Source organism: Streptomyces saintjeani (assembly GCF_055409605.1).
Window position 1 is genome coordinate 6563000 of sequence record NZ_CP189624.1, and the last position, 461373, is coordinate 7024372.

The window sequence follows — 461373 nt, forward strand, 5'->3', positions numbered from 1 at the left end:
ATCCACGACACCATCGCGCAGGGCCTGACCGGCATCATCGCCCAGCTCCAGGTGGTGACGAACACGCCGGACGCGCAGGCGGCGCGCGAGCACACCGTCCGCGCGATGGACCTCGCCCGGCACAGCCTCGGCGAGGCCCGGCGTTCGGTGCACAACCTCGCGCCGGTCGCGCTGGCCGACGCGGGACTGCCCGAGGCGCTGAAGGGCACGGTCACGGAGTGGGGTGAACGCACGGGCGTACGGGCCGAGTTCACCGTCACCGGGGTGGTGGAGCAACTCCACGACGAGGTCTCCGCGACGCTCCTGCGCATCACCCAGGAGGCCCTCTCGAACGCGGCCCGGCACGCGCGCGCGAGCCGCCTCGGCGTCACCCTCAGCTTCCTCACCGACGAGGTGATCCTCGACATCCGCGACGACGGCCGCGGCTTCGACCCCCTCGCCCTCCCCGAGCGCACCCGCACCGGCGGCTTCGGCCTCGACGGCATGCGCGCCCGCGCCGAGCGCATCGCGGGCTCCTTCACGGTCGAGTCGGAACCGGGCCAGGGCACGGCACTGTCGGCTCGCGTACCGTTGGTCCGCCATGACCGATGACCGCACGCCGGACGCCCGGCAGATCTCCCTCCTCATCGTCGACGACCACCCCGTCGTACGCGACGGCCTGCGCGGCATGTTCGCCTCGGCCTCCGGCTTCCGTGTCCTCGGCGAGGCCGCGAACGGTGTCGAGGCCGTCGAGAAGGCCGCCGCGCTCGACCCCGACGTGATCCTGATGGACCTGCGGATGCCGGGCGGCGGCGGGGTCGAGGCGATCGCGCGCCTCACCCGTACGGGAGCCCGCGCGAAGGTGCTCGTCCTCACGACGTACGACACCGACTCCGACACGCTCCCCGCGATCGAGGCGGGCGCGACCGGCTACCTCCTCAAGGACGCCCCGCGCGACGAGCTGTTCACGGCGGTCAGGGCGGCGGCGGACGGCCGTACGGTCCTGTCCCCGGCGGTCGCGACGCGGCTCGTCAGCGCTGTACGCACCCCCGCGAGCGAGCCCCTCTCCGCACGGGAACGCGAAGTGCTCGCCCTCGTCGCGAAGGGCACGTCGAACCGGGAGATCGCACGCGAGCTGTTCATCAGCGAGGCCACCGTGAAGACCCATCTCGCCCACCTCTACGCCAAGTTGGGCGTCAACGACCGGGCGGCGGCGGTCGCGGTGGCGTACGAGCGGAAGATCCTCGGCTGACCCGGCGCGTCAACAGCCCTACACATCAGCGGACTTGCACAACTTCGGGGATTACTGGCTTCGGCTCGTCAGGGTGACGTCGGGATGTCGAGGAGGAGGCCGGTTCCGGCGAACCGCATCGAGCGGTCGTGTCCCTTGACGTGGTGCAGGCGATCTAGATCTGGTCCATGCCGCCTTCGGGTAGGTAGCAGCCGGGGAAGGCGATCCACTCGTCGTGCGTCCCGAGCAGATGCTTCCGTAACTCGCGGCGGAGGCGGCACTGCCGCAGTCCCGCCTCGACCTGTTCCAGGAACGGCTGAGCCGGCTGACCGAGCCGTAGGCCCCCGGTGGGCCCCGGCGGGTCGCACCGCCCCCGCCGCGCGATCTGCGTGGGTCTGGCAGACCTACTTTTGGCCCCCCAACGGCCCAAACGGCCCTCCCATACTTGAGTCATGGACCAAAGCGCCGAGCTCAGAGAATTCCTGCGGTCGCGTCGGGCACGGCTGAGCCCGGAGGAGACCGGGATTCCGACCGACGAAGGCCGCACCCGCCGGGTGCCGGGGCTTCGGCGGGAGGAGCTGGCACGGCTGGCCGGGGTGAGCACGGACTACTACACCCGGCTGGAGCAGGGCCGGCAGCTCAACGTGTCGGAGTCCGTCCTGGACGCCGTGGCAAGGGCGCTGCGGCTGGACACCGTCGAGCGCGTGTACCTGTTCGAGCTGGCCCGGCCCAGGCCGCACCGAGCGGGCCGGGCGCGGCCCGCTCGGCCGCAGCGGGTGCGTCCCGGGGTGTACAGCATGCTGCGGATGCTGGAGGGCCGGTCACCGGCGTTCGTCCTGGGCCTCCGGGCGGACGTACTCGCGTCGAACCAGCTGGCCCGGGCACTGATCACGGACTTCGAAACGCTGCCGCACCGGGAGCGCAACCTGGCCCGGTTCATGTTCCTGAACGAGGCCGCTCGCGAGCTCTACGTGGACTGGGAGCGGTGCGCGGCCGAGATGGTCTCCACGCTGCGCCTGCGGGCGGGCCGGCACCCCGACGACCGGCTGCTGACCGAACTGGTCGGCGAGCTGGTCATCAAGAGCCCGGAGTTCCGGGCCTGGTGGGCCGGTCACACCGTGTGGGAGAAGACGCACGGTGTGAAGCGGTTCCACCATCCCCTGGTCGGCCAGATGATCATGTCCTACGAGATCTTCGCCGTCCCCGGCGGGGACAACCAGAGCCTGTGCGTCTACACCGCCGAAGCGGACCCGCCCTCCGAGGCGGCCCTGCAGCTGCTGGCCAACTGGACCAGCGCGACCGACACGAACGGCACCATCACGAGCCCGAACGGCGCCCAGCCCCCGGTGCCTGACCGCGTACTGCCCCCTGCATCTCGGGGAGAACCACCCGCATGACCCGGGTCACCGCCATCGCCTCCCCCGCCGCCAAGGCGCCCCTGGAACGCACCACCATCGAGCGCCGCGATCTGCGCGAGCACGACGTACTGATCGAGATCGCCTACGCGGGGATCTGCCACGGTGTCGCGCCGCGCGGCGGCCGGGATCTCACCAGACGCCCCTGCGGGCCTGAACGGCAGCCGGCGTAGTTGATGCATACGCAAGTAATCACATCTCCGCTCATCCACCGCCCCCTCCCGAGGAGCCCTCACGTGACAACCCCCGCCCAGACCTCCCGCGCGGCTCAGATCCTCTCTCGCCCCCTGACAGTGAACGGCCTGACCGTGCCGAACCGGATCGTGATGGCGCCGATGACGCGCGAGTTCTCGCCCGATGGCATCCCCGGCGAGAACGTGGCCTCGTACTACTCGCGCCGCGCGGGCGCCGGGGTCGGTCTGATCGTCACCGAGGGCACGTACGTCGGACATGACTCCGCCGGTGACCGCGCCGGCGTCCCCCGGTTCCACGGCGAGGAGCAGCTCGCGGGGTGGGCGAAGGTCGCCGGGGCCGTGCACGCGGCCGGCGGGAAGATCGTGCCGCAGCTGTGGCACATGGGCATGACCAGGGAGGCCGGGCAGCCCCCGTACGCCGACGCCCCGCCGGTCGGCCCGTCCGGCCTGCGGCTGGACGGCACCGCCGGTGGTGGCAAGGAGATGGCGCAGCAGGACCTGGACGACGTCATCGACGCGTTCGTCGAGGCCGCGGTGGCCGCCGAGCGCATCGGCTTCGACGGAGTCGAGCTGCACGGCGCCCACGGCCACCTGATCGACCAGTTCCTGTGGGCGGGCACCAACCGCCGTACGGACGCGTACGGGGGTGACCCGGTCGCCCGTACGAAGTTCGCGACGGAGATCGTGGCCGCCCTACGGCAGGCCGTGTCCGCGTCCTTCCCGATCATCTTCAGGTACTCACAGTGGAAGATGGGCGCCTACGGCGCCCGCATCGCCGAGACCCCCGAGGAACTGGAGTCGATCCTGACCCCCCTCGCGGAGGCCGGCGTCGACGCCTTCCACCCCTCCACGCGCCGCTACTGGCTCCCCGAGTTCGACGGCTCGGACCTCAACCTGGCCGGCTGGACGAAGAAGCTCACCGGCAAGCCGACGGTCACCGTCGGCTCGGTCGGTCTCGACGGCGACTTCATGCGGGGCTTCGAAAAGGGTGAGGGGGCGCCGCTCAAGAGCATCGACGACCTCCTGGACCGCCTGGAGAACGAGGAGTTCGACCTCGTCGCGATCGGCCGCGCGCTGCTCCAGGACCCGGAGTGGGCGGCGAAGGTACTCGAAGGCAGGACGGGCGAGCTGAAGGCGTACGACGCGGCTGCGCTGGGGTCGCTGAGCTGAGCTGAGTTGTATCGCCCAGGCCAGGCCAGGTAAAAGGCCAGGTCAGGTCGGACACCGCGATCACGTGCGATCACGGGCTTGCCCACGCCGCCGCCGCGCTCGACCGGCCCGCTGATCGGCGGTATCCGGGAGACCCAGGAAATGCTCGATCTCTGAGCGGGGCACGGCTTGGGCGCCGAGATCGAGGCCATGGACGGCGACCAGATCAACGATGCCCACGACCGCGTCGTCGCCAGCGATGTGCGCTACCGCTTCGTCATCGACATCGCCTCGCTCCGCGGCGACGCGCTACCGCCGCGCGACGGCCCGCACCCCTCGGGGGCACCTGGAGCGGTGCGGGTCATCGCTGTGGGTGACTTGGCGCAATGCTTCCGCTGTGCTGTAAGAACACCTATCGACACACGCCCCGAGGCGTACGCCCCCACGTTGATCGGCTACACCACGACGAGGGACACGATCCGTCACAGAGGAGGGTGGAGAACTGGAACTGACCTACCTGCTACGGCGCGAGGCTTGGGGCGCGGGGCTGGCATTCGAGGCTGCCACGGCCGCGTTGCGTGCTGCCGCTGACGAGCTACCTGACCAGCCAGTCCTGACAGTGACCCAGACAGCCAACGAGCGTTCGCTCAAGCTCGCAGCCCGCCTCGGTTTCCAGCACACGAGCACCTTCGAAGCACAACACCACGTCCGCCGGGACGGGCGTCGCACGCGCACGGTTTCATAGCCGGAACCGGCCTTGCCCTCGGTACCCATGTCACCCTGACAAGCGCCACAACCTCGCCGGGGTCTTCGTTCGCTCTAGGCAACCGCCGCACTGCACGCACAGGTACGGTGGAAACGGCAGGAGGACTTAAGAGCTTTAAGTGCCGCGCCAGTGCGAGGGGTTGAGGACCAGTGAGCACACCGGAACCGAACACTGAACTCGAACGGCTGTACCGCGGGACCGGATGGACGCTGCGCCAGTTCGCCCAGGCGGTGAACCGCATCGGCACAGAGCGCGGAACGCCGCGCAAGCGGGATTTCCCGTATCCCGGAATCAGCCGAACTCCCGGCCGGGCACGGTGGAAAGCCTCGTCGATCTCGGGACGAACGACATGGACCCGTCCCGTCGGGGTGTACTGAGTGTCGGCCTGTTCTCCGTCGCCCTCGCCATGACCGAGCGAATCTCCGAACTCGACGACATCTTCGGGCCGATGCCCCGGACCACGTGCGCAAGGCGATGATGTCGGCGGCTTACTGCACAACGCTGCGGGGGATGAGTGTTCAGGCCGTAGACCTGGGACACGGACAAGAGGCGCTGCGGCAGGCCGATCAACTCCGGCCGAGTTTCTACCGGCGTACCCGTACGTCCAGTCCGGCCGCGCCGACCAACGCGTGCGGAACATGGTCAAGTTGATCCGCCCCTACCTCAACAACCCCTCAGCACGAGCACTCCACGAGCGTGCACGGCTCGTCGTCCCGCCGTCCCTGCTCACCGCTCGGTGAAACTACCTGTCCCCCACCCTCATCTCGAACCACGTCGTCTTCCCGCGCGGGAGTAAGTCGACCCCCCAGCGGTCGGACAGTTTGTCCACGAGGAACAACCCCCGCCCGCTGACGTCGAGTTCGTGGACCGGCATCAGGCAGGGCAACCCCCGGGAGGGATCGCGGACCTCGATGCGGATCCAGCCCCGGCGGCGCCGCATGCGGAGGCCGAAGACGCGGGCGCCGGTGTGGCGTACGGCGTTGCCGACGAGTTCGGAGACGAGGAGGACGGAGTCCTCGGCGAGCTTGGGGGTGAGACCCCATTGGCGCAGGACCACGAAGTGCGTGAGGCGGCGGGCCGCCGCCGCGGACTCCGGGCGGGACGGAAGCGGAACCTCGGCCTCCGTGGGATCGCCGAACAACTCCACGGCCTTCAGCGCCCGCTCGTCCTCGACCGCGGGCGACCAGCGCGCCGCGTCCACACGCCCGTGTCCTCGCGGCTGTTCGAAACCCTCCAGCCCCGCCATGCCCCCATCATGGCCGCCCGGAGCGCCGTCCGTGGCCGTTCCGGGGGAATACGCCCCCCGCAAGCTTCCGGTGCCCGTCACGCCCCTGGCATATGACCCCGGCACCACAGGACCCGGCAGACCCCTGCTGAGCTGCGGAGACGGCTCACTCGACGGCAATCGACGGCTCCCTCGGCACGGCTGACTTGTGGTCACCCCAAGGCTCCCACAAACCGCCCCATCGAGGGACCCGGATGAGACATCACGTCAATTGCAAGACCCCGTACGGGAATTCGGTAAGGGGATACCTCACAGGCCGATCAGGTTTACGGCGCAACAGCTGTCCTCTCAGAGGAACTTCGCCTTCCCCGGACCCTCCTCCACGAAGCTCCGCATCCCCCGCTCCCGGTCCTCCGTCGCGAACAGCCCCGCGAACCAGGTGCGTTCCACGGCGAGACCCGTCTCCAGGTCGGTCTCCAGACCCGTGTCGATCGACTCCTTCGCGGCGCGCAGCGCGATCGCCGGACCCTGCGCGAGCTTCGCGGCCCACGCGTGCGCCTGCGCGTACACCTCGTCGGCCGGGACGACGCGGTCCACGAGGCCGAGGGACAGCGCCTCGTCCGCCTTCACCATCCGGCCGGTGAAGATGAGGTCCTTCGCCTTGGACGGTCCGATCAGCCGGGCGAGGCGCTGCGTGCCGCCCGCGCCCGGGATCACGCCGAGGAGGATCTCCGGCTGGCCCAGCTTCGCGTTCTCCCCGGCGATCCGGTAGTCCGCGCAGAGCGCCAACTCGCAGCCCCCGCCCAGCGCGTACCCGGTGATCGCCGCGACGACCGGCTTCGGGATCCGCGCGACGGCCGTGAACGCGTCCTGGAGCGCGCGGGAGCGCAGCACCATCGCCGCGTGGTCCATCGCCCGCATCTCCTTGATGTCCGCGCCGGCCGCGAACACCTTCTCCCCGCCGTACACGACCACCGCGCGTACGTCGTCCCGCCGCGCGGCCTCCTCGGCGAGCTCCTTCAGCCGGTCCTGCGTGGCGGTGTCCAGCGCGTTCATGGGCGGGCGGTCGAGCCGCAGCGTACCGACGCCTTCGGCGACTTCGAGATTCACGGTCATGAGAGCAGGTTAACGGCCATTAACGACAGTGGCTCCGGTGCCGTGAGTCACAGCACCGGAGCCACCCTCCTACCTACGGAAACGAATTACTTCGTCCACTCCGCCCACGACATGTTCCAGCCGTTGAGCCCGTTCCCCGGATTCACCACCGGGTCCGTGGAGTTCTTCACGACCACGACGTCCCCGACCATCGAGTGGTCGTAGAACCACGCGGCGGCGATGTCGCTGTCGTACCCGCCCCGCACGTCGCGCAGCCCGATGCACCCGTGGCTCGCGTTGTAGTTCCCGAACGCGTCCCCACCCCAGTAGTTGCCGTGCACGAACGTGCCCGAGTCGGTGAGGCGGATCGCGTGCGGGACGTCCTTGATGTCGTACTCGCCGTCGTAGCCGACGGTGTCCCCGTTCATCCGGGTGACCTTGTACTTCTCGCTCATGACCATCTGCCCGTTCCAGGTGGCGTACCCGGGCTTGCCGGTCGTCACGGGGATCGTCTTGATGGTCTTGCCGTTCTGCTGGACGGCCATCGTGTGCTTCTTGGCGTCGACGACCGACACCTGGTTGCGCCCGATGGTGAAGGAGACGGTCTTGGTCTGCTCGCCGTAGACGCCCTTGCGGCCCTCGACGCCGTTGAGATTGAGCTCGACGGTGACCTTCGTACCGGCCTTCCAGTACTGCTCGGGCCGGAAGTCGAGGCGGTCGTTGCCGAACCAGTGGCCCTGGACGTCGACCGCCGGGACCGTCTTGATCTCGATGGCCTTCTCGACGGCGTCCGGCGCGGTGATCCCGCGCGTGAAGCGGATCGAGAACGGCATCCCGACGCCGACGGTGGAGCCGTCCTCGGGCGTGAAGTTGCCCGTGAACGTGTTCTTCGGGCTGAGGGTCGTGAACGTCGAGTCCTCGGCGGCCTGATGCCCCCCGGCGTCCTTGGCGACCGCGTGCACCTGGTACTTCGTGGAGGCGGCGAGGTGCGTGGCGGGCGTCCAGCCCGCGCCGTCAGCGGAGATCGCGCCCTTGACCGCCGCACCCTTCGGGTCCTTGACGACGACCTCGGTGAGTTTGCCCTTCGCCGCGGTCACCTTCAGCGTGCCGCTCGTGTTCACGGCGGTCGCGCCGTTCGCCGGAAGGATGCTGACGACCGCCTCGGACTGGGCGCTCTGCGCGCTGTCGGCGGGCTTGCCCTTGGTGTCGTTCTTGCCGGAGTCGCCGGAACCCGAGTCCCCGCTCCCGCCGCACGCGGTGACGGCGAGCAGAAGGACGCCGGACATCAGCGCCAGTCCTCTCTTGCGTCCTCGCACCGACGCCCCCGATATCGGCCGCACGTTCAAGTCGTTCTCCCCTCGCGAGGCCCCTGGTCAGAGCCCCCACCCCCGCGCTCGCCGCGCGATCACTGGCGCATCCTAACCGGGCGTATTTGACCATCTGGTCAGCTGAACGTCACCGTTTCGTCGCAAAGGACCCACACGCCCTCTCCTACCCGACCGCACCCCCCGCGACCCACTCCTTCCAGCCCATGTTCCAGCCGCCCAGCCCGTTGTCCGCCGCCACCGTCCTGTCCCGGCTGTTGACCACCTCCACCACGTCCCCGATCAGGCTCCGGTCGAAGAACCACCCCGCCGGCGTCTGGGACGACCCCCCCTTCACATCCCTCAGCCCCACACACCCGTGACTCACGTTCACCCGTCCAACGGCGTACGGCGCCCAGTAGTTCCCGTGCAGGAACGTCCCCGAGTCGGTCAGCCGCATCGCGTGCGGCACGTCCGGGATGTCGTACTCCCCGCCGAACCCGACGGTCCGGCTGTTCATCCGCGTCACGTCGAGCATCTCGGTGACGACCATCTTCCCGTTGTACGTCGGTGTCTTCGGCGAACCCGCGGTGATCGGCACGGTCGCCAGGAGCCGCCCGTCGCGCCGCACCTCCATCGTGTGGTCGGCGGCGTCCACCAGCGACACCTGGCTGCGCCCGACGGTGAACGAGAACGTCTTGGACTGGAGCCCGTACACCCCCGGCGCCCCCTCGACGTCCCGCAGCCGCAGCGTCACGGTGACCTCGGTGCCCGGCTTCCAGTACTCGCGCGGCCGGAAGTCCAGCCGCTCGCCGCCGAACCAGTGCGGGCGCACCTCCACCGGGGGGTCCGCGGTGACCTCGACGGCCCGCTCGACGTCCGCGCGGCCGACGATCTCCCGGTTGAACTCCAGCGACACGATCATGCCGGTGCCGACGACCGACCGGTTCTCCGGAGCGACGTACCCGATGAACCGCTCGTCCGGCACGAACGTCGTGAACGTACTGTGCCGCGCCAGCCGGTTGCCCGACTCGTCGCGCGCGACGACGTCCACCGTGTACCGCGCGGCGAGCGCGAGCCGGTCGTCGTCCGGCCGCCAACTCCCGCCGCCGTCGACGATCCTGCCGGGTACGAGGGTCTCCTGCGCGTCCTGCACGCGCGCGACCCGTACGGACTCCAGCTTCCCGAACGGCACCCGCACCCGCAGCTTCCCGTCCGCCGCCACCCCCTTCACCCCGTCGTCCGGCGTCACCCGGATCACGTCCTGGGCAGCCGCCGGTTTCCCGAGCAGCCGCTCCATCCCGCTGCGCCCGTCCCCGGACGTACACCCGGCGACGAGCCCTGCCACCACGACGACCAGCGCGGCACCCGCGCGTCTTTGTCCATGCGTCACGGCCCTACAACGAGCAGATGCACTCCGGGGAAACGTGAAAAGGAAACATGAGTACGACCCCCGGTCTGCACGCGGCGACCTCTGGGCAGAACAGGGGGAGGACGACGACCGTACGCCGGGGAGCCGCCGCCACGCCGTATCCATCCGGCGGGGTGTCCCGGTGGCGGACAGGACGAAGAGGGGCCGACCGGTGTCCAGCACAGCCGAACAGGAGTCAGCGACGCCGGAATCCGGCGCGGACCCGCATTCCGGTGTGGAACCGCATTCCGGTGCGGGCGGTCCGGACGCCATGGCGCCATCCGTCTGGCCCGGCGCCCCCGTCCCCCTCGGCGCGCGCGTCCGCACCGGCCCCGGCGGGGTGAGCGGCACCAACTTCGCGCTGTGGGCGGGCGGCGCGGAGGCCGTCGACCTGTGCCTTTTCGACGACGACGGCGCCGAGACCCGCGTACGGCTCACCGAACTCACCCACGAGATCTGGCACGGCTTCGTCCCCGGCGTGCGCCCCGGCCGCCGCTACGGCTACCGCGTGCACGGCCGCTGGGACCCCTGGACCGGCGCCCGCTGGAACCCGGCGAAGCTGCTCCTCGACCCGTACGCCCGTGCCGTGGACGGCGAGTTCGGGCTGCCGCCCGAGGTGTACGGCCACGTCCGCGACTGGCCCCAGCAGCACATCGCCGACACCGTCCGCGACGACCGCGACTCAGCGCCCCACGTTCCCAAGGGAGTCGTCGTCCAGGACGAGGACGACTGGGCCGACGACCAGCGCCCCAAGACGCCCTGGGCGGACTCGGTGATCTACGAGCTGCACGTCCGCGGCTTCACCAGGCTGCACCCCGGCATCCCGCCCGAACTCCGGGGCACCTACGCCGGGTTGGCGCACCCGGCGGCCGTCGAGCACCTCGTGAAGCTCGGCGTCACGGCCGTCGAACTCCTCCCCGTCCACCAATTCGCCCACGAGGACCACCTGTTGCGGAAGGGGCTGCGCAACTACTGGGGCTACAACTCCATCGGCTACTTCGCCCCGCACGCCGCCTACGCCTCCTCCGGTACGACGGGACAGCAGGTCGGAGAGTTCAAGCGCATGGTCCGCGCGCTGCACGCGGCGGGCATCGAGGTGATCCTCGACGTTGTCTACAACCACACCGCCGAAGCGGGGGAGTTGGGGCCGACGCTCTCCCTCAAGGGCATCGACAACCGCGGCTACTACCGCCTCCAGGACGACGCCCGCCGGTACGCCGACTACACCGGCTGCGGCAACACCCTGCACGTCGTCCAGCCGCACGTCCTGCGCCTGATCACCGACTCCCTGCGCTACTGGGTCACCGAAATGGGCGTCGACGGCTTCCGGTTCGACCTCGCGGCGGCGCTGGCCCGCTCGATGCACGACGTCGACATGCTGTCCCCGTTCCTCGCGGTCATCGCACAAGACCCTGTGCTGCGACGGGTGAAGCTCATCGCCGAGCCCTGGGACGTCGGGTCGGGCGGCTACCAGGTCGGCGCGTTCCCGCCGCTGTGGACCGAGTGGAACGACCGGTACCGGGGCACCGTACGGGACTTCTGGCGCGGCGCGCTGCCCGACGTACGGGAGATGGGGTACCGGCTCTCCGGGTCCAGCGATCTCTACGCCTGGGGCGGGCGGCGGCCCTACGCATCTGTCAACTTCATCACCGCGCACGACGGTTACACGCTGCGCGACCTCGTGTCGTACGAGCGCAAGCACAACGAGGCCAACGGGGAAGGGAACCGGGACGGGAGCGACGACAACCGCTCCTGGAACTGCGGGGTCGAGGGGGAGACCGACGACACCGGTGTACTCGCACTGCGTCAGCGGCAGTTGAGGAACCTCATGACGACACTGCTGCTGTCCACCGGGGTGCCGATGCTCGTCGCCGGGGACGAGATGGGGCGGACCCAGGGGGGCAACAACAACGCGTACTGCCAGGACGACGCCACGAGTTGGGTCGACTGGGGGCTGCTGGAGGAGCCGGGGTGGCGGTCGCTGTTCGAGCTGAGTTCGCGGCTGATCGGGCTGAGACATCGTCACCCGGTGCTGCGGCGGCGGGCGTTCTTCTCCGGGCGGGCTCATTCCGCCGACGGGATACGGGACTTGGCGTGGTTCACGGCGCGGGGCAAGGAGATGACCGACGGCGACTGGTACGCGCCGGCCACCACGCTCGGCATGTACCTGTCCGGACGGGACATTCCCGGGCGGGACGAGCGGGGGGAACCGATCGTCGACGACAGCTTCTTCGCGGTGCTGCACGCGGGGGAGGCGGCGGTGCGGTGCACACTGCCGGGGGTGCCGTGGGCCGAGCGGTACGAGGTGGTGGTGGACACCGCGCAGGAGTCGGAGGGGGTCGTGCACGACGCCGGGACGGAGGTGGTGATCCCGGGGCGAACCGTGCTGTTGCTGAGGGTGCGTTCGTGAACACCGGATGAAACCAGCCGACTCGGTCTTGATCCGGAACTTCGACGCTCCGCATCCTCGGGATGTTCCCCTTCGTGAATCCCGTGCCGAGGTTGCCGTATGTCCGAGATGTCCCGTCGCGCGTTCGGCGGTCTGGTGGGCGGTGGCGCGGTCACGACTGTCGCCGGGACGGCCGGTGAGGCTCAAGCGGCGCCTGCGGAACGGCCGTTCAGGGCCGCACGCCGAAGCAGTGGCCGCGGCGCGCGCCCCAACTTCCTCGTCATCCTCGGGGACGACCTCGGCTGGGCCGACCTCTCCTCGTACGGCGCGCCGCACATCAAGACGCCCCACCTGGACCGGCTCGCGCGGGAGGGGGTGCGGTTCACCGACGCGTACTCCGGGTCCGCGACCTGCTCGCCGACCCGCTTCAGCCTCTACACCGGGCGGTATCCGGGGCGTACGCCGGGCGGGCTCGCGGAGCCCGTCGGGAACCGGACGCAGGGGCTCGACCCCGAACACCCCACGCTGGCCTCCCTGTTGAAGGGGGCGGGGTACGCGGCGGCGCTCATCGGGAAGTGGCACTGCGGGTGGCTGCCCGACTACAGCCCCACGAAGTCGGGTTGGGACGAGTTCTTCGGCAACCACGGTGGGGTCCTTGAGTACTTCTCCAAGCTGGGGCAGCTCGGCGAGTACGACCTCTTCGAGGGGGACGCCGAGTACAAGGACCTGCGGTACTACACGACCGTCCTCACCGAGCGGGCCGTCGAGTACGTGTCCCGGGAGCACGGCGGGCCGTGGCTGCTGAACCTCAACTTCACCACCCCGCACTGGCCTTGGCTCGCCGAGGGGGACGCGGAGACCGGTGCCGGGATCGCCGCGAAGATCCGGGCGGCGAAGAGCCAGGCCGACGTCGTCGTCGCCCTCAACCACTACGACGGGGGCTCGGTCGCCAAGTACACGGAGATGGTGGAGAGTCTGGACGCGGCGGTCGGCGAGGTCCTGTCCGCGCTGCGCCGCTCGGGTCAGGAGGACAACACGGTCGTCCTCTTCGCCAGCGACAACGGCGGCGAACGCTACTCCTACAACTGGCCGTTGAGCGGCCAGAAGTTCCAGCTCCTGGAGGGCGGCATCCGCGTCCCCACGATCCTCCGCTGGCCGTCCCGGATAGACCCCCACCAGGTCAGCCACGAACCGAACTTCTCCCCGGACTGGACGGCGACACTCCTGGAACTGGGCGGCGCACGACCCGACCCCGCCTACCCCCTCGACGGCACGAGCCTCGCGGGTTACTTGTTGCGCGGCGAAGTGCTTCCGGAGCGCGACCTGTTCTGGCGGGTCCGGGCCAACAAGGCTCTGAGGCGCGGCGATTGGAAGTACTACCAGGACAAGGACAAGGCCGACCACCTCTACAACCTCGCGGCAGACTCCCGAGAACAGGCCGATCTGGCGCCGGACGAACCGGAGTTGCTGGCGGACCTGAAGGCGGCGTGGGAGAGGACGGCGGCGACGCTGTTGCCGTACAGCTAGGCGCGGTGCCGGAGCCACCAGTCGGTGATCTCGCGAGCCTTGTCGTCGAACCCCGGGTCCGCGAAGGACTGCGGGGCGGGGAGGGTGCGGCGCTTGCCACCGGTGGTGTGGAGGACGAGCTGACGGACGCCGAAGAGGGATCGGACCTCCAGGCGGGCGATGTCGGACCAGCGGACCTTGTGGCTGCGGAAGCCGCCGCGGAAGCGCACGTCGAACTCGGTGAGCCGCACCCGGTCATCGCTGAAGAACGGGACGAGCAGGACGGCCGCCGTGGGGCCGAGCGCCAGGATCAGCAGGTCCCTGGCGCTGAAGGCCAGGGCTCCGCAGGCCGTCATCACCGACAGGAGCGTCATGGCAGGTACGTAGACGGCTGCCAGCGGGAGTCTGACCTGGCGGCGACTGAGGCGATAAGGGCCCGGGGGATGCACGCGGGAGCAGCCGTTCGTCGAAGAGATCATGTGTTCGTCGCATCGTCGGGCACGGTCGGCGCGGCGTCCAGTGAGATCCTCATCCTTCTGCGCCTCCGGGCGGGTGAATCACCTGTTTTCGGGTGGTAACCCCCTTAAATGGGCCAGGTGACTACGACCGACCGTCGTGCCGCGCTGCGGGCGGGTGCTGGGCTTGTTGCCGGGGGCGTGTTCGTCGCCTCGTGTTCCGGGCGTGGTGATCCGGGCCGTGCCGAGCCGTCCCGTGCCGCGCCCGGCACCACCCCGTCGCGCGCGCCGGCCCGCACCCTCACCGCCGTACCGACCCCCCGCGCCTTTCCCCGCGAGCCGGCGCAGATCGCGACCGGGCCGCGTACCCACTCCCAGGTCGCGCTGACCTTTCATGGCGCCGGTGATCCGGGCATCGCCAAGTCGGTGCTCGGGGAGGTAGAGCGGGCCGGGGCCCGGGTGACCGTGCTCGCCGTCGGGGCCTGGCTCGACGAGCATCCCGAGATGGCCCGACGGGTGCTCGACGGGGGGCACGACCTGGGGAATCACACGCAGCGGCACCTCGGGATCAACGACATGCCCGAGGCCGAGGCGCGTGCGGAGATCGGTGCGTGTGCCGAGCGGCTCAAGCGGCTGACCGGCGGGATCGGGAACTGGTTCCGGCCGTCGCGGGCCGCGCGCGCCTCCCCGCTGGTGGTGCGGCTCGCGCGGGAGGCCGGGTACCCGCACGTCCTGTCGTACGACGTCGACCCGCTCGACTTCACCTCCCCCGGCGCGGACCAGATCGCCCGCGCGGTCCTCGGCGACGCCCGCGCGGGCTCCGTCGTGAGCCTGCACTTCGGTTACCGCGACACGGTCGCCGCCCTCCCCGTCGTCCTCGAAGAACTCGGCCGCCGCGGGCTGCGCGCGGTCACCACCACGGAGCTGCTCAGTTGAAGAGTCGTCCTGCGTTCGTCGCCCTCCTCCTCGCCACGGCGCTCGCCGCCTGCGGCACCCAGAGCGGGGACCGGAAGACCGAGGCCACGAAGGCCGCCATCCCGGCGCCGGTGAAGAGAACGGTTCCCCAGGGGCTGCCCGGCATGCCGCCGGTGCTCGACCCGAAGGACGTGTACGCCGCCGACCGGCCGAACCGGCTCTCACCGGTCGTCAAGGACTTCCCGTCCCGCGTGTACGTCCCGAACACCGAGTCGGACACGGTGAGCGTCATCGACCCGAAGACGTACAAGATCGTCGACACCCTGCACGTCGGCCGCCAGCCCCAACACGTCGTCCCCTCCTGGGACTTGAAGACCCTGTGGGTCAACAACAACCGGGGCCACACCCTCACGCCGATCGACCCGCGAACCGGCAAGGCGGGCAAGCCCGTCGAGGTGCACGACCCGTACAACCTGTACTTCACGCCGAACGGCAAGTACGCGGTCGTGATGGCCTCCATGGACCGGGAACTGGCGTTCCGGGACCCGCACACGATGGCGCGGATCAAGACCGTGCCGGTCACCTGCTACGGCGTCAACCACGCCGACTTCTCGCTCGACGGCCGCTACTTCATCGTCAGTTGCGAGTTCAGCGGCGAACTCCTGAAGGTCGACACGGAGAAGATGGAGGTCGTCGGCCAGCAGAAGCTCCCGTTCGACGGCGCGATGCCGCAGGACGTGAAGATCTCGCCCGACGGGAAGCGCTTCTACATCGCCGACATGATGGCCGACGGCATGTGGATCGTCGACGGAAAGACCTTCGGCAAACCGGAGTTCCTCCCCACCGGCAAGGGCTGCCACGGCCTCTACGTCAGCCGCGACTCCCGCGAGATGTACATCTCCAACCGGGGCGAGGGCACCATCTCCATCTTCGACTTCACGCGGAACAAGCTGACGAAGAAGTGGCACCTCCCGCAGGGCGGCAGCCCCGACATGGGCGGCGTCTCGGCGGACGGCAAAGTCCTCTGGCTGTCGGGGCGTTACGACGCGGAGGTGTACGCGATCGACACCAGCACCGGCAAGCAGCTCGCCCGCATCAAGGTCGGCTCGGGCCCGCACGGACTCGCGGTCTACCCGCAGCCCGGGCGCTACTCGCTGGGCCACACGGGCATCTTCCGCTGAACGCGGGCCGACTTGAACACGGCCCTGCGTGAACGCGGGCTGACTTGAGGTCAGTTGACTCGCCGCCGTACGGGTGAAGATCCCCGCCCGGCAGCCCCGCACCCGGCAGGCTGCCCCGCATGATCACCATTTCCGTACGGCGGCGCACCGCGGCCGTCGTCCTGTGCCTGACCGCCGTCTTCGCCACCTCGGCCGCGGCCCCCGCCCCGAGCCTCGCGGCGGCCCCCAAGTGCCCCCAGTTCGCGGACAAGTTGAAGTCTGCGGCCGACAAGAACGTCCACCTCGACCGGATCACCCCCGATCCGGTCTGGCGCGCCACCTGCGGCACCCTCTACCGCAGCGACAGCCGCACCCCCGACAAGATCTTCCCCTTCGGGTTCTTCCCCAAGGACGTCGAGAACGGCCAGTACGACATCGAGAAGTACGTCCTGGTCAACCAGCCCTCCCCGTACGTCTCCACGAGCTACGACCACGACCTGTACAAGACCTGGTACAAGTCCGGCTGGAACTACTACATCGACGCACCCGGCGGCATCGACGTCAACAAGACCATCGGCGACACGCACAAGTGGGCCGACCAGGTCGAGGTGGCGTTCCCCGGCGGGATCGCCCGCGAGTACATCCTCGGCGTGTGCCCGGTCGACAAGGTCAAGAAGATCGAGATCATGGACGACTGCCAGAGCAACCCCTACTTCGAGCCCTGGCACTGAGTACGGTGCTTTCAGGGGCCTTTGAGCATCAACAGCTCTGACCCCACCGGCACATAGCCCGCCGCCTGGAACGCCCGCAGACTCCGGGCGTTCCCCGGCGCGACCTGCGCCCACACCGACTCCCCGGCCAAGTGCCGGGCGGCGGCTACGAGTTGGCGTCCGATGCCCCGGCCGCGTACGGCGTCGTCGACCTCCACGGACACCTCCAGGCGTCCGCCGATCCCGCGTCCGAGGATCAGGACGCCGCCGTCCGCCTGCCAGACCTGCACGTCGTCGCGGCGTTCGAGCGCGTACGTCGCCCGAGGGTGGCCGGTGTCGGTGATCTCCCGCAGTGGCAAAGGGAGTTCACCTTCTTGCGGCTGGGCCACCAGCATCGCGTCCACCGTCTCCGCCGTACGGCCCGTGTGTTCCAACAGGGCGTTGAGGAAGGCGGGGTGGGTCGGGGCCGAGTACAGGTCGCAGTCGACTCGGCGGAGTTGGGCGTACACCCAGTCGGGGTCCTCGTCCAGGAAGACCACCGCGTGCGCGGTGAAGTTCAGGACGCCCGCGTCGCGTCGCGACATCTGGGGGACGACCGTCGTGCGGCCGTCCGGCGGGGGGAAGACGCCGTGCGCCGCGCCGTCGAGAATGTCCCGCAAGGTCTCCACCGCATATCCCCTCTTGAGTCTCCACCCACTGGAAGGCCCAGACTCCGACACATGATCGACCACGGTACGGGGCTGTTCACCATCGGCGAGCTGGCCCGCTCCAGCGGACTGTCCGTCCGCACCGTCCGCTACTGGTCCGACGAGGGCGTTCTCGACCCCGTCGGCCGCTCGGCGGGCGGTTACCGGCTGTACGACGCCGAGGGCGCCGCGCGGCTGGAGCTGATCCGCACCCTGCGCGAACTCGGGCTCGGGCTCGACGCCGTGCGTGAGGTGCTGGCCGGGGAGCGGACCGTCGCCGAGGTGGCCGCGACGCACGTCGCCGCCATCGACGTACGGATCAGGTCCTTGAAGGTGATCCGGGCCGTGCTGTCGAGCGTCGCACGACGGGGTTCCACGACGGAGGAGATGACTCTCATGCACAGGCTGGCGAAGCTGTCCGCGGCCGAACGGCAGCGGATCATGGAGGAGTTCGTGGCGGAGACGCTGCACGGGCTGCCGGAGGTCGACCCGGACGTCCGGGAGCGGATGCGGCGGATGGCCGTCGAGCTGTCCGACGACCCTACGCCCGAACAGGTCGACGCCTGGGTCGAGTTGGCGGGGATGCTGGAGGATCCGGAGTTCCGGGCGCAGATGCGGCGGGCCGTCGAGTTCAACGCGGCCGACCGGACCGGGAGTTCGCCCTCCGGGGAAGCGGTGTGGTTCGCCAAGCGGCTCGTCGAGCGGGTCGCTCCGCTGCGGGAGCGGGGGGTAGCGCCGGACTCCGTCGAGGCTTCGGCGGTGCTTCGGGATCTCTTCGGGGACGCCGACCGGGGGGACGTCCTGGAGCGGATGACCGCCGGGTTCAACGAGCGCGTCGCACGGTACCGGGAGCTGCTCTCCATCGTGAACCGGCAGCCCGCGCCGCCGCACGCGGAGGACTTCGCGTGGGTGGTCACCGCGCTGCGTGTCTCTGCGGGCGGCTAGTCTGACCTGCGTCAGTCGGACAGCAAGCAGTGGATAAGGGGCGGATCGGTGGCGAACATCGAAGAAGCGCGCAAGGAATTCGACCGGATCGACACGGACGGTGACGGCGAGATCACCGCGGCCGAGTTCAAGACCGCCCTCGCGCAGGGTGGCGACTGGAACGTCACCGAGGCCGTCGCCGAGTCCATCATCAAGAGCCGGGACCTCGACGGGGACAAGAAGCTGTCGTTCGACGAGTTCTGGGCGCACTTGAGCAAGTAGGCGGTCTTCTCGAAGAGGGTCGGCTCAGCCCCTCGGCCGCTGGATGCGTATGCTCCGGCGGCCGTCGGCGTGCTGGTCCAGGGGGAGGGGTAGGGGCAGGGGGGAGGTCGAAGCACTTGCCGACCAGGTCCGGGGTGAGGGTTTCCGGTGTTGGGCTCTGGGCGATGGGAGTTCTTCCAGGTGGTGGGTGGCCAGGACCGTGGCCAGGTCGGGGTGGTTCTCCGCGAGTTTTCCCAGCGCGCCGATCAGTTGTTCTCTGCCGGGGAGGTTCAGGCCCGTCGCCGGTTCGTCCAGCAGCAGGAGGCGGGGCGCCGGCATCAGGGACTGCGGGCCTTCTTGAGGGTGCTCAGGCCCAGCGTGTTCATCAACTCCTCCGCCCTGTCCCGCTGTTCGGGGGTCGGCCGCCAACGCGGGAGCGGGGGCACCGAGTTGGTGATGCAGGTCAGTACGACCTCGCGGGTGGTCAGTGGGACGTGCGGGGGTGGCGGGGGTCCACGTGTCCGACGCGCGTCCTCAAGTCTCGTACGGCTACCCGGCCCAGGTGTTTTCCCCGTACGTCCACCGTTCCGCTCGTCGGGTGCACCCTCGCGCCCAGCAGGCCCAGCAGTGTTGACTTTCCTGCCCCGTTGGCGCCCAGGAGCGCCCAGTGTTCCCCTGTGCGGACCTTGAGGGTGACCTCCTGGAGGATCGTTCGGCCGTCTCGTGCGACGTGGGTGTCCGCTGCGTGCGGGACGAGGGCGTCGGGCGTGTGGGGACGCTGATAACTCCGCGCCGGGAAGTGGGTGGCGGGGGGCTACCCGTCGAAGAGCGAGTGGCACGCCAAGTCCCGCCGTCCGGCCGCTTTGGAGGCTCGGCATGATGCTGCCGTCCGGGACTGGCAGGCGGGGCGGGTGCGTGTCGTGCGCGGCGGCAAGCGCCTCGCGAACACCCGGAACCATCTCGCGAAGGCCCGGCTCGCCGAGACCGAGTGGCGGCGGTGGTGGGAGGCCGAACGCTGGTTCCCGGCCGCCGACGGAGAGTCGGGGAAACGGTTCGGGAACGAGACGATCCGCGTCACCCCCGATGGCGAAGTGTCCATCAAGCTGCCTGCCACGCTCGCCCACCACGCGAACGCCAGGCATGGCCGGTACGTCCTGACTTCCACCGTGGCATTCAAGCACCGGGGCGAGGCGTGGGCCGACCGTGTGGAAGCGAACCGGGCCGTGGCCTACCGCATCCACCTGGACGCGGGGCGCGGGCGCTGGTACCGCACCGCCTCGTGGCAACGGCCCGTCGTCCAGACGGTTCCGCTGGAGACGGCCCGAGCGGCGGGTATGGCCGGAGTGGACACCAACGCCGACCTCCCCCACGCTCGGCTTCGCTCGCGCGGGGGGACCCCCACCGCCGCCTACCGCCTCGACGTCCACGGCAACCCGGTGGGTGAGCCGCACCGCTTCTTCTACGACCTGTCCGGCACAGCCGATCACCGGGACGCGCAGATCCGGCACGCCATCACCCGGATCCTGCACCGGGCCAAGCGGTGCGGCGTGGCCGCCATCGCCGTTGAAGACCTCGACTTCACCGCGGAGAAGACCCGGGAGATGCACGGCCGCGAGAAGCGGTTCCGTCAGCTCAGCTCCGGCATCCCGACCGGGAAACCCAAGGCCCGCCTCGTCTCCATGGCCGCCGAAGCCGGCCTGTCGATCGTGGCCGTCGACCCGGCCTGTACCTCCCAGTGGGGTGGCCGGCACTGGCAGAAGCCGCTGGCCACCCCACGACGAAAGATGTCCCGTCACGATGCCGCCGGTATCGCGATCGGACGACGCGCCCCCTCGGGCATCCGATCCGGATGGGGGCACCTCCCGGGCCCTTCAGGTGCTGGGGGAGGACGGCACCGCCCCCGCACGACCAGAGTGATCGTGCGGGGCATCGGACCGTCCAGGCCCGACCGGAAGCCCGAGGACGTGAGGAAACCCGCCACTCCGTCACGGAGCGTGCACACGATGCAGGTGCCCGAACGGAGACAGCACACAGAACGCGGGCGACCAGCGCACCCAAAACCGTTCGGGATGCGCGCAGTGCCAGGACATGGGTCCAAGACCCACTCCTGATCACTGACTAGGAACGGTTGCTTGGAGTGTGTGTGGCGGGGGCGGAATAGGGGGTGGGAGAATTTGGTTGGGGGTACATGCGTATGCATCCATTGGAGGGTCAGTCATGAAGATCGGGATCATCGGGGCGGGCAACATCGGTGGGAACCTGACGCGGCGGCTTGCCGCGGTGGGGCATGACGTGTCCGTCGCCAACTCTCGGGGGCCGCAGACCTTGGGTGAACTTGCTGCCGAGACCGGGGCGACTGCCGTTGCCGTGGAGGACGCTGCCAAGGGGGCCGAGGTCGTTGTCGTGACCATTCCGCTCAAGGCGATTCCCGGGCTGCCGGACGATGTTCTTGCCGGGGCGGCCGAGGATGCTGTCGTCGTCGACACGAACAACTACTACCCGCGTGAGCGGGACGGGCGGATCGGGGAGATCGAGGACAGCGGGATCACGGAGAGCCGGTGGGTGGCCAATCACCTCGGGCGCGATGTGGTGAAGGTGTTCAACGGTACGTACGCGCAGGACATCCTGGACCGGCATCGGCCTGCGGGTGACCCCGAGCGGATCGCCGTACCTGTCGCCGGGGACGATCCGGTCGCCAAGGCGAAGGTGCGGGCGTTGGTCGAGGAGCTGGGGTTCGACACGGTTGATGCGGGGACGATCGACGAGTCGTGGCGCCAGCAGCCGGCTACGCCGGTGTATGGGCTGCGGGGGGATGCGGACGCGGTGCGGAAGGCGTTGGGGGAGGCTTCGGTGGAGCGGACGGAGGAGTTTCGGGGGTAGGGCGGGGGTGGTGGGTTCGGGGGCGGGCCGCTGGGGGTGGGGTGGGGTGTAACCGGGGAGTACCCGCGAAGCCCGAGCTGGCTCCGCGAGGGGTGAGGGTCGCCTTTCGGTGTACCTGGGTAGTACTCCCGGGGCTTGCGCCGCTGCCGTGAGGCGGGCGGGTCGGCCTTCGGGTGTACCCGGGTAGTACCTCCGAGGCTCGCGGCACCTCCGCAAGGTGCGCGGGTTGGCCCTGCGGGGTACCCCGGTAATACTCCCGAGCTACCCACCGCCCTCGCAGGAGACAGCCCGACGCCCGGGGTGCTACCCGGGTACGCCCCAGGGGCGACCCTCGTTTTCGCGGGCTCGGGTCTGTGCCCCGCGTGGATTACCCGGGTACCTCCCAGGGCTGATCCGCCCGCCTCGCCGGGACGGGCCCGTACCCCCTGCGAGCTACCCGTGTACCCCGCAGGGCCGATCTGCCCCCCGAATTCGCCCCCCTCCGCCTCCCCTCCGTCGTGAGTCTGTTCCGGGCGTTCCAATCCGGTCATACTGGGCGTCCTCCAGCGGGGAAGGGGTGGCTCCGTGGCGGCCAGTGGTGACCTTTTCGTACCGAATCCCTCTCCGCTCGCCGGGCGCGGCGCCGAGCTCGGTGTGCTGCGGGACGCCTGGCGGCGGACGCTGCGGCTGCGGCCCACCGTCGTGGTCGTCGAAGGCGCGCCGGGGATCGGGAAATCGGCGCTGGTCGGCGCGTTCCTGAAGGAGGCCGCGCCGCCGCTCGTCGCCCGGTCCTACGGGGACGAGGCGTGGGAGCGGCGGCCCTGGGAGGTGCTGCGGCAGGTCGTGCAGGAGCTGCCCGGCGCGCGGGGCGGGGAGTTGACCGAGGAGGCCGATCCCGCGCTGGTCGCCCGTGCGCTCGCGGAGGATCTGGGGCGGGTCGGGCCGGTGGTCGTCGTGGTCGACGACGCGCACTGGGGTGACCGCGCGTCGATGACGGCCCTGCGGCTCGCCGCGCGGTCGCTGCGCAACGAACCCGTGCTGCTCGTGCTGGCGCACGTGCCGGTCGACGCGGCGGTGACGCAGGGGCGTTCGTGGGGGCGCGCGCACGAGGGGCTCCACGAGGGGTGGCGGCGGCTGATCGAGTCCGGCGAGGGGGACGTCGTACGGCTGGAGGGGCTCTCGGCGGACGCGCTGCTGCGGCTCGCGCCGTCCTGGGGACAGCCCCGGCTCTCCCCGTCCGGGGCAGCGCACTTGCACGAGCTGACCGGCGGAAACCCGTTGCACGCACGGCAGTTGCTCCAACAGGTCACTCCGCACGCGCTCGCGTACGGACAGGGCCCGCTCCCCGCGCACCGGTCGATGCCGCTGACACTCATCTCCCGGCTGGGGTCCTGCGCGCCGGGGACACGGGACCTTGTGGCGGCCGGGGCGGTGTTGGGGCGACGGTTTCTGCTGGCGCAGGCAAGGGAGTTGGCGGGGTTGCGGGCGGGGGACGGGTACGGGGGTGAGGTGACCGGTGGGGTGGTCCGCGATGTGGGGGCGGGCGGGGTGCTCGGCGGGGCGGGGTCGGCGAGGGCGGTCGGTGGTGCGGGACAGGCTGGGGCGGTCGGCGACGTGGGGTCGGTGGGGGTGCCCGGAGATGTGGGGTCGGTCGAAGCGGTCGGCGGCGCGGAGTCGGAGGGGTTGCCCGGCGGCGTGAGGCCGGGCGGGTTGCCCGGCAGGGTGGAGTCGGCCGGAGCGGTCGGCGGCGTCGGGTCGGCCGGAGCGGTCGGTGGCGCAGGTGTGCCCGGTATGGGCGGGGGCGTGGCGCGAGGCGGGGGCGGTGATGTGGGTGAGGCGCTCGACGAAGCCGTGCGTGCGGGGCTGTTGGTGGAGGTGCCCGGCACCGGAGGGCGTACGCTCGCGTTTCCCAACGGGGTGATCGGCGATTATGTGTACAGCGACATGAGCCCGGGGCGCCGCCGCCGACTGCACCGTGCCGCCGCCGAGTTCGGCGGACCGGACGCGCTGTGGCACCGGATCGCCGCGGACCAGGGCCAGAACGAGGACGTCGCGCTCGCCGCCGAGCGGGAGGCGCGCCGCCAACTCTCCCTCGGGAACCTCAGGTTGGCCGCGGTGTACGCCGGACACGCCCTCGAACTGACCCCACCGGGCCCGCATGTCCGCGCCCGCCTCCTCACGGCCGTGGAGACACTCCTGGTGAGCGGCGACGCGTCCACCGCACGGCGGTACGAAGGGGAGTTGACGTCGCTGGCACCGGGGCCGTGGGTGGACTACGTGCACGGATACCTGGTGCTGCTGGGCGGACGGATCACGGAGGCGCGGGGGCTGTTCTTACGGGCATTGGAGGCGGTGCGGGCGCCGGAGAGCGCAACTCCCGTGAAGGGGAGCCCACTTCAGGACCGCCTTCAGAACCACGAGACTCCCGCGCCCCCCTCAATCACCCCCGCCGACCTGGAAGCCCGCATCGCCACCCAGCTCGCCATCATCGGCGTAGTCCAACTCGACTACCAGGACATGGTGTTCTACGGCGAAGCCGCAGTAGCCGCCCCCACGGAGGAACCCTGGGTGAGGGCGTTCGCCTGGTTCGCCAAGACGGTGGGCACCGCCCTCGCAGGGGACGCCGGAAAGGCGCTGAAGGAGTTGGGCGCGGTGCACCTCCCGGGCGCCCCCGCCGGTCTGGACGGCCTGGTCGCGCGCGGCATGATCCGCCTCTGGACGGACGACCTGGACGGCGCCCACACGGACCTCGGCAGCGCGGTCGAGCGGGCAACTCGCGGCGAGGCGCTGCGGATCGGACAGGGCCTCGGGTTCCTCGGGGAGGCGGAGTACCGCAGGGGGAACCTCGCGGAGGCGGTCCGGCTGACGGCGTCGGCGATCGGGGACGCGGCGGAGAACGGCCGCGTCTGGGACTACCCCCTGCTGTACGCCCTGGCCTGCTACCCCCTTGCCGCGCAAGGAAGTTGGGAGGAGGCGGCGCGGCACGCGAGGGAGGCCACCGACTGGTCCCAGCTCCTCGCCAGCCCCATGAGCTTCGCGTTCGCGGCGGGCGCCCGCGCGGCCATCGCCCAGGCCGCCGAGGACCACGAGGGTTTCCTGGACGCGGCCGAGGCGATCGAGACGCACTACTCGTCCAGAGAACCCGGCGCACACCTCTTCGGCCCGGTCCGCGCGGACGCCCTCTCCCGACTGGGCCGCACGGCCGAAGCCGCCCACGAACTGGCCCAGTTCGCGGCCCGAACCCGCGAGGCGGACCGCGTCTCCGCCCACCTCGCCGTGGCCAGGGTCCGCGCCCAGATCAGCGAGGCCCGGGGCGAACCGGCCACCGCCCTCGCGTCCTGCGAGGAGGCCCTCACCCTGGCGAAGGAAGCGGGCCTGCCCCTGGAGGGCGCCCGCGTAAGATTGGTGACGGCGCGTCAATTATCGGCCCTGGGCAGAGGGCTGGCGGCGGAGGCGGCGTTACGCGAAGCCCTGCACACCTTCACCGACTCCGGCGCCCACGCCTACGAGGCCCAAACCCGGCGCCTGGCAGCCGACCTGGGCCTGAGCCTCACCGGCCCGGTCTCCGCCCTCGCCGCCCTCACCCCGCGCGAGCGCGAAGCCGTACGCCTCATGCGCACCGGCCTCTCCAACCAGGGCATCGCCCGCCGCCTCGGCGTCGCGCAGAAGACCGTGGAGACCCATCTCCAGCACGCCTACGACAAGTTGCACCTGAGCCGGGACCAACTCAGGGCGCTGAAGCTGGAAGACTGACGAGCCGTACCGGGGACGGCCGGACGGTTTCTCGGGGGTCGCTCCCGACGCGCTCCCCGAACTCCCGTCCTACCGTGGCGAGTCGGCCCACGGCGAAGGAGTCCGACGTGCTGATCCTCATCGAACTGCGCAGGTCGCCGGAGGGCCACCTGGAGGGGACGGTGAAGACCGGCCCCGAGGACCGGGGCCACCCCTTCCACGGCGTCGTCTCGCTGGTCTCCGCCCTGGAGGCCCACCTGGACGACCCGCAGGCATTCCGGTTCTCGGGAGGTCCGGACGCAGAACCAGGGGGCGACCCCTGAGGACACCGCGAACACCCCGCCGTACGTTGTGGACGCGGACCCGGGGAGCCGGATGCGGGCCGCGCACAGGGGGGAAACGGGCGTGAGCGGCGCCCAGGGCCGGCCGGCGGAGCCGTGAGAACGGCATCAGGGGGACTCCGTCCGGTCGGCCCGCGCACACCGAACGGTCACACCAAGTCCGAAGCGCACCAGATACGTTCAACCGCGCGCGGACGGCACGGACCGGTGCGAGAACAGTCCCCACACAGGACCCATCGGCATCGCGTTTACGGGGGCGCACCCATGGACACCGAACTGGCCACTCTCGCGGCGAGCGCCGCGAACGCGCTCGTGGGCGCCCTCACCACGGAGACCTGGGAGCGCGCCCGCCTCCTCCTCGCCCGCCTGCGCCGCACGCCCGACACCGAGCGCCTGCCCCTCGAACTCGCCCGAGACCGCGCCCTGTTGCTCGCCGACCCGGCGGACGAGGCGAACCGCTCCGACCTCACGGCGGCCTGGCGGCTGAGGTTCAGGAGAATCGTCGAGGACGACCCGGACGCCGCCCGCGCCCTCCTCGACCTGGTCGCCGAACTCGCCCCGCACGGAGCCCCGCGGACGGGTCCCGTCTTCAACGCCGAGTCCCACGGCCGCTCCCGCATCTACCAGTCCGCCGGCGACATGAACATCGGCCAGGCACCCACATCATGACGGACCGTCAGGAATCGGTCGCCCTCACGCTCACCGCATGGGCGACCGGCGACAGCAGGGTCCTCCAGGCCGCCGGCGACATCGTCGTCCACCACTACGGCGACGGCACGACCGCCTACGACGACACCCCGTCCGCCGTGACCGAGTGCCCCTACCCCGGACTGAAGGCGTTCGACCGCGAGTCGGCGCGCTGGTTCTTCGGACGGAGCAAACTGGTCGCGGAGTTGGGGGAGACCCTCAAGCGGTGCCTGGACGAGGGGACGCCGGCGGCGGTCGTCGCCCCCTCGGGCGCGGGCAAGTCCTCCCTCCTGCGGGCCGGTCTCCTCCCCGAGCTGACGAAAGGCCGGATGCTGCCGGGCTCCCAGCGCTGGCCCCAACTCCTGCTGAAGCCGACGGAGGACCCCCTCGGACAGCTCGCGGAAGCCTCCGCCCGCCTGACCGGCGCCGAACCCGCCCACGTGCGCGCCGCGTTGGACAACGGCCCCGCCACGTACCGCGAGTTGCTCCGCACCAGCCTCCAACTCCCGCCCGGCGCACGGGCCGTCATCGTCGTCGACCAGCTGGAGGAGCTCTTCACCCACTGCCGCGACGAATCCGCCCGCACCCACTTCGCCGACGCCCTCGCCGCCCTCACCCCCCTCGCCCTGGTCGTCTACGGCCTGCGCGCCGACCGCTACGGCGACTGCGCCCCCTACCCGCACCTGCGGGCCGCCCTGCGCAACGACGTGATTGTCGGCGCGATGACCGACGACGAGGTCCGCGCGGCCATCGAAGGCCCCGTGAGCCGCGTGCCGGGCCTCTCCATCGACCCGCAGCTCGCCGACGTCATCGTCCGCGACCTGCGCGCGGGCGCGCCCCAGCGCGACGCCTACCCGCCCGGCCGCCTCCCGTTCCTCTCCCAGGCCCTGCACTCCACCTGGCAGCAGCGCACCGGCGACCGCCTGACCGTCGCCGCGTACCGGGCGGCGGGCGGCATCGACGACGCCGTCAACGCGGCGGCCGAGCGCGTGTACAAGAATCTGACAGACAATCAGAAGGACGTGACGCGCGGCCTGTTCACCGGACTCGTCCGGGTCGACGAACGCGGCGCGACCACCTTCCGCCGCCGCACCCGCCGCGAACTCCTCCAGGAGGCCCGCGACCCGGCCCAAGTCCCCCCGGTCGTCGACGCGTTCACCGAGGCCCGCCTCCTCACCCAGAGCGGCGGCCGACGCGGTGACGGGACCGTCGAGATCACCCACGAGGCGCTGCTGCGGGGCTGGGAACTGCTCGACAACTGGATCGCCCCCGGCAACGAGACCAGCCTGGTCCGCCAGGAGGTCTGGGAGGCCGCCGTCCGCTGGTCCGACGGCGAACACCGCGACAGAGACGCCCTGTTCAGGGGCGCACGGCTCAACCACGCCCGGTCCTGGGCTGCTGTCGCCGACCCCGCCGACGTCACCCCGCTCGCCGCCGAGTTCCTGCACGCCTCCGGCGCCCAGGAGCGCCGTACCCGCAGACTGCGCCGGGGCGCCGTCGCCGCCGTCTCCGCGCTCGCCCTCATCGCCTCCGCGCTCGCCGTCTACGCCCTCGACCGCCGCCGCGAGGCCGTCGAACAGCGCGACGAGGCGATCTTCAACCGGGTCACCGCCGAGGCCGACCGGCTGCGCGGCACGGACAGTGCGCTCGCCGCCCAACTCGACCTCGCCGCCTACGACATGAGGCCCACCGAGACTCTCCGCTCCCACCTGCTCGCCGAGTCCGGCGCGATCCTCCCGCAGACCCTGCCCGGCCGGTACGGCCTCGTCCACACGGTCGCCTTCGGCCCCGGCGGACACCTCATGACAGCCACCTCCGCACCCACCGACACCCTCGGCCGGCTGCGCCTGTGGAACGTCCCCCGCACCACCGTCCCCACCCCGCTCACCGGCGACATCCGCGCCGGCACCGCGACCGGCGGCATCCAGCCCCTCGTCTACGACAAGCGCAACAACCTGATGGTGTGGGGCAGTTCGGACGGACTGATCCGCGTCCTCGACCTCTCCGACCCGGCCCGCCCGCAGCCGCTGTCCGCACCCGTACGGGTCTCCCGGCACGGCACGGTCGGCAGCCTCGCGCTCAGCGCCGACGGCCGCACCCTCGCCGTCGCCGTCACCACCACGGGCACCGCGACCCCCGGCGTCCCCGCCTCGATGACCGGCGAGGTCGAACTGTGGAGCCTCGCCGACCCGCGCGCCCCGCACCGGCTGAGCCGCGCCCTGAACACGAGCGGCCAGGGCATCGGCAGCGTCGCCCTCACCCCCGACGGCAAGGTCCTCGTGGCGGGCGGCGGCACCGCCCAAGGAGGCCAGGGCGCCGCCCTGTTGAAGCTCTGGGACGTCTCCGACCCCACCCGCCCCAAACCGCTGCCCGACCCGAAGGGCGGCCACGCCTTCGTCATCAACCAGGTCGCGATCAGCCCCGACGGCCACACCCTCGCCACCGCCTCCAGCGACTACCGCGTCCTGCTCTGGAACCTCACCGACCCCCGCCGCCTCACCACCGTCAACCAGCTCATGCTCAACTCGGTGGTCAACTCGGTGGCGTTCAGCCCCGACGGCCAACTCCTCGCCACCGGCGACACATCGGGCGGCGTCAACCTCTGGAACGTCCGAGCCCCGGCCCGCGCCCGCGTCATCACCCCCACCCTGCGCGGCCATTCGGGCATGGCCGGCACCCTAGCCTTCGGCCCCGACAGCCGTACGGTCGTCAGCGGCGGCGCCGACGGACTCGTACGCCTCTGGCGCCTGCCGCCCGCGCTGGTGATCGGCGACGAGGTGCTGGCGCTCGCCGCGACGCCCGACGGACGCCGCATCGCCGTCGCCACGGGCAACCGCGTCACCCTGTGGGACGTCTCCGCGCCCGACCGGTTCGTCCGCCTCGGTGAACTCCCGGCGCTGACCGGCTCGGTGAACGCGCTCGCGTTCCGCCCCGGCCGCCAACAGGTCCTCGCCACCGGCGAGTTCACCGGAGCCGTCCGGCTGTGGGACGTCACCTCGCCCACCCGCCCCACCCCGCTCGGCCCCGCCCTGACCGGCGTCGGCGACCCGGTGTCGGCACTCGCCTTCGCCGCCGACGGCACCACCCTCACCGCCGGCTACCTGGAGGTCCGCAACCGGTACGCGGGCGGCTTGCGCGCCTGGAACACCACAAACCCCGCGCAACCCACCGCACTTGGCGGCAACATCGGCGGAATCACCCTGCCCGTCCGGGCGTTGGCGGCCGACCCGGCCAACGACAAGATGTACTCAGGGGACATGATCGGCCTGCTGCGGTCCTGGCGGACCGGGCCGGGCAAGGCCCCGGTGATGACCGGGTACGCCCTCAACGCGCAGATCGTCTACGCGATCACCCTCAGCCGCGACGGCCGGCTCCTCGCCACAGCGGGCGGAGACAGCCGACTTCACCTCTGGGACGTCTCCGGCACCGGCGCCCCGCGCCAGACCGGCGGCCCCCTCACGGCCGGGGCGATCCTCAACTCCGCCGACTTCTCACCCGACGGCCGCCTCCTCGCCAGCGGCGACGCGGGCGGCGAGATCCGCCTCTGGAACACCGCCGACCCCGCCCACCCCGCCCTCTACGGCGCCCCCGTCCCCGGCCACATCGGCTCCGTGTCCGGCCTGCGCTTCCTCCCCGGCGGCGCGCTGGTCAGCACCGGCAACGACGGGACCGTACGCCTCTGGCAGACCGGCGTGGCGCGCGCCCGCGCACAGATCTGTGCGGCGACGCACACCGCGCTGACGAAGGAGACGTGGCACGAACACATCTCGGCGGACCTGCCGTACGACCCGCCCTGCGCGTGAACAGGCGGGCGGTGGGCCTGCATTGAGACGGTCAGCGCCGCCACAGCGACACGGTCCCGTCCGGGCCCGCCGTCGCGACGAGGTGGGGATCCGAGCCGAACGCGACGGACCTGGCCGGGAGTTGGACCGGGTTGCCCAGATGCCGGGGACGGTCCGGGTGGGTGATGTCCCACAGACGTACGACGTCGTCCTTGCCGATCACCGCGAGCAGGGCGGCGTCGGCGCTGAACGCGAGGGCGCGCGGGAGGCGGGCGCCGGTGTTCAACTGGCGTCCTCTCGGGGTGGGTTCGTAGTTGCGGGCCAGGTCCCACAGTTGGACGTTCCCCAAGTCGTCGGCGATGGCGAGGGTGTTGCCGTCCGGGGAGAACTGCGCGGCGTGCGCGGCCTGCGAGAAACTCGCCGTTGTCTGGAAACCCTCACGGGCGGATCCGTTCGTCGCGGCCTCCCGCAGGACGGTCAGGTTCCGCGAGCGGCGTACGACGATGTCGAGGCTCCCGGTCCGCTTGCGCAGGGCCTTCACGCCGCGTACGTCGGGGGTGAATTCGAGCCAGGGCAGTACGCCCACCCCGGTGTCCCAGGTGATCAACTGCTCGTCGGAGGCCGCCAGCACCGTCCGGCGGTCCGAGTCGATCCCCAGCGCGGACACCGGTCGGGCGTCCGGCATCCGCGAGAGGTACACCTCCCTCGGCCGCACGGTGTCCGCCACGTCCCACGCCTCGACCCCGCCCGCTCCGACCACCATCAGGCGGTTCCTGTCCGCCGGCGAGAACACCATGGCGCCCGCGCCGACTTGGGGGCGCATTCCCCCGGCCGCCCGCCACCGCACGTCCGGCACCGCCCCGCCGGGCGGCGCCGGTTCCCGCCACGGTGTCGGCAGCACGCCCTGCGCGGCGGCCGTGGTCAGACAGGTGAGGACGAGCGCGAACGTGGTGAGGAGACCGGGGAACCAGTGAGGGCCCGGCCGGGGGACCGAGGGGAGACGCGGGGGCATCGGCCGCAGGGCGAGCGCGAGGGCGAGACGGGTCGCGAAGTCGCGGGGGTACGGGGCGGGTTGGCGACCGGCGGTGCGGGGTGAACCGTACACGGGTGGCCGTCGGCCGTCGTACGGGGCGGCGTGCACCCCGTCGTCCGGGGTGAGTTGACGACCGGAGTCCACCCCTTCGTACGCGGCGAGTTGACGCTCGGCGCGCACCCCGCCGTACATGTCCGCCGCCAGCGCCCGCACCCACCTCCCCAACTCGCTGTCATAGCGCGGCACTTGACCTCCCGCTCTCGGCGCTCTCGCGGGCGGCGGGTACGGCGGGGTCGGCGGCCGGGGGTGCGTCGTACAGCGGGATCGCCTGGAACAGGCGGGCGACCACCAGCGGGGTCGCGACGCCCGCCATCAACGCGGCCGTCTCGTCGGTGAGATACCCCGCCGCCCCGAGCGCCGCCGCGAGCCCCAGCCCGGCGAACAGCCGCAGCGCGACCGCCACCAGCATCACCGGCCGGTCGGCCCTGCTGTGCCACGGCCACCGCCACTTCCGGCGCGGGCCGACCGGTCGCATGGACGCGGAGAGATTCAGCGCTTCGGCGACACCGCTTCCCAGCAGTCCCCAGAGCGCGGCTTGCAAGCCTGTCACGAGAGAACGGTAGCGGAGTGTGTGTGAATCGTGGCATTCGGTGAGGTAAGTGCCATCTTCTGCCTCCCGGTCGCAGGTCAGAAACTTGTGGATACGATTTCCGCAACGGCGAGTTGGGGAGACCTGCGTGTCACTGTTGATAGGGATGGCGACCTCGGCCGTCACCACGGTCGCGTCGGGTGCCTTGTCCGGAGCGGGCGGCGAGGCCGGGCGCCGGATCTCCGAACGGCTCTACGGCCTGCTGAGCCGCGCCCGCCCCGGGGAGACCGCCACCTTGCCGGTCACCGAGGCCGAATGCGCCGACGCCGCCCGGGACTTGGACGAACTCTCCCGTAGATCTGGGGAGTTGGCCGAAGAGGTGAGCGCATGGCTGCGTGAGGCGACCCGGTTCGCGGAGCGCGCGACGCCAACTGCCGTTGCCCGCCCACGGATGCTGCCGCCGTCGACCGCCGTGTTCACGGACCGCGAGGACGTCGTGGAGTGGATCGAGGCGCTGCCCGGCGAAGGTGACGGCCCGTTCGTGGGGGTGCTCACCGGCCCCGGCGGCATCGGCAAGACGGCCGTGGCCGTCCGGGGCGGCAGCCGCCTGCGCGAACGCTTCCCCGACGGCGACCTGTTCGTCGACCTCGCCGGCGACTCCGCCGCCACCGCCCTCACCCCCTCCGACGTCCTCGCCCGCTTCCTCGAAGCCCTCGGCGTGGCGCCCGACCGGGTCCCCGGCGACGAGGCCCGCCAACGCGACCTCTACCGCACCCTCACCGCCGACCGCCGCCTCCTCGTCGTCCTCGACAACGCGCACGACGACGCCCAGGTCATGCCCCTGATCCCGGCGTCCCCCACCTCGTTGACCCTCGTCACGAGCCGGCACCGGCTCGCCCGCCTGACCGCCCACTACGGCGCCCGCCCCCGCACCGTCGGCCCCCTCTCGACCGATGACGCCATGCTCCTGCTGGCGCGTACGGTGGGAAGAGCAGCCCCGGAGGCGGCAGTTCGGGCCGTCGCCGAGGGCACCGGCGGGTACCCGCTCGCGGTGTGCACGACCGGCGCGGGGCTCGCGCAGCGCGAACACCTGAGTTGGGAACGGGTGGCCCGAGACCTACGACGGGAGGAAGGCGAACCGATGACCGACAACCCCGTACGCCTCGCCTACGACGTCTCCTACGGCCAACTCCCACCCGACACCGCCGCGTTCTACCGCGCGCTCGGCGCTTGGTCCTGGCCGACGATCACCCTCCAGATCGCCGCCGCTGCCGCCGGGGTCACCGAGAGCACGGCACGCGAACAGCTCGAACACCTCGCCCGCGTACACCTGTTGGAGGAGATCGAGGAGGAGCGGTACCGCTTCCATGACGCCGCCCGGGCCCACGCGCGGGAGTTGGCCCACGCCGAGGACGGTCTCGGGCGAACAGCCGCCGCCGTACGGCGCGTTGCCGTCGCGCTGCTGAAATCGACCGCGAACGCGGATCATCGGGTGATGCCGCTGCGGTGGAGGCTCGGACCCGCCTATCGCGGACTCCGTGCCCAATCGCCCGACGGCAAGCGGGCGTTGGCTGAGCTGAGCCGTGAGCGGGAGAACATCGCCGCCGTGATCCGGGCCGCCGCGCACCACGGATTCGACGACCTCGTCTGGCAGTTGTGCGAGGCGACATGGAGTCTGCACCTGCGGCTCGGGTTCCATGCGCAGTGGATCGACACCCACCTGCTCGGTGTCGAGGCCGCGCGGCGGCAGGCCGAGGAGTTCGGCGATCCGCGTGCGGTGGGGCGGATGCAGGTCCAACTCGCCTTCGCCTACATGGGAGTCGGGCGGGCCGCCGACGCTGCCGAGGCGCTTGCCGACGCCGTCGCCGCCGATCAGGCATGCGGGCATCATCGCGGCGAGGCCAGCGCGGTCGAGACCGCCGGACTGCTCCGACTCCGGCTGTGGAACTGGCGCGAGGCCGCCCAGCGGTTCCAGGAAGCGCGGACCGTCTGGGCGCGTGTCGCCGACGGGGACGACGGGTTCCAGGACAAGGAGCGTGCCATCGCCCTCCTCGACCTGCACACCGGGCGGGCCGAGACCGGTGCGGGTGACTTCCCCGCCGCCCTCGCCCGGCTCAACGGCGCGCTCGTGGGCTTCCGTTCACTCGGCGATGTCCACAACGAAGGACGCGTCTACACGTGCCTCGGGGAACTCCACCGCAACGCCGGAGACCTCGAACAGGCCCTCGTCTGCCTCGACAAGGCCGTCCGGATCATGGCGTCCGAAGGGGCTTGGCCGCAGCACGCCGACGCGGTCGAGCTGCGGGCCGACGTGCATCGGCGGGCCGGGCGGGAGACTGAGGAGGCGGCGGATCTGCGGGTTGCGGGGGAGTGGTACGAGGGGAACGGGGATGCGGCCGGAGCGGGGCGAGTTCGGGAGCGGCTCGCCGAACTGGCGCTGTGAGAAGCTGGGTTGGGGGATGCGCCTCAGCAGATCCGGGGCAGGTTCCTTTCAGGGGCCGGTGATGCTCAGGGGTAGCTCGTGACGCCGACCCGGTGCGCCTCCGCCCCCGTCCACACCGTCAACTCGCCTGGCATCTCCGCCGGTTGCTCCTCGTCGGTCAGCCATGCGTACAGCGCCGACGCGTACGCCGCCGGGTCGCACAGGTCCGCGCGGCCGTCCGGCTCCGGTGCCGCCGTCAGCCGTACGACCCTTCCGTCCCGCGTCCCCACGACACACCGGTCCGGTCCGTCCACGTACACCGCCAGGCCGCAGTACGGGTACCTAGCGAGCGTCTCCGCCGTCCATGACGCGGGCGGGCCCAGGCGGGGGTCGTTCTCGTGGGCGCGGCGTACGACGATGTCGGCGAGCGTCAGGCGGCCCGTCTCGCGGGTCTCCTCGTCGACGACCGTGTGGGCGGCGTCGGAGTCGGTGCGCGGGTCGGGGGCGTCGCCGGTCACGGGGTGACGGGTCACCTCGATCGCGTTGTCGCGGCGACGCGTGAACACGCGTACCGGGGCGGTGAGTTGGGCCGGGGTGTACGGGGGGAGTGGGAGGGGGTCGAGGAGGGGCGGGTGTGTTTCCGGTTCGGGGATTCCCAACAGGTCGTAGAAAAGGCGCCGTAGAAGCGCTGCGGACTCGCCCGGCGACGAACTCGTCTGCTCCGCGAGGTCCTTGTAGCGGGCCGGGTCGTGTGTGCTGATCGCCCGGTCTATCTGGGCGCGGAGGCTGCCCCGCCGGACCAGCTGAGGGGCCGTGCGGCCGAGGGCGGCCACCGGGGAGTCCGGGGCCAAGTCCTGCTGGGGGAAGGCACCGAGGAGTACGGGGACGCCGATGGACGCGGCGTAGTACGTGACGCTGGAGTGGTCGCCCAGTACGCAGTCCGCCGCGATCAGGGCCTGCCGCCAGCCGTCGAGGGGGTCGACGGTGTCCAGTCCGGCCCGCTGCGCGCCGTCCAGCCAGGCTCGTACCTGGCCGGGGCCGTGACCGTGCCAGATGTTGGGGTGGAGGACCGCTGTCGTGCGGTACTCGTCGGCGGGGAGTTCTACCGGGAGCCGGGAGAGGAGCCAGGGGAGGAGATCGTCCTCGTCCCACGCATCGCCGCCGAACAGGGACCTCGGCGCCCAGGTGGAACTGACGACGACCAGCTTCTGCCCGCGCGCAACACCCAACGCCCGGCGGAATCGCTCACGTTGAGGAAGTGCCGCGAGGATACGGTCGTAACAGGGGTCCCCCGCGAGAGCCGCGGTCTCCGCCGCTGCCGGCACCGACTCCCTGAGCCTGTCGAGCTGTTCGGGGTGGGACAGGACGGTCGCGGCGGCGAGAGGTCGGCCGTCAGGGCGAAGCAGCCAGTCGGACGAGAGGCCGAACACGGGGGCTGGGGCGGGTGGTTGAGGCGTTGAGGCGTTGAGGCGTTGAGGCGTTGAGGCGTTGAGGCGTTGCCAGCCTCTTATTATATCCGACCCCGTGTGACAATACGGCCAAATTCCCCTGAATTTCCCCGAGTTCACCCCCATAGCTGGCCGAGACGGCCAGGTCGAACTCGGTCTCCTTCGCCTGCTCCCAAGGCACCACCGGCACCCCCACCCCCGCCAACAACTCCGGCACCCCCGCGAGAAACGGCGACGACCCCGTGCACGTGGCGAACAACTGCACCCGCACATCGCTGTGGAACAACGGCAGCACATCCAACAACCGTGTGGCCGAAGTGACGTTGTGCACGACGAACAACACCCGCCGGCACCCACTCCGCGTCACCCACCGCCCGGAATCCTCCCCCACGGGCACGCGCAACCACCCCACCGCACCGCCCACAGCCCGCCCCGCCCCCTCGCCACTCGTACGCCGCCCGCTGTTCAGCGGGAGATCATCCGATGCTATCCGGCGAGGGATCGACGACCGCGTCCGGCATACGGTCAGGCCGGATTCTCGACCGTGCGCGCCAGGATGCCCAACGTCGCACGGAGGGCGGATTCCTGGAGGATGGGGAAGATGCCGGCCGCGCGGTAACGCTCGTGGATCCGGCTCCAGTCGTAGTACGAGGTGACGTGCGTGCCGGTGGGGGTGGGCCGCAGGACGTAGCCGTACCGGTGGTCGATGTCCGGCTTGAGGTCGGGGGACACGGGCGTCCATTCGATCAGCGCGTCCTCGTCGTACGCGGTGATGACGACCGTCACGTCGTACCGGCCCATCGGGCGGTCGTTGAGCGCCTCGCGGTCCATGTGTACGACGAAGGAGTCACCGGCCTCGGCCACGCGCTCGCCGTCGGCGGACTGGAGCATGCCGGAGCTGTCGATGGAGACGTGGCCGCGCGGGTCGGTGAGGAGGGCGAAGACGCGGGCCGGGGGCGCGGCTATCTCGCGGGTCACCTCGAAGCGCTCGTCGGACATGGGGCTCCCTCGTTTCTGTAACGGGTTACTGCGCGGTTTCTATGGGGGGTGTCGGAGGTCTGTCAGGGTTTCTGTGCATCGGCCGGCCGCTGAGTCCGCCGACTCACGACACGGATCTTGAGATCGCCGGAATCCTAGTCTCCGCCCCGCTCCAACCCCGCAACGGTCCCCCTGATCGTCGGATTCCGGTACAGCTCCCGCAGCCGTACGGCCGGAAGCCCCTGTTCCCGCAGCGCGGCGGTGATGCGTACGGCGAAGAGGGAGTTCCCGCCGAGTTCGAAGAAGTCGTCGTCGGGACCGACGTCCGTGCCGAGGACGTCGCTCCAGATCCTGGTGAGACAGGCGGTGAGATCGTCAGTAAACGGTTGCTCTTGTTGCCGCGCGGGCGCCGGAGCCGCGACGAGCCGCGACACGTCCAGCTTCCCGTTCGCCGTCAACGGCAAGGCGTCCAGTGCGGTGACCGTCGCCGGCACCATGTACTCGGGGAGGAGGCCGGCGGCGCGTTCGCGTACGGTGCTGGTGCTGCCGCCGTTCAGTACGACGTACGCATCGATCCGCGCCCCGGCCGCGTCCCCCTCGCGGTGGACGACGACGGCCGCCGTCCGCACATCGGCATCCTCCAGCAGGACGTTGCGAATCTCGTCCAACTCGATCCGGAATCCCCGGACTTTGACCTGACTGTCGATACGGCCGAGGTGGTCGAGCCGCCCGTCGGGACGCAGCCGGCCGAGGTCACCGCTGCGATAGAGCCGACCGTCGCCGTACGGGTCCGGCACGAACCGTTCGGCGGTCAACTCCTCCTGCCCGAGGTACCCGAGCGCGACCCCGGCACCACCGACGCAGATCTCACCCGCGACACCGGGAGGGAGCAACTCACCCTCGGGGCTGGTGACATACAGGTTCCACCCCGGCAACGCCCGCCCCACGGAACGGGTCCCGGCGAGAGCCAAGGCCCGGGTGAGGGTCTGCTCGGTGACATGGACGGTGGTCTCGGTGATCCCGTACATGTTGACCAGCCGGCACGCGGGATGCAGGTCGAACCACGGCAACACCCCACGTGCATCGAGGGGTTCACCCCCGAAGACGACCAACCGCACACCCACGGCCCCGTGTTCGACACTCATCAACTGCCCGAACGCGGACGGCGTTTGGCTGACCACGCTGACCCGCTCGGACACCAGCAGATCCCGGAAGGCGTCCGGCTCACGCGAGACGAAGTACGGTACGACGACCAGCCGCCCCCCGGTGAGCAGGCACCCCCAGATCTCCCAGACGGAGAAGTCGAAGGCGGCGGAGTGGAACCACGTCCACACGTCCTGCGAACCCAGCCCGTACTCCTCCCGCGTCGCATCGACGAGGGCGATGACGTTCCGATGCGGGACGACGACTCCCTTGGGCCGCCCCGTCGATCCGGACGTGTAGACGACGTACGCGGGCCCGTCCCCCGGCGTAGGCAACTCCCCTTCTCCGCCGACGAGTTCATCCGGCGAGACCGCATCGGCGAACCCCGCCAACCGCGTCACCATCACCCGCAACCCGGCGTCCCGAGCCGTGTACGCGATCCGCTCCGCCGGATACGCGGGGTCCACCGGCACATACGTCCCCCCGGCCTTCAGCACGGCGAGCAGCACGACGACAAGCTCGGCGGTACGGTCGAGACACACCCCCACCCGATCCCCGGGCACCACCCCTCGCTGGACGAGCCCCCACGCCAACTCCCCGGCCCGCACGTCGAGTTCTCCGTACGTCAGCTGCTTCGCGCCGTCCGTCACGGCGATGCGCTCCGGCGCCCGCCCGGCGATCTGTGCAAACGCTTCCACAACACTGACGGCACCCGACCCCGGCGTGGCGACCCGCCCGGCCCGCCCGAGCGCCACGACCCGCTCACGCTCCCCGGCGTCGAGCAACTCCACTTCGCTCGGAGGCACTTCGTCGAGAACCTGCCGATGAACATGCACGAGATGCCGCACGAACTGGGCGGCGATCCCTCCCGAGAAGTGGCTCCCGAGATGGTCGCACCGCAGCCGAACCCCTTCGACGTCCCGCACGACCGACACGGTCAACGGAAACGGCGGCGCGAGACACGGCACATACTCCCCGCCCCACTCGACGTCGTCGAAGAGGAGCCCGGCGAGGACGGGACCGCTCGCGGGAACGGGCTTCGCGTCGCGCAGGACGTAGGCGCCGTGATCGGTACCGAGGAGCGCGTCCTCGGAGCCGTACCGTGCCAGCGTCACACCGAGGGCGGTCAACCAGCTCGTCTCATCGCCGAGTTCGCTGATCGGCAGAATGTACGGGGCACCCGGCATGCCGTCGGGGAGACCCCAGGGAGGCGGGGGCGCGCTCTCCGGCCCGTCCACCGGCCCGACGTGACCCCCACGCGGCCCGACAGCGATCAGATCGCTGCCGCCGTCCGCGTACCGCAACACCACCCGCCGCACCCCCTCCGCGGCCCGCGCCATCTCAACTTCCCGACGCCGCACGGCGATCGGATGATCGGCGGGTACGGGCAGCTCCTCGATCCAAACCCGAGACCCTGGTTCGACAGAGGCCGACGGGGTCCGCAGGGCACAGCAGCGCGCGGCAAGAGACGACGACACGGGGGTAACTCCTCGATGTTCTCAGGCAGTTCAGCGGGCGCTGAACCCGCCGTCCACGGTCAGTACGGACCCGGTGATCTGCCGGGACTCGTCGGACGCGAGGAACACGACCGCCCCGGCCACGTCCTCCGGCTCGATCAGCGTGTTCATCGGCTGCGCCTCCACGAACGTCCGCTCGTGCTCATGGACCGGCACCTCCAGCGCCCGCGCGATCTCGGCCAGCATCCGCCCCTCGGCCTGCGGTTCGTCCCGAACGGACCCCGGGCACACGGCATTCACCCGCACCTTCGTCGGCGCGTAGTCCAGCGCGGCGGCCTTGGTGAGCCCGATCACCGCATGCTTGGCGGCGACGTACCCGGCGAAGTGCCGATACCCCACCAGCCCGGCCGTGGAAGCGACGTTGACGATGCTCCCCGACCGCCGGGCACTCATCGCCTTGCCCACCTCGCGGATCACCCGCCACGCGCCCGACAGGTCGACATCGATCATCAACGCCCACTCGTCCTCGTCGATCTCATGCACCGGCTTCCCCGAAGGCGCCGCGATCCCCGCGTTGTTGACGGCAACGTCGATCCGCCCGAACCGGTCACAGGCGACCGTCACCGCTTCCCGTACGGCCGGCAGGTCCCGGATATCGGCCTCGACCGTCACCACGGCAGCGCCCGCCTGCCTGCACAGGTCGGCCGTATGCTCCAACTGCCCCCGCGTGCCCAGCGGATACGGCACCCCGGGCAGATCACCGCAGATGTCCAGCAGAGCCAGATCGGCTCCCTCACGGGCACAGGCCACCGCGATCGCCCGCCCCAACCCCCGAGCCGCGCCGGTCACCAGCACCGACTTGCCGTCGAGACGCATACGGAACTCCCTGACTACGAAACGGACTTGAGCCGGTCGGCGATCGTGCGCGCCAACTCCGGCCCCGACTCGGTGAGATACATGTGACCGCCGGGCACCTCGACATGGTCGAAGTCACGGCTGGTCGCCTTGGACCAGGAGGCCGCCTCGTCACGGCTCACCAACTCGTCGTCCACGCCCCGGAAAACGGTGATCGGTACGTCCAGCGGAAGGCTCGTGCTGCGGACGTAGGTCTCGTGCATCTCGACGTCCGCCCGCAGCGTCGGCAGCAGCAGTTCCCGCATCTCCGGGTCCTCCAGCGCGGGATGCCGGTACCCGGCGAACTCCCCGACCCGGTCGAGGAATTCGTCGTCGGACAGCCCGGTGGCCCGTCGCTCACGCCCGAGATCGGGCTCGGGGGAGCCGCTCACGAAGAGGTGCGCGACCTCGACGCCGGGCACCGCGACGAGCCGGTGGGCGAGTTCGTAGGCGAGGACGGCTCCGAGGCTGTGCCCGAAGAGCGCGAACCGGCCGCCGTCGAGGTCGAGTTGGCTCAGCAGCCCGGCCACGGCCTCGTGCACGTCCCGGTACGGTTCGTCGTCGATCAACCGCTCACGGCCCGGGAGCTGAGGTGCGACGATCTCCAACTCGCCACCGGACCAGGGCCGGTAGAAGGAGGCGCCGGCACCGGCGTAGGGCAGACAGATCAGCTTGGTCACGGTCACTGTCCCATCGCGTCGATGAGGCTCTGCGGACGCATGTCGGTCCAGTGCTCCTCGATGTACTCCAGGCACGCGGTCCGGCTCGCCCGGCCGTGCACGACCGTCCACCCGGCCGGTACCTCGGCGAAGGCGGGCCAGAGGGAGTGCTGGTTCTCGTCGTTCACCAGCACGAAGTGCTCGATCGAGTCGTCGTCGAAGGGGTTGGTGGTCATGTCGGCTTTCTCCTAGGCGAGTTGCTCGGCCAGCGACGGGCCGATCCGGTCCAGTGCCCCGGGGCGGGTCATCTCCCCGTGGGTGCAAGGGATTTCGTGGTCGACGACGCGACCGGTGACGTACGGACGCCAGTCGCCGTACCGGCCGGGCACGGCGCCCGGGTCGTCGGCGGCGGTGAACACCAGCAGGTCACCGTCGTACAGGGTGGGCGCGAACTCCTGGAGCAGGCGCCCGTTTCGGGCCGTCACCTCGACCAGCGCGGCGAGTTCGTCATCCGTGAGGCCACCGGCCATGTCGGGCACGCTCCGGATGACCTCCACGAACTGGTCGTCGGTGACCGGGACGTGGGGAGTCGGACGGCCGAGGACGGTGAGGATGCTCCGCAGCAGCGTGGGCCGGTCGGCCGGCGGCGCCTGCCGGATCCAGGTACCGGGGAAGGCGTCGAGGACCGCGAGCAGCGCGACCTTCTCCCCGGCCGCCTGGAGCGCGACGGCCACCTCGTACGCGACGAGCCCGCCCATCGAGTAGCCGAGCAGGTGGTACGGCCCCTCGGGCTGCCGCTCCCGGATGCGCGCGGTGTGCTCGGCGACCGCCTCGGCCAGCGTCGCGGCCGGAGCCTCGCCGGGGACGAGCCCGCGCGACTGGAGCCCGAACAGCGGTCGCCCCGGGGCGAGATGACGGGCGAGCCCGGCGAACCCCCAGGCCAGTCCGGACGCGGGCGGCAGACAGAACAGCGGCTCGCGCTCGCCCCGTACCCGCAGCGGCAGCAGCGGGCCGAGCGGCGCGGCGCCCGCTTCCACCGGCCCCCGGGCCAGCGCGGCGACCGTCGGCGCGTCGAAGAGAGACCGCAGCGAGGGTTCGACACCGAGTTCCGCCCGGATGCGGGAGGTGAGGCGCGGGGCCAGCAGCGAGTGCCCGCCGAGGTCGAAAAAGCTGTCATGGACGCCGACTTGGGCCGCGTCCAGACTCAGCACCTCGGCGAAGATGTCCCGGATCCGCTCCTCCCGCAGGGTGCGCGGAGCGGTCCTCGCCGCGAGGAGCGCGTCCGGGGCCGGGAGCGAGCGGCGGTCCAACTTGCCGCTCGCCGTACGGGGGACGGCGGGGACGGTGACGTACGCGGTCGGCACCATGTGGGCGGGGAGAGTGCGGGCGAGGTGCTCGCGCAGGGCGTCGGGGGAGACCGGCCCGCCGGGGACGACGTACGCGACCAGCCGTTTCTCGCCCGGCGCGTCCTCCCGCACGGCCGCCGCCGCCTCTTCGACCGCCGGATGTGTTGCGAGCGCGGCCTCCACCTCGCCCAACTCGATGCGGAAACCCCGGACTTTGACCTGCTGATCGGCGCGGCCCAGGAAACGCAGCTGGCCGTCGGGCTCGCGTACCGCCAAGTCGCCGGTGCGGTAAAGGCGTTGACCGGGTCTCCCGAACGGATCGGCGACGAAGCGCTCGGCCGTCAGCGCCGGGCGGCCGAGGTAGCCGCGTGCGGGGCCGCCGCCCGCGACGTACACCTCACCCACCGCGCCGTCGGGGACCAACTGGAGGGCGTGGTCCAGGAGATGGATCTGGTTGCGGGCCAACGGGCGGCCGATGGGCGGTTCTTGGTCGCGCGGTGAGGTGCCGGTGCTGGTGCCGTGGGTCGTGGGCGCCTCGGGGGTGTCGTCGGCCGACCGCCACGCCGTCGCGTAGACCGTCGCCTCCGTCGGGCCGTAGAAGTTGACGAGCAGTACGCCGGGGAAAGCGTTCTCTACGTCTTTCCGCAGCCGGGCCGGGATCGGCTCGCCGCCGAGGGCGACCGTGTGGGCCGAGACGGGGGGCCGTTCGGCCAGGACGCTCGCCATGACCGTCGGAACGCCGCTGATCAGGCCCGCCTCGCGGGGTGTGCCGTCGGTCAGGGCGAGCAGGTTCTCGACGATCTCGATCCGGCCGCCGCAGGTCAGCGGCGAGAAGATCTCGAACACCGACACGTCGAAATTGAGCGAGGTGGAGAACAGGACCTCCGCCAGCCGCTCCGGGCCGAACGCCGTGTGCGTCCACTCCACGAACTCGACCGCGTTGCGGTGCGTGGCGAGGACGCCCTTGGGGCGGCCGGTGGAGCCGGAGGTGTAGGTGATGTAGGCCAGGTTGTCGGGGGTGGCGGGAGTTGTGGAAGCGGTTACCCGAGTCTGCTGTCCGGCTGTACGGGTCGGATCGAGTACCGGTGTTCCGTCGGGCAACGCGCGGGCCGTGCCTTCTGCTGTTGCCAGGACCACGACCGGCTGCGCGTCCCCGACGATGTACGCCAGCCGCTCCGCCGGATACGCCGGGTCCAGTGGCAGATACGCGGCACCCGATGTGAGCACCGCCAGCACCGCGACGACCAACTCCGCCGTACGCGGCAGCGCGATCCCCACCACCCGCTCGGGCCCCGCGCCGAGTTCGACGAGCCGCCCAGCCAACTGCCGGGCCCTCTCGTCGAGTTCGCGGTACGACAGAGAGGTTCCGCGATCGAGTACGGCGACGGCATCGGGAGTTGCCGCCACCTGCGCCGACCAGAGATCGATGAGCGTCCGGGACGCGGCCGGCGGCAACTGGGCCTGGCACGGCCGGTCTTCGAGCGCGATGAGCCCCTGGGGCTGCTCCGGTTCCGCCGCCATCGCCGTGAGGATCCGCACCAGCCGGGCCAGCGTGGCCTCCGCCCACTCGGGCGTGAACAGGTCCGGGCGGTAGGCGAGCCGGAAGCGCGGGCGAGGGCCGGGGAGCGCGACGAGCGTCACCGGGTAGTGGGTGGCGTCACGGCCGCTCGAACCGGCGAGCCGGAGGCCCTCGCCCGAAGTCGCCAGGTCCGCCGGGTAGTTCTCGAACACGAGGAGGGTGTCGAAGAGTTCGGGCACCCCCGCCGCCCGCTGGATGTCCGCGAGGCCGAGGTGGTGGTGGTCGAGGAGCGTCGCGTAGGTGTCGCGCACCTCGCGCAGGAGGCGGGCCGGGGAGTCCGCCGGACGCAGCCGTACCCTCGTCGGGACCGTGTTGATGAACAGGCCCACCATGCTTTCCACGCCCGGGAGTTCGGGCGGACGTCCCGACACCGTCGTACCGAACACGACGTCGTCGCGGCCGGTCAGCCGGCCGAGGAGGAGCCCCCAGGCCGACTGGACAAGGGTGTTGAGGGTGACGCCGAGGCGTCGCGCGGCCGTGGTGAGGGCGGCGCCCGTCTCCGGGGACAACTCAACTCTCGCCTGGGCGAGTTGGCCCGCTCCCGGAGGTGCCTGGGGCGCCAGGCGGGTCGGTTCGGTGACTCCGTCGAGCGCGTCGCGCCAGGCTTCCTCGGCGGCCGTGCGGCTTTGGCGGTTCAGCCACTGGAGGAAGGTGCGGTACGGCGGGACGGGCGGCAGCTCGATGCCCTTGTGGAGGGCGAGGAGTTCCCGGACCAGGACCGCGACCGACCAGCCGTCCAGGAGGATGTGGTGGTGGGTGATCAGCAGGCGGTGGCGCTGGTCGGAGAGGCGGGCCAACGTGCAGCGCAGAAGGGGAGGCCGGGTGGGATCGAAGCCGGTTTCACGGTCCTTGTCGAGGAGTTCGGCCCAGGCCGCTTCCTGGTCGTCGACGGTGGTGAGGTCGGTTTCCGTCCAGGGGAGGGCCGCGCGGTGGGGGACGACCTGTACGGGCTGGCCGCCCCGGCGGCGCCTGAACGCCGCGCGGAGGTTGGGGTGGCGGTCCAGCAGGGCCCGCGCGGAGGCGTGCAGGCGGTCCGCGTCCATCGGGCCTTCCAGGTCGAACACCAACTGGACGACGTAGACGTCCTGTTCACCCCGCTCGTGCTCGTACAGGGCGTGGAAGAGAAGGCCCTCCTGGAGCGGGGTGAGGGGGAGGACGTCGGCCGGTGCCGGCTTGGGGGTGGTGGGGGGAGTCACCGGTCAGTCGTCCAATCCGTCGGCCAGCTCGGCGAGTTCGTCGTCGGAGAGGGCCAGGTCGTCGAGATCGTCTTGGTCGGCGGGGCCGTTGGAGCCGTCAGGGCTGTCGAAGTCGCGTGGTGCAGCGGGGGAGTTCGGGACATCGGAAGAGATCGGAGGTCGCTTCGGCGAGGTGAGGGCCGGGGTATCGGGGTGACGCTTCTCGGTATCGGGTCGGTGCTGTGCGGTGTCGGTTCGGGCGGCGCGTGAGGTGACCTCCGTACGCCATGCCTCCGCCAGCGCCCGCACCTCGGTCTCGGTCAGCACCCCTTCGGGCCACGACCAGTCCGCCACCAGGACCGGCCCTTCGTCCGAGTCCCGTACAACCGCGTTGATCTCCAGGGCGTGCGCGACGGCGAGTTCGGGATCGGTGCCCTTGGCGAGGGACGGCGACTCCGGGGCGAACGTCCACGACTCGGTGCCGGGAGTGGTGAACCGGCCCAGGTAGTTGAACCCGATCGCGGGCGCCGGAACCTTCGCCAACTCGTCGGCCGTGTCGGGGTTGAGGTAACGCAGCAGCCCGTATCCGAGCCCGTTGTCCGGCAGTTCACGCGCCCGCTCACCCGCTGTGCCGATCCGCACCGGGTAGAGCGAGGTGAACCAGCCGACGGTGCGCGAGAGTTCGACACCGGGAACCACTTCCTCCCGCCCGTGCCCCTCGACGTCGACCACGACCTCCGAGCACCCGTACCGCGCACCGACAGCCGACGCGAGCCCGGCGAGCAGAACGTCCTGGACCCCGGCACCGCTGATGAGCCGACTGGTCGCCTCGGCCCCAAGTACCACGCGCATGGCCCGAGTTGTGGCGGCGTTGTCCTGATCGGGATCGACCGGCCGCGCCCCCAAGGGCGTCCCCGCCGTCCCACGCCACAGTTCGACCTCGTCGCTCCTCGCCGCCGCCTGAGTCTGGAGAACCTCGGCCCAGCGCTTGAACGACGTTCCGACGATCGGCAGTTGAGGTTTCCGCCCGGCCCTGACCGCCTCCCACGCCGACTTGAGGTCCGGCAGGATCACCCGCCACGACACACCGTCGACGACGAGATGGTGCACGACGATCAGCAGGCGCCCGTCCCGCCCGGGACCGGCGTCGAACCACACGGCACGGAGCATCGTCCCGCTTGCCGGGTCGAGCAGGGCGACGGCCCGCTCGGACTCCTCGGTGACGGCGGAGTGGAAGTCGTCGGTGCCGGAGACGTCCCGCCGGACGATCCGGTCGGCGGCGTTCACCGAACCCGCCTGCGGCACGACCAGCCCGTCGGCTCCGAACTCGGCCCGCAGCATGTCGTGATGGTCGAGCAGAGCCTGAAGTGCCCCGGTGACGTCCGTGAGTTGGGCCTCCGGTGGCACCGTCAGCAACACGGACTGGCTGAACCTCCCTATGGGGCCGCCTCGTTCGAGAAGCCACCGCATGATCGGCGTCAGAGGAACCAGGCCGGTCCCGTCGTCCGCCCGCACGGTCACCGGACCCCGGGCCACCGCCGCCAACTCCCGTACCGTCTGGTGCTTGAAGACCTCCCGCGCGGTGATCACCACACCCGCCTCGGCGGCCCTGCTCACCAGCCGGATCGCCGCGATGCTGTCACCACCGAGCGCGAAGAAGTCCTCGTCCACGGGGACTTCGTCCAGCTTGAGCAACTCGCCGTAGAGACCGGCCAGTACACGTTCGGCCGGGGTGCCGTTCCGGGAAGGCGTGACCCCTTCCTCGGGCGCGACCGGCGCCGGAGCCTGGCGCACGGGCCGCACGTCGTCCCCGTGCAGATCCACGGCCCCGATCCGCACCCCGGGGTCCACCACGACCGCAGCGAGCAGCCGCACGAACGCCCGCGCCAGCCGTTCGCCCGTCTCCGTGTCGAACAAGTCCGTGCTGTACTCGGCGATTCCGTCGATCCCCGCCGGGGTGCCGTCCTCCTCGCGGCGCTCGCTCAGATAGAGCGACAGATCGAAGCGGGCGGCACCGGTCTCGACGATCTCGCGGCTCGCCTCGATCCCGGGCAGCCGCAGCGTCGTCTGCTCGCCGTGCCCGGTGAACGCCAACACCACCTGGAACAAGGGGTGATGGGACAGCGTCCGCTTCGTGCCGAGCGCATCCACCAGCACATCGAACGGCACGTCCTGACGCGCGTACGCCGCGAGATCGAACTCCCGCGTCCGGCCGACCAGTTCACGGAACGTGGGGTCACCCGACGTATCGGTCCGCAGCGCGAGGCTGTTGACGAAGAACCCGACCAGTTCATCCAGCCTGCTGTCCGGCCGCCCGGCCACGGGCGTCCCGATCGTGACGTCCGTCCCCGAACCGAACCGCGTGAGCAGTGCGGCAAGCCCCGCCTGCACCACCATGAACAGGGTCGCCTTCGACGCGGCGGCCAGCCGGGCGAGGCCCGCGTGAAGGTCCGCGTCGATCGTGAACCCGGCCCGGTCACCGTTCCCGGTGGGCTCAGCGGGGCGAGGGCGGTCGAGGGGCAACGGCAACTCGGCGGGGGCACCGGCCAATGCGCCACGCCAGAACGCCACGTCACGCCCCAGCGGACTTCCGGCGTCCGACGCCTCCCCCAACGTCTCCCGCTGCCACTGCGCGAAGTCGGCGTACTGGAACGGCAGTTGCTGGAAGCCCGGCTCTTCGCCGGCGATCCGAGCCGCGTACGCCGTCTCCAGGTCCCGCATCAGCGGTGTCATCGACCAGCCGTCGACGGCGATGTGATGCGCCACGAGCGACAGCACATGTGTCTCGGCATCCAGCTCGAACAAGGTTGCCCGGATCGGCAGTTCGGCCGCGAGATCGAAGCGCTGCCGGGCGGCCCCGGTGAGGCGCGCGGCGAGTTCCCCGGCGGTCGTCGAGATGACCGTGAGGTCCAAGTCCCGTGCATCGACGATCCGTTGGTACGGAGTCCCCTGGAAGTCGGGGTACAGCGTCCGCAACGACTCATGCCGCGCCACCAGGTCCCCGAGAGCCGCCCGCAGCGCCTCCCGGTCCAACGGGCCCGACAACCGCAGCGCCCACGGCACGGTGTACGTCCCGTTGCCCGCGTCCAGCCGGCTCAGGAACCACAGCCGCTGCTGGGCGTACGACAACGGAATCGGCGCGTAACCCCTCTCGTACGCGGCGAGTCGAGGGCGGTCTTCAGTGCGTGCCTCCTCCACCCGCAGCCTCTCGGCGAGGGCCGCCGGTGTCGGCGCCTCGAACACCGCCCGCACCGGCAACGCCGTACCCAACGCGCCCCGGACCCGGTCCGTGAGCCGCATCGCCAGCAGGGAGTCACCGCCGAGGTCGAAGAACCCGTCGTCCACACCGACTTGATGCACCGCGACACCGAGCAACTCCGCGAACACCCCGCACAGGATCTCCTCCTGCGGCGTACGCGGCGCCCGGCCTGTGTGACCGCCTGCCGTCACGGGCTGCGGCAGCGCGGCCCGGTCCAACTTGCCGTTCGCGGTCAACGGCAGCCGCTCCAGGGGGACTACGGCCATCGGGACCATGTGCTCGGGCAACGTACGAGCCGCGTGCCGACGCAATTCCTCGGCGTCCAGGGCCTGTCCGACGACGTACGCGATGAGCCGACCGTCCCGCACGGCCACGACAGCCTTCTCGACGCCCTTTTGCCGGGCGAACGCGGCTTCCACCTCGCCGAGTTCGATCCGGAACCCGCGCACCTTGACCTGGTCGTCCGCCCGGCCCACGTACTCCAGCTCGCTGTTCACCGACCAGCGTGCCAAGTCCCCTGTCCGGTACATCCGTTCACCCGCCCCGCCGAACGGATCGGCCACGAACCGCCCTGCCGTCAGCCCGGCCCGACCCACATAGCCCCGCGCGAGCCCGGCCCCGGCGACATACAACTCCCCGGTCACCTCCGGCGGCACCACCCGCAACCCGGCGTCCAGCACATACGCCCGCAGATCGGGAATCACCTCCCCGATCCGCCCCCTGCCGTCCCCGACCACCTCCCCGGTGAGCGGCAGCCCGGTCACATGGACGGTCGTCTCGGTGATCCCGTACATGTTCACGAGCACCGGCGCGTCCTGCGGATACCGGCCGAACCACTCGACCACCGCACCCGGGTCCAACGCCTCCCCACCGAACACGACGTACCGCAACGCCAACCGCTCCCGCAGCTCCGGAGCCGCCGCATCCGCCCGCAACAACTCCCCGAACGCCGACGGCGTCTGATTCACCACCGTCACCCGTTCCCGCGCGAGCAACCGCAGAAATTCCCCCGCGTCCCGGCTCACCTCGAACGGCACCACCACCAACGTCCCGCCGTGCAGCAACGCCCCCCACAACTCCCACACCGAGAAGTCGAACGCGTACGAGTGGAAGAGCGTCCACACGTCCCCCGGCCCGAAGTCGAACCAGCGGCGGGTGGCGGAGAGCAGCCGGACGACGTTGCTGTGGGGGATCGCGACACCCTTGGGGCGGCCGGTGGAGCCGGAGGTGTAGATGACGTAGGCGGTGGTGGACGGGTGGCTGAGCCACTGGGCCACCGGAGGTGTGGAGGCCGGCGGGGGAGTGGCCGAGTGGCTGAGCCACTGGTCCACGGGCGGCGCGGAGGTGGACGACTGGCTCAGCCACTCATCCACAGGCCACTCGGCCACCGCCCCGATCCGCACCACCGGCACCTCGCACCCGGCCGGCACCTCCACCCCGTCCCCCGCGACCACCAGCACCGGCCGCGAGTCGGACAGCATGAACTCCAGCCGGTCCGCCGGATACGCCGGGTCCATCGGCACGTACCCGGCACCCGTCCTCAGCACCGCCAGTACCGCGACCACCAGCTCGGCGGAGCGCGGCAGCGCGAGGGCCACCAGGCGTTCGGGGCCGGCGCCGTGAGCGGTGAGGAGGGCGGCCAGGTGGGAGGAGTGTTCGTCGAGGGCCGCGTACGTGAGGCGGGTGCCGTCGTAGACGACGGCGGTCGCGTCGGGGGTGCGGGCCGCCTGCTGGGTGAAGAGTTCGGGGAGCGTGGCGCCGGGCGGTTCGACGGCGGCCGGTGCGGGCGTGAGCAGCCGTTCCCGTTCGCCGGGCAGGAGGACGTCGATCTCGCCGACCCGCCGCGTCACATCACCGGCCAGCGCCGCGAGGACCACGGCGAAGCGGTCGAGGAGGCGGCGGGCGCCGGGCCCGTCGTAGGTGTCAGGGCGGTAGGAGAGGCGCAGGGTGAGGCGGCGGGCCGGGAGGACGGCGAGGGTGAGGGGGTAGTGGGTGGCGTCGCGTCCCGTCAACTGGCGTACGGGGGAGTCCCCTTGGGCGCCGGGATGGTTCTCGAAGGCGAGCAGCGTGTCGAAGAGGTCAGCGACGTCGGCGGCCCGGCGGATGTCGGCGAGCCCGAGATACTGGTGCGGCAGCAGTCCCGCCTGCCGCGACTGGAGCCCGCCGAGAAGGTCGGCGACGGTCTCCTGATCGTCCCAACGCACCCGCAACGGCACGGTGTTGATGCAGAACCCGACCATCGAGGCGACGTTGCGCAGCTCCGGCGGACGCACCGACACCGTCTGCCCGAACACCGCCTCGGACCGCCCGGTGAGCCGCCCGAGGAGTACGCCCCAGGCACCCTGCACCAGGGTGTTGAGGGTGACACCGAGTGAACGCGCCGTGCGCTCGGCCTGGTTGGTGAGATCCTCGGGCAACTCGACGATCAACTCGTGCGGCAGCACAGGGGCTGTGGGGGCGCCGGGAGCGAGAAGGACCGGCTCGTCGAGGCCGAACAGCTCGTCGTGCCAAGCCTGTTCGGAGGCCGGGCGGTCCTGGCGGGCCAGCCACGCCACGTAGTCCCGGTACGGCGGCACGGGTGCGAGCGCGGTCGGGTGCTGGCCCGCGTACAGGGCGGCGAACTCGCGGGTGAGGAGCTGTTTGGACCAACCGTCCAGCAGAATATGGTGGTTGGTGATGATCAGTCGGTACAGCTCCGGTCCGATCCGGACGAGCAGGTACCGCAGCAGCGGCGGCCTGGCGAGGTCGAAGCGCCGGGCGCGTTCCTCGTCGAGGAGACGCTGCCAGGCGGCGTCCCGCTCGGAGTCGCCGCACGAGGACAAGTCGGCCTCGGCCCAAGGGAGTTCGACGTCCGTGGGAACGATCTGTACCGGCGCCCCCGCCTCCCGGCGCCGGAAGCAGGCGCGCAGGTTGGGGTGCCGGTCGAGGAGCGCCTGACCGGCGGCGCGTACGGCGGCGGGGTCGACCTTGCCGGTCAACTCCATTATCTGCTGGGCCGCGTAGACGTCAGGGCTGCCCTCGTCGTCGTACAGGGCGTGGAAGAGCAGCCCTTCCTGCAACGGCGACAGGGGCAGGACATCCGCGATTCCGGACCGGGTCACCGTGGGTTACCTCCACTCGCTGCCGAACTCGGCTTCGAGTTCGTCGATCTCTGCTTGGGACAGGGACACCAGGGGCAGGTCGGACGGCGTGTGGCCGCCCGCCGGTCCGGTGCGGCTCAACTCGTCGAGCGCCACGCACCACAGGTCGGCGAGCGCCTCGACCTCCGCCTCGGACCAGAGGCCGGGCGCCCAGGACCACATGGCCCGCAGCCCGTCGTCGTCGGCGACGACGGTGATCTCCAGGCCGTGCGCCACGGGGAGTCGGGGATCGTGCGCGGCACCGAGCGCCAGATCGCCGGGGAGTTCGTCGGGGACCGACGCCCAGTCGTCCGTGGGGAGTTCGCGCGCCGTACGGCCCAGGTAGTTGAACCCGACCTGAGGCACCGGGAGTTCGGCGAGTTCGGCGCCCTCCTCCGGGGCGAGGTGGCGCAGTACGCCGTACCCGATGCCGTGGTCCGGTACGGCCCGCATCTGCTCCTTGACCGCCCGCAACGCCGCTGCGGGGTCGGCCGGCCCGATCCCGGCGAGGTCGAGTCGGGCCGGGACGACGCTGGTGAACCAGCCGACCGTGCGCGACAGGTCCACGTCCTCGAACAGGTCCTCGCGACCGTGCCGTTCGACGTCCACCAGCAGCGCCGGACGCTGGTCCCACCGCGTGAACGCGAGGGCGAGAGCGGTGAGCAGAACGTCGTCCGGACCGGCGTGGAAGGCGGCCGGGACCGTGGTGAGGAGGTCGGTGGCCGACTCGGGCGGAAGGGTGCGGGTGAGGTGGCGGACGGTGCCTACGACGTCCCGCGCCGGATCGGGGGAGCGGTCGTCCGGCGAGGGGTGGTCCAACAGCCGCTGCCAGACCTCCAGTTCGGGGCGCCGCTTCTGCGCCTCGCCCGCCAACAGGCGCGCCCACTGCCGGAACGGCGTCCCCTTGGAGGGGAGTTGCTCACCGCGCCAGGCTCCGGCGAGGTCGGCGCGGAGGATGCCCCAGGAGACCCCGTCCACGGCGAGGTGGTGAACCGTGAGGAGGAGCCGCCCTTGCCGTCCGGGCCCGGCGTCGTACCAGACCGCCCGCACCAACTCTCCGCGCTCAGGGTCAAGTCGGTCGACCGTGAGATCCCTTGGACTGGTGACCCGTCTCACCGCGACCTGGATACTGCCCGGCGCCGGTATGTCGGCCGACCAGTCGGCCCCGACCCGCATCCGCAGCACGTCATGGTGGTCGACGACGGTCCGGAGCGCGGAGGTGAGACTCTGCTCGTCGGCCCCGACCGGCGTGACGAGCACCATCGACTGGCTGAACTTGCCGGTGGGGCCGCCACGTTCACGTAGCCGGTGCATCGCGGGAGTGAGCGGAACGGCTCCCGTCGCCGACTCCTGAACAGGCCCGCGCGAGGCGGCCGGACGGGAGGCGGCGATCGCCGCGAGGGCCGCGACCGTGCGGTGCTCGAACACGTCACGCGGGCTCAGCCGCAGCCCCGCCGCGAGCGCCTTGCTGACGAGGCTGATGGACGCGATGCTGTCCCCGCCGAGGTCGAAGAAGCCGTCGTCCAGGCCGACTTCGCGGCCCAGCACCTCGGCGAACAGGTCGCGCAGCACCCTCTCCGCCGCAGTGCGCGGCGCACGGTCACCACCGCTCTCGACCACCGGCACGGGAAGCGCGTCCCGGTCCAGCTTCCCGTTCGCCGTCATCGGCAGGGCGTCCAGCACCACGAACGCCTCGGGCACCATGTGCTCGGGCAGCCGCCGAGCCGCGTGCGCCCGCACATCCGCCGCATCCACCCCGGCCGCGCCCACGAGGTACCCCACCAACCGCCTTACGCCCGGCCGGTCTTCGCGCACCACTACTGCCGCCTGCTCGACCCCGTCGTACGACGTGAGTGCGCCCTCGATCTCCCCGGGCTCGATCCTGAGCCCCCGGATCTTGAGCTGACCGTCCGAACGGCCGCGCAACTCCAGTGTCCCGTCGGCCCGTTGGACCGCCAGATCGCCGGTGCGGTACATCCGGCTGCCCGGCGGACCGTAAGGATCGGCCACGAAACGCTCGCCGGTGAGAGCGGGCCGGTTGTGGTAACCCCGCGCCACCTGGGCGCCGCCCACGTACAACTCGCCTTCCACGCCGGCCGGTACGGGGTTCAGCCGCCGATCCAGCACGTACGCCCGCGTGTTCCACATCGGCCGTCCCACCGGCACCGGCCCTGACGGGAGTTCGTCGCCCGGCTCGATCCGGTGGTCCGTACAGCCCACCGTGAGTTCCGTCGGCCCGTAGTGGTTGATCAGCCGCACCCCGGGATGTTCCCGGCGCCATGCCCGCAGCGCCTCACCCACCAGGGCCTCGCCGCCCAGCATGAACTCCTCGGCCGGCGAGATGTCGTGCGGCAGCGAGGGGAGGAGGACGAGATGACTCGGGGTGGCCTTGAGGAACGTCAACTGCCGTTCGTCCGCGTCGTGTACGGCCGCGATGTGCACCTTGCCGCCCGCCGCGAGCGCGCCGTGCAGCGTCGTCACCGTCGCGTCGAACGACATCGTCGCGTGCAGGAGCGACGTTCCCCTGAGGCTCGGGTACTCCTCGACGCAACGGGCCACGTAGTTCGTGAGGTTGCGGTGCTCCACGACAACACCCTTGGGGCGCCCCGTAGTTCCGGAGGTGTAGATCAGATAGGCGGTGTCAGCCGGACGGGGATCGGCCAAGTCGCCTTCCCCGCCTGCGGCTTCGGGGCTCACGACCGGGCAGCCGACGTCCATCCGGTCCCGCGAGACGACACACACCGGGTCCGCGTCCGCCAGCAAGTACGCCGTCCGGTCGGCCGGGTGGTCCGGGTCGAGCGGCAAGTAGGCGGCACCCGACTTGAGTACGGCCAGGACGGCTACGGCGATGTCGACGGAACGGGGGAGGGAGAAGGCGACGATCCGCCCTGGTCCGGCACCGGAAGCGATCAGCGCGCGCGCCAACTCGTCGGACGACGCGGCTAGCTGGCGGTACGTCAGTTCTCGATGGGCGTCCGTCACGGCTACCGCGTCAGGGCGTCGAGTGGCCTGCTCCTCGAACATGCGCGGGAACGTCGTCTCCGGGACGTCCCGCTCGGTGTCGTTGAACTCCTCGACGATACGCCGGAGTTCGTCCGTCCCCAGGATCTCCAGCGCGCCGATGGGGTGGTCCGGGGTGTCGACCGCCGCTCGCAGCAACCGTTCCAGCCGCACGACGAGATCCTCGGCCGTGCATCGGTCGAACAGGTCGGCGCTGTACTGGAGGAACCCCTCGATACCGGCCGGGGAACCGTCCGGCGCCCTCAACTCGCCCAGGTTGAACGTGAGATCGACCTTCGTGGCACCCGTCTCCACCGGAATCGGCGTCGCCTTGAGACCCGGCAGCCGCAACTCCGGTTCGCTCGGCCGGAATGCCAGCATCACCTGGAACAGCGGATGCCGGGCCAGCGAACGAGGCGGCGCGAGCGCCTCGACCACCTGCTCGAACGGGAGATCCTGGTTCGCGTGCGCCGCGAGGTCGGTCTCCCGGACGCGTCCGAGCAACTCCCGGAAACCGGGGTCGCCCGACGTGTCGGTGCGCAGCACCAGCGTGTTGAGGAAGCACCCGACCAGGTCATCGAGCACCTCGTCCGTCCGCCCCGCGACCGGCGTCCCGATCGGGATGTCCGTCCCCGCACCGAGCCGGGTCAGCAACGCGGCGAGCGCGGCCTGCACGACCATGAACGGAGTCGTCCCCGTCTCCCCGGCCAACGTCCTTATCCGCCCGTGCAGTTCAGGCCCGAACCGCACGGCCACATCCCCACCCCGATGCGTCGCCCGAGCCGGCCTGGGCCGATCAGCCGGCAGCGCCAACTCGTCAGGCACCCCCGCCAACGCCCGCGTCCAGAACTCGACCTGCGGCCCCACGACCTCCCGGTCCCCCAGCAGCTCCTCCTGCCACACCGCGAAGTCCCCGTACTGCACAGCCAACGGTGCCCACTCCGGCACCCGCCCCGCCGACCTGGCCTCGTACGCGGTCGCAAGATCCCGCGCCAGCGGCTCCAGCGACTGCCCATCTGCCGCGATGTGATGCAGCACGAGCAACAGAACGTGCTCCTCCGGCCCGACCACGATCAGATGAGCCCGGATCGGCAAGTCCTCGTCCAGCCGGAACTCTTGAGCGGCAAGCGCGGAGAGGCGGGCGGAGAGAGTGGCGGAGAGGCTGAGTGGCTGAGCCACTTGCCCGGCCTCCGCGTCGGCCAAGGCGGCCCACTGGTCGAGTGGCTGATCCACTGCGCCGGGGTCCAGTCGGGTGGCCTGGTGGTCGAGTGGCTGATCCACTGCGCCGGGGTCCAGTCGGGTGGCCTGGTGGTCGAGTGGCTCAGCCACTGCACCGGCCTTGGCCGAGGTGGCCCACTGGCCAAGTGGCTCAGCCACTCCCCCCAACATCTCAACCCCCACCCGAACCCTCCCCACCCCCACCACCCGCTGACAAGGCACCCCACCCCCCGCCGGATAAACCGTCCGCAACACCTCATGCCGCCCCACCACATCCCCCAACGCCTCCTCCAGCACCCCCACATCAACCCCGCCCCCCACCAACCGCACAGCCAGCGGCACGTGATACGCCGCCCCCGCCCCCTCCAGCCGATCGAGGAACCACAACCGTCGCTGGGCGGAGGACAGCGGAATCTCCCCCGCGCCACGCCGGCGGAGGGGACGCGGGACCGTCTGTGCGGCAGTGCCGTTCACCCGTTCGGCGAGCCCCGCTGGAGTGGGGGTGGTGAATACGTCGCGCAGGGCCAGGGAGACGCCCAGGGCGCTCCGCACCCGTCCCACCAGGCGCAACGCGAGGAGGGAATGGCCACCGAGGGTGAAGAAGTTGGCGTCGGGGCCTGCCGTCGGGACGTTGAGGACGTCCGCGAAGAGGCCGCAGAGGGTTTCCTCCAGGGGCGAGCGGGGCACGCGGCCCGTGTCGGCGGAGGCCGACGGCATGGGGAGGGCGCGGAGGTCGAGCTTGCCGTTGGAGGTGAGGGGCAGGTGTTCGAGGGGTACGACGGCGGCGGGGACCGCGTACTCGGGGAGGCGGGCGGCGAGGTGGGCGCGCAGCTCCTCCGGGTCCGCCTCTGACACGGCGTATCCGATCAGCCGTTCGCCCCGGACGATCACCACCGCCTGCGTCACCCCGGGATGCCCCGCGAGGGCCGCCTCGATCTCGGCCGGTTCGATGCGGAAGCCGCGGAGTTTGAGCTGGGAGTCGGTGCGGCCGTGGAACTCCAGCTCGTCGGCGTCGGTCACGCGGACCCGGTCGCCGGTGCGGTACATGCGGGCGCCGGCGGGGCCGTGGGGGTCGGCGACGAAGCGTTCGGCGGTCGCCCCGGGTCGGCCGAGGTAGCCGCGGGCGACCCCGTTCCCGGAGAGGTGCAACTCCCCGACGATTCCCCGGGGTACGGGCCGGAGCGCCGGATCGAGGACATACGCGCGCATGCCGTCCAGCGGCCGTCCGATCGGCAGCGAGTCCGGTACCGAAGTGCCGTGAGAACAAGGCCGGTTGGTGGCGAAAGTGGTCGTCTCGGTGGGCCCGTACCCGTTGGTGACGGTCACCCCCGGACACGCCTCCAGCACCCGCCGTACGGCCCCCGAGGGCACCGCTTCACCCCCGGCCCACACCTCCCGCAACCCCGTGAAACACCCGGGATCCTCCTCGGCGGCGAGCCGGAACAGCCCGGCGGTCAGCCAGACGCCGGTCAGGGCATGACGTTCCGTCAACTGCCGTACGGCGAAGGCGTCGACGGGCACACCGTTTTCGGCGACGACAGCGGTCCCGCCCCCGAGGAGCGGCACCCACATCTCGTACGTGGAGGCGTCGAAGGCGGTCGGCGAGTGCACGAGGACGCGCGAGTGGGCGCCGCCCGTGAACGCCGAGTCCCGGGCCAGGGAGACGACGTCGTGATGGGTGACGGCGACCCCTTTCGGCGTGCCGGTCGAGCCCGATGTGTAGCTGACATAGCTGAGTTGACGGCCCGTCACGTGTACGCCGGGTCGGCTGTCCGACTCGTCCAGCAGCGAAGGGTCACCCGTCTCCACGACGCTCAGCCCGTCGTACGGCGCCACGTCCCCGTCGGTCAACAGCAGCCGTGCGCCGGTCTCTTCGAGGATCTGAAGAGTGCGGGCGTGCGGCGCGGACGCGTCGAGTCCGACGTACGCACCACCCGCCTTCAGTACGGCGAGCAGGGCCACGAGGAGACCGGAGGAGCGGGGCACGAGGACGGCGACCCGTTCCTCGCGCTGGACGCCCAGGCGCAGGAGCCGGTGGGCGATCTGGTTGGACCGGCGGTCCAACTCGGCATAGGAGAGGGAGTGTTCGCCCTGTACGACGGCCTCGGCGTCCGGCGTCGCGGCGACCTGGGCCGCGAACAGGTCGGGGATGCCGGCCCCGCCGCCCGTCGCGGGGGCACCGGCGAGGGTCGACTCCTCGCCGGGCAGGGTCGGGACGACGCGTCCGACGAGGGCGCCCGGTGTGCGCACGGCCTCCGCGAAGCGTTCCAGGAAGTGGACGAACCTTCTGTGGTGGGTGGTGAGTTCGGGTTCCGAGTACTGCTCGGTGCCGGCGTCGAAGTCGACGCGGACGCCGTTGCCGTCGGCGCGGTCGTAGACGTTGACGGCGAGATCCTCGACCGGTCCCGTGGACAGGTTGTGACGAGTCGTCGGGAAGGTCCCGAACCTCAACTCCGGCCCGAACGCCATGATGTTGACGACCGGCCCGAAGAACCGCCGCCCGCCCTCCGGCCAGTCCAGCTCCCGGCGCAGCTCCTCGCCCCGGTACCGCTGGTGGGCGAGCAACTCCCGGGTGGTGACGGCGGTTTCGCGTACGAGGTCGACGGCGAGGGCGTCGGGGCGTACGGGGATGCGCAGCGGGAGGACGTTGGACGCCATGCCCGGTGTGGTGAGTTCGGTCGGGGACGTGCGGGCGGTGACGGCGAGACCGAGGACGATCTCCTCGGCGCCGGTCATCGCGTGCAGGTACGCGGCGGTCGCCGCGAGGACGACCCGGGACCAGCGGGTGCCGGTCAAGTCGGCGGCGGAGTGGACGAGTTCACCGGTGACGTGACGCGTGCGGCGCAGGAAGCGTCCGGAGACACGGGGCGGCCGGGACGAGAGGCTCACCGGGTCGGGCCGGTCGGCGAGGGTCCGGTTCCAGTACGCGCGGTCCGCCTCGGCGTCGTACGCGTCATCGGCGGCGAGCAACGGCCCGAGCGGCGCGTCCGGAACGCCGACGGCCTCAGCGCCCAAACCTCCAACGCCCCCACCTCCAACGCCCCCACCTCCAACGCCCCCACCTCCAACGCCGCCACCTCCAACGCCCCCACCCCCAATACCCCTCGCCTCAACGCCCCTTGCCGCAAGGCCCGTTGTGTCAACGCCCGCCACCAGAGCCGTGTACGCCGCAGCCACCCGCCCCGCGATCAGCGAACAGCTGAACCCGTCCACAGCGATGTGGTGATACGCCTGGTACCAGACCCAGTGACCGTCCCCCGCCCGCAGCAACGCGTACCGGAACAGGGGCCCTTGCTCCAGATCGAACGGTACGGCGAAGTCCCGTTGCATCCACTCCCGAGCGGCCTCGACCCCGTCGACCTCCACGACCGGCATGGACCACGAAAGCTCCGGCTCGACCAACAGCCCCACGCCCTCGCCGTCTTCGACGAAGCGTGAGCGCAACGTCTCGGTGGCCGCGACGACCTGGCCCACGGCGGCCAGGAGCAGGCCGGGGTCGACGGCGCCGTGGATCTCGGTGAACTCGCCGACGTTGTACGCCGCGTCACCCCCGTCGAGCCGCGTTCCGAACCACATGGACCGCTGAGCGGCGGACGGGACGAGACGTACGGTCATCGGTGAACTCTCCTGAGCGTGGGGGTCGTAGGGGGCCGGGAAGATCAACGAGCCGCCCCCGAGTGAGCCGCCCCCGAGTGAGCCGCCCCCGAGTGAGCCGTCCCCGAGTGAGCGGCCCCCGAATGAGCCGCCCCCGAACTACCCACCCCCACCGACGCGTTGCCCACCAACTCGGCCACCACCCGCGCCCCGTCTGCTCCATCCACCCCACCCCCAGGCCAAGGCACCCGCAACCACGGCTCAGCGGCCACCAGTTGGACATCCCGCCCCTGCCGAGCCCGCCCCCCACCCGTGATGTTCAGCAGCACGACCTCATCGCGCCGAACCTTCCCCGCCCGAACCGCCTCCGCCAGCGCGGCCACCGCGACCCCCGCCCCCGGCTCGATGTCGATCCCCTCGGTCTCCTCGAACAGAGCCATACCGGCCAGCGCACCGGAGTTGTCGACGCACAACACATCACCCCCGCTCTCGACGAGCGCTTCCCGCACCCCACCCCGAACGGCGAACGGCGGGCGCCGATTCGTGAGTTCACGTGCGAGAGGCTCGCGCTCGCGGTCGGCAGGAGCACCACCGCGCCCGTGCCAAGCCTCGAACAACGGCGCGAACGGCGCATTTTGACACATCATCAGGCGCGGCAGGCGTTCCTCGCGAGCCCGCACCCGCCCGGCCGCCTCATGCACCCCGAGCGCCCCCGTACCGCTGCCGACCGCCTGCACGTACACCTCAGGCAGCCCCCCGATGGCCTCAACTGCCGCCAGCAGCACGGTCCCGAGCCCGTCCCGCCGCCCCACATTGCGCGAACCCCCCTCCGCCCGATGCCCCGGAAGCGAGGAGAGCAGATCGGCGCAGGCGATGGCGTCGCTGTACGTCGCGGGCCCGTCGAGGACGACGATCCGTACGCGCGGGTCGAGCGGCCCGGGGAACCGCATGCCGTCGAGGGCCGGCGCGGGGACGACGATGAGGCAGGGGACTTGATGGAGAGTCGCCGCCCAGGCGAACGCGGCGGCCGTGTTGCCCGCCGAGGGGATCACCAGAACAGGCGGGTCGGCGGGCAGCCGGCCGAGCACGGTGTACGCCTCAAGGTCCTTGAACGTGCAGGTCGGCAGATGTGCGCCGCGCTCCGGCCAGTGCCCGTTGAAGGCGGTCCACAGCCGATCGAGCCCGAGCTTGCGCCCGAGCTTCTCGGCGCGCAGGACGACAGGCCCGGGTACGTCGGGGAAGGTGCGCGCGACCGGCAGCAGCGACGCGAACCGGAACAGACCGGTACGCGGCGCCTCGAAAGGAGCCGCACCGAAAGACGCCGCACCGAAAGATGCCGCACCGAAAGGGGTCTCGTACTCCGCACGCAGGAACGCCGGTTCGTGCGTGCCGGTGCAGTCGAGGATCAGCCCGTCGTCCGCGTGCCGTGCCCCGCAGGAGGAGCAGACGAGCGAGTAATGCCGATTTCCCGCGTGTACTGAGGGGCGTACTCGGGACATTCCATTGCCTTCCGCAGGTCGTGCTTCGCCTTTCCATTGCAGCCGGGACTATGCAAAGAGCGGGAGGACCGGGAATTTCGGTTGGCCCAACGGTAGGTAGACATTCGGTGCTTCGTCAAGAAGTGGTATAGACCGGCTGATTGTTCAGTTCCGCTTCATTTTCCCTTCTCAGGCGGGGAGTCGAGGGTGTGTTAGCTCTGGCCGGACAGGGTTCCTTGACGAGAGGACGGCAGGGGAATGGGCGACAGGCCGACGCGAGCGCGGGTGCCGTGGCTGCCATCCGAGGATCCGGTTCGTTTTCTCCCGCGCATCGGAGAAGCGGCCTCGGGCGAATGGTTTTCGGGGAATGAGAACCGGGAATACTCGTTGCCCGCCCCGGAGTTGCTGCGCACCGCGTACCGAAAAATGGTCGTCGGCCGCCGCTTCGACGCGCAGGCCACCGCCCTCGCCCGGCAGGGCCGCCTCGCGGTCCACCCCTCCAGCCTCGGCCAGGAGGCATGCCAGATCGGCGCCGCCCTCGCGCTGCGCCCCACCGACTGGCTCTTCCCCACCTACCGCGACTGCGTCGCCCTGATCAGCCGGGGCATCGACCCCGTCGAGGCGCTCACACTGCTGCGCGGCGACGCCCACTGCGGGTACGACCCCGTCGCCCACCGCACCGCCCCCCAGTGCACCCCGCTCGCCACCCACACCGCGCACGCCACCGGCCTCGCCCACGGCGAGCGCCTCAAGGGCACCGACACCGTCGCCCTCGCCCTCCTCGGCGACGGCGCCACCAGCGAGGGCGACTTCCACGAAGCGCTGGGCCTGGCAGGGGTGTTGAAGGCACCGGTGGTCTTCCTCGTGCAGAACAACGGGTACGCCATCTCCGTGCCGTTCGCCGCGCAGAGCGCCGCACCGGCACTCGCGTACAAGGGAGTTGGCTACGGCGTCCGCTCCGAACAGGTCGACGGGAACGACGCGGTCGCCCTGATCGCCGTACTGAACAAGGCCGTTGAGAGCGCGCGTGCCGGAGACGGGCCCTGGCTGATCGAGGCGCACACCTACCGCATGGCGGCGCACACCAGCGCCGACGACCCCTCCCGCTACCGGTCCGCCGAGGAGGCCGAGGCATGGCGGGACCGGGATCCCGTCGAGCGGCTGGAGTCGTGGTTGATGGAGCGTCAACTCCTCACGTCCGCCGAGGTGGTGGAGATCGCCGCCGAGGCGGAGGCGTACGCGACCGGGGTGCGCGTACGGCTCGCCGAGGACCCGGCGGTCGACCCCCGTGGCCTCGTCGACCACGTCTTCAGCGCGCCCACGCCCCAACTCACCGAACAGCGCGCCGCGTTGGAGGGCTGCTGAGATGACCCCCACGACCATGGCCAAGGCCCTCAACACCGCCCTGCGGGACGCCCTCCTCGCCGACGAGCGCGTCCTCGTCTTCGGCGAGGACGTCGGACGGCTCGGCGGCGTCTTCCGCGTCACCGACGGGCTCACCGCCGACTTCGGTGAACACCGCTGCTTCGACACGCCAGTTGCCGAGTCCGGGATCGTCGGGCTCGCCGTCGGACTCGCCATGGCCGGGTTCCGGCCGGTCGTGGAGATGCAGTTCGACGCGTTCGCCTATCCGGCGTTCGAGCAGATCGCGTCCCACGTCGCCAAACTCCGCAACCGTACGCGCGGCGCGCTCACCCTGCCGATCGTCCTGCGCGTTCCGTACGGGGGCGGCATCGGCGGGGTCGAGCACCACAGCGACTCCAGCGAGGCGTACTACGCCCACACCGCCGGGCTGAAAGTCGTCACCCCGGCCACCGTCGGCGACGCGTACGCCCTTCTGCGCGAGGCCATCGACGACCCCGATCCCGTCGTCTTCCTCGAACCCAAACGGCACTACTGGACCAAGGAGAACGTCGAACTCCCCCTGCGCGCCGAGCCGTTCGGGACCGCCGCCGTCCGTCGCGCCGGGAGCGACGTCACGCTCGTCGCGTACGGGCCCGCTGTCGCCGTCGCCCTCGCCGCCGCGGAGGAGGCCGCCGCGGAGGGGCTGGACGCCGAGGTTCTCGACCTGCGGACGCTCGTTCCCCTCGACGATGCCGGGCTCGTCAACTCGGTACGGCGTACCGGGCGTTGTGTCGTCGTCCATGAGGCGCAGGGGTTCGCCGGGGTCGGGGCCGAGATCGTCGCCCGGGTTCAGGAGAGGTGCTTCGACGCGTTGCGGGCGCCCGTCCTGCGGGTCACCGGGCTGGACGTGCCGTATCCGCCGCCGCTCTTGGAGCATGCCCATCTGCCCGACGCCGCGCGGGTGTTGGCGGCGCTCCGGCGCGTGCACCCCGAGCCGGTGCGCCGCTCCGAACGCACCTTCCACCTTCCCGACCTGGGGGAGGGGCTCACCGAGGCCGAGGTCGTCGAGTGGCTGGTGCGCGTCGGGGATCAGGTCACCCACGACCAGCCTCTCGTGGAGGTCGAGACCGCCAAGTCCCTTGTGTCGCTGCCGAGTCCGTACGCCGGGGTGGTGACCGCGCTGCACTGTGACGCCGGGGTGGCGGTCGAGGTGGGCGCGGCGCTGGTGTCGGTCGCCGAGGTCCCGCTCACGCGGGAGCGCCCACGGCCCGACAGCACCACGGAAGCACTGCTGGAGTCCAACAGGCCCACCACGGACGCCGGTTCAGGCGCGGTCCTCACGGGCTACGGCACGGGCCGCACCCAGAAGGGCTCCACCGACGCCTCGAAGAGCCCCGCACCGGCCTCGGGGAGCGCGAGCCTCACCCCGGACGCTTCCCCGCTGGCTCCCGGAACCCTGGGCTTCACCCCGGACGCCTTCGTGCCGGCCCCCGGAACCCCCAGCCGCACCCCGGACGCCTCCGCCCCGGCTCCCGCAACCCCCAGCCGCACCCCGGACGCCCCCGCCCCGGCCCCCGGAACCCCCACCCCCCGAACCCCCTCCCGCACCCCCCTCACCCGCGCCACCGCCGACAAGTTCCTCCGCACCCAGCGCGACACCCCCGCCGTCACCATCTGGGCCGACACCGACGCGACCGACCTCCTGGCCCGCAAGAAGTCCGAAGGAGTCGGCCTCCTCGCCCTCTTGGCCGAGGCAGCCGTCAAGGCCCTGGAGAAGTACCCCGAGTTCAACTCACGGATCGACCCCGACCGAGGCGAACTGATCCAACTCCCGCACATCAACCTGGCGTTCGCGGCCCAGACCCCGAAGGGCCTGACGGTCCCGGTGGCGAGGAACGCGAACACGCTCCCCCTGCGGGACCTGTCCGAGGAACTCGCCCGCCTGACAGCCCTGGCCCGCACGGACACCCTGCCCCCCGACCACCTCACGGGCGGCACCTTCACCCTCAACAACTACGGCCCCCTGGGCGTCGACGGCGCGACCCCCCTCCTCAACCACCCCCAGACGGCGATGCTCGGCGCCGGCCGCCTCACGGACCGCCCCTGGGCGGTGAACGGCGAGGTCACGATCCGGACGATCCTCCCCCTCTCCCTCACGTTCGACCACCGGACCTGCGACGGCGCATCGGCGGCAGGCTTCCTCCACCACGCCATCGACACGCTCGCACAGGGGAGTTGAGACCGCCCCTCACCGCGAAACCCGGCGGCCACGGAACCCGCCGGACCACCGCGCACAACGGCCCGTTCAGCACTCGATGATGTCGACCGCCGGCCCACCCCGAGCCGTCTCCTCGTACTCATGGGGGAGCCCGAAGCCATCAGGCCGTCCTGGAGCAGGACGACATCGACTCGGTCGGACTGCGCTGGAAGCTCGGAGCCGAAGCACATCTCGCCGGCCTCGACGCGGACATCCCCGAACAGGGCGACTCGGCCGGCACGGCGCGGGTGACCGTCGACGAGAGTGAGGCGACCGCGCCCGTGGTCTACGCCCATGTGACCGTGTAGGAGGCATCCGGGCTATGAAATCCACCGGCCGCCGGGGCGGGAGGGCCATTTCCGCGTCGATTGCCCGCCTCAGGGCTGTGATGAACCCGCCTTCGGGAGGCGTAGGCGTGCCACCCCAGGGGACGGTCCTCCCCACAACGTGATCGGGCGACGGTTCCGCATCGCTGTGAGAGAACTCCTTCTGGGGCTGGGGCGCGGCCCGTGTGCGTCAGGCCGCCTCGAACGCCCACCGGATCAACGGGCTGGCCTTCTCCGGGCCGGCCGCCGCTGATACGCCCCTGCCCCTTGGCCCCGCGGCTCGTCGACGGCGCCCGCGAGGCCCCCCGGAATCTGATTCGGCTCCTCGCCAATCCGCGGCGCGACCTGCTCCGGATTACGCGTGGACCTGATCGCGAGCCTGGGAGGAAAGAGGATGAGGCGGACAGCGGTGGTGGGCTCCGGCGTGGCGGGGCTGACCGCCGCGTACATTCTGGGCCGGACCTGCCACGTCACCCTCTACGAAGCGGACGACCGGCTCGGCGGACATGCGCACACCCATGAGCTGGTCTCGTCGCACGACGGGCGGGTGCACCACGTGGACTCCGGGTTCATCGTGCACAACCGCCGCACCTATCCGCATCTGCTGCGTCTCTTCGACGAACTCGGTGTCGCCACGCAGGAGTCGGAGATGAGCATGTCGGTGCGGTGCGAGGGCTGCGGCCTGGAGTACGCCGGCGCCCGTGGCCCGGCCGGACTGCTCGCCCGGCCCCGCAGCGTCCTGCGGGCCTCGTACCTGCGGCTCCTCGCAGAGGTGCCCGCGTTTCACCGGGCGGCCCGGAAGCTGCTCGCCCACGAGGGGCAACAGGACCTCACCCTGGGCGAGTTCCTGGACCGGGAGGGCTTCTCGGGCTACTTCCGCGCCCACTTCATGACGCCGGTGGTGTCGGCCGTGTGGTCCTGCGACGCCGTCACCGCCCAGCGCTACCCGGCCGCCTACCTGTTCCGCTTCCTGGAGCACCACGGGCTGCTGTCGGTCGGAGGGTCACCGGTGTGGCGTACGGTCACCGGCGGTTCCAGCCAGTACGTCGACCGGGTCGCCAAGCACATCGGCGAGATCCGCACCGGCACCCCCGTCCGGGCGGTGCGCCGCCACCTCGACGGCGCCGAGGTGACCGCCGCCGACGGCACCACCGAGTCGTACGACGCCGTGGTGATCGCGGTCCACCCGGACCAGGCGCTGCGGCTGCTGGCCGATCCGACCGACCGGGAGCGGGAGGTGCTGGGAGCGTTCCGCTACTCGCACAACACCACGCTCCTGCACACCGACACCCGGCTGCTGCCCCGCGCCCGAGGCGCCCGCGCTTCCTGGAACTACCTCATGCCGTCCTGCACGGCGAGCGCCGACCGTGTGCGGGTCAGCTACGACATGAACCGGCTGCAACGCCTCGACGCCGCCGAGACGTTCGTCGTCACCCTCGGCGGCGAGGACCGTGTCGACCCCGGCCGGGTGCTGGCCCGCATGGTGTACGAACACCCCGTCTACACCCCGGAGTCGGTGGCCGCGCAGCAACGGCTGCCCGAACTGGCCGGTGACGTCTGCGTGTTCGCGGGCGCCTACCACGGCTGGGGGTTCCACGAGGACGGCTGCCGCTCCGGCGTCGAGGCCGCCGCGGCGCTGGGGGCGCGCTGGTGAACGAGGCCCTGTACGCCTGCACGATCCGCCACGTACGGACCGCCCCTCGCCGGTACACGCTGCGCCACCGCACGTACATGTGGCTCATCGACCCCGACCGTCCGCCCCGACTGCCGCTCCCGCTGCGGCCGTTGGCCCGGTTCGACCCGCGGGACCACTTCACCGGCGACCAGCCGTCCCTCCGCGCGGGCCTCGACGCCTTCCTCGCCGGGCACGGGGTCGATCTGGAGGGCGGTCCGGTGGTGATGCTCACCCACGCCCGGGTGTTCGGGTACGTGTTCAACCCGATCACCCTCTACTGGTGCCACGGCCCCGACGGCGAACCGCGCTGCGTGGTCGCCGAGGTCCACAACACCTACGGAGGCCGCCACGGCTACCTCCTGCACCCGGACGGGACCGGGACGGCCCGCGCCGGCAAGGAGTTCTACGTCTCGCCGTTCTTCCCCGTCGACGGCCGCTACCGCATGCGGCTGCCGCGCCCGGGACCCGGGCTCGACCTGACTCTGCACCTGGACCGCGAGGACGGCCGCGCCCTGACGGCCACCGTCCACGGCATCCGCCGCGCGGCGAACGTCCCGAACCTGCTGCGGCTGGCCCTGCGCCACCCGTGGTCCACCCTCGCCGTGTCGGCCGCGATCCGCTTCCACGGCATCCGCCTCTACCTGCGGGGCCTCCCCGTCCAGCCCCGGACCGACGACCACCGCGCCCCGGAGAACGTGACATGAGAACTGCCGAGCCCCGACACGCCGCCGAAACCCCGGCCGACGCGCACACCGACGTACGTGCCCACGCCGCCCGGTGGCCGGCCGTGGCGGCCGTACCCGCCTCGTCGTGGCCGCGTACGGCCGTGACCACCGCACTGGTCCGCCGGGCCCTGGAGGGGCTGCCGCTGCGGGCCCGGTTCGCCGGCCGCGAGGACATCGGAGCGGGCGGCCCGCTCATGGAGGTGTACGACCCGGCGGCCTTCCACGCCCGGATCGGTACCGGCGGCCTGGTCGGGTTCGGCGAGTCCTACATGGCCGGCGAGTGGGACGCCCCCGACCTGGTCGCCGCCCTCACCGTGCTCGCCGGACACGCGGCCGAGCTGATCCCGGCCCCGCTGCAACGCCTGCGCGGACTGTGGGCGCCGAGGCACCCGCACGAGGAGCGCAACACCCCCGACGGCTCCCGCGCCAACATCAGCCGTCACTACGACCTCTCCAACGACCTGTTCGCCCTCTTCCTCGACGACACCCTCAGCTACTCCTCGGCCGTCTTCCGCGGCTTCCCGGCCGGCTGGGACCAGCTGGCCGCCGCCCAGCACCGCAAGATCGACCGGCTGCTCGACCTCGCCGGCGTCGGCGAGGGCACCCGCCTGCTGGAGATCGGCACCGGCTGGGGCGAACTGGCCCTGCGCGCCGCCTCCCGAGGCGCCCGCGTCACCTCGCTCACCCTCTCCGCCGAGCAGCGGGCCCTGGCCCGGGAACGCGTGCGTGCGGCGGGCGTCGAGGACCGCGTCTCGATCGAGCTGTGCGACTACCGGGAGGCAGGCGGGGAGTACGACGCCGTCGTCAGCGTGGAGATGATCGAGGCGGTCGGCGCGGAGTTCTGGCCGGACTACTTCCGCACCCTCGACGCACGGCTCGCCCCGGGCGGCCGGGTGGCGCTCCAGGCGATCACCATGCCCCACGAGCGGATGCTCGCCTCCCGGGACACCTTCACCTGGATCCACAAGTACGTCTTCCCCGGCGGCCTCATCCCCTCCACCGAGGCGATCGAGGACACCGCCCGCGACCACACCCGGCTGCGCCTGTCCCGCCGTGACGCCTTCGGCGCCCACTACGCCGAGACCCTGCGCCTGTGGCGGGAGCGGTTCACCGAACGCGCCGACGAGGTCGGGGCCCTCGGCTTCGACGAGACCTTCCGCCGCCTGTGGACCTTCTACCTGGCCTACTCCGAGGCCGGATTCCGCTCCGGCTACCTCGATGTCCAGCAGTACTTGTTCACCAAGAGTCACAAAGAGAACAAAGAGAACGAAGAGAATAAAGAGAACAAGGGGAGCAGGGGGAGCAGGGGGAGCAAGGGGAATCCCGCCCGATGAACACCACCGCCCGGCCCGGTGCCGCCCACCTGCTCACCACCCTCGTCGAGGACGCGCTCGGCGCTCCCCTGCCGCTCCGCCTGCGCGCCTGGGACGGCAGCGAGACCGGCCCGGCCGACGCACCCGTCGTGGCGGTGCGCTCCCGACGCGCGCTGCGGCGACTGCTGTGGCAGCCCGGCGAGCTGGGCCTCGCGCAGGCGTACGTCACGGGCGAACTCGATGTCGAGGGCGACCTCGCGGAGTGGCTGCGGACCATGTGGGCGGCGCAGCGGGAGCGGGGCCCGCGCCCGCCCCGACGGACGTCCACCGACCGGGCCCGCGCGCTCGTCACCGCCGTACGCCTCGGTGCCGTGGGGCCCCCGCCGCCCGCGCCCGCCTCCCAGGCCCGGCTGCGTGGCGGCCTGCACAGCCGGGCCCGTGACCGGGCCGCCATCAGCCACCACTACGACCTGTCCAACGACTTCTACGGCCTCCTCCTCGACGAGACCATGGCCTATTCCTGCGGCTACTGGGCGAGCGACGAGCCCGGCTTCACCGCCGCCGACGCCCAGCGGGCCAAACTGGAGCTGATCTGCCGCAAGCTGGCCCTGGAGCCCCGTGCCCGGCTGCTGGACATCGGCTGCGGCTGGGGCTCGCTCACCCTGCACGCGGCCGAACGGCACGGCGCCCAGGTCACCGCCGTCACCCTGGCCCGGGAGCAGGCGGCGTACGTGCGCGGACAGGTGCGCGAACGCGGGCTCACCGAGCGGGTGGAGGTGGTCTGCCAGGACTACCGGGACATCCAGGGCGGCGGATACGACGCCGTCTCCACGGTCGAGATGGGCGAGCACGTCGGCGATGCCGAGTACCCGGCGTTCGCCGCCGCCCTGCACCGGCTCGTCCGGCCGTGCGGGCGGGTGCTGGTGCAGCAGATGTCGCGGGGCCGGGGCTCCCCGGGCGGCGGAGCGTTCATCGAGGCGTACATCGCCCCCGACATGCACATGCGGCCCCTCGGCGAGACCGTGGTCCTGCTGGAGGAGGCCGGTCTGGAGGTCCGGCACACGGAGTCGCTGCGCGAGCACTACGCCCGTACGGTCGCCGCCTGGCACCACACCCTGGAGGAGCGCTGGGACGCGTTCGCACGGCTGGCCGGTGAGGAGACCGCACGGGTCTGGCGGCTCTACCTGGCGGGCGCGGCACTGGCCTTCGAGGAGGGGCGGATGGGCGTGGACCAGATCCTCGCCGTACGCCCGGGACCCGACGGCGCCGCCGGTATGCCGGCCACCTCAAGCACTTGGTACGGAGACCTGTGAACACCTTCCCGTGGAGTGCGTTCGCGCTCAACCTGGCCTGGGCCGCCGCCGCGGCCCTGACGGTCATGCTCGTCACCTTCGCCGTCGCGGTCCGCGCGGGCCTGCACCGGATCGTGGACGTCGCCTGGGGGATCGGCTTCACGGCGGTGGCGGCCGTGACCTTCGCGGCATCCGCCGGACACGGCGATCCCGTACGGCGGCTGCTGGTGACCGTGCTGACGGCGGTCTGGGGGCTGCGCCTGGCGGTGCACATCGCCCGCCGGGGCCGGGGCCAGGGGGAGGACCCGCGCTACGAGGCGATGCTCGCGAAGGCGCCCGGCAGCCGCAACGCGTACGCCCTGCGTATGGTCTACCTGCTCCAGGGCGCCCTGGTGTGGCTGGTGTCCCTGCCCGTGCAGGCGGCCCCCTACCTGCCCGGCCGGCCGTCGTTCCTGGTCTGGGCCGGAGTCGCCCTGTGGGCGGTCGGGGTGGGTTTCGAGGCGGTCGGCGATGCTCAGCTGGCCCGGTTCAAGGCCGATCCCGCCCATCGCGGACGCATCATGGACCGGGGGCTGTGGGCGTGGACCCGGCACCCCAACTACTTCGGCGACTTCTGCGTCTGGTGGGGTCTGTTCCTGCTCGTCTGCGACTCCCCGGTGGCGGCTGCCGTGTCCGCCGTGTCGCCGCTGGTGATGAGCCTGCTGCTGACCAGGGGCAGCGGAAAGCGGCTGCTGGAACGGCACCTGGCGGACCGGCCCGGCTACGCCGAGTACCGGGCCCGCACCAGCGGTTTCTTCCCCCGGCCGCCGAAGCGGGGGACAGGCCGGCGGCGATGGTGACACCGAGTCCCCTTCCGCAGCCCGCGGCCCTGCGGACGAACCCGGTGCCTGGTCCGTGACCGCCGCGCTGCCGTCCGCGCTGGCTGGGACGGCACCCGCGCGGCCCCGTCCCCGCCGTGCTGCTCGGCCACTCCGCGAGCAGGGGCCACGCCGTCCGGTCGGTGCCCAGCACCCTGCTCAGGACATCGTGCGGCGCGTAGCCCGTCACGTGGGTCACGCCCGTCAGACCGCTGAGGGCCGCCGCGCGGGCCACCGGACGAGGGCGGGCGCGGCAGCCGTCCGGTCCGCCACAGGCACCCCGCCCACGCTTCAGCGGACACGGGACCTCCGGCGCGCCGGCGTGCTCAGCCGGATGCGGGTGGACGAGGTGTACGGCGCGGAAGCCCGCTCGGCCTCCGCGATCACGGCGTGCAGCGGGGGCAGGACGGCGTGCGGAGGCGTCCCCGGGTGCAGCCAGACCCGTAGACCGACGTCCAGGCGTTGCCGGCGGCGGGGCAGTACGCGGGCACGGGCGCGGGCGACCCCGGGGACGGTCGCGGCGCGTGTGGTCAGGGCCTCCGCGAGGGCCTGGGCGCGGACCGAGGAGCCGGGAGCGGGCAGGGCCAGGCGCCGGGTCGGGCCCGAGCCGAGCTGTGCGAGGGACCAGTACGCGAGGAGCACGGTCAGGGCGATCGTCGCGGCCAGGACAGTGGGGGCCCACCAGCCTTCGGCACGGAGCTGTGCCAGGCGGGGGCGGTCCAGCAGGACGGTGCCCGCGCCGGCGGCCGGCCACCACGAGGGCAGCCGCTCCCGGAGGGGGCCGCCGGTCAGGGTGAGCCATGCGCCCACCAGGAGCATGGTGAGCCCGGCGACGGCGAGGACGGTCCGGTTGACGCTCGTACGGGCGCGCCTCATGACATGCCGCCTTCCGGGGTGCGGGCGGACACCGGCACGGGCCGGTCGGGCAGGTGATCGCGGGGCGCCTCCCGCACCGGGTGGAGAGGCGGGCACCAGACCGGCTCCGGGACGACGGTGACCCGCAGCCGGGGGACGCGACGCAGGCCGCAGGCGGTCAGGGCGGCCCGGGCGGCGGATGTGACGGCGTCCCGCGTGTCCGCCCGGTCGCCGAAGCGGAGACCGGCCCGGACGGTGACGCGGCGCCTGCGCACCCGTACGCGTACCGCTCCGGTCCCCGCCACGTCCGCGACCGCGTCATGGACCAGCGACAGCACTGCGGAACGGTCCACCGCCGCGTCCACACGGGCTGCGGACGTCCGGACCGTGGACTGGCGGCGCCGGCCCGGGGTCACCGCGAGCAGGATCAGCCAGGCGCCGAGCAGGGCGGTCAGCGCGCCGACGGCGACCACGGCCGGATCGCCCGGCCCGTGCTCCGACAGCCAGTCCACGGCCCGGACCCGCCAGGGCGCGACCGCCCGATGAGCGGTGTGCACCTGGACCATGTCGAAGGCGAGCGCACCACAGGCCGCGGCGGCCGTCGCCGTGAGCACGGCGACGGGGACCCGGCGCTGGGACCACCAACGGCGGGGCGTACGGCCCTCGTCGCTCGGAGGAGCGGGGGACGCCGGTCCGCGCAGCGCGGCCAGCGAGGTGACCGTGACCCGCGTGGAGGTCACGTCCAGCCCCGTCAACTGCCCGGTGCGCGCGGTGACATGGCGCTGGACGTCCCGCACGGTGTCGGCGAGGGGAGCCGGGTAGGGCAGCGTCATCCCCAGGGAGAGCTCCGCCCGCCCGCCGTGCACGGACGCCGTGGCCCGGGTCGCCCGGGAGGCGTCCCGTCGCGGGAGCGTCTCGGTGGCCGCCTGCTCGGCGATCCGGCGCACGGCTCGTTCCGAGACGGTGGTGGTGCCCCGCTCGGCCGGGGCCGTCATCGGCGGTTCCGCTCGAACGCGTCGCGTACGTCCTGGACGCTGCCGCCGCCCTCGATCCACCGGCCCAGCGCCCAGCCCAGGCCGCCGAGCGCGGCCACGAGCAGGAAGGCGCCGAACCCGCCGAAGAAGCCGGCGAACGCCAGCGCCATGCCCGCGGTCATTCCCACCACTGGTGTGCTCATGTCCCTGTGCCTCTCACCTCGTACGACCCACCGTGTGCCTCGTGCCCGGCGCCGTCACTCCACGCGGGAACCGGCGCTGCTCTCGGACTCGTCCTCGTCGGGCAGGTGGACGTCGTTGACGGTGATGTTGACCTCGACGACCTCCAGGCCGGTGATCCGCTCCACCGCGTCGACCACGTTCTCCCGGACGTCCCGGGCCACGTCCATGACGGAGACGCCGTACTCGACGACCAGGTCCAGATCGACCGCCGTCTGCCGTTCGCCCACCTCGACCTTGACACCGCGTCCGACGTTCGGCCGGCCCCCGGGGACGCGGTCACGGACGGCGCCGATGGTGCGGGAGAGGCCGCCGCCCATGTCGTACACACCAGGGATCTCGCGGGCCGCGATGCCGGCCACCTTCACGACGACGACGTCGGCGATCGAGGTACGGCCCCGGTCGGGCGCGGGCTGGTCGGCCCCGGCCGTGCCGCCGGACACGGCCGTGGTGTGGGGCGGCCTGCCGGTCTGCGGGGCGGACAGGTCCTTGGTGGCGGATGCGGTCTGCGTGGTCATCACGGGTTCCTCTCGGCTTCGTCCTCGATGGGCTCTCACTTCGTCAGACCCGATCCGGGCGCGTCTGTGACGCGGGACCGGAAACGAATCCGAGGGGTGCCACGGATGTGGCACCCCTCGGACGACGCCGCGTCAGCTGGTGGGCATCAGGACGCTGTCGATGATGTAGACGGTGGCGTTGGCGGTCTGGACGTTGCCGCAGACGACACCGGCGGAGTCGTTGACCTTGTAGGACTCGCCGGAACCGGAGGTCGTCAGCTTCGACTTCTCCAGAGTCTCGAAGGAGCCCTTCTCCAGGTCCTTCGGCGTGAGCTTCTGGCCGACGACGTGGTAGGTGAGGATCTTCGTCAGCTGGGCCTTGTCGGCCAGGACCTTGTCGAGGGTGGCCTTCGGGATCTTCGCGAAGGCGTCGTTGGTCGGCGCGAACACGGTGATGTTCTGGGCGTTGTTGAGGGTGTCGACCAGGCCGGCCTTCTTCACCGCGGCCACCAGGGTGGACAGGGCGGGGTTGTTGGAGGCGGCGGTGGCGACCGGGTCCTGGGCCATGCCGTCGAAGGAGCCGGCACCGCTCGCGGGCACGGCGGAACAGGCCGAACCGAACGGCTTGTCCGTGGCGGTGCCGCTGCCGGACCCGGTCATGCCGTCGTCCGAGGCGGAGGCCGGCGCCGACGCCGTCGGCGAGGAGTCCGACTTGGCGGAGTCGGAGCCGCTGTCGGAGCAGGCGCTCAGGGCGAGGGGCAGGACGGCCGCGGCGGCCAGGGTCACGGCGGTACGGCGGATACGGGTGTTCATGGTGTTTCTCCTGTTGCTCGGAGCAGCCTGAGCTGCGTTGACATGGGGAAATGGGGAAGGGGAAAAGTGGCTCGGGGGATCAGTCGACGGTCACGACCACGGAGTGCCATCCGCTCGCGCCGTCGGGGATCGTGCGGGTACGTTTCTCGGTCTGCACCGCGCCGGTGCGGTCGGTGGCCCGGACGGTGAGGGTGTGGCCGCCCTTGGTGGCCTGCCAGGGGAAGGACCACTGGCGCCAGGTGTCGGCGGTGTCCTCGACGGCGAGCCGGGCCTCCTGCCAGGGGCCGTCGTCGACGCGGATCTCGACCCTGTCGATGCCGCGGTGCTGGGCCCAGGCGACGCCGGCGACCATCACCGTGCCCGCTGTGGGGCGGGCGAACGGCTTCGGTGTGTCGATGCGCGACGCCGTCTTGATCGGCGCCCTGCGTGCCCAGCCGCGCCTGACCCAGTAGGGGTCGTAGGAGTCGAACGTGGTGAGCTCGATGTCCTTGATCCACTTGCAGGCGGAGACGAACCCGTACAGGCCGGGCACCACCATGCGGACCGGGAAGCCGTGCGCGAAAGGCAGGGGTTCGCCGTTCATGCCGAGGGCGAGGAGGGCGTCGCGGCCGTCCATCACGTCCTCGACCGGGCTGCCGATCGTCATGCCGTCCACGGAACGGGCCACCAGCTGATCGGCGGGGCCGCCCTTCGAGGGCGGCTTCACCCCGCACTCGGCCAGCAGGTCGGCCAGGCGTACGCCGGTCCAGCGGGCGTTCCCGACGTAGGGGCCGCCGACCTCGTTGGAGACACAGGTCAGCGTGATGTCCCGCTCGACCAGGTCACGGCGCAGGAGATCGTCGTAGGAGAGTGTGACCGGGCGGGTGACGCCCGTGCCGTGGATCCGCAGCCGCCAGGACGTCGCGTCCACCTTGGGCACCACGAGGGCGGTGTCGACGCGGTAGAAGTCCGCGTTGGGCGTGACGAACGGGCTGAGGCCGGAGATCCTCGGTGCCGCGCCCTTCGGCACGGCGGGGGCGCGGGACGCGGGCGCGGGCAGCACCACGTTCCGCCGGGAGGCGACCGCGCCCTGTCCCGCGGCCCCGGTCAGGGACCGGCCCAGCAGACCGGCTCCCGCCGAGGCCACGGCCGCCGCGCTCGCCGCGATCACGAAGCCGCGGCGGTCCCAGTCCCCGCCGGACGCGACCGTCGGCGGTGCGGGGGACTCCGTGCGGGGTGCGAGGCGGCCCGTGAGCACGTACAGGAGTACGGCTGCGGCGACGGCCCCGGCCACCGAGGGCAGCGCGTCCGTGACGCCGGCCGAGTCGGGCCGTCCGGTCGCCGCGAGCGCTCCCACCACCCCGAACAACAGCACGCCCGCCGCAGCCGTACGGCGGAACCACAGTCCGGCAATTCCCAGGAACACCGCGAAAAGCGCGAGGACCGCGAGAATTCCCAGCTGGAGAACCAGCTTGTCGTCGGTGCCGAAATTCCGGATCGCCCAGTCCTTGACCGCGGCGGGCGTGCGGTCGATCGCGGCGCCGCCCACGGCGACGACCGGACCGGCCTGCGGGCGGACCGCACCCGCCACGGCCTCGGCGACCGCGAGCGCCGCGCACCCGGCCAGCGCACCGCTGAGCGCGCCCAGCAGCAGCCGCGCCGGACCGGGCCGGCGGCGGGGGTCCTTCTTGTTCTCGGTCACGTGGGGAATCCGGTTCTGAAGCCCCGCCGGATTGGTCGCGCCCACGATCGGATGAATTCTTTTTCGCCGCCCATCCGCACCCGCTTCGGCTACGGATTACGTCTCGGACGTTTTTCCTTTCGCCGGTCGCCGGAGATGGCGGCGGCCGTCCGCATCCACCGGGTCCTCGCGGCCCGAAGTACCGCGTAACGGGGACCGCACCGAGGTGTCCAACCATGGGAAGACCGGCTTTCGGAAGACCGGACGAGAGGAGCCGCCCAGTGGCGGGGGCCCGCACACCGAGAGCACCATCCGGCAGCGCACCACCGGACACCCGGCCCGACACGGACGACGACCTGCTGGCGGTCCGTGCCGCCGAGGGGGACGAGGACGCGTTCGCCGTGCTCGTGCAACGGCACGCGCCGTCGCTGACCCGGCTCGCCACCCGGCTGCTCGGCACCACGACCGAGGCGGAGGACGCGGTCCAGGACGCCTTCCTCAGCGCCTGGCGGAGGCTGCCCGAGTTCCAGGGACGTTCCTCCTTCGGCACCTGGATATACCGGATCGTCACCAACCGCTGCCTGAACGTACTGCGTTCCCGCAGGCCCACAGCCCCGCTGGAGGCGGCCGGAGAGGTGGCCGCGGCCGAGTACAGCACGTCCCCGGCACGGATCACCGAGGCCCGGACCGCGGTACGGGAACTGCGCGAGGCCCTCGACCTGCTGACGGCCGAACAGCGGGCCTGCTGGGTGCTGCGGGAACTGGACGGGCGGTCCTACGAGTTCGTCGCGGAAGCGGTGGGCATCAGCGAGGAGGCCGTCCGCGCCCGTGTCTTCCGCGCACGCCGTTGTCTGACACAAGCACTGGGGGCCTGGCGATGACCGACCGGACCGACCCGCCGTACGGCACGTCCACGCATGACGGCGATGACGAACTCCTGCCCTGCGGACGGCTGCTGTCCCGAGCGTGGGCCGACTGGGAGACCCGGACCGACGGCACCCACGCGCGGACCTGCCCGCACTGCCGGCAGGCGGTACGCGGGCTCGACGAACTGGAGTCCGCCGTACGCGGGCTGCGCACGGAGACGGCGGACGCGGGCTCCTACGACGCCGAGCCGCTGACCCGGCGGATCATGGACGTCGTCCGCCTCGAACTGCGTCCGGGCCGTCCCCTGCCGCTGGGCGAACCCTCCGAGGACCTGTGGATCATGGAGGCGGTCGCGGCCCGCGCCCTGCGGGCCGCGGCGGAGACGGTTCCCGGCGTCCGCGCCGGCTCCTGCCGCCTCCTCGACGTCCCTGAGGACGGAACGGTCGAGGTCCGCCTCGACATCCACGCTCCGACCGGCGTTCCCCTGCCCGACCTCACCGCACAGGTGCGGGACCAGGTCGGACGGGCCGCCGACCGTGCCCTGGGCATGGGCATAGCGGCCGTGCACATCCGGGTCACCGATCTCCTCCCCCCGACGGCCGACGACGACCGGGAAGGCCGTACGCCATGACCGAGCACACCGCGAGGACCCCGCACAGCACGCTCGCCGAGGAACTCGCCACCGCCGTGACCGGTGTTCCGGGGGTGGCTTTCCTCCGGCCCGGCCTGGCCGACCGGCTGCGCACCGCGCTGCCGCGACAGGCGCCGCACCCGGCAGGGGTCCGGATGACCCGGCCGGACGGCGAGGGGCCCTGGCACGTCGAGATCCACGTCGTGGCGCTCCGGCAGGTGCGGACCGTGGACGTGGCGCGCGGTGTCCGCGACGAGGTAGGACGCCGCCTGGACGCCCTGGCCCCCGCCGAACCTCCGCCCCGGGTCACCGTGACGGTCACGGGGCTCCTCTGAGGCCGGTCACCAGGGGGGCGGAGGCGCGGTCGCCATCAGCTGTGCCACGACGATCCACACCCCGACCGCGGTCGCCGTCATCCGGAACCTTCGCAGGCGCAGGGCGCAGACCGGGTCGGCTCCGGCGCCGACCGGCCGCCCCGGAGTCGGCGCCGGAGCCCGTCCGGGCAGGACGGGCGCGGCGCCGTCCGGCAGCGGGTCTTCGTCCCGGCGACCCTCCAGCGGCCGGGCCGCTGGAGGTGGTACGGCCCGACGCGAGCGCTCGGCCCGCCGGATCGGCCGGGCGCCGGTCGCGGAAGGAGCGCCGGCGGCCGGGCCCGGTACCAGTCCGTACGCCAGGCCGCCGAGGAACGCCGCGTAGGAGGCCCGGCGCAGACCGGTCGGTGCGGTGCGCCCCGCCTCCCAGGAGCGGACCGTCGACACGGTCACGCCGAACGAGACGGCCACCTGCTCCTCGGTGAGCCGCCACGCCCGGCGCAGCCGTACGCGCTCCTCGGGGGCCGGCAACGGGACTCTTCCGTCACGCCGGCGGGGGTGGGACGGCATGGGCTGCTGGGGCAGAACATCGATCGTCATGACCGTATGACAACCAGTCAGCACATGATGTGACTCTATGCCCTGTGATTCACCCGTGCGCCGTAGTGAGCCGAGGTCAGCCGGGGAAGGCCATCAAGGCGATCGGCGCGGTGGTGGGCTGCTTCGAGCCGCCGTCGGGCTCGACGGTGATGCCCATGCCCGACGCCTGGTCGACGCCGCCTTGCATCAGGACGGCCTGGTCGCCGCGGCCCGGGTCCATCAGCCCGGCGGACCGCATGGTCCCACCGTCGTCGAACCAGAGTTGATAGACCTTGCCGCCGGGCGGACGGGCCATTCCCGAGACGGCGAACACGGCCCTGTCCCGGCTGCGGGAGACGACGACCGTGCCGGTGGCGCCGCCGGCCAGCCCGGACGCCCGGGTCCGGGCGTCCGGCGCGGACAGGACAGCGGCGATCTCGTCGGCGCTCCGGGACGACTGGCGTGCCTCGGCGCGGGCGTCCGCGGCCTGCTGGTGCTGCCACACGGCCGTCCCGCCGAGCGCCGTGGCCGCCGCGAGGCAAGCGGCGAGCGCCCACCGGGACACCAGCGGGGACTTCAGCCCGGCACGCACCGGAGGGACCCGGACGGACGCGCCGGGCCCCTCCTGGCGGACGGTGGTGATCCGGCGCAGCACCTGCTCGCGCAGTGCCGGGGCCGGACGCGTGGTGACGGCCAGGCCCAGACGGGCGGCGGTCGCGCTGAGCTCGGCCGTCTCCTGCGCGCAGGGCTCGCAGCCTGCGAGGTGGCGTTCGAACGAGGCGTTCTCCTCGTCGGACAGGGCGTGCAGGGCGTACGCGCCTGTCAGCCGGTGCAGATCGATGGTCGTCACGCGGTCACCCCCAGGCAGTCGCGCAGCCGGATCAGTCCGTCGCGCAGTCGGGTCTTCACGGTCCCGAGCGGGATCTCCAGTGCCTCGGCGACCTCGCGGTAGGTCAGGCCCCGGTAGTAGGCGAGCGTGACGGACTGGTGCTGGAGCTCGGTCAGCGTGCGCAGGCAGCGCCGCACCTGTTCCCGCTCCAGCCGTGCCTCGACATGCTCGGCCACCTCGTCGTACTCCGGCACCTTGTCGAGCAGCGCGGCCTTGTGGTCCCGGGCCGTCGCGGCGTCCACCGAACGGACCCGGTCCACCGCCCGGCGGTGCGCCAGGGTGAGGATCCAGTTGACCGCCGTTCCGCGATCGGGCCGGTAGCGGGGAGCTGTCCGCCAGACCTCCACCAGGACCTCCTGCGCCACCTCCTCCGACTGCGCGTGATCCCGCAGGACGGCACGCACGACGCCCAGGACCGGGCCCGCGACGATGTCGTACACGCGGGCGAACGCGTCCTCGTTCCCCAGAGCCACCTGCCCCACGAGTTCCTGTAGGTCGGGCCCCGCAGAGGGGTTTCTGATGATATGTACCGCTTCTTCCACCGAGGGCCTCCACCGTCGGGACATGTCCGGGCGTAATCCGTTCCCGTCGGCCACGTGGATTGGTTGCACTCGTGACGAAATTCTCCGACGTCGGTGGCAGAGGACCGGGAACAGCGTGGTCCAGGCCATCCTGCGGGTGCGATGTGATGACCGGCGGCTGCCCCGGAAGGCGGCGCCCACGACGCTCGGGTGATCCCTGCTCGGTCGCGCGGCGAAGTGGACGAGGCGCCGAGCGGCACCGGCTGATTCCGGGGATTCCTGATCGGCGCAGGGCGGCGCCATTGATCCGGCCGGGCGCACCGGAACCACGGGTGTGTGCCGCGTGACGTGGGGGCGGCGGCCTGCGGCTGAACTGCTTCCCGCGAGGCACGACGACCGGTTGACAGCGATGCGGTCCCTGGAGAGGACGGGGCTGGACTCTCCCCTGGGCCGGCCGGCCGCCTTCACAGCCCTGCTCACTGCGCACCGGACCGACGCCGAGCCGCCCCCGCTCGCCAACCACGCGGCGTACGCCGATGGCCGCCCCCCCCCCGCGCGACGGCTCGGGCGCAGTTGCCGAGGTCTGCCCGGCGTTCGCGCTCATCCGGTGGGGGCTGGCCACACACCGGTGACCACGACCTGGACGCCCTGATCTCGGCGGTCGTCGCACGGGCTGCCGCACGGGGCCTGACAGAGGTACCCGTCACCGACCACGAGCGGGCCATGGCTGCCGTCGAGGGCGCCCGTCGGTGTCAACGTCTCCTATTCGTCCTCGTCATTGACGCGTACGAGCGTGCCGCTCCAAAGGCGTCTGTCCACCGGCGGAGCCGCCGCTCCGGCAGAGGCGAGCCCGTTCTTCCGATCGCACCAGTTCACAACCTCCGTGTCCACTCGTTACGACGTTCCAAAGCACACGGATCGGAGAAGCCGCTGCTCAGGGCCCGCCCCCTCAACACTCGATGATGTTCACCGCCAGCCCACCCCGGGCCGTCTCCTTGTACTTCACGCTCATATCCGCCCCCGTCTCCTTCATCGTCTTGATGACCTTGTCGAGAGACACCTTGTGCGACCCGTCCCCCCGCATCGCCATCTTCGCCGCGGTCACCGCCTTCACCGCGGCCATCCCGTTCCGCTCGATGCACGGAATCTGGACCAGCCCCCCCACGGGATCGCAGGTGAGCCCGAGATTGTGCTCCATCCCGATCTCGGCGGCGTTCTCGACCTGTTCCGGCGACCCCCCGAGGACCTCGGCGAGGGCGCCGGCGGCCATCGAGCACGCCGAGCCGACCTCCCCCTGACAGCCGACCTCCGCACCGGAGATGGACGCGTTCTCCTTGAACAGCATCCCGATCGCCCCGGCCGCGAGAAGGAAGCGCACCACGCCGTCCTCGTCCGCGCCGGGCACGAAGTTGATGTAGTAGTGCAGGACGGCGGGGATGATCCCGGCGGCGCCGTTCGTGGGCGCGGTCACGACCCGCCCGCCCGCCGCGTTCTCCTCGTTCACGGCCATGGCGTACAACGTGATCCACTCCATCGAGCGGGCCAACGGATCGCCCTCGGCGCGGAGTTGACGAGCCGTCATGGCGGCCCGGCGTCGAACTCGCAGGCCCCCGGGGAGGATTCCCTCCCGGGACATGCCCCGCGACACGCACGCCTGCATCACCCGCCAGATGTCCAGCAGCCCGGCGCGGATCTCGTCCTCGGTCCGCCAGGCCCGCTCGTTCTCCAGCATCAGGGACGAGATGGAGAGCCCCGTCTCCTGTGTCAGGCGCAGGAGTTCGTCCCCCGTACGGAACGGGTACTTGAGCGCCGTGTCGTCCAGCTTGATGCGATCCGCGCCGACCGCCTCCTCGTCGACCACGAACCCGCCGCCCACGGAGTAGTAGGTCCGCGTGAGGACTTCGGCGCCGGAAGCGTCGTACGCCCAGAGGGTCATCCCGTTCGCGTGGTACGGAAGTGCCTTGCGCCGGTGGAGGATCAGGTCGTCGTCGAAGGAGAACGCGATCTCCCGCTCGCCCAACAGCCGCAGCGAACCGGTGGACTTGATGGCCTCCACCCGCTCGTCCGCGCCCTCGACGTCGACCGTGCGCGGCGAGTTGCCCTCCAGGCCGAGGAGTACGGCCTTCGGCGTCCCGTGGCCGTGACCGGTCGCCCCCAGCGACCCGTACAGCTCCGTCCGCACGGACGCGACCGACCCGAGCACCCCCTCGCTCCGCAGCCGCCGCGCGAACATCCGCGCCGCCCGCATCGGACCGACCGTGTGCGAACTCGAAGGACCGATACCGACCGAGAAGAGGTCGAACACGGAGATGGCCACGGAGACTCCAACCAGAAAGGACGAGAACACACGACGTCGGGTGCCACGCCGGGGACTACGAATGCGGGCGGGGCGGACCAGAAGGCCCCCACCCCGGCGGTGGAGGCCCGAAGACCCGCCTCCACTCCGGCGGAGGAGGCCCGAAGACCCACCCCCACCCCGGCGGGAGCGGCCCCGAGGCCCCCCCCGCCCGGACGGAAGCGGACCCGAAGACCCGCTCCCCGACCGACCGGCCTGCCGACCTACTTGCCCAGCGCCGGGTACAGCGGGTGCTTGTCCGCGAGCGCCTTCACCCGGATCCGCAGCGCCTCCACGTCGTACGACGGCTTCAGCGCCTGAGCGATGACGTCCGCGACCTCGGTGAAGTCCTCGGCCGTGAAGCCGCGCGTGGCGAGCGCGGGCGTCCCGATGCGCAGCCCGGACGTCACCATCGGCGGACGCGGGTCGTCCGGGACGGCGTTGCGGTTGACGGTGATGCCGACCTCGTGGAGCCGGTCCTCGGCCTGCTGCCCGTCGAGCGCGGACTCCCGCAGGTCGACGAGGATCAGGTGGACGTCGGTCCCACCGGACAGGACGTTTACCCCGGCCGCGCGAGCGTCATCGGCGGTGAGCCGCGCGGCGAGAATCCGCGCCCCCTCCACCGTACGCCGCTGCCGCTCCTTGAACTCCTCGGAGCCGGCGACCTTGAACGACACGGCCTTCGCGGCGATGACGTGCTCCAGCGGACCCCCCTGGAACCCGGGAAACACCGAGGAGTTGAGCTTCTTCGCGAAGGACGACTTCGCGAGGATGATCCCCCCGCGCGGCCCGCCCAGCGTCTTGTGCGTCGTGGACGTCACCACATCCGCGTACGGCACCGGGTTGGCGTGCAGCCCCGCCGCCACGAGCCCGGCGAAGTGCGCCATGTCGACCCACAGGTACGCCCCGACCTCGTCGGCGATCCGCCGGAACTCCGCGAAGTCCAGCTCACGCGGATAGGCGGACCACCCGGCGATGATCACCTTCGGCCGGTGCTCGCGCGCGAGCCGCTCCAGCTCCTCCATGTCGACGAGCCCGGTCTCGGGAGACACGTGATAGGCGACGACATTGAACTGCTTGCCGGAGAAGTTGAGCCGCATCCCGTGCGTGAGATGGCCACCGTGCGCGAGGTCGAGCCCGAGGATCGTGTCCCCGGGCTGGGCCAGCGCGAAGAGCGCCGCCTGGTTCGCGGAAGCCCCCGAGTGCGGCTGGACGTTCGCGCACTGAGCCCCGAACAGCTCCTTCACCCGGTCGATGGCGATCTGCTCGGCGACGTCGACGTGCTCGCACCCGCCGTAGTAGCGCCGCCCCGGATACCCCTCGGCGTACTTGTTGGTCAGGACGGACCCCTGCGCCTCCATGACGGCCAGCGGAGCGAAGTTCTCCGAGGCGATCATCTCCAGCGTCGACTGCTGCCGGCCGAGCTCCGCGTCGACGGCGGCGGCGATCTCCGGGTCCAGCTCGTGCAGGGACGTGTTCAGGACAGACATGGGTACGACTCCTCAGCCGGCGGTGTAGGCGGTGTACTCGTCGGCGGACAGCAGGTCGTCCGGCTCACCGGCGACGCGCACCTTGAAGAGCCAACCCCCCGTGAACGGCTCGGAGTTGACCAGCGACGGGTCCTCCGAGACGTTCGGGTTGACCTCGGTGATCTCACCGTCCACCGGCGCGTACAGCTCGCTCACCGACTTGGTCGACTCCAGCTCGCCGCAGGACTCGCCCGCGGTCACGGCGGCGCCGACCGCCGGCAGCTCGACGAAGACGACGTCACCGAGGGCGTTCGCCGCGTGCTCGGTGATCCCGACCGTCGCCACGCCGTCCTCGGCGGGCGAGATCCACTCGTGTTCCTTGCTGTAGCGCAGGTTCTGGGGGTTGCTCATGGCCTGAATTCTCCTGTACGCGGGGGAGTGCTGGTGAATGGGGGACTGCGGAAGAGCTACTTCTGGCGCTGGTAGAACGGCAGAGCCACGACCTCGTACGCCTCGTGGCTCCCCCGGATGTCGACGCCGACCCCGTCCGTCCCCGGCGCCGCGTGCGCCGCGTCGACGTACGCCATCGCGATCGGCCTGCCCAGCGTGGGGGAGGGGGCGCCGGAGGTCACCTCGCCGATGACGGCGCCGCCCGCGACGACGTCGTACCCGGCACGCGGCACGCGCCGCCCGGCGGCGACCAGCCCGACCAGCACCCGGGGCGGCTTGCGCTCGGCGAGCGCGGCGGCTTCGGTGAGGGCCTCGCGCCCCACGAAGTCCCCGTCCTTGCCGAACTTCACGACCCGCCCGAGCCCGGCGTCGAAGGGCGTCAGGGCCGTCGACAGCTCATGCCCGTACAGCGGCATGCCCGCTTCGAGCCGCAGCGTGTCCCGGCAGGAGAGGCCGCAGGGGACGGGACCCCGGGCGGCCAGCGCCTCCCACAGCGCCACCGCGTCGGAGGGCGCCACGAACAGCTCGAACCCGTCCTCACCGGTGTACCCGGTCCGCGCGATCAGCGCCGGCACCCCGGCGACCGTCCCCGGCAGCCCGGCGTAGTACTTCAGCCCGGCGAGATCGGCGTCGGTGAGTGCGCCCAGAACCGCGGAAGCCTCCGGCCCCTGCACGGCGATCAGCGCATACGCGTCCCGGTCGTCGCGCACGAGCGCGTCGAACCCGGCGGCCCGCTCGGTCAGCGCGTCCAGCACGACCTGCGCGTTCGACGCGTTCGCGACGACCATGAACTCGGTCTCGGCGAGCCGGTAGACGATCAGGTCGTCCAGGATGCCGCCGTCGGCCCGGCAGATCATCGTGTAGCGGGCCCGGCCCACCTTGACCGCCGCGAGGTCGCCGACCAGCGCGTAGTTCAGCAGCGCCGCGGCCTCGGGCCCGGTGACGGTGATCTCGCCCATGTGCGAGAGGTCGAAGAGCCCCGCGCGGGTACGGACGGCGGTGTGCTCCTCGCGCTCCGAGCCGTAGCGCAGCGGCATGTCCCAGCCCGCGAAGTCGGTCATGGTCGCGCCGAGCGAGCGGTGCAGGGCATCGAGCGCGGTACGCCGGGGTACGGCGGAACTGCTGGTCATCGGGCGTTCGTCTCCCAGGTGTGACGGGGTGGGCAAGGGCTTCCCGTACGGATACGGGAAGGTCCTCCCCATCTGTCATCGGAACCTGAGAGGTTCGCCGTGACCCTCGCGGGAACACGGCTTGCACCTTGGGTGGGACCACCGGGGCGGCCCGCTTTTCAGATGTGCCTCGCCCACGCGGTAACGGTGCCTGAGAGATTCAAGGGAGGGACTTGCTCCTTCGGCGCCCCGGCGACACAAAAGCCGGGGACTCTCCCGCGCGGATTCGAACGGCCGGTATGCAGTTGGCGCGGCCATCATCGCACGCCGGCCCCGCCGCGCGGCAGGCCGGATCTGTAACGGGGCTGTGTCAGGAAGCGCACCAAATCACGAGACAGATTCCATTACCTTCTCTTTACTGTCTATGGGGAGACCCGTAACTGACGGGACTGCTCCAAGGGGAGGACGATCTACGGTGAACAGGACAACGGCGTACGCGACGGCGCTGCCCGCACAGCCCGCGGCGCCCGCGAGGGAGAGCCGCGCCGGGCACCCCGCGCCGGTCGTCCGCGACCTGCGCGACCGCGAAGGACACAGCCCGCACGCCCTCCTCTTCGGCCCCCGCGACCTCGTCGTCGTCACCGGCCTGCCCGGCAGCGGCAAGTCCACGCTGATGCGCCGCACGGTCCACGGCACCGGCATCGACTCCCAGGACACGAGAGACCGCTGGGACGCGCGGACGCCCGCCTGGCTGCCGTACGCCGTCTACCGCCCCCTCGTCCGCCTCGCGCACTACGCGGGCCTGTGGCGCGCCCTGCGCTCCGGCAAGGGCGTCGTCGTCCACGACTGCGGCACCCAGTCCTGGGTACGGAACTGGCTCGCCCGCGCGTCCCGCCGCCGGGGCGGCACCCTGCACCTCCTCCTCCTGGACGTCACCCCGGACACGGCCCTGGAGGGCCAGCGCGAGCGGGGCCGGGGCGTCTCCCGGTACGCGTTCCTGCGCCACCGGCACGCCGCGTCCCGCCTGATCAGGTCGGTGGAGAAGGGGAACCTGCCGGACGGCTGCGAGGCGGCGATACTCCTGGACCGACCGGCCGCCGACGTCCTGCGCAGGATCGCGTTCACCCGGGGCTGAACCCGCCCTGCCCGGCGCCCCCTTAAGCTTTGCCTCTTCGACAGCGGTTTTCAGCAGGCGGTATACAGCGATGGACTTCCCGACCGACTTCCCGGCCCCCGCACACCCCCACTCCCACGGCGGCTGGCCGGGGAACGAGCTGGAGGAGGTGCTCTCCGCCTCCCTGGGCGTGCCGTCAGCGGGCGGCCGAATAATCGAGGTCCTCGCGCGCAGCTTCGTCTGGATCCCGCTCCCCAACGGCGGCGGCCCCCGCAGCGGCCCCCTCGACCTCCCCACGATCGACGTCGCAGGCCAGGTGTACGTCCCCGTCTTCACCTCCGAGGAACAGTTCCGCCAGGTCACCGGCTCCCACATGGCGTACACGATCGCCCCGGCGGTCGAGTTCGCGAAGGGCCTCCCCCCGCAGGTCGGCATCGCCCTCAACCCCGACGGCGTCGTAGGCGTCCCCCTCCCCCCGCAGGCGGTGGCGGACCTCTGCCGAGCGGACCGCCCCCCCCTGCACGGCACGGCCTCCGGCGCCCGCGTCCGCCTCTTCGAGCCGGACTGGCAGGACGACCCGATGGACTTCCTCACGGAGGCGTCCAGGGAGTTCGAGGCGACGGGAGTGGTCCTCACGGCCCGCCGCTGCCTCGCGGCGATAGAGACCTCGGAACCGGTGATGTTCGTAGGAGTCGAACTCACCCACTGGGAAGGCGAGTTCGGCGAACGCCCGCTGGACGCGCTCGGCAGGGCGCTGGGCCGGGTCCCGGTCCCGTGGGGAGTCAACCTGATCCTCCTGGACGCGGCACAGGACCCGGTGGGGGAGTGGCTGAGGACGAACGTCCGGCCGTTCTACTCCCGCACCGGGTAGAAACCCGTCCGCTACCCGTCGTCCACCCAACCGGCGAACCCCCCGTGGGCGCTTAAGCTTGACCCCGACGCAGGGCAACAGGCATACACGGGGCAATTTTTACGAAGGGTCGGTAAAGACGTGAGCGTGAGCGGCACCGCTGCGGCCGGCCAGGTCGAGCACATGCTGCGCCAGGTCACGCCTGGCCGCTACGACGCCTACGAGGCACTCCTGCGCGCGCTCTCGACCCCCACCACCGGCCAGGTCTGGATGCTGCTGTGGCACGGCCAGTCCGGCTCCCCGGACGCCCAGTACGGCTCGATGGAGGTGGACGGCCACGGGTACGCGCCCTGCGTGACGTCCGCCCAGGAGCTGTCCGCGAGCGGCTGGAACCGTTCGTACGAGGTGGTGGACGGCCTCGACGCGGCCCGCACCCTGTACCCGGACCGCCACGGCCTGTGGCTGAACCCGCACGCGCCGGGCGGCGGCGTCGGCGTCCCCTGGCCGGACCTGCGCCGCATCGCGACGGGCCTGGACCGCCAGCCCCCCGGCCCGCTGCGCCTGTCGGACCCGGCGGTGGAGATCCCGCACTTCTACGCCCTCCTCGGCCAGAACGCCCACCGCACCCCCGCGATCAGGGCGCTGCGCCGCGCCTGGGTCCAGCCGGCCCTGGGCCAGCCGTACCTGTCGATCGGCCTGGACGTGTACGACGCGTCCCCGCAGTCCGTCGACGCGGTGCGCGCGATGATGCAGCAGTCGATCGGCGCCGTCCCCGACGGCCTGTCCGTGTCGACGGTCGCGATGACCGACGAGTACGACCCGGTCGTCATGTGGATGCGGGCCAACGCCCGCCCGTTCTACGACCGCGAGGCGCACGCCCCGGCGCAGCAGTCCCCGGCGGCCGGTTACGGCTACCCGGCGACCCCCGGCGCGTACTGATCCGCCCCACGCGCCACTTCCTACCCACGAGTACGTCCTGACGCTCCGTCATCTCAGGAAACCCGCTCGTTACACCGACCCGTGTTCATCTCCGCGCGTAGAGCGAACCGGTACACGCTACTGTGCCCTGAATTACCGACTTGCCCTCGTCCGAGGGCCGTTACCCACTGTTCGGATAACGGAAGCCAACGGTCGGCATCACGGTTGTGCATACTTTCGGCGCCGCATCTGGCGCGTGATCACGAGCGCGTTGAAGACTCGCCTCCCATAAGACGCGAGTAAGGCCGGTCACCACCGGCGGGAAGGGTCAGTGCACTGTGACCGCACCGATCGAGACCACCGGGTCGGAGGCAGGAGCACAGCCGGAGGCCGTGCTCGCCGGGGCCAGCCAGAGCCAGATCGAAGGGCGTTCACTCACCCAGATCGCCTGGACCCGGTTCAAGCGCGACAAGCTGGCTGTGGCCGGCGGCATCGTCGTCGTCCTGCTCGTCCTCATGGCGATCCTCGCCAAGCCCATCGAGTCCGTCTTCGGCCTCGACCCGAACGAGTTCCACCAGGACCTCATCGACCCGGCGATGCAGGCGCCCATCGGCGGCTGGGGCGGCATGAGCTGGGACCACCCGCTCGGCGTCGACCCGCAGTACGGCCGCGACATGCTCGCCCGCATCATCGACGGGTCCTGGGTCTCCCTGCTCGTCGCGGGCGGCGCCACCCTGCTGTCGGTGGTCATCGGCACGGTCCTCGGGGTCGTCGCCGGCTACTACGGCGGCTGGGTCGACTCGATCATCAGCCGGCTGATGGACACCTTCCTCGCCTTCCCGCTGCTGCTCTTCGCCATCGCCATCTCGGCCTCCGTCCAGGACGGCTTCTTCGGCCTGAACGGGCTCCCGCTGCGGATCTGCGTACTGATCTTCGTGATCGGCTTCTTCAGCTGGCCGTACATCGGCCGTATCGTGCGCGCCCAGACGATGACCCTGCGCAAACGGGAGTTCGTCGAAGCCGCGCACAGCCTCGGCGCACGCGGACCGTACGTCCTGTTCCGCGAACTCCTCCCGAACCTCGTCGCGCCGATCCTCGTCTACTCGACGCTGATCATCCCGACGAACATCCTCTTCGAGGCCAGCCTGAGCTTCCTCGGGGTCGGTATCGCCCCGCCGCAGGCGTCCTGGGGCGGAATGCTCAGCAACGCCGTGGATCTCTACACAGCTGATCCGCAGTACATGTTCGTGCCCGGACTGGCGATCTTCATCACCGTCCTGGCGTTCAACCTGCTGGGTGACGGGCTGCGCGACGCACTCGACCCTCGCAGCAAGTGATCCCACAGTGATTTACATCGACAGAGGGGGCTTTCCTCGGTGAAGACCAGAAGAGTGACCGCCGCGATCGCGTCGGTCCTGGCGATCTCGCTGGGCGCTTCCGCCTGTGGCGGAGACAGCGACAGCGGTGGCGGCTCCGCCAAGGGGAAGAAGGACGAGGCTCTGACGTCGGTCGTCAACGTCTCGAACAAGAAGGGGGGCACCCTCAGCTTCGAGCACTCGGACGTGGCGGACTCCCTGGACCCGGGCAACACCTACTACGGCTGGGTGCAGAACTTCTCGCGCCTGTACGGCCGTACGCTCACCACGTTCAAGCCGGCCGCCGGCAAGGACGGCCTGACCGTCGTCCCCGACCTCGCCGAGTCGCTGGGCACGCCCAGCGCCGACGCCAAGACGTGGACGTACAAGCTGCGCACCGGCGTCAAGTTCCAGGACGGGACCCCGGTCACGTCCAAGGACGTCAAGTACGCCATCGAGCGCTCCAACTTCGCGCCCGAGGTGCTGTCCAACGGTCCGACGTACTTCAAGTCGTACCTGCTCGGCGGCGACAAGTACACGGGTCCCTACAAGGACAAGAACCCGAACGGCCTCGCGTCCATCGAGACGCCGGACGCGCAGACCATCGTGTTCAAGCTGAAGCAGCCGTTCGCGGACTTCGACTACCTGGCGACCTTCTCGCAGACGGCCCCCGTGCCGGCCGCGAAGGACGACGGCGCCAAGTACGTCCAGCACATGGTCTCCTCGGGCCCCTACCAGTTCCAGTCCTACGAGGAGGGCCGCAGCGCCACCCTCGTGCGGAACCCGCAGTGGGACGCCAAGACGGACCCGATCCGCAAGGCCCTGCCGGACAAGATCACGATCAAGTTCAAGGTCAACCCGGTCACGATCGACAACGACCTGATCTCCGACCGGGTCACCGTCGACGCCGCCGGTGCCGGTGTCCAGGCCGCGACCCAGCCGAAGGTGCTGACCGGCAAGAAGGCCAACCAGACGGACAGCTCGTACGCCGGTGCCACGCAGTACATCGCGCTGAACCAGAACGTCGAGCCGTTCAACAACATCAACTGCCGCAAGGCCGTGCAGTACGGCGTCGACAAGCAGTCCATCCTGGACGCGGCCGGCGGTTCGCCGAAGGGTGACATCGCCACCACGCTGCTGCCGCCGTCGGTCAACGGCTACACCAAGTTCGACACCTACCCGTCGGCCGGCAACAAGGGCGACGCGGCCAAGGTCAAGGAATTCCTGACCGCGTGCGGCAAGCCGAACGGCTTCAGCACGATCCTGACCGCCCGCTCCGACCGTCCCGCCGAGATCGCGCAGGCCACGGCCGTCCAGGCGTCGCTGAAGAAGTACGGCATCAACGTCGAGATCCGGCAGTTCCCGGCCGGCAAGTACTTCTCGAACTTCGCCGGTGTCCCGTCCTACGTGCACCAGCAGAAGCTCGGCATGCTGTCCATGGCGTGGGGTGCCGACTGGCCGACCGGCTTCGGCTTCCTGGACCAGATCGTCAACGGCTCCGCCATCAAGCCCTCGGGCGGCAACAACCTGATGGAGCTGAACGACCCGAAGATCAACGCGGCCCTCGCCGCCACGATCGCCAACACCGACGCCACCGCCCGCACCAAGGGCTGGGGCGACATCGACAAGATGGTCATGGACACCGCCACGGTCGTCCCGACCCTCTACCGCAAGAACTTGCTCTTCCGGCCTGCGTCCGCGACCAACGTCACGGTCACTCAGGCGTACCTGGGCATGTACGACTACCTGCTGATGAGCTCCTCCAAGTAGAAGCCCCAGAGCAGGCCGGAATCTTCTCGAAAGGCAGGTGAAGGTTCCGGGTGGCGGGGACGGACACGCTCCGACCCCGCCGCCCGGAGCCGGACAGCTGTGGCTGCGTACATCATCCGGCGCGTATTCGGCGCCCTGGTACTGCTGCTGGTGGTCAGCGCAGTCACCTTCGCGATCTTCTTCCTGGTACCTCGGCTCGGCGGCCAGACCGCCGACCAGCTCGCCACGCAGTACGTCGGCAAGGACGCCAACCCCGACTCCGTGCTCGCGATCAAGAAGAACCTGGGCTTCGACCAGCCCATCTACACCCAGTACTGGCACTTCATCAAGGCGCTGTTCGTCGGCGCCGACTACAAGTTCGGCCCGGACGCCACCCACTGCGACGCGCCCTGCTTCGGCTACTCCTTCAAGAGCCACGTCGAGGTCTGGCCGCAGCTCACCGAGCGCATCCCGGTCTCCTTCTCGCTCGCCGTCGGCGCGGCCGTGATCTGGCTGATCTTCGGTGTCACCACCGGCGTCATCTCCGCGCTGCGCAAGGGCAGCCCCGTCGACCGCGTCTCCATGTTCATCGCGCTCGCCGGCGTCTCCCTCCCGATCTTCTTCACCGGCCAGGTCCTCAGCGCCCTGTTCGTGTACGAGATCCCCATCTGGGACTCCATCGACTACATCCCGTTCACGCAGAACCCGGCGGAATGGGCCTGGCACCTCCTGCTGCCCTGGATCAGCCTCGCGTTCCTGTTCTCCGCGCTCTATGCCCGCCTCACCCGGGCGGGGATGCTGGAGACCATGGGCGAGGACTACATCCGCACGGCCCGCGCCAAGGGCCTGAAGGAGACGACGGTCGTCACCCGGCACGGCCTGCGCGCCGCGCTCACCCCGATCGTCACCATCTTCGGCATGGACTTCGGCACGCTGGTCGGTACGGCCGTCCTCACCGAGACCGTCTTCTCCCTCCAGGGCATCGGCGCCTACTCGGTCCAGTCGATCCGGGACAACGACCTGCCCATCGTCATGGGCGTCACCCTGGTCGCCGCGTTCTTCATCGTCTTCTGCAACCTCGTCGTCGACCTGGTGTACGCAGCCATCGACCCCCGGGTGAGGTACTCGTGAGCAAGCTCGACAAAGCGGCCCCGGGCGAGCCGGTCGCCGACGCCCCCGACGACACGTTCCTCTCCGTCCGCGATCTGAAGATCCACTTCAACACGGACGACGGCCTCGTCAAGTCCGTCGACGGTGTCAGCTTCGACGTACGGCGCGGACGCACCCTCGGCATCGTCGGCGAGTCCGGCTCCGGCAAGTCCGTCACCTCGCTGGGTCTCATGGGCCTGCACCGCTCCGCCCGCAACGCCCGCGTCAGCGGTGAAGTGTGGCTGGACGGGCAGGAGCTGATCGGCGCCCACAACGACGAGGTACGCCGGCTGCGCGGCCGGAAGATGGCGATGATCTTCCAGGACCCGCTGTCCGCGATGCACCCGTACTACACGATCGGGCAGCAGATCGTGGAGGCGTACCGGGTCCACAACGAGGTCACCAAGAAGGAAGCCCGCAAGCGCGCCGTCGAGATGCTCGACCGGGTCGGCATCCCCGAGCCGGACCAGCGCGTGGACGGCTATCCCCACGAGTTCTCCGGCGGTATGCGCCAGCGCGCGATGATCGCCATGGCGCTCGTCAACAACCCCGAGCTGCTCATCGCCGACGAGCCGACCACCGCGCTCGACGTGACCGTCCAGGCGCAGATCCTCGACCTGATCCGCGACCTCCAGAAGGAGTTCGGCTCCGCGGTCATCATGATCACGCACGACCTGGGCGTCGTCGCGGAGATGGCCGACGACCTGCTCGTCATGTACGGCGGTCGCTGCGTCGAACGCGGGTCGGCCGAGGACGTGTTCGCGGAACCCCGGCACCCGTACACCTGGGGCCTGCTGGGCTCGATGCCGCGCCTCGACCGCGACGACACGGACCGGCTCATCCCGATCAAGGGCGCCCCGCCCTCGCTCATCAACATCCCGTCCGGCTGCGCCTTCAACCCGCGCTGCCCGTACGCGGACCTCCCCAAGGACAACGTCACCCGCACGGTCCGCCCCGACCTCACCGAGGTCGGCACCGGCCACTGGGCCGCCTGCCATCTCGGGCAGGAACAGCGGGAGCGGATCTGGAACGAAGAGATTGCGCCGAAGCTGTGAGCGATGCTGTGCCTTCCCGGGGGACGACCCCCGGACCCCCGGCAGAAAAACAGGCCAGCCTGGAGGACCGGCATGGACCCAGCGAGGCGAATGTGAGCACAACCGAGGCGAAGGCCGCTGAGGCCGAGATCCTGCTGAAGGTCTCCGGCCTCCAGAAGCACTTCCCGATCCGCAAGGGCCTCCTCCAGCGCCAGTCCGGTGCCGTCCGCGCCGTCGACGGCATCGACTTCGAGGTCCGCAAGGGCGAGACGCTCGGTGTCGTCGGCGAGTCCGGGTGCGGCAAGTCCACGATGGGCCGCCTCATCACGCGGCTCCTCGAACCCACCGGCGGCAGCGTCGAGTTCGAGGGCAAGGACATCACGCACCTCAGCGCCGCGGGGATGCGCCCGATGCGCCGCGACGTCCAGATGATCTTCCAGGACCCTTACTCGTCGCTGAACCCCCGCCACACGATCGGTACGATCGTCAGCGCGCCGTTCAAGCTCCAGGGGGTGACCCCGGAGGGCGGCGTCAAGGCGGAGGTCCAGCGTCTGCTGTCGGTGGTCGGCCTCAACCCCGAGCACTACAACCGCTACCCGCACGAATTCTCGGGCGGCCAGCGCCAGCGCATCGGCATCGCCCGCGCGTTGGCCCTGAACCCGAAGCTGGTCGTGGCGGACGAACCGGTCTCGGCCCTGGACGTCTCGATCCAGGCCCAGGTGGTCAACCTCCTGGACGACCTCCAGTCGGAACTGGGCCTGACGTACGTCATCATCGCCCACGACCTCTCGGTGGTCCGCCACGTCTCGGACCGTATCGCGGTGATGTACCTGGGCAAGATCGTGGAACTGGCGGACCGGGACAAGCTGTACAAGTCCCCGATGCACCCGTACACGAAGGCCCTGCTCTCGGCGGTCCCGATCCCGGACCCGAAGCGCCGCGCGGCGAAGAGCGAACGCATCTTCCTGAAGGGCGACGTCCCGTCCCCCATCTCCCCGCCCAGCGGCTGCCGCTTCCACACGCGCTGCTGGAAGGCGACGCAGATCTGCCAGACGACGGAACCCCCCCTCCTGGAACTGATCCCCGGCCAGCAGGTGGCCTGCCACCACCCGGAGAACTTCGCGGACCAGGCCCCCCAGGAAACGGTCCTCCTGACAGTGGCCAAGCAGGCGGCGGAACTGGTGGCGGACGAGGTCCTGGCGGAATCGGCGGAGACATCGGCGGCGGTGGCGGCGGAGGTAGAGACGCCGGGGGACAAGCCGGAAGCTGACTAACGCCGGACGGAACCAAGTTTTTCAGGGGCGCGGGGAACTGCGCGATCAACCACGACGGACCCGCACTCGACAACGAGCCGACTGCCCCCCCCCGTGGTTCGCCGCGCAGCACCCCGCGCCCCTGCGCGTATCACCACCCCGCATGACAACTTGGCAAAGTCATGCACATGCCCACACCGCGCCCTGCAAAGTCGTCCCCGTCCGACACATCGGTACACCGTACGAAAGGGACGACCATGGCCCTCTCCCGCTCGGCCTGGGCAGGCACAGCCGTAGCCGCGGCAGCCACCCTCTTCGTCGTCGCAGCCTCCCCCGCCCCCACCCCCGGCGCGGACGGCATGGGCGACACCTACTTCCCCCAACTGGGCAACGGCGGCTACGACGCCCTCCACTACGACCTCGGCGTCGCCTACAACCCGGACACGGACCGCCTGGACGGCACCACCACCCTCACCGCGAGAGCGACCCAGAACCTCTCCGCATTCGACCTGGACCTCCAGAAGTTGGAGGTCACCAGGGTCGAAGTGAACGGAAAGAAGGCGGAGTTCACCAGGGAGGGCGACGAGATAAAGATCACGCCCCGTCAGTTCCTGAAGAAGGGACGGACGTTCAAGGTGAGCGTGACGTACGGCGGCGTACCGGAACCCTTGGGCGGCCCCATAGTCTTCGGCTCGGACTACGGCTGGATGAAGACCGCGGACGGCGTCTTCGTGGCCTGCGAACCGAACGCCGCGTCGACCTGGTTCCCGTCCAGCGACCACCCTTCGGACAAGGCGACGTACGACATCCGCATACGGACTCCCAAGGGCCTGACGGCGGTGTCGAACGGCCGCCTCGTCTCGACGTTCGACAAGGGCGACTCCACGTACACGCACTGGCGCGAGTCGAAGCCGATGGCGACGTACCTGGCGACGGCGACGATAGGCAAGTTCGACGTACGGACGGGCACCACCCCCGCCGGCACCCCCATCTACGTGGCGATAGACCCGGTGCTGGCGAACAGCAACAACGTCGACGTGTACGGAGTGACCGCCGAGGCCACCGACTACTGGTCCCAGGTCTTCGGCCCGTACCCCTTCGAGGAGACCGGCGCGATAGTCGACGACATGCCGCAGGCGGGCTTCTCCCTGGAGGTCCAGAGCAAGCCGGTCTACTCGGCGGTCCGCAGCGAATCGACGATCGTCCACGAACTGGCGCACCAGTGGTTCGGCGACTCCGTGAGCGTCGCGCACTGGAAGGACATCTGGCTGAACGAGGGCTTCGCGACGTACAGCCAGTGGCTGTGGGACGAGCACAAGGGCACCCGCACGGCGCACGACGCGTTCCTGGCGGGCTACAACTCCCGCCCGGGAACCAGTGCGTTCTGGCAGGTCACCGTAGGCGACCCGCAGCGGGACACGATGTTCGCCTCGGCCGTCTACCAGCGCGGCGCGATGACCCTCCAGGTCCTGCGCGAACGCATAGGCGACGCGGCCTTCTTCAAGCTCCTGCCGGCCTGGACGAAGCGGCACCGCTACGGCAACGCGAACACGGCCGAGTTCATCGGCCTCGCGGAGAAGATCTCGGGCCAGCAGCTGGACGACCTCTTCCAGACGTGGCTCTTCACGACAGGGAAACCGACCCTCTAGCCCCTCCACCCCTTGCATAACAAGGAAGACATCCGGCGATAAGCAAGAATGTGCGGGTGCTCCAGCAAATCTTCAGCCCCTCCGTCCAGCACACCCTGGACCTGGCCGGCATCTTCGTCTTCGCGCTCTCGGGCGCTCTGCTGGCGGTCCGCAAGAACTTCGACGTCTTCGGTATCGCCGTCCTCGCCGAGGTGACCGCGCTGGGCGGGGGCCTGTTCCGCGACCTGGTGATCGGCGCGGTCCCCCCGGCGGCGTTCACGGACCTGGGCTACTTCATCACCCCGTTGATCGCCGCCCTGATCGTCGTCTTCCTCCACCCGGAGGTGGAGCGCATCCAGAACGCGGTGAACGTCTTCGACGCGGCGGGCCTCGGCCTCTTCTGCGTGGCGGGCACGACGAAGGCGTACGACCACGGCCTGGGCCTGACGGCGTCGGCGACCCTGGGCCTGGCCACAGGGGTGGGCGGCGGAGTCCTCCGGGACGTCCTGGCGAACGAGATCCCGTCCCTCCTGCGCTGGGACCGCGACCTCTACGCGGTCCCGGCGATGGTAGGGGCCACGATGGTGGTGATCTGCATCCACTACGAGGTCCTCAACCCCCTGACCAGCGGCATCGCCGCCACCACCGCCTTCGTCCTGCGCCTCCTGGCGATCCACTACCACTGGCGGGCCCCCCGGGCATGGAACCGCAGAGCTACTGCGCGAGAGGAGTAGTACCCCTGGTACCGGCGGCCCCGGTCCCGGAGCCGGACCCCGTACCCGTACCGCCCTCGGCCTCCGTGCTACCCGTAGTACCGGCCCCGCCGCCCGCAGTACCCGTACTACCTCCGCCGTCCCCGCCCGATACGTTCGTCAGCCCCATCTGCGTGGTCAGCCACTGGAACGCCGGTACTACCTGCGGTTTCCACAGCTTCATGTTGTGGCCGCCGACCTTCTTCGGGATGTAGACGACGTGGACGACCGTCGGTGCCTTGGCCTCCTTCTTGAGGGCGAGGCCCGCCTCGTAGCCGTCGCCGGGCTGGCCGGACTGGTAGAGGGAGACCGCCGGGGGAGTGGCCGCCTTCTGGAGCATGAAGAAGGGGTTGGTGTCGTGCCGCAGGGTCGGGTCCTGGGCGGTGAGGGAGGAGCGCTCGCCCATCGGGTCGTTGTACCCCGAGAGGCTGACGGCGGCGCGGTAGCGGTCGGGGTGGGCGATGGCCAGCTTGGTCGCGCAGTGGGCGCCCGCCGAGTACCCGGCGACGGCCCAGCCCTTGGGCGCGGGCAGGGCGCGGAAGTTGTCGGTCACCATCTTCGGTACGTCGACGCTGAGCCAGGTGTCCGCGTTGACGGTGCCCGGCACGTTCGCGCACCCGGTGTCGACGCCCGCGAGGAGCGTCGTACGCGGCGCGACCAGGATGAACGGCGCGATCTTGCCCTGCCGCATGAGCGAGGCGAGCTGCTCGTGGGCGTGCAGGGAGCCGAACCATGCCTTCGCGGAGCCGGGGTAGCCGGGCAGCAGCTCGACGACGGGGAAGTGGATGTTCTTGAGGGACGGGTCGTTGTACTGCGGCGGCAGCCAGACGTAGACCTCGGCGGTGACGCCCGAGACCTGCCCCTTCAGCTCGGTCTGCATGACCCCGCCGGCCGCGCGCATCCCCGGCCCCTCGGCGTCGGTGAACTTCTGCTTGACCTTCGGGAGCTTCTTCACCGCTATCCCGCCGGTGCCGCTCGCGCCGAGGTCGCGGGCCTGGTTGACGTGCGACCCGGTACCGAGCAGGTCGGCCCAGTTGTCGTACAGGTTGTTGGAGTTGTTCACCAGGGTGAAGACCAGCGCGACGGCGGTCCCCTGCGCGAACAGCAGCATCAGGAAGCGCACCCCGGCCCGCAGGACGCGCGGCCCGCCCAGCCGCGTCCACAGGAACAGCGGGAGCACGATGGCGACGACCGCCAGCGCGATCAGCGTGTAGAGGAACGGGGTCCCGGTAAGGCTCATGTCCCTACAGAGGGAAAACACGGGCCCCGGGTTTACGGACGTGTGCGGACACTTACCGAGAAATTGCCGGAGGCTCACCGAAGTACGCCGTGGATCTTGCGGGGGCAGGTGGGTACCGGCCGGTAAAGCTACTGCTTAGTAATCTCCTGTTGTACTGTTCACCCATGTCAGAGACAGCCGCCCCCGCCACCGTCGGAGACAGCGAGTTCGACCGCGCGACGACGCTCACTCCCCGCGCCCCCGGTGCGTATGACATAGATCTCCCGGCGGGCTGGACCATCTTCGGCGCCCTCAACGGCGGCTACCTCCTGGCCGTCCTCGGCCGGGCCCTCGGCGACACGCTCCCGCACCCCCACCCCTTCACGATCTCGGCCCACTACCTGAGCGCCTCCCGCCCCGGCCCGGCGACGGTCCGCACGGAAACGGTCCGCACGGGCCGCACGCTCTCGACGGGCCAGGCGTCCCTGTTCCAGTACGACGAGACGGGCGCCGAGGTCGAACGCATCCGCGTCCTCGCCTCCTACGGCGACCTCGCGAGCCTCCCCGACGACGTCCGCACGTCGGCGAAACCCCCGGCGTTCCCGCCCCTGACCCACTGTGTGGGCCCGGACGACGCCCCCGGCTCGGCGGACCAGCAGCCCATAGCGGAACGGGTGATGCTCAAACTCGACCCCGCGACGGTCGGCTGGGCCCTGGGCCGGCCCTCCGGCAAGGGCGAGTCCCGGGCCTGGTTCGGCCTCGCGGACGGCCGGGACGCCGACCCCCTCTCCCTCCTCCTCGCGGTGGACGCCCTCCCCCCGACCGCCTTCGACCTGGGCCTCAAGGGCTGGGTCCCGACGATCGAACTCACCGCCCACATCAGGGCGTTGCCCGCCCCGGGCCCGGTCCGCGTCGCCATCACCACCCGTAACCTCGCGGGCGGCTTCCTGGAGGAGGACGCGGAGATCTGGGACAGCGAGGACCGCCTGGTGGCCCAGTCCCGCCAACTCGCGCGCGTCACACTGCCGTAAGAGGCTCCCGCCCGGTCCAGGCGGCCAACTTCCCGTAGAAGCCGGCCCCTTCGGGAGCCTCGACGGCGGACCCGAACGGAATCCCGGCGGGCCGCTGAGGGCCGGGCAGGTTCCGCAGGGCGGCGTCCAGAGCGAACTCCCCGACCTCGTCGGAGAGTTCGACGGGCCACCCGAGGGCCTCGCTCAAGTCCCAGGTGTGCGTGGCCAGTTCCATGACATACCCCGACAGAGCGGCGGCCCCCGGCACCTCCCCCCACGGCACCCGGACGGTCTTCGTGAGCGACGCGTCGTCCTCCCACGCCTTCACCCCTCGAACGCGCGCCTCCTCGAACACCACCCCCCACTCGTCGTCCCCCACCCCTTCCACGAACGCCTTCACGGCAAGCCCGTCCCCACTCTCCCCGGTCACGGCGACCCGCACCATCACCCCGACGACGTGCGACAGCAACCCCCGCACGTCGAACTCCGGACACGGCGTCCCCGCCCCGAGCTGCTCGACCCGCACGGCGTCGATCAACTCCCCGATCTGCGCGGTGGCTCGGGCGTACAGGGAACGAGGGTCGACAGTCATGGACGTACCTTTCCGTAACGGCTGCTGTGTACGAGGAGGCTGTCACCGAAACCTGACACCTCCCGTCAGCTTTTGCGCGATGCTGGTCCGGTGAAATCCGATCGCCTCCTCTCGATCCTCCTGCTGCTCCAGACCCGGGGCCTGGTCCCCGCGCACGAGCTGGCCGCCCGCCTGGAGGTGTCCGAGCGGACCATCTACCGCGACGTCGAGTCCCTGTCGGCCGCAGGCGTGCCCGTGTACGCCGAGCGCGGCCGGCACGGCGGCATCCGCCTGCTCGAAGGCTTCCGTACGGACGTCACCGGCCTGACCGCCGACGAGTCCCGCGCCCTCTTCGTCCTCGCCGCCCAGGGCGCGCACGAAGCCCTCGGCCTGGACTCCGCGTTGGGCTCCGCCCTGCGCAAGGTGATGGCCGCGCTCCCCGCCCCGCACCGCCCCGCCGCCGAGGTCACCAGCCGCCGCATCCTCGTCGACGCGACGCGCTGGTGGATGAACGGCGAGGTGAAACCCGTGGACCTGGGCATCCTCCAGGACGCGGTCTTCACGGACCGCCGCCTGCGCCTGCGCTACCGGCACAGCGGTACGACCGACCCCCGCACGTACACCGTCGACCCGTACGGCCTCGTGTCCAAGGCCGGGGTCTGGTACCTGGTCGCCGACCGCCGCAGCAGGCCCCAGCTCTTCCGCGCGGACCGCATCCAGTCGGCGAAGCACCTCGCGGTCCCGGTCAAACGCCGCCCCGGCGTCGAACTCGCCGAGGTCTGGGACGTGTTGAGACGCCAGGTCGAGGAACGCCCGGCCGCCATCGAGGTGACGGTCCGGGTGCGCCGCGACGGACTGGACCGCTTCCTCCGTATCGCGGCATCGCAACTGGCGCACCCCCAGGAGGAGTTGGACCAATCGGCGGCCTGGGTCCACGTCCGCCTCGCCTACGAACAACTCCCCGCGACCCGCCAACTCCTCATGTTCTCCGACCTCGTGGAGGTCGTCTCCCCGCCGGAGGTCCGCGCGGAACTACGCGCGGCGCTCGCCTCTGTCACGGCCCTGTACCAGCGCTCGGAAGGGGAGCTGGGGTGAACGGGCAGGTCAGCGGGGCAACTTGAGAGACGCTTGACCCGCTGGACAGCCGCCCCACAGACGACGCCCAACAAAGCCCCAGACGCCGTTGATTGAGTCCAGAACCTCAGAACTCACTCATCCCCCCTGGAGTTGTCTCTCATGAAGCGCGCGCGTCTAGTCCCCGCAGTGGCCCTCCTGGCGCTGTCGCCGCTGGCCCTGGCGGCCTGCGGCTCAAGCGACTCGTCGTCGACGAACACCGGCGACTCCACACAGCGGCAGTGCCAGGCACCGACGGGCATGCCCACGGGAACGGCCCGCCCGAGCGGAGCCCCGACGGGCGGGCCGACAGGCAGCCCGACGGCGATGCCGTCAGGGATGCCGTCAGGGATGCCGACGGCGGGCGCGGCGGCGGGCGGCGGGCAGGGCGGTCCCGGCGGAGGCGGCCAGGGCGGCGGTTGTGGCGGCGGGCCGGGCGGTGCGGCCCAGGGCCAGCAGGCACAGCAGCAGGGCTGAGCAGGTAAACCCCGGGCGCACCAACGCCGTTAGGGGTGCGGGGCTGTATCGATGTGCGGCTACCGCCGCGTGGGCGCGAGCAGCCCCCACTACGCATTCCAGTGCGACCGCCCGATGCTGATCAACCGCATCTGCCGAGCAACCCGATCCACCACCACCGCCCGCTCCCCGGCAGCCGCATCCAACGTCTCCAGGAACAACGAGGCGACGATCAACATCTGATCCACATACAACTGGGCCAGCATCAGCAGATCCCCCGCGCTCCACCCCTCGGCCCCGGAATCCTTCGCCAGCTCATCCCGAACCTCCTCGGCGAACCGGGCGAGTTGGGCACGAATGGCCTCGCGGACCGGCTGAACCCCACCGTGCCGCTCACGCGCGATGAACCGCACATGCGCGGGGTGCGCGGACACATGCCCGTCGATCAGCTCCAGCGCCCGGGCGATCCGTTGCTCAGGATCGTCCGTAGCGATGACGGTCGTACGGATCATCGGATGCAGACTCCCGAGCGCCTGCTCGACGAGGGCGACCCCAAGGTCGGGGATGGACCGGAAGTGCCGGTAGAAGGCGGTCGGCGCCACCCCCACCGCCCGGGTCACCTCGCGAAGCCCAAGGCTGCTGAGACTCTGCTCCTCCAGCAACTCCAACGCGGCGTCCAGAAACGCCTGCCGCGTCTTCTGCTTCTGCGCCTGGCGGACGCCCACGGTGTGACTCATCTCTCCAGTTAACAACTGTTCTCCGTAATCGCAAAGCCGGCCACAGGGACTAGACTCCCAAGTCAGTGAACAACTGTAACAACAACTGTTCACTCATCTGTAACGAGTCTCGCGAAGGGATCCCCCGATGTTGTTCCTGGTAGCCGCGCTGCTCCTGCTCGGCGTAGCCATGGGCACGGTGGCGCACGCCCCGCTGAGCGTCACGCTGATCGCGGCGACGGTCATAGCGACGTGGCTGGCGATCTTCGCCGTACGAGAACGAGCCACCCGCCGCCGTACCACCGGCCCCCGAAGGGAAGCCTGAAGATGCTCCGCCTGACAGCAGCCCCCACCCCTCAAGCCACGGCCGCCCCCCGGGACCCGGACGGCATGGCGGTGGCGTCGTTCATCCTGGGACTGGTGGGCCTCCTGGTCCTGAACCTGTTCCTGGGCCCGATCGCGATAGTCCTGGCGACGGTGTCCCTGCTCCGGGGCACAACCCGCCGAGGCCGGGCCTTCCTGGGCCTGACGCTGGGGATGGCGGACCTGGTGGTCCTGTTCGCCTTCATGCAGGCGGACGCGTCGATCTCGTGGAGCTTCTAGCGGCGCCGCCCTCCACCCGCCCCCCGAGTCCCACCCCCGAGCCCCGACACCCCGCCCCCCACCCCCCGGCCCGTACAATCGCTGAACCATGGCCTACCTCGACCACGCCGCAACCACCCCGATGCTCCCCCAGGCGGCAGAGGCACTGACCGCGCACCTGGGAGTCACCGGCAACGCCTCCGCCCTGCACGCGGCGGGGCGCAGAGCCCGCCGTACGGTCGAGGAGGCGAGGGAAACCCTCGCGGAGTCCCTCGGCGCCCGCCCCAGCGAGGTCGTCTTCACGTCGGGCGGCACCGAGGCGGACAACCTCGCGGTGAAGGGCCTCTACTGGTCGAGGCGGGACGCGGACCCCCGGAGGACCCGCGTACTGGCCAGCCCCGTGGAACACCACGCGGTGCTGGACGCGATCGACTGGCTCGCGGACCACGAGGGCGCGACGGTCGAGTACCTCCCGGTGGACCCGTACGGAAGAGTCCACCCCGACGCCCTCCGCGAGGCGATCGCGAGGAACCCCGACGACGTGGCCCTCACCACGATCATGTGGGCGAACAACGAGATCGGCACGGTCATGCCGATCCGCGAACTGGCCGCCGTGGCAACGGAGTACGGCATCCCGATGCACGCCGACGCGGTCCAGGCGTACGGCCAGCTCCCCCTGGACTTCGCGGAGTCGGGCCTCGCCGCGATGACGGTCTCGGGCCACAAGATCGGCGGCCCGTACGGCATCGGCGCGCTCCTGCTGGGCCGCGAGTACACCCCCGTACCGGTCCTGCACGGCGGCGGCCAGGAACGCCACGTCAGATCGGGCACGTTGGACACCCCGGCGATCGCGTCGTTCGCGGTGGCCGGTCAACACGCGGCGGAACACCGGGAGTTGTTCGCGAGGGAGATCGGTGCACTGAGGGACGCCCTCGTCGAGTCGGTCCGTACGGCGGTCCCGGACGCGATCCTCGGCGGCGACCCGTCCCCGGACGGCCGCCTCCCCGCGAACGCGCACTTCACGTTCCCGGGCTGCGAGGGCGACTCCCTGCTCCTGCTCCTGGACGCCCAGGGCATCGAATGCTCGACGGGCTCCGCCTGTACGGCGGGTGTGGCCCAGCCGAGCCACGTCCTGCTGGCGGTGGGCACGGACCCGGACCTGGCGCGAGGAACCCTCCGCTTCTCCCTCGGCCACACCTCGACGGAGGCCGACATCGACGCGGTCGCCAAGGCGATCGGCCCGGCGGTGGAACGCGCGCGGGCGGCGGGACTGTCATGACCCCACCGCCCACGGCTTTCTAACTCTCCGTCACCATCAGCGCCGCCATCATCCCCTCGTCCTCGTGCTGGAGGAGATGGCAGTGCAGCATGTACATGTACGTGTCGTCCGTGAAGTCCGTGAACTTCATGGCGATCTTGATGGACCCGCCGCCGACCACCTCGAACGTGTCGAACCACCCCAGGTCCACCCCCGTCGGCTTCTCCCCGTTGATCTCGATCAACTGGAAGGGCACGTCGTGGAGATGGAAGGAGTGCTCCAACTGCGTCGCGTTGGTGACGGTCCAGATCTCCTCGGCATCGAGGGTCGTGCTGATCATCGCCATCCCGGACATGGTCGTCCCGACGGACCCGTTGATCGTCATGTTCAGCCCGCTCTGCCCGAGCGTGATCGTGCGGGCGGTGAACGACGAAGTGTCGTACCGGGTGATGGAGTTGAGGGCCGACGGCAGATCGGCGGGCGTGTCGGAGGCGCTCGGCGTGACGGTCAGGAAGTCGTACGTCCCGCTGCCGCCCCGCACCCACCCGGTCGTGACGACGGTCTGGAGCGTCACGGCGTCGCTGAGGTCCATGACGAACTCGGCGCGCGCACCGGCGACGAGCCGGATGGAGGTGACCTCGGCGGCGGACGCCAAGTACCCCTGATCCGTGGCTATCTGAGTCAGCGTGCCGCCGTCGCCGCGCTGGATGGTGAGGATGTCGGCGGGGGAGGCGTTGAGCACCCGGAACCGGGTCCGCGTCTTCGTCGCGGTGAACGTGAGCGTCGTGTCGTCGACGTTGACCCCGTTGCACAGCAGCGGATAGACGAGGCTGCCGCCGAGGTACCCGGTGAGGTTGTACTTGACGTCACCGCCGCTGTCGGCGGCCAGCGACTGGAGGATGATCGGGATGTCGTCCACGCCGTAGTCGCCGGGCAGCGCGGCGGACGCCGCCGAGTCGTCCTCGACGATGATCATCCCGGCGAGCCCCCGGACGACCTGCTCGGCGGTCGTGCCGAGCGCGTGCGGGTGGTACCAGAGCGTCTTCGCCTCGTCCTTGACCTCGAAGGTCGGCGACCAGGTCGTGCCGTCGGCGAACGCGTTCTGCGGACCGCCGTCCATCTCGGCGGGGATGTGCGCGCCGTGGAAGTGGACGGTGGTGTCGGCACCGAGGCTGTTGGTGATGTCCAGCAGGACGGTCGAGCCGTTGGTCCACTTCATGGTCGGGCCGAGGTAACTCCCGTTGTAGCCCGCGCTGGTGCTGGAGACGCCGCTCAGCACGTCGTGCGTACCGGTCCGCGCCTCCAGCGTGAACGTGGTCGTCGTCCCCGAGGTCGTCCCCTCCAGCAGGTCCGGCACGGTCAGTGTCGCCGTGTTCGTCGCGGCGCTCGCCCTGTTCCCGCCGGTCCCGCCGAGCAGCCCGACCGCCGTACCGGCCCCGGCGACCGCCCCGAACCCGATCCCCGCCATCCCACCGAGGAACTTCCGCCGGTGCAGGCCCTTCGAGCGCCGGCCGGCCTTCGCGTGCTCACTCTTGTCACTGTCCGTGTGCTCCGTGGAGTGCGTCATGGCGGGGAGCCTGGAGCAGCGGTCTGTGCGCGCCCTGGGGTGAGGTTAGGAGTTGCCTACGTGTGCCCCGCTCTCACGCCTCCGCCTTCGACAACGCCTCCTTGGCCTCCCCGACCAGCCGCAGGTACCGGTCCCAGTCCCAGTGCTCCCCGGGGTCCGTGTGGTCCGTCCCCGGCACCTCCACGTGCCCGATGATGTGCTTCCGGTCCACCGGAATCCCGTACCGCACGCACACCCCCGCCGCGAGCCGCGCCGAAGCCGCGTACATCGCGTCCGTGAAGTCCTCCGGCCGGTCCACGAAGCCCTCGTGCTCGATGCCCACGCTCCGCTCGTTGTACGACCGGTTCCCCGCGTGGTACGCGACGTCCAGCTCGCGGATCATCTGGGCGATCCGGCCGTCCTGCCCGACGATGTAGTGCGCGGCGGCCAGGTGCCCGGGGTCCTGGAACGCCTTCACGGCGCTGGCGAAATCGCCCTGCGTGACATGGACGACGATCATGTCGACGTCGTAGTCGTCGGGCCGGTCGGCCCACCGGAAGTTCGCGTCGGACGCCTCCACCCACCGCGCGCCCGCGAAGTCGACGGCGCCCTCGACCCGGGGCCGCTGGTTCCCGGGCAGCTTCCACCACAGCCGCGACAGGTCGTCCCGCGCGATCACGGCCGTACCGCCCACGGCCGCCGCCACACCCCCGAAGATCAGCGCCCGCCGCCCGATGCGCCGCTCGCCTTCCCGCTGCCTGGACCCCATGGAACCCCTTCTCGCACTGCCCTCACATGATCCCCAACGCTTATCCGTGAGCCCTGGTTCCCGAGGCCCCGTACCCTGGAGGGGCTATGACTGAGACCGCGCGCCCCCTCCGAGTCCTCGCCGCCATGTCCGGCGGGGTCGACTCCGCTGTTGCCGCTGCCCGAGCAGCCGAAGCCGGCCACGACGTGACCGGCGTCCACCTCGCCCTCTCCGCGAACCCGCAATCGTTCCGCACGGGCGCGCGAGGGTGTTGCACGATCGAGGACTCCCGCGACGCGCGCCGCGCGGCCGACGTGATCGGCATCCCGTTCTACGTCTGGGACCTCGCGGACCGCTTCCGTGAGGACGTGGTCGAGGACTTCGTCGCCGAGTACGAGGCCGGCCGCACCCCCAACCCCTGCCTGCGCTGCAACGAGAAGATCAAGTTCGCCGCGCTGCTCGACAAGGCCCTCGCCCTCGGCTTCGACGCGGTGTGCACGGGCCACTACGCGAAGGTCCTGACCGGCGAGGACGGCACGCGCGAGCTGCACCGCGCGAGCGACATGGCGAAGGACCAGTCGTACGTCCTCGGCGTCCTCGACGAGAAGCAGCTCGCGCACGCGCTGTTCCCGCTGGGGGACACGGTGACCACGAAGGACGAGATCCGCGCGGAGGCCGAACGCCGTGGCCTCGCGGTCGCCAAGAAGCCCGACTCCCACGACATCTGCTTCATCGCCGACGGCGACACACAGGGCTTCCTCGCGAACCGTCTCGGCAAGGCCGAGGGCGACATCGTCGACGAGTCCGGCACGAAGCTCGGCACCCACGAGGGCGCGTACGGCTTCACGATCGGCCAGCGCAAGGGGCTGCGCATCGGCACGCCGGCCGCCGACGGCAAGCCGCGCTACGTCCTCGACATCTCGCCGGTCGACAACACGGTGACGGTCGGCCCGGTGGAGGCCCTCGACGTGACGTCCCTCACCGCCATCAAGCCGCGCTGGTGCGGGACGGTTCCCACGGGGGCAGCGGTCTACACGGCCCAGCTGCGCGCGCACGGGGGCGAGACGGAGGTCACGGCGGAACTGGTCGCCGGGGAACTCCAGGTCGAGTTCACGGAGCCGGTACGGGGTGTGGCTCCGGGCCAGGCGATCGTGCTGTACGACGGGACGCGGGTCGTGGGGTCGGCGACGATCGCGACGACGACGCGGCGTGAGACCGCCGGGGTCTGACGGGTCAGAGACCGAACAGCGCCGCCGCGTTGTCGTGACACACGCCCCGCAGCCACTCCCGGCCCAGCTCCAGTCCCTCCAGTGACTGGAGCTGGTGCAGGTACGGGTACGGGATGTTCGGGAAGTCCGTGCCGAGGAGGACGCGGTCGCCGAGGTCGGCCAGCCGGGGGACGGCGTCCGGCGGGAACGGCATGAAGGACTCGGCGAAGTCGGTGAACGTGATCGTCGTGTCCAGCCGCACTTCGGGATACCGCTCGGCCAGGTCCAGGAACTCCCCGTACTCCGGCATCCCCATGTGCGCGATGATCAGCCGGAGTTGGGGGTGTCGCGCGAGGACCCGCTCGATCGGCTCGGGCCCGGTGTGCTTGCCCGGTGTGGGCCCCGACCCGCAGTGGATGACGACCGGGACACCGGCCTCGGCGAGCAACCCCCATACGGGGTCGAGGAGTTCGTCGGCGGGGTCGTAACCCCCCACTTGCACATGCGCCTTGAACACCCGCGCGCCCGCCTCGACGGCCTCCCGGACGTACAACTCGACGTCGGGCTCGGGGAAAAGGGTCGCGGTGTGCAGGCAGTCGGGAGTGCGCCCGGCGAAGTCGGCGGCCCACCCGTTCAGCCAGCGGGCCATGCCGGGCTTGTGCGGGTAGAGCATCGCGGTGAAGGCGCGGACGCCGAAGTCCCGTAGGAGGGCGGTGCGTTCGGCTTCTTCGACGCGGTAGGTGATGGGCCAGTCCATGCCGGTGCGGGGGCCGACGGAGTCGAAGTAGTCCCAGACTTTGCGGAGGACGCGGTCGGGCATGAAGTGGGTGTGCACGTCGATGAGGCCGGGGAGGCCGAGGTGTCGCCAGAACCGGCGGACCTGCTCGGCCTCTTCAGTCACAGGGACTTCACGAGGGCGGTGAAGGCGGCGCGGGTGAGGGGGAAGCTCCGGGCGGGGGCCTTGCTGTCGCATCCGGCGATGGTGCCACCGAGGACTCCGTCAGGACACGTCGGGTTCGTAGAAGCAGAGGTGTCCCTTGATCTGTGCGACGGCGTCGTAGGCATCGGGATAGGCCCACGCGAGATCAGGCGCGTCGGGGAGGGACCAGTAGGAGGCCGTGCCCTTGAAGGGGCAGACGGTGCGGGTGTCGGAGGGGGTCAGCAGATCGAGGCGTACGTCCTCGGCGGGGATGTAGTACCGGGGCGGACACCCCGTCTCCTCCAGGACCAACGCCCGCTCGGTCTCGGCCAGTAGCAGCTCACCGTGCACCACACGCACGTGCGCGGAGGACGGTTCGATGGTGATGCGATGTCCTTCAGCCATGCACGACAGAACACCGGCGGGCCTCCGCTTGTTCCCCCGTACGGTGTCCCTCATGCGCATCTGTGTCTTCCTCTCCGCAGCAGACCTCGACGACCGCTACACGCTCCCGGCAAGGGAGTTCGCGACGCTCCTGGGCAAGGGCGGCCACACCCTGGTGTGGGGCGGCTCCAACGCCGGTCTGATGAAGGTGGTGGCGGACGGTGTAGAGGAGTCCGGCGGCCAACTCTGCGGAGTCTCGGTGGAGTTCCTGGCCTCGAAGGTCCGCCCCGGCGTAGACGAGATGATCGTGGCGAATGACCTGGCCGAACGCAAGAAACTCCTGATCGAGAAGGCCGACGCGGTGGTCATCATGGTCGGCGGCACAGGCACCCTGGACGAGGCCACGGAGATCCTGGAGATGAAGAAGCACGGCCACACGACAAAGCCGGTGGTCCTCCTCAACACCGCAGGCTTCTACGACGGCTTGGAACAACAATTCCGCCGCATGGAATCCGAGGGCTTCCTCCCGGTCCCCCTGTCGAACCTGATGCACTTCGCCAAGGAACCGGCGGAGGCACTGGCGTACTTGCTGAAGAGCTGAACACAGGACGAAACGCGCGCCTTTCAGAAGCGCGGCGCTACGCAGACGTGACCAGTCGCCAGCACTCGACCACAGCCGCAGCCACATCTTTCAGGGGCGCGGGGAACTGCGGGACCAGCCACGACGAAGCCCGCACTCGTCGGACCAGCCCCGCCGCCCCCCATGCACAATGACCCGCATGCCAACACACGTGATCACCGGCGCCGGTTCCGGCATCGGCGCCGCTGTCGCCCGCCGTCTCCACGAACGCGGCGACGACCTCGTACTCCACGCCCGGGACGCAGGCAGGGCGAAGGACCTCGCCGCTCAATTCCCCGGCGCACAGACCCTCGTGGGCGACCTCGCCGACCCCGACAAGCTCAGCTGGGCCTTCTCCCACCAGACCCTCCCCGACCGCGTGGACACCCTCCTGCACATCGCCGGCGTCGTGGACCTCGGCCCCGTGGGCGACCTCACCCCCAAGACCTGGCGTCACCAGTTGAACGTCAACCTGATCGCCCCGGCGGAGTTGACCCGCCACTTCCTCCCCCAACTCCGCACGACGAAGGGCCACGTCCTGTTCGTCAACTCCGGCGCGGGGCTGAACGCCCACGCGGAGTGGTCCGCGTACGCCGCCTCGAAGCACGGCCTCAAGGCCCTCGCCGACTCCCTCCGCCACGAGGAGCACGGCAACGGCGTACGGGTCACCTCGGTCTACCCGGGCCGCACCGCGAGCCCGATGCAGGCGAAGGTGCACCAGCAGGAGGGCAAGGAGTACGACCCGAGGAAATGGATCGACCCGGAGTCCGTGGCGACGGCGATCCTGACCGCGATCGACCTCCCCAGGGACGCGGAGATCAACGACCTGACGGTCCGCCCGGGCCGCTGATCAAGTCAGAGGCGTTCAAAAACGATCACCCGCCGCCCCCGGACCTGCTCATCGGCGACCACCCGGAAGTACCGCTCCAGCACAGCCGTCTTCGCCCGGTCCCGCGCCCCTCGCGCGGGCCGCGCGACCCCTTCGGCATCGGTCACGAGCAGCACCCGCCGCTCGACCGACAGGGCGTCCCGTATCCGCGAGGCATCCGCCTCGACCCCCTTGAGCGTCCCCGACTCCTCAGGCCCTCGCACCAGCGCTATGTCCCGCAACCCCGCGAAGGCGTCGGGCGACACGGACCGCGTATCCCGCCGATCCGACGGCAAGAACACCACGGCATCCCCGGGCCCCTTCAGCCGCCGTACGTCGGAGGCGACGGCAAGGACGTCGTCGATACGACTCGACGGCGCCCGCTTCGCGAGGGAGTACGGCAACAGAGCCACCGCCGCCACCGCGACCACCCCCGCGAGAACAACCCCCCGCGCTTTCGAAAATGTCCGTATCGCCGCCCCTAGGGACGATCCGATCAACAACGCAAGCCCGAGCATGCTGAACAGGACGTACCGGTCCATGTACAGCGGCCGAATCAACGACAACCCGATCAACCCGGCCTGAGGAACGACCAACAACGGCAACCCCACAGCCGTCACGGACAACCGCCCCGCGCGCGGGCGATCGGCCAACGCCCCCACGCACCCGATCCCCACCAGGACGACAGGCCCGACCAACATCCCCCACGTCAACGGCGGTATCCACGCCACCTGCTCGGCCTGGGACCGGCTGAACAGCACCAGCGGCAGAACGCCCACCGCGCCGAGAGCCCCGGCGACACCCCACCGCACCCACACCCGCCGCCCGGCACCGCACCACAGCAACGTCACCAGATGCGCGGCGAGGATCATCAGGGACAGCCAGTTCAGCAGCCCGATGACCAGCACGACACCCCCGTACAGCACCCAACGCCCGCGCCCCCGCACCCCGTTGACGAGCAGCAGCGTCGCCACGGCGGCGCCCGCCGCGACGAGCGCGTACGACCGCCCTTCCTGGAGCTGGAACTGCACGGCGGGCAGCAGCCCGAACGCGAGGCCGGCGGCCAGCCCCACCCACCGGTCGGCGAGCCGGCACCCGACGACGGCGACGCACCCGGCCGCGACGGAGATCCCCGCGACGGACGGCAGCCGCAGCGTGAAGACGCTCGCGCCGAACCACTCGAACAGGACGTGCATCAGCAGGTAGTAGAGCCCGTGGACGACGTCGATGTTGCCGAGCATCCGCCAGATCTCGCCGGTGGACCGCGAGGCGGCCTGCCAGGTGGCCGCCTCGTCGCGCCAGACGCTGTCCTGCCGGGTGATCCCCCACAGACCGAACGCCCAGGTCCACAGAACCGGCACGGCCCACACCACAGGCAGACGGCACGGCATGAAAAGGCTCCCCCCGGAACGGCTGTCGACGGCCGGACAGGAAGAGCGAAGATCATCGGACGAGGTTCCCCCGCGCGCGTACGTAGGCTTCGCACGTGAACCCAGACATTCGTTTCGCCCCCGCCACCGGCGTCGGCTCCCTGCCCGGCGGCGACGCCAGGGAGGCCGCCAAGACGGTCACCGGCTCGTTCGAGGACTTCCCCCACCTCGCGGAACTCCCCGCGCGCGGGCCGGGCGCCGACATGATCGGCCGTACGGCGGGGATGCTCGTCGAGCTGTACGCGCGCGTGGAGCCCAGCGGCTGGCGCCTCGGCGACCGGCCGGGCCGCGACACGAAGCGGGCCCGCTCGTGGCTGGGCGAGGACCTGGACGCGCTGGAGGAGTTCACGCAGGAGTACGACGGCCTCCTCAAGGTCCAGGCCGTCGGCCCGTGGACGCTCGCGGCGTCCCTGGAACTCCACAACGGCGAGTCCGCGCTGTCCGACCTGGGCGCCTGCCGCGACCTCGCCGGCTCCCTCGCGGAGGGCCTGCGCGAGCACCTCGCGGAGGTCCAGCGGCGCGTGCCCGGCGCCCGGCTCGTCCTCCAGCTCGACGAACCGTCCCTCACCTCCGTACTGCGCGGACACGTCAAGACCGCCAGCGGCTACCGCACCCACCGCGCCGTGGACCGCCAGATCGTGGAGGCGACCCTCCGGGACGTCCTCGGCGTGAGCGCTCACGGGATCGTCCACAGCTGCGCCCCGGACGTCCCCTTCGCCCTGCTGCGCCGGGCCGGAGCCGCCGCCGTCTCCTTCGACTTCTCGCTCCTCACCGAGCGTGACGACGACGTGATCGGCGAGGCCGTCGAAGCCGGCACGAAGCTCTTCGTCGGTGTCGTGCCCGGCACGGACACGGCATTGTCAGACCCTGCCGGTAGCGTCATGGGTGTCAGGACGCTGTGGCGCAGGCTGGGGCTGTCACCGGCGCTTCTCGCCGAGGCCGTGACGGTGACCCCGGCGTGCGGGCTGGCGGGCGCTTCCCCCGCGTACGCCCGCACCGCGCTCGCCCACTGCGTCCGGGCGGCGAGATCCCTCGCGGACAACCCTGAGTAACGGAGGACAAAGGTGGCCGGCGACAAGCAGACGGAGGCCCGCGAGCGGCACGCGCAGCTCGCGGAGCAGATCGAGGAACACCGCTTCCGGTACTACGTGAAGGACGCCCCGGTCGTCAGCGACGCGGAGTTCGACAAGCTCCTGCGCGCGCTGGAGGCCCTGGAGGAGGAGTTCCCCGAGCTGCGGACGCCGGACTCGCCGACCCAGAAGGTCGCGGGCGCGTACGAGACGGAGTTCACGTCCGTCGAGCACCGCCAGCGGATGCTCTCCCTCGACAACGCCTTCGACGACCTCGAACTCGCCGCCTGGGCCGAGCGCGTCCACAAGGACGTCGGCACATCCGTCCACCACTTCCTGTGCGAGCTGAAGGTCGACGGCCTCGCCGTCAACCTGACGTACGAGCACGGCCGCCTCACGCGCGCGGCGACGCGCGGCGACGGCCGCACGGGCGAGGACATCACGCCCAACGTCCGCACGATCGCCGAGATCCCCGACCGTCTCACCGGCGACCGCGTCCCCGACCTCGTCGAGATCCGGGGCGAGGTCTACTTCCCGATGGAGAAGTTCGCCGAGCTGAACGCCCACCTGGTCGCGATCGGCGACAAGCCCTTCGCCAACCCCCGCAACGCGGCGGCCGGTTCACTCCGCCAGAAGGACCCGCGCAAGACCGCGAGCCGCCCCCTGCACATGGTCGTCCACGGCATCGGAGCCCTGGAGGGCTACGACGGCCTCACGCGCCTGTCCGAGGCGTACGCCCTGCTGCGTACCTGGGGCCTGCCGACCTCCGCGCACAACAGAGTCGTCGGCGACCTCGACGGCGTACGGCAGTTCATCAAGCACTACGGCGACAACCGGCACTCCGTCGAGCACGAGATCGACGGCGTCGTCGTCAAGCTCGACGAGATCCCCCTCCAGGGCCGTCTCGGCTCCACCTCGCGCGCGCCGCGCTGGGCCATCGCGTACAAGTACGCGCCGGAGGAGGTCAACACCAAGCTCATCAACATCCGTGTGGGCGTGGGCCGTACGGGTCGCGTCACGCCGTACGCGCAGGTCGAGCCGGTGACGGTCGCGGGCTCCGAGGTCGAGTTCGCCACCCTGCACAACCAGGACGTCGTCAAGGCGAAGGGCGTCCTCATCGGGGACACGGTCGTGCTGCGCAAGGCCGGGGACGTCATCCCGGAGATCCTCGGGCCGGTGGTGGACCTGCGGGACGGGACGGAGAAGCCGTTCGTCATGCCCGCCGAGTGCCCCGAGTGCGGGACGCCGCTGCGGCCCATGAAGGAGGCGGACGTCGACCTCCGGTGCCCCAACTCCCGTAGCTGCCCGGCCCAGTTGCGCGAGCGGCTGTTCTACCTCGCGGGCCGCAAGTCCCTCGACATCGAGCACTTCGGGTACGTCGCCGCAGCCGCCCTCACCAAGCCGCTGGAGCCCGACACCCCGCCCCTGCTCGACGAGGGCGACCTCTTCGACCTCACCATCGAGCAGCTCCTCCCCATCAAGGCGTACGTCCTCGACCAGGACAGCGGCCTCCCCAAGCGCGACCCGAAGACCGGCGAGGAGAAGATCGCCACCGTCTTCGCCAACCAGCAGGGGGAGGCGAAGAAGAACGCGGTCGCGATGCTGGAGAACATCGCGGCGGCGAAGGAACGGCCTCTCGCGCGCGTGCTGACGGGGTTGTCGATCCGGCACGTCGGACCGGTCGCCGCCGAGGCGCTCGCGCGCGAGTTCCGGTCCATCGAGCGCATCGAGCAGGCCACGGAGGAGGAACTCGCCTCGACCGAGGGGGTCGGCGGGATCATCGCCGCCTCGCTCAAGGAGTGGTTCGCCGAGGACTGGCACCAGGAGATCCTCCGCAAGTGGCGCGCGGCCGGCGTCCGCATGGAGGACGAACACTCCGGCGAGGACGAGGGCCCGCGTCCGCTGGAGGGCATGACCGTCGTCGTCACCGGCACCCTGGAGCACCACACGCGGGACGGCGCGAAAGAGGCGCTCCAGACGAGAGGAGCGAAGGTCACCGGGTCGGTTTCGAAGAAGACGTCTTTCGTCGTCGTGGGTGACAATCCCGGGTCCAAGTACGACAAGGCGATGCAGCTCAAGGTGCCTGTTCTGAACGAGGAAGGGTTCGCCGTGCTCCTGGAGCAGGGCCCCGAGGCGGCTGCGGACGCGGCGCTTCCGGTCGAGGAGTAGCCGTGAAAGGCCACCCGTTCGACGCATTTCGGAGCGATACGGGTGGCCGGTGCGCATTCGGGCAACCGTCACCGACCGCTGCCCGTACACGTCCTGAGCGGCCTACTGTTGAGTTGTGCGCCTGCCGTGCCCAGTTGCGGTTCGGGGCATTCCCGGCTTGTCAGAACCGGGGACCAGGGTTTTCCCACGCGGCGCAGCCCGGATCGAGTCCAGGCGTGCGCCGCACGGCGTGGGCACCGCCGGCTGTGAGAGGGACGGGAATGGAACCGACCGAGAGCGCCGCCCCGGACTCCCGGCTGCGCCGGCCGGGCGGGATCGACTGGCGCGGTCTGTGGGCCGGTCGCACGGCCGACGAGGCCGTGCTGGCGCTGCCGGTCGCCGAGGGCGTGCGGTCGCTGCCGGGTGGCCTCCCGGCGGACGGTGACACGGAGCGGCAGAGTCCGCCCGCGCTGCCCGCCACGGTCGTCGCGGCTGCCGCGCTCGCGCTCGGGGCCGGGTTCTACCAGGCATTCACCGGCGGGCACGCCCTGTTCCCCTCCGGCACCCTCGGGTGGTCCCTCGCGCTCCTCACCGGGGTCATCGTCTGCCACCTCGTCATGCTCGGACGCGCCCGCTGGTGGGGCGGTACGGGGTCCGGGGCCGCGCTCACCCTCGCCGTGCTGCTGCTGTACGGCTGGGTCCCCGCCGGGCTCGTCAGCCTCACCGTCGTCGTCCTCGTCGGCGTCGCGCGCCGGCACCGGTGGCGGCAGGGGATTCTGCACGGCGCCGTCGACATCCTCGGCATCGGGGCGGGCGCGCTGGTGCTCGCGGTGTGCGGGCGGGTGCCGTCCGTCGAAGCGCCGTGGGACCCCGGCACGTGGACCGTCTACACGGCCCCTCAGGTCGTCCTCGTCGCCGTCGCGTACCTCGCCGTCACCCGCGTACTGCTCTGGTTCCTCCAAGGGCCCTCCCACGGCGGGCTGCCCACGGTCGCCCGTACCGCCCTCGTACGGCAGTCGATCGTCGCCGTCGCGCTTCTCGGGATCGCGCCGCTCGTCTGTGTCGTCGCGGACGCGGAACCCGTGCTGCTGCCGCTGTTCTCCATCCCGCTCATCGCGCTCGACTCCACGCTGTGGATCGCCCGTATGCGCGCCGAGGAGCAACTCCGCGACCCCCTCACGGGGTTGCCCAACCGGCAGTGGCTGCTGGAGCGGATCTGGACCGCGCTGGACGATGCCGAACGCATCGGCGCTCGGGCCGCGTTGATGCTGATCGACCTCGACCGGTTCCGGTCCGTCAACGACACGCTCGGGCATCTCGCCGGGGACCGGCTGCTGTTGCAGATAGCCGACCGGCTCAAGGAGGCGCTGCCTCGCGGGGCCGAGGTCGCGCGGCTCGGTGGGGACGAGTTCGCGGTGCTGCTGCCGGTCGCCGACTCCACCACGTCCGCGACGCGGGTGGCGCGATCCCTTGTCACGACGCTGAGTTCGCCGCTCGACCTCGACGGGCTGACCCTGGTGCTGGAGGCCAGTGCCGGGGTCGCCGTGTTCCCCGATCACGCCGTCGATGCCGAGGGGCTGCTGCGGCGGGCCGACGTCGCGATGTACCAGGCGAAGCGGGACCGTACGGGAGTCGAGGTGTACGAGTCCAAGCGGGACTCCAACACGCCTGACCGGCTGGGGCTGTTGGGGGATCTTCGGCGGGCTCTCGACGCGCACGAGGTGCAGTTGCACTATCAGCCCAAGGTGCGGTTCGACGGGCAGGTGGCCGGACTTGAGGCGCTGGTGCGCTGGGTCCACCCCGAGCGGGGCAAGGTGCCGCCGGACGAGTTCATCGCGATCGCCGAGTCGTCCGGGCTGATGCCCCATCTCACGGAGTACGTGCTGGAGACGGCACTTGAGCAGGTCGCCCGGTGGCGTGCGCAGGGCTTGCGCGTGCCGGTCGCCGTGAACGTCTCGCCCCGCGACGTCCACACCCCCGGCTTCGCCGGGTCCGTCGCGGCTCGCCTCGCCCGGCACGGTGTCCCGGCGGGAGCGCTCCAACTCGAAATCACCGAGCACGTGTTGCTGGAGGACCCCCAGCGCGCCGCCGACACCCTCAACGGGCTCACCGGCCATGGCGTGAAGATGTCCCTCGACGATTTCGGCACGGGGTACTCGTCGTTGGTCCACCTGCGCCGCCTCCCTGTCAGCGAGCTGAAGATCGACCGCTCCTTCGTGGCCCGGCTGGCGGTCGACACGCAGGACGCGGAGATCGTCCGCTGCACCGTCGACCTGGCCCACTCCCTGGGCCTCCTGGTGGTCGCCGAGGGAGTGGAGGACGACGAGACCTGGGAACGGCTCCGGGACCTCGGCTGCGACGCGGTCCAGGGTTGGCTGGTGGCCGCGGCGATGCCGCCGGAGGAAACAACGGCGTGGCTGCGGGCGAGGGGCGCACGCGGCTGGCAACGGCCGAAGGCGGCACTGCCGGCCGCCGAATGACTACAAGCCTGGGACGCTGCGTACGTTCCTCTCGCTCACGTCGGGCAGGAGGCGGGCCACGGTGACGAAATCGGCGTCGTCGTGCAGGACAGTCAGTCCATGGTGCGCGGCGGTCGCGCAGACCATCAGATCAAGGGGGCCGGCAGCACCGAGGGCTCCCTTCGACGCGAGGGTGTACTGGGCCGACTCGACCCACTCCCACAACCTCTTCGGCAACGGGACATCAGGGTAGAGGTCGGTGAACATCTCACCCATGGCCTCGTACTCGGAGGCGTTCCGCGCCGAGCGCCGGAACTCGGCTCGCTGAGCGGCACACGAGCCGATCGCCCGCAGAACGGTCGTCTCCAGCCACGCGTTTTTCAGCTCTTCCTCCCGCAGGAGGCGCCACAGGCCGGAGGAGTCGAGCAGATACTGGATCACTCGCCGCCCTGCTTGTCCTCGGCGCGGTGACGCTGCCAGCCCTCGTGGTCCCAGTGCTGGGCGGCCTGGTAGTGCTTGGCCACGAGTGCGACCCGCTCATGGCGTTCGGCGTACTCGCGCAGCGCGGCGTTCACCACGTCCTTCTTCGTGCCGCCGCCCGCGACGCGCATGGCCTTCTCCAGTGCGTCGTCGTCCAGGTCGATCGTCGTCACCGACATATTCAACTCCTCTATTCAGAAGCAATACCTACTCTATATGAACGAGAGCAGGGGCGACCGCCGACCTCACCCCTGGACCCCCCACCCCGAACCGTTTACCGTCCACCCACCCCCGCCCCCTAGGATTGGCCCCAAACCACATCCACTCACCCCAGAGGAACGCTGCATGCCTGGCATTACGCGCGAGGAGGTCGCCCACCTCGCCCGGCTGGCGCGTCTGGAGCTGGAGAGCGAAGAGTTGGATCACTTCGCGGGACAGCTGGACGACATCATCGGCGCCGTCGCACGCGTCAGTGAGGTCGCTGATCAAGACGTACCCCCGACCTCGCACCCGCTGCCGCTGACGAACGTCATGCGTGCGGACGAGGTCCGTCCCTCGCTCACCCCCGTGCAGGCGCTCTCGGGCGCCCCGGCCCAGGAGCAGCAGCGTTTCAAGGTGCCGCAGATCCTGGGGGAGGACTAACCACAGTGACGGACATCATCAAGCTCACGGCCGCTGAGACGGCCGAGAAGATCGCGTCCGGCGAACTCACCGCCGTACAGGTCACCGAAGCGCACCTCGCGCGGATCGAGGCGGTCGACGAGAAGGTGCACGCCTTCCTCCACGTCGACCGCGAGGGCGCGCTCAAGCAGGCGCGCGCCGTCGACGCGAAGCGGGAGAACGGCGAGAAGCTCGGCCCCCTCGCGGGCGTCCCCCTCGCGCTGAAGGACATCTTCACGACCGAGGGAATCCCCACGACGGTCGGCTCGAAGATCCTCGAAGGCTGGATCCCGCCGTACGACGCGACGCTCACCAAGCGCCTCAAGGCCGCCGACGTCGTCATCCTCGGCAAGACCAACATGGACGAGTTCGCCATGGGGTCGAGCACGGAGAACAGCGCGTACGGCCCGACGGGCAACCCCTGGGACCTGACGAAGATCCCCGGCGGCTCGGGCGGCGGCTCCAGCGCGGCGCTCGCCGCCCACATGGCCCCGCTCGCGATCGGCACGGACACCGGCGGCTCGATCCGCCAGCCCGCCGCCGTCACCGGCACGGTCGGCGTGAAGCCGACGTACGGAGCGGTCTCCCGCTACGGCATGGTCGCGTTCAGCAGCAGCCTCGACCAGGGCGGCCCGTGCGCGCGTACGGTGCTCGACGCGGCGCTCCTGCACGAGGTGATCGCCGGCCACGACCCGCTGGACTCGACGTCGATCGACGCCCCGGTCCCGCCGGTGGTGGAGGCGGCCCGCAACGGCAGCGTCGCCGGGATGCGCGTCGGTGTGGTCAAGCAGTTCCGCGGCGAGGGCTACCAGGCGGGCGTGCTCCAGCGCTTCGACGAGTCGGTGACGATGCTCAAGGAGCTCGGCGCCGAGATCGTGGAGCTGGACTGCCCGAGTTTCGACCTCGCGCTGTCGGCGTACTACCTGATCGCGCCGTCCGAGTGCTCCTCCAACCTGGCCCGCTTCGACGGCCTGCGCTACGGCAGGCGCACCGGCGACGACGGCACGCACTCGGCGGAGGAGGTCACCTCGATCACCCGCGCCGACGGCTTCGGTCCGGAGGTCAAGCGCCGCATCATCCTCGGCACGTACGCGCTGAGCAGCGGCTACTACGACGCGTACTACGGCTCCGCGCAGAAGGTCCGCACGCTGATCACGCGGGACTTCGAGAAGGCGTTCGAGCAGGTCGACGTCATCGTGTCCCCGACGACGCCGACCACCGCCTTCCCGATCGGCGAGCGCGCCGACGACCCGATGGCGATGTACCTGGCCGACCTGTGCACGATCCCGACCAACCTCGCGGGCAACGCGGCGATGTCCCTGCCGTGCGGCCTCGCGCCGGAGGACGGCCTCCCCGTCGGCCTCCAGATCATCGCGCCCGCGCTGAAGGACGACCGGCTTTACAAGGTCGGGGCCGCCGTAGAGGCCGCCTTCGTGGAAAAGTGGGGCCACCCGCTCCTTGAGGAGGCTCCGTCGCTGTGAGCAACGCACTGTCGAAGGCCAAGGGCTTCAAGAAGTCCAAGTCCGGTACGTACGTGTCCATCGCCACCACCGCGTTCGGCGCGTTCGGTGTCGCCAAGCAGATCAAGAAGGCCCGCGCCGAGCAGGACACCCTGCGCCTGATCGACGCCACCGTCTCCGCGGTCGCGATCGTCACCGGCCTCGCCATCCTGTACCGCGAGCTGAAGCGGCTGGGCGACGACGACGTCCTGCTGGGCTGAGAGGGAAGTTTTCACCGTGACCACCACGACCGACCTGGTGTCGTACGAGGACGCACTCGCGTCGTACGACCCCGTCATGGGCCTTGAGGTCCATGTCGAACTCGGCACCAAGACCAAGATGTTCTGCGGCTGTTCGACCGCCCTCGGGCAGGACGCGAACACCCAGACCTGCCCGGTCTGCCTCGGCCTGCCCGGCGCGCTCCCGGTCGTCAACGCGACCGGCGTCGAGTCCGCGATCAAGATCGGCCTCGCGCTGAACTGCGAGATCGCCGAGTGGTGCCGCTTCGCCCGGAAGAACTACTTCTATCCGGACATGCCGAAGAACTTCCAGACCTCCCAGTACGACGAGCCGATCGCCTTCAACGGCTACCTGGACGTCCAGCTGGAGGACGGCGAGACCTTCCGCGTGCAGATCGAGCGCGCGCACATGGAGGAGGACACCGGCAAGTCGACGCACGTCGGCGGCGCCACCGGCCGTATCCACGGCGCGTCCCACTCCCTGCTCGACTACAACCGCGCCGGCATCCCCCTCATCGAGATCGTCACCAAGCCGATCGAGGGCGCCGGCGAGCGTGCCCCCGAGGTCGCGCGCGCGTACGTCCGTGAGCTGCGCGAGCTGATCAAGGCGCTCGGCGTCTCCGAGGCCCGCATGGAGATGGGCCAGATGCGCTGCGACGTCAACCTGTCGCTGCGGCCCCACGGCCGGGAGAAGTTCGGCACCCGCAGCGAGACGAAGAACGTCAACTCGCTGCGGTCCGTCGAGCGCGCGGCCCGCTTCGAGATCATGCGGCACGCGGCGGTCCTGAACGCGGGCGGCACGATCGTCCAGGAGACCCGGCACTTCCACGAGGACACGGGGTCCACGACCTCGGGCCGCGTGAAGGAAGAGGCCGAGGACTACCGGTACTTCCCGGAGCCCGACCTCGTCCCCGTCGCGCCGTCACGCGCGTGGGTCGAGGAAATCCGTACGGGGCTCCCGGAGTTGCCGCTCGCCCGACGCAACCGGCTGCTCGCCGAGTGGGGCATCACCGGCACCGAGATGCAGGCGATCACCAACGCCGGCGCGCTCGACCTGATCGTCGCGACGATCGACGCCGGCGCCGACGCGGCCTCCTCCCGCAAGTGGTGGATGGGCGAGCTGGCCCGCAGCGCCAACGAGTCCCAGGTCTCCCTGGACGAGCTGGCGATCACGCCGGTGCAGGTCGCCCGGGTCTCCGAACTTGTCGCCAAGGGTGACCTGAACGACAAGTTGGCGCGCCAGGTCATCGAGGGCGTCCTCGCGGGCGAAGGCACCCCGGACGAGGTCGTCGACAAGCGGGGCCTCAAGGTCGTCTCCGACGACGGCGCGCTCAACAAGGCCGTCGAGGACGCGATCGCGGGCAACCCCGGCATCGCCGACAAGATCCGCGGCGGCAAGGTCGCCGCGGCGGGCGCGCTGGTGGGCGCGGTCATGAAGGCGACGCGGGGGCAGGCGGACGCGGCGCGCGTCAAGGAGCTGATCCTGGAGCAGTTGGGTGTGACGGAGGGCTGATCCCGACGTCCTGAAGGGGGTTGACGCGGCGACGCGTCAGCCCCCTTTCCCTTCCCCAGGGGCCGCAGAGGGGGGCGGCGTTGAGTGATACGGGGGATCAGGACCGTACTGCTCACCGTGACCGCTCACGAGAACGTTCACGAAAAGCCTCTCAGGCCGGCGCGCTACGCTCCCGCGCCATGAGGACCGACACCCGGGACGAGACCGACGACGTGACCACGACCCACCCCCTGCACGGCGCCGGCGCCACCGCCGGGGACGCCGAGGACGACGACATGGACCCGGTCGAAGAGGCCCGCCGGGCCCGCTGGGCGGCGACCGGCACCGGCGTCCTGCTCGCCCTCGCCGGCACGGCCGCCGCCCTCCTGCGCCTCGGCGGACGCACCCCGGCCCTGGTCCCGGCCGCGTTCGCGACGGGCGCCGCGATCTGCGCGTTCGCGGCATACCTGGGTTCGCGCGGTCACACCCGGCGCGCTCTGTGGCTGCTGGTCCTCGGCGTCATGGTGATGGCGTTCGGGGACCAGGCACACTGACGGGCACCCGAACCGTCTCCTCGGCCACTGGCCCCCCGGCCGCCGTTTCCTTGGCCACCGGCTCCCCGGCCACCGGCTCCTTCGGCCCCCGCGCCGCCGCGAGCCCCCGGGTGAGCCCCCTGCGCATCCACAGCCCCATCGGGCGCTCCACCCACCGGTGGATGCCGTACGACAGGAGCAGCATCGAGGTCGTCACGACGGCCATGTTCCCCCAGTGGCCGAGGGCGGGCACGTGCCGGGTGAGGCCCTTGGCGAGCGGGTAGCCGAGGCTCATGTGGACCAGGTAGAACGGGTAGGTCAGCGCCCCAGCCGTCACCAGCCAGCGCCACTTCACGTCCCGCAGCGGGCCGATGGTGGCCAGCATGAGAACGCCGAGGAACGCCGTCAGGAGCAGCGCGCACAGGCTCCAGGAGACGGTGCGGGTGCTTCCGGGCGCGGCCATGTGCCAGTCGACGCGTATCTGGAGCACGCTGAGCTGGTACGCCCACGCCATCCCGAGCAGGGTCCAGAGCATCAGGTTCCGCCCGAAGCGGAACATCAGGTAGAGCGCGATCCCGGCGACGAACAGTCCCGCGTAGCCGCTCAGGACGAACTGGTCGAGCAGCTTGTTCTGGGTGGAGTGCGTGACGTACGCGGCGACCAGCCAGACCGTGCAGAAGCCGAGCAGCCGCTCGTAGGTCGCGCCGAACTTCAGCACGATCGCCATCAGCAGATAGAAACGCGCCTCCAGATCGAGCGTCCAGGCGACCCCGGCGAGCAGATCGACGTCCAACGGGCCCGGGAACATCGTCAGATTGGCGAGCACGGTCCGCGGGTGCAGGTCCTCCGGAAGGTTGTCGGACTTCTGGGGGAACACCGCGAGACGGGTGACGAGCAGCACGATCACCGCCCAGTACGCGGGGAAGAGCCGCGAGAGCCGGGACACCGCGAACTCGCCCGGCGTGCGCCCCCACGCGCTCATACAGATCACGAACCCGCTGATCAGGAAGAACATCTCGACCCCGAGCCAGCCGTACATCGAGGCGCGGTGCACGGTGTACGCGAAGTCCCTGGGGGCCTCGCCCCATATGCTCGGGAAGTTCTGGCCGAAGTAGTGGAAACAGGCGACCGCGAGCGCCGCCGCGAGGCGCAGCCCGTCGACGAGTGCGAGCCGTGGCGGCCGGCCGGGACTGTTCACCTGGCGGATGGACAACGTTCCTCCTGTCGACGGGCTGTGCGGTTCCTACGGGTGTAGGAGTCGCGGGCGCCCCAATAGTTGTTGCCGGGACGGGAGTTGTTACGCCCCTGTGATGCGACGAGGGGTGGCTCGCCGCCGGATCAGGGAGCCGTGAAAAGGTCGTCCCGACAGCGGACCTACGCGAGAGGCAGCGGTATGTACGGGGTGTCCCTGGGGGACGACGGGGCCGAGTTGCGGCCCCTTGAGACGTGGCACGCCGAGGAACTCCTCGCGCACTTCGACCGGGGACGCGACCACATCGGTCGGTTCATCGGCTTCGGTTCCCGCGAGACGGACGCCGACTCCACGCGCGCGCTGCTCAGGCGGTACGCCGACAAACGCACCGAGGACTCCGGCTCCCTGCACGGCATCTGGCACGACGGGACGCTCGTCGGCGGCGTCCTGTTCCGTACGTTCGACGCCGCCACCGGCGTCTGCGAGGTCGGCTGCTGGCTGGAGCCCGCCGGGGTCGGCAAGGGCCTCGTCACGCGCGCGATGCACGTCCTGATCGACTGGGCCGTCGACGTACGCGGCATGCACCGCGTCGAATGGCACGCCGCCTCCGGCAACACCGCCAGCCTCAATGTCGCCCGGCGGCTCGGCATGAAGCGGGACGGCGTCCTGCGCGGCAGCCACCTCCACAAGGGCGAGCGGCACGACATCGAGATCTGGTCGCTCCTCGCGCCGGAGTGGCGTCCCGCGCACAGGGAGCGTTAAGGAACCTCTCAGACGGCGTCCGTACGGTGCGGGGCATGGCAACGAAGACAGAAGACAGCACCGGTGAGATCTCCGAGGTGGAGCTGACCAAGGGCGCCGAGGAGGACGTCACCGAGGAGGAGCCCCTCACGGACGACGAACTCCTCGCGGAGGGCGGGGAACCGGAGCCGAAGGAGACCTCGTACGTCGGCCAGGGCGCCGCGGCCGTCGTCTCCGCCGCGCTCGGGTTCGTGTCGCTGAGCGGCAGCTGGATCGGTACGGTCGCGTCCGCGCGCGAGACGCTGGTAGGCCAGCTCCAGACCTCGTCGACGGCGAGTGTCGCCACGCAGGTCAAGGAGGTGTACGGCGACGCGTGGAAGACCAGCGCGATATGGGCCGGCCTCTTCGCCCTGGTCGCCCTCGTGACCGCCGTCGTCGTCCTGGTCCGCCCCGCCTTCGGCAACCCCGACAAGCCGCAGCCCGCGTGGATCAAGTCCGTCGCCTGGGGCGGCGTCTCCCTCGGCGTCATCGGCCTCCTGCTCGCCGTGCTCAAGTACAGCGACGCCCTCCTGAGCCTCCCGTCCGCGAGCTGACCCAGGGTCCTCAGAGGGCCGCCGTAAGCACCTACGGCGGTCCCTAAGGACCCTTCTCGCGTTTCTAAGGCCCCCCGCCCAGCCGAAGATGCGGAACTCTCCCGATGTGCCCGACCCCCCTCGGGAACGAAGGTGGAACCACCACCGAGACACGGGAGTTCAGATGTTCCAGTTCGAGTCCCACCAGCTCCGCTCCGCCGAACTGATCCGGCGCGCGAACCACGAGCGGCTGGTCAACGAGGCCGCACGCGCACGCAAGGACGCCGCCGAGGCGTCCGATACGAAGCAGCCCCAACGGCACTGGTTCACCAGGGCGGCGTGAGTGCCGCCGGACGTTGCGGGCGCGGAGGCGAGGGGCGGTCGGACGGGGGTCGGCCGCCCCTTCGGCGTGCCCGTACTCGCGATAACCGCTGGGGTGTTGTCAGACCCGTGTGCGATGCTCGGCAGCGTGGAGATGAGGTCGGTCAGTCCCGTGTTCGTGGGTCGAGCGGATGAGCTCGGCGCGCTGAACGACGCGCTCGCGCGTGCGGCGGCGGGGGAGCCGCAGGCGCTGGTCGTCGGGGGCGAGGCGGGGGTCGGCAAGACGCGGCTCGTCGAGGAGTTCGGGGCGGTCGCCGAGCGGCAGGGTGCCGTCGTCGCGGTCGGCGGCTGCGTCGAGATCGGCGCCGACGGGCTGCCGTTCGCGCCGTTCTCCACCGCCCTGCGCGCCCTGCGCCGGGCCCTGCCCGAGGAACTGGCCGCCGCTGCCGCCGGACAGGAGGAGGAACTGGCCCGGCTGCTGCCCGAACTCGGCGAGACCGCGCGCGGGCGGCACGACGAGGAGGGCACCGCCCGCCTCTTCGAACTGACCGCGCGGCTCCTGGAGCGGGTCGCCGACGGGCGTACGGTCGTCGTCGTCATCGAGGACCTGCACTGGGCGGACACCTCGACCCGCCACCTCCTGGCGTACCTGTTCCGCACGCTGCGCACGGGCAGGCTGCTCGTCCTCGCGACCTACCGCAGCGACGACATCCACCGCCGACACCCCCTGCGCCCCCTCCTCGCCGAACTCGACCGCCTGCGGACCGTCCGCCGCATCGAACTCGCCCGCTTCACGCGCGAGGAGGTGGGCCGGCAGATCGCCGGCATCCTCGCCGCCGAACCCGACCCCGCGCAGGTCGACGAGATCTTCGAACGGTCCGACGGGAACGCGTTCTTCGTCGAGGAACTCGCCGTCGCCTGCTCCGGCGACTGCTGCGCCGGGCTCACGGACTCCCTGCGGGACCTGCTCCTCGTCCGCGTGGAGGCGCTGCCCGACCACGCGCAGCGCGTCGCGCGGATCACCGCCGAAGGGGGATCGACGGTCGAGCACGCGCTGCTCGCGGCCGTCGCCGGGCTCTGCGAGGACGACCTCATCGAGGCGCTGCGGGCGGCCGTCGGCGCGAACATCCTGATCGCCGCGCCCGGGGGCGACGGCTACCGGTTCCGGCACGCGCTCGTGCGCGAGGCCGTCGGGGACGACCTGCTGCCGGGCGAGCGGTCACGGCTCAACCGGCGGTACGCGCAGGCGCTGGAGGCGGAGCCGGGGCTGGTGCCCGCCGATCAGCGGGCGACGCGGCTGGCGAGCTACTGGTACCACGCGCACGACCCGGCGAAGGCGCTGCCCGCCGTGCTCGACGCGGCGGCGGAGGCCCGGTCGCGGCACGCGTACAGCGAGCAACTGCGGCTGCTGGAGCGGGCGATGGAGCTGTGGGACGCGGCGCCGGGGGAGGTTCTCGCGCGGCTGCGGCCCGTCGACTACGCCGAGGCGTACCCCCCGTGCGGCTGCGACCCGGAGACGACGCCCCTCAAGTACCTGGACCTCATGGCCGAGGCGGCCGTCGCGGGCCGGCTGTCCGGCGCGCGGGAACGGGCGCTGAAGATCACCCGGCGGGCCCTGCGGCTGCTGGAGGAGGACCCCGACCCGCTGCGCGCCGCCTGGTTCTGGGTCCAGCGCTCCAAGCTGCTCCCCGCGCTCGGGCGCGGCGACGGCTGGCAGGAGCTGTCCACCGCGCAGGACCTGGTCCGCGGGCTGCCGCCGTCCCCCGTGCACGCCGAGGTGCTGTCCTCCGTCTCGGGCTGGTACATGCTCCACCACCCGGGGCCCGAGGCGATCGGCGCCGCTCAGCGGGCCGTGGAGTACGCGCGCATGGTCGGCGCCGAGGAGATCGAGTACCAGGCCCGCCTGGACCTCGGCGGGCTGATGGTCGGCGCCGGGGACATCGAGGCCGGGCTCGCGGAGATGCGGGAGGTCACGGAGCGGTTCGTGGCCCGCCGGATCTTCTCCGGGATCGGCCGCGCCCACGTGAACCTGCCGTCCGCGCTGGAGAGCGTCGGCCGTTCCGCCGAGGCCGCGGCGCTGCTGCGGGAGGGGCTGCGGATCGTCAAGAAGTGGGGGCTGCGCAACAACGAGCCCTGGATCTGGGCCAACCTCGCGGAGTCCCTGATCTCCCTGGGGCGGTGGGACGAGGCCACCGAGGCGGCCTTCACCGCGCGGTACGCCGCCGAGGCGACCAAACCGCGCGGCGCGGGCTTCCACTTCCTCGCCCACCTCGCCCTCGCGCGCGGGCGTCTCACCGACGCGGCCCAGTACCTCGCCGAGGGGCGCGCCTCCTTCGGCCCCCACGACCGGATGCCCCAGTACGTCCTGCCCTTCGCCTCGTCGAGCCTCGCCCTCGCCGCCGCCGAGGGCCGCATCGAGGACGCCCGTACGGAACTGGCACGCGTCCTCGACGAGGGGCTCGCCCCGCAGGCCCACCGCGACGCCTGGCCGCTCCTCCTCGCCGCCGCGAGCGCCGAGGCGGACGCCCGCGAGGCGTCGGCGCCGCACGTGCTGCGCATCCTGGAGACGGCGCGGAAACTCGCCACGCCCGCGCCGATGTGGTGCGCGTACGACCTGTGGGTGCGCGCGGAACTCCACCGGGCGCAGGGGCGGGACACCGTGGACGAGTGGTCCGACGTGGTCACCGCGTTCGAGTGCCTGGAGCGGCCGTACGACCTGGCGCGCGTGCGCTACCGCCTCGCGGAGAAGCTGGTCGTGTCCGGCGGGGACGACGACCGCGCCCGCGCGGCGGACCTCCTCGGCCTGGTCCGGGCCGTCGCCGACCACCTGAAGGCCCGCCCCCTCCTCGAATCCACGGCCCACCTCACCCGCCGGGCCCGCCTGACCCCGCTTCCCACCCCCACCGACTCCCTCGGCCTCACCACCCGCGAACACGACGTCCTGCGCCTGGTCTCGGCCGGCCACACGAACCGCCAGATCGCCGAGCACCTCTTCATCTCGCCCAAGACGGCGAGCGTCCACGTCTCCAACATCCTGGCGAAACTGTCGGTGTCGAGCAGGGGAGAGGCGGCGGCGCTGGCCCACCGGCTGGGCCTGTTCCCGGTGGGCGCCGCCTGACCGCCCCGCCCCGGGCGAGACGGAGTGGGGGCGGGTGCGGGACAATGGGAACGCCGATGAGCCCTGGAGGAACCACGATGTTCAACGCCTTCGAGGAACTCTTCTCCCCGGGCCGTAAGCACACGCAGGACGAGCAGAACCGGCTGGAACTCACGCGTGAGGATGTCGGTGACGGGGACCCCGGGCGGGGGCCGATAGACCTGTCGTCGGGGAAGGTCACGGTGCGTGCGCCTCGCGCGGAGGAGCCGGACGCGTCGTCCGAGGACGAGGGCGAGGGCGACGACGACACGGAGACGGGCTGACGGCCCCGCCCCCTCAGCTCACCTCCAGCTCCAGGATCCGGTCGTCCCCGTTCCGCGCCACACCTCGCCCGTCCGTGTTGCTCGTCGTCACCCACAGCTTGTTCCCCTCGGCGGAGACCACGGTCCGCAACCGCCCGTACTCCTTCGCCAGGAACGCCTGCGGTTCGGCGGAAGCCTCGGTGCCGTTCAGCGGGATGCGCCACAGCCGCTGTCCCCGGAGCCCGGCCATCCAGATGGACCCCTCGGCGTACGCGATCCCGCTGGGGGAGGCGTCGGCTGTGGGCCACTGGGCGAGAGGGCTGCGGTACTCGGCGTCCGTGGACCTGCCCTCCGCCTCGGGCCAGCCGTAGTTGCCGCCGGGGGCGATCGCGTTGAGTTCGTCCCACGTGTTCTGCCCGAACTCGGCGGCGAAGAGGCGCTGCCGGGAGTCCCAGGCGAGGCCCTGGACGTTGCGGTGGCCGTAGGAGTAGACGGGGGAGCCGGGGAAGGGGTTGCCGGGGGCGGGGTCGCCCTCGGGAGTGAGGCGGAGGATCTTGCCGCCGAGGGAGCCGAGGTTCTGGGAGAGCCCCGTCTCGCCGGATTCCCCCGTGCCCGCGTACAGCATCCCGTCGGGACCGAACGCGATCCGCCCGCCGTTGTGGATACGCCCCTTGGGGATGCCCTTGAACACCGTGTCGGGAGCCCCCAGCCGCTGTCCCGCCGGCCTGCGCTCGTCGTATCGCATCCGGACGATGCGGTTGTCGGACTCGGAGGTGAAGTACGCGTACACCATCCGGTCGGAGGCGAACCGGGGTGACAGCGCGAGCCCCAGCAGCCCCCCTTCGCCGTCGGGCGAGACCCCGGGCACCTCACCCACCTCGGCCGTCGCCCCGGCCCCGACCAGCGTGATCGTCCCCTCGTCCCGGGACCCGACCAGCAGCCCCCCGCCGGGAATCGCGGCGACGCCCCAGGGCGACTTCAGCCCCTCGGCGACGGTCCGCACCACCCGCACGGACCCCTTCGCGGGCGGCGGCACCGCCTTCCCTTGAGGAGCCGGACTCCCACCGGACGCGGACGCCCCAGAGGACGCCCCAGCCCCACCCTCGGGCTCCCGCGCATCCGAGCCCCCGGAAGAACACCCGGCCCCCAGCAACAGCACCCCCACAGCCACCCCGGCCACCACACCGCGACGTCCCACGACCCCGACCCCTTCCACCCGCCGACCTCTGCCTGTCATACGAGCCGGACGCCCCACGAGTTCCCGCTCCACCGCGACAGATCCCACGAGCCTCAGTCCCACGACCCCAACGCCCGGGGCAACGCGGCCACTTCGGCCAGATCCTCCGCCGTCAACCGCACCTCCGCCGCCCCCGCGTTCTCGGTGACCCAACGTTCCTGCTTGGCCCCCGGCAGAGCGATCACATGCCGCCCCTGAGCCAGCACCCAGGCGAGCGCGACCTGCGCGACGGTCGCCCCGTGGCGCGCGGCGACGCGGCGCAGCCCGGCGACGATCGGCTGGTTCGCGGCCATCATCTCGGCGGTGAAGCGAGGGTGGCGGGCCCGCATGTCGTCGGGCTCGAAGCCCTGCCCCGGCGTGAGGGTGCCGGTGAGGTACCCGTTCCCGAGGGGCATCGCGGCGAGGAAGGTGATGTTGCGGGAGGCGCACCAGGGGAGGAGGGAGGCGAGCGCCTCGGGGGACCAGACGGACAGTTCCGCCTGGACGGCGGCGACGGGGAACACCTGCTGGACGCGCGTCAACTGATGGAGCGTCGGCTCGTGGAGGTGTGCGCCGGAGCGCCGGTGCCCGCGCGCCCCCAGCGCGCACAGCCCGAGCGCCCGCACCTTGCCCGCGCGCACGAGGTCGGCCATGGCGCCCCAGGTCTCCTCGACGGGCACCTCGGGGTCGGCGCGGTGGAGCTGGTAGAGGTCGATGACGTCGGTCTGGAGCCGCCGCAGGGACGCGTCGCAGGCGCGACGGACGTACCCGGGACGGCCGTTGGCGACGATGTGCTGATCGCCGGCCAGCAGCCCCACCTTCGTGGCGACGAACGCCTCGGCGCGCCGGCCCCGAAGTGCCCGCCCCACGAGCAGCTCGTTGGTGAAGGGCCCGTACATGTCGGCGGTGTCCAATAAGGACGACCCCACGTCCAGCGCCCGGTGCACCGCGCGCGCGGACTCGTCGCCCCGGCGCCGCGATCCGCTGTACCCCCAGCTCATCGGCATGCACCCGAGTCCGACGGCCCCCGCCGAGAGCGCGCCGGCGCCGATCGTCCTGCGCTCCACCTGCCCCTGACCCTCCCTCTCCTGAACTCCACAAACCTAACCTCTGCACGCGCGCGTGCCTGACATAACCTCCTGCCCATGACTGACGACACCGCACGTCACAGCGTTCAAGACGTCTGGCTCCCCATTCCGCCGGAGGAGATCGAGGGCCTCCCGCAGGGGCCGAACTACCTTTTCTGGGACGGCGGCCCCGACGGCACCCAGCCCTACCCCGGCGACCCGGCCCACTGCGGCGTCTACGTCGTCCCGTACATGAAGGCGCAAGCCGTCAGGGTCGGTCCGCTCACGGAGATGACCGATGTCCGCCTGATCCAGACCCTGACCGCCGGAGTGGACGACGTCAGCCCCCACCTGGCTCAGCTCCCACCCGGCGTGAAGCTGTGCAACGCGCGCGGGGTGCACGAGACGAGCACCGCCGAACTCGCGCTCACCCTCACGCTCGCCTCCCTGCGCGGCATCCCGGGCTTCGTGCGCGCGCAGGACCGCCAGGAGTGGCAGGGCGGCTTCCACCCCGCCCTCGCGGACCGCACGGTCCTGATCCTCGGCTACGGCGCGATCGGCACGGCGATCGAGGACCGGCTCACGGCGTTCGAGGTCGCGCGGGTGGTACGGGTCGCGCGCGCCGGGCGCACGACGGAGCGCGGACCGGTGCATTCCATCGAGGAGCTGCCGGAACTGCTTCCGGTCGCGGACGTCGTGATAGTGGTGACGCCGCTCACGGAGAGCACTCGTATGCTCGTCAACAAGCCGTTTCTGGCCCGCATGAAGGACGGCGCGCTGTTGGTCAACGTGGCGCGTGGGGCGGTGGTGGACACCACGGCGCTGCTCGCGGAGCTGGAGTCGGGCCGCCTGACGGCCGCGCTGGACGTCACCGATCCCGAGCCGCTGCCCGCCGGGCATCCGCTGTGGAGCGCGCCGGGAGTCTTGATCAGTCCGCACGTCGGCGGTCCGAGCAGCGCTTTCCTGCCGAGGGCCAAGCGACTGCTGGTGGACCAGTTGGTGCGATATGTGAACCGGGAGCCCCTGCGGAACGTGATCCTTACGACGGGCGCGGCAGGTTTGTGATCCGGTTCAGGTACCCTCCGCAGTCCTCCGGACGCGGGGTGTACCGGCATAGTCCCTGGTCGTCACGGAGCGTAGAGAGACTATGTCCCTGAGTGACGAGACTGGTGTATCGTCCCGGACAGGGGCTGCGCCACGCACGATTCGGCGCCGGGGATGGACGTTCACGGATTTGTGAGGGGGGCGACGGGCGATGCACGGCCTACGGGCGAACGATCCGACGCGGCGGGGCCGCCGACGGCGACCCTGGAGCACCGCGCCACGCAGAAACGGCTCGCAAGGCGGTCACACCACCGCACACGGCAACCGGAACAGCGCGTCCCACGTCGGCACCGACCACCCGCCCCACAGCGGCGACCACCACCGCCCGGGGCCGAAGCAGACCGGGAGGCCCTGGTGAACGCGCCGCCCTCCGCCATGACGACGACGCTCGACGAGATGCTGCGCCCCCACCCCGAACCGGGGACGCCGCCCGCCAGGCCCCCGGCCCCCGAGCGGGCCACCCGGACCCTGGTCCACCAACTCCTCATCGCCCTGGTCTGCGCGGGTTACGCCATCGGCTCCGCGCTCGGCTGGGGCGATCGGCAACTCGCCCTGATCATGGGCGACTTCGGGCTCAGCGCGGCGGCCGGCACCGCGGCCGTGTCCTGCTTCCTGTACGCGCGCAGCCGCCACGTCCGCTTTCGGCCGGCCTGGCTGCTGTTCGCCCTCTCCTCCGCGATGGCCTCGCTCGGCAACCTGGTCTGGGGCTGGTACGAGGTCGTCCTCGGCGTCCCGGTGCCGAGCCCCAGCTACGCCGACCTGTTCTTCCTGTGCTTCGCCCCGCCCGCCCTCGTCGGCCTCCTCGTGCTGGCGACCAGGCCCGTCTCGAAGGCCGGCTGGGTCTGCCTCGCGCTGGACGCCTGGCTGATCGCCGGCTCGCTGCTCACGCTCTCCTGGAGTCTCGCCCTCGCGCAGGCCGCCAAGTTCGAGGGCACCGGCGTCGCGCACACGGCGCTGTCCCTGGCGTACCCGCTCCTGGACATCGCGCTGGTCAGCATGGTCCTCGTCCTGCACTTCCGCAGGTCCTCGGTGAACCGTACGGCCGTCAACACCGCCGTCGGCGCCCTCGCGCTCACGGTGATGTGCGACGCCCTGTTCACCTCGCCCCTGCTGCACAACGGCTACCACTCCGGCCAGCTCCTGGACGCGGGCTGGTTCGCCGGCTCCCTCCTGCTGGCGTACGCGCCCTGGGCCGCGACCGGCTCCCGCACCGAGGCTCCCGTGAGCCTGTGGGGCGGCGACCCGCGCATCGTCCACGAGCACATCCCGGGCCGCGACCACCGCCACCCGGCGCCGCCGACCCTCGACCGCCCGCGCCCCCGGCCCAGCACGCCGCCCCCCGACCGCTCCCCGGCCACCACCCGCCCCATCACGGGCTCGCTGGCCGCCCTCACGCCGTACCTCGCGGCGGCCGTCTGCACCCTGGGCATCCTCTACAACGTCCTCAACGGCCGCAGCGTCGACCGCGTCGTGCTGCTCACCGGAGGCGCCGTCGTCCTCGCCCTCGTCGTCCGCCAGGGCATCATGCTCCTCGACAACGTCAAGCTCACCCAGGAGCTGGCGCAGAAGGAGAACTACTTCCGCTCCCTGGTCCAGGGCTCCAGCGACGTCATCATGATCGCCGCTCCGAGCGGCGCCCTGAAGTACGTCTCCCCGGCCGCCGCGGGCGTGTACGGCCGCCCCGCCGAGGAGATGCACGGCCGCGAACTGGCGCACTTCATCCACCCCGACGACCTCGGCGGCGTCGTCCACGAGGTACGCCGCTTCCTGGCCACCAGCCCGCACGACGAGCCCACCACCCGCATCGAGTGCCGCTTCCGCTCCGGCGACGGCGGCTGGCTGAACGTGGAGTCCACCGTCAACCGCCACCACGGCGGCCTGATCTTCAACAGCCGCGACGTCACCGAACGCGTCCGGCTCCAGGCCCAGCTCCAGCACAGCGCCGAGCACGACCCGCTCACCGACCTGCCCAACCGCGCCCTGTTCACCCAGCGCGTCCAGCAGGCCCTGTCCGGCCGCCGCAGCTCCGACCGGGGCCACGCCCTGCGCAACACGGCCGTGCTCTTCATCGACCTCGACGGCTTCAAGGCCGTCAACGACACCATCGGCCACGCCGCCGGCGACGACCTCCTGATCCAGGCCGCGCGCCGCCTCCAGGACGCCGTACGCCAGGGCGACACCGCCTCCCGGCTCGGCGGCGACGAGTTCGCGGCGCTCATCATGGGCGACAACTCCCGCGACCGCGGCGCCCGCGAACGGCACATCCTGGAGCTCGCCGACCGCCTCAGGATCGCCCTCTCGCAGCCGTACGCCATCGACGGCAACGACGTACGGGTCGCCGCCTCCATCGGCGTCGCCTTCGCCGAACCCGGCCTGAGCGCGGGGGAGTTGCTGCGCAACGCCGACCTCGCGATGTACCGCGCGAAGTCCGGCGGCAAGGGCCGCGTCGAGCTGTACCAGCCGCAGATGCAGCAGGACGTGGTGCGCAAGGCGGAGCTGGCGACGCGGCTGCGCGCGGCGCTCAACGACGGTGAGTTCACGCTCGTGCACCAGCCCGTCGTACGGCTCGCGGACGGCCGGATCTCGTCCGTCGCGGCGCTCGCGCGCTGGCGGTCCTCGCAGGGCGTGCTGTTCACGCCGGCCGAGTTCCTGCGCGTCGCCGAGGACGGCGACCGGACGGCCGAGCTGGCGCAGTGGGTGCTGGCCGAGGCCGTCGAGCGGGCCGCCGAGCGCGCGGCCACGGGGCTGTCCGTGCCGGTGACCGTCCGCACGGACGCGCGGCGGCTCGTCGACCGGTCCTCGCCGCTCGCCTCCGTCGAGGCGCTGCTGACCCGGCACGGGCTGCCCTCCGGGGCGCTCACGGTCGAGCTGGCCGACGCCGACCCCGCGGTGCCGCTGGAGGACCTGGAGCGGCGCCTGAGCGCCCTGCGCCGCCTCGGCGTACGGATCGTGCTCGACGGCCTCGGCGCGGGCCGTACGGGGCTCACGGCCCTGCGCAGGCTGCCGGTCGACGTCCTCAAGCTGGACCGGGGGCTCGTCGAGGGCGTCGTCGAGTCCGCGCGGCTGCACAAGATCACCGCCGGGGTCCTGCGGATCGCCGCCGACCTGGGGCTCGACACCGTCGCCGAAGGGGTCGACCTGCCCGAACAGGTCGTCGCCCTGCGGGAGATGGGGTGCACCTACGGGCAGGGCACCGCGTTCTCCGGGCCGCTCGACGAGTACCGGCTGCGGCGGGCGCTGGCGTCCGGGCGCTATCCGGTTCCGTACGGGCCGGGCGAGCCGGTGCTGGCGGGCGGGGGGCCGGCGCACGGTTGACACCGTGGCCCACATACTGAGACCCCCGTCCCACCCGCTTGACAGTGGATGCGCGTCGGGGGGAGGGTCATTGCCATGCGCACCCGAATTCTCGTACTTGGACAGCGCGTCGGCTGAAGCTGTGGACGCCCGGGACGACCCGGACCTCCCAGCGCACGCACCCGACGCGCTCCCCTCGCTTGCCTTACGGCACGAGGGGTTTTTTGTTGCACGGACGCCCTCCGGGCAGCAGCCGCACTTCGCACGAAACCCGCAAAAAACCCTCAGCATCGAGAAGAGAATGCCGATGACCGAGCAGGCCACCGGGGCCCCGCATCCGCAGCCGCGGCCCCGATCCGGAGGACACTCCACCCCCGTCGAGCAGGTGACGGGTGCGCAGTCCCTCGTCCGCTCGCTCGAGGAGGTCGGCGCCGACACCGTCTTCGGCATTCCGGGCGGCACGATCCTGCCGGCGTACGACCCGATGATGGACTCCAAGCGGGTGCGCCACGTCCTGGTCCGCCACGAGCAGGGCGCGGGCCACGCGGCCACCGGATACGCGCAGGCCACCGGCAAGGTCGGCGTCTGCATGGCGACCAGCGGCCCCGGCGCGACCAACCTGGTGACCCCCATCGCGGACGCGAACATGGACTCGGTGCCGCTCGTGGCGATCACCGGGCAGGTCGTCTCCGCCGCGATCGGCACCGACGCCTTCCAGGAGGCGGACATCGTCGGCATCACGATGCCGATCACCAAGCACAGCTTCCTGGTCACCAAGGCCGAGGACATCCCCCGCACGATCGCGCAGGCGTTCCACATCGCCTCCACCGGCCGCCCCGGCCCGGTCCTGGTCGACATCCCCAAGGACATCCTCCAGGCGAAGACCACCTTCTCCTGGCCCCCGGTCATGGACCTGCCCGGCTACCGCCCGGTGACCAAGCCGCACGCCAAGCAGATCCGCGAGGCCGCCAAGCTGATCACCGCCGCCAAGCGCCCCGTCCTGTACGTCGGCGGCGGCGTCATCAAGGCCCAGGCGACGGCCGAGCTGAAGGTCCTCGCCGAGCTGACCGGTGCCCCCGTCGTCACGACGCTGATGGCGCTCGGCTCCTTCCCCGACAGCCACCCCCAGCACCTCGGCATGCCCGGCATGCACGGCTCCGTCGCCGCCGTCACCGCCCTCCAGAAGGCCGACCTGCTCGTCGCGCTCGGCGCCCGCTTCGACGACCGCGTCACCGGCAAGCTCGACAGCTTCGCGCCGTACGCGAAGATCGTGCACGCCGACATCGACCCGGCGGAGATCGGCAAGAACCGCGCCGCCGACGTCCCGATCGTCGGGGACGCCCGCGAGGTCGTCGCCGACCTGATCCAGGCCGTGCAGAAGGAGTACAGCGAGGGCCACCAGGGCGACTACGCCGCCTGGTGGAAGGACCTCAACCGCTGGCGCGACACCTACCCGGTCGGCTACACCCTCCCCGAGGACGGCACGCTCTCCCCGCAGCAGGTCATCGAGCGCATCGGCCAACTCGCCCCCGAGGGCACGATCTTCACCGCCGGCGTCGGCCAGCACCAGATGTGGGCCGCCCACTACATCCAGTACGAGAAGCCGGCCACCTGGCTCAACTCCGGCGGCGCCGGGACCATGGGGTACGCCGTCCCCGCCGCCATGGGCGCCAAGGCGGGGCAGCCCGACCGCACCGTCTGGGCGATCGACGGCGACGGCTGCTTCCAGATGACCAACCAGGAACTCACCACCTGCGCCCTGAACAACATCCCGATCAAGGTCGCCATCATCAACAACGGCGCCCTCGGGATGGTCCGCCAGTGGCAGACCCTGTTCTACAACCAGCGCTACTCCAACACCGTCCTGCACTCCGGGCCCGAGGACGTCAACCCCGAGGCGCGCGGCACCCGCATCCCCGACTTCGTGAAGCTGTCCGAGGCCATGGGCTGCCACGCGATCCGCTGCGAGTCCCCGGACGACCTCGACAAGGTCATCGAAGAGGCCAACGCGATCAACGACCGGCCGGTCGTCATCGACTTCATCGTCCACGAGGACGCCATGGTGTGGCCGATGGTCGCCGCCGGCACCTCCAACGACGAGATCATGGCCGCCCTGAACGTCCGCCCCGACTTCGGCGACAACGAAGACGACTGAGAGAAAGCTTCAGCAGAACATGTCCAAGCACACGCTCTCCGTCCTGGTCGAGAACAAGCCCGGCATCCTCGCCCGGATCGCCGCCCTGTTCTCCCGCCGCGGCTTCAACATCGACTCCCTCGCCGTCGGGGTCACCGAACACGCCGACATCTCCCGCATCACCATCGTCGTGAGCGTCGACGCGCTGCCCCTGGAACAGGTCACCAAGCAGCTCAACAAGCTCGTCGAGGTCCTCAAGATCGTCGAACTGGAACCCGCACAGGCCGTCCACCGCGAACTCGTTCTGGTGAAGGTCCGCGCGGACAACGAGACCCGCTCCCAGATCGTCGAGATCGTCCAGCTCTTCCGCGCCAAGACCGTCGACGTCTCCCCGGAGGCCGTCACCATCGAGGCCACCGGCGGCACCGACAAGCTCACCGCCATGCTGAAGATGCTGGAGCCCTTCGGCATCAAGGAACTCGTCCAGTCCGGCACGATCGCCATCGGCCGCGGCTCCCGCTCCATCACGGACCGCTCCCTGCGCGCCCTCGACCGCAGCGCGTAATCCGTATACCGAGACCCCGAATCCTCCCCCCACCCCGTCGTCATACGGTGGGACGGGACGCAACACCTGCACTCAAGGAGAGAACCCACAGTGGCCGAGCTGTTCTACGACGCCGACGCCGACCTGTCCATCATCCAGGGCCGCAAGGTCGCGGTCATCGGCTACGGCAGCCAGGGCCACGCCCACGCGCTGTCCCTGCGCGACTCGGGCGTGGACGTCCGCGTCGGTCTGCACGAGGGCTCCAAGTCCAAGGCCAAGGCCGAGGAGCAGGGCCTGCGCGTGGTGACCCCGGCCGAGGCCGCCGCCGAGGCCGACCTCATCATGATCCTGATCCCGGACCCGATCCAGGCCAAGGTCTACGAGGAGTCCATCGCCCCGAACCTGAAGGACGGCGACGCGCTGTTCTTCGCGCACGGCTTCAACATCCGCTTCGGCTTCATCAAGGCCCCCGCCGGTGTCGACGTCGCGCTCGTCGCCCCCAAGGGCCCCGGCCACCTCGTCCGCCGCCAGTACGAGGAGGGCCGCGGCGTCCCCGCGATCGCCGCCGTCGAGCAGGACGCCACCGGCAACGCCTTCCCGCTCGCCCTGTCGTACGCGAAGGCCATCGGCGGCACCCGCGCCGGCGTCATCAAGACCACCTTCACCGAGGAGACCGAGACCGACCTGTTCGGCGAGCAGGCCGTCCTCTGCGGTGGTACGTCCGCCCTGGTCAAGGCCGGTTTCGAGACGCTGGTCGAGGCCGGCTACCAGCCCGAGATCGCCTACTTCGAGTGCCTGCACGAGCTGAAGCTCATCGTCGACCTGATGTACGAGGGCGGCCTGGAGAAGATGCGCTGGTCCGTCTCCGAGACCGCCGAGTGGGGCGACTACGTCACCGGCCCCCGCATCATCACCGACGCCACCAAGGCCGAGATGAAGCAGGTCCTCGCCGAGATCCAGGACGGCACCTTCGCCCAGAACTGGATGGACGAGTACCACGGCGGCCTCAAGAAGTACGACGAGTACAAGACCGCCGACTCCGAGCACCTCCTGGAGACCACCGGCAAGCAGCTCCGCAAGCTGATGAGCTGGGTCGACGAAGAGGCGTGAGCCGTCGCGGACGGGGCCGGTACGACGCGTTCCGGCCCCGTCCGCACACCCGTACCGGGAGACGTACGCAGAGCCGTCCGTGCCGAGCATCCGTAATTCGCGCGAGACGTCTACGACACCTCCCCGCGCCATTACACTGCTGCACAACACGCGTCAGGCCCACAGCGTCGTGCGTCTTCCGCGGTAGCCCCTCCTCCGCCGCGGCCGTCGGGACGGCCGTCCGCGCATTGGACCTGTGAGGACTCACGTGAGCTCGAAACCTGTCGTACTCATCGCTGAAGAGCTGTCGCCCGCGACCGTGGACGCGCTTGGCCCTGACTTCGAGATCCGGCACTGCAACGGAGCGGACCGAGCCGAACTGCTCCCCGCCATCGCCGATGTCGACGCGATCCTGATCCGCTCCGCCACCAAGGTGGACGCCGAGGCCGTCGCCGCGGCGAGCAAGCTGAAGGTCGTCGCGCGAGCCGGCGTCGGCCTCGACAACGTCGACGTGTCCGCCGCGACCAAGGCCGGCGTGATGGTCGTCAACGCGCCGACCTCCAACATCGTCACCGCCGCCGAGCTGGCCTGCGGGCTGCTGCTCGCCACCGCGCGGCACATTCCGCAGGCCAACGCCGCGCTCAAGAACGGCGAGTGGAAGCGGAGCAAGTACACCGGCGTCGAGCTGGCCGAGAAGACGCTGGGCGTCGTGGGCCTGGGCCGGATCGGCGCGCTCGTCGCCCAGCGGATGTCCGCGTTCGGCATGAAGGTCGTCGCCTACGACCCGTACATCCAGCCCGCCCGCGCCGCGCAGATGGGCGTCAAGGTCCTCTCGCTGGACGAGCTGCTCGAAGTCTCCGACTTCATCACCGTCCACCTGCCCAAGACCCCCGAGACCGTCGGCCTCATCGGCGACGAGGCGCTCCGCAAGGTCAAGCCGACGGTGCGCATCGTCAACGCGGCGCGCGGCGGGATCGTGGACGAGGAGGCGCTGTACTCGGCGCTCAAGGAAGGCCGCGTCGCCGGGGCCGGCCTCGACGTCTACGCCAAGGAGCCGTGCACCGACTCCCCGCTGTTCGAGTTCGACCAGGTCATCTCCACGCCCCACCTCGGCGCCTCCACCGACGAGGCCCAGGAGAAGGCGGGCATCGCCGTCGCGAAGTCCGTGCGGTTGGCGTTGGCGGGTGAACTGGTCCCCGACGCGGTCAACGTCCAGGGCGGCGTCATCGCGGAGGACGTGAAGCCGGGGCTGCCGCTCGCCGAGCGGCTCGGGCGGATCTTCACCGCCCTCGCCGGTGAGGTCGCGGTCCGCCTCGACGTCGAGGTGTACGGCGAGATCACGCAGCACGATGTGAAGGTGCTGGAGCTCTCGGCTCTGAAGGGTGTCTTCGAGGACGTCGTCGACGAGACGGTCTCCTACGTCAACGCCCCCCTGTTCGCCCAGGAGCGCGGTGTCGAGGTCCGCCTCACGACCTCCTCCGAGTCCGCGGACCACCGCAACGTCGTGACCGTCCGCGGCACGCTCTCCGACGGCGAGGAGGTGTCGGTCTCCGGCACGCTGGCCGGTACGAAGAACGTGCAGAAGATCGTCGCGGTGGGCGAGTACGACGTGGACCTCGCCGTCGCCGACCACCTGGTCGTCCTGCGGTACGAGGACCGTCCCGGCGTCGTCGGTACGGTGGGCCGCATCTTCGGTGAGGCGGGGATCAACATCGCGGGTATGCAGGTCGCGCGTTCCGCCGCCGGCGGTGAGGCGCTGGCCGTTCTGACGGTGGACGAGGCGGTCGCGGCGGGCGTTCTGACGGAGGTGGCCGCGGAGATCGGTGCGACGTCGGCGCGTGCGGTGAACCTGGTCTGAGGCCGAGGTCGCTGGGGGCTCCGCCCCCAGACCCCCGGCCTATGCCCACCCACCGCCCGTTTACGGTGAGTTGAAGGGTGGACGCGGAAAAGCCCTCGGGGCGGACCGAGTTGAACCGGTCCGCCCCGTTGCGTTTGGTTCTGCGGGTGCGATCAGCCACGGCGGCGCAGCAGCAGCCCACCCGCCGAAGCCCCCACCAACACCACGGCCCCAGCCAGCGCAGCGCCCTGCATTCCCGACGTGAACGCCTCCCGCGCCGCCTCCGCGAGTCCCGGCACCCGGTCCGCCACCGCCAGCGCGCCTCCCAGCGTCTCCCGAGCCGCGTCCGGAGCCGTCCCCGGCATCTCGTGCCGGTAGATGCCCGTACCGATCGACCCCAGCACCGCCATCCCCATCGCCCCTCCGAACTCACTCCCCGTCTCCAGCAACGAGGCCGCGGACCCGGCCCGTTCAGCCGGCGCGGCCCCCACCGCGAGGTCGGTCATGGGAGCCATCACGGCGACGATCCCGGACGACAGGACACCGCACGCGGCGAGGACGAGCCACAGGGAATCCGTGCCGGCGAGTGCGAGCATCGCGTAACCGCACGCCGCGACCAGGAACCCGGCGGTCACCACGTACGCCCGGTCGACGCCCTTGTGGACGAGGGACGTTGCCAGGGGCGCCGTGACCCCGATCGGTACCGCCGGGAGCAGGGCCCACAGCGATGCCTCCAACGCGCTCTTGCCGAGGACCGATTGAAGGTACTGCGTGGTGAAGAACGCGGACCCCATCATCCCGAACGTGGCGACGAGGTTGAGCCCGAGGGCCACCCCGAACCCCTGCCCCTTGAACAAGGACGGCGAGATCATGGGGTGTTGTGCAAGCCGCTGACGCCGGACGAACAGCACGGCGAAGACGAGGCCGACCGTGATGGAGAGCAGGTACTCGCCCCGTATCCCCTCGGAGGGAATCTCCTTGAGCCCGTAGACGACGGGCAGCACGGCCCCCATGGACAGGGGGACGCTCACCCAGTCGAAGGCCCCCGGCGAGGGATCGCGGGACTCGGGCAGCAGCACCGGCCCGAGGACCAGCAGCAGGGCCATGGCGGGCAGGTTGACGAGGAAGACGGACCCCCACCAGAAGTACTGGACGAGGACGCCGCTCATGACGGACCCGAGGGCGACCCCGGCGGTCATGACGGTGGCCCAGAGCCCGATGGCCTTGGCCCGCTGGGCGGGGTCCGTGAACATGGTCCGCACGAGGGCCATGGTGGACGGCATGAGCGTGGCCCCGCCGACACCGAGCAGGGCCCGCGCGGCGATGAGCGTCTCGGCGGTGTGCGCGTACGCGGCGAGCAGCGAGGCCACCCCGAAGGCGAGGGCCCCGATGAGCAGCAGCTTCCGCCGCCCGATCCGGTCCCCGAGCGACCCCATGGTCATCAGCAGCCCGGCGAGCACGAACGCGTAGATGTCGAAGATCCACAGCTGCTGGGTCCCGCTGGGTTCGAGGTCCGCGCTGATCGCGGGGACGGCGAAGTAGAGGACGGACACATCCATGGAGACCAGCAGCAGCGGAAGCATCAGCACGGCGAGAGCGGTCCACTCACGCCGTCCGGCACGGGTCACGTGCGTTGTCGAGTGCGTCATGCCGGGAAACATACAACCGTATTAAACGCTTGTATAGAACGCTTGTATAAGACATGCGTCTGGGACGTCCGTATGAACCCGCGCTAGACTGCCCCCCATGGGTCACCGTGAAGATCTGCTCGAAGGAGCCAAGCGCTGCCTCCTGGCGAAGGGCTTCGTCAGGACGACAGCCCGCGACATCGTCAAGGAGTCGGGAACGAACCTCGCGTCGATCGGCTACCACTACGGCTCGAAGGACGCGCTCCTCGCACAGGCGTACGTCGGCCTGGTCGAGGGCATGTCGGACGCCTTCGAGGGCCCCGAACTCACCGGCCCCCCGGGCTCGTTGGAGCGTTTCGAGGAGGTGTGGACGAACGTCGTCGCGACGATGAAGGAGCCCGCCTCGCTGTGGAGCCTCAGCATGGAGATCGTGGTCATGGGCGACCAACTCCCCCAGGTGAGGGACGAGTTGGCGAAAGCCCAGCGCGAGGGGTCACGCGGCTTCGTCGCCCTGCTCACCGGCGTCCCGGAGGCGGACGTCCCGGACGAGACGGCCGACACCCTCGGCGCGTTCTACACGACCCTGATGCTGGGCCTGATCGCGCAGTGGAGGTTCGACCCCAAGTCCGCCCCGGACGGCAAGGAGTTGACGGAGGGCCTGCGCCGCCTCATCGCCGCGGCCGACCCGAAGTGACCCGCCCGTCCCGCATCTCGACGACCCGGTCCGCGAAGTGCCGTACGACAGCACGGTCGTGACAGATGAACAGGTACCCGAGCCCCAGCTCGTCGCGCAGGTCGGCGAGCAGGTTCAGCACCCCGGCCCGCACGGACGGATCGAGCGCCGACACGGGTTCGTCGAGGACCAGCAGCCGAGGTTCGGACGCCAACGCCCGCGCGATGCCGACGCGTTGGCACTGCCCGCCGGACAGCTCGTGCGGACGCCGGTCCGCGTACGACAGGTCGAGACCGACCCGGTCGAGCAGCTCGGCGACCTTCGCCGGACCGGCCACCGGGTCCCACCGCCCCTGCACCTTCAGCGGCTCGGCGACGGCGTCCCGGACCCGGTGCCGGGGACTCAGCGAACCGTAGGGGTCCTGGAAGACGGGCTGCATACGAGGCCGTACGGCCCGCAGCTCGCGCTCCGGCAGACCGGTCAACTCCCGCCCCTCGAACCAGACTTCCCCCGAGTCCGGGCGGCGCAGCCGCAGCACGGCCAGCGCGGTCGACGACTTCCCGCACCCGCTCGGCCCGTCCAGCGCGAGGGTCTCGCCGGCGCTCAGCGAGAAGGACACCCGGTCCACGGCGGTCGCGGAACCGTACCGGACGACGAGGTCACGGACGTCGAGAAGGTACTCGCTCACACGCGCTCCCAGTGATGGCAGGCGACCGTCCGCCCGTCGGCCTCCCGGGGCTCGGGCTCCGCCACCCGGCACACCTCGGTCACGAACGAACAGCGCGGCGCGAACGCGCACCCCGCCGAAATCGCCCCCGGCAACGGGGGGTTGCCGGCGAGCACGGGCAGCCGCTTCGGCCCGCCCGGACGCGGCAGCGAGGCCAGCAGCCCGGCCGTGTACGGCGCACGCGGCGCCCCGAGTACCCGCTCGGCGGGCCCGAGTTCGACCACCCGCCCCGCGTACATCACCAGCACCCGGTCCGCGTGCCGTCGTACCGACTCCACGTCGTGCGTCACCAGCACCAGCGCGGACGCCTGGGCCCGCAGCAGCGCCAGCACCTGCTCGCGCCGCTCCTCGTCCAGCGCGGTCGTCGGCTCGTCCGCGACCAGGATCTCCGGCTCGTTGACGGTCGCCATCGCGACGACCGCCCGCTGCCGCATCCCGCCGGAGTACTCGTGCGGATACGCCCGCGCCTTCCGCGCGGCGTCCGGAATCCCGACCCGCGCCAGCGCGGCGACGGCCAGCGCCCGCGCCTCACCCCGTGACACGCGCCGCACCGACCGTACGGCGGCGGCGAGTTGATCGCCGACGGGGTGCACGGGGGAGAGCGCGGACAGCGCGTCCTGAGGGACCAGCGCGATACGCCGCCCCCGCCGACCCGACAAGTCCGGTTCCACGACGCCGCCTCGTACCGCCTCCCTCGGCAGCATCCCGAGCAGCGCGCGGGCGGTGAGCGACTTCCCGGCCCCCGACTCGCCCACGATCGCGAGGACTTCACCGGCCCGGACGTCGAAGGAGACGCCCCGGACGGCTTCGACGCCGGAGAAGGAGACGCGGAGGTCGCGGACGGACAGCAGGGGGGAACTCCCCGGCGCGGAGCCGTCGGCCGGCCTCACGCTCTCGGGCGCCAACTCCCCTTCGGCTCCTACCACTTCATCACGCCGCAAGAGACACCTCTTCCTTCGCCTTCCGCCGCTCCCGCCCCTCCACGAACGCCGCTCCCGACACCGCGAGCCCCGCCAGCACGGCCAGCGCCACCGCAGGCGCCAGCGCGGCCCAGGGAGCCCGCTCCACATAAGCCCGCGACTCGTCGAGCAGCAACCCCCACTCGGGCGCCGGAGGTTGAGCCCCGAGCCCCAGGAACCCGAGCGACGCCAGCGCCAGCGCGATCCCCGGCAGCCGCAGCAGGGCATGCCGGGCGACCGGCCCCGCCACCGTGGGCAGCACATGCCGGGTGAGAATCCACAACGGCGTCGCCCCGATGGCCCGTTGAGCCGTCAGGAACGCCGAAGCCCGCACCTCCTGCACCAGCGCGGCCGTATGCGCGGCAAGAGCGGGCCACGACACCAGCGCAACTGCCAAGGCGGCACCGCCCGTTCCCGGCCCGGTCGCCGCGACGACCAGAATCCCCACGATGACCGGCGGCAACGCGTTCGCGATGTCAGCGGCACCGGCCGCGACGCCGGGCAGGAACCCGAGCGCGAGCCCGACGGCCAGCCCCAGCAGGCATACGGCGGCGGCGGTCCCGACCGTCGTGGCGGCCCCGTGCCCGAGCCGCGCGAGCACATCCCGCCCCAGCCCGTCCGTCCCGAGGGGATGCCCCCAACTCGGCGCGAAAAGCCGCTCGTCGGTGTTCACGGAGTACGGATCGCGCAGCACCCCCCACCCGACGGCCCCCGCGAGCACCGCGAACAACACCACCGGCACGGCCACCGGCACCCGCACCGGCCGAGGCGGCGGCAGCGTCAGCGACGCGTCCCGCAGCGCGGGCCCCAGCAACCGGCGCCGCACCAGCGCCGACAGCGCCCCGATGACGAGCCCGAGCAGCAGCAGGGCCAGCACCGAGCCCTGGAGCAGCGGCAGGTCCTGCGACTTGGCCGCGCCGAGCGCCGTACGCCCGATGCCGGGCACCGCGAAGACGGTCTCCACGGCGACCGCGCCGCCCGTCAGACCGACGGCGACCATCCCGAACTGCGGTACGAGCGGCGGCAGTACGCGCCGCAGCGCCGCCCCGGCGACCCGCGCACGGCTCACCCCGGCGCCCCGCCACAGCTCGACCCACCGCTCGTCGAGCACGGACGGCAGCGCGTCCGCGACGAGCCGCCCCAGCAGCCCACCGGCGGGGACGCCGAGCGCGACCGCGGGCAGGATCATGTGCGTTGGGCCCTCCCAGCCGGACGTCGGGAGCCGGCCGAGCCACACGCCGAACACCAGCAGCCCGACCGTCGCGAGCAGGAACTCCGGTACGGCCGCCAGCATCGCGGCCCCGGCCCCCGCCGAACCCCGACCGCGCACCAGCACCGGCGCGACGACGATCGCGGCCAGCAGGACCGCGACACCGAGGGCCGCGCCCATCAGGGCCAGCGAGACCTGGAGCCCGGCGGTGACCGACGGGAGGACGTCCGTGCCGGAGACCCAGGACGTGCCGAGGTCGCCGCGCAGCAGGTCACCGGCCCAACTCCCCAGCAGGGAAAGAGGACCGGCGTCCAGGCCGAGGTCCTGCCGGATCGAGTCCAGCGCCTCCTTCGTCGGCTCCTGCTCCGCCGAGCGCGCCCGCAGGACGGTCAGCGCGGGGTCGTTCCCGGAGAGCCAGGGGAGCAGCCCGACGGCGGCAACGACCGTGAGGAGACCGAGGGTTCGGGTCATCCCGGCTGAACTCGGCCTCAGGAACGACCTCATGAACCCACGTACGTCGAAGCCGTGACCAGCTCCCGCTCCCGGGGATCGTGCGCCGCGTCCACCACCTTGGCCGCGTCCCCCTGGATCACCCGCTCGTGCAGCATCGGCACCGCCGCGTCGGTCGCCAGCACGGCCGCCTCCCCGGCGATGATCGCGGCCCGCCGCGCCGCACCGGTAGGCTGGACGCCCGCCTTCTTCAACGCGGCGTCCACGGAAGGGTTCTTGAGCTGGGCGATGTTGAACGAGCCGTCCGACGCGAAGTCGCTGTACAGGTACGCCGCCGGGTCCCCGGAGTCGAGGACGGTCGCCCGCGAGAGGATGAACGCGTCGAACTTCCCGGCCAGCGCGTCCGCTTCGATCGCCGAGTACTCGCGCACCTCCAGCCGCACCGTGAACCCGGCCTTCTGGAGCTGCTGTTGGAGCGCGGCGGCCACCTCGGGCAGCTCGGCGCGGTCGGTGAACGTGCCGATGGTGACGCTCGTGCCCTTCGGCTGACCGGCGGCGGCCCGCGTCACCGGCTCGCGCAGCCCGGCGGCCCACGGGAGCGCGGGGCCGAGCAGCCCCTTCGCGACGTCCGCGCGGCCCTCGTACACGCCCTTCACGATCGACTCGGCGTCGATGGCCTGCCGGGCGGCGGCCCGCAGCGAGGCGTCCTTGAAGGGGCCCGAAGAGGTGTTCAGGTAAAGGGTGTTGGTGCGGGGCATCGGGACTTCGGTGATCAGCTTCTGGTCGAGCAGCGCCGCCTGCGACACCGGTACCGCCTCGACGATGTCCGCCTCGCCGCTGCGCAGGGCGGCGGCCCGGGCGGTGCCGTCGGGCACGAACCTCACGTCGATGCCGGGGGACTTGGCCTTGGGGCCCCAGTAGCCGTCGTACCGGTCGAGGGTCGCGGACGACGTGCCGTTCACGGAAACCAGCGTGAAGGGGCCGGTGCCCGCGCCGACCGGGTTCACCGTCCTCCCGGTGTACGCCTTCGCCGCGAGGATCGACAGCTGGGGGGAGCTGAGGCGCTGGGGGAGGAGGGGGTCCTCGTCGGCCGTCGTGACGACCACGTTGTCACCGGACGCCTTCACCGTCAGCTCGACGCCGTCCAGGATGCGGGGCTTGGGGGAGGCGGTGGCGGCTCTTGCCAGGGACCTCACGACGGCGTCGGCGTCCAGCCGCGTACCGTCGTGGAACGTGACCCCGTCCCGCAGGGCGAACGTCCAACTCCTCCCGGACCGCGTCCACTTGGTCGCCAGCGCGGGCTGGGCGTCCCCGTTCGCGTTCAGCTTCACCAGCGTCTCCGCCGTGGCCCAGCGCGACAGTTTGAACGCGTCGTCCGACAGCGGCGACAGCCCCGACCGGGGCGGCTGCATCATCGCGACGCGGACGCGCTTCCCGCCGTCCCCGCTCGCACCGGACGACCCCGTGAAGCACCCCGACACGAGCAGTGCCGAGGCCGCCGTGAGGGCGGTGGCGGGTATCAGACGGCGAGCGGGCAGGCGCACGGAGCACTCCGAGTAAAGGGGCGGTCAAGGCAGGGTCGCCAGACGCTAACACGATGACAATCGTTTTCAACAGCCCCCTCTTCTTCCGGACGGGAACTGGCCGCCCGCCCCGCACGTCGGCATGACCGTGGCGAGTGGGCCTGCCCGCGCAACATCGCCGGGTTCGCGCGCATCGCCCTCGACCTCGTCGTGCCGGGCTACGCCGAGACCGGGCTCCGGCTGACCTGCGCCGCCGGACGCGAGTGCTACGGGCGCGGCCACGCGGACCGGGGCGAGCCCCCGATCGGCGAACTCCTGTGCCCCGTACGGCTCGTGGCGACCGTCCGGGAGAGCCGCGAGCGGCCCCTCGGTCATCTCGACGCCGAGTGCCTGCGCGCCGACGGCCACCCCACCACCCGGTACGACGACATCCGGCACGGCCTGCCGCAGGTGTACGCCCCCGAGGAGTTCCCGGCCACCGAGCACACCCGGACCCTGGAGTCGTGGACGTGCCCCCGGTTCACGGCGGTCCTCGCGGCGGGGTGCGCGAGCGGGCTGGAGGGGTTGGCGGAGGACGCGCGAGACGCTGCGGCCGGGCACCCTCCAGCCGACGGGCCGGCGCCCTACAGCCGCGCCCCCTTCAACGCCATGTGCAGCAACAACCGGTCCTCCCCGTCGTCCAGATCCAGCCCCGTCAGCTGCTCCACCCGCGACAACCGGTAGTACAGCGTCTGCCGGTGGATGCCGAGGGCCGCCGCCGTACGGCCCGCCTGCCCCGCGCAGTCCAGGTACACCTCGGCGGTCCGCGCCAGCTCGCGGTGGGCGGGGGAGAGGAGGGGGGCGACGGCGGGGTCGGCGACGGAACCCAGCGACGTCAGCAGCCGGTACGCGCCGATCCCGCCCCACCGCGCGACCGGCCCCAGCCGGGGCTCGGCGAGCGCGGCGCGCGCGGCGGCCGACGCCTCCGCCCACGAGACCGCCAGCTCCTCCAGCCCCTCGCGCGAGCCGGAGACCCCGGCGGCGGCCCCGGCCCCGGCCCGCTCCAGCAACCGCGCACCGACATCGACGCCGGGGACGGGCCGCAGCAGGACGGCGAGCGCATCTCCGTACGGCGCCGCCGCGTGCTGGGCCGAGCCCGCCCCGTACGGCGCTGAACCCGTCCCGCGTTGAGCCGACCCCGTCCCGTACGGCGCCGAACCCGTCCCGTGCTGACCCGCCCCCGCCGAGGTGCCCGTCGCCTCACCGCCCCGCCCCGCCCCGCCACTCGACCCCGCCCCGCCGCCCCGCCTGACCCCGCCGCCACCCCACTTCACCCCGCACAACGCCACCGCCCCCGGCACCATCCGCACCGACGGCACCTCCCGTACCCCCCACGGCGCCACGCACACCACCACATGAGCCCCCTCCGCCCGCGCCCCCAACCCGGTCCGCAGCTCCGCCACCGCCATCTCCCGCTGCCACCCGGCGTCCGCCTCCAGCACCCCCCGCAGCTCCCGGCTCAGATCCGCCCCGTGCTGCGCCTCGTCGCCGAGCAGCACCCCGATCCGCGCCGTCACCTCCATGGCCGCCGCCAGCCGGGCGTCGTCGAGGGTGCCGGAGTCGAGGAGCCAGACGTAGCCGAGGACGACGCCGCGATGGCGTACGGGGAGGCAGATCCGGCCCCGGTAGACCCCTGCCTCGGGGGTCGGCGGGATACGGACGGGACCGGTCGCGCGGGTGATGCCGAACCCCTCGAACCACTCCCGCACGGTGGCCGTCGAGCGCCGCGTGAGGATCGAGCGCGCGCGGACCGGGTCGAGCGCGGACGCGTCCAGCTCGGCGTCGCTGTCGTACACGCCGAACGCGATCAGCTCGAAGTCCCGGCTCTCCAGGGTCGCGGGGACGCCGAGGAGGCCGGAGATCTCGTCCACGAGGTCCTGATAGGTCGGGGTCACCCGGCCATTCTGCGCCACGGGAAGCCGTCGTTCATACACCTGTCTGAGATCCCCGCCACGGATGCGTGACACCTGTCGATGGCCCACGATCGGAGAGATCCCTAGGTTCACGGTGACTTGGTGCTTTATGTCTGTGGAGGTGCCCGTGCTGGGTCCCGTGATTCTCGCCGCCTCGCGCAGCGACCGGATGCGCCGCCTGATCTCGGCGGCCCCGGTGACCAGGCAGGTCGTCGACCGCTTCATCCCCGGCGAGACGGTCGACGACGTCGTACCGATCGTCACCGACCTCACCGCGAAGGGCCTCGAACTCACCCTCGACGTCGTCGGCGAGGACATCACGACGCCCGAGCAGGCGACGGCCGCGCGCGACGCCTACCTCCAGCTCCTGGAGCGCCTCGGCGACCTCGGCCTCGGCGACCTCGGCCTCGGCGACCTCGGCCTCGGCGAGAAGGCGGAGGTCTCCGTCAAGCTCTCGATGTTCGGCCAGGCGCTCGGCAACGGCCATGAAACCGCTTACAGAAACGTTCGGCGGGTCGTCGAGGCCGCCGACGCGATCGGTACGACGGTGACGCTGGACGCCGAGGACCACACCACCCTGGACTCGATGTTCGCGATCCACACGGACCTGCGCCGCGACTTCCCCAAGACCGGCTGCGTCATCCAGGCGTACCTCTTCCGCACCGAGACCGACGCCCACCGCCTCGCCGCGAGCGGCAGCCGGGTCCGCCTGGTGAAGGGCGCGTACAAGGAGCCCGCCGAGGTCGCGTACCAGCAGAAACACGAGATCGACAAGGCGTACGTCCGCATCCTGCGCACCCTGATGGACGGCGACTGCTACCCCATGGTCGGCTCCCACGACCCCCGCCTGATCTCCATCGCCCAGGAACTCGCCCACCGCGCCCACCGCAAGCCGGACGAGTACGAGTTCCAGATGCTGTACGGCATCCGCGGCGACGAACACCTCCGGCTGGCGGCGGAGGGGCACCGGATGCGGGTGTACACGGCGTACGGGACGGACTGGTACGGCTACTTCATGCGGCGGTTGGCCGAGAAGCCGGCGAACCTGCGCTTCTTCGCACGCTCGACGTTGACCAAGCGATGACGTTGACCAAGCACTGACGTTGTTCGTCGTTCGACAAATGCCGATACCCACAAGGGAGTTGTCCATGGACGCTGTGACCCAGGTGCCCACCCCCGTCAACGAGCCGGTGCGCGGCTACGCCCCCGGCTCTCCCGAACGGGCCCGGCTGGAAGCCAAGTTGAAGGAGCTGGCCGAGAACCCGGTCGACCTGCCGTGCACGATCGGCGGCGAGAAGCGGCTCGGCGGCGGGGACGCCTTCGACGTCGTCCAGCCCCACAACCACCGTGCTGTCCTGGGCACTTACCGAAACGCCACCCAGCAGGACGCCCGCGACGCCATCGACGCGGCCCTCGCCGCCGCCCCCGCCTGGCGGGCGATGGCCTTCGACGACCGTGCCGCGATCATCCTGCGTGCCGCCGAACTCCTCGCCGGGCCCTGGCGGGAGACGATCGCCGCGTCGACGATGCTCGGCCAGTCGAAGACCGTGCAGCAGGCCGAGATCGACACGCCCTGCGAACTGGTCGACTTCTGGCGCTTCAACGTCCACTACGCCCGCCAGATCCTCGCCGAGCAGCCCCCGGCGAACTCCCCGGGCGTGTGGAACCGCCTCGACCACCGCCCCCTCGAAGGGTTCGTCTACGCGATCACCCCCTTCAACTTCACCGCGATCGCAGGGAACTTGCCGACCGCGCCCGCCCTGATGGGCAACGTCGTCGTGTGGAAGCCGTCCCCGACGCAGACCCACGCGGCCGTCCTGCTGATGCGGTTGCTGGAGGAGGCCGGTCTCCCCAAGGGCGTCATCAACCTCGTCACCGGCGACGGCATCGCCGTCTCCGAAGTCGCCCTGGAACACCGCGACTTGGCGGGCATCCACTTCACCGGCTCGACCAGGACCTTCCAGCACCTGTGGAAGACGGTCGGCGCCAACATCGAGAAGTACCGCGCCTACCCGCGCCTCGTCGGCGAGACCGGCGGCAAGGACTTCGTCGTCGCCCACCCCAGCGCCGACCGCGCGGTCCTCAGGACGGCGCTGACGCGCGGCGCGTTCGAGTACCAGGGCCAGAAGTGCAGCGCGACGTCCCGCGCGTACATCCCGGCGTCCATCTGGAACGACGGTTTCCGCGAGGAGTTCGCCGCCGAGGTCGACGGCATCACCATGGGCGACGTCACCGACCTGTCCCACTTCATCGGCGCGGTCATCGACGAGCGGGCCTTCGCCAAGAACAAGGCCGCGATCGACCGCGCGAAGACGGACCCGGCGTGCACGATCGTCGCGGGCGGCACGTACGACGACTCGGTGGGCTGGTTCGTCCGCCCGACGGTCGTCGAGTGCACCGACCCGGACAACGAGGTGTTCCGCACGGAGTACTTCGGCCCGTTCCTCGCGGTGCACGTGTACGAGGACGACGCGTACGACGCGATGCTGGACCAGATGGAGTCGGTCTCCGACTACGCGCTCACCGGCTCCGTCATCGCCGGTGACCGCGCTGCGGCGGCCCACACCATGGCCAAACTCCGGTACGCCGCCGGGAACTTCTACATCAACGACAAGTCCACCGGCGCGGTCGTCGGCCAGCAGCCCTTCGGCGGCGGGCGGGCCTCCGGTACCAACGACAAGGCCGGCGCCCCGCAGAACCTCACGCGCTGGACGCTGACCAGGGCCATCAAGGAGACGCTGGTCGCGCCGACGGACTACACGTATCCGCACATGGGATGAAAATCGACCCGGGGTGCGTGCTACCGTCACGCACCCCGGACCCCGACGGCACGCGTGGTGGACCAACTCTGCGGGAAGGCACACGAGATGAGCCCGGAGCCGGTGTCCACAGTCCTCTTCGACCTCGGTGACGTCCTCTTCCGCGACCCGTGGGAGACGCTCCTGCTCACCGAACGCACCGGCCTCGCGGACCGCTTGGGCCTCGACCGCACGCGAGTCGCCGAGACGGGCAGCAAGCTGTGGCACCGCTTCAGCCTGAGCGAGACCTCCGAGCAGGACTACTGGAAGGCCCTCTCCCGCCGCCTGGGCCAGCCCGTCTCCCCGTTCCTGATAAGGGAGTTGGAAGAGGAACTCCTCACCGCGAACCCGTCGGCCGAGACGATGCTGTCCGCCGCGGCACCGGGCCACCGCGTCGGCATCGTCTCCAACAACACGACGTTCTGGTACGCGAAACAGTCCGGCCGCCTGCGCCTGGACAAGTGGATCGACCCCGGCCTCGTGTTCCTGTCCTGCCGCGAGGGAGTCTCCAAAAGCACGCCGGGAGAGGGCCTGTTCGAGCGGGCGGCGGCCCACGTCGACCCGGCGACAACCCTGGTCGTCGAGGACCGCCCACGCAACGTCGCCCGCGCCGGGTCCGCCGGGTTCCGCACCCTGACGTACTCGTTCTCGGCCTCGTCCGGCGTGATCTCCCCGGACCTGCTGGACACCATCAGGGGAACCGCGTAATCGCAGGTCAGGGACGTGCCGTCTCAGATAGTAGGAAGTCCGAGTAACTGTGCAGACAACGGCGCTCCGGACCCGTAGCTTTGTAGGAGCCGAACGTCTCGCTCGACCAAGCGAAGGCGGATGCGAGCCGGGCCCTACGCAGCCACCCCTGCGGCTCGACGCTCCCCGCCCGACCGGCGTCTCGTCAACACTTCCCCTGGTGAAGAAGGAGCCGATCACCCATGGCCGAGACGACCGTCCGCCGCCGAGTCCGCCACGTGTCGCGTACCAGCGAGAACGACCGCAAGAACGCCGCAGCCGCGCTCCAGCGCGCCCTCGACCGCCGGGACAACGGCGGAGAGACCGGCCACTGAGTCACCGGGAGCCGCATCCTGGTCGACACGGGGTGTCCGTATCGCGGACGCCCCGTGTCACCCCCTGGGACCCGGGGCTAGGCTGCCGCCATGTCTCGCAGCATCGATCTCGCAGTGATCCCCGGTGACGGCATCGGCCAGGAAGTCGTGGCCGAAGGCCTCAAGGTCCTCTCCGCCGTCCTCCCCGAGGACGTGAAGCTGGAGACGACGGAGTACGACTTCGGCGCGAAGCGCTACCACGCGACCGGTGAGACCCTCACCGACGCCGACCTCGACTCCCTCAAGAACCACGACGCCATCCTGCTGGGCGCGATCGGCGACCCCGGTGTCCCCTCCGGCGTCCTGGAGCGCGGCTTCCTCCTGAAGCTCCGCTTCGCCTTCGACCACCACGTCAACCTGCGCCCCTCGAAGCTGCTCCCCGGCGTCGCCACCCCGCTCGCCGGCCAGCCGGAGATCGACTTCGTCGTCGTCCGCGAGGGCACGGAAGGCCCGTACACGGGCAACGGCGGCACGATCCGCAAGGGCACGCCCCACGAGGTCGCCACCGAGGTCTCCGTCAACACGGCGTACGGCGTCGAGCGCGTCGTCCGTGACGCGTTCGCCCGCGCGCAGGCCCGGCCCCGCAAGAAGCTCACGCTGGTCCACAAGAACAACGTGCTGACCTTCGCCGGGCACCTGTGGACGAACGTCTTCAACCAGGTGGCCACCGAGTTCCCCGAGGTCACCACCGACTACATCCACGTCGACGCGGCGACGATCTACCTCGTCACCGACCCCGCCCGCTTCGACGTCATCGTCACCGACAACCTCTTCGGCGACATCATCACCGACCTCGCGGCAGCCGTCTCCGGCGGCATCGGGGTCGCCGCCTCCGGGAACATCAACCCCTCGGGCGACTTCCCGTCGATGTTCGAGCCCGTCCACGGCTCGGCCCCCGACATCGCCGGCCAGGGCAAGGCCGACCCCACCGCCACGGTCCTCTCCGTCGCCCTCCTGCTGCGCCACCTCGGCTACGAGGCGGAGGCGGCCCGCGTCGAGGAGGCGGTGAGCGCCGACCTCACGGAGCGCGCCTCGCTGCCGTCCCGGTCCACCACCGAGATCGGTGACGCCCTCGTCGTACGCGTAGCCGGATAGGCCCGCGCTTCCGAAGCCGTCGGGTCGCACACCTCGCGCCCGGCGGCTTTCGCCATTCCTCCGCCGGGTGAAACCATTACCCCAGGCCGCGAACACCCCCTTCCTCCCGTGCCGTCGGCGTCCGCGCGATAATCGGACACGGAGCCGCGGAATACGGGAGTGCTGTACGACGGTGTGCGCGGCCGTCACTACAACCGGTGAAGGACAACCACTCATGACGACGCCCACGATCGAGCTCAAGCCGTCCGCCGGCCCGCTGGCCACCGCCGACCGCGAGGCCATCCTGAAGAACCCCGGCTTCGGCCGCCACTTCACCGACCACATGGTGACGATCCGCTGGACCGAGGGGCGCGGCTGGCACGACGGCCAGTTGGTCCCCTACGGCCCGCTCTCCATGGACCCGGCGACGACGGTCCTGCACTACGCGCAGGAGATCTTCGAGGGCCTCAAGGCGTACCGCCAGCCCGACGGCTCCGTCGCGATCTTCCGGCCGGAGAAGAACGCGAAGCGGTTCCAGGCGTCCGCGCACCGCCTCGGCATGCCCGAGCTGCCGGTCGAGACGTTCATCGAGGCGTGCGACGCGCTGGTCCGCCAGGACGAGGGCTGGGTCCCGGCGCACGGCGGCGAGGAATCCCTCTACCTGCGCCCCTTCATGATCGCCACGGAGGTCGGCCTCGGTGTCAAGCCGGCCAACGAGTACCTCTTCCTCGTCATCGCCTCCCCGGCCGGCGCGTACTTCCCCGGCGGCGTCAAGCCCGTCTCCATCTGGCTCTCCGAGGACCGCGTCCGCGCCGTCCCCGGCGGCATGGGCGACGCGAAGACCGGCGGCAACTACGCGGCGTCCCTCCTCGCCCAGGCCGAGGCCGCGGCCAAGGGCTGCGACCAGGTCTGCTACCTCGACGCGGTCGAGCACAAGTGGGTCGAGGAACTGGGCGGCATGAACCTGTACTTCGTCTACGGCGACAAGATCGTCACCCCCACCCTCACGGGCTCGATCCTGGAGGGCGTCACCCGGGACTCCCTCCTCCAGGTCGCCCAGGACCTCGGCTACGACTCCGAGGAGTCCCGCATCTCCATCGACCAGTGGCAGCAGGACACGGAGAACGGCACCCTCACAGAGGTCTTCGCCTGCGGCACGGCGGCGGTCATCACGCCGGTCGGCACGGTGAAGAGGCAGGGCAAGGAGTGGCAGCAGTCCGGCGGCGAACCGGGCGAGGTGACGCTGAAGCTGAGGGAGGCCCTGCTGAACATCCAGAGGGGAACGACGCAGGACAAGCACGCGTGGATGCACAAGATCGCAGACTGACGTCGTAAGTGGGCGGGTACCGGTTTTGTTTTTAGGGGCGCGGGGAACTGCGCGACCAGCCACAACGAACCCGCACCCGCCCACAGACCCCAACCAGGCAGACGAACCCGCGTTCAAAACCCCGCTCGCATACTGAGACACCCCCTGACCCCGCCCCGAACCCGTGTAAAACTGCCCTGTGCCCTCACTCCCCACGATTATTAGCATCAAGCGCGACGGTCCCGGCTGAACAAGCCGAACAGCGACCCGCGCAGACCTCTCGCACCCGCGAGGGGTCTTTTCGTTTTCCCGGCAGTATGCGACCCGCATTCGAGGAGCCCCCTGACCATGACCGACACCGACGACTCGTTCCACGTCTTCGACACCACCCTCCGAGACGGCGCCCAGCGCGAGGGCATCAACCTCACCGTCGCGGACAAGCTGGCCATCGCCCGCCACCTGGACGACTTCGGCGTCGGCTTCATCGAGGGCGGCTGGCCGGGCGCGAACCCGAGGGACACGGAGTTCTTCGCGAGGGCGCAGCAGGAGATCACGTTCCAGCACGCGCAGCTCGTCGCCTTCGGCGCAACCCGCCGAGCGAACGCGAAGGCGGCGGAGGACCCCCAGGTGAAGGCCCTCCTGGACTCCGGCGCCCCGGTGATCACCCTGGTCGCGAAGTCCCACGACCGCCACGTGGAACTCGCCCTGCGCACGACCCTGGACGAGAACCTGGAGATGGTGAGGGACACGGTGTCCCACCTCAAGGCCCAGGGCCGCCGCGTCTTCGTGGACTGCGAACACTTCTTCGACGGCTACCGCGCGAACCCGGAGTACGCGAAGTCGGTGGTCCGCGCCGCGAGCGACGCCGGCGCCGACGTCGTCATCCTCTGCGACACCAACGGCGGCATGCTCCCCGCCCAGATCCAGGCCGTCGTCACGACGGTCCTCGCGGACACCGGCGCCCGCCTCGGCATCCACGCCCAGGACGACACGGGCTGCGCGGTCGCCAACACCCTCGCGGCGGTGGACGCGGGAGCGACCCACGTCCAGTGCACGGCGAACGGCTACGGCGAGCGCGTGGGCAACGCGAACCTGTTCCCGGTCGTAGCGGCCCTGGAACTGAAGTACGGCAAGCAGGTCCTCCCCGAGGGCAAGCTCCGCGAGATGACCCGCATCTCCCACGCGATCGCCGAGGTCGTCAACCTCACCCCCTCCACGCACCAGCCGTACGTCGGCGTCTCCGCGTTCGCGCACAAGGCGGGCCTGCACGCCTCCGCGATCAAGGTCGACCCGGACCTGTACCAGCACACGGACCCGGCGCTGGTCGGCAACAGCATGCGCATGCTGGTCTCGGACATGGCGGGCCGCGCCTCGGTGGAGCTGAAGGGCAAGGAACTCGGCGTCGACCTCGGCGGCGACCGCGAGGTGGTCGGCCGGGTGGTGGCCCGCGTCAAGGAACGCGAACTTCAGGGCTACACGTACGAAGCGGCCGACGCCAGCTTCGAACTCCTCCTGCGCGCCGAGGTCAAGGGCAGCCCCCTGCGCTACTTCGAGGTCGAGTCCTGGCGCGCGATCGTCGAGGACCGCCCCGACGGCAGCCACGCGAACGAGGCGACGGTCAAGCTCTGGGCCAAGGGTGAGCGCATCGTCGCCACGGCGGAGGGAAACGGCCCGGTCAACGCCCTGGACCGAGCCCTGCGGGTAGCCCTGGAGAAGATCTACCCCCAGCTCGCCAAGCTGGACCTGGTCGACTACAAGGTCCGCATCCTGGAGGGCGTCCACGGCACCCAGTCGACGACCCGCGTCCTCATCTCCACGACGGACGGCTCCGGCGAATGGCAGACGGTAGGCGTGGCGGAGAACGTCATCGCCGCGTCCTGGCAGGCCCTGGAGGACGCGTACACATACGGCCTCCTGCGCGCGGCGGTCCCCCCGGCGGAGTAACTCCCAGGAGCCACGGCACACCCTTCGCCATCCGGCGTAACTCCCAGGGACTACGGCACACCCCGCGCTTTCCGGCGTAACTCCCAGGAGCTACAGCTCCACCCTCACCACCCGGCGTAACCCCCACGACCTACGACCACGGCACCACCCCCGCCACCCCGTGGACGCACCCGGCACACCCCCGCCGGGCCGCCGGAATCCCGGAGCGGACGACACCGCTCCCGCCCCGTCGACAACCGAAATGCCGCCCCAGGGAACACGCCGTAGCGTCGGTCGTATGAAGGTCAAAGGCGCCATCCTGCTGGGGCTGGCCCTGGCGGTTCTGGTCATCCTCCCGGCGACCGCCCCGCCCGCCCGCACGGCGACGACGGCCACGAGCCTGACGACGATCGCGGCGGCCCTCAGGCAGAGCCCGGTGTACGTGGACCCGGCGGCCCGCGACCAGCTCTCCGACCAGGACGAACGCGCCCTGGCGGACCGGATCGAGGACGCGGACAAGCCCCTGTTCGTCGTGGTGCTCCCGGCCGGCTATCCGACCGCGTCCCTGTTCCAGAACCTCCGCACGGCCACCGGGATCACGGGTCTGTACGCGATCCGCCTGGGCACGAGGTTCGACGCCAGGGCGGACTCCCGGGTCCTGCCGAAAACGGCGGTCGCCAACCTCGTACAGAGCGTGCGCGCGACGACCACGACCGGCACCCAGCTCACCGACTTCACGACCCGCGCCCTCACGAACATGAGGGGCAAGGCCCCTACGACCTGGGGTTCCCCGGACGGCACCGGCGTCTCGACGACCGCGCTGGTCACGGCGGGCGGCGTCCTCGCGGCGGCCGGCGCGGGCGCGTACGTCCTCGTACGCCGCACCAGGCGCCGCAAGGCGGCGGAACAGCGAGCCGCCCTGGACCGCCTGCGCGTCGTCGTGGACGAGGACATCACGGCCTTCGGCGAGGAACTCGACCGCCTCGACTTCCACCCGGCGGAGCGGGGCGCGGACGACGCGATGCGCGCCGACTACGAGCGCGCGCTGGACGCGTACGACACGGCGAAGTCGGCGATGGCGGCGGCGACGCGACCGGACGACGTCCGGGGCGTCACCCAGGCCCTGGAGGACGGCCGCTTCTCGCTGGCGCAGCTGGCCGCCCGCCGGGAGGGCCGCCCCCTCCCGGAACGCCGCCCGCCGTGCTTCTTCGACCCCCGCCACGGCCCGTCCGTCGCTGACGCCACCTGGACCCCACGGGGCGGCAGCCCCCGTGAGGTCCCGGTCTGCGCGGCGGACCGAACCCGTCTGGCGGACGGCCGCGACCCGGTGATCCGCGAGGTGGACAGCGACTACGGCCGTCGCCCGTACTGGGAGGCGGGCCCGGCGTACGGCCCCTGGGCGGGCGGCTACTTCGGCGGCGGCCTGCTTCCGGGTCTGCTGGTCGGCACGATGCTGGGCAGCCTGATGACGACCCCGTCGTACGCTTCGGACTTCGGTGGCTCGGGCCAACAGGGTTATGAAGGCGGTGACTTGTCCGGCGCGGACTTCAACCCCGGTGACTTCGGGGGCGGGTTCGGGGACGGCGGCGGGGGAGGGGACTTCGGCGGCGACTTCTGAGGCTCAACGGGACGGACCCGGCGCCGAGTTGCGGCACCGGGTCCGTACGACGACGGCGGGGCGGACGTCAGAGGGTCCGGGCCGCTGCCGCGATCGCGGAGGCGAAGGTCGAGACCTCGCTGTAGACGCCGGGCGCGTTCGGCTGGGCGCAGCCGTCGCCCCAGCTGACGATGCCGACCTGGATCCAGGCGTTGTTGGCGTCGCGGCGGAACATGGGGCCACCGGAGTCGCCCTGGCAGGTGTCGACACCGCCCGAGGCGTACCCGGCGCAGATCTCCTCGCTGGGGACGAGGCCGCTGTAGAGACCGCCGTACGCGCGGCAGGTCGCGTCGGAGATGAACGGCACGGTGGCCTTCAGCATGTAGCGCTGCTGCGCACCGCCCTCGACGGCCGCACCCCACCCGGCGACGGTGAACGTGCCCGTGTTGAACGTCGTGTTGGTGGCGATCGGCAGCGTCGCGAGGCCGGTGATCGGGGACGCGAGCTTGATCAGTGCCCAGTCCTTGCCGGTGCCGTTGTAGCCGGGCGCGCGGTAGACGTACGTCGAACGGACCTGCTGGCGGCCGGTGGTGGACTGGAGGTCCACGACACCCGCGGTCGCCGTGATGCTCGTGTTCGCGCCGGTGCCGTTCACGCAGTGCGCGGCGGTCAGCACGATCTGGGACGTGTACAGGGCGCCGCCGCAGCCCATGGAGAGGCGGACCATGAACGGGAACTCGCCCTGCGCGGCACGGGTTCCACCGACGACCGGCGCGGGGGCGGCGGTGGCCGTGGAGAGGGGCTGGAGGCTGACGACCGCGAGGGTGACGGCTGCGGCGGCCATACATCTCTTCGCGAGCGTGAGGAGCTTCTTCACCGTTGTTGTTGCCTTCCGTGAGGGGGGTATGGAGCTAGACGGACCTGCAACGGGTACCGATCCTGACGTGCCCATGCCAAATTGAGATGCCATGGGGAGTTCAACGGGTCGTCATGGGCGAGTCAGGATCTTCGGAGGATTATGAGAAAGCGGTAAAGGGTTGTGCAAGGGGTGTATTCAGGCCGGGCAGGGGAGTGATTCCGGCCAGGGGTGCCGGTGAGGATCACGAACCGCCCGCCAACTTCCGTACTTCGGCGGCCTGTTCGGACATCCCGCCCCGCTCGTAGGCGTCGGCGGCGGCCCCGAACGCGACCCGGGCCTCACCCTTGCGCCGCACTTTGCGCAGGGAGATGCCGAGGTTGAAGCCGGCGTCACCGACGACGCTCCACTCCTCGAACTTCGTGCCGAACTCGATCGCGGAACGGGCGGCGTCGATGGCCTCGTGGTACCGCTTCAGGTTGGTCAGGGCAGCGCTGAGCCCCAACCAGGCGACGCCCGCCTGGTGTTCGTCGCCGAGCAACTCGCTCCACTCAAGGGAACGGGTGAACGCCTGGACCGCCTCGACGCGTCGCCCCGACTCCCGGAGGATCAGCCCGATGAGCCCCCACGAGCCCGCTTTGCCACGCCAGTCGTTGAGTTCGGTGCTGATCCGCAGGGAACGCATGGCATGGGGCAACGCCTCGTCGGGCCGCCCCAGACTCCGCAGGGTCTGCGCCATGTTGTAGAGCGGTTCCGCCAACTGGTGCCGCATACCCAGCTCTTCGAATTCGGCGACGGCCAAGGAGAGTGTCTCGTACGCCTCTTCGGGCCGCCCGCAGTCACCGAGGGTCGCGGCGAGCTGGGCCCGCGCGAGGGCGGCGTACGACGGGTCGTCCAGCGCGAGGGTGTCCGCCAGTGCCCGCTCGCGCGCGTCGAGCGCTTCGTCGAGCCGCCCGAGCCGCAGCAGCGCCACCGCGATGCCGCTCCGCGCGTAGTACCGGCCTTCCAGGTTGCCGACGCGGTCACACAGCTCCAGCTCCTCCCGACAGGCGTCGAGCCCCTCCCCGAACCTGCGCAGATGGATCAGCGCGGTGCTGAGGGCGCCGAGCGCGACCGTCTCGTCGTAGCCGGCGCCGAGCCGGCGAGCGGTGTCGCGGGAGATCGTCGCCACGTCGAGCATGTCGTCGAAGGCGTGCCGGTTGCGCAGGTGATGAACGAGTGCGAGAGCCGTCTTCAGCGCGAGGACGGCCGTCTGCCGATCCTCGCTCCCGCACCACCGGACCGCGTTCAGCATCCCGAGCCGCTCGGTCTCGAACCAGCTCAGCGCCTCCTCGGGCCCGCCCGGGAACAGCTCCTGCGGCTGATCCGGCTTAGGGCGTCCGCCAGTAGGTCATCGGATCCGTGGGCTTCGAGGGCGGGTGCTCCAGCGGTAAAGGGTCCAGGCGCGTCGGACCAGGCAGCGGACCGTGATGACGGTGGCGGCCAGGGCGAGGAAGAACTCGACGGCCGCTCTCCGGCGTTCGGTGCAGCGCCGGAGCTTGCCGAAGTTGTTCATCCAGGAGTTCGTGCGCTCGACGACCCACCGGCCGCCGGTCTGGATCGGGGTCTTCGCGCCGCGTGGGGCGATGCGGGCGTCGATCCTCCGGTCGGCCAGGTCGTCGTGGACGATCCGGTAGTCGTAGCCGGCGTCCAAGGCGAGACGTGGATGCCCCGGCAGCGGTCCGAGGGCCTGTCCGAGGGCGGTGAAGCGGTCGAGGGTGGCGGGCAGCAGGGTGTGGTCGCCGGTGTTGGCCGGTGCCGGCCCGGTGACCAGGGGTATGCCGGTGCCGTCGGTCAACTGCGAGCGTTTCAGCCCGAGTTTGGCACGGTCGACCGGGCTCTTCCCGGCGCATTCACCGCCGGAGGGCGCCTTGGTGATGCAGCCGTCGGCGCTCAGGCGGTCGAGTTCGAGGCCGATCATGCGGTCGTAGGCGGCGAGCGCGAGCAGCCGCAGGCTCTCCATCACGCCGTCGGAGATCCACTCGTCGCGGCGTCGGCGCAAGGTGGTGGCCGAGCAGTGCTCGTCGGCGGCTCGTTCGTATCCGCAGCCGAAGACCAGGACCTGCACCAGCCGGTCGAAGACGACGGCGTCGCTGATCCGAGGATTGTGACAGCCCAGCGGGTGCCGGTCCTCGCGCACGGGCAGGAGCGCGAGGAACTGGTCACGGATCGGGTCGAGAATGCATGATGGGACGGCAGGCACGGATCCCCCGGTGATCATGAAGCGTAGAGAACTCCATGATCGGGTGAACCGTGCCTGCCCTGCTGCCAGCACCTACCGGCGGACGCCCTTAGTGATCACCTCGTAGGCCACCGTCAGCCGGGCGTAGTACATGACCTGGAGCTGCATCCGAGCCTGGCTGGCCTCCTCCTCCGTAACCAGAGCCCCCGCATACGCCTGCACAAGGTCATGCATCTGCCACCCACCACCCGGCAACGCACTGATCAGTGACGCAGCCACCAACTCATCCGCAGCCACCCTCCACCCCTCAGCCGCCACCCCACCCATCATCTGCCCCGAAACGGAATCGAAGTACTTCCCCGGCGCCACCCCCAACCCCCGGAAAACCCGAGCCGTTTCCTCCCCCAGCCTCCGGTACATCGCATCAAGAACCGGCCGCAACACCAGCGACTTCCCGTACTGATCCACCCCATCCGCAGCCAACCCCCCCACCCGATCCCCCTCCAACTCCGCCACCAACTCCCGCACCCCCAACCCTCGCCGCTTCCGCAACAACGCCGCGACAATCACCAACGCCAACGGCAACCCCCCACACACCTCCACCAACTCCCGCACCCCGTCCCCGAGTCGAGGATCACCAGGCAACGCCCGTTCGATCAACTCCCGCCCCGCGTCCCCCGACAACGCCTCCACCTCGACGGACCGCACAGGAAACGACCCCAGCGCATCCCGGGACGTCACCAGCACCCGATGCCCGGCCCCCTCCCCGGGCAGCAACGGCACCACCTGCTCACCCCCGCCCGCATTGTCGAGAACCACCAACATCGCCTCCCGGGAAGCCAGTTCGCTCCGGTACCGGGCGACCTCCCCTTCCCGCACCCCCAGCGCCCACAACAACGACGACACAGCCTGCTCCGCACTCACCGGAACCTCGTCGTACCCCCGCAGATCGACGAACAGCACACCCCCCGGAAACATCCCCCGCTCCCGGGCCTCATGCGCCACGGCGACGGCCAGCGCGGTCTTCCCCACCCCCGCCAACCCGGACACGCAGACGACCCGATCCGCCGCCAACGCCTCCAGCGCAGCGGCGACTTCGTCCTCCCGCCCGGTGAACCCCGCAGGCGCGCCCGGCAGCATCGACACCGCCCCCGCCGCACCGCCACCCCTCTCGACCTTCCCGTACACCGGCCCGTAGAAAGTCCCGCCGCGAAAATCGATGTGATCCCCGTTCATGCCCCCATGGTGCCGCTAATTCACTTGACCCCACTGCCCCGGAACACGGCACAGTGGCGCGACACCACACCCCCTCCGGAACGGCGAAGCCCCATGCACATCCGCCCCACCACCGACGAGGACCGCGACGTCTTCGTCACCACCCTGTTCACCGCGTTCGGCCTCGCCCCCGACACCCCGGCGGAGGACGGCGGGGGAGTCTGGTGGGCGGCGGCGGAGATGGACCGCAACCTGTTCGCGGAGACCGAGGACGGCACGCCGGTCGGCACGGCAGGCTCGTACACCTTCGAACTCACCCTCCCCGGCGAGCGGTTGATCTCCGCCCCCGGCGTCACGGCGGTCGGCGTCCTGCCCACGCACCGCCGCCGGGGCGCCCTCACGGCGATGATGCGCCACCAGCTCAACGACCTCCGCGCACAAGGCGAGTCCCTGGCCGTCCTCCTCGCCTCGGAGGCGCTGATCTACCGCCGGTTCGGCTACGGCCCGGCGACGTACACCCAACGCCTCACGGTTCCGAGCCACAGGGCGGCCCTCATCGAGACGCCGGAGACCCCCGGCACGGTCGAGGTCCTGCACCGCGAGGCCGCCGTGGAGATCATGGAACAGGTGTACGACGCCTACCGCCGCACCCAGCCCGGCGCCCTCTCCCGCCCCCACCGCTGGTGGGCGAAGCGCGCGGGCCAGCCCCCGATCGCCCCGGCCCACCGCTACATCGCCGTACACCGCGACGCGAACGGCGTCCCGGACGGGTACGCGAGCTACTCGAAGGACGGCTCCACGCTGACCGTCGACGAGACGATCGCCGGGGACGACGCGGTGTTCACGGCGCTCGCCAGGTACGTACTCGAACACGACCTCACCGAGCAGACCGTGTTCAAGCAGTTCCCGCCGGAACACCCCCTGCGCTGGCAGTTCGTGGACCTCCGGGGCCCCGAACTCGGCGGCCACATGGACTGGTTGTGGGTCCGCCTGCTGGACATCCCGCGCGCCCTGGCCGCCCGGAGCTGGTTCACGGACGGCGAGCTGGTCCTCGACGTCGAGGACCGGTTCCTCGGCGAAGGGGAGCACGACCGCTACCTGCTGACCGTCACCGACGGCGAGGCGGAGTGCGTACGGACCGACCGGGAGCCCGATCTCTCCCTGGATGTCAGCGACTTGGGCTCGATCTACCTGGGCGGAACCACGCCGACGACCCTCATCCGAGCCGGCCGCATCCGCGCCCACCACCCGGACGCGGCGTCACGGGCCGACGCCCTGTTCCGCGCCGAACGCCCCCCGCACTGCCTGCACTGGTTCTGACCCCCTTTGTTCTAGCCCCCCTTGGCGAACTCGATCAGCTTCTCGAAGTCGATCGACCCGGGATCGCCATGGGTGTTGTGACAGAGCAGCCCGTCGGCGACGTACGTCCGCGTACTGGTCGACAGCGACGCGATGGGCTGCTCGCCGACGTACTCGACGGCGAGTACGGCCGTGCCGTCGCCGCCCACGATGCTCCCCTCCCAGCCGGCCTCGGGGCGGACCCGGAGGATGCGGTGGCGGAACGGGTCGAGTTCCTTGCTGGGGACCCAGGAGAGGGCGCCGTTCTCGCGGACCAGCCAGGGGTGGTCGTACGTAGCGGTGATCTCGCCGTCGGCCGTGGTGATCCGGCAACTCCCCTTCATGCCGGGCTCGTTGCGGGTGACCGTGCCGGTCCGGTAGCGGCGCTCGGCCCCGTCCTCGTCGAACGACACGATCCCGTCGCCCACCCGGAGGTCGCCGGCGCGCTGCCACGTGAGGTCGGCGCGCAGGACCGGGGTGTCGGGGTGGACGCAGTTCTCGGGTACGTGCATGTGGCCGCAGACCCCCCGGAAGCCGTTCCAGCGGTCGTAACTCATGCGCTGGCCCGACCTGTTGCCGGCGGAGGCGGGGTACGAGGGCCACAGCGAGGGGCCCTTGAGGGGGACGCCGTGATGGTCGTGCATCCAGGTGAGGAAGCGGGCGACCTCGCGCAACGCCCACTCCGGGGCCTGCGGCCAGTAGACGTGCGGGGTGTTGTTCGCCTTCCACTTGCCGTGGATATCGGGATCGCAGGTGCCGATCAGCTCCACCTGACACACGTTCAGCGTGTTCGTCCGGACCCCGCCGGGGGCGTTGACCAGGGCGCGGGAGGAGACGTCGATCTGGAAGTGCTGGTACCAGCGGAGCTTCTGCGCGGCGAGGTCGGGGAGCGCGGTGAGGTTGGGGGCGACGGCGCCCCCCTGGTAGTCGGGGAGGTTGCGGCCCTCCGTCGTATGGAGCACGACGACGTTGACCTCCATCCGGTCGCCGCCGTACTTCGTCTGGTACCAGTGACCGCGGTCCGCGCCGGGGTAGTTCTGCGGACCTGACATCGTGCTCAAAGTGCCTCCCGGGACGTGTGTCCGAGCCTGGGTGATACCCGGAAAGCGTCCCAAGAGTCCTTATTTGCGTAGATTGTCGGTAATCGACAGAAACTGCCCCGGCGGGCCGTCGAAGTGACCGGCTCTCAGCTCTTCCTGATCGCCGAGATGTCGAAGGTGAGCTTGATCTTGTCGGACACCAGGACGCCGCCGGTCTCCAGCGCCGCGTTCCAGGTGATGCCCCACTCCGAGCGCAGGAGCTCCGCCCTGCCCTCGAACCCGACGCGCTCGTTGCCGAACGGGTCCTTCGCGGCGCCGTTGAACTCCAGGTCGATGTCGATCGGCTTCGTCGTGCCGAGGATCGTGAGATCGCCGGTGATGCGGTAGTCGTCCCCGCCGAGCGACTCCGCCTTGGTCGAGCGGAACGTCATCGTCGGGAACTCGTCCGTCTTGAAGAAGTCCGCGCTCTTCAGGTGCCCGTCGCGGTCCGCGGAGCCCGTGTCGATGCTGGCCATCACGATGTCGAGGGACGCCGTGGACGCGGACGGGTCCGAGCCGTCCAGGTGCAGCTCGCCGCTGAACTCGTCGAACTTGCCCTTCACGTTCGTCACCATCGCGTGCCGCGCGGTGAAGCCGAGCGTCGAGTGGGCCGGGTCGACGGTGTAGTCGCCGGTGAGGGCGGCGAGGTCGGCGCTCGCCACCGGTGCCTCGGAGCCGTCGTCGCTCTTGCGGCCGAAGATCCCCATCATGTCCTCCATTCAACTTCCTTACCGTGTTGAGAAAGCTACTCTCCGTCGCCGAAGATCGCCTCCAGAGGGGCTGTAGGGTTCACCGTGTCCCCCTTGCGTGTGATGTGAGTCTCGCGCCGTTCCTTGTAGGGCCCCCACAATGCGCGACCCCCCTGAGCAGTCGGAAGACGTGCACCCGCCTCGGCTTCTGTTCAGGGGTACCAGGAAAACGGGCCGGAGACTGTACGGAGTCGACGTCTCGCAATCCTCGGCCCGCTTCGTAAGGTCGCTACATGACCGTTTTGGAAGAAGCGACGGACGGCCCCGCCGACGCGCGAGGCCGCGTGGCCGAGCTGCACGAGATCCGTTCGAGCGCGATCGCCGGTCCGAGCGAGAAGGCGACCGAGGCGCAGCACGCCAAGGGCAAGCTGACCGCCCGCGAGCGCATCGAGCTGCTCCTCGACCCCGGTTCCTTCCAGGAGGTCGAGCAGCTCCGCCGCCACCGCGCGGTCGGCTTCGGCCTGGAGGCCAAGAAGCCCTACACCGACGGCGTCATCACCGGCTGGGGCACCGTCGAGGGCCGTACGGTCTTCGTGTACGCCCACGACTTCCGCATCTTCGGCGGCGCCCTCGGCGAGGCCCACGCCACGAAGATCCACAAGATCATGGACATGGCCATCGCGGCCGGCGCGCCCCTCGTCTCCCTGAACGACGGCGCCGGCGCCCGCATCCAGGAGGGCGTCTCCGCCCTCGCCGGGTACGGCGGCATCTTCCAGCGCAACACCAAGGCGTCCGGCGTCATCCCGCAGATCTCCGTCATGCTCGGCCCCTGCGCGGGCGGCGCGGCCTACTCCCCGGCGCTCACCGACTTCGTCTTCATGGTCCGCGAGACCTCGCAGATGTTCATCACCGGACCCGACGTCGTCAAGGCGGTCACCGGCGAGGAGATCACCCAGAACGGCCTCGGCGGCGCCGACGTCCACGCGGAGACCTCCGGCGTCTGCCACTTCGCGTACGACGACGAGGAGACCTGCATCGCGGAGGTCCGCTACCTCCTGTCGCTGCTCCCGCAGAACAACCGCGAGAACCCGCCGCACACCGAGTCCACGGACCCGGCCGACCGCCGCAGCGACGTCCTCCTCGACCTCGTCCCCGCCGACGGCAACCGGCCGTACGACATGACCAAGGTCATCGAGGAGATCGTCGACGACGGCGACTACGTCGAGGTCCACGAGCGGTGGGCCCGCAACATCATCTGTGCCCTCGCCCGCCTCGGCGGCCAGGTCGTCGGCATCGTCGCCAACCAGCCGCAGACCCTCGCCGGTGTCCTCGACATCGAGGCGTCCGAAAAAGCTGCGCGGTTCGTGCAGATGTGTGACGCTTTCAATATCCCGATCGTCACCTTCCTGGACGTCCCCGGGTTCCTCCCCGGCGTCGACCAGGAACACGGCGGCATCATCCGCCACGGCGCGAAGCTGCTGTACGCGTACTGCAACGCCACGGTCCCCCGGATCTCCCTCATCCTGCGCAAGGCATACGGCGGCGCCTACATCGTCATGGACAGCCAGTCCATCGGTGCGGACCTCACGTACGCCTGGCCCACGAACGAGATCGCCGTGATGGGCGCGGAGGGCGCGGCCAACGTCATCTTCCGCCGCCAGATCGCCGGCGCCGAGGACCCCGAGGCGATGCGCGCGCGCATGGTCAAGGAGTACAAGGCCGAGCTGATGCACCCGTACTACGCGGCGGAGCGGGGCCTGGTGGACGACGTGATCGACCCCGCGGAGACCCGCGAGGTCCTGATCAAGTCCCTCCAGATGCTCCACTCCAAGCACGCCGACCTGCCGTCCCGCAAACACGGCAACCCCCCGCAGTAACCCTGCGGAAACCTCTCTCACGGAGACTCATTCTTATGAACCCCCCAGACATCCGCGTCGAAAAGGGCAACGCCGAGCCGGAGGAAGTCGCGGCGATCACGGCGATCCTCCTGGCGAGAGCGGCCTCCCGCCCCGCCGAGACCCCGTCCCACCGAGGCCGGGTGAAGGCCGGCTGGCGCCGCTTGGAGCGCGAGAACGGCTTCCGGGCACCGCACAGCTGGCGGTGAGTTGAGCTTCGACAGCCTCGTCTTCCTATGGGGAGGGCGGGGCTGTCAGAGGTATCTGACCTGGACGCCGGGGATGTCGGTGGGACGCGGTGTGCCTCGGCTGACGGTGACAACCAGGCGAGGCTGTCCGGGACTTCGGGCCAGGGTATGCAAGGCGAGGGGTGTGTCGTCGTGTGTCCGGTAGGCGGTCAAGAAGAGCTGGCGCAGTTGAGGTAGCCCACCGATGGGCGAGAGATCGACGGGCAGTCGGCAGCGGAAGAGTTCGAGTTCCGTGAGTGTCGGGCTCGTGGCGAGGGCGGGCAGCCAATGTTCGAGGTCGAAGCGTTGTAGGTGCAGATGTGTCAGCCTGGACAAGTCCGCGAGGCTGTCCAACCCGTGTGGGGCACCCACTCCTTCGAGCAGGAGACGTTCCAACCGGCTCCGCTCGGTCAGGAGACCGAGGTCGGAGTCCCGATCGATTTTGCCAAGCCCCAGACGAGTCAGCCCCTCGGGCAGCGGAATGTCCTCCAGAGCAGGGAGTGAGTGCCATTCCTCCAGCTGAAGGGTGGTCAGGCCGGTCAGTCCGCGCAGTGGTTCCACGTCGACCAGTGGTCTGTCGTAGCACCAGAGACCCAGGTGAGTGAGTTCCGTGCGGTCCCGCAGGGGAGAAAGGTCGTTGTCCCCCCTCAGGGACGTGATCCAGAGTGTTTCGAGCGCGGCGGGGAGGTCCAAGGTGACTTGCAAACCCTCCGTGAAGGCGTACTGGATCCAGATGCGTCGGGCTTGCGGAAGCCGAGCCAACACTGGCCACTGCGCCGGGTGCTGAAGTTTCAGCGGGTCTCTGTCCAGCCGTAGCCGCGTGAGTACGCGATCCGCGTACTCCTCCGGGTCGAAGTACTCCCAGACGTCGACCAAATCCTCGTGGACGCCGCTCTCGACGTACCCCGCCAGCTTCTCCAACGCCCCCGCACCCCCCACCAACGCCGCAGCCCGAACCGTCTGCCGAGCAGCCTTCCGCGTCAACCCCTCCAACGTCTCCGGCAGATGAGCCACCAACGCTGGCCCCACCCCCGCCAACGACACCGCCTCCGACTCCCGCCGAGGCGGCAACAGCGCCCCCACCGCAGCGTCCAGCCTCCCCGCCACCTCCTCCGGCACCGTACTCATCGTCTCCAGGCAGGACGCCGCGAGCAGCCGGAGTCGCCGCCGATGCCGGGGCTCCTGGTCCGCGCGGTCGAGGACGCCGCCGATCAACTCCCGCCGCTGAGCCAGGTTCCCGTGCCCGGCCGCCATCACGATCGTCTCCCGCCACAGGTCGAGATGCGCACGCCCGACCAGGTTCCCCATGTTGTCCTCGTCGGCCGCGTCCTGAGCCGCGAGGTACTCCTGGAACGTCCGGTGCAGGAAGTCCACCCGCCCCTCGACGGGAGACCGCAACACCCCGGACCGCGCGACCAGTTGATCGAGCACGGCACCCCCCGACTCCCCGTCCAGATGCCGCATCGAGGACAGCCGCGAGGCCACGTACCGAACCGCCTGCTCCACCCCGATCTCCGTACGGTTGTTGTCGGACAGCCGCCAGGCGAGATTCCGCAGCACACACAGCTTGTCCGGCAACCCGAGCGGCGAGGCGAGAGCACTGGGCACCCGCCGGTCCGCGTCCCGCCGCTGGACGAGCGTCTCCAGGGCGATGGCGTACAACTCCATCCGGTCACGGGGAAGCTGGTCCCCCTTCACCAGGTGCAGCGCACAGATCAGCGCGGCGAGCAGCGGGTTCGCGGCGAGGGAGCGCAGATGCGGCCGGTCCCGCAGGCTCGCCAGCAACGCCCGTTCGTACGACGGCAGTTCCTCCACCGGACACGGCAACTCGTCCCCCTGCTCCCGCACAGCCCGATGCCACTGCCGCACGAACGCCGTGAGGTCGGCCGGCGCCATCCGGTCGAGCTGGAGGGAGACGAACCCCTCCGCGCGCAGCCAGTCCGTGCGGGCGGCGGAGGGCCGTGACGTGACGATGGCCCGGACGTCGGGATAGGCGAGGAGCAGCCCGCGCAGCCACTCGCGCACGGACCGGCGTTCGTCGGCGAGGAGTTCGTCCACCCCGTCGACGAGGAGCAGCACCCGGCCGTCCCGCAGCGCACGGTCCACCCAGCCCTTGGGGATGTGCCCGGTGAGGGGACCGGCGACGCCGTCCAGCAATGCTTCGGGCGCGGGGAGCGGCCGGCCCGCATAGCGGCGCAGCTTGACCAGGACGGGGACCAGCCCGTTCCAGCCGTCGAGGGCGCCGGTGAAGCCGCCCCTCGCCGCCATGACCGCCAGCCACTGCATCAGGGTCGTCTTCCTGGACCCCGCCTCGCCGCGCAGCAGCACCCGGGAGGAGCCGGCGAGGGCGTTCTCCACCCGCATCCCGGTGCTCTCGGACTCCTGCCAGTCCCGCAGCCCGTACCGGGGGAGCGGACGGGGGCGCGCGCCGTCGTCCCCGGAGGCGCGCAGGCTGACGTACGCCACCGACAGCTTCGTACGCGGCGGCTGCCGCGAGGTCACCTGGAACAGCTCCACCTCGTCCAGCGACCGGCTCACCAGCCCCAGGTACTCCCGCAGGAACCCCGCGTCCGCGTCCGACCCCTCCGGCGCGTACAGCGACCGCACCGGCAACCGCTCCAGCACGCGCGCCAGTTCGGCCCCGAGCGACGTCGTACGGGTCAGGAGTTCGCCCACCGCGCGCTCGGTGAAGACCGGCAGCCGCCGCAGGATCCGTACGTAGCAGTCGCAAGCCTCGGCGAACAGCGTGTCGTAGTAGCGTTCGGCGGCCTCGCCCAGTCCGGCCGGGCGCGGCACCTCCCGCCGGATCCGCCGTTCCAGCTCCACGGGGTCCGCGTCGGACTCGAACACCGACGCGTCGGAGAGGTCGGCCCGGGTGAAGGCGTCCGTCACGGCCCGCACCGCCGCGAGGCGCTCGTTCTCCGCGAGCCCCGCGAACTCGTGGGCCAGCAACGGCTCCACACGGGCCGCGACCGCGTCCGCGATCTCCTCGAACTGCCGCTCCACACTCCGCCGGGCCCGCAGCCCGGGCACCCGGAGCCGGATCAACTCGCCCATCCCGGCCCGGCGTTCCTGCTCGGAGCGGCGCCCGCCGAGCCACAGCCGTACCGCGCTCGTCGCGACGGTCTGCCCGAGCCGCACGGCGGCCAGCTCCACGCTCATGCCCTACCCCCTGGGCCCGAGTGTGGCAGGGGAGCATGCCGAAGGGGCCCTTTCCGGCAGAACAGAACGGAAAGGGCCCCTCGGGAAGTCTGCTACCGCAGGCGGGCCATCAGCGCGTGCTCGACCAGCGTGATCAGTGCCGACTTGGCGTCGGCCCGGTGCCGCGCGTCGGTCGTGATGATCGGGGTGTCCGGGCCGATCTGGAGCGCCTCGCGGACCTCGTCCGGCGAGTACGGCTGGCTTCCGTCGAAGCCGTTCAGCGCGATGACGAACGGCAGCCCGCTGTTCTCGAAGTAGTCGACGGCCGGGAAGCAGTCGGCGAGGCGCCGGGTGTCGACGAGGACGATCGCGCCGATCGCGCCGCGCACCAGGTCGTCCCACATGAACCAGAACCGGTCCTGGCCCGGCGTACCGAACAGGTACAGGATCAGGTCCTGGTCCAGCGTGATACGACCGAAGTCCATGGCGACGGTCGTCGTCGTCTTGTCCCCCGTGTGGGTGAGGTCGTCGATGCCCGCGGAAGCGGACGTCATCACGGCCTCGGTACGCAGCGGATTGATCTCCGAGACAGCACCAACGAACGTGGTCTTGCCCACGCCGAAGCCGCCCGCCACCACGATCTTCGCGGACGTGGTGGAGCGGGAAGGCCCTCCGCTAGAGCTTGCGAAGTCCACTGAGCACCCTTTCGAGCAAAGTCACGTCTGGCTGGCCTCCGGCGTTCTCGTCGCCGCCGGGCTGATGAATGGCGACCAGGCCCGCCTCCGCCAAGTCGGCGACGAGAATCCTGGCCACGCCGAGAGGGATGGTCAGCAGCGCCGAGATCTCGGCCACCGACTTGATCTCACGGCACAGGTTGCAGATCCGCTGATGCTCGGGCAGTTGCCCCTGCATCTGGTGCGGCTGTGCGGTGGTGTGCACCAGCGCCTCGATGGCGAGCTGGTAGCGCGGGCGCGTCCGGCCGCCGGTCATGGCGTACGGACGCACCAGGGGGTTGTGCGTGGAGCCGGCGGGCGACGGCTCGGGCGTGCGGCGCTGCGGCGGCTGCACCGGCTGGATGCGCGGCGCGGCCGGCGGCTGCTGGTCGTACGGGGACGGGCCGGGTCCCTGCGGGGCGTACGGCTGCCGTGGCTGGCTCGGTGCGGAGGGGAAGTTGTAGCGGTTCGGGTTCGGTGCGTTCTCGCCGTGGCCAGGGCCGTACGACCAATCGCCCGGATGGGAACCGCCTGGTGGTGTTGCCACTTTCTCTCCTCCTCCGACTGTGCCGCGTCCCGAAACCCTACGGCCTCGGGACGCCAAAACGCACCGTCCGTCTGCTAGTTGAGCAGGCTCCCCTGGAGCTCCGCACGAAGATCGGGCGTCAGGACCGAACCGGCACGGTCCACCAGAAGTGCCATCTCGTACCCGATGAGGCCGATGTCCGCCTCCGGGTGGGCGAGAACGGCGAGGGAGGAGCCGTCGGATACGGACATGATGAAGAGGAATCCCCGCTCCATCTCCACAACCGTCTGATTCACGGCACCTCCCTCGAAGATCCGGGAGGCGCCTGCCGTCAGGGACGTCAGACCGGAGGCGACGGCCGCGAGCTGGTCGGCGCGGTCGCGGGGGAAGCCTTCGGACATCGCCAGAAGGAGTCCGTCGGCGGAGACCACCACGGTGTGGGACACCCCCGGGGTGTTGTCCACGAAGTTGGTGATCAACCAGTTCAGGTTCTGTGCCGCCTGGCTCATCGGGCTCACACTAACGCTCCTGGTTGTAGGTGCTGTCAGAACCGAAGCCCTGACCGTTCGTTTCACTGCCTGCGGTGCGCCCGCGCTGGACCCCTCGACGCAGGTTGCTCAACCTGCCTCGGATGTCCTCCGGGGCGCGGGAGATCTGGGGACCCCCCTGTTGGGTGCTCTCCGCGGCACCCTCGACCAGGTTGGCCTTGGGGACCCGCCGAGGCAGACCGGAGGAGGTGACCCCGCCGGCCTTCGGCTTGCGCAACTGCGAAGCCTGCTGCCAGCGTTCGTCGTTCGCGGAACGCCAGGAGCCGTCGTCGCCGTTGTCGGACGCCGTCGCCGGGACCGGCGCCTCCTGCTGCGCACCGCCGTCGGCACCGCCACCGCCGACACCCCCCGGCAGCCCGCCGCCGTTCGCCGCCGCGCCGCGGCGCGGAAGCCCGGCGTCGGTCAGCGAGGGGGCGGCGGCGGAGGGGGCCGGACCCGGACGCCCGAAGCCTACGGGCTCCGCCTCGGCCGCGTCAGCGACCTGCGCGGATTCCGCTTCGGGAGCGTACTGGTCCGGGTAGCCGTTGCGGTAGTCGCCCTGCTGCGGCCAGTCGTCCTGGTAGGAGGGCTGCTCGAAGGACGGGTACCCGTTCGACGCGCCGGCCCCGTTGTCCTGCGCGCCCGGCTCCGGGTAACCCCCGCCCCCGTTCGGAGAAGCCTGCGGCGTGAAGTACGGCTCGTCGTACGTCGGCTGCTGTGCGCCCTCGTACGGCGACTGCGTCCCATAGGGGGACTGGGGAGCCTGGGGCTGCTCCACGAAGCCCGTGGCGGCCCCGTCGAAGCCGTTCTGCGGGGATTCGTAGGGCAGTTGGGGAGTCCGCTGGGGGAGATGCGGAGAATCCGTGAAGGAGTCGCCGTACAGCGGCGTCTCCTGCGTGGTCTGCGGCTGGGTGTTCTGCGGGTGCGTGTTCTGCTGACCGCCGAAGGGCGCCTCGGGCTGGGGCGCGTCCAGCGCCGCCCGCCGCTCCTCGCGCATCAGCGAACGGCCCACCGGGTCCAGGTCACGGATGTCGTCCGGGACCTCGTACCGCGTGTCGTCGAAGCCGAGTTCGGCCGCCGTACGCATCGGCTGCTGCTGCGGCAGCTGGCCGAAGCTCTCGCCGCCGGGCTTGTCGAACTGCTGCTCGGGGATGATCTGCGAGACCGTGAACTGGTCCTGGTCCGGCTGGTGTTCGCCACCGCCGCCGTGCGTGATCGCGTCCGGCAGCATGACCAGCGACGTCGTCCCCGCCTGCTCGCCCGAGGGGCGCAGCTGGACGCGGATGCCGTGCCGGTCGGACAGCCGCCCGACCACGAACAGGCCCATGCGCTGCGAGATCGCGGCGTCCACGGTCGGCGGGTTGGCCAGCTTGTGGTTGATGTCCGCGAAGTCCTCGGCGGTGAGGCCGATGCCCTTGTCGTGGATCTCGATCATCACGCGGCCGTCGGGCAGCCGCGTCGCGGTGACCCGGACCTTGGTCTGCGGGGAGGAGAACGTGGTGGCGTTCTCCAGCAGCTCGGCGAGCAGGTGCACGAGGTCGGTGACCGCGCGGCCGTGGATCTCGGCCTCCGGGACGCCCGACAGCTCGATGCGCTCGTACTGCTCCACCTCGGAGGAGGCGGCGCGCAACACGTCGACCAGTGGGACCGGCTGGTCCCAGCGGCGGCCCGGCTCCTCGCCGGCGAGGACCAGGAGGTTCTCGCCGTTGCGGCGCATACGGGTCGCGAGGTGGTCAAGACGGAAGAGGTTCTCCAGCTGGTCCGGGTCGGCCTCGTTGTTCTCCAGGTCGGTGATCAGGGTCAGCTGGCCCTCGATCAGCGACTGGTTGCGGCGCGACAGGTTGGTGAAGATCGCGTTGATGTTGCCCCGCAGCAGCGCCTGCTCGGCGGCGAGCCGCACGGCCTCGCGGTGGACCTGGTCGAAGGCGCGGGCGACCTCGCCGATCTCGTCCGTCGTGTTGATGGGGATCGGCGCGACCCGCGTGTCCACCCGGCCCGGGTCGGTACGGGAGAGCTGGTCGACCAGCATCGGCAGCCGCTGCTCGGCGATCCCGAAGGCCGCGTTGCGCAGCTGGCGCATCGAGCGGGACATCTGCCGGGCCACGGCCGAGGCGAGGATGAACGCCAGCAGCAGCGCGACGACCACCGCGGCACCCGTGATGTACGCGTCCCGCTGGGCGTTGGACGCGATGTCCGACGCCTCGTTCACCGCGGTGTCCGACAGGCCCGACTCGATCTTGCGGTACGCGTCGAACTTGAGGGTCGTCATGGCCCACCAGTTCTCGGCGGTCACCCCCTGCTCGGCGAGGGCGGCGCGCTCACTGGCGTCCGTCGACTGGATCGAGGCGATCGCGGTCAGGAACTGCACCGGGTCGGTCGGCGGCGCGACGTAGTCCGGGTTCTTGGCCTTCTGCTCCTGGATCATCGTCGCCGCGTCGGCCTGGATCTGCTTCTGGGCCGCCGTCAGCTTCGCGATGTCCTGCTCGGTGCCACCGCTCTGGTACTCCTGGGTCGCGATGTTCTCCAGGTAGGCGTACGAGGTGAGGGCGACCCGCTGCTGGGAGAGGCTCGTCTGGCTGGTGCCCGGCTTGATCAGCAGGTGCATGCCGATGGAGCGCTGGAGGGAGAGCGCGCCCTGCCCGAGTGCGAGCGCGTAGACCGTACGGCCGTAGGAGGTGATGTTGCCGGTGCCGAGCCCGAGTTCGTTGGAGAACTCCAGGAGCTTGTGCTCGACCTCGACGTACCCCTCCTCCGTCTTCACGCCGGTCAGCTTGGAGGTGTACGCGACCGCGCGGATCGTCTGGAGCTGCGGCTCGACCTTGCGGAAGCCTTCGAGGCGGCGTACGAGGTTGGCGCGCTTCGGCATGCTCTGCGCGGCGGCGTCGAACTCGTCGGACGCCTTGTCGGTGGCCTTGCGGGCGGCGACCACGGTCGGGTCGTTCTCGCCCTTGCCCTGGAGCAGGGGGGCGGCGGTGACGTCGCGCTCGACGAGGAGGGCGTTGCTGTAGGTGAGCGCCGAGCGCACCAGCTTCGCGGTGTTCTCCGCGTCCTGCGCCTCCTGCCAGGTGTCGATCGAGCCCTTCACCTGGAAGCCGCCCATCACGAGGCCGACCACCACGGGTATGAGCAGGATCGCGTTCAGCCTGGTGGGCACCCGCCAGTTGCGGGGGGAGAGCCGGCCGCCGCTCTTGGCCGGCGCGGTCTGGGGCTCCGAGCCCGGGACGGGGGCGGTCGCCGCTCCGCGCGGCGGCGGGGTGAAGTTGCCCCGGGCCTCAGGCTCGGGACTTTTCTTGCTTCGCCTCACTCGACCAACAACCTCTCGGCGGCAGTGTCTCAACGCCCAGCCAGCCATCGACTGCGTTCTCAGCTAGTTACGTCATTGACTATTGGGCAGTTCAGGCATTCCAGCATGGCGAACAGTGCTCTTCCAAACAGTGAGAAGAGCCGATTACGTGTGATGTAAAGCGCTCATAAAACGGTCATACAGAGCGAGCCCCGTCAAAAGACGGGGCCGCCATGCGCACAGCGGTACCGCACGACCGCGACGCGTGGCGGTACCACCCGATTCCTCTGCCGAAACGTTATGAACACCGAAGCCGACCGTGTCAAAGGCCACAGTCGGCTCCGGGTGAGTCTACGACAACTGCCCTACGGCAGCCTCCACTTGATCATCAGCGCAGGCGGGCCATCAGCGCGTGCTCGACCAGCGTGATCAGTGCCGACTTGGCGTCGGCCCGGTGCCGTGCGTCGGTCGTGATGATCGGGGTGTCCGGGCCGATCTGGAGCGCCTCGCGGACCTCGTCCGGCGAGTACGGCTGGCTTCCGTCGAAGCCGTTCAGCGCGATGACGAACGGCAGCCCGCTGTTCTCGAAGTAGTCGACGGCCGGGAAGCAGTCGGCGAGGCGCCGGGTGTCGACGAGGACGATCGCGCCGATCGCGCCGCGCACCAGGTCGTCCCACATGAACCAGAACCGGTCCTGGCCGGGCGTACCGAACAGGTACAGGATCAGGTCCTGGTCCAGGGTGATGCGCCCGAAGTCCATCGCCACCGTCGTGGTGGTCTTGTCCCCGGTGTGGGTCAGGTCGTCGATGCCCGCCGAGGCGGACGTCATCACGGCCTCGGTGCGCAGCGGGTTGATCTCGGAGACGGCGCCCACGAACGTGGTCTTGCCCACGCCGAAGCCACCCGCCACCACGATCTTGGCGGAGGTGGTGGCCCGACCCCCGTCAGAGCTTGCGAAGTCCACTGAGCACCCTTTCGAGCAGCGTCACGTCCGGAGCGCCACCGTTGTTCTCGTCGCCGCCCGGCTGGTGGATCGCCACCAGACCGGCCTCGGCGAGGTCCGCGACCAGAATCCGGGCCACCCCGAGCGGCATCGCCAGCAGCGCGGAGACCTCGGCCACCGACTTGACCTCACGGCACAGATGGCAGATGCGCTGGTGCTCCGGGAGCAGCCCCATGAGCGCCGCCGGATCGGCCGTCGTGCTGATCAGCGCCTCGATGGCGAGCTGGTAGCGCGGCCGGGTCCGGCCACCGGTCATCGCGTACGGACGCACCAGCGGCTGGTCACCCTCGTCCGCGTACGGGTCCGCGTACGGATCATGATGGGCGGTGGGCGGGGTCATGGATCCTCCGGGCGGGACAGGCAAGTCGGCAAGTCTCGGTCTCGTGCCGTCCCTGGTGGCCGGGTGGGGAGTATGTGCCGACCGGACGGTGATTTGGTGAGGTGGGTGGTGCCGGGGCGGTCTAGTGGAGCAGACTGCCTTGCAGTTCGGCCCGCAGATCCGGCGTGAGCACAGCGCCCGCGCGATCGACGAGCAGCGCCATCTCGTAGCCGACGAGGCCGATGTCGCACTCGGGGTGGGCGAGGACGGCGAGCGACGAGCCGTCGGAGACGGACATGAGGAAGAGGAATCCCCGCTCCATCTCCACGACCGTCTGCGCGACGCTGCCACCCTCGAAGATCCGGGAGGCGCCCGCCGTCAGCGAGGTCAGCCCGGAGGCGACCGCCGCCAGCTGATCGGCGCGGTCCCGGGGGAAGCCCTCGGACATCGCCAGCAGGAGACCGTCCGCGGAGACCACCACGGTGTGCGAGACACCCGGGGTGTTGTCCACGAAGTTGGTGATCAACCAGTTCAGATTCTGTGCCGCCTGGCTCATCTGACTCAACTATCGCTCCTGCTGGTGGGTGGGGCTCGGGAAGCTGTCTGTCTGCCCGCTCCCGGCCTGACGGCCCTGAGCGATGCCCCGACGGAGGTTGGTCAGCCGGCCGCGCACGTCGTCCGGCGCGCGCGAGACCTGCGGACCCGCCTGGTGCTGTTGCTGCTGCGCCGTGCCCGGCACGAGGTTCGCCCGGGGCACCCGGCGCGGCAGGCCGGAAGTGGTGATCCCGCCCGAGGCGGGCTGACGCACCCGCTCGGCCTGCCGGACCAGATCGTCGTTCGGAGTGGCCCGCCAGGATGACGAAGCCGCCGTCGCCGGAGCGGCGGCAGGCCGCTGCGGAGCAGCCGGGGCGGGCGCGGGGGTGGGAGCCGGCGCCGGAGCGGGTGCCTGAGCCTGCGGCTGCTGCGGCACCCCCTGCGCCTGACCGCCCTGCTGGTGGAACCAGTTCGTCTCCAGCGTGTCGTACAGCGGAGTACGACCGTCCCCCGGACCTGCCGGCGGCAGTGCCTCCGGCTCGGGCCGGACGGCGGGACGCTGAGGCGCGGCGGCGTACCCGTTGGCCCGTCCGGGCAGCGCGTGCTGACCGGCCGACGCGTCGTACCCCTGCTGCCGCGCCGGGAACTGCCCGGTGTCCTGCGGGGTGTTCGGCACGGGGTTCGTCCCGAAGACGTCCGTCCGCACGAACTGCCCACTGTTGTCGGCATTGTTGGCGTTATTGGCGGGCTCCTGCCCGGTACGCCCGAACTGGCCCCCGGCGTCGCCCGGTTGCCCCCCGCCGATGGCCGGGAACTGGCTCGTCGCCTGGAAGTCGTCCTGCGTACCCCGCCGGTCGCCCTGCGGAGCACCCAGCGCCGGGAACTGGCCCGTGTGCTGTGCGCCGTTGACGTCGGCCCGCCCGAAGTCGCCCTCGACGCGGGGTATTTCGGCGGTCGACCCGGGCCCTTCGATGCGCGGCAGCTGCGAGGTGCGCGCCACATCGGGCTCGTCGTGCCCGCGCGGCGCGTCCAGCGCCGGGGTGCGCGCGTTCTCGTCGCCCCAACTCGGCGTACGGGGCTGGGGGTTGCCGCCCGGCAGCTCGGCCCGGGCGCCACCGCGCGGCGGGAGCTGCGGCTGCCGGCCACGGCCCTGCTCGCCCTGGCCGCCACGGGAGTCCTGGCCACCGCGGGAGTCCTTGCCGCGCGGGGTCCGCGAACCGCCGCCGAACATGTCCTGGCCCTGCTGCCGGCCCGGCTGTCCCTGCGGCGGCGCGGCCTGGAGCCCGTTGAAGGAACCGGTCCCCGCCGGCGCCGGCGCCGAAGGACGCCCGCCCTGCTGCTGGCCACGCGCCGGAGCGCCGTCCCGCCCGGGCAGCGCGGTCCGCGGACCGCCCCCGAGCGCACCGCCACCCGGACCCGCACCGAACCCGGCACCCGGACCGGCACCGGAACCCGCGCCGAACGCGCCGCCCCCGCCGAAGGCACCCGCGCCGGACCCCGGACCGGCGGGCCCGGAACCGAAGCCGGCCCCCTTGCCGCCGCCCGGCGCACCCGCGCCGGCCGGACCGCCGCCGAACGCGCCGGGAGCACCCTGTCCGGGTCCGCCCTGGCGCCGCGCGGCAGCCGCACCCGCGGCGGCCTGGGCCGCCGCCGGGCCACCGGCCTGCGCACCGCCCTGACCGGGCTTCGGCTGCGGCTTCTTGCCGCCCTGCGCGACGTCGACCGGCAGCATGACCAGCGCGGTCGTCCCACCCGAGTCGGAGGGCCGCAGCTGGATACGGATGCCGTGCCGCTGGGAGAGCCGGCCGACCACGAAGAGGCCCATGCGCCGGGACACCGACACGTCCACGGTCGGCGGCGAGGCGAGCCGCTCGTTGATGGCGGCCAGGTCCTCGGGGGAGAGGCCGATACCGGTGTCGTGGATCTCGATCAGGACGCGCCCGTCGGGCAGCGCGTGACCGGTGACCTTGACCTTGGTCTGCGGGGAGGAGAATGACGTCGCGTTCTCCAGCAGCTCGGCGAGGAGGTGCACGAGGTCGTTGACGACCCGCCCGGCGACCTCGGTCGTCGGCACGGACGACAGCTCGATGCGCTCGTACTGCTCCACCTCGGAGGCGGCGGCACGCAACACGTCGACCAGCGGGACGGGCCGCGTCCAGCGCCGGCCCGGCTCCTCACCGGCGAGGACGAGGAGGTTCTCGCCGTTACGGCGCATACGGGTCGCGAGGTGGTCCAGCTTGAACAGCGAGGACAGCTGGTCCGGGTCGGCCTCGCGGGACTCCAGCTCGGAGATGAGCGAGAGCTGCCGCTGGATGAGGCCCTGCGAGCGGCGCGAGAGGTTGGTGAACATCGCGTTGACGTTCCCTCGCAGCAACGCCTGCTCGGCGGCGAGCCGTACGGCTTCGCGGTGCACGTCGTCGAAGGCCGCGGCGACCTGGCCGATCTCGTCCCGGGAGTGCACACCGACCGACTCGACGGAGGTGTCGACGTCCTGCGGGTCCGACTCGGAGAGCTGCTTGACCAGCTCGGGCAGCCGTTCCTGGGCGACCTTCGTGGCCGTCTCCTGGAGGCGGCGCAGCGAGCGGATCATCGACCGGGCGACGACGAACGCGCCGACCAGCGAGACGCCGAGCACCATCAGGATCAGCACACCCGAGATGATCGCGTCGCGCTCGGTCTCGTTGCGCAGCTCACGAGCCTTCTGCTCCATGTCGTCCAGGAGCTGCGACTCGATGTTCTTCATCTGCTGGAGCTTGGTGCCCGAGGCGTCCAGCCAGTCCTGGTACGACCGCTTGTCCTGCGACTCCAGACCGGAGTTGGAGGCGTAGGCGCGGTTCGCGTACTGGTCGGCCTCCTCGATCGTGGCGTTGCCGGACTCGATCGGCTTCAGCAGCTCCTCGGCGCCCTCGTCGCCGTAGATCGAGCGGAAGATCGCGAGCTCGGAGTCCTCGCCCTCGACCGCGGTCTCGCCGTAGTTGCGGTCGTTGTCGCTGAGATCGCCGAAGGTCTTGTTGTTCGCCGGGAGCGCGGCCGTCAGCACGGCGCGCTGGATCGACGAGTACTCCTTGGCGGAGGAGAACGCGGCGAGCGCGCGGGTGCGCTGGATCATCTCCGGGTTGGAGGTGGCCTCGGCCATGTCCTGGGAGAGGTCGACGAGCCGGGTGATCAGCCGGTGGTAGCCCTCCACCGTCTGCATCGCGTTGCCCTGCGCGGCGTACGCCGTGGAGCGCAGCTTGGCCAGGTTGCCGAGGTCGCCGACCAGGCCGACGAGGTTGTCGCGGACGCCCTGGAGGTTGCCGTTCTTGCTGGTGGCGTCGATCTCCTCGGACGCGTTGACGAACGCGTCGAGCGAGCGGTCCGTCGTCGTGCGCAGGCCCTTGACGGTGGCGTCGTCCGCCCTGCCGCCGTGCGCGAGGGGGCCGGCCGAGCGGTCGCGCTCGTTCTGGAGGGCGATCGACAGCTCGGTCGCCTGCTTCGTCATGTCGGTCAGCAGCCGCATGTTGTCGAGCTGCTGGATGTCCTCCATGGACTGGTTGATGCGCAGCGCGCCGAGCGTGGTGGCGGCGACCACGGGGAGGGTCAGCAGGGCCACCAGGCGCGTGGAGATACGCCAGTTGCGCAGCGCGACGCGGTTGCCGGAGTCGCCCTTGACGGCCTTGGCCGGGGGTATCGGGGGTATGGAGGTGGGGGTCACCGGGGTGGTGGGAGCGCCGGGGCGGCTCTTGCCGTCGCCTGCCTGGGCGGGACCCGGGTTCTGGGCGTGCTGGGGGGAGGAGCTGACTGTCTTCGCTCCAGTCCCGCCGCGCGGCTCCGGCCCTGCCGGGGCGCTGCCGTCCCTCTTGAATCGTCCCTGCACTAGCGTCGCAACCTCTGGACCAGGCGCCTTCCCGAATGAACGGACAAGGCGGTGTCGGCGTCTTGAGAGGCGCCCTGACTGCGCCCCCCGGGATGGTCGTTGAGTGACCCGGCGCTGGTTCCCCCTATCTCGCCGCCACTCGGCGCTTCTGTGCGCCCCCTGCGCGCCGGCTCGATCCCGCGGCGGTCCGTGAGATTCCAGCACAGTGCCGGATCTCCAACAAGGTTTGGTGGCCGGGCTGTGACATCCGTGACAGTGCGTACGGAGGGGATCACCCGTCGTCGATTTCTATCCGCCCTAAAGTGTGCGAACCCCGGCAAACCCTCCAAGTGATCAAGGTGTCCCAGTCGCCATGATCAGGAGCGGAATGACAGCTTCAGTCAGACAATGTCCGCTTCGTTACGTTCACTTGCGGGCCTGAATTGACCGGTTTGACAGCTGTTCCGTGAGCAAACTCACACGCCCTCGGGCAGGCCCCCCGCGACTTCCCCGGGAATGCCATGTTTAGCCTGACGCTTTACAGATTCGGCATATCCGACACGAGCCAGTGGAGCCCTCGCCCATGTCCCGCAAGACCGCCAACCCCCGCCGCACCACCCTGGTCCACCTGAAGGACGCCGGCGAGCTGGAGACCCCGGTCCAGGAACACTCTGTCGACCTCCCCGCCCAGACCGCGAACCCGCGGCGCACGATCCTCATGGAGCTGCCGGACAGCGTCTCCGCGCAGTAGTACGCACGAAGATCGCCGAAAGCTCAGACGGCCCCCGCCGCTCCGCAAGGGACGAGGTGGGGGCCGTCTCGCGCGTTAGCCTGGGGCGTCAGACTCCAGCCAGCAGAAGGTAAAGGGGCGCGAGGATCCCGTGCGCATCGCCAGGTTCTCCATCGACGGCAACGTCGCGTTCGGCGCGGTCGAGGGTGACAAGGACGACGAACTCGTCCTCGACATCATCAAGGGCATCCCGTTCGCCGAGTTCGAACTCTCCGGGACCAAGGTCCCGCTGAGCAAGGTCCGGCTCCTGCCGCCCGTGCTCCCCAACAAGGTCGTCGCCTTCGGCCGCAACTACGCCGAGCACGCCCGCGAGCTGGGCAACGAGGTACCCGACGCTCCCTTCGCCTTCTTCAAGCCCTCCACCTCGGTGATCGGCCACGGCGACGCCATCCAGTACCCCGGCTTCTCCTCCGAGGTCCACCACGAGGCCGAACTCGCCGTCGTCATCGGCCGGATGTGCCGCGAGGTCCCCCGCGAGCGCGTCAAGGACGTCATCCTCGGCTACACCTGCGCGAACGACGTCACCGCCCGCGACGTCCAGAAGCGCGAGAAGCAGTGGGCCCGCGCCAAGGGCTTCGACACCTCCTGCCCCCTCGGCCCCTGGATCGAGACGGACCTCGACCCGAGCGACCTCACCATCCAGCTCACGGTCAACGGCCAGCAGCGCCAGCTCGGCCGCACCAGCGAGATGATCACCCCGATCGAGGACCTGATCGTCAACATCACCGAGGCCATGACCCTGCTCCCCGGAGACGTCATCCTCACGGGCACCCCGGCCGGCGTCGGCCCCCTGGAGACCGGCGACGAGGTCGCCGTCACCATCGAAGGTATCGGCACACTCACCAACAAGGTTGTCAAGCGTGACTAGCGCCCCCGTCCGTGTACGTTTCTGCCCCTCCCCGACAGGGAACCCCCACGTCGGCCTCGTCCGCACGGCCCTGTTCAACTGGGCTTTCGCCCGCCACCACCAGGGCACGCTCGTCTTCCGCATCGAGGACACGGACGCGGCCCGCGACAGCGAGGAGTCGTACGGCCAGCTCCTGGACGCGATGCGCTGGCTCGGCTTCGACTGGGACGAGGGCCCGGAGATCGGCGGCCCGCACGCGCCCTACCGCCAGTCCCAGCGCATGGACCTCTACAAGGACGTCGCCCGCAAGCTCCAGGACGCCGGCCACGCCTACCGCTGCTACTGCTCCACCGAGGAGCTGGACGCCCGCCGCGACGCCGCCCGCGCCGCCGGCAAGCCCTCCGGCTACGACGGCCACTGCCGCGACCTCACCGACGAGCAGAAGGCCGCGTACGAGGCCGAGGGCCGCGAGCCGATCGTCCGCTTCCGGATGCCGGACGAGACCATCACGTTCACCGACCTGGTCCGCGGCGAGCTGACGTTCACCCCGGAGAACGTGCCGGACTACGGCATCGTCCGCGCCAACGGCGCCCCCCTGTACACGCTGGTCAACCCGGTCGACGACGCGCTGATGGAGATCACGCACGTCCTGCGCGGCGAGGACCTCCTGTCCTCCACCCCGCGCCAGATCGCCCTGTACAAGGCGCTCATCGAACTCGGCGTCGCCAAGACCACCCCCGAGTTCGGGCACCTCCCGTACGTCATGGGCGAGGGCAACAAGAAGCTCTCCAAGCGCGACCCCCAGGCGTCCCTCAACCTCTACCGCGAGAAGGGCTTCCTCCCCGAGGGCCTGCTCAACTACCTCTCCCTGCTGGGCTGGTCGCTCTCCGCCGACGAGGACATCTTCACGACGGACCAGCTGATCGCGGCGTTCGACATCAAGGACGTCAACCCCAACCCGGCGCGCTTCGACCTGAAGAAGTGCGAGGCGATCAACGGCGACCACATCCGGATGCTGGACGTGAAGGACTTCACCGAGCGCTGCGCCCCCTGGCTCAAGGCCCCCTTCGCGCCGTGGTCCCCCGAGGACTTCGACGAGGCGAAGTGGCAGGCCATCGCCCCGCACGCGCAGACCCGGCTGAAGGTCCTCTCGGAGATCACCGACAACGTCGACTTCCTGTTCCTCCCGCAGCCCGTCGAGGACGAGGCGTCCTGGACGAAGGCGATGAAGGACGGCAGCGACGCGCTCCTCGCCACGGCCCGCGAGAAGCTGGAGGCGGCCGACTGGACGTCCCCCGAGTCCCTCAAGGAAGCCGTCCTCGCGGCGGGCGAGGCCCACGGCCTCAAGCTCGGCAAGGCGCAGGCCCCCGTCCGCGTCGCGATCACCGGCCGCACGGTCGGCCTCCCCCTCTTCGAGTCCCTCGAAGTCCTCGGCAAGGAGGCGTCGTTGGCCCGCATCGACGCGGCCCTCGCCAAGCTCGCGGCGTAAAGGGGCAGTTCACCGGGGCGGCACCCAACGAGGGTGCCGCCCTCGCCCGTTCCCGGTACCGTCGGATCATGGACATTCGCGCCGTGGTCTGGGACGTGGACGACACCCTCTTCGACTACACGACCGCCGACCGCCTCGGCATGCGGGACCATCTGGCCGTCGAGGGCCTGCTCGACGGGTACGACGACGCCGAGCAGGCCGTTGCCCGTTGGCGCGAGGTCACCGACCTCCAGTGGGCCCGCTTCGCCGCGGGCGAGACCACCTTCGAGGGCCAACGCCGCGACCGCGTCCGGGTGTTCGTGGGCGAGGAGCTGACCGACGCCGAGGCCGACGCCTGGTTCGGCCGCTACCTGGGCCACTACGAGAACGCCTGGACCCTCTTCCCGGACGTCCTGCCGGCCCTCGACGCCCTCGCGGCCAGCCACCGGCACTCCGTCCTCTCGAACTCCAGCATCCACGTCCAGGACCACAAGCTGCGCACGCTCGGCGTCCACGACCGCTTCGAGTCGATCATCTGCGCCGCCGAACTCGGCGTCTCCAAGCCCGAACCCGGTGCCTTCCTCGCCGCCTGCGAGGCCCTCGCCCTGCCGCCCGAGCAGGTCGCCTACGTCGGCGACCACCCCGACATCGACGGCCGGGGCGCGGCCGAGGCGGGCCTGCTCTCCGTCTGGATCGACCGGTACGGCGGCGGCGCGGACGCCGTCGTACTGCCCGGCCGGCACCGGATCGCGAGCCTCGCCGAACTCCCCGCGCTCCTCGGCGCGGATACCCGTTTTGGAGCCCCGTCCACCTTCGGGTAATGTTCTTTCTGCGCCGCCGGGGAGCGGGCCGAAAGGCCGAGAGACCCGGGGGAGCACTACTAGAACAAGATCCCCTTCAGGATTTGCGTTCCAGTGGCCTATGGTGTAATTGGCAGCACGACTGATTCTGGTTCAGTTAGTCTTGGTTCGAGTCCAGGTAGGCCAGCTTGCAGAAGCTCAAAATCTGCATCGCCCCCGTTGTGTAGCGGCCTAGCACGCTGCCCTCTCACGGCAGTAGCGCCGGTTCGAATCCGGTCGGGGGTACTGGTTCCGATCTTGCGTCGGGACTGCTAGGGCCCCCGTTGTGTAGCGGCCTAGCACGCTGCCCTCTCACGGCAGTAGCGCCGGTTCGAATCCGGTCGGGGGTACTGACTGGTCTAAACCATCATTGGTCTATGGTGTAATTGGCAGCACGACTGATTCTGGTTCAGTTAGTCTTGGTTCGAGTCCAGGTAGACCAGCTCCGCCCCCGTTGTGTAGCGGCCTAGCACGCTGCCCTCTCACGGCAGTAGCGCCGGTTCGAATCCGGTCGGGGGTACAGAGAGAAGCCACTCACCTCAGTAGAGGCGGGTGGCTTTTTCGTGTTCCCGCAGGTCGGCGGGGGGAGGAAGGGCCTGCCGCGGCGTTGAGGCCGGCCCTTGTCCCGCTCCGCTGCTCCCGCTGTGACGTCAGCCCGTCCTGCGCAGCGCCTCGGAGAGGCGGGCCGCCGCGTCGATCACGGCTTGCGCGTGCATACGGCCCGGGTGCCGGGTCAGGCGCTCGATCGGGCCCGAGACGGAGACGGCGGCCACGACGCGGTTCGAGGGGCCGCGCACCGGCGCCGAGACCGAGGCGACGCCCGGCTCGCGCTCGCCGATGGACTGGGCCCAGCCCCGGCGCCGTACGCCCGAGAGGGCCGTGGCCGTGAAGCGGGCGCCCTGGAGGCCGCGGTGCAGGCGCTCGGGCTCCTCCCAGGCCATGAGGATCTGCGCGGAGGAACCGGCCTTCATCGTCAGCGTGGAGCCCACCGGTACGGTGTCCCGCAGTCCGGACAGCCGCTCGGCGGCGGCCACACAGATCCGCATGTCACCCTGGCGCCGGTAGAGCTGGGCGCTCTCGCCGGTGATGTCCCGCAGGTGCGTGAGGACGGGGCCGGCCGTCGCCAGGAGGCGGTCCTCGCCGGCCGCCGCCGCCAGCTCCGCGAGGCGCGGGCCGAGAATGAACCGGCCCTGCATGTCGCGCGCGACCATGCGGTGGTGTTCCAGGGCCACGGCCAGCCGGTGGGCCGTGGGTCGAGCCAGTCCGGTGGCCGCGACCAGTCCTGCGAGGGTCGCGGGTCCGGACTCCAGGGCGCTCAGGACAAGGGCTGCCTTGTCCAGGACGCCGACGCCGCTACTGTTGTCCATGCAACGATACTCCCGTCTCACTCTGTGAAACGCAAGTTCATTTTCCCGTGAGACGCGCAACCCTGGGACGTACAGCGCCCGCTGACCGAACGGGCGCGGTGGCGGGTGCCCGGAACAGGGGCGGGCGCCGCTTCCGAGATCTCTAGTTGCGCCGGGACACCACCTGTCCGGCCGGAGGGAAAGCGATGGGTAGGACACTCGCGGAGAAGGTCTGGGACGACCACGTCGTCCGGCGAGCCGAGGGCGAGCCCGACCTTCTCTTCATCGATCTGCACCTGCTGCACGAGGTGACCAGTCCCCAGGCGTTCGACGGGCTGCGTCAGAACGGCCGCCAGGTCCGCCGCCTCGACCTGACCATCGCCACCGAGGACCACAACACCCCGACCCTCGACATCGACAAGCCCATCGCCGACCCGGTCTCCCGGGTCCAGTTGGAGACCCTGCGCAAGAACTGCGCCGAGTTCGGTGTCCGCCTGCACCCCCTGGGCGACATCGAGCAGGGCGTCGTCCACGTCGTCGGCCCCCAGCTCGGTCTCACCCAGCCCGGTATGACGGTCGTCTGCGGCGACTCCCACACCTCCACGCACGGCGCCTTCGGCGCGCTCGCGTTCGGGATCGGCACCTCCCAGGTGGAGCACGTGCTGGCCACCCAGACGCTGCCGCTGGTCCGCCCGAAGACCATGGCCATCACGGTCGACGGCGACCTGCCCGACGGCGTCACCGCCAAGGACCTGATCCTCGCGATCATCGCGAGGATCGGCACCGGCGGCGGTCAGGGCTACGTCCTGGAGTACCGCGGCTCCGCCATCGAGAAGCTCTCGATGGAGGCCCGGATGACCATCTGCAACATGTCCATCGAGGCCGGCGCCCGCGCGGGCATGATCGCCCCCGACGAGACGACGTTCGCCTACCTCAAGGACCGCGCGCACGCCCCCGAGGGCGACGACTGGGACGCCGCGGTCGCGTACTGGAAGACCCTGAAGACCGACGAGGACGCGGAGTTCGACGCCGAGGTCGTCATCAAGGCCGGGGAACTCTCCCCGTTCGTCACCTGGGGCACCAACCCCGGCCAGGGCGCGCCCCTTTCGGCGGACGTCCCCGACCCGGCTTCGTACGAAGACGCATCGGAGCGCCTCGCCGCCGAAAAGGCCCTGGAATACATGGGGTTGGAGGCAGGGCAGCCGCTGCGGTCCATCACGGTGGACACCGTCTTCGTAGGTTCGTGCACCAACGGCCGCATCGAGGACCTGCGCGCCGCCGCCGAGCTCGTCAAGGGCCGCAAAGTCGCCGACGGCGTACGGATGCTGGTCGTCCCGGGCTCCGCGCGCGTGGGGCTCCAGGCCGTCTCCGAGGGTCTGGACGTCGTGTTCAAGGAGGCCGGCGCCGAGTGGCGGCACGCGGGCTGCTCGATGTGTCTGGGCATGAACCCCGACCAACTGGCCCCCGGTGAGCGCTCCGCGTCCACCTCCAACCGCAACTTCGAGGGCAGGCAGGGCAAGGGCGGCCGTACGCACCTGGTCTCGCCGCAGGTCGCCGCCGCGACCGCCGTACTGGGCCACCTGGCCTCGCCCGCCGACCTGTCCGACGCCCCTGTCGCCGCTGGAGTCCGATAAGCCATGGAAGCATTCACCAAGCACACCGGCCGGGCCGTCCCGCTGCGCCGCTCCAACGTCGACACCGACCAGATCATCCCCGCCCACTGGCTCAAGAAGGTGACGCGGGACGGCTTCGAGGACGGGCTCTTCGAGGCGTGGCGCAAGGACCCGGAGTTCGTCCTCAACCGGCCCGAGCACGAGGGTGCGACCGTCCTGGTGGCCGGCCCCGACTTCGGCACCGGCTCCTCGCGTGAGCACGCGGTGTGGGCGTTGCAGAACTACGGCTTCAAGACGGTCGTCTCGTCCCGCTTCGCCGACATCTTCCGCGGCAACTCCCTGAAGAACGGCCTGCTGACGGTCATCCTCGACCAGAAGACCGTGGACACGCTGTGGGCGCTCGTGGAGAGCGACCCGCAGGCCGAGATCACCGTCGACCTGGAGGCGCTCGAAGTGCGCGCGGAGGGCATCACCGCCTCCTTCGAGCTGGACGAGAACGCCCGCTGGCGGCTGCTGAACGGGCTGGACGACATCTCCATCACCCTCCAGAACGAGGCCGACATCGCGGCGTACGAGGCGAAGCGCCCCTCGTACAAGCCGCGCACGCTCCAGGTCTGAGCGCCAGAGCGAGTTTCGGCCACCGAGAGCCACGCCGTACCCCCGATCCGTCCGATCGGGGGTACGGCGTTTTCTGCACCCGTTCGGCCCCGCACATCTCCTCCAAATCTTCCCAACTTCCCACGTTAAAGGGGTGGTTGACTGGGTACGCGACCGCTGTGGACACGACGTCCAACAGTGCTCGGACGACTGTTTGAGGCGGCAGTTGCACCCCTGGCGGGCGACAACTCGCCCCAGATGGCACAATCTGTGCATGGAACACGACGGCCAACTCACGCTCTACCAGGCCGTCGCGGACCAGCTCAAGGAAGCGCACAGAAGGGTGCGCGCACTGCAAGTCCCGGAGGGCGTACGGATGGCGCTGACCCGGAAGCTGCTGGTCATTACGGCCGCGGCCAAGCACGATCTCGCCGATGCGGCAAGGCGGCTGGAGCTGTTCATGACGGATCTCGACGAGGGGCGAATCCCCGGCGAGGAACGCTGAACAGCCCAATGCGGTCGAGTCCGTTGCGGCACAAGGGTGATAAGCCCGTTTCGTGTTTGATTTGCGGTATACATCTGCCTAACGTGCGAAAAAGCCTGGACACTTTCGTTCCAGCAATGTCTCCGAAGGGGAAGACGTGAACAAGGCGCAGCTCGTAGAAGCGATTGCCGACAAGGTCGGCGGCCGTCAGAACGCCGCCGAGGCGGTCGACGCGGTTCTGGACGCCATCGTCCGCGCGGTCGTCGCGGGGGACCGGGTCTCGGTCACCGGCTTCGGTTCGTTCGAGAAGGTCGACCGCCCGGCGCGGTACGCCCGCAACCCCCAGACGGGCGAGCGGGTCCGGGTCAAGAAGACCTCCGTCCCGCGCTTCCGTGCGGGCCAGGGTTTCAAGGACCTGGTGAGCGGCTCGAAGAAGCTCCCGAAGAACGAGGTCGCGGTCAAGAAGGCGCCCAAGGGCAGCCTGAGCGGCACCGCTTCGGCGACGGTCAAGAAGGCCGCGGCGAAGAAGGCCACCACCAAGAGCGCCGCCGCGAAGAAGGCCGCGCCCGCGAAGAAGGCGGCCACCGGCAAGACCGCCGCGGCCAAGAAGACGACGGCCAAGAAGGCCACCGCGAAGAAGGCCGTCGCCAAGAAGGCCCCGGCGAAGAAGGCCCCGGCCAAGAAGTCGGCCGCTCGCAAGACCACCGCGAAGAAGACGGCGGCCAGCTAGGCGCGGGACTGACGGCGGTACTCACGCGTCGGGCCGGACTCCCACATCTCGTGGAGTCCGGCCCGCGGTGTGTTCGGAAGCGTTCTCAGAACGTCTGGAGCGTCACCAGGGTGATGTGCGGGGCCTCGCTCGGCCCCTGCGTCTCGATGCGCACCCGCTGGCCCACCCGCAGCAGCCGCAGGCCGCCCGCGTCGAACGCCTCCGCCCCGAAGGGGAGCGGGGTGCCGTCGTCCAGGAGGACCTGGCCCGTACGGGTCGCGGGGTCGTAGGTGTAAGCCGTCGCCTGCATGGGGGCAGCCTACTGGCCGGGTTCACTGGCCGGGTTTATTGGCCCGGTTTATTGGCCGGGGGTCAGGAGGCGGGCGGTCGCGGTGGTGGTGCGGGGGCCGACGCCCAGGGTCAGCGCCGCCCGCAGGTCCTCGCCGGTGTCGACGTCCTGGCGGACCGAGTCGACGGCGGGCAGGAGGAGTTCGGCCGCTCCCGAGGTGCGGTGCAGGAGGCGGGAATCCGGGCCGAATGCGGGGAGCAGAAGGTGGCCCGGAGTCGCGGCCAGCAAAGTCGTGCCGATCCCCGCGGCATCCGGCAGGAATGCGCGGGGGAATTCGGCGGCGGCGTCCAGGACCCGCGTCAATTCACCGGGGCGCAAAGCCGGGAGATCGGCGTTCAGGGCCGCGAGAGGCGTTTTCGGGCGCACAGCGCGTACGGCGCTCTCCCCGTGCGCCAGAGCCGCGTTCAGGCCCGCGCGCGGGGTGTCGGGGACGATCCGGGCGCCCAGCGCCCCGAGTTCGCGCCCGGCCAGCGGGTCGTCCGTGACGACCGCCACATCCCGTACGGCCGCCGAGGCCAGCGCCGCGGCCACCGTGTCCTGGGCGAAGGCCAGCGCGAGCGCCGGCCGCACCTCGTCGCCCGCCGTGTCCGACAGCCTGCTCTTGGCGCGCGCGAGGGGTTTCAGGGGGATGACCAACGTCCACTGCACCGGCTTACCGTCCCTTGCTCGTCGCGGTCATTGTCACCCGGCTGCAACCTTGCCCATCTGGCGGTTCTTCCTTCGGGGCGTACGGTGTTCTCGACAGGCCGGCCTGCCGGGGCCACACTTGTGCGGCTCCCGGCCGCCGGAACGACGTGAACAGGCCCGGGGAAGTCCTGGCTCCTGGAGGAAGAGGTAGGTGTCCGCGTGCCCCGCCGCAGAATCGGCTTCTGGTACCGCTTCGCCGCGGTGATCTGCAAACCACTGCTGGTGCCTCTCCTCAAGCGGGACTGGCGCGGAATGGAACACATTCCGGCCGAGGGCGGATTTATCACCGCGGTGAACCACAATTCCCACATCGATCCCTTCGCGTACGCGCACTTCCAGTACAACACCGGACGTATGCCGCGTTTCCTGGCGAAGAGCGCCCTTTTCCGGACGGGATTCGTCGGCGCCTGGATGCGGAACACGGGCCAGGTCCCCGTCTATCGGGAGTCCACCGACGCGCTCAGCGCCTTCCGGGGCGCGGTGGCCGCGGTGGAACGCGGCGAGTGCGTGGTGTTCTACCCCGAGGGCACGCTCACCCGCGACCCCGACGGCTGGCCGATGACCGGCAAGACCGGCGCCGCGCGCGTGGCGCTGGAGACGAAGTGCCCCGTCGTGCCGATCGCGCAGTGGGGCGTCAACGAGGTGCTGCCGCCGTACGCGAAGAAGCCCGAGCTGTTCCCGCGCAAGACCCATCACGTGCTCGCCGGGCCGCCGGTGGACCTCTCGGCGTACTACGGCAAGGAGATGACCCCCGACCTCCTCAAGGAGGTCACCGAGGTCATCATGGCCGCCGTCACACGCCAGTTGGAGGAGATCCGCGGCGAGAAGGCGCCCGAGACGCCGTACGATCCGCGCCGGGAGCGGATCGAGCAGCGGCGCCGTACCGAGGCGCAGCACGGCCACGAAGGAGAGATCGGCAAGTGAGCGAGCCCGTCAAGGCGGCAGTCCTCAGCGCAGGTTCATGGGGGACGGCGTTCGCCGTGGTCCTCGCGGACGCGGGCTGCGAGGTGACGTTGTGGGCGCGGCGCCCCGAGGTCGCCGAAGCCATCAACTCGGCGCGGCAGAACCCCGATTACTTCCCCGGGCTCGAACTCCCCACGCGGGTACGGGCGACCACGGACCCCGCCGAGGCCATGGCCGGCGCCGACTTCACCGTCCTGTCGGTGCCCTCGCAGACGCTGCGCGCCAACTTGGCCGACTGGACACCCCTGTTGGCGCCCGACACGGTCCTCGTCTCCCTCATGAAGGGCGTCGAACTCGGCACGACCATGCGCATGAGCGAGGTCATCCAGGACGTCACCAAGGTCGCCGCCGAACGCATCGCCGTCGTCACCGGACCCAACCTCGCGCGTGAGATCGCGTCCCGGATGCCGGCCGCCGCCGTCGTCGCCGCCACCGACGAGGCGGTCGCCCAGCGCCTCCAACTCGCCTGCCACACGCCGTACTTCCGGCCCTACACCAACACGGACGTGGTCGGCTGCGAACTCGGCGGCGCCGTCAAGAACGTCATCGGCCTCGCGGTCGGCATCGCCGACGGCATGGGACTCGGCGACAACGCGAAGGGCTCGCTCATCACGCGCGGTCTCGCGGAGACGACGCGGCTCGGCCTCGCGATGGGCGCCGACCCGCTGACCTTCGCCGGGCTCGCGGGCCTCGGCGACCTCGTCGCCACGTGCTCCTCGCCGCTCTCCCGCAACCACACCTTCGGCACCAACCTCGGCAAGGGCATGACCCTCCAGGAGACGATCGCGGTCACCAGGCAGACCGCCGAGGGCGTCAAGTCCTGCCGGTCCGTGCTGGATCTGGCCCGGCACCACGGCGTCGACATGCCCATCACGGAGACGGTCGTCGACATCGTCCACGAGGCGAAGCCGCCGGTGGTGGCGCTGAAGGAACTGATGTCCCGCAGCGCGAAGCCGGAACGGCGGTAGGCGGAGCGGAAGTTCGGGGGTACGGCGGATGCGGTCCCACCCGGCCCCGCACCCCTGCTCCCGTACCGCGTCGCGACGTACCGCGAACGCCCCGCGACGCTCAGCGACAGCGGGGTGGTGGACGCTGACTCGGGGGCTACCAACGGGTACTCTCGTCGCGATATGAGCACCGAGAACCTTCCCCAGAGCCCCCAGGCGCAGCCCGCGCGCAAGCCGCGTGTGGCCGTCGTGTTCGGCGGGCGCAGTTCCGAGCACGGCATCTCCGTGGTGACCGCGGGCGCCGTGCTGCGGGCTCTCGACCGGGACAAGTACGACGTGCTGCCGATCGGCATCACGCGGGAGGGCCGCTGGATGCTCACGGCGGACGCGCCGGAGCGGATGGCGATCGAGGAGCGCCGCACCCCCGAGGTCGCCGACCTCGCGGAGGGCGACGGCGGCGGCGTGGTGCTCCCGCTGGACCCCGCGAATCGCGAAGTCGTCTACAGCGAACCGGGATCCGTGCCGAAGGCGCTCGGTGAGGTCGACGTCGTCTTCCCGGTGCTGCACGGCCCGTACGGCGAGGACGGCACGCTCCAGGGGATGCTGGAGCTGTCCGGCGTCCCGTACGTCGGCTCCGGGGTGCTCGCGTCCGCCGTCGGCCAGGACAAGGAGTACATGAAGCGCGTCTTCACCTCCTTCGGCCTCGCGGTCGGCCCGTACCTGGTGATCCGGCCCCGCGAGTGGGCGCAGGACGAGTCCGGGGCCCGCAAGCGGATCGCCGGGTTCGCGGCGGACCACGGCTGGCCGCTGTTCGTGAAGCCCGCCCGCGCCGGGTCCTCCATCGGCATCACGAAGGTCGACGACGCCTCCGGGCTCGACGAGGCCATCGCCGAGGCGCAGCGCCACGACCCCAAGATCCTGATCGAGGCCGCCGTCAAGGGCCGCGAGATCGAGTGCGGCGTCCTGGAGTTCGAGGACGGCCCCCGCGCCTCGGTCCCCGCGGAGATCCCGTCCGCGCACGCCTACTACGACTTCGAGTCCAAGTACATCGACTCCGTCCCCGGCATCGTCCCGGCCCCCCTGACCCCCGAACAGACCGCCGAGGTCCGCGACTTGGCCGTCCAGGCATTCGACGCGGCGTCCTGCGAGGGCCTGGTCCGGGCCGACTTCTTCCTCACGGACTCCGGCGACTTCGTCATCAACGAGATCAACACGATGCCCGGCTTCACGCCGATCTCGATGTACCCGAAGATGTGGGAGGAGACGGGGGTGGAGTACGGCGAACTGGTGGACCGCCTGATCCAGGCGGCCCTGCGCCGCTCAACGGGCCTTCGGTAGAGGCATTTAGGGGCGCGGGGCTGTGTTCTCTGTGCGGCTCCCGCCGTGTGGGCGCGAACAACCACGACGGCGCCGCACTCGACACACAAGCACCACCCCTGCGGCGCTTAGTCGGCAATTCCCTCCGGTACCGCTTTCTTCATGGCAGGCGCCAGGTCGATCAGCGGCGACATCCCCTCCGCCGCACGGGACTTGGGCAACGTCACCTCGACGTACACCACCCGTAGCGCGCTCGTGAAGCGCACCGTGCCGTTGTCCGGTTTCTCGACCAGCCAGCCGACCCCGTCGGCCTCGCCCGCGTCCGCGCCGTCGTCGTCCATCTTCGGCGGCTTCACCACACCGCACCGCAGTATGATCGCCGGGTCTCCCCAGCCCGCGGTCAGCGGCGACGCGGGCTCGGGGTCCCGGCGCGGCAGACCGTCCACCTTCGCCGGCAGCGCGGCGTCCAGCTTCCGGCATATCTCCGCGGCTTTCGCGGACGGACTGGGAACCGGGGCCGGCGTGCTGTCGTCTGCCGATGAGCAGCCGGCGGCGCACAGCAGGGCGAGGGCGGACAGACCACTGAGCCGGTGACGGAAGAAGTTCACCGGCCAAGGGTAGACGGGGGCTAGAGATGGACGACGGGGCAGGTCAGGGTCCGGGTGATCCCCTCCACCTGCTGCACCTTGGCGACCACCATCCGCCCGAGGTCGTCGACCGTGTCCGCCTGGGCCCGCACGATCACGTCGTACGGCCCCGTCACGTCCTCGGCCTGGACGACGCCAGGGATCGCTCCGATCGTCTCGGCGACGGTCGACGCCTTGCCGACCTCCGTCTGGATCAGGATGTACGCCTGTACCACGGAACCTCCAGGGCGGCCACGAGGATCATGTGGGGAAAAGGAACGCCACGGTATCGCGTCGCCGCGCGCCGAGGGGAGACCCTCGACCCCCGCGCGGGGGTGCGGGCGGGACGAGACCGGCGGGACAGAAGGTGACGGCTCCCTCGACCGTATCGAGGACACTGGTCCCGCGCGACCGGGCGCGGACAGGCAGAGAAGGGGCTCAAGGGCGATGAAGGGCACTGTCGGTGAGCTGGGCGAGTTCGGGCTCATCCGTGAGCTCACCTCCCGGCTCACCACCACCCCGGCGGTCCGCGTCGGCCCGGGGGACGACGCCGCGGTGGTCGCCGCGCCCGACCGCAGGGTCGTGGCCAGCACGGACATCCTGCTGGAGGGCCGGCACTTCCGCCGGGACTGGTCGACCGCGTACGACGTGGGCCGCAAGGCCGCCGCCCAGAACCTCGCCGACATCGCCGCGATGGGCGCCGTACCGACCGCGCTGCTGCTCGGCCTCGTCGTCCCGGCGGAGCTGCCGGTGACCTGGCCGACGGAGCTGATGGACGGCATCCGGGACGAGTGCCAGGTCGCGGGCGCCTCCGTGGTCGGCGGGGACGTCGTACGCGGCGACACGATCATGGTGTCGATCACCGCGCTCGGTGATCTGCGCGGCCAGGAGCCGATCATCCGGGGCGGCGCGCAGCCCGGCGACCTGGTCGCGGTGACCGGCTGGCTGGGCTGGTCGGCGGCCGGGTACGCGGTCCTCGCGCGGGGTTTCCGCTCGCCGCGCGCCTTCGTGGAGGCGCACCGTCGCCCGGAACCGCCGTACCACGCGGGCCCGGCGGCGGCCCGGCTCGGGGCGACCGCGATGTGCGACGTGAGCGACGGCCTGATCGCCGACCTCGGGCACATCGCCGAGGCCAGCAAGGTACGGATCGACATCCGCTCCGAGTCCATCGACATCCCCACGCAGATGAACGACATCGGCCACGCGGTCGGCGTCGACCCCATCCAGTGGGTGCTGACCGGGGGAGAGGACCACGCGATCGTCGCGACGTTCCCGCCGGACGTGAAGCTCCCCGCCCGCTGGAAGGTCATCGGCGAGGTCCTCGGCCCCTCCGCGCTGCCCCAGGTGACCGTCGACGGCGCGCCCTGGACGCGGCAGGGCGGCTGGGACCACTTCGGGGCCGTCGAGTGATCCCCCGCGTCCTGACCGTCGCCGGCTCCGACTCCGGCGGCGGCGCCGGCATCCAGGCCGACCTGAAGACGATGCTCGCGCTCGGCGTGCACGGCATGAGTGTCGTGACGGCCGTCACAGCCCAGAACTCCCTGGGCGTACAAGGTGCCTGGGAGCTCCCCGCCGAAGCCGTCCGCGCCCAGTACCGCAGCGTCGTCGACGACATCGGCGTCCAGGCGGTGAAGACCGGCATGCTGGCCTCGGCGGAACTCGTCGAGACGGTCGCCGAGCTGCTCGCCACGACCGAAGCGCCCGTCGTCGTCGACCCGGTCGGCGTCTCCAAGCACGGTGACGCCCTCCTCGCCGCCTCGGCCCTCGACGCCGTACGCCACCGGCTCCTCCCGGCGGCCACGGTCGCCACCCCCAACCTCGACGAGGTGCTCCAGATCACCGGCGTACGCGTCGAGACGGAGGCGGGGATGCGGGACGCGGCGGCGGCGGTCCTGGTGTACGGGCCGCGCTGGGCGCTGATCAAGGGCGGGCACCTGCCCGGGGACGCCGTCGACCTCCTCACGGACGGCCGCGAGGAGCACTGGCTCAGGTCACCCCGGTACGACAACCGCCACACCCACGGAACGGGCTGCACGCTGGCGTCGGCGATCGCGTCGGGGCTGGCGAAGGGGGCGGCCGTGCCGGAGGCGGTGGCGGCGGCCAAGAGGTACGTCACCGGGGCGATCCGGGGCGGGTTCGCGCTCGGCGGGGGGATCGGGCCGGTGGATCACGGCTGGGCGCTCAAGCGGTAGATGTGCAGAAAGCCGATCCACCCGAAGGTGGATCGGCTCCATGCGGCGAACCAGCAGTGGCCACGCGCTCAGCGGCGAAGCGTCAGCGCGAAACCTTGCCGGCCTTGATGCACGAGGTGCAGGCGTTCACGCGCTTCGGCGTCCCGCTGACCACAGTACGAACGCGCTGGATGTTCGGGTTCCAGCGACGGGACGTACGGCGGTGCGAGTGCGAGATGTTGTTGCCGAAGCCCGGACCCTTGCCGCAGACGTCGCAGTTGGCAGCCACCGGTCACTCCAAAGACTTCAGATGCACTTACGGATGATCCCGGCATGCCGGGATCGAGATCGAGGATCTGGAAGTGGCGGTGCCGGGGGAAAAGGCCCGATGAGATCGGGCAACCGGAGCAGCATACAACGACCGCTCCCGTTGAACGAAACTACCACGATCGGTCTACGCTGCGTCCAATCCAGCAGCTCAGGGAGGCGCAGGTGGCGCAGGTGCCGCAGACATTCCTCGATGCTCTCGCGGTGCGCACCTGGTGCGGCCTCGCGCTGGCCGCCCTCGGCGGGGCCCGCGAGGAGATCGACGCGATCAACGTCTACCCCGTCGCGGACGGCGACACCGGCACCAACCTGTACCTGACGCTCGAATCCGCGGCGACCGCCGTGGAGGCCGTGTTCACGGCCCACGAGCCCGGGGCGCCCTCCCTCGCCGACGCCGCGCACGCGATGGCGCACGGCGCACTCATAGGCGCGCGCGGGAACTCCGGCACGATCCTCGCCCAGCTCCTGCGCGGCATGTCCCAGGTCCTCGCCGCCGACGGTGACGCCTCTCACACCGACGGCCCCGGCCTCGGCCTCGCCCTGCGCAGCGCCGCCGCCCTCGCCCGCCAGGCCGTCGCCCACCCCGTCGAGGGCACCGTCCTGACCGTCGCCACGGCCGCCGCCGACGCCGCCTGCCAGGACACCGGCGACTGCGGCTCCGTCGCCCGCGCGGCCTACCGGGGGGCGTGCACGGCCCTGGCGGCCACGCCGGGGCAGCTCGCCGTCCTCCAGGACGCGGGGGTCGTGGACGCGGGCGGGCGGGGGCTGGTGGCGGTGCTGGGGGCGCTGGTGGAGACGTTCACGGGGGAGGCGCCCGCGCGCGGGGGAGCGGTGGGTGTGACGAGTGCCGGGATCGGGGTCCCCGCGCGTGTGCGGGACGAAGACGAGAGCTGCGCCGAGGGGGACGGGCCCGCCTTCGAGGTCATCTACCTCCTGGAGGCCGGGGACGCGGCCGTCGCCCGCCTCAGGACGCGACTGGACGCGCTGGGGGACTCCCTGGTCGTCGTCGGCGGGGACGGGCTGTGGAACGTGCACGTGCACGTGGACGACGCCGGGGCCGCCGTCGAGGCCGGGGTCGAGGCGGGACGGCCGTACCGGATCCGGATCACCCACTTCGGCGCCGGGGACGCGCACACCGCGCGCGGGGAACGGGCGCCGCGCGAACGCGTCCAGCGCGCCGTGGTGGCCGTCGTGCCGGGGGAGGGGCTCGCGGGGCTGTACGCGCAGGCGGGGGCGACGACCGTGCTGGCCAGGCCGGGGGAGCCGCCCGCCAGTGGCGAGCTGGTCGAGGCCGTCCGGCGTGCGCACGCGCGCGAGGTCGTGCTCCTGCCCAACGACGCCGACCTGCGCCACACGGCCGCCGCCGCTGCCGAGCAGTCCCGTACGGAGGGCATCCGGGTCGCCCTGATCCCGACCCGCTCGGCGGTCCAGGGCATCGCCGCCCTCGCCGTCCACGAACCCGACCGGCGCTTCGACGAGGACGTCGTCTCCATGACCTCCGCCGCCGGCGCGACCCGCTACGCCGAGGTCACCGTCGCCGAACGCCAGTCCTGGACCATGGCCGGGATCTGCCAGGCCGGCGACGTCCTCGGCCTCGTCGAGGGGGACGTCGCCGTCATCGGCACGGACGTCACCGACACGGCCCGCGAGGTCCTCGACCGGATGCTCTCGGCGGGCGGCGAACTCGTCACCCTCGTCCTCGGCGACGACGCCCCCGACACGATCGCCGACCAGCTGGAGACCCGCGTACGGGAGGCGTACCTGGCGGTCGACACGGTCGTCTACCGGGGTGGCCGCCAGGGCTCCCTGCTGCTGATCGGCGTCGAGTAGCTCAGCCGCCTTCGCGCACCCCCTGGAGCAACTGCTCCGCCTCCGTACGACGGGACGCCGCCGTATCGTCGTCCGCCCCCGGCCCGTACGCGGCCAGCACCCCCCGCGCGCGGGCGGCGGCGTCCTGCGGGCGGCCCAGGTCCGCCTCCAGCCAGCCGGCGGCCAGCTCGGCGGACGTGCGCGCGTGCAGGGCGTCGTCCGTGAGGACGGCGAACACGGCGACCGCGTCGGAGATCTGCGCGAGGGCCTCCTCCAGGGCCGCGCGGATCGAGTCGTCGTCCGCGTCCTCGGCGGCCGAGCGGGCCAGCAGATCGCCGAACTGGCGGTGCGTGTGGCCCAGTTCCACGACCAGCCGGCGGCGGGACTCCTCGTCCTCGTCGTCCGCCGGGTCGAGGGCGTCCAGCGCGTCCGCGCACTCCGTGACCGCCGCCGCCATCAGCTCGCGCGCGCTGCCGACGCCGTCGTCCGTACGCAGCGCCAGCCACGCGCGGGCGCGCAGGGCCCGCACCAGGCCGTGCACGTTCCCGAGGGAGCGCCACAGCTCACCCGCGCGCGTGTACGCCTGATCGGCCTCCGGGAGCAGCTCCGCCTGGCTCAGCGACTCCGCCGCCAGGTGCGCCAGCGTCGCGTGGTCGTGCTGCTCCGGCCAGTGCCGCGCGATCTCGGCCGCCTGGAGCCGGCGCTCGGCCGCCGCCCGGTGCTCGCCGAGCTCGCTCAGGCAGTCACCGAGCCACCACTTCGTCTGGACGACCGTCCCGTCGCCGTGCGTCTCGACGGTCAGGTCGGCCAGCGCCGACTCCAGGACCTCGGCGGCCTCCGCCCACCGGCCCTGCCGGACCAGGTGACCGCCCAGCTGGTGCCGGGCCCACGCGCCGAACGTCGGGCCCTCGCCGGCCTCGTCGGCCCAGTGCGCCGCCTCCAGGGCGTGCTCAGCGGCCTCCTCGGCCTCTCCCCGGCCCCCGACGACCTCCGCGAGCTGAAGATGCAGCTGAGCCCGCCCCACGGGCTCCAGGACCGGCCCACCGTGCTCCAGGGCCGCCCTGAGCGCCCGCTCCGCCTGCGTCATGTCACCGAGATGGTGCGCGAGGGACGCGAGCCGCGCCTCGTACTCCACCGCGAACCACGGCAGCCCCGCCGCCACGAACTCGGCCGACGCGCGCGCGAACAGCTGCGCCGCCCCCTCCGGGTCCCCGCCGAGGGCCGCCAGCTCCGCGAGCATCGCGTGGGCCTCCGCCACACGCGCGTGCAGCCGCACGTCGTCCCCCGCACGCCCGCCGACCAGCGCGAGCACCTCCCGTACGGCGGCCTCGGCGACCGGGAACACGTCCTGTCCGGCGTCCTCCTCGTGCGCGCGCCGCATCAGGATCCGCGCCCTGCTCATCAGCACCCCGGCCGCCTGCCGCACCCCGGTGCCGTCCTCGGCGTACAGGGCCAGCACCCGGTCGTACGGCTCCTCGACGGCCGCGAGCGCCTCCTCGACGTCACCGGCGAGCGCCCGGACGTACGCCCCGCGCGCGCGGGCCGCCAGGGACTCGCCCGGGTCGTCCGCCTCCGCGTACCAGCGGGCCGCCTCATCGAAGGACGCCAGGCCCTCCGTGCCGCGCGCCATGCCCTCGTGCTCCGCCAGCTCCGCGCGGTCGCGGGGCGCCAGGGCGGTGTCCCCGGCGGCCTCGCCGACCGCCACCCACGCCTCCACGGCGTGCGGCTGGAGCGTGTCCGACTGGCGGCGCGCCTCCGCGAGCAGCGCCGCGAGATCGGGCTCCCCCTCCGAGGACGGCTCCCGCACCGCGCGCGGCGCGGGGACCGGCGCCGACACCGGCGGGCGCGCGCCGCGCACCCCCAGCGGCAGCCGGTCCGTCAGCGGCTCCTGCGCCATCCGCGCGCGGGCACGGTCCGACACGTGCGTACTGCCGTTGCGGGCGTCGAACTCGCCGGCCAGCCGCAGCGCCTCCGCGCGCGCGTGGGACGCCAGCTCCGCCGCCGTCCACTCCCGGCCCGCCGGACCCGGCACCTGCCGGCCGCCCAGGCCAAGGCCCGTCAGCCGGTCCGTCAGGAGGGTGACCACGCTCAGGAAGTCCAGCTTGCTGCGCGGATGACCGTCGTCCGTGAAGTACGCGGGACGCTCCGCCAGCAGCTCCAGCGCGCGCGCCTCGTTGCCGGTCAGCGCGCAGAACTCGACGTGGTCCGCGTACGCGCCCCGCATCGACTCCATCGACCGCACCAGCCGGAAACCCCGCAGATGGTTCGCCCGCGCCTCGTCCGCACGGCCCAGCCGCAGCAGCGGCACCAGGGACGACGCCAGCACCGTGTGCGGCTCGTGCGCGCACGCGTACGCGCCGTCCAGGACCGGCGCCCACAGCCGCAGCGCCTCCTCGTCCCGGCCGCACTCCGCATGCCACCAGCCCTGCCCGTGCAGCTCGCACGCGTGACAGTCCGCCATCTGGTCGCGGTCCGCCGCCAGCCACGCCGTGAACGCCCGCTCCGCGCGCGCGAGATCACCGATGTGCGCGGCGACACTGAACTCCGCGCTGCGCACCGCCCGCTCCGAATGACCCGCCAGCCGGTAGCGGTGCTCCATCTCGCCGAGCCACTTCTCGACCGACGCCAGCGGGATGTGCGGCTGGTCCAGCATCCCCGCCGACATCCACTTGAACACCCAGTGCAGCGAGTGCGCCTCGTACTCGTCGAAGTCCTCCGGACGCTCGTCCCACATGCGCAGCAGCCGCGCGAACGGGACGAACATCTTCGCCTTCTCGGAGCTGTAGTTGTAGACCTTCAGCTGATGCCCGAGCGCCTCCACCACCGCCAGCGGGATCCCCAGCTTCTCCGCCTCGCCGAGCAGGTGCTCCGCACGCGCGTTGCGCGCCGGGCCCTCCGGCTCCTCGCCGTTCTGAGCCATCGCGTGGCGCAGCGCGTCGAAATTCTCGATGTTCTCGATCTCACTCATTCCTGCCGCCCTCACCATGAGTGGCCCACTCCAGCAGACCGATGAACGCCCGGTTCAGCAGCGCCGAGTCCGCCGGCCGCAAAGGACGCTGCGCCATCAGCAGCGCCTGCCCGTACAACGACTCCGTCGCCGTCCCGATCAGTTCCGGGTCCTTCAGGGAACTGATCCGCCGGATCAGCGCGTTGTGATGGTTGAGCACCAGCCGCGCGCGCGGAGCACCGCCCCGCAGCGACCCCAGGATGCCCGCCCACAGGTCGTCCGCCTGCTCCTCGGCCTCCGCGCGCGCCTGCTCGTGCCGCGCCTGCCGGTCGTCCAGATGCAGCGCCGGCACCGACAGCGGATGGAACGCCCGCAGCACCACGTCACACCCCAGCGGGTCCAGCGTCGCCCGCGCCGCCGCCAGGAACCCCGCCAGCGCCAGCTCCTCCGCCGTGTCCACGGCGTCCAGATGAGCCGTCACCGTGTCCGCGTCCAGCTCCGCCACCGACGTGCCCGGACGCACCGACGGCAACGCCTCGACCAGCTCACTGTCGTACGTGTAACCGCCGTTGACCACCCCGATGCCCTGCGCCGAGGCGATCGGCGCGACCTGGCGGTACTCCTCCACCGTGCGCGTGAAGTGCACCACCGGGTGACGCTGCGCGAACTCCTCCAGCGACAGGCGGCCGTCCGTCGTCTCGAACGGCAGCCACGGCAGCATCGTCCGCAGCATCTCCGGATCGTGCCGCGCCAGCGACTTCACACCCAGGTGATGCACCGCCAGGAACGCCGCCAGGCGCTCCGGATCGCCCGCCGCGAGACCCGTCAGCCACGCCCTGATCCGCTCCCCGAGCGCCTCCCGGACGGCCGCCAGCGTCTCGTCCTCGTACAGCGCCTCGCGCGACGCCGTGGGCCGCAGCGAGTCCGTGTCCAGGACGCAGCGCACGAAGAACGCCCAGTCCGGCAGGAGCTGTTCGGCCCGCTCCGTCAGCAGCATCCCCTTCAGGTGCACCCGGTGCGTCGCCCGCTGCGCCGGGGACACCGCCGACGGCAGCACGTACGCCACCCCCCGGATCCCCGCCAGCGGCACCGACAGCTCGATCGAGTCCAGCGGCGTGAACCCGAACAGTCCGTGGCAGTGCCGCGCCAGCGCCACCCGCCGGTTCGCGGGGGACGGGTACGCGCGGTCCCAGGGCGCCGGCAGGTCCGTGACCGCCTCCTCGCCCACCCGCACGTCGTACGGCAGCAGCGAGCCGAAGTCCTTCGCCAGCGCCAGCACGCGCGCCTCGGACAGCCACTCGGCCGCGCCCGCGCGCGCCTGGAGGTACACCGTCGTGCCCGGCTCCGGGCGCGCCTCGTCCGGGAGCGTGCGCACGGAGTACGAGCCGTCGTCGCGCGCCGTCCACTCCACCGGACGCGCCCCCGGCGTGCGCGCGCTCCGGGAGACCACGCGGATCCTCTCGGCGACCACGAAACAGGCCAGCAGGCCGATCCCGAACTGGCCGAGGAAGTCCGAACGCGCCTCCTGGAGACCGTCGGAACGCTTCGAGCTGCGCCCGATCGTCGCCAGCAGACTGTGCACGTCGGACTCGGTCAGGCCGATGCCGGAGTCCTCCACGCGCAGGCCGGAGCCGTCCGTGAACAGGCGCACCCGCGCGGGAGCGCCGGGGTCCTCCGCACGGCGCGCGGTGATCGCGTCCACCGCGTTCTGGAGCAGTTCGCGCAGGTAGACCTTCGGACTGGAGTAGAGGTGATGGGAGAGCAGGTCCACCAGACCACGCAGGTCGACCTGGAACGTGTGAGGTGACTGGGATGCCTGGGATGACTTCGAGGTCTGGGAGTCCATCGTCGCAGCGCCGTTGGGGGGTGAGCGTCGGCGCGGGGTCGGGCGGTCCCGGACTGGGGCGGTGACCGCGGAAGGGATGGCGTGAGGCGCGACATACTAGGGCCCAAGCGACGCGGCTGACCAGGGGTTTCAGGACATGTCTAGGGGATTGTCAGTGGCGTGGTGTGCAATGGATCTCGTGCCCGCACTGGAAGAACCGCTCAAAAAAGTGCTCGGCCCCGCCACCGCGAAGGTGATGGCCGAGCACCTCGGCCTGCACACGGTCGGCGACCTCCTGCACCACTATCCGCGCAGATACGAGGAGCGCGGACAGCTCACCCACCTCGCCGACCTGCCCATGGACGAGCACGTGACGGTGGTCGCGATGGTCGCCGACGCCCGGCTGCACACGTTCGCTTCCTCCAAAGCGCCCCGCGGCAAGGGACAACGACTGGAAGTCACCATCACCGACGGCAGCGGCCGTCTCCAGCTCGTCTTCTTCGGCAACGGCGTGCACAAACCCCACAGCGACCTCCTCCCCGGCACCCGCGCGATGTTCTCCGGCAAGGTGTCCGTCTTCAACCGCCGCCTCCAGCTCGCGCACCCCGCGTACCAGCTCCTCAAGGGCGACGACACCGAGGCGGGCGAGTCGGTCGAGACCTGGGCCGGCGCCCTGATCCCGCTCTACCCCGCCACCGCCAAACTGGAGTCCTGGAAACTCGCGAAGGCGATCCAGACGGTCCTGCCCACCGCCCAGGAGGCCCTGGACCCCCTCCCGCCCTCCCTCCGCGAAGGCCGGGGCCTGGTCTCCCTCCCCGAGGCCCTCCTCAAGATCCACCGACCCCACACCAAGTCCGACGTCGCCGAAGCCCGTGCCCGCCTGAAGTGGGACGAGGCGTTCGTCCTCCAGGTGGCCCTCGCCCGCCGCCGCCACTCCGACACCCAACTCCCGGCCGTCCCCCGCGCCCCGTCCCCCGACGGCCTCCTCACCGCCTTCGACGACCGCCTCCCCTTCACCCTCACGGACGGCCAGCAGAAGGTCTCCCGGGAGATCTTCGACGACCTCGCGACGAGCCACCCGATGCACCGGCTGCTTCAGGGGGAGGTCGGTTCCGGGAAAGCCCAACCGCTCGACGCGCTGGTGCTCACACCCACCGGATACCGGCGGATGGGGGATCTGGCCGTGGGTGACGAGGTCATCGTGCCGGAGGGCGAGATCGCACGTGTCGACGGTGTCTTCCCCCAAGGGGAGCGGCCTGTCTGGCGTCTGGTCCTCTCCGACGGAAGCTCCGTGGAGTGCGACGACGAGCACCTGTGGATCGTCGGGACGCACGGGGGGCTGCCTCCCCGGGTGATGACGGCCCGGGAGATCCGCCGGGACACGTCCGAGGCGGACGGAGCCCCGAAGTGGTACATCCCGGCAGCGGCCCCCGTCGACCTCGGAGGTGACGCCGCGCTGCCGCTGGACCCCTACCGTCTCGGCCTCCTCCTCGCCGACGGCCCGTCCGTCCCCGAGGACTTCAAGAACACGTCGGTCAAGAACCGGCTCGCCCTGCTGCAAGGACTGCTGGACACGGACGGCACAGCCGACGCCGACGGCATGAGCATCTCGTTCTGTTCCGCCTCGCGCGGGCTCGCGGACGATGTCGCCTGGCTCGTACGCTCCCTGGGCGGTCGCGCCCGCGTTCTGCCCGAGAAGGCCGCTTTCACCGTATCGGTGGCGCTTCCGGACGAGTACGCGCCGTTCCGTCTAGCCCGCAAAGCCGCCCGTGTCCGTCCCCGGCCGAAGGACGACACCTTCCGGCGCGGTGTCCGAGCGGTCGAGTACGTAGGCGTCAAACCGGTCCAGTGCATCAGCGTCGATCACTCCAGCCACGCCTACATCACCGACAACTTCACCGTCACCCACAACACGATGGTCGCCCTGCGCGCCATGCTCGCCGTCGTCGACGCGGGCGGCCAGGCCGCGATGCTGGCTCCCACCGAGGTGCTGGCCCAGCAGCATCACCGGTCCGTCGTCGAGATGATGGGGGATCTCGCCGAGGGCGGGATGCTGGGCGGGTCGGACAAGGCGACCAAGGTGGTCGTGCTCACCGGGTCGATGGGGGCCGCCGGCCGCAGGCAGGCGTTGCTCGATCTCGTGACCGGCGAGGCCGGGATCGTCATCGGGACGCACGCGCTGATCGAGGACAAGGTGCAGTTCCACGACCTGGGGCTGGTCGTCGTCGACGAGCAGCACCGGTTCGGGGTGGAGCAGCGGGACGCGCTGCGGGGGAAGGGGAAGCAGCCGCCGCATCTGCTCGTGATGACCGCCACGCCGATTCCCCGGACCGTGGCGATGACCGTGTTCGGGGACCTGGAGACGTCCGTACTCGACCAGTTGCCGGCCGGGCGCTCCCCGATCGCCACGCATGTCGTGCCCGCCGCCGACAAGCCCCACTTCCTCACGCGCGCGTGGGAGCGGGTGCGCGAAGAGGTGGGCAAGGGGCATCAGGCGTACGTCGTCTGTCCCCGGATCGGGGACGAGGAGGACGACAAGAAGGCGAAGAAGGAAGCGCCCGAGGGGGACAAGCGCCCGCCTCTGGCGGTTCTGGACGTCGCCGACCAGCTGTCCAAGGGCCCGCTCCAGGGCCTCAGGGTCGAGGTCCTGCACGGCCGTATGCACCCCGACGACAAGGACGCGGTGATGCGGAGGTTCACCGCGGGGGAGACGGACGTCCTGGTCGCGACGACGGTCATCGAGGTCGGCGTCAACGTCCCCAACGCCACCGCCATGGTGATCATGGACGCGGACCGCTTCGGCGTGTCCCAGCTCCACCAGCTCCGGGGCCGGGTGGGCCGGGGTTCGGCGGCGGGCCTCTGCCTCCTCGTCACGGACATGCCGGAAGCGAGCGCGGCCCGCCAGCGCCTCAACGCGGTCGCCTCGACGCTGGACGGCTTCGAACTGTCGCGGATCGACCTGGAGCAGCGCCGAGAGGGCGACGTGCTGGGCCAGGCACAGTCGGGAGCGCGCTCCTCCCTGCGGGTCCTGGAGGTCATCGAGGACGAGGAGGTCATCGCGGAGGCGAGACAGGAGGCGACGACACTGGTGCGGGAGAACCCGGACCTGGAGGGGCTGCCGGGTCTGAAAACAGCGCTGGACGCGCTGTTGGACGAGGAGAGGGAGCAGTACCTGGAGAAGGGGTGAGCCACACTGGACCCGTACTCGACCCCGTACCAAGGACCTGAAGATGACCCGCGTGATCGCCGGAGAAGCCGGCGGACGTCGACTCGCCGTCCCCCCGGGAACCGGCACCCGCCCCACCTCCGACCGCGCACGCGAAGCCCTCATGTCCACCTGGGAATCCCTCCTCCGAGGCTCCCTCACCGGCGAACGGGTCCTCGACCTCTACGCGGGCTCGGGCGCGGTCGGCCTCGAAGCCCTCTCCCGGGGCGCGGCCCACACCCTCCTCGTGGAAGCCGACCCCAAAGCCGTCCGCACGATCCGCGAGAACGTGAGATCCCTCGCCCTCCCCGGCGCCGAAGTACGGCAGGGCAAGGCCGAGCAGATCATCCAGGCACCCCCCACCACCCCGTACGGCATCGCCTTCCTGGACCCCCCCTACGCGGTCACGGATCACGATCTTGGCGAGATCCTCCTCACACTCCGCACCGAAGGCTGGCTCACACCGGACGCGATCGTCACCGTGGAGCGCAGCACCAGAGGCGGAGAATTCCGCTGGCCGGCGGGGTTCGCACCGGTCAAGGCCCGTCGCTACGGCGAGGGAACGTTTTGGTACGGTCGCGCCGCCACGGGCGACAACGCCCCCACGTGCGAAGACGCACGATGACCGGACCGGAGAGCGAGGGATCACCAGTGCGCCGCGCCGTCTGTCCCGGGTCGTTCGACCCGATCACCAACGGACACCTCGACATCATCTCCCGCGCCTCCCGCCTCTACGACGAGGTGTACGTCGCGGTGATGATCAACAAATCGAAGCAGGGCCTCTTCGAGGTCGACGAGCGGATCGACCTGATCCGCCAGGTCACGGCCGAGTACGGCAACGTACGCGTGGAGTCCTTCCACGGCCTGCTGGTGGACTTCTGCAAGCAGCGGGAGATCCCGGCGATCGTCAAGGGCCTCAGAGCGGTCAGCGACTTCGACTACGAGCTCCAGATGGCGCAGATGAACATCGGCCTGTCCGGGGTGGAGACGCTGTTCGTGCCGACGAACCCGGCGTACAGCTTCCTGTCGTCCTCGCTCGTCAAGGAGGTCGCGACGTGGGGCGGCGACATCGCGCACCTGGTGCCGCCGATCGTGCTCGAAGCGCTCAACAAGCGCCTGCGCAAGGACTGATGGGACACCGGGGACTACAGTCGCCCTGTCCGTCTCCAACACAGCGGTAGAGAGTGGCGAGCCTAGGTGGACGTACAGAAGAAGCTCGACGAGATCGTCGCCGCGGTCTCCGGCGCGAGGTCGATGCCCATGTCGGCCTCGTGCGTGGTGAACCGCGCCGACCTGCTCGCCCTGCTGGAGGAGGTGCGTGCCGCGCTGCCGGACTCCCTCGCGCAGGCCGAGGAGCTGATCGGCGGCCGTGACCAGATGGTCGACCAGGCCCGCCAGGAGGCCGAGCGGATCATCACCACCGCGCACGCCGAGCGCGGCTCGCTGATCTCCGGCACCGAGGTGGCCCGCCGCTCCCAGGCCGAGGCCGACCGCATCCTCGCGGAGGCCCGCCGGGAGGCGGAGGAGGTCCGCGCCGAGGCGGACGAGTACGTCGACTCCAAGCTCGCCAACTTCGAGGTCGTCCTCACCAAGACGCTGGGCTCGGTCGGCCGGGGCCGCGAGAAACTCCTCGGCACGGGCCCGGGCCTCGATGAGAACGGCTACGCGGACGAGGACGCCCCCGAGCGCAGCCACGACCCGGAGACCCTCCGCAAGGACGCGGACGCGTACGTCGACGTCAAGCTCGGCGCCTTCGAGGCGGTGCTCGCCAAGACGCTGGAGGCGGTCGGCCGGGGCCGCGACAAGCTGCACGGCCGGATCGCCTCGGACGACCTCGGCGCCCTCGCCGACGACGCCACGACCTTCCAGCACTCCTCCGACGCCGACTTCCTCGCCGACCTCGCGGCCCTCTCCGACCGCGAGGAGTCCTCCCGCACGGGCTCGACCCCGATCCCGGCCCAGCCCGCGGCCCCGGCCGAGCAGCCCGTCGTCCACGGCTACGAGCAGCAGCCCGCGTACGGCTACCAGGACGGCTACGGCGGCTACGAGCAGCCGTACGCGCAGCCGGACCCGTACGCCTACCAGCAGGCCGACCCGTACGCGGCGACGGCCTACCAGGGGTACGACCAGCAGCAGGCGTACGAGCAGCAGCCGCAGCAGCCCCAGCAACAGCAGCACGCCCAGCAGTCGTACGCGCTCGACGAGACGAGCCTCTTCGACACCGGCATGATCACGCCGGAGCAGCTCAGGGCGTACGAGCAGGGGCGGGGTCTGTAGCCGAGCCCGTCACCGGGACCCGGATTGGGCTGTGCGCGAATGGTCCAGTATCCTGGCTCTTCGGTCGCGTGTACGTCCGCGATCAACGCTGCCCCGAAGCACCGCTGGGCGGCGCCCTCCAGCTCGGAAGAGATCGAAAACAGGAATGGCCGCGAACGCCCGCCTCGACCACCGCAACCCCCTCGTGTTCGACACGCACGAGCTGGGTCGGCGGCCTGGCGCGCTCCAGCGCCTGACCCGTGAGATCGACGCCCCCAAGGATCTCGGGATCCAGGGCGTCGTCGGAGTGCCGGAAGGCGCCCCGGTCGAACTGGAACTCCGGCTGGAGTCGGTCATGGACGGAGTGCTCGTCACAGGCACCGCCCGTGCACAGGCCGAGGGGGAGTGCGTAAGGTGTCTGGAGCCGGTCGGCCTTGAGGTCGACGCGGATTTCCAGGAGATGTTCTCGTACCCTGACGCCGACGACCGTGGCCGCCCGAAGGCGGAACCGGTCGACGACGTTGAGGACGACGAGGACACGCTCTTCATCGAGGACGGCCTGTTCGACCTCGAATCCGTGCTGCGTGACGCGGTGGTGCTCGCACTGCCGATGCAGCCGGTGTGCCAGGACGACTGCCCGGGACTGTGCTCCGAGTGTGGAGCCAGGCTCGCGGACGACCCGGACCACCGTCACGACGCCGTCGACATCCGTTGGGCGGCATTGCAGGGACTCTCGGGTTCGCTCGAATCCGACGAGAAGGACAAGATCACCGGCGCTGAAGCAGGCGTCGACGAGAAGCAGGAGAAGTAGCCGTGGCTGTTCCGAAGCGGAAGATGTCGCGCAGCAACACGCGCCACCGCCGGTCGCAGTGGAAGGCTGCGGTCCCCACCCTGGTTGCGTGCGAGCGCTGCCACGAGCCCAAGCTGCAGCACATCGCGTGCCCGTCTTGCGGCACCTACAACAAGCGCCAGGTCCTCGAAGTCTGAGGCTGGTGAGAGGCACTGTGTCCACGCCGAAGAAAAACTCTGCGGACAACACGGCCTCGTCCCACACGCTTCTGGAAGGGCGGCTCGGCTACCGGCTGGAGTCCGCCCTTCTGGTGCGTGCGCTGACGCACCGTTCCTACGCGTACGAGAACGGCGGTCTGCCGACGAACGAGCGGCTGGAGTTCCTCGGGGACTCCGTGCTCGGTCTCGTCGTCACCGACACGCTGTACACCACGCATCCCGACCTGCCGGAGGGCCAGCTGGCCAAGCTCCGTGCGGCGGTGGTGAACTCGCGCGCGCTGGCGGAGGTCGGCCGTGGCCTCGACCTGGGCTCCTTCATCCGGCTCGGCCGGGGTGAAGAGGGCACGGGCGGCCGGGACAAGGCGTCCATCCTCGCCGACACCCTTGAAGCGGTGATCGGCGCGGTCTATCTCGACCAGGGCCTCGACGCGGCCTCCGAACTGGTGCACCGCCTGTTCGACCCGCTGATCGAGAAGTCCTCGAACCTCGGTGCCGGCCTGGACTGGAAGACCAGTCTCCAGGAGCTCACCGCGACCGAAGGGCTCGGTGTCCCCGAGTACCTGGTCACGGAGACCGGCCCCGATCACGAGAAGACCTTCACTGCTGCCGCCCGCGTCGGAGGCGTCTCGTACGGCACCGGCACCGGCCGCAGCAAGAAGGAGGCGGAGCAGCAAGCCGCCGAGTCCGCGTGGCGCGCGATCCGCGCCGCGGCGGACGAACGGATCAAGCAGGAAGAGGCGGCGGCTGCCGAAGCCGCCACCGACGCCGAATCCGCCTCCGCGTAAAGAACATCCGACCGAGCGCCCGCCTCCGCCCAGGGGGCGGGCGCTCGGCTCACATCCGGGGAGTGTCATGCCCGAGTTGCCCGAGGTCGAGGTCGTCCGACGGGGTCTGGAGCGGTGGGTGGCCGGCCGCACGGTCGCCGACGCGGAGGTCCTGCACCCCAGAGCCGTACGCCGTCACCTCGCCGGCGCCGACGACTTCGCCCACCGCCTGAAGGGCCACCGCATCGGTACGCCGTCCCGGCGCGGCAAGTACCTCTGGCTGCCCCTCGACGACGGCGGTCAGGCGATCCTCGCCCACCTCGGGATGAGCGGTCAGCTCCTGGTCCAGCCGCCCGATGCCGCCGACGAGAAGCACCTGCGTATCCGGGTCCGGTTCGCCGACGACGTACAGACGCAGCTCCGCTTCGTCGACCAGCGCACCTTCGGCGGGCTCTCCCTGCACGACACGACGGACGACGGCCTCCCGGACGTCATCGGACACATCGCGCGCGACCCCCTGGACCCCCTCTTCGACGACGAGGCGTTCCACGAGTCCCTGCGCCGCAAGCGCACGACGGTCAAACGCGCGCTGCTGGACCAGTCGCTGATCAGCGGGGTCGGCAACATCTACGCGGACGAGGCGCTGTGGCGCAGCCGCCTGCACTACGACCGCCCGGTCACGGGCTTCACCCGCCCCCGCACGACCGAACTCCTCGGCCACGTCCGGGACGTCATGAACGCGGCCCTCGCCGTGGGCGGCACCAGCTTCGACAGCCTGTACGTCAACGTCAACGGCGAGTCGGGCTACTTCGACCGCTCCCTGGACGCGTACGGCCGCGAGGGCGAACCCTGCAACCGCTGCGGCACGGCGATGCGCCGCCGGCCGTGGATGAACCGGTCCAGCTACTTCTGCCCGAAGTGTCAGCGCCCGCCGCGCGTCTCGTCGTAGCGGGTGCGGGCCACGAGGACGTCGTCCATGTGGCCCTCCATGAACTGGATCAGTGCCAGCAGGCGTTCGGCGACCTCGCGGCCCAGGGGGGTCAACTCGTAGTCCACGCGCGGGGGGTTGGTCGGCTGGGCCTCGCGGTGGACGAAGCCGTCGCGCTCCAGGGCGTGCAGCGTCTGGGAGAGCATCTTCTCGCTCACGCCGTCGACCCGGCGGCGCAGTTCGTTGAAGCGCAGGGAGCCTTCGTGCAGGGCCCCGAGCGTCAGACCGCCCCACCTGCCGGTCACGTGTTCCAGCGCTCCCCGCGAGACGCAGGCTTTCGCGAACACGCTGTACGGCAGGTCCTCGACCGGGGTCTCCTGGGTGCTGGTCATGGGGTAAGGGTAGGCGAAACGAGCGCTTACCGACAGGTTGCACTAACCAGCGGTAAGCGCTAATCGGTCAGTAGCCGAAGTCCTGCGTCCACCACGGCCCACCCGAACCGAAGTGCACCCCGACCCCCAGCGTCTTGAAGTCGCAGTTCAGGATGTTCGCCTTGTGGCCGGGGCTGTTCATCCACGCGTCCATCACGGACGCGGCGTCGCCCTGGCCCCGGGCTATGTTCTCCCCGGCGAGGTCGGTGATCCCGGCGGCGGCAGCGCGGTCCCAGGGGGACTTGCCGTCGGGGTCGGTGTGGTCGAAGAAGCCCCGCGCGGCCATGTCCTCGCTGAACTTCTGGGCGAGATCCGCGAGGGCGCTGTTCGCGGACAGGGCGCTGCAACCGACCTTCGCGCGCTCCTCGTTGACGAGCACGAGGACCTGGGCGGCGGCCTGGAGTTCCGCCGACACGGCGTTCGCGGCCTTCACCGGTGCCTGCGCGGCGGGCGCCTGCGTCTCCTTCTCCTCCACCGGAGTCCCGGCCGCCTCGGAGGGGCCGGCGGAGGGTTTCGCCTCGGCGGCCTTCTTCGCGGGCGCCTTCTTCTCCTTCTCCGGTGCGGCCTTCGGAGCGGGCTTCGGCGCGAGAGAAGGGGACGCCGACGGGGTGGACGCCCCCGTACCGGCCCCGCTCTCCGCCGCACCCGCGGCGCCGCCCTGTTCGGAGGCCGCGTTGGTGGGGGAGCCGGAGGCGCGGACGTGGTCGCCGGAGGCGTCCGAGGCGCTGTCGCCGCCGAGCTTGTAGCTCTCCAGGCCGGGGACGATCCCCGACGTCACGGCGACCGCGCCGAGCGCGACGGCGGCGGAGACACCGAGGAGGCCGATGCGGACGGGGTGCTTCCTGCGGCGCCGGTGCGGACCGGCGGTGGCCGCCTCGGCGGCGCTGTCCGTCGCGTACAGGTAGTCGGAGCTGAGCGCGTTGGCGTCCGCGTACGCCTCGGGGTCCACGGAGGGGGGCATGCCCATGCCGGGGGTGTGGTCCTGCTCGTACGCGTCAGTGCTGCCGTGCGTGTGGCCCGTCTCGGCGCGTCCGGCGGCTGCGCGTCGGTGGCGTCCCATCTGCTGGCCTCCTGGCCTTCCTCGTACTGCGGCGTTCCTGAGCACCCCCGAGCGACACGGTCCCCGAGCCCTGTGGTCGCCGACTCCTCGCGGTCGCCCCGAATCACTCGATCGGGTGAGTTTCTTTTGGGTGGGGACGGTACCCCATGACGTCCGGGGAGGAAGTGTCCTGAGCGACATCGGTCTGGTTGGGTGGCTCTTATGAGCGAGGACGCACGACTGGTCGCCTGGGTCCGTGGACACGTACAGGGCGTGGGATTCCGCTGGTTCACCCGGGCCAAGGCGCTGGAGATCGGAGGGCTGAGTGGTTTTGCTCTCAATTTGGCCGACGGGCGCGTACAAGTGGTCGCCGAGGGGACCCGGGGCGACTGTGAAGGACTGCTGGACTGGCTGACGGGAGACGACACGCCCGGCCGTGTGGACGGTGTCACCGAGATTTGGGACACACCGCGCGGCGGTTACGACGGGTTCGCGATCCGCTGAGTCCTGAGGGGCCGGACGGTGCGCGGGAGGCCCGCCGGGCAGGGCCGCTGAGGAAAAGAAGCAGGTGGTTGCCAAGAAGCGCGCGCTCTGGCAGGCTCGCCGTCCAAGTGTGACCGCCGCGCCCCCGGGCTCCGCGAGGCTCGCAGCACCGCCGACGGGCGCCGTGCTCGCCGCTCGGGCCGCTCCGTACGGGGCGTGATCGTGTTGACCGTCAAACTTTTTGGTGAGACGCTGAGGGAACCCCGCGCACCTAGCTGTTCGGCATGGATGAACGGCAGCAACAACAGATCCTGCCCAGAGGCCGGGTGCGAATCCCTCACGACCCACACCGCTTCGGTCGGTCACTCAGTGTGGAGGACCATCCATCATGGCAAAGGCGCTTCTCGGTTACGTCGGCGGTTCCGACCCGCGACTCCTCGCCGAGATGCGACGGCTCCAGCAGCGCGTCCAGGATCTGGAATCCGAGCTCGGACGGATCCAGGCCGAGAACGACGCGCTGACGGCTGCCGCTTCTCACGACAGGCTCATGGAGAGCATCGACGCACACCAGCCGGAGCCTGCGTTCACCTGATCGCTAGCTGCACCGCTCCACGGCACCGTTTGAGTTGTCAAGATTTGCAAGGGACGCTTCGGCGTCCCTTCTTTTCTTTCCCGACTTCTCTTTCCCCGACATCTTTTACCGGGCCCCGCTCACTCTCTTTAACGTGTGGTGTGCCCGGCGCGTTCAGCCATGAAACCGCTGGGCCGCCCGGCGTTGGTAGAGTCCGGCGGCGTGCACCTCAAGGCCCTGACCCTGCGTGGGTTCAAGTCGTTCGCCTCCGCGACCACGCTCCGGTTCGAACCGGGGATCACCTGTGTCGTGGGGCCCAACGGGTCGGGCAAGTCCAACGTCGTCGACGCGCTCACCTGGGTCATGGGCGAGCACAGCGCGAAGTCGCTGCGCGGCGGCAAGATGGAGGACGTCATCTTCGCCGGTACGACCGGCCGCCCCCCGCTCGGCCGGGCCGAGGTCTCCCTCACGATCGACAACTCCGACGGCGCGCTGCCCATCGAGTACGCCGAGGTCACGATCACCCGGATCATGTTCCGGGGCGGCTCCAGCGAGTACCAGATCAACGGCGACACCTGCCGGCTCCTCGACATCCAGGACCTCCTCTCCGACTCCGGCATCGGCCGCGAGATGCACGTCATCGTCGGCCAGGGCCAGCTCGACTCCGTCCTGCACGCCGATCCCATGGGCCGCCGCGCGTTCATCGAAGAGGCGGCCGGAGTCCTCAAGCACCGCAAGCGCAAGGAGAAGGCGCTCCGCAAGCTCGACGCGATGCAGGTCAACCTCTCCCGCGTCCAGGACCTCACCGACGAACTCCGCCGCCAGCTCAAGCCGCTGGGCCGGCAGGCCGCGGTGGCCCGGCGTGCGGCTGTCATCCAGGCCGACCTCCGGGACGCCCGCCTCAGGCTGCTCGCCGACGACCTGGTCCGCCTCCGCGCCGCCCTCCAGACCGAGATCGCCGACGAAGCCGCGCTCAAGCAGCGCAAGGAGACGGCCGAGCAGGACCTCAGGAAGGCGCTCCAGCGCGAGGCCCACCTCGAAGACGAGGTCCGCCGTCTGACGCCCCGCCTCCAGCGCACCCAGCAGACCTGGTACGAGCTGTCCCAGCTCGCCGAACGCGTCCGGGGCACCATCTCCCTCGCCGACGCCCGCGTGAAGAGCGCGGCCTCCGCACCCCCCGAGGAACGCCGGGGCCGCGACCCCGAGGACCTCGAACGCGAGGCGGCCCGCGTCCGCGAGCAGGAAGCGGAACTGGAGGCCGCCCTCGAAGCCGCCGAACGCGCCCTGGAGGACACGGTCGCCCACCGCGCCGACCTCGAACGCGAGCTCGCCGCCGAGGAACGCCGTCTCAGGGACGCCGCCCGCGCCATCGCCGACCGCCGCGAGGGCCTGGCGCGTCTGGGCGGCCAGGTCAACGCGGCCCGCTCCCGGGCGGCCTCGGCACAGTCCGAGATCGACCGGTTGGCGCTGGCCCGCGACGCCGCGCAGGAACGGGCCGTCGCCGCACAGGAGGAGTACGAGACCCTGCGGGCCGAGGTGGAGGGCCTGGACGCGGACGACGAAACCTTGACGCAGGCCCACGAAGCGGCGAAACGCGCGCTGTCGGAGGCGGAGACAACGCTGAGCGCGGCGAGAGAAGCGGCGGTCGAGGCGGAACGCCGACGGGCGGCGACGAAGGCGAGACACGAGGCCCTGTCCCTGGGCCTGCGCCGCAAGGACGGCACGGGGACAGTGCTGGCGGCGAAGGACGGGCTCACGGGGGTACTGGGCCCGGCGGCAGAGCTGTTGACGATCACGCCGGGTTACGAGATCGCGCTCGCGGCGGCGTTCGGGGCGGCGGCGGACGCGGTGGCGGTGACGGGGGTGGGCTCGGCGGCGGAGGCGATCAGGCTGCTGCGGAAGCAGGACGGGGGGAGGGCGACGCTGTTGGTGGCGGGCGATAGCCCGTCTTTCAGGGGCGCGGGGCTGTGCCCGATGTGCGGCTACCGCCGCGCTGGGGGTACCTCCCTGCTCGATGAGCGTGGCGCAACCACATCTTTCAGGGGCGCGGGGAACTGCGCGACAAGCCACAACGAACCCGCACCCGCCACACCTCCTTTCGCAACCGAGCTGGTCCGCGCCCCCTCCGACCTCCTCCCCGCGATCCACCACCTCCTCCACAACATCGCCGTGGTCGACACCCTCGAAGACGCCGAGCAGTTGATCCGCCAGCACCCCCACCTCACCGCAGTCACCACAGAAGGCGACCTCCTCTCCCCCCACTTCGCCCACGGCGGCTCCGCAGGCGCCCCCAGCCTCCTCGAAGTGCAGGCGTCGGTGGACGAAGCAGCGGCGGAACTGGAAGAACTCGCCGTCCGCTGCGAGGAGTTGGCGGCACGACAGGACACCGCGAAAGAGCACCGCGAGGAATCCGCGTCCCGAGTGGAAGAACTGGCCGACCAACGCCGCACCGCGGACCGGGAGAAGTCCGCGGTGGCCCAGCAACTCGGCCGCCTCGCAGGCCAGTCGAGAGGCGCGACCGGCGAAGCGGAGAGAGCGACGGCAGCGGCGGCCCGAGCCCGGGACGCCCTGGACAAGGCCCTGGAAGAAGTCGAGATCCTCGCCGAACGCCTCGCGGTCGCCGGGGAGTTGCCCGTGGAGGAGGAGCCCGACCCCGCCGTACGCGACCGCCTCGCAGCGGACGGCGCGAACGCCCGCCAGACGGAGATGGAGGCCCGCCTCCAGGCCCGTACGCACGAGGAACGGGTCAAGGCCCTTGCGGGCAGGGCGGATTCACTGGACCGCGCGGCGAGGGCGGAGCGCGAGGCGAGGTCGAGGGCGGAACAACGGCAGCGCAGGCTGGCGTACGAAGCCTCCGTGGCAACGGCCGTGGCGGACGGCGCCCGGCACCTGCTGACCCACGTCGAAGCCTCCCTGCGCCAGGCGGAAGCCGAACGGGCCGAGGCCGAGGCGGAGAAGGCCGCGCGGGAACAGGAGCTGGCGGCGGAGCGCACCGTCGGCCGGGACCTGAAGGCCGAACTGGACAAGCTGACCGACTCGGTGCACAGGGGAGAGGTGCTCGGCGCCGAGAAGCGGATGCGGATCGAGCAGGTCGAGACGAAGGCGCTGGAGGAGCTGGGGGTCGAGCCGGAGGGCCTGGTCACGGAGTACGGCCCGCATCAGCTCGTACCGCCGTCGCCCCCGGCGGAGGGGGAGGAACCGGAGGAGGACCCCCAGCCGGTCCCCTTCGTCCGCGCGGAGCAGGAGAAGCGCCTGAGGTCGGCCGAACGGGCGTACCAGCAACTCGGCAAGGTGAACCCCCTCGCGCTGGAGGAGTTCGCGGCGCTGGAGGAACGCCACCAGTTCCTCAGCGAGCAGCTCGAAGACCTGAAGAAGACGCGCACGGACCTCCTCCAGGTCGTGAAGGAGGTGGACGAGCGCGTCGAGCAGGTGTTCAGCGAGGCGTTCCGGGACACGGCGAGGGAGTTCGAGGGGGTCTTCGGGCGGCTGTTCCCCGGCGGTGAGGGCCGCCTGATCCTGACGGATCCGGACAACATGCTGACGACGGGCGTGGACGTCGAGGCCCGCCCGCCCGGCAAGAAGGTCAAGCGGCTGTCGCTGCTGTCGGGCGGGGAACGGTCCCTGACGGCCGTAGCCCTGCTGGTGTCGATCTTCAAGGCGCGGCCGAGCCCGTTCTACGTGATGGACGAGGTGGAGGCGGCGCTCGACGACACGAACCTCCAGCGGCTGATCCGGATCATGCAGGAGTTGCAGGAGTCGTCGCAGCTGATCGTCATCACGCACCAGAAGCGGACGATGGAGGTCGCGGACGCGCTGTACGGGGTGTCGATGCAGGGGGACGGGGTCTCGAAGGTGATTTCGCAGCGACTGCGATGAGTTCAAGACTTGAACGCATCCCCGTCCAGGAGTGACTGTCATCTCACATCACTCCCCATTGGACTTCACAACTTGAAGGCATAGGCTCTGGGGCGTTGCTTTTCCCTTCAGGTGGTGGGCGGCGGCGTGCTGTGCGCCACTGGAGGGGCTGACCGTGGCCGGCAGCGTTGCCGGTGGCCCGAGGAGTTGATCGTGACCAGCACAGCGCAGGCGTCCAAGTCAGGAGCCCAGGCTCATCCCGACCATCTCGGGCACGTCATCTTCATCGCCGCCGCCGCGGCGATGGGCGGGTTCCTGTTCGGGTACGACAGTTCCGTCATCAACGGCGCGGTCGAGGCGATCCGGGACCGGTACGACATCGGGTCCGCCGCGCTCGCGCAGGTCATCGCGATCGCGCTGATCGGCTGTGCGATCGGGGCGGCGACGGCGGGGCGGATCGCCGACCGGATCGGGCGGATCCGGTGCATGCAGATCTCCGCCGTGATGTTCACGGTCAGCGCGGTCGGCTCCGCGCTGCCGTTCGCGCTGTGGGACCTCGCGCTGTGGCGGGTCGTCGGCGGGTTCGCGATCGGGATGGCGTCCGTCATCGGTCCCGCGTACATCGCCGAGGTCGCGCCGCCCGCGTACCGGGGGCGGCTCGGGTCCTTCCAGCAGGCCGCGATCGTCATCGGGATCGCCATCTCGCAGCTCGTCAACTGGGGGCTGCTGAACGCCGCCGGCGGGGATCAGCGCGGGAAGCTGATGGGGATCGAAGCCTGGCAGGTCATGCTGGGTGTGATGGTCGTACCGGCCGTGCTGTACGGGCTGCTGTCCTTCGCGATTCCCGAGTCGCCGCGGTTCCTGCTGTCCGTCGGGAAGCGGGAGCGGGCGCGGGAGATCCTCGTCGAGGTCGAGGGCGAGAGCGCCGACCTCGACGCGCGGGTCGCCGAGATCGAGCACGCGATGAAGAGCGAGCACAAGTCGACGTTCAAGGACCTGCTCGGCGGTGGCTTCTTCTTCAAGCCGATCGTCTGGATCGGCATCGGGCTCTCCGTCTTCCAGCAGTTCGTGGGCATCAACGTCGCGTTCTACTACTCGTCCACGCTGTGGCAGTCGGTGGGCGTCGACCCGACGGACTCGTTCTTCTACTCCTTCACGACGTCGATCATCAACATCGTCGGTACGGTCATCGCGATGATCTTCGTCGACCGGGTGGGCCGCAGGCCGCTCGCGCTCATCGGCTCGGTCGGCATGGTGATCGGCCTCGCGCTGGAGGCGTGGGCCTTCTCGTACGACCTCGTCGACGGCAAGCTCCCCACGGCGCAGGGCTGGACGGCCCTCGTCGCCGCCCACATCTTCGTCCTCTTCTTCGCGCTGTCCTGGGGCGTCGTCGTCTGGGTCTTCCTCGGCGAGATGTTCCCGAACCGCATCCGCGCAGCCGCCCTCGGCGTCGCCGCCTCCGCGCAATGGATCGCCAACTGGGCGATCACGGCGAGCTTCCCGTCCCTGGCCGACTGGAACCTCTCCGCGACGTACATCATCTACACGGTCTTCGCGGCCCTCTCCATCCCCTTCGTCCTCAGGTTCGTCAAGGAGACGAAGGGCAAGTCCCTGGAGGAAATGGGCTGAGGCCCTCCCCGAGCCCGGGGAGAAGGACCAAGTCCCCGCTGTCCTTCTCCCCGAACACGTCCGCCGTCCCCGGGTTTCCGGGGGCGGCGGATTTCGTATGCGGACCGATCGGCGAGCTTTCTCAGGCCCCCGCCTCCGGCAGCACCCGTTCCGCGAACAGGCGCAGGCTCTGCCAGCCCTCCTCGATCGGCATGCCGCCGGCCAAGGGGTGGAGTACGAGGTTGTCGAGGTTCTGGGTCAGGCATTCGGCCGGGGTGAGGATTCTGTATACGCCCTCCTCCCGGAGCTCGTCGATCGTGGTCGCCGTCGAGCGGACCACCGAGTGGATGTCCGTCGACTGCCAGGCGGCGTACGTCCGGGCCTCGTGGAGGAAGTGGTGGCCGTGGGTCTGCCAGGTCTTGTCGGGGGTTTCCGAGATGTGGAGGAGGGGGGTTTCCGCGGGCGGCATCAGGACCCAGCCTTCCGTGCCGTACTCCTTCAGGCGGGCCTTGTAGTAGGTCTCCAGCGCCGGGAGGTGGGCGCTGGGGAAGAAGGGGAGGCCCAGGCGGGCCGCTCGGCGGGCGGAGGCCTGGGAGGAGCCGCCCACCAGGAGGAGGGGGTGCGGGGACGTCGCCGGGCGCGGGGTGACCCGTACCGTGCGGCCCCGGTACGTGAAGGGCTCGCCGGTCCACGCCTGGAGGAGCGTTTCCAGGAGTTCGTCCTGGAGACGGCCCCGGCGCTCCCAGGGGACGCCCGCCCGGTCGTACTCCTCGCGGCGGTAGCCGATGCCGGTCACCGTCATCAGGCGGCCCGCGCTCAGGAGGTCCAGTACGGCGATGTCCTCCGCCAGCCGCAGGGGGTCGTGCAGTGGGCCGATCGCCGCGGAGACGGTCACCGCGAGGCGCTTCGTCGCGCCCAGCACCGCGCCCGCGAACGTGAACGGCGACGGCAGCCAGTTGTTCTCGGCGCCGTGGTGCTCCTCCGTCTGGACGGTCGTGACGCCGTGGTCGTCCGCGTACGCGGCCATGCGGAGGGCCGCCTGATAGCGGGCGGCGAGCTCGGCGGGGGTGGCGTCCGGGGCGGCGAGGTTGAAGCGGAGCACGGAGACGGGCATGGCGGGCCCCTTCGTCGGTGGGGAGGGACCGTAACTGACGGCACGTCAGATCGCCAGGGGTTCGCCGGGCCGGTCGGACCCCGTGCGGCCGACGGCCCCCCGATCGAGAGGTCACGCATACTGGTGCCGTTATGGAAACCGTCATCCTTGTAGTCATCATCGCCGTGGTCCTTCTCGGGGCGATCGGTGGACTCGTGGTCGGGACGCGGCGCAAGAAGCCGCTGCCCGCGCCGCCGCCGTCCACCACGCCCGACCTGACCGCGCCACCGGCCGAACCGCACGTCGGTGACGAGGCCGAGACGCCGCGCGACGAAGAGCGGCGAACCATAGAGGAAGTCGACCTCCCGGTCGCGGCGGAGCCCGAGGCTCCCGCGATCGAGGTCCCCGAGCCCACGGCCGGGCGGCTCGTCCGCCTCCGCGCGCGGCTCTCCCGCTCCCAGAACGCGCTCGGCAAGGGACTGCTCACGCTGCTGTCGCGCGAGCACCTCGACGACGACACGTGGGAGGAGATCGAGGAGATCCTCCTCACCGCCGACGTCGGGGTCATGCCGACGCAGGAACTCGTCGACGGGCTCCGCGAGCGCGTGAAGGTGCTCGGCACGCGGACGCCGGACGAGCTGCGGGGGCTGCTCCGGGAAGAGCTGCTCAAGCTGGTCGGTACGGACGTGGACCGCGCCGTCCGGACCGAGCCCGAGGGGCGTAAGCCGGGCGTCGTCATGGTCGTCGGGGTCAACGGGACCGGGAAGACGACCACGACCGGCAAGCTGGCGCGTGTCCTCGTCGCCGACGGGCGGACCGTCGTCCTCGGCGCTGCCGATACGTTTCGCGCCGCCGCCGCCGATCAGTTGCAGACGTGGGGGGAGCGGGTCGGGGCGTACACCGTGCGCGGGCCCGAGGGGGGTGACCCTGCCTCCATCGCCTTCGACGCGGTGAAGGAGGGCAAGGAGATGGGCGTCGACGTGGTGCTCATCGACACCGCCGGGCGGCTGCACACCAAGACCGGGCTCATGGACGAGCTGGGGAAGGTCAAGCGGGTCGTCGAGAAGCAGGCGCCGCTGGACGAGGTGCTGCTCGTGCTGGACGCGACGACTGGGCAGAACGGGCTTGTTCAGGCTCGGGTGTTCGCGGAGGTCGTCGACATCACGGGCATCGTGCTCACCAAGCTGGACGGGACCGCCAAGGGCGGGATTGTCGTGGCGGTGCAGCGGGAGTTGGGGGTGCCGGTGAAGTTGATCGGGCTGGGGGAGGGCGCTGATGATCTGGCGCCGTTCGAGCCTGAGGCGTTCGTCGATGCGCTTATCGGGGACTAGGGGTGCCTACTGGGGTGCCGGGTTCTGTCCGTCGGCGGCTGCGGGTGCGTTGTGGCTTGTCGCGCCCACGCGGCGGAAGCCGCACAGAGAACACAGCCCCGCGCCCCTAAAAAACCATCAAGTGCCCGCTTCTTGCAGAGAAGCGGGCACTTTTTATGCCCTTGACCTGTGCGCCACGTACGCCAGTGTCCCCAGCAGCAGTCTCGCCGCCGGGGGCTTCGTCGCCGAGTCCAGGTCCGGGGGGCGTAGCCAGGTCACCGGGCCCAGGCCTCCCCTGTCCGACGGTGGGGCCGTGATGTACGCGCCCTTGCCCAGGCCCCTCAGGTCCAGCGCCGTCGGGTCGTCCCAGCCCATGCGGTACAGGAGGTCGGGGAGCGAGGCCGCCGCGCCCGGGGCCACGAAGAAGTGGGCGCGGCCGTCCGGGGTAGCCGTCACCGGGCCCAGGGGCAGGCCCATGCGCTCCAGGCGGCTCAGCGCTCTGCGGCCCGCCGCCTCCGCCACCTCGATCACGTCGAACGTGTGGCCCACCGGCAGCATCACCGTCGCGTCGGGGACGTCGGACCACACCGTCGTGGCCTCGTCGAGGGTGGCGCCCGCCGGGAGGTGGGGGGCGAAGTCGAGGGGGTGGGCGCCGGGGGTGCGGCAGGGGTGGCCGCAGGAGCACGCGCCGGAGACCGTGTGCGCGCCGGGGACGACGTCCCAGCCCCACAGGCCCGTTAACTCGGCGATGGCCGTGCACTCGGGGGAGCGACCGCGTCTGCGCGCGCCGGAACGGATCTCGCGAATGCCGCCGATCGTGAAGCCCATGCCCCCTCCAACGGGTCCGACGCGCCGGTGGTCACGCAAAGGGCGGGTGGCGTGACTCTCCGTACTCAGGATCTCCGGAATGCCCTCGGACCGGGGCGGCGCACTGAAGCGCGGGGGTGGTGAATTCACCCGTGCGCGCCCCCGAGTGCACCTTTCCGTTCGCTCGGGCCGTCCCGTGTCAAGTCAATCGCGCGTGTGCCACTCTGAGTTCATCCGAAGGGGTGGCGAATGGTGGCGATTCCCGGAACGCCATGGCCGGACGGGTGATCGTAGGATTACTTTGAGTGTGCGGGGCCTGGGGGTACACGCACCGGTGGGTATGCCGGAGGCAAGTCGTCCTTCCGTTCGAAGGGTGACAAACGCCGGACGGCAGGGCTATTTACCGGCATTCTGATAGGGCTTGGCGCAGTCGGACCACGCGGTCCGCACTGCAAGTGGTCTCAGGGATGGGGGCGTTCCAGTGAGCGGCAACGAAAGCGGCGGGGCGAGTACGGACAAGCGTCCGAACGAACTGCTCTCCTCCTGGTTCGTCCGCAGCGGCTGGTCCAAGGGCGAACTCGCCCGGCAGGTCAACCGCCGCGCCCGCCAGCTGGGCGCGGGCCACATCTCCACCGACACCTCGCGCGTACGCCGCTGGCTGGACGGCGAGAACCCCCGCGAACCCATCCCGCGCATCCTCTCCGAGCTGTTCTCCGAGCGGTTCGGCTGCGTCGTCTCCGTCGAGGACCTCGGCCTGCGCGCCGCCCGCCAGTCCCCGTCCACCAGCGGCGTCGACCTCCCCTGGACCGGCCCCCAGACGATCTCCCTGCTCAGCGAGTTCTCCCGCAGCGACCTGATGCTGGCCCGCCGCGGCTTCCTCGGCACCTCCCTCGCCCTGTCCGCCGGCCCCACCCTCATCGAACCCATGCAGCGCTGGCTGGTCCCCTCCCCGCCGAGCGCCCCCCGCAACTCCGGCCCCCTCCCCACCAGCCGCGCCCGCGGACGCCTCTCCAGGCCCGAGCTGGAGCTGCTGGAGGCGACCACCACGATGTTCCGCAAGTGGGACGCCCAGTGCGGAGGCGGACTGCGCCGCAAAGCCGTCGTGGGACAGCTCCACGAGGTGACCGACCTCCTCCAGGAACCCCACCCCGAGGACACCGCCAGACGCCTCTTCAAGGTCGCCGCCGAACTCGCCGAACTCGCCGGCTGGATGTCGTACGACGTAGGGCTCCAGCCCACCGCGCAGAAGTACTTCGTCCTCGCCCTGCACGCCGCGAAGGAAGCCGGGGACCGCCCCCTCGGCTCGTACGTCCTGTCCAACATGAGCCGCCAGATGATCCACCTCGGACGGCCCGAGGACGCGCTCGAACTGATCCACCTCGCGCAGTACGGCAGCCGCGACTGCGCGAGCCCGCGCACCCAGTCGATGCTGTATGCGATGGAGGCCCGCGCCTACGCCAACATGGGCCAGCCGGGCCGCTGCAAACGAGCCGTGCGGATGGCCGAGGACACCTTCGCCGACGCCGCCGAATGGGACGAGCCCGACCCCGACTGGATCGGCTTCTTCACCGAGGCCGAGCTGTACGGCGAGAACAGCCACTCCTACCGCGACCTCGCCTACGTGGCCGGCCGCAGCCCGACGTACGCCTCCCTCGCCGAACCCCTGATGCTGCGCGCCGTCGACCTCTTCGCGAAGGAATCCGACGAATACCAGCGCTCCTACGCCCTCAACCTGATCGGCGTCGCCACCGTCCATCTCCTCAAGCGGGAGCCCGAACAGAGCGCGAAATACGCCACCGAAGCCATGGCCGCCGCCAAGCGGGTCCGTTCCGAACGCGTCAACACTCGTATCCGAAAGACCGTCGACAACGCCGCCCGCGAATTCGGCGACCTCACCGACGTCGTCGACCTCACCGACCGCCTCGCCGCCGAACTCCCCGAGACCGCCGAAGCGGTCTGATCCCACGAACCCCGGCCGCGGCCGGCCCTCCCGAACTGCCCGACTCGGCTCCCCCATGCCAGGTCATTTCGGAAGGCCGACCGCGGCCGGCCCGTGTCCGGAAGAGGAAGGTTGCGCCACGATAACGATCCCCGGGGCGAACATCAGGCAATTCACCGACGCGTAACACAGGCGACCCCTTCGTCACCGCCGCGAAACAGCGAGGGGCCCGGGCCGAAACCGCGCTGCGCCAGTCTCAAGGCCCATAACCGGCCCGCCCCCACTCCGCAGCCGAGGCTTCGCCCGCACGGGGCCGTACGACGACGAGGAGACGCCGATGGCTCCAGCCATCACGCTCGCCGCAGACAAACTGTCTGCCGCCAACACAGGCTTCATGCTCATCTGTTCAGCGCTCGTGCTGATCATGACTCCCGGCCTGGCCTTCTTCTACGGCGGCATGGTCCGCGTCAAGAGCACGCTGAACATGCTGATGATGAGCTTCATCAGCATGGGGATCGTCACCATCCTGTGGGTGCTCTACGGCTTCTCCATGGCGTTCGGCACGGACCACGGCTCCCTCATCGGCTGGGAGTCCGACTTCGTCGGCTGGTCCGGCATCGACAAGATGGACATCTGGTCCGGCTACACCATCCCGGTGTTCGTCTTCGCCGTCTTCCAGATGATGTTCGCGATCATCACCCCCGCGCTGATAAGCGGCGCCGTCGCCGACCGCGTCAAGTTCTCCGCCTGGGCGCTCTTCGTCGCCCTGTGGGCCACGGTCGTCTACTTCCCCGTCGCGCACTGGGTGTGGGGCACCGGCGGCTGGGCCTTCGAACTCGGCGTCATCGACTTCGCCGGCGGTACGGCCGTCCACATCAACGCGGGCGCCGCGGCCCTCGGCGTGATCCTCGTCATCGGCAAGCGCGTCGGCTTCAAGAAAGACCCGATGCGCCCCCACAGCCTCCCCCTCGTGATGCTGGGCGCGGGCCTCCTGTGGTTCGGCTGGTTCGGCTTCAACGCCGGTTCCTGGCTCGGCAACGACGACGGCGTCGGCGCGCTCATGTTCGTCAACACCCAGATCGCCACCGCCGCCGCCATGCTCGGCTGGCTCGCCTACGAGAAGATCCGCCACGGCGCCTTCACCACCCTCGGCGCGGCCTCCGGCGCGGTCGCGGGCCTCGTCGCCATCACGCCCTCCGGCGGCGCGATCACCCCGATCGGCGCGATCGCCATCGGCGTCATCACCGGCGTCGTCTGCGCCATGGCCGTCGGCCTCAAGTACAAGTTCGGCTACGACGACTCCCTCGACGTCGTCGGCGTCCACATGGTCGGCGGTATCCTCGGCTCGCTGCTCATCGGCTTCTTCGCCAGCGGCAAGGGCCAGTCCGACGTCAAGGGCCTCTTCTACGGCGGCGGCCTCGACCAGTTCTGGAAGCAGTGCGCGGGCGTGTTCGCCGTCCTCGCCTACTCCCTCATCGCCTCCGCGGTCCTCGCCTTCCTCATCGACAAGACCCTCGGCATGCGCGTCGACGAGGACGAGGAGATCTCCGGCGTCGACCAGGCCGAACACGCCGAGACCGCCTACGACTTCAGCGGCGCCGGCGGCGGCATCGTCAAGTCGTCCGCCGTACCCGCCGGAGCCGGGGCCGAGTCCAAGAAGGTGGACGCATGAAGCTCATCACCGCCGTCGTCAAGCCCCACCGGCTCGACGAGATCAAGGAAGCCCTCCAGGCCTTCGGCGTCCACGGACTGACGGTCACCGAGGCGAGCGGCTACGGTCGACAGCGGGGACACACCGAGGTCTACCGCGGTGCCGAGTACACCGTCGACCTCGTCCCCAAGATCCGCATCGAAGTGCTGGCCGAGGACGACGACGCCGAACAGGTCATCGACGTCATCGTCAAGGCCGCCCGCACCGGCAAGATCGGTGACGGCAAGGTCTGGTCCCTCCCGGTCGACACGGCCGTCAGGGTCCGCACCGGCGAGCGCGGCCCGGACGCGCTCTGACCGAAGAACAGAACAGGAGTCGCTGGGTGACGAGCACGGACGAGCGAAGCGAAGCAGAGGACTCGGGACCCAGCGGCTACGCGGCGGCCCGGCTGCACCTCCTCACCGAGGGAGGTACGGCCGGGCCGCCGCGCCGTACGGCCCTGTCCGAACTGACGGACGACTGGCTGGCCGGCCTCTTCACCTCGGCCACCGGCGACCTGAGAGGCATCTCCCTCGTCGCCGTCGGCGGCTACGGACGCGGCGAACTCTCCCCCCGCAGCGACCTCGACCTCCTCCTCCTGCACGACGGCAGCGACACCAAGGCCGTCGCCACCGTCGCCGACCGCCTCTGGTACCCCGTCTGGGACCTCGGCCTCGACCTCGACCACTCCGTCCGCACCCCAGCCGAGGCCCGCAAGACCGCCGCCGAGGACCTCAAGGTCCAGCTCGGCCTCCTCGACGCCCGCCACCTCGCGGGCGACCTCGGCCTCACCTCCGGACTGCGCACGGCGATCCTCGCCGACTGGCGCAACCAGGCCCCCAAACGCCTCCCCGAACTCCGCGAACTGTGCGCCGAACGCGCCGACCGGCAGGGCGAGTTGCAGTACCTCCTCGAACCCGACCTCAAAGAAGCCCGCGGCGGCCTGCGCGACGCCACCGCACTGCGCGCCGTCGCCGCGTCCTGGCTCGCCGACGCACCCCGCGAAGGACTCGACGACGCCCGCAGACGACTCCTCGACGTCCGCGACGCCCTCCACCTGACGACCGGCCGCGCCACCGACCGCCTCGCCCTCCAGGAACAGGACCAGGTCGCCGCCGAACTGGGACTCCTCGACGCCGACACCCTGCTGCGGCAGGTCTACGAATCCGCGCGGATCATCTCCTACGCCAGCGACGTCACCTGGCGCGAAGTCGGCCGCGTCCTGCGCTCCCGCGCGGTACGGCCCCGGCTGCGCGCCATGCTCGGCGGCGGCAAACAGGTCGTCGAACGCTCCCCCCTCGCGGAAGGAGTCGTCGAGCAGGACGGCGAAGTCGTCCTCGCCCGCGCCGCCCGCCCCGAACGCGACCCCGTCCTGCCACTGCGCGCCGCCGCAGCCGCCGCCCAGGCCGGACTCCCGCTCTCCCTGCACGCCGTACGACGCCTCGCCGCGACCGTACGGCCCCTGCCGACACCCTGGCCCGCCGAGGCCCGCGAACAACTCGTCACCCTGCTCGGCTCCGGACAGCCCACCATCGACGTATGGGAAGCACTGGAGGCCGAAGGGCTGATCACCCGCCTGCTCCCCGACTGGGAACGCGTCCGGTGCCGGCCGCAGCGCAACGCCGTACACATCTGGACCGTCGACCGGCACCTCATCGAAACGGCCGTCCGCGCCTCCGAGTTCACCCGCCGGGTGAGCCGGCCCGACCTGCTGCTCGTGGCCGCGCTGTTCCACGACATCGGGAAGGGATGGCCCGGCGACCACTCCGTGTCCGGCGAGATCATCGTCAAGGACGTCGCCGCGCGGATCGGGTACGACCGGACGGACGTCGCGGTGCTGGCAGCGCTGGTACGGCACCACCTGCTGCTCGTCGACACGGCGACCCGGCGTGACCTCGACGACCCCGCGACGGTCCGCTCCGTCGCGGAGGCGGTCGGCACGCAGAGCACGCTGGAGCTGCTGCACGCCCTGACCGAGGCCGACGCGCTGGCCACCGGGCCGGCCGCCTGGTCCTCCTGGCGGGGGTCGCTGGTCGCGGACCTCGTGAAACGGGTCGGCGCGGTGCTGGCGGGCGAGGAGCCGTCCGCGCCGTCCGCCTCCGCCCCCACCGCCGAACAGGAACGCCTCTCCATCGAGGCGCACCGCACCGGGGGGCCCGTGCTGGCGCTGCGCGCACAGACCCACGAGGAGGAGATGGACCCCGGTGAGCCACTGGGCGTCGAGCTGCTCATCGCGGTGCCGGACCAGCCGGGGGTACTGCCCGCGGTGGCGGGCGTCCTCGCCATGCACCGGCTGACGGTCCGCACGGCGGAGCTGCGGGAACTGGAACTCCCCGACGGGGTCGACCAGGGGTCCGTACTGCTCCTGGACTGGCGGGTGGCTGCGGAGTACGGCTCCCTGCCGCAGGCTGCACGCCTTCGCGCGGACCTGGTGCGCGCGCTGGACGGCTCCCTGGACATCGCCGGACGCCTCGCGGAACGGGACGCGGCCTACCCCCGCCGCCGGGGCTCGGTGGCTCCGCCGCCCCGGGTGACCGTCGCCTCGGCGGCCTCCCGGCACGCGACGGTGATCGAGGTGCGGGCTCAGGACGCGCCTGGACTGCTGTTCCGGATCGGGGCGGCGCTGGAGGACGCCGGGGTACGGGTACGGAGCATGCACGTCAGCACGCTGGGGGCCAACGCGGTGGACGCGTTCTACGTGACGTCGGCTTCGGGGGCGCCGCTGCCGGGGGACGAGGCGGGGGCGGTGGCTCGGAAGCTGGAGGAGATGCTTCGGGCGTGAACTGGGGTCCCCGCCTGTCGAATGCGATGGGCGGGGACGATTTGCTCGCCTGGCCGGATACCCTGGAAGACGCTCACCCTGCTCCCGACTCCGAGGACCGACGCCGCCGTGTTCGATACTCTCTCCGACCGCTTGCAAGCCACTTTCAAGACCCTCCGGGGTAAGGGTCGGCTCAGCGAAGCGGACATCGACGCCACGGCCCGTGAGATCCGGATCGCGCTCCTCGAAGCGGACGTCGCTCTGCCGGTCGTCCGTTCGTTCATCAAGAACGTCAAGGAGCGTTCCCTCGGGGCCGAGGTCTCCAAGGCGCTCAATCCCGGCCAGCAGGTCCTCAAGATCGTTAACGACGAACTCGTCACGATCTTGGGCGGCGAGACCCGCCGCCTCCGCTTCGCCAAGACCGCTCCCACCGTCATCATGCTCGCCGGCCTCCAGGGCGCCGGTAAGACCACCCTCGCCGGCAAGCTCGGCAAGTGGCTGAAGGACCAGGGGCACTCGCCCCTCCTCGTCGCCTGCGACCTCCAGCGCCCCAACGCCGTCAACCAGCTCAGCGTTGTCGCCGAGCGCGCCGGTGTCGCGGTGTACGCCCCCCAGCCGGGCAACGGCGTCGGTGACCCCGTGGCGGTCGCCAAGGACTCCATCGAGTTCGCGAAGTCGAAGGTCCACGACATCGTGATCGTGGACACCGCCGGTCGGCTGGGTATCGACGCGGAGCTGATGCAGCAGGCCGCGGACATTCGGGACGCGGTCCAGCCCGATGAGATCCTTTTCGTCGTCGACGCCATGATCGGCCAGGACGCCGTCAACACGGCGGAGTCCTTCCGCGACGGCGTCGGCTTCGACGGTGTCGTGCTGTCCAAGCTCGACGGCGACGCCCGAGGCGGGGCCGCGCTGTCGATCCGGCAGATCACCGGCAAGCCGATCATGTTCGCGTCGAACGGCGAGAAGCTGGAGGACTTCGACGCGTTCCACCCGGACCGGATGGCCTCCCGCATCCTCGACATGGGTGACCTGCTCACCCTGATCGAGCAGGCGGAGAAGACGTTCAGTCAGGAAGAGGCCCAGAAGATGGCCTCGAAGCTGGCGTCGAAGAAGGGCCAGGACTTCACCCTGGACGACTTCCTGTCCCAGATGGAGCAGGTCAGGAAGATGGGGTCGATCTCGAAGCTGCTCGGCATGCTCCCCGGCATGGGCCAGATCAAGGACCAGATCAACAACCTGGACGAGCGGGACGTCGACCGCACCGCCGCGATCATCAAGTCGATGACCCCGGCGGAGCGCACGGACCCGACGATCATCAACGGCTCGCGCCGGGCGCGTATCGCGAAGGGTTCCGGCGTCGAGGTCAGCGCGGTGAAGGGCCTGGTGGAGCGGTTCTTCGAGGCGCGGAAGATGATGTCGAGGATGGCGCAGGGCGGCGGGATGCCCGGCATGCCCGGTATCCCGGGGATGGGCGGCGGCCCCGGCCGTGCGAAGAAGCAGCCGAAGCAGGCGAAGGGCAAGCAGCGCTCCGGCAACCCGATGAAGCGCAAGCAGCAGGAGCTGGAGGAGGCGCAGCGCCGGGAGGCGGCGGCGCAGGGGAACGCGTTCGGGGTGCCGCCGCAGGGCGCGCAGGACTTCGAGCTGCCGGACGAGTTCAAGAAGTTCATGGGCTGATATGCCCGTGCTGTAAAAGTCTTGTGTGGCATAAAGGGCACCCCTCTTCGGAAGGGTGCCCTTCATGTGCTCCCTGCCGGAGGCTGTCGTACCGTCCGGGTATGACGAACCCTGCCCCGCCGCGCAAGTCGCCGGACCAGCCCTGGCGTACCGAGGGGACCCCCGAGGAGCCGCCGAAGCCGCCGGGCGGGCGGCGGCTGCGGGGCGGCTGGTGGCGGCTGATCTTCACGGCGCTGGTCGTGTACCTGCTGGCGAACATCGTCCTGTCGTACTTCGGCGACGAGAACGAGCCGACGATCTCGTACACGGAGTTCAGCAAGCAGGTCGACGCGGGCAACGTCAGCAAGATCTACGCCAAGGGCGACGCGATCCAGGGTCAGCTCAAGAAGGAGCGGAAGAACCCGGACGGCGGCGAGGAGTACACGAAGTTCAACACCGAGCGTCCGACCTTCGCGGACGACAAGCTGTGGGAGGGGCTGGCGAAGAACAACGTCACCGTGACCGCGGAGCCGGTCGTCCAGCACCGCAGTTTCCTGGTGAACCTGCTGATCTCGCTGGCGCCGATGCTGCTCCTGGTGGTGCTGTGGATCTTCATCGCGCGCCGGATGAGTGCGGGGATGGGCGGCGCGGGCGGCATGCTGGGCCGCAGGTCGGCGCCGAAGCCGGTGGAGCTGGAGGCGGGCGAGAAGCGGACGACGTTCGAGGACGTCGCCGGGATCGACGAGGTCGAGGGTGAGCTGAACGACGTCGTCGACTTCCTGAAGAACCCGGACGCGTACCGGAAGATGGGCGCGAAGATGCCGCGCGGTGTGCTGCTCGCGGGCCCGCCCGGCACGGGCAAGACGCTGCTGGCGCGTGCGGTGGCCGGGGAGGCGGGGGTGCCGTTCTTCTCGGCGTCCGCGTCGGAGTTCATCGAGATGATCGTCGGCGTCGGGGCGTCCCGGGTGCGCGAGCTGTTCGCGGAGGCGCGGAAGGTGGCGCCGTCGATCATCTTCATCGACGAGATCGACACGATCGGCCGCGCGCGGGGCGGCGGTTCGGGCATGGGCGGTCATGACGAGCGTGAGCAGACGCTGAACCAGATCCTCACGGAGATGGACGGCTTCTCGGGTTCGGAGGGCGTGATCGTCATCGCGGCCACGAACCGTGCGGACGTCCTGGACCCGGCGCTGACGCGTCCGGGGCGCTTCGACCGGGTCGTCCAGGTCTCCCCGCCGGACCGGGGTGGCCGCAAGGCGATCCTGGAGATCCACACCCGTCAGATCCCGCTGGCCCCGGACGTGGACCTCGCGCAGGTCGCCCGTACGACCCCGGGGATGACCGGCGCGGAACTCGCCAACCTCGCGAACGAGGCGGCTCTCCTGGCCGTGAAACGCAAGCAGGACCAGGTGACCCGGACCGACCTCTCGGAGGCCCTGGAGAAGGTCCAGCTGGGCGCGGAACGGCCGCTGGTGATGCCGGAGGAGGAGCGTCGGCGTACGGCGTACCACGAGGGCGGTCACGCTCTCCTGGGCATGCTCCAGCCGGGCGCCGACCCCGTCCGCAAGATCACCATCGTCCCGCGCGGGCGCGCGCTGGGTGTCACGCTGTCCACGCCGGACGCCGACAAGTACGCGTACACCGAGGAATACCTCCGGGGCCGGATCATCGGCGCGCTCGGCGGGATGGCGGCCGAGCAGGTCGTGTACGGGGTGATCACGACCGGCGCGGAGAGCGATCTTGAGCAGGTCACCAACATCGCGCGCGGGATGGTCGCCCGCTGGGGCATGAGCGAGCGCGTCGGCCGCCTCTCGGCTCTCCCGAACGACGCCCAGTCCGCGTACGGTCTGGCCGCCGCGCCCCAGACCCTCGACGTCATCGACGGCGAGATGCGGCGCATCGTCGACGAGTGCTACGACGAGGCGTGCCGCAAGCTGGTCGAGCACCGGGGCCGGCTCGACGCGCTGGCCGAGGCGTTGCTGGAGAGCGAGACGCTGGAGGAGGCGGACGCGTACCGGGTCGCGGGGATCACGCGGTTGATGAAGGACGCCGATTAGGGCACGCGGGCGATCAGGTACCGGAACACGTTCGGCATCCAGACCGTGCCGCCCGGCTGTACGTACGGGTGCAGCGCTTCCCGGATCTCCTTGTCCACCTGGTCCTGGCCGCTCGCCTCGACGGCGGCGTCGAACAGCCCCGTCGACAGCAGCCCCCGTACGGCGCTGTCGGCATCGGCGTATCCGAAGGGGCACGCGACCCGTCCGGAGCCGTCGGGTTTGAGGCCCGCCCGGTGGGCGATCTCCTCCAGGTCGTCGCGGTGGGCGGGGCGCCAGCCGCCGTTCAGGGGGTCGGCGAGGCGCAGGACGGCCGAGGTGGCGCAGCGCTCGGGCGGCCCCCACCCGGCGAGGACGACGGGCGCGCCGCGTTCGGCGAGGCGGACGGCGTCGGTGTCGAGGAGTGCGGTGCCGTCGAAGGCGGTGATCAGGGTGTACGGCTCGCGGGCCGGGGGCAGCGCGCTGCCGAGGTAGGTGTTCCCGCGCGCGCGGGGTGACCAGTGGTCCGGCGTGAGGCGCTCGCGCGCGAGGGCGAGGCGCTGGGGTGAGCGGGGTTCGATCCCGCTGACGGCGGCTCCTCGGGAGCTGGCCATCAGGAGGGCCAGCCCCGATCCGCAGGAGAGGCCGAGGAGCCGGGTGCCGGGGCCGACGTCGAGGTGGTCGTACGCGGCCTCGTAGAGCGGGACGAGCATCCGCTCCTGGATCTCGGACCAGTCACGCGCGCGGGCCCCCGGTTCCGGCGGCGGGGCGGTGCCCGCGTGGGAGGGGGTCCGGCGCACGAGCGTAGATGTCATCGAAAAGCGCCCCAATCCGCCGAGAGTTCTCGAAGTGTGTCGCCGTGTCGATCCGCGTGGCCCCCGTGCAGTGCTGCGGCACTTTCCCCGCAGTTGCCAGGTAACTCCCGTACGGAGGTGCCGTCCAGGGGTCGAAGGGCCCGGTTTACGGGGCTGTCGGCGCGCGGGAAAAGAATTCACGTCCCGGCAACGTGGGCCCGTAGCATCGCGCCATGGCGAAAGCACCCGTTCTCACGGCGCGGGCCACCGACTTCCCGCGCTGGTACCAGGATCTGATCACCAAGGCCGAGCTGGCCGACAACGGCCCGGTGCGCGGCACCATGGTGATCCGACCGTACGGGTACGGGCTGTGGGAGCGGACGCAGGCGGAGCTGGACGCCCGCATCAAGGCGGTCGGCGCGGAGAACGCGTACTTCCCGCTGCTGATCCCCGAGTCGTACCTCACCCGCGAGGCCGACCATGTCGAGGGGTTCGCCCCGGAGCTGGCGGTCGTCACGCACGGCGGCGGCAAGGAGCTGGAGGAGCCGGCGGTCGTCCGCCCGACGTCCGAGACGATCGTCAACGAGTACTTCTCGAAGTGGGTCCAGAGCTACCGGGACCTGCCGCTGTTGATCAACCAGTGGGCGAACGTGGTCCGTTGGGAGCTGCGGCCCCGGCTCTTCCTGCGGACGACGGAGTTCCTGTGGCAGGAGGGCCACACGGCGCACGCGACGTACGAGGAGGCGCGGGACTTCGCGGCGCGCATCCAGCGGGAGGTGTACGGCGACTTCCTGGAGAACGTCCTCGCGATCGACTTCGTGTCGGGCCGCAAGACGCCGAGGGAGCGTTTCGCGGGGGCGATCAACACGCTCACGCTGGAGAGCATGATGGGCGACGGCAAGGCCCTCCAGATGGTCACCAGCCATGAGTTGGGCCAGAACTTCGCGAGGGCCTTCGACACGCGCTACCTGTCCAGGGAGGGCGTCCAGGAGCACGTCTGGCAGACGTCCTGGGGCTCGACGACCCGCCTGCTCGGCGCGCTGGTGATGACGCACGGCGACGACGACGGTCTGCGCGTCCCGCCCCGGCTCGCGCACGTCCAGGTGGTCGTGGTGGCCGTGAAGGACGACGAGGCGGTTCTGGCCAAGGTCCGCGAGGTCGCCGAGCGGCTGCGCGCGGCGGGCCTGCGTGTGCGCGTGGACGACCGGACCGACACCCCCTTCGGGCGCCGCGCGGTCGACTGGGAGCTGAAGGGCGTCCCCGCGCGTGTGGAGGTCGGCCCGCGTGACCTGGCGAACGGCACCGCGACCCTCGTGCGGCGCATCCCCGGCACCAAGGAGCCGGTCGCGCTCGACGGCCTCGCCGCGCTGTTGCCCGGGTACCTGGAGGACGACCAGGCGCTCCTGCTCCGCCAGTCCCGTGCGCACCGCGAGTCCCGTACGGCGGACTGCGCGAGCGTGGAGGAGGCGATCGAGGCGGCGAGTGCGGGGAGTTGGGCTCGCGTGCCGTGGTCGGTGCTCGGCGAGGAAGGTGAAGTCAGGCTGGGGGAACGGGGGTTGACCGTGCGGTGTCTGCTCGCTCAGGACGGGTCGGTGCCGAGTGACGGGGACGCACCCGGTAACGTCGCCGTCGTCGCGCGCGCGTACTGAGGGCGGTGCCCCCGGGGGCGTGAGGGCGGCCGAAAGGTCTCTTGCGCCCCGGGGGATCGCAGCTCCCCCGGCGCGTGGAGACGGCGTACGCGCCGGTGCGTATCTGTGACTACGCACCACCTTGCGGTGAGCTGCGAGGCTTCTCCGCAGATCAGCGCACCCGCCCTCGTCTTTGCGCATCAGTGCCAACTGACGGGTACGTGCAAATTATTTGGGATGGCCCGGAATAGGAACACAGCGGCACTCCCGCTCGTTGTCATTACGTGAGCACGACACAGACACCACCTGTTCTCGCCGCAGAGTTGGCAGAGGCGTGGGCCGATATCCAGCGGTACCACCCCGAACTGCCCGACCTTGCCGCGCCAGAGTCCCTGATCGGGGAGTCGTCGTCCGCGTGCGGTCACGAACTCTCCTTCGAGCGACTGCTTCACGAGGCAGTCCATGGCATCGCCGCCGCGCGCGGCGTGCGTGACACGTCCCGCGCGGGGCGGTACCACAACCGCAGATTCCTCGCGATCGCCGAGGAGCTGGGCCTCGACCATCCCGAGGAGCCGCATCCCAGCAGCGGGTTCTCGCTGGTGACGCTCAGCCCCGAGGCGAAGCGGCGCTACCGGCCCACCATCGAGCGCCTCCAGCGGGCGCTCAAGGCCCACACGGCGGCGACGACCGCGGAGACGACGCGCGCGTTCCGCGGTCCCGCCGCCCGGCACGGTTCCTCCGGGGGCGGTGTGCGGGTCAAGGCCGTGTGCGACTGCGGGCGCAACGTCCGGGTCGTCCCGTCGGTCCTCGCGCAGGCGCCGATCGTCTGCGGGGGGTGCGGGAAGCCGTTCCGCATCCCTGAGATCTCCGAGATCGTCGGGGCGGCGTAGCGGCCAGCGTATGCACCGGCATCTCGTGGCTGCCGGTTCGGCCGTAGTGATGCCATGCGCACCCTGTGCGCATGGCATCCACCCGCGACGGAAGCTCCCCCCACCCTGTGGCACAATGGCTAGCTGTACTCGACAGTCGCACAGGACCCCTCTCTCCTCCGGCTGACGCGTCCATCGGGCCCTCGGGTACCGCAACCCCACGCGGCTCGCTCGTCGTGCCCAACCACGTCAAAATCAGGAGAGTCCACTTCCGTGGCAGTCAAGATCAAGCTGAAGCGTCTGGGCAAGATCCGTTCGCCTCACTACCGCATCGTCGTCGCCGACTCCCGCACCCGCCGTGACGGCCGTGCGATCGAGGAGATCGGCAAGTACCACCCGACCTACCACCCGTCGGTCATCGAGGTGGACGCGGAACGTGCCGCGTACTGGCTGGGTGTCGGCGCGCAGCCGACCGAGCCCGTCCTCGCGATCCTGAAGAAGACCGGCGACTGGCAGAAGTTCAAGGGCGAGCCCGCCCCGGCTCCGCTGCTCGTCGCCGAGCCGAAGAAGGCGCGTCCCACGTTCGAGGCCCTGGGCGGCGACGACGAGGGCAAGGGTGAGGCGATCACCCAGAAGAAGAAGGCCGAGAAGAAGGACGAGGCTGCCGCCGAGTCCGAGTCGGCCGAGGCCTGAGCAGCATGCTCGAAGAGGCGCTTGAGCACCTCGTGAAGGGCATCGTCGACAACCCCGACGACGTGCAGGTCGCCTCGCGCAACCTGCGCCGCGGGCGCGTGCTGGAGGTCCGGGTCCACCCCGACGACCTCGGCAAGGTGATCGGCCGCAACGGCCGCACCGCGCGCGCTCTGCGGACCGTCGTGGGCGCCATCGGCGGTCGTGGAGTCCGGGTCGACCTCGTCGACGTGGACCACGTGCGCTGACTTACCGCACGCAACACCGGCTCGGGCCGGGGAGGGCCTTTTCGGGGCCCTCCCCGGCCCGCAGTCGTATCGGCCCGTCCACGGGCCCGTCGTATCGGCCCGTCCACGGGCCCGTCGTATCGGCCCGTCCACGGGCCCGTCGTATCGGTCAGTTCCGACAGGAGATCAAGCAAGTGCAGCTGGTAGTCGCTCGCGTCGGCCGTGCCCACGGCATCAAGGGCGAGGTCACCGTGGAGGTCCGCACCGACGAGCCGGAGCTGAGGCTCGCTCCCGGCGCCGTCCTGGCCACCGACCCGGCCGCCACCGGACCCCTGACCATCGCCACCGGCCGCGTCCACAGCGGCCGGCTCCTCCTGCGCTTCGAGGGCGTCGCCGACCGCACCGCCGCCGAGGCCCTGCGCAACACCCTCCTGATCGCCGACGTCGACCCGGAGGAGCTGCCCGAGGAGGAGGACGAGTACTACGACCACCAGCTCATGGACCTGGACGTCGTGACCGTCGACGGCACCGAGGTCGGCCGCATCACCGAGATCTCCCACCTGCCCTCCCAGGACCTCTTCATCGTCGAGCGCCCCGACGGCAGCGAGGTGATGATCCCGTTCGTCTCCGAGATCGTCACGGAGATCGACCTGGAGGAACAGCGCGCGGTCATCGACCCGCCGCCGGGCCTGATCGACGACCAGGCGGAGATCGTGTCGTCCCGGGACGAGGCGTAAATGCGGCTCGACGTCGTCACGATCTTCCCCGAGTACCTCGACCCCCTGAACGTCTCCCTCGTCGGCAAGGCCCGCGCGCGCGGACAGCTCGACGTCCGCGTCCACCACCTCCGCGACTGGACCCACGACCGCCACAACACGGTCGACGACACCCCCTACGGCGGCGGCCCCGGCATGGTCATGAAGACCGAGCCCTGGGGCGACGCCCTGGACGAGATCCTCGCCGACGGGTACGACACCGGCGCCCGCGCACCCGCGCTGATCGTCCCCACCCCCAGCGGACGCCCCTTCACGCAGGAACTCGCCGTCGAACTCTCCGAGCGGCCCTGGCTGGTGTTCACCCCGGCCCGGTACGAGGGCATCGACCGCCGGGTCATCGACGAGTACGCGACCCGGATGCCGGTGTACGAGGTGTCCATCGGCGACTACGTCCTCGCCGGCGGCGAGGCGGCCGTCCTCGTCATCACCGAAGCCGTGGCCCGGCTGCTCCCCGGCGTGCTCGGGAACGCCGAGTCGCACCGGGACGACTCCTTCGCGCCCGGCGCGATGGCGAACCTCCTCGAAGGGCCCGTCTACACCAAGCCGCCCGCCTGGCGCGGCCGGGAGATCCCCGAGACGCTGCTCAGCGGCCACCACGGGAAGATCGCCCGCTGGCGGCGCGACGAGGCGCTCACGCGGACCACTGCCAACCGGCCCGACCTGATCGAGCGGGCCGACCCCGAGGGCTTCGACAAGAAGGACCGGGAGATGCTCTCGATCCTGGGCTGGGCGCCCGACCCGGCGGGTGCGCCGTACGGCCGATTTTGGCGTCGTGCGGTTGACGTGGAAGAATAGGCCGCTGCTGCCTCGCCGTCCGGCGTTCGCCCCTGCCACAGGGGGACACGACGTCCGCTCCGACGGGAACGGCAGACCTCTTCAGAACTTCTAGTTTCCGCCTATGACCTGTGGCATGGGTGAAGAAAGCAGACAACATGTCCCACCTGCTCGACACCGTCGACTCCGCGTCGCTGCGCAGCGACGTCCCGGCCTTCCGCCCGGGTGACACCGTGAACGTCCACGTCCGCGTCATCGAGGGCAACCGCTCCCGTGTGCAGCAGTTCAAGGGTGTCGTCATCCGCCGCCAGGGCGCCGGTGTCCGCGAGACCTTCACGGTCCGCAAGGTCTCCTTCTCCGTCGGCGTCGAGCGCACCTTCCCGGTGCACACCCCGATCGTCGAGAAGATCGAGCTGGTCACCCGCGGTGACGTGCGTCGCGCGAAGCTGTACTACCTGCGCGAGCTCCGCGGCAAGGCCGCGAAGATCAAGGAGAAGCGCGACAACTGAGGTGTTCACAGCGGGGCCGGATAACATCTGGCCCCGATGGACACCGAAGTACGATCAACCGAACGCGACCGCTCACCAGGTCCCGCCGATCAGGCGGACGACCCGGAGGGCCGGTCGCGTTTCGCATGGCTGCCGGGCGGCCGGATCAGCCTCTCCCTCCTCCTCTGCCTGGTCTTCTCCCTCCTCCTCAACGCGTTCGTGGCCAAGCCCTTCCAGATCCCCAGCGGATCCATGGAGAACGGATTGAGGATCGGGGACCGGGTTCTCGTAAATAGGTTGGCGTACCGTTTCGGTGCCGAGCCGCGTCGCGGCGACGTCATCGTGTTCGACGGCACCGGGTACTTCGGGAACTCCGACTACGTCAAGCGCGTAGTGGGGGTAGGCGGTGACCGTGTGGTCTGCTGCGACAAGGAGGGGAGGATCCAGGTGAACGGCCGGTCCGTCGACGAGTCGGCGTTCCTCTTCCCGGGCGACAGCGCGTCCTCGGTGCCTTTCGTCGTGGTCGTGCCCCAGGGCACGCTCTTCGTCCTCGGTGACCACCGCAGCCGCTCCAGCGACTCACGCGACCACCTCGGCTCGCCGGGCGGCGGCATGATCCCCGTCGGCGCCGTCGTCGGGCGCGCCCAGTACGTCGTCTGGCCCTGGAGCCGGATCGGGCGGGTGCGGGGCGAGGAGGGCGCCTACGCGCGCGTGCCGGAGGGTGCGCATGGGTAACCGCGGCAGACCGCGCGGGGTGCCGGAGAGCGCGGCCGAGGAACTCCTGCCCACCGGGTCGCGGCGCACGTCCGCTGCGACGTCCGGCGGGGGCGGGCGGTCCCGCGCGGAGCGGCGCAAGCTCCAGCGCAAGGTCAAGCGCAAGCGGCGGCGCTCGGCGATGCGGGAGATACCGCTGCTGGTCGGGGTCGCCGTCCTGATCGCGCTGGTGCTGAAGACGTTCCTGGTGCAGGCGTTCGTCATCCCGTCCGGGTCCATGGAGCAGACCATCCAGATCGGGGACCGGGTCCTCGTGGACAAGTTCACGCCCTGGTTCGGATCGAAGCCCGAGCGCGGGGACGTCGTCGTCTTCAAGGACCCCGGCGGATGGCTCGCGGACGAGCAGTCGGCGGCCAAGAAGAGCGACCCGATCGTCGTCAAGCAGTTCAAGGAGGCGCTGACCTTCATCGGGCTGCTGCCGTCCGACAACGAGAAGGATCTGATCAAGCGGGTCGTCGGGGTCGGCGGCGACGTCGTCAAGTGCTGCGACGCGAACGGGAAGGTCACTGTCAACGGCACGCCTCTCGAAGAGGTGTCGTACCTGTATCCGGGGAACGAGCCCTCCCAGACCCCCTTCGAGGTCACCGTCCCCCAGGGGCGGCTGTGGGTGATGGGGGACCACCGCGCGAACTCCGCGGACTCCCGCTCGCACCAGAACACGTCGTACGGCGGGACGGTCGCCGAGGACGAGGTCGTCGGCCGGGCCATGGTCATCGCCTGGCCGGTCGGTCACTGGACGAGCTTCAAGGATCCGCAAACCTTTGCTTCTGTGGCGAAGTCCGCGTCACAGAAGTCCGCCGCCTCCTCGCCGTCGCATAGGGTTGCCCAGGACGATCCGAACGGAACCGTCCGACTCCCGAGCCCTGCGGAACTCCCGCTCGTTATGGGAGTGGTGGGCCTGCGCCGTAGGTGGGGCAGGCAGCGGCACAGAGTGAGGAGCAGGCGTGGGGGATGTGGCGGTTGGCGCACGGTCCGGACAGGACGGCGAGGATCACCGCGGACGTTCCGTGGAAGACGCCGTCCCGGGGACGGACGACGCCGTGACCTCCGGGAGTGAGCCGGTGGCGGACGGCCCCGGAGACGGGCAGCCACCCGAGGACACGGGCGCGTCCGGGGACGGTTCGGCGCCCAGGGCGAAGAAGCCGCGCTCCTTCTGGAAAGAGCTGCCGATCCTCATCGGGATCGCGCTCGTCCTCGCGCTGCTGATCAAGACGTTCCTGGTGCAGGCGTTCTCGATCCCCTCAGACTCGATGCAGAACACCCTCCAGCAGGGTGACCGGGTGCTCGTCGACAAGCTCACGCCGTGGTTCGGGTCCGAGCCCGAGCGCGGTGAGGTCGTCGTCTTCCACGACCCGGCCAACTGGCTCGCCGGCGAGCCGACCGCCGACCCGAACGCGATCCAGACGTTCCTGAGCTGGATCGGCCTCATGCCGTCCGCGCAGGAGAAGGACCTGATCAAGCGGGTCGTCGGGGTCGGCGGCGACACGATCCAGTGCAAGGGGACCGGGCCGCTCAAGGTCAACGGCAAGGCGCTCAACGAGCCGTACGTGTACCCCGGGAACACGCCCTGCTCCATGGACGACCAGGGCGGGCAGTTCACCGTCAAGGTGCCCAAGGGCATGATCTGGGTCATGGGCGACCACCGGCAGAACTCCCGGGACTCCCGCTACAACCAGTCCGACAAGAACCACGGGATGGTTCCGGTCGACGAGGTCGTGGGGCGCGCGATCGTCAAGGCGTGGCCCATCAACCGCTGGGGCACGCTGCCGGTTCCCGACACGTTCGACCAGTCCGGGCTGAACAACCAGTCGTCGGCCGCGCTGAGCGTGGCTCCGCAGGGGGTCGCGCTGGTGGGGATGGTGCCGGTGGTGCTGTGGCGGCGGCGGAAGTACGCGGGGGCTGCCGCGGAACGGGGCTGAGGCTTCTTCCGGGCTTTTCCGGGGCCCGTCGGGACGCACTGGGTGCGTTCTGGCGGGCCCTGTGGCGTGAAGGGGGCGTTGTTCTGCGGGGGAGCCTTTTCCCGAGGTTGTGCGGTTGGCCTCGGGGAAGGGCTGACCTTGTTCGGTACCGCCCGGTAGGGTGCCGCGTCATGGGTGGTGAGAGTGTGACGCGTACGGCTCCGCGCGGCGGGCAGGGTGGCGGGCAGGCTTCTTCGGCGGGGGTTCCTGCGGGCGGGCGGCTCGGGAACAGGCTGTCCGGGGTGGCGGTCGCCCTCGGGATCGTCATGTTCCTGGGAGGGTTCGCCTGGGCGGCCCTCGTCTACCGGCCGTACACCGTGCCGACGAACTCCATGTCGCCCACGATCCAGGCCGGTGACCGGGTGCTCGCCGAGCAGATCGGCGGGGACGAGGTGCGGCGGGGCGACGTCGTCGTCTTCAACGACAAGGCGTGGGTCGAGAACGCGGCCGTCGTCAAGCGGGTCGTCGCGGTCGGCGGGGACACGGTCGCCTGCTGCACCGACGGGAAGCTGACGGTCAACGGCAAGAAGATCACCGAGCCGTATCTGGCCGACGGGGTCGCGGAGGTCACCGGGTTCCCGACGATCACCGTCCCGGAGGGGCGGCTGTTCCTCCTCGGCGACGAGCGGCAGGGGTCGCTGGACTCGACCGCGCACCTCACGGATGCGGCGCAGGGGACGGTGGCTCGCAGCGCCGTGAAGGCGCGGGTGGATGCCGTGGTGTGGCCGATGAACGGGATGCTGAAGAAACCGGCCGGGTTCGAGGTGCTGGGGGCGTTGTCCCAGCCGGGGCCGGTTCGGACGATCGTCGGGCTGATCGTCGTGGGCGGGGTGCTGGTGCTGGGCGGGGGTGCGTACGGGCCTGTCGCGGGGTTCGTCGGACGGCTGCGGCGGCGGGGGGCGGCTCGGGCGGCGGCCGGTGCGGTTTGAGGGGGCTGGGGTGGGTGGGGTGGGTGGGGTGGCCGACGGGGTGTCCGGCAGGGCCGAGGGGGCTGGCGGGGTGGCCGGTGCGGCCGAGGGTGCCGGTGGGGTGGCCGGTGCGGCCGAGGCCCTTGCCTTGGCTTCGGGGTCGCTGCGGAAAGTCGCTCGCGTTGTGCTGCTCGACCCCGAGGACCGGGTTCTGCTCCTGCACGGGCACGAGCCCGACGATCCCGGGAACGACTGGTGGTTCACGCCCGGCGGGGGTGTCGAGGACGGGGAGACGCGGGAGGACGCCGCACTGCGCGAACTCGTCGAGGAGACCGGGATCAGGGACGTACGGCTCGGGCCCGTACTGTGGCGGCGCGTGTGCTCGTTCCCCTTCGCGGGGCGGCGGTGGGACCAGGACGAGTGGTACTACCTCGCGCGTACGACGACGACCGTGACCCGCCCCACGGCCCTCACCGAGCTGGAGCGGCGCAGCGTCGCCGGTGCGCGGTGGTGGACCTGTCGGGAACTGGGCCGGTCGCATGAGACGGTGTATCCGACCAGACTTGCCGAGCTGCTGCGCCGGCTGCTCGACGAAGGGCCGCCGCCCAGGCCCGTGACCCTTGACACGGAAATCGTCTAGGGGCGCGCGGGACTGGCGCACAATGGTGGGACCGCACGGCTGAAGGGGAACATGCCATGAGCGCCGAGGACCTCGAAAAGTACGAGACCGAGATGGAGCTGAAGCTCTATCGGGAGTACCGCGATGTCGTCGGGTTGTTCAAGTATGTGATCGAGACGGAGCGGCGGTTCTATCTCACCAACGACTACGAGATGCAGGTGCACTCGGTCCAGGGTGAGGTGTTCTTCGAGGTGTCCATGGCGGACGCCTGGGTGTGGGACATGTACCGGCCGGCCCGGTTCGTGAAGCAGGTCCGGGTGCTGACGTTCAAGGACGTGAACATCGAGGAGCTGAACAAGAGCGATCTGGAGTTGCCGGGGAACTGAGTGCGTCACCTGTACGGGTGACGGGGTTTTCCACAGGTCCCGGTCTGTCCACCAAGATCCTTCTGGGTTCGCCGGGTGCGTGATCGTCGGTGCCGGAGGTGGTGCCGACATGAACACGGATCTGGCACGCAAGGCAATCGGGGAGTACGGCGAGGAGCTGGCCGCGCGGCGGCTGGCCGACGCCGGGATGACGGTCCTGGAGCGCAACTGGCGCTCCGGCCGGGCCGGTGAGATCGACATCGTGGCGCGGGACGGGGACGTCCTGGTCGTCTGCGAGGTGAAGACACGGCGGGACGGGCCCTTCCAGCACCCCCTCGCCGGTGTCACACCCCGGAAGGCGGACCGTCTGCGCGGCCTCGCCGAACACTGGCTCCACACGCACGGCGGCGCCCCGCCCGGGGGCGTCCGCATCGACGTCGTCGCCGTGCTCCTGCCCCGACGCGGGGCCGCCGTCGTCGAGCACGTGCGGGGGGTGGCCTGAGATGGGGTTCGCACGCACGTGTTCCGTGGCCCTGGTGGGGGTCGAGGGGGTCGTCGTCGAGGTCCAGGCGGACCTGGAGCCGGGGGTGGCGGCGTTCACGCTGGTGGGGCTGCCGGACAAGAGCCTGACGGAGAGCCGGGACCGGGTACGGGCGGCGGTCGTCAACTCGGGTGACGAGTGGCCGCAGAAGAAGCTCACGGTCGGGCTCAGCCCGGCGTCGGTGCCCAAGGCGGGCTCCGGCTTCGACCTCGCCGTCGCCTGCGCGGTGCTCGGCGCGGCGGAGCGGATCGACCCGAGGGTGCTGGCCGACATCGTGATGATCGGCGAGTTGGGGCTGGACGGACGGGTGCGTCCCGTGCGGGGCGTCCTGCCCGCCGTGCTGGCCGCCGCCGAGGCGGGGTACCAGCAGGTCGTCGTCCCGGAGTGCGCGGCGGCGGAGGCGTCGCTGGTCCCCGGGGTGTCCGTGCTCGGGGTGCGCAGCCTGCGGCAGCTCGTCGCCATCCTCGCGGACGAGCCGGTGCCCGAGGAGGCGCCGGACGAGGCGGGGCGGCCCGATCCGCTGCTGGCGGGCCTGCGGGTGCCCGGGACGGGCGCGGCCACCGGCATGCACAGCATGGGCGCGGCCCAGTACGACCAGGGACACGACCTCGCCGACGTCGTGGGCCAGCGCTCGGCCCGTACGGCGGTGGAGGTCTCGGCGGCCGGTGGCCACCACCTGTTCCTGGAGGGGCCGCCAGGTGCCGGCAAGACCATGCTGGCGGAGCGGCTGCCGGCCGTACTGCCCCCGCTCGGGCGGGAGGATTCCCTGGAGGTCACGGCCGTCCACTCGGTGGCCGGTCTGCTGCCGCCGGGCAAGCCGCTTGTCGACGTGGCCCCGTACTGCGCCCCGCACCATTCGGCCACGATGCAGGCGCTCGTCGGAGGCGGCCCCGGCATCGCCCGGCCCGGTGCGGTGTCCCTGGCTCATCGCGGGGTGCTCTTTCTCGACGAGGCCCCGGAGTTCAACAGCACCGCGCTCGACGCCCTCCGCCAGCCCCTGGAGGCGGGGCATGTGGTGATCGCCCGCAGTGCGGGCGTGGTGCGGTTCCCGGCGCGCTTCCTCATGGTGCTGGCGGCGAACCCGTGCCCCTGCGGGAGGTTCTCGCAGCGGGACACGCTGTGCGAGTGCCCGCCCTCCGTGATCCGCCGCTACCAGGCCCGGCTCTCCGGGCCGCTCCTCGACCGGGTCGACCTGAGGGTCGAGGTGGACCCCGTCAGCCGCGCCGAACTGGCGCACCGGGGACCCGGCGGGGAGTCCACAGCGACGGTCGCCGCCCGGGTGAGGGCCGCCCGGGAACGCGCGGCGGCCCGGCTGGTCGGCACGCCCTGGCGGACCAACAGCGAGGTCCCCGGCCGGGAGCTGCGCAGCCGCTGGCACGCGGTGCCCGGAGCGATGGATGAGGCCGAGCGGGGCCTCGAACGCGGTGTGCTCACCGCCCGGGGTGTCGACCGCGTCCTGCGGGTCGCCTGGACGGTCGCCGACCTCGTCGGCCACGACCGCCCCGACGCGACCGATGTCGCCCTGGCGCTGCAACTGCGGACCGGGGTGCCACGCGGGGTGCCGATGGCGATCGGCGCGCTGATCTGAACCAGGCGGTCGGGCCGTGCACCGGCATCCGGTGCGCGGCCCCTCCCGGAAGGAGCTGTGGGTGGACGAGGAAGAGCGGGTGGCGCGGGTGTTTCTCGGGCGGGTGGTCGAGCCTGGGGACGAGGTCGGGGGGCGGTGGGTTCGGGGAGTGGGGGCTGTGGAGGCGGCTCGGTGGGTTCGGTGGGGTGGGGGTGTGCCGGAGGGGGTCGGTGAGCGGCGGTGGAGTGGGATGCGGGGGCGGGCCCTGGAGGCTGACGGGGAGCGGGATCTTGAGGTGGCTCGGGGGAAGGGGGCCCGGTTCGTCTGCCCGGGGGAGGGGGAATGGCCGTCCACGCTCGATGAGTTGGGGGATGCGCGGCCGTTGGGGCTGTGGGTGCGGGGGCGGGCCAGTCTGCGGGTCTGGGCCCTGCGGTCGGTGGCCGTGGTGGGGGCTCGGGCCTGCACGGAGTACGGGGCGCATGTGGGGGCCTCCATGGGGGCGGGTCTGGCCGAGCGGGGGTGGGTTGTTGTTTCCGGGGGCGCCTACGGGATCGACGGGGCCGCGCATCGAGGGGCGCTCGGGGTGGGTGGCGCGACCGTCGCCGTCCTGGCCTGTGGGGTGGATCAGGCATATCCGCGCGGGCATGCGGAGTTGATCGAGCGGATCGCCGAGCAGGGGCTGGTGGTGGGGGAGTTGCCGCCGGGGGCGCATCCGACGCCGAGCCGGTTCGTGCTCAGGAACCGGGTGATCGCCGCGTTGACGCGGGGGACCGTCGTCGTCGAAGCGGCCGTGCGCAGCGGGTCGTTGGTGACCGCTCGGGCCGCGCTGCGGCTGGGGCGGTACACGATGGGGGTGCCGGGGCCGGTGACGAGCGCGCTGTCGGCGGGGGTGCATGAACTGCTGCGCGGCGAGGGGCAGGTGGTGACGGACGCCGCCGATGTCGTGGAGCTGGTGGGGGAGATGGGGGAGCTGGGGCCCGAGCGGAGAGGGCCCGTGCTGCCCCGGGACCTGCTCGGGGCGGCCACCGCACAGGTGTTGGACGCGCTGCCGGGCAACCGGGCCGCCGGTGTCGTGGAGATCGCGCGCGCCGCGTTGACCTCCCGGGACGAGGCGGTCGCCCGGCTGTACGAACTGCGGGCGCTCGGGTATGTCGAACGACACGGCGAGAGCTGGAAGTTGACACGCCAGGCGGTGATGTCCGTTCGGGGCCCTCGGGGCCACCGGTGAGGTTCGCGGTTCGGCCGTCCGAGGGAACGCGTAACCCCTTGGGAATTCCGGCAGTTGACGGACGCGACAGATCACACGAGTACCGGGTGGAGCCCTGGGGGACGGGAGAGTGAACGTATCTGCGCACCGTCCGGGGCCCGTTCTTCGCACACCGCGACACCTTTGTCACGCTACGCTCACGAGGATTCCGGTACAGACCGGCCGTAGGCACTCCTACCCCACGTACTCACGGCAGAACGGCACAAGGCGACGAATGCCCCAGCACACCTCCGGGTCCGACCGGACGGCTGTCCCCCCAGCCGCCCGGGACGGTGGCAGCGTGCGGCCCGCTCCCTCGACGCTCGACGAGCTGTGGCGGTCGTACAAGGAGACGGGGGACGAACGGCTGCGGGAGCAGCTCATCCTGCACTACTCGCCCCTCGTGAAATACGTGGCGGGGCGGGTCAGCGTGGGGCTGCCGCCCAATGTGGAGCAGGCGGACTTCGTGTCGTCCGGGATCTTCGGGCTGATCGACGCGATCGAGAAGTTCGACGTCGACCGGGAGATCAAGTTCGAGACGTACGCGATCACCCGCATCCGGGGGGCGATGATCGACGAACTGCGGGCGCTGGACTGGATTCCGCGGTCGGTGCGGCAGAAGGCGCGGAACGTGGAGCGGGCGTACGCGACGCTGGAGGCGCGGCTGCGGCGGACGCCGAGCGAGCAGGAGGTGGCGGCGGAGCTGGGGATCGCCGTCGAGGATCTGCACGCCGTGTTCAGCCAGCTGTCGCTGGCCAACGTCGTCGCGCTCGACGAACTGCTGCATGTCGGGAGCGAGAGCGGGGACGGGCTCAGCTTCGTGGACACGCTGGAGGATCACGCCGCCGACAATCCCGTCGAGGTCGCCGAGGACCGGGAGTTGCGGAGGTTCCTGGCCCGCGCCATCAACACGCTGCCCGACCGGGAGAAGACCGTCGTGACCCTCTACTACTACGAGGGGCTCACGCTCGCGGAGATCGGGAACGTGCTCGGGGTGACCGAGAGCCGGGTCAGCCAGATCCACACGAAGTCGGTGTTGCAGTTGCGGGCGAAGCTGGCCGGGTTCGGGAGGTGAGACTCCCGTGCGGCGCGGTGCGTCCGTACAGTGGATGCCGTGCCAAGGATTCGAGCGGCCTCCGTGGCCGAGCACCGGTCGATGCAGCGAGCTGCCCTGTTGGACGCGGCCCGGTCCCTGCTGTCCGAAGGGGGGACGGAGGCGCTGACGTTTCCGGCGCTCGCCGAGCGGACCGGGCTCGCGCGGTCGTCCGTGTACGAGTACTTCCGGTCCCGTGCGGCTGTCGTCGAGGAGCTGTGCGAGGTCGATTTCCCGGTGTGGGCCGCTGAGGTCGAGGTGGCCATGGGGGCGGCCCGGGAGGGTGCGGGGAAGGTCGAGGCGTACGTCCGCAAGCAGTTGGAGCTGGTCGGGGATCAGCGGCACCGGGCTGTTGTCGCCATCTCCGCGAGCGAGTTGGACGCGGGGGCCCGGGAGAAGATCCGGGCCGCACACGGGGCGTTGGTGGCGATGATCGTCGAGGCGCTGGCGGAGCTCGGGCATGCCGAGCCCCGGTTGGCGGCGATGCTGGTTCAGGGGGTGGTGGACTCCGCCGTGCGGCGGATCGAGCTGGGTGTCGAGGAACCCGGGGTGGTCGCCGAGGCCGCGGTGGGGATGGTGCTGCGAGGGGTGTCCAGGTAGGGGAGCAGCCGGGGCGGGGTTCTGGGGAGCAGCGTCAGTGGGTCCAGGTAGGTCTCCGCGCGTTTCAGGCCCCAGTGGAGGCATGAGGTCGGGCAGTGGGTTCCTGTGGGCTCCACCTCGCCGATGACCTCGCCCTCCTGGACCTCGTCGCCCTTGGAGACCGTGGGGTGGACCGGTTCGTAGGTCGTGTGGAGTCCTGTCGCCGTCAGTTCCAGGGTGATGACTCCCCTGCCCGCCACTCGGCCGGCGAACGTCACGCGGGCATGGGCCACCGCTCGTACCGGGGTGCCCGGGGGCGTCGAGAGGTCCACGCCCCGGTGGCCCGCCGCGTAGGGGGTCGGGGGTGGGGTGTAGGGGCGGAGGACCGGGGGGTGGGGGGTCACCGGCCAGGTCGTGGTCGGGGGGAGGAGGAGCAGCAGGGCGTAGAGGGCTTTGTACATGTGCCGAGCGTGGCTCTCCCCGGCCTCGCGCGTTCACGCCTGTGGAGTACTCCGGGGTTGTGGACAGCGGCGTCATCCGAGGGTGTACGCGTCCCGTACACTTTTAGCGGCGATCCGGGTCACCGGGTCGACTTCGCACGCCCCGGTACGGGGCCGGAAACGGCCCGTACTCTGCGCCTCTCGGTCCTCGTGGCTCGGCGCATCGCGGGCGTCAGGCGTGGGAGCCGTCCGGTTCCCGCGGCACAACCGAGAAAACTAGGAGTGCGGCCATGGCCGTCGTCACGATGCGGGAGCTGCTGGAAAGCGGCGTCCACTTCGGTCACCAGACCCGTCGCTGGAACCCGAAGATGAAGCGCTTCATCTTCACCGAGCGCAACGGCATCTACATCATCGACCTGCTCCAGTCGCTGTCGTACATCGACCGCGCCTACGAGTTCGTCAAGGAGACCGTCGCCCACGGCGGCACGGTCATGTTCGTCGGTACGAAGAAGCAGGCGCAGGAAGCGATCGCCGAGCAGGCGACCCGCGTCGGCATGCCGTACGTCAATCAGCGGTGGCTGGGCGGCATGCTCACCAACTTCTCGACCGTCTACAAGCGCCTCCAGCGTCTGAAGGAGCTTGAGCTCATCGACTTCGAGGACGTCGCCGCGTCCGGTCTGACCAAGAAGGAACTCCTCGTGCTCTCGCGCGAGAAGGCCAAGCTGGAGAAGACCCTCGGCGGTATCCGCGAGATGTCCAAGGTCCCCAGCGCCGTCTGGATCGTGGACACCAAGAAGGAGCACATCGCGGTCGGTGAGGCGCGCAAGCTGAACATCCCGGTCGTCGCGATCCTCGACACCAACTGCGACCCCGACGAGGTCGACTACAAGATCCCGGGCAACGACGACGCGATCCGCTCCGTCACCCTGCTCACCCGCGTCATCGCCGACGCCGTCGCCGAGGGCCTCATCTCCCGTTCCGGCGTCAACACCGGCGACAAGGGTGACAAGGCCGCCGCCGAGCCGCTCGCCGCCTGGGAGCGCGACCTCCTTGAGGGCGAGAAGAAGGCCGACGAGGCGCCCGCCGCCGAGGCCCCCGCCGCTGAGACCGAGGCCCCCGCCGAGGAGGCTCCGGTCGCCGAGGCTCCGGCCGCTGAGGAGGCTCCGGTCGCCGAGGCCGCCGCCGAGGTCGAGGCTCCGGTCGCCGAGGCCGAGCAGGCCTGATCCGCCACCGTCAGCGTTGACGGCGGGGGCGCCGACATCCGGGTCGCCCCCGCCGTTCACCAGCAGGTTCCGCGCCACCGCTACACGTGGGCCGGGACCGGGTAGATCTTCCAGACTTCGAGAAAGACTTACAGACTCATGGCGAACTACACCGCCGCCGACGTCAAGAAGCTCCGCGAGCTGACCGGTGCCGGCATGATGGACTGCAAGAAGGCCCTGGACGAGGCCGACGGCAACGTCGAGAAGGCCGTCGAGGCGCTGCGCATCAAGGGCCAGAAGGGCGTCGCCAAGCGCGAGGGCCGCTCCGCCGAGAACGGCGCCGTGGTCTCGATCATCGCGGACGACAACTCCACCGGCGTCCTCGTCGAGCTGAAGTGCGAGACCGACTTCGTCGCCAAGGGCGAGAAGTTCCAGGCCGTCGCCCAGCAGATCGCCGAGCACGTCGTCGCGACCTCCCCGGCCGACCTCGCCACCCTCCTCGGCTCCGAGATCGAGGCCGGCAAGACCGTCCAGGCATTCGTCGACGAGGCCAACGCCAACCTCGGCGAGAAGATCGTCCTCGACCGCTTCGCGCAGTACGGTGACGGCTTCGTCTTCGCGTACATGCACCGCACGATGCCCGACCTGCCGCCGCAGATCGGTGTCCTCGTCGAGCTGGACAAGCAGACCGATGACATCGCTGCGGTCGCCAAGGGCGTCGCCCAGCACATCGCCGCCTTCGCGCCGAAGTACCTCACCAAGGACGAGGTCCCGGCCGAGATCGTCGAGTCGGAGCGCCGTATCGCCGAGGAGACCACCCGCGCCGAGGGCAAGCCCGAGGCCGCGATCGCCAAGATCGTCGAGGGTCGCGTGAACGGCTTCTTCAAGGACGCCACGCTGCTTGGCCAGCCCTACGCGCTGGACAACAAGAAGTCCGTCCAGAAGGTCCTGGACGAGGCCGGTGTCACCCTGAAGCGCTTCACGCGCATCAAGGTCGGCATCTGAGTCCGTACCGCGACGAGCACCCGATCCCGATAAGGTCGGGTGCGCGTGACGGACGACCGCAGATCTGACAAGGAGGCCATTGCCGCGCACGGGTTGCGAACACATCCCACCGGCAGTGGCCTTCTTCGTATGTGCACCACGTGAAAGAGACGGGATCACCCATGACCCAGAAGAGCGACGACGGCAAGGTACGCGGCCGGTTCATGCTGAAGCTGTCCGGCGAGGCGTTCGCCGGAGGCGGCGGCCTGGGTGTGGACCCCGACGTGGTGCACAAGATCGCCCGTGAGATCGCCGCCGTCGTCCGCGACGGCGCGCAGATCGCCATCGTGATCGGCGGCGGCAACTTCTTCCGGGGCGCCGAACTCCAGGTCCGCGGCATGGACCGGGCCCGCTCGGACTACATGGGCATGCTCGGCACCGTCATGAACTGCCTCGCCCTCCAGGACTTCCTGGAGAAGGAGGGCATCGACAGCCGCGTACAGACCGCCATCACGATGGGCCAGGTCGCCGAGCCGTACATCCCGCTGCGCGCCGTACGCCACCTGGAGAAGGGCCGCGTCGTCATCTTCGGCGCGGGCATGGGCATGCCGTACTTCTCCACCGACACCACCGCCGCCCAGCGCGCCCTGGAGATCGACGCCGAGGCGCTCCTCATGGGCAAGAACGGCGTCGACGGGGTCTACGACTCCGACCCGAAGACCAACCCGGACGCGGTCAAGTTCGACGCGCTCGGCTACGGCGACGTCATCACCCGCGACCTCAAGGTCGCCGACGCCACCGCCATCACGCTGTGCCGCGACAACAAGCTCCCCATTCTCGTCTTCGAGCTGCTGGCCGAGGGCAATATCGCGCGCGCCGTCAAGGGTGAGAAGATCGGCACTCTGGTGGGTGACCAGGACACCCGGGCCTGACCGGGGGATGGACAATGTCCTGCCGGTCGGGAACCGTGCAGGAAGAAGACGCGACGCAGCCGGCCGCCGCCGACAGGTAACCGCAGCCGGGCCTACTCAAGACACGCAGGAGCAAGTGGTGATCGAAGAGACCCTCCTCGAAGCCGAGGAGAAGATGGAGAAGGCCGTCGTGGTCGCCAAGGAGGACTTCGCCGCGATCCGCACCGGCCGTGCGCACCCGGCGATGTTCAACAAGATCGTCGCCGAGTACTACGGTGCGCCGACGCCGATCAACCAGCTGGCCTCGTTCTCCGTGCCGGAGCCGCGCATGGCCGTCGTCACCCCGTTCGACAAGACGGCGCTGCGCAACATCGAGCAGGCGATCCGGGACTCCGACCTCGGGGTGAACCCCAGCAACGACGGCAACATCATCCGCGTCAACTTCCCCGAGTTGACCGAGGAGCGGCGCCGCGACTACATCAAGGTCGCGCGCGGCAAGGCCGAGGACTCCCGGGTCTCCATCCGCGCGGTGCGCCGCAAGGCCAAGGACACCCTCGACAAGCTCGTCAAGGACAAGGAGTCCGGCGAGGACGAGGTCCGCCGCGCGGAGAAGGAACTCGACGACCTGACCGCGAAGTACGTCGCTCAGGTGGACGAGCTGCTCAAGCACAAAGAAGCGGAGCTGCTCGAAGTCTGATGAACGACTCTTCCTGGGGGGCGCCGCCACAGTCCGGGCAGGCCGGGTATTGGGGGGGCGCTCCGGCGGGTCCCGCGTACGATGCGCCGCAGGCGCAGCAGACTCGCCCCATGCCCATCGTGCCCGACGTACCCGCTCATGGCTCAGGCCAGGATGACGACCGGTGGGCCGCCGCAGCGGGCGGTGGTCCCCACGACGAGAACCCGTCGGCGCAGCCCCCGGCGGCGGTGCCGCAGAAACCGGAGCCCATGGCCGACGAGCGGCAGCCCGCGCCGCAGAAGAAGAGCGCCGGGCGTGATCTGGGTGCGGCCATAGGGGTCGGGGTCGGGCTCGGGGCGGTGATCGTCGCCTCGCTGTTCATCGTCAAGGCCGTGTTCGTCGGGGTGATAGCGGTCGCCGTCGTCGTCGGGCTGTGGGAGCTGACGAGCCGGCTCCAGGAGCGCAAGGAGATCAAGGCGCCGCTGGTGCCGCTCGCCGTCGGCGGTGCGGCGATGGTCGTCGCCGGGTACGTACGGGGGCCCGAGGGGGCCTGGGTCGCCATGGCGCTCACGGCTCTCGCGGTGCTCGTCTGGCGGATGACGGAACCTCCCGAGGGGTACCTCAAGGACGTCACCGCCGGGGTCTTCGCCGCGTTCTACGTGCCCTTCCTGGCCACGTTCGTCGCGCTGATGCTCACCGCCGGGGACGGGCACCGCCGGGTCCTCGTCTTCCTGGTCCTGACGGTCGTCAGCGACACGGGGGCGTACGCCGTCGGCTGGCGCTTCGGCAAGCACAAGCTCGCGCCCCGCATCAGCCCGGGCAAGACCCGCGAGGGCCTGTTCGGCGCGATCGCGTTCGCCATGGTCGCCGGTGCGCTCCTCATGCAGTACGTCATCGAGGACGGCACCTGGTGGCAGGGCCTCCTCCTCGGCCTCGCGGTCGCCGCGAGCGCCACGCTGGGGGACCTCGGCGAGTCGATGATCAAGCGTGACCTGGGCATCAAGGACATGGGAACCCTGCTGCCGGGCCACGGCGGAATCATGGACCGCCTGGACTCCCTGCTCCCCACGGCGCCGGTGGTGTGGTCGCTGCTGGTGCTGTTCGTCGGCTCCGGCTGACGTTCTCGAAGCGCTGAGCCCTCGCCCTTTCCGGGCGGGGGCTCTTCGCGTAGGGCGACCGGTCGGCGTACTCGCGGGGATCTGCGACACTGGTGGGTGTTATGCCTAAGCCCGGAGAACTTACTTTCGTCGCCCCCCGCGAAGCCAAGAAGCCGCCGCGGCATCTTGCCGACCTCTCGCCCGCCGAGCGGAAAGAGGTCGTTGCCGAGGTCGGGGAGAAGCCGTTTCGCGCGAAGCAGCTTTCGCAGCACTACTTCGCGCGGTACGCGCATGATCCGGCGGAGTGGACGGACATTCCGGCCGGGTCGCGCGGCAAGCTTCAGGAAGCCCTGTTTCCCGAGCTGATGACTGTCGTGCGGCATCTGTCGACCGATGAGGGCACCACCCGTAAGACGCTGTGGCGGATGTTCGACGGGACGCTCGTCGAGTCCGTGCTGATGCGGTACCCGGACCGGGTGACCATGTGCATCAGCTCGCAGGCCGGGTGCGGGATGAACTGTCCGTTCTGCGCCACGGGGCAGGCGGGGCTGGACCGGAACCTGTCCACCGCCGAGATCGTGCATCAGATCGTCGACGGGATGCGGGCGCTTCGGGACGGGGACGTGCCCGGTGGGCCGGCCCGGCTCTCCAACATCGTGTTCATGGGGATGGGCGAGCCCCTCGCCAACTACAAGCGCGTCGTCGGTGCCATCCGTGCGCTGACCGACCCGAACCCCGACGGCCTCGGTCTCTCCCAGCGGGGGATCACCGTGTCGACCGTCGGACTCGTCCCCGCGATCCACCGGTTCGCGGACGAGGGCTTCAAGTGCCGGCTCGCGATCTCCCTGCACGCCCCGGACGACGAGCTGCGCGACACCCTCGTCCCCGTCAACACCCGCTGGAAGGTCCGCGAGGTGCTGGACGCCGGGTTCGAGTACGTCGAGAAGTCGGGGCGGCGGCTGTCGATCGAGTACGCGCTGATCCGGGACATCAACGACCAGGCGTGGCGCGGGGACCGGCTCGGGCGGCTGCTGCGGGGGAAGCCCGTGCACGTCAACCTGATCCCGCTCAATCCGACGCCCGGCTCGAAGTGGACCGCGTCGCGGCCCGAGGACGAGAAGGCGTTCGTGGAGGCGATCGCGGCGCACGGCGTGCCGGTCACCGTCCGGGACACCCGGGGGCAGGAGATCGACGGGGCGTGTGGACAGCTCGCCGCTACCGAACGGTAAGCTCGTAGTCGTACAGTCATATAGCAGTCATATATCCGACAGGGGAGCGCGACAGCGCTGAGAGTGCGGTGAGCAGGCCGCAGACCCTCTGAACCTCGCCCAGGTCATTCTGGGTAGGAAGTTCGGTCATCACCGTGAAGAAGTTCGTCGTCGTCGCCGTGGGTCTCGGCATGGTCGCGCTGTCCGCGTGCGGATCGTCCGACAAGTCTGATAGCCAGACCTCGTCCAAGACCGTCACCCTCGTCAGCCACAGCTCCTGGGCCGTCTCCAAGCCCGTCCTCGCCGCCTTCGAGAAGACCTCCGGCTACAAGGTCAAGGTTCTGACCGACGGCGACGCCGGTCAGGCCGTCAACAAGGCGATCCTGACGAAGGACAACCCCCAGGGCGACGTCTTCTTCGGCGTCGACAACACCCTCCTGTCCCGCGCCCTCGACAACGGCCTCTTCCAGCCGTACGAGGCGAAGGGGCTGGCGCAGGTCGGCAAGGAGTACCAGCTCGACGCCGGCAAGCACCGGGTCACGCCCATCGACTACGGCGACATCTGCGTCAACTACGACAAGAAGTACTTCGCCGACCACCAGCTGACCCCTCCGGCGTCGTACGACGATCTGGTCAAGCCCGAGTACAAGAACCTGCTGGTCACCGAGAACGTCTCCACCTCCTCCCCCGGGCTCGGCTTCCTGCTCGGGACGGCCGCGAAGTACGGCGACGACGGCTGGCAGGACTACTGGAAGAAGCTGAAGGCGAACGGCGTCGAGGTCGTCGACGGCTGGGACCAGGCGTACAACGAGGCGTTCTCGGGGTCGGCCGGCGGCAAGAAGGCGAAGGGGGACCGGCCGCTCGTCGTGTCGTACGCCTCCTCCCCGCCCGCCGAGGTGATCTACGCCGACCCGAAGCCGGCTACCGCGCCGACCGGTGTCGTCGACGGGACCTGCTTCCGGCAGATCGAGTTCGCCGGGCTGCTCGGCAACGCGAAGAACACGGCCGGCGGCAAGGCGCTGATCGACTTCCTGATCGGCCGGGAGTTCCAGCAGGACATGCCGCTGAACATGTTCGTGTACCCGGTGCTCCAAGGGGCCGCTGTCCCGGCCGAGTTCACGAAGTTCGGCCCCGCCGCGAAGTCCCCCGAGACGATGGCCCCGGCGAAGATCGCCGCCGACCGTGACGACTGGGTCAAGACGTGGGCCTCTCTCGTCCTCAAGTAGTCCGGCTGGGCCTGATGGCCCTGCCGCTCGCGTTCTTCGGGATCTTCTTCGCCTACCCGGTCGTCGCGATCCTGCTGCGCGGCCTGCACACGGACGGCACCTGGCAGCTCGGCCGGCTGGGGGACGTCCTCGGCCAGTCCGACATCCGGCACGTCCTGTGGTTCACGACCTGGCAGGCCCTCGCCTCCACCGCGCTGACCCTGCTGATCGCGCTGCCGGGCGCGTACGTCTTCGCCCGCCTCGACTTCCCCGGCCGCCAGGTGCTGCGCGCGGTCGTCACCGTCCCGTTCGTGCTGCCGACGGTCGTCGTCGGTACGGCGTTCCTGGCGTTCGTCGGGCGCGGCGGCCTGACCGACGAGCTGTGGGGCGTACGGCTCGACACGACCGTGTGGGCGATCCTGCTGGCGCACGTCTTCTTCAACTACGCGGTCGTCGTCCGGACCGTCGGCGGGCTCTGGGCCCAGCTCGACCCGCGTCAGGAGGAGGCGGCGCGGGTGCTGGGAGCCTCGCGGCTGCGGGCGTTCCTCAGCGTCTCCCTCCCCGCGCTCGGACCGGCCGTCGCGGCTGCCGCGCTGATGGTGTTCCTGTTCACGTTCACGTCGTTCGGGGTCGTGCAGATCCTCGGCGGGCCGACGTTCTCGACGCTGGAGGTCGAGATCTACCGGCAGACGTCCGAGATCTTCGACCTGGCAACGGCCGCTGTCCTCACGGTCGTTCAGTTCGCGGCGGTGGGGGCGATCCTCGCCGTGCACGCGTGGACGGTACGGCGGCGGGAGACGGCGCTGCGGCTGGTGGACGCGTCGCTGACCGCGCGCAGGCCGCGTGGGGGGCAGTGGGTGCTGCTCGCCTGCGTGTTGCTCTCCGTCGCCGTCCTGCTTGTCCTGCCGCTCGCTGTTCTGGTCCAACGCTCTCTTGGCGGCACGGACTTCGCGTACTACCGGGCGCTGACCTCCGACGACGGCAACGTGTTCCTGGTGCCGCCGATCGAGGCGATCGGCAACTCGCTGGAGTACGCGGTCGTCGCGACCGGGATCGCGGTGCTGATCGGCGGACTCGCCGCCGCCGCGCTGGCCCGGCGTGACGCGGGGCGGCTGGTGCGGGGGTTCGACGCGCTGCTGATGCTGCCGCTCGGGGTGTCGGCGGTGACCGTCGGGTTCGGGTTCCTGATCTCGCTCGACGAACCGCCGCTGGATCTGCGGAGTTCGTGGATTCTCGTGCCGCTCGCGCAGGCGCTCGTGGGGGTGCCGTTCGTCGTGCGGACGATGCTGCCGGTGCTGCGGGCGGTGGACCAGCGGCTGCGGGAAGCCGCCGCCGTGCTCGGGGCGTCACCGTGGCGGGTGTGGCGGGAGGTCGATCTCCCGCTCGTGCGGCGGGCGTTGCTCGTCGCCGCCGGGTTCGCCTTCGCCGTGTCGCTCGGGGAGTTCGGGGCGACCGTGTTCATCGCGCGGCCCGACAACCCGACGCTGCCCGTCGCCGTGGCGCGGCTGCTGGGGCGGGCCGGGGAGCTCAACTACGGGCAGGCGATGGCCCTTTCGACGATCCTGATGCTGGTGTGCGCGGTGGCCCTGCTGGTGCTGGAGCGGCTGCGGACCGAGCGGAGCGGGGAGCTGTAGATGCTGAGGCTTGAGGGCGCGACCGTGCGGTTCGGGGGGCGGGCCGTGCTGGACGCCGTCGATCTGGAGGTGGGGGAGCACGAGGTGGTGTGTGTGCTCGGGCCCAGCGGGAGCGGGAAGTCGACGTTGCTGCGGGTCGTCGCCGGGCTCCAGTCCCTCGACGCCGGGCGGGTGTCGCTCGGGGGGAAGGAGCAGGGCGGGGTGCCTGTGCACCGGCGGGAAGTGGGGCTGATGTTCCAGGACCATCAGCTGTTTCCGCAGCGGGATGTCGCCGGGAACGTCGCTTTCGGGCTGCGGATGCATGGTGCGTCTCGGGGGGAACAGGCGGCGCGGGTCGAGGAGTTGCTCGAACTCGTCGGGCTGCCCGGGGCCGGGAGGCGGGCCGTCGGGGCGTTGTCCGGGGGTGAGCAGCAGCGGGTCGCGCTGGCTCGGGCGCTGGCTCCCCGGCCCCGACTGCTCATGCTGGACGAGCCGTTGGGGCAACTGGACCGGTCGCTGCGGGAGCGGCTCGTCGTCGAACTGCGGGAGCTGTTCGGGGCGTTGGGGACGACGGTGCTGGCCGTCACGCACGATCAGGGGGAGGCGTTCGCCCTCGCCGACCGGGTGGTCGTCATGCGGGACGGGCGGATCGCCCAGTCCGGTACGCCGCTCGACGTGTGGCAGCGGCCCGCCGACGCGTTCGTCGCGCGGTTCCTCGGGTTCGAGAACGTCGTATCCGCCTGTGTCGAAGGGGAGTTCGCGCTCACGCCGTGGGGGAAGGTGCCGGTGCCCGCCGGGTCGGCGCAGGGGGAGCGGGATCTGCTGGTGCGGGCCGCCGGGGTGCGGATCGGGGAAGGGGCGCGCTGCACCGTCGTCGGGCGGACCTTCAGGGGGACGCATGTCGCCGTGCAACTGGCGCCCGAGGGGGGTGCGCCCCGGCTGGAGGCAGCGGTGGCTCTGCGGGCGGCGCCGGCGGTCGGGGACGTCGTCGGGGTGGGGTTCGACGCGGCCGAAGTGGTCGTTCTCGGCGGGGGTGAATCCGTCTAGCGTCGGGGTATGACGCTTCTTTCTCACGACCGTTACTGCGACGAGATTGCCCTGAGGGTCGGGGAGTTGAGGGACATGGTCGGGTCCGGGGCCGACCTCGGGGCCGCCGTGCCGACCTGCCCGGAGTGGTCCGTCGAGGATCTGATGCGCCATGTGGGGGGTGCGCTCGGGTGGGTCGAGCGGATGGTGCGGGCGCGGTCCGAGGAACGGATGCCGGAGGTGGTGGCGCCGGAGTTCGCCGGGGATGCCGGGGCGCTCGGGGAGTGGCTGGCGGAGACCGGGCGCGGGGTCGTGGGGGCGCTGCGGGACGCCGGGGCCGGGGCGCGGGTGTGGGCCTGGACGGATCGGTGGGACGCCGGGTTCTGGGCGCGGCGGATGACGCACGAGCTGACCGTGCACGGGGCCGACGCGGCGTTCGCGGCGGGGGTGCCGTACAGCGTCGCGCCCGAGGTGGCCGTCGACACGCTCGACGAGTGGCTGGAGATCGTCGTGTGGGTGCAGCGGAACATGCCGCACGTCGCCGCCGAGGAACTGCGGGAGGTGGCCTCGCGGGGGAGCCTGCATCTGCACGCGACCGATGTGCCGGGGGCCGAGTGGGTCGTGGAGTGGGGGGCCGACGGGGTGGCGTGGCGGCGGGGGCACGAGAAGGCGGACGTGGTGATGCGGGGGCCGCTCACGGATGTGCTGCTCGCGTTCTATCGGCGGTTGCCGTTGGACGCGGTGGAAGTGGTGGGGGAGCGGCGGGTGTTGGAGTACTGGCTGGAGCGGGCGAGCATGGGGTGAGGCGGGGGCGCCGGTCGGGGGCGCCGGCCCGCGAGGGTACGCCTTCTGAGGCGCGGCCCGTCAACTCGCGGAGTGGGCCCGCCCCTTGGGGGAGGTGGGCCCACAACCGCGTGTCCGGCGTCAGCGGTTGCTGCTGCCCTTCCTGCGCATGCCGAAGAAGATCGCGCCGCCGCCGATGGCGACCAGGACCGCGGCGATGCCGGCGATCAGGCCGGTGTTGGAGTTCGCGCCGGTCTCCGCGAGGTGGGAGTCACCGACCGCGGGCGTGGGGGCGTTGTTCACGGGGGTGAGCGGGGTGCTGCTGTCGCCGGGGGTGGGCGACGGCTGCGGGGTGGACGGGGTCGCGGAGGGGGACGGGCTCGGGGAGGACTCCGACTCCGAGGGGGACGGCGACGGGGAGGGGGACTCCTCCGTCTTGCACGCCTTCGAGGGGGTGGTGAGGTTCTCGCTGAGATCGTCGTTCACGAGCTTGCCGGCCGTGACGTGGACGCGGTACTCCGCGTTCGGCTGCCAGTCCTCGGCGAAGGTGATGGTCGTGCCGGTGAGGCTGCCCTTCACCTCCTGCTCTCCGACCTTGCGGAGGTCGCTGCCGTTGTTCTCCAGGTAGACGGCGACCGTGGCGGTCACTCCGGTGGCGTCCTTGTCGGTGACGGTGATGACACCTTTGTCACCGTCGCACGAGGCGCTGGCGGAGAAGTCCCGGATGTCGCAGGCGAACGCGCTCGTGGACGCGGAGAGGACGACGGCCGTGGAAGCGGCGGCTACGCCGAGCATACGAGCCGAACGAGCGGCGGTGCGGCGGGATATGGACATGTTTGTCCTTTGCGGGGAGGCGCAAGTGCGGGGGGTTGAAGGGGAGCCGGCCCCATCCGGGACGCATCAACATCCCCTTGAGGCTCACAGGTGTATAAGCGCGCCATAAGAAGTGTCAACGCGCGCATCCCATTTGACCCCCGGCTTTGCTTGCTTATTAATTACCCGCGCGTTTCAAAGCTTCCGGCGCGTCCTCGATCCGGTCCACGAGCGTGATCATCGACGCCATCGCCCTGTCCTTCGCCAGCGCCTCCAACAGCGGCCAGGCGGGCAGGCGCCTGGTCCAGTGCGCCTCGTCCACCAGCACCATCGGCCTCGGCTCGCCCCGCGACTCGTAGTAGTTCGGCGTCGAGTTGTCGAAGATCTCCTGTACGGTCCCGGCGGCGCCCGGCAGGAACACCACACCCGCCGTACAGCGCGCCAACAGGCCGTCCTCGCGGGTGGCGTTGGAGAAGTACTTCGCCGTGTGCGCGGCGAACGCGTTCGGCGGCTCGTGGCCGTAGAACCAGGTCGGGATCCCCACCGATGGCCCGCCGGCGGGGTATTGGGCGCGCACCTCGAACGCCGCCGACGCCCACTCGGTCACCGACGGGGTGAACGTCGGGGCCTTCGCCAGGAGTTGGAGCGCCTCCTCCAGCATGGCGTCCTCGAACGGGGCCGCGTACGCGCCCAGGTTCGCCGCCTCCATCGCGCCCGGGCCGCCGCCCGTCGCGACGGTCAGGCCGGCTCGGGCCAGCGTGCGGCCCAGGCGCGCGGCGCCGGCGTACTCGTCCGTGCCGCGCGCCATCGCGTGGCCGCCCATCACGCCGACGACCCTTGTGTCGACCAGGACTTCGTCCAGCGCGTCCGAGACCGCGTCGTCGTGCACCGAGCGGAGCATCGACGCGAAGATGTCGCCGTCGGCCTTCGTCTGCTGGAACCACTGGTACGTCTGGGCGTCGGGGGTGTGCTCGTAGCCCTCCGCCAAGCTCTCGAACAACTCGTCCGGGGTGTACAGCAGGCCCCGGTACGGGTCGAACGGGAGGCCCGGGATCGGGGGGAACACCAGGGCGCCCGCCGATCTCACGTGCGCGTCCGCCTCCGGGGTCATCGGGCAGCCCAGGAAGACGGCGCCTGTCGTGTCGGCTGTCAGGAGCGCCGGCGTACGCGTTGTCAGGTCCACCGCCTGGACGCGGTATCTCGCCAGGGTGCCGACCGTCGCGATCACCTCGTCGAACTCCGGCAGGGATTCGATCTCGCGGTCGGGTACGCCGTCGTACGGCTGGGCGCTGTCGTGCCGATGGGCGGGTGTCTGGTCCACCCGCCCATGCTAGGCAGGTCCCGTCAGCCCTGGATCGCCGACGGGTTCATCCAGATGACCTCCCACGTGTGGCCGTCCAGGTCGTCGAAGGCCCTGCCGTACATGAAGCCCTCCATGTCCTGGGGGTCCCTCGGCTCCGTCGCGCCCAGTTCCAGGGCCCGGTCCACCAAGGTGTCCACGGCGGCGCGGCTCTCCGCGCTCAGCGCGATCATGACCTCGCTGGTCTTCGTCGCGTCCGCGATCTCCTTCTTCGTGAACGTCGCGTAGAACGGCTTCACCAGGAGCATCGCCACGATCGTGTCGCTGATCACCACCGAGGCCGCGTTGTCGTCGCTGAACTGGGGGTTGAGGGCGTAGCCCAGGTCCGTGAAGAACTTCTTCGACGCGGCGAGGTCCGCTACGGGGAGGTTGATGAAGATCATCTGCTGGTACGCGGGGGTGGTCATCTCGGGGTCTCCGTGGGTATCGGTTCGTTGTGTTCGGTGGGTAGACCTCGGGGGTCGGCATTACTCATCGGTGGTCGGAGATTTTTTTCGTACGTGTTTTCACGTCGTCAGCGGGAGGGTGGCCAGCTGGGACACCGCGAGCGTGAGGGGGGTGAAGACCAGGAGGAGGGCCGTTGTGCGGAGGGCTGCCGCCGTGCGGAGCGTTTTCGCCGGGGCGCCCAGTCTCAGGAGGGCCGCTGTCGTGTCCGCTCTCGACTGGCGGGACTCCACCGCCGCGGTGAGGAGTGTGCCGAGTGCGCAGCCGGTGACCAGGAGGGCGCCCAGGGTGGAGAGGGGGCCTGTCGGTCTGTCGCCGTTCAGGGTGGCCATCGTGTAGGCGCCGGAGAGTACCGCGCACAGGATGCCCAGGGGGCGGCCGATTCTTGCCGACTCCTCCATGAGGCCCCTGCCTGCGAGGAGGCGTAGGGCTCCTGGGCGGAAGGTCTGGAGCAGCCGGCCGCAGAGGTGGGTGAGGCCGGGGCCCGCGAGGGCGAGGCCCAGGGCGGTGAGGGTCCAGCCGAGGAGGACTGCGGCGGGGCCTGTGGGGAGGCCGGCGGGGAGGGTGAGGGGGGTGGAGGTGGTTCGGGCCGCGTACGCCTCTACGGCCAGGCCGGCGGCGAGGGTGGCTGCGCCCCAGGGGAGGGCTGTGGGGGCGGGGGCGTGCGGTGGGGCGGGTGCGGTGGGGCGGGGGTGGTGGTCGGGTGCGGGTCCGGTGGGGGCTGGGGTGGGGGCGTTGGCGCTTGCCCGCGCTTGCGGGGTGCTGCTGCGCCCACCCGTGCCGCCCCTAGCGGCACGACTGCCCGCAGCTACGCGGGGCGAGTGGAGTGGGTGCGGGGCGGTGGGGGTGGCGTGGCTGTCCGTAGCTACGGCGATGGGAGATTCCTCCTCAGCCGGTTCGGCCTTGCGTTTGTCACCCCCGCGTGCCCCGAACCTTCCGTACGAGCCGAACGTCTCTCTTGCGCTTCCCTTGCCGAAGCCTCCGAAGGCTCGGCGTGTTGCTCGGGCCGCTACCTGGGTGTCTCTTGGGCGGAGCATCAGGGCCACCGCCGCTGAGGAAGTCAGGGGGATCAGCGCGAGGAGGGTCAGGGAGGCCGGCAGGGGGAGGGGGTGGTTGGCTGCCAGGAAGTCCGAGGCCGCTCCGTCGAAGGGGAGGCCCGTCAGGTCGCCGCGGAGGTGCAGGAAGATCAGGAGCGCCAGCGTCGAGCCGAACAGCGTCGACAGCGCCGTTGTCGTCGCCGAGACCGCCATCAGGCGCGCCGGGCCCAGGCCGATCGCGGCCAGGCCCGGGCGTGGGCGGGTCGCCGGGTCCGTGCGGGCCACCGCCATCGCGAAGTAGACCGTTGCCGTCAGCGGGATCGCGCACCAGGCCAGGCGCAGGGCCGAGGAGGCCGTCGCCTCGGGGTGCGTCAGGGCGTGGCCCAGCGTGGAGAGGAGCAGGAAGCCCGTTCCTGTCGCCGCCGCCGAGACCGCCAGGCGGCGTGCGTGGACTGCCGGGTGGGCGGCTCGGGTCAGGCGGAGAGCGAGCACGCGGGGCGGCCTTCCGGGTCGGTGGGCGGGGGGAGGTGGACGGTGGTGACGCGGCGGCCGTCCAGGAGCGGCATCGTGCGGTCGGCCAGCGCCGCCGTGTCCGGGTCACCGGTCGCCAGGACCACCGTGATGCCGTGCGAGCGGGCCGCTGTCGTGAGCGTCCTCAACACGTGGGCCCGGTCCGCCCGGTGGAGGGGCGCCGTCGGCTCGTCGGCGAAGAGGACCGACGGCGCCGGTGCCAACGCCCTGGTGATGCACACCCGTTGCCGCTCCGCCTGCGTCAACTCCCCCGGCCGCGCACGCGCCTTGTCCCCGACGTCGAGCCGCTCCAGCCACTCCAGCGCGGCGGCCTTGGCACGGCGGCGGCTCGTACCGCGCAGCATGAGGGGCAGCGCCGCGTTCTCCCACACGTTCAGCTCGGGGACCAGCGTCGGCGCCGGGTCGATCCAGCCGAAGCGGTCGCGGCGGAGCCGTTCGCGGGCGACCGGGCCCATCGTGTGGACGGGGACGCTGTTGAACCAGACCTCGCCGCGCTGGGCGGGGGTCAGGCCGGAGAGACAGCGCAGCAGCGTCGTCTTGCCGCTCCCGCGTGGCCCGGTGACGGCGAGGATCTCGCCCTCGCGGATGCCCACCGAGACGCCGCCGAGGCCGGGGGAGCCGTCGCGGTGCGTGAAGTGCAGGGAGCGTGCCCAGAGCACGTCGTTGTCCGGCGGGGCCTCCATGGGCGTACACCTTCGTTCAGATCCGTAGTTCCCGTGTCCGATCCCCCGTGCGGGTGAACGAAAGGCAGGGGGGATCGGTCACTGCACGCTAGGCAGGGGGTTTGTGGATGCCGGACAGCACACGGCCCCGCGACGCCGTTTCTCACTCGAACGGGCGCGCGCGGGGCCGTACATCAGACGATCAGAGCTTTGACCACGCCTCCGTCAGCGTCGTCCGCAGGATCTGCTCGATCTCGTCGAACGTCTCCTGGTTCGCGATCAGCGGCGGCGCGAGCTGCACGACCGGGTCGCCCCGGTCGTCGGCGCGGCAGTACAGGCCGTTCTCGAAGAGGGCCTTGGAGAGGTAGCCGTAGATGATGCGCTCGGTCTCGTCCGCGTCGAAGGACTGCTTCGTCGCCTTGTCCTTGACGAGTTCGATGCCGTAGAAGAAGCCGTTGCCGCGGACGTCGCCGACGATCGGGAGGTCGTGGAGCTTCTCCAGGGTCGCGCGGAACGCGGACTCGTTGTCGAGGACGTGCTGGTTGAGGTTCTCGCGCTCGAAGAGGTCGAGGTTGGCGAGGGCGACGGCCGCCGAGACGGGGTGGCCGCCGAAGGTGTAGCCGTGCAGGAAGGCGTTGTCGTCCCGGTAGAAGGGCTCGGCGAGGCGGTCCGAGATGACGCAGGCGCCGATCGGGGAGTAGCCCGAGGTCATGCCCTTCGCGCAGGTGATCATGTCCGGTACGTAGCCGAACTTGTCGCACGCGAACGTCGTACCGAGCCGTCCGAACGCGCAGATCACCTCGTCCGAGACGAGCAGCACGTCGTACTGGTCGCAGATCTCGCGCACCCGCTGGAAGTAGCCCGGCGGCGGCGGGAAGCAGCCGCCCGCGTTCTGGACGGGCTCCAGGAAGACCGCCGCGACCGTGTCCGGGCCCTCGAAGAGGATCTGCTGCTCGATCTGGTCGGCGGCCCAGCGGCCGAACGCGACCGGGTCGTCGCCGTGGATCGGGGCGCGGTAGATGTTGGTGTTCGCGACCTTGTGCGCGCCGGGGACGAGGGGCTCGAAGGGGGCACGCAGCCCGGGGAGGCCGGTGATGGAGAGGGCGCCGTGGGTGGTGCCGTGGTAGGCGACCGTCCGGGATATGACCTTGTGCTTCGTGGGCTTGCCGGTCAGCTTGAAGTACTGCTTCGCCAGCTTCCACGCCGTCTCGACGGCCTCGCCGCCGCCGGTCGTGAAGAACACCTTGTTCAGATCGCCCGGGGCCTCCGACGCGAGGCGCTCCGCCAGCTCGATCGCCTTCGGGTGCGCGTACGACCACACCGGGAAGAACGCCAGCTCCTGCGCCTGCTTGAACGCCGTCTCGGCGAGCTCGGTGCGGCCGTGCCCGGCCTGGACGACGAAGAGGCCCGCCAGGCCGTCGAGGTAGCGGCGGCCCTTGTCGTCGTAGATGTAGGTGCCCTCGCCGCGCACGATCGTCGGGACGGGGGAGTTCTCGTACGACGACATGCGGGTGAAGTGCATCCACAGGTGGTCGTACGCGGACTTGCTCAGGTCCTTCATCGGGTTCCCCACATGTAGGTCTGCTTCTTGAGCTTCAGGTAGACGAAGCTCTCGGTGGAGCGCACACCGGGGACGGCCCGGATGCGGTGGTTGATGACCTCCAGGAGGTGGTCGTCGTCCTCGCAGACGATCTCCACCATCAGGTCGAAGGAGCCCGCCGTCATCACCACGTACTCGCACTCGTCCATGGCCGTGAGCGCGTCCGCCACCGCCTCGACGTCGCCCTCGACGTGGACCCCGACCATCGCCTGCCGCCGGAAGCCGACGGTCAGCGGGTCCGTGACCGCGACGATCTGCATGACGCCCTGGTCGAGGAGTTTCTGGACGCGCTGGCGCACCGCCGCCTCGGAGAGGCCGACGGCCTTGCCGATCGCCGCGTAGGGGCGGCGGCCGTCCTCCTGGAGCTGCTCGATGATCGCGAGGCTCACGGAGTCGAGGTGCTTGCCGGGGGGCTTGTCGGTGCTTCGGTTGGCCACGAGGGTCACTCTGCATGACGTCTCGTTCGTCCCGCAAGGCCGTTTCGATGAAATCCGTTGTCACGGTGGCTCAGATCTGCGGATTTCGCAAGAGAGGTGGGGGTGGGGGTGTTGGAAAACCGATTCGGCGGACTAGGGTGGTGTCTCAGTCAGTGGACACCTGCGATACCGGGAGGAACCGGCCGTGAGCACCGAATTGCGTCGGCTGCGCAACTACATAGGCGGCGAGTTCCGTGACGCCGCCGACGGGCGGACCACCGAGGTCGTCAACCCCGTCACGGGCGAGGCGTACGCGACCGCCCCCCTGTCCGGCGACGCCGACGTCGACGCCGCCATGGCCGCCGCCGCAGCCGCGTTCCCCGGCTGGCGCGACACCACCCCCGCCGAGCGGCAGCGGGCGCTGCTGAAGATCGCCGACGCGTTCGAGGAGCGCGCCGAGGATCTGATCGCCACCGAGGTCGAGAACACCGGGAAGCCGGTCGGGCTCACCCGGACCGAAGAGATCCCGCCCATGGTCGACCAGATCCGGTTCTTCGCGGGCGCCGCGCGGATGCTGGAAGGGCGCTCCGCCGGGGAGTACATGGACGGCATGACCTCCATCGTCCGGCGTGAGCCGGTCGGGGTCTGCGCGCAGGTCGCGCCCTGGAACTACCCGATGATGATGGCCGTCTGGAAGTTCGCGCCGGCCCTCGCCGCGGGCAACACGGTCGTGCTGAAGCCCTCCGACACGACCCCGGCGTCCACCGTCCTCATGGCCGAGATCATGGGGTCGATCCTGCCGACCGGCGTCTTCAACGTCGTCTGCGGCGACCGCGACACCGGGCGCAGCATGGTCGAGCACCCCACCCCGGCCATGGCCTCCATCACCGGGTCCGTGCGGGCGGGCATGTCCGTCGCCGAGTCCGCGTCCAAGGACCTCAAGCGGGTCCACCTGGAGCTGGGCGGCAAGGCTCCCGTCGTGGTCTTCGAGGACACCGACCTCGCCAAGGCCGTCGAGGACATCTCCGTCGCCGGGTTCTTCAACGCCGGCCAGGACTGCACGGCGGCCACCCGCGTCCTCGTACAGGCCTCCATCCACGACGAGTTCGTGGCCGCGCTCGCCAAGGCCGCCGCCGACACGAAGACCGGGCACCCGGACGACGAGGACGTGCTGTTCGGGCCGCTCAACAACCCGAACCAGCTCAAGCAGGTCTCCGGGTTCATCGAGCGGCTGCCCGCGCACGCCAAGGTCGAGGCGGGCGGGCACCGGGTCGGCGAGACCGGGTACTTCTACGCGCCGACCGTCGTCTCCGGGCTCAAGCAGGACGACGAGATCATCCAGAACGAGGTCTTCGGCCCGGTCATCACCGTGCAGTCCTTCACCGACGAGGACCAGGCCGTCGAGTGGGCCAACGGCGTCGACTACGCGCTGGCCTCCTCCGTGTGGACCAAGGACCACGGGCGCGCCATGCGCATGTCCAAGCGGCTCGACTTCGGGTGCGTGTGGATCAACACGCACATCCCGCTGGTCGCCGAGATGCCGCACGGCGGGTTCAAGAAGTCCGGCTACGGCAAGGACCTGTCCGGGTACGGGTTCGAGGACTACACGCGGATCAAGCACGTCATGACGTCGCTGGACGCGTAGGGGCGCCGGGGAGGGCGGCGTACCGCGGACGTAGTACGCCGTCCTCCGCCTTCGGTATACGTATCGCCAGCTCAGGCAGGATGCCCCGGCCGGTGCGAACAGGCATCGTTCACCATGGACGACGCAGCACCGAGCCGGAGAGGACCGATGGCCAACAGCCTGGAGCGGTACGCCGACCTGCATCCACGGACCGTGGACGCGCTGACGGCGGTCGCCCTGTACGCCTGCGTCCAGTTCGGCGTGTCGATCAGCACGGACGGGAACCCGGCGCCGGACGACAACGCGCCCAAGCTGTTCGTGACCGTCCTGGCGGTGGTGCTGAGCCTCGCCGTGGCGGGGTGCCGCCGGTGGCCGCGCGGGGTACTGCTGGTCACCGCGGCGGGCGCGATGACGCTGATCGGGCTGGGATACCTGCCGAGTCCGATGCTGCTGACCCCGGTGATGACGGCCCTGTACTGGATCGCGGCCCTGACCGACCACCGGACCAGCCGGACGTACGCCTGGACGACGACGGGCGCCCTCGCCGTCACCGGCGTCGCCGTCGACCCGACCTGGAACCTGTTCCTCCTCAAGACGGTCGGCACCGGGCTGTGGCTGATGTTCCCCGTCGCCATCGGCTCCCGCTCCCGGCTGCGGCGCGCCTACCTCGAATCCGTGCAGGCCAGGGCCGCGCACGCGGAACGCACCCGCGAGGAGGAGGCCCGGCTGCGGGTCACGGAGGAGCGGATGCGCATCGCCCGTGAGCTGCACGACGTGGTCGCCCACCACATGGCCGTCGCCAACGCGCAGGCGGGCACCGCCGCCCACCTCGCCCGCACCCACCCCGAGCAGGCCCAGAAGATCCTCGCCGAGCTGGCCGGGACGACGTCCTCGGCGCTCCTCGAACTGCGCGCCACGGTCGGCATCCTGCGCAGCTCCGACGACCCCGACCCCCTCGAACCCACCCCCGGCCTCGACCGCCTCCCCGACCTGATCGCGGGCTGCCGCTCGGCGGGCCTGGGCGTCACGGTCCTCGTCGAGGGCGACCCCCAGCCCCTCCTGCCCGGCGTCGACCTCACGGCGTACCGGATCATCCAGGAGGCCCTGACCAACGTCACCAAGCACGGCCACGGCCACGGCGCCGAGATCCGCCTCGCCTACCAGGGTGCCCGTCTCCTCATCACCGTCACCAACGAGGGCACCGCTCTCGCACCTCCCAGCCCTGGCGGCTTCGGCCTCATGGGCATGCGTGAACGCGCCCACTCCGTCGGCGGCGACCTCCACGCCGGGCCCCGCCCCGAGGGCGGGTTCCAGGTGACGACGGCGCTGCCCCTGCACCACCGGACCCACCCCGAAAACCGCGAAAACCCCGGAAACCCCGGAAACCCCGAAAACCCCGAAGACAAGGCACCCTTGTGACGATCCGTGTCCTGCTCGCCGACGACCAGGCCCTCCTGCGCGGCACCTTCCGGCTGCTCATCGACTCCTGCGACGACATGAAGGTCGTCGGGGAGGCCGTGAACGGGCGCGAGGCCGTGCGGCTGGCGCGGGAGCAGCGGCCCGACGTGGTGCTGATGGACATCCGTATGCCGGGCGCCGACGGGCTCGCCGCCACGGCGGAGATCTGCGCCGATCACGAGCTGTGCGGTACGCGGGTGCTGGTGCTGACCATGTTCGAGACCGAGGAGTACGTCGCGCAGGCGCTCAAGGTGGGGGCCAGCGGGTTCCTCGGGAAGTACGTCACGACCGACGTGCTGCTCAACGGCATCAGGGTGGTCGCCTCGGGGGAGGCGCTGCTGTCGCCGGGGGCCACCCGGGCGCTGATCACCCGGTTCCTCACCTCGCCCGCCGCGCCCGGCAACCTCCTCGCCGCCCCGGAGAAACTGGCCGAACTGACGCCCCGGGAACGGGAGGTGACCGTGTTCGCGGCCGAGGGGAAGTCCAACGACGAGATCGCGCGGGAGCTGACGCTGAGCGTGCTGACCGTGCGGACGCACATCCATCGGGCCATGACGAAGCTGGGCGCCCGGGACCGGGCCCAGCTCGTCGTCATCGCGTACCAGACCGGGCTCGTGCGTCCCTCTCCGCAGGGGTTCTGACGTACAGCGCTGGTAGTACACAGGTGACAGCGGTGGTACGACGACGCGGGCACGGCTGTCGAAGAGCCTGGGGGTGACTGGCGGCGGCGAGAGACAGGACACCCGGATATGAGGACACGGACACGGCTGGGGTTGGCGGGAGCCTTCTCCTGCGCGGTGCTGGTGACGGTCGTGGGGATCGGACGCGGTGGCGGCGGGGGTGGTGGCGAGGAGGTCGTGGGGCCGTACGTCGCGCTCGGCGACTCGTACACCGCCGGGCCGAAGATCCCGGGACAGGCCGGCGTACCCGCCGGGTGCCAGCGGTCCGACCGGAACTATCCGGCGGTCGTCGCACGGCACCTCAAGGTCCCGCTCACGGACGTCAGTTGCACCGGCGCGACCATCGACGACCTGACCGCGGCCCAGCACACCGAGGACGGCAGCAACCCCGCCCAGTTCAGCGCCCTGACGAAGGAGACCCGGCTGGTCACCCTCGGCATCGGCGGCAACGACATCGGATTCGCCACGACGATCACCGAGTGCGTGAAGCTGGGCGTCCGCTACCAGATGGAGAGCGTGTTCAGCTCCAAGGGGGACAGCGCGCCCTGCCGGGAGAAGTACGACGCCGAGGTCGGACGGAAGACCGACGCGCTCGGCGGGAAGCTCGCGGGAGCGCTGGCGGAGGTCGGGCGGCGGTCTCCCGAGGCGAAGGTGTACGTCGTCGGGTACCCGGCGGTCTTCCCCGAACAGGGGGACTCCTGCGGGCGGTTGGGGCTGGCGCCGGGGGACGTCACGTTCCTGCGGGAACAGGAGCGGCGGCTCAACTCCGCGCTGAAGAAGGCGGCTTCGGGGGCGGGGGCGTCGTACGTCGACACGTACAAGCCGTCCGAAGGGCTGGGGGCCTGTGCGGGCAAGGGAGTTCGCTGGATCGAACCGCTGATGCCGGCGGCGCCCGCCGCGCCGGTGCACCCCAACGAGAAGGGGGAGGCGGGGATGGCCGCGGCGGTCCTCGGTGTAGTACTCGGGTAGGAGGCGCCGATTCCGGAAGTACCACGGTTTCGGTAGGACCTTCCACGGTTTCAGCAGGTCGAAGTGGGAACGACGGTACGACGCGCAAGGGGCTCCTTCCCAGCGAGGCTTTAGGCGACACCCGAGATTCTGGAGTACCGCCTTGGCCACCTTCCTGCACCGACTGGGCCGCCTGGCCTTCCGACGACGCTGGTACGTCGTCCTGATCTGGGCCGCCGTCGTCGCCTTCGTGGGCCTCGGCGCCATGAAGGCCCCCGGCACCACCGACGAAGAGTTCTCGATGCCCGGCATCGAGTCCCAGAAGGCGTTCGACCTCATGGAGCAGCGCTTCCCGGGCGCGGCGGCCGACGGCGCCACCGCACGGGTCGTGTTCGTCGCCCCCGACGGGCAGAAGGTCACCGCCACCGAGAACAGGAACGCCATCGAGGAGGCCGTCGCCTCCCTCAAGGACGGCTCCCAAGTCGCCGGTGTCGCCGACCCGTTCACCGCGAAGGCGGTCAGCGAGGACGGGTCCACCGCGTACGCCGTCGTCACCTACAAGGTGACCGCGAACGATGTCTCCGCCGCCAGTCACACCGCTCTCGACAAGGCCATCGACCATGCCCGTGACGCCGGGCTCACCGTCGAGGCGGGTGGCTCCGCGATGGACGCGGGCGGCGGGCCCGGCGGCATCGCCGAGGTCATCGGCATCGCCGTCGCCGCCCTCGTCCTGCTCATCACGTTCGGGTCGCTCGCCGCGGCCGGGCTGCCGCTGCTGACCGCGCTCATCGGTGTCGCGATCACGATGCTGTCGATCACGCTGCTCGGGGATGCCTTCGGGCTGTCCAGCAGTACCGGGACGCTGGCGATGATGCTGGGGCTGGCTGTCGGGATCGACTACGCGCTGTTCGTCGTGTCGCGGTTCCGGGAGGAGCGGGCCCGGGGGCGGGACGCGCACGAGGCGGCGGGGCTGGCCGTCGGGACCGCCGGGTCGGCTGTGGTGTTCGCCGGGCTGACCGTGGTCATCGCGCTGGCGGGGCTCGCGGTCGTCGGGATTCCGATGCTGACGAAGATGGGGCTCGCGGCGGCGGGGGCGGTGGTTGTCGCTGTGCTGGTCGCGTTGACCGTCGTGCCGGCGTTGCTGGGGTTCTGGCCGAACGCGGTGTTGAAGCGGGCGGAGCGGGCTGGGCACGTGGAGTCGGCGGGGCAGGTTGGGCAGGCTGGGCACGTGGAGTCGGCGGGGCTAGCTGGGCAGGCGGGGCACGTGGAGTCGGCGGGGCTGGCTGGGCAGGCGGGGCAGGCTGGGCAGGTCGAGCCGGTGGGCCGGAAGGGTCGTAAGGGGCTTAGGGCGTGGAAGGGGCGGGGGAAGTCGGGTCGTCGCACCGCTACTCCGGTCTCCGCGTCCGCTTCTGCCGCTGCCGCTGCCGACAACATGGGCACCCGCTGGGCCCGCTTCGTCCTCCGTCGCCCCCTTCCCGTCATGATCCTCGGCGTGATCGGCCTCGGCGCCCTCGCGCTGCCCGTGACCGGTCTCCAGCTCGGCATGCCGGGCGACGAGGCGAAGCCGACGTCCACCACCGAGCGGCGGGCCTACGACGCGCTCGCCGACGGCTTCGGACCGGGGTTCAACGGCCCCCTCACGATCGTCGTCGACGCCAAGGGCACCGGCGACGCCAAGGCCGCCGCGTCGACGATCAGCGAGAAGATCGCCGGCACCGAGGGCATCGTCTCGGTGTCCCCGGCCCGCTTCGACAAGGCCGGCGACACCGCCGTGTTCAGCGCGACGCCCGCCACCGCGCCGACCGACGAGAAGACGAAGGCGCTGGTCAAGACGATCCGCTCGGAGCGGCCCGGCGTCGAGTCGGTGGCCGGCGCGCAGTTCGAGGTCACCGGCACCACCGCCCTCAACATCGACGTCTCCGACAAGGTGCAGGGCGCGCTGATCCCGTACCTCGTCACCGTCGTCGGCCTCGCGATCCTGCTCCTGCTGGTCGTCTTCCGCTCGATCCTGGTCCCGCTCAAGGCGGCGCTCGGCTTCCTCCTGTCCGTCCTCGCGGCGCTCGGCGCGGTCGTCATCGTCTTCCAGGACGGCCACGCGGCGAGCCTGTTCGGCGTCGACCAGACCGGTCCGATCATGAGCCTGATGCCGATCTTCATGGTCGGGATCGTCTTCGGACTCGCGATGGACTACGAGGTGTTCCTCGTCTCCCGCATGCGCGAGGGCTACGTCCACGGCGACTCCGCCCACGAAGCCGTCGTCTCCGGCTTCCGGCACAGCGCCCGCGTGGTCGTCGCCGCCGCGCTCATCATGATCGCCGTGTTCGCCGGGTTCATCGGCGAGAGCGAGTCCATGATCAAGATGATCGGCTTCGGGCTTGCCACGGCGGTGCTGTTCGACGCGTTCGTCGTCCGCATGGCGATCGTGCCGGCGGTCCTCGCGCTGCTGGGGGACCGGGCGTGGTGGCTGCCGAAGTGGCTCGACCGGGTGCTGCCGAACGTGGACATCGAGGGGGAGGCGCTGGTGAAGGCCGCGGACGAGACGCCGGTTCAGGAGCCGGTGGGGGTGTAGGACGGGGGTGCGGGGCGGGTTCGGCGGCGGCGCGGGTCGGGCTCGGTGTGGTCGTACAAGGAGATATCCGTACGACGATGTCGAGCCCGGCCGTCCTGCGTACCGCCCCTTCCGCCGAGGAGCTGCCGCGTCAGCGCTGTCCGAGCACCCGGCGGTACGCGTTCTCGTCGTCCTCGCCGAACACCGTGAACACGACCCGGTCGAACCGGCCGGGGTGGTGGTCCAGCCACTTTGTGACCGTGCGGACCGCCACCGGGGCCGCCGCCTCCTTCGGGTAGCCGAAGACGCCGGTGCTGATCGCGCACAGGCCGACCGTGCGGACGTCGTCCAGCTCGGCCGCGAGGTCCAGGCACGCGCGGTACGACGAGGCCAGGGCCTCCTCGTCGCTCTGTGCCGGGCGGCCCTGGACCACTGGTCCGACCGTGTGCAGTACGTACCGTGCGGGCAGGTGGTAGCCCCGCGTCACCTTCGCGACGCCGGTCGGTTCGGGGGCGCCCTGCGCGTCGTACACCGCCTTGCAGTCGTCCCGCAGGCGCGGGCCCGCCGCGGAGTGGATCGCGTTGTCGATGCAGGGGTGCAGGGGGCGGAAGCAGCCGAGGAGGCCGCTGTTCGCGGCGTTCACGATCGCGTCCGTGGCGAGGGTGGTGATGTCGCCGCGCCACAGGGAGGTACGGCCGTCGGGGGTGGGGAGTTCCGTGGGGGACGTCGTTGTCCGCAGCCCGCGTTCGCCACCCAGCAGCGCGTCCAGTTCGTGGTTCGTGCCCTCGGGGAGGGGGCCGGGGTCGCGCACCGTCAGCAGGGCGCGCAGGACCTGGCGTGCGGTGGCGGGGTCTTGCAACTCCGGGAGCGAGCCGGGGGCCAGGCCGAGGCGTGCTGTCGCCGGGTCGCCGTTCATGAGGCGCAGCGCGTTGCGGACGTGCGTGTCGAGCCGGTCCGCCGGGGCGGGGGGTGCGGTGGGGTGGAACGGGGTGTCCAGGTCGACGTCCGTCCGGTACTCGGCGAGGGAGAGGACTCGCGGTTTCCTGTGCGGGGTGAGGAACGTCGGCGGGGTCAGGGGGAAGTCCGGCATCTCAGGGCACCAGGAAATCGTCCGCCCGCACCGGGACGGACAGGGCTCTTCCGCCGAGGTCGGCGGGGACCTCGGGGTGGTCCGGGTTGATACGGACCAGGCGGGCGCCGGGGGTGTGTCGCACGAGGTTCTCCAGGGGGTGGCGGATGACGCCGGGGGTGTTGAAGCCGGCGCCGAGTTCTAGGGCTAGGAGAGTGGGGGGAGGGGTGGGTGTTGGGGCGGTGGCTGAGTGGCTCAGCCACTCAGCCAATCGGAATTGGCTCAGCCATTTTGCCAGTCGCTCGCCGGTGGGCATGAACGCGTCGTCCACGAACCATGACCCCACCCGTACGTTGGGGAAGACCTCGCCGCCGCAGTTCGGGCAGACCGGCAGCGCCCCGGGGTCCCGGACCCGGCCGGTCTCGCGGTCGTACGCGGCGAGGATCCGTTCGAGGAACGGTGCGCTCGGCCAGGTCTCGCGTGTGCAGGGCGTCGTGCACTGGAGGAACCCGTAGTCGCCCTGCGGGGTGAAGATCCGGTCGGGGGCGAAGCCGTTGCGGGCGAAGAGGCCGTCGACGTTGGAGGTCGTCACCCAGTGGTCGCGGTCGCCGACGAGTTCGCGGAGCCGCTGGTAGAGGGGGTTCGCGCCGGTGCCGTACCGGATGTCGGTGATGTGGACGGCCCAGTACCCCCACATCATGTCCGGCGGCAACGGCACGCCCAGCAGATAGCGGGAGCGCAGCCCGAGCCGGTGCAGCGCGGGCAGCAGCTCGCGGAAGCGGTCGGCGTCGCCGTAGTCGTACCCGGCCGCCGCGCTCAGCCCGGCGCCCGCCCCGACGAGCACCGCGTCGGCCTCGTCGAGCCAGCGACGGAAGGTGTCTCGGAGGGTGCCTCGAACCATCGCCGCCGTTTCCTCGTCTCCGTACCGCGTGCCGTCCCCGGGGCCGGGGTTCCGCTCCAACGTACGGGGGCGGAAAGGGAACGTCCCGGTTCACTTCGGACTGCCGCTGGTCAAAAACCGACCGGAAACGAACGGAAGGCCCGCAGAGAGCTGCGGGCCTTCCATGTACGGGGACGCTCAGTTGCCGGCGGCCTTGCGGCGGCGCAGCGCGAAGACCGTGCCCGCGCCGACGGCGATCATGCCGACGGCGATCCCGGCGGCCGGGACGGTGTAGTCGCTCGCACCGGTCTCGGCGAGGTGGGTGGAACCGCCCGCAGGGGTGGGGGCGTTGCCCGCGGGGGCGGCCGGGGTGGAGGCGGAGGGGGTCGGTGCCGGGGACGCTGAGGTCGCCGTTGAGGAAGAGGGCGAGGGGGACGGCGAGGGCGAGTCCGAGGCCGACGGGGTCGGGCTCGGCGACGGATACCACGCGGGGCACGCCTTCGACGGGGTCACCAGCGCCGGCGTGATGTCCTGGTCGACGTACCCGCCCGCCTTGACGTGGACCCGGTACGTCCAGTCCGGCGTCCAGTCGACCGGGATGTCGACGCTGGTGCCCTGCGCCGAGGAGTGCTCGATCGTCCTGCTGCCGATGTCGCGGTACTGGTCGTCCGGCATCGAGAGCTTGACCTGCACCGAGACGGTGGCCGGGGTGCCGGTCGGGTCCACGTCGGTGACGCGGATGAAGCCGTGGCCGTCCGCGCCGCACTCGGCCGAGGCCGAGAAGTCACGGATGTCGCACGCCGACGCGCTGCCCGCGACGGCCAGACAGAGGGCCGCCGCAGCGACCGGAACGCCTATGAGACGTGTCGCGCGCAGCACGCGGACACGGGGAGGAAGGGACACGAACGTCCTTAGGAAAGACCTGCGGAAGAGCCTGACCCCCACGTCCTACAAGTCCGCCGAATCCCCTGTCAATCTACTGTCGCCGCAGGTCAGGAAGGGTTCAACGGCTCCCCATGGACGACTCGTCGCCCCCTCAAGCACCGGTCAAGACGGCCATGCCGCGGTCATCCGTGGGAGTGCTGGTCCGTACCCGCGGTGAACGCCGCCGTGCGCACCTTCCCGTCGGCCTTGAAGTCCAGGAACAGCCGGTACGTTCCCGTGCTCGGCACGTCCGCAGTGAACCGCACCTCCGTCGCCCCGCTCTTGTCGTCGTGCGGATGCACATGCAGGTACGCGAGGTCCCCGGCCCGCAGCGCGACGAGATGCCCGTTCGCCCCGAGGTACGGCTCCAGTCGCACCGGCCGCCCTTCCTTGCTGACCGTGAACCTCAACTCGCTCCCCTCGCCGGCCGCGAGCCCGCCGTCCAGCGCGACGGTGTACCCGTCGACGGTCACCACTTCTGCCTGCGCCGGAACCTTTTCCGCCGCGTACTCCCCGGCGACCGTCAGATCCGACCCCAGCGTGAGGTTCTCCTTCCCCTCGCCCGGCGTGAAGTCCGCGAACACCCGGTAGCTCCCCGGCTCCGACAACGTCACCGGCGTGCTCCACGTCCCGTCCGCCGCCCGGCTCGGGTGCAGGTGCCGGTACTCGGTGAGGTCCCGCGAGGCCACGATGAGGTGCAGCTCCTTCTCGTGCTCGACCCGGTACGACGTGACCGGCCTGCCGTCCGTCCCCCGTACGGCGAACCTGATCACGCCGGCCCTGTCCGCCACCAGCGCCTTGCTCTCCAGGTCCAGCGTGTACCCGCCCTCGCTGACCTGGAGCCCGGCGGGGACGGGGGCGGTGCTCCGGCCGCCGGACTCCTCGTGCGAGCCGTCCTCGTGTGCGCCGCCCTCGTGGGACTCGCTCCGGTGGGCGGCGTTCTCCGTGTCCGTGCCGGTGTCGAACGGGCCGACCAGCGCACCCACCCCGTACGCGGCCCCGAACGACACGGCGAGCGCGGCACCGAATGCGCCGATCTTCTGGAGGGGGTTCATGGCGGGCTCCCTGTTCTGCCTCTCCGGTGGTATACCCCAGGGGGGTACGGGACTTCGACTCTATACCCCGGCGGGGTATAGGGAAAGCCGGGTGCTCCACCGGGCGGGGCCTCGCGGTCACCGCACTGCCGCCATGACGATCCGCTGAGCCACCGCGTTCATGTCCTTCCCCTTCGCGTCGGTCGCGGTGATCGAGTAGACGAGTGTGCGCGAGAGGTCGCGGGTGGCTCCGGCTACCGCGCTGTAGCCGGGGCGGGAACCGGTCTTGAGCCAGAAGACCTTGCCGTTCAGCTCGCCGCGCTGGAGGCCGGCGGTGTAGGTGGCGCCCTCGATGCCCGCCGGGACCGTGAACATCTCCTCCAGTTGGGGCTGCGGGACTATCCGGCCCCGGAACAGGGACGTGATCAGCCGCTCCAGGTCGGCGGTCGTGGAGATCATGTCGCCGGCCGCCGCGCGGTCCGCCTGGTTCCACTCCGTGACGTCGACGAGTTCCGTCGTGCCGTCGGCTTTCTTCACCGCTTGGTAGCCGTGGTTGTGCGGGCCCGAGATGCGCGGGTCGGTGCCCGGGAAGTACGTGTCGCGCATCCCGGCGGGGGCCAGGACCAGGCGGGTTGCCTCGGCGGCGTACGAGCGGCCGGTGACCTTCTCTATCAGCAGGCCCAGGATCGTGTAGCCGATGTTGGAGTAGTGCTGGCCCTCACCGGGACGGAACTCGGGCCCCTTCGCCACCGCCGAGGCCACGACCTGCCGGGGGGGCAGCGTGTCGTAGCGGTGGGCGTACTGCTCCTCGAACGTGCCCCCCAGCTCGTCCCCCGGCTGGATCCCGGACGTGTGATCGAGCAACTGCCGTACGGTGATCGGCCGGAACTCCCGGCTCAGCAGCCCCGGCAGATACCGCTGGACCGGCGTCCCGAGGTCCACCTTCCCCTCCGCCGCGAGCCGCAGCACCGTCGCCGCCGTCACGACCTTCGTCACGGACCCGGCCCGGAACCGTGCCCCCGGATCGGCCGGCGTTCCGCTCTCCATGTCGTGCACCCCCGAACTGCCCCGCCATACTCCGGCCGTCCCGCCGACCCGGACCAGCGCGGAGGTCGCGTCGCCGTTGGGCAGCCCGGCTATTGCGGCGCTCAGGGCTGCGGCGTCCGGGGGAGAGGCTGGGAGCTGGACGCCGACCGACCCCTTGGCGGACCCGCTGGCCGACCCGCCAGCCGTCCCCGCAGCTGATCCGTCACTCGGCCGCTCTGCCGCGAAGACCGGTGCCGCGAGCGGACCGGCGGCCAGTGCGAGGGCGAGCGAGGCCGCGAGGACGGTCGTACGGCGACGAAGGCGCATGAACACTCCCGGGGTGAGGCGACGAAGGTGACGCGACCATCGTCCGACTCGGAGGCACTCCTCCGTATCGGCCGAACGGCCAGTCCTGCCCCGCAGGAAACCCGGACCCCGGCCGCACCAACACCCCACGATTTCCTAGGGGTTCGCCCCTGGGGGCCGACCGGACAGGTCATCGCGCACCCGAACGAGCTAGGTCAGAAGGACGACAGACCGGCTACGGCACCCCGGCCCTCACCCGAAAAGTGTTATCCCCGCCTCCCTCGCCCCGTCCCCGCCTGTGATCCCCGACATTGCCAACAGCCCGCCCCCGGCTGAAAAGGTGCTGGTATGAGAATGGAAGCGGACGGTCGAGCCCGGCGCGGCGGTGCGGTAGGGTGCGCCGGCGGTGACTGGTCCGGCGTGATCGCCGCCGCGCAGGCCGGTGACCGGCGGGCGCTGGACGAGCTGGTCCAGGGCTGGCTGCCGCTCGTCTACAACATCGTCGGCAGGGCGCTGAACGGGCACGCGGACGTCGACGACGTCGTGCAGGAGACGATGCTGAGGGCCGTCGGCAACCTCGGCGCCCTGCGCGACCCGGACAGCTTCCGCTCGTGGCTCGTCGCGATCGCCATGCGCCAGATCCGCGACCGGGCCCGCCGCCGCACCCCGCCCCAGCGCCTCGACGAGAACGACCCGCACGACAGCGCGGACTTCGCCGAACTCACGGTCCTCAGACTCCAGTTGGAGGGGCAGCGCAAGGAAGTCGCCGAGGCCGTCCCCTGGTTGGACGCGGAGGACCGCCAACTCCTGTCCCTGTGGTGGCTGGAGGTCTCCGGCGACCTCACCCGGCGCGAACTCGCCGCCGCCGTGGGCATCAGCCGCCAGCACGCGGCCGTACGCGTCCAGCGCGTGAAGGAACGCCTGGAGATCTCCCGGGGAATCGTCCGCGCCCTGGCCGGTGCCTGCCCCAACCTCCGTGGCCTGACCGCCCGTTGGCACGGCCGCCCCGACTCCGTCTGGCGCAAACGCCTCGCCCGGCACATCCGGGGCTGCGCCTACTGCGGCGACACCCGCGAACCCGTCGTCCCCGCCGAACGCCTCCTCGTCGGCATCGCCCTCGTCCCCGTCCCGGTCGGCTTCACCCTCTCCCTCGCCCTCGGCGGCAAAACGGCCGTTGCCGCGACCGGAGTCGGGTGGTCCGCGAAGGTCGTGGGAGCGCTCACGAAACCGGCCGTCGCGATGGCCGCGGGCGCGACGCTGGTGGCGGGCGGCGCGTACGTCGTCGTCCAGACCCCCGACGACCCCCCGAAGCACGCCGCGGTGATCCCTACCGCCGAGACGACCCCGACTCCTCTCAACTCCCCTTCCCCGTCCCCGAGTCCGAGCGCCACCCCCACGAAGAAGACGGCGGTGTACGGCAGCGTCGTGGACGCCGTCGACCGCGCCCCCGACCCCAACACCCCACCGGGGAGCCTCCCTCGACGTCCCGCGCCCGGCGTCACGAGCAGCGGTGGCGCCAAGGCCGTCATGCAACACCGGGGCGACCATGTGGACTTGACCGGTCAGGGGTACGTCCTCGTGCGCTGGCAGATCTCGCCCAAGTCCCGACCGGGCGCGCTGGTCATGCCCAGTTGGACCGGCCTCGAAGGCAAGCTGTTCCACGTCGCCTCGGCCGGCGGACGCCGCATGGACGATCCGATGGCGGGCGCCCCCGACGGCTACGCGACCGGCATGGGCGGCCCCGCCATCGGCTACACCGTCCTCCCCGACGGCACCCAACAGATGTGGCAGAACGAGTACTTCTACCTCGACGGCTCCGTCACCCTCACCGTCAACGAACGCGGCGCCGACTACGGCATCACCGTCTTCCCCTCCAGCCGCGAGGAGATCGAGAAGGACATCCGGTACGGCCCGCCGCAGGGCGCCATCCGCTACGGCATGGTCCGCGACACCGGGTCCGACGACACCCCCGTTCCCCAATACGCCACCCGAACCACCCCAGTCGACCCGGCGACGGTCCCTCAGCGGTCCGCCCTGTAAACGTCCTGCGCCTCCAGCACGGCGTCCCCGTGATCCACCGCCCACACCCCGAGGACACCGAGCACGGGCAGCAACGTCCGCCCCAGCGGCGTCAGTTCGTACGCGCCGACGCCGTTCCGAACGGCGAGCCCATTGAACTCCAGCCTGCGCAACGCCTCCGTGAGGACCTTCGCGCGGATCCCCCCGATGCGGACACGCAGTTGGCCGTAGCGCACTGCTGATCCGGCTCTGGGTGGGGGAGGGGGCGGACGCGCAGGCGATCGCGCCGCCGGTGCCGTACGCGTGGGGGGACTCAGGCCAAGTCGCCGTCCCCTCCCGCGACTTGCTGCTCCCCGCCCCTCAACCCGTGCAGCAGGTCGATCCTGTTGGTCGTGATCGAGTCGACCCCCAGGTCGATCAGGCGGCGCAGGGAGCGGGCCGTGTCGGGGGTCCAGACCGAGAGGAGGTGGCCGCCCCGGTGGACACGTTCGGCGAGGGGGCGATCGACCAGTGAGAAGCGGTAGTTGAGCCAGCGGGGGCCGATCGCGGCGAGCAGGGTCGGGCGGACCGGCGCGAGCGAGGTGTGCGTGAGGGCGATCTCGGCGGACGCGTCGGCGCCGCGCACCGCGAGCATCGCCCGGGCGTCGGCGCAGTAGTAGACACGGTCGGCGGCACCGGCCTCGCGGACCGCGTCCACGACCCGCCGCGCGACCCGCACGTCCCGGGTCCCCGGCAGGTCGACCATCACCCGGGCGCCCTCCGTCGCGGCGAGCGCCTCCACCAGCGTCGGCACGCCGCCCTCCGTCATGCCCCGCACCTCCGCCACCGACAGCGACCCCAGCGGCCGGTCGACCCCCCAGAGCCGGCTCAGCGTCTCGTCGTGCAGCAGGACCGGAACGCCGTCCCTGGTCAGCCGTACGTCGATCTCGACCGCGTCCGCGCCACGCGACAGCGCGGAACGCAGCGAGTCGAGGGTGTTCTCCCGGAACCGGTAGGGGTCGCCGCGGTGGGCCACGGCCGTCAGGGTCTGCATACGGCCATTGTCACGGGAGAGGAAGGCTCGGGGCACGCGGGGCTCGCAGGGGCGGGCGGGGGCTTTCGGACGGGCGGGGGCGGCGGGTCCCGTGAGCGTCACGGGACCGTTCACGGCAACGCTCACGGGATCGTTCACGGCATGGTTCACGTGCCCCCGCTCGGGACCAGCGCTCACGGGACCGTTCACGAGACCGCTCCCGGCACCGATCACATGAGCGCTCACGCTCCCCGGCACCTCACGGCGCCAGCCACCCCGCCGTATACGTGTCGATCTCGTCCTTGATCCGCGTCTTCCCGGCCTCGTCCAGGAACGACACCTCGACCGCGTTCTTCGCGAGGTCGGCGACGCCGCGTGCGTCGAGGTCGAGGAGGCGGGCGGCGACGGCGTACTCGTTGTTGAGGTCGGTGCTGAACATCGGCGGGTCGTCCGAGTTGATCGTGACCAGCACGCCCGCGCGCACGAACTCCTTGATCGGGTGCTCGTCGAGGCTGGCGACCGCGCGCGTGGCGATGTTCGAGGTCGGGCAGACCTCCAGCGGGATCCGCTCGGCGGCGAGGTGGGCGAGAAGTTTCTCGTCCTGGGCGGAACTCGTGCCGTGGCCGATGCGTTCAGCACGTAGGTAGGTCAGGGCGTCCCAGACCGTGCCCGGTCCCGTCGTCTCCCCCGCGTGCGGCACCGAGCGCAGGCCCGCGGCGATCGCGCGGTCGAAGTACGGCTTGAACTGCGGCCGGGGCACCCCGATCTCCGGCCCCCCGAGGCCGAACGACACGAGGCCCTCGGGGCGCAGCCGGTCGTCCGTCGCGAGCCGGACGGTCTCCTCCGCCGATTCGAGCCCCGCCTCGCCCGGAATGTCGAAGCACCAGCGCAGGACGGTGCCGAGCTCCTTCTCCGCGGCCTTGCGCGCGTCCTCGATCGCGTCCATGAACGCCTTCGCGTCGATGCCGCGCCGGGTCGAGGAGAAGGGGGTGATCGTCAGCTCGGCGTACCGCACCTGCTGGCGGGCCAGCTCCCGCGCGACCTCGTAGGTCAGCAGGCGGACGTCCTCCGGGGTGCGGATGACGTCCACGACCGACAGGTACACCTCCACGAAGTGCGCGAAGTCCGTGAAGCTGAAGTAGTCGGCGAGTGCCTCCGGGTCCGTCGGTACCTTCGCGTCCGGGTACCGGCCCGCCAGCTCCGCGACGATCCGCGGCGACGCGGAGCCCACGTGGTGCACATGGAGTTCGGCCTTGGGCAGACCGGCGATGAACGCGCGCAGGTCGGGGGCGGCGGGTACGGCGTTGCTCATGGGTCCCTCCGGGACAGCGCCTCCGGGGAGCCCCCGGGCGCGGGTGATCGGCTGATCGGCTCCGGATCATCCTAGGCGGGGAGTGTGAGGATGGAGGGGCGATTTAGCATGGGCGGGACGGGAAAGAGGGGGCCGGGGACATGACGGAGAGCGCGCGGGACGGGCGGGGGGACGAGGTGCCTCCAAGGGGTACGGGGGTGCCTGAGCAGGGGGTGACCGGGGATCTTGCGAGCGGTGGGGCGGTGCCTGGAGGGAATGCGCTTGTGGAGGGTGCGGCGCCTGGGGACGCCGTGGCCGGGGGAGAGGCGGGTGATGCGGTGACTGCGGGAGGTCGGCCTGGGAACGGGGTGCCTGCGGATGGGGTGCCTGGAGGTGCGGTGGCCGAGGGCGCGGGCTCGGCGTCCGGAGGTTCGGTGACTGCGGGCGGTCGGTCCGGGGAGGCGGTGCCTGCGGTGGCTTGGCCTGTGCCCGAAGAGGCGCATTCCGGCGGGCCGCGCGACGACGCCGGTCCCGAGGACGGCGGGGTTCAGGACAGGGTTCCGGGGCCCGGCCCGTGGGCGCCTCCGGCGGAGGCCGTGACACCTCCGGCCGACGCCGGTGCGCCGGACGTGGCGACACCCCCGCCGGGTGCCGCGATACCGGACGGCGCGACACCCCCGTCCGTCCCCTGGGCGCCGCCCGCCGAGGGCACGTTCGGCTCGGGCGTCCCCCTCGGCCCACCGCCGGTGGTGGAGGAGCGGGGCGCTACGACGCCGGAGACGAAGCCTTTGCCGACGCCCACGGTGTACGACGGCCCCGGGACCCCCGCGTACGACGCTGCCGCAACCCCCGCCCACGACACGGCGCCCCCGCCCGACGACCAGCCCCCGGCCCCCTCCTCGCACGACCACCGGACGGTCACTTCCGCCCCGACCCCTCAGCCGTGGCCCGACCCCTTCGCGGCCCCGCCTGCCAACGTCCCACCCGCCAACGTTCCGCCCGCCTACACCCCGCCCTTCGCCCAGCCCCCCGGCCCCTACTCACCCCTCAACTCCTTCGCCCCACCCACACCTCAGTCCTCCACCGGTCACGTCCCTCCACCTCCCATCGCTCCGGACGGTCCAGGCCCGACCCCCTACGGCTACCCGGCCGCCTACGCCTACCCCGTGCCCTACGGCACTCCGCCGGCGCAGGGTGCACCGTTCCCCGGTCCGCAGGTCCCCGGAATGCCGGGCGTCGGAATGGCAGGCCCAGGAATGCCCGGCCCAGGAATGCACACTCCCGGCGTCCCTCATCCTGGCGGCTTCCCCACCACCCCGCCCTATTACGGCTGGCCCGGCACACCCCCCAGCAACGGCCTGGGTACTTCCGCCATGATCACCGGCATCCTCGCGGCCCTGGGCTTCTGCCTGTGGCCGGTGGCGTTCGTGCTCGGCATTCTGGGTGTCGTACTCGGCATCCTCGGCCGCCGCAAAGCGGCCAGAGGCGAGGCGACGAACGGCGGCCAGGCGCTGGCGGGCATCATCTGCGGAGTCGCGGGGACGTTGCTGTCGCTGGGCTTGGCAGTGGTGGTCATCGCGACCTGACGAGACCGGGGGGCAGCCCCGCGCACGCCCCAGAGACGAACACTCCCGGGACGGGCACCGCTGAACGCCGCACGTAAACCCGCCCGCCGAGCTGGTGGCCGGGCGTCCTAGCGGCTGCGTGAGTCCTGGGTGTCGAGGTGCGCTGCCGTAGCCGGGAGGCGCGTACGCGTGCGACCGGGAAGAAGATCTCGCCCCACACCACCAAGACGTACGACATCCCCACTTCAGCAGCCCCCACCCCCCCCTCACCCCACCCGAACCCTCCCCCGAGCCTCCATCAACGCGAACCCCAGCAGATTCAGCCCCCGCCACCGCTCAGGATTCTCCGCCCCCGCATCCCGAGCAGCGAGCCCGATCCCCCAGACCCGGTCCAAGGGACTCGCCTCCACCAGCACCCGCTCCCCCGTGCCGACCAGGAAATCCCGCAAGGCAGGGTCGCTCCGGAACTTGTGCACGCTCCCCTCGACGACGATCCGGAACCGCTCCCGCGCCCACACGTCCTCGTCGAACCCCCGCACGACCCGCCCGGCGTTCTTCGCGACGGACGGGTGCCCGGCGGCGAGGACGGCGCTCTCCGCCTCCGTGTCTCCGAAGAGGCGGGCCTTCTCGGCCATCATCCAGTGCTCGGCGGTCGCGTAGTCCACCCCGTCCACGGTGAACGGCGACTCCCACCACTGGCTGAGGCACCCGGCCCCGATCCGCCCGTCGGCACTCGGCCGATGCCCCCAGAAGTGCAGGTACTTGACCTTGCCCCCCGCCCGGACGACCCGCACGAGCGCCTCCCGCGAATCGATCTTCTCCACACCAACCCCCTCCTCGCCCCCTCGCTCTCCGTACCCAAAGCATCGCAGCCACCACTGACAACCCCACCCCCATTTCCCCTCACCTCCACCCACCCTCTCGACAGATTCCGTCGCGTAACCAAATGGCAACAACGGAATCACTTGTTGGAGCACCGCACCTCTGTCAGGATCGGCACTCAAATCCGATCAGAGCCACGCCCTCATGTCGAACACCGAGACAGGGGCGAAGACGGAGGTGCGCGGCATGCGAGACAACTCGCCCGAGCTGGAACGTTTCGCTCAGGGTGCCCAGTACATCGCGGGCCGCCTCACCCCAGGCACCTCCCCCACCCCCCACACGATCACCGACCCGGCGACGAACACCCCCGTCCTCACCTACGCCCTGGCCTCCACGAAGGACGTGGACGAGGCCGTCGCCGCAGCGCACGCCGCCTTCCCCGCCTGGTCCACCGCCACCCCCGCAGACCGCTCGGACGCCCTGCACCGCCTCGCGGACACCCTCGCCGACCGTGCGGAGCACCTCGCGCGGGCGGAGTCCCTCCAGTGCGGCAAACCCCTGCGGCTGACGCGCGAGTTCGACGTCCCCGGCACGATCGACAACACGGCGTACTTCGCCGGCGCGGCACGCCACTTGCAGGGCCAGTCGGCGGGGGAGTACTCGGCGGACCACACGTCGTACGTGCGCAGGGAGCCGATCGGCGTGGTCGGCTCGATCGCCCCCTGGAACTACCCCCTCCAGATGGCCGCGTGGAAGATCCTCCCGGCGATAGCGGCGGGCAACACGATCGTGCTGAAGCCCTCGGAACTGACGCCCCTGACCGCGCTGATGTTCGCGCAGGCGGCGACGGACGCGGGCATCCCGGACGGCGTCGTGAACGTCGTCAGCGGCACAGGGGCCGAGGCGGGCGAACACCTCGTCGCGCACCCGGATGTGGCGATGACGTCGTTCACGGGCTCGACGGCCGTGGGCAAGCACATCGCGCGGGTCGCGTCGGAGACGGTCAAGCGCGTGCACCTGGAACTCGGCGGAAAGGCCCCGTTCGTGGTGCACGACGACGCCGACCTGGAGGCCGCCGCGAACGGCGCCGTCGCGGGCGCGCTGATCAACGCCGGCCAGGACTGCACGGCCGCCACGCGCGCGTACGTACAGAGGCCGCTGTACGACGCGTTCGTGGAGCGGACGGCCGCCCTGATGGAGAGCGTCCGCCTCGGCGACCCCTTCGCGGACGGCACGGACCTCGGCCCGCTGATCACGCGCGCGCACCGCGACCGGGTCGCGGGTTTCGTCGACCGCGCGCGTGCGTACGCGCGGGTGGTCACCGGAGGGGCCTGCCCGAAGGACAGGGACGGCGCGTACTATCTCCCCACCCTGATCGCGGACGCCCCGCAGGACAGCGAGATCGTCCGGTCCGAGATCTTCGGCCCCGTCCTGGTGGTCCTCCCCTTCGACAGCGACGACGAGGGCATCCGGCTCGCGAACGACACCCCGTACGGCCTCGCGGCGTCCGTGTGGACCCGGGACGTGTTCCGCGCGAACAGGGCCACCAGGGAGCTGCGCGCGGGGTGCGTGTGGGTCAACGACCACATCCCGATCGTCAGTGAGATGCCGCACGGGGGACACCGGCAGTCGGGTTACGGCAAGGACATGTCACCGTACTCGTTCGAGGAGTACACCCAGATCAAGCACGTCATGTTCGACAACACGGCGGCGGCCCGCAAACCCTGGCACCGCACGGTGTTCACGGGGAGCCGAGAAGGCAGCTGAGCGGGCGGCCGGAAAGCCGCCGAGTCGACCGTCGTCCGTCCGGAAGGGGCAGCACGCGCATGGAGCAGTACGAGCCCGACGACCGCCTGTCACCGGCCCAGCTCGCGGCCATGAGGCGCAGCCTGCGCACCGGCCGGGCCGCGCTGACCCGGCGCTCGCTGCTGCGCGCCTCGACAGGCGGCGCGCTGGCCCTGGCCGGCCTCGGGACGCTGAGCGCCTGCGGCATCCCGGCCGCGGGGAAGAGCGCGGGCGGCACGTCCGCCGACGACCGCTCGGCGAAGGAGAAGACCGTCACCTTCTCCAACTGGACCGAGTACATGGACGTCGACGGCAGCGGGAAACGCCATCCCTCGCTCGACGCGTTCACCAAACGCACCGGGATATCCGTCCGGTACACCGAGGACATCAACGACAACGGCGAGTTCTTCGGCAAGATCAAGCCGCAGCTCGCCGCCGGCCAGGACACCGGCCGCGACCTGATCGTCCTCACCGACTGGCTCGCCGCGCGCCTGATCCGCCTGGGGTGGGTCCAGAAACTGGACGCGTCCAACCTGCCGCACGCCTTCGCCAACCTGTCCGCACAGTTCCGCACCCCCGACTGGGACCCGGGACGGGCGTACTCGTACCCCTGGCAGGGCATCTCGACGGTCATCGCGTTCAACAAGAAGGCGCTCGACGGCGTCGAGGTGAAGTCGGTCTCCGACCTCCTCGACAACCGGAAGCTGAAGGGCAAGGTCGGCTTCCTCACGGAGATGCGCGACAGCGTCGGCATGACCCTCCTGGACCTGGGCAAGGACCCGGCGACGTTCACGGCGGACGACTACGACGCGGCGATCGCGCGCCTCCAGAAGGGCGTCGACAACGGCCAGATCCGCCGCTTCACCGGCAACGACTACACCGCCGACCTCACCAAGGGCGACCTCGCCGCGTGCATCGCGTGGGCGGGGGACGTCGTCCAGCTGAAGGCGGACAGCCCGGACGTCGATTTCGTCATCCCCGACAGCGGCTACATGACGTCCAGCGACAACCTGCTGATCCCCAACAAGGCGCGCCACAAGACGAACGCCGAACGGCTCATGGACTACTACTACGAGCCCGGACCGGCGGCGCAGCTCGCCGCGTACATCAACTACGTCTGTCCGGTGGACGGCGTCAAGGACGCCCTGGCGAAGATCGACCCGGACGCGGCGGACAATCCGCTGATCATCCCGGACAAGGCGATGCAGGCCAAGTCGCACTCCTTCCGCTCGCTGAGCGCGAGCGAGGAGACCGCATTCGAAGCGAAGTTCGCGAAGCTCACTGGGGCGTGACGACGATGACAGACAACAGCGGCGACGTCCGCCTGACCGGCATAGGCAAGACGTACGGCGCGTTCACCGCCGTGCACCCCCTCGACCTGACCGTCCCGCAGGGTTCGTTCTTCGCGCTCCTCGGGGCGTCCGGCTGCGGCAAGACGACGACCCTGAGGATGATCGCGGGCCTGGAGGAGCCGACCGGCGGGACCGTCCACCTCGGCGACCAGGACGTCACCCGCCTGCCGCCCCACAAGCGGCCCGTGAACACCGTCTTCCAGTCGTACGCCCTCTTCCCGCACCTCGACATCTACGAGAACGTCGCATTCGGCCTCAGGCGGCGCGGGATCAAGAGCGTGAAGAAAATGGTCGACGACATGCTGGAACTCGTCCAGCTGGGCGAGCAGGCCCGTAAACGGCCCCACCAGCTCTCCGGCGGCCAGCAGCAGCGCGTCGCCGTCGCCCGCGCCCTCATCAACCACCCCAAGGTGCTCCTCCTCGACGAACCCCTCGGCGCCCTCGACCTGAAGCTGCGCCGCCAGATGCAGCTGGAGCTCAAGCGCATCCAGACCGAGGTCGGCATCACCTTCGTGCACGTCACGCACGACCAGGAGGAGGCCATGACGATGGCCGACACGGTCGCCGTGATGAACGCGGGCCGCGTCGAGCAGCTCGGCGCCCCCGCCGACCTGTACGAGAACCCGCGCACGACGTTCGTCGCGAACTTCCTCGGCACCTCCAACCTCATCGAGGCCGAGGTCGACACCAAGAACGGCGACGACATCGTCCTCAAGGCCGAGGGCGGGCGGCTCGTCCTGCCCGCGTCCCGCTGCCCCGCCCCGGCGACGCCCGGCGGCAGACTCCTCGTCGGCGTCCGCCCCGAGAAGGTCGCCCTCACGCACGCGCACGAGGCGTCCGCCGTCCCGGAAGGCCGCAACCGGCTGCGCGGGACGATCGCCGACGCCAGCTTCATCGGCGTGTCGACGCAGTACGTGATCCGTACGGCCGTCTGCCCCGAGTTCGCGGTGTACGCCCAGAACGTCGACCGGGACGCGCGCCTGATACCCGGCGCCGAAGTCGTCCTGCACTGGGCGCCGGCGCACACTTTCGGCCTCGACGCGTCCCAGGACATTGACGCGGGCACCGAGGAAGAGGCGGTCGTCTGATGGCGGCCACCCTGACCGAGCCCACGACCGAGGCTCCCGCGCGCGTGCGCAAGAGAGGCCGCTGGACGCCGTACTGGCTGCTGCTCCCCGGCATCCTCTGGCTGCTCGTGTTCTTCGCGCTGCCGATGATCTACCAGGCGTCGACCTCCGTGCAGACGGGCTCCCTGGAGGAGGGCTACAAGGTCACCTGGCATTTCGCGACCTACTGGGACGCCCTCCAGGAGTACTGGCCGCAGTTCCTGCGCTCGGTCCTGTACGCCGCCGCCGCGACCGTCCTGTGCCTGGTCCTCGGCTACCCGCTGGCCTACCTGATCGCGTTCCGCGCGGGGCGCTGGCGCAACCTGATCATGATCCTGGTGATCGCCCCGTTCTTCACCAGCTTCCTCATCCGCACGCTCGCCTGGAAGACGATCCTCGCGGACGGCGGCCCGGTCGTCGGCGCCCTCGACACCCTGCACGTCCTGGACGTCACCGGCTGGCTCGGCTGGACGGCCGGCGACCGCGTCCTCGCGACGCCCCTCGCGGTCGTGTGCGGGCTGACGTACAACTTCCTGCCGTTCATGATCCTGCCGCTCTACACGTCCCTGGAACGCATCGACGGCCGCCTCCACGAGGCCGCCGGTGATCTGTACGCGCGCCCGTGGACGACGTTCCGGAAGGTCACCTTCCCCTTGTCGATGCCGGGGGTCGTCTCCGGGACGCTGCTGACGTTCATCCCGGCGTCCGGCGACTACGTCAACGCCGAACTCCTCGGCTCGACCGACACCCGCATGATCGGGAACGTCATCCAGACCCAGTTCCTGCGCGTCCTGGACTATCCGACGGCCGCCGCGCTGAGTTTCCTCCTCATGGCCGCGATCCTTTTCATGGTCACGTTCTACATCCGCCGTTCCGGGACGGAGGACCTCGTCTAGATGTCCTGGCTCAAGCGTCATCTCGTCGTCATCGCCGGATTGTGCACCCTGGCCTATCTGCTGCTGCCGAACGTCGTCGTCACGGTTTTCTCCTTCAACAGACCCAAAGGCCGTTTCAATTACGAGTGGCAGAACTTCTCCCTCGACGCGTGGAAAGACCCGTGCGGTGTCGCCGGAATGTGCGGATCGCTCTCGACCAGCCTCCAGATCGCGTTCTGGGCGACCCTCGGGGCGACCGCGCTCGGCACGATGATCGCCTTCGCGCTGGTCCGCTACCGCTTCCGCGCACGGGGCGCCGTCAGCTCGCTGATCTTCCTGCCCATGGCGATGCCCGAGGTCGTGATGGCGGCCTCGCTGCTCACCCTGTTCCTCAACATGGGCGCCCAGCTCGGCTTCTGGACGATTCTCATCGCCCACATCATGTTCTGCCTGAGTTTCGTCGTGACGGCCGTCAAAGCGCGCGTCATGTCGATGGACCCGCGCCTCGAAGAAGCCGCCCGCGACCTTTATGCCGGACCGGTCCAGACATTCCTGAGGGTGACCCTCCCTATTGCCGCCCCCGGAATCGCCGCCGGCGCGCTGCTCGCCTTCGCGCTCTCCTTCGACGATTTCATCATCACCAATTTCAACGCCGGTTCGACCGTCACGTTCCCGATGTTCGTCTGGGGTTCCGCGCAGCGCGGTACTCCCGTGCAGATCAACGTCATCGGCACGGCGATGTTCCTCGTCGCCGTCCTCCTCGTGCTGGTCTCCATGGCCGTCGGCAGACGCCGTAGCAGGCACAGGGTTTGACGTCCACGCGGTCCGGGAACACCCGTCGCCGCTTCTGCGCCGACTTCGGTACGGCTCACCCCGCGCGCGTGGCGTACGGCGCCGGACCCGACGGGTCCGCACCCGGCCGTTCCGCCAGGGAGCGTGCCGAACAGGCCGGTGCCGTGCTCACCGGCGCACGCGGGAGCGGAGACCGGTATGTGATCCGCTTCACTCCGGATAGGCCCCCGAACTCGCGTAATGCTCACCGGGAAACCTCCCTCTCTTCCTCGTGACGCCACCGCGTCGACGACGGAAGACGACAGAAAGGGAGGTCTTCTCGATGACTGGGGCCAAGACTGCGGTCGAATGGCTGGCATCCGTAGCGCCCGACCCCGACGCCTGCCGGTGGGAATGGGAGCGCAACCCCCTCGGGGTCGCGCTGCTGCCCGCCGGGCGCGCCTGGGACGTGCTGATCCTGCCGGGTGAACTCGGCCGTCCGACCCTCGACATCCTCACCCGCATCCTCGACCGGACCGGCCCGGTCCTGGTCGACTTCGGCGACAACCGCATGGGGTTCTTCGTGCCGCCGGGCACGGCCGCGCGCTGGCTCGGCACCGGGATCCGCAGCGCCGGGAACGGCACCTGGATCGTCGTCCCGTACCCGGGCCGCTCCACCGGCGCCGTCCGCTGGCTGGTCCCCCCGGACGGCACCGGCACGCTGAACGACCCCGCGCTCCTCGAACTCGCCATGCACGAGGCCGCCGCCGGGCTCGCGGCGGGGGAGGACGGGTGATCACGGGCTGACCGGTCCGCGAGCACACCTCCGCGTCCCCCATTCCGGGGAGGGTGCCCGCGCGTGAACACGCAACGTCGGCCGCCCGTGCGGCCGACGCGGTCGTACGCCTACGAGTCGGCCGTCGCCTTGAGCGCCAGCCACAGTTCCATCCGCACGTCCGGGTCGTCCAAGGAGCGGCCCAGGATCTCCTCCACGCGGCGCATCCGGTAGCGCAGCGTGTGCCGGTGCACTCCCAGATCGGCGGCGGCTGCGTCCCACTGGCCGTGCCGGGAGAGCCACGCGCGCAGCGAGGCGACCAGGTCCCCCCGGCCCGTCGCGTCGTGCTCGTGCAGTGCCCGCAGGAGACCGTCCGAGAACGCCCGCACCGCGTCGTCCGCGAGGAGCGGCAGGACCGAGCCCGACGCCAGCTGGTCGTGCTCCACGAACGCCCTGCCCCGGCGCCTGGCGACCGACAGGGACTGCTCGGCCTGCTTGTGGCCGACCGCGGCCGTACTGGGGCCCGCCGGGCCCGACAGGCCGATCACCAGGTCGTGGCCCTCCGTCGACCGGTCCGCCTCCACCTCCGCCGCGTACTCCACCGTCTCCGCCAGCACCCCGCCGTCGTCCACCGCGACGACCACCAGCCGCTCGCCCTCCGGGACGACCAGGACGGGTTCGGCCACGCGGGCCGCCGCGGACTCCAGGGCCTCGGCGAACTCCTCCAGCGGGTCCTCGCCGTCCGGCACGCGCGCGCCGGGGCCCGGTTCCGCGACGATCACCCGGAACGGGGCGTCCAGCAGACCGGCGTACAGATCGCCCGCCACCGCGCGCGCGTGATCCGGTTCGCCCGCGAGGAGCATCCGCAGGACCGCCGCGCCGATGCGCTGCTCGGCCGCGCGCAGGGAACGGGAGCGTTCCGTCGTCAGGGTGAGGAGGGCGATCGCCGAGTGGACGGCGTACCGCTCGGTCGTGCCCGGGGCGGTGGCCGTGCCGACGGCGAGCGCCGCGCGCGGGCGGCGGCCGGTACCCAGGGAGTGCAGCTCCACCCGGTCCTCGCCGTCGATCACCGAGGAGGCCGGGGCGGGGCGCTCGCGCAGGCGCGCGACGTCCGCCGTGAGGCGGGCCGCCCTGCGCCACGCCCACTCCGGGGCCGCCGTGACGACCGCGCCCGACGGGTCGTACAGCGCCGCCCAGCCGTCCACGTGGGCCGCCAGCGCCGCCAGCAGGCCCTCGGGGCCCGCGGCGAGGGTCTGGCGCGTCAGCTCGCGCTGAGCGGCGAAGCCGTCCGTCACCGCGCGGTACTGGTCCGCCGCGATCGCCGCGGAGACGGCCTTGCCGATCGCGATGAACGGGGTCCTGCGCGGCACTTCGAGGAGCGGCAGCCCCTCCGCGCGGGCCGCCTCCACCAGCGCCCCGGGGACGTCCTCGTAGTTGACGCCCACCGCGAACCCCAGCCCCACCACCCCCGCCTCCACCAGCCGCCGTACGTACCGGCGCATCGCCTCCGGGTCCTCGGCGTCCAGCTTCAACGCCGTGATCAGCAGCAGCTCCCCGCCCTCCATGTACTCCGCCGGGTCCGGCAGCTCGCTCACATGCGTCCACCGCACCGCCACACCGAGCTTGTCCTCGCCCGCGCGGACGACGAGCTTCAGCGCGGAGTGGTGGACGAGGGAGGCGAGGGTGGGGGGCATGGTGCCTTCAGACGCGAGGAGGTCGGGAGCAGTGCCGATTGTGCCTCAGCGCCGCGCCCCTCGGTGGGCCGGCTTTTCGCGCAGGGCCGGGTCCCACATGCCGATGGCGGCCGGTAATCGCGTGTCGACGATCAGCCGTCGACGTGACTCCGCCGCAGGTCCACCAGCATCGGCGGCGCGTATTCGCCCCGCACGCTCGTGAGGGACAGCACCGCGTGGCCCGGCGGGACCTCGTGGGCCAGTTGGGACGCCGACCAGCGCTCGCGCTCGACCTGGCGGACGGTCACCGCGTCCGTGGTGACCGCCTTGCCGGTGACGAGTTTGCGCAGGGCGTGGATCGCGCGGGTCATCGGCTGGTCGGCGAAGACCGTGTGCTTGGCGACCTCGGTCGTCTCGACCCACTCCGTGCCCCACGTCTGGGCGAACCGGTTGCCGTCCCACGTCGTGACACCCGCGTACGCCATCCGGCACCCCACGGCGCCGTACAGCGGCCCGTGCAGGGCCTCCGGGACGTCCCCGACACTCCGCAGCGCCAGCACCACGCCCGCGTCGCGCGAACGCAGGCGCTGGATGTGCCGCACGGACTCCGCGGTGACCGTCCCGGTCGCGTCGTCCAGCACGAGGCACGCGAAGTGCGCGCGCCGGTCCTCCCGGACGACCGCGTTGAACTGCGTGAGCACCAGACGCGTGAGGACCCGCCCGGCTTCCTCGTGCCCGCGCGCGGGGAGGTCGATGCGGACACGGAGGGGGTGGTCGGCGAGCGCGCGGAGGGAGAAGGCGCGGTGGGGGGCGGTGTACGGGGGCTGGTCGCCGCGCGCTCCGTGGGTGTCCCCGCTGCCCCCCAGGAACTCCGCGAACACCGGCCTGCTCAGCAGCGCCAACCGGTCCGCCAGCGCGCGCCCCGCGTCTCCGGGGGCCCCGGTCTGGCGGATGCGCGCGTCCAGTTCGCGGCGCATGACCTCGTCCCCGGCGAGGGCGTCGCGCAGGGACGCCAGCGCCTCGGGGCTCTCCAGCAGCTCGCGCAGGGCCGGGAGGGTCGGGAAACGGCCGTGCACGGCCCGGTAGGGGCCCAGGAGCTGGGCGAGGGCCGTCGCCGCCTGAGGAGTGGCCAGATCGCCCACGAGGGCCTCGGAGAGGATCGCGGCGGCCTCGTCGGGGTCGTCGGAACCCGCGTACGGGTCGAGGTCGTGGACGGAGGACGGGTCGCCGATGCGGACGACGACGTCGAAGGAGTCGTCGGAGCCCAGCGGCGCGCCCGCGGAGGACACCGCGACGACCGCGCACGCGCCCGTGAGCGCGCGCAGGGCCAGCGATTCGGTCACCGGCTCGATCAGCGTGCGCGTCTTCCCGGAACCCGACGGACCGACCGCCAGCAGCGAGGTCCCCAGCACGTCCGCCCCGAGCGCGGCCCCCGCGTCCCGGTAGGGCACCGGCGCCCGCTCGGCGGACACCCACCGCCCGATCCGCACCTGCCCGGCGAGCAGGTCGTGCAGCGCGGTACGGCGCGGCAGATCGCGCGCGCCCGAGGGATGCGTCCAGGCCGCGCCCCCCTGCCGCAGCACCGCCTCCCGGAACGCCCCGAGCGAGGCGCCCGCGCGCGCGAGGCCGAACGCGTGCTCCACGCGCGCGCAGTCGACGTCGTTCATCCGCCCCGCCGCGACCTCACCGCTCAGCAGGTCGGCCGCCTCCGTCTGCCCGGCGTCCCGCAGAGCGGGCCACTGCGCGCGCGGGCGCTCGACGACGACCTGCGCCGGCGCCTCGCCCCTGCGCACGGCCAGCAGCTCCTTCGCGTACGGCCACCAGCCCCCGGCCTTCGCGAACGGCCACACCACCAGCGCGGTGATCACCGCGTACAGCGAGTCCGTGAACAGGGCCGACGTGAACAGCTCGTAGCTCCCGGAGATCAGCACGACCAGCGAGAACAGCGGGTCCACGACGGGCAGCGAGTCCCAGCCGACCAGCGGGAACGCGTCCGGGAACACGAAGCTGAGCGTCACCAGGGCCGCGACGAACGCGTACACCGCGCGCGCGGGCTGCGGACGGCGCCCGATGAAGTGCCGCACGGCGTCCGGCCAGCTCCCGAGGCGGCCCATCGTGTACATGAGGACGGCGAAGAACAGCCCGTCGTACACGACCCGCGCCTCCGCGCCCTCCGTGGTCTTCGCGGAGGCCATCGTCCCGCCCCACCACCAGTCGCCCGGCGTGAACAGCCGCAGCAGGGTGAACTGGTAGGGGAACGAACCGCGCCGCCACAGCGACCACAGGACGAGCGCGACGACCAGCGGGATCAGCAGGCCGACGACGGTGACGGGGGAGAGGCGCTCACTGTCCTGCGAGGCGTCCTTGGGCGGCCGGAAACCGAACCGCCAGATACCGGGGCGGGCTTCGGGGCGGGGGGTGTCGAGCCACGCGGACACGGCGCTCACGGGGGGTGCCTTGTCGTACGAACCGGGCGCGTGGGCCGGCCTCGGTGGCACCCCCGCACCACCCTCCGGGGACCCCGCAGGGCGCGGCACAGGGCTCGCATGCGTACCGCGCGCGTCCTGCGTCCCGTCGCTGTTCATCGCCCTGCCCCCTGACCAGCCGCTCAGTCCACCGTCAGCCGTCAATCTAACGCGCCCGCAAAGGGAGTTCACCGCTCCCGCGCCAGACCGCGCCGACACAGCCGTCCGCCGGCACTGTCCACGGCGGACAACGCGCCGCCCGGAAGGCGCCCACATGGAGCATGCCCAGCTTGTCCACCCCGTCCTAACCTGCGAGAAAACGGAGGCGGACGCGCTGGGTACACGCACCCCGGTGGACCCCGTCCCGTACGCATCACCCGGTTCGCACCCCCTAGGAGCCCCCATGACCGACCTTCCGCAGGAGCGCCGGATCGTCACCGCGATCCCCGGCCCCAAGTCGCAGGAGCTTCAGGCCCGTCGCCTCGCCGCCGTCGCGCGGGGCGTCGGTTCGGTGCTGCCGGTGTTCACCGCGCGCGCGGGAGGCGGGATTGTCGAGGACGTCGACGGCAACCGGCTGATCGACTTCGGCTCCGGGATCGCGGTCACCAGCGTCGGCGCGTCCGCCGAGGCCGTCGTCCGGCGCGCGAGCGCGCAGCTCGCCGACTTCACCCACACGTGCTTCATGGTCACGCCGTACGAGGGGTACGTCGAGGTCGCCGAGGCGCTCGCGGAGCTGACGCCCGGGGACCACGCGAAGAAGAGCGCGCTGTTCAACTCCGGCGCCGAGGCCGTCGAGAACGCCGTCAAGATCGCGCGGGCTTACACGAAGCGTCAGGCGGTCGTCGTCTTCGACCACGGCTACCACGGCCGGACCAACCTCACGATGGCTCTGACGGCCAAGAACATGCCGTACAAGCACGGTTTCGGGCCCTTCGCGCCCGAGGTGTACCGGGTGCCCGTCGCGTACGGCTACCGCTGGCCCACCGGCCCCGAGAACGCGGGCCCCGAGGCCGCCGCGCAGGCCATCGACCAGATCTCCAAGCAGGTCGGCGCGGACAACGTGGCCGCGATCATCATCGAACCGGTGCTCGGCGAGGGCGGGTTCATCGAGCCCGCGAAGGGCTTCCTGCCGGCGCTGAGCAAGTTCGCCGCCGACAACGGGATCGTCTTCGTCGCCGACGAGATCCAGTCCGGGTTCTGCCGCACCGGCCAGTGGTTCGCCTGCGAGGACGAGGGGATCGTCCCCGACCTGATCACCACCGCGAAGGGCATCGCTGGCGGGCTGCCGCTCGCCGCCGTCACCGGGCGCGCCGAGATCATGGACGCCGCGCACGCGGGCGGGCTCGGCGGCACCTACGGCGGCAACCCCGTCGCCTGCGCGGGCGCGCTGGGCTCCATCGAGACCATGAAGGCCCTCGACCTCAACGCCCGCGCGAAGGCGATCGAGGCGACGATGAAGGCCCGGCTGCTCGCCATGGCCGACAAGTTCGACGTCATCGGCGACGTGCGCGGGCGGGGCGCGATGATCGCCGTCGAGCTGGTCAAGGACCGGGCCACCAAGGAGCCGGCTCCGGAGGCCACGGCGGCTCTCGCCAAGGCGTGTCACCAAGAGGGGCTGCTGGTCCTGACCTGTGGAACGTACGGGAACGTCCTCAGGTTCCTGCCGCCGCTGGTCATCGGCGACGACCTGCTGGGCGAGGGCCTCGACATCATCGAAGGCGCGTTCGCGGCCATCTGACGGGCGTGTGAAGAACGTGTGCGGGGAGGATGGCGGCTCCGGGTTCGGCCTGTTGCCGGGACGGGAGCTGCCGTAGTTTCGTTCGTGATGAGAGATACACCCGCTCACGGGAGACCGTGGACGGTGCCGGGCCGGGGCCTCCCCAGCTTCGTCCTGGTCGTGCCTCGCGCACACATCCGGAGCCACTGGTTCCGGTGATCTCCTCACCGATCGGACCGTCGCCCGCCCCAAACCCCCCGGGGCGGCGGCACCCCGGTCTGGACGGCCGTCCCGGAACCACCCCCCCTGTTCCGGGACGGCCGACCTCCTTCCAGAGGTGCGAACCACTCGCAGGGCCCCGATTCTCCAAATCGGGGTCTTCTTTTTGAGGGATTGGCGATACGGTACGTCTCGTCTCGTCAACTGTCCTGGCCCTTAGGAGATCTCGTGGAACGCTTCGTCGACATCGCCCCCGGAACCCGCCTCTGGGCCGAGGAGCGCGGCGACCCGCACACGCCCCCGCTCCTGCTCGTCATGGGCGCCCAGGCGTCCGGCCTCGGCTGGCCCGAGCCCCTCGTGGACCTCCTCGCCACCCGGCACCGCGTCATCCGCTACGACCACCGCGACACCGGCCGCTCCACCTGGGGGTTCGACGAGCGGCCGTACCCGATCACCGCGCTCGCGCGGGACGCCGTCGCGGTGCTGGACGCGTTCGGGGTCTCGCGCGCGCACGTGGTGGGACTGTCGCTCGGCGGGATGCTGACACAGCTCCTTCTCGCCGACCACCCGGACCGGCTGCTCAGCGCGACGCTGATGGGGACGAGCGCGCTCAGCGAGACGCCGTACGCGGGCGGGGAGCTGCCCGGCATCGAGGCCGAGGTACTCGCGCTGTGGTCCACTCCGGTGCCGGACGATCTGACGTTGGACCAGGAGCTGGACCGGCGCGTCGAGCACTGGCACGCGCTGCACGGGAAGTCGCTGCCGTTCGACGCCGCGTATTACCGCGCGCTGGAGGGGGCGATCATCGAGCACACCGGGCATCACCGGGTGAACACCGCGCACGGGCGCGCGGACACCGACGGGATGCTCCGTACGGGGGCGCTCGCGCGGAACGCTGTGCCGACGCTGGTGGTCGAGGCGCCGGCCGAGCCGGTGTTCCCGCCGCCGCATGCCCGGCATCTCGTGCAGGTGATCGGGGGTGCGCGGCTGGTGGAGGTGCCGGGGATGGGGCATGCGCTTCCGCCGGAGGTGTGGGGGGTGTTGGCGGGGGCGATTCTGGAGCACGCGGGTGCCTGAGAAGGGCGGCGGGCTTCTGGCGTCGAGGGGGCGGCTTCCGGAGGGCCGGCTTCGAGAGGGCCGGCCTTGAGGGGTGCCGCTTCCTGAGAGGCTGGGCCCATGCCGATCAGCGCCCGCCTCCTCGCCGTACCCGCCGCCCTGCTGGCACTGTTCACCTGGCAGGTGGCGGACGGCGGGCCGCTGCTGCGGTGGGACGAGCGGCTGAGTGCGGCGCTGCGGCACCCCGACCGGTTCGCCGAACTTCTTTCGGATCTCGGGAACGTCCAGGTGGCGCTGCCCGTTCTGCTGGTAGTGGCGGGATACGTGGCCTGGCTGGGGCGCCGGGCGGGTGAACCGCGGTGGTGGGGACCCGCCGCGGCAGCTCTCGCGGCGATGGCGCTGGTGCCGCTCGTCGTCGTACCGCTGAAGATCTGGACCGAGCGTCCGGGGACCCCGGCCGTACCCCCGGCGACCGGGTACTTCCCCTCGGGGCACACGGCGACGGCGATGATCGCGTACGGCGGCGCGGTGCTCGTGCTGCTGCCGTGGCTGGCGGCGGGGCGGGCGCGGCGTACGGCGGTCGGCGTGGCGGTCGTGCTGGTGGCGGCCGTGTCGTACGGGCTGGTCCGGCGCGGGTACCACTGGCCGCTCGACGTGATCGCCAGCTGGTGCCTCGGGGCGGTGCTGCTCGGGGCGTTGCGGCTGGTCGTCGTACGGATCGGTGCGCCGAAGCGGAGTGCGGGCGCCGTGCACTCGGACGCGTAGGACAAACGCCCGATCGGGCGCCCGGCCCTACGGTGGACAGCGACTGTCGACTTTGCGGAAGGGCTCCCGACGATGACTTCCACCCACGCCTTCTGGCTGGCCGGCCGCGAGGCCACCGGCGAGGACACCTTCGACGTGACGTCGCCCTGGGACGGGCGGCTCGTCGGGAAGGTGAGCGTGCCGACCGACGCGCAGGTCGAAGAGGCGGTGGCCGCCGCGCACGCCGTCCAGGGCGAGTTCGCCGCGACCCCGGCGCACGTACGGGCCGCCGCGCTCGACCACGTCAGCAAGCGGCTCGCCGAGCGCGCCGAGGAGATCGCCCAGCTGATCTCCGCCGAGAACGGCAAGCCGGTCAAGTGGGCGCGCGGCGAGGTCGGGCGCGCGGTGTCCGTGTTCCGGTTCGCCGCCGAGGAGGCGCGCCGGTTCAACGGCGGCGAGGCGCAGCGGCTCGACACGGACGCGGGTGGTCAGGGGCGGCTCGCGCTGACCCGGCGGTTCCCGAAGGGGGTCGTGCTCGGGATCGCGCCGTTCAACTTCCCGCTGAACCTGTGCGCGCACAAGGTCGCGCCGGCGATCGCGGCGGGGGCGCCGATCATCCTGAAGCCCGCGCCCGCGACCCCGCTCTCCGGTCTGATCATCGGAGACCTCCTCGCCGAGACCGACCTTCCCGCCGGTTCCTGGTCGATCCTGCCGGTGGCCAACGACCGTATGCCCGCCCTCGTCCAGGACGAGCGGCTGCCCGTCATCTCCTTCACCGGCTCCGAGAAGGTCGGTTACGCGATCATGGACTCGGTGCCGCGCAAGCACTGCACGCTGGAGCTGGGTGGCAACGGCGCGGCGGTCGTCCTCGCGGACTGGTCCTCCGACGCGGACCTCGACTGGGCCGCGACCCGCATCGCGACCTTCTCCAACTACCAGGGCGGCCAGTCCTGCATCTCCGTCCAGCGGGTGATCGTCGACGCGGCCGTGTACGACCGGCTCCTCCCGCGCGTCGTCGCGGCGGTGGAGGCCCAGGTCACGGGCGACCCGTCCGACGCGTCCACCGACGTCGGCCCGCTGGTCAGCGAGGACGCCGCGCGGCGGGTCGAGTCGTGGGTCGACGAGGCGGTCTCGGCGGGCGCCTCGCTCCTGACGGGCGGCAAGCGGGACGCCGCGTCGTACGCGCCGACGGTCCTGACGGACGTCCCCGACGGCGTCACGCTGGCCCGCGAAGAGGTCTTCGGCCCGGTCCTGTCGATCCAGAAGGTCGACGGCGAGGAGGCCGCGTTCGCCGCCGTCAACTCCTCCAAGTACGGGCTCCAGGCGGGGGTGTTCACGCACGACGTGCAGGCGGCGTTCCGTGCGCACCGGGCGCTGGAAGTCGGCGGCGTGATCGTCGGCGACGTCCCGTCGTACCGGGCGGACCAGATGCCGTACGGCGGCGCGAAGCTGTCCGGAGTCGGCCGGGAGGGCGTGAAGTTCGCGATGGAGGACTACACGTACGAGCGGGTGCTGGTCCTGACGGGGCTGGCGCTCTGAGGAACCGGGGTGCGGCAGGGGTCTTGCTAATGGGAACCATTTTCACCTAAGCTCTTTCCAGGCGCTGACCCGCCGTCCCATGAAGAGGTCCGGCACCGATGCCTTCCGGTGCCGGGCCTCTTCTGTATCCGGGTTCAGGCGAGCCCGGCCAGAAACCCGGCGTTCTCCGTGAGGCCGTGGCCGAGGGCTACGGGGTGGTGGGGGAGCCGCGCCAGCAGGTCCGCGACCTCGCGGCGGGCCTCCTCGCTGCCGCCGCCGTCCACGCGGGCGAGGGCGAAGATGTCGGGGTAGCGGTCTTCGGTCGCGCCGCTCATGAAGTCCGCGTCGGTCAGGTGCCGTTCGACGGAGTCGCGCGCTGGGGCGGCGCCGGGAACGACGCGAGGGAAGACGAGGGCCGCGGCCTTGCCGCCGGTCGCGAGCGAGAGGCCGAACCACCTCGCGAACTGGTCGGGGAAGACCTGGGCCTTGAGTTCCTTGCCGTCCTCCCGCAAGGGTTCACGACGGTCGGCGAGCAGGGCGGCCGTGACGCGTGCGTCCTGCGTCGGGTGCAGGGCCTCGCCGTCCCGGAGCCGATCCCGTGCGGTGTCGAACCATCCCAACGCGTCGAGCAGTCCGAGTCCGATCGCCGCGGCCGAGGGCCAAGGCAGGACGTCCACACCGCCGTTGCCGTCGGGGCGGACGAACACGCGGTCGTTGGCGAGGAGTTGGAAGCCGCTTCGGCTCGCCAGGGCCAGTGCGGTGGTCGTCTTGCCCGCACCCTTGTGCCCGAACGCCAGCACCGTCCGCCCGAGTTGATCCGCCACAGCCGAGGCGTGCAGCACCGACCAGCCCGTGCGCAGCAGGACACCGCGCATCACCTCACGGGCCAGGCGGGCGGTGGCGAGGGCGACGGGTTCGGATGCGCGGCCGGTGATGGTCAGGCGGCCGGACTCCGGTTCGGAGAGGTAGGCGAGCCCCTCGCCGGGGGAGACGGCTCGGACGACCGCCGCTTTGTCGTCCCGCGCGACCAGGGTCAGGGCCTTCGCGTACGTGGTGCTGGTGTGCGGGGCCAGGGTCACGGCGAGGGCGGCTTCCGCGTAGGCGTCGCGGTTCACTCGGGCGATGACGAGGGGGTGCGCTTCGGCGGCTGTTTCCGCCGCCTCCCACCAGGGGTCGAAGTAGCGAACGGCCCAGTCGGTGACGGCCCGTTCGACACAGGCGACGGTGACTGCCGCGTCGGCGGCCTGGAGGCGTACGAAGTGAGTGGTCACGGTGAGGTCCTTCTTCAGGGTGGACAACGTGCTGTAGGCGGCGCGGAGTTTGGACCGGACGGCTTCCAACTGCCGGGTTTCGGAGGGGTCCAGGGGAGGCGGGCACGGTACGGGTATGCCTTGGGCGCAGCGCAACGGGATTCTGAAGCGGTGGTCGGCGTGAGGGGCGGAGAGTTCCGTCCTTCACGCCGAGGAGCAGACGCAGCGCCGATACCACCGCACCTGCGGGTCCGTACCGCGTACGGCCGACACCGGCGCTGATCCGGCCCGGTCGCCGGGCGGGTTCGTCACGTACCTGCTGGAGGGGGACGGGAACGGGCATTCCGTGCCACGGCATCGCCACCGAGTTGCACCACCGCCTGCTGCGAGGACTGGACGTCGAGAGGGTCACCCTCACGGTCCGCCCGGAACCCGAGGCCGCTCCCGCGAGGTCCGCGTACGAGGCGTGGGGGTACCGGAAGGCTGGGGTGTCCCGCCCGTTCGAGGGCTCGCCGCTGTACGACTGCATGGTCCGTGAAGGGGCGTGAATTCGACGGGCGGCGGAGCGAGGTCCGTTGATAGCCTGCAATCTTCGCCGGTCACCCGGACGGAGTCACTCAGGGGTTGCCATGTCCCCCCAGCAGGAACTCAGGTCGGCGCTGGACGCGTTGGAGCGGGCGTTCGCGGGTGAAGAGGCGTTCAGGGTCGAGGGGTGTACGTACTGTTATGCCGAGCGGGATTTCGTGGAGCTCTCGGGGGCGGTGGAGCTGATACCGGAGGATCTGGTGCGGGCGGTGGCGTCGGAGGTGCCGGAGCACTGGGACGACTTTCCCCGGCTCTACAGGCGGCTGACTCCGAGGATTCTCAGGGGAGTTGTCACCGGGCGGCTGCACACCGACGAGGAACTGATCGCGACCCGGCTGCTGGAGGCGTCGTGGACCGCGTGGGACCCGCCGCTGGTGGCGGCGTTGCGGGAGGTGTGGACGGCCTGGTGGCGGGCCACCCTGGCGACCCACCCCAGTGCCGCCAGGCCCAGGAAGGTCCTCGCGCTCGTCACGGTCGCCACCGGCGGACTGCGGCCCTGGCTGGACGCCTGGACCGCCACCCGCACCCCGGCCGCCGACACCCACCTCGCCGACTTCGTCCACGACGTCCTCTTCGAGTACGAGGTCACCGACCTGCACATGGGCTTCCACGACGAGTACCACGCGACCCCGGAACTCCTCGACTGGCTCCTGAACGACGTCCGGGAGCGCGCCGACGACATCCGGCTCGACGACCTCGCCGAGTACATCGGGTACTCGGCCGGAGGGTACTCAGCAGGAGAACCCCACATGCGCCAGCCGTAGCGGCCCGCGCAGCCTGACGTGGACGTCGTGGACGCCGGTCAGGGCGAGGGGGGCGTTCAACAGGGTGTAGGTGTAGGGGGAATCGGTGGGGGAGGAGAGGCGCAGGACGGCCTGGACGCCGCCCGCCTCCAGGGTCAGCTCCCCCTCGCCCGCCACCTCCGCCGTGACCCGCGTCGCCCCCGAGCCGAAGTCGCAGGCCCGGTACACCAGTTGGGCCACCCCCGAGGCCCCCGGCATCACCGCGTCCCCCGCCCGCTTCGTCCGGTCCACGATCTCCGCGCCGCCCTGTTCGTCGAAGTCGGCGGCGGGGAGGCCGAGTCGGAGGACGGCGCGCGGGGTGGCGGGCTCGCCGGTGAGCATCAGGGTCGTACGGAGGCGGATGTCCTCGCTGGACGTGCCGACGAGGATGTCGTACTCGCCGGGGTCCAGGCGCCAGGAGCCCCGGGCGACGTCCCAGAACTCGAAGGCGGACAGGGGGACTTCGAACGACGTCTCGTGGCGGGCCCCCGGCGGCAGGGTGATGCGCGTGTGGGCCAGCAGCTCCCGCCGGGGGCGCGTGACCGACGGGTCCACGGCCCGGGTGTACAGCTGGGGGACCTCGTCGGCGGTGACGGCGCCGGTGTTGGTGACCGAGAAGGACACCTGGACGGCCGTGTCCGTCGCCGAGACCTTCAGGTCGCCGTAGGAGAAGGACGCGTAGGACAGACCGTGGCCGAAGGGGTACAGCGGCCTGCCCTCGAAGTACAGGTACGTCTGGCGGCTGCCGATGACGTCGTAGTCGAGGAGGTCGGGGAGGTCCGCGTCCGACTCGTACCAGGTCTGGGGGAGCCGGCCGGCGGGGGAGACGTCGCCGGCGAGGACACGGGCGAGGGCCGTGCCGGCCGCCTGGCCGCCGTGGGCCGTCCAGAGCACCGCGGGGAGCGGGCCGGGTTCGAGGGCGTAGGGGTAGGACGAGGTGAGGACCAGGACCGTACGCGGGTTGGCGGTGCGCGCGGCGGTGAGGAGGCCGGCCTGGTGCGGAGGGAGGTCCAGGGTCGAACGGTCCTCCGTCTCACGGCCGTTGATGTGCGGGTCGTTGCCCGCGATCACCAGCGTGACGTCCGCGTCGGCGCAGACCCGGGCCACCGCGTCCTCGCCGCGCTCCACCGTCACCAGCTCGAAGATCTCCGGATCTTCGGCGGCAACCTTCACCCCGTCGGCGGCGACTCGGACAAGCAGACCTGTGCCGAGATGACGGAGGAGGTGACCTTGCTCGTGGCCCTTGCCGTGGGGTTCGAGGCGGAACGTCTCCTGTACGACCCACCCGCCGGGCTGATCGGCGGACGCCCGCAGATACCCGTCCTCGGCGACGGACAGGTAACGCCCGTCGGGCGCACGCAAGGTGAGGACGCCGTTCCCCCAGTCGGCGAGGGCGAGTTCGGTCCCCACGCCGGACACCGTCAACGGCGGGATGTCCGTACGCCCCTTGAGCAGCGCCGGGTCCAACGCCCCCTCCGCGCCGCGCACTTCGTCGTCCGACTCGGTCGCCGGGACGGCCAGGTACGACCCCGCCGACGTCTTCAGCAGGACCCGGTCCACGCCCTCCACGAACTGCACGCGGTCCGCCCCGAACCGCTCGTACAGCCCCTCCAGCGGAGTCGAGCGGTGGATCAACGTGCCGCTGTACCAGTCGAGTTTGCACTCGTCGGCGAGCAGCCCGACGACCGCGATCCGCGCGTCGGGGGCCAGCGGCAGCATGCCGTCGTTGCGCAGCAGGACGATCGCCTGCTCGGCGGCCTCCTGCGCGAGCGCGCGGTGCTCCGGGGTGTCGAAGGCGGCGCCGGACGCGTACGGGTCCAAGGACGGGTCGAACTCGCCGAGCCGGAACCGGACGGAGAGCTGGCGCCGTACCGCGGTGTCGACGTCCTTCTCCGTCAACAGGCCCTGCTCCAGAGCCCCGTTGACCCGTTCGACGGTCTTCGTGCCGTCCGTGCCGTGGTCGGTGAAGCTGTCCACGCCCGCGAGGATCGCCGCCGCCGTGGACTCCTCGTACGTGTCGAAGTAGTGCTCCGGATCGACCAGGTTGGAGGGCGCGCAGGCGTCCGAGCAGACGAACAGGTCGGCGTCCGTCCAGGTCCGCAGGTGGTCGTTGAGGTACGGGGAGACGTGGTTGGGGCGGCCGTTGACCAGGTTGTACGCGGGCATCACCCCGGCCACCGCGCCCGCCTCGACCGTGGCGCGGAAGGCAGGCAGGTCGTACTCGTGGAGCACGCGCGGGCGGACCGAGGACGACGAAGTGTCGCGCCGCGTCTCGTTGTTGTGGGCCAGCCAGTGCTTGAGGACCGGCGCCGTACGCCAGTACACGGGGTGGTCGCCGCGCAGTCCGTGCGTGAACGCGGTCGCGATCGCCGACGTCAGCCGGGGGTCCTCCGAATAGCCCTCCTCGCCTCGGCCCCACAGCGGGTGGCGCAGCAGATTCACCACCGGCGCCCACACGTTGAGGCCCACCCGGTCGTCGCGCGCGCTCATCGCCCGCGCCTCCTCGGCGACCGCCTCGCCGATCCGGCGCGCCAGCTCCGGGTTCCAGGTCGCGCCGATCCCCACCGCCTGCGGGAAGACCGTCGCCGGGCCCATCCAGGCGACGCCGTGCAGCCCCTCCTGTCCGGTGCGGAACGCGGCGACGCCGAGCCGCTCGACGGCCGGGGCGTACTGGTGCAGGAACGCCGCCTTCTCCTGGAGCGTCAGACGGGACAGCAGATCGTCGATGCGCTTCGCGAACGGCAGGCGCGGATCACGGAAGGGCGGCGTGGAGGGCGTGGATGCGGTCACGTGAAGTTCCCTTTGCGGTGGACCGGAGCGGCTCTTTCGAAGCGCTTCGATGCTCGGCGGGCAGCGGTGCGGGTGTCAAGGGACCGCACCGTTATTTCAAGTGGCGCATACAGGAACCTCCTGCCTCTCGGGTCCGAGGAATATTGGAAGCGACCCTTGTGCGCCCTCAGGGCTTCACTTAACCTCACAGCAACATCGAAGCGCTTCGACTAAGGGTCCGTCAGGAGTCCCGGGGCATTGGTCGGACGTCCGCTTCGGCTCAGCCAGTTCCACCGATGACACCGCAGCCGACGAGCCACCGCCGGGTGTCCTGGTGCGCCACGAAGGGTTGACGCAATGACGCCGAACGCCGCTTCCGCCTCCTCCGGTCCCAGCCGGAGAAGCTTCCTCGCCTCCACGGCGGTCGCCACCGCCGCGGTCGCGGGTGGGATGCCCCTGCTGAGCGCCTGCGGCGGCTCCGACAGCGGCTCGCGCGACGGCACCACCTCGGGCAAGAACGCGAAGAGCCTCCTCCCGGCCTACGTCGCGAGCAACGTGGTGACGCCCGACATCCCGTCGAAGAACGGCTCCGCGGTCGGATTCATCAGCAAGGTCGACACCGCGACCCTCAAGACGTCGGTGCCGAAGAAGCTCGGCAAGGGCGGCAAGCTCACCGTCATGGCGCCGCTCTGGGGCTCCCCGCCCAAGAGCGACAACGCCTACTACAAGGCCATGAGCGACCTGATCGGCGTCGACCTCGCCTGGCAGAACCAGGACGGCAACACCTACGACCAGAAGCTCGGCGCGGTCCTCGCCTCAAGCGACGTACCGGACGTGGTCGTCGTCCCCGGCTGGAACATGGGCGGCAAGATCCCCAGCGCCATCATCGGCAAATTCGCCGACCTCGGGCCCTACTTGTCCGGCGACGCCGTCAAGGAGTTCCCGAACCTCGCGGCGATCCCCACCGACGCCTGGCAACGCTGCATCTTCGGCGGCAAGTTGCGCGGACTGCCGATGCCGTCGTCGTACGTCGCGAACATCGTGCCCTTCTACCGCAAGGACATCTTCGACAAGGAGGGGTACCAAGTACCCACCTCCGCCGACGAGTTCCTCGCGCTCGCGAAGGACATCACCAACGCCAGGGCCAAGCGGTGGGCCTGCGGCGACATGAAGTGGACCGCGTTCAACGCGTTCGGTGTGCTCTCCGGCGGGGAGAAGGCGCTCGGCTGGAACCAGGTCGACGGCAAGCTGGTCTACCGCGTCGAGACCGAGGAGTACCTCGAAGCCCTGGAGTGGACGAGGAAGCTGTTCGCCGCCGGCGTCGTCCACCCCGACGCGCGGCTCGGCAAGAGCCAGGCCGTCGACCCCAGCACCAAGTTCGCGGCCGGCGAGTTCCTCATCTACAACAACGACCTCTCCAGCTGGTGGGGTCAGCAGGCCATCCAGGCCGCCCACAACCCCGACTTCAAGATCTGGGGCATGGACATCTTCGGCAACGGCGACGGCCCCCCGAAGCTCTGGGCCACCCAGCCCGCCAACATCTTCGCCTTCGTCAACAAGAGCGCCTCCGAGGCGGTCGTCCGCGACGCGCTCGCCGTCGCCAACGTGACCGCCGCGCCGTACGGGACGAAGGAGTACATGCTCACCCAGTACGGCGTCGAAGGCACCCACTACAACATCAAGGACGGCGTCCCCCTCAAGACCGACCAGGGCAACATCGACCTCGCCAGCAACCTCGCGCTCGCGAGCCCCGCCGCGACCATCGCCCGCCCCGACTTCCCCGACATCGGCCGCGGCGCCGTCGAATGGCAGCAGCGGATGGGAGCGCTCACCAAGAAGTCGACCTTCTTCGGGCTCCAGATCACCGAACCCGCCCGCTTCACCAACCTCTCCAACACCATGGAGCAGTTGGAGGACGACATCGTGCGCGGGCGCAAGAAGATCAGCGACATGCAGGCATGGGTCACCGACTGGCGGAAGAAGGGCGGCGACGGACTGCGCGACTGGTACCAGAAGCTGCTCGACGACAACGGCACGGCAGCGAGCTGACCCGGCGAGGCGAGGAGGACGGCCGTGTCCCACAGCACGGTGCCTCGGAGCGGGACCGAGGCCGACGAGACGGGGAAGCGGAGTACGGCGACGTCCGGCGCCGCCGTCAACTCCCCCAGGAAGAAACGCCCGAAGAGGAAAAGGGAGTCAGGGAAACTGAGCGTACGGCTGCGCTTCCGGCGCGACCGCGTGCTCATCCTGATGACGCTGCCGGCCGTACTGCTGGTCCTGCTCTTCAACTACGTACCGATCCTCGGCAACGTGGTCGCCTTCCAGGACTACGACCCCTACGTCAGCTCCAACGGCGTCGTCTCCATCCTGCACAGCCCCTGGGTCGGGCTGGAGAACTTCCAACGCCTGTTCGAGGACTCGGCGTTCTGGGACGCGGTCACCAACACGCTGGTCCTCTTCTTCCTCCAGCTCGTCCTGTACTTCCCGATCCCGATCCTCCTCGCGCTGCTCATCAACAGCGTCGTACGGCCCCGGATCCGGGCCTTCTCGCAGGCGATCCTCTACCTGCCGCACTTCTTCTCGTGGGTGCTGGTCATCGCCGTCTTCCAGCAACTCTTCGGTGGCGCCGGGCTGTTGTCGCAGCTCCTGCGGCAACACGGGTACGACGGCATCGACATCATGTCCGACCCCGGTACCTTCAAGTTCCTCATCACCGCCGAGAGCGTCTGGAAGGACGCCGGCTGGGGCATCATCGTCTTCCTCGCCGCGCTCGCCTCCGTGAACCACGATCTGTACGAGGCCGCCGCGATGGACGGCGCCGGACGGTGGCGGCGCATGTGGCACGTCACGCTTCCCGCTCTGCGGCCCGTCATCGCCCTGCTGCTGGTCCTGCGCGTCGGGGACGCCCTCACCGTCGGGTTCGAGCAGATCCTGCTGCAACGTGATGCCGTCGGACCAGGTGCCTCCGAAGTCCTCGACACGTTCGTCTGGTGGAACGGCGTCCGCAACCAGGACTTCGGGTACGCGGCAGCCGCCGGGCTCATCAAGGGCGTCGTCAGTCTCGGTCTCGTCCTCGTCGCGAACAAGGTGGCCCATCTCATGGGCGAGCAGGGGGTGTACAAGAAATGAGCGCCGTACTCGACAAGTCCGTCCAGAAACCCGGCCGCCTGGCCGCTCCGCCGCGTCCCGTCTGGGAGGAGGAGCCCACGAAGGCGGGGATCGCGGGGAAGGGGGTCGTCCTCGCCCTCGCCTGCCTCTCGATCCTCTTCCCGCTGTGGATCGTCGTCGTGACCAGCCTCTCCTCCCGGGAGACCATCGACAGAGCCGGTGGGCTCGTCATGGTTCCCAAGGGGGTCACGTTCGTCGCGTACCGCGAGCTGCTCAGCGGCGGGCAGGTGACGCGGGCCGCCGTCATCAGCGTCCTCATCACCGCCGTCGGTACGTTGTTCTCGATGGCCGTGTCCGTGCTGTGCGCGTACGGGCTCTCGCGTACCGGGTCCCTCGGGCACCGGTGGATGCTGATGCTGCTGCTGGCCACCATGTTCTTCAGCGCCGGGCTCATCCCCACGTACCTCCTGGTCCAGTCCCTCGGGCTGACCGACACGTACCTCGCGCTGATCCTGCCCAGCGCGATCAGCGTCTTCAACATCCTCGTCCTGCGCGGGTTCTTCATGGGGATCTCGCAGGAGCTGATCGACAGCGCGCGCATCGACGGCGCCGGGGACTTCCGCATCCTGCGGCAGATCGTCATGCCGCTGTCCCGGGCGGTGCTCGCCGTCATCACCCTGTTCTACGCGGTGGGTTACTGGAGCGCCTGGTTCAACGCGTCCCTGTACCTCAACGACCAGAACATGATGCCGCTCCAGAACGTCATGATCCAGCTCGTCCAGAAACAAGAGGCCCCGGTGGGTCTGAGCCAGGCCATCCGTACGGGGGAGTTGTCGGGGCTGGCGGTCCAGATGGCGGTCATGGTCATGGCGTTGCTCCCGGTGGCGGTGCTGTCGCCGTTCGTCCAGAAGCACTTCAAGAAGGGGATGCTGACGGGGGCGGTGAAGGGGTGAGAAGGGTATCGCCGCCGGGTGCGGACAGATCGTGGCTGGTGTGAGAGCGCACGACTGTCATCGCGGAGTGCGGCATCTTCCCCTTCACCTGCACGCGACGAATCACAGTTACCCCCACTTACCCCACCCCGCCGGCGCGGGTGAGCGTCAACGCCCCCACCTCAGCCACCCCCCACCCGCCCCCGACCCCCCGAGGCACCCCCATGCACCCCACCCGCCGAACCCTCCTCGCCGGTACCGCAGCCGCCGCAGCCCTCACCGCCCTCCCCCTCCCTCAGGCCCAGGCAGTCACCCGCCCCACCCCCTACCGCTGGCGCAACGTGGTCATGGGCGGCACCGGATTCGTCACCGGCGTCCTCTTCCACCCCGCCGTGCGGGGCCTCGCCTACGCCAGGACGGACATCGGCGGCGCCTACCGCTGGGACGACGGAGCGGCCCGCTGGACCCCCTTGACGGACCACCTCGGCTGGGACGACTGGAACCTCCTCGGCGTGGAGGCGATAGCGATCGACCCGGCGCACAGGAACAGGGTGTACCTGGCCCTGGGAACGTACTCCCAGCCCTGGGCCGGCAACGGCGCGATCCTCGGCTCGGACGACCGCGGCAGAACCTGGACCCGCACGGACCTCCCCGTGAAACTCGGCGCGAACGAGGACGGCAGAGGCGCGGGCGAACGCCTCCTGGTGGACCCGAGGAACAGCGACACCCTGTGGCTGGGCACCCGGCACGACGGCCTGCTCAAGTCGACGGACCGGGGCGGGAGCTGGACGAAGGCGACGTTCCCGCTCACCCCCGGTGCGACCGGCCAGGGCATCACCTTCCTCGTGGCGGCGGGCCGCACCCTGTACGCCGGCTGGGGAGACGGAGACGGCACAACCCCCACCCTGTACCGCACGAGGAACGGCACCCGGTGGGAACCGGCCCCCGCCCAGCCGACCGGCACCGCCGCGAAGGTCCCGGTCCGAGCCGCGTACGACCACCGCACCCGAGCCCTGTACGTGACGTACGCGAACGCCCCCGGCCCGAACGGCCAGTCGGACGGCAGCGTCCACAGACTCTCGACGACGACGGACCGGTGGACGGAGATCACCCCGGCGAAGCCGAACGGCACCACGGACACGTTCGGCTACGGAGGCGTGGCGGTGGACGCCCGCCGCCCGGGAACGGCGGTCGTCTCGACGAACAACCGCTGGTCGGCGGTGGACACCCTGTACCGCACGACGGACGGCGGCGCCACCTGGACGTCCCTCAAGGAGACCGCCGAGTTCGACGTGTCGGAGACTCCCTACCTCGACTGGGGCGGACAGGAACCGAAGTTCGGCTGGTGGATCCAGACGGTGGCGATCGACCCGTACGACTCCCGGCACGTGGTGTACGGCACGGGCGCCACCCTCTACGGCACGAGGGACCTCAAGCACTGGTCCCCGCAGATCAGGGGCCTGGAGGAGGCGTCGGTGGTCCAGCTGGTGTCACCCCCGGCCGGGGAGGCGCACCTGCTGAGCGGATCGCGGGACATCGGCGTCATGTACCACGACCGGCTGACGACGTCCCCGGCGCGAGGGATGGCCACGAACCCCGTGTTCGGGTCGGCGACGGGGCTCGCCCAGGCCGCGGCCAGACCGGCGTACGTCGTCCGCAGCGGCTCGGGCGACCACGGAAACGGCGCGTACTCGGTCGACGGCGGCCGGAGCTGGACGCCCTTCGCCGCTCAGCCCGCCCTCGCCAAGGACGCCCCGGGGCCGATCGCCACGAACGCCGACGGGAGCGTGGTGCTGTGGACGTTCGTCCACTGGGACGGCACCAAGTACCCCGCTCACCGCTCGACGGACAACGGCACCACCTGGTCCGAGATCCCCTCCTTCCCGAAGGGCGCCACACCGGTCGCCGACCCGGCCGATCCGACGCTGTTCTACGCGTTCGACTCCGTTACGGGAACAGTACGGGCCACCACTGACAGTGGCCTCTCCTTCACGGACCGCGCGACGGGCCTCCCGTCCGGCGACAGCGAGTTCGAGCTGGTCGCGGCGCCGGGACGGGCCGGCGACCTCTGGCTGAGCACGAAGACGAACGGCCTCTTCCGCTCCACCGACGGCGGCACGACCTTCACGAAGGCCGCGAGCTGCGCGGCGTCGTACACGGTCGGCTTCGGCAAGGCCGCGCCCGGCGCGCGCTACCCGGCGATCTACCTGGTCGGCACCGTCGGCCCCGCCGGCACCGGCCCCGCCGTCCACCGCTCGGACGACGAGGGGAAGACCTGGGTACGGATCAACGACGACCGCCACCAGTGGGGCTGGACCGGCGAGACGATCACCGGCGACCCGAGGGTGTACGGCCGCGTCTACCTGGCGACGAACGGCCGGGGCATCCAGTACGGGGAGCCGGTCTGATGCCGGGCCTGAGCGACGCCACCAAGGGCCGCATCCTCTTCGGCGGCGACTACAACCCCGAACAGTGGCCCGAGGAGACCTGGCACGAGGACGTCCGCCTCATGCGGGAAGCCGGCGTCAACTCCGTGACCCTGGGCGTCTTTTCCTGGTCCACCCTCGAACCCCGGCCCGGCGAACGGAACTTCGCCTGGCTGGACACCCTGATGGACCTGATGCACACCAACGGCATCGGCGTCGTCCTCGCCACCCCCACCTCCGCACCCCCGCCCTGGCTGGGCCGCCTCCACCCCGACACCCTCCCCGTCACGGAGGACGGCCGCACCGAATGGTGGGGCGGACGCCAGCACTTCTCCCACTCCAGCGCCACCTACCGCCGCTACGCGGCCACGATCACCGAGGCCCTGGCCGCCCGCTACGCCACGCACCCGGCGCTGACGATGTGGCACATCAACAACGAGTACTGCACCTTCGACCACGGCGACGAGGCAGCCGCCGCGTTCCGGCGCTGGCTCCGCAAGCGGTACGGCACACTCGACGCCCTCAACTCCGCCTGGGGAACGGCGTTCTGGAGCCAGGGCTACGACACCTGGGACGGCATCCTCCCCCCACGCACCCCGCACTACCTCAAGAACCCCACCCAGGTACTGGACTTCAGGCGCTTCACCTCGGACGCCCTCCTGGAGTGCTACCTCGCCGAACGGGACATCGTCACCCGGCACACCCCGCACATCCCGGTGACGACGAACTTCATGCCCCTGTGGATCGGCCAGGACGCGTGGCGCTGGTCGCAGGAGGAGGACGTCGTCTCGGTCGACCTCTACCCGGACCCGCGCGACCCCCTCGGCGCACAACACGCCGCCCTGGTACAGGACTTGACCCGCTCCCAGGCCAAGGGCCCCTGGATGCTGATGGAACAGGCCGCGGGCCCGGTCAACTGGCGCGGCGTGAACCACCCCAAGCCCCGCGGCCTGAACCGCCTCTGGTCCCTCCAGTCGGTGGCCCGAGGCGCCGACGCGGTCTGCTGCTTCCAGTGGCGCCAGTCCCGCCAGGGCGCCGAGAAGTTCCACTCCGGGATGGTCAGCCACGCGGGGGAGCAGGGCCGTACGTTCGCCGAGGTCAAGCAGATCGGCGCCGAACTCCCGGCCGTAGCACCGCACCTGACGGCACCTCGGAAATCCGACGTGGCCATCCTCCACGACTGGCACTCCTGGTGGGCCGGAGCCCAGGACGCCCGCCCCTCCGCCCGCGTCGACCTCCCCGACGTCCTGCGCGCCTGGCACCGCGCCCTGTGGGAAGAGAACCTGACCACCGACTTCGCCCACCCCGAACACGACCTGTCCGCCTACAAGGTGGTGGTGGCACCCCAGCTCTACCTCCTCACGGACACCGCGATCGACAACCTCCTCGCGTACGTTCGCGGCGGCGGAACCCTCGTCTGCGGCTTCTTCACCGGAGTCGCGGACGACGACGACCGCATCCGCCCCGGCGGAATGGACGCGCGCCTGCGCGCACTGTTCGGCATCCGCACCCTGCACGAATGGTGGCCCCTCGACGCGGACGAGACCGTCGAGTGCGAGGGCTTCAAGGGAACCCTCTGGTCGGAGGAGCTGGAACCCGAGCCCGGCACCGACCACATCCCGTACAAGGGCGGTGAGTTGGACACCCTCCCGGCGATCGCGCACCGTGACCGCGCCTGGTACGTCTCCACCCTCCCCGAACCGCCCGCCCTGCGCGCCCTCCTCGCCCGCATCGCCACCGAAGCGGGCGTCCGCCCCGCCCTCGACGGCCTCCCGGACGGCGTCGAGGCGGTACGCCGGGGCGAGCTGCTGTTCCTCCTCAACCACAACCGCGACAGTGTCACCCTCCCAGTACCGCCGGACCACCACGACCTGCTGACCGGCACCCCCACCACGGGCGAACTCACCCTCGCCCGGCATGGAGCGGCGGTGCTCAAGCCATGACCCGCACCGGACCCGCCCACGGAACCTGGGAACCCGCCCCCGCCGACCGCTGGGAGGACGGCTACCTCAGCGGCAACGGCCACCACGGCGCCCTCGTGTACGGCGACCCCGGCGACGACCGGGTGATCGTCACCCACCACACCCTCGTCCGCCCGAACGGCTCCGAGGACGCCCGAGCCCCCGACCTCGCGTCCCGACTCGCCGGTGTCCAGGACAGGTTGCTCGCCGGAGACCTCACGGCAGCCGAGGACTTCACCGACCACCGCCCCCTCCAGTGGGTCCAGCCCTTCCACCCCGCCTTCCAGACCCGGATACGACGGGACACGGCCACCCCGACCCACCGCTACCGCCGCACCCTCGACTTCACGACCGGTGAGACGACAGCGGCCGACGCGCACTGGACGAGCCGCGTGTTCGTCTCCCGCGCCGACGACGTGATCGTCCAGCACGTCACGGCGCCCGCACTCACCGCGGACATCTCCCTGGACCACCGACTCCCGGGCGCCCCCGACGACTTGGCCGTCTCCCACACCGTCTCCCTCACCCCCGACGGCGCCCTCCTCGCCCTGCGCGCCCGCTACCCCGACAGCGCCAAGGCGTACACCGGCCTCACCCGGATCGCCGTCACCGGCGGCACGACCTCCCTCACCACGACCGGTGTTCGGGTCGAGAACGCCGAGTCCGTCCTCCTCCTCACCCGGGTCCACAGGTACGACACCCGAGAGCAACGGCACCCCACCGACCCCGCGCTCCCGCACCCGGACGACTACACCGGCCTCCGCGCCCGCCACCTCCCCCGCCACCGCGACGCCTACCACCGCGTCACCCTCGACCTCCACGCCGACCCCGTCCAACGCGCCCTCCCCGGCTCGGAGTTGCTGAAGACCCCGGACAGCCCCGCCCTCCTGGAGCGCCTCTTCGCCGCCGGCCGCTACCACCTCCTCTCCGCCGCCGGCCTCCTCCCGCCCCGCCTCACCGGGCTGTGGACCGGCGACTGGGACACCGCCTGGTCCGGCGCCTTCACCCTCGACGCCAACCTCAACCTCCAGACGTCCTCGGCCGCTTCGGCCGCCCTCCCCGAAGTCACCCAGGCCCTGCGCCAGTTGATCGAGGCCCAACTCGACGACTGGCGCGCCAACGCCCGGTCCGTCTTCGGCGCCCGGGGCATCGTCACCCCCGCCCACACCGACGGCGAGTGCGGCCACTCCTTCCACTTCAGCCGTGAATACCCCCTCCACCTCTGGACGTCCGGCGCGGACTGGCTCCTCAAGCCCCTCGTCGACCACGACGACACAGCGGGCACCCGGGACCCTCGTACGGCTGCGCTGCTCGCCGAACTCGCGGAGTTCTACGAGGACTTCCTGACGCGGACGGACCCACGGGCCGGGACCGGGGAGGTGCCGGAGGGCCAACTCGTCGTCGTCCCCTCGTACTCACCCGAGAACCGCCCGGCGAACGCCGGTTGGGGAGCGCTCAACGCGGCGATGGACCTCTCGGCGGCCCGCCACGCCCTCCTCACGGCAGCCGCGTACCACCCCGAAGCCCCCGACCGGGCCGCCCGCTGGACCGCCCTCGCCCACCGCCTCCCCCCTCACCGCGTCAACCCCGACGGCGCCCTGGCCGAATGGGCCTGGCCCGGTCTCCAGGACACCTACGACCACCGCCACCTGAGCCACCTCTACGCCGTCTGGCCCCTCGGCGAGATCACCCCCTACGACACCCCCGCCCTCGCCGGAGCCGCCCACCGTGCCCTCCAACTCCGGGGCGCCGAGAACGACTCCGCGCACGGCCACCTCCACCACGCCCTGATCGCCGCGAGGCTGAGGGACGGCGCCCGCGTCGGACAGGCTCTCGCCGCCGTCCTGGACGGCGACTTCTTCCACGCGTCCCTGATGAGCGCCCACTACCCCCACCGCCACGTCTACAACGCGGACGCCGCGCACACCCTCCCCACCGTCCTGATCGAGGCGCTGATCCAGTCGGCCCCCGACCGACTGGTCCTCCTCCCGGCGAAGGTCCCGGCACTCGAAGAGGGCCGACTCCGGGGCGTCCGGACGAGGTTCGGCGCCGAGGTCGACCTCGACTGGGACAAGAACGGCGCCAGGGCCGTCGTCCACCCCGCTCGCACGCTCCGTGTCGAGTTGCGGACTTCCACCGGCGCGAGGCCGCTCGACCTCGTCGCCGGAGAAGACCACGTCCTCACCCTGGAGGCGTGGTAACTCCCCTGAAAAACAAGGCATTTCCCCCCACCCATGGAAGGGACACCATGGCAACCCGCACGCTCACCAGGGCCGTCAAGGTCCTGCTCGCCCCCGCACTGGCGCTCGGCGCCACCGTCGCGCTCGCCTCCGCCCCCGCCTCGGCAGCCGTCTGGAACACCTGCGACCAGTGGGGCAACACGAACCTCAACGGCTACACGCTGTACAACAACATCTGGGGTTCGGGCGCCGGAAGCCAGTGCATCTGGGCCAACTCCGGCACCAACTGGGGCGTCAACGCCAACCACCCGGGCACCGGCGGCATCAAGTCCTACCCGAACCAGAAGAAGGTGATCAACAAGACGATCACCTCGCTCGGTTCGCTCAACAGCAGCTACAACGTCTCGGTCCCGTCGTCCGGCGCGTACAACACGTCGTACGACATCTGGCTCAAGAACAACGCGTACGAAGTGATGCTCTGGGTCAACAAGACCGGGGCTGTCGGGCCGCTCGGCACATCGCAGGGCACCGCGACGCTCGGCGGCCACACCTGGACCGTCTACAAGGGCAGCAACGGCTCGAACGAGGTCTTCTCGTTCATCCGCACCTCGAACTCGTCCTCCGGGTCCGTCCAGATCCTCCCGATCCTGAAGTGGATCAAGGACACCAAGGGCTGGTTCGGCAACGAGACCATCGGTGACGTGCAGTTCGGGTACGAGATCACCAGCTCGTCCGGCGGCCTGAACTTTACGACAAACAACCTGACCGTCAGCAGCAGTTGACCAAACCGTGGCCAGGGCGGGGTTTGATGGGGATATGCACAACACCACCCCCACACGCCGCGCCCTGACCACGCTCGCCGTGGCCGCGGCCGTCGCCCTCGGGGCGACGGGAACCGCGGTCGCGGCACCCCAGGCACCCGCCGCGCAGGCGACCGTCACGACGGCGACCACCGCCGCCGACACCTACACCCTGTACTCCATCGCCGACCTCGCCGCCCAGCGCCTCGCCACCGCGGACCTGGTCGCCGCCGCCAAGTTCGGCACCAGCAGCCCCATCGACGACCCGGCCCGCGAACAGCAGGTCCTCGACAGCGTCGCCGCGCAGGCCGAACAGCTCGGCGCCGACCCGGACGCGGTCCGCAAGGTCTTCCGCGACCAGATCGAGGCGAACAAGCTGGTCCAGCGCGGCCTGTTCCAGCGCTGGACCGACCACCCCGACGAGGCCCCCACCACGCGCCCCGACCTCAGCGTCCTCCGCGTCGAGATCAACCGCATCAACACGGAACTGGTCAAGGCCCTCGCCGCGACCGCCACCGACCGCTCCGGGTTCGTCTGCTACCCCGAGCTGTACCTCGGCGCCGCCCAGGTCCGCCACGAACGCCACCTGGACCGCCTGCACACCGAGGCACTCTTCCGCGCACTGCCGTCGGTCTGCGAGAGCTGAGCCCGACAGAGACGACCGTGAGGCCGGCCCCGCAGTCCAGGGACCGGCCTCACGCCGCTACGTCACCGCGCGATCGGCAACTCCGCCCCGTCCCGCAGGAACAGCGGAATCCGCTCCAGCGGCGCCTCGACGGTCACCGCCGCACCCCCCTCGTACGACACCCCCGTCCACGCGTCCGTCCACCGCGCCCCCGCCGGCAGATACGCCGTACGGACCGTCGCCCCCGCCGTCAGCACCGGCGCGACCAGCAGGTCCCGCCCGAACAGGTACGCGTCGTCGACGCCCCAGCTCGCCCGGTCCCCGGGGAACTCCAGGAACAGCGGGCGCATCGGCGGGAGCCCCTCCTCGTGGGCCTCGCGCATGACCTCCAGGACGTACGGCCGCAGCCGCTCGCGCAGCCGCACGTACTCGGCCATGATCGTGCCCGCCGTATCCCCGTACGACCACACCTCGTTGGGCCCGCCGGTCATGCCGGGGCCCAGCGGCATCCCCGGGTCGCGGAACCCGTGCAGCCGCATCAGCGGCGAGAAGGCGCCGAACTGGAACCAGCGGACCATGACTTCGCGGTACGCCGGGTCGTCCGGGTCGCCGCCGTGGAAGCCGCCGATGTCCGTGTTCCACCAAGGAATGCCGGAGAGCGCGGTGTTGAGCCCGGCGGCGATCTGGCGGCGCAGGGTCGGGAAGTCGGTGCCGATGTCGCCGGACCACAGCGCGGCCCCGTACCGCTGACTGCCCGCCCACGCCGAGCGGTTGAGGGTGAGGACCTCCTCGCCCTCCGCGCCGAGCCCCTCCGCGAACGCCCGCGCGTTCTCCAGCGGGTACAGGTTGCCGACCTCAAGTCCCGGCCCCGCCCAGTAGCGCAGGTTCTCCGCGAACCCCGGCTTCAGCTCCGGCTCGCAGGCGTCCAGCCAGAACGCCGTGATCCCGTACGGGGCAAGGTAGTTGTCGCGGATCCGCGACCACACGAAGTCCCGCGCCTCGGGGTTCGTCGCGTCGTAGAAGGCGACCTGTACGGTCGAGGCGACGCCCTTGTCCGGCCAGTCCGCGTGCGCCATCGGACCGTACTGCGTGCCGATGAAGTAGCCGCGCTGCTCCATGAGCTGGTGGTTCTCGGAGAGCGGCGACACCGACGGCCACACGCTCACCACCAACTTGGTTCCCATCTCGGCGAGTTCACGCACCATCCCGGCCGGGTCCGGCCACTCGGCGGGGTCGAACTTCCACTCGCCGAGGTGCGTCCAGTGGAAGAAGTCGCACACGATCGCCGCCAGCGGCAGCCCCCGGCGCTTGTACTCCCGTGCCACAGCCATGAGTTCGTCCTGCGTGCGGTACCGCAGCTTGCACTGCCAGAACCCCGCCGCCCACTGCGGCAGCATCGGCGTACGGCCGGTCACCGCGCTGTAGCGGCGCTGGCCGTCGGCCGGAGAGCCCGCGGTGATCCAGTAGTCGATCTGCCGCGCCGAGTCCGCGACCCACCGCGTCCCGTTGTGCGCCAGCTCCACGCGCCCGACGGCCGGGTTGTTCCACAGCAGCGTGTAGCCCCGACTCGACGTCAGCACCGGGATGTTGACCTCGGCGTTGCGCTGCACCAGATCGAGGACCAGCCCCTTCTGGTCGAACTTCCCGTGCTGGTGCTGCCCGAGCCCGTACAGCTTCTCGTCCTCGTAGGCGGCGAACCGCTGCTCCAGCCGGTGGTAGCCGTTCCCCACGGCCGTGTAGAGGCGCGACCCCGGCCACCAGAAGTGCGCGCGCTCCTCGGCGAGGATCTCCTCCCCGGAGTCCGTCGACAGGAAGCGGACCAGGCCCTCGGCGCTCACCTCGACCGTCAGCGCGCCGACCGTCAACAGGCCCACGCCCTCAGCGAGTTTGACGACCGACTCGGTCGCCGGGGGAGTGTCGAGCAGCGCGCCCGGCAGCTCGGGCAGGACCGGCCCGCCGAGCCGGGACCGCACCCGGACCGCGTCCGGCCCCCACGGCTCGATACGGACGGTCTCCTGGCGCCCGCTCCACTCCAGCGCGCCGCCCCGCTCACGGAACGTCCCGACGGTGGGGGAGGACTGGGCCAGACTGACCTTGGGCTGAGACAGTTCTTCGGCGGACAGAGTCATGAGGCGTGCTCCTGAGGGGAAGCGTGCGGACCTGAAGGCACCCCGAAGGGCGCTGAAGACACCCCGAAGGGCGCCGCGAGGCACCCCGGAACCCTCAGGGCACCCCGACAACGCCCTTCACCAACAGGGCGCCGTACGAAGAGAAGTGACCGTCTGTCAGATGCCGCCCGGGCCCGTGCTCGCCCGGACCGTCAACTCGGGGGAGATCAGCGCCACTTCGGCACCGCCCCGCCCCTCCAGCTTCGCGACGAGCTGCTCCATCGCCCGTCGCCCCATCTCGGCCGCCGGGATCGCCACCGACGTCAGCCTGACCGGCGCCTGCGTCGCCACCTGGTCCGGGCAGATCGCGACCACCGACACGTCCTCCGGCACCGCCCGCCCCTGCTGGCGCAGCAGCGAGAGCAGCGGTTCCACCGCGGACTCGTTCTGCACGACGAACCCCGTGGTCGCCGGGCGCTCGTCGAAGACCCGGGCCAGCGTCGCGGCCAGCGCGTCGTACCCGCCCTCGCACGGCCGGTGCAGCGCGCGCACCCCCAACTCCCTTGCCCGCGACCGCAGTCCGTCCAGCGTGCGGACCGCGAACCCGGTGTGCCGCTCGTACACCCCCGGCGCCTCGCCGATCACGGCGACGTCCCGGTGGCCGAGGTCCGCGAGGTGCTCGACGCACAGCGCGCCCGTCGCGCTCCAGTCGAGGTCGACGCAGGTCAGTCCCGAGGTGTCGGCGGGGAGGCCGATCAGCACCGAGGGGCGGTCGGTCGAGCGCAGCAACGGCAGCCGCTCGTCGTCGAGTTCGACGTCCATCAGGATCATCCCGTCGGCCAGCCCGCTGCCCGTCACCCTGCGTACCGCGTCCGGCCCCTCCTGGCCGGTCAGCAGCAGGATGTCGTAGCCGTAGCCGCGCGCGGCCGTCGCCACCGCGATGGAGATCTCCATCATCACCGGCATGTACATGTCGGTGCGGAGCGGAATCATCAGCGCGATGATGTTCGAGCGGCTGCTCGCGAGCGCGCGCGCACCCGCGTTCGGGTGGTACCCCAACTCCCGGATGCTCTGCTCGACGCGCTGCCGTGTGGTCGTGGAGATGGACCGCTTGCCACTGAGGACATAGCTCACCGTGCTCGCCGAGACTCCGGCGTGCTGGGCGACCTCGGCGAGGGTGACCATCCAGCTCTCCAAGCTTTGTGAAGCGCTTCGACAGTGCGCGTTGCGAACAGGGTGGGTGAGTGGGTGGTTCGACAGTAGCTTCAGTGAGGGATGGGTGTCCATAGGTTGTCGAAGCGCTTCGATAATCACTCCGGAACAGGGCGAACGGGTGCGCGAGGGCTGGTCCAAGCCGCCGTAATCGGGTAAACGATCCAGTAGAACCGATCGGTAACCAGACGTCCCGAACACCCGATCCGCGGCGAGGTGATCCTCATGTCCGCACCACACGCAGAGCCGTCCGGAGCGCAGGGCGAGCCGTCCGTCCCCGGCCCCTCCGTCTCCGAGCGCGAGGCCCGGCAGGTCGCCGAGGCGGCCCGCGAGCAGGACTGGCGCAAACCCAGTTTCGCCAAGGAACTGTTCCTCGGCCGCTTCCGGCTCGACCTGATCCACCCGCACCCCGTCCCGCCCGACGCCGACGTCCGCCGCGGCGAGGAGTTCCTCGCCGCGCTGCGCGACTTCTGCGAGACCAAGGTCGACTCCGCCCGCATCGAGCGCGAGGCGCGCATCCCCGACGAGACGGTCAACGGGCTCAAGGACCTCGGCGCGCTCGGCATGAAGATCGATACGAAGTACGGCGGCCTCGGACTCACCCAGGTCTACTACAACAAGGCCCTGGCGCTGGTCGGTTCGGCGAACCCGGCGCTCGGCGCGCTGCTGTCCGCGCACCAGTCGATCGGGGTGCCGCAGCCGCTGAAGATCTTCGGTACGCAGGAGCAGAAGGACGCGTTCCTGCCGCGCTGCGCCACGACGGCCATCAGCGCGTTCCTGCTCACCGAGCCGGACGTCGGGTCCGATCCCGCGCGGCTCGCGACGACCGCCGTGCCGGACGGGGACGCGTACGTCCTCGACGGCGTCAAGCTGTGGACCACCAACGGGGTCGTCGCCGATCTGCTGGTCGTCATGGCCCGGGTTCCGGTGTCCGAGGGGCACAAGGGCGGGATCACCGCGTTCGTCGTCGAGGCCGACTCCGAGGGGATCACCGTCGAGAACCGCAACGTGTTCATGGGGCTGCGCGGGATCGAGAACGGGGTCACCCGGTTCCACCAGGTGCGGGTGCCCGCCGGCAACCGCATCGGGCCCGAGGGGGCCGGGCTGAAGATCGCGCTCACCACCCTCAACACCGGGCGGCTGTCGCTGCCCGCGATGTGTGTCGGGGCCGGGAAGTGGGCGCTGAAGATCGCCCGCGAGTGGTCCGGCGTCCGTGAGCAGTGGGGAAAACCCGTCGCGTCGCACGAAGCGGTCGGGGCGAAGATCAGCTTCATCGCCGCGACGACCTTCGCGCTGGAGGCCGTTGTCGATCTCTCCTCGCAGATGGCCGACGAGGACCGCAACGACATCCGCATCGAGGCGGCCCTCGCGAAGCTGTACGGCTCCGAGATGGGGTGCCTCATCGCCGACGAGCTGGTGCAGATCCGGGGCGGGCGGGGGTTCGAGACCGCCGAGTCGCTCAAGGCGCGGGGTGAACGGGCCGTCCCCGCCGAGCAGTTGGTCCGCGACCTGCGCATCAACCGCATCTTCGAAGGCTCCACCGAGATCATGCACCTCCTCATCGCCCGCGAGGCGGTCGACGCGCACCTCTCCGTCGCCGGGGACCTCATCGATCCCGACAAGTCCCTCGGGGAGAAGGCGCGCGCGGGTGTGGGGGCCGGTTCCTTCTACGCCCGCTGGCTCCCGAAGCTCGTCGTCGGTGCCGGACAACTCCCCACGTCCTACGACGACTTCAAGAACGGCGTGGACCTCTCGGGGCATCTTCGGTACGTCGAGCGCCACTCCCGCAAGCTCGCGCGGTCCACGTTCTACGCGATGTCCCGGTGGCAGGGGCGGCTGGAGACGAAGCAGGGGTTTCTCGGCCGGGTCGTGGACATCGGGGCGGAGTTGTTCGCGATGAGTGCGGCGTGCGTCCGGGCGGAGCATCTCCGTGCCCAGGGCCAACACGGGCGCGAGGCTTACCAGTTGGCCGACGCGTTCTGCCAACAGGCCAGGGTTCGGGTGGACGAGTTGTTCGGGCGCCTGTGGTCCAACACGGACGACGTGGACCGGAAGGTGGTCAAGGGGGTGCTCGGGGGAGCGTACGAGTGGCTGGAGACCGGCATCGTCGATCCCTCGGGGGAGGGGCCCTGGATCGCCGACGCATCGCCGGGGGCATCTACGAAGGAGAACGTGCACCGGCCGATTCGGTGAAAAGACGGGTGGTAGGGCGAGTGCGGGTCCGTCGTGGCTGGTCGCGCAGTTCCCCGCGCCCCTAAGGCGGCGCTGCCGCGCCGATAAAGACTGCGGCTCGTCGTACTCGCCCTACCCCTCAAGACCTCAGCACCACTTGTGGTCCTTCGTCTTCTTCGTCCATGTGCACGTGTCCACCTTCGCCCCCGTCGCGCGGGTCAAGGTCGCCGTGTCGCCGTCGTTGTTCCAGACGTATGCCCTGCGGTTCTGGAACTTGTCGGCCGTGGTGTCCTTGCCGGTGCCGGTGTGGATCTTCATCGTCTTGCCGGCGGCTATGGAGACGTTCTTGAAGACGTACTTGTGGTTCGAGGCGTCCTTCAGGATCCAGCCCTTGAGGTTCACCGGCTTCTTGCCGGTGTTCTTGAGCTGGACCCACTCCGCGTTGAGGCTCGCGGTGCTGCGGGTGTCCTTGCCCGGGCTGTCGAACCAGATGTGGTACAGCTCGACGCCGCCGGTGGCGGAGTGGGCCGGGGTGGAGAGCGCCGTGCCGAAGAGCAGGGCGGTGCCGCCGAGGGCAGCACAGAGTCGGGTGACACGCATGTGAGAGATCCCCCCTGGATGTCGTATGCGGGACCAGTCCTATCACGGGATCTTCACCAGAAACTCATAAACGGTTATATGAACCACCTCTCACGCGGGCCCCGGCCCACCCCTTGGCGACACCCTGTCCACCCCCACAGCCCATGCGGCGACAATGGGGGAATGACCGACAGTCCAGCCCCTCTCGCCGACCCCCACCTGGTCTTCGCCCCCGTCGCGGGCGACGCCCCCAAGGACGTGGTGATCCTCGGCTCCACCGGCTCGATCGGCACGCAGGCCATCGACCTCGTCCTGCGCAACCCGGACCGCTTCAGGGTCACCGCCCTGTCCGCGCACGGCGCACGCGTCGCCCTGCTCGCCGAGCAGGCGCACCGGCTGCGGGTGCGGACCGTCGCGGTCGCCCGCGAGGACGCCGTACCGGCGCTGCGCGAGGCCCTCGCGGCCGAGTACGGCACCGGCGAGCCGCTCCCGGAGATCCTCGCGGGGCCGGACGCGGCCACGCAGGTCGCCGCCTCCGACTGCCACACCGTCCTGAACGGCATCACCGGCGCCATCGGCCTCGCCCCGACGCTGGCCGCCCTGGAGGCGGGCCGCACCCTCGCGCTCGCCAACAAGGAGTCGCTGATCGTCGGCGGCCCCCTGGTGAAGGCGCTGGCGCAACCCGGTCAGATCATCCCCGTCGACTCCGAGCACGCGGCCCTCTTCCAGGCGCTCGCCTCCGGCACCCGCGCGGACGTCCGCAAGCTCGTCGTCACCGCGTCCGGCGGTCCCTTCCGGGGCCGTACGAAGGACCAGCTCGCGGACGTCACGGTCGAGGAGGCGCTCGCGCACCCCACCTGGGCGATGGGCCCGGTCATCACGATCAACTCGGCGACCCTGGTCAACAAAGGGCTGGAAGTCATCGAGGCGCACCTCCTCTACGACATTCCCTTCGACCGCATTGAGGTGGTCGTGCATCCCCAGTCGTATGTCCACTCGATGGTTGAGTTCACGGACGGATCGACGATGGCCCAGGCGACGCCCCCCGACATGCGCGGGCCGATCGCCATCGGGCTCGGCTGGCCGCACCGCGTCCCCGACGCGGCGCCCACTTTCGACTGGAGCAAGGCTTCCACCTGGGAGTTCTTCCCCCTGGACAACGAGGCGTTCCCCTCGGTGAACCTCGCCCGGCACGTCGGCGAGCTCGCGGGAACGGCTCCGGCGGTGTTCAATGCCGCCAACGAGGAGAGCGTGGAGGCGTTCCGTCGGGGCGCGCTGCCGTTCAACGGGATCATGGAGACCGTCACGCGTGTGGTGGAAGAGCACGTGGTGAAAGAGCACGCGGTGAAAGAACACAGCGTGTCGGGAACTTCGCTCAGCGTGTCGGACGTCCTCGAAGCAGATGCCTGGGCACGAGCCCGGGCCCGGGAACTGACGGCGACCGCGGAGGCGCGCGCATGACCGCTCTGATGATGATCCTCGGCATAGTCGTCTTCGTGCTCGGGCTGCTGTTCTCGATCGCGTGGCACGAGCTGGGGCACTTCACGTTCGCCAAGCTCTTCGGCATCCGGGTGCCGCAGTTCATGGTCGGCTTCGGGCCGACCGTCTTCTCCCGCAAGAAGGGCGAGACCGAGTACGGCGTCAAGGCCATCCCCATGGGCGGCTACATCCGCATGATCGGGATGTTCCCGCCGGGCGAGGACGGCCGGATCTCCACGCGGTCCACGTCCCCGTGGCGCACGATGATCGAGGACGCGCGCTCCGCCTCCATGGAGGAGATCCAGCCGGGCGACGAGACGCGGATGATGTACACGCGCAAGCCCTGGAAGCGCGTCATCATCATGGCCGCCGGACCCGTACAGAACCTGATCCTCGCGGCGATCCTCTTCCTCACCGTCCTCATGGGCTTCGGGATCTCCCAGCAGACCACCACGGTCAGCTCGGTCTCCCAGTGCGTCATCAACCAGAACGAGAACCGCGACACGTGCAGGACCGGCGACCCCGCGTCCCCGGCCGCCGCCGCGGGGCTCAAGGCCGGTGACAAGATCGTCTCCTTCGACGGCGTGCGGACCGAGAAGTGGGACTCCCTCTCCGACCTCATCCGCGCCAGCGCCGACAAGACCGTCCCGATCGTCGTCCAGCGCGACGGCAAGGACGTCACCCTCCGGGCGAAGATCGCCGAGAACCAGGTCGCCAAGAAGGACTCCAGCGGGCAGATCGTCCAGGGGCAGTACGTCAAGGCCGGGTTCCTCGGCTTCAGCGCCGCCACCGGCATCGTCCAGCAGGACTTCGGCGACTCCGTCACCTGGATGACCGACCGCGTCGGCGAGGCCGCCGACTCCATCGTCGCCCTGCCCGGCAAGATCCCCGCGCTGTGGGACGCCGCGTTCGACGGGGGCAAGCGTGAGGCCGACTCCCCGATGGGCGTCGTCGGCGCGGCTCGGGTCGGCGGCGAGATCTTCACCCTCGACATCCCGCCGTCCCAGCAGCTCGCCATGGCGCTCATGCTGGTCGCAGGGTTCAACCTCTCCCTGTTCCTCTTCAACATGCTCCCGCTGCTGCCGCTCGACGGCGGGCACATCGCGGGCGCGCTGTGGGAGTCGCTGCGCAGGAACCTCGCGCGCGTCCTGCGCAGGCCCGACCCCGGCCCGTTCGACGTGGCGAAGCTCATGCCGCTCGCCTACGTCGTCGCCGGGGTGTTCATCTGCTTCACGATCCTCGTCCTCATCGCGGACGTGGTGAACCCGGTGAAAATCTCGTAGCCATCCAGCGTTCACGACGGCCGGGCACCCTAGGTGTCCGGCCGTCGTCCGTCCAGCGGGTTTGACAAGGAAAATGTGCCCGGTGGGGGTCTCGTGTCGTAACCTCGGACCCCGGTGGCCCGCGCGCTCACGGGACCGGTCTTGATCCACGACATGGGGTTGCACAGCAGATGACTGCGATTTCTCTCGGCATGCCGTCCGTTCCGACCAAGGTCGCCGAGCGGCGCAAGAGCAGGCAGATCCAGGTCGGGTCGGTCGCGGTGGGCGGGGACGCACCGGTGTCCGTGCAGTCGATGACCACGACGCGTACGTCCGACATCGGGGCCACGCTTCAGCAGATCGCCGAGCTCACCGCGTCCGGGTGCCAGATCGTGCGGGTCGCCTGTCCTACGCAGGACGACGCGGACGCGCTCGCCACCATCGCGCGGAAATCGCAGATTCCCGTCATCGCCGACATCCACTTCCAGCCCAAGTACGTCTTCGCGGCGATCGAGGCGGGGTGCGCCGCCGTGCGCGTCAACCCCGGCAACATCAAGCAGTTCGACGACAAGGTGCGGGAGATCGCCAAGGCCGCGAACGATCACGGGACGCCCATCCGGATCGGCGTCAACGCCGGGTCCCTCGACCGGCGGCTGCTCCAGAAGTACGGCAAGGCCACGCCCGAGGCGCTCGTCGAGTCCGCTCTGTGGGAGGCGTCGCTGTTCGAGGAGCACGACTTCCGGGACATCAAGATCTCCGTCAAGCACAACGATCCCGTCGTGATGATCGAGGCGTACCGGCAGCTTGCCGCGCAGTGCGAGTACCCGTTGCACCTCGGGGTCACCGAGGCGGGGCCCGCCTTCCAGGGCACGATCAAGTCCGCCGTCGCCTTCGGCGCGCTTCTGTCCCAGGGCATCGGGGACACCATCCGCGTCTCCCTCTCCGCGCCTCCCGTCGAGGAGGTCAAGGTCGGGAACCAGATCCTGGAGTCCCTCAACCTCAAGCAGCGTGGCCTGGAGATCGTGTCCTGTCCGTCCTGTGGGCGCGCGCAGGTGGACGTCTACAAGCTGGCCGAGGAAGTCACCGCGGGTCTCACCGGTATGGATGTCCCCCTCCGGGTGGCGGTCATGGGCTGCGTGGTGAACGGCCCCGGCGAGGCGCGTGAAGCTGACCTGGGTGTTGCGTCCGGCAACGGCAAGGGGCAGATCTTCGTCAAGGGCGAGGTCATCAAGACGGTCCCGGAGTCGAAGATCGTGGAGACGCTGATCGAAGAGGCGATGAAGCTGGCGGAGCAGATGCAGGAGGAAGGCATCGCCTCCGGCGAACCGTCGGTCTCGGTAGCAGGCTAATTTCTTTCGCCCCCGCCGCCCCTACCCGTCCCATCCTCAAGGGGCTCCGCCTCTTGGACCCCGATGGGGTGGGTGGGCGGGTGCGGGTCCGATGTGGCTGGTCGCGCAGTTCCCCGCGCCCCCGAAAGAAGTGGGTGGTTCTGCCCGTGTGGCGGTAGCCGCATACCAGAGAGCCTTCCGGGAGCTGAGTTTCACGGCCGTGGAGAACCTCGTCGTGGCTCACATCGGCACAGGTCCACGCATCACGCCGCCCCGCCGCAACCCCTTTAGGGGCGCGGGGCTGTATCAATATGCGGCTCCGCCGCGTGGGCGCGCCCAGCCCCCCACGACCCGCACCCGCCGACCGACCCACAGCGGCACCCCCTTCCGCGCCCCGCCCTCGAATCCGCACCACCCCCAAGCCCGTCCGGCGTTCGAGGACAAAGCGGGGGCGGTCGGTCCGGGCGGCATTCGCGAGCCCGGCGACAACAGGGACCGGCCCAGCCCCCGGCAGGGAGAGGCGCGGGCAAGCTTCCGCAGGTACAGTGCGGGAAATCAAGAACCCCACCGTGAGGCCCCACCCCGTGCTGACCCACACCACCTCCCGGGTCCTCGAACCGAGCGACCTGAACGCGGCTCTCGCCATCCTCGGCAAGGAGCCGGTCGCGAACGCGTTCGTGACGTCGCGGGTGCAGGTCGCCGGACTGGACCCATGGCGGCTGGGCGGCGAGATGTGGGGCTGGTACGAGGCGGGGATGCTGACGTCCCTGTGCTACGCGGGCGCGAACCTCGTACCGATCTGCGCCACCCCCCGAGCCGTACGGGCCTTCGCGGACCGGGCGAGAAGGAGCGGCCGGCGCTGCTCGTCGATCGTCGGACCGGCGGAGCCCACCGCGGACCTGTGGCGCCTGCTCGAACCCCACTGGGGCCCGGCGAGGGACGTCAGACCCCAGCAACCCCTGATGGTCACGGACCGCATGCCGACGGACATCACCCCCGACCCGTACGTCCGCCGCATCCGCAAGGACGAGATGGAAACGATCCTGCCGGCCTGCGTGGCGATGTTCACGGAGGAGGTCGGCGTCTCCCCGCTGGCGGGCGACGGCGGCCTCCTCTACCAGGCGAGGGTCGCCGAACTCGTCGGCACGGGCCGCTCCTTCGCGCGGCTCGACGACCGGGGCCGGGTCATGTTCAAGGCGGAGATCGGCGCCGCGACGAGGGAGGCGTGCCAGATCCAGGGCGTCTGGGTGGCCCCCGAGTACCGGGGCCTCGGCATCGCCGCCCCCGGCATGGCCGCGGTCCTGCGCTACGCCCTCGCGGACGTGGCCCCGGTGGTGAGCCTGTACGTCAACGACTTCAACACGCCCGCGAGAAGGACGTACCGAAGGGTCGGCTTCCAGGAGGTCGGCGCGTTCATGAGCGTGCTGTTCTGAAACCCCGCGAGACAACCCCGTACGGAGAACCCGCACCCCACCCCCACCAGGAACCCCCCTGTAGGCTCCCCGCATGGACCTGGTGATCGGCCCCCTGGACCTCTCCGCCCGCGTGGACGAGGCACTGTCGGTCCAGGCGATCGCATTCGGCCTGGCCCCCGACGAAGTGGCGGTCAGACGGCAGATCGTCCTGCGCCACATGACGAACCCGGGCGCCCGCGCCCTCGGCGTCACCACGTCCGAAGGCCGCCTCGCGGGGTTCGTGTACGGGATGCCGAACGACCGCGCGCACTGGTGGTCCACGGTCGTCGAGCCGTACCTGAGGGCGCTCGGCAACACGCACTGGCTGGACGACTCGTTCGTGATCACGGAACTGCACGTGCACCCGGCGTACCAGAACCGGGGCGCGGGCCGGGCCCTGATCACGGCGATCACCGACGGTGTGCCGCACCCCCGCTCGATCCTCTCGGCGATCGACACGGACAGCCCCGCGAGGGCCCTGTACCGCTCGCTCGGCTACCAGGACCTGGCCCGCAGGGTCCTCTTCCCGAGCGCCCCGCGCCCGTACGCGGTGATGGGCGCCCCCCTGCCCCTCCTGCGGCGGACGGATTTCCGACCAGCCAGGGCCGACGGCTAATCTCCTAGCCATCACCTTTATCCGGCAGGAGTACGAGACACCATGGCGAACGCACCGGTCCAGCGCATGTCCCAGCTGATGGCGAAAACACTGCGCGACGACCCGGCCGACGCCGAGGTCCTCAGCCACAAGCTCCTGGTCCGCGCGGGCTACGTACGCCGTACGGCCGCCGGCATCTGGTCCTGGCTGCCGCTCGGCAAGAAGGTCCTGGCGAACGTCGAGCGCATCGTCCGCGAGGAGATGGACGCGATCGGCGCCCAGGAAGTCCTGCTGCCGGCGCTGCTGCCCCGGGAACCCTACGAGGCGACGGGCCGTTGGGAGGAGTACGGGGCGGAGCTGTTCCGCCTCCAGGACCGCAAGGGCGGCGACTACCTCCTCGGCCCGACCCACGAGGAGATCTTCACCCTGCTGGTGAAGGACCAGGCGTCGTCGTACAAGGACCTGCCCGTCATCCTCTACCAGATCCAGCACAAGTACCGTGACGAGGCCCGCCCCCGGGCCGGCATCCTGCGCGGGCGCGAGTTCCTGATGAAGGACTCGTACTCGTTCGACACGGAGGACGAGGGCCTGGCGCACTCGTACGCCCTGCACCGCGCCGCCTACCAGAAGGTGTTCGCGCGGCTCGGCCTCGACTACCGCATCTGCGCGGCGACCGCCGGCGCGATGGGCGGCTCGAAGTCGGAGGAGTTCCTGGCCCCCGCCGAGGCCGGCGAGGACACCTTCGCGGACTGCCCGAACTGCGACTTCGCGGCGAACACGGAGGCGGTGAACTTCGCCCTCGTCCCGCAGGAGGCCACCGCCCCCGCGCTGGAGGAGATCCCCACCCCCGACACCCCGACGATCGAGACCCTGGCCGCCGCCCTCGGCGTCCCCGCCTCCGCGACGCTGAAGAACCTGCTGGTCAAGGTGGACGGCGAGATCGTCGCCGTCGGCGTCCCCGGTGACCGCGAGGTCGACCTCGGCAAGGTCGAGGCCCACTTCGCGCCCGCCACGGTCGAACTGGTCACCGCCGAGGACTTCACCGGCCGCCCCGACCTCGTGCGCGGGTACGTCGGTCCGCAGGGCCGCCAGGAGAAGCTCACCTACATCGCGGACCCGCGCATCGCCCCCGGCACCGCCTGGATCACCGGCGCCAACAAGGACCAGACGCACGCGAAGAACGTCGTCGCGGGCCGTGACTTCGAGGTCGACGCGTACGTCGACGTCGTGGTCGTCCAGGAGGGCGACCCCTGCCCCGCCTGCGGCACCGGCCTCAAGCTGGACCGCGCCATCGAGATCGGCCACATCTTCCAGCTCGGCCGCAAGTACGCCGACGCCCTCAAGCTCGACGTCCTCGGCCAGCACGGCAAGCCGGTCCGCGTCACGATGGGCTCGTACGGCATCGGCGTCTCCCGCGCCGTCGCCGCGCTCGCGGAGCAGACCGCCGACGACAAGGGCCTGTGCTGGCCCGCCGAGGTCGCCCCGGCCGACGTCCACGTGGTCGCCGCGGGCAAGGCCCTCCAGACCGAACTGGCCCTGGAAGTCTCCGAGAAGCTCCGTGACGCCGGTCTCCGCGTCCTCGTCGACGACCGCGCGGGCGTCTCGCCGGGCGTCAAGTTCACCGACTCCGAGCTGATGGGGGTGCCGAAGATCCTGGTCGCGGGCCGCCGCGCCGCCGAGGGCGTCCTGGAGCTGAAGGACCGCAGGACGGGTGAGCGCGAGGAGCTGACGGTGGACGAGGCGATCGCCCGCCTGACCGTCTGAGGAAACGCCCCGGGAACCTCACCGGGTTCTCTCGGACCGTTCCCCGGCCGTGGTGTGTGACAGAACGTCACCACGGAGGGGAACGGTCAGAGCCACCCGGCGAATTCCAGCAGCAACTCCGCATCCGCCGTCCGTCCCACCCGCATGGCCCGGACCCCGGACTCCACCGCCCGGAACAGCACCCACCCCCGCAACCTCTCCTGATCCACCTCCAGCGCCTCGGCCAGCTTCTTCACCCGCCGCCGGGCAACCGAGGCCCCCGAAGGCGACCCCACCAGATCCTCCACGCGGTCCCGGACCAGCCGCGCCAGATCGAACGCGCACTCACCCACCACCGGATCGGGCCCCACGGCCAGCCAGGGCGACCGCTCACCCGCGAGCACCTTGCTCTGCCGGAACGTCCCGTGCAGCAACCGCACCTCGGACTCCGACCCCACCAACTCCTCCCGCACCCCGAGCGCCGCATCCACCAGGGACCCCACGAGCGCGTCCCCCCGCCCGGCGAACCGCATCGCCTCGACCTGTCGCCCCGTCCGCTCGGCGACGGTCTCGAAGGCGAACCCCTCCGGCGGCTCGACCCACAACCGCCGAAGAGCCCCCGCCGCTTCGAGCGTCGCCTTCGCCTCCGGCAGGGTCCGCACGGAGACGTCGGTCCGCAACCGCTCCAGCAGCAGCACCCCGTCCCCACCGCCCAGCACCTGTACGGCCCCGAGCCCGCCCCAGTGCTCCAGCGCGGCCAGCTCCGCGGCGGGCCGGAACCGTTCGGGAGCGACCTTCAGCACAGCGGGACCACCGTCGGCGAGCCGCACGAGGACGACGAGGCTGCTCCGCCCCCCGGGCACCTGCACCCGCTCGACACCCACCCCGCACGCGGAAACGGCCCGCTCGACGAGGGAGGGCAACCCCTCCAGCCAGGCGGCAGCACCCGGCACGCTCTCGGAGAGCGCCCGGACCAACCGCTGAGGCGGCTCGATGTGCGGCATGCGTGAGGTGTTCCCTTCTGGCTGCTGACATTCCCGATGGACCGAGACCCGGGCTCACCCCGAGGGCGTCACCCCCGCAGAAGCACCGGAATCCGCCGAAGTACCAGGTTCCGCCGAAGCGCCGGAATCCGCAGAAGCCCCCGCCCCCGCCCCACCCCGCTCCGCGAGCCCAGGGAAGGCTACGCTCCCCCCGCCCCACCGCACCGCCCGCACCGACGCCTCCCGCAGCGCCCCGGCCGCGTCCCCCCGCCGCGCCCCGGAGGTGGCCCGCACGAGGTCGGAGTACACCCCGGCGATCCGCTCCTCCAACTGCGCGGCGAGCCGTACGGCGGCGGCGGACCCGTCGACGGGGAACGGCAACGCGTACCCGGCGTTCGCGGCGACCGGCTCGGCACCGAGGTCCCGTACGGCCCGCGCGAGCGCGTCACGCCGGGCCCGGTGGGCGTCCCACGCGACGCGAGCCTCACCCCGCCGCGCCTCTCCGATCTGGCCCCCGACAACCCCGTACCCGTACACAGCCGCATGCTCGGCGGCCAACGCGGCCTGGAGGGCGTCCAGTTCGGCGCTCATCGGGCTCCCTCCGCCAGTACGTACGCGTGCACGGCCCCGGCAGCCGCCACGGACGCGAGCAGCCGCGCCAGCTCCCCGGGCACGGTCAGTAGCTCGGCCGCCCGCCGATCGGCCAACGCCCGCTCGGCGGCGGCGAGTTGGGTGAGGGCGGACTTGTCGTCGACGGGAGGCGCGGGCGAGACACCCCCAGAGGCACCCCCAGAAGCACTCCCGGAGACACCCTCAGAGGGAGCCCCGGATGGAGTCCCGGACGCCGACGCGGAAGGAGACGCCGACGCGGTCCCCCCGAACGCCCCCGCATGCCGCACGACCTCCCCCCGCAACGGCGCGAGCAACCCCGTGAGCCCCGGCCGCACCGCGAGCACCGCGTCGTACTGCCTCACGAGCCCCTGACTGTCCTGGACGGCCCGGGCCCGCACCCGCTGGGACACGGAGGGCGCCCCGGAGGCGGTCTCCTCGGCGGAGGGCCCGGAGGAGGAGCAGCCGGCGGCACCGAACACGGCCGCGGTGGCAAGTAGGGTTCTTCGGCGCGACGGGGAGTACGACACGTCAGACGTCCTCGGCAGACTCGTACGGCAGGGAAAGGGAGAGAAGACAGCAGGTGATCACGGTACCCGCGCTCAGGCGTCCGGCCCCACTGCCGCGGGCACGCGTGGACGGCAACACCCTCCGCGACCGGATACCCTTTGACCAGACACGCGACCATCCCACAACAGCACACGCGGCCGAGGAGTCACCCGGATGAGCACCACCCAGAGCGAGGGGCTGCGAGAGCTCCTGGAGCCGCTCGTCGCCGCGCAGGGGCTCGACCTCGAAGAGATCGCGGTGGAGACCGTGGGCCGCAAGAGAGTGCTGAGGGTGGTCGTGGACTCGGACTCCGGCGCCGATCTGGACGCCGTCGCCGACATCAGCCGCGCGCTCTCGGCGAAGCTCGACGAGACCAACGCGATGGGCGACGCGGCGTACGACCTGGAGGTCGGCACCCCCGGCGCGGAGCGGCTGCTGAAGGAGCACCGGCACTACGTGCGCGCGCTGGAGCGCCTGGTCCGCTTCCAGCTCACCGAGGGCGGCGAGGTCACCGCCCGCATCCTCGCCGTGGACGAGGAGGGCCTCGATCTGGAGGTGCCCGGCGTGAAGGGCCGCAAGGCCACCGCCCGCAGGCTCGCCTTCACCGAGATCGACAAGGCCCGCGTCCAGGTCGAGTTCAACCGTAAAGACAAAGCCGTAGACGTAGACGACGTAGAAGACGACGTGAAGGAAGAGGAGGCGTAGCCGTGGACATCGACATGAGTGCCCTGCGGGGTCTGGTACGGGAGAAGGAGATCTCCTTCGACCTGCTGGTCGAGGCGATCGAGTCGGCCCTCCTCATCGCCTACCACCGCACCGAGGGAAGCCGCCGCCGCGCGCGCGTGAAGCTCGACCGGGAGACCGGGCATGTGACCGTGTGGGCGAAGGAGGACCCGGACGATCTGGAGGAGGGGCAGGAGCCGCGCGAGTTCGACGACACCCCGTCGGACTTCGGCCGGATCGCCGCCTCCACCGCGAAGCAGGTGATCCTCCAGCGCCTGCGGGACGCGGAGGACGACGCGACGCTCGGCGAGTACGCCGGCCGCGAGGGCGACATCGTCACCGGTGTCGTCCAGCAGGGCCGCGACCCGAAGAACGTGCTGGTGGACATCGGCAAGATGGAGGCCATGCTCCCGGTGCAGGAGCAGGTCCCCGGCGAGGTGTACGCGCACGGCCTGCGCCTGCGCTCGTACGTCGTCCGGGTCGCCAAGGGCGTACGCGGCCCCTCGGTCACCCTCTCCCGTACGCACCCCAACCTGGTGAAGAAGCTGTTCGCCCTGGAGGTCCCGGAGATCGCCGACGGCTCGGTCGAGATCGCCGCGATCGCCCGCGAGGCCGGCCACCGCACCAAGATCGCCGTACGCTCCACCCGCAGCGGCCTGAACGCCAAGGGCGCCTGCATCGGCCCGATGGGCGGCCGGGTGCGCAACGTCATGGGTGAGCTGAACGGCGAGAAGATCGACATCGTCGACTGGTCGGACGACCCGGCCGAGATGGTCGCCAACGCCCTGTCACCCGCACGGGTGTCGAAGGTGGAGGTCGTCGACCTCGGCGCCCGCTCCGCGCGGGTGACCGTGCCGGACTACCAGTTGTCGCTCGCGATCGGCAAGGAGGGCCAGAACGCCCGCCTCGCCGCCCGGCTGACCGGCTGGCGCATCGACATCCGGCCGGACACCGAGCAGCAGGAGCCCGGGGCCGGGGAGTAGCGGGGAATAGATCACGCCGGTCAACGGCTGGATCACGTCAGTTATATCGCGGCACGTGTTCGACCCCTGACCCAAAGGGGTGAGGCCGCCGCGGGGAGGTAGACTTAACAGTGTCTGGCCGGACGCACGCCCGATCATGCCCTGAACGCACCTGTGTGGGGTGCCGGGAGCGATCGGCCAAGACACACCTGCTGCGCATCGTGGCGGACGGGGGCGAATGCGTCCCCGACCCTCGCGGTACGCTGCCCGGCCGGGGCGCGTATCTGCACCCCGTCCCCGTCTGTCTCGACCAGGCGGTACGCCGACGGGCGTTCACACGGGCCTTGCGAGCCCCGGGAGCGCTCGACACAAAGGCGTTGCGCCAGTACGTCGAGCAGGCGATCGTCGTCGATGAGGCGACACCGTAAGGAAGTGGCGCGCGGACCGTCCGCGTGGCCAGGTACACCGCGAGTTGGAAGTAGGTCGAGATTGCGATGAGCACTCGATGAGCACGCGATGAGTACGCCCATGAAGTAGCGACGGTCCGGACTGAACCCGGACCTCAAAGGAGCGAAGTGGCTAAGGTCCGGGTATACGAACTCGCCAAGGAGTTCGGGGTGGAGAGCAAGGTCGTCATGGCCAAGCTCCAGGAACTCGGTGAATTCGTCCGTTCGGCGTCTTCGACCATCGAAGCGCCCGTTGTCCGCAAGCTGACGGACGCCTTGCAGGGCGGCGGCAAGCCCGCCCCGCGCAAGGCGGCCCCCAAGCCCGGCGCGCCCTCTCCGGCGGCGTCGGCACGCCCGGGTCCGCCGAAGCCGGCGGCCCCCAAGCCCGTCGTGGCGCAGGCACCCGAGGCACCGGCCGCGCCGGTGACCCCCGCGCCCGCCGCGCAGGCACCCGCCGCACAGGCACCCTCGGCGCCGGCCCCCGCGGCCCAGGCGCCCTCCGCCGGTCCGCGTCCGGGTCCCAAGCCCGCGCCGCGTCCGGCCCCCGCCGTACCGGAGTTCACGGCTCCGCCGTCGGCTCCGGCCCCGCAGACGCCTGCCGCGCAGGCACCCCGTTCCGCCGGCCCGCGTCCGGGTCCGGCTCCCAAGCCCGCTTCCCGTCCGGCCCCGCAGGGCCAGGGCGAGCGCGGCGGCGACCGCGGCGACCGCGGCGACCGCGGCCAGCGTCCCGCCGGTGACCGCGGTCCGCGCCCCGGTGGCGCTCCCGGTCAGCGTCCCGGTGGCCGTCCGGCCGGTCCCCGTCCGGGCAACAACCCGTTCACGTCCGGTGGCAACGCCGGCATGGGCGCCCCCCGTCCGCAGGGCCAGCGCCCGCAGGGCGCCGGTCCGCGTCCCGGTCCCGGCGGAGCTCCCGGCGCCGGTCCCCGTCCGCAGGGCCCCGGCGGCCAGCAGGGCGGCCCCCGTCCGCAGGGCGCGGGTCCCGGCGGTCCCCGTCCGTCGCCCGGCGGCATGCCGCGTCCGCAGGGTCCCGGTGCCGGTGGCCCGCGTCCCGGCGGTCCGCGTCCCAACCCCGGCATGATGCCGCAGCGTCCGGCTGCGGGCCCGCGTCCCGGCGGCGGCCCCGGTGGCCGTGGTCCCGGTGGCGGTCCCGGCCGTCCCGGTGGCGGCGGCGGTGCCGGTCGTCCCGGCGGCGGTGGCGGCTTCGCCCGTCCCGGCGGTGGCGGCGGCGGTGCCGGTCGTCCCGGTGGTGGCGGCGGCTTCGGCGCGCGTCCCGGTGGCGGCGGCTTCGGCGGTGGCCCCGGTGGTCCCGGTGGCGGCGGTGGCCGTCCCGGCTTCGGTGGCCGTCCCGGCGGTCCCGGTGGCCGTGGTGGCACGCAGGGCGCCTTCGGCCGTCCCGGCGGTCCCGCGCGTCGCGGTCGCAAGTCGAAGCGGCAGAGGCGCCAGGAGTACGAGGCCATGCAGGCCCCGAGCGTCGGCGGCGTGATGCTGCCGCGCGGCAACGGCGAGACGATCCGTCTCTCCCGCGGCGCGTCGCTCACCGACTTCGCGGAGAAGATCAACGCCAACCCGGCGTCCCTCGTCGCGGTCATGATGAACCTCGGCGAGATGGTCACGGCCACCCAGTCCGTCTCCGACGAGACGCTGGAGCTGCTGGCCGGCGAGATGAACTACCGCGTCCAGGTCGTCAGCCCGGAGGAGGAGGACCGCGAGCTTCTCGGTTCCTTCGACATCGAGTTCGGCGAGGACGAGGGCGACGAGGACGACCTGGTCGTCCGCCCGCCGGTCGTCACCGTCATGGGTCACGTCGACCACGGCAAGACGCGTCTTCTCGACGCGATCCGCAAGACGAACGTCATCGCGGGCGAGGCCGGCGGCATCACCCAGCACATCGGTGCCTACCAGGTCGCGACCGAGGTCAACGGCGAGGACCGCGCGATCACCTTCATCGACACCCCGGGTCACGAGGCGTTCACCGCCATGCGTGCCCGTGGTGCCCGGTCGACGGACATCGCGATCCTGGTCGTCGCGGCCAACGACGGCGTCATGCCGCAGACGGTCGAGGCGCTCAACCACGCCAAGGCGGCCGACGTCCCGATCGTCGTCGCGGTCAACAAGATCGACGTCGAGGGCGCCGACCCGACCAAGGTGCGCGGTCAGCTCACCGAGTACGGTCTGGTGGCCGAGGAGTACGGCGGCGACACCATGTTCGTCGACATCTCCGCCAAGCAGGGTCTGCACATCGACTCCCTGCTGGAGGCCGTCGTCCTCACCGCCGACGCCTCGCTCGACCTGCGGGCCAACCCGAACCAGGACGCGCAGGGTATTTCCATCGAGTCCCGCCTCGACCGCGGTCGCGGTGCCGTCTCCACGGTCCTCGTCCAGCGAGGCACGCTGCGGGTCGGCGACACGATGGTCGTCGGCGACGCGTACGGCCGGGTCCGGGCGATGCTCGACGACAACGGCAACAACGTCACCGAAGCGGGTCCGTCGACGCCGGTCCAGGTCCTCGGCCTGACCAACGTCCCGGGCGCGGGCGACAACTTCCTCGTCGTCGACGAGGACCGCACCGCCCGCCAGATCGCCGAGAAGCGCGCGGCCCGTGAGCGCAACGCGGCGTTCGCCAAGCGTGTCCGCCGGGTCTCCCTCGAAGACCTGGACAAGGTGCTCAAGGCCGGCGAGATCCAGCAGCTCAACCTCATCATCAAGGGTGACGCTTCTGGTTCCGTCGAGGCCCTGGAGTCCTCCCTGCTCCAGCTCGACGTCGGCGAAGAGGTCGACATCCGGGTCCTGCACCGCGGCGTCGGTGCGGTCACGGAGTCCGACATCGACCTGGCCATGGGCTCGGACGCCATCGTCATCGGCTTCAACGTCCGTGCGGCCGGCCGCGCGGCGCAGATGGCCGAGCGCGAGGGTGTCGACGTCCGGTACTACTCGGTCATCTACCAGGCGATCGAGGAGATCGAGGCGGCCCTGAAGGGCATGCTGAAGCCGGAGTACGAAGAGGTCGAGCTCGGTACGGCGGAGATCCGCGAGGTCTTCCGCTCGTCCAAGCTGGGCAACCTCGCCGGTGTCCTCGTCCGCTCGGGCGAGGTCAAGCGCAACACGAAGGCCCGCCTCCTGCGAGACGGCAAGGTCATCGCGGAGAACCTCAACATCGAGGGTCTGCGGCGCTTCAAGGACGACGTCACCGAGATCCGCGAAGGGTTCGAGGGCGGTATCAACCTCGGCAACTTCAACGACATCAAGATCGACGACGTCATCGCGACGTACGAGATGCGCGAGAAGCCGCGCGCGTAGTTCTTGACCGACGGTTCGCGTCGGCCGGGGGTGCGATGTGCCCCCGGCCGGTGCCCCGTCACCGGGCCCTGAACGGGCCTTGTCCTCAATCGCCGGACGGGCTGAAAATGCTCGTCCGGCGTTTTTGGGGTACTGGAATATCCGTCGAGCGGCCTCGGTCCTTGCGTGTACGGTTCCCGTATCGGTGCCGAAGCGTGGCGCCCGTACCCCGTGCCGGCGGGACATCCGGAACACACATGTACGTGGGGACTCTGTCCTTCGACCTCCTCCTCGGCGATGTCCATTCGCTGAAGGAGAAGCGTTCCGTCGTCCGTCCGATCGTGGCCGAGCTCCAGCGCAAGTACGCGGTGAGCGTGGCCGAGACGGGCAACCAGGACCTCCACCGCAGGGCCGAGATCGGGCTCGCGGTGGTCTCGGGCGACACGGAACACCTGACCGATGTACTCGACCGCTGCGAGCGCCTCGTCGCCGCGCGGCCGGAGGTGGAGCTGCTCTCGGTTCGACGCAGGCTCCACGGCGACGAAGACTGAGACCGGTCTGAAAAGCAAGCCGCAAGTTAGTAGTGACGAAGGAGACGGACCAGTGGCCGACAACGCGCGCGCCAAGAGGCTGGCGGACCTCATCCGAGAAGTGGTGGCCAAGAAGCTCCAGAGAGGGGTCAAGGACCCCAGGCTCGGTACGCACGTCACCATCACGGACGCCCGGGTCACCGGCGATCTGCGGGAGGCGACCGTCTTCTACACGGTGTACGGCGGTGACGAGGAGCGGGCCGAGGCCGCGGCCGGCCTGGAGAGCGCCAAGGGCATCCTGCGCTCCGAGGTGGGCCGCGCGGCCGGCGTGAAGTTCACGCCGACCCTGACCTTCGTCGCGGACGCCCTCCCCGACAACGCCCGCACCATCGAGGACCTCCTCGACAAGGCGCGCCAGTCCGACGAGAAGGTCCGCGAGGCATCCGCCGGCGCGGACTACGCGGGCGGCGCCGACCCGTACAAGAAGCCCGGCGACGAGACGGACGACAGCGCCGAATGACCAGCAAGCCCATCCCGCCCGACGGCCTCGTCATCGTCGACAAGCCGTCGGGCTTCACGTCCCACGACGTGGTCGCCAAGATGCGCGGCATCGCCCGCACCCGCCGCGTCGGCCACGCCGGCACGCTCGATCCGATGGCCACGGGTGTCCTCGTCCTCGGCGTCGAGCGCGCCACGAAGCTCCTCGGGCACCTCGCGCTGACCGAGAAGGAGTACCTCGGCACGGTCCGGCTCGGCCAGACCACGGTCACGGACGACGCGGAGGGCGAGATCACCGCGTCCGTCGACGCGTCCGCGGTGACGCGCGAACAGGTCGACGCGGGTGTCGCCAAGCTCACCGGCGACATCATGCAGGTCCCCTCCAAGGTCAGCGCCATCAAGATCGACGGCGTCCGCTCCTACAAGCGGGCCCGCGACGGCGAGGACTTCGAGATCCCCGCCCGGCCGGTGAAGATCTCCTCCTTCCAGGTGTACGACGTCCGCGCGGCCGTCGCCGAGGACGGCACGCCCGTCCTCGACCTCGTCGTCTCCGTCGTCTGCTCCTCCGGTACGTACATCCGCGCCCTCGCCCGTGACCTCGGCACCGACCTCGGTGTCGGCGGCCACCTCACGGCGCTGCGCCGGACCCGGGTCGGCCCGTACAAGCTGGACTCCGCCCGCACCCTCGACCAGCTCCAGGAGGAGCTGACGGTCATGCCGGTCGCGGACGCCGCCGTCGCCGCGTTCCGCCGCTGGGACGTCGACGCGAAGCGTGCGCGGCTCCTGCTGAACGGGGTCCGGCTGGACATGCCCGACGAGTACGCGGGCGCCGGGGCGGTGGCGGTGTTCGACCCCGAGGGGCAGTTCCTCGCGCTGGTGGAGTCGGAGAAGGGGAAGGCGAAGAGCCTGGCGGTCTTCGGCTGAGGGAGCCTCCTCGCTGTTTCCCGTGGAGCGGCGCGCACGGGGTGTGCCTGCGCCGCTCCACGAGCCCCCTCGGTTCCCCCGTCTCCTAGGGTTGTCCATCCCGGCGTGTCCGTTCACCCGTCCGGGCGGGCGCTCGGAGTGAACCGGGGGAGTGTGAGGGGGCGCGTTCGCCTCGCGATCTGTCCCGCCGATCAACGCCGCCCTACCGTCGAGGAAGGGCAGGCGCGCGGCGGGGAGGTCAGGCGGATGGGGGTTCCCTCCGGGGACGGTACGGATCTCACCCTCCCGGACGTCGTCGTCCGCATCCGGGACCTCGCCGGACGCCCCCGAGGGATCGGCTTCCTCGCGGACCACCAGGGCACGCTGATCACCGCCCACGAGGCCGTCGACGGGCTCCCCCGGATCGTCCTGTACGGCGCCGGCGACCGCACCTGCGTCGTCACGTCCGACGCGGTGACCGCACTCCCGGAGCTGGACCTGGCCCTGGTCCACACGGAGGGCCTGGCGACGGACCCCTTGCCGGTCACGGCTCGCGGTGAGGTGCCGGCGGGTACGTACGTCCGCCTCGCGGCGGGCTGCTGGCGAGAGGCCCGCGTCCTCTCCACCACCCCCGCGACGTACACGGCCACCGACCGCTTCCACCTCCTGCCCCACACCCTGGAACTCGCGATCGGCACCACGGGCCGCGACGCGCTGCGCCTCGGCGGCGGCGCGGCGGGCGGCCCGGTCCTGGACGCTGCCACGGGAACGGTCGTCGCGATCCTCGGCACGGCCCTCCAGTCCGACCACCGGGACGTGGGCTTCGCGGTCCCCCTTCGAGGGGCGGCGACGAAGAGCGCTGCCCTGACGGAACTCCTGCTACGGAACGCGGCGACTGTCCCGGCGTACGGGGTGGACCTCAACTTGGCGGGGGTGCTGGAACTGACGGCGACGTCGGTGGGCTCGGATGGTCCGCCGGGGGCGCTGGCGGGGTACGTCGGGGGGTGGCCGGGGGAGGACGGGGGACCTTTGCGGGGGGCGGAGGTTGACGGGGGTGAGGCTGAAGGGGCCGGGTTTGGCGGGGGCGAGGTGGCTGGGCCCGCTTGGGCCACGGAGGCGGGCGGGGACGAGGTTCCTGGGTCTGCCGGGGGCATGGGTGTTGGTGAGGGTGATTCGGCAAGGGCTGCTCGGCGCGGGTGTGTTGGTGAGGGTGAGGTGCTTGGGGCCGCGTGGGCTGCGGGTGTTGGCGAGGGCGAGGTGGCTGGGCCCGCTTGGGCAAGGGGGGTTGGTGGGGGCGAGGTGTCTGGGCCTGCCTGGGCCGTTGGTGAGGGTGGTTCGGCAACGGCCGCTCGGCGTCGGTCTGTTGGTGGGGACGCTGCGGGGAGTTGGTTCGGGAGTGATGGGGGTGCTCGGGGTGGCGGGCGAGAGGGTGCGGGGAGCGGTGTTGTGGTGCCTGTCGAACGCGGGCTCATCGTGCGGGAGTTCGCCGCGTTCAGTGCCGGGTCCGCTTCCGTGCTCGCGTTGGTCGGGCCGCCCGGGAGCGGGCGTACGACGGAACTCGCGGCGTTGGCGGCGCGGCGGTACCGGGCGGCCGAACCGGCGCCGACCCTGTGGCTGCGGGGAGCGGACCTGAGGGACGAGGACGAGTCCCTCGCGGACGCGGCGGGGCGTGCGCTGCGCAGGGCCGCGCGGATCGTCACCACCTCGCAGGCCCCGACGTCACCCCCCGACCCGGAGACGGTCACCCCGGCGGACCTCTCCCGCACAGCCCTCACCGCCGGCCGCCCGCTCTTCCTCCTCCTGGACGGCCCCGAGGAAATGCCCCCCGTCCTGGCACACCGCCTGGCGGCCTGGACCGAGGGCACGGTGACCTGGCTCCGCGAGACCGGCGCCCGCCTGGTGGTGGCCTGCCGGGCGGAGTACTGGGAGGCGGCGGGCACCGGCTTCCCGAAGGAGATGCTGCACGGCACGGGGAGAACCAGGGAAACGCCGAACCCCCACCCGCCGACCGGCTCGACAAGGCGGAAGGGGCACGGGGCCGACGCGGTGAACCCGGGGGACCTGACGGCAGGTTCCCCCCACTCGGCCCGAGCTGTTCAACCGACCCCGGTCGAGCCGAAGCGACCGTACCCGGCATCCGAGACCGCCGCCCCCGCACCCCACCCGGCACCTGACGACCGCGCCGCCACCCCCACACGCCAACCCACCCCGGTACCCCCCGGCCCGTCGACCACGTTCACAGCCCCAACCGCGCTCGACTCCCCGGTTCCCGCCACCCCACCCCCCAGCCGGTACCTCCCAGCCTGTCCGGCGTTTGAGGACAAGGCCCCTTCAGGGCCGGAGCGGGGGACTGAGGGCGCAGCCCCCAGGGATGTGGGGGCACCTCCCTGCTCGAAGAGCTTGGCGGAGGGTAGGGGCGGCGGGGGCGAGGAAATCCTGCCGGACTGCATCGAGTTGGGGGAGTTCACGCCGGGGGAGGCCGAAATCGCCCGCGCCCGCTACGGAGTTCCCGCCTTCGCCCTGGCCCCCGACGCCGTACACCACCCCCTCAGCATCCGCCTCCTCTCAGAGATCCGCACCGCCCTTCCGGACGTCCCGCCCCCGGCCAACGCGGAGAGGGAGGACATCTTCGCCGCGTACCTGGACCTCATGTGCCTGCGGACAGCCGTACGCCTGGCCGCGGCCAACAACCTCAGAGGAACCCCCGTGAAGCGGCTGGCCGCAAGGGTCTCCGGCCAGGTCCACGAAGCCGCGAGGAGAAGCCTCGGCCCGGGCCAGGGCGAGCTGGACAGGACGGCGTTCGAGGACGTGTTCCCCTGGGGACACGCGCCGGAAAGGCTGAGTGGAGTGACAGGCTGGGCCTCGGCCGTGCTGGCGGAGGGCCTGATCGTCCCGGCCGGCACGGGCTACCGCTTCGCACACGAGGAACTCGCGGACTGGATCCAGGGCATGCACCTGGACCTGGAGGAGGCGCTGAGATCACTGGCCCACCGCCCGCGCGACACGCAGATGGTCCCGGTCCCTCACCACCGTATCGGCCCGGTCGTCCAGTCCCTGCTGCTCGTGGCGAGGCAACAGGGCCCGGCCGAACTGGCGGCACACCTACGGAAGTTGACGCAGGCCCTGGACGAGACCCCGGACGCCTGGTGGCCCGCCCGCCTCCTCACGGAGACCCTCCGCAGGGTCCCGGACGCGACCCCGTACCTGGACGTCCTGCACGCGCTGGCGGACCACGTGGTCGCACGGACGGCCGTACAGGACGCCCCCAGGACGTTCCTCCCGGAGTTCTGGACGGCCCTGAACCTCCCCCCGGCCCCGCTGTTCACCCTCCTGCGCCACCTCCTGCGAGCGGACCCGCCCCCGGGGGCGACCTCAACTCCCCGCTACCTGGACGCGGTTGCGAGCCTGCTGGCGGCGGACGCGGGGACCGTACAGCCCCACCTCACCCTGTGGTTCGAGGACGACCGCCCCCTCCCGGGCGCCCCGCAGGCGACCGTCGCGGCGGCGGCACAGGCCCTGCTGTACGCGTACCGCCACAGAGCACTGGACGACCTCACCGAGGTCCTCGTCGGCTGCGGCCACCGCAGGGCGGACGAACTGCTCGGCGCACTCGCGGAGGACGAACCCTCGGCCGTGTGCAGGGCGGTCGACAGATGGGCGAGGGACACCCGCCCGGCACGCAGGGTCGCGGCGGTGTCGTACGGCCTGCGAGCGGCCCCGCACGTGACGACGGACGCGGACCGCGACCTCCTGAGGTACGCGGCGGAGGAACTCCTGACCGAAGTCCCGCTCCAGGGCGGCGCGTTGGGCCTCCTCGTCCAGGACCCGAGAATCCGTACGGCCCATCTCCCGCAGACCCTGGCCCACTTCACGGCGGCCGACCCCCAACTCCCGCCCACCGCCTTGCTCCCGGCGCTCAAGACCCACACGGAACCGGTCCTGAAAGCCTTCCGCACCCGCCTGGGCCGCCCCGACACGGACCCGACGACCACGTTGCGCGCGCTGGCCGAGGTCACCACGCAGCCCCTCGCCCGACGCATCGCGATCATGGTGCGGGAGACGGTGGAGCGCAGACCGGAGACGGCGCGGGCGGTCGCCGCGTACGTGGACGACCGCCTGAAACAGGGCCCGCCCGCCAGACCCGTACTCCACCCCCTGGTCACCGCGCTGCTGACGGCGTCCCCGCAGGAGGTGAGGTCCGCGCTCGCCGGCGTCCTCGCGGCGCCGGACGACGCACCCCTGCGGACGGAACTCCGCGAGTTCCTCCTCACCCACGAGCAGGACCCGGCCGTCCTCACGTCCTTCCTGCACGCCGCCGCCCACCACCGCTCCCGCGACCTCGTCCACCGCGCGGGCCGCCTCCTCGTCCGCACCCCCGACGGCGCGACCCGTTTCGACCGGGGGCTCGTCGACCTCGGCCGGCACGTGCCCGGCTTCGCGGCCCGGGTCGCCGCGTGGATCGGCGAGGAGCCGCAGGAGTGGGCGACCGTCGTCGGACCCGGCGCGCGCCGCATGATCGAGAACCTCGCGGGGGCCGGTGTCCCCGCGTGACCACGTGCGCCCCGTCACAGCGCTGATGCCGATGAGAGCGGGCGGGGCCGGACATGGCACTCTTAGGGTTGCGTAATTCTATGAGTTGGTACAGACACGGGTTCGAGGAGCGGTCACAGTGCAGCGCTGGCGTGGCTTGGAGGACATCCCCCAGGACTGGGGGCGAAGCGTCGTCACCATCGGTTCCTACGACGGAGTCCACCGCGGCCACCAGCTGATCGTCCGGCACGCGGTGGAGCGGGCGCGGGAGCTGGGCGTGCCGGCCGTGGTCGTCACGTTCGATCCGCATCCCAGTGAGGTCGTGCGGCCGGGGAGTCATCCGCCGCTGCTCGCGCCCCACCACCGGCGCGCCGACCTGATGGCCGCGCTCGGGGTCGACGCGGTGCTGGTGCTGCCGTTCACCACCGAGTTCTCGAAGCTCTCGCCGGCCGAGTTCGTCGTCAAGGTCCTCGTCGACAAGCTGCACGCCCGCGCCGTCGTCGAGGGCCCCAACTTCCGGTTCGGGCACAAGGCCGCGGGGAACGTGGAGTTCCTCGTCGAGCAGGGTGCCGTGTACGACTTCGAGGTCGAGATCGTCGATCTGTACGTCGCCGGGGAGGCGGGGGGCGGTCAGCCGTTCTCGTCCACGCTGACGCGGCGGCTGGTCGCCGAGGGGGACATCGAGGGGGCGGGCGAGATTCTGGGGCGGCCCCATCGGGTCGAGGGCATCGTGGTCCACGGGGCCCAGCGGGGACGGGAGTTGGGGTTCCCGACGGCCAACGTGGAGACGCTGCCGCACACGGCCGTTCCGGCGGACGGGGTGTACGCGGGGTGGTTGCACGTCGACGGTGAGGCCATGCCGGCGGCGATCTCCGTGGGCACCAACCCGCAGTTCGACGGCACGACGCGGACGGTCGAGGCGTACGCGATCGACCGGGTGGGGCTGGATCTGTACGGGTTGCATGTCGCCGTCGACTTCCTCGCGTACGTGCGGGGGCAGGCGAAGTTCGACTCGCTGGAGGCGCTGCTGGAGCAGATGGCGCTGGATGTGAAGAGGTGCCGGGAGCTGATCGCCGCGGCGGAGGAGAAGTAGCCGTACGAAGGTGGGGGCGGCCGGTGTCTTTCGACACCGGCCGCCCTTCTTCTACTGCTGGGGCGGGTAGGGGTAACCCTGCTGCGGGGGATAAGGCTGGCCGGGGTACGGCTGGCCCGGGTACTGGCCCGGCATTCCTTGTCCCGGCATCTGCTGGCCCGGCATCGGGGGTGCCACCACCGGCGGGGGGTTGCCGTCGCTCGTCCACAGGCCGTGCGACTGCTGGTGGCGTACGAAGTCCTCCGCGACCAGGGACGCCAGGTGGAAGTACGCCTCGCGGACCTTCGGGCGCATCATGTCGAGGTCGACCTCCGCGCCGGCCGAGAGGTGCTCGTCGAACGGGACCACCACGACGCCCCGGCACCGCGTCTCGAAGTGGCTGACGATGTCCTCCACCTTGATCATCTTGCCGGTCTCGCGGACGCCGGAGATGACCGTGAGGGAGCGGGAGACGAGGTCGGCGTACCCGTGCGCGGAGAGCCAGTCCAGCGTGGTGCTCGCGCTGGACGCGCCGTCCACCGACGGCGTCGAGATGATGATCAGCTGATCGGCGAGGTCCAGGACGCCGCGCATGGCGCTGTACAGCAGGCCCGTGCCGGAGTCCGTGAGGATGATCGGGTACTGGTTGCCCAGTACGTCGATGGCCCGGCGGTAGTCCTCGTCGTTGAACGTCGTCGAGACGGCCGGGTCGACGTCGTTCGCGATGATCTCCAGGCCGGAGGGGGCCTGGGAGGTGAAGCGGCGGATGTCCATGTACGAGTTGAGGTACGGGATCGCCTGCACGAGGTCCCGGATCGTCGCCCCGGTCTCCCGCCGGACCCTGCGGCCCAGGGTGCCGGCGTCCGGGTTCGCGTCGATCGCGAGGATCTTGTCCTGCCGCTCGGTGGCGAGGGTCGCGCCCAGCGCGGTCGTCGTGGTCGTCTTGCCGACGCCGCCCTTGAGGCTGATCACCGCGATCCGGTAACACGACAGCACGGGCGTACGGATCAGCTCCAGCTTCCGCTGCCGCTCGGCCTCCTCCTTCTTCCCGCCCAGCTTGAACCGGGACCCACCCGCACCCGGCCTGCTGCTCTTGGCCTTCTGCTTCTTGTTGTTGAGCAGCCGGTCGGAGGACAGCTCGACGGCGGCGGTGTACCCGAGCGGCGCGGCACCGGGATTCACCGGCGCCCGATGATCGTGCTGCACGGGCTGGGGCCAGGCCATGCCGGTACGGGGGTCGACGGGGGGCATCTGCGGGTTCGCGGGGCCCACCGGAGGTTGGTGACCGGGGTCCGCCTGCGGGAAGCCGTAACCGGGGGGCGGGGTGGGGCTGTTCGGGTGCGCTGGGGGGAGGGGCTGTGGGGGAGCGGCGGGGGTGCCGGGGTGGGGGAAGCCGTAGCCGGCGGGCGGGGTGGGAGGCGCGGGAGGTGTGTCCTGCTGGGCGGGGTGCGGGGAGCCGTGACCGGTGGGCGGGGTGGGGGGTGTCGGGGCCGCGCTTGCGGGGGTGTTCGGCGGGGGGAACCCGTAACCGGCGGGCGGGGTCGGGGGTGTCGGGGTTGCGCTTGTGGGGGTGCCGGGGTGCGGGAAGCCGTAACCGGCGGGCGGGGGTGTGGGGGCCGCGCTCGTGGGGGCGCCCGGTTGCGGGAAGCCATGACCGGTGGGCGGGGTGGGAAGTGTCGGGGCCGTGTTCGGCTGGGGGAACCCGTAGCCGGCGGGCGAGGGCGTCGGGGCTGCGTTTCCGGGGGTGCCGGGTTGTGGGAAGCCGTATCCCGCAGGCGGGGTGGGGTGTGTGCCCTGGTGGGTGGGGTCGGGCTGCGGGAAGCCATGGCCGGCGGGCGGGGCCGGGGGTGTCGGGGCCGCGCTCGCGGGAGTGCCCGGTTGCGGGACGCCGTATCCCGCAGGCGGGGTGGGGGGTGTGCCCTGCTGGGCGGGGTTGGGCTGCGGGAAGCCGTGACCGGCGGGCGGGGCGGGAGGTGTCGGCTGCTGCGGGTTCGCCGGGTTCGCCGGGTTCGCGGAGGTCGCCGGGGCGGTAGGGGGCTGCGGGAAGCCGTAGCCGGGCTGGGTGTTGGGGGTCGGGGCCGTGTTCGGGGGCTGGGGGATGCCGTGGCCCGCCGGAGGGGTGGCCTGGTTCGCGGAGGGCTGCGGGAAGCCGTAGCCCGGTTGGGACGGGGGCCAGCCCGGGGGTGTGCCCTGCGTAGCCTGCGCGTCGGCGGGAGGCTGCGGCTGGGCGGGCCACTGGGCGGCCGGGGCCGGGGCGGCGGGCTCGTACGACGGCGGGAGCGGGGGGAGGGGAGGTACGGGCGGCTGCTGGGGAGCCGGAAGCGGCCAGGAACCGTCCGGGGGTTCCGGAGCGCCCTCGGGAGCCGGGGTGCCGGAACCGGTGGGCTCCGGGGCGGTCCCGGGTACGTCCGTGTCGACGGCACCGGGGTCTTCCGCGCGGGTGCTCGCAGCGGCGTCACCGGGGTCGGCGGCGTCGGTCGCGGGGGTGTTGGCGCGGGGGTCGGTGGAGTCGGCACCCTGCGAGGGGGTCTCCGGGTCGGGAGCGGAGCCGGGGTCCTGAGACTGAGGTTCGTTGCCGGAAGACTGAGCATTCGGGGCGCCGGCTTGGGCGCCGGTCTGGGCAGCGGGGGAGTCGGTGCCAGGTACGGCACTCGGGTCACCGGCGCTGGGCGCGGTACCGGGGACGCTGGCGTCGGGTGCGGCGCTCGGCGCACCGTCGCCGGGTGTGGCACCGGGGACGTCTGCGCTGGGTGCGGCGCTTGGCGCACCGATGCCGGGTGCAGCACCGGAGACATGGGTACCGGCTTCGGCCCCGGAGACATGGGTATTGGCTCCGGCTCCGGAGATACCGCCCTCGGCCCCGGCGGCACCGTCCTCGGCACCGGGCGCACTACCCCCGGCACCCAAGACGTCAGCCCCGGCCCCGGATACGGCACCAGAGACCCCCGCATCGGCACCTGAAACACCGGCCTCAGTCACGACACCCGGAGCCCCAGCCTCAGCACCGCCGAACCCCGAGTCCCCGCCCCCGGCAACACCGTCCCCGGCCCCACCCTCAACACCGGGCACGACACCGGAAACCCCGGCGTCAACACCGGGCCCCGCACCTCGGCCCTCACCAACTGCCGCGACCTCGGAACCAACGCCCCCAGCCTCGGTGTCGCCCCCCCCGCTGTGGCCCTGAACGCTCTGCCCCCCAACACCGGAAGCCCCCTCACGACCGGCGGAGGACTCGAAATCGCCTCCTCCGACACCGGCACCCTGACCATCACCCACCGGCACACCAACCTCGTTCACCCCCACGGCGTACCCAGCCTGCGCAACACCCTCACCCTCGACCGCCTCACCCCGCTCAGCGATCTCCCTCTTCAACGCGGCCGAAGAAATCCGCATGGTCGCCGGACTGTCCAAGTCCCCACTCCCACCCCCCACCGGAGGCTGAAGCTCGAACCCACCCCCCTCAGGCAACCGAGGAGCAACGGGCCCGGGATTCACACCAACACCCCCCACAGCTCCCTGAACACCAGGCGGCACTCCCGGAACCCCGTACGCACCCTCACCCGGCACACCAGGAACCGCACCCCCCACCGGAGGTACCGGCACACCAGGAACCCCCGCCCCAGACCCCCCGCTCCCCCCACCCGCGTTCTGCGTATACCAAGCCGGCGGCGCATAGTCGATCGTGAACTCGCCCGTCACATCGACCCCGGAATCCGCGTCGGGCTGGTCATCGCCGGGCGTGGCCCAGCCCCCGCGCGTCCCGTCCCGATCGCTGCTCACAGTTCCTCCTGAGATGGCCGAACGCCCTGATTACCGCACCAGGGGCGACCGTTTCGTGTTGTCTCTGGTCGTCCGAAGTAGCCGAAAGCCGACCGGGTTCGACGGGACGCCGGGATCCGATCGGAATCAGCAAAGGGTCGCCCGAGGACGAGGACAGTGCCCCGCCCCTGTCCGCCGGTTCCCCCCTAGGCCTTGTCGTCACATTCCCGCCTGTCGGGAGACGCCTGCCACGCGCATCTGCGGCGTTGTCGTCGGTTGCCGACGCTCCGCGTCGACGCCCTCCTCCGCCTTGCAGCTGCACGCGTCAGACGCCTCCCGGCCCGCCCTCCGGGCGGACGACGGGAATGTGACGACAAGGCCTGGAACGCCGCCCCCCGGTCCACAGTCCCGGCGCCGCGCCCGGTACCAGCCTAATCACCACAAGCCCCACCCCGGCAGGCCCGCCCACCCCTCAGCATCTACCGGACACGTCACACACCACGCGAAACCGGCACGCAGGCACACTCCCACCCCGAACAAAACGCCCCATACCGGGAGATGCTCCCCGGAGGTCCCCGGCGTGAAGGTCGTGCGAAACCGAGACCACCCCCGAACCGCACGCCCCCGAGCCGCACCCCCACCCTCAGTCCATCCGCCGAGGCATCCCCAACAACCCGATCTCCGCCTCCGTAGGCTGCGTCATCACGTACTGCCGATCCCGGTCCCCACACCACAACGTCACCCCATCGGGCAACGTAGGCAGAGCCTCCCGATCGACCTCCGGCAACGGCATGGCCCGGCTCAGCTCCCCCGCCTCGTCCGGCGAGATCCGCTGCACCCCCACAAGCCGGGCCTGCCGGATCAGCCGAGGCGCGACAGGGCTGAGATACGGCAGCAGCGTCAGTACGGACTGCCAGGGCCCGGAAGCCACCCGCCCCCGAGGCGGCTGCATCCCGCAGTCCCGCACGACAAGCACCGGCGTCCCGGGGGACGTCCCCTGCGGCGGCACCCGCCCCACATCGTGCACGGCGAGCCCGTTCTGCCCACCCCCCATCGCGTGGACCATCTGCATCCACGCCTGGGGCCGCCCCGTCTCGACAGCGACCCGAGCCCCGGTCGCTGCGGCCCGCAGGGCGATGACCTGGGCGGTCCACAGCCCCCCGATGAGCGTCACGTCGTACGGCGTGGGCCGATTCAGCCCGAGGACGGACGGCCGCCCCTCGGGATCGACCCCGATGACGACCCCGTCGTCCCCGATCGGCAGCGACAGCGCGTCGAGCTGCTCGACGGAGACGGAGTGCCGAGCGTGCCGGGGCCCGATCAGCCCCAGCCCCGTACGCAGCAACTCCCGGGCGGCGGAAACAGCGGTCGCGCTCAACGGACCCCTCCGAGCGGCATAGTGGCGAGCATCCCCGGCACCTGCTCCCGGTCGAGCCGGACGAGCCCCATCCCGGTGTGCCGTGCGGCCCCCTGCAACGCCCGCCGCGCGGCGACGAGTTCCGCGTCACTGCGCCCGGTGACCCGCAGGTACCCGGCGAGCGACACACTCTGCCGCTCCCCGCGCGTGAGCCCGATGCTGAAGGTCGTCGCGAGCGCGGGAACGGCCGTCACGAGGGCGATGAGCTGCGGCAGCGACGGCGCCCGGCTCCCGCCGAGCACGGGCCACCGCCGTACCCAGTACGTCGTGTGGCGGCGGTTGTCGCAGCGCCAGCCCCGCCCGGACTCCTCGGTACGCCGCTCGCGCGTCTCCGTACGGCCCGCCTCCGCCGTCACCAGCGGGTTCGCGTGCGCGGACGTGGCGATCGCGGAGGTCAGCTCCTCCTCGTCGAGGAGGGACGCACGGAACCCGGCGCCGGTGAGGCGGCTCGCGAGCTGGTCGGCGGCGCGGACCACGCACTTCTGCGCGCCGGTCAGCCCGCCCCCGCGCGCGGCGACCGCCTCGGGGCACAGCTCGGGGTCCAGCTTGAGCGCGATCCAGGTGATCCGGACGGCCGGGGCGCCGGTCTGCTCCTGGAGCGGCGCGTAGTTGGCGATGGCCACCGACTGCTGGGGCAGGTGCAGCGCGGGCGCGGGCTGCGTGTGCAGGACCACCTGCGCGGACTCCAGCCGGATGCCGTCGACCTCCAGGGCGTCGTACACCAGGCGCAGCGGCAGGGGGTGGCGGTCGCGCTCCACGCGCAGGGCCGTGGAGTCGGCCTCGACCTGGAGGACGGCGGTGACGAACGTGCCGTCGCCGACGATGCCGACGGGACGGCGGTCGCGGCCCGCGTACGTGTACGTCCGCAGCGTCGGGTCGCACTCGACGGCCGGGGCGAGACCCGGTTCCGTACCCGCCGGGATCGGCGTGCTCGCGGCCCGGCGCTGGCGCGTACGCAGCGCCCAGGCGGTGGCCACCCACTCGGGCAGCGTGCGCCCCCGGCGCCGGACGAACGCGACCAGGACCAGGCAGACGGCGAGGACGCCCGCGGCGGCCAGTGCCACCGGGCCGATCGCCCAGCCGACGACCAGCGCGGCGGCGGCCAGCTCCAGCAGGACCAGTCGTTGCAACCGGAATGCCCCTGCGTGTCCCGAACGCGACTTGAGGCGCAGCGCGCTCGCCTCCGCGGGCGCCCGGCCCCGCGTCCTGGAAGCCCTCACTCCATCCCCCCGTTCTCCTCACAACTCGCCGGTTCTCCCGCACCGCACGGGCTCTGTGGCGGCCCCGCGCTGCCCGGACAACCTACCCGCGCCCCACGTCCCCGCGGATACCAGGCATAGTAGGGGGCCGCTCTGACATCGCGGTCCGGCCGTCCGTCGACGGCCGCCGAACCCGGCGGAGCGTTCCGTGCGATCTAGGGGGAGACAGGCACCGATGGCATCCCGGCGTGACGAGCTCAATGCCTACACCTTTGCGAAGCGCCGCATGCTCGCGGCCTTCGTGCAGTCGTCGCCCGGCTCGGAGGAGGGCGCTCCGAAACCGCTGCGCGGGGTGCTTCCCGGGGTGATCGCCGGAGTCGTCGTCATGGCCGTGTTCGGCGCGTGGGGCATGTTCAAACCGACCGCGCCGAAGGGGTGGGACACCCCCGGCGCGCAGGTGATCGTGGCCGACAAGTCGACCACCCGGTACGTCGTCCTCACGACCGACGGCCAGAAGCAGCTGCACCCGGTGCTCAACATGGCCTCGGCGAAGCTGCTCCTCGACGCCGGACAGAAGGACTTCGTCACCGTCTCCGAGACCGTCCTCGACAGCGGCAAGATCAAGCACGGCGTCACCATCGGCATCCCGTACGCCCCCGACCGCCTCCCCAGCGGCGACGAGGCGAAGAAGGCCAAGCGCTGGGCGGTCTGCGAACGGCCCAGCGCGGGCGGCGAGTCCATCCAGCGCGCGGCGCTCGTCCTCGCGTCCCGCGACATGAAGGCCACCGAGGGCGCGGGCAGGCTCACCGGCGGGCAGCTTCTGTACGTCCAGGACCCCGAGGGACAGCGGTACGTCGTCGACGCGAGCGGACGCGCGTACTCGATCGGCACGTCCGACGAACTCCTGCTGCGCGCGGTCGTCGGCTCCGGGCGGCAGGCGCAGAAGGTGTCCAAGGAGTGGATGGCGACGCTCCACACGGGAACCGGGATCGCCTTCCCGACGATCAGCGGAGCCGGTGAGCCGGCGGGCGCCCCCGGGGGCCTCGACGCGGCGACGAACAAGGTCGGGATGGTCCTCAAGGCGGCCGACCTCGACAAGGACCAGTACTACGTCGTGCTGCCCGGCAGGGTCGCGCCGATCTCGCCTTTCGTCGCCCAACTCCTGTTGTTCAGCAAGGAGTTGAAGGATCTCGGGCAGACCGGCGAGGCCAAGCCGATGAGCCCCGGCGACATCGTCCCCGGCAAGCCCTTCGGTACCGAGAACACCTGGCCCACCGAGCGGCCCCAGCCCGTCAACGACCCCTCCGGCGACGCCGGTTCGCGCAGCACCGTGTGCAACGTCCTGCGGTCCGTGGACGCCGGCACCGGCGCGACCACCCTCAGCACCTGGGCGGGCACCGGCTTCCCCGAGAGCCTCGCCACCGGCTCCTCCAGCGCGTACGTCACCCCGGGTTCCGGCCAGCTCTACCGCCAGTTCCAGGGCACCGAGACCAAGGCGGGCCCCGTCTTCCTCGTCACCGACACCGGCCTGCGCTACGTCCTCCAGTCCAACTCCGACAGCGCCACCGACGACGCCGGGATCGGCACGACGCCGGAGAAGCTGAAGCAGCAGGCGCAGGAGGCCAAGCAGGCGCAGACCCTGCTGGGGTACGCAGGCGTCGACCCGACGCCGATCCCGGCCGCGTGGTCGGAGTTCCTGCCGACGGGCCCCCGCCTCTCGACGGCCGCGGCACGCCAGCCGCAGGGGTCGTGAGGCCGATGCGTACGCCGTTGCCGGCCGCGCTCCTCGCGGGCCTCGCGCTCATGTCCCTCGCCGCCCCCACCGCCTCCGCCGCCGACCGCCCCTACTCCGAGCAGTGCTCCTTCCCCAACGGCAAGTACCCCGGCCGCCCCTGGTCCCTCCAGCGCGTCATGCTCGACGAGCTGTGGTCCCAGTCCAAGGGCAAGGGCGTCAAGGTCGCCGTCATCGACACCGGCGTGGACACCAGGAACCCGCAGCTCAAGGGGGCCGTGGACGCCAAGGACGGCCACACGTTCCTGCCCGCCGCGAAGGGCGACGACGGCAAACCCCTCGACTGGGGCGCCGGCAACGGCACCACCGACACCGTCGGCCACGGCACGAAGGTCGCCGGCATCATCGCGGCCCGCCCCGTCGACGGCACCGGCTTCGTCGGCCTCGCCCCCGAGGCGACGATCATCCCGCTCAAGCAGAACGACGCGGAGGGACACGGGACGCCGGACACACTCGCCGCCGCGATCACCTACGCCGTCGACAAGGGCGCCGACGTCATCAACATCTCCCAGGACACGACCGGCGCGAAGAAGCCGTCGGACAACCTCCGGCGCGCGGTCGAGGCCGCTCTGGCCGCGCGTGTCGTGGTCGTAGCCTCCGCCGGCAACGACGGCACCGGCGGCAACGTCAAGAAGACGTACCCCGCCTCCTACGACGGCGTCCTCGCCGTCGCCGCCTCCGACCGCAACAACGAACGCGCCGCCTTCTCCCAGTCCGGCGACTTCGTGGGCGTCGCCGCCCCCGGCGTCGACATGATCTCCACGGTCCCGGCGGGCGGCCACTGCTCCGACAACGGCACCAGCTTCTCGGCGCCGTACGTCGCGGGCGTCGCCGCGCTCGTCAAGGCCAAGCACCCCGACTGGACGGCCCGCCAGGTCGTCGCCCAGATCGAGCAGACGGCGGAACGCACCATCGCCGGCCACGACCGCCTCGTCGGCTGGGGCGTCGTCGACCCGGTCCGCGCGCTCACCGAGGACGACCGCCCCATCGAGTCCCCCAACCCCGACCAGGGGCTCGCGCAGGCCGAGGCGCCGACCCCGGCGAAGTTCCACCTCGGCGAGACCCCGCCCGAGCGCGACGCCCGCCTCGCGACGTACGTCGCCGTGGGGGCGGCGGTGCTCGTCGCCGGGATCAGCGGGGGAGCGGTGGCGCTGCGAGACGCGCGCCGACGGCGGGAGCGGGTGCGGGGGACGGCGTGAGGGGGCCGGTCATGGAGTGGTCAAGCGCTGACCGGCGTGTCCCCAAACCGCCGTATGAGCTGGGTATGTGTTCACCTCTGCGAACCTGACATGTCCGCATTCGCCCCATCCCTCGCTGGCTACTGTGAGTGCGCCGTAACAGCCGCACACGCAGAAGGAGACGGTGGTGGGGACAGCGAACACGTCACGTCTTCTCGACTACCTGGACGCCCCGGACGCCCCGGACGCCCCTGAGCCCTCGGCGGCTCCCCGCAGGTCGTGCTTCCAGGACTACGACCTCCCCCGGCCACCCCTCCCGCCGTACCACACCGCCGTCTTCGTCCCCGCGCATCCCCGGTACGTCGACGAGGTGCCCCACATCGTGTACGAGCTGTTCGGCCGCCCGGACGGCGACGGCGCGCTGGCCCTGGCGTTCACCACCCCGCGGAAACTGGCCGCCGCGCTCGGCGAGGCCCAGCCCTGGGTCGCCACGTCCCTCGGCGTCCTAGCCACCGGGATGCGGGAACACGGAGTGACGGTCCGGCTGGACCCGTCGGTCGCGCCCGGCGCCGGCAACTGGACCCCGGCCGGCCTCGCGGCGTACGCGCAGGCGGTGCGCTGATGGACTTCGACGTCGTCCTCGGCGACCTCACCTCCATGGCCTCCACCCTCCACACCGAGGCCACCAACTACCGCGCCCTGCACGGCCAGGTCACCCCCGCCGTCGTCAGCGGCGGCGACCCCGCCCTCGACCATGCCGTCTCCGAGGCCGCCCACCTCATCTCCGCGCTCCACACCCTCTTCGCCGACCGCATGGACGACCACGGCGACAAGGTCGCGTACGCCCGCGACTCCTTCCACCGCCACGACATCGACGTACACGGCCTCTTCGAGGACCTCATGAAGGGCGAGGGCTGATGTCCGACAGCTGGATCGGCGGCGACATCGGCGGCCTGCGGGCGATGGGTACCTCGTACAAATCGGCGAAGCCGTCCCTCGAAGCGGCGATCACCCCGGTGACGGACCAGGTGGAAGCCCTGGTCAAGGACACCGGCTGGAAGGGCGAGGCGGCGGAGAAATTCCGCGCGGCCTGGTCCGAGGACGCCCTGACAGCGGGCGCGTTCGGCGGCCTCGTCGAAGCGGTCGGCGGCATCCTCGAAACCCTCGCCGAGCAGCTCTCGTCCTGCGAAACGGCCCTCCAGAACGCACAGCACACGGCGACGAAACAGGGCGTGGCCACAGACCCCAAGGGCACCCCCTTGCAGATGGCGACGTCCAACCCGCCGTCCCCCGCCGACCAGAAGGCCCTCTCCGCGCTGTCGGAGTACGACACGGCCCGGGCGGAGATCGAACACACGGCCCAGCACGCCCGCCTGGTGGCTACGGACCAGCTCACCGCGCTCTGCGCCGAGGTCATGAAACCGGTGAGCGCCGCCGACAAGCTCACCATCGCCGACTCCCTGCGCGGCCTGTACGCCTACGACGCGGAGGACGCCCGCGCCAGGGGCCGCGACGCCGCCAAGGAGATCGACCAGGCCAAGGCGGACGCGGACGCGGCGAAAAAAGACCTCCGCGCAGAACGCAAGGCATTCCAAAAAGCAGGCCGCTCCCTCCCCGCCGACTTCCCCGCGAAGTCCGCCTACAGCGACGCGGTAATGAAGGTCGATTCCTTGGAAGAAGCCCTGGTCCGAGCCGACCACGGCAGCACCGCACTCCCCTACGACCGCGTCCTCAACCTCAAACTCGGCGACGCGGCCGACGCCCTCCGCCTCGGCCGGGGCATCGCCGAACTCCCCGAGTTCCTCCGCGAACTCCCGGTCCTGGACGTAGCAGCCGCAGCCGCCACCGGCGCCATCGAGGCGAAGGAGGACCACGACAAGGGCTGGTCCTGGGAACACTCCGCGGTCGTCGACGGGGGCGTGGCGCTCGGAGGGCTGGCCGTCGGCGCGGTCGCGGTCCTCGCGGCCCCCGTCGAAGGCGCCGCCGCGGTCGCCGCGATCGGCGTGGGAGCCACGGTCCTCTCGACGAGCGTCCTGGACCACGCCTTCCACGAACACTGGAGCGAGGACATCCACGACCACGGGGTCGTCGAAGGCAGCCTGGCCGGGACGGGCCATGTCCTGAGCGAGACGGGTGACGACGTCGTCAGGCTAGGAAAGGACGTGTGGCATGGCGTCACCAGCATCTTTTAAGGTCCGCGCCGGGATTCCCGCACTCCCCAGACTGGGGACCACCTGGTACGACCGCGGTGTCCGCTACTGGCTGTCCCGCGCCCGCACGACCCTCGGCCAGCTCCTGACCATGGGAGCGGTCTCCTTCTTCGGCGTCGCGCTCTACCTGGGTTTCACCAGCGAGCTGCCGGCGACCGTGCGCCTGGTCTGCGACTGCGTCCAGATCGCCGCCGCCTGCGTGGCCTTCGGCTGGGGCTGGACCAACCAACGCCGCGACCACCGCAAGGCCCTCCTCACCCCGCCCACCCCGCAAGAAACCTGGACCGCCAAACGCGAGCACAACCGCCGCGCCCCTCGCATCGCCCTCTCGGGCCGAGGCGGCTTCATCATCCTCGCGGCTCCGATCGCACCGGCGTTCTTCGCGTACTACGACGGCTGGATCGCGGCGTGGCTCACGGTCCGGGAGTACCCGAGCGAGATCGGCGCCCGCCGCTGGGTGGAAGCGCAGCGGCCCCCCGAAGCCGTACGCCACATCTCGACAACTTCGTAACTGAGGCAACACGAAGTTCGGTTGGCCGGGAAAACCGCAAAGACTACAGTGGGCGTCGAGTGTGCCGCACAGGCCACATGCCGTTCGGCGCCCGGTGCGACCGCGAACGGGGAACGGGGAGGGAAGGCCACCATGCCTGCCGAGAGGTCGCCGTGCGCCCCCGTCATACACCAGGCCCTCAGGGCAGTTCACGAAGGGAAATCCGCCAATGGTGGCTGGGCAGAAGCTCAATGACCAGCAAGTCATCGCGCTCGAGAAGGAAATGGTCGACCGGTACGAGTCGATCCGCGGCCAGCTGAGCCGTCTCCAGGGCACCCTGGACACCATGGAGGCCAACTGGCGCGGCATCGGCGCCAACGCCTTCAACAAGAAGCAGATCGAGATCAACGAGGGCGTCAAGAACATCGGCGGCCTGCTCACCTGGTTCCTGGAGAACATCAACGAGACGCGCAAGCTCTCCAGCAAGACCGACGACGCGGTGCACGCCTCCGTGCAGAGCATCGACGTCCAGTACGGCGCGTCGAAGTCCGCCCTCAGCAGCTACTGAGCAGACCCCCTCCGAAAGAGAGATGAGGAACCGGCATGGTTAACGTCCACGACGGCGAGATGGCGGTCAAGTACGGCGGCCTCGACGCGATCACCACCGAGCTGGGCGCCCAGGCGGCCAAGCTGGAGGAGGACCTCACCGCCCTCAAGTCCGCCGTCATGCGCGCAGCCGCCGGCTGGGAGGGCGAGGCCGCGAACGCCTTCGGCCAGAAGATGAAGGAGTGGGACACCAACGCGGCCAACATCCACGCCGCCCTGGTGAGCATCGGCCACAAGGTCTCGGACGCGAGCGGCGACTACCGCGGCAGCGACCTGAAGGCGGCGAGCTACTTCTAAGCGGCGCCCCGGCCAAAAACCGGAACCGGCACACAAGGGTGGGCACACACGGGAGGTGCCCACCCTTGGCGCGTCCCGGCACCCGAGCACGTCCCACGCCCGAACGAACCCCCGCCCACCGCCCCCTAAAACTCGCCGACGAGATCGCCGAGAAGCTCGCCGAGACGACGGGCCGACCGAAGCCGCACGTCACCTGCTCCGAGGACCTCAAGGCGAAGACCGGCACCACCACCCGCTGCACGCTCACCGCCTCCGACGGCAGCACCCTGGGCGTATCGGTCAAGGTCACCTCGGCGGACGGCGACCGGATCGACTTCGACATCAAGGACGACGACAAAGCGACCCCGGCGCCGAACTGAGTCCGACACCGGGGCCGCCCTCCAGGCTCAGTACGCCCCCTCCGGCAACCACCCCACCTGCGCCAACGGCTTCCCCCGCCGCCGCGACACGAACACGCCCCGCCCCGCCGGCATCGGCCGAGGCCGCACCCCCGCGAGCAGGTCGCCCTCGGTCGGGTCACCCGCCAGCACCATCCCCTGCGCCCCGAGTTCCTTCATCCGCTGCATGAACGGCTCGTAGGCGGCGCGCCCCGCACCGGCCGTGGACCGCGCGATGATGAACCGCACCCCCACGTCCCGGGCGAACGGCAGCAACTCCGTCAACCCGGCGAGCGGATTCCCGCTGGACGTGGAGACCAGGTCGTAGTCGTCGATGACGACGTACACCGTCGGCCCCCGCCACCAGCTGCGGTCCCGGAGCTGCTGGGCCGTCACGTCCGCGGTCGGCGTACGCCGGGTCATCAGGTCGGCGAGCGCGGCCATGTGATGGTCCATGTTGTTGGACATCGGGATGTACTCGGCGAGGTGCGAGGCGGGCGTGACGTCCAGCAGGGAGCGCCGGTTGTCGACGACGAACAGCTTGCACTCGTCCCCGGCGTACCGCTGGGTGATCTGCTTGATGAGCAGCCGCAGCAGGTTGGACTTCCCGGACTCGCTCTCCCCGAAGACGAGGAAGAAGGGGTCCTGCTCGAAGTCGACGAACACCGGCTCCAGATTGTCCTCGTCGAGCGCGAAGGCGACCCCGCGCTGCGGGAACCGGTCCCCGCCGGGCAGCTCCTTCGCGGGGAACTCGCGCGGCAGCAACCGCACCTCGGGCGCGGGCGAGGCAGCCCAGTGCCGGGTGACCTCCGTGGCCAGCGCCTGCGTCGCGTCGGACAGCTCCGTACCGGAGGTGAGCCCGTCGATACGCGGCACCGCCCCCATGAAGTGCAACTTGCCCGGCGTCTGCCCCCGCCCCGGCACCCCGGTGGGCACGTTCGCGGCGACCTTCCGGTCCAGCTCGGAGTCCATGGTGTCGCCGAGCCGCAGCTCCAGCCGGTTCATGAGGTGGTCCTTCAGCGACGACCGCACCTCCATGGACCGCGACGCCGTGAGGATCACGTGGATGCCGTACCCGAGGCCACGCGCCGCCATGTCGAGCACGACGGGATCGAGCGCCTCGTACTCCGTACGGAAGCTCCCCCACCCGTCGATGACGAGGAACACGTCCCCCCACGGCTGGTCGGCGACGGAGATGTCCCCGCGCGCACGCCGCGTACGGAAGTCCGCGATGGACGGGATCCCGGCGGAGCGGAAGTACTCCTCGCGCCGCGTCAGCACGCCGTACACCTCGGCGACCGTACGCCGGACCCGCTCGGGATCGAGCCGGGAGGCGACCCCGCCGACGTGCGGCAGGCCCTCCACGGCCGACATGCCACCGCCACCGAAGTCGAGGCCGTAGAACTGCACCTCGTGCGGCGTGTGGGTGAGCGCGAACGACGAGATGACCGCGCGCAGCAGCGTCGACTTCCCGGACTGCGGCCCGCCGACGATCTGCATGTGCCCGGCCGCCCCGGAGAAGTCCAGCCACAGCGGATCACGCCGCTGCTCGAAGGGTTTGTCGACGATCCCGACGGGTACGACCAGCCGCCCGGCCCCCTCGTACCCCGGCTGGGTCAGCCCCCTGCCCTGCACGGCCGTGAGCCCCGGCAGCAGCGAGTCCAGCGACGGCGGACTGTCCAGCGGCGGCAGCCACACCTGGTGCGCGGCCGGCCCCTGCGCTTCGAGCCGCCGCACGATCACGTCGAGCACGGTGTCGGCGAGCGCGTCGTCCACCTCGGGCTCGGCCGCCGCCCGCCGCTGCGCCACCTGCACATAGCTGACCGGCACCTCGGCGGCGGTGAACAGCACGGGCCGCCGGTCCACGAGCAGCGGCCCGCCGCCGGCGTCCGCCCGCTGCGGCCCGGACCGGTACACCCCGGAGACGTACGCGGCCTTGAAGCGCAGCATTTCGTCCGTACCGAACTTCAGGAACCCGGAGCCGGGCACGTTCGGCAGCTCGTACGCGTCGGGCACCCCGAGCGCGGCCCGCGACTCGGCGGCGGAGAACGTCCGCAGCCCGATCCGGTACGACAGATACGTGTCGAGCCCGCGCAGCCGCCCTTCCTCCAGACGCTGCGAGGCCAGCAGCAGATGCACGCCGAGCGAGCGGCCGATACGCCCGATCTGCACGAACATCTCGATGAAGTCCGGCTTCGCGGAGAGCAGTTCGCTGAACTCGTCGATCACCAGCACCAGCGTCGGGATCGGCTGGAGCGCCGCCCCCGCCGACCGCGCCTTCTCGTAGTCGTGGATGTTCGAGTAGTTGCCCGCGTCCCGCAGCATCTCCTGGCGCCGGTTCAGCTCCCCGCTGATGGAGTCCCGCATCCGGTCGACCAGCGTCAGATCGTCCGCGAGGTTGGTGATGACGGCCGCGACGTGCGGCATCTGCGCCATCCCGGCGAACGTCGCACCGCCCTTGAAGTCGGCGAGGACGAAGTTCAGGGTCTCCGAGGAGTGCGTGACGGCGAGCCCGAGGACCAGCGTCCGCAGCAGCTCCGACTTCCCGGACCCGGTGGCGCCGACGCACAGCCCGTGCGGGCCCATGCCCTCCTGCGCGGCCTCCTTGAGGTCCAGCATGACCGGCCGCCCGTCCTCACCGACCCCGATCGGCACCCGCAGCCGCTCGGCGAGCGAGCGCGCACGCCAGGTCCGCTTGGTGTCGACGGACGCCGCGTCGCCCAGGTTCAGCAGGTCGGTGAACTCCAGGTTCGCGAGCAGCGGCTCGTCGTCGTCCCCGCCGGACGCCATCCGCAGCGGCGCGAGCTGCCGGGCGAGCGCCTCGGCGGACTCCTGCGACAGAGCGTCGGGCGTCCCCTCGTACACCAGCCCGCCGGGCCCGGACTCCAGCCGCAGCGAGTCCGGCCGTACGACGATGTCGAGCTCGCCGCCGGTCCCGGTCAGCTCCCCGGCGACGACCTCGACGACCGTCACGCCCTGGAGCCCCTCGGGGCCCGCGAGCACGGAGTCGGGGGGCAGGGAGACGCCGTCGAGGACGACGACCAGGTGCGGGAGGTCGGGCAGCGGGGCCGCGTTCGGGTGGAAGCGCGGGCGGCCCGTCAGGCGGGTGGCGAGCAGGTCCTCCAGCTCGGTCACGTCCGTGCCGATGAGCCGGCGGCTGCCCGCGCCGTCGACCGCGCCGGGCGCCTGCGTGTGGGGGAGCCACTTGGCCCACTCCCAGTGCGCCAGCTCCTCGCGGCCCGTCGCGACGACGAGGACCAGGTCCTCGGGGGAGTGCAGCGCGGCCAGCGAACCGGCCATCGCGCGCGCGGAGGACCGTACGCACCGCGGGTCGCCGCTGACGGTGACGTGGTAGAAGGCGCGCAGGGACACCGCCATCGGCAGGTCCTCCAGCGTGCTGTGCACGGCCAGGAACCGCTGGAGGGCGCCCGCGGTCAGCGGCTCCAGCTGCTCGACGGGCGCGGTCTGAGGCGCGACCAGCGCGGTCGACAGCCCCTGCGCGCCGAGCCCGACCCGCACCTGCGCGAAGTCCTCGTCACCGGGGCGCCGCTCCCACACCCGGCTGCCCTCGGCGACCAGCGCCCACAGCTGCTCGGGGGAGGGGTTCAGGAAGTACTGGGCGTCGCGCTGCGCCTTCGCCGTGCCCTGCGCCGCGCGCCGGGTCTGCGAGAGGTAGCTCAGGTAGTCGCGGCGCAGGTCCGCGAGCTGTCCCTGGGAGCCGCGTCTGAAGCGCACCACCATCGCGACCGACATGGCGATCGTCGAGGCGATCATGACCATGCCCATGATCCGCATGAACGGCTGCCCGCTCGTGAAGAAGAAGACCACCGAGCCGCCCATGCCGAGCGTCGGCAGCAACTGCATCAGCACGCTCTCCTGATGCCCGCGCGGCAGCTCCGGCGGCGGCTGAAGGACGACCTCCTGCGTGGGCACCTCGGACGGCAGCACCCGGGGCGGGCGCCGTACGACGATGTGGCTCACTGCTCCCCCAAGATTCACTGGCCGGCCTGCCTCGGGCCGCCGCGTGATCCTACTGACCTCGCCCGTGACGGGAGGGCGGTAGGGTGCCGGATGTTCGCGTGAGCACACACGCGCGGCGCCGGACGAACCGGGTGTTCCCGGCAATCCGGGCGGCATTCGGCGCGGTGGACCGCGCGAACGCACAGGTGCGACCGCATCCGGCGCCACCGCGCGAAACAGGGCGCGGAACCTTCACACCACAGGCGCGCAACCATCACCGAGGGGGACCAGCAGGTGAGCATCACGGCACCCGGCGCGACAGGAGCCGGCACGGGAACGGGACTCGGCTACTGCCGCGTCACGATCGTCGCCCCCGACAGCCGCATCGACGTGGCCCTCCCCGACGACGTCCCCGTCGCCGACCTCTACCCCGAGGTCCTCAGGCTCTCCCAGCAGAGCCCCGCCGAGGGCGCCCCCGTCGGCTACCACCTCGTACGCCGCGACGGCACCGTCCTCGACAGCTCCCGCTCCTTCGCCGCCCAGCGCCTCCTCGACGGCGAACTCCTCACCCTGCGCCCCTTCTCCGACTCGCTCCCCCCGGCCGTGTTCGACGACGTCTCCGAGGCCGTCGCCTCCGCCGTCACCAGCGAACGCACCCTGTGGGACGGCGACCTCACCCGCGCCGCCGGCCTGGCCGGCGCAGGCGTCCTGTCCGCGCTGCTCGCCTTCGTCGCCTGGACCGGCGACCCCCGCCACGACATGCACGGCCTGCCCGGCATCCTCGCCGGCGTCGCCGGACTCCTCCTGCTCGTCCTCGGCTGCGTCCGCGCCCGCGTCTACGACGACCGCGCCTCCGCGATCGCGCTGGGCCTCGGCGCCCTGCCCAACGTCGGCGTCGCGGGCTCGGGCCTCCTCCCGCTCACCGACGGCGAGGGCATCGGCAAACTCCAGTTCCTGCTGGCCTGCGCGGCCGTCCTGCTCGCCGCCGTCGTCCTCACCCTCTGCTCGCCCAGCGGCGACGGCCCCTTCGTCGCCTTCGTCCTCGCCTCCGCCATCGGTCTCCTCGCCGTCTTCGCGGCTCTCCTGGCCAAGGACTGGACGCCCGCCGAGATCGGCGCCCTGTGCGCCCCGGTCGCCGTGGTGGGCCTCGCCTTCCTGCCCGGCCTCTCGATGCGCTTCGCCCGCCTGCCGATCGGCTTCGACGCCCCGAGCGGCGCCGCCCGCAGCCGCTACGACACCGAGGCGCCGACGCCGGAACCGGTCGACGCCGAACGTGTCGCCGCCCAGGCCCGGCGCGGCCACGAACTCCTCGTCGGCCTCGTCGGCGGCTGCGCGGTCGTCGCCGTCGGCGCCGCCGCCGTCCTCGGCTTCTCCTCGGACATCTGGGCCCAGCTCCTCGCCCTCGCTACCGGCGTCGCCCTCCTGACGCGCGCCCACCTCTTCCGCTACACCGCCCAGGTCGCCCCGGTCGTCGCCGCCGGCCTCGCCTCCCTCGTCCTGCTCGGCCTCGGCCTCGCCCTCAACCCGCCGGAGTCCGTCCAGCGCTCCGCCGCGAACGGCGACCTCTCCGGCTTCGAGCTGCGCACGATCTGGCTCGTCGCGGCGGTCGGCGTGGCCATCGCCCTCGTCACCGCGATCGGCCTGCTCGTCTCACGCGGCGGCCCCACCCCGTTCTGGGGCCGCTTCCTGGAGATCGCCGAGGGCTTCGTCCTGCTGACCCTGGTGCCGCTGGCGCTCGCGGTGTTCGACGTGTACGCGACGGTCCGCGCCCTGACGAGCTGAGCCCTCGCACAGTGAAGAAGGCATGAAAAAGAGGGGCCGGTACGACCACGTACCGGCCCCTCTTCCGTCCTTGCGCGAACGCGGGGGCTTCAGCCCTCCTGCGCCGCCAGCCCGCCGTTCTGCTCGGTCGGCTCCAGGTCGAACTCCCCGTCCCGGGCCCCCAGCACGAACGCCGTCCACTCGGCCTCCGTGTACCGCAGCACCGTGTCGTGGTCCAGGGACGACCGCATCGCGACGGCCCCGTCCGGCAGGTACGCGATCTCCACGCGCTCCTCGTGCTCCTCGGTGCCCGGCGCGCTGTGCCACTCGACGCCGGAGATGTCGAGGGCGTACAACTCGTCCCGCTCCCGGTCCTTGCGGGCCTTGCGTTCCTCTTCGGTCTCGGCCATGGCGGCTCGGGTCCTTTCCTTCAGTGCCAACGAGCGGTACGGACACCCTACTTGCGGTCAATGCCCCAGGTCGGAGGTTCCGCTCCGCAGGGGGACGGCAGGATAATCCGGGCGAGGCAGGCTCCGTACCCTGGTAGCCTTGCCCTCGGCCGTTGTGCGCGGACACCTTCACCGGTGCCCCCGGCGGACCCGCCCAGGCGAGTAACCGAAGCTCCCCCGAGATTCAGACCAGGGGCACTCGCGGGCAACACAGTATTGAGGAGTTCAGCGTGCCGCTCGACGCCGCAGTGAAGAAGCAGATCATCTCCGAGTTCGGTGCCAAGGAGGGCGACACTGGCTCCCCCGAGGTCCAGGTCGCGATGCTCTCCCGTCGGATCTCCGACCTGACGGAGCACCTCAAGACCCACAAGCACGACCACCACTCCCGCCGGGGTCTGCTGATCCTGGTCGGTCAGCGCCGCCGCCTTCTCCAGTACCTGGCGAAGAAGGACATCCAGCGCTTCCGTACGCTGGTCGACCGCCTCGGCATCCGCCGTGGCGCGGCCGGTGGCGCGAAGTAGCACAGCGTGCAGGGAGCGGTTCCCGTGAAGATCGGGAGCCGCTCCTTTTGCTGTACGTAGAGACGGAAACGTGCGGAGTGTCACCACCCCTTTGTAGTGTGGTAGCACAACGCAGTACCACGCAGTACGCATGAGGAGAGGCGCACCCAGCCGCCGCCGGTCCTCGGTAGTGGCCCCCGGGCAATCGGCCCGGAGGCTTCGATCGAAGACCGGCCCGCACCGCACGGCGCGCTTCTCCACACCGTCCCCCTGTCACACGGGCAGGACGGGACAAAAGACGCATACAGACGAGTAATGGAGAAAACGCTAGTGGAGAACGAGACCCACTACGCCGAGGCCGTCATCGACAACGGCACCTTCGGCACCCGCACCATCCGCTTCGAGACCGGCCGCCTCGCCAAGCAGGCCGCCGGTTCCGCGGTGGCCTACCTGGACGACGACACCATGGTGCTGTCGGCCACCACCGCCTCCAAGAACCCCAAGGACCAGCTCGACTTCTTCCCCCTCACGGTGGACGTCGAGGAGCGGATGTACGCCGCCGGCAAGATCCCCGGCAGCTTCTTCCGCCGCGAGGGCCGCCCCTCCGAGGACGCGATCCTCACCTGCCGCCTGATCGACCGCCCGCTGCGCCCGTCCTTCAAGAAGGGCCTGCGCAACGAGATCCAGGTCGTCGCGACGATCATGGCCCTCAACCCCGACCACCTGTACGACGTCGTGGCGATCAACGCCGCCTCCGCGTCGACGCAGCTGGCCGGCCTGCCCTTCTCCGGCCCGATCGGCGGCGTCCGCGTCGCGCTGATCCGCGGCCAGTGGGTGGCGTTCCCGACGCACACCGAGCTCGAGGACGCCGTCTTCGACATGGTCGTCGCGGGCCGCACCCTGGAGGACGGCGACGTCGCGATCATGATGGTCGAGGCCGAGGCCACCGAGAAGACCATCCAGCTGGTCGCGGGCGGCGCCGAGGCGCCGACCGAGGAGGTCGTCGCCGCCGGTCTGGACGCCGCGAAGCCCTTCATCAAGGTCCTCTGCAAGGCCCAGGCCGACCTCGCCGCCAAGGCCGCCAAGCCCACCGGCGAGTTCCCGGTCTTCCTCGACTACCAGGACGACGTCTTCGAGGCGCTCACCGCCGCCGTCAAGGACGAGCTGTCCCAGGCGCTCACCATCGCGGGCAAGCAGGACCGCGAGGCCGAGCTGGACCGCGTCAAGGGTCTCGCCGCCGAGAAGCTGCTCCCGCAGTTCGAGGGCCGCGAGAAGGAGATCAGCGCGGCCTACCGCTCGCTGACCAAGGCCCTGGTCCGTGAGCGCGTCATCAAGGACAAGGTCCGCATCGACGGCCGTGGCATCACGGACATCCGTACGCTCGCCGCCGAGGTCGAGGCCATCCCGCGCGTGCACGGCTCGGCGCTGTTCGAGCGTGGCGAGACCCAGATCCTGGGCGTCACCACCCTCAACATGCTCCGCATGGAGCAGCAGCTCGACACCCTTTCCCCGGTGACGCGCAAGCGCTACATGCACAACTACAACTTCCCGCCGTACTCCGTCGGCGAGACCGGCCGCGTCGGCTCCCCGAAGCGCCGCGAGATCGGCCACGGCGCCCTCGCCGAGCGCGCCATCGTGCCGGTCCTGCCGACGCGCGAGGAGTTCCCCTACGCGATCCGTCAGGTGTCCGAGGCCCTCGGCTCCAACGGCTCGACGTCCATGGGCTCCGTCTGCGCCTCCACCATGTCGCTGCTGAACGCCGGTGTGCCGCTGAAGGCCCCCGTCGCCGGTATCGCCATGGGCCTGATCTCCCAGGAGATCAAGGGCGAGACGCACTACGTCGCCCTCACCGACATCCTCGGTGCGGAGGACGCCTTCGGCGACATGGACTTCAAGGTCGCCGGCACCAAGGAGTTCGTGACGGCCCTCCAGCTCGACACGAAGCTCGACGGCATCCCCGCCTCCGTCCTGGCCGCCGCCCTCAAGCAGGCCCGTGACGCCCGCCTCCACATCCTCGACGTGATGATGGAAGCGATCGACACGCCGGACGAGATGTCCCCCAACGCCCCGCGGATCATCACCGTCAAGATCCCCGTGGACAAGATCGGCGAGGTCATCGGCCCGAAGGGCAAGATGATCAACCAGATCCAGGAGGACACCGGCGCCGAGATCACGATCGAGGACGACGGCACCATCTACATCGGTGCCCAGGTCGGCTCGCAGGCCGAGGCCGCCCGCACCACGATCAACGCGATCGCCAACCCGACCATGCCGGAGGTCGGCGAGCGCTACCTGGGTACGGTCGTCAAGACCACCACCTTCGGCGCGTTCGTCTCCCTGCTCCCCGGCAAGGACGGCCTGCTGCACATCTCGCAGATCCGCAAGCTGGCCGGCGGCAAGCGCGTGGAGAACGTCGAGGACGTCCTCGCGGTCGGCGCCAAGGTCCAGGTCGAGATCGCCGAGATCGACTCCCGAGGCAAGCTCTCCCTCATCCCCGTGGTCGAGGGCGAAGACGCTTCTGACGACACGAAGGACGACACCGACAAGTGACGTCGAGCAGTTCAGCGACGACGGCCCGCGCCTCTTCCAAGGCGCGGGCCGTCGCCCGTACCCAAACCCTGATCACCGGGCAGAACGGCATCGGCACGGTCCGCAAGACCACCCTCCCGGGCGGCCTGCGCATCGTCACCGAGACCCTTCCCTCCGTCCGCTCCGCGACCTTCGGCATCTGGGCGCACGTCGGCTCCCGCGACGAGACCCCGGCCCTGAACGGCGCCACGCACTACCTGGAGCACCTCCTCTTCAAGGGCACCGCCCGGCGCAGCGCGCTCGACATCTCCGCCGCGCTGGACGCGGTCGGCGGCGAGATGAACGCGTTCACCGCCAAGGAGTACACGTGCTACTACGCACGCGTCCTCGACACCGACCTCCCCCTCGCCATCGACGTCGTCTGCGACATGCTGACCGGCTCCCTGATCCGCGAGGAGGACGTCGACGTCGAACGCGGCGCCATCCTCGAAGAGATCGCGATGACCGAGGACGACCCCGGCGACTGCGTCCACGACCTCTTCGCGCACACGATGTTCGGCGACACCCCCCTCGGCCGCCCCGTCCTCGGCACGGTCGACACGGTCAACGCCCTCACCGCCGACCGCGTCCGCCGCTTCTACAAGAAGCACTACGACCCCACCCACCTGGTCGTCGCCGCCGCCGGCAACATCGACCACGACCAGGTCGTACGGCAGGTCAGCGCCGCCTTCGAGCAGGCGGGCGCCCTCAAGAACGCGGACGCCACCCCGATCGACCCGCGCGACGGGAAGCGCACGATCCGCACCGCCGGGCGCGTCGAGCTGGTCGGCCGCAAGACCGAGCAGGCGCACGTCGTCCTCGGCATGCCGGGCCTGGCCCGCACCGACGACCGCCGCTGGGCGCTCGGCGTCCTCAACACGGCCCTCGGCGGCGGCATGTCCTCGCGCCTCTTCCAGGAGGTCCGCGAGAAGCGCGGCCTGGCGTACAGCGTCTACTCGTACACCTCCGGGTTCGCCGACTGCGGCCTGTTCGGCGTGTACGCCGGCTGCCGGCCCTCGCAGGTCCACGACGTCCTGAAGATCTGCCGCGACGAACTGGACCAGGTCGCCCGCGACGGCCTCACGGACGACGAGATCGTCCGCGCCATCGGCCAGCTCCGCGGCTCCACGGTCCTCGGCCTGGAGGACACCGGCGCGCTGATGAACCGCATCGGCAAGAGCGAGCTGTGCTGGGGCGACCAGATGTCCGTCGACGACATGCTCAGCCGCATCGCGTCGGTCACCCCGGACGACGTCCGCGCGGTGGCCCGCGAGATCCTGGGACAGCGCCCGTCGCTGTCGGTCATCGGCCCGCTCAAGGACAAGCAGGCGGCCCGCCTGCACGACGCCGTCGCCTAACCCCTCCCCGCTCGAAGGAAGCACGAACATGAGCAAGCTGCGCGTGGCGGTCCTCGGCTCCCGGGGCCGCATCGGCTCCGAAGCCGTCAAGGCCGTCGAGGCCGCCGAGGACATGGAGCTGGTGGCCGCCCTCGGCCGCGGCGACCGACTGGAGACGCTGGCCGAGACCGGCGCCCAGGTCGCCGTCGAACTCACCACCCCCGCCTCGGTGATGGGCAACCTCGACTTCTGCGTACGGCACGGCATCCACGCCGTCGTCGGTACGACGGGCTGGACCGACGACCGCCTCGCACAGCTCGGGACCTGGCTCGCCCAGTCCCCGCAGACCGGTGTCCTGATCGCCCCGAACTTCTCCATCGGCGCGGTCCTCACCATGAAGTTCGCCCAGCTCGCGGCGCCGTACTTCGAGTCGGTCGAGGTCGTCGAACTCCACCACCCCAACAAGGTCGACGCCCCCTCGGGCACCGCCACCCGCACGGCCCAGCTCATCGCCGAGGCCCGCGCCAAGGCGGGCACGGCCCCGGCGCCCGACGCGACGGTCACGGCCCTGGACGGCGCGCGCGGCGCCGACGTCGACGGCGTACCCGTCCACTCGGTCCGGCTGCGCGGCCTGCTCGCGCACCAGGAGGTCCTTCTCGGCGGCGAGGGGGAGACCCTGACGATCCGCCACGACTCCCTCCACCACAGCAGCTTCATGCCGGGCATCCTCCTGGGCGCCCGCCGCGTGGTGTCGGCCCCCGGCCTCACCTTCGGCCTGGAGCACTTCCTGGACCTCGGCTGACATGCGCGCCAAACTCTCGTACGCCGTCACGGCCGCCGTCCTGCTCTTCTACTTCGCGCTGGCCGGCAGCCGTGGCGTCATGCTCATCCAGACCGGCACCCTCCTGACGGTCACCTTCGGCGTCGCCGTCCTGATCCTCCCGGTCATCGGCGTCTGGTTCCTGTGGAAGAACACCCAGTTCGTCCGCAAGGCCAACGCGCTGGCCGCGAAGCTGGAGGCGGAGGGCGGCCTCCCGGTCGACGAACTCAAGCGCACCCCGTCCGGCCGAATCGACCGCGACTCGGCTGACGAGGTCTTCGAGAAGCGCAAGGCGGAGACGGAGGCGGCGCCGGACGACTGGCGGAGCTGGTTCCGCCTGGCGGTGGCGTACCACGACGCGCGGGACACCCCGAGGGCGCGGAAGGCGATGCAGAGGGCGATAGCGCTGCACGACGGGGCGTGAGGTCAGCGGTTCTCCGCAGCCCACGCCTCCACCGTGTCGGCGGCCCGCTCGAACGCCTCAGTGCGGGCCAGGAAGTCCGCGTTGTGGCTGGTCAGCAGCACAGCCACCCCTTCGGCTCCCCGCCGCGACAACACCAGCGCCTGCCCCTGGACGGTCCGCGGCACCCCCAGCCACCGCACCGGCTGCTGTACCGTCCGCACCCCGCTGACGTCACTCCACGCGACAGTCCGCGTGACGAGGAACCCGACGTGCCGAAGCCCCCGCGCGCTCACCCACACCCCCATCCGCAGCAACCTCAGCGCACAGGCGATGACGGCGGCGGCGGTGACGAACACCGCGAGGGCCTCGGACACGGACCCGGTGAGTGCGATGAGCACCCCCGCGAACAGCACGAACGACGCGACGAGCAGCCACACCGCCGCCACCCCGACCCGCCAGGGCCCGGGACGGTAGGGCCGCCGCCACCGCTCCCGGTCGACGAAGGGCAGCGCCCCCTCGGCCGCGTCGAAGTCGAAGGTGCGCTCGGCCGTCAGGAAGGGCAGGGGCACGACTGGTCCTCACTCGCTGTGCACAGGGGGCTGTGCCGGTGAGGCTATCCGCAGCGCTCTCCGCCGACCACCATCGGGGCCGCGCGCGTCACTCCGCACGCACGCGGGCACAGATGTGCGGATCAGCCGAGCGAAGTGTCCGTATTGCGGCATTTAGCGAAGTTCATCTAGCCTGATCAAACGGACCCGGCACTGCTTGAACCCCCGAGCAGGCAGTGCCGGGCTCCTCCTTTGTCATGACTTTTCCCCGGACCAAGGGCAGACCGCGCGATGTACACCGAGTAGCGTGTAACCCATGGCTCCGACCTCCACTCCGCAGACCCCCTTCGGGAGGGTCCTCACCGCCATGGTCACGCCGTTCACGGCTGACGGCGCGATCGACCTCGACGGCGCTCAGCGACTCGCCGCCCACCTGGTGGACGCCGGCAACGACGGCCTGGTCGTCAACGGCACCACCGGCGAGTCCCCGACGACGTCGGACGCGGAGAAATCGGACCTGGTACGAGTCGTCCTGGAGGCCGTGGGAGACCGGGCCCACGTCATCGCGGGCGTCGGCACCAACGACACCCACCACAGCACGGAACTGGCCCAGGCCGCCGAGAAGACCGGCGCCCACGCCCTCCTCGTCGTCACCCCGTACTACAACAAGCCCCCGCAGGAGGGCCTGTACCGCCACTTCACCACCGTGGCGGACGCGACCGGCCTGCCGGTCATGCTCTACGACATCCCCGGCCGCAGCGGCGTCCCCATCAGCACGGACACCCTCGTCCGCCTCGCCGAGCACCCCCGGATCGTCGCCAACAAGGACGCCAAGGGCGACCTCGGCGCCGCGAGCTGGGCCATCGCGCGCTCCGGTCTCGCCTGGTACTCCGGCGACGACATGCTCAACCTGCCCCTACTCTCTGTAGGAGCGGTCGGCTTCGTCTCCGTTGTCGGCCACCTCGTCACCCCCGAACTCCGCGCGCTGGTCGACGCGTACACCTCGGGCGACGTACAGAAGGCGGCCGAGATCCACCACCGCCTCCTGCCCGTCTTCACCGGCGTCTTCCGCACCCAGGGCGTCATGACCACCAAGGCCGCGCTCGCCCTCCAGGGCCTGCCCGCCGGACCGCTGCGCCCGCCGATGGTCGAGTGCTCCGCGGAAGAGATCGCCCAGCTCAAGCTCGATCTCGCCGCGGGCGGGGTACAGCTCTGACAACAGACTTCACAACTGAATCCCACAACCGAACAGGAAACGGAACGGGCCACGAGAGCCCGCCGTCATCACCGACAACTGTGTAAGCACGAACGTCACACGCGCCACGTGCCCCTGGCACGTGGCGTGTCGTGGTGAGGAGAGTCTTTTGAGTCATCCGCATCCCGAACTGGGCTCACCCCCGCCGCTCGCGAAGGGCGGCCTGCGCGTCACCCCGCTCGGCGGCCTCGGCGAGATCGGCCGGAACATGACCGTCTTCGAGTACGGCGGCCGACTGCTGATCGTCGACTGCGGAGTGCTCTTCCCCGAGGAGGAGCAGCCCGGTATCGACCTGATCCTGCCGGACTTCTCGTCCATCAGGGACCGCCTCGACGACATCGAGGGCATCGTCCTGACGCATGGCCACGAGGACCACATCGGCGGCGTCCCCTTCCTCCTGCGGGAGAAGCCGGACATCCCCCTGATCGGCTCCAAGCTGACCCTCGCGCTCATCGAGGCCAAGCTCCAGGAGCACCGCATCCGCCCGTACACCCTTGAGGTGGTCGAGGGGAACCGCGAGCGCATCGGCCCCTTCGACTGCGAGTTCATCGCCGTCAACCACTCCATCCCGGACGCGCTGGCCGTGGCCATCCGCACGCCGGCGGGCATGGTCGTCCACACCGGCGACTTCAAGATGGACCAGCTCCCGCTGGACGGCCGCCTCACCGACCTGCACGCCTTCGCCCGGCTCAGCGAGGAGGGCATCGACCTGCTCCTCGCCGACTCGACGAACGCCGAGGTCCCGGGGTTCGTCCCGCCGGAGAAGGACATCTCCAACGTCCTGCGGCAGGTCTTCGCGAACGCGAGCAAACGGATCATCGTGGCGAGCTTCGCGAGCCACGTCCACCGCATCCAGCAGATCCTGGACGCGGCCCACGAGTACGGCCGCCGGGTCGCCTTCGTCGGCCGCTCGATGGTCCGCAACATGGGCATCGCCCGCGACCTCGGCTACCTCAAGGTCCCGCCGGGCCTGGTCGTCGACGTCAAGACCCTCGACGACCTGCCGGACCACCAGGTGGTCCTGGTCTGCACGGGGTCCCAGGGCGAACCCATGGCCGCCCTCTCCCGGATGGCCAACCGCGACCACCAGATCCGCATCGTCGACGGCGACACGGTCATCCTGGCCTCGTCCCTCATCCCCGGCAACGAGAACGCGGTCTACCGCGTGATCAACGGCCTGACCCGCTGGGGCGCCAACGTCGTCCACAAGGGCAACGCCAAGGTCCACGTCTCGGGCCACGCCTCGGCCGGCGAGCTGCTGTACTTCTACAACATCTGCCGCCCGAAGAACCTGATGCCGGTCCACGGCGAATGGCGCCACCTGCGCGCCAACGCGGAACTGGGCGCCATGACCGGCGTCCCCCACGACCGCATCGTCATCGCCGAGGACGGCGTCGCCGTCGACCTCATCGAGGGCAAGGCCAAGATCTCCGGCAAGGTCCAGGCGGGATACGTGTACGTCGACGGCCTCTCCGTCGGCGGAGTGGGCGAACCGGCGCTGAAGGACCGCAAGATCCTCGGTGACGAGGGCATCATCTCGGTCTTCGTGGTCGTCGACTCCTCCACCGGCAAGATCACCGCGGGCCCGCACATCCAGGCCCGTGGCTCCGGTATCGACGACTCGGCGTTCGACGGGGTGCTCCCGAAGGTCAACGAGGTCCTGGAGCGGTCGGCCCAGGACGGCGTCGTCGAACCCCACCAGCTCCAGCAGCTCATCCGCCGCACGCTGGGCAAGTGGGTCTCCGACAACTACCGGCGCAGGCCGATGATCCTGCCGGTCGTGGTCGAGGTCTGAGCACCGAACCGGGAGGGGGGAGCCTCGATTTGCATCGAGGCTCCCCCCTCCAGTACGTTTACGGCTCCGCCCAACCGGGAACCCGGGTGCTCCAAGCGCCCGACGATGGTCCCCGAAGCGGGTGGGAAATCCGGCTCAGAACTTCTGATAAAGTCGGAACCGCCGGAAAGGAAACCGCGAAACAAAAGCGGAAACCTGGAAAGCACCGAGGAAATCGGATCGGAAAAGGATCTGATAGAGTCGGAAACGCAAGACCGAAGGGAAAAGCCCAGAGGAAAGCCCGAGAGGGTGAGTACGAAGGAAGCGTCCGTTCCTTGAGAACTCAACAGCGTGCCAAAAATCAACGCCAGATTAGTTGATACCCCGTCCCCGGCCGATGGTCGAGGATGAGGTTCCTTTGAAACAAACACAGCGAGGACGCTGTGAACGGTCGGATTATTCCTCCGATCGTTCCGCTCTTCTGTGTTGTGCACCGGATTACCGGTAAACATTCACGGAGAGTTTGATCCTGGCTCAGGACGAACGCTGGCGGCGTGCTTAACACATGCAAGTCGAACGATGAAGCCCTTCGGGGTGGATTAGTGGCGAACGGGTGAGTAACACGTGGGCAATCTGCCCTTCACTCTGGGACAAGCCCTGGAAACGGGGTCTAATACCGGATATCACTCCTGCCTGCATGGGCGGGGGTCGAAAGCTCCGGCGGTGAAGGATGAGCCCGCGGCCTATCAGCTTGTTGGTGAGGTAATGGCTCACCAAGGCGACGACGGGTAGCCGGCCTGAGAGGGCGACCGGCCACACTGGGACTGAGACACGGCCCAGACTCCTACGGGAGGCAGCAGTGGGGAATATTGCACAATGGGCGGAAGCCTGATGCAGCGACGCCGCGTGAGGGATGACGGCCTTCGGGTTGTAAACCTCTTTCAGCAGGGAAGAAGCGAAAGTGACGGTACCTGCAGAAGAAGCGCCGGCTAACTACGTGCCAGCAGCCGCGGTAATACGTAGGGCGCAAGCGTTGTCCGGAATTATTGGGCGTAAAGAGCTCGTAGGCGGCTTGTCGCGTCGGATGTGAAAGCCCGGGGCTTAACCCCGGGTCTGCATTCGATACGGGCAGGCTAGAGTTCGGTAGGGGAGATCGGAATTCCTGGTGTAGCGGTGAAATGCGCAGATATCAGGAGGAACACCGGTGGCGAAGGCGGATCTCTGGGCCGATACTGACGCTGAGGAGCGAAAGCGTGGGGAGCGAACAGGATTAGATACCCTGGTAGTCCACGCCGTAAACGGTGGGAACTAGGTGTTGGCGACATTCCACGTCGTCGGTGCCGCAGCTAACGCATTAAGTTCCCCGCCTGGGGAGTACGGCCGCAAGGCTAAAACTCAAAGGAATTGACGGGGGCCCGCACAAGCAGCGGAGCATGTGGCTTAATTCGACGCAACGCGAAGAACCTTACCAAGGCTTGACATACACCGGAAACGGCCAGAGATGGTCGCCCCCTTGTGGTCGGTGTACAGGTGGTGCATGGCTGTCGTCAGCTCGTGTCGTGAGATGTTGGGTTAAGTCCCGCAACGAGCGCAACCCTTGTCCTGTGTTGCCAGCGTGCCCTTCGGGGTGACGGGGACTCACAGGAGACCGCCGGGGTCAACTCGGAGGAAGGTGGGGACGACGTCAAGTCATCATGCCCCTTATGTCTTGGGCTGCACACGTGCTACAATGGCAGGTACAAAGAGCTGCGAAACCGTGAGGTGGAGCGAATCTCAAAAAGCCTGTCTCAGTTCGGATTGGGGTCTGCAACTCGACCCCATGAAGTCGGAGTTGCTAGTAATCGCAGATCAGCATTGCTGCGGTGAATACGTTCCCGGGCCTTGTACACACCGCCCGTCACGTCACGAAAGTCGGTAACACCCGAAGCCGGTGGCCCAACCCCTCACGGGGAGGGAGCTGTCGAAGGTGGGACTGGCGATTGGGACGAAGTCGTAACAAGGTAGCCGTACCGGAAGGTGCGGCTGGATCACCTCCTTTCTAAGGAGCACAGTACCGATTGCAGGCAGATGTTCTGCACGGTCAGCTCATGGGTGGAACGTTGATTATTCGACCAGGACATCGGGTCGGAGGCATTGCAAGTACTGCTCTTAGGGGCGTGGAAAGCATGATCTCCGGACGGGTTCGGGTCGGGCACGCTGTTGGGTGTCTGAGGGAATGAACCCCCTCGTGATGCCGACCCCAGTGAACTTCGGCTTCGGCCGGGGGTGATGGGTGGTTGGTCGTTGTTTGAGAACTGCACAGTGGACGCGAGCATCTGTGGCCAAGTTTTTAAGGGCGCACGGTGGATGCCTTGGCACCAGGAACCGATGAAGGACGTGGGAGGCCACGATAGTCCCCGGGGAGCCGTCAACCAGGCTTTGATCCGGGGGTTTCCGAATGGGGAAACCCGGCAGTCGTCATGGGCTGTCACCCATACCTGAACACATAGGGTATGTGGAGGGAACGAGGGGAAGTGAAACATCTCAGTACCCTCAGGAAGAGAAAACAACCGTGATTCCGGGAGTAGTGGCGAGCGAAACCGGATGAGGCCAAACCTACGACGTGTGAGACCCGGCAGGGGTTGCGTCGTGGGGGTTGTGGGATCTCTCTTCTGTCGTCTGCCGGCGACAGGACGAGTCAGAAACCGTTGATGTAGGCGAAGGACATGCGAAAGGTCCGGCGTAGAGGGTAAGACCCCCGTAGTCGAAACGTCAACGGCTCGTTTGAGAGACACCCAAGTAGCACGGGGCCCGAGAAATCCCGTGTGAATCTGGCGGGACCACCCGCTAAGCCTAAATATTCCCTGGTGACCGATAGCGGATAGTACCGTGAGGGAATGGTGAAAAGTACCGCGGGAGCGGAGTGAAATAGTACCTGAAACCGTGTGCCTACAAGCCGTGGGAGCGTCGGATACGTGCTTGCACGTATCTCGTGACTGCGTGCCTTTTGAAGAATGAGCCTGCGAGTTTGCGGTGTGTTGCGAGGTTAACCCGGGTGGGGTAGCCGTAGCGAAAGCGAGTCCGAACAGGGCGTTTCAGTAGCACGCTCAAGACCCGAAGCGGAGTGATCTAGCCATGGGCAGGTTGAAGCGGAGGTAAGACTTCGTGGAGGACCGAACCCACCAGGGTTGAAAACCTGGGGGATGACCTGTGGTTAGGGGTGAAAGGCCAATCAAACTCCGTGATAGCTGGTTCTCCCCGAAATGCATTTAGGTGCAGCGTCGTGTGTTTCTTGCCGGAGGTAGAGCACTGGATAGGCGATGGGCCCTACCGGGTTACTGACCTTAGCCAAACTCCGAATGCCGGTAAGTGAGAGCGCGGCAGTGAGACTGTGGGGGATAAGCTCCATGGTCGAGAGGGAAACAGCCCAGAGCATCGACTAAGGCCCCTAAGCGTACGCTAAGTGGGAAAGGATGTGGAGTCGCAGAGACAACCAGGAGGTTGGCTTAGAAGCAGCCACCCTTGAAAGAGTGCGTAATAGCTCACTGGTCTAGTGATTCCGCGCCGACAATGTAGCGGGGCTCAAGCGTACCGCCGAAGTCGTGTCATTGCAGCGTATAGCCCCAACGGGTGCTGTGATGGGTAGGGGAGCGTCGTGTGCCGGGTGAAGCTGCGCCGGAAGGCAGTGGTGGACGGTTCACGAGTGAGAATGCAGGCATGAGTAGCGATTCACACGTGGGAAACGTGTGCGCCGATTGACTAAGGGTTCCTGGGTCAAGCTGATCTGCCCAGGGTAAGTCGGGACCTAAGGCGAGGCCGACAGGCGTAGTCGATGGATAACCGGTTGATATTCCGGTACCCGCTGTGAAGCGTCAAACATTGAACCAGGCGATGCTAAGTCCGTGAAGCCGTCCCGGAGCCTTCGGGCAAAGGGAAGTGGTGGAGCCGACGGACCAGACTTGCAGTAGGTGAGTGATGGGGTGACGCAGGAAGGTAGTCCATCCCGGGCGGTGGTTGTCCCGGGGTAAGGGTGTAGGCCGTGCGATAGGCAAATCCGTCGCACATTGAGGCTGAGACCTGATGCCGAGCCGATTGTGGTGAAGTGGATGATCCTATGCTGTCGAGAAAAGCCTCTAGCGAGTTTCATGGCGGCCCGTACCCTAAACCGACTCAGGTGGTCTGGTAGAGAATACCGAGGCGTTCGGGTGAACTATGGTTAAGGAACTCGGCAAAATGCCCCCGTAACTTCGGGAGAAGGGGGGCCATCACTGGTGAGAGGACTTGCTCCTTGAGCTGGGGGTGGCCGCAGAGACCAGCGAGAAGCGACTGTTTACTAAAAACACAGGTCCGTGCGAAGCCGTAAGGCGATGTATACGGACTGACGCCTGCCCGGTGCTGGAACGTTAAGGGGACCGGTTAGTCACATTTCGGTGTGGCGAAGCTGAGAACTTAAGCGCCAGTAAACGGCGGTGGTAACTATAACCATCCTAAGGTAGCGAAATTCCTTGTCGGGTAAGTTCCGACCTGCACGAATGGCGTAACGACTTCTCGACTGTCTCAACCATAGGCCCGGTGAAATTGCACTACGAGTAAAGATGCTCGTTTCGCGCAGCAGGACGGAAAGACCCCGGGACCTTTACTACAGTTTGATATTGGTGTTCGGTTCGGCTTGTGTAGGATAGCTGGGAGACTTTGAAGCTGCCACGCCAGTGGTTGTGGAGTCGTCGTTGAAATACCAGTCTGGTCGTGCTGGATGTCTAACCTGGGTCCGTGATCCGGATCAGGGACAGTGTCTGATGGGTAGTTTAACTGGGGCGGTTGCCTCCTAAAGAGTAACGGAGGCGCCCAAAGGTTCCCTCAGCCTGGTTGGTAATCAGGTGTTGAGTGTAAGTGCACAAGGGAGCTTGACTGTGAGACCGACGGGTCGAGCAGGGACGAAAGTCGGGACTAGTGATCCGGCGGTGGCTTGTGGAAGCGCCGTCGCTCAACGGATAAAAGGTACCCCGGGGATAACAGGCTGATCTTCCCCAAGAGTCCATATCGACGGGATGGTTTGGCACCTCGATGTCGGCTCGTCGCATCCTGGGGCTGGAGTCGGTCCCAAGGGTTGGGCTGTTCGCCCATTAAAGCGGTACGCGAGCTGGGTTTAGAACGTCGTGAGACAGTTCGGTCCCTATCCGCTGCGCGCGCAGGAACATTGAGAAGGGCTGTCCCTAGTACGAGAGGACCGGGACGGACGAACCTCTGGTGTGCCAGTTGTTCTGCCAAGGGCATGGCTGGTTGGCTACGTTCGGGAGGGATAACCGCTGAAAGCATCTAAGCGGGAAGCCTGCTTCGAGATGAGTGTTCCCACCTCCTTGAGAGGGTAAGGCTCCCAGTAGACGACTGGGTTGATAGGCCAGATCTGGAAGCCCTGTAAGGGGTGGAGGTGACTGGTACTAATAGGCCGAGGGCTTGTCCTCAGTTGCTCGCGTCCACTGTGTTGGTTCTGAAACCACGAACAACCCCATGCCATGGTTCATGGTGTGGTGCGGTTGATGTGTTTCATAGTGTTTCGGTGGTTATAGCGTGAGGGAAACGCCCGGTTACATTCCGAACCCGGAAGCTAAGCCTTACAGCGCCGATGGTACTGCAGGGGGGACCCTGTGGGAGAGTAGGACGCCGCCGAACTCCTTTTAGAGGTGGGCCCTGAACTTCGGTTCAGGGCCCACCTCTTTTTTGTTGTCCGTCACTTCCAGTTCACGTTCCGCGCCGACCATCCCACCATGGGTACTGGAGCAATGCTCAGGGCTGCGGGTGTGGGACTCGGCGACGAGGTCGTCGTGCCGGCCTTCGGGAACACCGAGGTCGCCGAAGAGGTGGCCCGGGTGGGTGCGATGCCGGTGTTCGCGGACGTGGACCCGGTGAGCTACTGCCTCGACGCGCTGGCCGTCGAGTCGGTCGTAACTCCCCGGACGGCGGCCGTGGTTGTCGTACACCGCTTCGGACGGCCCGCGGACATGGGGCGGTTGAGGGATGTCGGTGCGCGGCGGGGGTTGCTGGTGCTGGAGGAGGGAGACGGTGGAGGGGCGTTGGACGAGGTTGCCCAGCGGCGGGAGCGGGCGGCTTATCTGGACGCGCGGTTGCGGGGGGTGTGGACGCCCGATGGCGGGGACGGGCACACGTATCAGCAGTACGTCGTGAGGGTGCCGGGGAACGGGCGGCCGGATCGGGACGCCTTCGCACGCGCCTTGCGCGGCAAGGGAGTTGCGTGCCGGGTGCCGGTGAAGACGCCTGTGCATCGGCTGCCGGAGTTCCGGCGGTGCGTGTCCTTGCCGGAGACCGAGCGGGCGGCCGACGAGACGCTGGCGTTGCCGGTCGACGCGGCGCTGACGAAGCGGGACATGCAGCGCATAGTGTCCGCGTGCAATGCGCTCGGCGGGTTGTTGCAGCCGGCGTACTGAACGGGTTTGGGAATAGCCGCTCGTTCGGGGTACGATCTTCTTGTTGCCGCGAGGGAAATCACCCAAAAGGCAACAAGGCCCCTATAGCTCAGTCGGTAGAGCGTCTCCATGGTAAGGAGAAGGTCAACGGTTCGATTCCGTTTGGGGGCTCAGAGATAAGCCCCCTGCCTCATGAGGCAGGGGGCTTTTTCATGCCCTCGTCCGGTCCCTCACGCCACCCGCATCGCGAGAATGGCCATGTCGTCCGACGGGGCGTCGGAGGCGAACCGCTCCACCGCGCGCATGATGCGGGCGGCGACCGCGCCCGCCGTGAGACCGGTGCACGTGGTGAGGACGTCGGCGAGGCCGTCGTCGCCCAGCATGCGGGTGCCCTCGCGGCGTTCCGTGACGCCGTCGGTGACGCACAGGAGGACGTCGCCCGGGTCGAGGGTGACCGTCTGCTCGTACAGGTCGAGGTCCTCGATGACGCCCAGGAGGGGCTGGGGTTCCGCGGCGGGCTCGACCGTGCCGTCCTGGCGCAGGCGCAGCGGGAGGGGGTGGCCGGCGCAGACGACCTTCAGCTCGGCGCTGCCGTCCTGCTGGGGCCGCAGCTCGCCGTACAGGAGTGTCAGGAAGCGGCTGCGGGAACCCTCGTCGAGGATCGCGGAGTTGAGGCGTTCCAGGACCGCCGGGCCGCTCAGGCCCTCTCGGGCGAGCAGGCGCAGGGCGTGGCGGGCGAGGCCCGTGACGGCGGCGGCGTTGGGGCCGGTGCCGCAGACGTCGCCGATGGCGAAGCCGTACGCGCCGTCGCTGATCGGGAAGACGTCGTAGAAGTCACCGCCGACCTCGTTGCCCTCGCCGGCCGCGCGGTAGATGACGTCGACCTCGACGCCCTCGATCTCGGGCAGGCCCGGGGGCAGGAGGCTGCGCTGGAGGGCCTGGCTGATGGCTGTGCGCTCGGAGTAGAGGCGGGCGTTGTCCAGGGCCAGCGCGGCCCTGCGGGAGAGGTCCTCGGCGAGTTCCAGGATCTCCTGGCGGAAGTGTTCGTCGGTCGGTTTGCCGAGGGTCAGCATGCCGATGACGCGGTTGCGGGCGACCAGGGGCAGGACGACGGTCTCGCCGCCGACCGCGGAGGCCGTGGCGAGCGTGGGGCCGATGCCCGAGGCCACCGGGTGTGCGGGGCCGCCCGCGAGGCTGCGCATCGAGCTGCGCAGGGCCGCCTCGTGCGCGGCCTGGCCCGGCGCTGTCCACACGCGCGCGCCGGGGGTGGGGACCGGGTCGGGCGGGGCGGTCTTCGACAACAGGGACTTGATGCCGTCGATGAGCTCCTCGTCCTCGTGCAGGACGTACGACAGATACGGGTCCGATGCCTGGTCGGCGATCGTGTACACGGCGCACCAGGTCGCCAGGGTCGGCACCGTCATCTGTGCCATCAGGGCGAGCGTCTGGTCCCGGTCCAGGGTGCCGGCGAGGAGGTCGGACGCCTCGACGAGGAAGCTGAGCGAGCCTCTGCGCAGCCGCTCCAGCTCGCCCAGGCGCGCGGACTCGACGGCGAGAGCGATCCGGTCGGCGGCGAACTGGAGGCGCAGCGCCTCCTCGTTGGAGTAGCGGCCCGGCGTCTCGGAGGCCACCCCGAGGGAGCCGGTGAGGCGTCCCTCGACCTTCAGCGGCACGGTGACGACCGCGCGCATGCCGGTGCCGTTCAGCAGCGGTACGGCGCCGGGGACGGCGGTCAGGTCGTCGTGGACGGCCGGCATGCGCGCGGAGCCGTAGCGGCCGGGACCCGCCTCCACGGGCACGCGCGCGAAGCGCTGGCGGGTGGAGGGCAGGCCCGTCGAGGCGCGGACCTCCAGTTCCGTCTCGTCGTCCGTGGCGAGGAGCAGGAAGGCGGAGTCGGCGTCGAGCATGTCGCGGGCGCGCTCCACCGTGCGCTGGAGGAGGCCGTCGAGGTCGTCCGGCGCGGGGGAGCCGATGAACACCTCGAACGGGTCGGCGTTCGGGGAGTCGGGAGAGCCGGCGCTGTCGGAGGCGGGGACGCGGGCCGGGGACTGGAGGACCGCGCGCTCGTGGTCGCGCACCAGCAGACAGACCGTGGAGGGTTCGCCGCCGGTGTCGCGTACGCGCAGGTGGGAGGCGTATACGGGGGTGACGCGGCCGTCGGAGCCGCGGATGCCGTAACTGCCCTCCCAGCGGGAGAGCTGGAGCGCCTCCGCGATGCCGGTGGCGGTGCCCGGGGTGTGCGGCCAGGCGGCGAGGTCGGTGAGGGGCTTGCCGATGACCTGGTCGGCCGGGTAGCCGAAGACGTCCTCGGCGTCCTCGTTCCAGGCGGAGATCGAGCCCGTACGGTCGATCTGGACGACGGCGACGCGCACCCGGCCGTCGGCGAGCGGCAGGAGGCCCACCGGCAGGGACGGGCCGGCCGTACGGGTGCCGACCGCGCGCTCGGGCAGGACGAGCTGGAACCAGACGGTCTTGTGGGTGGGCGTGTACTCGACGCCCCAGCGCCCCGCGATGGCCGCGCACAGCTGGAGGCCGCGCCCGCCCTCGCGGTCGGGGTTGCTCATGGCGGGCAGCGCGCCCTGGAGGGGGATCTCGCGCTCCGGGTAGCGGTCGGCGACCTCGATGCGTACGCCGTCGTCGCTGCGCAGGCACAGGACGTCGGCGCGGGTGCCCGCGTGGATGACGGCGTTGGTGACGAGTTCGCTGGTGAGGACGACGGCGTCGTCCACGATGTCGGCGAAGCCCCACCCCTGGAGGGTGTCGCGGACGAACGCGCGGGCGGTCGCGACCGACCGTCCCACAGGCTCGAAACTGGCAGCCGCGCGCGCGGTGATCACAGGACTCCTCGGCCGGTCGTCGGCGGACAGTGCTTCCCGGTCGTCCGGGTGGCGTGGGTGGGGCGGGCGCGCGCCGGTCGGCCGGGGGTCCGGGGGCTGTCCCCCTGGAATCAGTCCGGTGGTCATTACGTCGGCCGCCCCTCCGATGCCCGCTCGTGCTCGTGCCACCGCCCAGGCCGGGTCGGGCCGGCGCGGCTGGACAGCCGTGTGCAAGGTTACTGACCTTCCGAGGTGTCGCGGATGCCGGTCGCCCGTGTTTTCCGTACCCGGAGTGTGCGGACGATGTGCACAGCCGCCGGAGTGTTATGGCCGTGTTCGGGGAGGGTGAAACACTGGGCAAGCTTCTTGTGAAGGTCCGGGCAGACCGGGTGTCTTCTGTGTACGTCGGGCAGCAGCCTTCACTGTGGCCTGATTACATCGGGCAGCGACATGCGGCAGTAGTGATTCGGCGAGCGGTACGAGCGGTAGGGGTCGATCCGTGCGGGAGGGACAAGTGGAGTCTGGCGCAGCGACGCGTGGCACGAAGACGCGCGCGAAGGGCGGGCCGTCCCTGAACAGGGCGCGCGCCTCACGCGAGGGAGGGACGACCGTGGTCGACACGGCCGCCCTGAACCGTCTTCTGGCGGCCTTGGTGTCCATGCGGGACGGCAACTTCCGCAAGCGGCTCACCGTGTCCGGCGACGGAGTGATGTCCGAGATCGCGGCCGTCTACAACGAGGTGGCCGACCGGAACCTGCATCTGACGGGTGAACTGGCGCGCGTACGGCGCATGGTGGGGCGCGAGGGCAAACTCACCGAGCGGCTGGAGACCGGCGTCTGCGAGGGGTCGTGGGCGGCTGCTATCGACGCCTCGAACTCGCTGGTGGACGATCTGGCGCGGCCGGTGTCCGAGGTCAGCCGGGTGCTGTCGGCGGTCGCGGAGGGCGATCTGTCGCCGCGCATGGAGCTGCGCGCGCACACGCCGGAGGGGTCGGGGCATCCGCTGCGGGGGGAGTTCCTGAAGGTCGGGCGGGTCGTCAACAACCTGGTCGACCAGTTGTCGACGTTCACCGACGAGGTCACGCGGGTGGCCAGCGAGGTGGGCACCGAGGGGAAGCTCGGCGGGCAGGCGCAGGTTCGCGGTATGTCCGGTTCGTGGAAGGATCTGACCGAATCGGTCAACACGATGGCGGACCGTTTGACCGCTCAGGTGCGCGACATCGCCCTGGTGACGACGGCGGTCGCCAACGGTGATCTGTCGCGGAAGGTCACCGTCCATGTGGCCGGCGAGATGCTGGAGCTGAAGGAGACCGTCAACGCGATGGTCGACCGGCTGTCGGCGTTTTCCTCCGAGGTGACCCGGGTGGCCCGCGAGGTGGGCACCGAGGGCATCCTGGGCGGCCAGGCGCAGGTGCGCGGTGTGGACGGGGTGTGGAAAGAGCTCACCGACTCCGTGAACACGATGGCCGGGAACCTGACGGACCAGATGCGCGGGATCGCCGAGGTGACGACGGCGGTCGCCAACGGTGACCTCTCGCGCAAGGTGACCGTGCCCGCGCGCGGGGAGATCGCCCAGCTCGCGGACACGATCAACCAGATGACCGACACCCTGCGGACCTTCGCGGACGAGGTCACGCGCGTCGCCAACGAGACGGGTTCCGAGGGGCGGCTGGGCGGGCAGGCGAACGTACCCGGCGTGTCGGGGACCTGGAAGGACCTCACCGACTCGGTCAACACGGTGTTCCGCAACCTCACGACGCAGGTGCGGGACATCGCGCAGGTGACGACGGCGGTGGCCAGCGGCGATCTGTCGCAGAAGGTGACCGTCGACGTCGCGGGGGAGATGCTGGAGCTGAAGAACACCGTCAACGGGATGGTGGACCAGCTCTCCGCGTTCGGTGCCGAGGTCACGCGCGTGGCGCGCGAGATCGGTGTCGAGGGTGAACTGGGCGGCCAGGCGCAGGTGATGGGGGCGGCCGGCACCTGGAAGGACCTCACCGACTCGGTCAACACGGCGTTCCGCAACCTCACCGGCCAGGTGCGCAACATCGCGCAGGTGACGACGGCCGTGGCGGACGGCGATCTGTCGCAGAAGGTGACCGTCGACGTCTCCGGCGAGATGCTCCAGCTGAAGAACACCGTGAACCGGATGGTCGACCAGCTGTCGCTCTTCGCGGACCAGGTCACCAAGGTGGCGCGGGACGTGGGCACGGAGGGGCGGCTCGGCGGTCAGGCGCGCGTGGACGGGGTGTCGGGGACGTGGAAGGAACTGACCGATTCCGTCAACTTCATGGCGGGGAATCTGACCTCCCAGGTGCGTCAGATCGCTCAGGTGACGACAGCGGTGGCGCGCGGTGACCTGTCGCAGAAGATCGACGTGGACGCGCGCGGGGAGATCCTGGAGCTGAAGAACACCATCAACACGATGGTGGACCAGCTGTCGTCGTTCGCCGAGCAGGTGACCCGGGTGGCCCGTGAGGTGGGCACCGACGGGCGCCTGGGCGGGCAGGCGCAGGTGCCCGGGGTGGCCGGGGTGTGGCGGGACCTCACGGACTCCGTGAACGGCATGGCGGGCAACCTGACCGCGCAGGTCCGCAACATCGCGCAGGTCGCCACGGCGGTCGCGCGCGGTGACCTCTCCCAGAAGATCACCGTGGACGCGCGCGGGGAGATCCTGGAGCTCAAGAACACGCTGAACACGATGGTGGACCAGCTGTCGTCGTTCGCCGAGCAGGTGACCCGCGTCGCGCGCGAGGTGGGCACCGAGGGCATCCTCGGCGGGCAGGCGGAGGTGCAGGGCGTCTCCGGGACCTGGAAGGACCTCACGCAGTCCGTCAACTTCATGGCGAACAACCTGACCACCCAGCTCCGCAACATCGCCGAGGTCACCACCGCCGTCGCCAAGGGCGACCTGTCGAAGAAGATCACCGTCGACGCCAAGGGCGAGATCCTCGAACTGGTGACGACCGTCAACACGATGGTCGACCAGCTGTCCTCGTTCGCGGAGCAGGTCACGCGCGTCGCGCGCGAGGTGGGCACCGAAGGCATCCTGGGCGGGCAGGCGCACGTACCCGGGGTCACCGGCATCTGGAAGGACCTCAGCGGCAACGTCAACCTGATGGCCAAGAACCTCACCATGCAGGTGCGGAACATCTCGCAGGTCGCGGCGGCCGTCGCCAACGGCGACCTGACGCGGCAGGTGACGATCGAGGCGCGCGGCGAGGTCCAGCAGCTCGCCGACACGTTCAACACGATGGTGAAGACGCTCAGTTCGTTCGCCGAGCAGGTCACCAAGGTGGCCCGCGAGGTGGGTACGGACGGCATCCTGGGCGGCCAGGCGCACGTGCCCGGCGTGTCGGGGACCTGGAAGGACCTCACCGAGTCGGTGAACCAGATGGCGTCCAACCTGACCGGGCAGGTCCGCAACATCGCGATGGTGACGACGGCCATCGCGAAGGGCGACCTGACCAAGAAGATCGACATCGACGCGCGCGGCGAGATCCTCGAACTGAAGACGACGATCAACACGATGGTCGACCAGCTGTCCTCGTTCGCCGAGGAGGTCACGCGCGTCGCGCGCGAGGTGGGCACCGAGGGGCAGCTCGGCGGACAGGCGCGCGTGCGGGACGTCGACGGGACGTGGCGCGACCTCACCGAGTCCGTCAACGAGATGGCCGGGAACCTCACCCGGCAGGTGCGCGCGATGTCCCGGGTGGCGACCGCGGTGACCAGGGGCGACCTCAGCCTCAAGATCGACGTGGACGCTTCCGGGGAGATCCAGGAGCTCCAGGACTACATCAACAAGATGATCGCCAACCTGCGCGACACCACGATCGCCAACAAGGAGCAGGACTGGCTGAAGGGCAACCTCGCGCGCGTGTCGGCGCTGTTGCAGGGCCGCCGCGACCAGGAGGACGTGGCCTCGCTGATCATGAGCGAGCTGCCGCCGCTGGTCGCCGCCCAGCACGGCGCGTTCTTCCTCGGCCTGCCGGCCCCCGACGCCGGTCCCGACCAGTACGAGCTGCGCATGCTCGGGTCGTACGGCTACTCGATGGGGTCCATGCCGACGTCGTTCCGGCCCGGTGAGGCGCTCGTCGGGACGGCCGCCCTGGAGAAGCGCACGATCCTCGTGTCCAACGCGCCCAGCGGCTACCTGAAGATCTCCTCCGGGCTCGGGGAGGCGCCGCCCGCGCAGGTGATCGTCCTGCCGGTGCTGTTCGAGGGCAAGGTCCTCGGGGTGATCGAGCTGGCGTCCTTCGGGGAGTTCACGCAGATCCAGAAGGACTTCCTCAACCAGATCGCCGAGATGATCGCGACGAGCGTCAACACGATCTCCGTCAACACCAAGACCGAGCGGCTGCTGAAGCAGTCGCAGGAGCTGACCGAGCAGCTCCAGGAGCGCTCCGGCGAGCTGGAGCAGCGGCAGAAGGCGCTCCAGGCGTCCAACGCCGAACTGGGCGAGAAGGCCGAGCTGCTGGCCCGGCAGAACCGGGACATCGAGGTCAAGAACACCGAGATCGAGGAGGCGCGGCAGGTCCTGGAGGAGCGCGCCGAGCAACTCGCCGTGTCCATGCGGTACAAGAGCGAGTTCCTCGCCAACATGTCGCACGAGCTGCGCACGCCGCTCAACTCGCTGCTCATCCTCGCCAAGCTGCTCGCCGACAACGCCGAGGGCAACCTCTCCCCGAAGCAGGTCGAGTTCGCCGAGACCATCCACGGCGCCGGGTCCGACCTGCTCCAGCTGATCAACGACATCCTCGACCTGTCGAAGGTCGAGGCGGGCAAGATGGACGTCTCCCCGACGCGCATCGCCCTCGTACAGCTCGTGGACTACGTGGAGGCCACCTTCCGGCCGCTGACCGCCGAGAAGGGCCTCGACCTGTCCGTACGGGTCTCCCCGGAGCTGCCCGCCACCCTCCACACCGACGAGCAGCGCCTGCTCCAGGTGCTGCGCAACCTGCTGTCCAACGCGGTCAAGTTCACCGACTCCGGCTCGGTGGAGCTGGTGATCCGGCCCGCGAGCGCGGACGTCCCCGTCGTGATCCGGCAGCAGTTGCTGGAGACCGGTTCGCTCACCGACGCGGACGCCCCGCTGATCGCGTTCTCCGTCACCGACACCGGCATCGGGATCGCGGCCAGCAAGATGCGGGTGATCTTCGAGGCGTTCAAACAGGCTGACGGTACGACGAGCCGCAAGTACGGCGGTACGGGGCTGGGGCTGTCGATCTCGCGGGAGATCGCGCAGCTGCTCGGCGGCGAGATCTACGCCCAGAGCGAGCCGGGCCGGGGGTCCACGTTCACCCTGTACCTGCCGGTGCGGCCCAGTGAGCTGCCTCCGCAGGGCTACCAGCAGATCGTCCCGGCGTTGGAGGCGGGCGACCTGGTGGCCTCCGAGAACGGGCACGCCGCGCTGACCGCGTCGGGCGAACCGGAGATCGAGACGCCGGCCGAGGTGAAGTCGTACCACGAGACGCAGAACGGCGCCGCGGCGCTCTTCCGGCGCCGGCGGCGGGCCGCGGGGGGCGAGGAGAACGGGGCATCGACGTCCCGCGCGCGCGTGAACATCCTCTTCGGCGGCGACAAGGTGCTCATCGTCGACGACGACATCCGCAACGTCTTCGCGCTCACCAGCGTCCTGGAGCAGCACGGGCTGACCGTCCTGTACGCCGAGAACGGGCGCGAGGGCATCGAGGTCCTGGAGCAGCACGACGACGTCGCCGTCGTCCTGATGGACATCATGATGCCGGAGATGGACGGGTACGCGACGACCTCCGCGATCCGCAGGATGCCGCAGTTCGCCGGGCTGCCGATCATCGCGCTCACCGCGAAGGCGATGAAGGGCGACCGGGAGAAGGCCATCGAGTCCGGTGCGTCCGACTATGTGACCAAGCCGGTGGACCCGGACCATCTGCTGTCCGTGATGGAGCAGTGGATGCGGGAAGGGTGACGGGAAGGGTGTGGAGGTGCCGTGACGCGCTGACTCAGGGTGGCCGGCGCTGGGCAGCGGGACGGTGTTCGGGGAACCTTCTGGTCCCCCGCCACGTTCCTGCTACGTGCACTGTGACATCGCGGTGACAGGGTGTGGCGACGGTCGGGGTGCGGCTACCATGACCGGCACAAGGAAGGGCGGCGCACAGGATGTCGTCCCCAGGGGCGGCGCCCGGTGCACTGCCGGGGCGAGGAGGGCGGGCCATGGTGCAGAAGGCCAAGATCCTCCTGGTCGATGACCGGCCGGAGAATCTGCTGGCGCTGGAGGCGATCCTCTCGGCGCTGGATCAGACACTGGTGCGGGCATCGTCCGGGGAAGAGGCGCTCAAAGCACTGCTGACGGACGACTTCGCGGTCATTCTGCTGGACGTCCAGATGCCGGGAATGGATGGATTCGAGACGGCCGCGCACATCAAGCGTCGGGAGCGGACCAGGGACATTCCGATCATCTTCCTCACCGCGATCAACCACGGGCCGCACCACACGTTCCGGGGGTACGCGGCGGGGGCGGTGGACTACATCTCCAAACCGTTCGATCCCTGGGTGCTGCGGGCGAAGGTGTCCGTGTTCGTCGAGCTGTACATGAAGAACTGTCAGCTCCGGGAGCAGGCGGCCCTGTTGCGGCTCCAGCTCGACGGGAACGGGCGGCCGGGTGTCGACGGGGGCAAGGAGGCGCCGGGGCTGCTCGCGGAGCTGTCCGCGCGGCTCGCGGCGGTCGAGGAGCAGGCCGAGGCGCTGTCGAAGCAGCTCGACGACGACTCCGCGGACGCGGCTGCGGTGGCTACCGCGGCGCATCTTGAGCGGAAGCTGACGGGGTTGCGGCGGGCGCTGGACGCGTTGGAGCCGGGGACCGGTGGCGGTGCGCCCACGGTGCCTTCTCAGGGCTGAGGGGCTGGGGTTCGGGGTGGGTGCGGGTTCGTCGTGGCGGGGGTGGGGGCGTTGTCGCTCACCCGCGCCGGCGGGGTGCCTCGGCATCCACCCGTGCTGTCCCCGGGGGTAACTGCCTTGTGGGAAAGCGGTTCCGTCGTGCCGTCAGTTCTGGGGTCTGTCGTGGGCGACACGAACGGGTGAAGCTGTAGGCACACGTGTCCTGTGTTGCTCGCGCCGGTACGCTCACCACCATGGCCCCACGTCCCTCCGCAGCCAAGAAGCAGCCCGCGAAGAAGGCCGCGGCTCCCGCGAAGGCTCCGGCGAAGAAGGCCGTAGCGAAGAAAGCCCCGGCGAAGAAGGCGCCCGCCAGGAAGGCAGTGGCGAAGAAGGCCGCGCCCCCCAGGCCGGCGCCCAGTCCCACCGGCGGCGTCTACCGCCTCGTACGCGCCCTGTGGCTGGGGCTGGCACATGCCGTGGGCGCGGTGTTCCGGGGGATAGGGAACGGTGCGAAGAACCTCGACCCGGCGCACCGCAAGGACGGCGTCGCGCTGCTGCTGTTCGGGTTCGCGCTGATCGTCGCGGCGGGGACCTGGGCCGATCTCAGGGGCCCGGTCGGGGACCTCGTCGAGATCCTGGTGACCGGCGCCTTCGGCCGGCTCGACCTCCTCGTGCCGATCCTGCTCGTGGTGATCGCCGTACGGTTCGTGCGGCACCCGGAGAAGCCCGAGGCCAACGGCCGTATCGTCATCGGTCTTTCCGCGCTGCTGATCGGGGTGCTCGGGCAGGTGCACATCGCGTGCGGGTCGCCCGCGCGCAGCGACGGCATGCAGGCCATAAGGGACGCCGGCGGGCTCGTCGGGTGGGCGGCGGCGACTCCGCTGACCTTCGCGATGACGGAAGTCCTCGCCGTACCCCTCCTCGTGCTGCTGACGGTCTTCGGGCTGCTCGTGGTCACGGCGACCCCGGTCAACGCGATCCCGCAGCGGCTGCGGCTGCTCGGCGTCAAGCTGGGTGTGCTGCACGACCCGGAAGAAGACGACGGGTACGACGAGTACGCCGACGACGAGCGGTACGACGACCAGTGGCGCGAGGCGCTGCCCGGGCGTCCGCGCCGACGGACGGCCGGAGGCGAGGCGTACGACCCCGAGGACGCGGAGGAAGCGGCCCTCTCGCGGCGTCGCACGCGGCCGAGGCGCGCCGGGGTGCCCCAGCCCTCGGGGGACCGGCAGATGGACGCCGTGGACATCGCGGCGGCAGCGGCGGCGGACCTCGACGGCGCCGTCCTGCACGGCATGCCGCCCTCGCCGCTGGTCGCCGACCTCACGCAGGGCGTCAGCGTCGGGGACCGCGAGCCGACCCGGCCCACGCCCGTGCCTGCGGCGCGGCCGAAGCAGGAGAGGCTCAAGCCGGGGATAGTGCCGGACCTGACCAAGGCGCCGCCGGAGGAGATGCGCGACCTGCCCCCGCGCGCGGAACAGCTCCAGCTCGCCGGGGACATCACGTACGCGCTGCCGTCCCTGGACCTCCTGGAGCGCGGCGGCCCCGGCAAGGCCCGCAGCGAGGCCAACGACGCCGTCGTCGCGTCCCTGACGAACGTCTTCACCGAGTTCAAGGTCGACGCCGCCGTCACCGGCTTCACGCGCGGGCCGACGGTCACCCGCTACGAGGTCGAGCTGGGCCCGGCCGTCAAGGTCGAGCGGATCACCGCGCTGACCAAGAACATCGCGTACGCCGTCGCCAGTCCCGACGTACGGATCATCAGCCCGATCCCCGGGAAGTCGGCCGTCGGGATCGAGATCCCCAACACCGACCGGGAGATGGTCAACGTCGGGGACGTGCTGCGGCTCGCGGACGCCGCCGAGGACGACCATCCGATGCTGGTGGCGCTCGGCAAGGACGTCGAGGGCGGGTACGTCATGGCGAACATGGCGAAGATGCCGCACATCCTCGTCGCCGGGGCCACCGGGTCCGGCAAGTCCTCGTGCATCAACTGTCTGATCACGTCGATCATGTGCCGGGCGACCCCCGAGGACGTCCGGATGGTGCTCGTCGACCCCAAGCGCGTCGAGCTGACCGCGTACGAGGGCATCCCGCACCTGATCACACCGATCATCACCAACCCGAAGCGCGCCGCCGAGGCCCTCCAGTGGGTCGTACGGGAGATGGACCTGCGCTACGACGACCTCGCGGCGTTCGGGTACCGGCACATCGACGACTTCAACCAGGCCATCCGCGACGGCAAGCTGAAGACGCCCGAGGGCAGCGAGCGGGAGCTCAAGCCGTACCCGTACCTGCTGGTGATCGTCGACGAGCTGGCCGACCTGATGATGGTCGCCCCCCGGGACGTCGAGGACTCGATCGTGCGCATCACGCAGCTCGCGCGCGCGGCGGGCATCCACCTGGTGCTCGCGACGCAGCGGCCGTCCGTCGACGTCGTCACCGGTCTGATCAAAGCCAATGTGCCCTCCCGGCTCGCGTTCGCGACGTCCTCGCTCGCCGACTCGCGGGTCATCCTCGACCAGCCCGGCGCGGAGAAGCTGATCGGCAAGGGCGACGGGCTGTTCCTGCCGATGGGCGCGAACAAGCCGGTCCGTATGCAGGGGGCGTTCGTCACCGAGGCCGAGGTCGCGGCCGTCGTGCAGCACTGCAAGGACCAGATGGCGCCGGTCTTCCGGGACGACGTCACCACCGGGACCAAGCAGAAGAAGGAGATCGACGAGGAGATCGGCGACGACCTCGACCTGCTGTGCCAGGCCGCCGAGCTGGTCGTGTCCACGCAGTTCGGGTCCACCTCGATGCTCCAGCGCAAGCTGCGGGTGGGGTTCGCGAAGGCCGGGCGGCTGATGGACCTCATGGAGTCGCGGGGGATCGTGGGGCCCAGCGAGGGGTCCAAGGCGCGGGACGTGCTGGTGAAGCCGGAGGAGCTGGACGGGGTGCTGGACGTCATCAGGGGCGGGGGCTGACGGCGGGGCTGACGCGCGGGTCCGTGGACGGCGATCTTCGTGACTCACCCGTTAGAGATCGTCGGGCAACCGTTTCCCTTTGTCGTACGTCCAGTTGAGCGAAGGACAGATAAGGGCCCCATGCTGGGCCCCCGCTGTCCCGCTGTCGGCGTGTCCGGTCGTATCGATGCCATACCGATGGCGTACAAAGTCCGACCGCCCGGTTGCCCCACCCTTTTGTACCCCCCCTAGACTGAATCTCCAGCACAGGCGGCTACACGCTCGAAAGGCGCCCCCGTGTCCATCGGCAACTCCCCTGAAGACGAGCGTCCGTTCGCAGACGTCTCCTCCGAGGAAGCCCCCTCCATCGGCCATGTGCTCCGGCAGGCGCGGATCGCCGCCGGTATGACCGTCGACGACGTCAGTACCGCCACCCGGATCCGCATCGCCATCGTCCACGCGATCGAGGCGGACGACTTCACACCCTGCGGCGGTGACGTCTACGCGCGCGGGCACATCCGTACGGTGGCCCGTGCCGTCCACATCGACCCCGCGCCGCTGATCGCCCGTTTCGACGCCTCGCACGGAGGGCGTCCCGCGCCGACGCCGGCCGCGCCGCTCTTCGAGGCGGAACGTATCCGCCCGGAGCGCAGGGGGCCGAACTGGACGGCCGCGATGGTCGCCGCGATCGTCGCCGTGATCGGTTTTGTCGGTTTCACCGCCTTCAAGGGGGGCGGCGAAGGCGACGGAAAGGATCAGATCGCCGGCGGGGCGACGCCCACGCCGTCCGCCTCCAAGGCGCAGGTCACGCCCAAGAACGAGAAGCCGACGACCGACCTCCAGCCGACCCCGTCCGACGACGCCATCGCCGCCGCCCCGCTGGACAAGGTGACCGTCCGCGTCAGCGCCGCGCACGGGCGCAGCTGGATCTCCGCCAAGGACCACAACGGACGGCTGCTCTTCGACGACCTGCTCAAGAAGGGCCAGTCGAAGACCTTCCAGGACAGCAGCAAGATCAACCTCGTCCTCGGCGACGCCGGGGCGATCGACCTCTGGGTGAACGGCAAGAAACTCGACAACGACTTCAAGCCGGGCGCGGTCGAGCGGCTGACCTACACGAAGGGCGATCCGCAGGCCGGGTAAGCCGGGTAAGGGGCCGTGATCTTGGTCAACCCCGTCGGCGTCCGTTGTCGGTGGGACAAAGTAGTCTTGAGCCCATGCCTGAACGCCGTACCGTCGCACTCGTCACCCTTGGCTGCGCCCGTAACGAGGTGGACTCGGAGGAGCTCGCAGGCCGTTTGGAGGCGGACGGCTGGCAGCTCGTGGAGTCCGCCGACGAAGCGGACGTCGCCGTGGTCAACACCTGCGGATTCGTCGAAGCCGCCAAGAAGGACTCCGTGGACGCCCTCCTGGAGGCCAACGACCTGAAGGGGCACGGCAGAACGCAGGCCGTCGTGGCGGTGGGCTGCATGGCCGAGCGGTACGGCAAGGAGCTCGCCGAGGCGCTGCCCGAGGCCGACGGCGTGCTCGGCTTCGACGACTACGCGGACATCTCCGACCGCCTCCAGACCATCCTCAACGGCGGCATCCACGCCTCGCACACCCCGCGCGACCGGCGCAAGCTGCTGCCGATCAGCCCTTCGGAGCGGCAGGAATCAGCCGCCGGGGTCGCCCTGCCGGGGCACGCCCCGGTGGACCTCCCCGAGGGCCTCGCGCCCGCCTCCGGCCCGCGCGCGCCGCTGCGCCGCCGGCTCGACGGCTCCCCGGTGGCCTCCGTCAAGCTCGCGTCCGGCTGCGACCGGCGCTGTTCCTTCTGCGCCATCCCGTCCTTCCGCGGCTCCTTCATCTCGCGCCGCCCCTCCGACGTCCTCAACGAGACGCGGTGGCTGGCCGAGCAGGGCGTCAAGGAGGTCATGCTGGTCTCCGAGAACAACACGTCGTACGGCAAGGACCTGGGTGACATCCGGCTCCTGGAGTCGCTGCTGCCGGAGCTGGCCGAGGTCGAGGGCCTGGAGCGGGTGCGGGTCAGCTACCTCCAGCCCGCCGAGATGCGGCCCGGCCTCATCGACGTCCTCACCTCCACACCCAAGGTCGTGCCGTACTTCGACCTCTCCTTCCAGCACTCCGCGCCGGACGTGCTGCGCGCGATGCGGCGCTTCGGCGACACCGACCGGTTCCTCGAACTGCTCGACACCATCCGGAGCAAGGCGCCCCAGGCGGGCGTGCGCTCCAACTTCATCGTCGGCTTCCCCGGCGAGTCCGAGCACGACCTCGCCGAGCTGGAGCGGTTCCTGACCGGCGCGCGGCTCGATGCCATCGGCGTCTTCGGGTACTCCGACGAGGACGGCACCGAGGCCGCGACGTACGACAACAAGCTCCCCGAGGATCTCGTCGCCGAGCGCCTCGCGCGCGTGTCCCGGCTCGCCGAGGAACTCGTCTCCCAGCGCGCGGACGAACGCGTCGGGGAGAGCGTCCGGGTCCTTGTGGAGTCCGTCGACGAGGTGGAGGGTGTCTACGGCCGCGCGGCGCACCAGGCGCCCGAGACCGACGGCCAGGTGCTCCTCACGAGCGGCGAGGGCCTGGAGGTCGGCCGTATGGTCGAGGCGAAGGTGGTCGGCACGGAAGGCGTCGACCTCGTGGCCGAACCGTTGGAGCGCTCGAACGGGTGGAGTGAGGAGACAGGCAGATGACGGGTGTTCCGGCGTCGGCCGCGGGCGGCTCCTCGCGCGGCGTGGGGAGGGTCTCGCGGGGCTCCGGGGGAGCGGGTGCGGCTGCCGGGGGGGCGGGATTCTCGCCGGTGTCCCCGACGGCCGGGGGTGCCGAGGGAGCGCGGGTCTCTTCGGGGACCGGCGCGGCCGGGGTTTCCGGGATCGGTGCGGCTGGGATTTCCGGCGAGGTGCCGGTGTCCTCGGTCGGGGTCACCGGGGGGACGCAGATGTCTTCGGCGGGGGGTGCCGGTGGGACGCCGGTGTCTTCCGGTGGTGCCGGGGAGGCCGGGGGAGTGGGATCGGGATCGGGGAGTGACGACGGTGTCGTGGGCGGTGGGTCGGCGGAGGGTGCGCGGCCTCCGCGTGGGGCGAAGGTTGTCGCTGCCGCCGTCAACCAGGCGAGTGTCTGGAACATCGCCAATCTGCTGACGATGCTGCGGCTGATCCTCGTACCCGGGTTCGTCGCGCTGATGCTGGCCGACGGGGGGTACGACCCGGCGTGGCGCTCGTTCGCCTGGGCCGCCTTCGCCGTTGCCATGATCACCGACCTGTTCGACGGGCACCTCGCGCGCACGTACGACCTCGTGACCGACTTCGGGAAGATCGCGGACCCCATCGCGGACAAGGCGATCATGGGGGCGGCGCTGATCTGTCTGTCCAGCCTCGGTGATCTGCCGTGGTGGGTGACGATCGTGATCCTGGGCCGGGAACTCGGGGTGACGCTCCTTCGTTTCTGGGTCATCCGGTATGGAGTGATCCCCGCGAGCCGCGGGGGGAAGCTGAAGACCCTCACCCAGGGCGTGGCCGTCGGCATGTACGTCCTGGCGCTGACGGGGTGGCTGGCCACCCTGAGGTTCTGGGTGATGGCTGTGGCGGTCGTCCTGACCGTCGTGACGGGGCTGGACTACGTAAGACAGGCCATTGTGCTGCGGCGTGAGGGAATCGCCGCCCGCAAGGCCGCGTTGGAGGAGACGGAAGCGTGAGTTCCACGGCCACCGACGTGGTGCGACTACTGACGGTGAGGGGCGAGGTGCTGGCCGTCGCCGAGTCGCTGACCGGTGGCCTGGTGGCGGCGGAGATCACCTCGGTCCCGGGGGCGTCCAAGGCGTTCCGGGGCTCGGTCACGGCGTACGCGACCGAGCTGAAGCGCGAGGTGCTGGGTGTCGACGCGGAGTTGCTGGCGGCGCGCGGCGCGGTGGACGCGCAGGTCGCGGCCCAGATGGCGGCCGGCGTCCGCAAGGCGCTCGGTGCCGACTGGGGCATCGCGACGACCGGCGTCGCCGGCCCCGACCCGCAGGACGGCCGGCCCGTGGGGACCGTCTTCGTCGCGGTGGACGGGCCGTTCGGCCCTGGTGCCGGTTCCGCCTCTGGCGGAAAAGTGAAGGCCCTGCGGTTGAACGGCGGCCGTGAGGAAATTCGTAGAGAGAGTGTACGGAGCGTACTCGCACTGCTCCTTCAGGAGCTTGCGGGCGAACAGACCGGGAATGAGCGGGCACAGGATACGGAACAGAACGGGGGGTTTTGATGTTTGCAGCCCTGAGTGAACACGACATCGCTCCCCGCACGGCCGCAGCGCTAGGCGGTACGGTGGGGCGAGAAGGATGCGGCTACGCGGTCCGAGGAGGGAGCCACCGATGATTCTGCTCCGTCGCCTGCTGGGTGACGTGCTGCGTCGGCAGCGCCAGCGCCAGGGCCGTACTCTGCGCGAAGTCTCCTCGTCCGCCCGAGTATCGCTCGGCTATCTCTCCGAGGTGGAGCGGGGGCAGAAGGAGGCATCCTCCGAGCTGCTGTCCGCCATCTGCGACGCGCTGGACGTACGGATGTCCGAACTCATGCGGGAAGTGAGCGACGAACTCGCCCTCGCCGAGCTGGCCCAGTCCGCTGCGGCCACCCCCAGCCAGCCCGTGCCGACTCCGGTGCGTCCGATGCTGGGTTCCGTCTCGGTGGCCGGTGTGCCTCCGGAGCGGGTGACCATCAAGGCGCCCGCCGAGGCGGTGGACGTGGTCGCCGCCTGACGGCTGTCTGTCCGTGTGAACCCCGGCCGGGGGTGTCCTGGCCGGGGTTCACACGTATCCGCAGGGAGCCGCCGGGATCCGTGTGCGGTTCCGTTTGCCGGGTACCCGGGGTGCGGGCATCGTGAAGGAGCCTTGATCCCAGCACCGGAGGTCTACGGATGTACGTCGTGAAGAGCCCGCTGTCCGACGCCGATCTGCGGATCGTCGGGGGTGCCCTGCAAGGGGCCCTCGTCGACCTGATCGACCTCTCGCTGGTCGCCAAGCAGGTCCACTGGAACGTCGTGGGGCCGCGCTTCCGGTCCGTCCACCTCCAGCTCGACGAGGTCGTCGACGTCGCGCGGCTGCACTCCGACACGGTCGCCGAGCGGGCCTCCGCGCTCGGGGTCTCGCCCGACGGGCGGGCGGCGACCGTCGCCGGCGGCAGTGGGATCGGGGGCGTGGCCGAGGGGTGGGTGAAGGACACCGACGCGGTGCGGGCGCTGGTCGATGCGCTGGGGGCCGTCATCACTCGTATGAGGGAACGTGTGGAGGTTACGGGTGACGCGGATGCCGTGAGCCAGGACATTTTCATCGGGATCACCGCGGATCTTGAGAAGCACCATTGGATGTTCCAGGCGGAGAACGTGTAGGGGGCTGTGTGGTGGGGTGGATAGCCCGGGCGGTGCTCGGGGCGGTGTGGTGGTGGGGTGCGGTGCGGCTCGCGGTCGTGCCGGGGGCGGGGATGGTGGAGGGGGCGGTCGTGGCCGGGGGGTGGGGGTTGAGTCTGCTGCCGGTGCACTGTGTGCCGAGGGCGGGGGCGGTGGGGGTGGTTGCTGTGGGGCGGTGGCGGGAGGCTTGGCGGGGTGGGGGGTCTGGGGAGGGGGTTCGGGGTGGTCGGGGGCGTGGCGGTGGTCGAGGGTGCGGTGGGAGTGAGGGTGTTGGGCGGGGGCGATGAAGTGTGATGATCGGATGTGGCGACTTACGTCGTAGGTCCGGCGATCCGCGTCACCACGGCATCGCGACGCCCCCGTTGGGCCGCAGGATCTGCCCCGTCATGAACGCCGACGCGTCCGAGGCCAGGTACAGGACCGCGTGCGCGACCTCCTCCGCCTCGCCCACCCGCTTCAGCGGTGCCAGGCGGGCCATGGACGCCTCCGTACGGGCCTGGGCCGCCGCGTCCGGGCGGTCGGTCATCGGCGTGCGGATCCAGCCCGGGGCGACCGCGTTGACCCGGATGCCGTGCGGGCCGGCTTCGGTCGCGAGTGTCCTCGTCAGCTGGACTACGGCCGCCTTGGCGACGCCGTAGCAGAGCAGGCCGGCGCCCCCGGTGTCGACCGCGCCGGACGCCATCGTGACGATGCTGCCGCCCGAGCCCTGTCCGATCATCAGGTCGGCGGCCTCCTGGCAGGCGTACAGCACGCCCTTGAAGTTGACGGCCCACACCCGGTCGAGGTCCTCGTCGCGGGTCTCCAGGACTGTGCTGCTGTGCATGATCCCGGCGACGGCGGCGAGGATGTCCAGGCGGTCGCAGGAGGTGATGGCGTCGTGGAGTTGGGTGCGGTCGGTGACGTCTAGACGGTGGGTGTGTACGCCCGCCTGCACGCCCGTGTGTGTGGCTGCGTGCGCGGCTTTGGCGAGTGCCGCCGTCTCCTCCAGGCCCCGCGCGTCCCGGTCCGCCGCGTGCACCGTCGCCCCCGCCTCCGCGAGGAGGATCGCGCAGGCGCGGCCGATGCCGCTCGCGGCTCCGGTCACGAACGCGGTGCGCCCGCTGAGGTCGTACACCTTCACGGCCATTCATCGACCGTACGAAATAATCTGACGATCCGTCAATTGTGCGGGCCCTTTTGGCAGTTCGGGCACCAGTACGTGGGGCGGCCGTCCTGGTCGGCGAGGCGGACGGGCGTGCCGCAGCGCAGGCAGGGGCGGCCCGCGCGGCCGTACACGAACAGGTCCTGGCCGTGGCGGCCCGTCGTCGTGCGGACCGGGCGGGTGCGGTTGGCCTCCAGGAGGCGGTGCGCGAGGGCCGGGAGCTTGGCCGCGCGGTCGGGCGGGAGTGCGCCGACGGGGAGCCAGGGGGTGGCGCCGGTCAGGAAGCACAGCTCGCTCTTGTAGACGTTGCCGATCCCGGCGAGGTTGCGCTGGTCCAGCAGGGCCTCGCCGAGGGGGCGGGCGGGGTCCCCGAGGAGGTTCGCCAGGGCGCGGCCGGCGTCCCAGTCCGGGCCCAGCAGGTCGGGGCCCAGGTGGCCGACGAGGCTGTCCTCCTGCGCGGTGCGGATCAGGTTCAGCACGGTCAGGCGGTAGCCGACGGCCGTACGGTCCGCCGTCCCCAGGACCGCCCTGATCTGGTGCCCGGGGCCGCCCGTCCAGCGCCGGCCCTCCGCGTACACGTACCAGGCGCCCTCCATGCGCAGGTGCGAGTGGAGGGTGAGACCGCCCTCGATCCTCGCGAGGAGGTGCTTGCCGCGCGGGGTGACGTCCAGGACGGTCCGGCCGGTGAGGTCGACCGTCGCGTACTTCGGGACTCTGAGGTCGGAGAGGGTGAGGGGGGTGCCGGCGAGGGCGGTGTGGAGACGGGTCGCGGTCTGCCAGACGGTGTCGCCTTCGGGCATGGGGGGCCTTTGGGGGAGGGGGTGGGGATGCGCCCGCGCGTGGGGTGGGGCGGTGGCTGGGTGACGCGCCCATGTGTAGGGCTGCGGGGGTGGGGTGGCGGTGGGGTGACGCGTCTGCGCGCGGGTGGGGCGGCGGGGGCTGCGCGGAGGTGGGATGCGCTTGCGCGCGGGTGGGGCGCCCGCGTGTGGGGTGGTGGAGGCAGGGGTGTGGCGATACGGCACGTCCGCGCGCGGGGGTGTGTCGGTGAGGTGGGAGCGGCGTGGCGCGCGCGGGGGTGTCGTCATGCTCGTAGGCGCAGGCCGCGCGGGGTCGCGATGAAACCTGCCTCTTCCAGGAGGACGCCGAAAGGGGACGTCAGGGCCGGGGCGCCGTTGACGCGTTCCACGGTGACCGTTCCGAGCGAGTCCGCGCGGGCGGCCTCGGCCAGTGCCTGCGCCGCCTCGCGGAGGCGCGGGTCGTCCCTGGGGGCGTCGTCCGGGGCGCTCGGCCAGGCCAGGAGCGTCTTCCCGCCGCGCTCCATGTACAGCGTCAGCTCCCCGCCGACCAGCACCACCAGCGAGCCCGCCTTCCGCCCCGGCTTGTGCCCCGCGCCGGTGGGCGGCTCGGGCCAGCCGAGCGCGGCACCGTACGCGTTCGCCGGGTCGGCCGCCGCCAGGACGAGTGCTCGGGACGGCGGTGTACGGCGGTGAGGGCGCCCGTGCGCGTACGGCGGGGCTGGGGCGGGGCGCCGGGGGCCCCGGGGGGTGCCGGTGTCGGGGGAGGCGAAGTCGAGGGCGTCGGCGGGGGCGGGGGTGCTCCAGTCGAGGTCGGGAAAGCCAGGGCCGGCGTCGTGGTCGGGCGCGTACGGGGTGGTGTGGTCCGGCGTCGTGTGATCCGGGTCCGCGGGGTGGCCGTAGGGCGCGTTGTGGGCCCGCGTCGGGGCGTCGGCGAGGGGGCCGGGCGGGGTGTCGTCCGGGGTCGGTCTGATGCCGCGCGTGGCGCTCGCCGGGAAGCCGTAGTCGGCCGGGGTCGCCGGGGCCGGGAGGGACTCGTCGCGGTCGCGGGCGCCCGCCACCGCGCGCAGGCGGTCGACGGCGCCGTCCATGGCGAACTGGGCGGCGCCGAGGCCCTCCACGACGTACCCCCGGCGCGCCTGGCCGCTGTCCTCGAAGACCGACAGCACGCGGTACGTCGCCGAGAAACCGCCCTCGACGCCCTCGGCGGCGACCGCGCCCCGGGTGACCACGCCGTGCCGGTCGAGGAGGGTGCGGGCCAGCGCGTGCGCGCGGACGGTCGGGTCGCCCTCGGCGGCCGGGAGGAGGGACCAGCGGCCGGCCACGGTCGGAGGGCCACCGCGCGAGGCGGGGCGGGCGGCGGCGGTGAGGGAGCCGTAGCGCCCGCGCGGGACCGCTCGCCGCGCGCGGTGGGCCGTCGAGCCCGCCGTACGGCCCGAGCCGAGCAGCGCGCGCATCGGGGCGAGCGTGTCGTTGGTGAGGCGGCCGGACCAGGCGAGGTCCCAGAGGGCGTCGGCGAGCTGCGGGTCGGTGGCGTCCGGGTGGGTCGTGGCGCGGACCCGGTCGGCGATCTGGCGGAAGAACAGGCCGTAGCCGCCGGAGAGGGCGGTCAGGACCGAATCGTGCAGCGCGGTCGGCTCCAGGAGGTGCGGCGGGGGCAGGAGCAGCGGGGCCGCGTCCGCCAGGTAGAGGGAGATCCAGCCGTCCTTGCCGGGGAGCGCGCCCGCGCCCGCCCAGACGATCTCCCCGGCGGCGGTGAGTTCGTCGAGCATCGCCGGGGAGTAGTCGCGCACGCGCGAGGGCAGGACCAGCTTCTCCAGCGCCGAGGCGGGTACGGAGGCCCCCTGGAGCTGCTCGACCGCGCGGACCAGGCCGTCGGTGCCCCGCAGGGCGTGGCCGGCGCCGACGTGCTGCCACTGGGGCAGGAACTGGGCGAGCGCGGCCGGTGGGACCGGCTCCAGCTCTTGGCGCAGCGCCGCGAGGGAGCGCCGGCGCAGGCGCCGCAGGACCGTCGCGTCGCACCACTCCTGGCCGATGCCCGCCGGGTGGAACTCGCCCTGGACGACACGCCCGCTCGCCGCGAGCCGCTGGAGCGCGCCGTCGGTGACGGCCGTGCCGAGGCCGAAGCGGGCGGCTGCCGAGGCGGACGTGAACGGGCCGTGCGTGCGCGCGTGGCGGGCCAGCAGGTCACCCAGGGGGTCCTTGACGGGCTCGGTGAACGCCTCCGGGACACCGACCGGCAGGGCCGTGCCCAGCGCGTCGCGCAGGCGGCCCGCGTCCTCGATCGCCGCCCAGCGGTCGACGCCCGCGACGCGCACCCGGATCGCGCGGCGGGCCGCGGCCAGCTCCTGCGCCCAGCCCGGGTCGGCGCCGCGCCGCGCGAGGTCGGCGTCGGTGAGCGGGCCGAGGACACGCAGCGCGTCGGCGACGGCTTCGGCGTCCCGCAGGCGCCGCTCCTCGGTCAGCCACTGGAGCTCGCGCTCCAACTCGGTGAGGACCTCGGCGTCCAGCAGTTCGCGCAGCTCCGCCTGGCCGAGCAGCTCCGCCAGCAGCCGTGAGTCCAGGGACAGCGCGGCGGCGCGGCGCTCGGCGAGCGGCGAGTCCCCCTCGTACAGGAACTGGGCGACGTAGCCGAACAGCAGACTGCGCGCGAAGGGCGACGGCTCCGGGGTGGTGACCTCGACCAGGCGCACCTTGCGGGACTCCAGGTCACCCATCAGCTCGACGAGCCCGGGGACGTCGAACACGTCCTGGAGGCACTCGCGGACCGCCTCCAGGACGATCGGGAACGACCCGAACTCGCTCGCCACCTGGAGCAGTTGCGCCGCGCGCTGGCGCTGCTGCCACAGCGGGGTGCGCCGGCCGGGGGTGCGGCGCGGCAGGAGCAGCGCCCGGGCGGCGCACTCCCGGAACCGGGACGCGAACAGCGCCGAGCCACCGACCTGGTCGGTGACGACCTGATCGACCTCGCCCTTGTCGAAGACGACGTCCTGCGCGCCCACGGGAGCCTGGTCGGCCTCGACCGCCGTGTGCAAAGGGGTGCCCGCCTTCGTCGGCTCCCGGTCGAGGAGGTCCAGGCCCATCAGGTCGGCGTCCGGCAGGCGCAGGACGATGCCGTCGTCCGCGTGCATCACCTGCGCGTCCATGCCGTACCGCTCGGCGAGCCGGGCCCCCAGCGCGAGCGCCCACGGGGCGTGCACCTGGGCGCCGAACGGGGAGTGGACGACCACGCGCCAGTCGCCCAGCTCGTCCCGGAAGCGCTCCACGACGATCGTCCGGTCGTCCGGGACATGGCCGCATGCCTCGCGCTGTTCGGCGAGGTACGACAGGACGTTGTCGGCGGCCCACGCGTCCAGGCCCGCCGCGAGCAGGCGCAGCCGGGCGTCCTCCTGCGACAGCGCGCCGACCTCGCGCAGGAACGCGCCCACCGCGCGCCCCAGTTCGAGCGGGCGGCCCAGCTGGTCGCCCTTCCAGAACGGCAGCCGGCCCGGCACACCGGGGGCGGGGGAGACCAGGACGCGGTCGCGCGTGATGTCCTCGATGCGCCAGGAGCTCGTACCGAGCGTGAAGACGTCGCCCACGCGCGACTCGTAGACCATCTCCTCGTCCAGCTCGCCGACCCGGCCGCCGCCCTTCTTCGGGTCGGCGCCCGCGAGGAAGACGCCGAACAAGCCCCGGTCGGGGATCGTGCCGCCCGACGTGACGGCCAGGCGCTGGGCGCCCGGCCTGCCGGTGACCGTCCCCGCCACGCGGTCCCACACCACACGCGGGCGCAGCTCCGCGAACGCGTCCGACGGGTAGCGGCCCGCCAGCATGTCCAGGGTCGCCGTGAACGCCGACTCCGGGAGCGACGCGAAGGGGGCCGCGCGCCGGACGGCCGCCAGCAGGTCGTCGAACTGCCAGGTGTCCATCGACACCATCGCGACCACCTGCTGCGCCAGGACGTCCAGCGGGTTCGCGGGCACCCGCAGGGACTCGATGGCGCCCACGCGCATGCGCTCGGTGACCACCGCCGCCTGGACCAGGTCGCCCCGGTACTTCGGGAAGACCACGCCGGTCGACACCGCGCCCACCTGGTGCCCCGCCCGGCCCACGCGCTGGAGGCCGGAGGCCACCGAGGGCGGCGACTCCACCTGGACCACCAGGTCCACCGCGCCCATGTCGATGCCCAGCTCCAGGCTGGACGTCGCGACCACCGCCGGCAGCCGGCCCGCCTTCAGGTCCTCCTCGACCAGCGCGCGCTGCTCCTTGGAGACCGAGCCGTGGTGCGCCCGCGCGATGACCGGCGGGGCGCCCCGGGCCGCGCCCGAGCCGCCCATCAGCTCGGCCGGCGTGTGATGCTCAGCCAGCGGCTCGCCCGTCGCCCGCTCGTAGGCGATCTCGTTCAGCCGGTTGCACAGGCGCTCCGCAAGGCGGCGGGAGTTCGCGAACACGATCGTCGAGCGGTGCGCCTGCACGAGGTCCGCGATCCGCTCCTCCACGTGCGGCCAGATGGAGGGGCGCTCCGCCTTCGCGTCGTCCACCGGGGAGCCGCCCAGCTCGCCCAGGTCCTCCACCGGGACGACCACCGACAGGTCGAACTCCTTCGCCGATCTCGGCTGGACGATCTCGGCCTTCCCGCGCGGGGCGAGGTAGCGGGCGATCTCGTCCACCGGGCGGACCGTCGCCGACAGGCCGATCCTGCGGGCCGGCTTCGGCAGCAGGGCGTCCAGCCGCTCCAGGGTCAGTGCCAGGTGCGCGCCCCGCTTCGTGCCGGCCACCGCGTGGACCTCGTCCAGGATGACCGTCTCCACGCCCGTCAGCGCGTCGCGCGCGGCCGACGTCAGCATCAGGAACAGGGACTCCGGGGTCGTGATCAGGATGTCCGGCGGGCGCGTCGCCAGGGCCCGGCGCTCCGCGGGCGGGGTGTCGCCGGAGCGGATCCCGACCTTGACCTCCGGCTCGGGGAGGCCGAGGCGCACGGACTCCTGGCGGATGCCGGTCAGCGGGCTGCGGAGGTTGCGCTCCACGTCCACCGCGAGGGCCTTCAGCGGCGAGACGTACAGCACCCGGCAGCGCTTCTTCGGGTCCGCGGGCGGAGGCGTGGACGCCAGGCCGTCCAGCGCCGCCAGGAACGCGGCCAGCGTCTTGCCCGAGCCCGTCGGGGCGACCACCAGCACGTCCGAACCCTCCCGGATGGCACGCCACGCGCCCGCCTGGGCCTCGGTGGGCGCCGAGAACGCCCCCGTGAACCAGCCGCGGGTCGCGGGGGAGAAGCCGTCCAGGGCTCGGTGTGCGGAACTGACCATGCGTCCATCCTGCACCTCGCCACTGACAATCGGGCTGACCTGTGGATACAGGGCCGGCGGCGGGGTCAGGCGAGGGGGCGGCCGTACGACCTCAGGGTGCGGAGGGCGTCGATCGTCGCCATCGCCCGGGCCTCCAGGGCGGCGGAGGGGGTCCACCGGGGCCGGTGGGGCGGCCAGCCGCCGTCGGACTGCTGGCCGGCCGCGAGGAGGTCCAGGGAACGGGACATCTCGGCGTCGGTGAACCACGCGCGCGCGACGGAGTGCGGGACGGGGGCGAAGTCGTGGGGGAAGTGCTGCCCGGCGGGCGAGGGGTACGCCTTCGGGCTGTCCGGGGCCAGGACGGCCAGGTGCCGGTCGCGCACCAGACGGCCCAGGCGGTCGGCGGCGGCCTGCGCGCGGGAGCGGTCGGGGACGGCGTCCAGGAAGGTGACGGCGGCCTGCACCTCGTACGGATCAGGGGTCCGCAGGGACTCCACCGCGTGCCAGCAGAAGTCGGTGGCCCGGAACAGCCAGGCGTGCCAGACGTCGTTGCGGTGCAGGAGGCCCGTGACGGGGCCGGTCGTCAGCAGGGCGCCGGCCGGGACGTCCGCGATCGGGGCCGACGGCGCGGCCGGGTAGCCGCGCTGGGAGGGCAGGACGGCCGGGAGGGCGCCGTCCGGGGACGACACCGCCGTCAGATGACGGCACAGCTGCTCCACCCGCCGTCCGCCGCAGCGCCCGAGCGCGTCCAGGACACGCAGCGCGTACACCGCGTGCGGGGGCTGGCCGACGGGTCCGCGCAGGTCGGGCTCCAGGGCGTGGCCGTACCCGCCGTCCGCCGTGCGGTAGGCGTCGAGCGCGGTCTCCACGGGGTCGGCGGAGGCGCCCAGGAAGTGGTGGGCGAACAGACGCTGCTCCAGCACGCGCGCGTTGAGCCACATGAAGCGCTCCGCGCGCGCGAGCGGGGAGCGCGCCGAGGGCGTCTGGGGCAGGGGGGAAGCTCCTGGTTCGGGCATGTCGCGACCGTAGGGCGGAAGGCGGTGCCCGCGCGGGCGTACGGCCAAGGGTGTACCCGAGGGGCGGGATACTGGGCGCATGCGGTTGACGGTCTTCTGGGAGCGGAAGCCCCGTCGGCCTGCGGAGATTTCGTCCGTTAGCGCTATGACCTGCGCTGTTGCGCGGAATCGAAAGCCCTCCGCGTCCCGGGCCGTCCCGCGCTGAAACCCCCTGAAAACTCCCTGGATTCGTACTCGAACTCCCTGGGGACCCCCTGGGGTGAGGGTGCGACCGGGGAGTTTTGTGCCGTCGGCGTGGGCTGAGGGTGATGACTCTCTGTGGTTGTCTGCGCGTTTTGCCTTCTGTGCCGGTCTACCCACAGCCGAGGGCTGTCCCGTGAACGATAGGCGCAGCTCGGGCGTGGGCGATCGGCGTGCCGGGCCGGCAGTTCCTGGCCCTTACCGTGGCGGTGGGGGACGGCAGGCTCCAGAGCCGGCCGTGATGCTGATGCGAGGGTTACTCGCGCCGCACCGAGACAACCGACTTGCCGAAGCGGTGCGAGTTCAGTTCGGTGAAGGGCTCTGTCCAGGACGGCGTCGACGCCGTGATCACATCAGCCAGAGCATGATCGTTTAACCTCGGGGGGACAACCGACGTCTCGTACCTTCTCAGCCTGGGCCGGTCCAGAATGCCGCCATGGTCGACGAAGAGCACAACAAGCCGGCTGCACGTTCTTTTCTGCTATGCGCCACTGAGGTGGCGTGGTTGATGGATCTCGGGAACGCGGCCGACGTGCCGCAAGTGCGCCGCGCACGGTACCTGGCCCATGCGGTGCGCAAGCCGCTGCTCGGACGCACCCACCTGCCGGAAGAATTCTTCGCCCCGTTGCTGGCCGCAGCCGTCTACGACCCGGACCCCAGCTTCTGCCGCTGGTTCGTCGAACCAGCGGTCTACGCCTTCGGGCGCCGCCGAGTCATGACTGCACTGCTCGACTATCTACGGACCGGTACGGAGGCGGAGCAAGCAGGCGCCGAGCGGGCCTGGTACTGCGCTCATGTGCCGCTCAGCGCCGATCGGTCCCCTGCCTACGCACCCGGTGGAAGCCGCGATCCAGCCATGGACGAGGCCCACGATGTAATGGCCGAGTGGCGGGAAACCGTTCGGCGATCAGCCGTGTGACTGGGACGCCGCGAAACTTGAGTCGGCTCTGTTGCGGGGATGCCCGGTCAGAGGCAGGGCGCCAGGGTGTCGATCGTGGATCAGCTGAGAAAAGACGTCGCGACAGCTTCGGCCTGATTGTGGGTGCAATCAGGCCGAGTGTCCGCGTATATCTTGTGATGGTTGATTTTCACCAGAGGCTGAGCGGGCGGCCTGCTGCAATTGCAGCTCGGATGGCTATCGCGATCTCCGCTTCAGGCTTCCCGTTCTTCTGGCTGGCACGGATAGCGGCGCCGATCGCGCGGGAGCGTCCGGCTGGGCCGCGGAGGTCGGCCAGAGGGCTACCTGGGTCCCTGCGACGGGCCAACCATTCGGCCCGGTTCTCAGCCGGCGTGCCCAGACGGAGGTGGGTGGGTTGTTGGCAGGAGTGGTTGTCGCAGGTGTGGCAGACGGTGGGGCTGTCGTTGTCCCAGCCCAGGCGGGGGATCACGCCGTGGGCGAGCTGGTAGCCGTAGAGGTGGCCGGGGACGGTGCCCCGTCGGGTCGGGCCGGGGAGGGAGGCCGCGCGGAAGCTGGCGTGGCCGGTGCTGGAGATCGCGCCGTAGAAGAACCAGCAGTCCGAGTCCGACGCGGTGCGGTGCACCTTGGCCCAGTACCGGGTCTGTGTCGATGCGTCGGACAGCCAGGCTGACCACTCGACAGCGGGGATACGTACCGGGGACGGGGCCCCGATCAGCGCGAGCTGTTCGGGACCCTCTTCGGGTGACGCGGCGTGGCCGTGCATGGTGGGGAGCGGGAAGAGGCCGGGAGGCCGGTCATGAGACATCGCCCTGGGTGTCGTTCAGATCGGCGGTCTCCACAACTCCGGCTTCTTGGAAGGAGAGTTGAGGGGTGGAGTTGCCCGGCCGGGAGCGGCGGGGGCGTGGGCGGCCTGCGCGAGTACGTAGCGCCTCGATGACCTCTTTGTGCGCCACGAGGCGCTACTTGACCGTGCGGCGGTGAAATTCCGCCGCCGTGGCCTTGTCGCAGCAAGGCCGCGAAGCTGAGGACAGCCTGACCCGGGAGTCGCCGGGAGGGGCGGAAAGCAGTCCTGACAACGCCGGGACACTCCGGAACTACCAGACGGGGCGGGTCCGGCAAGCAAGACGAGAAGGTGTACGAGAGGAACCAGCGCGTGAAGCTCCGTAAGCGTCGAGCCGGCTCCAACCTGGTGGATATGGGCCGGTCCGCAGCGCACACCTGCCGTGATCATGCGGCGGGTGACTCCGAAGCCGGGATGAATAGGCCGGTGGGGAGGCCACGAGGAAAGCCTGCGGCGTACTCGTGGCGAGGCTGCCGGGGTATAGCTGGGCACCTCCCTCGTCGAACGGTTGGTGGTGAACGTGGGAACCACCTGCGGCTGCCCTCACGATGCTCCATCCAGGACATCGAAGGGCAGGCCCGTCGTCGGCTGTCGGCCGCAGTGTGGGGCGGAGGCCCCGTAGTAGTCCGAGCGCGCGAAAGGCGCGTACATGGCGAAGGGGGCCAGCAAGTCAGCAGGGCGGATACTGGAATGCTCGGAGGACGCCGGTGAATACCGACGCACCAACGCTCACGTCGTTCGGCGCGGAGCGCAGGGTACGAGAGATTCAGACCAAGCTGCACCGTTGGGCGACCGACGATTCAGACAGGCAGTTCCGTGATTTGTTCAATCTCGTCTGTGATCCCGCATTTCTCCTGATTGCATGGGAGCGAGTGCGGGACAACAGGGGTGCACGGTCGGCAGGAGTTGACGGGAAAAGCGCCTACTATATCGAGCGGCAAGGTGTCGGCGAGTTCCTGGCCGAGCTCCGCGAAGATTTGAAAGCGCAGCAGTTTCGTCCCTTACCGGTCCGCGAGCGGATGATTCCGAAAGCGGGCGGAAAGAAACTGCGCCGTCTAGGTATTCCCACCGTGCGGGATCGCGTTGTTCAGGCTGCGCTGAAATTGGTGCTGGAGCCTATTTTCGAGGCGGACTTTGAGCCGTGCTCGTATGGCTTCCGGCCCAACCGGCGAGCTCATGACGCGATCGCCGAGATCCGCACCTTTGCCAGTCCGCCCCACCGATACGAGTGGGTCGTGGAGGGCGATATCGCGGCGTGCTTTGACGAAATCTCGCACTCGGCACTAATGGGCCGGGTGCGCCAACGGGTCTCCGACAAGCGCGTCCTGATGCTGGTCAAGGCGTTCCTGAGGGCCGGAATCCTCAACAAAGAGGGGCTCTTCAGGGAATCACGCACAGGGACGCCACAGGGCGGAATTCTGTCACCTTTGCTCGCCAACGTCGCACTATCAGTACTCGATGAGCATTTCGCTCGACGTCACCGAGAGCAGAGAAGGATGACTCGGCAGCAACGGCGGGGAGAGCCATCATTTCGGCTTATCCGCTACGCTGACGATTGGGTCGCTCTGGTTCGAGGTGACAGAGCTGATGCTGAGGCGATATGCGACGAAGCCGCCGAGGCTCTCTCCACGATGGGCTTGCGCCTTTCGGAGGAGAAAACCACGCTGGTGCACATCGATGAGGGCTTTGACTTTCTCGGTTGGCGCATCCAGCGCCACCGAAAACAAGGCACGGCGAAGTACTACGTCTACACCTACCCGAGCAAGAAGGCGGTTAAGTCCGTCACGGGAAAAGTGAGGACGGCCAGCCGATTGGACAAGAACCAGCCGCTCGAAGTCCTGCTGCACTATCTCAACTCTGTGCTGCGGGGCTGGTGTGTCTACTTCCAGCCCGGGGTTTCAAGTGCCACCTTCCACTTCCTGCGCGCGTTCACCTGGCGCAGGGTCATGGGTTGGCTGCACCGAAAACACCCGCGTGCGAATTGGAAGCAAGTGCGCCGCAGGTATTGCCAGGGCCAGTGGTGGCCGTCAGATGGCGATACCGCTCTGTTCGATCCGGGGCGGATGCGGACTACCCGCTACCGCTACCGCGGGACAGCGATTCCCACTCCGTGGGCGAGCACGATCTGAACTGTTCGGACGTCAACGGGACTTGTGGAGCGCCCGGTGCCCGGAGACGGGCACGCCGGGTGCGGGAGGCGGTCCGGGGAAACCCACTGGTGGGAACACCAGCAGGGCGTCCCGGGCCGACCTCACGGCGCGAGCGGCGGTGACTGCCTTCGCGTCCCGCTCCAGTTCTTCGGCGGGAACACCGAGGAGGTCGGCCACCAGCTCCGAGTCCTGGTCGTACAGGCGCAAGGCCGCCGCAGTCGCCTCGCGGGCCTCGCGGTCTGCTGTTTCTTTAGCAACTGCCGCTTCTACAGCGGTTTTTCGTGTGGTCAAGACGCTCTGGGCGGCCAACTCGCGGGTCTTCATCTGGAGGGTCTCTACGGCCCGTACTCGTCGCCGTAGCTCCGCCGTTGTTACACCGTCCGGCGACGTCATCTCGACAACCTTCCTTCTGAATAGGCGAGTTGAGCCTGTGCCAGGGAGGTTGGCACGCTGAGGGCGTCTGCACGGCGCTGACTGGGGTGGTGGTTCATGGTGGGCACCGTAGGTATGCGGCCAGGAAGAACTCACATGTCGATGAGCCTGAGGAAGTAACGGTCTGACGGGCAACGGTGAGGTGTTGGAACAGGTCGTCGACGAGAGCAAGCTCCCTTCGTGTTCGGTCCGTTGACTACCTGGGCGGGTTGCTGTCGCTCAAAGAACGTGCCTCCGGCGGGTCCGCTCTCGGAGGGGGAGGGGGCGAGTTGGTCGGCTGGCCCGCCGTCGTGGTCGGGGTGGGGGCGGCGGTGGGGTTCCCTCCTCGGTCGGTCGTCCCAGCAGAGCGTGCCGCGCCGCAGGGATGCGAGGTCGTACGTCCGGGTCCGGGACTTTCCTCGTACCTCAGAAAGTCCCAGCTTCCGGGCGCTCCACCTCGCATCCCTGCACCACGGCACGCTTGGCAATGCCGTCCAACCGAGGAGGGAACCCCACCGCAGGCGCGTTGTGGCTGAGGCGCCAGCCGTAGGCCGGGGGAGAAACCGCAGGGGGTTGCACGAGAGCTTAAAACATGGTTTAATTAAACATGTCGAGAGGGGAGGGCAACGCCCCGACCGGCACCCCGAGGTTCAGTCGGCCTCGGGCAGTCACTCTCACCAGGAGCAGAGCTATGGGTACTCCCCAAGCAGACGTGAACCCCAAGTTGGCCACCATCAAGGCGCTACTCGCCAAAGCTGAGAACGCCGCGACCCCCGAGGCGGAAGCCGAGCTTGCCCGCACGCGGGCGATAGAGATGATGGCCAAGTACGGTGTCGACGAAGCCCTGTTGAGCGACGGACAGCCGTCGCGGGACGGGATCGTCACTCGGTACGTCGACCTGCCCAACCCGTGGTCCATGCCGCGCGCCCGCCTCATGTACTTCATCGCGGAAGCCGTCGGATGCAAGTCCCTCCACATCGGTGGACAGGGAGCCGGTACGCGACAGGTTCAGATCGTCGGATACGAGTCCGACGTGCAGCGCGCCGAGATCCTTTACGCCTCGCTCCTGCTTCAGATGTTCAACGGGTTGAACGCGCAGGCTGTGCCGTACGGAGTCCGGAGTGCCCGAGCGTGGCGGAACTCGTGGCAGCTCGGGTTCATCGTGCGGGTCACCAAACGGCTCAAGGAGACCGAGGACGCTGCCCGGGCCGCCGCCAACGCAGAGACGTCGGCCGCCGGGCGCAGCGGCGAACTTGTGCTGGCCGACCGCGACGCCATGGTCCAGGCCGCATTCAAGGTCGAGAACCCGCACGTGCGGACGCAGCGGGGGTCGTACAGCGGTAGCGGGTACGGCGCCGGTGCCGCTGCTGGAAACCGGGCCGACATAGGCGGGACTCGCCGCATTGGTGCTACGGCCGCCGGGGTGCTCGCCTCCTAGTGGTCAACTCCGCCGGGGGCGGCGGCCCAGTCGTCCCCGGCTCTGTCAGAAGGAAGAGAATCCCCATGTCCTTGAAGAACCGTCCCCCGGCGCCGTGGAGAAGCGACAACGACCAGATGCAGGCTGGTAGGGCTTGGGTGTCGTGCGAGGTCTGCGAGTCCACCGAGAACCTGACGCGCGTTGTCTGCCGTAAGTGGCCGTCCAGCACTGTCGGTGCGAGGTACTACGCCCGATGTCCCCAGCATCCTGATGCTCTGACGGCCACGGTCGAGTGCTGATCAAAACCCCAGGAGGTCACAGCATGTCCGCACGTCACCGCCCCGCAACTCCCGCCCGCATCCTCACCACCGCCGCCAACCACATCGAACGAGTCGGCCTCTACCAGGGTGACCACCTCTGGCAGCCCGGCCGGATGGGCGACGCCGCCCCCTGCACCGTGCTGCACGCATGGGAGCGAGGGGTCCGCGCTGCCCGGCCCCGCTGGACCGTGCGCGGTGAACCGTGGGGCGTCTTCCACCAGGCCCTTGCCGATTCCCTGGTGGCGCTCAGCGACCACATCAACGGCCGCGCCGTTCCCAGTCTTCGGTGGAGGAAACTGCGGCTCACCGAAGATGCCTACCGGCGCACCGTGCTGTGGTGTTGGGGGGACGCGCCCGAGCGCACCACCGATGAGGCCGCCGCGATGATCCGCGCCGCCGCAGCCCGCTGCCTGAGTGACGCCGATCACGGCATCACGGATTGCCTCATCCGCTAGAACATGGTTTAATTAATGACATCGGGAGGGGGAGGGCAACACCTCCTCCCGACCCCCACCGGGCCGAACGGCCCGACGGAACTCACCAGGAAGAGAAAAGCGATGCTCAACGTCAAGAACCGAGCCGGCTCCAAGGCGACCCCCACCCTGTGGTCGACCCTCACGGTCGCCGAACTTGCCGCGCACCCGGGCAACCTCCGTGACATCGAGACCCCGGCCGATCTGCTGGCCGACGTGAGGGAGAACGGCGTCAACGAGCCGCTGTACGTCGTGCGGACCCACGGCGACGTGCCGCAGATCGTCGACGGGTTCCAGCGTCTCGCTGCCGCCGTCGCCGCAGGTCTGGAGGCCGTCCCGGTCACGTCCCGCCCGGTGATCCGCATCGACGCGCTCACCCCGCACCCGAAGAACGCCCGCGAAGACCTGGACATCAACGCGGCGTTCGTGGAGTCCCTCCGCGCCGAGGGGTGCCGAATTCCCGTCAAGATTCAGCGACTTGACGGCGGGGTCCTCCAGGTCAACGACGGCAACCGTCGCTTCCACGGCTCGAAGGACGCGGGACTTACACACCTGCCGTACGAGTGGGACGAGGACGACCGCGACGCCGCCGGGCAGTTCCTCGACATGATCACGACCGCGCAGCACCGCAAGAGCCTGACGCCGTCGGAGGTGAACCAGGCCATGTTCAGCGCGGCCGAGGCGGGCGCGCAGGTGGGCCGTATCGCCCGAGCCGCAGGCGTACGGCAGAAGGACGTCAGGACGGTCGTCAAGGTCCGGTCCGACGAGAAGTTGAGCGCCGCCGTCGCGGGCGCGAGCAGCTACGCGTGGACGTTCGAGCACATGGCCGCACTCGCCGAGTTCGCCGACGATGCCGAGGCGCTCGGAGCGATCACCGAGGCCGCCGCAGAGGAAGACGCCGACGCCAGCGACGTTGACTGGGCCATTGCCATCGAGCGGACCAAGCGCGACCAGCGGGCCAAGGCCGAAGCGCACCGCGCGGAGTTGGAAGCGGCAGGACAGAAGGTCAGGGACGCCGAGGAACTGTCCGAGCGCGCGGTTGCCGTGTGGAGACTTCGCGGTATCAGCGTCGAGGAACACGCCGACTGCAAGGGGTTGGTGTGGGTGTTCGACGAGCGGCGGGGCGACCGGTACGAGCCGTACTGCTCCGCTCCCGGTCTGTACGGGCACATGGCGCCTGTGAGCGCCAGCGGCGCCACGAAGACCACCGCCGAGGTGGAGGCCGAGCGCGCCGCCCGCGCCGCCGTGAAGAAGGGGAACCTTGACTGGGACGCCGCCGAGGTTCTGCGCCGGAAGTGGATCACGGACCTGATCAAGCGGCGCAACCTGCCGAAGAACATCACCAACGACCTGATCGGGCACGTCAACAACGCACTTCTCAACGGAAGTTGGGGCATCTCCGATGACCTCAACAAGGAGCCGACCACCGAGATCCTGGCTGTCTTCCTGGGGCTGAACACGGAACAGGCCAAGAACCGAGGCGGTTTCGCCGGGCACGTCGCCAAGGACCCACGCAGGGCTCCACAACTCCAGTTCGCGGCGATCGCCGCAGTCCGCGAGAAGTGCGCGACGCGGTCTGCGTGGCGGACGGACAGCCAGCGGTCGGACTGGACCCGGAAACCTGCGGGCCGCTGGTTCATGGTGCTGGAAGCCCTGGGGTACCCGTTGACCCCGATCGAGCAGTCTGTTGTGGACGACGAGCCGTACGACCCGGCGAAGAAGAAGCCCCGCGCCGCGATCACGTCCGGCTGTGAGCAGGGAGCGCGGGAGGAGTCCGGCACCGCCGAGGAGCCGAGCGAGCAGGAGGCCGACGAACCGTCGAGCGAGGACGAAGCCGCCGCCTGACTCCCCAGCAGCCCAATTCCGGGGGCAGGAAATTCCGCCCCCGGTCACCCCAGGAGCCCCGCAGTGACCCGTACAGCCCTGTTCGAGAACCATGCCGACGACCACGGATGCGGTTGCGTCCCCGCCCCCGCTGAACCCGACCCCGGCACCGCTGCCGACATCATGCAGGCCCGCGCGATTGCTGCCGGACTTGCGGAATTCGGCATCGGTTCGGCCCGCTGGTCCACCGCCTACGACCACCAGGCCGCCGCCGTCGTTCTGCGCGTGGACACTCCGCGAGGGCTGTACGCGCTGGTCATCCCGGCCCCTGGTCAGCCGTTCCCCGTCCACTACCGGGGGAAGCGCATCGGAGCGCTGGACTGCCGCCGCACCTACGGCACCGCCGACAGCTACACCGCCGCCCTGTTCGCCGCGTTCCTCCGCGACCGTGCCGCACTGGAGATTCCCGGTCGGGGTGCTTGCCCCACACCTGAAAACATGGTTTAATTAAATATGTTGGGGGGTGAGGACAACACCCTCTCCAACATCACGGGCCGCACGCGGAGGGCAACCCGCCCGGCCTGGCACTCGATTCCTCTCTCACCAGTAGGAGCACCTTTCCGATGAACAGCTCTGTCTTGCGTTTCGACATCCCGGAGACGGCGGAGAGCCACGTCCGCCAGCTTGTGGAGGCCACCAACGCCCGCGCCGCGATCCACGGCCTGAACCCCTACGCGTTGGAGATGTCCGCGCCGTTCCTCGCGGACTACAAGGACTACGACGGCCGGGTCATCGGCAAGCGGTACTTCGTGACCGTCACGCTCACCGGCGGAATCCCCCGCCACGCCGGGTGGACGGTCGTCGCCCGACTCGACCACGACGACGAAGGCGAGACGATCCTCAGCACCTTCCCCGGACTCTCCGACGAGCTTGCCGAAGAGGTGCGCGGGATACGGGTGGTGGAGAACTACTGTTACGGATGCAAGGTCGAGCGCGACCGGACCATCACCTACCTCGCGCGCCACGAGAACGGCGAGTACCGGCAGTTGGGCACCACGTGCGTCGAGCCGTACACGGGTCTGCCGGTCAAGGGACTTCAGGCGCTGTGGAGGCTGGAGAAGATCAAGGACGCCGACTGGGATGAGTTGGGAGTCGAGGGCGTCCCCGCCGACATCCGGTTGCCCGTGGACAGGGTGCTCCAGGTGGCCGCCGCCGTTGTGTCGATGGACGGTCGTTTCTACGCCCGGTCCGAGGAATGGAAGAAGGCCACGCCGACCGCCGACAGCGTGTCCGCCTACTTCTTCGACCGCCGGATCTCCGAGGAGTGGCGCGCGGACGTCAACGCCCAGCCCGGTGCCGACGCCACGGCCGCCGCCGTACGGGAGTGGGCCGTCCAGGGATACGGCAGCACCAACGACTACCGCCACAAGATTGCCCAGTTGGCCAAGGGAGAGACGGTCGGCCAACGACACCTTCCGACGCTGGTTTCCGCGATCGCCGGATGGCACCGGGACCAGGAGAAGGCGGCGGCGGAGCGCGCGGCCCGGTGCTCGATGGTTCAAGGGAAGGTGGGGGAGCGGCTCACCGTCGCCGCCACTGTGACGACCGTGATCGAGTTGGAGGAGCGCCACTACGGCTACCGCGCCCAGCGCCGTCGGCTGGTCAAGTTCCAGGACGCGAGCGGGAACGTCTACGTCTGGTTCAGCAGCGCGGCCGACGTTCCCGACCAGGGCGACGAAGTCGAGGTGACCGGCACGGTCAAGGACCACAGCACCTACGGGGAGGTGGCACAGACCGTACTGACCCGGTGCCGTGTCATCGAGCGCGAGGCCACCAAGGAACGCGAGTTGGTCGCCGCGTAACGACGCCGGTCGGGCGGTACTGCCGCCGCCCGACCGGCCCTCCGGCGGGTGGCCGGGACCCGGACGGCATCGAGCCGCCCGCGTCCCGCGCGCCTACCGCCGGCCGACCTCCCGGCGCGGGCGCGGCCGACCGCGCGGGAACCCCACGAAGGACGTCCCGAAGGGACGACTCAGCCTGGCCCGGCTCGCAGCCGGCCGGAACGTCCGGGCCGCAGGCGGCCCTCCCGCACCGTCCGGACGCCGGGCCGAAGGACGTGTCCCGCGGACACGACGGCACTATCAGACGCGCTCCGCGCGACCACGGTCGGCTTCTCCCCACTGGACGAAGACCGTTGAATGCTCCTGGGCACAGGAACAACGTGGTCGCGTGGCGAGCGGGCTGGTCGCAGGAGGAGCCAGCACTGGCCCGCGCGCGGCGGGAACGGAGGCTCTATCTGGAGGACTTCCTACACATCGGTCCCGTTGCGCAGATGGCGTTGGTTGCGGTACCAGAACGCATCGGTGGCTGCTAGGTCCCACTCAGCGCGCCAGGTCTCGGGCCGGGGGTGACGGAACGGAGCGAGGAGAGGCAACTGCGCCAGCTGAGCACCAGCTGCCGCGAGTTGCCCGGTGGCGTCGATGGAGACAGGGTGGCTGTCTCCCTCCTCGTCCAGCGCGATGTACGGGAAGCCCGCCTCGATATCGCGGGCGATCTGGCCCTCCGGCTCGGTGAATGCAGTTCGGAGTGGCAAGCCCAACGAGTAACCGCAATACACCGGGCCGTCGTCGAGATCAAGGCGGTGCAGGATCTCCCGACCACTGCTAAACGGCGGGGACTCTTGGGTCGCCTGCCGGACCTGCTTTTCGACCTGGGACCGGTTGGGCATCTCGGGGTGACGCCGCTCATAGTCGTGGGTGGTGTAGGCGCGGAGTGGGAAGTAGTCGAGAGCCTGGTTGTCGGCAACTAGGTTGGGGTCGCAGCGCTGGAAGAAGACGAAGGCGTCGAGGAGGGTTTCAATGACGAGGCGGCCAGCCACCGCGGCGCGGTAGGCGCTGTGCGCGCTCTCAGCAGTGCGGGTGTTTGTGCGGATAGCTGATGGGAGTTCGTCGTAAGACTTCCAGGTAGGCATCACGCGGAAGCTCTCCTCTTCACCGATGACCCGGTCGGCTTGGACGTCCACGGTCGCGGGCAGATGAATGTCGGCGTTACGCAGAAGCAGCAGGCCCCGTACCACCTGGCCTTCAGGATCGGAGGCCAGAGTGTCGTCGTAGCGCGTCTGTTCGGCAGGCGTCTGGCTGTTCTTGATCACCTCAAGATCGAGGGTGCGGATCGTGGAGAGGGCGGGGGCGATTTCGAGGGCGACGCGCTCGGTGTCAACCTCCATGCCGTGGATACGGCACAGGGAAGTCTTGGTGGTAGCGGCGGCTTCCCAGACATGCATGGTGTAGAGGGCGAGCCCGTGCATCTTCTGCCTGCCCTTGGCATGCCGGGCGGGGTCGATGACGGGGAACAGACCGGTGGGATGCGAAGTCATGGTTTCTCCAACAGGACTCCGCGCAAGGCGAAGAGAACAGCTTATCGGTCCAGAACGCGTGATGGTGGGCGAGCTACTGGATAGGGCTGACCGTGTCTCGCAGGAAACGTAGGGAGGTGTGATCGGCTTAGCTTTAGCCGCAGGCTCTATGAGGTCGCACGGACGTCAGGACTGGCATCCGACCTTAAAACGCCGACCGGACAACAACTCGGGATCGACGGGGTGTGATGGTGTCTCACCTCGGTGCTGCACCTCAAGGGGGCGGGCGGTGGCACGGTCGATGGGTGGTCGTGCGCCGGCCACTTCAAGAACAGCCTCCGGCGGGTCCTCTCTCGGAGGGGGAGAGGGCTGGTCTGTCGGGTGCGGGAACGTCGTGGTGCGGGTGGGGAAGGCGGGGTTCCCTCCCCGGTCGGACACCCAGGGGGCGTATCAGGAACCCGGACACGGCATCCAGGCCGAGCCGCTTCGCGGTCGCTTCGCGAGCCTGGACACCGCGCCCGGAACCCTGATCCGGCGGAGCTGTCCGACCGAGGAGGGAACCCCGCCGAGGCTCGTCGTGGCCAGGCCCGGCGGAGCGGGTGCCAGTCTGGCGGCGAGGGAAAGGCAGGTCAGCGGGGTGCCGAGCTTGACCTCACTCACGGAACATGGTTTAATTAATGATGTCGGGAGGGGAAGTGTCCCGACCGCCCCGGGTCGAACCGGTTCGGGGGTCTCTCACTGGAAGGGCTGGTTATGGGTGACACCGTGTTGGGTGGCGACTCGACTGCGTCGGAGAGTGCCGACCGTGCGCGTAGGGCGTGGGAGGTCTACTGCGACTCGCACAAGGACATGATTCATGGCCTGATAGCGGACCTGCTGCATCTGGCCGACGTTGACGGTCATCCGGGCGGCGGCCGTTACGCGGCGGAGCGGGCGGTGGAGGACTACGGCATAGAGAGGTTCGGCCTGTTCGAGGGCGTGCCGCTTCCGCCTCGTACCCGCGCCTACGTCGCGGAGGTGCTGCCGGTCGGATATCGGGCGTGGGTCGGGGTGGGCGAGGCCGACGAGCCGCGCGAGGCCGGGTCGTCGCTGACGCGCCTGATGCAGGCCGCTGACCTTGCCACCGGCGAACTCGGCGGATTCCTGGAGGACATGGCGCGTGGCGAGTGTGTCACCGCCGACGACGGAACGGTGTTCCGTGTCCGCCGTAACCCCTTCCATTCCGCCGCGAGGGTTGCCCTTATCTCATAAACATGGTTTAATTAAATGTGTCGGGAGGAGGTGGGCAACCCTCCGACCGGCATCCCGCCGGGGCCGACCGGCCCCGGCGGAACTTCTCACCAGGAGATCAGAAAATGGGAACCTCCCTCACCACCGTAGAGCTGGCTCACTCGATCGCCCTCGGTCTCGGTGGGAACTGGCGACCGCAATCGGCGTACCACGGCGCCCAGGAGCTGGGCCACGCCGCCGTTCTCACCCACTCTGACGGCCGACAGCTCCACCTTTCCGAGCGGTTCGACGACCCCGGCCACCTGTACATCCGGGGCGCGTTCGCGGTCACCGACTATCCGTTCCGCAGGGGTGAGCGCGACAGCGTCCGAGTCGCCATGAGCGAGGCCCCGGAGCGCATTGCAGCCCGCATCGCCGCCGACCTCATCCCCACGCACCGGGACGTTCACGAGCGTGTGAAGGAGTACAACCGCGAACAGGCCGAGATGCGGCGGGACGTCGAAGAGGCTGCCCGCGATCTGTCCGCCCGGCTCCCCGGTGCCCGAACCCGAGTCGACGGCGCAATCGCGTTCGTTTATATGAACCTCGAACCGGGAGAAGTCCGCATCGGGCTTGACGGCGACGCGGTGAGTCTCGTACTCAACGATGTGCCCCGGATCATCGCTGACGCCGTCGTATTCGCTGTGAGTCGATTTCTTCCCGATGTTCGGACGTCCGAGGGAGAATGCGGCGAATACATCGACGGATACGACCTCTAATCGCTGACGTTTCATGGCGGCGTGCGCCCACGGCACGCCGCCCCGACGGAAAGGCATCCCGATGAGCGCTGACGTATTCATAATCGAGCCGCGATGGACCGTACAAGCCCCGCACCTCCGGTGCACCCTCAAGCGCGCTCTTGCACTCCAGGCCGCACAAAATGTGTGGTCCGGCACCGAACACATCGATAACGCCCGAGTAATGGCCTATGGCGACCAACTTCCGGACTCCGGCCGTTGGGAGCTGACTCGATCCCAACTCTGCACACTCAGAATCGCCATTGAATGGCGCAGGGTCAGGCGCGCAGCCAGTGACAAGGAAACCGACCCCGATGTCCTCGAACACTGGATAGAAATAGAGGACGAGGTTCTATCGGCATATCGGGCGGCGAGCAGCCAGGCGGGGTTGTACTGGATTCAGAGGGTTGCCGAGCAGTCGTAAACATGGTTTAATTAAAGACGTCGGGAGGGGCGGGCAACCCCCTTTCCGGCACCCCGCCGGAGCCGACAGGCCCCGGATGTCGAACTCTCACCAGGAGGACCGAGAAATGCCCCGCAAGCCGAAGATGACCGACGAAGAGCGCCGCGCCTACAGTGCCAAGATGCGCGGCGAACTCGAAGCCGTGATGGACCGTGCGTACGGCGCGATGGTCGCCGATGAGGGATTCTGGGCCACGGTGATGCGAACGGCCGCGACCCTGACGGACCGTAGCCCCGTCAACTCCATCGCGATCGCCGCCCAGTGCCCCCATGCCACCCGCGTACTCAGCACCGGAGACTGGCGGAAGGCCGGGCGCTTCCCGGTGAAGGGGTCCACCTCCATCCGCATATGGACGCCGATCACGCGCCGAACCGAAGGCGTGCAGGACGCCACGGCCGACGGCGGGCAGCAGAAGGCCGTTACTGACGGCGTCGAGGGGGCGGGGCGGTGGGTGTCCGGCTACAAGGCCGGGCCGGTGTTCGACATCAGCCAAACCGGCGGCGACGCCTACGAGTTGCCCGCAGTCACCCCGCTCGTAGCCGAAACCATCCGGGACGTTCTGGTCGGGCAGTTCCGGGACTGGTACCACGAGGACCCCGAGGAGGCTGGAGGGTTCGACTTCAGCCGGGAGGCCCCCGACGCCGCCGTCCGCATCCTGTTGTACGGCCACGCGTGGCGACGTATCGCAGAGGTTGAGGCCCCCCTCCCCGGTCAGCACGCGTCCGAGGTTGCGTCGGCGGCGCACGTCGCCGCGCTGATCCTCGGAATCGACCCAGGACCGGCCGTCATGCCGCCGCTCGCGGGCATCGTCACCCAGGACAGGAGGCCCCCGGTCCATGAGTCCGCCGTCCGCGTCATCGAGACCGGCCGCGCCATTGCCGACGCCGTCGTCACGGCTGTTGAGCGCCAACGCGAACTTGCCTCTGTGGGTTGACCTTCATCGGAAAACATGGTTTAATTAAACATGTTGGAGGGGGAGGGCAACACCCCCGACCGACACCCCCCACCGGGGCCGACCGGCCCCGGTAGAACCTCTCACCAGACAGGAAACGACATGCTCACCACCCAGCAGACGCCCACCGTCCGGGACTTCCCCACCGCGACGCTCGTACTGGCCGGACCCTGGCACCAGGGCCGCCAGTACAACACCCTCCCCGCCGTCGTCGTCTGCCCCTTCGGCGGACCGGAGTTCGCGGACAGGGCCACCATGGCGGTCGTCTGGTACTTCACTCTCGGCGCCCCGCAGCCCGGCCACAGCGTCCAGGCGATGTTCCCGCATGAGCTGACCCCGATCGACGACACGCTGACCACGATGCACCAGGACGCGTTCCGCGACATCGTCCGCAAGATGCGCCACGGCCGGTTCGCCTACGACGACGGGGACGCACTCCGCGCCGCTGTTCTCGACGCGTGGCGCGAGCGGACCGGGCTGGCCGACCTCGTCGCGCGGCGCACGCTCCACCACGGCTGACCACGGTCCCGCCGGTCCGGGGGAGGGCAACACCCCCGGACCGGCAGGCCCTCAACGCCAGAGCGGACACCCCTTCAGGGCGGCAGGACAGGTCCGGTGCGTTCACCGCCGCCGGCCGATTCCGTCGACCGCCGACGGGCACCGGACCGTGAAGGACGCGTCCCGCGGGGACGCGGCAGCCTCTGCCGTCGCGCAGACGCGACGGCCCGCGAGCCGCTCGTCCCTCACGGCCCGCGCTCGTGGTGCGGGCCGTCCCCAACACAAGGTCCGTCCTCCGGACAGACCAACTCCTCACCAGAGAAGACCAGTTCAGTGACTATCGAGATCACGCACACCCGCAGGGAAGGAACCCTCGTCGAGGGCACGACCCGGGGGGACAAGTCAGCAGCGATCCTGAAACTCCGCGAGTACGGCAGGACCGGCCGCCAGCCCTTCCGCTGGAGCAGGAACCTCGGTTGCTGGTACCTCCCCCACAGCCGCGACCACGCCACCCACACCCCCTCCCTCGAACTCCTCGCGCAGCGCCTCCGAGACGCCGACTTCGAGGTCACCCTGACCATCGACAACGCCGACCGCCGCAGCTTCAGCGAAGCCGAGCAGGACCGGGAGGAGCGAGCGGAGAGCCGCGCCGAGCGGTTCGGCGGATACGCCGGCAACGCGGCCCAGAACTCCGAGGCCGCTTGGAAGGCGAGCCACGAGATATCCGAACGGTTCGCCTTCGGCCAGCCCATCCTTGTCGGTCACCACTCCGAGGGCCGCGCCCGCCGCGATCACCAGCGCATGGACAACGCGATGCGCAAGAGCATCAGCGACCGCGACCGCGCCCAGTACTGGGCCGACCGCGAGGCAGCCGCCGCCAACTACGAGCGGTTCCGCAAGGACCCCGGCCGCACCCTCCGCCGCCTGGACAAGCTCCGGGCCGACCTCCGCGCGGTCGAGAAGTGGCAGCGCGGCGAGCCCGCCAAGGGATACTCCCGCAACCCGGCGGACCCCGAGTTGGTGACCGAGCACCAGGAGCTGACCGAGGAGATAGAGCACTGGCAGCAGGTCATCAAGGACGCCGAAGCCAAGGGCTTCAAGGTCTGGTCGAGGGTCGACTTCCAGCGCGGGGACTTCGTACGCTGCCGAGGCACCTGGTACGAGGTCCTGCGCGTCAACCCCAAGTCGGTGACCATCCCGCACATCCACAACGGCGTGGGACGGGACGTCGTACGAGCCGAGGGCAACCGGCTCGACGGGTGGACCTGGACGGTTCCCTACGACGACGTCTCGGGACGCAAGAGCGCCGACGAGATGCGGCAGGCGACCACCGCCGACGGCGCGTAACGACCGCTCGCCCGCATCGGCGGCCGAGCGCCGCCGGTGCGGGACCCTCTCTCACCAGAACAGGGCACCACCATGACCACCCAACTCCTCGAACGGCCCACGACCGTCACCGCCACCGACGCCGAGCGGGACACCCGCGAAGTCGCGGCGCACCCTTCTCTCCAGACCGCCTTGCCGTACCGCATCGGAACCCCGGACATCGAATGCCGGTACCCCGTGATCATCGGCGAGGACCAGGTCATCGGCCGCGCCTACAGGTGGCACCGGGACTGGTGGGTCGACACCAGCACGGGGGAGCACAACCTCCGCCGCCCACCTACGGGGGTGCCGGGTATCGAGATGGCCGCCGCGCACCTCGCCCAGGAGTACGCCGCCGGACGCATCACCGCCATCCCCCTGGACCACGTACGCGCCGACGCTCCCCAGCCGCTCCACGGACCGGTGCCCCTGCTGCACCCGCGGATGCCCGCCACCGACCGCAACATCCGGAGCGCGCAGACGGCATTCGCGGGACTCGCGGCTCACCGTTGGCGAGCGGTTCTCACGGGATTCCCGGGGTCCGACAACCACTGGTTCCTGTCCTGCGAACTGTGCCCGTGGGAGGGACCGAAGTTCTGGAGCCACCTGCGTGGACGCAACGGCGCTCCGCCGAGCGTGCACCGTCACGAGGGCGGGTGCGTCGGCAAGGACCGGGTCCGCGAACTCATCCCCGCCTACCAGCAGTAGACCGACCCCGGGGGCGGTGCGCTGCCGCCCCCGGTCCCCGAAACGGACTTCACCATGCACTACAGCCCCGCAAGCGTCGTCATTGCGGACACCCCGGCCGAGATCCTCGAATGGGCCGCCTGTCACATCGAACACGTCGGCATCCATCAGGGTCCCCGCCTGTTCGACGGTCCCGGACGCACCACCACCTTGCCCTGCTGGCCGCGCGGCGCCCTCGAAGTCGCCGCCGGACAAGGGCGGGCGCCCGCCGGCCGGACGTACGACTGGGACCGCATCCACCGCGCCCGCGACCAGGCGTTCGGCATCCTCGCCGAAACCCTCACCGGCTCCCCGGTCACCGCCGCCGAGCCCGCCACCGCGAAAGCTCTGCACCGCGAGGTCATCGACCGCTGGAGCGCCGAGCCCGGCCGCACCGCCGCCGACGCCGCCCGCGCGTTCCGCACTGCCGCCGTCCGCGCCCAGTTCTGACAGCGCCCCCCAAGTCCTCAAAGGCCAACACGATGGAACTCCGCAGCACCACCAGGACACCGAGCCGCCGAGGAGGCGCCACCCCGAGCCGGGACGGCGTCCACCGGATCGCCGTCCCCCTCCACCCCCGCCTCAGCGCGTCCGAGCTGATCCGCGTGCTCCTCGCGGCCCCCAGGGAGACCGACCTCCGCACCGTCGACGCCGTACAGATCCGATCCCTCATCGCCGATGTGCTCACCCAGCATGGCTACGACGTGCTCGAACGGTCGCAGTACGACCCCGAACACAACCGCCACCAGGACGCCCGTCGTGCGGTTCGCCGCGCGTACGGCCCGCGGTTTCTCGACTCCCCCGACGAACAGACCCTGCTCGCCGATCCTCTTCGCGAAGTCCTCGCCGCCATCCGAAGCGAGGAGTCGTGACCGAGCCCCTCGGTGCACGAGCGCGCCAGACGTACCACTGGCGGGTGCGCAACGGACGTGCACGCGTTCCCGCCCACGACGCGTTCGGGATGTGGCACATCCAGGCCGGACACCCGGGCGGCGCGTACTGCGACCTCGGACACGAGCTGGAACCGCCCGCGCACCACAGCCCCACCCTGCTCACCCGCAGCAAGCTGATAGGGCTGCGGTACCGGCAGGAGTTCCGGGGCGGCTGCCTCGCCTGCGACTGGGAAGGCGCTGTACGCGACGGCGACAACGAGGCGGTGGAGGACGCCCACGACCACGCGTTCCCGGGGTGGCGGACGCTCCCGCCGATCACCAGCGTCAAGGACAGGTGGGAGATCCCGCAGAGCCGGCACCGCTGGCTTCAGCTGACGTCCCAGTACCCGGAGGGGTGGGTGGACCAGGGCGCTCCGCTCCTGGTCTGGAACCGCCACCGCCGCGAAGAGCACGCTCCACCGCACGCGGGACGTTCCCGCTACGAACTCCGCGTCGAGCGACCGCCGGACATCGTGAGCGACGGCCCGGCGAACCAAGGAATGCTCTTCTGATGGCCGCCGTCCCCTGGGCCAGAGCCCCACCCCGTCACCTCAAAGGTGGTTTAATTACTCGGCCGTCAACGGAGCAGGGCAACCTCCGACCGGCCGACCGTCGCACCAACCCCGACAACGAAATGACGGCCAGCGCACAAGGGCAACAAGGCGCTGGCCGTCGATGTCTCTCACCAGAAAGACCCGACCATGCTATGCGACCGGCACCCCGACTGTCCCCAGCCCGGCGACCTCGCCCAGCTCAAGAGGGGTAACAGCATCAGCGCCGACGACACCGACAGCTTCGTCATCGTCGAGGACCTCCCGCCGACCGGCCGGCACCTTGTGCTCAACCTTCCCGTCGGCCACCCCAGCCGCGCCGACTGGGCCGCCGCCGTTCCTCTGCACGAGATAGCCACGCTCACCAGACTTGAGTCGACCGGCACCCGCACGTGGACGCCGGCCCCGGAACCGGACGACCTCCCATGACCACCCCGAACAGGAGACCAACGTTGGCCCCCGAGACCGGCCGCACGCTCTACTCACGAGCCGACCTGCGCAAGGTCCACAACATCAGCGAGTCCACGCTCCAGAACCTCTGGACCGACCGCGAGAACAACGGACACCCGCCCGTGACCGCGACTCTCGACGGCGTCATGCACTGGGACGGCGACACCTGGGCGAAGTGGCACCACGAGCTTCAGCGCCGGCGTGCCGCCGCGAGCACCACGAATCCGCCGAAGCTCGACGGTGACCCCGAAGAACTGGTCGGCCCCGCCGAAGCGGCGAAGATCTGTGGGTTCGCCGACTCCGCCACCGTCTCCCACTACGTCAAGACCCCCCCCGAGGGCTGGCCCGAGCCCGACGACTGGGACATCCTCCCGACCCGCCGGCGCCCGAAGTGGAAGCGCTGGAGGCTCTGGCAGTACCTCGCGGACCGTAAGGGCCGCGGGCACGCGGGCGGACGGCCCAAGGGGCGCCGCGGACTTGCCTACCCCTACCAGGGGGACGAGCGGCTTGCTCTTGCCCGGCGGGTGCTCGCGGAGAATCCTGGGGCGAAGAACGCTGAGTTGATCGGGCAGTTGCAGGAGCTGTCGGAGAAGGAGTCCTCCCGCACCGTCTGGCATCTGATCCTCAAGTCGGCCCGCGAGAATCCGGAGTGACCGGCGAGCGTTGTCCACGCTGCGGAGGTGAGCTGGGGAGATCTCCTGCGCATTCCCGGATCACCGTCGAGCGCGACGTCAGGATCTGCTCACCTTGCGGCATCGATGAGGCGCTGCGGGATATGAACGGCAAGTCGCCTGTGCCGTTCGGGGAGTGGCCTATTGCTTCCTGACCAGGGAGAAGCCCGCCATCGCCCGGTTGGCGGGCTTCGTGTCGTGGGGTCTTCTATGCCACGGCGTCGATCTGCCCCTGACACGCCGAGCGGACGATTCGCAGGGCATCGAAGGCGAGTTGGTGGTGGGTTTCGTCGTGGGTTTTCGCGTCGACCGCGAGCATGACCGTCTGCTCCAACTCCTTGATGGCGTCGGACGGCAGGACGAAGGAACCCGCGGTGCGGAACCCCGTGTCGATTCTTGTGAGGAGGATGATCTCCAAGGCGTCCCACGTACGCCGTGCCGTCTGCTGTTTCCCCTGGCGGTCGGCGTCCGGTGCATCGTGCAGTTCTTCCAGTGACCTGATCATGTCCTGGGTTCGTAGGCGCAAGGCGGTCGAGAGCTTCCGTACCCGCGTGAAGACCTTCACTGTGGCGGCGACTCCAGCGCCGCCGAGGGTGAGTGTCGCGCCCAGCAGGAACGGTCGGTACTTGGGATCATCCTGGGCGTACTGAAGGAACCAGAGCACCCCCAGCAGTCCACACCAGGTGGCGAAGACACGGACCGGAGCGGCTCGCGTGAGTCGGCCGCGAAGTCGTTCGAGGGGGAAGTTGTTCGGCTCGATCCCTGCTCCGTAGACGAAGTGCAGGCACCAAACCAGAAGCAGCAGAGCCGCGGCCCAACCACGGTCGGAGGGCGCCGAGGCCAGAGCCAACCCCACGAACACCAGCACCAAGAGGACGTAGTAAGCCAGCGGCACGGTCGTGAAACGACGTTGGCTCCGAGTGGGGAGGCCGTCGTACCAAGGCTTCAGCAGCCAGATCGTGGGAAGCAGCAGCACGACGCTGAGCGGGAACTGAGCCATGAGCCAGAACTGTGAACCCGTGATCAAGGCCGCGGTCATGAGGACCGGCGCGAGGAAGCCGAGCAGGATGGCGATGGCGAATTGCTGGTCCTCGGACAAGGCCCGGATTCGCGTGGGTATCTCCAGCGAGCGCAGACGCTCCCTGACCTTGAGCATGGGGTTGGCCTCCAGAGTGTTGGGGTCAACGACCGACCCGACAGCTCACCAAGGTAGGTCGAGGCACTGACACGGACACTCCACCTCATGCCGTCCGTTGACGGACGACATGAGGTAACAGCGTCAAATGAACACCGCGAACGCCGAAGCAGCGTTGACCGATTCCATCCCTGATCAGTGCATCATCCCAATTTCTGAGGACCAAGGTATCGTCACTTCGTGACGATACAAATGGCCAAAATGACTGAATCTGGCCGGTTCTCGAACAGGGGGTGAGTAGGACCGGTGGGGTGGGTGACGATGATCGGCCCGTCGGACGGGCAGGTCGAGTACCGCCTGACCGGAGGTCACGGGTGCGGGAAGGCGACCACCGTTGACGCCGCCCCCCTCATCGCCGCTATCGAGGCCAAGGCCGAGGAGACCGGGACCTCCGTCGCCGCGCTCCTCGGCGCGACGGAGGCGAAGAAGGCGTTCTTCCGCGTCCGCTCCCAGATACGCAACGCCGGGAGCGCGAGGTTCACGGGGTTCGACGCCGTCGAAGTCGCCGCAGCGGCAGGGCTCGACGCCCGCATGCTGTACGGCGAGGAGGTCCTCCCCGCTCCCGCCGCCGACGGCCAGCTCGACTACCACCTCGACGCGAGCGAACGCCCGCTGGTGTGGATCGGCAAGGGCCTGACCGAGTTCGACATCATCCCCGGCAGCGTCCTGTCCCCCGACCAGTTCCCGGCGGCCCGCCGCCTGATGAGAGGCGAGGATCCGCGTACGGGCCGCACGCTGGTGGAACCCAAGCTGGCCGTCGCCCCCGCCGCGAAACTCCCCGCCGCACCCCTGGTCCGCGCGATCCGCCGCACCGCCGCCGAACGCGGCGTGAAACCGGAAGCGCTGCTCGACTCGAAGCGCAAGAAGGACGCCTTCGGCCGGATGGAACGCCAGCTCGTCCGCTTCGGCGAAGCCCACAAGGTCCCGGCCTCCACCCTGATGACCCTCGCGGACGCGACCGGCATCGACGCCGTCGCGCTGTACGGCGAACAGCACCTGGAGCAGGCTCTCCGCGCCGAGGCGGGCGGACGCCTCGACGCCCGCGCGCTCTTGCATGCCGTACAGAACAAGGCCCGCGGGACAGGCCGTCAGCCTGCCGACCTCTTCAACTCCACGTCCATGAAACGCCGCTACTTCCAGACCGAGGCCGAAGCCGGACGGCGTCTGCGGGATCTGCCGATGGCGGTCCGCGAGGCCGTCGCGATGGCCAAGGCTGCGGGCGTCGACCCCGCCGAGGTCTGGGACGCCGAGGAGATCAAGGCGGCGATGCGGGAGGGCCGCGTCGAGGTCGGCAACCGGGGCGCGGACGTCACGCTCGACCTCCCGAAGTCGCAGTCGGTGTTCCTCGCGTACGCGCCCCAGGAGATGGCCGCCGAGGTCGAGTCGGTCATCGTCGCTGCGGGCCGGGAGTCCGTGGACGCGCTGGAGCGGTGGACGGCGTACGCGATGCGCGGCCGGCACGGTGACGGCGAGGAGGCCCGCACGATCGGCACGAGCGGGTTCTCCGGCTGGATGATGATCCACCGCGCGGCCCGCCCGGTCGGCGGTGCGCCGTACGGCGACCCCCACTTCCACCTGCACTTCACCCTGGCCAACATGGTCAAGGGCACCGACGGCCAGTGGTCCACCGTCGCCGCTGGCGGCCGTGACCTGCACCGCCACGCCCGCGCGACACAAGCCCTGATGAACGCCCGCGTACGACGCGAACTCGCCGACCGCTACGGCATCCGCTTCCGCCGCGAGGACCGCACCGGCGCCTGGGAGATCGCCGCGATCCCCGAGCCCACCATCCGGCTCTTCAGTAAGCGCGACAGCCAGGTCCGTGAACTCCTCACCCGCCTCGGACTCGACTACGACAGCGCCACCCTGCGCGAACGCACCGCCGCCTCCGCCGTCTCCAAGGCCGCGAAGAACGGCGAGGCGGCGGGCGCCGCAGACGACGTCCTGCGCGCGTACTGGCAGGCCGAGGGCCGCGCTGCCGGGGACGACCCCGACGCCATCGCCACCTCCGCCGTCCACGACGACAACCATGCGCCGAACCCTGGCCTGGACGAGCTGTGCGCGACCGTCTTCGACCCGAAGACTGGACTCACGGCGCACTCCAAGGAGTTCACCCACGCCGCCGCCATCGCGGCCGTCCTCGACGCCCTCCCCTACGGCATCGCCACCACCGACGAGGCCGAGACGCTCACGAACTCCGTTCTCCGGCACGCCGGTTACGCGGTCCAGCTCAAGCCCAAGGGCGCCCAGCACTACACCCACGCAGCCCGTTACACGACGGCCGACGTCGTCGCTGCCGAGACCCTGATCGTCACCGAGACGACCCGCCGCCTCGGTGAACAGGCCGCCGTCGTCAGCGCGGACACGGTCGCGATGACCCTGTCCACCGTTGAGGCCCAGCAGGGCTTCGCGTTCTCCGGCGAACAGCGCGCCGTCCTCGACCGGTTGCTCACCGCCGGGCACGGCATCGACGGCGTGATCGGCGTCGCGGGCGCGGGCAAGACGACCATCATGGACGCCGCCCGCCAAGCCTGGCAGGCACAGGGACTCGTCGTCGCGGGCGCGAGCACGGCAGCCGTCGCCGCCGCCAACCTCAAGGCGGAAGCCGGCATCACCTCCCGCACTCTCGCCTCCTGGCTCACCGGTATCCGCGCCGACGGGCCCGGCCTCACCAGCGTAGACGTCCTGGTCGTCGACGAAGCCGCGATGTGCGACGACCGCGACATCGCGGAGTTGCTCGCGCACGCCGCGAAGACCGGCACGAAGGTCGTCGGCATCGGCGACCCCAAACAGCTCCACTCACCCGGCGTCGGCGGCCACTTCGCCGCCGTCCACCACCTCGTCGGCGGCCTCACCCTCACCGAGAACTACCGTCAGAAGGACGCCGTCGAACGCCGTGCGCTCCAGCTCTGGCGCGACAACAAGCGCATGGAGTCCCTGCGCACCTTCGCCGCGACCGGCCGCGTCCACGCCCTCGCCGACAAGGACGAGACGCTCGCCGCGATGCTCACCGTCTGGGCCGACAAGCGGATCGCGTACGACGACGACCACACCGCCGTACAGCAGCTCCTCATGCTCGCCGCCACCAACGAGATCGTCGACGAACTCAACCTCGGCGCCCGCGCGCTACGCAAAGCAGGCGGCGACCTTGCTGGCCCCGAACACATCTATGCGCTCGCGGGCGGAGGCGAACTCGTCCTGTCGGTCGGCGACCAAGTCCTTCTGCGCGCCAACGACTACCGAGCCAGGCGCACGGGCGGGGCGAGCGAAGACGTCCTCAACGGCTTCCGCGGCATCGTCCGCGCCGTCGACGACGAACGGCGTGTACTTGTCGAGTGGCGGGAGAAGACCCCAGACGGCCACAGGGACCACGCGGAATGGGTCGACACCGACTACATCGCGCAGGGCGGCCTGAGCCTCGGCTACGCCATCACCGGCCACAAGAGCCAGGGCCTCAGCGTTCAGGAGGCCCTGGTCTACGGTCCCGGCGCGCAGGCGAACGCGCTGTACACGATGCTGTCCCGCGACAAGAAGGAGTCCCACCTCTTCCTCCCGCTGTCCGTCTACGAGACCGACGCCGACCGTGCCCGCGACGGTGAACCGGAGAGCGAGCGGGAGCAACTGGACCGTGCGGTCGCCGGACTCATACGCAAGGTCGAGTCGGGGACCGAGGAGCGGATGATCCTCACCGAGCTGCCGAACAACTCCGTCCCCAAGCACATCCGCGACGCCGTCGCCGACCTTCCCGTTCCGCGAGCACCCGGGGCCGCTGAATCCGACCACGACGATGCCGAACCGGAGACCGCGAACCCGAGCATCCACGGAACACCGCCCCCGGAAGCCACCGCGCCGACTGCCAACCGCCCGTACGCCCACCTGAGCAACAACGCCTTGCGCAACGCGATCCGCAAGGCCGCGACCGCCACCCGCACCACCCGAACGGCAGCCGACCGCGCCGAGTCGAAGGCCGCCCATGCCGAACAACAAGTGGCAGCCGGAACCGGTCCGGCGGCCCTCGCTTTCGAACGACACCGTCAGGACCTCCTCACCCGCGCGGAGGCGATCCGCGAAGTCCGAGCGATCACCGACACCGTGGAACAGCACACCGCTGCACAGCGAAACGCGGGCGAGCGACTGCACCAGCTCGATCAGCAGTTGGCCGCTGTCGGCCGGTTCGGTCGTCCCGTCCTACGGGGACAGGACAGGGTTCTTGCTGAGGCCGAGCGCGAGGCTCTGCATGCGTACGGGGCTCAGGTGGCCGGGGAGCTGGACATGTTGCGTAACCGACTCCGCGGACTGGCTGCCCTTGCCGGTCGCTCCGAGGACTTCGAGGGTGTTGCCATCGATGCCGAAAGGGTCCAGCGCGACAAGGGGGTCCTACTCCGAAGCGCCCGTGAGAAGGACGAGCAGACCACCCGCCAACTACGAGGCGAGGCCCGTAAGGCACGCAGCACGGCTACCGGTGCTGCCCACCGGGAGACGAGGCTCCGGGATGAGTTGGCGAGCCGGTCCGAGTGCCGTGACAACCAGGTCAGCGGTGGTGACCCGACGAGTACGACGATGGGGCAGACCGGCGCTCCGCATCTCGATGAAGCGAACCTGACCACGTATGGGCACGTGACGCCAGAGCCGCCCTCACTATGAAGTGAAGCTCTCGTTGGTTATGGAGCAGAATGCAGCGGACTGGCATGGGGTGATGATCGAAATGGTCCATCGCAGGCACTTCCTGTACGAGCGAATTCGCGTGTGGTTGGCGTCGCTGCTGGCCATGCGGCGCGGAGCGCGACATGGTGCGGTCGATCCTGAGGGTTCCCCGAGGCTCGATAGCCCCGTTGGCTGGGGGGAGCTGACCAGGGAAGATCTTCGTTCTCGTGGGATGGGGCCGGGGATCGCGCCACCGGGATGGCGCTCTGGGCCCAGGGCTGTTGCGATGCCTCATCGACCAGATCGTCATCAGTAGAAGTTGAGTGACGCCCGCCTCATGAAGTGCTGAGGCGGGCGTCTTGGCTGATGCGATCTCGACGCGCTGACTCAGAGGAGAGCTTCACCCTGTTGCAGGAGGGCTCAGTTGGTCTCGTGCACGAAGTTGACCTCTGGCGGAAGAAGCGGTCAGGCGCGGGTGAGCCAGCGCAGTCGTTCGGTGTCGGTGACGTGGGTTCGTTCGTGGTCGAGTTCGAGTTTGGTGAGGTGGGCGTAGTGGTCGATGACGTCCGTGCCGAAGGCGTTGCGGGCGAGGGGGCTGTCTTCGAAGACGGTGAGGGCGTCGGCGAGGGTGGGGAGGACGGGGATGTGGTGGGTGCGGTAGGAGTTGCCGGTTTCTGGGGGGCCGGGGTCGAGTTTGTGGTCGATGCCGTGGGTGATGGCGGCGAGGGTTGCGGCGAGCGCGAGGTAGGGGTTGGCGTCCGCGCCGGGGACGCGGATCTCCAGGTGGAGTCCTTCGTCGTGGCCGATGACTCGGATGGCGCAGGTGCGGTTGTCGTAGCCCCAGTTGAAGGTGGCGGGGGCGAAGGAGTTGGGGGTGAAGCGTTTGTAGGAGTTGGTGGTGGGGGCGTAGAAGGGGGCGAGTTCGGGGAGGGCGGTGAGGAGGCCGCCGATGGCGTGGCGGGCGGTGTCGGAGAGGTTGCCGTCGGGGGCGTTGAGCTGAGGGGTGTTGTTGGACCAGAGGGAGAGGTGGAGGTGGAGGCCGTTGGCGCGGCCGGTTTCGGGGGCGGCCATGAAGGTGGGGGTCAGGTCGGCGCGGGTGGCGAGGGTGCGGACGGCGTGTTTGAAGAGGAGGTGGTTGTCGCAGGCGTCGCGGGCGGGGCCGTAGGGGAAGGTGACTTCGACCTGGCCGGGGCCTGCTTCGGTCTTGATGGCTTCCACCGGTATTCCGGCTTTGGCGAGGGCGCGTTGGAGGCGGCGGAAGAAGCGGTCGGAGGTGGGGTTGTGGTCGAGTGCGTAGTCGAGGTTCTCGGTGGTCAGGGGGTGGAGGGGGTGGTGGCCGGGCTGGTTGTGGGTGCCTTTGTAGAGGACGAATTCCGTCTCGATGCCGGTCTTGGGGTGCAGACCGTGGCGGGCGAGGCGGGTGAGCTGGCGGTCCAGGATGTGGCGGGGCGCGATCTCTACGGGGGTTCCCTCGGGGGTCATCGCGTCGGCCAGGACGATCGCTGTGCGGGGCATCCACGGGATACGGCGTGCGGTCGTCAGGTCGGGGCGTACGGGGATGTCCTGGTAGCCGGTGTCCCACGAGATGAGGGCGAAGCCGTCGGCGGGGTTCATGTCGACGTCGGTGGCGAGGAGGTAGGCGCACATGTCGGCGCCGTGGGGTGCGATGAGGGTGAGGAAGTGGCTCGCGTCGTAGCGCTTCCCCTTCAGGCGGCCCTGGAGGTCGGGGAGGGCGAGCAGGATCGTGTCGATCTGCTCCGCCTCCACGAGGTCGGCGAGGGGGAGACCCTTTTCGGGCTTGGGGACGAGGTGGGTGTTGTTCACGGTGGCCGTCATCAGACGATCTCGCTCTCGTAGGACGACGCCGAGCGGTCGGAGCTGCTGGCCGGGACCTCGTACGAACTGCCCTGCTTCTGCCACCAGGCCCAGGCCAGGATGAGGACGACGAGCAGCGCGACGGGCGCGTAGTTGAAGGTGTCCACGGAGATGGGGTTGGTCTGGGGGAGACAGAACAGGACGGTCACGAAGACGACCCACAGAACGGCGACCGTCCCGACGATCACGCCCCAACTCCCCAGGTTCCACGGTCCGGGGCGGAAGCGGTGACGGTTCTTGACGCGCAGGAAGATCGGGATCGCGTACGCCGGCGTGATGCCGATGACGTTGATGCTGGTGATCGCCGCGTACGCGACCGGACTGTAGAGGCTGGGCAGCGCGAGGAGCGCGGCGCAGACCACGGCCAGCAAGACGGCCTTGCGTGGGGTGCCGGTGCGAGGGTCGAGCTGCCGCCAGTGGGCGGAGCCGGGGAGTGCGCCGTCGCGGGAGAACGCGAACACCATCCTGCTCGCCGCAGCCGTCTCGGCGTTGCCGCAGCACAGTTGGGCAACGATCACGACCAGGAGCAGCAGTTTGGCCCCGGTGAGGCCGAGGGCGTCGAGGAAGATCTGCGCCGGAGGGACCCCCGTCGCGGTGCCGACGGTGCCTGCGTAGTCCTGGATCGCGAAGGTGAGCCCCGCGAGGAGGACGGCCCCGGCCAGCCACGACCAGCCGATCGCGTGGATGATCCCGCGCGATGCGGAGACCTGGGCGTCGGTGGTTTCCTCGCTGAGGTGCGCGGAGGCGTCGTAGCCGCTGAACGTGTACTGCGCGAGCAGCAGTCCGAGGAGCGCGACGTAGACCGGGCTGCTCCAGCCTGTGTTGTTGACGAACTCCCCGAACACGAAGCCGGCCGACTGGTGGTGGGAAGGGACGATGGCCAGCGCGCCGACGATGACGAGGACGCCGGCGACGTGCCACCAGACGCTGATGCTGTTGAGGATGCTCACCAGGCGCACCCCGAACCAGTTCAGCGTGAGGTGCAGGGCGAGGATGCACAGGAAGATCACCATGATCTTCCCCGGCGTCGGCTCGAACCCCCACTGGAGGTTCATGAACGCGCCGGTGAACAGGGCCGCGCCGTAGTCGATCCCGGCGATCGCGCCCAACAACCCCAGCAGGTTGAGCCAGCCGGTGTACCAGCCCCACTTCCGGCCGCCGAGCTGCTCGGCCTGGTAGTACAAGGCGCCCGAGGTCGGGTAGGCGGAGGTGACCTCGGCGAGCCCAGCGCCGACGAACATGACCATGGCGCCGACCGCGACCCAGCCCCACAGCATGACGGCGGGGCCGCCGGTGTTCAGGCCGAACCCGTACAGGGTCATGCAGCCGCTGAGGACGCTGATCACGGAGAAGCTGACCGCGAAGTTCCCGAAGGGGCCCATGCGGCGGGTGAGGACGGGTTCGTATCCCAGTTCTCGTAGGTAGGCGTCATCGGATTTTCGGTGTGAGGCATGGCGGTTGGGACTCACAGGTCCACCTCCAGGGGTCGGGAAACAGAGTGGTCAGGTTCATGCCAATGAGGATCAGAAGCGGTGCGATGCGCGGCGTGCGTAGCCGAGGGACTCCGCGCGCGCCCGCAGGAGGAGCGCTTCACCGGGGTCGGGTCCGGTGGTGCGTTCGCACACGGTCGACCAGGGTTCGCGGGAGGCGTAGGGGCCGAGTGCGGCGAACACCTCGGCGGCTTCCTGGTACTTGGCGCCGGCCCACAGGGCGTAGGCGAGGAGGTTCAGGTCGGCGACCGACCGCAGGGTGGGGGGTGCCCGGTGGAACCAGTTGCGGAACGCGTTGAGGCTGTAGCCGACATGTGGTTCCTCCAGCCACTGGCGGCGCCACAGAGGGGCCACCTTGATGCGCCGCCGCTGCTCGACGAGCGCGTGTGCGGGGAGGAGCAACAGCGGTGATCCCAATGGTTGTTGGGAGACGACGCTGCGGCCGAGGTCGAAGACGGCGGCCTGGCAGGCGGTGGGCAGAGCGTCGCGCGCGAGCAGGAACTGCACCATCCGGTGGTATGCCTCGCGGTTGTAGGGGTCGCGGCGGTCGACCTGGTCGAGGATTCCCCACGGGCCGGAGGGGAGCATCAACTCCGGTGCGGGGAAGCGGTGTTCGTAGTACTGCTGGCGCGTGTCGACCTGAGCCAGCGCGAGCAGACACACCCAGGGCACGGGATCGTCCGGTGCCCGGCGGGCCGCCGCCAGGACCACGCGCCGCGCGTCCGCCTCGAACTCCCAGGTACGCGGGTGGCGTTGGCGGTGTGCACGCAGGACCCGTTCGACGGCCACCCGCGCGCTCATGAGGTGCGCGTCGTAGTGGTGGGGTTCCTCCCGCAGCCACACGCCGACCACGTCCGACCTCGCGGCGGCCACGGCCAGCGCCTGCGTGCGCGATGTCCGCAGTGCGCCGTGCGTTCCCGTGGCGAGCAGCAGCTCCCGTGCCGTTCTCCAACGGCCCGCCTCCAACTCGACGAGGGCCACGCGGAGTTCGTCGTCGTGGCCGGCCGGGTGGTACACGAGGCGCATCAGCATGCCTTTACCTGATGAGAACAGCGGGGGCGGCGCGGTGCAACGGGCGGCGGTGCCTGAAGGATGGATTCGGACGTCGATGTCATGGAGGACCTCGGGAAGGTGGTGGGGGGAAGGCGGTGTCAGAGGCGGATCTGGCTGATCGCGTCGGCGACGCCGGTCACGAGGTTGCTGATGCTCGGGGCCAGGGAGCTGCTCGCGAGGAAGAACCCGAAGAGCACGCAGGCGATCGCGGGGCCGGCCTTCACCGAGTTCCCCCGGATCAGGACGACCACGATGATCCCGAACAGCAGCGCGAAGGAGATGCTCAGGGACATCAGGGGGCCGGTTCCCCTGCGGGGCCGCGCTGTTCGGCGCGGGCCTGGATCAGCGCGCGGCGCAGTGCCGCGGGGAGGGTTAGCGTTCGCGGGCCGCTCGCGGGGACGTACCAGTGCATCCCCGGCGGTGCCGTGGTCTCGGCGGAGGGGACGACGACGTGGCAGTTGTGGCCGAGGGCGACCGTCTCCGGCTCCGTCCAGTTGGCCGCCGTTCCCACGGGGACCAGGAAGTACAGCCGGGGCTCCGCACCCCCGAAGTCCAGGATCACCGGCCCGAGAGGCTCGCGACTCTCGCGGAGGATCTCGATCGCGCGGCTGCCCACGGCCTCCCCGGCACGGACGATGTCCCACCACACGCCCACCGAGCACAGCTCGGACTCTTCCCCGATGGGCATCCAGCGCGGCGGACGGACGTTGGCCGCGGGATTGACGTCGGACATGGAAATGGCCTCCTCACCACTATGTGTGAAGAGACCATTCCATTCAGCGAGTTCGGTGCGCGGACAGATAGTCCGTAGGGTCCATCCCCCAAGGGCCTTGACAACGGCTCACGTTGAGCTTAGGCCGGTCCAACTCGCGAACGCCGAAAGCTCGTTGGAGGGATGCGACTCGACCCTCAGCAGCGCCGCCGTCGTCTCCCGGACGGACGGGTGGAAGCGGGTGTGGTTCGGAGCGACCTTCCTCGCCCGCTTGAGGTCGGCGAAGGAGCCTGCCCTGTCCCCGGCGACCAACTTCGCGGACGCCACGTCGATGAAGTGGTGGCTCGACCGCTCCCCGACGGTCGTCACCGGCGGCACCCACTCGTTTCCGGAGGCCGGGGCCCACTCGGTGAGCCGGGCGAGCGCCTGCTCGGTGTCGCCCATGTCGATCATCGCGTGGACCTCGTGGATACGGATGTTCGTCGGCCCGAAGGACATCTCGTACGCCGACGAGTCCCGGTTGCCCGCGAGCCCCGCCACCTGCTCGGCCTCCCGCAGGTACGCGTCCGCGCGGTCCGCGTTGTTCTCCCGGGCCTCCAGGACCGCCAGCTTCAGCAGCAGCGCGCCGTCGATCGCGAGGGCGTCGTCCGAGTACGAACGCTCCGGCTGGAGGCGTTCCAACTCACCGCGCAGTTGCAGGAGTTTGCGGCGCGCGGTGGTGTAGGCGCCCTGGCGGAGCATCGCGCCCGTGACCAGGTAGCCGGCCGTGAACTGCATCAGCGGGTCGTCGGAGCGGTCCGCCGCCCAGCGGACCCGCTCCAGCGCCGTACTCGACAGGTCGTGGTGACCCATCTTGTGCGCGAGAGAGTTCACCGCGCGGTAGACCCGCGCGAGGTGCCAGAACGCCTTGCTGCGTTCCTCGCCCCGGCTGTTGAGGGCCACGTGCGTGAGTTCGGTGATGATCGGCGGGAGCAGGGGGCCCATCGGCGCGTACCGCGCGTCGCGGCGCAGCGTTGTCACCTGGTCGACCTCCGACGCGAGCACCGCGAGGGAACGCGGGGCGATCTCCAGGTCGTCCGGGCTGTCGTAGCAGAGGAGAAGGCGGCGGAGTTCGGGGATGACGGCGTGGACGCGGTCCTCCGCTTCCGGCTCTCCGTAGTACGGCTGGCCGGTCAGTACCTCCGGGCCGAAGCGCAGCGCCTTGGCGAGCGCCAGGATCAGCGACGGTGAAGCCTTCCGCGCGCCGGACTCCAGCTTCTGGATGTAGCTCGGGGAGACCGCGACCTTCTGCGCCAGCTGGGCGGCGGAGAGTTGGCGGGTCTTGCGTGCCGTGCGGAGTCGGCGTCCCAGCGTCAGGTTTTCACTCATCGGTGGTTCTTTCCCTTCGCGATGGAGGACTCGAATCAGGGTACGGAAAGGGAGTTGTCCCGCGCCTGTGGTTGCCGAGCGTTAACGGGATCGACAGCGGGGCGCAGTGAGCGCGGAGGCTGCGGATGCCAGGGCGAGGGCTCGCATCGCGTGTTCGTGAAGAGGTTAAAGCGGTGCTATTCGTGTTAAATAGGCCAGTTTTGATGTGAGTTCGCACGCCGGTCGTCAAGGGGTTGCCGGAAAGTGCCTACGGACAGATTGTGTGCATCCCTGGTCCGTCCCCGCTGTCGACGGGACCCATTCAGCTACGCACCGTGGCCACTCTGTAGGTGCAGTGGCCGGTGCGGGTGAAGCCGGTTTTGGTCAGGACCCGTGCTGACGCGTGGTTGTCGGGGTGGTGTTTGGCGTTGACCGAGGTCAGGTGGAGGGTCCTGAACGCGAAGTCGAGGACGAGCGCCACCGCCGTGGTCGCGTGGCCGTGGCCCCAGGTGTCGCCGCGGAGGATGTAGCTGAGCGCGGCGGTCGTTCCCTCGACGCGGAGTTTGATCAAGCCGATCAGGTCGCCGGTGTGGTCGATGCCGAAGCAGTACAACGTCCTTGGGGTCGCGCGCTGTTCGGCCGTGCGGGCCGTCAGCCATGCGGTGGCCGAGGCGGCGGTCATGGCCGGTCTCGGCAGGTGGCGTACGGACGGTTCGCTGTAGATGCGCTGGACGGCGGGTGCGTCGTCCGGATGTAGCTCGCGGAGCGAGATCACGCCTGGACAGCACACAGGATCTGCGCCAACTCGGCTGCTGTAGGGCGGTGTTCGGGAGACGCGGTGAGGGCGGGGCGCAGGGTTTTGTGGAATTCGGGCCAGGTGGGCGGGGACAAGGGGATGCCGCCGGTGGCGATGGCGTCGCGGATGCCGTCCTGGCCCACGGCCTGGCGGTCGATGCCGACGGCCTGGTAGTCGAGCGGCCAGGCTCCCGACGCGCAGGTCCACAGGGCGCCTGCCAGTGCGTACACGTCGCTGTGCCGGGTGGCCAGGACGGGTTGCTTGTCGCGGGCGGCGACGGCGAGTTCGGGGGCCATCAGGTGGACGATGCCTCCGCGGTAGCCGTCGACCGGGCCGTGGGGTTCGGGGCGGGACCAGGCGAAGTCGATGAGGCGGACGCCGTCGGGGGTGTGGATGCCGTGGGCGGGCTGGAGGTCGGCGTGGATCCAGCCGGAGGCGTGGAGGTCGGCGACGGCCCGGCACAGGGCGACGGCCGCGCGGAGGGCCGGTGCGCGGTCGCCGTTGCCGTCGCCCGCTCGTGCCGCCGTGAAGGTCTTCCAGGTCGAGGGGCCGTCGTACCAGGGCGTGACCAGCCACGCCCCGCCGTCGTACCCGCCGGCGGTCACCTTGTGGCCGGGCAGGGCCGTCAGCATCGCCGCCTCCCTCACCGTGACGGTCACGCCGTCGTCGTAGCCGGTCTTCACCGCGACCGCGCCGGTGGGGCCGGTGGCCTTCCAGACCGCCGAGCCCCGCCGGTTCGTCAGCTCCTTCAGCTCTACGGGGCCTCCGCAGGCGGCCTCCGCGGCGGCGCGGGCCTCTGCGGGACAAGGAGGGAACGCGACCATGCTTTTACCGCCTGCCAGTCGTGAGGGAGTTGGGCTTGGGCGAAGACGTCCCGTCCATCGTCCACCGCGACCGCGAGCGCGTCCGCGAGTTCGGGCGTGTCCGCGAGGAAACGGGGGTCCCGGACGCGGACGGCCGGGCGGACGGGGAGGAACGAGTACGGCGGAGGCGGGATCGGCAGGTCCTCGCGGTCGAGCCGTTCTTCGCCGTGGTGGAACTTGCCGATCATGAGGCCGACCGGGGCGTAGAGGTGCTTCAGTGCCCAGTGCGGCCAGTCCAGGAGGCGGCCCGTGTTCCCGAGGAGGACGACGTTCTCGCACACCAGCGCGCCGTGCGGGCGGGCCGCGAGGGGGCGGACCCACTCCGCCGCCTGGACACCCGCGTGGAACAGCCCCGCTTCGACGAACTCGCGGTCACCGCTTGCGACTTCGTAGACCGTCCAGGTCGTCAGGCCACGGCGTACGGACGGTGCGAGGTAGGGGCAGTGTGCCGACACCGCGTCCACGTACCCGGCGATGTCCACCGTGCGGGGCTCGGTCGTCTGCGCCTCGACGAGGCGGAGCGCCCCGACGGGGGTCCGGGGCGCTCCTGTTCGTGGGCCGGTCGTCATCCGGCAACGGGTGGCACGACGTCGTCGCTGGGGAGAGGGGTGCAGTCCCACTCCGCCCACACCTCGCCGGTCTCCCGGTAGCGCGTCAGCGCCCGCTCGTTCAGTACGCCGTCGGCGTCGGTGAACCACACCTCCGGCAGCGGGCCGAACATCTCCTCGTACGCGTCGACCCACGAGACCTTGCCGAAGCCGGTGTTCTCGACGTGGTTGACCAGCCGGCCCGCGTGCTCGGCGCAGAACGCCGCGTACTCGGGGTCGTTCAACAGCAGGTGCCACTCCGCGTCGACGGCGGCCGAGAACATCTCGGGTACGGGCTGGTCGGTGGCGAACTGCCGGGCCGAGACCTTGAAGAACCTGCCCAGTTCGGTCCTCGCGGGGGTTTCCACAGAAAGCACGCCGGACTCCTTTTCGTCTGACCGGATAGGGGTGCCGGGAACCGCTCGTGGGGGTTCCCGGCACTCGGCGGTGTGAACGTGGTGACGGTCTTCCGGATGGCTCGCAGCACCGCCCGGAAGATCGCCACCCCGCCGGCCAGGAACCTTTCCAGTCCGCGCGGACCGGTGCGCGGACAAGTTGTCCGTACCGTTCGGTTGCGGGGAGCCTTGACAGGCAGATGAAGTGCTCAACTTACTTATTAGTAAAGGGAGTTGATCCCGTATCACAAGAAGGCGCTCCTCGCGGTGAATCGCACGAGAAGCACGCGGACAGTCTGTCCGTTCACGGGTGGTGTCCGGTGGGATTCTCACTGCACGGCCACGCAGGGCGGCACGGTTGGGGACTACGCGGCCCTGCGTGGCTGATGGGCTCATCCAGAGGTTCTCGGCTTCCGCTCCGGAGCGCTTGTTCCGGCCCCGGTGATCCCGGGTCGATGACAAGCTGAAAGTCCGTCATATCGCTTGCCTGAACGCTGAAAGGGAATCGATGGCCCAGGATCAGGAACAGCCCGTGGAGCGCACTCTCGTACTGCTGAAGCCGGATGCTTTGGTGCGCGGATTCGCCGGAAAGATCATTTCCCGGTTCGAGGACGCGGCGTTGAAGATCGTCGGCGTCAAGATGAAGCAGATGGACGCCGAGTTCACGCGCAAGCACTACTTCGACCTCGAAGAGCGGCTCGGCGCCGAGGTCTACAACCTCACCTCGACGTTCATGCAACAGAGCCCGGTCATCGCGCTCGTGCTGGAGGGCGCGGACGCGGTGGCCACCGTACGGAAGATCGTCGGCAGCACGTACCCCAACGAGGCCCCCGCCGGCACGATCCGCGGCGACTTCTCCCACCACAGCCGGGCCGCGAGCGTCGCTTCCGGCAAGGCGGTCGCCAACCTCGTGCACGCCTCGGGGAACAAGGAGGAGGCGGAGATGGAGGTGAGCCTGTGGTTCGAGAAGGACGAGCTGCACGACTACCGCACCCTCGCCGAACTCTTCACCTACTGACGGCCGTTCGCGTCACCGGCGTGCCGTCGCCGCGTTGAACACCACCACGTGAAAGAGGGCACCATGACCGGCGAAACCCGCGTCGCCTCCATCGAGGAACTGGAGAGCTGCTTCCAGCGGGAGATCGGCACCGACCGGTGGACGGCGGCCGAGACCGCGTACGCGCTGGCCGTCCGGTACCGCGACGCCGCCGAGTGGAACACCTCGCGCGAATGGGTGCAGCAGTGCCTGCGCCTGCTGGAGGGGTTCCCGAGCGACTCCCTGGAGCAGGTCGCCACCCGGCGCGTGTCGGTGGGCGGGGTGCTGCTCCCGAACTACCTGCACGACGGCGTCGTACGGGACCGGTTCGGCGACGTCGCCTGACGACCCTTCACCGGCGGCGTGGGCATTGCCTGCGCCGCCCCATCTGAACACCACGATCCCGCCGGACCCCCACCCCTGGGCGCTCCGGGCGGATCACCCATGCCCGAAACAAGGAGGTTTCCGTGCCTGTCGAGATCGAGATGCGTGCCCGCTTCAGCCAGGAGGTACACGATCGGCTGGTCGCGCGTCTGGAACGGGACGGTGAGGACCTCGGCCAGGACGACAAGTACATCTACTTCTACGTCCTGCCCGACCGGCTGCTGAAGGTCACCGACAACATCACCGCCACCACCGCGAAGATCACCCTCAAGGACGGGAAGATAGGCCAGGGTTCGGCCTTCCCGGAGACCGAGATCGCCATCGCGCACGACGACGTCCCTGCCGCCGTCCGGATCTTCAACACGCTCGGCTTCGAGAGCGCGATGCACGAGGCGTACAACGCGCGTCGCAACTTCCGCTTCGGCGAGGTCGAGATCGCCGTGAAGTGGAGCGAGGCGTGGGGGTACCACGCGGAGTTCGAAGTGCTCCTCGACGAGGAGCCGAGCCCCGCCGAGGTGGTGACGACGCACGAGCGCATCGCGGCGGTCGCCCGTGAGCTGGGCGTCATCCTGATGAGTGAGAGCGAACTCGCCGAGTTCACGGCCGCGTTCGAATCGGCGCGGTCCGCCTCCGAGTCGTGATGCGTACGACTCCGAGCCTGGTGGAACTGGCGGCGCGCAAGGAGCTTCCCCGGCACCAGTTCACCGACGCCGAGACGGTGAACTGGATCGCGGAACACCGGCCCGGCCAACTCGCCGATGCAGCACCGAGGTTGGGCCCTGGTGTACGTCGGCTCCTGATGCGTACGGCGATACCGGCCGCGTGGCTCGCGGAACCCCGGCTGTACGACTCCCTGCACGGTGTGCGGCACGCCATGCGTACGGCCGCGCTCGCGGCACTTCTCGCGGAGGCTGTCGGCCTCGATGAACAGGACACCGCAACAGCGGTCGCCGCTGCGGCCGTTCACGACTGCCGGCGCCTCCATGACCAGGACGACCGGGGACACGGTGCGCGTGCCGCGCGTTGGTTGACCGTGAACGCCGAGGACGTGTGGGGGCGCTTCCGGCTGGAGATGCCCTCGGCGGCTGTGCGGCAGGCCGCCGTCTCGGTCCGGCTGCACGAGGTGCCGTACCCGGACTTCACGCCGGACGATGAGACGGATTACGCGGCGGCTCGGGTCGTCACCGACGTGGTCAAGGCGGCCGATGCGCTCGACCGCTACCGCCTGCCGAAACTCACGTGGTGGCCCGACGCCCGGCACGTGCGCGTGGACGCGTTCGAGGAGTTGAAGGCCGTCGCCTTCGACCTCGTGCTGTGGTCCGAGGCCGATCACGTGGCGGGGACGGACAGCACGTCCGCCGTCCTGAAGGCGTTCGTGCGGCGGGAGTTGATCGGCTGATGGACTTCCTCGACGCGTACCACTTATGGGCCGACGCCCATGAGTTCTACGGCGCGTCCGTCATCCCTCAGTCTGTCGAGAGCGTTGAGTGGGAGACCCGGCTGGCCCAAGAGGCCCCCAACGGCGCCCTGTTGCACAACAACGCGCTCTTCGACGCCCTCACCACCAACACCACCCTGCATCTCCTCCATGTCACGCACGCGCTGGAGGAGATCAGCGAACACGGGGTCCTCTACCCCTCGGGCGGGTGCCTGGTCGGCAGCATCTACTGCGCCCCGCTCACCCCCACCGGCAACGGCCTGCGGATGCACAACCTTGCCGCGTACGTCCTCAACCGGGAGGCCCCGGCGTTCCTGAGACGCATCGGGCGGCCCGGCGCGGCGCCGACGCCGCTGGTCTTCGAGATCGACGTACCGCACCAGGCGTACCGCGGACTCGCCGGCATCGACTACCTTCGGCTCGGCGCGATCCACCTGCGGATCTACAGCCTCCTCGAATACCTCCTCTCCAAGACCGAACGCCACCAGCTGCGCGAGACGATCACCAGCCGGACGAAGAACTCCGCCGGGTTCCTCGCGCTGGCTTCCGCGGTTGCCCACGGGCAGACCGCCGTCGACCCCGAGCTGTTCCTGCAACTGCTCGACTCGGCGATCCCGCGCCTGCCGATCCTGGGGTACGTGTACTTCGAGGCGCTCGCCGAGTACCTGATGCTGTACTCCACCAGCGCGGAAACCCAACGGCTCGCGGAACTCGGGGAGTTCAACAACCAGCTCTACAAGGACCTGATCTTCTCCTCCGAGCTGGCCATGGCCGGCACCTTCGACCTCGCCAAGTTCCGTCCCCCGCCCGCCCGGTTCGACACACTCCTCGCCCAGGTCGACCCGAGCCTCGACCCCCAGCACGCCCGCCGCCATCTCACCGAACGCGTCAGCCACCTCATCGCCGCCCGCCTCTTCACCCCCGGCCAGACCCCGGAGGAATGGCGGCACACCCGCTGGGAGTTCGACAGCCTCGCCACCCACCTCGGCCCCCTCCTGGGCCACCTCATCCACCGCGAACTGCGCACCTTCGGCCGCTACCCCCACTTCTACTTCTACTTCGACCAGCACAAGGCGCTCCAGGCGTGGAACTACTGGAACCACATGGACATCCTCACGCCCTTCAACGGGACGATCCCCAAAGGCGAGATCGGCATCAACCCCGCCTACCCGGACCTCGCCTACCGGGTCTGGCGGGCGGAACAGGACGACGCCGGACACCTCCACCCCGTCCAGCAGCTCGACCTCACCATCGCGCCGCGCCTCGTCGACATCAAACACACCCTCATGCGCAACAGCCGCAGCCTGTCCAGGACTTGAGCCGCAAGGAGACCCTCGACATGACCGCCGACACCGTGTCGCAGCAGATCACCGAGCTGCTCGCACAGCCGACCACCACCCACGGCCTCGCCCGCGCCCTGCGTGCCGCCCTCAAGGAACTCGACGTCCACCGCACCCACACGGCCGCGCTGAAGGCGTGGCCCGACGGGCGGATCGACGATGCGCCCCGCAAGGTGCAGATCGGCGGCGGCGCCCACCGCATCGACGGCTACTTCAACATCGACGCCGTACCCCCGGCCGACCTCCTGTGGGACGTCCGCGAGGGGATACCCCTCCACGACAACTCCGTCCAGGACCTGTTCTCCGAACACTTCCTGGAGCACATCGACTACCCGAACTCCGCCAAGCACTACGCCCGCGAGGCCCACCGCGTCCTCGCACCCGGCGGACGGGTCGTCACCGGCGTCCCCGACGCCGGCTTCGTCCTCTCCCGCTACCCGTCCGGCGACGCGGACACCCGCACGATGATCAAGAAGTGGTACGGGAAACGGGACTGCCTCGACCACATCAACACCCAACTCGACCTGATCAACTACGTGTTCCGCGACCAGGACGACGATCCCGTCTACCACCCGCACTACTGGGCCTACGACCACGACAAACTCGTCCAGCTCTTCACCGAGGCCGGATTCACGACGGTCGAGCCGTGGCCGTTCGATCCGCGGATCGCCAACCCCAAGCGGGAATGGGCCAGCGTGTACGTGGTTGCCACCAAGTAGCCTTTGGAGAGGGGGAGTTGGTCAGGTTCGGGGCGGGTTCTCGGCCAGCCACGCGCCGAGTGCGGCCACGACAGACGTCGACCGCCACTCCGCGAACACCCGCTCCTGCTCAGCGTCCGGGAGCGCCGCGAGCGTCGTCGTGGCGCCCTCCGGGACGAAGATCGACCACAGATCGGACCAGGAACGCTCACCACTGCCCCGGTCCGGCGTCTTCGCGATGGTGCCGGGCTTGCGGGAGTCGTCGGCGAACGTGTGCAGCGCGCCCTCCACGTCGACGTACACCGCCGCACTCGCGAACCGGCACGCTCGCGTCGCCGTACGGTCCGCGAGATGCGTGAACCCCTCAGGGCCGAACGCCTCCAACGCCTGCTTCACCATCGGGCCCGGCCAGCCGCCGAACTCCTCGATGTAGAAACCCGAGTCCTCCACGAACAACGGCCGCCCGAGGAGGGCGAACGCCTGGCGGGCCTTGTGCTGCGCGATCTCCGCCACGGACGTTGTCTGGATCTCGTCCAGGTCCAGGGGCACTTGCTCGACCTCGATGTTCCAGGGGGCGAGGTGTTCTTGGGCTGTGCGGAACTTGCCGGGGTTTCCCGTGCACATCGACAACCTGGACTTTGACATGCGACAGGTTTCTCCTGTGTGAGATGAACGAAGGGGGTGAAAGGAACAGGGGAGTTGGCGAAGTCGAATCTCGAAGACCAACACTCAAGGTCTTAGCCGGGCGTGGCCTGGTTCAGAGGATCTCCAGAGTAGACAACTTGATCGGGCAGAGAGGTGTGATCCTCGGTCACCTCGAAAGGTGACCGCCACCGCCCGGGGCACGGATCACCGCGACCGCGTGGGTGAGGTTGCGATCCTCGGTCGCCCCGGAGGGCGACCGCCACCGGGAAGCTGCTGGTCCTTGGTGGAGACACGGCCGAGGTTGCGATCCTCGGTCGCTCCGAAGGGCGACCGCCACTACCGCGAGGGTCTGGAAAGAGGAGGCCGAAGCCCAGTTGCGATCCTCGGTTACCCCGGAGGGCGACCGCCACGCGCGCTCTTCCTCGCGATCATCCTCGCGACGTTCGGGTTGCGATCCTCGGCCGCCCCGGAGGGCGACCGCCACCGGCCACGGAAGGCGGCCGGAGCCCGACGGGACGAAGTTGCGATCCTCGGCCACCTCGTGGGGTGACCGCCACACGACGTGCATTGTCAACGGCGACAAGCGGATTGAGTTGCGATCCCTGGTAGTCCCGGAGGGCGACCGCCACGCTCGCCTGTGCCGACCGGTCGGAGGCCCGTTCCTAGTTGTGATCCTTGGCTGCCCCGGAGGACGACCGCCGCATCACCGAGGCGTGCGGGCAGCTCGCGGACGCGATGTTGCCCGGAGGGCGACCGCCGTCCTTCGGGGCGGACGCCACGTAGACGCGGTAGCCGTTGCGATCCTCGGCCGCCCGGAGGGCGACCGCCACGGCGAGGGAGGTGAGCGCGTTCGCCTGAGCCGTCGTGTTGCGATCCTCGGTCACCTCGGAGGGCGACCGCCACACGCGGCTGCGGGCCTGCTCGACCTGCCCGTAGTCGTTGCGATCCCCGGCCGCTCTGGTGGGCGACCATCGCTTCTGGTTCGTGGGGAAGTAGATGTGCGGCTGGCGCGCGGGGACAGCCATGCCGGTCGGTCGGTGGGGTGTTGTTCAGTCGACGAGGCGGGTGAGGGTGACGCCGGTGGGGATGTTGTCGTGGTCGATGGTGATGCGGTCGGTGTAGTCGTCCCAGGAGCGGGCTTCGTTGTGGCCGAGGGGTTTGATGCGGATGAGGTCGAAGAGTTTGTGGGCGGGGGCTCGGCCGAAGGCGTCGTCGTGGGTGAAGACGTAGAGGCCGTGGATGGCCATTTCGCCGCGGGAGGAGGCGCGGTCGTGGTCGAACATCATGGTCATGGCGTGCCAGTAGGCGGCGAGGTCGTCGGAGGTGACGCCGGCTTTGGTGCCGAGGGGTGCGGAGTAGAAGCCGTGGCCGCGGTAGAGGCCGTAGGGGACGTAGTGCTTGTTGCCCATCTCGGTGACTTTGCCTTTGGCGAGGTCTTCGGGTTTGTTGGGGGCGACGCGGGTGATGCCGGCCTGGAAGGGGGTGATGGGGTCGATGGAGCGGGAGAAGGTGAGTTGCATGGGGCCGCGGGCTTTTCCGGCGTGTTTCTTCTGGTCGCCGACGGACAGGACGGCGCCGAAGAGGCGTACGTCGTAGAAGTTGCGGATCATCCACTGCTGGGCGGTGGCGGTTTCGCCTTCCTTGGCGCCGCCTTCGTGGTAGGCGCGCTGGATCTGGGGGTTGAGGGCGACGCCTTCCTCGACGTACATCTCGTAGCCGGGTTTTCCCTGGTGGGCGAGGGTGATGGTGTTGCGGATCTTGCGCTTGAGAGCGACGTCGGTGATGAGGCCCTGGTTGGTGATGGGGTCGGTGCGGGGCATGCCGCCGGCGTCGGGGTCTCCGTTGGGGTTGCCGTCCTTGACGTCGATGAGGAAGACGTAGTCGTGCTTGCGGGTGGGGTCCAGGTGGGCGTCGGTCATGGCGGCAGGTGTCCTTCCGTCTGAGGTGTGGTGGTGGGCCGTACGAGTTGCTCAGTCGGGGGTGTCGGTGTCGTCGTCGGTTTCGGGGAGGGCGTCCGCGGCTTGGTCGGCGGTGAGTTCTTTGCCGGCTTCGCGGGCCTTCTTGGCCTCCATGGCGGCGCGGCGGGAGTGTTCGCGCTGGTGTTCGTAGCCGAGGATGAACAGGGACTGCTGTTCGGTGTCGAGGTGGGCGGGGAGGGCGTCGAGGAGTTCGAAGGCTTCCCTCATCCGGTTCTCCATGGCCCTCGCGGCAGGCCGGTTCGTGCGGGCGATGGTGCGCAGGTGAGGGTGGGCGCCGATGCGGAGCCGGGTGAGGATGATGCGGGGTGAGGCGACCACGGTGGTGATGTACTTGTCGGTGATGCTGGTGTTGACGTTGGGCATGGCCTTGCGCTGGATGGATTCGAGCATGGCCATGATCCGCCCGCACACGTAGCCGGGCTCGGTCGAGGCGGTGTTCAGCCGGGGCATGCACAGCTCCTTGTGTCGGGTGGTGGTGCGGGTCAGGGCCAGGCGCAGCAGGGCGATGCGGGGAAGGTCGATGTGGTGGTCGGCGCGGATGCGCTGGAGGAGCACGGGCAGGAGGTGGGCGGGTGGCGGGGTGCCGTGGAGCGCGGCGGCGGCCAGATCGGCCTGGAGGTGGTGGGGGACGGTGGACTCAACGTAGGTGTTCTTGCGCCTGTCCCAGCGGGCGGCGGCCAGGGCGAGCCGCCAGACCGACCAGTGGCGGCGGGTGCCGTCCCAGCCGTCCCAGGTCTCCTGGTCGGCGAACCAAGCCCCGAGGCGTCGTTTGAGTTCGGGGACGGGAATGGTGATCCAGTCGGCGATGACGACCCGGTTGGTGTTGACCCGCAGGGTGACGGCGTAGAAGGCGTCCTCGTCGAGGGTGGCCAGCGCGGCACGTCCGGCGCGGGGGTGGTGGAGTCCGTCGACGAGCTGGGCGACTTCCGCGGGTTCAGGGTTGTCCAGGGTCCACATGCTCGTTTCGGTGGCGGGGTCGCGGGTCCACCACACGATGGCGGACTCCCCGGCGAAGGTGCGGTGTTCACGGTCGGCCAAAAGCGCGTTGAGGGCGGTGACGGCTTTGGTGCCGCAGTCCACGCAGATGGGAGTGGCGCCGAGCTGCTTGGTGCCGGCCCGGTAGTGGGCGTGCTGGTTGAGGCAGATCAGCTGGGTGTTCATCCCCGAGTTGGGAAGTCCCTTGACGGGGACGGGGAGTGTGGACAGCAGGGGTTCGGTGTGTCCGCATACCAGGCACAGGCCCTGCCCGCTTCCGATTCGGTTGTCGCCTTTCGTGCTTCTGACCTGTTCGGCCCACCACTGCTGTGCCTCGGGCAGGTCGTGGAGCCAGGCGCCGTCGATGCTGAGCGCCACCAGGTCGCCGTGGTCCATCCCGTCCTGCCACAGATCGGGTGTGTGCGTGCCGGTGAGCCAGGCCGCGACGGTGCGGGCCTGGGGGAGTTCGGGGTGCTGGTCGCACCAGGAGGCGATCATGGCGCGGTAGGCGGCGTGGCGCCGCCCGGCCTTCGCGACGTCCTCCGGCGCGGTCGACGGGGTCTTCTCCCCGTCCGCTTGTTTCACCAGGCCGGGGTGGGCCAGGACGTACAGGGCGTAATCGGCGAACAGGAGCGGCTGCGGGGCCTTCCCGGAACGGCCGGTGTACGGCACGGCGATCCTGCGCGGCTCGACGCCTTTGCCGGTGCGCAGGTCGATGACCAGAGGCTTGGTACCGGCAGTGGTCGACAGGTCGATCTGCCACATGACAGGGCGGCGCTGATAGTAGTCGGGGACGTTGTCGCGGCGGCTCTCGGCGTGCTGGACGAGGCTGCGCAGCAGCATGTCAGTCCGCCTCTTCGGCAGACGCGCGGCCCTCGGCGCCGGGCATCTCCCGGGGCAGGGCGTCGGGGTCGATCGGCTGCTCGGGGACGTGGAGGATGCCGTCCCTGAGGCGGGCATGGAACCAGTGGTAGCGTTCGCGGCCCTTCGGCAGGTACTCGATGTGGTGGAGCATCAGGCCGATCTCGTCGAACGGAGGGATTCCGGCCCGGTCGGCGGCGGTGACGGCCCCGGCCTCCTCGGCCGATCCGCAGGGGCCGAAGAAGGCGGCGAACTCGCGGCACCCGAAGTGGGGCTGTTCGAAGCAGGCGCCCCGCTGCACGCGGCGGTCGAACTGGTCGCGGTACTTCGGGAGCGGTGCGGTGCACCGGTCGGTGGCGTTGATCGTGGCGTGGATGCGGTACGCGACATCGCGCAGGGCGACGGTGAGGCGCTGCCCGCGGTCGTCGGCCACGTCGTACCGGTAGCCGCGGTTGGCGCGCAGTGCCTTGTAGGTCTGCTGCGTGACGACGGAGTGGTTGACCTCGTTGCGCCTGAACCGGGTCCACTGCACCGGCTTGAGGAGCTCGATCCGCTCGACCCGGTAGGCGATCTCCGGCTTCCACAGGATCGACTCCAGCAGCCCTTGGGCCGCCGACGGGGTCATGACCGGGTAGGAGAGCCGTTCGACCTTGTGTTCCGGGCGCGTGAAGCAGGCCAGCGGCCCCCACGCCTCCACCTGTACGTGAAGCGGACGGTCGGCCCGCTCCCTCCGTTGCCGGGACTGCGTCACGATCATGCTTCCCCTCCCCTTTGTTGCTGGTCAGGCCCGTTGTCAGTGGGGGCGGCTAGCTTCGTACTGCCGCATCACCCCACTTCCGCACACGGGACCTGAGAGCGAAATATGGTGTTCTAGCATGACTTCAGCGCATATCTGATGGAGAGTCAAATATGTTTTCAGACAAGGGATTTGGGCCGTTAGGCGGGCCGGTGCCGGAGGGCAGGCTCGTCGCTCACTCGCCGGGCCGGCGGGGGGTCTGGCACTGGTACGAGGACCACGCCCGCGGCACCGGTGAGCTGGCCGGCCGGTTCGCCGAGCCGTGGGGAGGCGGTGACCTCGCCCGCCGTCTGGGACGCGATCACGACACCGGCAAAGGCACCTGCGCGTGGCAGGACGGGCTGATCGACGAGGCCATGACCGGCAGCCCGGTCCACCGTCCCCCGCACCACGAGGCCGGGGCACTCCTGTTCGCCCGGACAGCCCTGCAGAATCCGGTGCTGCTGCCCTTCGCCGGCGTCATCGAAGGACATCACACCGGGCTGTCGTCCTGGGCGGAACTCAAAGTCCGGCTCAAGAGCCTGATGAAGGACCCTGGCACGGCGGACGAGGCGATCCGCCGGGTCGCCGAGATCATGCCTGAGATCCTCGACACCGCCTGCCCGACGGTCCCGGACTGGCTCGACCCGCACGACGCCGCCAGCGTGGAGATGCTCGTGCGCATGACCCACTCGGCCGTGGTCGACGCCGACCGCCTCGACACCGCCGCCCACTTCCACCCCGGCACACACCCCCGGCCGGACGAGGACCTGGCCCAGCTGTGGCAGCGGTACGAGACCCGCCGACAAGAAGCCATCGCCGAGCGCCACCGCAACCAGAAGCCCTCCTGGCTCGACCGCCTCCGCGAGGACGTCTACCAGGAAGCCATCGAAACCGCCGCCGCCACACCGGGGGTCTACCGGCTGCACCTGCCCACCGGAGCCGGAAAGACCTTCACCGGCGGCGGCTTCGCCCTGCGCCACGCCGCCCTGCACGGGCTGCGGCGCGTCGTCGTCGCGGTCCCGTTCATCTCGATCACGGAACAGAACGCCGCCGAATACCGCAGCCTGCTCGACCCCGCACACGGACCACCGGTGGTACTGGAACACCACTCCGCCGTGGACTTCGAAACCCCCGGCCGACGCACCCCACGCTCGCCCGACACCTCGGGCAACATCCGCCGAGGCCGCAAGCCGTCCGGCACCAACCGTTGGGCCAAACTCGCCACCGAGAACTGGGACGCCCCGTTCATCGTCACCACCACCGTCCGGCTCATCGAAAGCCTCTTCGGCGCAAGTCCGGCGGCCACCCGCCGACTGCACCGCCTCGCGAACTCCGTCATCGTCCTCGACGAAGTCCAGGCCCTCCCCGACGGACTCCTCACCCCGATCCTGTCCGGACTGCGGGAACTCGTGGAGCACTACGGCGTGACCCTCGTCCTGTCCTCCGCCACCCAGCCGGAACTCGCCGCCCTCAACCCCTGGCGCTCCGGACTGCCACAACGCGACATCGTCGCCGACCCCGCCCCGCTGTTCGAACAACTGCGCCGAGTCCGCTACGACTGGCGCACAGGCCCTCACGTCACCCTCCGCACCATCGCCGTCGAGGCCGCCGGACATGACCAGGCTCTCGTGGTGGTCAACGGCACGAAAGACGCCGCCACAGTCCACCGGGAATGGCTCGACGACGCGGAGGAACACCCCGGCATCCTGCATCTGTCGACCCGCATGACCGGCGGCCACCGCCGAGAGACCATCGATGCCACCAAACAACGCCTCAAGGACGGCCTGCCCACCCTCCTGGCATCCACGTCCCTCATCGAAGCCGGAGTCAACCTCGACTTCCCCCGAGGCTTCCGCGCCAAGTCAGTGCCCGAATCCGAACAACAGGCCGCAGGCCGCGTCAACCGTGAAGGAAACCGCCCGGCCTCCGACAGCGTCATGACGCTCTTCGACCCCTCAGACGGCCTCAAACCCCACGTCATCTACAACCGGTGCGCCATCGCCGCAGCCTCCCGTCTCTTCGGCGAAGGACTCGCCGCCCCCGACGACCTCGGCAAACTGCGCGCCTACTACCGCCACCGCTACCGGCTCCAAGCCGGACGCTCCGCCACCGACCCCGACGGAGCCACCGGCGAAGCCATCGAAGCGCTTCGGGAAAAACTCGACTTCCCTGAAGTCGCCCGCAGAATGCGCATGATCGACAACGAAGACTCCGTGTCCGTCGTCGTCCTCCGCCCCCACCTCGCCCCCGGCATCCGTAAAACCGCCCACGACGCCATCGACCAACTCCGGCGAGGCAAACCCACACCCGACACCTTCCGGGCACTCCGGGACCACATGGCCTCCATCCCCCGCAAAGAACTCGACCACGCGATCACCACCGGACACGCCAAGGAAATCACCGGAGACCTCTACCAGTGGACAGGCCCCTACCACCCACAACGAGGCATCGAACCAACCCCGTGACACCACACCCCACAAACCGAACCAGCCAACCGTCGGCACCTGGCTGCCGTTCAAGGCAATCGGATACCGTTACGTGTCAGGAGTAAGTCAGTGGCTCGACGGTGGCGGTCGTCCTCTGGGGCGACTGAGGATCGCAACTTGTCCTCCTCGACCTCGACGTGCTCCCACATCATTGTGGCGGTCGCCCCCGTGGCGACCGAGGGTCGCAACGAACAGTGGCGGGACAACTTCTGCGGCACGATCATGTGGCGGTCGCCCTCCGGGGTGACCGAGGGTCGCAACATCCTGCTCCTGGACCCGCCGGAGTACGACGACGAAGTGGCGGTCGTCCTCCGGGACGACCGGGGATCGCAACTTCGGACCGTGCTCGCTCACCGCGATCGTGAACGGGTGTCGCGGTTGTCCTTAGGGACGACCGGAGATCGCAACCACTCGGCGATGCACGCGTCGTGGTCGGTGAGCAGACGTGGCGGTCGTTCTTCGGGACGACCGGGGATCGCAACGGCAGCCTGATCGGTACGGGGAGCACCTCGCACGTGGTGGCGATCGTCCTCCGGGACGGCCGGGAATCGCAACGTCTCGTCGACCGGCTCGTTGCGGAAGTGGTCCCACGTGGTGGTCGTCCTCCAGGACGGCCGGGGATCGCAACGCGACGTACGCCTCGGCGCGGGTCCTGAGCGAGGCATGTGGCGGTCGTCCTCCGGGACGACTGAGGACCGCAACTTCCAAGTGGCTGTCCTGCGCGTCCAGTTCCTCGCATGGCGGTCGTCCTCCGGGACGGCCGGTGATCGCAACCGCGAGATCGGTGTCATGGACGGTGAGGGTCTGCGTGTGGCGGTCGTCCTCCTGGACGACCAAGGATCGCAACACCCCGCTCGCCTTGTACGTCGTGGTAAGCGCTGTGTAGTGGCGGTCGTCCTCCGGGACGACCGGGGATCGCAACACCCGCCGGTAGTCCTCGCCGCACCAGCTGGGCGGGTGGCAGTCGTCCTCTGGGACGGCCGAGGATCGCAACCTCGTCGCAACCACGCACGTGGTCGTGAGCGGGATGTGGCGGTCGTCCTCCGGGACGGCCGAGGATCGCAACGCCCTGAACGCCGGCGCGGCCGGAGCCGGAGCCGGGGTGCGGCGGTCGTCCTCCGGGACGACCGAGGATTGCAACTGTCACCTTTTCCCCCTTGCCGGGGTGTACGCGGCTGTGGCGGTCGTCCTCCGGGAGGACCGAGGATCGCAACAGGTCGGCCCCCAGACAGAGGACGGGGAGTTTATGCGTGGCGGTCGTCCTTCCGGACGACCGAGGATCGCAACTCCTTGGCATCCTTGGCAGGGCTGGAATCCCGGCCGGGTGGCGGTCGTCCTCCGGGACGACTGGGGATCGCAACCAGCGCGACGCCGAGGCAGCTGGGCCGGTCGCAGGTGGCGGTCGTCCTCTGGGACGGCCGAGGATCGCAACCAGGTAGTTGTCACGCTGACCGACGATGCATCGCGCGTGTGGCGGTCGTCCTTCGGGACGGCTGAGGATCGCAACACCGGCTACGCCGACTCCCCCACCACGGCCCTGCGGGTGGCGGTCGTCCTTCGGGGCGACCGAGGATCGCAACCCGCGCTCGCGCACAGGGCCTTGTCCGACCGCGCGTGTGGCGGTTGTCCTCCGGGACAGCCGAGGATCGCAACGCCATCGGGTCCACGCTGACGCCGTACATGAAAGGGCGTGGCGGTTGTCCTTCGGGACGGCCGAGGATTGCAACAACGCCAGCTCACAGGGCCACATCGGTACCGACCCGATGGCGGTCGCCCCCGGGGTGACCGAGGATCGCAACCTGCACTGGCTCGACCT

Annotated in this window: 371 protein-coding genes, 6 tRNA genes, 3 rRNA genes, 10 pseudogenes and 2 riboswitches (1 of these 392 running past the window's edge); of the genes and pseudogenes, 250 read left to right on the forward strand and 140 right to left on the reverse strand. The window is 70.5% G+C overall.

The window, feature by feature from the left end; translation table 11 throughout:
• From ACQCO7_RS30045 to ACQCO7_RS30075, 7 genes and pseudogenes are all read left to right on the forward strand, one after another.
• Positions 1-591, forward strand: the end of a protein-coding gene (locus ACQCO7_RS30045) for a sensor histidine kinase (RefSeq protein WP_464074747.1). 675 nt of this gene lie to the left of the window's left edge; 591 of the gene's 1266 nt are visible here — the last part of the coding sequence; the start codon falls outside the window, past its left edge; the stop codon is at positions 589-591.
• Positions 581-1231 carry a response regulator gene (locus ACQCO7_RS30050; RefSeq protein ID WP_059045579.1) on the forward strand — a complete coding sequence of 217 codons (651 nt, stop codon included), beginning with the start codon at positions 581-583 and terminating at the stop codon, positions 1229-1231. Before ACQCO7_RS30045 ends, ACQCO7_RS30050 begins: the two co-directional genes overlap by 11 nt.
• 431 nt (positions 1232-1662) lie before the next feature.
• Positions 1663-2607 (forward strand): helix-turn-helix transcriptional regulator, encoded by a 945-nt coding sequence (locus ACQCO7_RS30055; RefSeq protein WP_464074748.1) that lies wholly within the window; start codon positions 1663-1665, stop codon positions 2605-2607.
• A pseudogene (locus tag ACQCO7_RS30060) lies at positions 2604-2729 on the forward strand (alcohol dehydrogenase); the annotation flags it as partial. The gene ACQCO7_RS30055 and the pseudogene ACQCO7_RS30060, both read left to right, overlap by 4 nt.
• Before the next feature lie 132 nt (positions 2730-2861).
• Positions 2862-3989: an NADH:flavin oxidoreductase gene (locus ACQCO7_RS30065; protein ID WP_464074749.1), complete on the forward strand. Its 1128-nt coding sequence runs from the start codon at positions 2862-2864 to the stop codon at positions 3987-3989.
• Positions 3990-4094: 105 nt separating this feature from the next.
• Positions 4095-4265 (forward strand): annotated as a pseudogene (locus ACQCO7_RS30070) (alcohol dehydrogenase); the annotation flags it as partial.
• Positions 4266-4458: 193 nt separating this feature from the next.
• A pseudogene (locus ACQCO7_RS30075) lies at positions 4459-4713 on the forward strand (GNAT family N-acetyltransferase); the annotation flags it as partial.
• A gap of 763 nt (positions 4714-5476) precedes the next feature.
• Here ACQCO7_RS30075 and ACQCO7_RS30080 read toward each other — a convergent pair.
• The 4 genes from ACQCO7_RS30080 to ACQCO7_RS30095 all read right to left on the reverse strand — a co-directional run bounded on the left by ACQCO7_RS30080 (position 5477) and on the right by ACQCO7_RS30095 (position 9751).
• Complete coding sequence (locus ACQCO7_RS30080) at positions 5477-5980, reverse strand: ATP-binding protein (protein WP_409117247.1); 504 nt, start codon at positions 5978-5980, stop codon at positions 5477-5479.
• A gap of 327 nt (positions 5981-6307) precedes the next feature.
• Positions 6308-7075, reverse strand: a complete 768-nt coding sequence (locus tag ACQCO7_RS30085) for an enoyl-CoA hydratase/isomerase family protein (RefSeq protein WP_464074750.1) — start codon at positions 7073-7075, stop codon at positions 6308-6310.
• 86 nt (positions 7076-7161) lie between these two features.
• Positions 7162-8340 (reverse strand): L,D-transpeptidase, encoded by a 1179-nt coding sequence (locus ACQCO7_RS30090; RefSeq protein ID WP_464074751.1) that lies wholly within the window; start codon positions 8338-8340, stop codon positions 7162-7164.
• Between the two features lie 205 nt (positions 8341-8545).
• Entirely contained in the window at positions 8546-9751 is a 1206-nt protein-coding gene (locus ACQCO7_RS30095) for a L,D-transpeptidase (protein ID WP_464074752.1), read from the reverse strand.
• A gap of 289 nt (positions 9752-10040) precedes the next feature.
• Here ACQCO7_RS30095 and glgX point away from each other — a divergent pair, with 289 nt between their 5' ends.
• A complete protein-coding gene (gene glgX / locus ACQCO7_RS30100; protein ID WP_464074753.1) occupies positions 10041-12179 on the forward strand; it encodes a glycogen debranching protein GlgX in 2139 nt (712 codons plus the stop codon).
• 99 nt (positions 12180-12278) lie between these two features.
• Positions 12279-13685, forward strand: a complete 1407-nt coding sequence (locus tag ACQCO7_RS30105) for a sulfatase-like hydrolase/transferase (RefSeq protein WP_464074754.1) — start codon at positions 12279-12281, stop codon at positions 13683-13685.
• Here ACQCO7_RS30105 and ACQCO7_RS30110 read toward each other — a convergent pair.
• Complete coding sequence (locus ACQCO7_RS30110; RefSeq protein ID WP_464074755.1) at positions 13682-14038, reverse strand: PH domain-containing protein; 357 nt, start codon at positions 14036-14038, stop codon at positions 13682-13684. The two genes, ACQCO7_RS30105 and ACQCO7_RS30110, sit on opposite strands and share 4 nt — an antisense overlap.
• Positions 14039-14251: 213 nt before the next feature.
• On the opposite strand from ACQCO7_RS30110, the gene ACQCO7_RS30115 reads away from it, so the two are divergent.
• The 3 genes from ACQCO7_RS30115 to ACQCO7_RS30125 all read left to right on the forward strand — a co-directional run bounded on the left by ACQCO7_RS30115 (position 14252) and on the right by ACQCO7_RS30125 (position 16925).
• Positions 14252-15055 carry a polysaccharide deacetylase family protein gene (locus ACQCO7_RS30115; RefSeq protein WP_464074756.1) on the forward strand — a complete coding sequence of 268 codons (804 nt, stop codon included), beginning with the start codon at positions 14252-14254 and terminating at the stop codon, positions 15053-15055.
• Complete coding sequence (locus ACQCO7_RS30120) at positions 15052-16215, forward strand: YncE family protein (protein ID WP_464074757.1); 1164 nt, start codon at positions 15052-15054, stop codon at positions 16213-16215. The genes ACQCO7_RS30115 and ACQCO7_RS30120 overlap by 4 nt, the downstream gene beginning before the upstream one ends.
• 119 nt (positions 16216-16334) lie before the next feature.
• On the forward strand, positions 16335-16925 hold the full coding sequence (locus tag ACQCO7_RS30125) for an ADP-ribosyltransferase (protein ID WP_464074758.1): 591 nt from the start codon (positions 16335-16337) through the stop codon (positions 16923-16925).
• Positions 16926-16936: 11 nt separating this feature from the next.
• Here the strand turns inward: ACQCO7_RS30125 and ACQCO7_RS30130 are convergent, their stop codons facing one another.
• The gene (locus ACQCO7_RS30130) at positions 16937-17572 is read right to left on the reverse strand and encodes an N-acetyltransferase family protein (protein ID WP_464074759.1); all 636 of its coding nucleotides are present in this window, start codon (positions 17570-17572) and stop codon (positions 16937-16939) included.
• A 51-nt stretch (positions 17573-17623) separates the two neighbouring features.
• Between ACQCO7_RS30130 and ACQCO7_RS30135 the strand changes: the two genes are divergently transcribed.
• Both ACQCO7_RS30135 and ACQCO7_RS30140 read left to right on the forward strand, forming a co-directional pair.
• Positions 17624-18535, forward strand: a complete 912-nt coding sequence (locus ACQCO7_RS30135) for a MerR family transcriptional regulator (RefSeq protein WP_464074760.1) — start codon at positions 17624-17626, stop codon at positions 18533-18535.
• A 48-nt stretch (positions 18536-18583) separates the two neighbouring features.
• Entirely contained in the window at positions 18584-18796 is a 213-nt protein-coding gene (locus ACQCO7_RS30140) for an EF-hand domain-containing protein (RefSeq protein WP_010350019.1), read from the forward strand.
• Between the two features lie 24 nt (positions 18797-18820).
• Here the strand turns inward: ACQCO7_RS30140 and ACQCO7_RS30145 are convergent, their stop codons facing one another.
• Positions 18821-19114 carry a hypothetical protein gene (locus tag ACQCO7_RS30145; protein WP_464074761.1) on the reverse strand — a complete coding sequence of 98 codons (294 nt, stop codon included), beginning with the start codon at positions 19112-19114 and terminating at the stop codon, positions 18821-18823.
• A gap of 145 nt (positions 19115-19259) precedes the next feature.
• Complete coding sequence (locus tag ACQCO7_RS30150; protein WP_464077321.1) at positions 19260-19484, reverse strand: ATP-binding cassette domain-containing protein; 225 nt, start codon at positions 19482-19484, stop codon at positions 19260-19262.
• A gap of 88 nt (positions 19485-19572) precedes the next feature.
• Between ACQCO7_RS30150 and ACQCO7_RS30155 the strand changes: the two are divergent.
• From ACQCO7_RS30155 to ACQCO7_RS30180, 6 genes and pseudogenes are all read left to right on the forward strand, one after another.
• Positions 19573-20897 (forward strand): annotated as a pseudogene (locus ACQCO7_RS30155) (IS200/IS605 family accessory protein TnpB-related protein); the annotation flags it as partial.
• 95 nt (positions 20898-20992) lie between these two features.
• Positions 20993-21655, forward strand: a complete 663-nt coding sequence (locus tag ACQCO7_RS30160; RefSeq protein WP_464074762.1) for an NADPH-dependent F420 reductase — start codon at positions 20993-20995, stop codon at positions 21653-21655.
• 564 nt (positions 21656-22219) lie between these two features.
• Positions 22220-25387, forward strand: a complete 3168-nt coding sequence (locus ACQCO7_RS30165; protein WP_464074763.1) for a helix-turn-helix transcriptional regulator — start codon at positions 22220-22222, stop codon at positions 25385-25387.
• Between the two features lie 107 nt (positions 25388-25494).
• Positions 25495-25689, forward strand: a complete 195-nt coding sequence (locus ACQCO7_RS30170) for a hypothetical protein (RefSeq protein WP_050369202.1) — start codon at positions 25495-25497, stop codon at positions 25687-25689.
• Positions 25690-25971: 282 nt separating this feature from the next.
• On the forward strand, positions 25972-26376 hold the full coding sequence (locus ACQCO7_RS30175; RefSeq protein ID WP_464074764.1) for a hypothetical protein: 405 nt from the start codon (positions 25972-25974) through the stop codon (positions 26374-26376).
• Positions 26373-30197, forward strand: coding sequence for an nSTAND1 domain-containing NTPase (locus ACQCO7_RS30180; RefSeq protein WP_464074765.1), 3825 nt, complete (start codon positions 26373-26375; stop codon positions 30195-30197). The genes ACQCO7_RS30175 and ACQCO7_RS30180 overlap by 4 nt, the downstream gene beginning before the upstream one ends.
• Before the next feature lie 31 nt (positions 30198-30228).
• On the opposite strand, the gene ACQCO7_RS30185 is transcribed toward ACQCO7_RS30180, so the two are convergent.
• Both ACQCO7_RS30185 and ACQCO7_RS30190 read right to left on the reverse strand, forming a co-directional pair.
• A complete protein-coding gene (locus tag ACQCO7_RS30185; RefSeq protein ID WP_464074766.1) occupies positions 30229-31455 on the reverse strand; it encodes a WD40 repeat domain-containing protein in 1227 nt (408 codons plus the stop codon).
• Positions 31442-31819 (reverse strand): hypothetical protein, encoded by a 378-nt coding sequence (locus tag ACQCO7_RS30190; protein ID WP_133258282.1) that lies wholly within the window; start codon positions 31817-31819, stop codon positions 31442-31444. The genes ACQCO7_RS30185 and ACQCO7_RS30190 overlap by 14 nt, the downstream gene beginning before the upstream one ends.
• A gap of 127 nt (positions 31820-31946) precedes the next feature.
• On the opposite strand from ACQCO7_RS30190, the gene ACQCO7_RS30195 reads away from it, so the two are divergent.
• The gene (locus tag ACQCO7_RS30195; protein ID WP_464074767.1) at positions 31947-34241 is read left to right on the forward strand and encodes an AAA family ATPase; all 2295 of its coding nucleotides are present in this window, start codon (positions 31947-31949) and stop codon (positions 34239-34241) included.
• 65 nt (positions 34242-34306) lie between these two features.
• On the opposite strand, the gene ACQCO7_RS30200 is transcribed toward ACQCO7_RS30195, so the two are convergent.
• The 10 genes from ACQCO7_RS30200 to ACQCO7_RS30245 form a co-directional block, all read right to left on the reverse strand.
• Complete coding sequence (locus ACQCO7_RS30200; RefSeq protein ID WP_464074768.1) at positions 34307-35650, reverse strand: hypothetical protein; 1344 nt, start codon at positions 35648-35650, stop codon at positions 34307-34309.
• 543 nt (positions 35651-36193) lie between these two features.
• Positions 36194-36667, reverse strand: a complete 474-nt coding sequence (locus tag ACQCO7_RS30205) for an SRPBCC family protein (RefSeq protein ID WP_464074769.1) — start codon at positions 36665-36667, stop codon at positions 36194-36196.
• A 134-nt stretch (positions 36668-36801) separates the two neighbouring features.
• Complete coding sequence (locus ACQCO7_RS30210; RefSeq protein ID WP_464074770.1) at positions 36802-39129, reverse strand: non-ribosomal peptide synthetase; 2328 nt, start codon at positions 39127-39129, stop codon at positions 36802-36804.
• A gap of 168 nt (positions 39130-39297) precedes the next feature.
• Positions 39298-40122, reverse strand: a complete 825-nt coding sequence (locus ACQCO7_RS30215; protein ID WP_464074771.1) for an SDR family oxidoreductase — start codon at positions 40120-40122, stop codon at positions 39298-39300.
• A gap of 14 nt (positions 40123-40136) precedes the next feature.
• Positions 40137-40826, reverse strand: a complete 690-nt coding sequence (locus tag ACQCO7_RS30220; RefSeq protein ID WP_464074772.1) for a thioesterase II family protein — start codon at positions 40824-40826, stop codon at positions 40137-40139.
• On the reverse strand, positions 40823-41035 hold the full coding sequence (locus ACQCO7_RS30225) for an MbtH family protein (protein ID WP_464074773.1): 213 nt from the start codon (positions 41033-41035) through the stop codon (positions 40823-40825). The genes ACQCO7_RS30220 and ACQCO7_RS30225 overlap by 4 nt, the downstream gene beginning before the upstream one ends.
• 12 nt (positions 41036-41047) lie before the next feature.
• Positions 41048-44920, reverse strand: a complete 3873-nt coding sequence (locus tag ACQCO7_RS30230; protein WP_464074774.1) for an amino acid adenylation domain-containing protein — start codon at positions 44918-44920, stop codon at positions 41048-41050.
• 3 nt (positions 44921-44923) lie between these two features.
• Positions 44924-51259, reverse strand: coding sequence for an amino acid adenylation domain-containing protein (locus ACQCO7_RS30235; protein WP_464074775.1), 6336 nt, complete (start codon positions 51257-51259; stop codon positions 44924-44926).
• Positions 51260-51265: 6 nt separating this feature from the next.
• Complete coding sequence (locus tag ACQCO7_RS30240) at positions 51266-59110, reverse strand: amino acid adenylation domain-containing protein (protein ID WP_464074776.1); 7845 nt, start codon at positions 59108-59110, stop codon at positions 51266-51268.
• A gap of 44 nt (positions 59111-59154) precedes the next feature.
• On the reverse strand, positions 59155-60588 hold the full coding sequence (locus tag ACQCO7_RS30245) for a cysteate synthase (protein ID WP_464074777.1): 1434 nt from the start codon (positions 60586-60588) through the stop codon (positions 59155-59157).
• A gap of 237 nt (positions 60589-60825) precedes the next feature.
• Here ACQCO7_RS30245 and ACQCO7_RS30250 point away from each other — a divergent pair, with 237 nt between their 5' ends.
• The 8 genes and pseudogenes from ACQCO7_RS30250 (at position 60826) to ACQCO7_RS30285 (ending at position 70338) form a co-directional block, all read left to right on the forward strand.
• Entirely contained in the window at positions 60826-61932 is a 1107-nt protein-coding gene (locus ACQCO7_RS30250) for a thiamine pyrophosphate-dependent enzyme (RefSeq protein ID WP_464074778.1), read from the forward strand.
• Position 61933: 1 nt separating this feature from the next.
• Positions 61934-63127 (forward strand): annotated as a pseudogene (locus tag ACQCO7_RS30255) (alpha-ketoacid dehydrogenase subunit beta); the annotation flags it as partial.
• Between the two features lie 402 nt (positions 63128-63529).
• Positions 63530-64150, forward strand: a pseudogene (locus tag ACQCO7_RS30260) (2-oxo acid dehydrogenase subunit E2); the annotation flags it as partial.
• A gap of 738 nt (positions 64151-64888) precedes the next feature.
• Positions 64889-66148 (forward strand): NAD(P)/FAD-dependent oxidoreductase, encoded by a 1260-nt coding sequence (locus ACQCO7_RS30265; RefSeq protein ID WP_464074779.1) that lies wholly within the window; start codon positions 64889-64891, stop codon positions 66146-66148.
• Complete coding sequence (locus ACQCO7_RS30270) at positions 66145-66873, forward strand: DUF1365 domain-containing protein (RefSeq protein WP_464074780.1); 729 nt, start codon at positions 66145-66147, stop codon at positions 66871-66873. Before ACQCO7_RS30265 ends, ACQCO7_RS30270 begins: the two co-directional genes overlap by 4 nt.
• Entirely contained in the window at positions 66870-68228 is a 1359-nt protein-coding gene (locus ACQCO7_RS30275) for a class I SAM-dependent methyltransferase (protein WP_464074781.1), read from the forward strand. Before ACQCO7_RS30270 ends, ACQCO7_RS30275 begins: the two co-directional genes overlap by 4 nt.
• On the forward strand, positions 68225-69520 hold the full coding sequence (locus ACQCO7_RS30280; protein ID WP_464074782.1) for a class I SAM-dependent methyltransferase: 1296 nt from the start codon (positions 68225-68227) through the stop codon (positions 69518-69520). Before ACQCO7_RS30275 ends, ACQCO7_RS30280 begins: the two co-directional genes overlap by 4 nt.
• On the forward strand, positions 69517-70338 hold the full coding sequence (locus tag ACQCO7_RS30285; RefSeq protein WP_464074783.1) for a DUF1295 domain-containing protein: 822 nt from the start codon (positions 69517-69519) through the stop codon (positions 70336-70338). The genes ACQCO7_RS30280 and ACQCO7_RS30285 overlap by 4 nt, the downstream gene beginning before the upstream one ends.
• A 309-nt stretch (positions 70339-70647) precedes the next feature.
• Here ACQCO7_RS30285 and ACQCO7_RS30290 read toward each other — a convergent pair whose 3' ends face one another.
• The 6 genes from ACQCO7_RS30290 to ACQCO7_RS30315 form a co-directional block, all read right to left on the reverse strand.
• A complete protein-coding gene (locus tag ACQCO7_RS30290; protein WP_464074784.1) occupies positions 70648-71232 on the reverse strand; it encodes a hypothetical protein in 585 nt (194 codons plus the stop codon).
• Positions 71229-72206: a DUF6286 domain-containing Asp23/Gls24 family envelope stress response protein gene (locus ACQCO7_RS30295; protein WP_464074785.1), complete on the reverse strand. Its 978-nt coding sequence runs from the start codon at positions 72204-72206 to the stop codon at positions 71229-71231. The genes ACQCO7_RS30290 and ACQCO7_RS30295 overlap by 4 nt, the downstream gene beginning before the upstream one ends.
• The gene (locus tag ACQCO7_RS30300) at positions 72203-72388 is read right to left on the reverse strand and encodes a hypothetical protein (RefSeq protein ID WP_464074786.1); all 186 of its coding nucleotides are present in this window, start codon (positions 72386-72388) and stop codon (positions 72203-72205) included. Before ACQCO7_RS30300 ends, ACQCO7_RS30295 begins: the two co-directional genes overlap by 4 nt.
• Before the next feature lie 54 nt (positions 72389-72442).
• Positions 72443-72943 carry an Asp23/Gls24 family envelope stress response protein gene (locus tag ACQCO7_RS30305; RefSeq protein WP_464074787.1) on the reverse strand — a complete coding sequence of 167 codons (501 nt, stop codon included), beginning with the start codon at positions 72941-72943 and terminating at the stop codon, positions 72443-72445.
• A gap of 132 nt (positions 72944-73075) precedes the next feature.
• The gene (locus tag ACQCO7_RS30310; RefSeq protein ID WP_464074788.1) at positions 73076-73735 is read right to left on the reverse strand and encodes a fasciclin domain-containing protein; all 660 of its coding nucleotides are present in this window, start codon (positions 73733-73735) and stop codon (positions 73076-73078) included.
• A 79-nt stretch (positions 73736-73814) separates the two neighbouring features.
• Positions 73815-75416 (reverse strand): sulfite oxidase, encoded by a 1602-nt coding sequence (locus ACQCO7_RS30315; protein ID WP_464074789.1) that lies wholly within the window; start codon positions 75414-75416, stop codon positions 73815-73817.
• 260 nt (positions 75417-75676) lie between these two features.
• On the opposite strand from ACQCO7_RS30315, the gene ACQCO7_RS30320 reads away from it, so the two are divergent.
• From ACQCO7_RS30320 to ACQCO7_RS30330, 3 genes are read left to right on the forward strand one after another with little or no spacing between them, the layout of a single operon-like run.
• Complete coding sequence (locus ACQCO7_RS30320; RefSeq protein WP_464074790.1) at positions 75677-76276, forward strand: RNA polymerase sigma factor; 600 nt, start codon at positions 75677-75679, stop codon at positions 76274-76276.
• Entirely contained in the window at positions 76273-76893 is a 621-nt protein-coding gene (locus tag ACQCO7_RS30325) for an Asp23/Gls24 family envelope stress response protein (RefSeq protein ID WP_464074791.1), read from the forward strand. Before ACQCO7_RS30320 ends, ACQCO7_RS30325 begins: the two co-directional genes overlap by 4 nt.
• Positions 76890-77228, forward strand: a complete 339-nt coding sequence (locus ACQCO7_RS30330; RefSeq protein WP_464074792.1) for an Asp23/Gls24 family envelope stress response protein — start codon at positions 76890-76892, stop codon at positions 77226-77228. Before ACQCO7_RS30325 ends, ACQCO7_RS30330 begins: the two co-directional genes overlap by 4 nt.
• Positions 77229-77234: 6 nt before the next feature.
• Here ACQCO7_RS30330 and ACQCO7_RS30335 read toward each other — a convergent pair whose 3' ends face one another.
• The 7 genes from ACQCO7_RS30335 to gcvT all read right to left on the reverse strand — a co-directional run bounded on the left by ACQCO7_RS30335 (position 77235) and on the right by gcvT (position 84577).
• Positions 77235-77804, reverse strand: a complete 570-nt coding sequence (locus tag ACQCO7_RS30335) for a helix-turn-helix domain-containing protein (protein WP_464074793.1) — start codon at positions 77802-77804, stop codon at positions 77235-77237.
• Positions 77805-77880: 76 nt separating this feature from the next.
• The gene (locus ACQCO7_RS30340; RefSeq protein ID WP_464074794.1) at positions 77881-78633 is read right to left on the reverse strand and encodes an anti-sigma factor; all 753 of its coding nucleotides are present in this window, start codon (positions 78631-78633) and stop codon (positions 77881-77883) included.
• The gene (locus tag ACQCO7_RS30345) at positions 78630-79214 is read right to left on the reverse strand and encodes a sigma-70 family RNA polymerase sigma factor (RefSeq protein WP_464074795.1); all 585 of its coding nucleotides are present in this window, start codon (positions 79212-79214) and stop codon (positions 78630-78632) included. Before ACQCO7_RS30345 ends, ACQCO7_RS30340 begins: the two co-directional genes overlap by 4 nt.
• 928 nt (positions 79215-80142) lie before the next feature.
• Positions 80143-81510 (reverse strand): L-serine ammonia-lyase, encoded by a 1368-nt coding sequence (locus ACQCO7_RS30350; RefSeq protein ID WP_010356843.1) that lies wholly within the window; start codon positions 81508-81510, stop codon positions 80143-80145.
• 242 nt (positions 81511-81752) lie between these two features.
• Positions 81753-83018: a serine hydroxymethyltransferase gene (gene glyA / locus ACQCO7_RS30355; protein ID WP_464074796.1), complete on the reverse strand. Its 1266-nt coding sequence runs from the start codon at positions 83016-83018 to the stop codon at positions 81753-81755.
• Between the two features lie 12 nt (positions 83019-83030).
• Positions 83031-83408 (reverse strand): glycine cleavage system protein GcvH, encoded by a 378-nt coding sequence (gcvH, locus tag ACQCO7_RS30360; protein WP_464074797.1) that lies wholly within the window; start codon positions 83406-83408, stop codon positions 83031-83033.
• Between the two features lie 56 nt (positions 83409-83464).
• Positions 83465-84577 carry a glycine cleavage system aminomethyltransferase GcvT gene (gene gcvT / locus ACQCO7_RS30365; protein ID WP_464074798.1) on the reverse strand — a complete coding sequence of 371 codons (1113 nt, stop codon included), beginning with the start codon at positions 84575-84577 and terminating at the stop codon, positions 83465-83467.
• 62 nt (positions 84578-84639) lie between these two features.
• Positions 84640-84745: riboswitch (glycine riboswitch) on the reverse strand.
• Positions 84746-84845: riboswitch (glycine riboswitch) on the reverse strand.
• Positions 84846-85031: 186 nt separating this feature from the next.
• Between gcvT and ACQCO7_RS30370 the strand changes: the two genes are divergently transcribed.
• The 10 genes from ACQCO7_RS30370 to ACQCO7_RS30415 all read left to right on the forward strand — a co-directional run bounded on the left by ACQCO7_RS30370 (position 85032) and on the right by ACQCO7_RS30415 (position 96340).
• Positions 85032-85691, forward strand: coding sequence for an AAA family ATPase (locus tag ACQCO7_RS30370; RefSeq protein WP_464074799.1), 660 nt, complete (start codon positions 85032-85034; stop codon positions 85689-85691).
• A gap of 70 nt (positions 85692-85761) precedes the next feature.
• Positions 85762-86541: an enhanced serine sensitivity protein SseB gene (locus ACQCO7_RS30375; RefSeq protein WP_464074800.1), complete on the forward strand. Its 780-nt coding sequence runs from the start codon at positions 85762-85764 to the stop codon at positions 86539-86541.
• A 120-nt stretch (positions 86542-86661) separates the two neighbouring features.
• On the forward strand, positions 86662-87459 hold the full coding sequence (locus ACQCO7_RS30380) for an enhanced serine sensitivity protein SseB C-terminal domain-containing protein (RefSeq protein ID WP_464074801.1): 798 nt from the start codon (positions 86662-86664) through the stop codon (positions 87457-87459).
• A 317-nt stretch (positions 87460-87776) separates the two neighbouring features.
• Positions 87777-88775, forward strand: a complete 999-nt coding sequence (locus tag ACQCO7_RS30385) for an ABC transporter permease (protein WP_010356850.1) — start codon at positions 87777-87779, stop codon at positions 88773-88775.
• Positions 88776-88814: 39 nt separating this feature from the next.
• On the forward strand, positions 88815-90563 hold the full coding sequence (locus ACQCO7_RS30390) for an ABC transporter substrate-binding protein (RefSeq protein ID WP_464074802.1): 1749 nt from the start codon (positions 88815-88817) through the stop codon (positions 90561-90563).
• Between the two features lie 99 nt (positions 90564-90662).
• A complete protein-coding gene (locus tag ACQCO7_RS30395) occupies positions 90663-91673 on the forward strand; it encodes an ABC transporter permease (protein WP_464074803.1) in 1011 nt (336 codons plus the stop codon).
• Positions 91670-92746 (forward strand): ABC transporter ATP-binding protein, encoded by a 1077-nt coding sequence (locus tag ACQCO7_RS30400; protein ID WP_464074804.1) that lies wholly within the window; start codon positions 91670-91672, stop codon positions 92744-92746. Before ACQCO7_RS30395 ends, ACQCO7_RS30400 begins: the two co-directional genes overlap by 4 nt.
• A 92-nt stretch (positions 92747-92838) precedes the next feature.
• Positions 92839-93999 carry an ABC transporter ATP-binding protein gene (locus tag ACQCO7_RS30405; protein WP_464074805.1) on the forward strand — a complete coding sequence of 387 codons (1161 nt, stop codon included), beginning with the start codon at positions 92839-92841 and terminating at the stop codon, positions 93997-93999.
• Positions 94000-94235: 236 nt separating this feature from the next.
• Entirely contained in the window at positions 94236-95627 is a 1392-nt protein-coding gene (locus ACQCO7_RS30410) for a M1 family metallopeptidase (protein WP_464074806.1), read from the forward strand.
• Between the two features lie 56 nt (positions 95628-95683).
• On the forward strand, positions 95684-96340 hold the full coding sequence (locus ACQCO7_RS30415) for a trimeric intracellular cation channel family protein (RefSeq protein ID WP_464074807.1): 657 nt from the start codon (positions 95684-95686) through the stop codon (positions 96338-96340).
• Here the strand turns inward: ACQCO7_RS30415 and ACQCO7_RS30420 are convergent.
• Positions 96321-97598: an alpha/beta hydrolase gene (locus tag ACQCO7_RS30420; protein WP_464074808.1), complete on the reverse strand. Its 1278-nt coding sequence runs from the start codon at positions 97596-97598 to the stop codon at positions 96321-96323. The genes ACQCO7_RS30415 and ACQCO7_RS30420 overlap by 20 nt on opposite strands.
• Positions 97599-97762: 164 nt before the next feature.
• Here ACQCO7_RS30420 and ACQCO7_RS30425 point away from each other — a divergent pair, with 164 nt between their 5' ends.
• Positions 97763-98608, forward strand: coding sequence for a thioesterase family protein (locus ACQCO7_RS30425; protein ID WP_464074809.1), 846 nt, complete (start codon positions 97763-97765; stop codon positions 98606-98608).
• Here the strand turns inward: ACQCO7_RS30425 and ACQCO7_RS30430 are convergent.
• Positions 98595-99179: a TIGR03086 family metal-binding protein gene (locus ACQCO7_RS30430; protein WP_464074810.1), complete on the reverse strand. Its 585-nt coding sequence runs from the start codon at positions 99177-99179 to the stop codon at positions 98595-98597. The genes ACQCO7_RS30425 and ACQCO7_RS30430 overlap by 14 nt on opposite strands.
• Positions 99180-99269: 90 nt before the next feature.
• Here ACQCO7_RS30430 and ACQCO7_RS30435 point away from each other — a divergent pair, with 90 nt between their 5' ends.
• Positions 99270-100253 (forward strand): helix-turn-helix transcriptional regulator, encoded by a 984-nt coding sequence (locus ACQCO7_RS30435; RefSeq protein WP_464074811.1) that lies wholly within the window; start codon positions 99270-99272, stop codon positions 100251-100253.
• A 141-nt stretch (positions 100254-100394) separates the two neighbouring features.
• Positions 100395-100748 (forward strand): hypothetical protein, encoded by a 354-nt coding sequence (locus tag ACQCO7_RS30440; protein WP_464074812.1) that lies wholly within the window; start codon positions 100395-100397, stop codon positions 100746-100748.
• A gap of 89 nt (positions 100749-100837) precedes the next feature.
• On the opposite strand, the gene ACQCO7_RS30445 is transcribed toward ACQCO7_RS30440, so the two are convergent.
• Positions 100838-101464, reverse strand: coding sequence for a TetR family transcriptional regulator (locus ACQCO7_RS30445; protein ID WP_464074813.1), 627 nt, complete (start codon positions 101462-101464; stop codon positions 100838-100840).
• 127 nt (positions 101465-101591) lie between these two features.
• Between ACQCO7_RS30445 and ACQCO7_RS30450 the strand changes: the two genes are divergently transcribed.
• From ACQCO7_RS30450 to ACQCO7_RS30460, 3 genes are all read left to right on the forward strand, one after another.
• Positions 101592-101768 (forward strand): hypothetical protein, encoded by a 177-nt coding sequence (locus tag ACQCO7_RS30450; protein ID WP_464074814.1) that lies wholly within the window; start codon positions 101592-101594, stop codon positions 101766-101768.
• A gap of 2 nt (positions 101769-101770) precedes the next feature.
• The gene (locus tag ACQCO7_RS30455) at positions 101771-102046 is read left to right on the forward strand and encodes a DUF4190 domain-containing protein (RefSeq protein WP_409113971.1); all 276 of its coding nucleotides are present in this window, start codon (positions 101771-101773) and stop codon (positions 102044-102046) included.
• A gap of 88 nt (positions 102047-102134) precedes the next feature.
• A complete protein-coding gene (locus tag ACQCO7_RS30460; protein WP_464074815.1) occupies positions 102135-103304 on the forward strand; it encodes a cysteine desulfurase family protein in 1170 nt (389 codons plus the stop codon).
• 19 nt (positions 103305-103323) lie between these two features.
• Here the strand turns inward: ACQCO7_RS30460 and ACQCO7_RS30465 are convergent, their stop codons facing one another.
• Together ACQCO7_RS30465 and ACQCO7_RS30470 are read right to left on the reverse strand one after the other, a co-directional pair.
• On the reverse strand, positions 103324-104850 hold the full coding sequence (locus tag ACQCO7_RS30465) for a multicopper oxidase family protein (protein WP_464074816.1): 1527 nt from the start codon (positions 104848-104850) through the stop codon (positions 103324-103326).
• A 73-nt stretch (positions 104851-104923) separates the two neighbouring features.
• Entirely contained in the window at positions 104924-105598 is a 675-nt protein-coding gene (locus tag ACQCO7_RS30470; RefSeq protein ID WP_464074817.1) for an N-acetylmuramoyl-L-alanine amidase, read from the reverse strand.
• A gap of 86 nt (positions 105599-105684) precedes the next feature.
• Between ACQCO7_RS30470 and mnmA the strand changes: the two genes are divergently transcribed.
• A complete protein-coding gene (gene mnmA, locus ACQCO7_RS30475) occupies positions 105685-106806 on the forward strand; it encodes a tRNA 2-thiouridine(34) synthase MnmA (RefSeq protein WP_464074818.1) in 1122 nt (373 codons plus the stop codon).
• 4 nt (positions 106807-106810) lie between these two features.
• Here the strand turns inward: mnmA and ACQCO7_RS30480 are convergent, their stop codons facing one another.
• Both ACQCO7_RS30480 and ACQCO7_RS30485 read right to left on the reverse strand, forming a co-directional pair.
• The gene (locus ACQCO7_RS30480) at positions 106811-107758 is read right to left on the reverse strand and encodes an amidohydrolase family protein (RefSeq protein ID WP_464074819.1); all 948 of its coding nucleotides are present in this window, start codon (positions 107756-107758) and stop codon (positions 106811-106813) included.
• Between the two features lie 27 nt (positions 107759-107785).
• Positions 107786-108109 (reverse strand): DUF427 domain-containing protein, encoded by a 324-nt coding sequence (locus ACQCO7_RS30485; RefSeq protein WP_464074820.1) that lies wholly within the window; start codon positions 108107-108109, stop codon positions 107786-107788.
• Between the two features lie 52 nt (positions 108110-108161).
• Here ACQCO7_RS30485 and ACQCO7_RS30490 point away from each other — a divergent pair, with 52 nt between their 5' ends.
• Together ACQCO7_RS30490 and ACQCO7_RS30495 are read left to right on the forward strand one after the other, a co-directional pair.
• Positions 108162-108689, forward strand: a complete 528-nt coding sequence (locus ACQCO7_RS30490; RefSeq protein WP_464074821.1) for an LOG family protein — start codon at positions 108162-108164, stop codon at positions 108687-108689.
• A 169-nt stretch (positions 108690-108858) separates the two neighbouring features.
• Entirely contained in the window at positions 108859-109557 is a 699-nt protein-coding gene (locus tag ACQCO7_RS30495; protein WP_464074822.1) for an SDR family oxidoreductase, read from the forward strand.
• 5 nt (positions 109558-109562) lie between these two features.
• Here ACQCO7_RS30495 and ACQCO7_RS30500 read toward each other — a convergent pair whose 3' ends face one another.
• Positions 109563-110966: a glycosyltransferase family 39 protein gene (locus ACQCO7_RS30500; protein WP_464074823.1), complete on the reverse strand. Its 1404-nt coding sequence runs from the start codon at positions 110964-110966 to the stop codon at positions 109563-109565.
• A 95-nt stretch (positions 110967-111061) separates the two neighbouring features.
• On the opposite strand from ACQCO7_RS30500, the gene ACQCO7_RS30505 reads away from it, so the two are divergent.
• The 3 genes from ACQCO7_RS30505 (at position 111062) to ACQCO7_RS30515 (ending at position 116703) form a co-directional block, all read left to right on the forward strand.
• Complete coding sequence (locus tag ACQCO7_RS30505; protein WP_464074824.1) at positions 111062-112057, forward strand: methionine synthase; 996 nt, start codon at positions 111062-111064, stop codon at positions 112055-112057.
• Positions 112058-112069: 12 nt separating this feature from the next.
• Complete coding sequence (ligA, locus tag ACQCO7_RS30510; protein WP_464074825.1) at positions 112070-114244, forward strand: NAD-dependent DNA ligase LigA; 2175 nt, start codon at positions 112070-112072, stop codon at positions 114242-114244.
• Between the two features lie 260 nt (positions 114245-114504).
• Positions 114505-116703, forward strand: a complete 2199-nt coding sequence (locus ACQCO7_RS30515; RefSeq protein WP_464074826.1) for a putative bifunctional diguanylate cyclase/phosphodiesterase — start codon at positions 114505-114507, stop codon at positions 116701-116703.
• Here the strand turns inward: ACQCO7_RS30515 and ACQCO7_RS30520 are convergent, their stop codons facing one another.
• Positions 116704-117123 carry a PIN domain-containing protein gene (locus ACQCO7_RS30520; RefSeq protein WP_464074827.1) on the reverse strand — a complete coding sequence of 140 codons (420 nt, stop codon included), beginning with the start codon at positions 117121-117123 and terminating at the stop codon, positions 116704-116706.
• The gene (locus tag ACQCO7_RS30525; RefSeq protein ID WP_464074828.1) at positions 117120-117341 is read right to left on the reverse strand and encodes a type II toxin-antitoxin system VapB family antitoxin; all 222 of its coding nucleotides are present in this window, start codon (positions 117339-117341) and stop codon (positions 117120-117122) included. Before ACQCO7_RS30525 ends, ACQCO7_RS30520 begins: the two co-directional genes overlap by 4 nt.
• A 166-nt stretch (positions 117342-117507) precedes the next feature.
• Between ACQCO7_RS30525 and gatC the strand changes: the two genes are divergently transcribed.
• The 5 genes from gatC to ACQCO7_RS30550 all read left to right on the forward strand — a co-directional run bounded on the left by gatC (position 117508) and on the right by ACQCO7_RS30550 (position 121606).
• Positions 117508-117804 carry an Asp-tRNA(Asn)/Glu-tRNA(Gln) amidotransferase subunit GatC gene (gatC, locus tag ACQCO7_RS30530; RefSeq protein WP_010356882.1) on the forward strand — a complete coding sequence of 99 codons (297 nt, stop codon included), beginning with the start codon at positions 117508-117510 and terminating at the stop codon, positions 117802-117804.
• A 5-nt stretch (positions 117805-117809) separates the two neighbouring features.
• Positions 117810-119303 carry an Asp-tRNA(Asn)/Glu-tRNA(Gln) amidotransferase subunit GatA gene (gatA, locus tag ACQCO7_RS30535; RefSeq protein WP_075732559.1) on the forward strand — a complete coding sequence of 498 codons (1494 nt, stop codon included), beginning with the start codon at positions 117810-117812 and terminating at the stop codon, positions 119301-119303.
• Positions 119300-119542 carry a hypothetical protein gene (locus ACQCO7_RS30540; protein WP_010356884.1) on the forward strand — a complete coding sequence of 81 codons (243 nt, stop codon included), beginning with the start codon at positions 119300-119302 and terminating at the stop codon, positions 119540-119542. The genes gatA and ACQCO7_RS30540 overlap by 4 nt, the downstream gene beginning before the upstream one ends.
• Positions 119543-119558: 16 nt before the next feature.
• On the forward strand, positions 119559-121073 hold the full coding sequence (gene gatB / locus ACQCO7_RS30545) for an Asp-tRNA(Asn)/Glu-tRNA(Gln) amidotransferase subunit GatB (protein WP_464074829.1): 1515 nt from the start codon (positions 119559-119561) through the stop codon (positions 121071-121073).
• Between the two features lie 179 nt (positions 121074-121252).
• Positions 121253-121606, forward strand: coding sequence for a hypothetical protein (locus ACQCO7_RS30550; protein ID WP_464074830.1), 354 nt, complete (start codon positions 121253-121255; stop codon positions 121604-121606).
• On the opposite strand, the gene ACQCO7_RS30555 is transcribed toward ACQCO7_RS30550, so the two are convergent.
• Positions 121572-122798 (reverse strand): acyltransferase family protein, encoded by a 1227-nt coding sequence (locus ACQCO7_RS30555; protein WP_464074831.1) that lies wholly within the window; start codon positions 122796-122798, stop codon positions 121572-121574. The genes ACQCO7_RS30550 and ACQCO7_RS30555 overlap by 35 nt on opposite strands.
• A 180-nt stretch (positions 122799-122978) precedes the next feature.
• Here ACQCO7_RS30555 and ACQCO7_RS30560 point away from each other — a divergent pair, with 180 nt between their 5' ends.
• From ACQCO7_RS30560 to ACQCO7_RS30580, 5 genes are all read left to right on the forward strand, one after another.
• Complete coding sequence (locus ACQCO7_RS30560; RefSeq protein WP_464074832.1) at positions 122979-123539, forward strand: GNAT family N-acetyltransferase; 561 nt, start codon at positions 122979-122981, stop codon at positions 123537-123539.
• A gap of 26 nt (positions 123540-123565) precedes the next feature.
• A complete protein-coding gene (locus tag ACQCO7_RS30565; protein WP_464074833.1) occupies positions 123566-124111 on the forward strand; it encodes a hypothetical protein in 546 nt (181 codons plus the stop codon).
• 163 nt (positions 124112-124274) lie between these two features.
• The gene (locus ACQCO7_RS30570; RefSeq protein WP_464074834.1) at positions 124275-124433 is read left to right on the forward strand and encodes a hypothetical protein; all 159 of its coding nucleotides are present in this window, start codon (positions 124275-124277) and stop codon (positions 124431-124433) included.
• Between the two features lie 114 nt (positions 124434-124547).
• On the forward strand, positions 124548-127529 hold the full coding sequence (locus ACQCO7_RS30575; RefSeq protein WP_464074835.1) for a helix-turn-helix transcriptional regulator: 2982 nt from the start codon (positions 124548-124550) through the stop codon (positions 127527-127529).
• A gap of 56 nt (positions 127530-127585) precedes the next feature.
• Positions 127586-127831 (forward strand): DUF6191 domain-containing protein, encoded by a 246-nt coding sequence (locus ACQCO7_RS30580; protein WP_464074836.1) that lies wholly within the window; start codon positions 127586-127588, stop codon positions 127829-127831.
• Between the two features lie 13 nt (positions 127832-127844).
• Here the strand turns inward: ACQCO7_RS30580 and ACQCO7_RS30585 are convergent, their stop codons facing one another.
• Together ACQCO7_RS30585 and ACQCO7_RS30590 are read right to left on the reverse strand one after the other, a co-directional pair.
• On the reverse strand, positions 127845-129047 hold the full coding sequence (locus tag ACQCO7_RS30585) for a PQQ-dependent sugar dehydrogenase (RefSeq protein WP_464074837.1): 1203 nt from the start codon (positions 129045-129047) through the stop codon (positions 127845-127847).
• Between the two features lie 53 nt (positions 129048-129100).
• Positions 129101-130093, reverse strand: coding sequence for an aldo/keto reductase (locus ACQCO7_RS30590; protein ID WP_464074838.1), 993 nt, complete (start codon positions 130091-130093; stop codon positions 129101-129103).
• 78 nt (positions 130094-130171) lie between these two features.
• Here ACQCO7_RS30590 and ACQCO7_RS30595 point away from each other — a divergent pair, with 78 nt between their 5' ends.
• The 6 genes from ACQCO7_RS30595 (at position 130172) to serA (ending at position 140116) form a co-directional block, all read left to right on the forward strand.
• Positions 130172-131158 (forward strand): 2-hydroxyacid dehydrogenase, encoded by a 987-nt coding sequence (locus ACQCO7_RS30595; protein ID WP_464074839.1) that lies wholly within the window; start codon positions 130172-130174, stop codon positions 131156-131158.
• A gap of 393 nt (positions 131159-131551) precedes the next feature.
• Positions 131552-134512, forward strand: a complete 2961-nt coding sequence (locus ACQCO7_RS30600; protein WP_464074840.1) for a putative bifunctional diguanylate cyclase/phosphodiesterase — start codon at positions 131552-131554, stop codon at positions 134510-134512.
• A gap of 286 nt (positions 134513-134798) precedes the next feature.
• Entirely contained in the window at positions 134799-136646 is a 1848-nt protein-coding gene (locus ACQCO7_RS30605; protein WP_464074841.1) for an acetolactate synthase large subunit, read from the forward strand.
• Positions 136647-136665: 19 nt separating this feature from the next.
• A complete protein-coding gene (ilvN, locus tag ACQCO7_RS30610) occupies positions 136666-137190 on the forward strand; it encodes an acetolactate synthase small subunit (protein ID WP_010356899.1) in 525 nt (174 codons plus the stop codon).
• 90 nt (positions 137191-137280) lie between these two features.
• Entirely contained in the window at positions 137281-138279 is a 999-nt protein-coding gene (gene ilvC, locus ACQCO7_RS30615; RefSeq protein ID WP_409113995.1) for a ketol-acid reductoisomerase, read from the forward strand.
• A 247-nt stretch (positions 138280-138526) separates the two neighbouring features.
• Positions 138527-140116 (forward strand): phosphoglycerate dehydrogenase, encoded by a 1590-nt coding sequence (serA, locus tag ACQCO7_RS30620; RefSeq protein WP_010356902.1) that lies wholly within the window; start codon positions 138527-138529, stop codon positions 140114-140116.
• A 152-nt stretch (positions 140117-140268) separates the two neighbouring features.
• Here the strand turns inward: serA and ACQCO7_RS30625 are convergent, their stop codons facing one another.
• Entirely contained in the window at positions 140269-141744 is a 1476-nt protein-coding gene (locus ACQCO7_RS30625; protein WP_464074842.1) for an MFS transporter, read from the reverse strand.
• Between the two features lie 97 nt (positions 141745-141841).
• Here ACQCO7_RS30625 and ACQCO7_RS30630 point away from each other — a divergent pair, with 97 nt between their 5' ends.
• Positions 141842-142417 carry a TetR/AcrR family transcriptional regulator gene (locus ACQCO7_RS30630; protein WP_464074843.1) on the forward strand — a complete coding sequence of 192 codons (576 nt, stop codon included), beginning with the start codon at positions 141842-141844 and terminating at the stop codon, positions 142415-142417.
• Here the strand turns inward: ACQCO7_RS30630 and ACQCO7_RS30635 are convergent.
• Genes ACQCO7_RS30635 through ACQCO7_RS30650 form a run of 4 tightly spaced genes read right to left on the reverse strand, consistent with a single transcriptional unit; the run spans position 142392 to position 147286 of the window.
• Positions 142392-143084 carry an ATP-binding cassette domain-containing protein gene (locus ACQCO7_RS30635; RefSeq protein WP_464074844.1) on the reverse strand — a complete coding sequence of 231 codons (693 nt, stop codon included), beginning with the start codon at positions 143082-143084 and terminating at the stop codon, positions 142392-142394. The two genes, ACQCO7_RS30630 and ACQCO7_RS30635, sit on opposite strands and share 26 nt — an antisense overlap.
• Complete coding sequence (locus tag ACQCO7_RS30640) at positions 143081-144064, reverse strand: ABC transporter ATP-binding protein (protein WP_464074845.1); 984 nt, start codon at positions 144062-144064, stop codon at positions 143081-143083. Before ACQCO7_RS30640 ends, ACQCO7_RS30635 begins: the two co-directional genes overlap by 4 nt.
• Positions 144054-145763, reverse strand: a complete 1710-nt coding sequence (locus ACQCO7_RS30645; protein ID WP_464074846.1) for an ABC transporter permease subunit — start codon at positions 145761-145763, stop codon at positions 144054-144056. Before ACQCO7_RS30645 ends, ACQCO7_RS30640 begins: the two co-directional genes overlap by 11 nt.
• Before the next feature lie 29 nt (positions 145764-145792).
• Positions 145793-147286, reverse strand: a complete 1494-nt coding sequence (locus ACQCO7_RS30650; protein ID WP_464074847.1) for an ABC transporter substrate-binding protein — start codon at positions 147284-147286, stop codon at positions 145793-145795.
• 189 nt (positions 147287-147475) lie between these two features.
• Here ACQCO7_RS30650 and ACQCO7_RS30655 point away from each other — a divergent pair, with 189 nt between their 5' ends.
• Complete coding sequence (locus ACQCO7_RS30655) at positions 147476-147988, forward strand: hypothetical protein (protein WP_464074848.1); 513 nt, start codon at positions 147476-147478, stop codon at positions 147986-147988.
• Here ACQCO7_RS30655 and ACQCO7_RS30660 read toward each other — a convergent pair.
• Entirely contained in the window at positions 147889-149217 is a 1329-nt protein-coding gene (locus ACQCO7_RS30660) for a PucR family transcriptional regulator (RefSeq protein ID WP_464074849.1), read from the reverse strand. The two genes, ACQCO7_RS30655 and ACQCO7_RS30660, sit on opposite strands and share 100 nt — an antisense overlap.
• Before the next feature lie 127 nt (positions 149218-149344).
• Between ACQCO7_RS30660 and ACQCO7_RS30665 the strand changes: the two genes are divergently transcribed.
• From ACQCO7_RS30665 to ACQCO7_RS30700, 8 genes are all read left to right on the forward strand, one after another.
• A complete protein-coding gene (locus tag ACQCO7_RS30665; protein ID WP_464074850.1) occupies positions 149345-150301 on the forward strand; it encodes a proline dehydrogenase family protein in 957 nt (318 codons plus the stop codon).
• Between the two features lie 64 nt (positions 150302-150365).
• Complete coding sequence (gene pruA, locus ACQCO7_RS30670) at positions 150366-151997, forward strand: L-glutamate gamma-semialdehyde dehydrogenase (RefSeq protein ID WP_464074851.1); 1632 nt, start codon at positions 150366-150368, stop codon at positions 151995-151997.
• A gap of 102 nt (positions 151998-152099) precedes the next feature.
• Positions 152100-152723 (forward strand): HAD family hydrolase, encoded by a 624-nt coding sequence (locus ACQCO7_RS30675; protein WP_464074852.1) that lies wholly within the window; start codon positions 152100-152102, stop codon positions 152721-152723.
• Positions 152724-152944: 221 nt separating this feature from the next.
• Positions 152945-153076 (forward strand): hypothetical protein, encoded by a 132-nt coding sequence (locus ACQCO7_RS30680; RefSeq protein ID WP_010356915.1) that lies wholly within the window; start codon positions 152945-152947, stop codon positions 153074-153076.
• Between the two features lie 90 nt (positions 153077-153166).
• On the forward strand, positions 153167-154210 hold the full coding sequence (locus ACQCO7_RS30685; RefSeq protein ID WP_464074853.1) for a 3-isopropylmalate dehydrogenase: 1044 nt from the start codon (positions 153167-153169) through the stop codon (positions 154208-154210).
• Between the two features lie 214 nt (positions 154211-154424).
• A complete protein-coding gene (locus ACQCO7_RS30690; RefSeq protein ID WP_464074854.1) occupies positions 154425-155516 on the forward strand; it encodes a branched-chain amino acid aminotransferase in 1092 nt (363 codons plus the stop codon).
• A 327-nt stretch (positions 155517-155843) separates the two neighbouring features.
• Positions 155844-157439: a citramalate synthase gene (gene cimA / locus ACQCO7_RS30695; RefSeq protein WP_464074855.1), complete on the forward strand. Its 1596-nt coding sequence runs from the start codon at positions 155844-155846 to the stop codon at positions 157437-157439.
• 277 nt (positions 157440-157716) lie between these two features.
• A complete protein-coding gene (locus ACQCO7_RS30700; RefSeq protein ID WP_464074856.1) occupies positions 157717-159036 on the forward strand; it encodes a hypothetical protein in 1320 nt (439 codons plus the stop codon).
• 67 nt (positions 159037-159103) lie between these two features.
• Here the strand turns inward: ACQCO7_RS30700 and ACQCO7_RS30705 are convergent, their stop codons facing one another.
• The 4 genes from ACQCO7_RS30705 to ACQCO7_RS30720 form a co-directional block, all read right to left on the reverse strand.
• Positions 159104-159892: a S1 family peptidase gene (locus ACQCO7_RS30705; RefSeq protein WP_464074857.1), complete on the reverse strand. Its 789-nt coding sequence runs from the start codon at positions 159890-159892 to the stop codon at positions 159104-159106.
• A 223-nt stretch (positions 159893-160115) separates the two neighbouring features.
• On the reverse strand, positions 160116-161165 hold the full coding sequence (locus ACQCO7_RS30710; protein ID WP_464074858.1) for a tetratricopeptide repeat protein: 1050 nt from the start codon (positions 161163-161165) through the stop codon (positions 160116-160118).
• Positions 161166-161261: 96 nt separating this feature from the next.
• Positions 161262-162113, reverse strand: a complete 852-nt coding sequence (locus ACQCO7_RS30715; RefSeq protein WP_464077322.1) for an IS5 family transposase — start codon at positions 162111-162113, stop codon at positions 161262-161264.
• A gap of 72 nt (positions 162114-162185) precedes the next feature.
• Positions 162186-163328 carry a hypothetical protein gene (locus tag ACQCO7_RS30720; RefSeq protein ID WP_464074859.1) on the reverse strand — a complete coding sequence of 381 codons (1143 nt, stop codon included), beginning with the start codon at positions 163326-163328 and terminating at the stop codon, positions 162186-162188.
• 93 nt (positions 163329-163421) lie between these two features.
• Between ACQCO7_RS30720 and ACQCO7_RS30725 the strand changes: the two genes are divergently transcribed.
• Positions 163422-164627, forward strand: a complete 1206-nt coding sequence (locus ACQCO7_RS30725) for a GNAT family N-acetyltransferase (RefSeq protein WP_464074860.1) — start codon at positions 163422-163424, stop codon at positions 164625-164627.
• Positions 164628-164638: 11 nt separating this feature from the next.
• Here ACQCO7_RS30725 and ACQCO7_RS30730 read toward each other — a convergent pair whose 3' ends face one another.
• Together ACQCO7_RS30730 and ACQCO7_RS30735 are read right to left on the reverse strand one after the other, a co-directional pair.
• Positions 164639-165697, reverse strand: a complete 1059-nt coding sequence (locus ACQCO7_RS30730; RefSeq protein ID WP_464074861.1) for a Hint domain-containing protein — start codon at positions 165695-165697, stop codon at positions 164639-164641.
• A gap of 134 nt (positions 165698-165831) precedes the next feature.
• The gene (locus ACQCO7_RS30735; protein WP_464077323.1) at positions 165832-166431 is read right to left on the reverse strand and encodes a YceI family protein; all 600 of its coding nucleotides are present in this window, start codon (positions 166429-166431) and stop codon (positions 165832-165834) included.
• Positions 166432-166706: 275 nt separating this feature from the next.
• Here ACQCO7_RS30735 and ACQCO7_RS30740 point away from each other — a divergent pair, with 275 nt between their 5' ends.
• Both ACQCO7_RS30740 and ACQCO7_RS30745 read left to right on the forward strand, forming a co-directional pair.
• The gene (locus ACQCO7_RS30740) at positions 166707-168290 is read left to right on the forward strand and encodes an acyl-CoA carboxylase subunit beta (RefSeq protein WP_464074862.1); all 1584 of its coding nucleotides are present in this window, start codon (positions 166707-166709) and stop codon (positions 168288-168290) included.
• Positions 168291-168325: 35 nt separating this feature from the next.
• The gene (locus ACQCO7_RS30745; protein WP_338686939.1) at positions 168326-168517 is read left to right on the forward strand and encodes an acyl-CoA carboxylase subunit epsilon; all 192 of its coding nucleotides are present in this window, start codon (positions 168326-168328) and stop codon (positions 168515-168517) included.
• 45 nt (positions 168518-168562) lie between these two features.
• Here ACQCO7_RS30745 and ACQCO7_RS30750 read toward each other — a convergent pair whose 3' ends face one another.
• From ACQCO7_RS30750 to ACQCO7_RS30790, 9 genes are all read right to left on the reverse strand, one after another.
• Positions 168563-171697, reverse strand: a complete 3135-nt coding sequence (locus ACQCO7_RS30750) for an NACHT domain-containing protein (protein ID WP_464074863.1) — start codon at positions 171695-171697, stop codon at positions 168563-168565.
• Between the two features lie 92 nt (positions 171698-171789).
• Positions 171790-172371 (reverse strand): GTP-binding protein, encoded by a 582-nt coding sequence (locus ACQCO7_RS30755; RefSeq protein WP_050369277.1) that lies wholly within the window; start codon positions 172369-172371, stop codon positions 171790-171792.
• Positions 172352-172936 (reverse strand): DUF742 domain-containing protein, encoded by a 585-nt coding sequence (locus ACQCO7_RS30760; protein WP_464074864.1) that lies wholly within the window; start codon positions 172934-172936, stop codon positions 172352-172354. Before ACQCO7_RS30760 ends, ACQCO7_RS30755 begins: the two co-directional genes overlap by 20 nt.
• A 74-nt stretch (positions 172937-173010) precedes the next feature.
• Positions 173011-173424, reverse strand: coding sequence for a roadblock/LC7 domain-containing protein (locus tag ACQCO7_RS30765; RefSeq protein WP_007384910.1), 414 nt, complete (start codon positions 173422-173424; stop codon positions 173011-173013).
• 10 nt (positions 173425-173434) lie between these two features.
• A complete protein-coding gene (locus ACQCO7_RS30770) occupies positions 173435-176746 on the reverse strand; it encodes a sensor histidine kinase (RefSeq protein ID WP_464074865.1) in 3312 nt (1103 codons plus the stop codon).
• 367 nt (positions 176747-177113) lie between these two features.
• Positions 177114-177689 (reverse strand): GTP-binding protein, encoded by a 576-nt coding sequence (locus ACQCO7_RS30775; protein ID WP_010354691.1) that lies wholly within the window; start codon positions 177687-177689, stop codon positions 177114-177116.
• Positions 177670-178068 (reverse strand): DUF742 domain-containing protein, encoded by a 399-nt coding sequence (locus ACQCO7_RS30780; RefSeq protein ID WP_055721152.1) that lies wholly within the window; start codon positions 178066-178068, stop codon positions 177670-177672. Before ACQCO7_RS30780 ends, ACQCO7_RS30775 begins: the two co-directional genes overlap by 20 nt.
• Positions 178069-178189: 121 nt before the next feature.
• Positions 178190-178603: a roadblock/LC7 domain-containing protein gene (locus ACQCO7_RS30785; protein WP_003993189.1), complete on the reverse strand. Its 414-nt coding sequence runs from the start codon at positions 178601-178603 to the stop codon at positions 178190-178192.
• 9 nt (positions 178604-178612) lie between these two features.
• Positions 178613-182437: a sensor histidine kinase gene (locus ACQCO7_RS30790; protein WP_464074866.1), complete on the reverse strand. Its 3825-nt coding sequence runs from the start codon at positions 182435-182437 to the stop codon at positions 178613-178615.
• Between the two features lie 562 nt (positions 182438-182999).
• Between ACQCO7_RS30790 and ACQCO7_RS30795 the strand changes: the two genes are divergently transcribed.
• The 9 genes from ACQCO7_RS30795 to ACQCO7_RS30835 all read left to right on the forward strand — a co-directional run bounded on the left by ACQCO7_RS30795 (position 183000) and on the right by ACQCO7_RS30835 (position 186880).
• A complete protein-coding gene (locus ACQCO7_RS30795) occupies positions 183000-183167 on the forward strand; it encodes a hypothetical protein (RefSeq protein ID WP_010353904.1) in 168 nt (55 codons plus the stop codon).
• A 130-nt stretch (positions 183168-183297) separates the two neighbouring features.
• Entirely contained in the window at positions 183298-184074 is a 777-nt protein-coding gene (locus tag ACQCO7_RS30800) for a fumarylacetoacetate hydrolase family protein (RefSeq protein WP_464074867.1), read from the forward strand.
• A complete protein-coding gene (gene gltX / locus ACQCO7_RS30805; protein WP_464074868.1) occupies positions 184058-185542 on the forward strand; it encodes a glutamate--tRNA ligase in 1485 nt (494 codons plus the stop codon). Before ACQCO7_RS30800 ends, gltX begins: the two co-directional genes overlap by 17 nt.
• 68 nt (positions 185543-185610) lie before the next feature.
• Positions 185611-186342 (forward strand): HAD family hydrolase, encoded by a 732-nt coding sequence (locus tag ACQCO7_RS30810; protein WP_464074869.1) that lies wholly within the window; start codon positions 185611-185613, stop codon positions 186340-186342.
• A gap of 94 nt (positions 186343-186436) precedes the next feature.
• Positions 186437-186508: transfer RNA gene (locus ACQCO7_RS30815), tRNA-Gln, on the forward strand.
• Positions 186509-186533: 25 nt separating this feature from the next.
• Positions 186534-186606 (forward strand) — tRNA-Glu (locus ACQCO7_RS30820).
• 31 nt (positions 186607-186637) lie between these two features.
• Positions 186638-186710, forward strand: a tRNA-Glu gene (locus ACQCO7_RS30825).
• 21 nt (positions 186711-186731) lie between these two features.
• A tRNA-Gln gene (locus ACQCO7_RS30830) sits at positions 186732-186803 on the forward strand.
• 4 nt (positions 186804-186807) lie between these two features.
• Positions 186808-186880: transfer RNA gene (locus ACQCO7_RS30835), tRNA-Glu, on the forward strand.
• A 130-nt stretch (positions 186881-187010) separates the two neighbouring features.
• Here the strand turns inward: ACQCO7_RS30835 and ndgR are convergent.
• Positions 187011-187727, reverse strand: coding sequence for an IclR family transcriptional regulator NdgR (gene ndgR, locus ACQCO7_RS30840; protein WP_007384919.1), 717 nt, complete (start codon positions 187725-187727; stop codon positions 187011-187013).
• Between the two features lie 185 nt (positions 187728-187912).
• Between ndgR and leuC the strand changes: the two genes are divergently transcribed.
• From leuC to ACQCO7_RS30860, 4 genes are all read left to right on the forward strand, one after another.
• On the forward strand, positions 187913-189340 hold the full coding sequence (gene leuC / locus ACQCO7_RS30845; protein WP_464074870.1) for a 3-isopropylmalate dehydratase large subunit: 1428 nt from the start codon (positions 187913-187915) through the stop codon (positions 189338-189340).
• A gap of 3 nt (positions 189341-189343) precedes the next feature.
• Entirely contained in the window at positions 189344-189937 is a 594-nt protein-coding gene (gene leuD / locus ACQCO7_RS30850; protein ID WP_464074871.1) for a 3-isopropylmalate dehydratase small subunit, read from the forward strand.
• 253 nt (positions 189938-190190) lie between these two features.
• Entirely contained in the window at positions 190191-190421 is a 231-nt protein-coding gene (locus ACQCO7_RS30855) for an SCO5555 family protein (protein WP_010353898.1), read from the forward strand.
• A gap of 136 nt (positions 190422-190557) precedes the next feature.
• Positions 190558-191130, forward strand: a complete 573-nt coding sequence (locus ACQCO7_RS30860; RefSeq protein ID WP_010353897.1) for an HU family DNA-binding protein — start codon at positions 190558-190560, stop codon at positions 191128-191130.
• Positions 191131-191215: 85 nt separating this feature from the next.
• Here ACQCO7_RS30860 and ACQCO7_RS30865 read toward each other — a convergent pair whose 3' ends face one another.
• A complete protein-coding gene (locus ACQCO7_RS30865; protein ID WP_464074872.1) occupies positions 191216-191419 on the reverse strand; it encodes a hypothetical protein in 204 nt (67 codons plus the stop codon).
• Between the two features lie 48 nt (positions 191420-191467).
• Positions 191468-192106 carry a 2-phospho-L-lactate guanylyltransferase gene (cofC, locus tag ACQCO7_RS30870; RefSeq protein ID WP_464074873.1) on the reverse strand — a complete coding sequence of 213 codons (639 nt, stop codon included), beginning with the start codon at positions 192104-192106 and terminating at the stop codon, positions 191468-191470.
• Positions 192107-192304: 198 nt separating this feature from the next.
• Between cofC and ACQCO7_RS30875 the strand changes: the two genes are divergently transcribed.
• The 3 genes from ACQCO7_RS30875 (at position 192305) to ACQCO7_RS30885 (ending at position 195393) form a co-directional block, all read left to right on the forward strand.
• A complete protein-coding gene (locus tag ACQCO7_RS30875; RefSeq protein WP_464074874.1) occupies positions 192305-193069 on the forward strand; it encodes a lysophospholipid acyltransferase family protein in 765 nt (254 codons plus the stop codon).
• Complete coding sequence (locus ACQCO7_RS30880; protein WP_464074875.1) at positions 193066-194076, forward strand: NAD(P)H-dependent glycerol-3-phosphate dehydrogenase; 1011 nt, start codon at positions 193066-193068, stop codon at positions 194074-194076. The genes ACQCO7_RS30875 and ACQCO7_RS30880 overlap by 4 nt, the downstream gene beginning before the upstream one ends.
• 162 nt (positions 194077-194238) lie before the next feature.
• Positions 194239-195393, forward strand: coding sequence for a D-alanine--D-alanine ligase family protein (locus ACQCO7_RS30885; RefSeq protein ID WP_464074876.1), 1155 nt, complete (start codon positions 194239-194241; stop codon positions 195391-195393).
• Positions 195394-195500: 107 nt separating this feature from the next.
• Here the strand turns inward: ACQCO7_RS30885 and ACQCO7_RS30890 are convergent, their stop codons facing one another.
• Both ACQCO7_RS30890 and ACQCO7_RS30895 read right to left on the reverse strand, forming a co-directional pair.
• Positions 195501-195980 (reverse strand): DUF3515 domain-containing protein, encoded by a 480-nt coding sequence (locus ACQCO7_RS30890; RefSeq protein ID WP_464074877.1) that lies wholly within the window; start codon positions 195978-195980, stop codon positions 195501-195503.
• Between the two features lie 20 nt (positions 195981-196000).
• Positions 196001-196234, reverse strand: coding sequence for an Lrp/AsnC family transcriptional regulator (locus tag ACQCO7_RS30895; RefSeq protein ID WP_050369289.1), 234 nt, complete (start codon positions 196232-196234; stop codon positions 196001-196003).
• 211 nt (positions 196235-196445) lie between these two features.
• Between ACQCO7_RS30895 and ACQCO7_RS30900 the strand changes: the two genes are divergently transcribed.
• Together ACQCO7_RS30900 and thiD are read left to right on the forward strand one after the other, a co-directional pair.
• The gene (locus ACQCO7_RS30900) at positions 196446-197408 is read left to right on the forward strand and encodes a thiamine-phosphate kinase (RefSeq protein ID WP_464074878.1); all 963 of its coding nucleotides are present in this window, start codon (positions 196446-196448) and stop codon (positions 197406-197408) included.
• Positions 197405-198190, forward strand: a complete 786-nt coding sequence (gene thiD / locus ACQCO7_RS30905) for a bifunctional hydroxymethylpyrimidine kinase/phosphomethylpyrimidine kinase (protein ID WP_464074879.1) — start codon at positions 197405-197407, stop codon at positions 198188-198190. Before ACQCO7_RS30900 ends, thiD begins: the two co-directional genes overlap by 4 nt.
• Positions 198191-198272: 82 nt before the next feature.
• Here the strand turns inward: thiD and rpmB are convergent, their stop codons facing one another.
• Positions 198273-198458: a 50S ribosomal protein L28 gene (gene rpmB / locus ACQCO7_RS30910; RefSeq protein ID WP_003973430.1), complete on the reverse strand. Its 186-nt coding sequence runs from the start codon at positions 198456-198458 to the stop codon at positions 198273-198275.
• Positions 198459-198661: 203 nt separating this feature from the next.
• Here rpmB and ACQCO7_RS30915 point away from each other — a divergent pair, with 203 nt between their 5' ends.
• A complete protein-coding gene (locus tag ACQCO7_RS30915) occupies positions 198662-200326 on the forward strand; it encodes a DAK2 domain-containing protein (protein ID WP_464074880.1) in 1665 nt (554 codons plus the stop codon).
• Between the two features lies 1 nt (position 200327).
• Here ACQCO7_RS30915 and ACQCO7_RS30920 read toward each other — a convergent pair whose 3' ends face one another.
• Together ACQCO7_RS30920 and ACQCO7_RS30925 are read right to left on the reverse strand one after the other, a co-directional pair.
• Complete coding sequence (locus ACQCO7_RS30920; RefSeq protein ID WP_464074881.1) at positions 200328-203273, reverse strand: tetratricopeptide repeat protein; 2946 nt, start codon at positions 203271-203273, stop codon at positions 200328-200330.
• The gene (locus tag ACQCO7_RS30925; RefSeq protein ID WP_464074882.1) at positions 203266-205098 is read right to left on the reverse strand and encodes an HSP90 family protein; all 1833 of its coding nucleotides are present in this window, start codon (positions 205096-205098) and stop codon (positions 203266-203268) included. The genes ACQCO7_RS30920 and ACQCO7_RS30925 overlap by 8 nt, the downstream gene beginning before the upstream one ends.
• A gap of 169 nt (positions 205099-205267) precedes the next feature.
• On the opposite strand from ACQCO7_RS30925, the gene ACQCO7_RS30930 reads away from it, so the two are divergent.
• From ACQCO7_RS30930 to mutM, 8 genes and pseudogenes are all read left to right on the forward strand, one after another.
• Positions 205268-208264 (forward strand): helicase-related protein, encoded by a 2997-nt coding sequence (locus ACQCO7_RS30930; RefSeq protein WP_464074883.1) that lies wholly within the window; start codon positions 205268-205270, stop codon positions 208262-208264.
• A 31-nt stretch (positions 208265-208295) separates the two neighbouring features.
• A pseudogene (rsmD, locus tag ACQCO7_RS30935) lies at positions 208296-208907 on the forward strand (16S rRNA (guanine(966)-N(2))-methyltransferase RsmD); the annotation flags it as partial.
• A gap of 26 nt (positions 208908-208933) precedes the next feature.
• The gene (coaD, locus tag ACQCO7_RS30940) at positions 208934-209413 is read left to right on the forward strand and encodes a pantetheine-phosphate adenylyltransferase (RefSeq protein ID WP_010353878.1); all 480 of its coding nucleotides are present in this window, start codon (positions 208934-208936) and stop codon (positions 209411-209413) included.
• A 66-nt stretch (positions 209414-209479) separates the two neighbouring features.
• A complete protein-coding gene (locus tag ACQCO7_RS30945) occupies positions 209480-210559 on the forward strand; it encodes a DivIVA domain-containing protein (protein ID WP_464074884.1) in 1080 nt (359 codons plus the stop codon).
• A 145-nt stretch (positions 210560-210704) separates the two neighbouring features.
• Positions 210705-211349 (forward strand): YceD family protein, encoded by a 645-nt coding sequence (locus ACQCO7_RS30950; RefSeq protein WP_464074885.1) that lies wholly within the window; start codon positions 210705-210707, stop codon positions 211347-211349.
• A 2-nt stretch (positions 211350-211351) separates the two neighbouring features.
• The gene (rpmF, locus tag ACQCO7_RS30955; RefSeq protein WP_007493396.1) at positions 211352-211525 is read left to right on the forward strand and encodes a 50S ribosomal protein L32; all 174 of its coding nucleotides are present in this window, start codon (positions 211352-211354) and stop codon (positions 211523-211525) included.
• A gap of 17 nt (positions 211526-211542) precedes the next feature.
• On the forward strand, positions 211543-212331 hold the full coding sequence (gene rnc / locus ACQCO7_RS30960) for a ribonuclease III (RefSeq protein WP_464077324.1): 789 nt from the start codon (positions 211543-211545) through the stop codon (positions 212329-212331).
• A 67-nt stretch (positions 212332-212398) separates the two neighbouring features.
• Positions 212399-213259 (forward strand): bifunctional DNA-formamidopyrimidine glycosylase/DNA-(apurinic or apyrimidinic site) lyase, encoded by an 861-nt coding sequence (gene mutM / locus ACQCO7_RS30965; RefSeq protein WP_464074886.1) that lies wholly within the window; start codon positions 212399-212401, stop codon positions 213257-213259.
• Here the strand turns inward: mutM and ACQCO7_RS30970 are convergent.
• Both ACQCO7_RS30970 and ACQCO7_RS30975 read right to left on the reverse strand, forming a co-directional pair.
• Positions 213232-213630 carry a winged helix-turn-helix transcriptional regulator gene (locus tag ACQCO7_RS30970; protein ID WP_464074887.1) on the reverse strand — a complete coding sequence of 133 codons (399 nt, stop codon included), beginning with the start codon at positions 213628-213630 and terminating at the stop codon, positions 213232-213234. The genes mutM and ACQCO7_RS30970 overlap by 28 nt on opposite strands.
• Positions 213631-213697: 67 nt before the next feature.
• Positions 213698-214729 (reverse strand): CAP domain-containing protein, encoded by a 1032-nt coding sequence (locus tag ACQCO7_RS30975; protein ID WP_464074888.1) that lies wholly within the window; start codon positions 214727-214729, stop codon positions 213698-213700.
• A 201-nt stretch (positions 214730-214930) separates the two neighbouring features.
• Between ACQCO7_RS30975 and ACQCO7_RS30980 the strand changes: the two genes are divergently transcribed.
• The 4 genes from ACQCO7_RS30980 to ACQCO7_RS30995 all read left to right on the forward strand — a co-directional run bounded on the left by ACQCO7_RS30980 (position 214931) and on the right by ACQCO7_RS30995 (position 221246).
• Positions 214931-215212: an acylphosphatase gene (locus ACQCO7_RS30980; RefSeq protein ID WP_461801422.1), complete on the forward strand. Its 282-nt coding sequence runs from the start codon at positions 214931-214933 to the stop codon at positions 215210-215212.
• Positions 215213-215579: 367 nt separating this feature from the next.
• Positions 215580-215783: a hypothetical protein gene (locus ACQCO7_RS30985; RefSeq protein WP_010353869.1), complete on the forward strand. Its 204-nt coding sequence runs from the start codon at positions 215580-215582 to the stop codon at positions 215781-215783.
• Positions 215784-215984: 201 nt separating this feature from the next.
• The gene (locus ACQCO7_RS30990) at positions 215985-219638 is read left to right on the forward strand and encodes an AAA family ATPase (protein WP_464074889.1); all 3654 of its coding nucleotides are present in this window, start codon (positions 215985-215987) and stop codon (positions 219636-219638) included.
• A gap of 192 nt (positions 219639-219830) precedes the next feature.
• Positions 219831-221246, forward strand: a complete 1416-nt coding sequence (locus ACQCO7_RS30995) for a sugar porter family MFS transporter (RefSeq protein WP_010353867.1) — start codon at positions 219831-219833, stop codon at positions 221244-221246.
• A 121-nt stretch (positions 221247-221367) separates the two neighbouring features.
• Here ACQCO7_RS30995 and ACQCO7_RS31000 read toward each other — a convergent pair whose 3' ends face one another.
• Positions 221368-222339 (reverse strand): LLM class flavin-dependent oxidoreductase, encoded by a 972-nt coding sequence (locus ACQCO7_RS31000; protein WP_464074890.1) that lies wholly within the window; start codon positions 222337-222339, stop codon positions 221368-221370.
• A gap of 131 nt (positions 222340-222470) precedes the next feature.
• Between ACQCO7_RS31000 and ftsY the strand changes: the two genes are divergently transcribed.
• Positions 222471-223649 (forward strand): signal recognition particle-docking protein FtsY, encoded by a 1179-nt coding sequence (gene ftsY, locus ACQCO7_RS31005; protein ID WP_464074891.1) that lies wholly within the window; start codon positions 222471-222473, stop codon positions 223647-223649.
• A gap of 153 nt (positions 223650-223802) precedes the next feature.
• Here the strand turns inward: ftsY and ACQCO7_RS31010 are convergent, their stop codons facing one another.
• Positions 223803-224456 (reverse strand): bifunctional DNA primase/polymerase, encoded by a 654-nt coding sequence (locus tag ACQCO7_RS31010; protein ID WP_464074892.1) that lies wholly within the window; start codon positions 224454-224456, stop codon positions 223803-223805.
• Between the two features lie 460 nt (positions 224457-224916).
• On the opposite strand from ACQCO7_RS31010, the gene nsdA reads away from it, so the two are divergent.
• The 6 genes from nsdA (at position 224917) to ftsH (ending at position 234538) form a co-directional block, all read left to right on the forward strand.
• A complete protein-coding gene (nsdA, locus tag ACQCO7_RS31015; protein ID WP_464074893.1) occupies positions 224917-226395 on the forward strand; it encodes a transcriptional repressor NsdA in 1479 nt (492 codons plus the stop codon).
• Positions 226396-226711: 316 nt separating this feature from the next.
• Positions 226712-228046, forward strand: a complete 1335-nt coding sequence (locus ACQCO7_RS31020) for an ammonium transporter (protein ID WP_010353861.1) — start codon at positions 226712-226714, stop codon at positions 228044-228046.
• Entirely contained in the window at positions 228043-228381 is a 339-nt protein-coding gene (locus ACQCO7_RS31025; protein ID WP_010353860.1) for a P-II family nitrogen regulator, read from the forward strand. The genes ACQCO7_RS31020 and ACQCO7_RS31025 overlap by 4 nt, the downstream gene beginning before the upstream one ends.
• 26 nt (positions 228382-228407) lie before the next feature.
• The gene (locus ACQCO7_RS31030) at positions 228408-230846 is read left to right on the forward strand and encodes a [protein-PII] uridylyltransferase (RefSeq protein ID WP_464074894.1); all 2439 of its coding nucleotides are present in this window, start codon (positions 228408-228410) and stop codon (positions 230844-230846) included.
• 108 nt (positions 230847-230954) lie between these two features.
• Positions 230955-232502, forward strand: a complete 1548-nt coding sequence (gene ffh, locus ACQCO7_RS31035; protein WP_464074895.1) for a signal recognition particle protein — start codon at positions 230955-230957, stop codon at positions 232500-232502.
• 101 nt (positions 232503-232603) lie between these two features.
• The gene (gene ftsH / locus ACQCO7_RS31040) at positions 232604-234538 is read left to right on the forward strand and encodes an ATP-dependent zinc metalloprotease FtsH (RefSeq protein WP_464074896.1); all 1935 of its coding nucleotides are present in this window, start codon (positions 232604-232606) and stop codon (positions 234536-234538) included.
• Here the strand turns inward: ftsH and ACQCO7_RS31045 are convergent.
• Positions 234535-235329, reverse strand: coding sequence for a class I SAM-dependent methyltransferase (locus ACQCO7_RS31045; protein WP_464074897.1), 795 nt, complete (start codon positions 235327-235329; stop codon positions 234535-234537). The genes ftsH and ACQCO7_RS31045 overlap by 4 nt on opposite strands.
• A gap of 212 nt (positions 235330-235541) precedes the next feature.
• Here ACQCO7_RS31045 and proS point away from each other — a divergent pair, with 212 nt between their 5' ends.
• The 18 genes from proS to ACQCO7_RS31135 all read left to right on the forward strand — a co-directional run bounded on the left by proS (position 235542) and on the right by ACQCO7_RS31135 (position 250431).
• Positions 235542-236957, forward strand: a complete 1416-nt coding sequence (proS, locus tag ACQCO7_RS31050) for a proline--tRNA ligase (RefSeq protein ID WP_464074898.1) — start codon at positions 235542-235544, stop codon at positions 236955-236957.
• A gap of 263 nt (positions 236958-237220) precedes the next feature.
• The gene (locus ACQCO7_RS31055; RefSeq protein WP_464074899.1) at positions 237221-237826 is read left to right on the forward strand and encodes a hypothetical protein; all 606 of its coding nucleotides are present in this window, start codon (positions 237221-237223) and stop codon (positions 237824-237826) included.
• A 252-nt stretch (positions 237827-238078) separates the two neighbouring features.
• Positions 238079-238498 carry a 30S ribosomal protein S16 gene (gene rpsP / locus ACQCO7_RS31060; protein WP_464074900.1) on the forward strand — a complete coding sequence of 140 codons (420 nt, stop codon included), beginning with the start codon at positions 238079-238081 and terminating at the stop codon, positions 238496-238498.
• Positions 238499-238503: 5 nt separating this feature from the next.
• The gene (locus ACQCO7_RS31065; protein WP_003973401.1) at positions 238504-238743 is read left to right on the forward strand and encodes an RNA-binding protein; all 240 of its coding nucleotides are present in this window, start codon (positions 238504-238506) and stop codon (positions 238741-238743) included.
• Between the two features lie 173 nt (positions 238744-238916).
• Positions 238917-239459 carry a ribosome maturation factor RimM gene (gene rimM, locus ACQCO7_RS31070; protein ID WP_464074901.1) on the forward strand — a complete coding sequence of 181 codons (543 nt, stop codon included), beginning with the start codon at positions 238917-238919 and terminating at the stop codon, positions 239457-239459.
• Positions 239460-240293, forward strand: a complete 834-nt coding sequence (gene trmD, locus ACQCO7_RS31075; RefSeq protein WP_464074902.1) for a tRNA (guanosine(37)-N1)-methyltransferase TrmD — start codon at positions 239460-239462, stop codon at positions 240291-240293.
• Between the two features lie 137 nt (positions 240294-240430).
• Positions 240431-240781, forward strand: a complete 351-nt coding sequence (gene rplS / locus ACQCO7_RS31080) for a 50S ribosomal protein L19 (protein ID WP_010353847.1) — start codon at positions 240431-240433, stop codon at positions 240779-240781.
• 36 nt (positions 240782-240817) lie between these two features.
• Positions 240818-241495, forward strand: coding sequence for a signal peptidase I (gene lepB / locus ACQCO7_RS31085; RefSeq protein WP_464074903.1), 678 nt, complete (start codon positions 240818-240820; stop codon positions 241493-241495).
• Positions 241488-242591: a signal peptidase I gene (gene lepB, locus ACQCO7_RS31090; protein WP_464074904.1), complete on the forward strand. Its 1104-nt coding sequence runs from the start codon at positions 241488-241490 to the stop codon at positions 242589-242591. The genes lepB (ACQCO7_RS31085) and lepB (ACQCO7_RS31090) overlap by 8 nt, the downstream gene beginning before the upstream one ends.
• Positions 242479-243453: a signal peptidase I gene (lepB, locus tag ACQCO7_RS31095; protein WP_464074905.1), complete on the forward strand. Its 975-nt coding sequence runs from the start codon at positions 242479-242481 to the stop codon at positions 243451-243453. Before lepB (ACQCO7_RS31090) ends, lepB (ACQCO7_RS31095) begins: the two co-directional genes overlap by 113 nt.
• 170 nt (positions 243454-243623) lie before the next feature.
• On the forward strand, positions 243624-244421 hold the full coding sequence (gene lepB / locus ACQCO7_RS31100; protein ID WP_464074906.1) for a signal peptidase I: 798 nt from the start codon (positions 243624-243626) through the stop codon (positions 244419-244421).
• Positions 244422-244521: 100 nt separating this feature from the next.
• Positions 244522-245040: an NUDIX hydrolase gene (locus ACQCO7_RS31105; RefSeq protein ID WP_464077325.1), complete on the forward strand. Its 519-nt coding sequence runs from the start codon at positions 244522-244524 to the stop codon at positions 245038-245040.
• Between the two features lie 56 nt (positions 245041-245096).
• A complete protein-coding gene (locus ACQCO7_RS31110; protein ID WP_010353840.1) occupies positions 245097-245405 on the forward strand; it encodes a DUF2469 domain-containing protein in 309 nt (102 codons plus the stop codon).
• Between the two features lie 79 nt (positions 245406-245484).
• On the forward strand, positions 245485-245886 hold the full coding sequence (locus ACQCO7_RS31115) for a YraN family protein (protein ID WP_464074907.1): 402 nt from the start codon (positions 245485-245487) through the stop codon (positions 245884-245886).
• A 1-nt stretch (position 245887) separates the two neighbouring features.
• A complete protein-coding gene (locus ACQCO7_RS31120; protein ID WP_464074908.1) occupies positions 245888-247513 on the forward strand; it encodes a YifB family Mg chelatase-like AAA ATPase in 1626 nt (541 codons plus the stop codon).
• 61 nt (positions 247514-247574) lie between these two features.
• Entirely contained in the window at positions 247575-248720 is a 1146-nt protein-coding gene (dprA, locus tag ACQCO7_RS31125; protein ID WP_464074909.1) for a DNA-processing protein DprA, read from the forward strand.
• 253 nt (positions 248721-248973) lie between these two features.
• Positions 248974-249813: an RNA polymerase sigma factor WhiG gene (gene whiG / locus ACQCO7_RS31130; RefSeq protein WP_409114068.1), complete on the forward strand. Its 840-nt coding sequence runs from the start codon at positions 248974-248976 to the stop codon at positions 249811-249813.
• A 63-nt stretch (positions 249814-249876) separates the two neighbouring features.
• A complete protein-coding gene (locus ACQCO7_RS31135; RefSeq protein WP_464077326.1) occupies positions 249877-250431 on the forward strand; it encodes a TetR/AcrR family transcriptional regulator in 555 nt (184 codons plus the stop codon).
• On the opposite strand, the gene ACQCO7_RS31140 is transcribed toward ACQCO7_RS31135, so the two are convergent.
• Positions 250323-250871, reverse strand: a complete 549-nt coding sequence (locus tag ACQCO7_RS31140) for a M23 family metallopeptidase (protein WP_464074910.1) — start codon at positions 250869-250871, stop codon at positions 250323-250325. The two genes, ACQCO7_RS31135 and ACQCO7_RS31140, sit on opposite strands and share 109 nt — an antisense overlap.
• A gap of 269 nt (positions 250872-251140) precedes the next feature.
• Between ACQCO7_RS31140 and rpsB the strand changes: the two genes are divergently transcribed.
• From rpsB to ACQCO7_RS31190, 10 genes are all read left to right on the forward strand, one after another.
• Entirely contained in the window at positions 251141-252073 is a 933-nt protein-coding gene (rpsB, locus tag ACQCO7_RS31145; protein ID WP_464074911.1) for a 30S ribosomal protein S2, read from the forward strand.
• A gap of 138 nt (positions 252074-252211) precedes the next feature.
• Positions 252212-253057: a translation elongation factor Ts gene (gene tsf, locus ACQCO7_RS31150; RefSeq protein ID WP_464074912.1), complete on the forward strand. Its 846-nt coding sequence runs from the start codon at positions 252212-252214 to the stop codon at positions 253055-253057.
• Positions 253058-253218: 161 nt separating this feature from the next.
• Positions 253219-253968 (forward strand): UMP kinase, encoded by a 750-nt coding sequence (gene pyrH / locus ACQCO7_RS31155; RefSeq protein ID WP_010353831.1) that lies wholly within the window; start codon positions 253219-253221, stop codon positions 253966-253968.
• A 118-nt stretch (positions 253969-254086) separates the two neighbouring features.
• Positions 254087-254644, forward strand: a complete 558-nt coding sequence (gene frr, locus ACQCO7_RS31160) for a ribosome recycling factor (RefSeq protein WP_055720515.1) — start codon at positions 254087-254089, stop codon at positions 254642-254644.
• Positions 254644-255741, forward strand: coding sequence for a phosphatidate cytidylyltransferase (locus ACQCO7_RS31165; RefSeq protein ID WP_464074913.1), 1098 nt, complete (start codon positions 254644-254646; stop codon positions 255739-255741). Before frr ends, ACQCO7_RS31165 begins: the two co-directional genes overlap by 1 nt.
• 101 nt (positions 255742-255842) lie before the next feature.
• Entirely contained in the window at positions 255843-256949 is a 1107-nt protein-coding gene (gene rlmN / locus ACQCO7_RS31170) for a dual-specificity RNA methyltransferase RlmN (RefSeq protein ID WP_464074914.1), read from the forward strand.
• Positions 256950-257119: 170 nt separating this feature from the next.
• The gene (locus ACQCO7_RS31175) at positions 257120-258154 is read left to right on the forward strand and encodes a thiamine ABC transporter substrate-binding protein (RefSeq protein ID WP_464077327.1); all 1035 of its coding nucleotides are present in this window, start codon (positions 257120-257122) and stop codon (positions 258152-258154) included.
• 14 nt (positions 258155-258168) lie between these two features.
• Positions 258169-259767, forward strand: coding sequence for an ABC transporter permease (locus tag ACQCO7_RS31180; protein WP_464077328.1), 1599 nt, complete (start codon positions 258169-258171; stop codon positions 259765-259767).
• Complete coding sequence (locus tag ACQCO7_RS31185) at positions 259768-260793, forward strand: ABC transporter ATP-binding protein (protein WP_464074915.1); 1026 nt, start codon at positions 259768-259770, stop codon at positions 260791-260793.
• 9 nt (positions 260794-260802) lie between these two features.
• On the forward strand, positions 260803-261576 hold the full coding sequence (locus ACQCO7_RS31190) for a maleylpyruvate isomerase family mycothiol-dependent enzyme (protein ID WP_464074916.1): 774 nt from the start codon (positions 260803-260805) through the stop codon (positions 261574-261576).
• Positions 261577-261696: 120 nt separating this feature from the next.
• Here the strand turns inward: ACQCO7_RS31190 and ACQCO7_RS31195 are convergent, their stop codons facing one another.
• The 7 genes from ACQCO7_RS31195 to ACQCO7_RS31225 form a co-directional block, all read right to left on the reverse strand.
• Positions 261697-262389 carry an LAETG motif-containing sortase-dependent surface protein gene (locus tag ACQCO7_RS31195; protein WP_464074917.1) on the reverse strand — a complete coding sequence of 231 codons (693 nt, stop codon included), beginning with the start codon at positions 262387-262389 and terminating at the stop codon, positions 261697-261699.
• A 157-nt stretch (positions 262390-262546) separates the two neighbouring features.
• Positions 262547-263689, reverse strand: a complete 1143-nt coding sequence (locus tag ACQCO7_RS31200) for an LOG family protein (protein ID WP_464074918.1) — start codon at positions 263687-263689, stop codon at positions 262547-262549.
• Positions 263690-263712: 23 nt separating this feature from the next.
• Entirely contained in the window at positions 263713-264135 is a 423-nt protein-coding gene (locus ACQCO7_RS31205) for a VOC family protein (RefSeq protein ID WP_464074919.1), read from the reverse strand.
• A gap of 99 nt (positions 264136-264234) precedes the next feature.
• Positions 264235-265701: a hypothetical protein gene (locus ACQCO7_RS31210; RefSeq protein ID WP_464074920.1), complete on the reverse strand. Its 1467-nt coding sequence runs from the start codon at positions 265699-265701 to the stop codon at positions 264235-264237.
• Positions 265683-266423, reverse strand: a complete 741-nt coding sequence (locus ACQCO7_RS31215; protein ID WP_464074921.1) for an ABC transporter ATP-binding protein — start codon at positions 266421-266423, stop codon at positions 265683-265685. Before ACQCO7_RS31215 ends, ACQCO7_RS31210 begins: the two co-directional genes overlap by 19 nt.
• Positions 266424-266604: 181 nt before the next feature.
• Entirely contained in the window at positions 266605-267963 is a 1359-nt protein-coding gene (locus ACQCO7_RS31220; RefSeq protein ID WP_464074922.1) for an aspartate aminotransferase family protein, read from the reverse strand.
• The gene (locus ACQCO7_RS31225) at positions 267960-268439 is read right to left on the reverse strand and encodes an Lrp/AsnC family transcriptional regulator (RefSeq protein ID WP_010353815.1); all 480 of its coding nucleotides are present in this window, start codon (positions 268437-268439) and stop codon (positions 267960-267962) included. Before ACQCO7_RS31225 ends, ACQCO7_RS31220 begins: the two co-directional genes overlap by 4 nt.
• A gap of 184 nt (positions 268440-268623) precedes the next feature.
• Here ACQCO7_RS31225 and ACQCO7_RS31230 point away from each other — a divergent pair, with 184 nt between their 5' ends.
• The 5 genes from ACQCO7_RS31230 (at position 268624) to ACQCO7_RS31250 (ending at position 275697) form a co-directional block, all read left to right on the forward strand.
• Positions 268624-270063: a gamma-aminobutyraldehyde dehydrogenase gene (locus ACQCO7_RS31230; protein ID WP_464074923.1), complete on the forward strand. Its 1440-nt coding sequence runs from the start codon at positions 268624-268626 to the stop codon at positions 270061-270063.
• Between the two features lie 147 nt (positions 270064-270210).
• A complete protein-coding gene (locus tag ACQCO7_RS31235) occupies positions 270211-271461 on the forward strand; it encodes a sensor histidine kinase (RefSeq protein ID WP_464074924.1) in 1251 nt (416 codons plus the stop codon).
• Complete coding sequence (locus ACQCO7_RS31240) at positions 271458-272141, forward strand: response regulator transcription factor (RefSeq protein WP_464074925.1); 684 nt, start codon at positions 271458-271460, stop codon at positions 272139-272141. The genes ACQCO7_RS31235 and ACQCO7_RS31240 overlap by 4 nt, the downstream gene beginning before the upstream one ends.
• A gap of 108 nt (positions 272142-272249) precedes the next feature.
• Positions 272250-273149 carry an SGNH/GDSL hydrolase family protein gene (locus ACQCO7_RS31245; RefSeq protein WP_464074926.1) on the forward strand — a complete coding sequence of 300 codons (900 nt, stop codon included), beginning with the start codon at positions 272250-272252 and terminating at the stop codon, positions 273147-273149.
• 142 nt (positions 273150-273291) lie between these two features.
• Positions 273292-275697 carry an MMPL family transporter gene (locus ACQCO7_RS31250; RefSeq protein WP_464074927.1) on the forward strand — a complete coding sequence of 802 codons (2406 nt, stop codon included), beginning with the start codon at positions 273292-273294 and terminating at the stop codon, positions 275695-275697.
• Positions 275698-275827: 130 nt separating this feature from the next.
• On the opposite strand, the gene ACQCO7_RS31255 is transcribed toward ACQCO7_RS31250, so the two are convergent.
• The 5 genes from ACQCO7_RS31255 to ACQCO7_RS31275 form a co-directional block, all read right to left on the reverse strand.
• Positions 275828-276766 carry a protein-ADP-ribose hydrolase gene (locus ACQCO7_RS31255; RefSeq protein ID WP_464074928.1) on the reverse strand — a complete coding sequence of 313 codons (939 nt, stop codon included), beginning with the start codon at positions 276764-276766 and terminating at the stop codon, positions 275828-275830.
• Position 276767: 1 nt separating this feature from the next.
• Entirely contained in the window at positions 276768-277646 is an 879-nt protein-coding gene (locus ACQCO7_RS31260; RefSeq protein WP_464074929.1) for an SIR2 family NAD-dependent protein deacylase, read from the reverse strand.
• A 177-nt stretch (positions 277647-277823) separates the two neighbouring features.
• Positions 277824-278528 (reverse strand): LAETG motif-containing sortase-dependent surface protein, encoded by a 705-nt coding sequence (locus ACQCO7_RS31265; RefSeq protein WP_464074930.1) that lies wholly within the window; start codon positions 278526-278528, stop codon positions 277824-277826.
• A 164-nt stretch (positions 278529-278692) separates the two neighbouring features.
• Positions 278693-279604, reverse strand: a complete 912-nt coding sequence (locus ACQCO7_RS31270) for a hypothetical protein (protein WP_464074931.1) — start codon at positions 279602-279604, stop codon at positions 278693-278695.
• Between the two features lie 117 nt (positions 279605-279721).
• The gene (locus ACQCO7_RS31275; protein ID WP_464074932.1) at positions 279722-280936 is read right to left on the reverse strand and encodes a serine hydrolase domain-containing protein; all 1215 of its coding nucleotides are present in this window, start codon (positions 280934-280936) and stop codon (positions 279722-279724) included.
• A 333-nt stretch (positions 280937-281269) separates the two neighbouring features.
• On the opposite strand from ACQCO7_RS31275, the gene ACQCO7_RS31280 reads away from it, so the two are divergent.
• Positions 281270-282955: an RNA polymerase sigma factor gene (locus tag ACQCO7_RS31280; RefSeq protein WP_464077329.1), complete on the forward strand. Its 1686-nt coding sequence runs from the start codon at positions 281270-281272 to the stop codon at positions 282953-282955.
• Here the strand turns inward: ACQCO7_RS31280 and ACQCO7_RS31285 are convergent.
• The 4 genes from ACQCO7_RS31285 to ACQCO7_RS31300 all read right to left on the reverse strand — a co-directional run bounded on the left by ACQCO7_RS31285 (position 282937) and on the right by ACQCO7_RS31300 (position 286159).
• Positions 282937-283170 (reverse strand): winged helix-turn-helix transcriptional regulator, encoded by a 234-nt coding sequence (locus tag ACQCO7_RS31285; RefSeq protein WP_464074933.1) that lies wholly within the window; start codon positions 283168-283170, stop codon positions 282937-282939. The two genes, ACQCO7_RS31280 and ACQCO7_RS31285, sit on opposite strands and share 19 nt — an antisense overlap.
• A gap of 77 nt (positions 283171-283247) precedes the next feature.
• Entirely contained in the window at positions 283248-283967 is a 720-nt protein-coding gene (locus ACQCO7_RS31290) for a glycerophosphodiester phosphodiesterase (RefSeq protein ID WP_464074934.1), read from the reverse strand.
• A gap of 238 nt (positions 283968-284205) precedes the next feature.
• On the reverse strand, positions 284206-285258 hold the full coding sequence (locus ACQCO7_RS31295; RefSeq protein ID WP_464074935.1) for an adenosine deaminase: 1053 nt from the start codon (positions 285256-285258) through the stop codon (positions 284206-284208).
• Between the two features lie 526 nt (positions 285259-285784).
• On the reverse strand, positions 285785-286159 hold the full coding sequence (locus ACQCO7_RS31300; protein ID WP_464074936.1) for a hypothetical protein: 375 nt from the start codon (positions 286157-286159) through the stop codon (positions 285785-285787).
• Positions 286160-286508: 349 nt separating this feature from the next.
• On the opposite strand from ACQCO7_RS31300, the gene ACQCO7_RS31305 reads away from it, so the two are divergent.
• A complete protein-coding gene (locus tag ACQCO7_RS31305) occupies positions 286509-286823 on the forward strand; it encodes a DUF4190 domain-containing protein (RefSeq protein WP_464074937.1) in 315 nt (104 codons plus the stop codon).
• A 245-nt stretch (positions 286824-287068) separates the two neighbouring features.
• Here the strand turns inward: ACQCO7_RS31305 and ACQCO7_RS31310 are convergent, their stop codons facing one another.
• A complete protein-coding gene (locus ACQCO7_RS31310; RefSeq protein ID WP_464074938.1) occupies positions 287069-287626 on the reverse strand; it encodes an NADAR family protein in 558 nt (185 codons plus the stop codon).
• Between the two features lie 244 nt (positions 287627-287870).
• Here ACQCO7_RS31310 and ACQCO7_RS31315 point away from each other — a divergent pair, with 244 nt between their 5' ends.
• The 6 genes from ACQCO7_RS31315 to ACQCO7_RS31340 all read left to right on the forward strand — a co-directional run bounded on the left by ACQCO7_RS31315 (position 287871) and on the right by ACQCO7_RS31340 (position 294309).
• Positions 287871-289391 (forward strand): gamma-aminobutyraldehyde dehydrogenase, encoded by a 1521-nt coding sequence (locus tag ACQCO7_RS31315; RefSeq protein ID WP_464074939.1) that lies wholly within the window; start codon positions 287871-287873, stop codon positions 289389-289391.
• Between the two features lie 59 nt (positions 289392-289450).
• Entirely contained in the window at positions 289451-290701 is a 1251-nt protein-coding gene (locus tag ACQCO7_RS31320; RefSeq protein WP_464074940.1) for a polyamine ABC transporter substrate-binding protein, read from the forward strand.
• Between the two features lie 5 nt (positions 290702-290706).
• On the forward strand, positions 290707-291849 hold the full coding sequence (locus ACQCO7_RS31325; protein WP_464077330.1) for an ABC transporter ATP-binding protein: 1143 nt from the start codon (positions 290707-290709) through the stop codon (positions 291847-291849).
• A complete protein-coding gene (locus tag ACQCO7_RS31330; RefSeq protein ID WP_464074941.1) occupies positions 291849-292763 on the forward strand; it encodes an ABC transporter permease in 915 nt (304 codons plus the stop codon). The genes ACQCO7_RS31325 and ACQCO7_RS31330 overlap by 1 nt, the downstream gene beginning before the upstream one ends.
• Entirely contained in the window at positions 292764-293555 is a 792-nt protein-coding gene (locus ACQCO7_RS31335) for an ABC transporter permease (protein WP_464074942.1), read from the forward strand. It begins immediately after the preceding gene.
• Positions 293556-293856: 301 nt separating this feature from the next.
• Complete coding sequence (locus tag ACQCO7_RS31340; protein WP_055718530.1) at positions 293857-294309, forward strand: bifunctional DNA primase/polymerase; 453 nt, start codon at positions 293857-293859, stop codon at positions 294307-294309.
• Positions 294310-294419: 110 nt separating this feature from the next.
• On the opposite strand, the gene ACQCO7_RS31345 is transcribed toward ACQCO7_RS31340, so the two are convergent.
• Entirely contained in the window at positions 294420-295982 is a 1563-nt protein-coding gene (locus ACQCO7_RS31345) for a PucR family transcriptional regulator (RefSeq protein ID WP_464074943.1), read from the reverse strand.
• Between the two features lie 131 nt (positions 295983-296113).
• Entirely contained in the window at positions 296114-298546 is a 2433-nt protein-coding gene (locus ACQCO7_RS31350; RefSeq protein WP_464074944.1) for a type IV secretory system conjugative DNA transfer family protein, read from the reverse strand.
• A 283-nt stretch (positions 298547-298829) separates the two neighbouring features.
• Between ACQCO7_RS31350 and gabT the strand changes: the two genes are divergently transcribed.
• The 5 genes and pseudogenes from gabT to ACQCO7_RS31375 all read left to right on the forward strand — a co-directional run bounded on the left by gabT (position 298830) and on the right by ACQCO7_RS31375 (position 303701).
• Positions 298830-300164 carry a 4-aminobutyrate--2-oxoglutarate transaminase gene (gene gabT / locus ACQCO7_RS31355; protein WP_464074945.1) on the forward strand — a complete coding sequence of 445 codons (1335 nt, stop codon included), beginning with the start codon at positions 298830-298832 and terminating at the stop codon, positions 300162-300164.
• A gap of 116 nt (positions 300165-300280) precedes the next feature.
• Positions 300281-300466 (forward strand): annotated as a pseudogene (locus tag ACQCO7_RS31360) (phosphatase PAP2 family protein); the annotation flags it as partial.
• A gap of 124 nt (positions 300467-300590) precedes the next feature.
• Positions 300591-301439, forward strand: a complete 849-nt coding sequence (locus ACQCO7_RS31365) for an alpha/beta fold hydrolase (RefSeq protein WP_464074946.1) — start codon at positions 300591-300593, stop codon at positions 301437-301439.
• A 99-nt stretch (positions 301440-301538) separates the two neighbouring features.
• Positions 301539-302183: a phosphatase PAP2 family protein gene (locus ACQCO7_RS31370; RefSeq protein WP_464074947.1), complete on the forward strand. Its 645-nt coding sequence runs from the start codon at positions 301539-301541 to the stop codon at positions 302181-302183.
• A 72-nt stretch (positions 302184-302255) separates the two neighbouring features.
• Positions 302256-303701 (forward strand): aldehyde dehydrogenase family protein, encoded by a 1446-nt coding sequence (locus ACQCO7_RS31375; RefSeq protein WP_464074948.1) that lies wholly within the window; start codon positions 302256-302258, stop codon positions 303699-303701.
• A gap of 134 nt (positions 303702-303835) precedes the next feature.
• Here ACQCO7_RS31375 and ACQCO7_RS31380 read toward each other — a convergent pair whose 3' ends face one another.
• Positions 303836-304951, reverse strand: coding sequence for a phosphoenolpyruvate carboxykinase (ATP) (locus tag ACQCO7_RS31380; RefSeq protein WP_464074949.1), 1116 nt, complete (start codon positions 304949-304951; stop codon positions 303836-303838).
• Between the two features lie 332 nt (positions 304952-305283).
• Between ACQCO7_RS31380 and ACQCO7_RS31385 the strand changes: the two are divergent.
• Together ACQCO7_RS31385 and ACQCO7_RS31390 are read left to right on the forward strand one after the other, a co-directional pair.
• Positions 305284-305478, forward strand: a pseudogene (locus ACQCO7_RS31385) (N-acetyltransferase); the annotation flags it as partial.
• Positions 305479-305559: 81 nt separating this feature from the next.
• Positions 305560-306279 carry a hypothetical protein gene (locus ACQCO7_RS31390; protein ID WP_464074950.1) on the forward strand — a complete coding sequence of 240 codons (720 nt, stop codon included), beginning with the start codon at positions 305560-305562 and terminating at the stop codon, positions 306277-306279.
• Here the strand turns inward: ACQCO7_RS31390 and ACQCO7_RS31395 are convergent.
• The gene (locus tag ACQCO7_RS31395; protein WP_464074951.1) at positions 306247-309087 is read right to left on the reverse strand and encodes a glycoside hydrolase family 3 C-terminal domain-containing protein; all 2841 of its coding nucleotides are present in this window, start codon (positions 309085-309087) and stop codon (positions 306247-306249) included. The two genes, ACQCO7_RS31390 and ACQCO7_RS31395, sit on opposite strands and share 33 nt — an antisense overlap.
• A 336-nt stretch (positions 309088-309423) precedes the next feature.
• Between ACQCO7_RS31395 and ACQCO7_RS31400 the strand changes: the two genes are divergently transcribed.
• From ACQCO7_RS31400 to ACQCO7_RS31435, 8 genes are all read left to right on the forward strand, one after another.
• Entirely contained in the window at positions 309424-311115 is a 1692-nt protein-coding gene (locus ACQCO7_RS31400; protein ID WP_464074952.1) for an extracellular solute-binding protein, read from the forward strand.
• Between the two features lie 24 nt (positions 311116-311139).
• The gene (locus ACQCO7_RS31405) at positions 311140-312195 is read left to right on the forward strand and encodes an ABC transporter permease (protein WP_464074953.1); all 1056 of its coding nucleotides are present in this window, start codon (positions 311140-311142) and stop codon (positions 312193-312195) included.
• On the forward strand, positions 312192-313127 hold the full coding sequence (locus ACQCO7_RS31410) for a carbohydrate ABC transporter permease (RefSeq protein ID WP_464074954.1): 936 nt from the start codon (positions 312192-312194) through the stop codon (positions 313125-313127). The genes ACQCO7_RS31405 and ACQCO7_RS31410 overlap by 4 nt, the downstream gene beginning before the upstream one ends.
• A 203-nt stretch (positions 313128-313330) precedes the next feature.
• Positions 313331-315514: a WD40/YVTN/BNR-like repeat-containing protein gene (locus tag ACQCO7_RS31415; protein ID WP_464074955.1), complete on the forward strand. Its 2184-nt coding sequence runs from the start codon at positions 313331-313333 to the stop codon at positions 315512-315514.
• Positions 315514-317475, forward strand: a complete 1962-nt coding sequence (locus ACQCO7_RS31420; protein ID WP_464074956.1) for a beta-galactosidase — start codon at positions 315514-315516, stop codon at positions 317473-317475. The genes ACQCO7_RS31415 and ACQCO7_RS31420 overlap by 1 nt, the downstream gene beginning before the upstream one ends.
• A complete protein-coding gene (locus tag ACQCO7_RS31425) occupies positions 317472-319694 on the forward strand; it encodes a glycosyl hydrolase family 95 catalytic domain-containing protein (RefSeq protein ID WP_464074957.1) in 2223 nt (740 codons plus the stop codon). The genes ACQCO7_RS31420 and ACQCO7_RS31425 overlap by 4 nt, the downstream gene beginning before the upstream one ends.
• Before the next feature lie 47 nt (positions 319695-319741).
• On the forward strand, positions 319742-320455 hold the full coding sequence (locus tag ACQCO7_RS31430) for a glycoside hydrolase family 12 protein (RefSeq protein ID WP_464074958.1): 714 nt from the start codon (positions 319742-319744) through the stop codon (positions 320453-320455).
• A gap of 34 nt (positions 320456-320489) precedes the next feature.
• Complete coding sequence (locus ACQCO7_RS31435) at positions 320490-321119, forward strand: chorismate mutase (RefSeq protein WP_464074959.1); 630 nt, start codon at positions 320490-320492, stop codon at positions 321117-321119.
• A gap of 62 nt (positions 321120-321181) precedes the next feature.
• On the opposite strand, the gene ACQCO7_RS31440 is transcribed toward ACQCO7_RS31435, so the two are convergent.
• Positions 321182-323227 (reverse strand): glycoside hydrolase family 31 protein, encoded by a 2046-nt coding sequence (locus ACQCO7_RS31440; RefSeq protein WP_464074960.1) that lies wholly within the window; start codon positions 323225-323227, stop codon positions 321182-321184.
• Between the two features lie 156 nt (positions 323228-323383).
• The gene (locus tag ACQCO7_RS31445; RefSeq protein ID WP_409114122.1) at positions 323384-324391 is read right to left on the reverse strand and encodes a LacI family DNA-binding transcriptional regulator; all 1008 of its coding nucleotides are present in this window, start codon (positions 324389-324391) and stop codon (positions 323384-323386) included.
• Between the two features lie 252 nt (positions 324392-324643).
• On the opposite strand from ACQCO7_RS31445, the gene ACQCO7_RS31450 reads away from it, so the two are divergent.
• Positions 324644-326611 (forward strand): acyl-CoA dehydrogenase family protein, encoded by a 1968-nt coding sequence (locus tag ACQCO7_RS31450; RefSeq protein ID WP_464074961.1) that lies wholly within the window; start codon positions 324644-324646, stop codon positions 326609-326611.
• Positions 326612-326737: 126 nt separating this feature from the next.
• On the opposite strand, the gene ACQCO7_RS31455 is transcribed toward ACQCO7_RS31450, so the two are convergent.
• Positions 326738-327190: a lamin tail domain-containing protein gene (locus tag ACQCO7_RS31455; RefSeq protein ID WP_464074962.1), complete on the reverse strand. Its 453-nt coding sequence runs from the start codon at positions 327188-327190 to the stop codon at positions 326738-326740.
• A gap of 162 nt (positions 327191-327352) precedes the next feature.
• Here ACQCO7_RS31455 and dxr point away from each other — a divergent pair, with 162 nt between their 5' ends.
• From dxr to ACQCO7_RS31485, 6 genes are all read left to right on the forward strand, one after another.
• Positions 327353-328630 (forward strand): 1-deoxy-D-xylulose-5-phosphate reductoisomerase, encoded by a 1278-nt coding sequence (dxr, locus tag ACQCO7_RS31460; RefSeq protein WP_464074963.1) that lies wholly within the window; start codon positions 327353-327355, stop codon positions 328628-328630.
• Entirely contained in the window at positions 328627-329931 is a 1305-nt protein-coding gene (locus tag ACQCO7_RS31465) for a M50 family metallopeptidase (RefSeq protein WP_464074964.1), read from the forward strand. Before dxr ends, ACQCO7_RS31465 begins: the two co-directional genes overlap by 4 nt.
• A gap of 170 nt (positions 329932-330101) precedes the next feature.
• The gene (gene ispG / locus ACQCO7_RS31470; RefSeq protein WP_464074965.1) at positions 330102-331259 is read left to right on the forward strand and encodes a flavodoxin-dependent (E)-4-hydroxy-3-methylbut-2-enyl-diphosphate synthase; all 1158 of its coding nucleotides are present in this window, start codon (positions 330102-330104) and stop codon (positions 331257-331259) included.
• A gap of 563 nt (positions 331260-331822) precedes the next feature.
• Positions 331823-332671 (forward strand): GNAT family N-acetyltransferase, encoded by an 849-nt coding sequence (locus tag ACQCO7_RS31475; RefSeq protein ID WP_464077331.1) that lies wholly within the window; start codon positions 331823-331825, stop codon positions 332669-332671.
• A gap of 73 nt (positions 332672-332744) precedes the next feature.
• A complete protein-coding gene (locus ACQCO7_RS31480) occupies positions 332745-333308 on the forward strand; it encodes a GNAT family N-acetyltransferase (protein WP_464074966.1) in 564 nt (187 codons plus the stop codon).
• Positions 333309-333350: 42 nt separating this feature from the next.
• Positions 333351-335051, forward strand: a complete 1701-nt coding sequence (locus ACQCO7_RS31485) for a proline--tRNA ligase (RefSeq protein WP_464074967.1) — start codon at positions 333351-333353, stop codon at positions 335049-335051.
• A gap of 86 nt (positions 335052-335137) precedes the next feature.
• On the opposite strand, the gene ACQCO7_RS31490 is transcribed toward ACQCO7_RS31485, so the two are convergent.
• The 3 genes from ACQCO7_RS31490 to ACQCO7_RS31500 are packed head-to-tail and all read right to left on the reverse strand — an operon-like array spanning position 335138 to position 337104.
• Entirely contained in the window at positions 335138-336034 is an 897-nt protein-coding gene (locus ACQCO7_RS31490) for an aminoglycoside phosphotransferase family protein (protein WP_464074968.1), read from the reverse strand.
• Between the two features lie 54 nt (positions 336035-336088).
• Entirely contained in the window at positions 336089-336604 is a 516-nt protein-coding gene (locus ACQCO7_RS31495; RefSeq protein ID WP_464074969.1) for a ferritin-like domain-containing protein, read from the reverse strand.
• On the reverse strand, positions 336601-337104 hold the full coding sequence (locus ACQCO7_RS31500) for a hypothetical protein (RefSeq protein WP_464074970.1): 504 nt from the start codon (positions 337102-337104) through the stop codon (positions 336601-336603). The genes ACQCO7_RS31495 and ACQCO7_RS31500 overlap by 4 nt, the downstream gene beginning before the upstream one ends.
• 241 nt (positions 337105-337345) lie before the next feature.
• On the opposite strand from ACQCO7_RS31500, the gene rimP reads away from it, so the two are divergent.
• From rimP to ACQCO7_RS31545, 9 genes are all read left to right on the forward strand, one after another.
• Positions 337346-337876 (forward strand): ribosome maturation factor RimP, encoded by a 531-nt coding sequence (gene rimP / locus ACQCO7_RS31505; protein WP_464074971.1) that lies wholly within the window; start codon positions 337346-337348, stop codon positions 337874-337876.
• Positions 337877-337878: 2 nt separating this feature from the next.
• Positions 337879-338877: a transcription termination factor NusA gene (gene nusA / locus ACQCO7_RS31510; RefSeq protein ID WP_464074972.1), complete on the forward strand. Its 999-nt coding sequence runs from the start codon at positions 337879-337881 to the stop codon at positions 338875-338877.
• Positions 338878-338987: 110 nt separating this feature from the next.
• A complete protein-coding gene (locus ACQCO7_RS31515; protein ID WP_075661089.1) occupies positions 338988-339284 on the forward strand; it encodes a YlxR family protein in 297 nt (98 codons plus the stop codon).
• Between the two features lie 147 nt (positions 339285-339431).
• The gene (gene infB, locus ACQCO7_RS31520; RefSeq protein WP_464074973.1) at positions 339432-342599 is read left to right on the forward strand and encodes a translation initiation factor IF-2; all 3168 of its coding nucleotides are present in this window, start codon (positions 339432-339434) and stop codon (positions 342597-342599) included.
• 236 nt (positions 342600-342835) lie between these two features.
• Positions 342836-343129 carry a DUF503 domain-containing protein gene (locus ACQCO7_RS31525; RefSeq protein ID WP_055719360.1) on the forward strand — a complete coding sequence of 98 codons (294 nt, stop codon included), beginning with the start codon at positions 342836-342838 and terminating at the stop codon, positions 343127-343129.
• A gap of 52 nt (positions 343130-343181) precedes the next feature.
• Complete coding sequence (rbfA, locus tag ACQCO7_RS31530; protein WP_010357497.1) at positions 343182-343628, forward strand: 30S ribosome-binding factor RbfA; 447 nt, start codon at positions 343182-343184, stop codon at positions 343626-343628.
• Entirely contained in the window at positions 343625-344530 is a 906-nt protein-coding gene (gene truB, locus ACQCO7_RS31535) for a tRNA pseudouridine(55) synthase TruB (protein ID WP_464074974.1), read from the forward strand. The genes rbfA and truB overlap by 4 nt, the downstream gene beginning before the upstream one ends.
• Positions 344531-344776: 246 nt before the next feature.
• Complete coding sequence (locus ACQCO7_RS31540) at positions 344777-349060, forward strand: hypothetical protein (RefSeq protein WP_464074975.1); 4284 nt, start codon at positions 344777-344779, stop codon at positions 349058-349060.
• A gap of 118 nt (positions 349061-349178) precedes the next feature.
• Positions 349179-350132 (forward strand): bifunctional riboflavin kinase/FAD synthetase, encoded by a 954-nt coding sequence (locus ACQCO7_RS31545; RefSeq protein WP_464074976.1) that lies wholly within the window; start codon positions 349179-349181, stop codon positions 350130-350132.
• 51 nt (positions 350133-350183) lie between these two features.
• Here ACQCO7_RS31545 and ACQCO7_RS31550 read toward each other — a convergent pair whose 3' ends face one another.
• The 4 genes and pseudogenes from ACQCO7_RS31550 to eccE all read right to left on the reverse strand — a co-directional run bounded on the left by ACQCO7_RS31550 (position 350184) and on the right by eccE (position 356507).
• The gene (locus tag ACQCO7_RS31550) at positions 350184-353018 is read right to left on the reverse strand and encodes a MinD/ParA family ATP-binding protein (RefSeq protein WP_464077332.1); all 2835 of its coding nucleotides are present in this window, start codon (positions 353016-353018) and stop codon (positions 350184-350186) included.
• A 744-nt stretch (positions 353019-353762) separates the two neighbouring features.
• A pseudogene (locus tag ACQCO7_RS31555) lies at positions 353763-353891 on the reverse strand (SCO5717 family growth-regulating ATPase); the annotation flags it as partial.
• A 622-nt stretch (positions 353892-354513) separates the two neighbouring features.
• Complete coding sequence (locus ACQCO7_RS31560) at positions 354514-355248, reverse strand: hypothetical protein (protein ID WP_010358616.1); 735 nt, start codon at positions 355246-355248, stop codon at positions 354514-354516.
• Positions 355245-356507, reverse strand: a complete 1263-nt coding sequence (eccE, locus tag ACQCO7_RS31565; RefSeq protein WP_464074977.1) for a type VII secretion protein EccE — start codon at positions 356505-356507, stop codon at positions 355245-355247. Before eccE ends, ACQCO7_RS31560 begins: the two co-directional genes overlap by 4 nt.
• 214 nt (positions 356508-356721) lie before the next feature.
• On the opposite strand from eccE, the gene eccB reads away from it, so the two are divergent.
• The 9 genes from eccB (at position 356722) to ACQCO7_RS31610 (ending at position 363418) form a co-directional block, all read left to right on the forward strand.
• The gene (eccB, locus tag ACQCO7_RS31570) at positions 356722-358239 is read left to right on the forward strand and encodes a type VII secretion protein EccB (protein ID WP_464074978.1); all 1518 of its coding nucleotides are present in this window, start codon (positions 356722-356724) and stop codon (positions 358237-358239) included.
• Positions 358240-358244: 5 nt separating this feature from the next.
• Positions 358245-359477 (forward strand): type VII secretion-associated serine protease mycosin, encoded by a 1233-nt coding sequence (gene mycP, locus ACQCO7_RS31575; RefSeq protein WP_464074979.1) that lies wholly within the window; start codon positions 358245-358247, stop codon positions 359475-359477.
• A gap of 166 nt (positions 359478-359643) precedes the next feature.
• Positions 359644-360078, forward strand: a complete 435-nt coding sequence (locus tag ACQCO7_RS31580) for an SAV_915 family protein (protein WP_464074980.1) — start codon at positions 359644-359646, stop codon at positions 360076-360078.
• The gene (locus ACQCO7_RS31585) at positions 360078-360374 is read left to right on the forward strand and encodes a DUF6317 family protein (RefSeq protein ID WP_464074981.1); all 297 of its coding nucleotides are present in this window, start codon (positions 360078-360080) and stop codon (positions 360372-360374) included. Before ACQCO7_RS31580 ends, ACQCO7_RS31585 begins: the two co-directional genes overlap by 1 nt.
• Positions 360374-361648 carry a WXG100 family type VII secretion target gene (locus ACQCO7_RS31590; RefSeq protein ID WP_464074982.1) on the forward strand — a complete coding sequence of 425 codons (1275 nt, stop codon included), beginning with the start codon at positions 360374-360376 and terminating at the stop codon, positions 361646-361648. Before ACQCO7_RS31585 ends, ACQCO7_RS31590 begins: the two co-directional genes overlap by 1 nt.
• Positions 361626-362177: a hypothetical protein gene (locus ACQCO7_RS31595; protein ID WP_464074983.1), complete on the forward strand. Its 552-nt coding sequence runs from the start codon at positions 361626-361628 to the stop codon at positions 362175-362177. The genes ACQCO7_RS31590 and ACQCO7_RS31595 overlap by 23 nt, the downstream gene beginning before the upstream one ends.
• Before the next feature lie 208 nt (positions 362178-362385).
• Positions 362386-362724 (forward strand): WXG100 family type VII secretion target, encoded by a 339-nt coding sequence (locus tag ACQCO7_RS31600; RefSeq protein WP_464074984.1) that lies wholly within the window; start codon positions 362386-362388, stop codon positions 362722-362724.
• Positions 362725-362759: 35 nt separating this feature from the next.
• Positions 362760-363059, forward strand: a complete 300-nt coding sequence (locus ACQCO7_RS31605; RefSeq protein WP_010358604.1) for a WXG100 family type VII secretion target — start codon at positions 362760-362762, stop codon at positions 363057-363059.
• A gap of 65 nt (positions 363060-363124) precedes the next feature.
• On the forward strand, positions 363125-363418 hold the full coding sequence (locus ACQCO7_RS31610) for a DUF4333 domain-containing protein (RefSeq protein ID WP_464074985.1): 294 nt from the start codon (positions 363125-363127) through the stop codon (positions 363416-363418).
• 27 nt (positions 363419-363445) lie between these two features.
• Here ACQCO7_RS31610 and eccCa read toward each other — a convergent pair whose 3' ends face one another.
• Positions 363446-367417 (reverse strand): type VII secretion protein EccCa, encoded by a 3972-nt coding sequence (eccCa, locus tag ACQCO7_RS31615; protein ID WP_464074986.1) that lies wholly within the window; start codon positions 367415-367417, stop codon positions 363446-363448.
• A gap of 273 nt (positions 367418-367690) precedes the next feature.
• On the opposite strand from eccCa, the gene eccD reads away from it, so the two are divergent.
• Positions 367691-369178 carry a type VII secretion integral membrane protein EccD gene (eccD, locus tag ACQCO7_RS31620; RefSeq protein ID WP_464074987.1) on the forward strand — a complete coding sequence of 496 codons (1488 nt, stop codon included), beginning with the start codon at positions 367691-367693 and terminating at the stop codon, positions 369176-369178.
• Positions 369179-369267: 89 nt separating this feature from the next.
• Here the strand turns inward: eccD and ACQCO7_RS31625 are convergent, their stop codons facing one another.
• The gene (locus tag ACQCO7_RS31625) at positions 369268-369567 is read right to left on the reverse strand and encodes a DUF397 domain-containing protein (protein WP_050369391.1); all 300 of its coding nucleotides are present in this window, start codon (positions 369565-369567) and stop codon (positions 369268-369270) included.
• 269 nt (positions 369568-369836) lie between these two features.
• Between ACQCO7_RS31625 and rpsO the strand changes: the two genes are divergently transcribed.
• The 5 genes from rpsO to ACQCO7_RS31650 all read left to right on the forward strand — a co-directional run bounded on the left by rpsO (position 369837) and on the right by ACQCO7_RS31650 (position 375255).
• Positions 369837-370127 (forward strand): 30S ribosomal protein S15, encoded by a 291-nt coding sequence (rpsO, locus tag ACQCO7_RS31630; RefSeq protein ID WP_464074988.1) that lies wholly within the window; start codon positions 369837-369839, stop codon positions 370125-370127.
• A gap of 309 nt (positions 370128-370436) precedes the next feature.
• Positions 370437-372656: a polyribonucleotide nucleotidyltransferase gene (locus ACQCO7_RS31635; protein ID WP_464077333.1), complete on the forward strand. Its 2220-nt coding sequence runs from the start codon at positions 370437-370439 to the stop codon at positions 372654-372656.
• A complete protein-coding gene (locus ACQCO7_RS31640) occupies positions 372653-374032 on the forward strand; it encodes a M16 family metallopeptidase (protein WP_464074989.1) in 1380 nt (459 codons plus the stop codon). Before ACQCO7_RS31635 ends, ACQCO7_RS31640 begins: the two co-directional genes overlap by 4 nt.
• Before the next feature lie 28 nt (positions 374033-374060).
• A complete protein-coding gene (gene dapB, locus ACQCO7_RS31645) occupies positions 374061-374813 on the forward strand; it encodes a 4-hydroxy-tetrahydrodipicolinate reductase (protein WP_464074990.1) in 753 nt (250 codons plus the stop codon).
• Between the two features lies 1 nt (position 374814).
• Complete coding sequence (locus ACQCO7_RS31650) at positions 374815-375255, forward strand: tetratricopeptide repeat protein (RefSeq protein WP_010358594.1); 441 nt, start codon at positions 374815-374817, stop codon at positions 375253-375255.
• 2 nt (positions 375256-375257) lie between these two features.
• Here ACQCO7_RS31650 and ACQCO7_RS31655 read toward each other — a convergent pair whose 3' ends face one another.
• The gene (locus tag ACQCO7_RS31655; protein ID WP_464074991.1) at positions 375258-375803 is read right to left on the reverse strand and encodes a hypothetical protein; all 546 of its coding nucleotides are present in this window, start codon (positions 375801-375803) and stop codon (positions 375258-375260) included.
• A 295-nt stretch (positions 375804-376098) separates the two neighbouring features.
• On the opposite strand from ACQCO7_RS31655, the gene dapA reads away from it, so the two are divergent.
• From dapA to ACQCO7_RS31690, 7 genes are all read left to right on the forward strand, one after another.
• Positions 376099-376998, forward strand: a complete 900-nt coding sequence (dapA, locus tag ACQCO7_RS31660) for a 4-hydroxy-tetrahydrodipicolinate synthase (RefSeq protein WP_464074992.1) — start codon at positions 376099-376101, stop codon at positions 376996-376998.
• 148 nt (positions 376999-377146) lie between these two features.
• Positions 377147-378832, forward strand: coding sequence for a ribonuclease J (locus tag ACQCO7_RS31665; protein ID WP_010358591.1), 1686 nt, complete (start codon positions 377147-377149; stop codon positions 378830-378832).
• 490 nt (positions 378833-379322) lie between these two features.
• Positions 379323-380849 (forward strand): 16S ribosomal RNA (locus ACQCO7_RS31670).
• Between the two features lie 281 nt (positions 380850-381130).
• A 23S ribosomal RNA gene (locus tag ACQCO7_RS31675) occupies positions 381131-384252 on the forward strand.
• 91 nt (positions 384253-384343) lie between these two features.
• A 5S ribosomal RNA gene (gene rrf, locus ACQCO7_RS31680) occupies positions 384344-384460 on the forward strand.
• Together the 16S, 23S and 5S rRNA genes form the textbook arrangement of a ribosomal RNA operon.
• 110 nt (positions 384461-384570) lie before the next feature.
• Positions 384571-385233, forward strand: coding sequence for a DegT/DnrJ/EryC1/StrS family aminotransferase (locus tag ACQCO7_RS31685; RefSeq protein ID WP_464077334.1), 663 nt, complete (start codon positions 384571-384573; stop codon positions 385231-385233).
• A 77-nt stretch (positions 385234-385310) separates the two neighbouring features.
• Positions 385311-385383: transfer RNA gene (locus tag ACQCO7_RS31690), tRNA-Thr, on the forward strand.
• A gap of 59 nt (positions 385384-385442) precedes the next feature.
• On the opposite strand, the gene ACQCO7_RS31695 is transcribed toward ACQCO7_RS31690, so the two are convergent.
• A complete protein-coding gene (locus ACQCO7_RS31695; RefSeq protein ID WP_464074993.1) occupies positions 385443-388175 on the reverse strand; it encodes a SpoIIE family protein phosphatase in 2733 nt (910 codons plus the stop codon).
• A 367-nt stretch (positions 388176-388542) separates the two neighbouring features.
• Between ACQCO7_RS31695 and ACQCO7_RS31700 the strand changes: the two genes are divergently transcribed.
• The 9 genes from ACQCO7_RS31700 to ACQCO7_RS31740 all read left to right on the forward strand — a co-directional run bounded on the left by ACQCO7_RS31700 (position 388543) and on the right by ACQCO7_RS31740 (position 403180).
• On the forward strand, positions 388543-393975 hold the full coding sequence (locus ACQCO7_RS31700; RefSeq protein WP_464074994.1) for a HAMP domain-containing protein: 5433 nt from the start codon (positions 388543-388545) through the stop codon (positions 393973-393975).
• Positions 393976-394220: 245 nt separating this feature from the next.
• Positions 394221-394904, forward strand: a complete 684-nt coding sequence (locus tag ACQCO7_RS31705; RefSeq protein WP_010360610.1) for a response regulator — start codon at positions 394221-394223, stop codon at positions 394902-394904.
• Between the two features lie 233 nt (positions 394905-395137).
• Positions 395138-397849 carry a DNA translocase FtsK gene (locus ACQCO7_RS31710; protein WP_464074995.1) on the forward strand — a complete coding sequence of 904 codons (2712 nt, stop codon included), beginning with the start codon at positions 395138-395140 and terminating at the stop codon, positions 397847-397849.
• Between the two features lie 276 nt (positions 397850-398125).
• Positions 398126-398971 carry a helix-turn-helix domain-containing protein gene (locus ACQCO7_RS31715; protein WP_464074996.1) on the forward strand — a complete coding sequence of 282 codons (846 nt, stop codon included), beginning with the start codon at positions 398126-398128 and terminating at the stop codon, positions 398969-398971.
• Between the two features lie 74 nt (positions 398972-399045).
• The gene (gene rimO / locus ACQCO7_RS31720) at positions 399046-400518 is read left to right on the forward strand and encodes a 30S ribosomal protein S12 methylthiotransferase RimO (RefSeq protein ID WP_464074997.1); all 1473 of its coding nucleotides are present in this window, start codon (positions 399046-399048) and stop codon (positions 400516-400518) included.
• The gene (pgsA, locus tag ACQCO7_RS31725; protein ID WP_464074998.1) at positions 400515-401519 is read left to right on the forward strand and encodes a CDP-diacylglycerol--glycerol-3-phosphate 3-phosphatidyltransferase; all 1005 of its coding nucleotides are present in this window, start codon (positions 400515-400517) and stop codon (positions 401517-401519) included. Before rimO ends, pgsA begins: the two co-directional genes overlap by 4 nt.
• Positions 401516-402061 carry a CinA family protein gene (locus ACQCO7_RS31730; RefSeq protein WP_464074999.1) on the forward strand — a complete coding sequence of 182 codons (546 nt, stop codon included), beginning with the start codon at positions 401516-401518 and terminating at the stop codon, positions 402059-402061. The genes pgsA and ACQCO7_RS31730 overlap by 4 nt, the downstream gene beginning before the upstream one ends.
• Positions 402062-402170: 109 nt before the next feature.
• Positions 402171-402551 carry a helix-turn-helix domain-containing protein gene (locus tag ACQCO7_RS31735; protein ID WP_464075000.1) on the forward strand — a complete coding sequence of 127 codons (381 nt, stop codon included), beginning with the start codon at positions 402171-402173 and terminating at the stop codon, positions 402549-402551.
• 158 nt (positions 402552-402709) lie between these two features.
• A complete protein-coding gene (locus tag ACQCO7_RS31740) occupies positions 402710-403180 on the forward strand; it encodes a Dps family protein (protein WP_010360619.1) in 471 nt (156 codons plus the stop codon).
• 355 nt (positions 403181-403535) lie between these two features.
• On the opposite strand, the gene ACQCO7_RS31745 is transcribed toward ACQCO7_RS31740, so the two are convergent.
• The 4 genes from ACQCO7_RS31745 to ACQCO7_RS31760 all read right to left on the reverse strand — a co-directional run bounded on the left by ACQCO7_RS31745 (position 403536) and on the right by ACQCO7_RS31760 (position 411416).
• Positions 403536-404324 carry an SDR family NAD(P)-dependent oxidoreductase gene (locus ACQCO7_RS31745; RefSeq protein ID WP_464075001.1) on the reverse strand — a complete coding sequence of 263 codons (789 nt, stop codon included), beginning with the start codon at positions 404322-404324 and terminating at the stop codon, positions 403536-403538.
• A 32-nt stretch (positions 404325-404356) separates the two neighbouring features.
• On the reverse strand, positions 404357-405139 hold the full coding sequence (locus ACQCO7_RS31750) for an Fpg/Nei family DNA glycosylase (RefSeq protein ID WP_464075002.1): 783 nt from the start codon (positions 405137-405139) through the stop codon (positions 404357-404359).
• 281 nt (positions 405140-405420) lie between these two features.
• A complete protein-coding gene (locus tag ACQCO7_RS31755) occupies positions 405421-410421 on the reverse strand; it encodes an ATP-dependent helicase (RefSeq protein ID WP_464075003.1) in 5001 nt (1666 codons plus the stop codon).
• 65 nt (positions 410422-410486) lie between these two features.
• Positions 410487-411416: a hypothetical protein gene (locus ACQCO7_RS31760; protein ID WP_464075004.1), complete on the reverse strand. Its 930-nt coding sequence runs from the start codon at positions 411414-411416 to the stop codon at positions 410487-410489.
• A gap of 676 nt (positions 411417-412092) precedes the next feature.
• On the opposite strand from ACQCO7_RS31760, the gene ACQCO7_RS31765 reads away from it, so the two are divergent.
• The gene (locus ACQCO7_RS31765) at positions 412093-412575 is read left to right on the forward strand and encodes a hypothetical protein (protein ID WP_464075005.1); all 483 of its coding nucleotides are present in this window, start codon (positions 412093-412095) and stop codon (positions 412573-412575) included.
• A 169-nt stretch (positions 412576-412744) separates the two neighbouring features.
• Here the strand turns inward: ACQCO7_RS31765 and ACQCO7_RS31770 are convergent, their stop codons facing one another.
• Positions 412745-413380 (reverse strand): hypothetical protein, encoded by a 636-nt coding sequence (locus tag ACQCO7_RS31770; protein WP_464075006.1) that lies wholly within the window; start codon positions 413378-413380, stop codon positions 412745-412747.
• 743 nt (positions 413381-414123) lie between these two features.
• On the opposite strand from ACQCO7_RS31770, the gene ltrA reads away from it, so the two are divergent.
• Positions 414124-415545 (forward strand): group II intron reverse transcriptase/maturase, encoded by a 1422-nt coding sequence (gene ltrA, locus ACQCO7_RS31775; protein WP_464075007.1) that lies wholly within the window; start codon positions 414124-414126, stop codon positions 415543-415545.
• A 12-nt stretch (positions 415546-415557) separates the two neighbouring features.
• On the opposite strand, the gene ACQCO7_RS31780 is transcribed toward ltrA, so the two are convergent.
• Positions 415558-415959 (reverse strand): hypothetical protein, encoded by a 402-nt coding sequence (locus tag ACQCO7_RS31780; RefSeq protein WP_464075008.1) that lies wholly within the window; start codon positions 415957-415959, stop codon positions 415558-415560.
• Between the two features lie 709 nt (positions 415960-416668).
• Between ACQCO7_RS31780 and ACQCO7_RS31785 the strand changes: the two genes are divergently transcribed.
• The 5 genes from ACQCO7_RS31785 (at position 416669) to ACQCO7_RS31805 (ending at position 421873) form a co-directional block, all read left to right on the forward strand.
• A complete protein-coding gene (locus ACQCO7_RS31785) occupies positions 416669-417415 on the forward strand; it encodes a DUF2786 domain-containing protein (RefSeq protein ID WP_464075009.1) in 747 nt (248 codons plus the stop codon).
• A 301-nt stretch (positions 417416-417716) separates the two neighbouring features.
• Positions 417717-418169, forward strand: a complete 453-nt coding sequence (locus ACQCO7_RS31790; protein WP_464075010.1) for a DUF6197 family protein — start codon at positions 417717-417719, stop codon at positions 418167-418169.
• 102 nt (positions 418170-418271) lie between these two features.
• Entirely contained in the window at positions 418272-420032 is a 1761-nt protein-coding gene (locus ACQCO7_RS31795) for a ParB/RepB/Spo0J family partition protein (protein WP_464075011.1), read from the forward strand.
• Positions 420033-420095: 63 nt separating this feature from the next.
• Positions 420096-420518 carry a hypothetical protein gene (locus tag ACQCO7_RS31800; RefSeq protein WP_464075012.1) on the forward strand — a complete coding sequence of 141 codons (423 nt, stop codon included), beginning with the start codon at positions 420096-420098 and terminating at the stop codon, positions 420516-420518.
• Between the two features lie 116 nt (positions 420519-420634).
• A complete protein-coding gene (locus tag ACQCO7_RS31805; protein ID WP_464075013.1) occupies positions 420635-421873 on the forward strand; it encodes a hypothetical protein in 1239 nt (412 codons plus the stop codon).
• 446 nt (positions 421874-422319) lie between these two features.
• On the opposite strand, the gene ACQCO7_RS31810 is transcribed toward ACQCO7_RS31805, so the two are convergent.
• Positions 422320-423387, reverse strand: coding sequence for a hypothetical protein (locus ACQCO7_RS31810; RefSeq protein WP_464075014.1), 1068 nt, complete (start codon positions 423385-423387; stop codon positions 422320-422322).
• 429 nt (positions 423388-423816) lie between these two features.
• Positions 423817-424026, reverse strand: a complete 210-nt coding sequence (locus tag ACQCO7_RS31815; RefSeq protein WP_464075015.1) for a hypothetical protein — start codon at positions 424024-424026, stop codon at positions 423817-423819.
• A 93-nt stretch (positions 424027-424119) separates the two neighbouring features.
• On the opposite strand from ACQCO7_RS31815, the gene ACQCO7_RS31820 reads away from it, so the two are divergent.
• The 11 genes from ACQCO7_RS31820 (at position 424120) to ACQCO7_RS31870 (ending at position 431962) form a co-directional block, all read left to right on the forward strand.
• Complete coding sequence (locus ACQCO7_RS31820) at positions 424120-424617, forward strand: hypothetical protein (RefSeq protein ID WP_464075016.1); 498 nt, start codon at positions 424120-424122, stop codon at positions 424615-424617.
• Positions 424618-424721: 104 nt separating this feature from the next.
• Positions 424722-425354: a hypothetical protein gene (locus ACQCO7_RS31825; RefSeq protein ID WP_464075017.1), complete on the forward strand. Its 633-nt coding sequence runs from the start codon at positions 424722-424724 to the stop codon at positions 425352-425354.
• 548 nt (positions 425355-425902) lie between these two features.
• On the forward strand, positions 425903-426769 hold the full coding sequence (locus ACQCO7_RS31830; RefSeq protein ID WP_464075018.1) for a hypothetical protein: 867 nt from the start codon (positions 425903-425905) through the stop codon (positions 426767-426769).
• Between the two features lie 120 nt (positions 426770-426889).
• Positions 426890-427306, forward strand: coding sequence for a DUF6409 family protein (locus ACQCO7_RS31835; RefSeq protein WP_464075019.1), 417 nt, complete (start codon positions 426890-426892; stop codon positions 427304-427306).
• 312 nt (positions 427307-427618) lie between these two features.
• The gene (locus tag ACQCO7_RS31840) at positions 427619-428632 is read left to right on the forward strand and encodes a DUF3560 domain-containing protein (protein WP_464075020.1); all 1014 of its coding nucleotides are present in this window, start codon (positions 427619-427621) and stop codon (positions 428630-428632) included.
• Between the two features lie 72 nt (positions 428633-428704).
• Positions 428705-429358, forward strand: coding sequence for a hypothetical protein (locus tag ACQCO7_RS31845; protein ID WP_464075021.1), 654 nt, complete (start codon positions 428705-428707; stop codon positions 429356-429358).
• A 54-nt stretch (positions 429359-429412) separates the two neighbouring features.
• Positions 429413-429826: a DUF6197 family protein gene (locus ACQCO7_RS31850; protein ID WP_464075022.1), complete on the forward strand. Its 414-nt coding sequence runs from the start codon at positions 429413-429415 to the stop codon at positions 429824-429826.
• A 32-nt stretch (positions 429827-429858) separates the two neighbouring features.
• Positions 429859-430248 (forward strand): DUF6181 family protein, encoded by a 390-nt coding sequence (locus tag ACQCO7_RS31855; RefSeq protein WP_464075023.1) that lies wholly within the window; start codon positions 429859-429861, stop codon positions 430246-430248.
• Complete coding sequence (locus ACQCO7_RS31860) at positions 430245-430820, forward strand: DUF6349 family protein (RefSeq protein ID WP_464075024.1); 576 nt, start codon at positions 430245-430247, stop codon at positions 430818-430820. The genes ACQCO7_RS31855 and ACQCO7_RS31860 overlap by 4 nt, the downstream gene beginning before the upstream one ends.
• A 189-nt stretch (positions 430821-431009) precedes the next feature.
• A complete protein-coding gene (locus ACQCO7_RS31865) occupies positions 431010-431288 on the forward strand; it encodes a DUF6211 family protein (RefSeq protein ID WP_464075025.1) in 279 nt (92 codons plus the stop codon).
• A 23-nt stretch (positions 431289-431311) separates the two neighbouring features.
• Positions 431312-431962: a hypothetical protein gene (locus ACQCO7_RS31870; protein WP_464075026.1), complete on the forward strand. Its 651-nt coding sequence runs from the start codon at positions 431312-431314 to the stop codon at positions 431960-431962.
• Between the two features lie 226 nt (positions 431963-432188).
• Here the strand turns inward: ACQCO7_RS31870 and ACQCO7_RS31875 are convergent, their stop codons facing one another.
• On the reverse strand, positions 432189-433136 hold the full coding sequence (locus ACQCO7_RS31875) for a hypothetical protein (RefSeq protein ID WP_464075027.1): 948 nt from the start codon (positions 433134-433136) through the stop codon (positions 432189-432191).
• Between the two features lie 300 nt (positions 433137-433436).
• Here ACQCO7_RS31875 and mobF point away from each other — a divergent pair, with 300 nt between their 5' ends.
• Positions 433437-437819, forward strand: a complete 4383-nt coding sequence (mobF, locus tag ACQCO7_RS31880) for a MobF family relaxase (RefSeq protein WP_464075028.1) — start codon at positions 433437-433439, stop codon at positions 437817-437819.
• Positions 437820-438284: 465 nt separating this feature from the next.
• On the opposite strand, the gene ACQCO7_RS31885 is transcribed toward mobF, so the two are convergent.
• The 10 genes from ACQCO7_RS31885 to ACQCO7_RS31930 all read right to left on the reverse strand — a co-directional run bounded on the left by ACQCO7_RS31885 (position 438285) and on the right by ACQCO7_RS31930 (position 446919).
• On the reverse strand, positions 438285-439655 hold the full coding sequence (locus tag ACQCO7_RS31885; RefSeq protein WP_464075029.1) for a glutamine synthetase family protein: 1371 nt from the start codon (positions 439653-439655) through the stop codon (positions 438285-438287).
• A complete protein-coding gene (locus ACQCO7_RS31890; protein ID WP_464077335.1) occupies positions 439655-441076 on the reverse strand; it encodes an amino acid permease in 1422 nt (473 codons plus the stop codon). Before ACQCO7_RS31890 ends, ACQCO7_RS31885 begins: the two co-directional genes overlap by 1 nt.
• A 141-nt stretch (positions 441077-441217) precedes the next feature.
• Positions 441218-442216: a hypothetical protein gene (locus ACQCO7_RS31895; protein WP_464075030.1), complete on the reverse strand. Its 999-nt coding sequence runs from the start codon at positions 442214-442216 to the stop codon at positions 441218-441220.
• Between the two features lie 119 nt (positions 442217-442335).
• On the reverse strand, positions 442336-442530 hold the full coding sequence (locus tag ACQCO7_RS31900) for a hypothetical protein (protein ID WP_464075031.1): 195 nt from the start codon (positions 442528-442530) through the stop codon (positions 442336-442338).
• Positions 442530-442970: a hypothetical protein gene (locus tag ACQCO7_RS31905; protein WP_464075032.1), complete on the reverse strand. Its 441-nt coding sequence runs from the start codon at positions 442968-442970 to the stop codon at positions 442530-442532. The genes ACQCO7_RS31900 and ACQCO7_RS31905 overlap by 1 nt, the downstream gene beginning before the upstream one ends.
• A 108-nt stretch (positions 442971-443078) precedes the next feature.
• Positions 443079-444317 (reverse strand): helix-turn-helix domain-containing protein, encoded by a 1239-nt coding sequence (locus tag ACQCO7_RS31910; protein WP_464075033.1) that lies wholly within the window; start codon positions 444315-444317, stop codon positions 443079-443081.
• Between the two features lie 301 nt (positions 444318-444618).
• Positions 444619-445071, reverse strand: a complete 453-nt coding sequence (locus tag ACQCO7_RS31915) for a GNAT family N-acetyltransferase (protein WP_464075034.1) — start codon at positions 445069-445071, stop codon at positions 444619-444621.
• A complete protein-coding gene (locus ACQCO7_RS31920; protein ID WP_464075035.1) occupies positions 445068-445916 on the reverse strand; it encodes a protein kinase family protein in 849 nt (282 codons plus the stop codon). Before ACQCO7_RS31920 ends, ACQCO7_RS31915 begins: the two co-directional genes overlap by 4 nt.
• Positions 445847-446524: a DUF6875 domain-containing protein gene (locus ACQCO7_RS31925; protein WP_464075036.1), complete on the reverse strand. Its 678-nt coding sequence runs from the start codon at positions 446522-446524 to the stop codon at positions 445847-445849. The genes ACQCO7_RS31920 and ACQCO7_RS31925 overlap by 70 nt, the downstream gene beginning before the upstream one ends.
• Entirely contained in the window at positions 446521-446919 is a 399-nt protein-coding gene (locus ACQCO7_RS31930) for a hypothetical protein (RefSeq protein WP_464075037.1), read from the reverse strand. The genes ACQCO7_RS31925 and ACQCO7_RS31930 overlap by 4 nt, the downstream gene beginning before the upstream one ends.
• 526 nt (positions 446920-447445) lie before the next feature.
• On the opposite strand from ACQCO7_RS31930, the gene ACQCO7_RS31935 reads away from it, so the two are divergent.
• The 6 genes from ACQCO7_RS31935 (at position 447446) to ACQCO7_RS31960 (ending at position 451854) form a co-directional block, all read left to right on the forward strand.
• Positions 447446-447955: a nucleoside-diphosphate kinase gene (locus ACQCO7_RS31935; protein WP_464075038.1), complete on the forward strand. Its 510-nt coding sequence runs from the start codon at positions 447446-447448 to the stop codon at positions 447953-447955.
• Positions 447956-448018: 63 nt separating this feature from the next.
• Positions 448019-448318, forward strand: a complete 300-nt coding sequence (locus ACQCO7_RS31940) for a hypothetical protein (protein ID WP_464075039.1) — start codon at positions 448019-448021, stop codon at positions 448316-448318.
• A gap of 122 nt (positions 448319-448440) precedes the next feature.
• Positions 448441-448998, forward strand: a complete 558-nt coding sequence (locus ACQCO7_RS31945; protein WP_464075040.1) for a CYTH domain-containing protein — start codon at positions 448441-448443, stop codon at positions 448996-448998.
• Positions 448998-449756 carry a hypothetical protein gene (locus ACQCO7_RS31950; protein ID WP_464075041.1) on the forward strand — a complete coding sequence of 253 codons (759 nt, stop codon included), beginning with the start codon at positions 448998-449000 and terminating at the stop codon, positions 449754-449756. The genes ACQCO7_RS31945 and ACQCO7_RS31950 overlap by 1 nt, the downstream gene beginning before the upstream one ends.
• Positions 449756-451114 (forward strand): hypothetical protein, encoded by a 1359-nt coding sequence (locus ACQCO7_RS31955; protein WP_464075042.1) that lies wholly within the window; start codon positions 449756-449758, stop codon positions 451112-451114. The genes ACQCO7_RS31950 and ACQCO7_RS31955 overlap by 1 nt, the downstream gene beginning before the upstream one ends.
• A gap of 20 nt (positions 451115-451134) precedes the next feature.
• Positions 451135-451854: a class I SAM-dependent methyltransferase gene (locus tag ACQCO7_RS31960; protein ID WP_464075043.1), complete on the forward strand. Its 720-nt coding sequence runs from the start codon at positions 451135-451137 to the stop codon at positions 451852-451854.
• A 21-nt stretch (positions 451855-451875) separates the two neighbouring features.
• Here ACQCO7_RS31960 and ACQCO7_RS31965 read toward each other — a convergent pair whose 3' ends face one another.
• From ACQCO7_RS31965 to cas5c, 5 genes are all read right to left on the reverse strand, one after another.
• Positions 451876-452478, reverse strand: a complete 603-nt coding sequence (locus ACQCO7_RS31965) for a non-canonical purine NTP pyrophosphatase (RefSeq protein ID WP_464075044.1) — start codon at positions 452476-452478, stop codon at positions 451876-451878.
• Positions 452479-453140: 662 nt separating this feature from the next.
• The gene (locus ACQCO7_RS31970; RefSeq protein WP_464075045.1) at positions 453141-453503 is read right to left on the reverse strand and encodes a hypothetical protein; all 363 of its coding nucleotides are present in this window, start codon (positions 453501-453503) and stop codon (positions 453141-453143) included.
• A gap of 24 nt (positions 453504-453527) precedes the next feature.
• A complete protein-coding gene (gene cas7c, locus ACQCO7_RS31975; protein WP_464075046.1) occupies positions 453528-454397 on the reverse strand; it encodes a type I-C CRISPR-associated protein Cas7/Csd2 in 870 nt (289 codons plus the stop codon).
• 51 nt (positions 454398-454448) lie between these two features.
• A complete protein-coding gene (gene cas8c / locus ACQCO7_RS31980; protein ID WP_464075047.1) occupies positions 454449-456275 on the reverse strand; it encodes a type I-C CRISPR-associated protein Cas8c/Csd1 in 1827 nt (608 codons plus the stop codon).
• A gap of 1 nt (position 456276) precedes the next feature.
• The gene (gene cas5c, locus ACQCO7_RS31985; RefSeq protein WP_464075048.1) at positions 456277-457050 is read right to left on the reverse strand and encodes a type I-C CRISPR-associated protein Cas5c; all 774 of its coding nucleotides are present in this window, start codon (positions 457048-457050) and stop codon (positions 456277-456279) included.
• Between the two features lie 191 nt (positions 457051-457241).
• Here cas5c and ACQCO7_RS31990 point away from each other — a divergent pair, with 191 nt between their 5' ends.
• Positions 457242-459536, forward strand: coding sequence for a CRISPR-associated endonuclease Cas3'' (locus ACQCO7_RS31990; RefSeq protein WP_464075049.1), 2295 nt, complete (start codon positions 457242-457244; stop codon positions 459534-459536).
• Positions 459537-461373 lie beyond the last annotated feature (1837 nt).

What these genes read in the sequence shown, in the direction of transcription:
- ACQCO7_RS31885 (WP_464075029.1), bottom strand. Translation starts at nt 439,655, where the DNA reads ATGACGGCCACCGTGAACAACACCCACCTCGTCCCCAAGCCCGAAAAG.
- ACQCO7_RS30050 (WP_059045579.1), top strand. Translation starts at nt 581, where the DNA reads ATGACCGATGACCGCACGCCGGACGCCCGGCAGATCTCCCTCCTCATC.
- ACQCO7_RS31850 (WP_464075022.1), top strand. Translation starts at nt 429,413, where the DNA reads ATGCACTACAGCCCCGCAAGCGTCGTCATTGCGGACACCCCGGCCGAG.
- ACQCO7_RS31400 (WP_464074952.1), top strand. Translation starts at nt 309,424, where the DNA reads ATGACGCCGAACGCCGCTTCCGCCTCCTCCGGTCCCAGCCGGAGAAGC.
- ACQCO7_RS31865 (WP_464075025.1), top strand. Translation starts at nt 431,010, where the DNA reads ATGCTATGCGACCGGCACCCCGACTGTCCCCAGCCCGGCGACCTCGCC.
- ACQCO7_RS31940 (WP_464075039.1), top strand. Translation starts at nt 448,019, where the DNA reads ATGACCGGCGAAACCCGCGTCGCCTCCATCGAGGAACTGGAGAGCTGC.
- proS (WP_464074898.1), top strand. Translation starts at nt 235,542, where the DNA reads ATGGCGAAAGCACCCGTTCTCACGGCGCGGGCCACCGACTTCCCGCGC.
- ACQCO7_RS31195 (WP_464074917.1), bottom strand. Translation starts at nt 262,389, where the DNA reads ATGTCCATATCCCGCCGCACCGCCGCTCGTTCGGCTCGTATGCTCGGC.
- ACQCO7_RS31890 (WP_464077335.1), bottom strand. Translation starts at nt 441,076, where the DNA reads ATGGGCCCCTTCGGGAACTTCGCGGTCAGCTTCTCCGTGATCAGCGTC.
- ACQCO7_RS30980 (WP_461801422.1), top strand. Translation starts at nt 214,931, where the DNA reads ATGAGCGAGGACGCACGACTGGTCGCCTGGGTCCGTGGACACGTACAG.
- ACQCO7_RS30985 (WP_010353869.1), top strand. Translation starts at nt 215,580, where the DNA reads ATGGCAAAGGCGCTTCTCGGTTACGTCGGCGGTTCCGACCCGCGACTC.
- ACQCO7_RS31895 (WP_464075030.1), bottom strand. Translation starts at nt 442,216, where the DNA reads ATGCTGATGCGCCTCGTGTACCACCCGGCCGGCCACGACGACGAACTC.
- ACQCO7_RS30570 (WP_464074834.1), top strand. Translation starts at nt 124,275, where the DNA reads ATGTTCCAGTTCGAGTCCCACCAGCTCCGCTCCGCCGAACTGATCCGG.
- ACQCO7_RS31340 (WP_055718530.1), top strand. Translation starts at nt 293,857, where the DNA reads ATGACTGGGGCCAAGACTGCGGTCGAATGGCTGGCATCCGTAGCGCCC.
- ACQCO7_RS31330 (WP_464074941.1), top strand. Translation starts at nt 291,849, where the DNA reads ATGGCGGCCACCCTGACCGAGCCCACGACCGAGGCTCCCGCGCGCGTG.
- ACQCO7_RS30580 (WP_464074836.1), top strand. Translation starts at nt 127,586, where the DNA reads ATGAGCCCTGGAGGAACCACGATGTTCAACGCCTTCGAGGAACTCTTC.
- ACQCO7_RS30110 (WP_464074755.1), bottom strand. Translation starts at nt 14,038, where the DNA reads ATGACGCTCCTGTCGGTGATGACGGCCTGCGGAGCCCTGGCCTTCAGC.
- truB (WP_464074974.1), top strand. Translation starts at nt 343,625, where the DNA reads ATGACCAGCAAGCCCATCCCGCCCGACGGCCTCGTCATCGTCGACAAG.
- ACQCO7_RS31780 (WP_464075008.1), bottom strand. Translation starts at nt 415,959, where the DNA reads ATGACGTCGCCGGACGGTGTAACAACGGCGGAGCTACGGCGACGAGTA.
- ACQCO7_RS30925 (WP_464074882.1), bottom strand. Translation starts at nt 205,098, where the DNA reads ATGGACTCCCAGACCTCGAAGTCATCCCAGGCATCCCAGTCACCTCAC.
- ACQCO7_RS30740 (WP_464074862.1), top strand. Translation starts at nt 166,707, where the DNA reads ATGACCGTTTTGGAAGAAGCGACGGACGGCCCCGCCGACGCGCGAGGC.
- leuC (WP_464074870.1), top strand. Translation starts at nt 187,913, where the DNA reads ATGGGTAGGACACTCGCGGAGAAGGTCTGGGACGACCACGTCGTCCGG.
- ACQCO7_RS31270 (WP_464074931.1), bottom strand. Translation starts at nt 279,604, where the DNA reads ATGAACCCCCTCCAGAAGATCGGCGCATTCGGTGCCGCGCTCGCCGTG.
- rplS (WP_010353847.1), top strand. Translation starts at nt 240,431, where the DNA reads ATGTCCCACCTGCTCGACACCGTCGACTCCGCGTCGCTGCGCAGCGAC.
- ACQCO7_RS30625 (WP_464074842.1), bottom strand. Translation starts at nt 141,744, where the DNA reads ATGACGCACTCGACAACGCACGTGACCCGTGCCGGACGGCGTGAGTGG.
- ACQCO7_RS30885 (WP_464074876.1), top strand. Translation starts at nt 194,239, where the DNA reads ATGAGCACCGAGAACCTTCCCCAGAGCCCCCAGGCGCAGCCCGCGCGC.
- ACQCO7_RS30710 (WP_464074858.1), bottom strand. Translation starts at nt 161,165, where the DNA reads ATGCTGAACGCGGTCCGGTGGTGCGGGAGCGAGGATCGGCAGACGGCC.
- ACQCO7_RS31910 (WP_464075033.1), bottom strand. Translation starts at nt 444,317, where the DNA reads ATGAGTGAAAACCTGACGCTGGGACGCCGACTCCGCACGGCACGCAAG.
- ACQCO7_RS31805 (WP_464075013.1), top strand. Translation starts at nt 420,635, where the DNA reads ATGAACAGCTCTGTCTTGCGTTTCGACATCCCGGAGACGGCGGAGAGC.
- ACQCO7_RS30480 (WP_464074819.1), bottom strand. Translation starts at nt 107,758, where the DNA reads ATGCGACAGCAAGGCCCCCGCCCGGAGCTTCCCCCTCACCCGCGCCGC.
- glgX (WP_464074753.1), top strand. Translation starts at nt 10,041, where the DNA reads ATGGCGCCATCCGTCTGGCCCGGCGCCCCCGTCCCCCTCGGCGCGCGC.
- ACQCO7_RS30485 (WP_464074820.1), bottom strand. Translation starts at nt 108,109, where the DNA reads ATGGCTGAAGGACATCGCATCACCATCGAACCGTCCTCCGCGCACGTG.
- trmD (WP_464074902.1), top strand. Translation starts at nt 239,460, where the DNA reads ATGCGGCTCGACGTCGTCACGATCTTCCCCGAGTACCTCGACCCCCTG.
- ACQCO7_RS31180 (WP_464077328.1), top strand. Translation starts at nt 258,169, where the DNA reads ATGGCCCTGCCGCTCGCGTTCTTCGGGATCTTCTTCGCCTACCCGGTC.
- ispG (WP_464074965.1), top strand. Translation starts at nt 330,102, where the DNA reads ATGACTGCGATTTCTCTCGGCATGCCGTCCGTTCCGACCAAGGTCGCC.
- ACQCO7_RS31220 (WP_464074922.1), bottom strand. Translation starts at nt 267,963, where the DNA reads ATGAAGGACCTGAGCAAGTCCGCGTACGACCACCTGTGGATGCACTTC.
- ACQCO7_RS30730 (WP_464074861.1), bottom strand. Translation starts at nt 165,697, where the DNA reads ATGTCAGGTCCGCAGAACTACCCCGGCGCGGACCGCGGTCACTGGTAC.
- glyA (WP_464074796.1), bottom strand. Translation starts at nt 83,018, where the DNA reads ATGTCTGTCCTGAACACGTCCCTGCACGAGCTGGACCCGGAGATCGCC.
- ACQCO7_RS30205 (WP_464074769.1), bottom strand. Translation starts at nt 36,667, where the DNA reads ATGTCCGACGAGCGCTTCGAGGTGACCCGCGAGATAGCCGCGCCCCCG.
- ACQCO7_RS30295 (WP_464074785.1), bottom strand. Translation starts at nt 72,206, where the DNA reads ATGACGGCCCCGGCCGAGCGGGGCACCACCACCGTCTCGGAACGAGCC.
- cas5c (WP_464075048.1), bottom strand. Translation starts at nt 457,050, where the DNA reads ATGATCGTGACGCAGTCCCGGCAACGGAGGGAGCGGGCCGACCGTCCG.
- ACQCO7_RS30410 (WP_464074806.1), top strand. Translation starts at nt 94,236, where the DNA reads ATGGCCCTCTCCCGCTCGGCCTGGGCAGGCACAGCCGTAGCCGCGGCA.
- rimP (WP_464074971.1), top strand. Translation starts at nt 337,346, where the DNA reads ATGAGCACCACCCAGAGCGAGGGGCTGCGAGAGCTCCTGGAGCCGCTC.
- lepB (WP_464074906.1), top strand. Translation starts at nt 243,624, where the DNA reads ATGGGTGGTGAGAGTGTGACGCGTACGGCTCCGCGCGGCGGGCAGGGT.
- ACQCO7_RS30595 (WP_464074839.1), top strand. Translation starts at nt 130,172, where the DNA reads ATGACTGACGACACCGCACGTCACAGCGTTCAAGACGTCTGGCTCCCC.
- ACQCO7_RS30250 (WP_464074778.1), top strand. Translation starts at nt 60,826, where the DNA reads ATGGGCGACAGGCCGACGCGAGCGCGGGTGCCGTGGCTGCCATCCGAG.
- ACQCO7_RS30780 (WP_055721152.1), bottom strand. Translation starts at nt 178,068, where the DNA reads ATGACCCCGCCCACCGCCCATCATGATCCGTACGCGGACCCGTACGCG.
- ACQCO7_RS31315 (WP_464074939.1), top strand. Translation starts at nt 287,871, where the DNA reads ATGCGAGACAACTCGCCCGAGCTGGAACGTTTCGCTCAGGGTGCCCAG.
- ACQCO7_RS31960 (WP_464075043.1), top strand. Translation starts at nt 451,135, where the DNA reads ATGACCGCCGACACCGTGTCGCAGCAGATCACCGAGCTGCTCGCACAG.
- ACQCO7_RS31970 (WP_464075045.1), bottom strand. Translation starts at nt 453,503, where the DNA reads ATGGCTGTCCCCGCGCGCCAGCCGCACATCTACTTCCCCACGAACCAG.
- pruA (WP_464074851.1), top strand. Translation starts at nt 150,366, where the DNA reads ATGGACGCTGTGACCCAGGTGCCCACCCCCGTCAACGAGCCGGTGCGC.
- ACQCO7_RS31425 (WP_464074957.1), top strand. Translation starts at nt 317,472, where the DNA reads ATGACCCGCACCGGACCCGCCCACGGAACCTGGGAACCCGCCCCCGCC.
- ACQCO7_RS31830 (WP_464075018.1), top strand. Translation starts at nt 425,903, where the DNA reads ATGCCCCGCAAGCCGAAGATGACCGACGAAGAGCGCCGCGCCTACAGT.
- ACQCO7_RS31435 (WP_464074959.1), top strand. Translation starts at nt 320,490, where the DNA reads ATGCACAACACCACCCCCACACGCCGCGCCCTGACCACGCTCGCCGTG.
- ACQCO7_RS30465 (WP_464074816.1), bottom strand. Translation starts at nt 104,850, where the DNA reads ATGACGCACTCCACGGAGCACACGGACAGTGACAAGAGTGAGCACGCG.
- gatC (WP_010356882.1), top strand. Translation starts at nt 117,508, where the DNA reads ATGCCTGGCATTACGCGCGAGGAGGTCGCCCACCTCGCCCGGCTGGCG.
- lepB (WP_464074903.1), top strand. Translation starts at nt 240,818, where the DNA reads ATGGACACCGAAGTACGATCAACCGAACGCGACCGCTCACCAGGTCCC.
- gcvT (WP_464074798.1), bottom strand. Translation starts at nt 84,577, where the DNA reads ATGACCAGCAGTTCCGCCGTACCCCGGCGTACCGCGCTCGATGCCCTG.
- eccB (WP_464074978.1), top strand. Translation starts at nt 356,722, where the DNA reads ATGGCATCCCGGCGTGACGAGCTCAATGCCTACACCTTTGCGAAGCGC.
- dxr (WP_464074963.1), top strand. Translation starts at nt 327,353, where the DNA reads ATGACCGACAGTCCAGCCCCTCTCGCCGACCCCCACCTGGTCTTCGCC.
- ACQCO7_RS30680 (WP_010356915.1), top strand. Translation starts at nt 152,945, where the DNA reads ATGGCCGAGACGACCGTCCGCCGCCGAGTCCGCCACGTGTCGCGTACC.
- ACQCO7_RS31465 (WP_464074964.1), top strand. Translation starts at nt 328,627, where the DNA reads ATGACCGCTCTGATGATGATCCTCGGCATAGTCGTCTTCGTGCTCGGG.
- ACQCO7_RS30585 (WP_464074837.1), bottom strand. Translation starts at nt 129,047, where the DNA reads ATGACAGGCAGAGGTCGGCGGGTGGAAGGGGTCGGGGTCGTGGGACGT.
- ACQCO7_RS31235 (WP_464074924.1), top strand. Translation starts at nt 270,211, where the DNA reads ATGGCCAACAGCCTGGAGCGGTACGCCGACCTGCATCCACGGACCGTG.
- ACQCO7_RS30645 (WP_464074846.1), bottom strand. Translation starts at nt 145,763, where the DNA reads ATGACCCGAACCCTCGGTCTCCTCACGGTCGTTGCCGCCGTCGGGCTG.
- ACQCO7_RS31965 (WP_464075044.1), bottom strand. Translation starts at nt 452,478, where the DNA reads ATGTCAAAGTCCAGGTTGTCGATGTGCACGGGAAACCCCGGCAAGTTC.
- ACQCO7_RS31625 (WP_050369391.1), bottom strand. Translation starts at nt 369,567, where the DNA reads ATGGCCGAGACCGAAGAGGAACGCAAGGCCCGCAAGGACCGGGAGCGG.
- ACQCO7_RS30785 (WP_003993189.1), bottom strand. Translation starts at nt 178,603, where the DNA reads ATGAGCCAGGCGGCACAGAATCTGAACTGGTTGATCACCAACTTCGTG.
- ACQCO7_RS31345 (WP_464074943.1), bottom strand. Translation starts at nt 295,982, where the DNA reads ATGCCCCCCACCCTCGCCTCCCTCGTCCACCACTCCGCGCTGAAGCTC.
- ACQCO7_RS31010 (WP_464074892.1), bottom strand. Translation starts at nt 224,456, where the DNA reads ATGGGCTTCACGATCGGCGGCATTCGCGAGATCCGTTCCGGCGCGCGC.
- ACQCO7_RS31770 (WP_464075006.1), bottom strand. Translation starts at nt 413,380, where the DNA reads ATGTCTCATGACCGGCCTCCCGGCCTCTTCCCGCTCCCCACCATGCAC.
- ACQCO7_RS31745 (WP_464075001.1), bottom strand. Translation starts at nt 404,324, where the DNA reads ATGGCCGTGAAGGTGTACGACCTCAGCGGGCGCACCGCGTTCGTGACC.
- ACQCO7_RS31325 (WP_464077330.1), top strand. Translation starts at nt 290,707, where the DNA reads ATGACAGACAACAGCGGCGACGTCCGCCTGACCGGCATAGGCAAGACG.
- ACQCO7_RS31415 (WP_464074955.1), top strand. Translation starts at nt 313,331, where the DNA reads ATGCACCCCACCCGCCGAACCCTCCTCGCCGGTACCGCAGCCGCCGCA.
- ACQCO7_RS30290 (WP_464074784.1), bottom strand. Translation starts at nt 71,232, where the DNA reads ATGAGGCGCGCCCGTACGAGCGTCAACCGGACCGTCCTCGCCGTCGCC.
- ACQCO7_RS30145 (WP_464074761.1), bottom strand. Translation starts at nt 19,114, where the DNA reads ATGCCGGCGCCCCGCCTCCTGCTGCTGGACGAACCGGCGACGGGCCTG.
- ACQCO7_RS30240 (WP_464074776.1), bottom strand. Translation starts at nt 59,110, where the DNA reads ATGACCGTACGTCTCGTCCCGTCCGCCGCTCAGCGGTCCATGTGGTTC.
- ACQCO7_RS31375 (WP_464074948.1), top strand. Translation starts at nt 302,256, where the DNA reads ATGACTTCCACCCACGCCTTCTGGCTGGCCGGCCGCGAGGCCACCGGC.
- ACQCO7_RS31440 (WP_464074960.1), bottom strand. Translation starts at nt 323,227, where the DNA reads ATGACTCTGTCCGCCGAAGAACTGTCTCAGCCCAAGGTCAGTCTGGCC.
- ACQCO7_RS30810 (WP_464074869.1), top strand. Translation starts at nt 185,611, where the DNA reads ATGGACATTCGCGCCGTGGTCTGGGACGTGGACGACACCCTCTTCGAC.
- ACQCO7_RS31845 (WP_464075021.1), top strand. Translation starts at nt 428,705, where the DNA reads ATGACCACCCAACTCCTCGAACGGCCCACGACCGTCACCGCCACCGAC.
- ACQCO7_RS31445 (WP_409114122.1), bottom strand. Translation starts at nt 324,391, where the DNA reads ATGGTCACCCTCGCCGAGGTCGCCCAGCACGCCGGAGTCTCGGCGAGC.
- cas8c (WP_464075047.1), bottom strand. Translation starts at nt 456,275, where the DNA reads ATGCTGCTGCGCAGCCTCGTCCAGCACGCCGAGAGCCGCCGCGACAAC.
- ACQCO7_RS31000 (WP_464074890.1), bottom strand. Translation starts at nt 222,339, where the DNA reads ATGCCCGTCTCCGTGCTCCGCTTCAACCTCGCCGCCCCGGACGCCACC.
- ACQCO7_RS30210 (WP_464074770.1), bottom strand. Translation starts at nt 39,129, where the DNA reads ATGGCGCGGGCCGCGGAGGGGGTGCGGCGGGTGGTGTTGCGGTACGCG.
- ACQCO7_RS31185 (WP_464074915.1), top strand. Translation starts at nt 259,768, where the DNA reads ATGCTGAGGCTTGAGGGCGCGACCGTGCGGTTCGGGGGGCGGGCCGTG.
- ACQCO7_RS31920 (WP_464075035.1), bottom strand. Translation starts at nt 445,916, where the DNA reads ATGGTCGCGTTCCCTCCTTGTCCCGCAGAGGCCCGCGCCGCCGCGGAG.
- ACQCO7_RS31705 (WP_010360610.1), top strand. Translation starts at nt 394,221, where the DNA reads ATGGTGCAGAAGGCCAAGATCCTCCTGGTCGATGACCGGCCGGAGAAT.
- ACQCO7_RS30515 (WP_464074826.1), top strand. Translation starts at nt 114,505, where the DNA reads ATGGAACCGACCGAGAGCGCCGCCCCGGACTCCCGGCTGCGCCGGCCG.
- ACQCO7_RS30630 (WP_464074843.1), top strand. Translation starts at nt 141,842, where the DNA reads ATGGGTCACCGTGAAGATCTGCTCGAAGGAGCCAAGCGCTGCCTCCTG.
- ACQCO7_RS30090 (WP_464074751.1), bottom strand. Translation starts at nt 8,340, where the DNA reads ATGTCCGGCGTCCTTCTGCTCGCCGTCACCGCGTGCGGCGGGAGCGGG.
- dapA (WP_464074992.1), top strand. Translation starts at nt 376,099, where the DNA reads ATGGCTCCGACCTCCACTCCGCAGACCCCCTTCGGGAGGGTCCTCACC.
- ACQCO7_RS31795 (WP_464075011.1), top strand. Translation starts at nt 418,272, where the DNA reads ATGCTCAACGTCAAGAACCGAGCCGGCTCCAAGGCGACCCCCACCCTG.
- ACQCO7_RS30720 (WP_464074859.1), bottom strand. Translation starts at nt 163,328, where the DNA reads ATGAACGGGGATCACATCGATTTTCGCGGCGGGACTTTCTACGGGCCG.
- ACQCO7_RS30490 (WP_464074821.1), top strand. Translation starts at nt 108,162, where the DNA reads ATGCGCATCTGTGTCTTCCTCTCCGCAGCAGACCTCGACGACCGCTAC.
- ACQCO7_RS31835 (WP_464075019.1), top strand. Translation starts at nt 426,890, where the DNA reads ATGCTCACCACCCAGCAGACGCCCACCGTCCGGGACTTCCCCACCGCG.
- ACQCO7_RS30160 (WP_464074762.1), top strand. Translation starts at nt 20,993, where the DNA reads ATGAAGATCGGGATCATCGGGGCGGGCAACATCGGTGGGAACCTGACG.
- pgsA (WP_464074998.1), top strand. Translation starts at nt 400,515, where the DNA reads ATGACGGGTGTTCCGGCGTCGGCCGCGGGCGGCTCCTCGCGCGGCGTG.
- ACQCO7_RS30335 (WP_464074793.1), bottom strand. Translation starts at nt 77,804, where the DNA reads ATGACGATCGATGTTCTGCCCCAGCAGCCCATGCCGTCCCACCCCCGC.
- leuD (WP_464074871.1), top strand. Translation starts at nt 189,344, where the DNA reads ATGGAAGCATTCACCAAGCACACCGGCCGGGCCGTCCCGCTGCGCCGC.
- ACQCO7_RS30735 (WP_464077323.1), bottom strand. Translation starts at nt 166,431, where the DNA reads ATGGGGATCTTCGGCCGCAAGAGCGACGACGGCTCCGAGGCACCGGTG.
- ACQCO7_RS30700 (WP_464074856.1), top strand. Translation starts at nt 157,717, where the DNA reads ATGAAGGTCAAAGGCGCCATCCTGCTGGGGCTGGCCCTGGCGGTTCTG.
- ACQCO7_RS30690 (WP_464074854.1), top strand. Translation starts at nt 154,425, where the DNA reads ATGACGACGCCCACGATCGAGCTCAAGCCGTCCGCCGGCCCGCTGGCC.
- ACQCO7_RS31480 (WP_464074966.1), top strand. Translation starts at nt 332,745, where the DNA reads ATGGACCTGGTGATCGGCCCCCTGGACCTCTCCGCCCGCGTGGACGAG.
- ACQCO7_RS30575 (WP_464074835.1), top strand. Translation starts at nt 124,548, where the DNA reads ATGCTCGGCAGCGTGGAGATGAGGTCGGTCAGTCCCGTGTTCGTGGGT.
- cas7c (WP_464075046.1), bottom strand. Translation starts at nt 454,397, where the DNA reads ATGACCGACGCCCACCTGGACCCCACCCGCAAGCACGACTACGTCTTC.
- ACQCO7_RS30375 (WP_464074800.1), top strand. Translation starts at nt 85,762, where the DNA reads ATGGACTTCCCGACCGACTTCCCGGCCCCCGCACACCCCCACTCCCAC.
- ACQCO7_RS30310 (WP_464074788.1), bottom strand. Translation starts at nt 73,735, where the DNA reads ATGAACACCCGTATCCGCCGTACCGCCGTGACCCTGGCCGCCGCGGCC.
- ACQCO7_RS31590 (WP_464074982.1), top strand. Translation starts at nt 360,374, where the DNA reads ATGTCCGACAGCTGGATCGGCGGCGACATCGGCGGCCTGCGGGCGATG.
- ACQCO7_RS31140 (WP_464074910.1), bottom strand. Translation starts at nt 250,871, where the DNA reads ATGTACAAAGCCCTCTACGCCCTGCTGCTCCTCCTCCCCCCGACCACG.
- ACQCO7_RS31350 (WP_464074944.1), bottom strand. Translation starts at nt 298,546, where the DNA reads ATGAACAGCGACGGGACGCAGGACGCGCGCGGTACGCATGCGAGCCCT.
- ACQCO7_RS30930 (WP_464074883.1), top strand. Translation starts at nt 205,268, where the DNA reads ATGGATCTCGTGCCCGCACTGGAAGAACCGCTCAAAAAAGTGCTCGGC.
- ftsY (WP_464074891.1), top strand. Translation starts at nt 222,471, where the DNA reads ATGGAAACCGTCATCCTTGTAGTCATCATCGCCGTGGTCCTTCTCGGG.
- ACQCO7_RS31905 (WP_464075032.1), bottom strand. Translation starts at nt 442,970, where the DNA reads ATGTCCGACGTCAATCCCGCGGCCAACGTCCGTCCGCCGCGCTGGATG.
- ACQCO7_RS31820 (WP_464075016.1), top strand. Translation starts at nt 424,120, where the DNA reads ATGGGTGACACCGTGTTGGGTGGCGACTCGACTGCGTCGGAGAGTGCC.
- ACQCO7_RS31295 (WP_464074935.1), bottom strand. Translation starts at nt 285,258, where the DNA reads ATGAGCAACGCCGTACCCGCCGCCCCCGACCTGCGCGCGTTCATCGCC.
- ACQCO7_RS30550 (WP_464074830.1), top strand. Translation starts at nt 121,253, where the DNA reads ATGAGGACCGACACCCGGGACGAGACCGACGACGTGACCACGACCCAC.
- ACQCO7_RS30495 (WP_464074822.1), top strand. Translation starts at nt 108,859, where the DNA reads ATGACCCGCATGCCAACACACGTGATCACCGGCGCCGGTTCCGGCATC.
- ACQCO7_RS30765 (WP_007384910.1), bottom strand. Translation starts at nt 173,424, where the DNA reads ATGAGCCAGGCGGCACAGAACCTGAACTGGTTGATCACCAACTTCGTG.
- ACQCO7_RS30445 (WP_464074813.1), bottom strand. Translation starts at nt 101,464, where the DNA reads ATGAGTCACACCGTGGGCGTCCGCCAGGCGCAGAAGCAGAAGACGCGG.
- ACQCO7_RS30080 (WP_409117247.1), bottom strand. Translation starts at nt 5,980, where the DNA reads ATGGCGGGGCTGGAGGGTTTCGAACAGCCGCGAGGACACGGGCGTGTG.
- ACQCO7_RS30795 (WP_010353904.1), top strand. Translation starts at nt 183,000, where the DNA reads ATGTCCCGCAAGACCGCCAACCCCCGCCGCACCACCCTGGTCCACCTG.
- ACQCO7_RS30055 (WP_464074748.1), top strand. Translation starts at nt 1,663, where the DNA reads ATGGACCAAAGCGCCGAGCTCAGAGAATTCCTGCGGTCGCGTCGGGCA.
- mnmA (WP_464074818.1), top strand. Translation starts at nt 105,685, where the DNA reads ATGACTGAGACCGCGCGCCCCCTCCGAGTCCTCGCCGCCATGTCCGGC.
- ACQCO7_RS30175 (WP_464074764.1), top strand. Translation starts at nt 25,972, where the DNA reads ATGGACACCGAACTGGCCACTCTCGCGGCGAGCGCCGCGAACGCGCTC.
- ACQCO7_RS30085 (WP_464074750.1), bottom strand. Translation starts at nt 7,075, where the DNA reads ATGACCGTGAATCTCGAAGTCGCCGAAGGCGTCGGTACGCTGCGGCTC.
- ACQCO7_RS31485 (WP_464074967.1), top strand. Translation starts at nt 333,351, where the DNA reads ATGGCGAACGCACCGGTCCAGCGCATGTCCCAGCTGATGGCGAAAACA.
- ACQCO7_RS31685 (WP_464077334.1), top strand. Translation starts at nt 384,571, where the DNA reads ATGCTCAGGGCTGCGGGTGTGGGACTCGGCGACGAGGTCGTCGTGCCG.
- ACQCO7_RS30920 (WP_464074881.1), bottom strand. Translation starts at nt 203,273, where the DNA reads ATGAGTGAGATCGAGAACATCGAGAATTTCGACGCGCTGCGCCACGCG.
- ACQCO7_RS30750 (WP_464074863.1), bottom strand. Translation starts at nt 171,697, where the DNA reads ATGAGCGTGGAGCTGGCCGCCGTGCGGCTCGGGCAGACCGTCGCGACG.
- ACQCO7_RS30420 (WP_464074808.1), bottom strand. Translation starts at nt 97,598, where the DNA reads ATGAGCCTTACCGGGACCCCGTTCCTCTACACGCTGATCGCGCTGGCG.
- mutM (WP_464074886.1), top strand. Translation starts at nt 212,399, where the DNA reads ATGCCCGAGTTGCCCGAGGTCGAGGTCGTCCGACGGGGTCTGGAGCGG.
- rimO (WP_464074997.1), top strand. Translation starts at nt 399,046, where the DNA reads ATGCCTGAACGCCGTACCGTCGCACTCGTCACCCTTGGCTGCGCCCGT.
- ACQCO7_RS31785 (WP_464075009.1), top strand. Translation starts at nt 416,669, where the DNA reads ATGGGTACTCCCCAAGCAGACGTGAACCCCAAGTTGGCCACCATCAAG.
- ACQCO7_RS31760 (WP_464075004.1), bottom strand. Translation starts at nt 411,416, where the DNA reads ATGCCCGAACCAGGAGCTTCCCCCCTGCCCCAGACGCCCTCGGCGCGC.
- ACQCO7_RS31790 (WP_464075010.1), top strand. Translation starts at nt 417,717, where the DNA reads ATGTCCGCACGTCACCGCCCCGCAACTCCCGCCCGCATCCTCACCACC.
- ACQCO7_RS31190 (WP_464074916.1), top strand. Translation starts at nt 260,803, where the DNA reads ATGACGCTTCTTTCTCACGACCGTTACTGCGACGAGATTGCCCTGAGG.
- ACQCO7_RS31765 (WP_464075005.1), top strand. Translation starts at nt 412,093, where the DNA reads ATGGTCGACGAAGAGCACAACAAGCCGGCTGCACGTTCTTTTCTGCTA.
- ACQCO7_RS31495 (WP_464074969.1), bottom strand. Translation starts at nt 336,604, where the DNA reads ATGAGCGCCGAACTGGACGCCCTCCAGGCCGCGTTGGCCGCCGAGCAT.
- ACQCO7_RS31955 (WP_464075042.1), top strand. Translation starts at nt 449,756, where the DNA reads ATGGACTTCCTCGACGCGTACCACTTATGGGCCGACGCCCATGAGTTC.
- ACQCO7_RS31215 (WP_464074921.1), bottom strand. Translation starts at nt 266,423, where the DNA reads ATGGAGGCCCCGCCGGACAACGACGTGCTCTGGGCACGCTCCCTGCAC.
- ACQCO7_RS31255 (WP_464074928.1), bottom strand. Translation starts at nt 276,766, where the DNA reads ATGCCGGACTTCCCCCTGACCCCGCCGACGTTCCTCACCCCGCACAGG.
- gabT (WP_464074945.1), top strand. Translation starts at nt 298,830, where the DNA reads ATGACCGACCTTCCGCAGGAGCGCCGGATCGTCACCGCGATCCCCGGC.
- ACQCO7_RS31320 (WP_464074940.1), top strand. Translation starts at nt 289,451, where the DNA reads ATGGAGCAGTACGAGCCCGACGACCGCCTGTCACCGGCCCAGCTCGCG.
- ACQCO7_RS31490 (WP_464074968.1), bottom strand. Translation starts at nt 336,034, where the DNA reads ATGCCGCACATCGAGCCGCCTCAGCGGTTGGTCCGGGCGCTCTCCGAG.
- ACQCO7_RS30450 (WP_464074814.1), top strand. Translation starts at nt 101,592, where the DNA reads ATGTTGTTCCTGGTAGCCGCGCTGCTCCTGCTCGGCGTAGCCATGGGC.
- ACQCO7_RS31900 (WP_464075031.1), bottom strand. Translation starts at nt 442,530, where the DNA reads ATGTCCCTGAGCATCTCCTTCGCGCTGCTGTTCGGGATCATCGTGGTC.
- ACQCO7_RS31280 (WP_464077329.1), top strand. Translation starts at nt 281,270, where the DNA reads ATGGAAGCGGACGGTCGAGCCCGGCGCGGCGGTGCGGTAGGGTGCGCC.
- ACQCO7_RS31825 (WP_464075017.1), top strand. Translation starts at nt 424,722, where the DNA reads ATGGGAACCTCCCTCACCACCGTAGAGCTGGCTCACTCGATCGCCCTC.
- ACQCO7_RS31410 (WP_464074954.1), top strand. Translation starts at nt 312,192, where the DNA reads ATGAGCGCCGTACTCGACAAGTCCGTCCAGAAACCCGGCCGCCTGGCC.
- ndgR (WP_007384919.1), bottom strand. Translation starts at nt 187,727, where the DNA reads ATGGACAACAGTAGCGGCGTCGGCGTCCTGGACAAGGCAGCCCTTGTC.
- ACQCO7_RS30245 (WP_464074777.1), bottom strand. Translation starts at nt 60,588, where the DNA reads ATGTCCCGAGTACGCCCCTCAGTACACGCGGGAAATCGGCATTACTCG.
- rpsB (WP_464074911.1), top strand. Translation starts at nt 251,141, where the DNA reads ATGGCCGTCGTCACGATGCGGGAGCTGCTGGAAAGCGGCGTCCACTTC.
- ACQCO7_RS31875 (WP_464075027.1), bottom strand. Translation starts at nt 433,136, where the DNA reads ATGCTCAAGGTCAGGGAGCGTCTGCGCTCGCTGGAGATACCCACGCGA.
- ACQCO7_RS31370 (WP_464074947.1), top strand. Translation starts at nt 301,539, where the DNA reads ATGCCGATCAGCGCCCGCCTCCTCGCCGTACCCGCCGCCCTGCTGGCA.
- ACQCO7_RS31305 (WP_464074937.1), top strand. Translation starts at nt 286,509, where the DNA reads ATGCACACTCCCGGCGTCCCTCATCCTGGCGGCTTCCCCACCACCCCG.
- ACQCO7_RS31245 (WP_464074926.1), top strand. Translation starts at nt 272,250, where the DNA reads ATGAGGACACGGACACGGCTGGGGTTGGCGGGAGCCTTCTCCTGCGCG.
- gcvH (WP_464074797.1), bottom strand. Translation starts at nt 83,408, where the DNA reads ATGAGCAACCCCCAGAACCTGCGCTACAGCAAGGAACACGAGTGGATC.
- pyrH (WP_010353831.1), top strand. Translation starts at nt 253,219, where the DNA reads ATGACCCAGAAGAGCGACGACGGCAAGGTACGCGGCCGGTTCATGCTG.
- ACQCO7_RS31450 (WP_464074961.1), top strand. Translation starts at nt 324,644, where the DNA reads ATGTCCGCACCACACGCAGAGCCGTCCGGAGCGCAGGGCGAGCCGTCC.
- ACQCO7_RS31420 (WP_464074956.1), top strand. Translation starts at nt 315,514, where the DNA reads ATGCCGGGCCTGAGCGACGCCACCAAGGGCCGCATCCTCTTCGGCGGC.
- ACQCO7_RS31695 (WP_464074993.1), bottom strand. Translation starts at nt 388,175, where the DNA reads ATGACCACCGGACTGATTCCAGGGGGACAGCCCCCGGACCCCCGGCCG.
- ACQCO7_RS31735 (WP_464075000.1), top strand. Translation starts at nt 402,171, where the DNA reads ATGATTCTGCTCCGTCGCCTGCTGGGTGACGTGCTGCGTCGGCAGCGC.
- ACQCO7_RS30460 (WP_464074815.1), top strand. Translation starts at nt 102,135, where the DNA reads ATGGCCTACCTCGACCACGCCGCAACCACCCCGATGCTCCCCCAGGCG.
- ACQCO7_RS30865 (WP_464074872.1), bottom strand. Translation starts at nt 191,419, where the DNA reads ATGCAGGCGACGGCTTACACCTACGACCCCGCGACCCGTACGGGCCAG.
- ACQCO7_RS31065 (WP_003973401.1), top strand. Translation starts at nt 238,504, where the DNA reads ATGCTCGAAGAGGCGCTTGAGCACCTCGTGAAGGGCATCGTCGACAAC.
- ftsH (WP_464074896.1), top strand. Translation starts at nt 232,604, where the DNA reads ATGACGAACCCTGCCCCGCCGCGCAAGTCGCCGGACCAGCCCTGGCGT.
- ACQCO7_RS30560 (WP_464074832.1), top strand. Translation starts at nt 122,979, where the DNA reads ATGTACGGGGTGTCCCTGGGGGACGACGGGGCCGAGTTGCGGCCCCTT.
- ACQCO7_RS30455 (WP_409113971.1), top strand. Translation starts at nt 101,771, where the DNA reads ATGCTCCGCCTGACAGCAGCCCCCACCCCTCAAGCCACGGCCGCCCCC.
- ilvN (WP_010356899.1), top strand. Translation starts at nt 136,666, where the DNA reads ATGTCCAAGCACACGCTCTCCGTCCTGGTCGAGAACAAGCCCGGCATC.
- ACQCO7_RS31390 (WP_464074950.1), top strand. Translation starts at nt 305,560, where the DNA reads ATGTCCCCCCAGCAGGAACTCAGGTCGGCGCTGGACGCGTTGGAGCGG.
- ACQCO7_RS31650 (WP_010358594.1), top strand. Translation starts at nt 374,815, where the DNA reads ATGCGCGCCAAACTCTCGTACGCCGTCACGGCCGCCGTCCTGCTCTTC.
- ACQCO7_RS31925 (WP_464075036.1), bottom strand. Translation starts at nt 446,524, where the DNA reads ATGACGACCGGCCCACGAACAGGAGCGCCCCGGACCCCCGTCGGGGCG.
- ACQCO7_RS30280 (WP_464074782.1), top strand. Translation starts at nt 68,225, where the DNA reads ATGAACACCACCGCCCGGCCCGGTGCCGCCCACCTGCTCACCACCCTC.
- ACQCO7_RS30745 (WP_338686939.1), top strand. Translation starts at nt 168,326, where the DNA reads ATGAACCCCCCAGACATCCGCGTCGAAAAGGGCAACGCCGAGCCGGAG.
- ACQCO7_RS31950 (WP_464075041.1), top strand. Translation starts at nt 448,998, where the DNA reads ATGCGTACGACTCCGAGCCTGGTGGAACTGGCGGCGCGCAAGGAGCTT.
- ACQCO7_RS31290 (WP_464074934.1), bottom strand. Translation starts at nt 283,967, where the DNA reads ATGCAGACCCTGACGGCCGTGGCCCACCGCGGCGACCCCTACCGGTTC.
- tsf (WP_464074912.1), top strand. Translation starts at nt 252,212, where the DNA reads ATGGCGAACTACACCGCCGCCGACGTCAAGAAGCTCCGCGAGCTGACC.
- ACQCO7_RS31605 (WP_010358604.1), top strand. Translation starts at nt 362,760, where the DNA reads ATGGTTAACGTCCACGACGGCGAGATGGCGGTCAAGTACGGCGGCCTC.
- ACQCO7_RS31935 (WP_464075038.1), top strand. Translation starts at nt 447,446, where the DNA reads ATGGCCCAGGATCAGGAACAGCCCGTGGAGCGCACTCTCGTACTGCTG.
- mycP (WP_464074979.1), top strand. Translation starts at nt 358,245, where the DNA reads ATGCGTACGCCGTTGCCGGCCGCGCTCCTCGCGGGCCTCGCGCTCATG.
- ACQCO7_RS30215 (WP_464074771.1), bottom strand. Translation starts at nt 40,122, where the DNA reads ATGCGTCTCGACGGCAAGTCGGTGCTGGTGACCGGCGCGGCTCGGGGG.
- dapB (WP_464074990.1), top strand. Translation starts at nt 374,061, where the DNA reads ATGAGCAAGCTGCGCGTGGCGGTCCTCGGCTCCCGGGGCCGCATCGGC.
- ACQCO7_RS30970 (WP_464074887.1), bottom strand. Translation starts at nt 213,630, where the DNA reads ATGACCAGCACCCAGGAGACCCCGGTCGAGGACCTGCCGTACAGCGTG.
- ACQCO7_RS31335 (WP_464074942.1), top strand. Translation starts at nt 292,764, where the DNA reads ATGTCCTGGCTCAAGCGTCATCTCGTCGTCATCGCCGGATTGTGCACC.
- ACQCO7_RS31755 (WP_464075003.1), bottom strand. Translation starts at nt 410,421, where the DNA reads ATGGTCAGTTCCGCACACCGAGCCCTGGACGGCTTCTCCCCCGCGACC.
- ACQCO7_RS31260 (WP_464074929.1), bottom strand. Translation starts at nt 277,646, where the DNA reads ATGGTTCGAGGCACCCTCCGAGACACCTTCCGTCGCTGGCTCGACGAG.
- ACQCO7_RS30325 (WP_464074791.1), top strand. Translation starts at nt 76,273, where the DNA reads ATGACCGACCGGACCGACCCGCCGTACGGCACGTCCACGCATGACGGC.
- ACQCO7_RS30265 (WP_464074779.1), top strand. Translation starts at nt 64,889, where the DNA reads ATGAGGCGGACAGCGGTGGTGGGCTCCGGCGTGGCGGGGCTGACCGCC.
- ACQCO7_RS30605 (WP_464074841.1), top strand. Translation starts at nt 134,799, where the DNA reads ATGACCGAGCAGGCCACCGGGGCCCCGCATCCGCAGCCGCGGCCCCGA.
- ACQCO7_RS31025 (WP_010353860.1), top strand. Translation starts at nt 228,043, where the DNA reads ATGAAGCTCATCACCGCCGTCGTCAAGCCCCACCGGCTCGACGAGATC.
- ACQCO7_RS30275 (WP_464074781.1), top strand. Translation starts at nt 66,870, where the DNA reads ATGAGAACTGCCGAGCCCCGACACGCCGCCGAAACCCCGGCCGACGCG.
- mobF (WP_464075028.1), top strand. Translation starts at nt 433,437, where the DNA reads ATGATCGGCCCGTCGGACGGGCAGGTCGAGTACCGCCTGACCGGAGGT.
- ACQCO7_RS31585 (WP_464074981.1), top strand. Translation starts at nt 360,078, where the DNA reads ATGGACTTCGACGTCGTCCTCGGCGACCTCACCTCCATGGCCTCCACC.
- ACQCO7_RS30300 (WP_464074786.1), bottom strand. Translation starts at nt 72,388, where the DNA reads ATGAGCACACCAGTGGTGGGAATGACCGCGGGCATGGCGCTGGCGTTC.
- ACQCO7_RS30525 (WP_464074828.1), bottom strand. Translation starts at nt 117,341, where the DNA reads ATGTCGGTGACGACGATCGACCTGGACGACGACGCACTGGAGAAGGCC.
- ACQCO7_RS30685 (WP_464074853.1), top strand. Translation starts at nt 153,167, where the DNA reads ATGTCTCGCAGCATCGATCTCGCAGTGATCCCCGGTGACGGCATCGGC.
- ACQCO7_RS31600 (WP_464074984.1), top strand. Translation starts at nt 362,386, where the DNA reads ATGGTGGCTGGGCAGAAGCTCAATGACCAGCAAGTCATCGCGCTCGAG.
- ACQCO7_RS30135 (WP_464074760.1), top strand. Translation starts at nt 17,624, where the DNA reads ATGATCGACCACGGTACGGGGCTGTTCACCATCGGCGAGCTGGCCCGC.
- lepB (WP_464074904.1), top strand. Translation starts at nt 241,488, where the DNA reads ATGGGTAACCGCGGCAGACCGCGCGGGGTGCCGGAGAGCGCGGCCGAG.
- ACQCO7_RS31430 (WP_464074958.1), top strand. Translation starts at nt 319,742, where the DNA reads ATGGCAACCCGCACGCTCACCAGGGCCGTCAAGGTCCTGCTCGCCCCC.
- ACQCO7_RS30950 (WP_464074885.1), top strand. Translation starts at nt 210,705, where the DNA reads ATGGCCGCGAACGCCCGCCTCGACCACCGCAACCCCCTCGTGTTCGAC.
- ACQCO7_RS30125 (WP_464074758.1), top strand. Translation starts at nt 16,335, where the DNA reads ATGATCACCATTTCCGTACGGCGGCGCACCGCGGCCGTCGTCCTGTGC.
- ACQCO7_RS31275 (WP_464074932.1), bottom strand. Translation starts at nt 280,936, where the DNA reads ATGCGCCTTCGTCGCCGTACGACCGTCCTCGCGGCCTCGCTCGCCCTC.
- ACQCO7_RS30105 (WP_464074754.1), top strand. Translation starts at nt 12,279, where the DNA reads ATGTCCGAGATGTCCCGTCGCGCGTTCGGCGGTCTGGTGGGCGGTGGC.
- ACQCO7_RS30855 (WP_010353898.1), top strand. Translation starts at nt 190,191, where the DNA reads ATGGAACACGACGGCCAACTCACGCTCTACCAGGCCGTCGCGGACCAG.
- ACQCO7_RS30305 (WP_464074787.1), bottom strand. Translation starts at nt 72,943, where the DNA reads ATGACCACGCAGACCGCATCCGCCACCAAGGACCTGTCCGCCCCGCAG.
- ACQCO7_RS31855 (WP_464075023.1), top strand. Translation starts at nt 429,859, where the DNA reads ATGGAACTCCGCAGCACCACCAGGACACCGAGCCGCCGAGGAGGCGCC.
- ACQCO7_RS30115 (WP_464074756.1), top strand. Translation starts at nt 14,252, where the DNA reads ATGGGCCAGGTGACTACGACCGACCGTCGTGCCGCGCTGCGGGCGGGT.
- ACQCO7_RS30225 (WP_464074773.1), bottom strand. Translation starts at nt 41,035, where the DNA reads ATGACCACCAACCCCTTCGACGACGACTCGATCGAGCACTTCGTGCTG.
- ACQCO7_RS30330 (WP_464074792.1), top strand. Translation starts at nt 76,890, where the DNA reads ATGACCGAGCACACCGCGAGGACCCCGCACAGCACGCTCGCCGAGGAA.
- ACQCO7_RS30500 (WP_464074823.1), bottom strand. Translation starts at nt 110,966, where the DNA reads ATGCCGTGCCGTCTGCCTGTGGTGTGGGCCGTGCCGGTTCTGTGGACC.
- cimA (WP_464074855.1), top strand. Translation starts at nt 155,844, where the DNA reads ATGACCGACACCGACGACTCGTTCCACGTCTTCGACACCACCCTCCGA.
- ACQCO7_RS31455 (WP_464074962.1), bottom strand. Translation starts at nt 327,190, where the DNA reads ATGCGTGTCACCCGACTCTGTGCTGCCCTCGGCGGCACCGCCCTGCTC.
- ACQCO7_RS31110 (WP_010353840.1), top strand. Translation starts at nt 245,097, where the DNA reads ATGAGCGCCGAGGACCTCGAAAAGTACGAGACCGAGATGGAGCTGAAG.
- ACQCO7_RS31810 (WP_464075014.1), bottom strand. Translation starts at nt 423,387, where the DNA reads ATGACTTCGCATCCCACCGGTCTGTTCCCCGTCATCGACCCCGCCCGG.
- ACQCO7_RS31020 (WP_010353861.1), top strand. Translation starts at nt 226,712, where the DNA reads ATGGCTCCAGCCATCACGCTCGCCGCAGACAAACTGTCTGCCGCCAAC.
- ACQCO7_RS31045 (WP_464074897.1), bottom strand. Translation starts at nt 235,329, where the DNA reads ATGACATCTACGCTCGTGCGCCGGACCCCCTCCCACGCGGGCACCGCC.
- ACQCO7_RS30180 (WP_464074765.1), top strand. Translation starts at nt 26,373, where the DNA reads ATGACGGACCGTCAGGAATCGGTCGCCCTCACGCTCACCGCATGGGCG.
- ACQCO7_RS31120 (WP_464074908.1), top strand. Translation starts at nt 245,888, where the DNA reads ATGGGGTTCGCACGCACGTGTTCCGTGGCCCTGGTGGGGGTCGAGGGG.
- ACQCO7_RS31525 (WP_055719360.1), top strand. Translation starts at nt 342,836, where the DNA reads ATGTACGTGGGGACTCTGTCCTTCGACCTCCTCCTCGGCGATGTCCAT.
- ACQCO7_RS30975 (WP_464074888.1), bottom strand. Translation starts at nt 214,729, where the DNA reads ATGGGACGCCACCGACGCGCAGCCGCCGGACGCGCCGAGACGGGCCAC.
- ACQCO7_RS31750 (WP_464075002.1), bottom strand. Translation starts at nt 405,139, where the DNA reads ATGCCCGAAGGCGACACCGTCTGGCAGACCGCGACCCGTCTCCACACC.
- ACQCO7_RS31205 (WP_464074919.1), bottom strand. Translation starts at nt 264,135, where the DNA reads ATGACCACCCCCGCGTACCAGCAGATGATCTTCATCAACCTCCCCGTA.
- ACQCO7_RS30900 (WP_464074878.1), top strand. Translation starts at nt 196,446, where the DNA reads ATGAAGGGCACTGTCGGTGAGCTGGGCGAGTTCGGGCTCATCCGTGAG.
- rlmN (WP_464074914.1), top strand. Translation starts at nt 255,843, where the DNA reads ATGCCTAAGCCCGGAGAACTTACTTTCGTCGCCCCCCGCGAAGCCAAG.
- ACQCO7_RS31165 (WP_464074913.1), top strand. Translation starts at nt 254,644, where the DNA reads ATGAACGACTCTTCCTGGGGGGCGCCGCCACAGTCCGGGCAGGCCGGG.
- ACQCO7_RS30470 (WP_464074817.1), bottom strand. Translation starts at nt 105,598, where the DNA reads ATGGGGTCCAGGCAGCGGGAAGGCGAGCGGCGCATCGGGCGGCGGGCG.
- ACQCO7_RS30440 (WP_464074812.1), top strand. Translation starts at nt 100,395, where the DNA reads ATGAAGCGCGCGCGTCTAGTCCCCGCAGTGGCCCTCCTGGCGCTGTCG.
- ACQCO7_RS31175 (WP_464077327.1), top strand. Translation starts at nt 257,120, where the DNA reads ATGGTCGCGCTGTCCGCGTGCGGATCGTCCGACAAGTCTGATAGCCAG.
- ACQCO7_RS31710 (WP_464074995.1), top strand. Translation starts at nt 395,138, where the DNA reads ATGGCCCCACGTCCCTCCGCAGCCAAGAAGCAGCCCGCGAAGAAGGCC.
- ACQCO7_RS30425 (WP_464074809.1), top strand. Translation starts at nt 97,763, where the DNA reads ATGTCAGAGACAGCCGCCCCCGCCACCGTCGGAGACAGCGAGTTCGAC.
- ACQCO7_RS31595 (WP_464074983.1), top strand. Translation starts at nt 361,626, where the DNA reads ATGGCGTCACCAGCATCTTTTAAGGTCCGCGCCGGGATTCCCGCACTC.
- ACQCO7_RS30430 (WP_464074810.1), bottom strand. Translation starts at nt 99,179, where the DNA reads ATGACTGTCGACCCTCGTTCCCTGTACGCCCGAGCCACCGCGCAGATC.
- whiG (WP_409114068.1), top strand. Translation starts at nt 248,974, where the DNA reads ATGCCCCAGCACACCTCCGGGTCCGACCGGACGGCTGTCCCCCCAGCC.
- ACQCO7_RS31740 (WP_010360619.1), top strand. Translation starts at nt 402,710, where the DNA reads ATGTACGTCGTGAAGAGCCCGCTGTCCGACGCCGATCTGCGGATCGTC.
- ACQCO7_RS30725 (WP_464074860.1), top strand. Translation starts at nt 163,422, where the DNA reads ATGCACATCCGCCCCACCACCGACGAGGACCGCGACGTCTTCGTCACC.
- ACQCO7_RS31540 (WP_464074975.1), top strand. Translation starts at nt 344,777, where the DNA reads ATGGGGGTTCCCTCCGGGGACGGTACGGATCTCACCCTCCCGGACGTC.